A 461,373-nucleotide genomic window follows, 5' to 3' on the forward strand; every position below is an offset into this window, starting at 1 on the left:
TGGTGAAGTACCCGAAGACGGAGTCCACGAAAACAGAGGGTGCATCGAGAGGGTTCGGCATGTTGCAGATGCCGTCGCCCTCGATGCAGACCTCGTGTACGGGGATATCCCCGAATCCGTCTCGAGGGCCCGTCATGGTGGCGCCGGGAATCAGGTTCGGCACCACGGTTTCGATGCCACCACTGGAATTTCTGGGGTCCGAATAGAGAATTCCCGTCACTTGCGACGAGGGGACGAACTCGTCATGGGCGAGGCTGTCGAGAACGTCGCCGGCAATGCGAGCGCCTTGGGAGTATCCCGTGACGACTATTCGGCTGGACGGGCAACTCGTGTGGAAGGCCTCTACGTCGCCTCGCAGCGACTGAACTCCGGCCGCGACGCTGGCGTCGTAGGTCTGATCGCCCAATGGCCAGAAGCTGGCCGGATAGGTCACCGGATTCACCGTGTAGCCCTGTGCCGCGTACCTGCTCGTCACCGGCTGGGTGGTCTGCCCGGTTGGGTCCCACGTCCCACCGACTGCGAACACTGCACCGGGTGGGCACCAATTGTCGTTGTCCGGCGCCGCCCCGGACAGTGCCGGAGCCACCAACGTCGCTCCTACGGCGAGGCCGAACGCGACGGGCAACGTGTGTTTTCTCATCTGGCCTGTCTCCGTGTATCTGCAATCTCGTTGATCGGCGAGATGATCCGTGGATCGAAGCGTAATCCGATGCCTGAACGAAATAGTGCTGGACCTGTGAGTCGTGGAGGTGTTCCCACGGTAAACAGGATGTTGCTCGTAGGCAGCAAAAGCGAGACTGAGCAGAAGATTCCGGGCACATCGAATTACCGAGATGTCCAACCGGCGATTCGTCCGTTCAGTGTGTTTGTGCTGCTTCTCTTTCGATGGTCATCCGGTGCCGTATCCGGTGCGCACAGCCCTGGCGCACACAGACCTACCTCGCACAGTCCTGCCGCAGACGAGTGCGGAGTCACGAGTTGTCCTGTCGAGCGAACAGCGCCTGCTGCGCGATCGACATCGGAAGACGCCCGTCTTCGGTGAAGACGTTCACCTGGATCAAGGCGCGCCCGGAGGCGCTTGCCGGACAATGCTGCACGAAAAGCAGCCACTCGTCTGCGCGTGCCGAATGATGGAACCACATGGTGTGGTCCACCGACAGGCCCGACCAGGTTCGGATCCCGTTGGAGTTGTGACCGATCGGCACACCGTGCGGAACGAGGGCACCGGATAATGTGGTGATGTCGGACATGTACACCAGCATGGCTTGATGTATGCCTGGGTCGTCGGGCAGCGTGGACTTGCAGCGCATCCACACCAAGCTTGTTTCTTCTCCGGGTGTTCCCGGGACGACACGAACATCGATTGCGTCGGTTGCCAACCAGTCCGGATCGGTCGAGCTGATGTGCTCTCGCCACGCGCCGAATGTGGGCAGTGACAGTGGATCCGGCGCAGCAGGCATCGATGTCCGATGACCGATCTCTTCGCTTACTCCGGAGGTGAACAGCATGTTGGTCACTGCCAGCACACGATCGCCTTGGACTGCGCTGATGCTTCTGCACGTCTGAGTTCGGCCTTCACGCAGGCGCGTGACCACGAGCTCGACCGGACGTTGCGCGTCGCCCTGACGGAGAAAGTACGTGTGTAGTGACTGGCCGTCGGCGGCTGCCGGAACGGTACGACGTGCCGCGAGCAGTGTCTGCGCGACGATCTGCCCGCCGAACATTCGAGGCATGCCGGCGATACTGGGAGCATGGAATACGTCCGGTTCCGAGGTGCTCAGCTCGAACGAGGACAGTACGCCCGCCACATTGCTGCCGACCTTCCCGACCATCCGATCGGTCCGGGACACGTGCGTGGTTGCGTTAGATGAAATTCCTTCGGAATTATTCACTGAGCGTTTGCCTTTCGGTTTCCCGACCCTCGAGGCCGGTTGTTCGTCCGATGACGACAAGGCAGCGGACGGCCTGTGACGGTTGTGTGGCGATCGACGTGAGCCGGTGGACTGCTCTCGTCTTCTCGCCGGCCGCCGGTGTGCTGATCGGGCGATCGCTTCAATACCATCATGAGCTACATTTATTGAAGTACGACTGCCGGGGTGTGTCAACGCAATGGGGGTCGCTATTGTTGGGGAGGCCTGGCATCGAACAGGTTCTCACACGTGGACGGCTGTGGAGGTAGGTGGCGGGTGGCTGACCTTGTGCGCTCCGATGCGCAGCCCAGTCCGATCGCGACGACGATCGACCTTCTGGGGGATCGCCTCACGGTCGCGATACTGCGGGATGCGTTCGTCGACCGCATCCACCGTTTCGGGGAATGGATCGATCGCACCGGCGCTCCGCCTGCTGTTCTGTCGGCGCGGTTGGTCGCGCTCACCGAGTCCGGGCTGATGGAAAGACGCCCCCAGTTGGGTGGCTACGACCGGCACGACTACGTCCTGACGGGGCTCGGTCTGGCGACGTGGGAGTTCCTCGTCAGTGTCTGGACCTGGCAGCGGGAGTGGTCGGTCGACGGGCTTTTGCAACCCGAAATGGTGCATGTCGACTGTGGTCGTCGTGGGCCGCCGGAGATGGTGTGCGGCCACTGTCGGAGCAAGGTCAGGACGCAAGATGCCCGGTTGGAGGTGAATCCGGACCTGCTCGTGACGGCTACGGGCGGAAGTAGGCGACGATCAACTCGTAGCTCGCCGGCGTTGAGCCGCGCCGACTTGCAATTCACCGAGGTCATGGAGGCGATCGGTGATCGATGGAGCGCCATGGTCACCGGCTTGTCACTCTCGGGCGTTCGTCGATTCGGAGAGTTCCAGTCGGTTCTGCGAATTTCACCGACCACGCTGACGGAGAGACTGACCCGGCTGTGTGAAGCGAAGATCCTCACCCGCATCGAAGGCGGACGGGAGTACGCTCTGACCCCGCGTGGGCGGGCGCTGTTTCCGATCTTCGCATTCTTGTTGGCGTGGACGCAGACTGCGCACCCGGACGTTCCACCGGAGCTGCTGGGGCCACGACTGCGGCATCACGATTGCGGTGCGTGGCTGGAACCGACGTTGAGCTGCCGTGGGTGTGACACCGTTCTCGACCGGACGTCGATAGCCTTCGAATACTGAGCGTTCGCACGCTGCCGGTCCGACACGCGTCGATCCTGATGCCGCTGCGCTGGTCTGACGGCTGTGCTGATTCGGGCCTTTTTGACATCAATTATGCTTCATCAATGGTAGTAAATCAGTGAGATGAGACTTTCTGATCCGGGCAGTCGACCGTCAGCGCACCAGCCCTGACGGTCGATACCGGGACGTCACTACAGATTGCGTCCTGACCGGAAGGGGGTAATCGTCGGCAAGTCGTAGAATCCGGGAGCTGCCTCGACCACCGAGGGCAGTAGGCCGAGGAGTACGGATGCCGTTGCGTCCATCCCGGGCCGGGACATCGGAGCGCCCGGATCAGGGTCACTGAGGTCCAGCGTCAGCCGGACATTCGGCCTTCCGTCGAGTTCGACGCGCCAGTGTCCGCCTTCTTCCAAGCCCGGGTGAAGGTCGGTCGAGGACGTCCAGAGTATCTCGTGGATCATGGTCGAGCCGGACGCGAAGTGGCCCTTCCACCGCCATGTCGTCGCGGCGACGGTGCCTTGCGGGATCGTCATTGCGGCGAGTTCGATGTCGTGGGGTGCCAGGACGACCTCGTGGAGCGGTTCGATCCGGTCCACTGTCGTACCGATTGATTCCGCGACGAAGTGGAGCGTCTCGGCGTAGTAGGTGTTGTATACCTCGGCGAGCGCCCCTTTGGTGAGATCGGATTTCTCGGGTTCGGTACCGAATCCCATGACGTTCTCGAGAAGTCCTCGGGAGGGGGAAAGGGACGCGTCGAAGAATTCGGTGCAGCGAATTTGGTCCAGGCTCGCCATCAGCCCCGATGCGAGCAACGCGATGCGCTCGGCGATGAAACCGGGATTGAGACCGGACCCTGCCAATGTGGATCCGCCCGCCAGCGCGGCAGCTTCGAGTGGCCGCCAGTAGTCCTCGGAGTGAATGCGCGGCCGGTAGAAACCGTTGGTGGAGATCAGATTTTTCCCGCTGGCGAGGATTCGGGCGACCGTCTGGTTCTGCTCGTCGTAGGGGACCGAGAGCAGAGACGTGTGGATGACGGCGTCCGCCTCCAGCGCCAGGATCTCCTCGATGACGTTCGTGGCGATCACCCCCGTCGGCGGGCGTTTGGCGATCGTTCCGGCATCGAGGCCGTTCTTCTGTTCGGACGTCACGTACACGCCCACCAGTTCGAAATCAGGATCGTCGATGACGCGTCGGAGCGCGGTTCGACCGACGGATCCGGTTCCCCACTGGATTACCTTGTACGGCATGTCATTGCCTTTCATTGGTTGGTGACAGGCGAGGAAACGCCTGGATGCCGTATCAGCGGCGGCGCCGTACGGGTCGGGTCGCAGTGCTCGACTGACGGTCGCAGTGCTCGACTCGGGTCGATTCGCGTCAGAGGGTCGGAATTCGTTGCAGTGCAGCGTCGTATTCGGCCGAGATCTGATCGACGATCGCGCTCACCGGTTCGATCGCCCGGATGGTCTGCAAACCTTGGCCGGCCGCCCACACGTCCTTCCACCGTTTGATGGCTGTGCTGCCTGCCGTGTAGTTCTTCGCCTCCGACGGCGGTTGCAGGTTGTCGGGGTCGAGGCCACAGGCGACGATGCTGGGCTTGAGCCACGAGGCGGGGGTGCCGGTGATCGCGGAGCTGATCACCAGATCGTCGGGGCCGTTGTCGACGATCATCTGCTTGTAGCGCGGCTCCGCCAGGCTTTCCTGTGCGGCGAGGAACCGAGTTCCCATGTACACCAGATCGGCACCGGCGACGACTGCACCTGCAACCCCGTAGCCGTCGGTGATACCGCCACCGATGACGATCATTCCGTCGAAGAAGTCCCGCACCGCCGAGGTGAAGGCGAAGGGGGACAGGTGGCCTGTGTGTCCGCCTGCGCCTGCGGACACACAGGCCATGCCGTCCACACCGGCGTCGGCTGCCTTGTGTGCAAGCTTGAGGTCGACCACGTCGGCGATCACGGTGCCGCCGTATCCCTTCACGATATCCATGACCGGGCGGGGCGAGCCCAGTGCGGTGATCACGATCTCGGGCTTGTATTCGGAAACCAGACGTAGATCGTCGGCCAAACGTGCGTTGCTGCTGTGGGTTACGAGGTTGGCTGCCCACGGCGCGGGGGTGAACTGCGGCCGGCCCGTAACGCGAAGGCCGTCGGTGATCGTGCCCATCCAGGTGTCGAGGTCTTCGGTGGTTCGGCAGTTCTGGGTGGGGAACGAACCGACTACGCCGGATCGGCAGGCTGCGACGACGAGGTCCGGACCCGAGACCAGAAACATCGGCGCGGCGACGACGGGAATACGGAGGGAAGTGGAAAACGGATTGTTCACGGCAGGTTCCTGTTCGAAGTCGTTGGGTGAGATGCGGAACTGCCGGGTCGTTCGGCTCGATCCGAGGTGAGATTCCGAAGAATCTCGGTTGCGCGGGTTCGGTCGACTTTGCCCAGTGGTGTCAACGGCAGGGCGTCGACTTCGTACACGGATTTCGGGCGCTTGTAGTCAGGTAAGCGGCGCCGGCTTTCGGTGACGACGTGTTCTCGATCGATCGCGGTGGTGCTGTCGATCGTGTATGCCGCGACGATGCGTTGACCCCAGAGAGTGTCCGGTAGCCCCACGACTACAACGTCTTTCACGCCGGCAATCGCCGAGATCTCTTCCTCCACCTCGCGGGGGTACACGTTGTAGCCCCCGGTGATGATCATGTCCTTGCTGCGTCCGGTCAGATGGACGAAACCGTCCGGCGCCCGCAGTCCGAGGTCACCGGAGAAGAGGTGTCCGTCGACGTGGCTCTTGCCCAGATCCGTGCGGGTATCGGCGTTGTGGTAGCCGGGGCTGACGGCCGGGCCACTGACCACGAGTTCGCCGATATCGCCGTCGGGGATTGCCTGGTCGCCGTCACGGAATTCGATCAGGACGCCGGTGCACGGTGTCCCTACCGAGCTCAGTACATTCGGATCGGTATCGACTCCGCGGCGATGATCGGCGACGCCTAGGACGGTCAGCGGGGGGATGGCTTCGACCATCCCGTAGTACTGAACGAGGTTCGGTGTGATCCTTCGGTAGGCGTGGCGGATGTGCTCCACCGGCATGGGTGCGCCTGCGTAGGCGAGCATCCGCAGCGCCTGCAAGGGTTTCAGCTCGTCGTCACCGAGTTCGAGCAGTTTGGCGATGACCGTCGGTACGAGGGCGGTGTGTGTCCCGCCGTGCTCGGCGATGGCCGCGACGACATCGGCCGGCCGTGGGTGGTCGAGGAGCACCTGCCGTCCGCCGGCTTCGAGGAAGGGGAGGACGAACAGTCCGCTCGTGTGGATGACGGGGCCGGCGTGAACGAACACGGCGGGTTCGCGCCCGTCCAGTGTGCCGGACAAGACGTGATCGCTCATGGCCCGGAGCGAGAAAAGTCGGTTCGCGTGGGTTCGCTGTGCTCCCTTCGGAATTCCGGTGGTACCCGACGAATAGTGAAGTGCACAGAGTGAACTCGGATCGAGCTCCGGAATTGTCGGGTTCGACGGCGCACCGTCGACGAGAGCGTCGAGGGTGTGTCGAGCTCGATCGGTGTGCTGTGTGCTGACGAGTGTCGCTGTCGACGATCGCACCGCGAAGTCCTCCGCTCCCTCGACGTGTGGGTCGTAGACGATGGCGGCCGGATCGCAGTCCTGAGCGATTCTGACCCAGTCCCGTTCGCCGACGCGGGGGTTGAGTGCCACCCGGATGTAGCCACCGATCGTCAGTGCGAGGTCGACCTCCACCGATGCAACCGAGTTCGGAAGTAGGACGAGTACGACCGCGCCTGGAAGGACACCTGCGGTGACAAACCCCGTTGCGAGTCGGTGTACCCGTTCGGACAGTTCGAGGAACGTCAGGGAACGTGTGCCGTCCTCCACTGCAACCTCGGCACCGAAGCTCGCGGCCGCGGTGCGCACTACGTTGGCGATCGACATATGAATCCAACTCCTCCAATTCGCTACACTTATTGAAGTAGACAACGCCGGGGCCGATTTTGGCAACACTTCGGTGCCGGCCGAACGAAGGAGACCGCTGTGAACCGTTCTGCCACGGACCCCCGCACCCCGTGGGTGCTCGATGCGGTGAGGACTCCGTTCGGCTCGGCCAGAGGTGCGCTGTCGCACATACGCGCGGACGATCTCGCTGCGATGCCGATCGCCGACCTCGTCGCCAGGCATCAGGGCCTCGACGTCGACCGGATCGGTGACGTGGTCTGGGGAAACGCGAACGGTGCAGGTGAGGACAACCGCAACGCGGCCCGAATGGCACTGCTTCTCGCGGGGCTGCCCCACGCGATTCCCGGCGTCACGGTCAATCGGTTGTGCGGATCGGGAGCAGAAGCGATCTTGTCCGCGAATCGACTGGTGGCGGCCGGGGATGCCGACGTGGTCGTCGCCGGCGGTTCGGAAAGTATGAGCAGGGCGCCGTACGTCCTTCCCCCGGTGGAGTCGGCTTTTCCCCGGACGCTGGATCTGGTGCCCACTACCGTCGGCTGGCGCATGACGAATCCGAGGTTTCCGGCGCCGTGGGTCGAGTCACTCGGTCGCTCCGCCGAATTGGTGGCCGAACAGCGTGGAATCGGTCGCCTCGAACAGGACGAATGGGCATTACGATCGCACGAGCTCGCCGCACAGGCATGGGCGGACGGAGTGCACGACGGATTCGTCTCGCCACATGTGGGGCTCGAACGTGACGAGCCGATTCGCGCCGCAGACGCCGCGACACTTGCGGGGCTGCGACCCGCGTTTTCGTCGGGCGGAAGTGTCACTGCGGGTAACTCGTCACCGATCAGCGACGGTGCCGTTGCCGCCCTCGTCGCGAGCGGAGCGGTTGCCGCCGATCTGGATGTCGAGCCGCTGGGTCGAGTGCTGGCCTCCGCAGTGGTCGGCGTCTCGCCCGATCAGTTCGCGATCGCCCCGGTCGGTGCGATCGCGAAGGCTTTGGATCGGGCCGGTCGAAGTCTGTCCGATGTTCGCGTGCTGGAGCTGAACGAGGCTTTCGCCGCGGTCGTTCTGTCCTGCCTGCGCGAACTGCCGGGCATGACCACCGATCGAGTCAACCCGTTCGGTGGTGCCATCGCGCTGGGGCATCCGCTCGGTGCCTCGGCTGCTCGTGTCGTGATCGACTGCATGCGTCATCTACGGCGACTGGGCGGCGGCATCGGGATCGCGTCTGCCTGCATCGGGGTCGGGCAGGGCATCGCCGTCGTTGTCGAGGTGTAGTGCCGGCGGCGTCGGGACAGCCCCGCCCGAGTTCGGTGGCGCTGCTCCGGCACCTGTTCGTCGGCTACGTATCGAGGTTCCGGTTACCGGGTCGAGCGAACGTCGGTCGTCTGCGCGTGTCGGCCGGCCGCGTCAGCCGGTCGAGGAAGTGAAGCAGTTCGCACCGCGATCGGATATTGACATACAGGTAGTCTCTTGATTGACTTCAGTAATAGTAGTAACTGGTTGTGGTGTGAATGAACGAGATCGTTCCGAGTCGGCCCGCCGAAGTTGCTCAACTAGTCGGATTCCGTCGACAGGAACGAGTGCTCATGTTCTTCGAAACACATCTCGATCTGCTCCACGGCGCAGTCGAAGCCAACCGGACTCGCCTTGCATGGACCGGATTCACCCCGATCGAAACTCCGACGGCCGGCGATGCCGAAGAACTGGTCGGTGTATACGACGGTGCCACGCTCGATCTTTCGGCGGCGTGGTCGGCGGCGATAACCGCCGACGAGGTCTCTCCCTACACCGGCAAGTCGCTGAACGTCACCTACGGTGCCCCGACGGTGGACGAAGCTCTGGCAGGCGCGGCCGAAGTCGCGGTAGCACTGCGAGACGCCGGTGCCAGGGCGCGGGTGGGGGTGTGCCTCGAGTCCTTGCGCCGAATCCACCAGCGTGGGCAGGAATTCGCGGCAGTCACCTCACATACCACCGGTCAGAGCCTCAACATGGCGTGCAGCGGTAGCGGCACCAATGCGCTCGATCGCGGCCTGGAAGCGGTGGCGATGGCCTGGGCAGTACTGGACCGGGCACCCGAAACCGTCACCTGGCAACAGAGATTCGGCAAAACTCCGGTGACATTGAACAAGCGTTATCGGGCCCGCCCGCTGGGAACGGCACTCGTCGTCGCCTGTGCGTCGTTCCCCGCTTGGAACGCGTACCCGGCCATCCTGGCGAATCTCGCGACCGGCAATCCGGTACTGGTCAAACCGCACCCCCGATCAGTTCTCGCGACGGCCTTGGCAGTCAGCGTGATTCGCGACGTCCTGGTCGATGCCGGTCTACCGGCGGACGCAGTCCAGCTCGTCGTCGACACCGTCGATGCACCGATCGCGGCCCGGTTGGCGACCGATCCGCAGACCCGCATCGTCGACTTCACGGGCAGCCAGACGTTCGGAACGTGGCTCGAGCAGAACTCGGGTAACGCACTGGTGTTCACCGAAACGGCCGGGGTCAACACGGTCGTCCTCGACTCGGTGCACGATCTGGCCGCGACTCTGCGGACGCTGGCTGGTGGCCTGTCCCTGTTCAGCGGACAGATGTGCACGACACCGCAGAACATCTACATTCCCGATCGTGGAGTACAGACCGACAACGGGATCGTCTCGCGCGACGACGTCGTGGCGGCTCTCGTCACGGCGATCGACGACCTTGCGGCAACGCCGCGTCGAGCTGCCGCGGTGTGCGGTGCGCTGCAGTCGGAAAACACGCGCGACTCGCTCTCGGCCCTGACTGCCCGCGCCGAGGCGAACGGCACCCTGGTTCGCCGCCCGGTTGCGTACGAGCACCCGGAGTACCTGCACGCTCGCGCCGTGACCCCACTGGTGATCCGGGTCGATCCACGCCGAGGCGACAGCCTTCCCGAAGGCGAAGAATTCGGTCCCGTCGCATTTGTCATCGACTGCGCCGACCGCGACTCGGCAGTCGAGCACGCCACCGCGAGCGTGCGAGCCCACGGCGCCATCAGCTCGTACCTGTACTGCACCGACGACGCTGCGATCGACGACATTTCCGACGCCTACGCCGATGCGGGAGCGTCCCTGTCGGCCAATCTCGTCTCGTCCATGCCCATGCAGTACGCCGCCGCATACAGCGACTATCACGTCACCGGGCTCAATCCCGCCGGCAACGCCACACTGACCGACGAGTCGTTCATCGCCGGCAGATTCCGTATCGTTCAGGACCGCCGTCAGGTAGAGGGGTAATCAGCATGTCCCAGTTCACTTCCGGCGTATACATCTACGACGCCGTTCGATCCCCGAAAGCCCGCGTCCGCAAGCAGGGTGGAACACTCGCCGAGGTTCCAGCCTACGATCTTCTCGGCCGGCTACTCACCGCGATTCACGCACGCGGCCTGGACCCTGAATCGGTCGGTGACATTCTGATCGGTACGAGTACCGCTGTGGGCGATCAGGGCGGAAACGTCGCTCGCGCCGCAGCACTGTGGGCAGGCTGGCCCGATGCCGTTCCCGGCGGCGTGATCTCACGCTTGTGCTGCTCGGGTCTCGATGCCGTCGAGGCGGGAGCAGCCAAGATCGCTTCCGGTATCGCGGACGTCGTGGTGACCGGCGGCGTCGAATCGATGTCGCGGGTGCCGATGATGTCGGACAAGCCGTCGTTCGCATTCGATCGGGAACTCGCAGATCGCACGGGCTTCGTGAACATCGGCGTCTCAGCTGATCTCACGGCTGCGCACTACGGTTTCACCAGAGCCGAACTCGACCAGGCTGCGGTCACCTCGCATCGACGAGCACTTGCGGCGCCGCCCTCTGATTCCATCGTTCCGATCCGAATCGGAGAGGACAACGTACTGGTGGCGGACGAGGGTCCACGCGCAGATGTCGGAGTCGACTCGCTGGCCGAGCTGAAGCCGCTCTTCGGTGAGGACCCGTCGTGGGAACGAGTCGCGACCAGACTTCCGGACGCGTCGCTTCCCGAGGTCGGATTGCACACTGCCGCCACCGCCCCCGGAATGTCCGACGGAGCAGCACTCGCCGTACTCGGTTCGGGCGCGGCATCGGCCCTGACAGGCCACGCGCCGATCGCCGAGGTGATCGGCGTCGCCCAGGCCGCTGTCCGCTCGCCGCTGCTGACCGCGCCGGTGATCGCAGCGAAACGGGCCCTCGCCAACGCCGGGATCACCGCCGGCCAACTCGACGTGATCGAAGCCAACGAATCGTTTGCGGCCTCGGTGTTGTTGATGATTCGCGAATTCGACCTCGATCCTGCGAAAGTCAATCCACTCGGTGGGGCGATGGCTACCGGTCACCCGCTCGGCGCGGGCGGTGGCCTGCTCCTGGTCAACGCACTCGACCAGCTGCGCCGAGTGGACGGTGAGTACGCGCTGATCACCGTTCCGGCGGCACTGGGCCTCGGTGCTGCCGTCGTCGTCAGGCGCCTTCGATGAGCGCTGTATTCCCCCCGCCATCCACGGAAACGAAAGCTGGGAAACCTATGGACTCCTCGCCAGTCAACCACCTGCGCGGCTGTCACCCCGAAGCGCGCGTACAGGACAATCTCGAGCGCGGATGGTGGCGTCGCGAAACCCTTGTGGATCTCTTCGACCGCAACGTCGGGGCGCATGGGGGCGCATCCGCTGTGACCGACCCGAAGAATCTGTCGGAGATCGCGGCAATCGCGCCCGTGTCGTACACCTGGCAGGAACTCGACACGAACGTCGACGAGATCGCAACAACCCTCTCTATCAACGGAGTTCGGCCAGGTGATGTGGGTTGCGGTCCTGCTGCCCAACTCCGTTGCGTTGACCGCGACCTACTTCGCGCTGTGGCGACTCGGAGCGATCGCGGCCCCCATGCCCGCGTCGTATCGAACCCACGAGCTGAGCCGGATCGTGGAATCCTCCCAAGCGGTTGCCGTGATCACGTCGACGAGACTGCACGAGCGGACCCCGCACGAGGAAGCTCTCGGCTTGATCGAGAAGTCCGATTCACTGCGGTCCGTCTTCACGTTCGGATCAACCGACGAGCCTGCCGGAATCCCCTTGGACGCGGTGGCACCGTCCGGCGATCAGGTCGAGTCGGTTCGGCGTTCCTACCGATCCATCGAACGAACTGTCAACGACTGCATCACGATCTGCTGGACCAGTGGCACCGAAGCTGCCCCGAAGGGCGTTCCCCGGTGCCACGGTGACTGGTTGGCGATCGGTCAGGTTGCCCAGGACGGGCTCGGAACGCAGTCGGACTCGGTCATGCTCGGCCCGTTCCCGATGGTGAACATGGCGGGATTCGCGACCTCGCTCCTTCCGTGGTTGTTGAGCGGGTCCCATCTGGTTCAGCATCATCCGCTCGACTTGCCCGTCTATCTCGACCAGATTCAGCGGCACGGGGTCACGCACAGCAGCATGCCGCCGGCGATTCTCGGAATGCTGCTGCAGAATCCGGGGCTTCTGTCGTCCTTCGACCTGACCACCTTGCGGACCGTGGGATCAGGTGGTGCCCCGCTGCCTCCGAGCGTGGTGCGGGACTGGCAGAACGATCGCGGTATCGAGGTGCTCAACTTCTTCGGGTCGAACGAGGGCGTCTGTCTGCTCGGAGCGCCGTCGGATACCCCGGACCCCATGATCCGGGCCGAGTACCTGCCGAACTACGGTGCGACCGGGAAAGCCTGGGCGACCCCGGTCGCGGGACGAACGTCGGTGCGTCTGGTCGACGTCGTGACCGGCGAGGTCGTCACCGAAATCGGCGGACGTGGTGAACTCAGGCTCGCAGGGCCGACGGTGTTCGCCGGGTACCTGGACGGAACTGCGCAGGCGAGCCCCTTCGACGACGACGGATACCTCTGCAGCGGTGACGTGTTCGAGCTGTGTGGTGAATCGGGCGAGTATTTGAAATTCGTCGACCGCAGCAAGGAAATCATCATTCGAGGCGGGATGAACATCGCACCAGCCGAGATCGAAGGGCTCTTGATCGAGCATCCTGCCGTCTCCGACGTCGCGGTAGTCGGTTACGACGACGAGGTTCTCGGCGAGAAGTGCTGTGCCATAGTTGTTCCGGCGACCGACGCCACCGTCTCACTGGGCGAGCTGGTGGGGTTCCTCCGAGAAAAGGACGTCGCCTCGTTCAAGCTTCCCGAGAAGCTGGTCACCCGCGATCATCTGCCGCGCAACCCGGTCGGAAAACTGCAGCGCCGAGAACTGCGCGTCGAGATCACGCAGAACGGCTGAACGATGAGCCGCAGTACACCCCCGGTTGCCGGGCCCAAAGCGACCCCGACCGGTAAGGATCGCCCGCTCGTGGACGAGCTGAACACGATGCTGGAAGGTCGGTTGCCGGGCTTGCTCGGAATGCGGGTTCTCGAAGCCGACGACCGGACTGTGCTCGCGGAGTTGACAGTTCGGGAAGAACTGCTCGCACCCAACGGATACCTGCACGCTGCGAGTGTGGTCACGTTGGCAGATACCGCGTGCGGGATCGGAACCAGACTCGCGCTTCCCGAGGGCGCCTCCTACACGACAGTCGAGATCAAGACCAACTACGTCGGCACGGCGCGCTCCGGCCGGGTGAGCGCCACGGCAACACGAGTTCATCACGGGCGACGCACCCAGATCTGGGATGCAACCGTTCACGACGACACCGGGCGCACTATCGCGCTGTTTCGATGCACCCAACTTGTGATTGCGCCCTGAGCAGCCCTTACCGGCGCATGAACGAATACCCGAAAGGAAACTACGATGACGAAAGCCCAATCGCCTGCGTCCGGAGCTCCGATCGCTGTTGCCGCACCTGTCGACAACAGTGTGGAGAACCCTTATCTCCTCGGGGTATTCGCGCCGGTGGAGAACGAATTGACGCTCGACGATCTGACTGTGATCGGCGAGATCCCGAAAGATCTCAACGGCGTCTACCTCCGCAACGGTCCGAACCGCCGATTCGCCGCGCCCGGCCGCTACCACATGTTCGACGGCGACGGCATGATCCATGCCGCCCATTTCGAGAACGGCAAGGTTCGCTACCGCAATCGTTATGTCCGGACCGAGGCATTCGAGCGCGAAACCGAAGCCGGTAGATCTCTCTGGACCGGTTTGATGGAGAATCCGAAGGACAACCCCTTCGGGAACGGTCACGGGCTCGGGATCAAGGACGGCGCCAACACCGACGTCATCTATCACCGTGGCCAAGTACTCGCGACGTGGTACCTGTGCGGCTCGCCGTACGGGGTCGATCCGTTGTCGTTGGATACCATCGGCGCCCAGGACTTCCTCGGAACCTTCGCCGGTGACATGATGGCGCACCCGAAGGTCGACGAGGAGACGGGCGAGCTCATCTGGTTCGACTACGGCCCCGACATGGACTATCTGCGTTACGGCATCATCGGCGCGGACGGCACCCAGAGCCATGTCACCCAGGTGGATTTGCCCGGGCCTCGATTGCCGCACGACATCGCGATCACCGAAAACTATTCGGTGCTCATGGATCTTCCGCTGGTCCAGGATCAGGATGCGCGCCGGGCAGGTAAGTACCGCATCTTCTACGACCGCGAACTGCAGTCCCGCTTCGCCGTCATCCCGCGTCACGGAACCGGACAGGACGTGAAGTGGTTCGAAGCGAAGCCCTGCTACATCTACCACGTCGTCAACTCCTGGGAAGAGGGCGACGAGATCATCATGGACGCATGTCGTGTCAAGAACCCGCAGCATCAGTCCACGTTCGAGCATCCGCTCTCGAACATGCTCGCGTACATGCGCCTCGATGCGCAGCTGTACCGCTACAAGTTCAACCTCCGTACCGGAAAAACGACGGAGTACGCCCTCGACGACGCCAACATCGAGTTCCCGAGTATCGACTCGCGAATCATGGGCCGTTCACACCGATACTCGTACAACATGAGTCTCGGTAACGAGCCGACACTCCTCTTCGACGGTCTCGTGCGATTCGACTCGCTGACCGGAAACAAGGAAGAACACAAGTTCGGCAAGGGACGGTGGGGGGCGGAGGCGCCCTTCGCCGCCCGCGACGGATCGACGAGTGAGACCGACGGCTACCTCGTCTGCTTCGTCAACGACGAGGCCGAGGATCGCGGCGAGATCGATATCTTCGACGCGGAGAATCTTGCCGATGGGCCGATCGCCAGAGTTCTTCTACCGCAAAGAGTTCCATCCGGATTTCATGCGACCTGGATTCGTAGCGATCAGCTGGCGGAGGGTGCGGGACGCTGATTTCGGCATTCGATCGGCGAGGGGGAATCCAGCGGCCGTCCCTCGGACCTCGCTCGTGCGTCCGAAACGAGCGAACGAAGATTGCGTCGGCCCGACCGGGGCGGGGGCGCATCACGGAGATGGTCGGTGGCCCTGCGGAGTGAATTTCGAGATCGGACTCTTGATCCATTCCGCAGCAACGGACGTCGGCAGGTCTGCCTCGGCATGTGGGCTTCACCCCCGGCAGGCACGGCGGCGCCGTGGGTATCGACGGCGAGACAACCGCCGATGGCGAGCACGCAGGGTGCCGGAAAGTTCGCGGCGTCCAGGCCGCGCGCCTGTGTTGCGGCGGTGCCGGCGTCGAGCAGAGCTGTTGGCGCGAGCCGGAAAGCGCAAGTCGGTGCGAGGGCAGGACGATCAGTTGATCGACATCGCCTTGAAGTTCCGGCGCGAGGCAGCAAGCGCCTGGTCGACGTGCGTCGACGTGCACGGTCTCGTCGTGAAGACGTTTCCCGCACACCGTCCGCGGTGGGAGGAAGGCCTGGGTGTACCGGTTCCCTCCCACCGCGAGCACTCCGAGTCGTTCGATCAGTCCGGAGAGCCGAAGTTCATGACATCGGGATGCAGCCCGACCCGAGTGCCGTTGTCGAGTCCGGCGATGTCTGCCAGGTCGCCCGCAGACAGTTCGAAGGCGAAGACGTCGATGTTCTGACGTACACGTTCGGGGCGAACCGACTTGGGAATGACGACGAGTCCGGACTGCAGATGCCACCGGATCAATACCTGCGCGGGTGACTTTCGATGTCGGGCGGCAATCGTCGATATGACCGGGTCGGTCAACAAGGTATTGGGTTTGGACTGAGGCCCCCAGCCGGAATTGTCGGTGCCGCCGAGTGGACTCCACGATTCGACGGCGATTCCGAGTGATCCGGAGAACGCCCGGATCTCGTGCTGTGGCAGATTCGGGTGCAGTTCCACCTGGTTGACGGAAGGAAGCTGGGCACCTGCGTCGATCAGCCATTGCAGGTGATGGGGCTCGAAATTGCAGACGCCGACGGATTTGGCTCGCCCGGACTCGGCGATCTGCGTGACGGCCTCCCAGGTCCGCAGGATGCGATCACGATCGTGCAGTGGCCAATGGATGAGGTACAGGTCGACGTAGTCGAGCCCGAGCCTGTCCACACTGGTGTCGAATGCGGCGAGTGACTGCTTGTAGCCTTGATCCTGGTTACGGAGTTTGGTGGTCACGAACACTTCTTCACGAGGTATGCCAGACGCCCGGAGTCCGCGTCCGACCCCCTCCTCGTTGCCGTATAGCGGCGGCGGTGTCGACGTGCCGGTACTCGGCACTTCCGATCGCGTACGCGACGATCTTTTCGACCTCCTCGTTCGTGGCTTGCCAAACCCCCAGCCCGAGTTGCGGAATTTCGGCTCCGGAATTCAATGTGACTGTTGCAACGCCCATCGGTGAAGCAGCTCCTTGTTCGTCGGTCGAGGTTTGTCCGATACCAGTGTGACGTGAATGCGAGCCCGGCACTCGTCGTGAATTCCCCGTAGGACATCCGTGCCGTCGACATGATTGAGTGGTCACGTATCGGCGCGTCACACAAGGGGAGCATTCATGCCATTCGTACAAACGGACTCCGCCCGGATCAATTACACGGACACCGGCGGCGACGGTCCGGTTCTGGTCCTCACTCACGGTTTCCTGATGGACAACGAGATGTTCGCTCCCCAGCGGGCGCTGACGGCGGTTGCCCGCATCATCGCGTGGGACTCGCGGGGGCACGGTGCCACCACCACGACCGACTCCAGGCAGTTCACCTACTGGGATCAGGCACAGGATCTGTTGGCCGTCATGGACGGCGCCGGCGTCGATTCCGCCGTGATCGGAGGAATGTCGCAAGGTGGCTTCACCGCACTTCGAACCGCGCTGATCGCGCCGGAGCGCGTGGACGCCCTTGTGTTGATGGGCACCACGGCGTTGGATTGCACTGCCGAAGCCGCCGCCGAATACGAGGGGCTGTTCTCGTACTGGATGGGCGACGCTCCACTGGAGCCGGTAGCGCGATCCTTGGCTCCCAACCTCATCGGTGGCACCGAGGAAGATCAGGCTCCGTGGATCGCGAAGTGGTTGTCCAGTGATCGTTCCCGGATCGATGCCGCGTCCCGGTGTCTGATCGCACGCGATTCCGTCGTCTCTCGTCTCGGCGAGATTTCATGTCCGGCCGTCATCGTGCGCGGCGAACTCGACCAGTCGTTCGGCCGGCCGGAAACGGAATTGCTCAGCGCCGGTCTACCCGGATCTCGGGGAATCGTCGAAGTGCCCGGTGCCGGGCATGGGGCGAACCTGACGCATCCGGAACCGGTCAACGAGCTTCTGTCTGCATTTCTTTCGGAGCGTTAGCCCGCATCCGCAGAAACGATCCGAGTTCCGAGGAAAAACTGCACCGGCTCGTTCCTGGCACTGAGTTGCGAGGTGACCTGTACGTGGAAGTGGGTCACCAGCTCGGAGTTGCGATCGCGGACCCTCATGATCGGATCCTCGCGGCCGAAGGTCACGTTGCCTGCCTTCCAGAAGTCGAGGAAGTCGTCGGACAAACTCAGCTGCTCCAGCAACGACAGAGCCCAGGCCTCGTCGTAGTACCGACCCATCAATGCTCGAAACCAGCCGACAGTCAGTTGCGCTTCGGCTTCCCAATCGACCATGACTTGGCGTGAGGTAGGCCCGGTGAAGAACCACCTCAGTACGTTTCCGTCAGCTACCAGACCGGGAAACACGTGATCGTACGTGCTGTTGCACGTGATCAAGTTCCACCGTTCGTCGAGATAGGCGGCCGCATGCGGAGCGAGGGCCTCCAACGCGGTCGCGTCTTGGGCGGTGGCGAGGGGATCGGTCGCAGGTGACTGATGTATTTCGCGTTCGGTGGGTGTCTGTCTGGCCAAGTTGTACAGGTGCAGGGTTTCGGCCGGCGTCAGGGCGAATACCTTCGCGATGGAATCCAGAACACTGACACCGGGCGATTTCCCGCGCCCGGATTCGAGTTTCGCGACGTATGCAGAACTGGTGTGCATCTCGCGTGCCAGTTCGTCACGCGTCAAGCCTCCCCGTTTCTCGCGAAGTCCGTGCTTTCGTAGCGATCGTACGAACTCGCCGAGAGTAGGTGGATGTGCTTCCATCTGGACCCCTACCGGTTGATTCCTTACATCATATGGTCCGGTGTGCGCTAGTCGTTCGAGCGACTACTCTTCAGTAGTTGCTCGGAGGCTGCATTCCTCGTCCATGCCGTGTGAGGATGTGCTCAGAGAACGACTGTCGGCGACGATCAGGGGGTCGTATGCGGTATCGGATTGCGGGCGCCGTCATCAGGACGCCGCTGTCTCCACGGTGGTTCGACGTGCCCTGACTCCGAAGCCGAGTGGATGGTGCCACCGATAATTCCACGCGAGTTCTTCGCCTGTCTGCTCCTGGCAAACCTTCGACTGTTGTGCGTGCGGTGTTCTGGCATCGTATTTCAGGAGATATGGTCGAAGGAATCGAGATTCGACACCCGAACCGTAGTCCAGATCACGTCGAGGTAAGGTCGAAGTCGGACATTTCTCGCGTACGGCAGGCTTCGGTGAAGTCTCCTATTCGGTGATCAATGCTGTTGTATTCCAATACTGTTGGCGAAGATTCGTTCGGATTCGCATGTTGTGCACCCCTGGACAGCTCAGGGCTGCATTCACTCGACCACGAAGGAGGTCACCATGACAGAGGCCCGCGGATACGGCGAAGCGAACCTCGCGGTGAGTCGACGCTTTCGGTTGGGTCTCGAGGTTGCGACACGACTCGCCGAACGAACGTCCCTCGCCCGTGAGCAGCGGATCCAAGACGCGGAAGAACGTGGGTATCGAGAAGCGAGCGAGTTGCGTCAACGGCTGACTGCGGAAAGATCCGCTGCCGAGGCGGGGCTGCGTCCTACGTTGACCGACCGATGGTGGCAGCTTGCCGACCACGCTCGAATTGCCGACAGCTGGCAGCTCGCCTGTGGTTGGCAGAGTTCGTCACAACTGGCCAACGACGCGGCCAGGCGTATCGGTGCGGAAGTACAGCAGCGCTACGGTATCGACGCCGCGCACCCGGGTGTGAAGCAACGCGAGGTCGAGAAATTGTTCCGCGAAGCAGACATGTTCGAGCGGATGAGCGGAAGCGGCGAACGGCTCACCGCGTCGCAGCTGATGGCGATCGTCGATCTACTCGATTCCACGGCTGCATACGAGAAGGGTCGTTCGACGTCGGTCTGGGCGTGAGGACGGGGCCTGGCGATCGGGAATTGGCCTGATCGCCGCGAGGCTGCGTGGAGCGAAAATTCTCGTCAGTCGATCTCGCGGTCGCGCGCCGACACGGCCCCCGTCGCCGACCGCAGCGGCGATACTGTCGCCCCAGGTCCGGCAACCCTGCGTCAATGCCCGGCTGGTGCATCGGGTCGGAGCCGATGACGTCGACTGCCTGGAACCGGCGGCCGCCTTGAAGACCTGACATCGCACTGGCTGGATCGGACCTCCACCGCGATTGCCGCCGGCCGGTGAGCGGCACACGAGAGTGGGTTCGCGTCCGCCGCCGAGAGGGCCGAGTCCTAGGTACTGGGCAACGAGAAGCAGGTATGGCTGAAGTCTTCCCCGAACGGTGTCAGATGAATGCTGCGTCGCACGATCTTGTTGGAGCGTCCGGCCCGGTTCAGCGCGTCGATCACCGCCGGTTGAACCTCGATTACCTGATACCTGTCCGCCTCGACAGGCTCCCGCGAGAATGCGACCAGTCCGAGTCGGTGCAGATTGTTCAGATACGCGCGGGTGCGATCGAGATGCCTGCAACCGGCAAGTTCGCCGATCATCGACAGACCCTCGTCGATCATCTCCGAACCGACTCCGAAGGGGCGAGCTGTTCTGACATCCACACTCGGCTGAGCGCCGGACACCGCGAGCAGTCGCAGGATTCGGGCTTCGTCCGGTGCTATTTCATCGAGAATTCGATCGTAGGCCGGATGTAGGTCGTCGCTGTCGGTCACGTCCGCCGACCGGTCGAGGAGCTGGTCGCCTCGCAGGCGCAAGGCGGCGAGCATCGCCTCCGCGCTCTGCTTTCGGGTAGGTCGCGTCCGGCGCGAAAGGCGCGGGTTGTCCGATCGTGTTCCAGTCGAATTCGATGACACCGACCACAACTCGTCCGACTGTCGACCCGCGGCCTCGGCTGCTTCGGTGACGGCTTCGGTGGCGACGGCCGCCATCTGACGGGTCGCCTTCTTGGCCGTTCCGTACGCCCAACCGGTCAGCTTCAACGACGTCATCGTCGTTGTCGCGGTCAATCCCACGAGGCTTCGGATGAGTCTTTTCTCCACGGATTCGTCGTTGGAATCGGCGGTATCCCACGACCGCTCTTCGTCGACGACGTGTACTCGATGATCGTGCTCACTCATATCTCAGACTCCGAATATCGCGAGATGCAGAAAACCGGCAAAGGAACCGAGTACGGCCCCGTGTACGAACAACAGCCACTCGTCTTGCTTGACCGCGGATCTCAGAAGCTCACTGAAGTCCTCCGCGGACAGTTTGTTCATCTGTGCGGTGACGAAGACGCGGATTTTCTCGGACTGGGTTTCGGCGAATTCCGCGTCTTCGAATACCCGTGGAACCAGATCGAGGACTTCGGTCGTGGCCAGGGCGGGCAGTCGCTTGTAGCTTTGCGATCCGACGGTCATCTTCACGACGGATCTTGCCCAGCCGGCCGCGTCGTCGACCGATTCGCGCAGCACTTGATCGAGCATGCGGCGAGTGCGGTCCGATCGGGGGCCTTCGAGTAGCTCGGTGCCGATGTTCTCCAGTGTCACCACATGGTCGGCCAGCGTCTTGGCATAGCCGGTGATGATTTCGGAGCGTCGTTTGAGAAACAGGCCTTGCCGCCAGGGAACCCAGCGGCTGGGTTCGACGGGCTCGAAGATCATCTTGATCCCGAGATAGTTGACGATATAGCCGATGACGACTCCGCCGATGGGCAATATCCACCACTGTGGGACGAAGTGAAGTATGGCGACCAGGACGAAACCCATCGGGTATCCGAAGTAGAAACCGAAGTTCTGCATGAAACGAAGCTCTTTGGACCCCATGGTCCGAAAGATGTCGTTGAGGAGTTTCGGGTGCGAGGACAGATATCGGATGACCATCAACTTGGCGTCGATGAACTCGTCGATATTCTCTTCGATTCGATCGGTGATGGTACGGACGCTTGCGGGTAGATCGTCCTCCACCTTGCGGAAGACGGCTTCTCGTACGGAACTCGGTAGGTTGTACCAGAGCTGGGGGTTCTCGGCCTCCATGATTCTGGTGACGACGCCGCGCACTTCGCTACGGGAGATGGTGACCAGGTGTTCGGCAATGGTGTCAGGATCGAGAACGCGATAGAAGTCGGCGATGCTGCCGACTTTGGCCAATGACTTGTCGACGGCGATCGATGCCATCTTCTCGGCTCTCGACGGCACTATGCCTTGCCAGCCGAATCGGCCGTCGCTGGTGATGGCGGGTATCACCTGCACTCGGCGAGGCAGGAACGGGAAGAGGAATTTCAGTCCCGGTACCCGCACGCCGTGAAACTTGATCGGCGAGAACAGCATCAGGACACCTGTCCAGTTTGTGATGTAGCCGATGATTCCGGTGAACAACGGAATGGTGATCAGTTGCTCGAGCAAATGGTCCGGCACCGTTGAGCATCCTCCTGATATCCGAGAGCTTCATGTTCGGACACGAATCTCCGACACTCGACCTGTACGGGCGTTACCTGTTCGTGCTCGGTGTTTCCCGGTTGCGTCAGCATAGAGCCCCGTCAAATCGATACGTATGTCGGTTCTCGAGTTGATGTAACCTCTTGTACATGGTCAGTATTGCGCACTACGCGACGACGCCGGTTTACTTCCGGCGCATCGATTAGCAACAGCTGACCGAACCTCATTCGCCTCGGGAGTCGACGCCCGAGGCATTGTTGTATCCGCCGCGCGCTCAGGCTCCCGTGATTCTCGAAACGGAGCACTGTCATGAATATCGATCATCGTGAAATCGGGCGTGAACTGGACCTGTTCACCACCACTCCCGTCGTCGGAGCCGGACTGCCGTTGTGGCTACCGGACGGGGCAGTGATCCGGTCCGAATTGGAGAAATTCGCTGCCGAAGTAGCTGCCGAATCCGGATGCCGCGGGGTGTATACCCCGGTGCTCGCCAAGAAAGAACTGTTCGAGAAGTCCGGGCACTGGTCGAAGTTCTCCGAAAACATGTATCCCGAGATGTGGGTCGGAGGTGAATCGTTTCTGTTACGACCGGCCAATTGTCCACATCATGCTCAGATCTTCTCGGCACGCGGACGCAGCTATCGGGAATTGCCGTTCCGGGTACGAGAACTGGGTTCGATGTTTCGCAGCGAACTGTCCGGTGTCTTGAACGGATTGAATCGAGTCAGGCAGATAGCACTCGACGATGCACATGTCTTCTGCACTGCAGAGCAGGTGCAGTCCGAGGTCGTCATCGCCCTTGATGCGATCGAGAGGTGCTACTCGATTCTGGGCATCACCGAGTACGAGTACCGGTTGTCGGTACGTGGGCCGGGCGGTCGATATCTCGGAACCGACGACGAGTGGTCCGATGCCGAGAACCGGTTGCGACCGGCGTTGGCAGCTCGATCGATCCCGTTCGTGGAAGTGCCGGGGGAAGCGGCGTTCTACGGGCCGAAGATCGATGTTCAGGTGCGAGACGCCCATCGGCGCGAGGAAACCATCTCCACCGTGCAGCTCGATTTCAACCAGCCCCGGCAGTTCGGGCTCGAATTCACCGCCGAGGACGGAACCAAGGCCTGCCCGGTCATGATCCACCGTGGCCTCCTCGGGTCGATGGAACGGATGACCGCACTGCTCGTCGAGAGGTTCGAGGGTCGGATGCCGCCGTGGTTGGCGCCCAACCAGGTGTCGATTCTCCCTGTGGGGGATCGGAACCTGGTTGGTGCCGAAGACCTACGAAAAGACCTGAACGCGCGTTCGGTCCGCGTGTCGGTGGATCGGGACGGTCCACTGGGGCGTCGTATCCACGCCGCCCGCGCCCACCGAGACCCGTACATCGTGGTGATCGGCGACAAGGAAGCAGCCGACGGCGTCGTGGATGTTCTGGTTCCGTCGCTGAATCGGCGATTCGTGGTGGACGTGAACGCCTTCGTGGCGAAGGTTTCGGCAGAAGTCGCAGGCCGGGTGTTGCATCCGGGGAAGTGGTGACAGCGGTGAACAGCCGCGGCGCGCAGACAGTTCACTGGGAAGGACAGTTCACTGGGAAGGACAGTTCACTGGGAAGGACAGCGGCCGACCCGTGGTCCCGTGTCTGTTCGAGCGAACAGGCGCAGGACGACGTCTCCGAGGAAGTTCGACGTGCGGTCGATCTGTTGTTCGACGCTCCGGCGAGAGTTGTCGTCCGGCGCGAGGAGGAGCTGTTCTGCTGCCCGCCAAGCATATTCACGCCAAACCTGAATCAGCTGACCGAACGTGAAGCCGGTGCCGGGCTCGCTGTCGAATGCGGCCTGCAGGGCCGGGTCCGAGGTGCCGTACGTGCGAGCCAACTCCTCGACGGTTCCCTTCTCCGCTTCGGCGAGCAGGGCGTTGATCGTCTCGTGAGCCGGCTTGTAGGAGTGGCCGTCCGGCGCAGTGACGCCCATCTGCGCGATCACCATCGGCAGATCATGCGTGATATGAGCGTTGTAAGCGGCGGCGACGTTGCCGAATACGGTCAGCGAGTGATCGTCGGACGCACGGAAGTTCTGCTTCCACGATTCGGGAACGAGATCAGGTCTGCCGTTCACGTAGTAGTTGTCGTACGCGGTGAAATACAGGTGGGCGTACGACGTCGACCAGTCGTTGACATGCGCCTTGTCGGCGCCGAATCCGTCACCCGCTGCAGCGAGGGAGTGCTCCTCCTTGGTGGTGTGCAGGTAGCTCAGAAGCAGCGGGGCGTTGTCGTCGCAGTCGCGCTTCATGATCTCGATGCGTCGTTCCATCTCGATGATCGTGTCGGTGATGCACTGGTCGGCGCCGTCGGGGCAGACTCCGTGTGCCGGTGTGTGAGGAACAGGGGCGGGCGGAAGCTGATATGTCCACGGAAGGTACGGGGCGCCGTCGGGAAACAACTCTCGGCTGATCTGAAGCAGCGCCTGCACCGGTGCCAGCCCGGCAGCGCCCACTATCAGTTGCGTACCCAACGAGTCGTCGACCCGAGGTGCCGCTGAAGGGTCGGCCCCGGAACCGGCGACGCCCCCGGTGAGTAGCGCGGCCGTCGTCACCATGACCGCAATGCTGCGGGTGGCTGATCGAATTATTCGCATGGCGCGGTTCCTTCAGCGACGAGAGTTCCGGACAGTTGAGGCGTCGCCGGTAAGGATCCGTGGATTGTCGAATCGGTGGTTACTGCTCCGCTAGTCCCGTTCCTACCGGATGTCTTCGTGTGATGTCAATGTGAATGCTCGTCCGTATCCCGTTACTCGTGCCGGTAGACGGGTTCGAAATCTCGGCGGTCGTCGAGTTGCTCTGATTCGTCGATCATCAAGCGCAACTGTGGAAATGGGTCAATATGGACAATTGACACGCAAGAATGTGGTGATGGACCTTCGTGAGCTCGTCGGCGTGCGTGCAGAGGCGAATGCGCCGGGTTGCGTTCTGTTTCATCGAGACTCAGGTACCGGACGGGTCAATGGTGGTCGCACGCAGCAATCGGCCAGTTGGTGGTCGGGTTCGGTGGCGGACGTCACCCGCGCCTCCGGATGATCAGCTGTTGACCGGGAGTTCGTGCAGGGCACGCACCAGCGGGGCTAGTTCCGGTGTGTTGCAGGCTTGGTCAAGTGCGGCTTCGAGGGTCGCGTCGTGCGTCGGGCGTGCGCTTTCGAGAAGCTCTCGGCCGGCGGTGGTCAGTTCGGTATAGATGCCACGGCGGTCGTCGGCGCACAGGATTCGTGTCAGTAGATCGCGGTCTTCGAGGCGGTTGACCAGACGAGTGGTGGCACTGCTGCTCAGTGCGGCGGCGCGGGCCAGTTGGGCCATTCGCATGTGCCAGCCGTTTTGGCGGCCGAGCGCGTCGAGAACTGTGTATTCCACGACGGACAGCTTGTGTTCGCGCTGAAGGGCGCGCTCGAGTTCGGTGTCGAGGGCTCCGTGCAGCGCGGCGAGTGTCCGCCATCCCTGTGAGCGGATTTCGACGGCGTCGTCGGCGATCCCCATGCGATTCTCCTCGGTCGATCTCGTCCGACCAGGTTAGCAGCTTGCGCATATAGCAAGCGCATGCAACTATTTATAGCGCGTATGCAAATAGTGCATACGCCTTCTAATGGCTTATGCATGACTTCGGAAAGGAACATCGAGATGCCACTGGGTCTCATCGCTCTCGCCATGGGAGGGTTCGGCATCGGTTTGACCGAATTTGTGATTATGGGGCTACTGCCCGAAGTCGCAACCGATTTCGAGGTGACCGAAGCAGTTGCGGGCTACCTGATCTCGGGATACGCCATTTCGGTGGCAATCGGCGCGATTCTACTGACTGCCGCAGTGACGCGATTCGAGCGCAAGAAGGTGCTCTTGTCACTCATGGTGTTGTTCATCATCGGAAATCTGATGTCAGCACTCGCGCCCTCGTACGAGGTCATGATGGGTGGGCGAGTCGTGGCGGCGCTGTGCCACGGGGCGTTCTTCGGTATCGGGATGGTCGTGGCCGCAGGCATGGTGGCGCCGAACAAACGCGCCAGTGCCGTCGCGATGATGTTCGTCGGACTGACGATTGCCAACGTTCTCGGCGTACCGTTCGGCACCCTGCTGGGCCAGCACTTCGGCTGGCGGTCCACGTTCTGGGCGATCACCGGCATCGGCGTAATCGCCCTGATCGGCATCGCCGCGCTCGTCCCGGTCACGGATGCGGGTAGGTCCGCCTCCGGGTTACGCGGAGAGTTGGGTGCATTTCGCAACAAGCAGGTCTGGCTGTCCATCGTGATCACGATTCTGGGTTGGGGCGGAATGTTCGGTGCGTTCACTTTCATCGCATTCACTCTCACCGAAGTCACCGGTTTCGCCGCGACCAGTGTTCCATGGTTACTCGTCCTCTTCGGCGCGGGACTGTTTGTCGGAAACATCCTCGGGGCCAAAGCCGCCGACCGCGCGCTGACTGCAACGCTGGTATGGGCTCTGGCGATTCTGACCGTCGTGCTGGTAGTGTTCGCCGCCACCGCAGAGAGTAAGGCGATGACCGTGATCTCCCTCTTCCTGATGGGGGCCTTCGGTTTTGCGCCGGCTTCCGGATTGCAGACACGAATCATGAACTACGCGTCGGCAGCGCCGACCATGGCCTCCAGTGCCAACATTGCCGCGTTCAACGTCGGTAACGCCTTCGGTGCGTGGCTCGGCGGCATCACCATTGCCGCCGGTCTCGGATTCACCGCGCCGATCTGGACGGGGGCGGGAGTGACCCTCGCCGGCCTGGCGGTGCTGATCGGAGCCGCGATTGTCGAGCGTGCGGAGAGCAAGCCCGAACCCGAATTGGTGTCGGTCGGTTAGTTCCCGTCGCGGACAGGCCGGGGCAACCCGGCCTGTCCCGTCGAGCAACTTCGTTCGGCCGACATCGGCGCCGGTTCGATTGCTGTCCAACCCGCGCATGGCGACGAGCCGATGATTCGCGATGTGACGGTGTGTGACCCGGCGGATCACACACCGTTGACTACGGGTTCAGTCGACCGCCAGGAAGCGGAACGGATCAGCGGAAACGAAGTTCTCGGTTGCATTCCCGGCGAACGTGTTCGACTCGTCGCTGCCCAGGGCTAGCTTGAGAACAGACGCGCCCTCCGTGAAGTCGATCTTCGTGAGGTCGACCCAGAAAGTGTTGGGCGTCAATGCAGATTCGAAAAAATACAGCAGATGCTTGTGATCGGCGACCGTCCGCCAGCGTGTCGAGGAGATATTCGGCTCGTCCGGGGTGGAAATGCCGAACGGAACGGATACGTTCCGCACCACGCTGAACACACTGGCCACCGCGACCTTGGTGTCGTCGGACTTCGGAATCGCGTCGATGTAGAACGACGCTCGGGCGAAACGATCGGACGCCCGATTGGTGCCCGGCAACATCACCGTCCCGTTGATCTGTTTCCAGTATTCGTTCAATGCGAGTTGCTTGTCGAACACCGGAGAATTGGTCATCACCTGATAGTCACGGCTGTGGTGGATCATCTGATTTCCATCCACGTACTCGATGATCGCGCTGTCGCCGCTCGCGTCGGAGATCGACATGTGCAACGTGGCCAGTCGATCCTGCCCGGGCACACCGCTGGTGACGAGAATGAACGGCTCGGATCGAAGCGCGTCGACGGCCCTTTGCACGGTATCGAAATTGTCGAGAACATATTGAGCCCATGCCGCGATGGACAGCCCGGCCCGCGACGTGTCGGGAGTCGGATACTCGGACTCCGCCAACCAGAGCAGGTTGGTGGACAAGCCGGCTTCGTTGAAACCGTCCGTGGTGCAGATGTCGTAGGCCGCGGCGATGACACTGCCGAATTTCGAGGTCCACTCGATGGAATTCTCGCCCGCGGCACCGTCACGTTTCATACCACGCGGAAATGCCCACAAGTTGGTTTCGACATCGTATTTCCAGTCCATCGAACGTCCGGTGATGACATGGTCGTCAGGTCCGAGATAAACCATGCGTGTACACATTGAATCTTCTCCATGTTCGGTACGGCAACAAGACTTCGGTCGCTGAGCTTCAATGACGTTTCAGATGAACATCCTTCCCGGTTCGTCGATACGGCCTAGGTGCCCGTGTTCTGTCGGGTCATCCACGAGGGTGCTGACGTCTCGGTAACAGGATCAGGGCCGCGGCCACGAAGCAGAGTGCACCGACGAACGTGCCCGAGTTGGCGAGAATCGCGTCCTCCGTCGCACCGGCGGTGGTGACGAACCCACCGACGGCGGATGCCCCGAAGGCGACACATCCGATCAGGTTGATCCACACCGCCCACCATTCCCGTGACTGCGGCTCGAACAGCCTTGCCGCGTGGGTGAATCCGATGACGGCTGCTACTCCACTGATCAAGAACGCGACTGAACCGGCAGCGTCGGGCGTCCACACGAGGTGCTTCTGCTCAGGGATGGAATGGGCGCGGAGTGCCGCACCGGTGCTGATGTTGAACAACAGAGTCCCCAGGAATTGAACGACCGCGGCGAGCCAGTCCGCCCTGATCATCGGCGGGTCCGATCGTGTACCCGTCATCGGGCCGGCAAGCGCCAACTGAATCGCAGCCGCACCGGTGAAGAACCACGCACCGATGAAATATGCCATGTTCGTGCCTGTGGCACCGACAACGGAGGCGAATCCCGGGGCGGAGCCGAGCGCGAACAACGACGAGCCTGCGGCGAATCCCCAGCACTGTCGTGACAGGGTCGGTGAGATCAGCAGACCGTTACGTGGGGAAGGAACCTCGAAGTTCACTCGTCACCTCGCAGGCCAGACGGTGTCGTCACCGTATTTCAATGAGCGAACTTCAGATTCGCCGATTCCGCCGGCATCGGGCCTTCCAGGTTGTCGAGGTACGCGACCTCGTTCCTGAGATCTTCGATCAGCGCGGCCGCGAGGTCGCGACTGAGCCCGTTCCGGACCACGATCCGCTGCACGGTCACGTCGGTCAGGTTGTCCGGCATCGGATATGCAGGCACCAGCCAACCCTTCAATCGAAGTCGATCGGAGAGGTGGTAGAGGTTCCAGTTCTGGGTGTGGCCGGGCTTCATTCGCCATGCGAATACCGGGATATCCGAGCCGTCGCTCACCAAGTCGAATGCGCCCATCTTCGCGATCTCACTCGACAGGTACTGTGCTATGTCGAGCGAAAGCTGCTGGACCTGACGGTAGCCTTCCTTGCCCAATCGCAGGAACATGTAGTACTGCAACAGAACCTGCGCTCCCGGCCGCGAAAAGTTGAGGGCAAGGGTCGGCATGTTCCCACCGAGGTAACTGCAGTGGAACACCATGCTCTCCGGCAGTGCCTCGGTGTCGCGCCAGACTATCCACCCGACACCGGGGTAGACGAGACCGTACTTGTGGCCGGAGGTGTTGATCGAGGCGACGCGGTCGAGACGGAAATCCCAGACCAGGTCCGGCTGGCAGAACGGTGCGATCATCGCGCCGGACGCTCCGTCTACGTGAATGCGAACATCGAGCCCCGTGTCTTGCTGGATCTTGTCCAGAGCTTTTGCGATATCGGCAACGGGTTCGTACATGCCGGTATAGGTGACACCCATGATGGCGACCACACCGATGGTATTTTCGTCGACGTATTTGTCGAGGTCGTGCCCATCGAGGACGATGTGTTCCTCGCTGACCGGTACCCACCGCGGTTCTACCTCGAAGTAGTTGCAGAACTTCTCCCAGCACACCTGAACCGCACTGGACAGCACGATATTCGGCGATTCGGTCGACTTTCCTGCAGCGCGACGTGCGGTCGCCCAACGACGCTTGAGCGCCAGGCCTCCGAGCATGCACGCTTCGGACGAACCGATCGTCGACGTGCCTATCGCGTTCTCCGGATCCGGGGAGCCCCACAGGTCGGCGAGTATCTTCCAGCATCGATCCTCGATGGCAGCAGTCTGCGGGTACTCGTCCTTGTCGATCATGTTCTTGTCGAACGTCTCGGTGTAGAGCCGAGTGGCGTGATCATCCATCCAGGTTCCGACGAAGGTGGCCAGATTCAGCCGGGCGTTACCGTCGAGCATGGCCTCGTCGTGAATGATCTGATACGCCGTATCGGGGAGGGTTTGTCCTTCCGGCATCCGGAATTTCGGCAGTTGGGTGGATTCGCCTGGGCGGGTGAATACCGGGTTGAGTGACAGTACGTCCCCCAGGTTGGTGTCCTGGCGAGCGTCACTACGGCGATCGATGGCAGTCATGAATCCTCCTGGGATGCTGAACGGACTTCGAACATCTTGCAGTGCAGTATCTGTCGTAGACGTACAGATCGGCAGCGGTCGGTCACACCACTACCGGAGGGTACAGCCGATCCATGGTGTACTGACGGTTTCTACGTGCGGAGAGCGCACTGGCAGTCAGACACACGGTCGTGATTCCGAGAAGTACGGCTGTCGCGATCCAGAGTCGGGAGTCGATCCCGCCGACGGTGAGTTGTCTGAGCCCGTTCACCGTGTATGTCATGGGGTCGACGTAGTGGATGTATTGAAATGGCTTCGCGGTCGTCTGTACCGGATAGATTCCACCCGCGGAGACGAGTTGCAGCATGAGGAACGCCAATGTCACCACTCGGCCGACGGCAACTCCGAAAATTGCGTTGAACGCCTGGATCATCGACATGAATGTTCCTGTCACCAGGAGCAGGAACGCGAACGTCGCGATCGGGTGAACAGGCTTCAACCCGACTGCAAGAGTGACGACCGAGTAGAGAACGGTGGCTTGGAGAAATCCCAACAGCAACGCCGGCCAGTACGAGGCCAGGACGACGCGGATGGAGCTCAAGCCCGCGGAAATCGGTCTGGACTGCAAGGGGGTCAGTAGCATCCAGGTGATGATGCCGCCGACGAAAAGTGCCAGAGACATGAAGAACGGTGCGAAACCGGTTCCGAAGGTCGGGGCCTCGTTCGTGTAGTCCTGTTTGAGCGCCACCGGCGCCGAGAGCGTTTGACCGACCGCAGTGCGTTGTTGGTCGGTCCAGTCGGGAACCTGCTTGACGCCGTTTTCCAGCGCCGATGCCAATTCCCCCGAACCGGAAACCAGTTCGGTAGTTCCGTCGGCGAGTTGAGCGGCGCCGTCTGCGAGTGTGAAACTACCGTCGGTGAGTTCGACCAAGCCGCTACTCAAGGTGGCGGCCCCGGAACTGAGCTGTTCGGCAGCGCTGCGCACGGCCATCACGTCGGACCGCAACCCGCCGTCTCGCAGAAGTGTCAGGCCGACGCGAAGCGGGCTGGTGGGGTCGGCAAGTTGATCGGACAACACCCGTGCGTCCGTGCGAATCTGTTCGAGCTCACGGGTCGTGCCCGGATCGAGTGTCGGGGTGCGGAGCAGGTCGGTGACCGGTGCCAGAGTGTCGACAACGGCTTGCACGGTCGGGTCGGGGTTGGCGCGGAGGGCGGCGACTACCTGATCGACACGTTGAGCGGCCTGAGACTGCGCGCCGGACAACCCGTCGATGCCGGCGGCGATCGTCTCGATTCGGCTGCTCAAACCTGACGTGGAGACCGCGAACTGATCGAGGTCGACGGTGCCCGCACCGCTGTTCATCGCAGCCAGAAGCGGATCGGTCGCAGATGTGATCGCCGTGGAGATCTGTGCGGTTGCACTCGCGAGTTGAGCGGAACCGTCACGCGCCGTGACCATGTTGTCGGCCAAGGTCCGCGAGCCCGCCGCGAGTTGTCGGGCGCCGTCGTTCGCGGTGACGAGGCCGCTGTTGAGTTGGTCTGCGCCGTTCGCCGCCTTCTTCAGTCCGGACCCGGCTTCGCTCAGCCCGGTCAGCACTGTTCCCACGGACTGCGCGCCCACCTGGGCACTGACCTGGTTGACGACTTGCGAGGCCGCATCCTGTCCGATGATGGTTGCGAGGTAGTTGTTGGCGTCGTTGTAGGTGAAGATCAGGTTGGCTTTTTCGGGATTGTCCCCCTGCGGCGATGCCACGGCCTCGCTGAAGTTCTCGGGGAGTGTCACCGAGAAGTAGTATTTTCCGTGGGCCACCCCGCGTTCGGCCTCCTCGGCGGACACCACGGCCAGATCCAGTTGCTTGGAGTCGACCAGCCCGGTTGTGACCTGCTCGCCGACGTTCATCTGCTTGCCCTGGATCGTGGCGCCCTTGTCCGCATTGACGATAGCCACCGGCATCTTGTCTGCTTCGCCGAAGGGATTCCAGAAGGCCCACAAGTACATGGCGCCGTAGAGGAGTGGCATCAAGACGATGACCGCCAAGGCGAGTCGAGGGACAGTGCCACGGAAGTAGCGTTTCACGTCACTACCCGGTGACATTGCGGCAAGCATCGGCTATACCCGGCCTTCCACGTCGAGTTGATCGATTTCGTCTTCGTTCGACTGGTCGATCGGAATTACTTCTCGAACTCCGTTGCGGGGGCCGAGTGCATTGACATCAGCCGTCACGACAGTTTGGTTGCGGCCCAGGTCCACCAGGCGTTCGAGTAGTAGCTCTCGGTTGTCGTTGTCGGTGAGTCGATCCACGCCACCGACCACGAGCAACGGCGGTCTGCGTATGTTTGCCACTGCTATCCGAAGCAGCACATTGTGAAGTTCTGGGAGCTCTTCCACGTATGCGGACAGGGCGGGAATCGGGTGTGGGCCGAATGTCGACCGGCACACCCGTTCCAGTTCCTGGTCACCGACTTTCGCTACCAGCCGATACCACGGCGAGTTCCATCGGACATGTTCGGTGACCACGTCTCGTACGGTGATGGCTTGTTCGATTCCGTCCACCTCGTCGATCGAGGCAACAGTGGAGGCTTTGAACAGCGCGTGGGCGTCGCGGCTGGTCCCGAACGACGTCAGGATTCCCGTCGACGGCCGCATTCGGCCACACAAGGTGAGAAGGAGTGCGGTGCGTCCACGGCCGTCTGCTCCGGCCAGGATGGTCACCCCACCTGTTTGTACCCGGAAGTCGATGGGTCCGTAGATGTTTCCCCACGGTGCACGTACGGCGATACCGTCGGCGGCAAGGATCGGGTGTGTCAGGTGTTCCGTGGTTCCGTAGTGCGAGTCGACGTCGGTCATCGCGCACCGACGGCCTGACCATTGTGGGCTTCTGACTGCACGGCGGCACGCTCCATTTCAGATTTCGATTCCAGGCATCATCCGCGACGTGTGAAGCGGGGTGGAGGCGTCACGCTCGAGTGCAACCGGCGTTCTCGTGGACTGCCCTGTCCTCCACGCGCGCGGACGAGTTCCATCTGCGGGCACCACGGACTGTCGGTGCCCGCAGGCGTCCTCCCTCGGCCGACAGCAGATTTGCCCGAGCCCCGTCGGCGCGGACACGACGTGGTGGATCGCGACGTGGGTCATCGGAAAACGGGGACAGCTCCGGGTTTTCACAAATCGCTGTTTTCGGTGATTCGGTGTTGTCGCCGTTACCTACTCGATTGCTCATCCCGTCGAAGGCACGTGCATTTCGCGATACCAAACGCCCACTACGAGTTGTCGCTCGATTCATGGTCGGAAGATTAGCATCGGCCTGGTCTGTTTGTCTGAATTAGGTGGATCGCCGATGATCGGCGAGGCTGAATCTCGATCGGCTTTCCAGCGCAGCATATCCGGCTCGATCGACGATTCCTGGCCCTGTTCGAGTGCCAGTCGATCGCGGATCGATAACATTTAGGTAGTTCTCGTGTGGATGATCGCTTTCATGTAGTAATTGGGGTGGTTCTATAGGAGGCGGTTGAAATGAATCGCCGATATCGAACCGGGCGAGTTGTCGGAGTATTTGCCCCTGAGTGGACATCCCGTGTTCACGTGTACGCGGTCTTGCGTGTCAATCGTGTTCGCACGCATCATCGAAAACGGATGCGCCGTACGACATCGACAGTGTTGATCCGCTCGTACACATTGCATCGAGATCGGTACGACGCCCGAGGAGTTCGAAGATGGACGACAATTCGCTCGCACAGGCTCTGGTGGAGGCCCGAGACGAGAGCCGCATTCAGGTCGACGCCCTCGTTCGGGTCGAGCAGGCGATTCTGGCGCTGGGTATCTCCGCGTTACGGCACCTGGGGTCGAGTGATCGTGCCATCGCCAAGATTTTCGCAGTGTCTCGAAATCGGATACCGGAGTTGGCGCGTCTGGACGGCTTGCCTGCCGAGCCGTGGGCGCGGGACCTCGTGCGCGCACGATGGCGCGAAGCGCAACTCGCGGCAAGTCCGTGGACGGAGAACCCCGAGATCGGTCGGTGTGGAGAGCTGCTCGAGCTCAATGGTATTGCAGCTCGAGGTGAACACCACGACCGAATGCTCGACACCAGTGCGGCAGAGTTCGTTCACCAGCACACCGGTGAGAAAATACTTCTCTACGTCAGTCATCGGGTCGAGCGCATCGCGGACGGCGAAGCCGGCAGATCGTGCACGTTGTACGGCCGGTACGTCGTCGAGCACGTGGAACCGAGCGGACCCCGAACGCTGTGCGAGCTCGGTGACTTTGCCTTGCCGCCCGACGCCGGACACTTCGAGTCCTGTCGAGAGCGCCCGACCGATCGCGGTTCGGCGCAGGCGGCGTTCACCACTGTCGGGCGTGCGATTCGCCGGAAGTATCGGATACTTCCGGCGGACATCGGGGTGGTCGAATTGGTGGCGACCGAGGTTTGTCAGCAGTTGGCGGCGGCCGAGTAGACCGAGTGGGTACTCGGGGTGTGCTGCACCCGAGAACATGCTCTGACCGGGGTGGGGAGGTCACTCGTCCGGTAGAGGACGGCGTCGTGCCCGAGGTGTCGTAACGTCGTGGTGAGATGAATTCCTCGACGCGCTGAAAGGGGCGGGATATGCTCACGCTCTATCGGGCCGAACGGTCGGACACCTTGGTCGCGGCGCTGGCAATGCTCCTGCAGACTCCGATGGCGGAGCCCTTCGCCCGCGAGATTGTCGCTGTGCCTGCCAAGGGCACCGAGAGATGGCTCAACCAGCAACTTTCGGCGCGTCTGGGGACAACTGATCTGGCGTCGTCGGATGGAATCTCGGCGAACATCGGGTACCCGTCACCCGCCCGCTTGGTCGCCGAGGCGGTGTCCGCCGTCAGCGGCGTCGAGGCGGACGACGATCCGTGGTCGCCGTCTCGACTGGTGTGGTCGGTTCTCGATGCCATCGACCAGTCGATCACCGAGCCGTGGTGTGGAGTGCTCGCTCGTCACCTGGACGGGCACCGGGCGGGCAGGCGGTATGCGTCGGCGTCGCATGTCACCGAACTGTTCTGCTCGTACGCCGCTCAGCGGCCGCAGATGCTCCGCGACTGGTCGGCAGGGCGATTGACCGACGGGCACGGAGTGGAGCTCGCGGACGACTTTCGGTGGCAAGCGCAGTTGTGGACTGTGGTTGCCGACCGGATCGACGTACCCGGACCTGCCGAGCGGCTCGAGCAGGTCTGTCGGATGCTTCGAAACGATCCTGCATTGGTCGATCTTCCGGAACGGGTGTCGATCTTCGGGCCGACCAGGCTTCCCGTGGATCAACGATCGGTGTTCGAGGCCCTCGCGCTTCACCGGGACGTGTACCTCTGGGTGCCACACCCCAGTCCGGTGTTGTGGAACCGTTTGGGCGACTTCACTTCCGACTCGACTTCGGCGCGTCGCTCGGCGGACACGTCGGCTCTGATCTGCGAGAATCCGCTATTGGCGAGCCTGGGTCGTGATGTGCGAGAACTCCAGTCCGGCCTGCTCTGCACGAGCTTCGAGTCGGTGTACCTGCCGAGTCGATCGGAGTCGACGACGCTCCTGGCCACTCTCAAAGCCGGTGTGGCCGCGGATCGTGCGCCGACGTTGTCCGCAGTGCCGGACGGCACCGTTCAGGTTCATGCGTGCCACGGACCTGTCCGCCAGGTGGAGGTGCTTCGGGAATGCCTTCTTCGGTTGTTCGTCGACGATCCCGGTCTGGAACCGCGAGACGTGCTCGTGATGTGTCCGGACGTCGAGACGTTCGCACCGTTGGTACGCGCGGCATTCGGGCAGGAGATGGTCGGTCATCCCGGACATTTGCTCCGGGTGCGACTGGCAGATCGCGGTGTACGCCAGACCAATCCGGTTCTCGCGGTTCTCGGCACGCTGCTCGAGTTGGCAGATGGTCGAGTGACGTCCAGTCAGGTGTTGGACCTGGCAGCGGCGGGACCGGTGCGAACCCGATTCGCCTTCGACGACGACGAGATCGAACGGCTTCGTGAATGGACCAGCGCCGCCGGGGCGCGTTGGGGTATCGGGAGCAGACAGCGCTCGAGATTCGGACTGGACGGCTTCCCGCAGAACACGTTCAACACGGCGCTGGACCGAATCCTGTTGGGGGTCAGTGCAGACGAGTCCGAGAATGCCTGGCTGGATCTGGCGCTGCCGCTCGACGACGTCGACGGCACCGATATCGACCTCAGCGGGCGGTTCGCCGAGTTCGTCGACCGCCTCGCCGTCACCTTGCGCGATCTGACAGGTCCGCACACGCCGTCGGAGTGGTTACGGATCTTGACCCGGGCACTGGACCTCCTGGTGGACACACCTGGCGCCGACGCGTGGCAGGTTGCGCAGGCGGACCGAGAGCTTGCCGCTGCCTTCGAATACGGCGGCGAAACCACCCTGCAGCTCGCCGACGTCCGCGCGATGCTCTCGAAAAGCCTCGCGGGCAGGCCGACTCGTGCGAACTTCCGGACCGGGGAACTCACTGTCTGCACGATGGTGCCTATGCGTTCGGTACCGCACCGTGTGGTCGTGTTACTCGGCTTGGACGACGAGGTGTTCCCACGTACAGGTGGAGTGGACGGTGACGACATCCTCGCCGCAGATCCGCTGGTGGGGGAGCGGGACATACGCAGTGAGGATCGTCAACTCCTGCTCGACGCGGTGATGTCGGCGGGCGAGCACCTGCTTCTCCTGTACACCGGCGCCGATCCGGTGACCGGTGCCGTTCGACCGCCGGCGATACCGCTGAGCGGACTACTCGACGTCCTCGAGTCGACGGTCGGGGCCCAGGCGATGCCGGCGGTGATCACTCGACATCCGTTGCAGGCGTTCGACAAACGCAACTTCGATGCCGAACGTCCGTTCAGCTTCGACGTGACGTCACTCGAAGGTGCCAGAGCGGCGGCTCGTGCGCCCGTCGACACTCCGGCGCTACATGCGGTGTCTTTGCCCGCGATGCGAAGGCTCGATGTCGAGCTGTCCGATCTGATCGGTTTTCTGGTCCATCCGGCCCGAGGTTTTCTTCGACAACGACTTGGCGTTCGGGTTCCCGAACTCGGCGACGACGTCGAGGATGCACTCAGTGCGGAGTTGGACCCGCTGTCGACATGGGATCTCGGCGATCGGATGCTGCGTTCGGCGTTGACAGGCCGCAACTCCGCGGACTTCCGGGCAGCCGAATGGCGACGAGGCTCTTTGCCGCCGTATCGATTCGGGTCTGCGGTGCTGGGAAATGTGGAATGGGTCGTCGATCAACTGGCCGGACTGACCTCGCCTCACGTGCGGGGTGAATCGAAAGCAGTGGACGTGTCGATCGACCTCGGTGGCGGTCGTCGACTGACCGGTACCGTCAGCGGCGTGTACGGAACGACGGTGGTGCGGTCGTCGTATTCGTCGCTGGCGGTCAAGCATCGGCTCACCGCCTGGATAAATCTGATGGCGCTGGCGGTCCACCGGAGAAGTAGCGAGGTGGACGCGGTGACGGTCGGCCGTGGCCGAAACCGTCGAGCCGCCTCCCGTTCGATGCTCACCGCGCCGGACGATGCCCTCGAACTGTTGAGGCAGTTGGTGGATCTGCGCGATCGTGGCCTCGATGCGCCGCTCCCGATGTGGGCGAATGCATCAGCTGAGTATGCCCGTCGTCGCTTCGGCGGAGAATCGGTCGACGATGCGATGGGTGGTGCAGATTCTCTGTGGGGTAGCCAATTCGGAGATCACGCGGATCCGGGCAATCGGTACGTCTTCGCAGATGTGGGATCGTTCGCGGAGTTGACCACAGCACCACCGCTCGACGACGAGTTCGGCTGGGCGGAGGAACCCACCAGATTCGGAGTTCTCGCCGCGAGACTGTGGGTACCGCTACTGACCCACGAGAGGGTGGAGTAGCCGTGGATTTCGATTTGTCGGGAGCACTGCCTACCGGTACGACGGTCCTGGAGGCGAGCGCCGGGACGGGTAAAACCTACGCGATAGTGGGATTGGCGACGAGATATGTCGCCGAGGGACTGGCCGACATCTCACACGTGCTGCTGGTGACATTCAGTCGTGCTGCGACGCAAGAGCTTCGCGAGCGTGCCCGGGAACGGTTCACGGAGGTGTCGTCGAAGCTGGCAGATCCGGTGGCGGCCCGTGCCTGCGGTGATCAGCTGGTTCGCCATCTTGCCGCGGTCTCCGACCACGAGGTGGGAGTGCGACGCCGTAGACTGCTGCGGGCACTGGCGGAGTTCGATGCGGGAACGATCACCACCACCCACAGCTTTTGTCAGCAGATGCTCGACGGGCTCGGGATTGCCGGCGAACGTGAACCCGACGCGGTATTCGTGGAATCGATCGACGATCTGATCGGTGAAGTGGTCTCCGACATCTATCTCGGTTGGTATTCGAAGTCCGCGACCTCACCGCCGTTCTCTCACAAGGATGCTCAGGATATCGGGCGGAGTGCGGTCGGTGACGGTCAGGCGCTACTCCAACCGGATTCCGGCGAGGAAACCGTCCCGGGTCAGCGAGTCGAGTTCGCAGGTGCCGTACGCGCCGAAGTCGAGCGACGTAAGCGGGCTGGAGGAATCCGAGACTTCGACGATCTACTGACACTGCTGCACGGAGTGCTGATCGACCCGGAGTACGGCCGGATCGCTCGACGGCGGGTTCGGGAGAAGTTCGAGGTGGTTTTGATCGACGAGTTCCAGGACACCGATCCGTTGCAGTGGGACATCTTGCGACTGGCCTTTCACGGACACACCACATTGATCTTGGTCGGTGACCCCAAACAAGCGGTGTACGCGTTTCGTGGCGCCGAGGTACTGAGCTATCTCGATGCCGTCCGTCAGGCCGATCATCATCAGGAACTGACCACGAACTGGCGCAGTGATGCAGGGTTGCTGGCGGCGTTGGAACAACTCTACGGTGGTGCCGCGCTCGGCCACGACGACATCGTCGTGCACCCGATCAGTGCGTCCTACCAGAACTCCCGCTTTGTTGATCAGACACCGATGCGGGTGCGTCATCTTCCGCGGACCGGCGCCGGACCACTCAACCGATCGGGGTTTCCGGCGGTGGGCAGGCTTCGTGGCAGAGTTGTCGAGGATCTGGCGGCCGAGGTGGTACACCTGCTGGACAGTGGAACCACCCTCGCGGTCGGCGGGAGCCCGCGGAAGGTACAGCCGGGCGATCTCGCCGTTCTGGTACGTACCCACAAGCAGGTAGGCCTGGTGCGGGACGCGCTCGATTCAGTGGGAGTGCCGTCGGTGCTCTCCGGTGGTAGCAGTGTTTTCGCCACCGCGAGCGCCACCCATTGGCTGTGGTTACTCCGTGCGATGGAGCAACCGCACCGATCGGATCGAATCCGGTTGGCGGCGCTGTCTCCGCTGTTCGGACGTACCCCGCAGGAGGTGGATTCGGCAGGTGACGACGTTGTGGGCGAATTGTCCTCGTTGATGCGGGTGCTGACCGGGCTTTTCCACCGGATCGGATTCGCGGCGGTATTCGAGCGGATCGCAGCGGAGTCGAAGGTGGAGCAGCGCATTCTGGCTACCACCTCCGGCGAGCGGCACTTCACCGACTTGTGCCACATCGCTCAACTTCTCGGGAAAGCGGTGGCCGAGCAACGGCTGGGGCTGAGCGCGCTGGCCCGGTGGCTGTCCGAGCGGATCAAGGATCCGTCGTCGGGAAATGCGAGCGATCGCAGCCGCCGCCTGGACAGTGATGCGGCGGCAGTGCAGATCGCCACCGTCCATGCCAGCAAAGGACTCGAATTTCCCATCGTGTACGTCCCGTTCGGGTGGGAAGGCGTCGGCGGTTTTCCGTCGCCGACCCAGTTGTTGCACGACGCGGACGGTCGACGGATTCTCGATGTGGGCGGCGAAGAGGGGCCCGGTCACAACTCCCGGAAAGCCGTCGCCGAATCGGAATCGGCCGGGGACGAACTGAGACTGCTCTACGTTGCCCTGACGAGGGCGCAGTGTCAGTTGGTCCTGTGGTGGGCACCGTCTTTCGGAACTTCACGATCGCCACTGCATCGCCTGTTGTTCGGCCGAACCCCCGGTGTCGCAGAACCTGCGAGGGTGGTGAAAGTGCTCGACGACTCGGTCACGGCTTCACGCCTGGCAGCCTGGCCGGGCGCGGCGTCCTCGCTCGTCTCGGTCGAACCGGTCGGACCGCACCCACCGGTATCGGCGAGGTGGGTCGGCTCGGGCGCGGCCGCCGCCGACCTTGCCGCCGCACACTTCGGGCGGCGCCCGGACACGACATGGCGCCGCACGTCCTATTCCGCCCTGACTGCGGGCGCCCACCATGCGGTGTCCGAGAGCGAAGTCGAGAATCCGGAAAAAGACGACGAGCCGGAACACTTCGTCGACATCGGCGTGGTGACGCCGTCGCCGTGGGAGTCGATGCCGTCGCCGATGAACGGCCTGCCTGCCGGCGCCGCCTTCGGCACCTTGGTCCACGAAGTACTCGAAGTGGTCGACACCGCAGCCGGAGACCTGAGATCGGAGATCGGTACCCGTTGCGCCGCAGCGGTATCGGCCCGTGCTGCCGACGTGGATGCGAACGCCTTGGCCGACGCGCTCCACCTCGTGATGCAGACCCCTGTCGGTTTCGGAACGCTGGCCACCGTGGCGCCTTCGGATCGACTGGCCGAGCTCGACTTCGAACTTCCACTGGCAGGCGGCGACGATGCGGGATCGGTCGAGGTGACGTTGCGTGCGATCGCCGCGCTACTGCGGCGGCATCTCGGCCCGGACGACATCCTGAGCACGTACGCGGACAGTCTGGACCGGGTGGAGTCGGTACCGATGCGTGGTTTTCTGACCGGTAGTATCGATGCGGTATTACGCATTGCCGGACCGACTTTCGTGATCGTCGACTACAAGACGAACCGCCTGGGCCGCGGCGATCTGACGGCCGCCAACTACACACGCGAGCTCATGGCAGCCGAGATGATTCGATCCCACTATCCATTGCAAGCGCTATTGTATTCGGTTGCGCTACATCGATATCTACGGTGGCGGATGGCGGACTACCGCCCCGAACGGCATCTTGGTGGTGCGCAGTACCAGTTCGTACGCGGAATGCTCGGTCCGGACAGCCCCGCCGGGTGCGGGGTCTTCGATTGGAAACCCCCGGCACAGTTGGTCGTGGAACTGTCCGATCTTCTTGCCGGGCTCGATCCGGGTGCCCGACCGTGGACGGAGGCGCAGTGACGGATGCTCAACTCGCACAGCGAGCGAAGGGAACAGTGCGGGCATTCAACGAGGCCGGGGTGCTCGTCGCGGCAGACGTACATGTCGCAACGCGGCTGTGCATGCTCGGTGGCGAGAGTTCCGAAGTGGTGATGTTGGCTGCTGCGCTGGCGGTTCGGGCAGTGCGCTCGGGATCGGTATGCCTCGATCTTCGTCGGATCCGCGACGTGATCGTCGACGATACGGATGCCGAGGACTTGGCGAGACTGCCGTGGCCGCAGACGTCGACCGTCGTGACCGCGTTGCGGTCGAGTCCGCTCGTGATCGGTGGTACCGCAGGCCCGTTGCGGCCGCTGCGGCTCGTCGACACCGACGAGGGTGAGCTGCTCTACCTGGATCGGTATTTTCGACAGGAGCAAACAATTCGGCGGGTACTCGAGGAGCGGGCGAGTTCGTATCCGACGATCGACGGCGAGTTGGTCCGGAATCGGCTGGCTGCCATTTTCGCCGCCTCGGCCGACTCGACCGTCGGGCCGGATCGGCAGCGTGTCGGTGCAGCGCTTGCGGTGACGCACTGGACTACTGTCATCGCAGGTGGGCCGGGCACCGGAAAGACCCATACGGTGGCGCGGGTCCTCGCCCTGTTCGCGTCGATACTCGGACCGGGCGTGCGAATCGGTCTGGCTGCCCCGACCGGTAAAGCCGCAGCGCGGCTTCAGGAATCGGTACGTGGACAAGACGGGATCGAAGGTTTACCTACAGATCTCAGCGCCATGACGTTGCATCGTCTTCTGGGATGGCAGCGGGGAAGCTCGAGTCGTTTCACGTACAACGCCACCAACCGGCTTCCGTACGACGTGGTGGTGGTGGACGAGACGTCCATGGTCTCGCTGACCATGATGGCACGACTCCTCGAAGCCGTCCGACCTGACACCCGGGTGCTGTTGGTCGGCGACCCGGATCAGCTGATGTCGGTGGACGCCGGCGCAGTGCTCGCGGATCTGATGGCGCGGCCGGTGGTGTCGGCGGGAAATCCGACTTTCTTCGACTTGGTAGATGCAGATCTGGTTGACGGGCAATCACCCGAAGCTTTTTCCCTCGACGAGCGAAAGCGGTTGCACGGCGGCATCGTTCAGCTCTCTCGCGGGCGCCGATTCGACGGTGCCATTGCGTTGCTCGCGCGCGCGGTGCGCGAAGGGGACGAGGACGAGGCGTTGCGGATCCTGCGCAGTGGTGATCCGGCAGTCTCTTTTCACGGCCCGGACGAGGTGGAGGAACTTCGTGCCGACATCGTGAACACCTCGGCAGCCGTCACCGGATACGCCGAGCGTGCAGACGCCGTGGGAGCGCTCGAGGCCATGGAAGCGCATCGCCTTCTGTGTGCACATCGAGGCGGTCCGTCCGGGGTGAGTTGGTGGGCCGGACGAGCGATCGAGTGGGTGGGTACCGCGAGCGGGAAGTTCTTGGACCCGTCGGACTGGTATGCCGGTCAGCCGCTGTTGGTCACTGCGAACGACTACGAAGCGAAGATCTACAACGGTGACACCGGGGTGATCGTCGCACGCCCGGACGGGACCCGTGTCGCCGCGTTCCAGCGCGGCCGTGCAGCTCTTCTCGTTCATCCGAGTCAACTCTCGTCGGTACAGACCGTGTATGCGATGACCATTCATCGCAGTCAGGGCAGCCAGTACGGAACCGTCTCGGTCGTGCTCCCGGCTGAGGGGTCGTCGTTGCTGACACGAGAGTTGTTGTACACGGCTATCACTCGGGCACGAAGTCACGTGAGGATTCTGGGCACCGAGCAGTCCGTTCGAGCGGGCGTGCAGCGCCAGGTACTTCGAGCCAGTGGACTGCGGCGAGAGATCGCCCTGTACGACGGTCCGGTGAATCCGTCGTCGAGTTGACTCGCATTCGGTTTTCGGGTGTGGTGCTCTCGTTTGTGACGGGAGCACCACCCCACCGGAAATCAGACGTACGGGGAGTACGCCGGCAGATCCAATTGGCCGTTGCCCGAGAGCCCGATCACTATCACCTCGGGCTCGGTTACGGTGCGTGCGTGCGCGATAGCGCCTGCAACGGCGTGGGTGGACTCGGGAGCGGGAATGATGCCCTCGGCGCGTGCGAAGATCAGTCCGGCATTGAGTGCGTCGTCCTGATCGACGGCGATGGCGTCCATCAGGCCGAGGTTGACCGCATGCGAGACCATCGGCGACATGCCGTGGTAACGAAGCCCGCCGGCGTGGATGGCCGGCGGAACGAAATCCTTGCCCAGGGTGTGCATCTTGAGCAGCGGAGTCAGCCCCGCGACGTCACCGAAGTCGTATCGGTACTCGCCTTCGGTCAGTGACGGGCAGGCCGCCGGCTCGCACGCGACGAGGCGAGTCTTGGTTCCTTCGCGCAGATTACGGCCCAGGAACGGGAAGGTCAGACCGGCAAGGTTGGAACCGCCACCGGCGCAACCGAATACCGTGTTCGGGACGGCGTCGCCGGCCTCTTCGAGCTGAACCATGGCTTCCTGGCCGATGACGCTCTGGTGCAGCATGACGTGATTGAGGACGCTGCCGAGTGAGTAGTGGGTGTTGGGATCTTGGGCCGCCACCTCGACGGCTTCGCTGATCGCCATACCGAGTGAGCCGGTTGTGTCGGGATGCGATTGGAGAAGTGCTCGTCCCGCTTCGGTGAGATCCGAGGGCGACGGGTGGCAGATTCCGCCGTACGCTTCCATCTGGATCCGACGGTACGGCTTCGAATCGAATGACGATCGAACCTGCCATACCTCCACCTCGAGACCGAGAAGTGCGCCGGCGAAGGACAGGGATGCACCCCACTGGCCGGCCCCGGTCTCGGTGGTGAGCTTGGTGGTGCCCTCGATCGCGTTGTAATACGCCTGCGCCACTGCGGTGTTCGGCTTGTGTGAACCGACCGGGCTCACGCCTTCGTACTTGTAGTAGATCCGAGCCGGGGTGCCGAGAGCCCGTTCGAGACGGTGCGCTCGGAACAGCGGCGACGGACGCCACATCCCGTAGATCTCGCGGACTGTTTCGGGAATCTCGATGTAGCGCTCGGTGGAGACTTCCTGCGCGATGAGATTCTTCGGGAAGAGCGGAGCGAGATCCTCGGGTCCGAGGGGCTCACGGGTTCCTGGATGCAGGTGCGGCGGAACAGGCTCCGGCAGATCAGCGGCAAGGTTGTACCAGTGTGTCGGCACCTTCGACGGGATGGCAACGCCCAAAGGCTCCAGTGCACGATTGAGGGGTGTGGTGGTCAACTAACTCTCCTTCATGGATTTCGGTACCAGATCTTTGCGGTCGCAGCGATGAACTCGTTGCGTTGCCGGATCGGGGATCCATTCAGAAGGCCTGCTGGACCACCCGATGTCGGTCCGGGCAGCGCGCAGATGCGGCTGACCGTCAGCGGTCGGGCCACCAGAGGTGCGTAGTGAGCGGGGTCACGAGGTGATCGTACATCGGCAGCGGTGGCCGGTTGTCGTCGGCTCAACGAAAGATCATGCAGGTGGTGGTTCCGTGCGCGACCAGCTTGCCCTCGCTGTCGAGCACCTTGCCTTCGGCGGTAGCGGTGCGGCCGCCGACGTGGATGACGCTTCCGTGCGCGATGAGCTCGTCGCCGTCCAGGGGTACCGTGCGAATGTAGTTGAGTTTGAGTTCGAGGGTGGTGTACCCCACACCGGCAGGCAGCGTGGTGTGTACGGCGCAGCCCATGACCGAGTCGAGCAAGGTTGCACAGATTCCGCCGTGGACGGTGCCGAGTGGATTGCTGAAGTCCGCTTTCGGCGTCAAGGTGAACGTGGCCGAACCCTCGTCGAGCTCGCGGATCTGCATTCCGAGTAGGCGCCCGATATTGGGGCGATCGTTCGCCTGGGTGCTCATCCATCGGAGCAGCTCGAGCCCGGTCATCTCGGCTGGATCGATCTTCACGGTGGTGTCTTCGCTCATCACGCTGTCCCCATTTCTATGTAGGTCGTCATACATAACGTAGCGTAACGGTGAGTCGAAGGAAACCGAAGGAGATACGACTGTGGCCGAGGCGGGTGCACGGGAACGAATGATTCGCAGTGCGGTCGAGTTGATCAGCCGCAACGGCGTCGACGCAACGTCGTTCAGTGACGTCATCAAACACAGCGGAGCGCCGCGTGGATCCATCTATCACCACTTTCCCGGCGGGAAGACCGAGCTCATGGTGGCCGCAGTACGCGCGGCGGGAGCGATCATCACGCGCCGAATCGCGGCAGCGGGGTCGACCGGTACTCCTGCGGACATCATCGATTCGGTGGGGGACATCTGGCGACTCAATTTGACTCGCTCCGATTTCGCGATCGGATGTCCGATCATTGCCGGTGGATTGGCCCGTTCGAGCGAGCCGGCGGTGGCCGAGGCGGCGGCCGAAGTGCTTACCGGTTGGCAAGCGTTGATCGAATCGCAACTGGAAGCGGCAGGTTCGCCCCACCCGCGGGCGCGAGCGATGGCCAACCTGACGATCACCTCGGTGGAAGGTGCGGTCGCGGTGTGTCAGACGATTCGCAGTATGGAACCACTCGAGCAGGTCATCGGTTCACTACGCGAGCTGGCGGTGTGACCGACGGGCACGTGTTCGCGGCCGCTTCGAGTCCCCGGTGCAGTCAGGCCGGCATCATGACACGGTGACTCGAATCCGCATGTTCGCCACTGACCTCGACGGAACTCTACTGCGCAGCGACCGGACGATCTCCCCGCGCTCGGCCGACGCCATGGAAGGTGCTCGTCAGGCCGGGATCGACGTCGTGTGGGCTACGGCTCGCGCTCGGCACTCGGTGCACACGCTGGCGCAGTCGTGCGGATTCCGGGGGAAAGCCGTATGCGCGAACGGAGCGGTGATTCTCGACCTGGCAGACGGCACGCCGAGAATCGTCGATACCGTATCGATCGAAACAGATTTGGCTGCAACGGCTATGGAGCAGATTCGGGCGCTCGTCCCCGGTGTGACATTTGCCAACGTCGGACCCACCCAGTTCTTCGCCGAAGCTGAATACGCGGCGCTTTGTGAATTCGCCGATCATCATCGTCATCTCCACGAAATGGTGATCTCGGACGCGCTCCCGACCCGGATCGAACCGATGGTGAAGATCGTCGCCCGGCACCCGGAGATACCCAGTTCGCAGCTGTACCGGACCGCAGTGGCCGCCGGCGTCGAGGGTGTCGAACTGACGCATTCCGGTGCGCCGTACCTGGAGATGTCGGCGGCCGGAGTTTCCAAAGCCAGCGCTCTCGCCACACTGTGCCGGGCGGACGGAATCGACGCCTCCGAGGTGGCGGTCGCGGGTGACGCGATGAATGACGTCGCCATGTTGACCTGGGCCGGGACGGCGCTGGTGCCGTCCAACGCCGAGGCCGCGATCCGCACGCTCGCAGATCGGGTGTTGCCCACCAACGACGAGGACGGGGTGGCGAGCTACCTCGAGGAATTGACGGCGCAGCGGTAGATCAGCGGTGGATCAACTGCCGACGGCGGAGTCGAACGAGACACCGCAATCGGCCATGAATTCACCGAAGACACGGTGAAACCGGTCCGGGTAGTCCAGATGTGGGAAATGCCCGGCGCGCTCGAAGATTTCGACGCGGCCCAGGGGCAGTTCCGCCCGCGCGTTCTCGGAATGCGTATTGGGGATGACAGTGTCCTCGTCGCCCCACACGAGCAGGGCGTGCAAGTCCTGAAACCTGGAGAAGTGCGGAGTCGCATTGACGGTTTGACCGTTGTAGTTGATCACCGACCGGGCCGTGGCAAGAAAGGCGTGGCGGGTGGGAGCGTCCGCTATCGTCGCGAAACTCTTGCGCGCCTCGGCGGCGCTCGCCCCTAGCTTGAAGATGCCGATCTTGTCGAAGAGTTCGAGTGTCTTGTCGGTGACGTCGGTCAACGTCTTGGACGCGAGGACGGGGAGTACGAACTCGCTACCGGGCAGTGTTGCCGCTCGTAGAAGTGGGCTCACCTCCGGCCCGAGGCCACCACTGGCAACCAGGCACAACCGCTCCACGCGCTCGGGGAACAGGTACAGGGTCTGCATCGCGATTCCGCCACCGAGCGAGTGGCCAACCAGGGTGGCCGACGGGATGTCGAGGGTGTCGAGAAGGTCGCGCAGCGTTGCGGCATGGGCGCTGATCGAGTAGTCACCGGCCGGTTTGTCCGACGCTCCGTGACCGAACAGATCAGGCGCGATCACTCGGTACTGCTTCGACAACGTCTCGATCTGCGGCTCCCAGTTGGAGTGGGCCCCCATCAATCCGTGGATGAGGACCACCACCGGCCCGTTCCCCTGATCGATATATTTCAGCTGGTCACCATGCAGAACAACAGTCTGCAGTTGGTCGGTTGCCATGATCGAACCTTTCGGGACAGATGGCTCACTCGGCGTTCTGCCCGCGTGTATAGGACTGCAGCCGCGGCGTCGCGCACCGGCGGTGTCAGTTACCGGGAGTAACCCCAGCCGTCCCAGTATGCCCACCGGACGTCTCGAAGTCGTGGTCATTGCCGAGTGTTGTGACGAACGATCTCGAGTGCGGACGAGGGAGACGTACGCCTCAGTGGTACGAGAGCCCGTTGATCAGGTGAATTCAGACAGCCTTCCGAATGTGAGCACCACATCCCACGGGGTTGTCTTCCACGTCTCGATTGCGGAGACGGCGAATATGCCGGCGGCTTCGACGGTATCCTGCGACGCCGGAGCGGACACCGAGACGTTCGAGCGGCCCCGCGGTGCGTCCGGCCACACGTCGGAGCCGACCGGGGCGGGTGTGGCCTCCATGACCGCGGTGGCGACGCCGTGCTCCTCGACCACGGTGAACAGGAAGTTCGGCTGGTGCGGTGCTTCCCAGCCGCCGAGTTCGGCGAGCCAGAACTCTCGGCGTCCGGCGGCGGAGATCGCAACCGAGGCGAGTAGGGATTCGAGTTCTTCCCAGCGGTCGGTGCCGACGGCGGTGAGGTCGGCAGGTGTGGTGGGGTCACCGAGTTCGAACGGTTTTGCCAGCAGTTCGGCGGTCCCGTCGCCCGGCGTCGCGAAGCGCGGCTGGACGAACAGCGTCTTCGTCTCAGAATCGAGCAGTACGATCTCACGGAATCGGTTGTCCGGCATCATGGTCCGGGCAACCTGACCATGACCGAGCAACGCGCCGAGTGCGCCGGGATCGTCGACGGTCCACAGTGCCGACTCGCCCTCGGTCCAGGTACGGACCATCCCGCCCACTACCGGGCTGATCAGTGCGGGTTCGAGGTGGGAGTTCTCGGTCATCCTGGCTCCTGCACGTTCAGCGCCTCGGACCAGTTCTCGAGGACGTGGACGATTATGCCGCCTGCGGGACGCCGGGGTTCAGTCGGCGAGACTGATCTGAGTCCCGCAGCAGTCGCCAATTCGTTCAGGAAGGCACTGGGCCGAGCGAAGAACAGGGCCGGCCGAAGAACTGGACACTGCCGTGTGCGCGCGTGAAGTACAGCTGGGCCTCGGTGTCGTAAGGAGATGGCGTCTCCACCGTGCAGCTGAACTGCGAGCGCGGCGATGTGCCGGCATGCCTGCGAGCCGTACACCTTCGCGACGGCCGCGTCCGCCGGCGATTGTGTCGCCACCGCGGCGTAGATCACGGACCGGGCCGACTCGACCAGCGCGTACACGGCGGCCGTCCGATGACAGAGGGCCTGGACTGATCCGATCGCCCGCCCGAACTGTTTGCGGACCTTCGTGTACTCCACTCGGGAATCGCCAAGGCGACGCCGATCTGGCTGCACAGCTTGTGCCACAACACGCCGTCGTAACCGGGTGTCGTGGTGACGGCGGCGATGATCTCCGAGAGAAATACGGATTCGATCGCATCGGGTTCCGTCGGATGGACCGAACGGTACGGCAATCAGGAAGTCTCGCGGTTCGAGTTAGCGGAGATGATCGCCGAAAAATGGGACATCAGCCGCCGAGAACTCTAAAAGTGGGCGCCGCAGAGACACGGGCGTTTTCGGACAGCGGTGCGTGGGCCACTCACCGGCGGCGCACATTCAGGGTGAAACCCTCCGGCATCAGGGTCAGTCGTTCCGACACCGTCAGTCGATAGTCGGGATCGGCTTCGACGGTGTACTTCTGCAGGATCGTGCCGAGTACGAGCACAGCCTCGTGGATAGCGAATTGTCTTCCGATGCAAGCACGCTCACCCGTACCGAATGGCTTGTAGGCGTGGGCCGGGCGGGATTTGATCCGGGCGGGCAGGAATCGGTCGGGATCGAAGGTCTCGGCGTCGTCCCCCCACACCCGGTCGCGGTGCAGCGCCGGTATGAGGACGAGCATCCAATCGCCCTTCTTCATCGGGTATCGGCCGCCCAGCACGGTGTCTTCGCGCGCGGCGCGCCCGTAACCGGGGGCGGTGGGCCACAGGCGCAGCGACTCGTCGAGTACCCGTCGGACGTACCGGAGCTTCGCGATCTTTTCGAATGTAGGTTCCCGGCCGTCCCACACCGAGTCGACCTCGGCTCGAGCCCGGGCAAGCACTCGAGGGTGTCGAGAAAGATAGTAGAGCGCGAAGGACAATGCGCCGGAAGTCGTTTCGTGACCTGCTACCAGGAAGGTGATGATCTGGTTACGGATATTGAGTTCGTCGATCCGATCTGGATCGTTCTCGCGAGTAGCGCGCAACATCAATTCGAGGAGATCCTCCGTGCCGGACTCGGTGCTGTCGCGACGGGTACGGATGACCTCGTCGACCACCTCGTTGAGGTACGCCTTTCGCTGCTCGTCGCGTTGATCGGCACGGCGCGCGAGGAAGCGTCCCACGGCGGTAGATTTGACGAATGTGGTGCGCTGCGAATGCGACAGGGTCCCGACCATCGCTTGCACGAAGGGGTGCTGCTGCTCGCGCCGGAAGGAGTCGAAGGAATAGCTGAATCCGGTGCGGCCGATCGTTTCCAGAGTCAATTTCGTCATGTCGGCCGAGACGTCGACCGGGCTCGACCGAGAACGAGCATCCCAGTGATCGACCAGTTCGCCTGCCACGTCGAGCATGGTGCCGTGATACGAGCGCATCGCGGTCTGTGTGAATCCCGGGGCCAGGAGATTGTGTGCCCTGGCCCAGTTCGGTTCGTGGTCGTACGCGGTGAACAGTCCGTCACCTGCCAATCCGCGAAGCGCTTTGACGCCGGGAGCCAGATGTTTTCCGAACCGTGAGTCGTCCGAGAGCTCGGCGACGAGACCTGGATCCGACACGAACACGAACCGGTTACCCAGAACGGTCCTTTCGAAGATCGGCCCGAGATCGCGGCCTATCCGCACCGAGTTCTGCAACGGTCTGCTGATGGATATTCCGAGTACGTCGCCCAGAACGGGCACTCGCCATGCCGGGCGAGGTATGTCTACAGCACCGACGGAGGTTGTGGCGGCGCTCATCGTCATTCCCCCGTATGTGATCGTCCATCGACTCCTTGCCTGACATGCAACGTACGCCTTACTGAACTCGTGTCAAGTAGTAAGCTCCCCGGACATGACGACGCGGCGTGTCCGGCTCGGCCCCGAACAGCGTCGTGCACAGTTACTGGATATCGGAGCACGGCTTTTCACCGAGCGAGCCTTCGAGGATGTCTGGATCGAAGAAGTCGCGGAGATCGCGGGAGTCTCACGCGGGTTGATGTACCACTACTTTCCGAACAAGCGGGACTTCTTCGCGGCCATCGTCGAGCGCGAATCGCACCGCCTGCTCCACACGACCGAACCTGACGAATCTCTGCCGGTACGTGAGCAGATCGCCGCCGGGTTGGCCGCGTACATCGAGTACATAGCGAAGAACAGTCGTGGGGTTCGAGCAATCAACGTCGGTGCGCTTTCGGCTGATCCGGCAATCCGAGCCATCGTGGACAACGAACTGGACGCGCAGCAGCGCAGGATTCTCGACGGACTGGGATTGCAGGGTGAAAGCCGGATCGTCGGAGCGGTGGCGGTGCGGGGATGGATCGCGTTCGTTCGAACGGTGTGCCTCGACTCGCAGGTTCAGTTGTCAAAAGACGAGCTGCATGTTCTCTGCATGCGGACACTGACGGCGGCCGTGGGCAGGGCCCTCGATTCCTGAGCGTCGATCAGGCGGCGTACGCGAGCTTCGGTGACATTCGGGTGATCAGGAAACCGGCGCCGGCGGCGAGTGGGAACATCAGGACGCCGTAGACGGCTGCGGGAATGGCAAGTTCGGAGCTGTGCAGAAGGCTCACGGCGATCGTGATGGCCAACGTGCTGTTGTGGATGCCGATTTCCATCGAACTGGCGATCGCCTGGCGGTCGCCGATTCCGAACATGCGGGGAACTGCGTAGCCGACACCGAGACTGAGCAGGCAGAACAAAGCGGCGACGATACCGATCTGAGCGATGTAGTCGAGGATGTTCTCGCGTTCACTGATCACCGTTCCGACGATCACCAGGGCGAGCACCACCGCCGAGCCGATGCGGACCGGTTTGTCCATCCGGTGGGCGAAGGACTGCGACTGCACTCGCACCCACATACCGAGGACGACGGGAATCAACACGATGGCAAAGACCTGAAGAACCTTGGTGAACTGCAAACCCAAGGTACCGTCGGCGTCCGGAGGGTTGAAATGTCCGAGTGCGAAGTTGGTGATCACCGGTAGCGTGATAACGGCGATCACCGAATTCACAGCTGTGAGAGTGACATTGAGGGCAACATCACCTTTGAAGAGGTGGCTGAACAGGTTGGCGGTGGTTCCACCCGGAGAGGCGGCGAGCAGCATGACGCCCACTGCGAGGAGCGGATCCAGATCGAACAGCTTCACCAGTCCGAATGCTATGGCCGGGAGCAGGATCAGCTGGCACCCGAGTGCGATGGACACCGCCTTCGGCGCCTTGGCCACGCGGGCGAAGTCTCCCACTGTGAGGGACAGTCCCAAACCGAACATGATGATGCCGAGGGCGATCGGAAGCCCGATCGTCGTGAGTGCTGAGTCCATGGCGTGTGAATTGTTCCCGTCTCGAGGCGAGTTTTACCGAAGCTACAGCCAAGGCCGACTTTACGATGTCTTTTGATGCATGCTCGAGCCTTTCGGTGGCTTGATAGCGGGGTTATGGTCGAAGTATGTGCCGAAACATCACCGAACTCCGGGGACTCGAGCCTGCTGCCACACCGGAAGAGGTCGAAGCCGCAGCTCGTCAATACATACGTAAGGTCAGTGGTATTGCCAAATTGTCCGATGCAAATCGGGACGCATTCGAACTCGCCGTGCGGGAAGTGACCGAAACGACGGCACGGCTTCTGGCATCGTTGCCGCCGCGTCGTCAACCTCCACAAACCGTGCCGCCGCTCAGACGTCCGGAAGTGCAGGCGCGGATTGCCGCTCGTACCAGCTGATCAGTGAACCTGAACGACGTCGACGAGTGGGATCCGGCTGCCCTGAGTCGGACGGAGGGCGGATTGGAGGCCTTGCTGCTGGCGCACCGGATGGCCGAGATCCAGCACCGCCTACGCCGGTTACGAGAGGACGCCGCAGCTGAAGATCTCCATGTCCGTGACGACGGTTCGGTATCGGCGGTGGTACCGATTGCTCCAGGGCATCCGTTGTCGTCTCGGGCTCTCGAATTGACGCGTAGCGTCGACGTGCTGCGGGCAGAGGCATTGTTGATCGATGCGGAACTCCCACACACGCCTCGCGAGCAGTCGAGTGTCGACCTTCGAGATCGTGCGTTCCGAATCGCCGAGCAGTGGTCGACCCTCGATTGCGCTACCAGGCAAGCCGTGTCGATACACACGCCCGATCTGCCGGCGAACCTCGACGGGATTCCAGCGGCCGTGCGCGACCGACTCAATCGCCGTCGCATCCACGCCGAACGAGCCCGGTTGCAGGAAGACGCAATTCGCAGTTCCCGAGAAGCTGATCGCGAGTTCTTCGGCGGGCGATTGAGCAACACCGGCGCCGGACAATGGTACGCGCAGCGCAAGCTCGAGGATCTGGACGCCCTCGAGCAGCTGGTGCACCAAGGCGACGACCTTCGAGTTGTCCTCATGGACATGCGTTCGGGCGAAAGGGGATTCGCCGCTGTCGCGGTCGGCGATCCGGATCGGGCCGATCACGTGGGCGTGACGATTCCCGGTCTGAACACCAACGTCAAGGACTCGATGCGAGGAATGGTGGACGAGGCGCGTCGACTGCGTGACGAAGCGCAGCGCCAACTACGACGCGTCGGCCGAGATGAGAGCGTTGCCACGATCGCGTGGATCGGTTACGACGCCCCTCAGGTGATCGGTCCCGGTAGATTCGACACCGGGCGTGCAAGTTTCGACGTCAGCCGGACAACCAAGGCGCGCATCGCCGCACAGGCGCTGGGTGGTTTCCTGCACGGGCTGCGCGCCGCGACGATCAACGCGAACCTACACCTGTGCGCGCTGGGCCATTCGTACGGCTCGCTCGCGACGTCGTTGGCTTTGCAACGCGGTGCCAGCGCCTCGGTGGACGACGTAGTGTTCTACGGCTCGCCCGGCGTTCGGGCGAAGGTCGAAACCGATCTCGGTCTGGAGCGGCACCACGTCTACGTGATGAAAGCAGAAGGCGACAGCATCGCTGGTTTCGGTAGATTCGGCGGGGATCCGACGCGGACGCAATTCCTCCGCCTGTCCACCGCCACCGGAATCACTGCGGACGGGGTGCTGCACGAGCGGGCGTTCGGGCATGCCGAGTACGCCCGAACCGGCGACAACGGTGAACTTCGAATGTCAGGCTACAACCTGGCCGTCGTCCTGGCCGGGCTCCCGGAACTGGCCGTCACGGTGTGAACCGGCGACGGATAGTGTTCTTCTGGCCGGTCACGACGAGAAGGAAGCGAACTGATGTTGCAAGCGGTGTTCTGGGACATGGACGGTACCGTGGTCGATACCGAACCCAATTGGTTTGCGGCCGAAACGGCACTCCTTTCGCGTTTCGGCGTCGAATGGACGCACCAGCAGTCCGTTGCGTTGGTCGGTAGTGCATTGGAGGACGCAGCAGCAGTACTGCGCGCGGCCGGCGCCGAACTGACGGTTCGCGAGATCATCGACGAGTTGGTGGCAGCGTTGGTGATCGCCGTGAACGCCGAGGTGCAGTGGCGTCCCGGTGCTCGGGAGCTGCTGGCACAGCTACGCGCCGAGGAGATCGACTGCGTACTGGTGACCATGAGCGAGGCGCCGTTGGCTGCTGCGGTGGTCGACCAGCTCCCAGCCGGAACCTTCACGGACGTGATCAGTGGTGACATGGTCGAGCACGGTAAACCGAATCCGGAACCATACCTTCTTGCAGCGCAGCGCCTTTCCGAATCGGGTCGACCGGTTTCGATGGATCGGGTGGTGGCCATCGAGGATTCGATTCCAGGACTTGCATCGGCAACCGCATCCGGCGCGGTCGTGGTCGGAGTTGCGAATCTGGTGCCACTTCCGTCTGATCCGGCGATTGTTCCCTGGGAGACGCTGGCAGGAAAATCGGTGGACGATCTCCGAGTTCTGGTGAATCGGCGCGTCGGTAGCTCTGCGTAGTCTCGACGTCCATGACACCCGCCGTCCCCGTCGCCGTTGCCCGTCGTATCGCACTCGCCGCCCAAGGTTTCGGCAAGCCGGCGCCCGCCGCGGTCACCCGTCGCACACTTACCGGCGTGCTCGACCGATTGCAGGTACTGCAGATAGATTCCGTGAATGTGTTCGAACGCAGCCACTACCTGCCGGTGTTCGCGCGGGTAGGCGCGTACGACAAGTCCCGGTTGGACAAGCTCACCTTCGAGGCCGGATCGGAATACATCGAGTACTGGGGGCACGAGGCAACGTTCCTGCCGGTGCAGACGTGGCCGTTGTTTCGTTGGCGGATGGATCAATCCCGCGAGAAGGCGCTCGGCGATCCGGACAGCTGGGCCTGCGCGCACTCCGACATGCTCGACTGGTTGCGGGTCGAGTTGCGTGAGAACGGTCCCATGACAGCGTCCGAGATCGAGCACGACGCGAACGAGCGCCGCGGCCCGTGGTGGGGATGGTCCGACGTGAAGATCGGCCTCGAGCAGTTGTTTCGATGGGGTGAGATGGTGTCGGCCGGAAGGGGCGGATTCGAACGCCGCTACGGTCTCGCCGAGCAGATCCTCGCCCCCGAGATTCTCGAGGCGCAGGTCTCCCGGTCGGACGCAATTCGTGAGCTGGTTTCCCGCGGCATCACAGCGCACGGTATCGGGACACTCGACGACATCGCGGACTACTTCCGGTTACCCAGCGCAGATACCAGGGCTGCACTGCAGGAACTCGAAGACGACGGGCTCGTGCATCAGGTGCGCGTCGACGGCTGGGAACGTAGGGGAAAGCCGCGCGAGGTGTGGCTGGATCCGAAGGCCAAGCGGCCGAGAGTGATCGGGGGAGAGGCACTGCTCTCACCATTCGATCCCGTCGTGTGGGCGCGCGATCGCGCGTTACGACTCTTCGACTTCCACTACCGGATCGAGATCTATACTCCCGCCCACAAACGGGTCTACGGATATTACGTGCTACCGGTACTGATCGACGATCTGATCCGAGCCCGCGTCGATCTCAAGAACGATCGCAAGAACCGCCGACTTCTGGTTCGTGCCGCGTGGTCGGAGCCGACCGCTGACGCGGAGACCGCCGTGCGACTGGCGGAACTGTTACAGCGAGCCGCGACGTGGTTGGGTTGCGAGGACATCGTCGTTGAGGACAAGGGCACGTCATCGACCGCTCTACGCCGAATACTCGCCTGAGCGTCAGCGCGACGCCGCCAGAGCGTCGACACACACTGCGGCTTCGGCCAGGATGCGTTCGATCAATTCCCGGCAGCTGAGCAGGTGGTCGATCATGTCGACCACCTGACCTGTCGCCAACCAGACGGCGCGGGTGTTATCTTCCGCCAGAACAGCTTTGAGTGCCATCGAGGTGTTGGCCGCAATGATGATCTGCATGACGGTGCGATCGCCCCTGCCGCCTGCACCCGCATGACCGTCGGTGCAGGCGGTGCGGTGACCGAGGTGACGGCAGCCCCCGAGGAAGGCTTCGCCGCGATGGCGCCGGGAAAACATCTCACCGCTGGTTGGTCTGGTCGGGGAGTGCGCACTCTCGCGGCGTCACCGGGCGTGTCTTCGACGTGGAAGGCGGCAAGATCACCGTCGCCGAAGGGTGGCGTCACGGTCCGAGTGAGACACGGGATCCGGGTGGGATGCGAAGGAAATCGGGCTGGTGGGGGCTTCACTTCTGGAGAAGGCGGAAACTCCGTTGCCGGTGTACAGGGCCTGACGGCCCCTGTGCGCCTGGGCCGGTAGTTTCACTACCGAAAAGGCGCACAGGGGTTGTGCGCCTAGGCCGGTGCGCGAACCACCAGGACGGTGCCGGGAAACTCTGCGGCAAGTTCACGACGGGAATGCTTCACGCAGGCCGTGCCGTACCCCTTCTTTCGAGACTCGGGTGCAATCCAGATCGCGACGTTGACCTCCTGACCGTCCAGTTCGCCGAACACCAGGCCGACACTGGTGGGGGTCGCGCCGGATACGTCCTCGGCGACGAACCACGCCGCAGTCTCGTCGTCGATACGCGAGAGCCCGCTCCTGCGCTCGGACTCGACTCGGTCACCGGTCCACGGAGCGCCGTCGTCGCCGATCTGCTCCTGCGACCGCGCGGCGAACAAAGTCCTGTCCTCATCGCTGTCGCTGAACGGGCGGAGCGAGAAGTCCAGCCCGCTACTGGCGGGACGGTCCAGGGCAGTCCACTCCAGCGTCGCATCCAGATTCTCGAGTTCGCCCTGGATGCGCTTGCGGGCAGCCTCGGTGAGAGCGCTGAACTTGAGGCTCAGCACCGCTTCCGCATTGGCTTCAGATGTTCCCAGCAGCTTGGCGACGGTGGTCAGCGCACTCTGATGGTCCTTACTGTCGACGACCGCGTCGAGTACCTCGTGGCGCCGGTCCAACGCGCGTACCAGTGCGGACGTGATCTCGCGCCGGTCAAGGATCTGATCGTGAATATGCGTCGTCATATATGCGACTCCTCGCTGTGTTCTCGGCGGTGTCGAAACGCCGGGTGGACCGTACGGCTCAATACTGCTCCAAGTTGTCCGTTATGGCACGCGTTCAGGGCCCGGTGCGGCGAACGAGCCGTTCGTAGCGTTGACGGGCTCCCTGAGTACTGCCGAGTCCGAGACCGAACGCGATGTCCTGCCAGGTCATACCACGTTCACGGGCGATTCCGAGGAACAACGCCTCGAGTTGTTCCATCTCGGCTCGAGCCTTGGGGATCAGGGTCAGTGCGGCCATGATGTCCGCGTCGTCGACGTCGGGTTCGGTCACCTCGGGCGTATCGGTACCGCCGGCCAGCCTGGCTACGACGCGAATGGCGCCGTACGGCTCGAGCATTTCCGGGTGGGACTGGCGGGCGCGTTGACTCTCGGTTGCGCCGTGGCGTTCGCTGATGCGGAAGAGTCCGGCGTACTCGCGGTGCGCGCGCATCCGGCCGGAATCCATCGGACTGAATTGGTCATCGGGCATGAAGCCACGATGTCAGAACTCCCACCCGATGTAAACGTATTGTTGTAAACAGTTTGTTCACCACTCGGAGCCTTGCGAGATTCTCTCGATCACGATTCCGGTCGCCAGCGCACTGCCGGCGCACATCGAGATCAGTGCCGTCGAGCGGTTGCGGCATTCCAATTCGTGGAGCGCGGTGGTGACCGGGCACGAAGGCGTCAAGGAGGTGTCGCAACGCTGCGATGTCATCTCGCGAAATATCCGAGCGCGCGGAGGGAATCGTCACCGCGGTAGCGACCGACGGCGGCAGGCACTTCGTCACGCAGGTCGCCTCGGAGCTTGCACTTGACGCCATCGTGGAACTGCGCGGTGCCCGCAGGGGATCGACTGAAACTCTTCGATTGGTCCAATCAGATGACCTCGTACGACGATCCGGATATCGATATCGATCCGCAGGCGGCATCGATGGAAATTTTGGGCTGCGCCTACCCGATGGGCGACGAGCGTCGCAAGTGCCCGGCGGACGACATCGATACCAGATTGATCAAGGCCGACATCGACGGAAATGAGCTTTCGCCAGAAGAATTCGGAGTCTCCATGATCTTGCCGGCCGTAACTGGAAACGAAACTACGCGAAGCGCGATAACCCACGGCATGATCGTATTTCTGGATAATCCCGACTAATAGGATCTATGTAAAAGGGCCGCCACGCAACCACGGCGGACGAGATCGTTCGCTGGGCAACGCCGGTGACATCCCTTCAGCGCACCGCTCTCGAGGCCACCGTGCTCGGCAGGCAGAAGATCGAGAAAGGCGATCGTGTGGTGATGATGTATGCGTCCGCCGACGTCGACGTCGAGGTCTTCGAGAACCTGCGGAGGTTCGACATCCGTCGTGATCGCAACCCGCACCTGGGATTCGGTGGCACCTGAGCCCAGCGCGCATCGGCGCCAATCGTGCTCGGATGGACATCGACTTGATCTTCACTGCGATGGCCGAGCACCTTCCCGGCCTGCCGCGGCTCGGCGACCCACGTCGACTGCGGCCGGGTCGAGGCAACGGCATCAAAGAGTTTCAGGTTGATCACAAAACATCAGCTTGCTCTGTCAAACACTGAAGCGGACATATACTCGATCATGTAACCGCCAAGTAGCTCCGACGCGTTTCAGGGAGCGGGTTCTGCACGCCCGGAAACGCGCAACTACAGTGGGTGTTCCCGGTAGCCACCAGGTGGCAACCGGGAGCGGCGGCGGTGTCTGCGGGATCCCTCATCTCCCGTAGACACCGCCGTTTGCAGTTTCCGGCTGTGCGTAGTTTCAGCCGCCGTACGGTCTGGTGATCGCTTCGAGGAAGTGGCCGGACGGATCGAGGAAGTACACCCCACGGCCGCCGTCGTTACGGTTGAAGCCGGTACTCGACTGGTGCGGGTCCGCCCAGTGCTCGAGCTCGAGGGCGGTGATCCGCCCGTAGATGCCGTCGAAGTCTTCTTCCGAGACCAGGAACGCGTAGTGCTGGGGCACGATCTCGGCGCCGTCGGGCACCTGGGCGTAGTCGAGAGTTGCGCGGTGGTCCAGTTCGACCGCGAGGAACGGTCCGGCGTCCACCGGGTCGGGTAGCCCGAAGACGTGCGTGAAGAACCACGCCGATTCCTGGCGGTCGAGTGCTGTGACGATGGTGTGATTGAACGAGATGGTCATCAATACCTCGGGGGTACGACGCCTCCATACCTGACGCAGTCCGCCATCGATACGCGACGTTGGGGGCAGTTTAGCCACCTTCGAGTCGCTCCTGCAACCACGAGAAGGGCGGCCAGGGGAAAGGCCAAGGCGGCGTTTCTTGGAAGCTCAGACCCCGTCCTCGGCGAAGAGATTCAGCCAGGCCTGCCTGTTCTGCTGCTCGCCGCCGCTCGTGATGCTTGGCCGGCAAGAAAGCGGGGGACTCGGTGGTCATGGCGGCGCTCATCCGATGTACTGGTCGGCGTACTTGCGCATCGAGTACTGCTTGGCCCCGATCGGGGCGTGGAATCCGATGCCATCGAAAACCCAAGCAACGGTGATGATGTCGATGACACCGGCTTCCTCGAGTTCGGCGTAGCCGCCCCTGCCGAAGCGGTCGATGCAGATTGCCTGGATCACGAACGACCGCTCATGGTCTGCCGGCCGGCTCGCCGAGGGTTTCGCGCGTGACGGTGCCCGCCGCTCGCGGGCGGACTTCGAGATTGCCGCCACCTGCCAGGTTGTCGTCACAGACAACCGAGCCGCCGCCATCGCCGCACTCAAGCCGATAACGGCACTGTATGTGGGGGGGAATGGGCGCTCCGGAGTTGAACTTTCACGCTCAGGTGTACAAACGCATGGGCTACGGCAAAGAGGTCGACGAGATCGGGCGACTGTTCATGTCGGGGCGAAAGGACGACGCGGCTGCGATCGTTCCAGACGAGACGGTCACCGAAACCATGATCATCGGCGATGTCGACCAGGTGCGGGCAGACGTGCGGCGGTGGGAGGACGCCGGAGTGACGATGCTGTTGGTGTCCTGCCCAGACGCGGCCCACGTGCGGGAGTTGGCCACGGCGGTACAGGGCTGATCGGCGCAAATCCGTCGCGGTGGAGATGCATTAGTGTGAGCGCAGTACACACGCTCACCTGGCGTCGAAAGCTGTTCTCCGGCGCCGAAAGAGGACGGGAAACCCTACATGTCCGGACACGTTCGCCTCATCGACCCACCTGAACTCCACCCCGCGCCGGGCTTCAGCCACATCGCGGTGGCCCCGGTCGGTGAAATCGCCTACATCTCCGGGCAGACGGCGTTGGCACAGGATTTCAGCGTCGTGGGTGTCGGCGATCTCGCCGAGCAGACGCGGGCAAGTATGCGCAACATCGAGATTGCGCTCAGGGCAGTGGGTGCAACCTGGGACGACGTCGTCAGACGGACCGTGTACACGACGTTGCCGACGCAGCATGCGGTAGTCACCGCGGCAATCGAGGAAGTCCAGGGGTCGGATCGTCATCCGGCACAGACGATCCTCGGTGTCACGGGATTGGCCGTGGAAGGACTGCTGATCGAGATCGAGGTGACGGCGCACATTCCGCCGCCGTCGTAGCGTTCTCGGCTGCCCTCGTCGGGGTACCGGCTCAGCGTCCGGTCACGTGCGGGGCGTTTCTCGGCGTAAGCGCGTCGCCCTCTTTCGCGTCGGCGCTCGCGAAGGCTGTCGTGCCCTAGGCGGGACTCTCCCCGAGACGCCCCTGGTACGTACGGTGACAGTCGAGGAGGGCGGCTCCGATCCCGACTACTCGACAGTCGGCGGAATCGAATACGAGTTTGCCTGGACGTCGGGCTCACCCGAATACAACTTCGGTGAGCGCAGCCCCGACGACCGCTCCATGCTCCATACCGCGCCGCCACCGGACTGTCCAAAGGCGTCGGGTGGCGGCAGGAGGATGGATGGCAGCGCGTCGATTAATCACATCCGGAGGTGCTCGACGTACTCGTCGTCGGCGTTCCCGACGAGCGCTGTGTCAGACGAGCACTGCCTCAACGGCATCGACTGATGCGTTCGGCTCTCGCCGAGCGATTTCGGATGGTCTGTCAGCTCCCGGGCCCTCGACAGAATTTCCGGTCGAGGGTTCGGGAATCGTTTCGCCGTATTCGTCAGCCGGCAAGATCGTCCGCGCCGACCTTGTCCGCCAGCCACTCGCCGCGGCTGAGCACGCCGTCGTCACGTCGGCGCGCGATGACGAATATGACGAGGACAGCGGCGACTACCACCGCGAGGATGCGAGACGGAGAGAGATTCGGGTTCTTCATACCCCGATTTTGCCGGAAGAAAGTTTGCAGTGGTGATGGTCCGGGGGTTGTCGGTGGTCACATCTGACGATCGACCATCGAATGTCAGTAGACGATCCGGTTGTTCAATTCCAGCCCGTCCGTTGTACAGAACTCGGCGTACATCACGGACGAAACCCCGCACGTCCACGATGTTGGAGCGTGTCGTCATCGAGGAGATATTCGATCGAACCGCCCACGGTGAAGAGTATTTCCGTGTTCTCCATGACGTGACGTGTGTGGATCGTGCCTGGGTTCTCCCGAATGTGGTCCGCAAGTCCAGCTCCGACATCAAACCGAAGACCGTCGTCGACGAGTCGTTCACGGCATTCGACGGCGCCGGCCCCGATCTGCTGAAGCTGATCGACGCTGCCGTGATTGTTCGTCGAGGAGGCGAACGACAACTCCGATGCCACCACGACGCTCGTCGGACAAGCCGGATCGCTGCTCGGCACCCAGATCGTCAGCAACGACGCAATCCGTTCGTGCGCAAGTGATCTGGAGATACCGACCAGCGTCGTATCGAAGGTCCCAACCTGTGGGCCGTCGTCGAGAAAGGACCGGATGCAGCCGCCGAGGCGAACGCGTTGCTGTAGGACCTGCAGCCGACGGTGTGCTGGTCGACAACGTCCAAACCTTTCGGCTCGGAGACGTATTGGACGATCCCGACTCGGGTGTTGCCACCCCGACCGACCTACGTGGTCCGGTCGCCGTCGTCCTCGGCCGGGGCCATCAGCGCCGGACCGGCAGCGCCTTCATGGGCGAGTGCATCGAGGAACGAGCGTGCCCAGCGATCCACGTCATGCGTGAGCACTTGACGACGTAGCGCCCGCATATGGCGCCGGCCGTCCTCCTTGGGCTGGTTGAGAGCCTTCTCCATCGAATCCTTGACGTCGTCGAGATCGTGGGGATTGCACAGAAATGCCTGCCGGAGTTCCGCTGCGGCGCCGGTGAACTCGCTGAGCAGGAGCGCACCACCCAGATCACTGCGGCACGCCACGTACTCCTTGGCCACCAAATTCATGCCGTCGCGCAACGGAGTGACGAGCATGACGTCGGCGGCCACGAAGAACCCGATCAACTGCTCACGCGGAATGGGTCGATGAATGTAGTGGACGACGGGACGACCGACCTCGCTGAACTCACCGTTGATACGGGAGACCATCTGCTCGATGTCGCCGCGCATCTGCACGTAACTTTCGACCCGTTCGCGACTCGGCGTGGCCAACTGCACCATCACCGTCTCGGCCGGATCGATCCGCTTCTCCATGAGCAGCTCGTGCAGTGCGGCAAGCCTGACGTCGATGCCTTTGGTGTAGTCGAGCCGGTCCACGCCGAGCATGATGTGCTTGGGATTTCCCAGCTCCTTGCGGATCTCCTTCGCACGATCGCGGATCGCCTTGGTACGGGACTGCTCGTCGAGCTCTCCGGAATCGATGGAGATCGGAAAGGCGCCGACACGTACGCTGCGAAAACCGACCTGAACGACGCCCAGCTTGGAGCGGACCCCGACATTGCCGCGTGAGGTCTGCTGCCCGGCGAGACGCCGAGCCAGGTACAGAAAGTTCTGTGCCCCGCCCGGAAGATGAAAACCGATGAGATCCGCACCGAGTAAACCCTCGACGATCTCCGTTCGCCACGGCATCTGCATGAACAGCTCGACCGGCGGGAACGGAATGTGGAGGAAGAACCCGATGGTCAGATCCGGCCGGAGCATCCGAAGCATTTTCGGTACCAACTGCAGTTGGTAGTCCTGAATCCAGACGGTGGCACCGTGTGCTGCAGCTTTCGAGGTCGCCTCCGCGAAGCGCCGATTCACCGTCACATACGCGTTCCACCACTCACGGTGATACTCCGGCTTCACGATGACGTCGTGATACAGCGGCCACAACGTGGCGTTGGAGAAGCCTTCGTAGTATTCGTTGATCTCGTCGGCGCTGAGCGGCACCGGATACAACTCCAGGCCGTCCTCGACGATCGGGTCCAGATCGGCGTCGGCTACTCCGGCCCACCCCACCCAGGCTCCCTGGTTGCTGCGCAGAATCGGCTCGAGCGCCGTGACGAGGCCCCCCGGGCTGCGCTTCCAACGGGTCGTGCCGTCCGGAAGCCGTTCGAGGTCCACGGGAAGGCGATTCGCGACGACGACGAAACTCGGCCTGGCCCGAGACCTCGGTGTTCTCGGCAGAAGCGCGGGTGCTGTCGTTACGGTCTGAACTGGTCGAATCCGGACTGACAGGCACGAGGCTCCGTTCTCAATTTCTGGGTGTGGTGGGTAAAGCGTCAGTCGAGCTTGGCGGTGGGCCCGATTCCGAGCATCGAGAGCAGCATTCTGCACTCGTCGGCATCTTCCGCGTACGCGGCGACGACACGCTGCGCCTGACGGGCGGTCTCGTCCGCCAGCGGCTCGATGTCTTCGTCCGCGATATCCGTTTCGACGGTCGTGTTCTCAGCCATCATGTTCCTCTCGTGCTTGCCTGCACGTCGCAAGCAATGATTCTTACCTGCGACTCTATGAGAACTGGGCGCACCGACGCTAGTTGCGCATGCATTAGGGTCGACTTACTTACCTGTGATTTCCACTGTATCCTTCCTCTCGCTGCTTGGAGTTCCATGAGCTCGACCTCTGTCGACGTGTCCGCGGTCACGGGTGATTCCCGAACTCGCAAACCCGGTGGTGCGGCGATTCTGCGCCGCATACTGGTTCGAAACCGCAAATTGTTGATCTTCGGGACGCTATTGGTGTCCTTGCACCAGCTGGCCGAGACCGCGGTACCGATCTCGATCGGTGTGATCATCGATCGAGCCGTCGAAACGTCCGATGTCGCTGTGCTGATCGTCGCGATCGCCGGACTCGCGTTGCTGTTCGTGGTGCTCACCTTCGCCTGGCGCATGGGTGCCCGGTTCATCGTGCGAGCGATGCAGCAGGAAGGACACCTGCTCCGACTCGAAGTGGCGCACCGCGTTCTCGACCCGCGCGGGGTGCGAACCGATCTGCGTTCGGGCGAACTGTTGACCGTTTCGACGTCCGATGCCGAACGAGCCGCGTGGATCGCAGACGTGGTTCCTCGCGCCGCAGCGGCTTTGACGGCGACAGTGGCGACCGCAGCGGCATTGCTGTGGATAGACATCGGATTGGGTCTGGCCGTATTGATCGGCACCCCGGTCATTCTCGGTTTGCTGCAGTTTGCCGCGCCCCTGATCACCTCGCGCGCCACCGGTCAGCAGGAATCGATAGCGCGGGCTGCCGCGATGGCAACCGACCTCGTCAGCGGATTGCGCCCACTTCGCGGAATCGGCGCAGAGGACGCGGCGTCGGAACGATACCGCACGGTCAGTCGTCAGGCACTGACCGCGACCGTCAGAACAGCCAGGGCCAGTGGCGTCTACAACGGCGTGTCGTCGACGATCAGCGCGCTGTTGGCCGTCGGCGTGGCGGGGTGGGCTGGGTACTTCGCCCTGCAAGGGCGAATCACCGTCGGTGAACTCATCACGGTGATAGGTCTGGCCCAGTTCTTCGTCGAGCCGCTGGGTATGTTGGCGACCGTTCCCGGAACGTTGGCGCTGGCGCGGGCATCGGCCGACCGGTTGGCGCTGGTGTTGGACGCCGATCCGGTCCTCGATGCCGGCACGGACACCGTCCTCACCGACAGCGACCTGACCCTCGACGCCGTCGCATATCGTTCCCTCGATGGCGTGACCATGACGGTGCCTGCCGGTGAACTACTCGGTGTCGTGGCGTATGCGCCACAGGACGCAGAAGCGCTCTCGGCGGTTCTGTCCGGTCAGCTTGCCAGGGACGCGTACCGAGGAACGGTACGCATCGGCGGAATAGGACTGACCGAGATCGATCTTCTCCTGGCCCGCCGCACCATGCTCGTAGAGCCGCACGTCACCGATCTCTTCGGCGGATCCCTCGGCTCGAACATCACGGCAGGAGCCGACGACGTGTCTGTCGGCGACGTGGACGACGTGCTGGTGGCCTCGTCCACCGTCGACGTCGTCGACGCCCACCCGCAAGGACTCGACCTCGAGGTCACCGATCGGGGAGCGAGCCTGTCCGGAGGCCAACGTCAACGAGTGGCACTCGCGCGAGCACTGCTGGCGAAGTCGCCCGTACTGGTGCTGCACGACCCGACCACCGCGGTGGACGCGGTGACCGAGGCCTCTATTGCGGCAGGTATCGCGAAGGTGCGGCACGGGCACCGGGTAACGCACACCACCATTTTGATCACGAGCAGCCCGGCGCTGCTGGCCGTCACCGATCGCGTGATCGTGCTCGAAGACGGCGTCGTGGCGGCGATCGGCACCCACGCCGAGCTTGCTCACAGCGATGCGAACTACAGGGAAGCGGTACTGCGGTGACGACGACGGACTCGGCCGAGGCCGACATGGCCAAGGCCGGCCAGGAACTTCTCCCCATCGCTGACGGGCGGCAGACGTGGCGATGGTTGCGAACAGCCCTGGCTCGACGAAAAGTCGAAGCGTTCGGCGTGCTCCTGGTGGCGGCGCTGGCATCCGCGATGGCGGTGGTACCGATCTATGTGTTCGGCATTCTGGTGGACCGTGTTCGAGACGGGGCGCCGACATCGACGATCGTCGGTGTCGTCGCGGTGATCGCCTCCGCCGCCGTGATCGGTGGTGTGTTCACCGGCCTGGCGTCGTACCTGATCAAACGTCTGGGCGAGACTCTGCTCGCTGATCTGCGCGAACGAACCGTCGACCGGGCACTGCGTTTGCCGATCGGTACCGTCGAGAAAGTGGGCAAGGGCGACTTGCTCTCACGCGTCGGCGACGACGTGTCGGTGATCGCGAAGGCGGTGACCGATGTGGTGCCTACGCTCGTCGGCGCGTTACTGCTGGTGATTCTGAGCATGGTGGCGATGCTCGGGCTGGACTGGCGTCTCGGGTTGGCCGGCATGGTCGCATTGCCCATGTACGCCTTGGCCTTGAAGTGGTATCTACCCAGGTCGGCGCCGATCTACGCAGCTGAGCGGGTAGCGATGGGCGCCAGGTCTCAGGCGTTGATCAGTAGCGTGCAAGGAGCGCGGACCGTTCGCGCGTACGGGCTCGAAAGTCAGCATCTCGGCCGGATCGACGATGCATCCGCGAAGGCACGCGACCTCGCATTGGGAGTATTCGGGCTGTTCACCAGATTCGCCGGGCGTGGCAATCGGGCAGAGTTCGTAGGTCTGTCGGTGATCCTCGTGGTCGGCTTCGTGCTGGTCCGTGAGGACCTCGCGACGGTGGGCCAGACCACCGCGGCGGCACTGCTGTTCCATCGACTGTTCAACCCGATCGGTTCGCTGCTGTACACCTTCGACGAAGTGCAGTCGGCCGGTGCCAGCCTGGCGCGCCTGGTAGGTGTGGTCGAAATTCCGGCGCCGAATGCGGTACCGACCGGCGGTTCCGTGCCCGCTGATTCGTCGCTGGAACTTCACGACATCCGTCACAGCTACGAAGGTGGACACGAGGTCGTGCACGGTGTGTCCTTGACGCTGCGACCCGGGGAGCGGGTCGCGCTGGTGGGGTCGACCGGAGCAGGCAAGACGACGGTCGCGGCTATTGCCGCAGGTTCGATCGAGCCGACCTCGGGAACGGTGTCGGTGGGCGGAGTGCCGGTGACGGGCTTGACCGATCTGCGTCGGCATGTCGCCATCGTCAGCCAGGAAGTGCACGTGTTCGCGGGGCCCTTGATCGAAGATCTGCGCCTGGCCGCACCACAGGCTACGGATGCGGTCGTGGCGGCTGCTCTCGAGACTGTCGGAGCGCGCGGTTGGGTGGACGCACTCGAGAACGGCGTGGATACCGTCGTCGGCGAGGGCGGGCACCAAGTGACGGCTGCACAGGCTCAGCAGCTGGCCTTGGCTCGACTGGTACTCGCCGATCCTGCTGTAGCCGTGCTGGACGAGGCGACTGCAGAGGCCGGAAGCGCCGGTGCCCGAGACCTCGAGGCCACCGCGGACGCCGCGACGGCGGGGCGAACCACGTTGATCGTCGCGCATCGACTCACGCAGGCCGCCGGCGCGGATCGAGTGGTCGTTCTCGAGCACGGGCAGATAGTCGAGCAGGGTCCGCATCGGGAATTGGTAGCGGCGGGCGGACGGTACGCACAGCTGTGGGCGGCGTGGGAAAGTCGCGACTGACGGACGATCGCGTCGTCCGGCCGTAGGTGCCCGCACGACCGTCCGAGGTGGTCGGGCGGGCACGGTACGGTGGCGCAGGCGTGAATCGAGGTGGGCAGTCCGGCTGCTGCCGGCGACACGCCGTTGACGAGATCAATCACGACGACATGCACCAGGAGGAAGACTGACGATGACGGTCGCCACTATCAACGGGATCCCGATCAGCTACCAGGTCAAAGGTGACGGGGATCTGGTGGTGCTCATCATGGGAACCGGAAGCCCGGGGCGGGTCTGGGATCTGCACCAGACCCCGGCATTGCTCGCGGCCGGATACCGCGTGTGCACGTTCGACAACCGTGGGATCGCGCCGTCCGGCGAGAGCACCTCCGGAATCACGATGCCGGACATGGTGGCCGACACCGCAGGGCTGATCGAGCTTCTCGGCGGTGGCCCGGCTTACGTGATCGGTACGTCCATGGGTGCGCGAGTGGCACAGGAACTCACGTTGTCGCGGCCGGATCTGGTCCGTAAGGCGGTGTTCTTGGCCGGTCACGCGCGCATGGATCGATTCCAGCAGACCCTCACCGAGGGGGAGCGTCAACTGGTGGACGACGGTGTCGTGTTGCCTGCCAAGTATCGCGCTGCCGTGACCGCGGTGATGAACCTGTCACCCGCCACTCTGCGTGAGGAGAACACTGCACGGGACTGGCTGGACATCTTCGAGTTCAGCGGCGGCACGACGGCTCCCGGGGTGCGCGCCCAGTTGGGGATGGACCGGGCTTTCGACCGGCGTCGTGAATATCGGTCGATCACGCGGCCGTGCTTGTCGGTGGCGTTTGCCGACGACCGGATGATCCCGCCGTATCTGTCGCGTGAGTTGGCGCAGTGCATCGTCACGGCGTCGTACAAGGAGATCGCCGATGCCGGGCACTACGGGTACCTGGAGCGGCCCGAAGCGGTCAACGCGGTTCTCCTGGACTTCCTCGAGGCGTGAGCAAGACAACACTTCCCTGTGACCTATCTCGCAATCAGCGGGTCCGGATTGCACTGGATCACGTGAAGGACCGGTTGGTACCGTACCCTGATTAAGGGTAGCCTTTGCTATCCCGATTCGCGCATCGACGAACGGCTCGACTTGGCCGCGTCGTCGGGGATGGACTGACTGCAATGAGTGAAGCACCTACGGATGCCGGAGCCGAAAATACCGTGCTCGACTTGGTCGGCGTCGGTTTCGGCCCGGCGAACCTCGCCTTGGCCATTGCCATCGAAGAGCACAATGCCAATTGCGCGGCCGTGGATCGGGTCAACGCCCGGTTCTTCGAGGGGCAGGCCGAGTTCGCCTGGCATCCCGGAATGCTCCTCGACGGCGCCACCATGCAGATCGCCTTTCCCAAGGACTTGGTCACGTTCCGCAATCCGCAGAGTGGATACAGCTTCTTCTCGTACCTGTTCGAACAGGGCAGGCTCGTCGATTTCGTCAATCACCAGACCTTCTTTCCCACTCGGCACGAATTCAACGACTACCTGGGATGGGCGGCGCGGCGGGTCGACGCGGACGTCCGTTTCGGCACACGAATCGACACTGTCACCGCAGTGCGTACCGCCGACGGCGTCGTCGATCGATTCGAGGTTCGTGCTGCCGACGGCACGTCGGTGATCGCTCGGAACGTCGTGATCGGCGCCGGGCTCAACGAGCAGATCCCCGATTGGGCTACACCGTCGACGCGTTGCTTCCACAACCACAGGTTCCTCTTTCATCTCGAGTCGATGCCCGAGCCCGTCCACAACCGTTTCGTGGTGCTCGGTGCCGGACAGAGCGCCGCGGAAATCGTCGAATATCTGCACACGAACTACCCCGACGCCGAGGTGCACAGCGTTTTCGCCCGATACGGGTACAGTCCTGCCGACGACAGCCCGTACGCGAACCGAATTTTCGACCCCGAAGCTGTGGACGAATTGCACGGCGCGGCTTCGGACGAGCGCCGTCGCCTCCTGGACCTGCATCGCAGCACCAACTATTCGGTCGTCGACATCGAACTGATCAACCGGCTGTACGCCACCGAGTACCAGGAGATGGTGCGAGGTTCGCGGCGTCTGTTCATGCGCAGGGCGTCGGAGATCACCAGTGCCGTGGAGACGGACACCGGGATCGAACTGTCGGTTCGAAGCCGACTCGACGGCCTCACTGATATGTTGTCTTGCGACGCACTGATCCTTGCGACGGGTTTCACGCCCGCCCCACTGCACACGATGTTGGGGGACATCGTCGGAGACGGGGAGCAACAGCCCGAGGTGGGGCGTGACTACCGGTTGGCTGTAACGCAAGATTCGGTGGGGGGTATCTATCTACAGGGTGGGACCGAACATACGCACGGGTTGACGTCGTCCCTACTGTCGAATGTGGCAGTGCGGGCGGGGGAGATCATGGCGTCGGTTCTCGCCCACCGAGGAAAACACGGCGTGCTTGCTAGTGTGAGCGCACAAGAAACGTACGTAAAAAGTGAGGCGAGATGAGCACTAACCCTTTCGATGACGAAGACGGCCGCTTCTACGTGCTGGTGAACGACGAGGATCAGCATTCGCTGTGGCCCACGTTCTCCGAGGTGCCCGCAGGGTGGCGGGTCGTGTTCGGCGAAGAGAGCCGCGCAGCGTGCCTCGAATACGTCGAGAAGAACTGGACCGACATGCGCCCCAAGAGCTTGCGGGAGGCCATGGAGGCCGACCAGGCTGCCGCCGGTAGGCACGCAGTCGAGAGCTAGCAGTTTTCACTCCTGTCGACGACGGGTCGCGCACCGCACGGTGCGCGACCCGTCGTTCGTTTCAGGCGATCAGACGTCGGTGGCCGGAGCGCGGCGTCGGCGCCTGCGAACCGTCGGCCTGCGCAGAGAATCCACTCGCATCAGAATGCGTGGTCGTCGTAGGGTTCGGGCTATCCATTCCCCGAGCGTGACTCCCGCCGCCAAGGCACAGCCGATACCGAATGCGGACAACAACGCGGTCAATCCCATGAGAACCTGATCGTTGAGGAGCGCGTACAGGCCGCGGTACAGGGAGAGTCCCGGCAGCAATGGGGTGATGCCTGCGACCGCGACGACCAACGGCGGGGTCAGAGCGCGGCGGGCCATCAGGCCGCCGGCCAGACCGACGACAGTGGCGGCGATGGCCGCCGCGATGACGGGTCCCACGTCGAGTGTCTGTACGAAGATCGACACACCACTACCGGCGGCACCACCGAGGAACGCGGCAGTCAGAGCGCGCCGTTCCGCGTAGCAGGCGAGCGCGTAGAACACGGATGCACACGCGCCGGAGAGCATGAGTATCGGAAGCTTCGTGATCAGCGAGGCCTCGACGTTGATCGGTGGCAGCGTCGAACCCAACATTCCCGTCATCCGCAGCGAGATCGCGACGCCTGCGATGATTCCACCGGTCATCATCAGCACTTCGAAGAATCGGGCAGCCGCGGTGATGGGTGCACCCATGATGGCGTCCTGGACCGAACCCACCAACGACAGTCCGGAGAGCAGAACCACCACCCCGGCCGCGATGACCAGCGACGGCCGGATGGTGATTCCCAGTTGCTCCTGGAACGTGTACAGCGTCGCGGCCGGGGCTGCTGCGATCATGCCGCCCACTACCTGCTGGAAGAAGAACGGTAGACCGAAGCGGTTGAGGACACGGTTGACCCGGTCGATCACCATCGTCGTCAGAAATGCCACGGTGGCGACCAGGAGGCCGCCGCCGAGCAGAACCGACACCGACGCAGCCATCCCCGCCCAGGCCAGCGTTGCCGTCCAACGGTTGTACGGGTGTGGTGCCGTGGTGATGGCGGTGAGGGCTTCGTGTGCCTGGCCGGGCGTGATCGCGTCGCGGCGTATCCGGCGGGTCAGGCGGTCCACCGCAGCCAGACGAGTGAAGTCCATGGACCGGTAGTGCACGATCCGCATGGTGCTCGCGGGCGGTCGTGTCGGGCCGCGATAGGCGGACAGCACGATGGAGTTGTAGGTGACGTCGACGTCGCACTGGGCGAGTCCGTACGTGGCCGCGATGAACTGGACCTGTTCGGCGGTGTCCATGGCGGCGGTGCCGGAGGCGAGAAGAACTTCGCCTACCCGCACCGACAGGTCGAGTACTTCGGCAACGACGGCATCGTCGGTGAGGTCGATGGGTTGTAGTGGCGCGGGCGCCGAGGTGACGGTGTCGACGGTAGCTTGGCGATGCCCCGTCAACCGGTTGAGCGCTTCGGTGAATTTGGCCATGGATTCGGCGGACTACGCGCCGACTCCGTCCGGACGGCCGGACTTGGTGGTGCTGTCCGGGGGCCGCACGGGGATGGCGACGAGTGCGTTGCTCATCCCGCCACGCTATCGAATGCCACCCGGGCGCGGCCACCGTGGCGGCTTGGATATGATGGCTCCGCAAAGATCGTCACGGCAACGTGGCGGGCTTTCGCCTCCTTAGCTCAGTGGTAGAGCACTCGCCTTGTAAGCGAAAGGTCGTCAGTTCAATCCTGACAGGAGGCTCTCCAGTCACGGCCCCGACCACCTGTGGTCGGGGCCGTGACTGTTTCGGGTCGATTGTCGGCTCGTCGCCTTACTGTGAGGGTGTGAGCGCAGAGAAGTCGACGTGGATGGTTCCGGTGTCGTGGTGGCGGCGCGGCGAGGCCGTGCACGGCCGGACGCCGACGCCGAAGTCGAAAGGCCGAGCGTCCAAGGTGAATGTCGTCGACGATCTGATCACGCGATCCGCGGCTCGATTGCAGCAGACGCTCGAGCATCCGGATTCCCCGACGCCGTGGGCAGACGAGGCCCGAGCCTTTGTTGCCGGTCGAAGAACCGGGGATTCCGTCACAGCGCTCGGTGGTGCCGTGGTGTGGACGATTACGACCGCTTTTCAGGGATATCCGATGCGGGTACCGTTTGTCGACTACGTGATCGCCGAGTTCGGGGAACTGTTCGCGGCCGAGATGATGGTGCTGGCTGCCGGGATGCGCCTGCGGTATCGAAATGTGCGACAGGCAGGCGTGGATGTCGACTACGCGGTAACCGATCGTCTCGACCGCGATGTCTCGAACTTCGGTGTCGTGGATGCACATAGTCGAGTGCGATCGGCGTTGGCTGCTCTCTCCGATTCCGAGTACGCTGCCGCCGTGGCGACACTCGGCCGGTATCGCGGTTCGCTCTACACTCGCGATATCGCCGTGTCCTTCCTTCTTCCCACCGAAAAGCGTTGGGTGACCGAAGACCTCGAGCGAGCAAGTCGATTGGACGCGGACAACAGATATGTCGGGCTGGCGTTACTCTCATGCATCGATTCGCTCGTGGATGCCGAACGTGTACTGGCGCTGAGTAAGTCGCGTGAGCATGCCATCTGGGAGGCCGGGATCCGCATGAACTTCGTGTACGCCATGTGCGCGAATGTCGGACCGGGCGTGGAACGCCTGATCGGAGAATTCTTCGACGGCAACCTCTCGGCGCAGAACAAGAAGCGATGTGCGGCGATTCTGGCGGAATTCGACACCGATGCCGGTTTTGTGGAACTGGCTGCTCGTATCGGTCGCAAGTACGTGGACCCGGCGATCATCGGGGCGATCGAACATGCGCCTGAGCGGGCCCGTCGACTGCTGCCTTCGGTAGGTCCCAAGGCTGCTGCGTTCGTGCGCGATCTACACCGGTTGCACCCGGAGTTCGCTGGGGGAGCGGCTGTCGAGGAGGTACCGCAGGCTGCGAACGAGGATGTTCCGGCACTGTTGGTGAACCCGCCTTGGGCAATGCGTCGAGAGCGTGCCGAGGTTCCGGTGCTTGACGTCGGGGTCCGGCGTCGCCCGTTGTTCACTGCATGGCGACCGGGTGAGCGCGAAGCGTGGTCCGGTGTCGATCAGCCACACGACCGGTACCTGGGTAGCCGGACATGGCCGAGCGTCGTCGACGGTATCATCGGCGGCGACGACACGTACTCGATCCACGAGATATCTTTTGCCCCTGACGAAGTGCTCACTTCGGTGGTGGCAACTGCAGCGGTACCGCGATATCTGTACGGAGCAGAGGCGGACCTGTGCCGCATACTCGGGCGCCTCGACGCCGAGGCGGCAGACTACGTTCTGCGAACGGTGAAGAGCAGTCCGATCCATACTGCGCGGGCGTTGTTGCCCATCGGTGGCAGCGAGGTCGCCGCTTGGATGCTCGCACGGATCGATTCGAAGTCGATACGCCCCGTCGCTGTCGAGTGGTTCGACCGCCATATCGAGTCGGCGGCGCACGACATCGTCGTTGCGGCAGTGGGTGATCGGGGCCCAGAACGTACGTCGGCACAGAAGACGCTGCACGCTCTGGCTCGGCGAAGCCATCGTGAATCCTTGATTGCCGCGGCTCGGGAACACGGGTCGGCTGTCGAGTCGTCGGTCGTCACCATTGTCGATGCCGACCCGCTAGTTCAGCTGCCGAAAAAGATTCCGACACTACCGGAATGGCTCGACCCGGCTCTGTTGCCGACCATCGCGCTGCGTGATAGTGGCACCGTCCTTCCTCGAAGTGCGGTGCAGCACGTGTGCACGATGTTCGCGCTCTCACGCATGGACGAGGTGTATGCGGGAATCGACGTGATCAGGACTTTGATCGAACCAGGTGATCTTGCGGTATTCGCATGGCAGATCTTCGAACGTTGGTCGAACGCCGGATTTCCCGACGCCCAGCGCTGGTCTCTCGACGCGTTGGGGATCGTCGGTGACGACGACACCGCGCGGCGTCTGACACCTTTCGTGCGGCGGTGGCCGCTCGAGTCCGCGCATCGTCGGGCATCGAATGGTCTTGCAGTACTTGCGATGATCGGCACCGACGCAGCTCTGGGGTGCCTCTGGTCGATCTCGCAAGGGCTTCGCTTTCCCGCATTGCGCGCGAAGGCAGATGCGAACATCGGCAAGATCGCAGACGAACTCGATCTGTCACCCCTCGATCTGGCCGATCGGTTGATCCCGGATTTGGGACTCGACGACGACGGGACCACGACATTCGACTACGGCGACAGGTCCTTCGTGCTGTCGTTGGACTCGACCTTGCGTATCGCTGTCCGTGAAGGCCAGGAAAAGGCCCGCGCGCGACTACCACGGCCGGGCCCGGAAGATCCGGAAGTGGCACACGAAGAGTACAAGCGTTACAAGATATTACGTCGCGATCTCGAGTCGGCTCGAGGCGAGTTGATCGGTCGGTTCGAACAGGCGATGGTGTCGCAACGACGATGGACGTTCGCGCGGGTACAGCGATATCTGGTCGGGCATCCACTGGCGTGGTACCTCACGGGACGACTCGTCTGGGCCACCGAGGGCGGCCGATACTTCCGTTTCTCGGACCTTCGGTCGCCGGTGGGATCGAGAGCGGAGGACTTTGCTCTCGGTGATGCCGACATCGTCACCATCGCGCACCCGGTGACGATGGGTGCCGAACTGCAGACGTGGCGGGACGTCTTCGACGACATAGGTCTGGAACAGCCGTTCGCTCAGTTGAACAGGGAAGTGTTCGACGTGGCCGACGTCGCCTCGAAAATGTCGGCGTTGGAAGGATTCAAGGCTTCGACGGATCAGTTGCTCGCTCTCGGACGTCGTGGATGGGAGCGGGAGGAGGCGCAGGACAAAGGCGCTCAGATCGCGCTGGAGAAACACATCGGCGACGGTAAAGCAGTGATCATGGTGTTCCCCGGATTCAACGCGGCGCGAGCGGCGATGTGGGCCGAGCAGAAGATCGTGCACGTGTTCCACACCGGCGCCGCGCTCTCGCCGATCGACGCGTCGGAGTTGGCTCGTGATCTGTCCACCGTCGACGTCGAGCAAATCCGTGGAGACGAAGCGGATCTGCAGGGTATCTCCTGACGTCGCGGGCCGTGGGTACGGCCGGTGTTTCAGTGCTTGAGTGCGGCAGATGCGATCTGCACGATCTCGTCGATGAAGGGGTCGAAGCCGCGGTCGTCTCCGCGCTCGTTCGGGGTGGACATGGCCCATTCCTGGGCGAGGATGTTGGCCGCACCGATGACAGCAAGAATCAGCAGTCGGAAGTTGCGGGGTTCCAGTTCGTTGCGCTCGACCGCAAGACTGCCTTCGGTGTCGAACATCACGACGATATTTTCTCGAACGCTGTGACGCCACTGTTCGATCTCCGAACTCACCCCGACGACTTCCACATAACAGACGCGAGCGCACTGCCGGGTAGCACACGTCTCGGCGAGGTATGCCCGGATCGCCAACGATATTCGGTCGATGACCGGCGCATCGGGCTTTTCGGTCAAGGCCCGTCCGGCGGCGAGTGCACCGGCATCGTTGAGCCTGGCGACGAGGGCCTGCAGTAGTGCTGCGCGGCCGCCGACATCCTGGTAGAAGCTGCGAGTCGACACCGATGCGCGGGTACACAACTGTTCGATCGACGTTGCGGCGTACCCGTGCGTTCCGAACAACTCCAGGGCAGCGGTGAGTAGTCGATCCACTCGTTCGGATGTACGTTCTCCGGCTGATTTGCCGCCGTACACGCGGGCGGAAGTCGTTGTTGCGAAGGTTGTCTGCTCTGCGGGCACCCATCCACCGTACCGAGAAGCTCTCGCAGCCAAGTATCACCCCTATCTGAAAATCTGTCTTGTCAGATTGCCGTCGGCGGGCTTATATTGACTCCGATCACGGTCGGAGCTCATTCGAGCTTCGCCGTCTTCGCCCGGTGGGGGCCACGAGTTGTTGAGGAGCGGCGTTGAGATCGGTTATTCGAAATATGTTGTATTGCGCGGGGGCGCTGGTGGTCGTTGTCGCAACGGGCGGGCAGGCAGTAGCCGATCCGGCCTTTCCGCCGTCATTTCCGCTCGATCAGAACCAGCTGCCGCAATTGCCTTCGGAGCCACAGATTTACGATCTGCTGCCGATACCGGCACCGGACAACGATCCCTGGTATGACGATCCGGCCGATGTCGCCTCGTATGCCCCTGGGCAGATCGTGCGAACGAGAGAGGTCCAGACTCGTTTGGTCGGCATCCCGTTCCCGGTCTACACCAAGCAGTTGCTGTACCGGACGACGAACGCTCACGGCGGTCCGATAGTGACGGCCACCACCGTGCTTGTTCCAGGCGTGCCCTGGACCGGCAGTCCGCGTCCGGTGCTGTCGTATCAGGAAGCCATCGACGCCACTGATTCGTCGTGCAACCCGTCGCACACCTTGCAGGTCGGAACCATGAAGGAAATCCCGATCATCATGGGCTGGCTGGCACAGGGATTCGCGGTCAACGTGCCCGATTTCGACGGCAAGTTCAATACTTTCGCCACCGTGGACGAGGGGTACATGGTGCTCGACAGTTTGCGCGCGATGAAGAACGACACGACGCTGGGTCTTGCGGATTCGGGGATCGCGATCTACGGATTCTCGGGCGGTGGGACGGCCACGATGCGTGCGGCGGAGCTTCGTGCGACGTACGCTCCCGACGTCGAAATTCTGGGTGCGGCCGGCGGCGGATTGGCTGCTGATCTGCTGGCGCTCGCCGAATTCGGGACCGCGCGCCAACCCGGATTCGCCGGTGCGGGCAATTTCACGATGTGGCTCGGTATGGCCGGGCTGGCGCGCGAGTATCCGGACGAGTTCAATCCGAAGGAGCTCTTGACCGAGGAGGGCCAAGCGATTGTCGCCGACATGGGTAGTCGCTGCCTGTACACCGCCGCCGCGACCGGGGCATTCCGTCCGCTCAGCGAGTACTACCAGCCGGGTAAATCGTTGGATACGGCGCCTGGTGCTCGAAAGGTGCTCCAGGACAACAGCTTGGGCAAGAACATTCCCGATATCCCGCTCTTGTGGTGGCACGGTTTCTGGGATGAGGTGATTCCGCCGTCCACGGTGATGCCGACTGTTCACTCGTACTTCGAACGCGGTGCGGATCTCAGATTCTTCACGGTGCCGTTGCCCGAGCACGTCGTCAACTCTGTCGCGGACTTCCCGCCGGCTGTTGCCTGGACCAGCGCTCTGCTCAGAGGCTTGCCGCCGGGACCGTCCTTCAATGCCGAGTTCTCGCCTCTACCCGAGGGATTCCCTGGTACCTGATCGCATTCGATCTCGAAGCCTCCTGCCGTTCACTCGAAGCGGTAGGAGGCTTCGGCGTAGCTACCGGCGAATCATTGTGCTGGATCGAGCCCGTGCCGGTCGCCGCGTTTGAGCCAACGTGCGGGAAGTCGGCCCACAAGTTCACCGAGTGGACCTACTGCGTTGCTGAGTATTCCGACGGTTTCCTGCAGGATCTCGATGCTCACGCTCATGCGTTCGAGATTCGGCGCGAGTGAGGTCAGCGTTTCCGAGAGGGCCACTATCTGATCGAGTGGTCCGCCTTCGGCGATCAGTCTTTCGAAAGCGCCGTTCTCGGCCAACAGGGTTTCGAGAATTCCGTTGTCCGCCAGCGCCCGATCGATGACGCCACCCTTGGCGGTCAATCGCTCGACTGCGCCGTCGGACGCGGTCAGTCGCTCGAGGGGGCCGTCGTCGGCCATCATTCGATCGAGCAGTCCGTGTGGCGCGAGAAGCCGTTCCAATGCCCCGTTTTCGGAAAGTACGCGATCGAGCGGCCCACCCGGTGCGAGTAGTCGTTCGAGTGGTCCACCGGGGGCGGTCAGTGTGTCCACCGGACCGCCGGGTGCAAGTAGGCGATCGAGCGGCCCACCGGGCGCCAGGGCTTGCCCGATGGGTCGGTCCTCGGCGGTCAGGGCGGAGAGCTGCTGGAACATCTGCAGCGGTCCTTGTGGATTGGTCAAGGACGCGGCGCCGGAGGCCACGGCGCCGGGATTGCCGACGGCGAGGCGCAGCGTAGTCATCGCCACCTCGGCGATTCCCAGGCTTATTTCCGTGGCTGCGATGCCCGCGCGGAGCGGGAAGGTGAGCGCGTCCAGGAGTTTCATGCGGTAACTGTAACCTTGGACACACAATTACTCACCTGGAGCGAGTTCGTGTCAGTGCAGGACCTTCAGTCCGACCACACAGCCGACGATTCCCAGGATCAGCAGGATCTTCACCAGTGATGCTGACTCGGTGCCGGTGAGCATCGCGTAACCGACGGTCAGTGTTGCGCCGATGCCAACCCAGACCGCGTATGCGGTACCGATGGGGAGGGTGCGCATCGCGTAGGCGAGGCCGGCCATGCTGATGACGAGGCCGACGCCGAACACGATGGTGGGGGACAGCTTGGTGAATCCTTCGGACTTACCGAGTGCGGTAGCCCAGACAGCTTCGAACAAACCGGAAATAACAAGCACGATCCATGCCATGACGAACAGCTCCCAAGGCACCGTCTTGTCGCTGGCCGGGTACGGTGCGCTCGTCCGGATGTCATCGTCGACGGCGTCAGCTTATCAACTGCCAGGTCAGGGCGGCGAACTTCGAGGTGGTGGCTTTGGCCACCACCTCGGCGGCCGGTCTGTACCGCATTCACAGGAACCTCGCAGTGAACCCACAGTGCAAATTGACTCGGAGAGGAGAAGATGGGTTTCGTGAGCACAAAGACACCGGAAGCGCGCATCCTCGTCGTCGACGACGAACCCACCATCGTCGAGTTGCTGTCGGTGAGTTTGCGTTTTCAGGGGTTCGAAGTCGCTACTGCTTCGACGGGCGCGCAGGGCTTGGACGTCGCGCGAACCTTTCGGCCGGACGCGATCATTCTCGATGTGATGATGCCGGGAATGGACGGTTTCGGATTGCTCCGTCGTTTGCGCGCGGATGCCGTTGATGCGCCGGTGCTGTTCCTGACGGCAAAGGACGGTCTCGAGGACAAGATCACCGGTCTCACGTTGGGAGCCGACGACTACGTGACCAAGCCGTTCAGCCTGGAAGAAGTGGTGACCAGGCTGCGGGTCATCCTGCGTCGAGCGGGAAAGGGTTCCGCCCCGGAACAGTCGCCACGGATCACCTTCGCCGACATCGAACTCGACGACGACACCCGCGAAGTCTGGAAACAAGGTGAGCCGGTGTCACTGTCGCCGACCGAGTTCACCTTGTTGCGGTACTTCATGGTCAATGCCGGGACGGTGCTCAGCAAGCCGCGCATTCTCGATCACGTCTGGAACTACGATTTCGGCGGCGAAGTCGGTGTAGTCGAGTCCTATGTCTCCTATCTGCGACGCAAGGTCGACACGGGAGCGAAGCCGTTGATCCACACACTGCGCGGGGTCGGCTATGTCATGCGTGAACCCCGAACATGACTGATACATCGGACCATCCGGTGCCCGCGACGAGACGTCGATTTCGTCCGCGGGCGCTTCCGCTGCGGATCACGTTGGTAGCAGCGTTGCTGGTGTTGGCGGCGGTGGGACTGTTGGCGTCGGGCCTTGCGGTGACCTCGGCGCTGGAAAATTCGCTGACCCAGCGGACCGATCGTTCACTGTACGAGGCGGTCGAGGGGTGGGCGAAGCCCCGGACGCGGGATCTGCAGCCGCCCAGCGACGTGGGGCCGGGCACGCGTCCCCCCAGCCCGTTCTACGTGCAGACCACGACCGCGGACGGTCGAGTCATCATCTTGAACGATCAACCGGATTCGACCACCGAACCAGATGTGTCGAGGGATGCCACCCAGGGGCCGATCACAGTCGGATCGACCGACGATTCGGGCGTCGATTGGCGCCTGCTCACCATCGTGCGGGACGGCGCGACCACCACGATCGGCATACGTCTGACGGACAACGAGCAAACCGTCGACGACTTGATCGGGTTGCAATTCGGAATCGGTGTGGTCATCCTCGTGGTGCTCGGGGGCGGCGCGTATTTTGTGGTTCGCCGTAGTCTGCGGCCGCTGGTGGAGGTGGAGGAGACGGCTGCTGCGATCGCTGCCGGTGATCTGCACAGACGTGTTCCCGAGCGGGAGAACAGCACCGAGGTCGGGCGATTGTCCTTGGCCCTCAACGGGATGCTGACACAGATCCAACACGCGTTCGCCTCCACCGAGGCGTCGGAGGAGTCGGCGCGCCGATCCGAGGAGAAGATGCGGCGATTCGTCGCCGACGCCAGCCATGAACTACGCACGCCGCTCACCACGATTCGCGGTTTTTCCGAACTGTATCGACAGGGCGCGATGACCGATACCGCGACTCTCATGAGCAGGATCGAGGGCGAGGCGTCGAGAATGGGGCTTCTGGTCGAGGACTTGTTGATGCTGGCCAGGCTCGACGAGCAACGCCCTCTCGAAGATAAACCGGTGGATTTGCTTGCAGTCGTGGCAGATTCGGTTCATGCCGGAAGAGCGATAGCGCCGGAGCGGGTGATAAGCCTCGAGATGACCGGTGGGCCGGGTACTGCCGAGGTGGACGGTGACGAAGCAAGGCTGCGTCAGGTGGTGGCCAATCTCGTGGGCAACGCGATCAAGCACACCCCACCGGAGGCGACGGTGACGGTTCGCCTCGGAACGACGCCAACCTCGGCGGTGATCGAGGTCTCGGATACCGGTCCGGGTTTGAGCGAGGGTGATCTCGCCCGGGTGTTCGAGCGCTTCTACCGTGCCGACACGTCCAGGACACGTGGGACGGGTGGCGCCGGGTTGGGTCTGTCGATCGTCGCGGCCTTGGTGCAGGCGCATCACGGAACTGTCGAGGTGGCAAGCGAACCCGGCCACGGGGCGACGTTCCGGGTGGAACTGCCCCGTGACTCGGGGGGTGATTGAAACCTGGTCAGAAGAAGGTGTGCACCGTCCCGAGTACCCGATAGTCCGCGTCGACCTCGGGGATCAGTGACCACTTGTCGAAAGTGGTGCAGGGGTGCGAGATTCCACAACCGAGCAGGTCACCGACCTGAAGGTCGAAATCGGTAGGTACGTCGAGATAGGCATGCTGGTCGTTGAGTCCGGTGACCTTCAGCGCTTGTGCGTCGGTGTTGACGCCGTCGCGGCGACTCCACAGTACGATCGGGAAGCCGGCATCGGACCCGACGTCGCGCCTGCCGAAGCCGAGGATCGCGCGCCCGGGTTCGGGCGTCGAGAGCACGACGCCCCACACCTCGGCAGCGGCGCGCAACGCGTGCGGACCGCCGGACCACGGTGACGTGTCGGTGTAGAGGCCGTGATCGTGGGTGACATAGCAGCCACTGCGCAGGACGATGCGGACGCGGTGGTCGGCTGCCCATCGGCCGGCCAGCTCGCGAACCACCAGATCGTGGAATGCGCTGCCGCCGAATGTGACCAGTGGTATCGGGGCCCGCTCCGAATCGTTTTCGAACAGGTTCTCGGCCAGGCAGGTCTCCACGAACGCCCGTGCCCACTTCAAGTAGGCGTCGACGACGACGCGGCGAGCGTCCACCGAATCGCCGGGCACCATGCCCTCGAACCCTTCGACTCCCGTCAGGATCAGCGACTTCGACGCCGAGGCTGCGCGGGCGACGGCCAGAGCGGTCTCGGTGGTGCGGGCGCCGGCCCGGCCACGGTCGTAGCCGAGTTCGACGAGTACCCGGATACGGCTGCTCGGTGAGACTTTCGCGATCAGCTTCTCCATCACGGCGATACTCTGCACCGAATCGACCAGTGTGGTGACGAAGAAGGAAGGATCGTTGTTCTGGGTCTCACAGATCCAGCGGATTCCGGCGAGGTCGAGGACCTGACTGGCGATCACGAGGGTGTCGATGCCGAACTCGCGGAGCATGCGGGCCTGGGCGACGGTGGCCGCCGTCATTCCCCACGCACCGGCGTCGCGCTGGCGCCCGACCAGTTCCGGGCTCATCGTGGTCTTGGCGTGCGGGGCGAGGTCGACGTCGTTGTCGATGCAGAACCGGGCCATGACGTCGATGTTGTGTGCGATTGCCGCACGGTCGAGCGTCATCACCGGCAGTGGCAGGTCGCCGTCGAGAGCGGAGAGCGCCGACGCTTCGAGTTCGGAGCCGACCCGGCCCGCGAGATCGGTGCCGAAGCCTTTGTGCTGCCAAGTGATCGGAAGGTTCGCGAAATCCGTCATGGGAGTTATTGTGCCGTTCGTCGAGGGTGTGATGGTCACGGGCGCGGGCTTTCTGTCAGTTCCGTCGAATCGGTCGGCCGGGCAGTACGTCTTCGACCACGCGGCCACCGTCGACGACGGTTACTCCGCCGACCAGGACGCGGCTGATTCCGGTGGAGGGCCGGGTGCCGTCGAGGTAGGTCGCGTTGTCGGTGATGGTATCGGGATCGAAGACGACGATGTCGGCGTCACTACCGGGGCTGATGCGGCCCTTGGCGGCCATGACCGGAACCGACTCCTGGAGTATCTCGGCGGGGATCAGCGAGCAGCGAGCGATGATCTCGGAGAGGGAGAGCAGCCCACGCTCGCGGTACAGGGTCCGGACGGAGCGTGCGTACGTGCCCGCGCCACGGGGATGTCCGAGGGCGGTCGGGGGCAGTGGCCACCGCAACGCGTCGGCGGGGGTGCGCCGCGGCCAGGTCAGTGGCATCGCGTCGCTGGCGACGGCGGCTCGCTCGAAGGTCATGGCGCGCTCGAGAATCTGGCGTTGGTGGGCATCGTCGTCGTCGATGAACTCGACGAGAGCCAGCCCGCCGGGGTCGGTGGCTCGCAGGTGCTCCAACTGCTTGCGACTTTCGATGCGCTCCCCGGTGGGGACGAAGGTCAGGGACTGCGGTGTCAGGTTCATCAAGTGGAGCTTGTCCGGGTCCAGGAATGCGGCACCGATTGCGGTCGAACCCGATCCGTACGGGTAGGCCTCGGTGGTGACCCGGGATCCGGCGGCCTGGACGTCGGCCACCACGGACAGGGCGTAGTCGACATTCATGCCGGAGGTGCTGTTGACGTGGCAGTAGTGCATGTGCGCGCCGGTTTCGGCTGCGGCACGGACGATTTCGATGGCTCCGTCGATCGGGCTGGACGGATCGGCAGCGATCAACGGTCGGGCGTGGGTGTAGGTGGGTACGTTCGCCCGGGCTGCGAGTTCGGCTATCTGGAGGTACTCGATCGGATCAGACTTCGGCGCGTAGCCGACGAGGACGCCGATTCCGAGAGCGCCGGCGGCGAGATCGTTTTCGAGGAGCTCGACGATGTGAGCGCGCTGGGCCGCCGTGGGTTCGTCCTGCCAGCCGGCCGAGCCGATGTGATGCAGCATGGTTCGGATATCGCCGTCGGGATCGACGCCGGACAGCTCGATCATCCTGGCGTGTGCCCACGACGTCGCGTAGCCGTAGTTGATCGGGCGGCCCTCGGCACCGGCCCTGGCGTATGCCGTGGCTACCGGAATGACCCCGGCTTCGAGTTCGAGTGCGGTGGTGACGCCGTCGAGAGCCTGGAGGCGCTGTTCTGCGATTTCCTGCCCGTGGCTGTGGAGGTCGATGAATCCGGGGCAGACCACCTGACCGGCGACGTCGATCGTCGTGCGGGCTTCGATCGGTTCGTGTCCCCACGCGGAGATCTTGTCTCCGGTGACGGCGATGTTGCGAACGTCGTCGGTGCCGGACGCCGGGTCGACGACGCGGCCGCCGGTGAACACGATGTCGTGGACCTGCATCAGAACGGTTCTCCTGTCATCGGACGGTGTGTCTCGATGCTGTCACGCCGTCTGTTTCGGATTCTGGTGCGAACGAACCAAATAGGGACGTGCTGACTGTTCTGGCGGACTGGAGGTGGAATCTCCGATACACCGGGACTGATTCGAGGTACGGGCGCAGCGATCGTGACGAGTCGGGCAGGGTGGATCTCGCCCAGATGGTAAACATAGGCAACGATTTGCTCACATTGTATGTTAGGTATTACATATTGCAAACGATTCGATACTAGACTGCATCCATGGCGACTAGGCAACCGGCAGCTGCAGCTTCTGATCGCGGCGTCGAGCAGAAAAAACAGGCAGCCGTGTTTGCACCCCTGGCCAGGACGAGCTTGCGTAGTGACGCCACTCGTCTGCTCAGGGCTCGGATATCCAGTGGCGAGCTGGAATCCGGCCGTCTCTACGCGATCGGTGACATTGCCGCCCAACTGGAGGTGTCGCCAACCCCGGTCCGCGAGGCTCTTCTCGATCTCAAGAGCCAGGGGCTCATCGAAATGGTGCGCAATCGTGGTTTCCGCATCGTCGAGCTCACCGACGACGAACTTGCCGAAATCGTCGACATCCGGTTGATGCTCGAGCCTCCTGCGATGGCGAAAGTAGCCGTGCTCGAGCCACCGCTGGATCTGACCGAACTCTGGACGTTGAGCAAGCGCGTCGAGAATGCCGCAGCCGAAGGCGATCTCGTGGAGTTCCTGACACTCGACAAGGACTTCCATCTGCAATTGCTGGCCGCACTGGGCAACGATCGCCTGGTCAAGGTGGTCGAGCAACTGCGCGATCAGACTCGACTGTCCGGGCTGACGGGAATCGCGGGAAGCAAAGATCTGGTGCGATCCGCCCGTGAACACGACGCGTTGCTCGATGCTTTGCACGCGCGAGACCCCGCCGCCGCCCAAGACGTCATGACGACGCACCTGCACCACGTCAGCGGATTGTGGGCAGGACGCTCCGAAGACCGGTAGCAACAGCCCACCGGTCTTCGGCGGCAGCGCCGATTTCAGCGACGCAGTGCGCTGCGACCGAATCGCTCGAGTCGGAACGGATCCGCGTAGCCGGGGACCGGGCGCCCGAAGACGGAGCCCGCGACCAGGTCACCGGTCACCGGTCCGAGGGTGATACCCAACATCGCGTGGCCGGTGGCCACGGTGACGGTCGGGTGCGCAGGCAGGGCGCCGATGATCGGCATACCGTCCGGGGTCATCGGTCGCAGACCCGTCCAGGCGACAGCGCCCGTCGGAGCCACCCAGTTGTCGAAGTAGTCGGCGGCCGAGGTGAGGATGCCGTTGGCTCTCCTCGCGTGAATGCGTTCGTCCAGGCCGCCGAACCCCATGGTGCCCGCCAGTCTGGTCGATGCGGCGAGCGGTGTGACGGCAACCTTGGCTTCGGACAGGTACGAGGCGCGAGTTCCGGGTGGAAACATCGAGGGCACGTCGAAGCCGTACCCTTTGCCGGCCTGGAGCGGAAGGGTGTATCCGAGACCGCGAACTGCCTTGCCGCTCCACGCTCCGGCAGCGACGACGAAATGATCTGCCGTCGTGGTGTATCCGTTCCCGGTGGCGACGACCCGGCCGCTCCCGTCCTGCGACAGCGATACCTCGGTGCCGTCGACGAATTCGACGCCCAGGTCTGTGCATGCTGTGATCAGGCTCGCGGTGAATGCTGCCGGATCGAGGAATCGCTCCCGGGGGCAGACGATTCCGCCGAGTATCGAATCCGACAGTCCCGCAATGGCGTCACCGACCTGCTCGCGTGCGAGCACCTCGAAATCGTCACCACCGAGATCTCGCACCTGCGTCATCTCGTCGATGTGCGAGTCGAGAGACTTCTGTGTGCGGAAGAGTTGCACCAGGCCGGAGCGGTGGTTCTCGAACCGGAGTCCGCTGCGTTCGAGTTCGTCGAACAGTCCGAAGGTGCGCTCGTTCAACGCCATCAGGTTCTTCAGCCCTGATTCGAACCTCGACGGGGTGCAGTTGCGGAGCATGCGGAGCATGAACGCGGCGAACTGCGGGTTCGGGCTGGGGTGGATGTACAGCGGGCTGTCGGGTTTGAGCATCCAGCGGAGCGACTTCGCCATCACCCCTGGTGCCGGGACCGGCGCGGACATGCTGGGGACCACCCAGCCGGCGTTGTGGCTCGATGCGCCTGTTCCGGGAACACCCGAATCGACTACCTGGACGGACGCTCCTTCGGCCGCCAGGGCCAGCGCGGAACACAGTCCGATCGAGCCCGCGCCGATCACGGTCACTCTCATTCGAGGTAAGCCTTTCTACCGCCGACTGGCGATGGTCACGATTCCGCTGATGCCGGCTGATGCAAGTTGATAGTTGACGGTGATGAGACCGATGATGTCCTCGACGGAGTCGAGGCGATGTTCGATGGTCCTGGCGGACGTTCGCCGCGAACCGGGGACGCTTTCCGCGAATTCTGCGGCGGTGATGGTGGGGTGATCGATTTCGAGTACCCAATCGTCGCGCAGCTCGGCAGGTTTGAACGTGTCGGCCTTCTGTACGACGCGTTTCGCCGCATCGCGGACGGCGTCGCGGGCCAGACTCGGCGGCAGTGAATTGGTGGCTGACCACCCGTGCGCCTGCTTCACGACGACGGTCTCGATGCCGGGATTCGACGCGTTCACCAGCCCGCAGATCACGTCGTCGCCGGTGACGAGACCGACCGGAACTCCAGCGGTGGCGGCGTAGAGGGTATTCACGTCGCTCTCCGAGACGGACTTCCCGTCGAGCCTCACATCGGTGAACAGCGACGAGAACGTATGGGCCAGAACACCTGGTCCACCGGCTGGGGCGTGGTAGCCGATGAACAGGGCCACGTCGTGATCGGAGGTGAGGCCTTCCGCCATGCACTGTAGCTTCGGTGACCCGAACAGGATGCGGGCTCGTGGATCGAGATCTGCATGGATCAGGTTGTCCATGGTGCCGTGGCTGTCGTTGACGAGAACCGAATCGGCACCACCGTCGAATGCGCCCGCGATGGCGGCGTTGGTCTCCGCCGTCATCAATGCCTGCGCCCGCGGGTAGCCCTGGCCGCCGCGAACGATCTGATCGAGCGTCGCGATGCCCGCGATGCCCTCCATGTCCACCGAGATGTACACCTGCATGGAAAGACTCTCCGATTCGATTGACGTGGTGCCGATTCAGGCCACCGGCGATCAGCTGTGTGGGACGGACAACGCCTCACGCACCGTGTTCGCCATGTGTACCGAGACGGGGACCTCCGGCGGTACCGCCGAGACGAGCCTATTCTTCGTCAGGGCGAAACCGAGGCCGTAGTCGGGGTCGGCGAATCCGTACGACCCTCCGAAACCACTGTGACCGAATGTGTTCAATCGACCGCCCTGCGCCATGGTGCCGTCGCCGAGAAGATAGCCCAGGCCCTTGCGGACCTCTCGCTTGTGGGTCTGGTCGAATGCGTCGGTCGCCAATGACGTCGCCAGGTCCACACGATCGTGGGGGAGGAGTCGTACCCCATCGACGCCGTCGCCGATCAACGACGCATAGTGTTTCGCGAGTGAACGTGCGGAGGTGATCGCCCCGCCGGCGGGTACCGCGGATGCCTGAACGGACGGCGAATTGAACAGATCGGCCATGATCCGGGTGTCGGGGCTTGCCGCCGGTCCGGTCAGCACCGACTCGTCGCTCTCGAGAACAGCGATACGGCTGCGCACCGAATCGGGAACCCCGTAGAACATGTCGTCGATCCCCAGCGGCGCGCAGACCAGTTCGGCGAGGACCTCACCGTACGGTCTGCCGTACACCCGGCGCGACACCTCGCCGAGGATGAAGCCGGAAGAGAGCCCACGGTAGGCAGTTTCGGTACCAGGGGCCCACAGCGCCGTCGAGGCGGCGAGCCGGGCGCACGTGTCGTCCCAGTCGTCGATGTGGAAATCGTGGGTGATGTCCTGCACGCCCGACGAGTGGACGAGGACCTGGCGAAGAGTGGCGTCTTCCTTGCCGTTCTGCGCGAATTCCGGCCAGTACTCACCAATTCGGGCGTCGTAGTCGAGTTCGCCTCGTTCTGCCAGTAGATGCACGATCGTGTACATCAGGCCTTTGCTGCAGGAGAAGATCGGAAACAGCGTGTCCGACTGCACTACTGCCGATCGGGTCGGCTCGCTGTGCCCGGACCACGCGTCGACGATCAGCTCGCCGTATCGGTAGACGGCCACCTGGATACCGAGTTCGCGGTCGTCGGCGACTATCGCGTCGAGTTCGTCCTGGACGATCTGCTGGACGTCTACGGTCATGGCCGAGTCTCATTCGTTTTCGAGATTTCGGTACGGAAGTAGTCCGCTACCGCAGTGGTCAACGACTCCTGGTAGCGCTCGCCGCGTGATGCCAGGGCGGCGACCGGATCGCCCAGTACGCCGTTACCGGCAAGCGCTTTCGTGCCGCCCGCGAACAACGCCGTTGCGGTGTCCTCGTCGAAGTGCCCGAGAAAGCCGGGTTCGGCGACGCTCATGTCCACCAGTTCGGGGTGCAGTGCCAGCATGATCGAGGTCTCGAAATCTCCGGCGTGCGAACCGCACGCCTCAGGTGAGATGGAATCCTCCGCAGCGACGCCTTCGAACACTGCCAGTAATTGTAGAAGATCGGTATGGGCGTGGATATTGCTGTTCCCGATGCGGTTTCCGATTCGATCGATCAGATGCGCCAGCGGTTCGAAGTTTCCGCCGTGGCTCGACACGATCAGGATGTTGTCGAAACCGTGGGCGGCGAGGCTGCGCACGTATTCTTCCACCACGTCGAGGAATGTCGACTCACTCAGCGACACCGTTCCGGGGAAAGACATGTGGTGCGGGGAGACACCGAACGGCATGGTCGGGGCGACCATCGTCGCGCCGACCTTCTCCGCGACGGCGGTGGCTGTCGACGTGCCGATCCTCGTGTCGGTGGACAACGGCAGGTGTGGGCCGTGCTGTTCGGTGGCGCCCACGGCGAAGACGACATTGCGGAATCCCGAGTCCATCGCTTCCTGTACCTGGGTCCAGGTCAGGTCGGCGAGAGCGGGCACGGCGGCGGCCATCAGAGCGCGCCGACCGGGGTGGCGTCGGTGCGTAGGGCGTCGATGGCGAGTGCGGCGATCTTGCCGATCGCGGCGTCGCCTGCTCCATGTCGCATGTGGTAGTTCTGGTTCCGCAGGAAGATGCCGACGACGTAAGCCTCGCCGTTACCGAAGTCCACGACGCCTATCTCGTTGCGGACACCGGCGAAGAACGTGCCGGTCTTGCCCGAGACGGTGACGCCGTCGGGGAAGGCAGACGAGAGCCGGTGGGGCGCGAACTGCAAGCCCATCACTCGCCGCACCTCGGCGCAGGCCGGCGCGTCGGCGGCGGCATCGGTCCAGATCAGGCTCAGCAGATCGGTCATGTCGCGCGGGGTGCTGGTGTTGCCCGTCCGGGCGCTCAGTGAGTCACCGGATTCGACAGCTGCGCGGAACTCGGCGTCGGGCAGACCGAACGGGTTACCGGAGGAGGTTGTCTCGATGGTGGAGAAGTTCTCGGACGACAGTTCCTCGAGCGCCAGATCGATGATCCCTTCACAATCGGTGGTGATGCTCGTGTTCTTCACACCGAGCGCGTCGAGCCTGGCCATGATGTTGGCCGTGCCTACCTTCGCCTGCAGGATGTCGGTGGCGGTGTTGTCACTGACCTGGATCATGAGCAGTCCGAGATCGCGAATCGAGAGTTCGACGTCGTTACTCAACGCGGAGATGCCCGACGGACCGAGAGTGCGCTGGTCGGCGGGAACGACGACACGATCGTCGAAGGAGAAGCGACCCTCGGAGACCTGCGCGGCCACCTCCAACATGACCGGAACCTTGTACACGGATGCGGTCACGACACGATCGTCGGCACCGGAACCGATTTCACGGGTTCCATCGAGGCTGCGCACGTGGAACGAGGCAGTCACGTCGGCTGCCGCGCACACGTCGGCGATGGCGGAGAGGCTTGCTTCTCTGGTGGAGTTCATCGTGCTTCCGTTCTGATCTGGAGTACAAGGAGGTAAGTTGCCGGACGTCGGTGTCGTCGGAACTCAGTCGCTCGTGTTCGGAGCGTAGATATGGCAGCGTGCCGATCCCGAATCGGTGGGATACATCGGCGGCGGTGTCTGCGTGCAGATCGGCCCCAGATACTGATGGCACCGCTCGTGGAAGACACAGCCGCTCGGTGGGTTGTCCGGCTTCGGTGGCTCACCGGCCAGGATGATCCGTTCCCCGGTCGCTGCGGAGAGCAACGTCGGCGACGCCGACGCGAGTGCACGAGTGTACGGGTGCTGCGGATTGGTCAGAATGGCTTCGGTGGAACCGGATTCCTGCACCTGCCCGAGGTAGAGCACCGCAACGTCGTCGCAGAAGAAACGTACGACGCCGAGGTCGTGGCTGATGAACAGGAACGAGGTATCCGATTCCTCTTGAATATCCTTGAGCAGATTGAGGATCTGTGCCTGTACCGAGACATCGAGAGCGGAGACCGGTTCGTCGGCGACGATCAGTTTCGGTTTGGCGGCGACAGCACGGGCGATCGCCACTCGCTGACATTGCCCGCCCGAGAGTTGATGGGCGTACATGTCGCCGTACGCCGAGCCGAGACCGGCCTGATCGAGCAGTACGTCGATGTCCCTGCGTCTCGACGAATATCCCCCGACGCGAAGAGGTTCGGCGATGGCCCGCCAGATCGGAAGTTTCGGATCGATCGACGCTCGGGGATTCTGGAAGATCATCTGCACCGAACCCGGTGTCCGCTTCATCGCATTTTTCCCGCTGACGGGTCGACCCAGGATCTCCACTGTCCCGCCGGTGGGTTGGAGGAGTCCGGTGACTACCCGGCCGAGGGTGGATTTCCCGCTGCCGCTTTCACCGACCAACCCGAGAGATCTTCCGGCGGTGATCGTCAGGTCCACGCCTCGCAGTGCCTGCACGGCAGGCCCGCCCAGACGAGTCTTGAACGAGTGTGTGATGCCGTCCAGCTTGACCACTTCTCGACTGGACACGACGTGCGCGGTATTCATCGAGCCACCTCACTTGTCTGGACACGCGGGTCCAGGCCGGTCATCGGGTGCAGACAGGCAGCGTGGCTGCGCCCACTCTCTTCGAGTTCTGGTGACACGAAAAGGCAATCGTCGCTCGCGCGATCACAACGCGGAGCGAAGCGGCAGCCCCGGCCTCGTTCGGCCAGCGGCGGCACGATGCCGCGAACCGTCTTCAGGCGTCGGGCACCGGAGTTCATGCTGCCGAGGCATTCGATCAGAGCGCGGGTGTACGGATGCGCGGCTTCACGCAGTACGTCGTCAACCGTTCCGGACTCCACGATCTTGCCCGCGTACATGACGTACGCGCGATTGCAGTGCTGGGCAACCAGTCCCAGGTCGTGGGAGATGAACAGCATGGACATTCCCTCGTCCGCGATCAGGCTGTTCAGCAAGTCCATGATCTGCGCCTGCACCGTCGTGTCCAGGGCGGTGGTCGGTTCGTCGGCAATGAGCATCGTCGGCCCGCACGCCAGCGCCATCGCGATGAGTACACGCTGGCGCATACCGCCGGAGAGCTCGAACGGGAAGGCCTGCGCCACCCGGTCGGGAGCTGGAATACCCACGCGAGCAAGGAGTTCTCGTACCAACTTGGCTGCGACCCGTTTGGTGATCTTCTGGTGTACACGCACCAGATCGCCGAGTTGGCGTTCGATGCTGACGACGGGATTGAGCGAGGTGCCCGGATCCTGCGGGATCATCGCTATGTCGGTCCCGCGGAGCTGCGCAAGAGCTTTGCGGTTCGACATGTCGAAGTGACGGCCGTCGAAGACCATGTCGCCGCGTGAGATCAGAGACTGTTCGAGGAGTCCGAGAACGGAGTACGACGTGACGGACTTGCCACAACCGCTTTCGCCGACGAGAGCGACGCTGTCACCGGGGTCGATGTGAAAGCTCACGTCGTCGACGGGGCGAAGATCGGGGTTGTCGGCGATGCTGACATGGAGATTCTTGATCGACAGCAATGGCTGCGTCATCGATTACTCCTCGGGTCGAGTGCGTGGCGGAGGCCGTCACCGCAGATCAACAGCGTGACGACGACGACGGCGATGGTGCAGCCAGGAACTATGGACATCAGCGGCAGATCGATGCTGTGTGTCGAGCCGAGCGCAAGCATGTTGCCCAGTGACGACGTCGGTGGCTGGATGCCCAGTCCGACAAAGCTGAGTCCGGCTTCGGCGATCACCGTGAACGCGAAGATCAATGTCAACTGCACCGACACCGATTCGATCATGTTCGGAGTGACATGTCGAATAATGATCTTCCACTTGGGAACTCCGCTGACCACAGCGCTGTCGATGTACTCTTCCTCGCGGATCTTCAGTACGACGCTTCGGGTGACCCTGGCCAGATACGGGGTGTATCCGGCGACGAGGGCTATCACGGTGCTGGTGACTCCGGCACCCATCGCCGCGATGAGAGCGAGCGCGAGAAGCAGCGACGGAAGTGCCAGGCCGACATCGATGATTCGAGCGATGACGGTGTTGGCGATTCCGCGAGAGAACCCGGCGAGCATGCCGAGTGGAATGCCGACGATCATCACGCCGAGAGTGACGGCGGCACTGATGGCCAGCGACGTGCGAAGGCCGTACAGTAGTCGGCTCATCTGATCTCGTCCGAGATCGTCGGTGCCGAGCAGATACTCACCACCGGGAGGACTGAGAGTGTTGGTCAGGTCCTGGGCATTGGGCGAGTGCGGGGCGAGCAAGGGTGCGAACGCCGCGGCCGCCACCAGAAGGAACAGAATGCTCCACGCGAATTTCTGGCCGGGGAGGGACAGAATACGAGTGAGAAATTTGCGTCGTCGACGGACACTGACGGCTGCGGTGGACCGGGTGGTCCCGGCTGATTCAGTCATTGTCGGCCCTGACTCTCGGATCGATGAACGAGTAGACGACGTCCATCGTCAGGTTGACGGCGACGACGATGACGACCAGGACGAGCACACAACCCTGTACCACGGTGTAATCGCGGGCCAGCACGGCTTGGACGAGCAATCGTCCCATTCCCGGTACGGCGAAGGCATTTTCGACCAGGAGTGCGCCGCCCATCAGGGCTCCCATTTCGAGTCCGGCAACAGTGACGGTGGGAAGAAGGGCGTTTCGCAGTGCGTATCGGGAGTAGACCCGGCGTTCGGGTATTCCGAACGAGCGGGCAGTGCGGACGTAGTCGGAGCTCAGGGTGCCGATCAACGATGCTCTGGTGGTTTCGAACAACAGCGTGGACATGCCGACGCCCAGCGCGACGGTCGGGAGAATCATGTGCTGGAAGTGTGCGCCGATTCCGCCGCTGATGGGCGAGTAGCCGAAGGTCGGCAGTACGTTCTGGAAAGCGATGATCAGGAGCAGTGCCAACCAGAAGCTGGGTACCGCGATTCCCAGAGTTCCGATCAGTCGGACACTTCGATTCGCTCGGTCACTGGTGAACCGCGAGGCGAGGACACTCAGCGGAACGGACAGCAGCAGTGCGAACACGAGAGCGTACATGCCGAGTTGAAGTGTCACGACTATCCGGTCGGCCAGCAATGTGGTGACCGAGTCGTTGAGTACCAACGACTTTCCAAGATCGCCGCGGGCGGCGTTCGAGATCCAGTCGAAGTACTGGACGAGCATCGGCTTGTCGAGTCCGAGTTCGGCGTTGATGCGGTCGATCTGGTCCTGACTGACCGACCCCCCGGGCCCGCTCACGGTGCGAGCGGGGTCTCCGGGAATCGTGCGTAGCAGTACGAACATCAAGAACGTGGCGGCGAAACCGACGATACCCAGCTGGCCGGCGTTGATCAGCAGCTTTCGAGCGATTTTCCGCCCGCGGCCAGAGGAAGCCCTGGCCGCGGGTGCTGATGCGATTACACTCACTTGGCGAGCCAGACTCTCGACAGCGGGTTGGTGCCACCTTCGGTGAATTCGTAGCCGCCGACCGAGGGGTTGGTAGCCGTGATCTTCTGGGGGAAGACGGTGAACGCTGCGTATGCGTTGTCCGCGATCAACTTCGACACCCGCTGGTACAGCTCGGCGCGCTGCTTCGGATCCTGTTCGGTGCGCGCGTCGTCGAGGAGTTTGTCGAGTTCGGGGTCGTTGATCGAGGACGCGTTCAGATCACCCTTGCTGTGGAAGAGCGGGTACAAGATCTCGTCCGGGTCGACGGTCGCGGTGGTCTGACCGCTGTTCATGATCGTGAAGTCCTTGGCCGTGTAGATGCGCTGCGCCCAGGAGCCGAATTCCTCCTTGCTCAGGTCGATCTTGACGCCGACGTTCTGGAACTGCTCGGCCAGTGCGTCCGCTTCGGTGGAGAATGGCGGCTGGGTGAACGCACGGAACGGCACGGTGGTGTCGAAGTCGAAGGTCCCGGCCTCGAGGAACTCCTTGGCCTGATCGACCGAAAATGTCTGCGAGGCAAGGCCGGACAGATCGGAATAGGCGTCGCCGATCTTGGGGCTCAGTGGTCCGCTCGCGGGATCGGCGTAACCCTGGAAGATGCCTTTCGCGATTCCCTCACGATTGATCGCGGCGGAGAATCCACGGCGGACGTCGACGTTGTCGAAGGGTTTGACCGCCTGATTGAACGTGACGTAGTTGAACGTGTTGCTGATGGAGGTCTTGATGACCGAATTGCCCCGACTCTTGACCTGGGCGAGCTGTGCCGGAGTGACACCGAGAACGTCGAGTTCTCCGTTGACGAACGCCTGAACTGCGGTGGTCGGGTCCGGCAGTATCGAGATCTTGATCGAATCGAGGTAGTTGTCGTCGGCCCAGTAGTCGTCATTGCGGACCAAGCGGACGTACTGGCCGGTCTTGTACTCGTCGAACTTGTACGGGCCCGTGCCCACCGATGCCTTGAGTGGATCCGTTGCGGCGTACTTCTCGACTGCGGTGGGGGACATCATCATCACGCGGCCACGCCGAAGCGATGCGACGAAGCCGCCGGCCGGTGCCGACAGATTCATGGTCACCTCATTGGGCGCGGTGACGTCCACCGACTGCAGGGACGGCGGAAGGTTGGCTCCGGCTCCGTTCGGGTCGAGTAGTCGGTCGAGGTTGAACTTGACCGCCGCGGCGTCGAACGGTGTTCCATCGGTGAACTTCACGTCGTCGCGGAGTGTGAACACGTATTGCGTCGGCGAGGTCTGATTCCACGAGGTGGCGAGCTCGGGGACGGGCTTGCCGTCCTGGAAGTCGACCAGACCGTTGTAGGCGAGGGTGGCGATCTGCGCCGTACCCACCGATGTCACGGCCATCGTACCCATGTCGAATGCCGGTGCGATCGGCTCGGCTCCGATCGAGACCCGCAGTTCGCCGCCACGCTGTGGTCCGCCGGTGGGCTCGGAAGCAGAGCCCGAGTTCTGCGCGGAGCCGGAGCAACCGGCGACAACCAGAGCCAGCGCCGTGGCGGTTCCGATCAGCGCCGTACGCCTCGAGAACCGAGTCTTCGTTTTGTCCATCAGAACCACCTTCGAGCCGTTCATTCGAGAACGACGGGTTTCACGGAGCCTTGCAAGGATGCATTAGGTGTAATACCTTACCGATTGGATGTCAAGGAAAATAGACGAATTTACTCCCGTGTATCGCACGAGAACGGAACCACATGACGATGGAAACCGAAGATCACGAATTGGCCCGCCACCTCGACATCGACACTCTCGACTCGTTGATCTCTGTGCCCGTGGCTATTTCGTCGGTCGAGAGCGCGATTCGTGAGCTGCACGCGGATCGTCTCGAGCAACCACCGCGCACCGTCGTCGGGGATGGTCAACTGCTGGTCATGTCCGCGCTCCATCGAGAGACCCGCGACGCCGTGGTCAAGACGCTGACGATCTACGACATCGACGGCACCCGGCGCATCGAGGGCACCGTGCTCTGGTACGACGGGGTTACCGGTCTGCCGAGTTTCAGCGTCGACGCTCACCGGCTGACGGCGTTGCGAACCGGTGCCGTCTCGGGAGTTGCCACGAAGCTGCTCGCCCCGGCGAGCGTGCGAAAACTGTCGATTCTCGGCGCCGGCGCCCAAGCTGAAACTCAACTGGATTCCTGCTGTGCAGTAAGGGAATTCGAGGAAATATCGGTGTACAATCGCACGGCCGAGACGGCTCACAGGTTTGTGGCGGCGGCCAAGCTGCGGCACCCGGGAATGCATATTTCGGTGGCGGCGTCGGCACACGAGAGCGTCGCCGATGCGGACGTCGTCTGCAGTGCGACGGGCGCGACATCGCCGTTGTTCGACCTCGCGGTGTTGAAGGCGGACGTGCATGTCAACGCCGTCGGCGCTTTTCGTCCGTCGATGGCAGAGCTTCCGGTGGGACTGATCGAGAACTCGACGATCACCGTTCTCGACGACATCGCCGGGTGTCTGGAGGGCTCCGGCGAAGTACGGTCGGCAGTGGAGCGGGGATTCCTCGTCGGCGGGTTTCGCTCGCTCGGATCGGTCCTGGATTCCGGGTTCGACCGGCAGGGGCGGACGGTGTTCAAATCGGTGGGGTGCGCTGCACTCGACTGGGGAGTCGGGAAGGCGATTGCCGACCGACTCGACGGTCGCGGCAGGCCCTGACCTGGTTGTAACGGTCTTCGTCATGGCCTCGAGTTCGTTTCGGACGTGGGTGCCGCACCCGGCATGACGGCGTGTGCGACGGTTTCACGGTCAAAGTCTTGAAGTCTGGTGCGAACCTCCCAAAAGGCGGCCCGCCGACCGTTCGGCAGCACAAGAATCCGACTCGCGCGAGTGTCAAGCTGAGCGCAGCTACCTGTACAACCGATTCGGACTATTCGGAGGGCACGAATGCACGTCTATATTTCCGTGGACATGGAAGGTATCGCGGGTATCGCGACCCTCGATCAGACGATTCGTGGTGGTGGCGGATATCAGCGAGCACAGGCGCTGATGACGGCCGAAACCAATGCCGCGATCGCCGGAGCTTTCGACGGCGGCGCGAGCAGTGTCGTCGTCAACGACAGCCACGGAACGATGGACAATCTCTTGCACGCCGACCTCGATCCACGAGCCCGTCTGATCTTCGGTTCACCGAAGCTGCAGTGCATGGCCGAAGGTTTGACGGCCGAGCACGATGTTGCCCTGTTCATCGGATATCACGCTCCGGCCGGCGGGCCTGGTGTGCTCGCGCATACGTATTCGAGTTTGTTCGCCGACGTCCGGCTGGACGGAAAATCGGTGTCCGAGACCGACATCAACACGTTGTACGCCGGGACGCAGGGAGTTCCGGTCGGGTTGGTGACCGGTGACGACATCATCTGCGCGCTCGTCGATGCCGATTCGCCGACCACCGAGACCGTCGAGGTGAAGAAGGCGCACGGCTGGTCGGCCACCAACTCGCTGCCGCCGTCGCTCGCTTGCGAGGCGATCAGAGCCGGTGCGGAACGTGCAGTACGCAAGGCGGATACGTTGAAGCCGGTCGAGCTTCGTGCCGAATGGAACCTCGAGATCGTCCATCCGACCACCACGGCAGCCGAACTCGCCGAGGCCGTACCAGGTTCGCACCGGGTCGCGGACCGCACGATCTCGCACACCCTCGGAAGCGTCGACGACATCCTCGGCCTCATCACCGTCAACGCCAAGTTGGCGTCGATCGGACTCAAGACGATGACGGCGGTTGCCGCCAGGGCGTAGCGTCCGGGAGCGGATGCGTCAAAGCTGCTCTCGATCAAGGACTCCTCGCGCGGATGGCGCAAGCCGAGATGGCTGGTGATCGCGCACCTCGGGATGGCCGACGGTATTGGTGGTGGCCGACGAATCCCCGGCCGCAGGACGGTGATACCGAACAAGATTCGCGGCGGCGTAGTCGGCAAAACTTGTCGTATTCCGCGCGCCGCCCCCTAGTCGGGTTCGGTGCTCCGACCACTGGAGGCAGAGCAGTGACAACGACGTCACCGAACAGGTTCGAGCGCAACGGTGCTCGACTCACGAGAAGGGCTGCATCGGTGAATGTTCGTGAAGCTGCCGATCAGGCCGAACAGGCCGCCCTTCGTTCGTGTGTACGCATCGAAGTGGTGACCGGGCATACCGAACTGGCTCAGGTCTTCGATCTGTTCGATCGGGTGTGGCAGCCGGAGAACGGCAACCCTCCTGTCCATCGTGACTTGATGGTGGCACTGTCACATTCGGGCAACTACGTCGCGGGCGCTTTCCGTGGCACCGAGATGATCGGCGCATCACTTGCGTTCTTCGAGGAGCCGAAACATCGGACTCTGCACTCGCATATCACCGGCATTCTGCCGACCGCGCAGAATGCCAACATCGGTCTGGCCCTGAAGCTTTTTCAGCGGGCCTGGGCACTCGAACGGGGCATACACCACATTCGATGGACATTCGATCCGTTGGTCGCTCGCAACGCCTATTTCAACGTCTCGAAACTCGGTGCGCTTCCGGTTCAGTATCTGCCGCGTTTCTACGCCCCGATGAACGACGGTCTCAACGGCGGTGCGGACAGTGATCGATTGATGATCGACTGGGAGATCGACAGCGTCACGGTTTCCGCCGTGATGTCCGGCAAGGCGAGTGCTCCGACTCCAGAGTCGTTGGATGCAGATGAACTACTGGGGACCTCCGCCGCAGGACTTCCCGTGCCGAAGTCGACCGACAGTCGCTACGTCACCGTGGCGACCCCGAACGACGTGTACTCGCTCAGACAGTCCGACGCAGCAGCGGCCGACGAGTGGCGGCACGCTGTTCGCGACGCGCTCGGCGGAGTACTCGCCGGTGGCGGGGCGGTGGTCGCGGTGACCAGGTCGGGGCAGTACGTCCTCGATCGTCAGCCGGAGATCGTGTAGTGACCGTCCGGTCCGGGCGCATCCCGGAAGCCGGTTCGCTCACGTTGGAGGGCGGGTATGTCACCGGTTCCGAAGTATCGGGGATCGGGGTCGAAACGAACCCCGATCGGCGTGAATGGATCGGCTTTGACAGGCCCTTATGACACACTTCGTCTACAAGACGAAGGAGTGACAGACGTGAGCACGGTACGACCCCTCATCAGTTTGGTGCGCGTTCTCGAAGATGTGGGTACCACCGTGCTCAACACCGTTGTCGGTGATCCCGAGACCGTTGCCGAGATCTCGTCGGTGGTTATCTACGATCCCGACGACGACTCCCCGCCGGCGCCGGATGCGCTGGTGCTGCTTGTCGGCGTCAGTGGGACCCAGGTGGCCGAGTCCGTCGTCGGCCTCGGTGAGCGTGGTGTGCGAGCGGTGGTCGTTCGAGCCACTGCCGACGCACCGCTCGCCGGTGAAGAGGCCATCGAGGCCTCGGGCGTCGTTCTGCTCACGCTGGCCCGAGGTGTCTCCTGGGTGCAATTGACCAGCGTCGTGCATTCGGTGTTCGCGGCACGTAACGATGTGGGACACATACATTCTCGTGGTGGCGGACCGGCCGGCGACCTGTTCGCGTTCGCCAACGCGGTGAGCGCACTGTTGGATGCACCGCTCACCATCGAGGATCGCAGCTCACGCGTCATCGCGTTCTCCGGCCGACAAGACGAGAGTGACGGCCCGCGTATCGCCACCGTTCTGGAACGGCAGGTGCCGGACCGATTCGTCCGAGTGCTGGAAGAGGCCGGTGTGTTCGATCGGCTGTACCGCAGCGACGAACCGGTGTGGGTACCGGCAGAACTGCTCGGGGTCGAAATGGGTCGCATCGCCGTCTCCATCCGGGCCGGGGACGAATTCCTCGGCTCCATCTGGGTAGCAGCCAAGGCGCCGCTGTCCGAGGACCGGTTGCGCGCGCTGCGCGATTCGGCCGGGCTGATCGCGCTGCAGATGCTGCGTATTCGCGGGGGAGCGGACGCCGAGCGTCGGCTGCGTGCAGATCTGATCGCGACCGTCCTCGACGGTGGTCCGAACGCGGCCGACGCGATGAGCCGTTTGGGCCTGGGCTCGGGCCCGGTGCTGGTCATGGCGTTGGGGCGTCGATCAGGGGAGGGTCCGTCCAAGCCGGATGACGCCGCACACGTACAGCGTCTGACCGACGCATTGGCCATACATCTGGGCGCTGTGCACTCCCGGTCGGCGGCGGCACTGGTCAACGGAACCGGCTATGCGGTGCTCTCGGTGCGCGAGAGCACCCCGGCCGATGCCGAACGTGAGGCTTTCCGTGTGGCCTCGGATTTTCTGGACAGAACGGGCGCGACGGGTGACACGATCATCGGAATCGGCCGAGTGGTGACGAGGCCGTCGCAGCTGACAAGGTCGAAGCGTGACGCCGAGAACGCCTTGGAAGTCCTGCTGGCCGGCCGCGCCTTCGGCAGCGTCGCGACGTTCAGTAGCGTGCATGTCGATGCGATCCTGTTGGAAATCGCCTCCGAGTCTGCAGCCGAAGGGTTTTCGGTTCTCGGACCGATCGAGGAGATCGCCCGCCACGACGCCGAGCATGCGAGTTCGTACGTCGACACTCTCGAGGCCTGGCTCAACGCCTTCGGGGACGTCGGCGCGGCGGCGGCATCACTTCATCTGCACCCCAACACTTTTCGTTACCGTTTGGGAAAGCTGAAGGGTAAGGCGTCCCTTGATCTCGACGATCCGAACGTGCGGTTCCGGTTGATGGTTCATCTACGTCTGCGCGGGCCGCGCTGACCGCCGTCGGCCGGCTACCGTCACTGCACTCGGATCGGTTCGTTGGACGGAAAGGGCCGCGCCGATCCTTCAGCGCGGCTCTCTTCCGACGGCGAGGTCAGTTCGCGGCGCGGATCGCGTCGACGGCGATGCGGCCGACGGTTCCGATCGCTGCATCGATCTTCGGGGCGCGTTTGGTCAGCTCGTGGGACTTGGTGAAGACACCGACGGCGTAACGCTTGCCGTCCGGGTAGGTGACGACGCCTGCTTCATTGCGTACCAATGCCAGAGTTCCGGTCTTGGCGGCGACGGTGACCTCGTCGGGGAACCCCGAGGACAGGCGGTGCGGCCAGACCTGCTTGGCCATGATGGTCCGGACCTCGTCGCACGCCGAGGCGGGGGCGGCTTCGTCGCGCCAGATTGCGGCCAGCAACTTGGTGATCTCGCGCGGAGTGCTGGAGTTGGTGCGGGCGGGATCGAGGATCGCCATGGTTTTCAACACATCCAGTGGCGGGAATTCACGTAGCGTTCCGACCTCGGTTCCCAGGTCTGCGTACACGGAGGCGAAGAGTCCGCGACAGTCGCGAACCAGGTTGGTGTTCTCGAGGCCGAGTGCGGTCAGGTTGGACACGATGTTCTCGAGCCCGAGGCGTGCGTAGATGAAGTCGGTCGCGGCGTTGTCACTGAAGCTCATCATCAGAAGAGCGAGGTCACGCCAGGTTGCGGTGACGTCGTCGGCGCATCCACCGACACCGATGCCTCCGGAACGGAATTCCTCCGTGACGGTGGCGAACTCGGTGGGATCGAGAGTGCCTGCTGCCACGGACCGGGCGTATTCCAACACCACCGGGATCTTGAAGACGGATGCCAGGATCACACCCTCGTCGGCCCCGTAACCGAACTCGGTGTCGGAGTCGATGTCGCGTGCGTGCACGTACGCATCGGTATTTGCGTCGGCGAGAACTGCAGCGATCTCCTGCTGAGCGGTGTCGACGCGCGTGGCTGTTTCGGTCATGGGTGGCCCTTTCGTCGGTATCGGCAGACCTGACGATAGTGAGTCGGCGAGGACGGGTCTTGTAGGAATGGACGAAGGCGAAGCTCCGGTTCCGTACCGATGCGCCGAAATCGCCAGGTCGGCGTCAGGCCGAGCGGTTCTCGAGTCTGCTTCCGACAAGATCTGCAAGCCCGTCGCGGCGTTCGTCCGAAACGATCCCGGACAGCAGCATCGTCAGCAACTCGTCGAGGCGCAGATGCAAATCGTCGCGTTTGGTGAGTACGTTCGAGACCAGCTGGACGCCGGTGAAGGCAGAGGTGACCACCCGCCCGATCGCCTCGGGTCTGGCGTCGTCACGAAGGTCGCCTTGAGCTTTGGCTTTCGTTGCCAAGCGCTGCAGTTGATCGATCCAGGTCAGATAGGGGCCCTCAGGCCGGTCCGCGCCTTCGAGCTCGAGGGTGAGCCGGAGTCCGGCACGCACCACGGGGTCGGTGCGAAGTTGCCTGGCGAGTTCGTTGCAGACCATGACGATCTGCTCCAGTGCGGGTGCGTCGGTGGCTTCCACGTCGGCAAAGGCGGTGGCACTCATCTGGCGTTGCTCTTCCACGACTGCCTGGGCCAGCTCGTCCTTGGAGGAGAAATGAAAATAGACGGCGCCTTTGGTCATCTGTGCCGCAGACACGATGTCGTTCATACTGGTGCTGCCGTAGCCGGTGAGTTCGAAGCGATCAGCGGCGCCCCGCAGTATCTGTCGGCGACTGATCTTGGCACGTTCCTGCATTGCTCCCGTTTCCTCCGGCATTCCGCAGATCCTTAGTCAGGGTCTTTGGTCCCTAGGATCAGCGCCCCACGGTAGCAGCGAAGGTTGCAGTTGCGCGACATTAGAAACGGACTGATCGGTGCGAAAGATCCAGGTCGTTACTGTTTGTCGGAAAAATGTTCGTCAGAATCTTGATTTCCGAGTCGATGCGGGCGTGTCAGCTATCCAGTAGCGAGCCTCGGTTAGCGGGACGAAATGCTCTCTTCGTGCCCGAGATCGCGCAACGCGGATTTGAGCGCCGACTGCGCGTCGTCGAGAGACTTCGGCGACGGTGACGTATCCGCCCGACTGATGTCGAAGTTGCCCATGTCGTACGCCGGAAACACGTGAACGTGAAGGTGTGGGACTTCCAGTCCGGCGATCAACAGTCCGGCTCGAGGGGCATCGAATGCCGACCGCACGGCCTGCCCCAGAGTGCGCGCCACCGAAGTGACTTTGGCGAACAGTTCCGGATCGACGTCCTGCCACTGGTCCACCTCGGCGCGCGGTACGACGAGCACGTGGCCTTGGGTGATCGGCGCGATGGTGAGGAACGCGACGACGTCGTCGTCCTCCCACACAAAACGTCCGGGGATATCTCCCTTGATGATGGCACTGAAGACTGAAGGCATGGTCCGACATTAGCCGGTCGGCATGGCCGTCGGGGGTCGGCGTCGCGCGGTCGAGGTAGGAGGATTCCGAGCTGCCAGGAAACTCCCAGGCTGGATGCAGAGTCGTCGAAGCCGAGCAGCGAAATCTGTAACCCATGACGACAGAAGCCACGCAGACCGCGGGCAGCATGGACACGGGCGAGCGTTCCGTCGCCACCGTAGTGCTGGAAGTGGTAGTACCGGTGTACAACGAAGAGGCGGGCCTCGAGACCTGCGTTCGGCGATTGCGAGAGCACCTGCACTCCCACGTTCCGTTCTCGGCCCGCATCACCATCGCCGACAATGCCAGCATCGATCGCACCCTCGAAGTCGCTCATGTGCTGGCTGCCGACTTCGACGATGTTCGCGTCGTACATCTCGATGCCAAGGGCCGTGGCCGGGCCCTGCGACAGGTGTGGAGCGCGTCCGACGCCGAGGTGGTCGCGTACATGGACGTGGATTTGTCCACCGACCTCAACGCCCTGATGCCGCTGATAGCGCCGTTGCTGTCCGGGCACTCCGACGTCGCGATCGGTTCCAGGTTGGCCAGGTCGTCGCGAGTGGTACGAGGACCCAAACGCGAATTCATCTCGCGCAGCTACAACCTCATCCTGCGCAGTGCGCTGCGAGCCCGGTTCTCCGACGCGCAGTGCGGCTTCAAAGCCATGCGGGTCGACGTTGCGCGAGAACTACTTCCGCTGGTGGAGGACACGGGGTGGTTCTTCGATACCGAGTTGCTGGTGCTGGCCGAACGTGCAGGTATGCGCATCCACGAGGTGCCCGTCGACTGGGTGGACGACCCGGACAGTCGGGTCGACATCGTCGCGACTGCGCTCGCAGATCTGAAAGGTGTGGTGCGCGTGGGCAGAGCATTGTCCACCGGTTCGCTGCCGCTGGCCGAGCTTCGTTCCGGCTTCGGACGGGAGCCGTTGGTGCCCGGCGTGCCTCGGGGAATGGTCGGGCAACTCGTGCGGTTCGCCGTCGTCGGAGTCTTGTCGACGATCGCCTATGCGCTGCTCTATCTGGCTCTGCATCCGCTGATGGGCTCACAGTGGGCCAACGCCCTCTCGCTGCTGATCACCGCGGTCCTCAACACCGCGGCGAACCGGGCGTTCACCTTCGGGATTCGGGGCACGGAAGGGTCGGCTCGCCATCAATTACAGGGTCTGCTGGTCTTCGCGTTCGGCCTCCTGCTGACCAGTGGTTCGTTGTTCGTGTTGCATGCCAGTGCTCCAGATGCGTCGAAGCACATCGAGCTCGTCGTGCTCGTACTCGCCAATCTTGTTGCCACAGTGTCTCGATTCATTGCCTTGCGATGGGTCTTCCATCCAGCACGATCAGTAGGAGAAAACCGATGACCGCGATCGCAGAGAGGCAGGCGCCCGCGGCGCCCGCACCGAAACCGGTCACCGGACCGCGATGGGAACCCTGGGCGCTCGCCGCGCTCCTGATCGGAACCGGCGTCGCCTACATCTGGGGACTCGGGGCGTCGGGATGGGCGAATTCCTTCTACGCCGCAGCAGTTCAGGCCGGGTCCGTGTCGTGGAAGGCGTTCTTCTTCGGATCCTCGGACGCGGCCAACTCGATCACCGTGGACAAGCCACCCATGTCGCTGTGGCTGATGTCGTTGTCGGTACGCATCTTCGGGCTCAGTTCCTGGGCGATGCTGGTGCCTCAGGCGCTTCTCGGCGTGGGATCGGTGGCATTGCTGTGGGGCGCGGTCCGCCGGTACTTCGGTGCCGCTGCCGGGCTGCTCGCGGGCCTGGTGCTCGCACTCACTCCGGTTGCCGCACTGATGTTCCGGTTCAACAACCCCGACGCACTGCTGGTGCTGTTGATGATCGGTGCAGTCTGGGCGCTGCTGCGAGCAGTGCAGGACGGCCGCACCAGATGGCTGGTAGTGGTGGGGGTGCTGTGCGGCTTCGGCTTCCTGACCAAGCAATTGCAGATCATGCTCGTCGTACCGCCGTTGGCACTGACCTATCTGATCGCGGGACCGCCGAAACTGGGCAAGCGTGTCATGCAGCTCTTCGCGGCGTTGGGTGCCATGATCGTCGCGGCCGGTTGGTGGCTCGCGATCGTCGAACTGTGGCCTGCGGATTCGCGGCCCTGGATCGGAGGTTCGCAGAACAATTCGATCCTCGAGCTCACCTTCGGCTACAACGGCCTCGGACGCCTGAGCGGTAACGAGACCGGGAGCGTCGGTGGTGGCGGTATGCGTGGGGTAGGCGAGGCGGCGACCGGAGCGGCCGCAGGTGGATTCCCCGGTGCAGCAGGCGCAGCGGCTCCGGGCGGCGGTGCAGGCGGCGGCATGTGGGGATCCACCGGGATCACCAGACTCTTCGAAGCAGCGCAGGGGGGCCAGATCGCGTGGTTGATACCGGCCGCACTGATCTTGGCTGTCACCGGAATCATCTTGCGGGGCAGAGCCGCACGGACAGACGCCCAGCGTGCGTCGTTCATCGTCTGGGGGCTGTGGTTGCTGGTCACCGGGCTCACGTTCAGCTTCATGGCCGGAATCTTCCATGCCTACTACACGGTTGCTCTGGCCCCGGCGATTGCCGCACTGGTGGGAGCAGGTTCGGTACTGGCATGGCGTCACCGTGAAACAGTATGGGTCCGTGTGATGTCGGCGTTGACGTTGGCTGCAACGACAGCGACGGCATGGCTGCTACTCGGACGGTCGTCGACCTTCGTTCCGTGGTTGCGATGGATGATCCTGGTGGTCGGCATCGTATCGGTTGTCGGAATCCTGCTTCCGGCGCTCTCTCGCGGACGGATAGCGGCAGTGCTGGTCATTGCGGCACTGTTCACCGGCCTCGCCGGACCGGCAGCTTACGCCGTGGACACGATCAACACGCCGCACACCGGGTCCATCGTCTCGGCCGGACCGACCGCCGAGGGTGGGCGAGGCGGATTCGGTGGAGGCCGTGGTGGATTCGGTGGGGTGAACGGCGGATTCGGTGGCACGAACGGTGGCGGCACCGCAGTGGGCGGCGTGGCTGCGCCGGGAACAGCGACTGCGCCGGGAACGGGCACACCCCCGGCTACGGCAGGTCGAATGGGTGGGCAGGCTCCCGGCTCGACGGCAGGAACCACTCCCGGTCGGACCAACGGAGCCCGGACCGGTGGCGGAGCCGGCGGCCTGCTGGGGGCCAGCACACCAGGCGCCGAGGTGATTGCGACGCTCGAGCAGGATTCGGGCAAGTTCACCTGGGTGGCCGCTGCCATCGGATCGAACAACGCGTCGGGATATCAGCTCGCGACACAGTCGCCCGTCATGCCCATCGGTGGGTTCAACGGAAGTGATCCGTCGCCAACTCTGGCACAGTTCCAGCAGTACGTATCCGAGGGCAAGATCCACTACTTCATCGCCGGCGGAATGATGGGTGGCGGCATGAACGCGGAGGGTACCGCGACGGCGATCTCCGCTTGGGTGACCGAGAACTTCACGGCCACCACGGTGGACGGGGTGACTCTCTACGATCTGACCACATGAGCGGTGACAATCAAGGAAGGTCCGGTGCCGCAACGGCGCCGGACCTTCCTTCGCTGTGGTGAGCGTCGGGGTTCAGAGCCAGGATGCGACACCACCGTGGCCGGAGCACGTGCCTCGCCGGCTCTGGCTGAAGCTGTAAGTACCGTCCTTGCATTTGGCGGACGTGCCGGCCGGAGCTTCGGGCGCGGTTCGAGGAGACTGCACGCAGTTACCTGCCGTGTTGACGTAGCCGCCTGCGCACGAACCGCCACCTCCGGAGTTACCTCCGCCGACTGTGCCCTGCGATGGTGCCGGTGCCGGTGCCGGTGCCGGTGCCGGTGCCGGTGCGGGTGCGGGCGCCTGCGGCACCAGGGGCACTACTGCCACGTGGGTGGGCGGTATCGGCGCCTCGGTGGAGGGGATCGTCACCGGAACGGGGATGGTCTCGGACGTCGTCGGCGCGACGGCTGTCGTCGTCGCGAGCGTCGTCGTCGTCGCCGAGGGGATCGATGTCGTCGTCGTCGGGCGAACCGTCGTTGTCGTCGTACTGCTCGCCGGTGCTGTGGTGGTCGTGACGAGCACGCTGTCGGAGGACGCGGGTTCCGGAGTGGGTGTCACTGCTCCGCCGAGCATCATGACGCCCAAAGCGGCGGCGCTGACAATGGCTGCGCTCTTCCGGTTCGGAATCCGGGCCCAGGCCAGGTTGCCGCGTAGTACCGCGACCGCGCCGATGACGAGTGCGATCAAACCTACGAATACGAGTAAAGTCCCCAAGGTTTCTCCAATGACGTGGCAATCACAAGGCAATTTCAGTGAGATTCAAACACGGCACCATGTACGAAATGCAAGTTATATCTACTTTATTACTTTTTCCCGCTTGTTAACGGAGTATTGTCCTGGTGAAATGGATGTTCGATTCTGGATGGACGATTATCGAAGGGGTGAAATGCAAAATATGTCGATTTTTCGAAGAGGGTCGATGTAAACCGGCTGAATATTTAGCAATCTATCGGCAATATCAGCGCTGCGGTGCTCGTGACAACAGGACTGTTCGCTTCTGTTTCACATACGCCCGAATAGTTTGCCGGGTCGGTTTGGTTCGGTCCGAGGGCCGCACGGTAAGAAAGTGACATGACTTCACAGGACGATGAAAAAGTAGATGCAGTCGAGCGCTTCCGCTTTCCGCGTCGGTGGTCTCAGATCGATCCGGCCAGACGAGGGCTGGTGATGGCGTGGGTGGGTTTCACGGTTACCTTCGGCGGCGCCAGGCTGGTGACGTGGTTGATCCAGATCGACGTGGGGAACTTCGGCGACGTCAGCGCCGGCGGCACGCACTTGCACCACTATCTGTGGGGGATCCTTCTCCTGGCAGGTGTCGCGATCTTCGGTCTGGTAGACCGAAGTCCGCGGGCGCGCACCTGGATGGGTCTGGTGCTCGGTATCGCACTGGGTCTGATCGTCGACGAAGCGGCTCTGCTGATCACTCTCGAGGACGTGTACTGGGAAACCGGTGGCTGGCCCAGCATCGCCATTGCCCTGAGCATCATCGGACTTGTCGGCACCGGTTTGGTGCTCACGCGAAGTGGCGCCGAGAAACCGAAGTAGCGTGCGAGAGCTGTCGGCGCCCGACACCTGAATACACGTACGGCCCGTCCGCATCGGCATGCAGACGGGCCGTGCTTGACGTCTGGGTCAGTGGGCGTTGCGCGCTGCCGCATCGAGGGGCTGTAGATACGTGTCGAATTCCCAGGGCAGGGACAACGCCGTGGCCGGGGCGACTGCGGCGGTCGCTTCGTCGCCGAAGGAGAAGGCGGGCATTGCCACCGGAACGACGCCGAGTGCGAGCATGGCTTCTCGTGTTCCTCAGCTCCAGAGGGTAATTCGTTGGAGGCGCGAGTCGATGGCGGTTGATCTGTAGACGTGCTCGACGATCACCGGAAACTGGGTGCCCTCGCTGTTGACCGAAGTATCACTGGCGGTGGACCCGCAGGAGGTCACCAGGGCGGCGAGTGCTACCGCCGATGCGACGAGGCCGATTGCGCGTCGGCTGCCGGAAAGCGTTGTTCTCATCCACCGTCTCGATCGTGTGGAGCCCGAACCGTTCTCGGTCGGTACGAATTACCGACGGTAGCCTGACGAAACTTGGCGTCGGCGGGCAGGTCCCGGCGTCACCGCCCGTCAGGGGTGGGACGGTGATGCACGTACTCGACGGTTGTCCCGTCCGGGTGCACTGCGTTGAAACCCGTTCCCGTGGGGACGCTTTGGAGAGGGAAAATGATCTCCGAACCGGCCGCGACGAGTTTGTCGTAGTACGGCTGCACGTCGTCGACGAGGAATGTACCGGTAGTGGTACGAAATGGTGCGAGCGATTCCTCGGTACCTTCGATGAGGAGGAACCCGCCCACCACCGCCAGGTTCAGATCCGTTTCGGGGAACGGGAAGACCGCATCCGCCTCGAGGTTCTGCAGATCCTCGTAGAACGCGATGGAGTCGACCAGAGTCCCCGGCTCGAGGAACACCCGGATCAGTACGCGAGGTGGCCGGCCGGTGGTGTCCGTGCGGGCGCGCCAGAGTTGCGTCAGATCATGGTTTTTCGACAACAAATCATCCTTCGTTCGGGTGGAGCGATTACGGCTGTGAGATGGTTTCGTTGCGGGTGATCTCGGTGATCAACTGTCGACGCAGGTCGCGGTCGTGGCCGGTCTCGGTGAGTGCATCGACGTTGATCACGGTGATTCCGGCGCGGCGGTACGCGGCAATGTGCTCGGCCACCCGGTCGACGGAACCTACGATCAGCCCGTCGAAAGTGGCGCGAAGTTGCCGCGCTGCCGCTTCCCGCACGTCGACGCCGGCACCGAGCCCGCGTTCACGGTCGCGGGCGAATTGTGCCGAGGACAGTACCGTTTCGTCGGGTAGGGCGGTCAGAACGGCGTGGGCGCGAGCCCGCAGGAACGAGACGGTGTCCTCGGCGTCGGCGTCGGTGCTGCCCAGAATCACACGGAATTGCTTCCAGAATCGCAGTTCCCGGCCGAGCGGTGATGCGAGCGCACGCACCCGGGCGATCACCGCCTCCAGTTCGGTGAGCGTGGAGTAGCTACCCGCATAGGTGTCCGCGTATCGGGCTGCGAGGCCCATTGCAGCGATGGAGGAACCGCCGATCGAAATGGGTGGACGGGGTATCTGTTCCGGACGGAATCCGGCCCAGGCGTCGGCTACCTGGTAGAACTCGCCGTCGAAGTCGAATGGCTCGTCCGAGGTGAGGGTGCGCGTGAACACCTCCAGATACTCCGCAGCCCGGCGGTAACGCTCCGTCTTCGGAAGGAAGTCGCCGTCACGGCGGACGTCGACGTCACTGGAACCGATCACCATGTGCACACCCGCTCGGCCGTGGGAGAGCCGGTCGAGCGTGGCGAAGGAGCGCGCCGCGACGGTGGGTGCCGTGACGCCGGGACGGTGCGCCACCGTCACCCCGGCTGAAGTCGTTGCGGTGGCGGCAGCGCCGGCGACCAACCACGGGTCCGCCCACGAACTGTAGATGTGGACCAGTGAGCGGTGGTAGCCGTCGATCTCGTCTTGTCTTGCCTGCCGGCCGATGTGCTCGGGGTCCACCTCGCGCGCCCGGACTGCGGGAAGGAAATGCACTGCTCTCCGATCGTCGGGGGTGCTCCCGGCTTCCGGCGCGGACAGGACAGCGCCGACCAAGTCGATCGTCATGACGTGTGTGCTCCTTGGTGGGCAGGTTCGCCGAGCTGGTCGGCGAGCAATGCGCGAGTGTAGGGATGGGAGGGGGCGTTCCAGATCGATTCCGTGTTCCCCTGTTCGACGATCTGACCTGCGCGCATGACGACCACCCGTTCGCAGAGCTGCCGGACCACCGCGAGATCGTGCGAGATGAAGAGAACGGTCATGCCCCTCGATTCCCGAAGTCGCCCGAGGAGATCCAGAACCGCGGCCTGGCTCACCAGATCGAGTGCCGATACCGGTTCGTCGCAGACCAGAAGCTCCGGGTCGCTCGCCAGAGCTCGTGCGATGGCGAGTCGTTGCCGCTGACCCCCGCTGAGGGCGCGGGCCTTCCGGTTCAGGAATTCGTCGCCCAGTCCCACGGCCGCGAGCAGTTCGGATCGACGTTGTCCCAGATGGGGTCGGCGGGTACCCGCTGCCGACAGAGCTTCGTCGAGAATTGCGGTCACGGTGTAGCGGGGGTCGAAGGAGTTGTAGGTGTCCTGGTGGATCAGTTGGAGACGCCCACGCATGGAGCGTCGACGCTTTTCCGGTTCCGAACTCCAGGGCTGACCGTCGAAGCGAACCGAGCCGGAATCGGGTTGCAGCAGAGCGAGTGCCAACAGTGCGACCGTCGATTTTCCGGAGCCGGACTCGCCGACCACGGCCACCGATTCTCCGCGGCGCAGTGTCAGATCGAGATCTCGTATCCCGCGTGGCGACAGCCCGGTTTTGAACTGCTTCGTCACCGAATTCATTTCGAGAATCGGTTCGCCGATCTCGGTGCGAGCGCCGGGGGTGGCAGCAGAGCGTCCCGGAATCGCTGCGATCAACGCCCGGGTGACCTCGTGTCGAGGATTGCTCAGGACGTCGTGGACGGTGCCTTGCTCGACGATCGTGCCCTCGGACATCACCAGGACGCGGTCGGCGACCGCCGCGACCACGGAGAGATCGTGACTGACGAGGACCACGGCGAGGCCGCCCGCCCGTAGTTCTCCGAAGAGTTCGAGAATGCGAGCTCGGGCGCGTACGTCGAGGGCGGTGGTCGGCTCGTCGGCGATCAGCAGAGCCGGACTTGCAGCCAACGCGGAGGCGATCAGGATGCGCTGCCGTTGACCGCCGGAGAATTGGTGGGGGTAGTCGCGCAGGCGGTCGCCGATATCGGTGAGATGGACCTGCTCGAGTAGCTCGTGCACCTTCTCGGTGCGCTGCGCCCCGCTCCGGAGCCGATGCGTTGCAATCGGTTCGGCGATCTCCTGACCGACGGTTCGCAGCGGGTCGAGTGACGCCAGTGCGTCTTGCAGAACCAGGCCGACTTTTCTGCCCCGGAAGTGGTTCCACTCCCGTTCGGAAAATCCGCTGACATCCGCACCTGCCACCGCGAGGGTGTGTGCCGTGACGACACTGTGCCTTCCCGTCAAGCCGAGCAACGCCCGTGCCAGCGTGCTTTTTCCGGACCCCGACGACCCCACCACTGCAACGCATTCACCGGCGCGAACGGTCAGGGTGGCGTCGTGGACGGCCGGCGTCGGTGATCGCGCGTAGGTGACGTCGAGACCACTCACGTCCAGAAGCACTGCATTGTCGGTGTTGCGGTTCACGGCGTATCACTTTCCGAGCGGGATTCGAGGGCGCGGCCCAGGACGGTCACGGCGATGACGACCGTGGTGATGGCGATACCCGGGAACAGGCCGATCCACCAGGCCTGCCCGAGGAAGTTCCGTCCTTCGGCCAGCGTGAGTCCCCATTCCGGGTTCGGCGGACCGGCACCGAATCCCAGAAAGCTCAGTCCGGCAGCAACGATGATGTTGGTGCCCGCGCTGATGGTGGCGAGAATCAGGACCGGGCCGAACGCGTTGGGCAGCACGTGTCGAAACAGAATCCGGCCTCGCGATACTCCGAAACCGACGGCGCTTCGCACGTACAGCGACGTCTGGATCAGCTGTGCGCGTGAACGAATCAGTCGGGCGTAACTCGGGGCGGAGCCGATTCCGATGGCCAGCATCACGTTCACGGTGCCGGGGCCGAGAACAGCCAGGACGAGGAGCGCGAGCAGGATCTCGGGAAAGGCGAGACCGATGTCGTTGACCCGCATGACCACCGTGTCGAGAATCCGTGGTCCGGCGACGGCGACGAGTCCGACCAGGCAGCCCAAAGCTACCCCGATCGAGGTTGATCCGAAACCGATGGACACCGACGATCTGGTTCCGTACACCAACCGGGACAGCAGATCTCGCCCGAGCTGATCCGTTCCGATCAGATGATCCGCGCTCGGCGCCTGCAGCGTTGCTGCGTAGTCGGTCTTGTCGGGATCCATCGGTGCGAACAACGCGGGCCACAGTGCAGCGAGGACGACAAGCCCCAGCGCGATACTCGCTACAGCGGCCGGCAGGACGGTGGCCCATTTCGGCCTCTGCTTGGTGATCATGATCTGTTCCCCGCACGTAGTCGCGGATCCACCACGAGGCTCAGCAGGTCGACGAGCATGTTCACGAGAACGAACGCCAGGGCGCAGAGCATCACCACGGCGGTCACCACGGGGATGTCGCGGGTGGTGATCGCGTCGACGAGCAGTCGGCCGAGTCCCGAACGGGCGAAGACCGTTTCGATCAGCACCGCACCACCGAGGAAACCGGCCAGCGCCCATCCGCTCAAGGTCAACGTCGGGATAGTCGCATGGCGCAGACCGTGCCGGATCACGATGCCGGGACGTCTCACGCCGCGGGCACGGATCGTCACGTCGAACGGTTGGGCGCGGGCGTGATCGATCCCCTCGCGAAGCACCCGAGCCAGGATGCATCCGATCGGAATTGCCAGTGTGATGCTCGGCAGAACGAGCGCCGAGAAGCCGGCGCTGCCGGTCGACGGGAACCAACCGAGCCCGAAGGAGAACACGGTGATCGCCAGAATTCCGATCCAGAAACTCGGTGCCGAACTTCCGATCAACTCCACGGTGCCGATGATCGATCGGACCACGCGGCCGCCGATCGACGACATCACGGCCAAGGTGAGGGCCACGACGATCGCGACCACGAACGCTCCGAGGGCCAACTGCGCCGTCGACGATATTCGTTCCCCGATCAGATCGGTGACGTCGCGGCCGAGCCGATATGATCGGCCGAAGTCCAGCGTCGCGATCCGAGCGAGGAACATCACGTACCGCACCAGGATCGGTTCTCCCAGTCCGAGATCTGCCCGGACGGTCTCACGGAGCGCCGGTGACGCGCCGACGTTCGGGCCGAGGAGCGCGTCCACCGGATCGCCGGGTATCAAGGTCAGTGCGAGAAAGGACACGGTGGCGGCACCCCACAGCACGGCGAGCACCTCTGCGGTACGGCGCAGCACGATCAACGGCCATCGGGCGGTCATCGGTCACCCGAGGTCCAGGCGGTGTAGAAGTTCGGCAGGATGTCGGTGGCAAAACCCAGATCGTGAACTCGAGCGGACGACGCCGTCACGATGGGGGCGACGTAGGCGGGTAGCCCGTAGCCCTTCGTGATGATCAATTCCTGTGCATCACGGTAGTATTCGCCGCGCACTACGGGGTCGGACGTGGTCAGGCCGAGCTGGAGGAGTCGATCGAGGTCCGGGTCGTGGATCTGCGACGCGTTGGCCCCGCCGTCGACGAACTGCTGATCCGAACCGTACACCGTGCGCAGCACGTCGGGATCGGTACCGCTCCAGGCGAATGCGATGATGTCGTATGCACCCGAGTTGCGGACGTCGATGTACGTGCCGTTCCCGATCGGCTCGATGGTCAGTTCGATGCCGAGGTCTTTCAGCGCCGCCTGCACTGCGGTGTCGAAGGTGATCCGCTCGGGCTTCTGGTAGGTGGGGTCGTAGATCAGACCGATCGTGAACCGCTTGCCGCCGGACGTCCGGTATCCGTCGGCATCACGCTGGGTGTAGCCGAGTTCGTCGAGAAGCGCTGCGGCGCCGTTCGCGTCGTACCCCCACGACTGCGGCAGGATGTCGTCGTAGGAGAAAACCGCCGGGTTCAGCGGGGAACCGGCCGGAGCGTACTTACCCTGGAAGATGCCCTGCGTCAGGGTGGGCAGGTCGATACCCTTCTGCACGGCCAGGCGGGCGCGCTCGTCGTCGAACGGTGCGCGGGAGGTGTTGAAGAAGTACGTGTACGGAATTCCGGTCGGGTTCTTCGTGTTGACCTCGACCGCGGAGTTCTGTTGCAGCGAAGTGAGATCCGTGGCAGCGACCTGGTCGATGAAGTCTACCTCGCCGCTGGTCAATGCGCCGAGCCGGATCGAGCTTTCGGGCAGGATGCGGAAATCGACACGGTCCAGGCGGGCCGGGCCGGAGTGCCCGACTCCGGTGGGAGCCCACCGGTAGTCGTCGTTACGGGTGAACGAGAATCCTTCTGCGCTGGAGTTGGAACTCGCCACGAACGGGCCGGTGCCCACCTGCACCGGCCCACCCTGACACAGGTCGTCGCCGTGCTCGCTGATGGAACGAGGGGAGTGGAAGCCGAGATTGGTGCTGCTGACCGCGCGCAGGAACGGGCTGTACGCGGAGGACAGGCGTACCACGGCGGTGTGGGCGTCGACGACGTCGGTGCTCTGGTACGGGCTGATGAGTTGGCCGGCGAACTGAGACGCTGTCGACGGTGCGACGATGCGGTCGAAGTTGGTCTTGACGGCAGCTGCGTCGAACACGGTGCCGTCGTGGAATTTCACGTCGTCGCGCAGGGCGAACGTGTAGGTCAGTCCGTCGTCGGACACCGTCCACGCGGTGGCCAGCCACGGGGCGAACGTACCGTCCGAGTTCTCGTACACCAGGGAGTCGTAGACGTTGCGCATGATCGAGGACGTCTGGCCGGCGGGACTGATCTGCGGATCGAAACAGTCCGGCGCCGTGCCGATGCCCACGGTGATCGCACCGCCCGACACAGGTTCTCCGACATCGTGATTCGTCGGTGTCGGAGAACTACATCCGGCGGCTGCCAGCGCGCCGACGGTCAGAATCGACAGGACAACGGACGTGGTGGTGAGTTTCGAGGTGGACAGCACACGTTCATTGTCGAAAGCTCAGGATGCCGCAACCAGTCCCGGGTTCGTCCTGTGATGAAAACTCACAGGCTCGGAGTTCGTCGATCGCAGGTAGCGCCGCAGGTGGTGCACGCCTGCCGCCTCCACCGGACGTTGCAGGAACAGTGTTCCCGCACCGGAGCCGTGTGGGGTGAGCAACATCTGGTGAAGTTTGATCGGCGTGGAATCGAGCTCCGCGAAGAACTCGGACGGTCCCATCGGATCCATGCTCTGGCAGGTCCACCACCCGGCGAGGTCAGGGGGCCTCGTGATCGAGGATCCGGTAGATCCGATCCACTCGATCGTCCGAGCGGAAAGGGGCGGTCTGCGTTCGGAACTGACCGAGGTGACCCCGAAGTACGTCGAGCCTCCCATCGCCGAGAACGTGATGTGCGCGCTCGGACGTCGCCAGGACGATCATGTGGTTGCGGTACTCCGCCTGCACATTCGACGGATCACCCCACACGGCCGCGTAGGCCTGATTCCAGGCCACCACGTCGAACCACTGATCGAGCAGGAATGCCGGACCGTGCTTCCAGTCGTCGATCATGAACTGCAGGGAAAGGTCGTTTTCGAGATCGATTTCCTGCCGGTGCACCGCCGGGGCGAAACCCGCCAACGTCAGCATGTACGCGAACGATCCGTCGGAGAGTTGCAGTGCCCGGCCAATGGATTCGAGGACCTGCCGTGACGCGCTCACCCGGCCCTGCTCGAGCCACGTGTACCAGGCGAGACCCACCCCGGCCAGGAGCGCCACCTCCTCACGGCGAAGGCCGGGGGTTCGTCGGCGTCCGGTGCTCGCAACCCCGACGTCCGCCGGTCGGGTGTTCTCCCGGTGCGCGCGCAAGAACACCCCCAGCAGTCTCGCCGACTCCGACGCCGATCCTGGCGAGCCGCTCATCGGGCCGTGCTCCGGTGTCGCCGCGGTTCGTGCTGCTTCACGTATCGCTCCGTGCTGTCGTGGTCAGAACCAATCAACGATCGTATGCCGGTCCGGGAGAATCAACAGTTTCACTCTCGCAGATTTCATCCAGCTCAGGACGCGCCCACTCCGCCGAGCCCACGGGAGATGCCGCGGGCGGCGGCGGTCAGCGCCGGAAGTAGCGGAGCCGGGTCATGGTCTATCGGGACCACCGTCGAGACTGCGGCGACGACGGCGCCGCGCGCCGCCCGCACCGGTGCGGCCAGCGCCAGGGTGCCGATGTTGAGGTGTTCACGACAGATGACGAAGCCCGCGCGGCGGATCTCGTCGAGTGTTGCCCGCAGGACGCGTTCGGACGTGATGGTGTTGGCCGTGAACGACGGCAGTCCACGTGCCAGTACTTCGCCCAGGAGATCACTGCTGCCGTGAGCGAGGAGAACCAGACCTCCGCTGGACGCGTGCAACGGCAGTCGACCGCCGGCGCGGCCGACGACCGGCACCGCTCGGTGGGCGGACAACCGCTCCAGGTACAGGGCCTCGATTCCTTCGCGAACCACCAATTGCACGTTCTCGTGGGTTGCTTCGTAGAGATCTTCGAGAAACGGCATCGCCACCTGACGTAGACCGTGAGCACCCGGAGCCAATGCGCCGAGTTCCCACAGCCGTACACCGATCACGTACCTGCCGTCGTCGCGCCGCTCGAGTGCGCCGTGGGCGACCAGGCGCCCACAGAGGCGATGCACGGTGGGTAGCGGTAAGCCGGTGCGGCGGCTGATGTCCGACTGGCTCAGTCGCGGTGTGGACGCGTCGAAAGAGCCGAGAACCGCGAAGGCCCGGCCGATCAAGGTTCGGTCGTCGGCATCCATCACATCATTGTGGCGCACCGCCGTTCCGTTCAGAAGAGTGGATGGCCGCAATGCAGTGGTGTGCCGACGTAGTTCTCGGCGATCAGCGTGCGGCCGGCGACGGACCGCGTCACCATGTCGAGTTCGGCGATCTGCCTGCGGCGATCGAAACCCGAACCTTCGGGAAGGCGATGCAACATCGACGACATCCACCAGGAGAAGTGTTGGGTACGCCAGACTCTCGGAAGAACCGTGGCGGTGTATCCGTCGAGCACGGTGCGGTCGGAGGCGACGAAGAAACGGTCCATGGCTGCGGAAAGTGCATAGACGTCGGCGATCGCGAGGTTCATTCCCTTGGCGCCGGTAGGTGGCACCGTGTGTGCGGCGTCCCCGGCCAGGAACAGGTTGCCGTGCTGCATCGGTTCGCAGACGAAGCTGCGGAACTGGAGGATCGATTTCTGGAAGATCTTGCCGTCCTTGATTTCTGCTCCCTCGCCGTCGACACGCATGTGCAGCTCGTCCCAGATGCGGTCGTCGGACCAGTTGTCCACCGAGTCGTCCGGATCGACCTGGAGATAGTGCCGTTGCACCTCGGGGGTTCGGGTGCTGATCAATGCGAATCCGCGTTCGTGATTGGCGTAGATCAACTCGTCCGACGACGGCGGCGCTTCGGCGAGGATGCCGAACCAGGCGAACGGGTACTGGCGGAAGTGGTCCGCGCGGACCGTTTTCTCGGGGATCAGCTTTCGGGTTTCGGTACGAGAGCCGTCACAGCCGGCGACAAGTGCGCACTCGAGGGTGCGTGAATGTCCGTCGGCATCGACGAACCTGATCTTGGGCGTGTCCGAGGTGTGATCGAGCACCTGGGCGTCGCGGACTCCGAAGCGGATGTCGCCGCTGTCCGCGATGCGCCGTTCGATCAGATCCTTGAGCACCTCGTGCTGGGGATACACCGTGACGGCGCGCCCGTCGGTCAGTTCGTCGAACGCGATCCGGTGCCCGTGTCCGTCGAAGCGCAGCTCTATTCCGTGATGCCGCAAACCTTCTCGTTGCAGACGATCGCCGAGGCCGGTCTCGACCATCAGGTCGACTGTGTTCTGCTCGAGAACCCCGGCACGAATGGTGCTTTCCACCTCGCTGCGGGTGCGTGACTCGAGGACGACGGATTCGATGCCTCGTAGATGGAGCAGGTGCGAGAGCATCAAACCCGCCGGGCCACCTCCGACTATTCCGACAGCAGTACGTTCGACGGTCATGGGGGTTCTCCTCGACGTGGGGTGATCGTTTCGACTACTTTCGACCACACCCAGTCCCGCGACCAGTACCGTTTTCGCTCAGTGAAAGTTCGAACGTGCCGGTGTCAGCTCACCCGCTCGAACACCGCCGCCAATCCTTGGCCACCGCCGATACACATCGTTTCGAGACCGAAGCGGGCCTCGCGCCGGTCCATTTCACGGAGCAGAGTGGCGAGGATACGTCCACCCGTTGCTCCTACCGGGTGACCGAGTGAGATTCCCGAACCGTTGGGGTTGATCCGCGAGTCGTCGGGTTCGAGGTTCCATTCGCGCAGTACCGCGAGGGCCTGTGCGGCGAAGGCCTCGTTGAGTTCGATGACGTCGATGTCGGCAAGGGTCAGACCGAGCCGGCCGAGTGCTTTCGCCGATGCCGGGACGGGGCCGATTCCCATGGTGCGCGGCGCGACACCGGCGACGCTCCAGCTCGCCAACCGGGCGAGGGGTCGCAGTCCGAGTTGCTTCGCCTTCTCTGCCGTGGTGACGACGGCCAGTGCAGCGCCGTCGTTCTGGCCGCTGGCGTTACCGGCGGTGACCGTGGCGTCCGGATCTGTCTTGCCGCGGATGGGGCGAAGACGGGCAAGGGATTGCGATGAGGTGTCGGCGCGGGGATGCTCGTCGGTGTCGACGACGAGCGCATCACCCTTACGTTGGGGAACGGGCACTGCGACGATCTCCTCGGCGAAGGCACCGCTGAGTTGCGCTGCGACGGCGCGTTGGTGTGACTGCACGGCCAGCGCGTCCTGATCGGCGCGGCTGATGGAGTACTCGGCGCGCAGATTCTCGGCTGTCTCGATCATGCCGCCGGGGACGGGGAAGTCGCGGCCGCCGGCCGTCACGCGGGCGCGCGCCAGCCGGTCGTCGAGTGCGACCGCTTCGCCTTTGACACCCCACCGCATGCCGGTGGCGTAGAACTCGGCCTGACTCATCGACTCGGCGCCGCCGGCGAGAACGAGATCGCTGCTGCCGGACTGGACCTGCATGACGGCCTGGATGACGGCCTGCAGTCCGGATCCGCACCGACGATCGACCTGCATACCGGGAACGTCGATGCCGAGTCCGGCGTTGAGCGCCGCGATGCGACCGATGGCAGGCGCTTCACCGTTCGGTGACGCCTGCCCGAGAATGACGTCGTCGACGTCGAGTCCGGAGATGCCGGTGCGCGAGACGATTTCGGTGATCAAGGTCGACGCGAGATCTTGCGGGGCGACATCGCGGAAGACGCCGCCGAACCGTCCGACCGGGGTGCGGACGGGTTCGCAGATGACTACCTCTGGCATAGCGCGGTTCCTTCTCGTGTGCTCGTTGTCGTGGGCTCGTTCAGCGGGTTGCCGACGAATGATTGTTCGAGTTCTGGGTACGGCCGAGGTCGGCGGAGATGGCGTCGGCGGTCGAGACCGCCGCCGGAACCAGTTCGCTGCGAACAGCGTCCGCCGAATACCTGGCCGCCTGAGTCGAGATGTTGACCGCCGCAACTGTGTCCCCGGCGGCGTCGCGGATCGGTGCTGCCAGCGACCGCAGACCTTCTTCCAGTTCCTGATCGACTATCGAGTAGCCGCGTTTTCGGATCCTCGCGATCTCGGTGCGTAGTCCGTCGGCGGTGGTGATCGTCTTTCCGGTCAGTGGCGCGAAGTTGACCCGTGCCAGATATCTCTCCAGAAGATGTGCCGGCAGTCCGGCGAGCAGAACTCGACCCATGGAGGTGGCGTAGGCGGGAAATCGAGTGCCGATGGTGATGGAAACGGTCATGATGCGGCTGACCGGAACGCGCGCCACGTACACGACGTCGTCGCCGTCGAGTATCGACACCGACGTCGATTCGCGGACCTGGGCGGACAGCGCTTCGAGATGTGGTCCGGCGATCTCCGGCAGCGACAGGCTGGACAAATAGCTGTACCCGAGTTCGAGCACGCGGGGTGTGAGCTGAAAGACCGAACCGTCAGTACGTACGTATTGCAGTTCGACGAGGGTGAGGAGGAACCGGCGCGCCGTAGCCCTGGTCAGATCGGTGCGGCGAGCGACTTCACTCAGGGTCAGCCGGGGGTGCTCACCGTCGAACGCCTTGATGACGGAAAGTCCTCTGGCGAGGGACTGCACGTAGTCCGGTGACGGTCCGGGGGACTGCTCGTTGCCGGTCTCACTCATCGTCTCTCCTCGGTTCCAGGTCTGCGAGCGCCGCTTTACCCAGTGCGAAGGCCTGGTTGCTGTTCGGCACCCCCGCGTAGACCGCGGTGTGGAGAAATACTTCCACGAGTTCTTCCGAGTCGATTCCGGCACGCAGTGCGGCCCGGATATGCATGTCGAGTTCGTGTTCGTTGCCGAGCGCGGTGAGGATCGCCAACGTGAGCAGACGGCGAGTGCGATGATCGAGTCCGGGCCGCGACCAGATGTCACCCCACGCGGTCCTGGTGATGAAATCCTGGAACGGAGCCGTGAAGTCGGTGGTGCCGGCGATCGACCGATCGACGTGGGCGTCGCCGAGAACTTGCCGCCGAACGGTTTCCCCGGTATGCGAGGTGTGCGAGAGGATGTGCGCCGCAATCAGGGTGGTGATCCACCCGGCCTGCTCGACGTTGGCGAGATGGGCGCCTGGATCGACCACGTGCATGACCGATTCGGCGATTCCGTCGGCGATCGCGGACATCGTGGCGGGTGGGGTGGCGGCATCGTGTGCTCCCGCGACGAGCAGCGTCGGCGCCACTATACGGGCGAGGTCGGCGCGACCGTCCCAGGACGAGAGCGCTTCGCAGCATGCCGCGTAGCCTTCGTCCGGTGTCGCTTCGACCATTGCGAGGTGACGGGCGACAAGTTCCGGGTCACGAGCGGCGAGGTCTGCGGTGAACCATCGGCCCACGATCGCCTCGGCGATGGTGGCGATCCCGGCCGTGCGTACGGCGCGGGCACGGTCGATCCACGGCTGAGCCGGGGCGAACTGCGCGGACGTGCACAGCAAGGTCAGCGTCGCGACTCGGGTGGGATGGTGTGCGGCGATCCACTGGCCGACGGCGCCGCCGAGAGACAGGCCGACCAGATGCGCCGACTCGAGTTCGAGTGCGTCGAGTAGTGCGAGAACATCACCACCGAGGTCTGCGACGGTGTACGGGCCTGCGGGAACCGGCGATTTGCCGTGACCGCGGTGGTCGACGGCAATCACCCGGAATCTCGTGGACAGCGCATGGACCTGTGGCTGCCACATCGTGAGATCGGATCCGAGTGAGCCCAGGAGTACCACTGCGGGCGCGGTCGGATTGCCGGTCTGCGTGAAGCCGAGTTCGACGCTCATCGTGATTCTCCCGTTGGTCGTTCGGCGAGAGCGCGCGCAACCAGATCGGTGGCGTGGCCCAGATAGTGTGCCGGATCGAGAAGTTCGGTGAGCTCGGCCGGGGACAGGTAGCGGGCAATCGTGGGATCCTGATCCAGGGATATGCCGGAAGTTGCCGCAGCGGTGACTATCTCACGAGCTTGATCGGTGTGCGCCGACAGCTTCGCCGTGACACGCTCGGCCAGGATGGCGCCGCCGGTGAGATCGAGATTGCGGGCCATCGCTTCCGGATGCACCTGCAACCCGGTCAGGCTCGCCGACAGTTGGTGCGCTGCCCCGCCGGCCGATCGCACCAGATCGGTGACGGTTTCCCACTCGGCGTGCCAAGCACCGGCAGCCCGGGCGAACTCGTGATCCATGGCCGACAGGGTGGTCGCCACCAGGGCCGGGGCGCGGCGCGCTGCGGCCCTGGCTGTAACAGCGGCAACGGGATTGCGCTTGTGCGGCATCGTCGACGACCCCCCGGGAACCAGCTCGGACACCTCGGACAGTTCTGTCGAGGCCATCGCCACGATGTCGGTGGCAGGCTTGGACACCGCCCCCGCGACGATGCCGAATGTGGTCGCGAGTTCCGCGATGGTCACGCGATCGGTGTGCCACGGCACCGCCCGCCGTTCCAGACCGAGTTCGTCGGCGAGTGCGTCGGAGACCTTCATGCCGTCGGGATAACTGGCCGCGAGTGTGCCTGCGGCTCCGCCGAATTGGACCGGCAGCGTCGAGAGCGCGATGTCGAGGCGAACCGCCGCGGCGTCCAGCGCTGTGAACCAGCTGGACGCAAGGAGACCGAAGGTGGTCGGCAGTGCTTGTTGACCAAGAGTTCTCGCAACCATCGGAGTCGAGCGATGGACCGCGGCCAGGTGTGCGGCGGAGTCGGCGGCACGCGTCAGATCCGCGAGGACGAGAGTACCTGCGCGGCGGACGAGCAACATGAGCGCGCAGTCCATGACGTCCTGGCTGGTGGCACCCGGATGAACTACCGCTGCCGGCACACCGTCACGAGCGACTCGGGCGCGCAGGATCTTCACCAGGGGGATCACCGGATTTCCCCCGGCGGCAGCGGCACGGCCCAATGCGTCGACGTCGATCGCGCCGGGGCGTGACAGTTCGGCCGCGGCCGCAGCCACAGCAGCGCAGTGGTCACCGTCGGCCACGCCCACGGCGGCCGTGGCGCAACTCAGAGCGGCCTCCACGTCGAGCAGCGCGGTTATCCAGGCCTGGTCGGACAACTGCTGCGCTACCCCGGTGGCTCCGAACACCGGGTCGAACAGAGCTCCTCGTGTGGACACGTGAACTCCTCCTACAACTCGAAGAAGGGTGTTTCGACGCCGTGCGCGTCGTCGTCTTGAACATAGACCGTCCACGAGTAGCCGCCGTCGATCTTCGTGGCCGTCAGTTTCGCGCGCTCGGCCGATGACAGCGAGTTCAACACCGGGTCCTTCTCGTGCGCGTCGGCGTCCTCGGGGAAGTACAGCCGTGTGACCAGGCGATCGAGCATGCCCCGGGCGAAAATCGACACGTTGACGTGGGGGGCCTCGTCGGCGTCGGTCTCCGTGGGCACGGCCCCGGGTTTGACGGTGTGGACCAGGGCGGTTCCGGTGGGGTCGGCTGCGCTGCGGGCGAACCCACGAAAACCGGCAGGCGAGAGTGTGACGGCGCCACGCGGATCGCCGGAGTGATCGAAGCGTCCGAGGGCATCGGCCTGCCAGGTCTCGATCATGGCGTCGGCGACGGGAGCGCGATTGCCGTCGATCACCGTGATTGCCAGCGTGATCCGTCCGGGAACATCGGTCGGTGCGGCATCGGGGCCGTCAGCCCAGGGGAGGCCGATATGCCAGTAGGGGCCGACCGTCTGTGACGGGGTGAGGCCGAATCGGGCGGTGGTGAAGTCGCCCGGGATCACCGGGTAGATCGGTGCGTCGGTGGATCGAACGTGTGCTGACCGGTCAGTCATCGTGGTCTTCCTCGCTTTCGAATACGGAGGCGTCGCGCCCGCGCAGGACGATGTCGAAGCGGAAGCCCATGGCCCAGTGGTCGACGGTGGCGTTGTAGTCGAAGACGCTGACCATGCGGTGGCGTGCGTGTTCCGGTACGGCGTTGTAGATCGGATCCTGGAAGAACATCGGATCGTCCGGAAAGTACATCTGGGTCACGAGTCGCTGGGTGAATGCCGTTCCGAACAGCGAGAAGTGGATGTGTGCCGGCCGCCACGCGTTGTCGTGGTTCTTCCACGGATATGCACCGGGCTTGATCGTGGTGAAGGAGTACCGGCCGTCCGCGTCGGTGGCGCAGCGACCGAGGCCGTCGAAGTGGGGATCGAGGGGGGCGGGCCAGTTGTCACCGGTGTGCCGGTAGCGTCCGCCCGCATTGGCCTGCCAGACCTCGACAAGTGTGTGCGGGACGGGCTTGCCGTCGCCGTCGAGAACGCGTCCATGGACAACGATGCGCTGTCCTTGTGCTTCGCCGCCGTTGGCGAGGGTCAGATCGTTCTCGCCCGCGCCGACTCGGTCTTCGCCGAAGACCGGGCCGGTCAATTCGGTGAGGCGCTGGGGAAGCAGCTTGAGCGGTTGTTTCGGGTGGCGCGCAGAAGTCGTCTTGTAATCCGCGAAATCGGCCGGGGCGTTGACGCCTGCCGGGCGCCGGTAGCTCGGCGGGAGATGCAGCATGGGGAACCTCGTCGTTCGGTTACGCGAAGGCGTTCGCAATGTGTACATGTGTTGCGCTCTGCGAACAGGGTAGTTCGTCAACGTCACTCGAACAACCGTCGGATGCGGGATTGTTCGCTATGCGGACGAAGGTTCACAATACGCACGTCGGACGCTACTGTGGCTCACATGATGGACAAAGTCGTTCCCACTGCAGCCGGGGCCGTCGCCGACGTGCCCGACGGCGCCACGATCGCCGTCGGAGGATTCGGTCTGGTCGGCGTGCCGGAAATTCTCATCGCAGCCCTTCTCGAACAAGGCGCGACCGCACTCGAAACGGTGAGTAACAACTGCGGGACCGACGGATTCGGGCTCGGGGTGCTCCTGGAAAAACGTCGTATTCGCCGCACCATCAGCTCGTACGTCGGCTCCAACAAAGAGTTCGCCCGCCAGTACCTCGCCGGTGAACTGGAAGTCGAACTCACCCCGCAGGGCACTCTCGCCGAACGCATGCGCGCCGGTGGAGCCGGAATCCCCGCATTCTTCACCCCGGCCGGCGTCGGCACCCAGGTGGCCGACGGCGGCCTGCCGCTGCGCTACGACGGAAACGGCGGTATCGCAGTTGCCAGCCCACCCAAGGAAACTCGCGAATTCGACGGCGTCACGTACGTGATGGAACGCGGCATCGTCGCCGACTACGCCCTGGTACACGCCTGGAAAGGTGACCGCCACGGCAATCTCGTCTATCGCGCCAGCACCCAGAATTTCAACCCGGCCGCAGCCACCTCCGGTCGCATCACCATCGCGCAGGTGGAGCATCTGGTGCAGCCGGGTGAACTCGTGCCAGGCGAGATCCACACGCCCGGAATTCACGTACAGCGAGTTGTCCACGTCGGCCCGGTATCGGTCGGCATCGAGAATCGGACGGTGCGAGCATGAAACTCACCCGTGAACAGATGGCCGCGCGAGTTGCCGACGAGCTCGCGGACGGGCAGTACGTCAACCTCGGTATCGGCATGCCGACCCTGGTCCCGAATTACCTGCGAGACGACATCACCGTCGTATTGCATTCGGAGAACGGTGTTCTCGGTGTCGGACCGTATCCCACCGAAGACGAACTGGACCCGGAACTGATCAATGCGGGCAAGGAGACCATCACGGTTCTGCCCGGTGCTTCGTTCTTCGATTCGTCCGCGTCGTTCGGCATGATCCGCGGCGGGCAGGTGGATGTGGCCGTGCTCGGTGCCATGCAGGTCAGCGCAGGCGGTGATCTCGCGAACTGGATGATTCCCGGACACATGGTCAAGGGGATGGGCGGTGCGATGGATCTGGTGCACGGAGCGCAGCGCGTGATCGTCATGATGGAGCACGTCTCGAAGAAAGGCGAGCACAAGATCGTCGAACAGTGCTCCCTTCCGTTGACCGGCACGCGATGCGTCCAGCGCATCATCACCGACATGGCCGTCATCGACGTGACCGCACAGGGCCTGCGTCTGGTGGAAACCGCTCCCGGCGTCAGCGTCGACGAGGTGGTCGCGTCCACCGGAGCGCCTCTTCTCCTCTGACCGGTGCGTTGCCGGGTCGTGGTCGTAGATCCGACCCGGCAACGGAAGTCAGCGTCGAACGGGCGTGGCCGGAAGGATCCGGGCGTGGACATCGCCGAATCCGATCCGGGTGCCCCCCGGTCCGGGTGCGCAGGCGCTGATGGTGACGGTGTCGCCGTCCTCGAGGAAGGTGCGGGTCTCCGAGCCGACGGTAACGGGTTCAGATCCGCCCCAAGTCAATTCGATGAACGCTCCGCGCTGGTTCTTGTCCGGACCCGAGATGGTGCCGGACGCGAAGAGATCTCCGGTGCTCGCCGCCGCGCCGTTGACGGTGGTGTGGGCGAGCATTTGTGCCGGTGACCAGTACATCTGCGCGTAGGGCGGACGGGAGACGACGTGTCCGTTCCATTCGACGGCGAGATCGACGTCCAGCCCCCATTTCTGCTGCCCGCGCAGGTAAGGCAGGGGTTCCGGGTCCTGGATCGGGGTGTCGATCCGGGCAGCTTCGAGGGCGAGCAGTGGGACTACCCACGGTGAGATCGAGGTGGCGAAACTCTTGCCGAGGTGTGGTCCGAGCGGGACGTACTCCCAGGACTGCAGGTCGCGGGCCGACCAGTCGTTGACAATGACGACGCCGAAGACGTGTTCGGCGAAGGCATCGTGGTCGATGCGCTCGCCCATCCGGGATGCGGTGCCGACGACGAAGCCCAGCTCGGCTTCGATGTCGAGTCGGCGGGACGGTCCGAAATCGGGGTCGGCGTTCTCCGGTGATTTCCGCTGCCCACACGGCCTGATGACGTCGGTGCCCGAGACCACCACGGTGCTCGACCGACCGTGATAGCCGACCGGAAGGTGTTTCCAGTTCGGCATCAGCGGTGCGTCGTCGGGCCGGAACAGCCGGCCGAGATTGGTGGCGTGATGCTCCGAAGCGTAGAAGTCGACGTAGTCGGCCACCGCGATCGGTAGGTGCAGAGTCACCTCGCTTACGGGATGGATTGCTGTCGAACTGATGTCACTGGTGACGAGGTCCACGATCTGTCGGCGGACCTCTTTCCACCGAGGGAGTCCCTGCGCCATGAACGCGTTGAGAGTGGGTTCGGCGAAGACCGGGTCCAGCAGTGTCGCGGCGAGATCGACGACCGTGTCGGCCACGCGCACTCCGACGCGGGGCGCGTGGCCGACCGGGGAGAAGACACAATAGGGCAGGTTCTCTATTCCGAAAGGTGAATCGGACGGAATATCGATGACGGTGGTACTCATACGGGTAGTCCTTCGCTCTCGGGAGTTCGGTCGATCAGGCCGAGCTCGCCGAGTTCGGTGAGGGGATCGGTGATGCTGCAGGTGCCGAACGAACGGAACCGGCGGCGAGTGTCGGCGACCTGATCGGCAGTCAGATCGTTGAGAACACGTGCCAGTGCGGTTCCGCTCCGTTCGGCCAGCGCGCCGACGAGGTCGTGGTGATCACCACCGGCCGCGCCGATGGTCACGGCGAGAAGGATGTTGAGGAATCCGTGTTGCTCGAAACCGGTATCCGGATCGGTGTTGCGTACCGCGTGATGCAGTCCGGCCGTCGCCTTGAACGCCATGTTCGTGCCGACCACCGCGGCAATGGCATCGGCCAACTCGGCCTCGTCCGGATATGCATCTGCGACGATCCCACCGGTGCGGAACTTGGCCGAGTAGGCGGTGGTGCTCAATGCTGCGAGGTAGTCGTCGCGTCGAGAATCGCGGGGGACTTCGACGAACACGTCCACGAGTGGATGCGCGGCGCGAAAGCGTGCGAGTTCGTCGAATCCTTCGGCGGTAGCTGTTCCTTGCGGGGTACCCACCTCGACGGCCACAACGTGGATCCCGGGGACGGTGTTCGCGAGACTCCATGCGGCGGCGACGTCGGCGGGACCGGTAGGAACGGTCAAACTCACGTTCAGCGCGGTGTCGGGGAGTGTCCTGCCGTGTAGCTCACCGAGTCGAGGTGCGGGAAAAACCAATGGCCCGACCAGATCGTCGTAGCCGGACGTTCGGTGGCAGCGATGCTGCGAGAGTGCTTCCCCCAAGGGCGCATTGCCGGGTGGGAAGAGAGCGGCGTCGTCGCACAGGCCACGAAACAGTTTCGGTATCGACGTCATCGCTGCGGTCCTCGTCCGGCCCAGCTCCAGGCATAGGTGTCGTCTTCGCACGCGAGAGCTCCCTCGCCGAGCTCGAGAGGGCGGAACGTGTCGACCATGACCGCGAGTTCATCGAAGAACTCCGCGCCGATGCTACGTTCGTATGCACCGGGCTGTGGTCCGTGAGCGTGACCGCCAGGATGGACCGACACCGACCCCTGTCCGATGCCGGAACCTTTGCGGGCCTCGTAGTCGCCGCCGCAGTAGAACATGATCTCGTCGGAATCGACGTTGGAGTGATAGTAGGGCACTGGAATCGACAACGGATGGTAGTCGACTTTGCGGGGGACGAAATTGCAGATCACGAAGTTGTTGCCTTCGAATGCCTGATGTGCAGGCGGTGGTTGGTGGACTCGCCCGGTAATCGGCTCGTAGTCCGAGATGTTGAACGTGTACGGGTAGAGGCAGCCGTCCCAACCGACGACGTCGAAAGGGTGTGTCGGATACACCATTCGGGTTCCGACGATCCCGGCCGACGTTCGATGTTTGACCAGGACCTCGACGTCGGTCCCCACTGCGAGCATGGGCGCACTGGGCCCGTGCAGATCCCGTTCGCAGTACGGAGCGTTCTCGAGTAGCTGTCCGAAGCGGGACAGATAGCGTTTCGGTGGCACGACGTGACTGTTCGCTTCGATCGCGTATGCCCGAAGAGGGTTGTCGCCCTGTGGGATCCAGCGATGGGTGGTCGACATGGGAATGAGGATGTAATCCCCTTCTCGCGCTTCGAGCGAGCCGAAGACCGTCTCGACCACGGCGTTCCCGGACTCGATGTAGACCATCTCGTCGCCGATCGCATTGCGGTACAGCGGTGATTCACCACCGGCAACGACGTAGGAGAGCCGTACGTCGGCGTTGCCGAGGATCAAGCGTCGGCCGGTGACGACATCGGTCTGCGCCCAGATCTCCTCGGGGAAGAGTGAATGGAGCAGCAGGTGCCGAGGCTTGAGTGGATGGTTGGGGGTGGTGCTCTGATCGCGAAGCTCCCAAACCGTGGCATCTACTATCGCCGAAGGAATTTCACGATGATAGAGCAACGAGGAGTCCGAGGAGAAACCTTCTTCGCCCATCAACTCTTCGTAGTAGAGGCGGCCGCCGTTGTCGCTGCCGTCGCGATGCTGGGTGTGACGCTTGGGTGGTACGTGGCCGACTTGTCGGTAGAACGCCATGACCGCGCTCCTCCTGTCCCTGGTCTTTTCGTCTGAGCGGATATGCCTCACACTTATTTAATAAATATATTAACTATATTTACAGCCAGGTTGCAACCATATGCGGGGCCCAGATATCAGCCGGAAGCGGTGGTGGGCGGAATCAGGTCCGGTCGGAATCAGGTCCGGTCGGAATCAGGTCCGGTCGGAATCAGGTCCGGTCGGAATCAGTGGTGACCGGTGCGGTCAGTTTCGCCCGTGAACGTCGAACTGGCTGCGATTGGTGATCAGCTTGTTCAGGAGGAGCAAGAGAATGCGCTGCTCGGCCTCGGTGAGCACGTCGGCCCAGGCGAGTTCACGTTCGTTCTGTTCGCCGAAGGTGTCGACCATGGCGCGGCGGCCGGCGTCGGTGAGGAAGAGCTGGATCGACCGCCCGTCCTTCTTGCTGGGCCGGCTGTCGATCAAGCCGTCGTTGATCAGTGTTTTTGACAGATTGGACACGGCCGCCCGGCTCATTCCGGTCAACTCTGCGGCGGCTTTCGGTTCGATAGGGCCGGCCAACCAGGTGACGAACAGCAGGCGGAACGACGACCAGGACCAGCCTCGTGGGCGGTGAACCGACGACTCGAGGTCGTAAGTGACGATGTTGGAGGCCCGATTCAGGGTGAGCAGCAGCTCGGTGGCAAGCTTGTGGTGAACGCCCACTTCCTCGGCGAGCCTGTTGTTCGCCAGGTCGATGAACGACCAGAAGTTGAGTTCTTCACGCGATTCGGGGTCATCCATATTGATATCTTAGCTTCGGATAATTAGCTAATATATTTACAGTATTTTTCTGTTCGTTCCGAAACGAAAAGGTCTGCACGACACGTCCGGTTTCAACAACCGCCAAGACCGTTCGGAGTCGGCGGTGATGCGACGAGGTGCGATTCGATGGTGTCGTGGAACGTGGAAATCTGTTCACGCAGTACGGCGATGTTTCGCTCGTCCAGAGCGCAGGCGATATCGATACGCTGTTTCGACGTGGCCCCGGCCCACTCTCGCCAGTATTCGATCGGATGATCTGCGTGAGTGCCAGATTCCAGGCTCACGACCATTCGTGTGAGGAATCCGCAGATCGCCTGGAGCAACGGGTTATGGGAACACGCGACGAACGCGACCAGGAACTTGGTCACCGACCAGTTGAGGTCCGTGGGTACGACCACTGTCGCGCTGGCCTCCGCCGCTGCCCGCACCGCACAGACATCGTCGTCGTCTGCCGACTCGACGGCGATGTCGGCTGCATGAAGGATCAACGTCCGCATGAGTTCGACCAAATCCAGGATGCTCACGCTTTCCCATTGAACGAGAAGGGAGAGCGAGGTATCGAGGATGCACTGCGAGTCCTGAGCAACGTACGCGCCGCTGCCGTGACGGACCTCGAGCAGTCCGATCGAGCTGAGTGCTCGGACGGCTTCTCGAACCGTGGCCGTACTGACGCCGAACGTGGCGGCCATCTCCCGTTCGGCGGGGAGTTGGCCGCCACGCGGCAGTGTGCCGCTCACGATGTCGTGCCGTAGTCGATGGATGATCTGATCCGCCACCCGCTCACGGGTGACGGTGGCGCGTGGGCCCGGCGCGAAAGAGTCTCCGTGAGCCGACAACATGAACAATCCTCCACCTAGCCCTTGACGAATTTTCCGAAAAGCTGATTCTGCTCCGGTCAGAACTCCACCGAACGCCCGGCGACGCGACCCGAGTACAGGCACGGTCCGAACATGGTTCCTTCGAGGCCTGCGGTCCCGTTGATCGATCCACCTGCCATCCCGGCAACCTCGCCGGCGGCGTACAGGCCGGGAATCGGGGTGCCTTCCCGATCGAGCACCTTACCGTCGAGATCCGTCCGAACTCCGCCGAAATTCTTCTGGGCCATCGGAAACAGATTGACGGCTGCGAATCCGTTCCGCCCCACGGGTCGAAGACCGTCCAGACGACGCCCCGTCAGCGGATCCGTCTCTGCCCCGGATTCCAGTGCGTCGTTGAACTGGGCAATCGACTTCCTCAGAGCGGCGACAGGTAGCCCGGTGAACGTCGCCAGTTCTTCGACGGTGTCGGTCCGCACGGCGTGATCCGACTCGTCCCAGAAAGTCGACATGGCATCCGGGCACGGCCCTGCCGGCGTGGAGTAGTGCTCGTTGTCGATCAGGATCACGTCCGCGGCTTCGCTGCCGTCGAAGACACTCCACACGTGTTGTCCCGGCTGCGACAGGATTGCATCGGTTCCCGAGCGCCCGCCTTGAAGTGACTCGTCGTGGAATCGTTCGCCGAGTTCGTTGATCCACAGATCGGTTCCGACGCGTCGTAGCCCGAGTCCGCGATTTCCCGTCGCGTCCTGTGGATCGGGAGTTCCATTCGGATAGATCCAGACATTGCCCATCGAGACGAATTGTGCCCCGGCCGAGTCGAGAATCTCATGTCCCGAGCCGACGGCTGTGGCCGAACCGCCCAGAAGGAATCGGGTGATTTGGCGTAGCCGTGAACTGTGTTCGACCAGAAGATCTCGGTTGTTGACGAAACCGCCCGTTGCGACGATGACCGCGCGGCAGCGAACGTTGTAGGACTCGTCGGTTCCGACAGCGCGCACGCCGACTATCCGCCCGTCGTCCATGATGAATCGCTCCGCTCGCGCATCGGTGATCACCGTGGCGTCACGTCCGTGCAGGCGTCGAAGAATACCCTCGATGATGCCGATGCCGAACTGGCCGGCCGGATGCCACCGGGGAACCGAGTTGCCTTCGTGCATCAACGGAGATTCCCATGTGCCACCGGCCTCGACACACCATTGGTACACGTCGGTGTAACTGTTCTCGAGGTATCTCCTCGCCCATTCGAGATCGGCAGTCGGGCCGCCGAACTCAGCCCAGTCCGTGAGTGCACGTTCCACGGTGTCCTCGATGCCCAGCGCCGCTTGCTCGGGTGTTCCGACTATGCAGCACGCGGCACCGCTCATCGCCGACGCACCGCCGATCGAAGTCGCCGCTTCCAGCACGATCACCCCGGCTCCTCGACGGGCAGCTTCCGCGGCGGCGGCCAGGCCGGCCACCCCGGAGCCGATCACGACCACATCGGTGTCGTGCTCGATCATGTCTGTACCCTTCTCACGTCGCAACGGGCTACTTACCGACGCGAGGCATCAGCCCGGCGTCGAGAGCATGGAGTTGGATGGCCAGAAAGCGCGAGTAGAACCGCGCCATGTGGAGCGGGCCGCCCTGGAACCACAATCCGGGATGCCCTGACCGGCGCCACATTCCGCTGATTTCGCCGTCGTCCGAGAGCCCCCATACCGGATCGCACCGATCCGCAGCGTTGTCACCGAGTATCCGACGTGCGGTCTCACGCATGTTCTTGTATCCGGTTGCCAGCACGACCAGGTCCGCGTCGAGTTCGGTTCCGTCGGTGAACGCCAACCCTCGTTCGGTGAATCGCTCCACCTCGGCATGGGTCAGTTTGACCTCACCGTTCGCGATCAGTTCGACACAGCCGACGTCCACGTAGTATCCGCCCGGGCCCGAGAATATCTTGGACAGTGCGCCGGCACCGTCGATTCCCATGTCAGCTCGATATCCGACCCGCTCCAGGCTGTCGAGCATGTCGCGGTCGAGATCGGCCATCCGCTCGGTCATCTTCACGGCTCGCTCGAGGGCGAGCAGATTCGGTGTGCACGCCTGAATCAGATCCGCGTACTCGGTCGGCATGCCACCTTCGTGGTAGAGACGCCCGATCGTCTGGGAGAAGTTGGTTTCCTGACTGATGACATACGTGGACGATCGTTGGACCATCGTTGTGTCGACGCCGTTGAGATGGAGATTCTGCGCGGCATCGTGCGCACTGTTGCCTGCGCCCACGATCACCGCCTTGTCGCCCGGCTCGGTCTCGTCGCCGCGATAGTGGCTGGAATGAACAACTTTGCCGCAGTAAAGCTCTCGGCCAGGGAACTCGGGTAGTCGCGGTTCGCCGTGAACGCCGGTGGCAACCACGACATCCGACGGGTGCAGAGTGCGAACGGTCCCGTCGCCGCGGCGTACGACCACGGTCCAGAGCGCCGAATCGTCGTCGTACGACGACTCGATCAGTTCGCTCTCGGTCCAGACGTTTATTTCCATTGCCGAGGAATAGAACTCGAGCCAATCTGCGAGTTTGTCCTTCGGCATGTACACCGGCCACGAGTCGGGGAAGCTCATACCGGGGAAGTGGTCGGCCCAGATCGCGTCGTGAAGGACCAGTGAACGGTATCGGTTTCTCCAGTTGTCCCCGATGCGGGCACTCTTTTCCAGGACGAGGGTGTCGACGCCCCAGAATCCCAGCTGAGCTGCGGTCATCAATCCGTTGTGGCCACCGCCGATGACGACGACCTTGGGGGATTCCTCCTCGAACTCCACCTTCCGCTGTCTGCGGTCCGACCAGTTCTCGGTGGCGCAGAGCCTGTCTTCCGGAATCCGAACAGGCCGATTGTTGCCCCGCCGCTGTTCCCGACCCTGCAGATCGTGCAGAGTTGTCAGAAGTGTCAACGCCTTCCACGTCGTGTCCACCTCGACGATCCGGACGACTCCTCGTCCGTGTCCAACGGGGGTCTCGAAATCGAACAGCGCTTCGATGCACGGTCGTTCGGGGTCGGCGTCGATGATTCGCGGAATGAAGTCCTCACGAATTCGGATCGAACCGAAGTCCGATTCCGCGAGAAGGTCGGCGATGCCGTCGGCCCCGCACACGGACCTGAACTCCCAGTCCAGCGAGAGCAGATCCCGCCACCAGCCGTCTTCGACGAACAGTTGCGAAGCCAGTTCGCGATCCTGGACTCCTGATGCGGTGTGCAGAGCCTGTAGCCAGTTCGCGACGATGCTGTACGTGTCATGGGTCGGGAGGCAGTGAGTGTCGTTCACCGGGGACGTGACGGTCATTGATGCTCCTAGCGGGTATCGGTGTGTTCCGGCGCGAAGAGACGTGGTTCTTCATGCCGTTCGAAATGTGAAAAGTGTTACGCCCAGCCGGCTGTGACGCGATTGTCCATGCGTCCGATGCTCTCCACCTCGACACTCACCGTGTCGCCCGGGTGGACGAACTCGGGCGGCGTTCGGAAGTATCCGACACCGCCGGGGGTGCCGGTGGTGAGGATGTCGCCGGGGTGCAATGTGACGGATTCCGTGACGGTCACCAACAAGTCGGCAATTCCCGTGCTCATGTTCGCGGTCGAGGAATTTTGGCGTGCAACACCATTGACGTAGCTACGTATCTTCAGAGCGCCCGGGTCGGCGATCTCGTCGGCGGTGACGACGTGTGGGCCGATGGGCAGGAACGTATCGGGAGACTTACTCAGCATCATCTGCATCCGCTCCCTTTTCGTGACATTGCGCGCGCTGACGTCGTTGACGATGGTGTATCCGAAGACATGCTCCATCGCGTTTTCGCGAGTCAATCGAGAAGCTTTGCGCCCGATCACGATTGCGAGCTCGACCTCGTAGTCGGTGAGCGTGTCCGGCGTCGGGATCCGGATGTCGTCGTCGGGGCCGATGATCGCACCCCAGAGGAACGGGACGAATACCGGCTCGACGATGTCGATTTCGACGCTGGCTTCCTTGGCGTGATCGGGGTAGTTGCCGCCGGTTCCGATGACGTGTGGGCGACGCACGGTAGGTGGTAGGCGTCGTGCATTCTCGACTACCGGCGCGTTGTGAATGTCGATCGCGTCGAGAGCGCCCGTCGGGTCGGTCTCGCGCAACAAGGCGTCGAAATCCGGCCAGGGGAGGACAGCTATCCGTCCGTCGGGCAGGACGGCACCCAGCCCTTCGGTGTGTTCGGTCTGATATGCGACCAACTTCATCGGTTGTCTCCTGTTTCGGTGCGATCATCGCAAGGGGATAGATCAAGTCAACAAGTCAATTTATCTAACAGTGACTGAGTCACTAGGTCAAATTTTCCGGTAGTGATCGGATTGTCTGATTCGGGAAGGTGCCGGGTGGCCGCCCAGGCCCCGGCGTCGAGGGGGCCGATGGTGGGCGGGTCGCGACGGGTGTCAGTCGGGTTCGCCTCGCTGCGGTCTTCTCGCGACAGGGCTTGGCTAGCCGGAGGTTTCGCGTACCTCGTCGAGATCTCGAACTTCCTCGAGTCGGCGGCCGTTGGGCTCGAGCTTGGTGAAGGTGAAAACCAAGCCGGCTGTCGCAACGGCTGCTGCCAGCAGGATGAATGCCGGGGTGATCGCCGATTCGGTTGCTGCAGGTTTGACGAAGTCACTCGATCCTGCGAAGACGGCGAAGATGGCGGGTCCGATGATCTTGCCCGCACCGTTCGCGCCCTCGCGGAGACCCATCCCTCGTGCTCGCATGTTCGCCGGGAAGATCTCGGCCACGTAGGGCGCATGGTTCACGAGTCCGCCGTCGATGAGTAGTCCCGTGAGAACGAGTGAAGCGAAGAAGATGATTATCGTCCAGTTTCCCGGAAGCATCGGAGAAAATGCACCGGCGAGCAACCCGGCGGCTCCGGTGAAGCACGAGATCTGAAGGCAGCGGCGACGTCCCAGCGATTTGGCGACAAGAGAGAAGGCCAGGCGTCCGACGAGGCCCGCCACGCTCACCCAGATGAATATGCTGGCAGCCTTGGCCGGAGTGATATCGCCGATCAACGTCAGGATCATCGGGCCCCAGGCCTGGACCCCGTAGATTGCAATACTCAGACCCAGCATCGATATCACGGCGATCGGGAACGTGCCCTCGAGTTTGAACAGGGTCTTGAAAGCGCCGACGTCGGTTTGTGAGGATTTACCCGCGGCAATTTCGGCGCGGGTGGAATCGCTGACAGTCAGGTGGGCGACGTCTGTCTTGGTCACCCAGGCAACAGCGCGTTTGGCAGCTTCGTCGTGCCCGTTGGTCAGCAGCCACCGCGGGGATTCACGCACGCCGAAGATCGCCCAAATCGCCAGAATTGCGGGTACGGCACCGAGCATGAAGAGGCCACGCCAGCCGATCGTGGAGAGCAGAACAGCGCTCAGCGCACTAGCCATGAGCGCGCCGATCGACACCAGTCCGGAGACCGCGTAGGCGCCGATGAACGTCCGATGTCTGGTCGGGGTGTACTCGAGGACCAGAGGAGTGCCGAGGACGGGTAGTGACGGTGCGGCGAAGCCGGTGACGAGTCGAAGGACGATCAGGAGTTGCCACGCACCTTCGGGCATCAGACCCATCGCCAGAGCGCTCGCCGAAAACAGGAGGATTCCGGCCACCAGAGGTTTCTTCCGCCCGAATCGATCTCCGAGATATCCCCAGCAGAAGGCTCCGACCATGGAGCCCACCCCGGAACTGATGAGAATGGCCGCCGTGTGACCGAATGTCAGTTGCCAGTCCTTGGCGAGGACGACGATGACGAAATTGATGATGAACAGGTCGAAGAATTCGGCCGCTCCGGTTATCAGGACGAAGCCGGAAGTCGAAATATATCGTGATGTCACCGGGGCTTCGTCGAGTGCGCTGAGCAGGTCGCGTTTGCCGTTACTCTCGGCTGGTCTTCCCACGCCGCTTGCTTGTGTGTCGGTTGTCATTTTTTCCTTAGGCGGAGGCGGATTGTCGAATTGTCGAGGCCTGCCGTCGACTGCGGTATCCGTGCTGCGTAACGGTCGGATACCGGTCGGTATGGCGTGGTCCTGAGGGTGTCCTGGGGCAGGTTGTGATGGTGAGCGATCACCAACGTAGACGTGTCGACAGTCACACGTCCAATAGATGTGTGATGCCCTTGGTTATAGAGTTCATCTATGGGCTCGTTCGACCTCAACCTCGTACGCACGTTGGTCCTGTTGTGCGAGACCAAAAGTGTCACGGCCACGGCATCAGCCCTGCATCTGACTCAGCCGACCGTCAGTTACGCATTGGGCAAGCTGCGACGGATGTTCGACGACGAGTTGTTCCAGCGGACGCCGTCAGGTCTGATCCCGACGGCGCAGGCGCTTCGGCTCTACGAGCCGTGGCAGAAGGCGTTGGCCGAGATCGAGATGTCGGTTGCTCCGGTGACCGCGTTCGACGCCGCCGCCTCGGACACCCGATTCACCGTTGCGCTCTCCGATATCGGAGAAATCACTCTGCTTCCGCCGCTACTACGGGCTCTGCGCGACGAAGCTCCCGGTATCCGAATAGCCGTGCGCCCGCTGGATGTGAAGAATGCCGAACGTGAATTGGCGAGGGGTGAATTGGATGCCTTCGTCGCCACTCCGGTAATTCCTTCGGACATGATGACAAGGATTCCGCTACATTCGGAGCCCTACGTCGGCTTGGTCCGTGCAGATCACCCCAGGCTGCGGACAACGCCGATAGATCACGAGCAGATATCCGCCGAAGAATTTGTCAAAGTGGCTGGTTCTGCAGGTCACGCAGCGCCGACGCGGGCGATGGAGGGGCTCGGTCTCGGCAGGAGAACTGCTCTCGAAGTGTCGACGTTCGCCGCCTTGCCGCACGTGGTCACCGATACCGATCTGGTGGCGATCATTCCTCGGCGCCTGGCCGAGGTCTTCGCCATCGGGCACGACCTTCGATATTTCGACCTCCCCTGGGAAATCGAGAAGGCCGAAGTGGCCGTCTACGCACGGCACAGCCATTCCAGGTCGGCGGCCCAACATTGGCTGGTCGGATTCATGGTGAGTGCGCTCAAACGCGGGGGGTGGTCGGAGGCGTCGCATGGCGTATCGGACGACATCGAGTGACGTCGAGTCACCTACTTCGTGCCGACCGATGCACGCAATTCTCGGGTGATGACCGCTGCCGCCATTCGAACGACCTGAGCGAGGCCGGCCATGTTCTGATGTCTGGTCGGCACCACCACTGAAATTGCCGCAATGGCATTTCCGGACGAATCGAATACCGGGGCTGCTGCCGAGGCGAGCCCTTCGGTCATCTCGTTGCGGGATATCGCGAACCCGGTCTCCCGAATGTTCTGGAGATGGTTTCGAAGCTCGCCGGAATCGGTGAAAGTGCCGGAAGCCATCGGGGGCAACGGCTTCGAGAGGATTCGGTCCCTCGACTCGGCGCTGCCGAAAGCGAGCAGAACCTTTCCGGGTCCTGTTGCGTGCAGTGGTAGTCGATGACCGACCTGAGAAGTCACCGGGGCGTGCCGCGGAGTCAGTTTCTCGACGTAGAGCGCCTTGTCTTCGTCGAGTACCGCCAGATGGACAACTTTGTGCGTGGTCTCGAACAAATCTTCCAGGACGGGTAGTGCGACGTCTCTCAGTCTGCGTTCGGTCGGCGCCAGCGTGCCGATCTGCCACAATTTGCGCCCCACGGTATACGTTCCGCGAGGTGTTCGGTCGATGCCTCCCCACCGGACCAGTTCGGCGAGATAGCGGTGCGCTGTTGCCAGGGGCAGACCTGATTGCGTAGCAATCGCCGAGAGGGTCAGTTCCGGGCGATCCCCGCTGAATACGTCGAGCACCCCGAGCGCGCGAGCCAGGGAAGTGCGACCCGACGTGGTGTTCGTCGAGGGTTCGGCTTCGGCGGGCACTGGTTCCTCGGCTCCTGATCGAATCGGGCAGGTTGGGCGGAATGCGTATCGGTAACTCTTCCATATGTTGGAAGAGTTGTGGCGGGCGGTGACAACGCGATGGCAGTCTCCTCGAAATATGCCCATCCGGAACGGCGAGTTTCTCGAACGGTCCACAGCCCTCATCGGTAGTGGTCGACTCGGGGCCGTCCAGGACGGGCGTCGACACGCGCCACGGATTCGTGAGGTGATCCCGGATCCGGCCGAAATCTTGGCGCCTCACCGATTGGAACGAACTGGACATGGTATCCGTACGCGACGTTGTCTACGACTTGTTACGGGCAAACGGGATGACCACGATATTCGGAAATCCGGGCTCGAACGAACTTCCGTTCCTTGCCGGGATGCCGGACGACTTCGAGTACGTTCTCGGCCTGCACGAAGGGGTCGTTCTTGCGATGGCCGACGGATATGCGCTGGCAAGCGGTAAGCCTGCGTTCATCAATCTTCATGCTGCGTCCGGTAGCGGAAATGCGATGGGACCGTTGACGAACTCGGTGTACTCGCACAGCCCGCTGGTGATCATGGCAGGCCAACAAGTGCGCTCGACGATCGGCCAAGAGGTGATGCTTGCCAACGTGGACGCGGCGATGCTCACCAAACCGCTCGTGAAGTGGGCATGTGAGCCCGCGTGCGCACAGGACGTGCCTAGATCGATGAGCCAGGCAATTCATCTGGCCACACTTGCGGCCAAAGGTCCGGTGTATCTCTCGGTTCCGTACGACGACTGGTCGCAGGAAGCACCTGCCGATGCCGGACACCTGCTGACCCGGACGACGAATGTCGCGGGCGGAATCAGTGCGGAGCGAGCGGCAGATCTCGTCGCCGCCCTCGACGGTGCGAGATCGCCGGTCCTGATTCTCGGTCCGGAGGTGGATGCCGAAGGAGCCAACACCGAAGCAGTCACGCTGGCCGAGCTGCTCAATGCGCCGGTCTGGGTGGCCCCTTCTCCCTCGCGTTGCCCGTTTCCGACCCGGCATCGGAGCTTTCGCGGGGTTCTCCCGGCCTCCGTGCAGGGCGTGACCGAGTCGCTTCGCGGTCATGATCTGATCCTGGTGGTCGGCGCTCCTGTATTCCGGTACCACCAGTACGTTCCAGGAGAACTTCTTCCCGACGGAGCCCGGTTGATTCACCTCACCAGCGATCCTGGTGAAGCAGCGCGCGCCCCGATGGGCGAATCGATCGTGGGCAGCATCGGCGAAGTGCTCAGCCACCTCGCCGGCAGGGTTTCGCCGGGACGACGTAAGCCGTTGGATCAGTTGCCGGACATCGTCTCTGCTCCGAAATCGTCGGGACGTATGCATCCGGATGCTTTGTTCGGTCTCCTACGTGACATCGCGCCCGAGGACGTCGTGTACGTCAAGGAATCGACCTCCACCACCACGTCGTTCTGGGCACAGGCCGATCTCAGCTTGCCTGGCAGCTACTTTTTCCCGGCCTCCGGCGGACTCGGGTTCGGTCTGCCCGCGGCAGTGGGTGCACAGCTTGCCCACCCTCGACGTCAGGTTGTCGGCCTGATCGGAGACGGCTCGGCCAACTACGGAATCACCGCGCTGTGGACTGCCGCCAGGTACGAAATCCCGGTCATCATCGTCATTCTCAAAAACGGAACGTACGGTGCGTTGCGATGGTTCTCCAAGATCCTGGGATCGGGTGAGACACCAGGACTGGATGTGCCGGGAATCGATTTTGTCGCCATCGCCTCGGGCTACGGTGTGACCGCGACGGCCGTGCAGGACGAACACGGTTTCGTCGAAGCCTTCAATGCTGCTCGCGCAAGCGGAAAACCGGCACTGATCGAGGTCGAGACCGAGGTCGTCGAACCCTGAACGCCGACCACACAGGAGACAGGATCTTACATGGGGAAATTCGAGTTCTCCGACTTCGACTACCTCGAGAAGCGGGCGAGGAAGCAACTACCCACAGCCGTATTCGACCACGCGATCGGATACCCGAGACGAGGTGTGACTGCGCGGGCGAATGTTTCCGCTTTCGATCAGGTTACGTTCAACGCTCGGGCAGCCGTCGGCTTCGGTCGGCGTGAGCTGTCCGTGGACGTGCTCGGTGACCGAATATCGATGCCGGTCATGCTGGCGCCGGTGGGCGGGCTCCGACTCGTTCATCCGGCAGGCGCGCCGGCCTGTGCTCGCGCGGCCTCGACAGCAGGCACGATCTCGTGTATCAGTATGCTCTCGGGGCATGATGTCGACGAAATAGCTTTTGCGGCAGACGTTCCCATGTGGCAGCAGTTGTACCTGTCGCACGGTCGACGGTATGCGGAAGAGATCATCGCCGGTGCTGCCCGACACTCGTACCGCGCGCTGGTGGTGACGGTCGATTGCAATGTTCAGCCGACGAAAGTCATGCCGGTCGGAATCAATCTCGCTACTGCTCGTGCCTACGGCACGGACGTGCTGACCCGACCGAGATGGCTTGCCGGATTTCTACGCGACGGCGCGAAGTTGGAGGCGGTAAACGCCGCCGTCGCACCGCGAACAGGGGAACCGGTTCTCTGGTCGGATCTGGCCTGGGCCAAAGAACTGTGGCCCGGAGCGCTGGTGGTGAAGGGAATCATGAGGGTAGAGGACGCCCGTCGCGCCGTCGACCTCGGCGCAGATGCGATTGTGGTGTCCAATCACGGTGGACTGCACCTCGACGGTCTCCCGTCCGCGCTGTCCGCACTTGCGGCCGTTGTCGATGCCGTGGGTGGGCAGGTAGAGGTGTACTTCGACGGTGGTATCCGTCGCGGAACCGATGTGATGAAAGTTCTCGCGTTGGGAGCGAAAGCCGCATTCGTAGGGCGAGCGTACGTCGCCGGACTCGCAGTCGGCGGCCGGGCGGGAGTCGATGCGGCACTGGCGATGTTGCGGCGGGAGATGGACACGGCGCTGGGCCAACTCGGCTGTCGTTCGGTATCCGAACTGGATCGAACCTACATCGAGTACCCGGGAAATGCGGCTGTGAACTCCGCGACGGCAGGGTCGTGAATTCTCGAACTGGTTCGTCTTGTCACTGACCTAGCGGCGTTGTCGACCGCGGGGCGTTGTCGACCGCGGGGCGTTGTCGACCGCGGGGCGTTGTCGACCGCGGGGTGTCGACGACACCCGGTCGTCTGTCGGGTGTTGACGTGCGCGACAGAGGACCGGGCATCGAGATGGCGTCAGAAGTTGCCGCGTGCTTCCTGCTCTCGCTCGATGGCCTCGAAGAGCGCCTTGAAGTTGCCCAACCCGAAGCCCAACGAACCGTGTCGTTCGATGAGTTCGAAGAACACGGTGGGACGGTCGCCGACCGGCTTGGTGAAGATCTGCAGCAGGTATCCGTCCTCGTCGCGATCGACCAGGATGCCCCGCTTCTGCAGTTCCTCGATCGGGACACGAACCTCACCGATACGTGCGCGCAGCGCCGGATCCTCGTAATAGGAATCCGGTGTGGCCAGGAACTCGATGCCCTCGATCGTCAGAGCGTCCACTGCCGCGAGAATGTCGTTGGTGGCCAAGGCCAGGTGCTGAGCGCCCGGCCCTTGGTAGAACTCCAGGTACTCGTCGATCTGCGAACGCTTCTTCGCGATCGCGGGCTCGTTGAGTGGGAACTTCACGCGGTGATTGCCACTGGAGACGACCTTGCTCATGAGAGCGGAGTAGTCGGTGGCGATGTCGCCGCCCACGAACTCGGCCATGTTCGTGAAACCCATGACCCGGTTGTAGAAGTCGACCCACTCGTCCATTTTCCCGAGCTCGACATTGCCGACCACGTGGTCGAGTGCCTGGAAGATGCGCTTCGGTGCACCGTCGCGCTTGGTGTACTCGGAAGTACGCGCGATGTAGCCGGGCAGGTACGGGCCGTGGTAACGGGATCGATCGACGAGCGTGTGCCGCGTGTCGCCGTACGTGGCGATGGCGGCGACGCGGACGGTGCCGTGCTCGTCGCTGACATCGTGGGGTTCGGTCAGCACGGTGGCACCCTGGGTGATCGCGTGTGCGATGCACCGGTCGACGTCGGGCACCGTCAACGCGACATCTCGAATACCGTCGCCGTGCACGCGGTGGTGCTCGATCAAGGGGCTGGCGGGATCGACAGCACCCTTGACGACGAAACGCACCGCACCGCTCTTGAGGACGAACGCGTGATGGTCGCGGTTTCCGGTCGAAGGTCCGGAGTAGGCAACCAGTTCCATTCCGAATGCCGACTGGAAGAAATGTGAAGTCTGCGTGGCATTTCCGACGATCCACTCCAGTGCGTCCCAACCACTGACCGGGAACGGATCGAGATTGTCGTCGTATTCGACGAGTCCGACCAGCTGGCGAAGCTGATCGAGATCGAGTCCGGCCAACTGTTCTTCGTCGGTGAGAGTCTGTTCGACGGTCATGGGGAGCCCTCTCTGAGTACGAGATGAATGATTGCGTCCGGGAACGACCCCGGACCGGCAATACTCAAAGACAAGCATTCTGCACGAATATTGGTCAACAGGGGCAGATTAACCTGTGCATATCGACGGAATAGGTAATCAGTTCCCATATTTTCGAGCCATAATGACTAGAATCTATTCAACGTCGACGTGATGGAAGGGCTCTCGTGAATCTGGACGCGGTCGATCTGGCTCTGCTCGAGGCGATGAACACGTACCCCGGGGCCGGTGCGCTCGAGCTGTCCCGGCATGCAAAGGTTGCCAGGGCAACGGTGACAGCTCGGCTCAAGAAGATGGAAGATGCCGGGGTCATCGCCGGGTACGCGCCGCGTATCGATTTGGCGGCAGCCGGTTTCGGGGTTCAAGCATTTGTCACCCTGGAGATCGCGCAGGGTGCGCTGGATCGAGTGACCGCAGAGCTCGAGGCGATACCAGGTGTGCTCGAAGCGTTCGCGACCACCGGATCCGGTGACGTGCTGTGCCGCATCGCGGCTGCATCCCACGAGGATCTACAGGCGACGTTGCTGCAACTGAACCGGGCCGGTATCGCCAACCGTTCGACAAGCGTCATGGTGCTCTCGGTTGTCGTACCGCTGCGGTCGATGCCACTGATGCGAACCCTCGAGGCCGCGCACCGGACGAAGGCTCCGGCGTACCGCCGGTCGTCCGATGACGGTGGATCTTCGAAACAGGCTTTCACTGAGTGAAATTCGTCTGTTCACCGGCTTTCGCGACTAGCAACGTGGTGCACACCTGTGAGATGCGGCGCACAGCTGTATCCGAAACCGAGGAGCGATCATGACGGCATTGTTGAACGAGCGGGTGTGGGAATCGAAGGTGTTCACGGGCGAGTGGACCGCAGGCGGCGGCGAGGATCGCATCGTGGTCGAACCTGCGACCGGTGAGCAGTTGACCACGGTCGGGACGGCTACCCCTGACGACGTTGCCGTCGCGGGGCAGCAAGCTGCGATCGCTCAGAAGGATTGGGCAGCCAAGCCGTACACCGAACGCGCCGCAGTACTGCGACGAGCCGGTCAACTCTTCGAGCACTACGCCGACGAAATCGGGGAATGGCTGATTCGCGAAGCGGGGAGCATCCCGGCGAAAGCAGGTCTGGAAACCCATACCGCGGCCGAGGAATGCTACAACGCCGCAGCTTTGGCCGCGCATCCGATCGGAGAGGTCCTTCGATCCGAACAGCCGAGACTGAGCTTCTCTCGCCGCATTCCGGTCGGAACCGTCGCAGTCGTGGCACCGTTCAACTTCCCCCTCATTCTCTCCATCCGCGCAGTGGCGCCGGCACTGGCACTCGGGAACTCGGTGATTCTCAAACCTGATCCGCGCACGGCGATCAGCGGCGGCGTGGTCCTCGCTCGTGTCTTCGAGGAAGCCGGTGTGCCCGCCGGTGTGTTCGGTATGCTGCCCGGTGGCGCGGATGTCGGTGAAGCTCTGGTTGTCCATCCCAGCGTTCGTGTCATCGCATTCACCGGATCCACGCGCGCAGGACGGGCCGTGGGAGAACTGGCCGGGCGTCATCTCAAACGAGCACATCTGGAATTGGGTGGAAACAACGCCTTGATCGTGATGGACGACGTCGACATCGAAAAGGCGGTATCGGTAGGTGCTTTCGGATCCTTCATGCATCAGGGGCAGATTTGCATGACCACCGGTAGGCAGTTGGTCCACGAGAGCATCGTGGACGACTACACTGCGCTCCTGGCCGAGCACGCGGATCGGCTCCCGGTCGGTGATCCGTTCACCGGGCCGGTGGCGCTGGGCCCGATCATCGACGGCAAGCAGCGCGACCACATTCACTCGTTGGTCACCGCCAGCCTCGAAGCGGGCGCGACCTTGGCGGCAGGCGGAACGTACGAGGATCTGTTCTACCGGCCTACTGTTCTCGCCAGGACGCCTTCGACGGCACCGGCATTCGCCGAGGAGGTGTTCGGACCGGTCGCGCCGGTATGTTCCTTCGCTACCGTCGAGGAGGCCATCGCGCTTGCGAACAGCACCGACTACGGCCTGTCGCTGGGTATCCTCACCGGTGACGCCATGCGTGGGCTCGAACTTGCCGAGCAGATTCCCACCGGACTCGTTCACGTCAACGATCAGACGGTGGCCGACGAGGCAGTCGTTCCGTTCGGCGGGCTGGCAGCGTCGGGTAACGGTGGCCGGGTGGGTGGGATCGGGGCAAACCTCGACGCCTTCACCGAAACCCAGTGGGTGACCGCGCAGAGCGCACTGCCGACCTACCCGTTCTGACTTCGGTACGTAGACCCGAGAATGCCCCGCCCTCGAGGGCGGGGCATTCTTCGATCGAATCCAGGTGCAGGCCGAGTACTCGGACCAGTCACCGGGTCCCGTGGGTGCGAGTTGCTACGACCCGGTCAGGAGTTGCGGTGACGCGGACTCGTGTATCAGAGTCATGACCTGCGAGCGTAGAACGCCGAACTCCGGAAGTGCTTTGGTGGCAATCTGATCTCGCTCGCTACCGAGTTCCGTGTCGACCCGGATGCGATCGCGAACGCGAGTCGGCGAGCCGGAGAGGACGACCACCTCGTCTCCCAGGTACACGGCTTCGTCGATATCGTGCGTCACCAGCACCACGGTCACCCCGAATTCGTCGCGCACTCGAAGCATCAGGTTCTCCAGATCGGAACGGGTCTGAGCATCCACGGAAGCGAACGGTTCGTCCATGACGAGTACGTCCGGCTGGAATGCGAGCGCCCGCGCGATCGCCACACGCTGTTGCATTCCGCCCGACAGTTGCCACGGATACTGTCGTTCGTGACCGGAAAGACCAACTGCCTGAAGTGATTCAAGAGCTCGGGTTTCTCGTTCGAGCTTGTTCATACCTTTCGATCGCAGCGGAAGCACGACATTCTTCATGACGGACATCCACGGCATCAGTGAGCGACTGTAGTCCTGGAACACCACACATCACCACGGCGAGTCTCGACGGCGGGCGGTGCACGAGTTCGCCCGCCAGACGGATCTCGCCGCTGGTCGGCTGTAGAAGCCCTGACATGCAACGCAAGAGCGTCGTCTTGCCGGCTCCGGAAGGCCCGACGATGCACGTGAACTGACCTGCCGGAACATCGAGATCGACGTGATCGAGGACGAGTCTCGGCCCGGAAGCGGTTTCGTAGGTTTTACTCAGCCCACGGATCGACAGAACCGGGGTCGTTGCCGTGGTTGTTTCATCGTTGGTGTGCATGGACATCCTCGTCGGTGAGAAGAGATCGTTCGGTCTGTCGGTAGTCATCGCACTGCCGCGTGCATTCGCCGATGCCAATGCAGTACGACGCGATCCACGCCGAGGAACGCCAGGTTGAGAAGGTAGCCCACCACCCCCAACATGATTATTCCCGACCACATGTCGGCTACCGCATAGCTGCGTTGCGCCTGCAGGATCTGGTATCCGATGCCGTTCGTCGCGCCGATCATCTCGGTGAAGATGATTACCGTGACGCCGATCGACAACGCCATGCGGATACCCACCATGATCTGCGGGGAGGCGGCGGGGAGCACTATTCGGAGCATTCTGTCGGCGAACCCGATGTGATAACTCCTGGCGACGTCTTCGACGACGGGGTCGATTCCGCGGACACCGTCGACGGTGTTGAGCAGTACCGGCCAGACCGATCCGAATGCAATCAGACTCACCTGCATGGTCGGACCGACACCGAGAAGGAGGAAGGCAGCCGGAAGGAGGGCGACACCGGGTGTGGCCCGGAGGAATTCGAGAATCGGTGCCAGTGCATCCGAGAGCAGGGGCGTCAGTCCGAGAACCAGTCCGACCACAATCCCGATGACGACAGCTATGGACAATCCGAGGAACAGTCGTCCCAGTGAGGGGACCGCGTCACTCCAGAAATGGGAGAACACCCACATGTCGTGGAACGAGGTCGTTATCTTCGAAAGAGGCGGGAAGTAGCGGGATGTGGAATGTCGAGTGGTGAACCACCAGGTGGCTACGAGAACGACCGGGATGAGGACCTCGAGCAGCACCAGGCCTGCGCGTCGCGCGATCGGTGAAGCCGTCATCTGTTTGCCGGATGCCATCGAAGGACCCTTCTCTCGAGTGCGATCATCCCGAGATTGACTGCTACCCCGAGGATTGCGCTGACCACGATGTATGCGTACACCAGCGAGACATTTCCAACTTCTTGCGCAGAACTGAGCAGTTGCCCGATACCGGGAGCTCCGCCGATCAGTTGGGCGCCGATCGCCAGCATCAGGCTGATGGTGGCAGCGAGCCTGATGCCGGTCGCCATGAACGGTGCAGCGCTGGGAATCACCAAGTCGACGACGTAGTAGCGGGGTTTCCACCGGTACGAGCGTGCGACGTCACGCGCAACCGGATCGACCTGGTGAACTCCGTACATGCTTTGCAGCAGCAGCGGCCAGACGGACCCGAACACGATCAAGACCAGAGCCATCGTTTCGGTGGCCCCGTACAGCAGCAGCGCCAGGGGAATGAGTGCCACGGGAGGAATGGTCCGTAGGAAATCGACTGTCACCCGGCACATTCGATAGGCAATGGTGTTCGCCCCCAGTATCAGACCGACAGGAATGGCGATGACCATGGAGATGGCCATGCCCTTCGCCCAGATACGAACGGTGTCCCATACCGCGATCCAAAATTGCTGGGTGCCGACCAACCTGGCCAACTCGGTTGCAATCTGGGTGGGGGTTGCAACTGCGGACGACGGCACGAGTCCGCCCGATACCGAGAACTGCCATACGAGCAATGCGAGGGCGATGAACCCCGCTCGAAGTAGCGGGAGTCGGAGGCGAACCAGCAGCGTCCTCCGGCGAGCAGGCCGGGCTGATTCTTCGATGAGTGCGCCGTTGTTCGATGGTCGATCGATGGGCACGGCAGTGCGTGATGTTCGCGCGCGTTCGTCTGTCAGTGGTTTCATCGGGCGGTGTCGTCAATCCTGCACGACGACATGGTCGGCGAGATTTTCGATGGGAGCGGAAAGGATCCCGTACCGAACCATGTAGGTTTCGAGTTTCGCGATGCTGTCGAGAGTCAGGGGAGGTCCGAAGGTGGGGAGGGTGACCGCGGCAAGTTGATCCGGCGTCATGTCGGTCGACGTCTTACCGACCTCGCGGATGAGTTCGGGTGTCGCCCCCAACGCGGAATTGGATTCGTTGATCGAATCGACGAACGACTTCACGATCTCGGGGTTACGGTTCACGAAATCGGTAGTGGCAATGTACGTTACCTGCGGGACACCGGCCATGGTCGTCGACAGACCACCCTTGGAGACCAGACGCAAACCGGCGTCCTTTCCGGCTGTCACGAACGGCTCGGCAGCTGCCGCCGCGTCGACGGTCCCGCGCTCCACCGCGTCAGGCATTTGGGCGAAACCGGCTTCGATCCAATTGACGGTGGTGGAATCGCCGCCGTTCTCGTCGATAGCGGCTTGAAGACCCAGTTGGGAAAAACTTCGAAGCGCATTCACGGCAACGGTGGTGCCGTCGAGGTCGGCCACCGAGCGGATCGACGAATCGTCCTTGGCGAGCAGAGCCGAAATATCGGCCTCCGGATCGGCGGGAACGACATTTCCGCCGACGACTATCTTGATCGGGTTTCCCTGTGAGATCGCTGTGAGTGCGGAGACGGGATCGGCTGCGGCGAAATGAAGTTGGCCGTTCAGGAGCAGCGGAAGTGACTGGGCTCCTGATTGGGCGTTTCTGGTTTCGACCGTCAGTCCGTGCTGCTCGAATATTCCACTCGAGTTTGCATAGTGGAGGGACGTGTTCGACAGTGCGGTCGGGTTGCTGACCTGCAAGATTTCGGGCGCTTCCGCCGACGCGTTGTTTTCGCCCGAGAGCGAGCAACCGGTCAGAGCGAGGGTCGAAGCCACTACGGCCACGAGGGATACGCGGATAGTTCTGATCACTGCAATTCTCCATTGGATTGACGAATCAAGAGTGAGTAACCCGTCGGGCGCGTACGACGTTCACCTTTTGACCAGTTGACAAAGTTACTAAGTAAATTATTAGCTGGGTCACAGATGCCCTGTCAATACCCGCCCAAGGATGCCCACCCGCCGGGCCCGCGGTGCGGGGGCCGCATTTTCGGGCCTGGCGGCGTCGATCGTGGCCTGTTGGATGTACCGCCAGGTCGAGGTGGCCCGATGCGAGATTTCCGTTGTTGACGTACCGATCCTGCGGTGCGACTATGGCCAAGTCACTAAGTCACTAGTCAAAATGGGAGTTGCTTCATGAGCATGGCGACCACGTCACAGGCGATGGGTGAGCGTATGCGGACCGAGGATGCCGAGCGCACCGCTCGCTCGTGGATCGACGGATTCCACGCTGCCGCGTCCGGTTCGGATGGATCTTTCGTCGACGAACTGTTTGTCGAAGACAGTTGGTGGCGTGACATTCTCGCGCGATCCTGGGACTTCGAAACGATTCGTGGTGTCGATGCCATCGGCGGCGCGATCGGCGACGGCGGACTGACGAATGTCCGACTCGACGAAACTGCGAGTCCCCGTCTGGTCGAGTCCGATGCGGGCGAGGCGTTCATCGAGGCGATATTCCTCTTCGACACGACACATGGCGCCGGTCGTGGCGTGGTTCGTCTGGAAATCCTCGACGGAACATGGAAGGCATCAACGCTTTTCACTACTCTCCAGGATCTTCGAGGGTTGGAACAGCGTCGGGGGCATCGTCGTCCGGTGCGCATTCCCGAGGTGAAGGGTTCGGCACTGGAGAACTGGGCCGACTGGAGGCGACGTACGTCCGATTTCGAGGATTCTTCCCCGACGGTCGTCATCATCGGTGGTGGACACAACGGACTGATGACGGCCGCGCATCTCGGATTCTGGGGTGTGGATACCCTCGTCATCGAAAAGAGTCCTCGAATCGGTGACAACTGGCGCAATCGCTACCGCTCTCTGGTGTTGCACGACGCGATCTGGGCAGATCACTTTCCCGGAATGAGCTTTCCGGACTCGTGGCCCGTGTACATGCCGAAGGACAAGCTCGCTGATTGGCTCGAATTCTATGCCTCTGCAATGGAAATCAATGTGTGGGCGGGAGCGGAACTGGAAGAGTCGAGTTACGACGACGCCACGCAACGATGGACGCTGACGGTGAGGCGCTCGGACGGGACCTTCCGGACGCTCAGCCCGACCGACGTCGTCATCGCCACCGGTGTCCACGGCGAGCCCAATACGCCGGAGTTCGCCGGCCGCGAGGCCTTCACCGGGAAGGTGGTCCATTCCAGTCACTACCGCGGCGACGAGGTCGGTCCAGGCGATCGTGCAGTGGTGGTAGGTGCCGGAAACAGTGCCCACGACGCGGCACAGAATCTCCACGCGAACGGTGTCGGTGTCACGATGTTGCAGCGGTCGAGCACATACATCGTCAGTCAGAAGTCGCATTACTCGCAGACGATCGGCAAGCTCTACCACGAGAACGGCATGCCGACGGAGGACGCCGACCTCGTTCAGGCTTCCACCCCGAATCTTCTCGCGTTGGAGCGCGGCGTCGAATTGACCCGGCGCATGGCCGATCTGGACCGTGACATGTTGGACGGGCTCGAGCGCGCAGGCTACCGATTCGACATGGGCGTCGGTGGCGCCGGAGTGCTGTCCAAGATCCTCTCAGGGCCGGGTAGCTACTATCTCGACGTCGGGTGCGCGGAACTCATCGCGTCGGGAAAGGTCCGTCTGGAACACGCCGAGGTCCGGAATTTCACCGCGAACGGTGTAGTCCTCACCGACGGTACCGAATTGGATGCGGAGCTCGTCGTTCTCGCGACCGGATACAAGAACATGCGTGAGACGGCCCGGCGGATACTCGGCGACGACGCCGCCGATCGTTGCGATCCGGTGTGGGGTATGAAGGCAGACGGCGAGATCAGCGGAATGTGGCGTCGTTCAGGGCATCCAGGTTTGTGGTTCCAAGGCGGGCCGTTGTACATGGCGCGGTTCTACTCGCGTTTCCTGGCACTACAACTGCACGGGTTGAAGTCGGGTCTGATGGACCGGAGGTAGGTCCGGCCGGCGATTCACTGTAATCTCTGATGATTCGGTGATTCACCAAGAGACCAAGGGAAGGGTGTCGCTGTGCCGTCAGGGCGGAAGGATTCAGCTGGAGTTGGGGCGTCCGGCGTCACGGTCAATCGGGAGCGCGTTGCCGATCAGATCATTCGGCAACTGCAGAACGACATCATCAGCGGCGCCCTGCCCCGCGGCGGCCAACTCCCCACCGAGCGTGAGCTGGCGGCAAAGTTCGGGGTCAGCACACCGACTATCCGGGAGTCCATCAGGGCCCTGAGTTCGATGGGGTTGGTCGAAGTTCGCCACGGCAGCGGTGCTTACGTGGTCGAAGATTCCCAGAACATTCTCGATGCTTCCTTGGCGGTACTGGTCAAATGGGAAAGCGTAAGTGTTCTGGACCTGATAAAGCTCATGCGCGTTCTGGTGCTGCACGCCGCTGACATCGCCGTGGATGCCGCCGACGAGACGGAAGTCCTCGCGGTGCGGACGTCGGCCGAGGAAACTGCGCAGATGGAAGCGGTCGGGGATCTTGCTCGATCCGTGACCAAATTCCTGACCGCTCTGGTCGCTTGTGCCCATCAACCATTGGTTCAGGCGATCTGCGGATTCCTCACCCGCATGGTGGTCAGTCTCGAAGTCGATTCCCATCCCGAGAGGTCGACCGAGTTCTGGAAGGACTGGGCTCGAACGACGGCGGAACAGCGCGTGAGTATCGCGAGCGCCCTCGAGTCCCGCGACCTCGTGTTGCTTCGCGAGCGAATCAACACTTTTCACGATTACATCGAGGCGCGCCTGGTGGCGATACCGGCTATTCAAGAGGCGAGAATCGACCAGGCGTCGTTGCTTTCGGAGATGCAGGGCCGAACGCGGGGTTGACACCGGCGTCGGCGCGTCTGTCTCTCTCGGACACGCGGCACACCGCGGTGATGTCGGTGGGAAACCGCGCCGGCGAGCCGGAATTGCCGAGTTGCGTGACAACTCGCGCGGTACGGCAGGGACTGTCAGCTGAGTGCCACGTGCCGCAGTAGTCTGTTCACCGTGCGCGTACTCGTAATCGGCTCCGGAGCCCGTGAACATGCCCTCCTTCTCTCTCTCGCTCGCGATCCAGGTGTCACGGCCCTGATCTGCGCACCTGGCAACGCCGGGATCGCGGAAATCGCCGAGCAGCACCCCGTCGACGTAACTTCCGGTGAAGCAGTCACGGCACTGGCGAAGAAGGTCGACGCCGACCTCGTCGTCATCGGCCCCGAAGTTCCGCTGGTCCTCGGTGTCGCCGACGCGGTGCGTGCGGCCGGGATCGCCTGCTTCGGTCCGTCCGCCGATGCCGCCCGTATCGAAGGGTCAAAGGCGTTCGCGAAGGACGTGATGGCTGTCGCCGGTGTCAAGACCGCGCACAGCGAGATCGTGGACAACCCCGCCAAACTCGACGAAGCTCTCGACCGGTTCGGCCCCAACTGGGTGGTCAAGGACGACGGGCTTGCCGCGGGCAAGGGAGTCGTCGTCACGACGGACCGCCTGGCCGCTCGCGATCATGCTGCCGAACTGCTCGAGACCGGCCATCCGGTGCTTCTCGAATCGTTCCTCGACGGCCCGGAAGTTTCGCTGTTCTGCCTGGTGGACGGTACGTCGGTGGTACCGCTCCTACCCGCGCAGGACCACAAGCGCGTCGGCGACGGCGATCTCGGCCCCAACACCGGAGGCATGGGTGCCTACACTCCGCTGCCGTGGTTGCCGGAGGAGGTCGTCACGCGGATCGTCGACGACGTGGTCAAGCCGGTTGCCGCCGAACTGGTTGCTCGTGGCAGCGGATTTTCCGGTCTTCTCTACGCAGGTCTGGCCGTCGGAGTCGACGGTCCCGCGGTGGTGGAGTTCAACTGCCGTTTCGGTGACCCGGAAACCCAGGCTGTTCTCGCGCTGCTCGAAACCCCGCTCGGTGGCCTGCTCAACGCGACCGCTACCGGAACTCTCGATTCCGTCGCACCGCTGCGGTGGCGGGACGGTTCGGCGGTGACGGTTGTGATCGCGGCCGAGAACTACCCGGGAACCCCGCGTACCGGTGACGTCATCACGGGTGCGGGAGCCGAGGGTGTGCTGCATGCCGGAACCAAGAAGCGTGAGGACGGCGCCGTCGTCTCGGCCGGTGGGCGGGTGCTCAGCGTGGTCGGCGTCGGCAAGGATCTGAGCGAGGCCCGCGACGACGCGTACGCGAAGATCGGCACCGTGAAACTGCCCGGTGGGCATTTCCGTACGGATATCGGTCTCGGCGCCGTCGAGGGAAAAATTTCCCTTCCTTGACAAAGGTTGTGCAAGATCACGTCCGACAGGGCCGGTGAACGGAATCCGTTCACCGGCCCTGTTTTTTCGTGCACACGGTCAACGGGGTGCGTTGAACCTCAGGGATCGGTTGATCCGGTCGATGACTGCTGTTGCATCGATCAACAAGGTGAGCTCTTCCTCGCCGAGGGCTGCCAGTTCGTGAGCGAGAGCGCCGATGCGCAGCTCGGAGCGCCGATCGCGGCGTGCACCCCGTTCGCCGTTGACGAAGAGGGTGCTGACGCGACCGTCGGCCGGGTCGGGTTTGCGTTCGAGTAGGCCTTTGTCGGCGAGGACGGAGACCAGGGTGCTCACCGTGTTGGGCCGTCTGGACAGTCGCTTGGCCACGTCACCGATTCGCGTACCGGGGTGATCGGCCACGTCGTGCAGGACCTCCGATTGTGCTTCGGGCAGTGTCTCGTCGGTGCCGGACGTGTCCATGTATTCGCGTAAAGCGCGCCGCAGTTCGAAGGTTGCGGTGATGAGCGATCGGGAGGCGTCGTCGGGGGTCTGCACGAAATCAGACTAACGATCGGCCACATGTGATTCACGGCACAAAACTATATCTGACACAGATATAGTTTAGGCTCACGAAGGGTAGGGTCACCTAACCATCTGCGAGCGTGAGGGTACAACCATGACCACTTCGGGCGACAAGATCGGCACCGACGCCGATCGAATGGCCGCCGATATCCGTCGATACTGGGAAGCCCAACACGACACCCTCGGTGCGATGTTGCCACTGTCGGATGCGCGAACAACGGATTTCCGCGAACATCCGGTCTGGGTGGGAGTGATCGACGGGCTCACGCGATCGCGGCCGGGCGGACGGCCCGTCACGCGCGTGGCCGACATGGGATCGGGGCTCGGCAATGTCTCCGAGATTCTCGTCCGTCTCGGATTCGAGGTCATCGCGATCGACTTCTCCGCCGCACGCAGCGCCAAGGCGGCCGAACGGTTGGCCCGATACGACAAGGCGGAGGTCCGGCTCGGCGACGTGATGAATCCACCGATCGATGCGGGCGAAGTCGACGCCGTCGTCAGCCGCAATCTCGTCTGGCTGCTGCCGGACCCTGTTGCGGCAGTGAAGACCTGGTCGAACCTGGTGGGTGAAGGTGGTCTCGTGAGTGCCGTCGAGAGCACACATCGAACGGATCGACACAGATTCGAGCGAGCGCAGAAAATGCTGCGGATGCTTCCTCCCGGCGGCAACGCGAGCGGCCCGACGCCGGTGACCAGGAACTCCGGTACCCCGCTCTCGTCGGTCGCGGACATGGCGGTGCCGGAGGCTATCTGGCGTGATGCCGGGCTGCGCGACATCGAGATCGGCGATCTGGGGTGGGTGACCGCCGCGCGTACCCAGAACTGGCCGTGGCACAAACGAATACTGCGCCGTGACAGCTACTTTGCGATCAGTGGGATCAGCTGATCGCGTCATTTCCTACTACCGGCAGGACGAATACGTGAAATTTCGACGGAAGAATCTGGGCACTACAGTGATCGGAGCGCTCGCCCTGGCGCTAGTCGTCGGCGGGTGCTCGACCACCACCGACACCGACTCGGCACCCGAGGCGTCCACGGCCCCGGCGCAGACGTTCTTCGCCGCACCCCGAACTGTCCCGGCGGGAATGGGCAGTGGGCAGGCCGACGGCGTATTTCCCCGCACTGTCAAGCACTTTCAGGGCGAGACGACCATCGAGTCGGAGCCGAAGAAGGTAGTCGTCATCTCGACCGGCCAGGCCGACGCCCTGCTCTCGCTCGGCGTGGTTCCGGCCGGCTCGACGCGCGGCGACGGCGCGGAGTTGGTGCCGGCCTATCTGAAGGATGCATATCCGCAGTACTCCAGCGACCTGGACCGGGTCGTCGACACGGGTGGACGGTTCACCCCGAACTTCGAGGCGATCATCGCCCTCGAACCTGATCTGATCCTGATGAACGTCGCAGGCAAGGACGCGAATTCGCTCTACGGACAGCTCTCGGCCATTGCCCCGACCGTTGCTTCTGCCGGCACCGGTGTGAACTGGAAGCAGGACTTCTTGCTGGTTGCCGACGGTATCGGACGAACCGCACAGGCCACCGCCCTCTTGGACGCGTTCAACGCCGATGCGGCCGCACTCGGGCAGTCGCTGTCGGCTGCGCCGACGGTCTCGTTCACCCGCCAGAACGGAAACCGGCTGCGGATCTTCGGGATTCCGTCGTTCACCGGCAGCATCGCCGAGGATGCGGGCTTGTCTCGCCCGTCGTCGCAGCAGTTCGGCGAGACTTCCCGCGACATCAGCGAAGAGGAACTGACCGTTGCCGATGCCGACTGGATTTTCTACGGCGTACAGGGTGGTGACCCCGCGACGCTCACCAATGCGCCGCTGTGGGCACAGTTGGGGGCAGTGGTGTCGAATCATGCGGTGGCCGTGGACGACGACGTGTTCTATCTCAACACCGGGCCGACTGCGGCGCGGGAGGTACTCACCGTCCTGCAGCAGACGTTGACGAGCTGAGCTGCGTCCTCGCCGACGTCATACCGGTATCTCCTCCCGGTGCGCAGACCTGCCGTGCGCGGGTGCGGACCGGCGATTGTGGAGGAAGCGGAGCAAGGCCGCCCCAACTGTCACGGCCAGGGTGGCGAGCACGGCCCCGGCGACGACGTCGCTGAGCCAATGCACCCCGAGGTACACGCGGGTGAGTCCGACGAGGATCGTGACGGCGACCGCCAGTACCGCGAGGGTACGTCTCACCGTTGCCGTCAGCCCCGCACCGAGCACGACGACCGCGATGCCCGCCAACGCCCCGGTGCCTGTCACGTGGCCGGAAGGGAACGAATGATCGGACTCGACCAGCAGGTGCAGACCGACAGGCGGTCGTTCTCTGGCGATCAAGGCCTTGAGGGCCGAGCAGATCACGGATGCGCCGCCTACTGTCCCGATCACGACGATGCCGGGAAGAGCCGACCGTGCCTGCCACGACACGACGGCGCCCAATGCGACGGCGACGACCACGGTTGCCGTCGGACTACCCAGGGAGGTGACCGTTTTCGCCACCTGATCGAGCATCGCGGTGCGATGATTGACCATCGAGTCGGTGACCGGACTGTCGGCGCTGGTCAACCAGCCGTTTCGACGGACCTGGGCCGAGAGGGTGATCAAGGCGAGAACCAGTCCGGCGCAGCGCAGCGCGACCGATCGAGGATGTGTCGATCGATGGAAAGCACCTACGGCGAAGAGGGCGACGGCGATCAGCACGCCGGCCACCGCGATTTCCGCGGTAGCGCTTTCGGTGAGCACTTCGGTGACTGCTGTTCGTGCAGTCGGGTCAGTTGCGAGCATGGTGCGCAGTCTGCACAGTCGATGCTGAAGAAACCCTGAACCCCGTTTCGGCCACCCGCCGGTTTCTGATCTACTCGACCACGGTGAGCACGAAGGACCGGACGACGAAAGGGGCCACGGGGGTGCGGGTGCTGGTAGTCGAAGACGAGGTCCGTCTGGCCGAGACCATCCGTCGTGGCCTGGTCGCCGAGGGGTTCGTGACGTCTGTCGAGCATCGCGGTGACGAGGGCTTCGTCACCGCGAGCAGTGAAGACTTCGACGTCATGGTTCTCGACATCATGCTGCCGGGAAAACACGGCTACGACATCGTGCGTGATCTGCGCGCCCGCGAGATCTGGACACCGATCTTGATGCTCTCGGCCAAGGACGGTGAATATGATCTGGCCGACGCGTTCGACCTCGGGGCGGACGACTATTTGGTAAAACCGTTCTCGTTCGTCGTGTTGCTCGCTCGCCTCCGTGCGCTGGTGCGACGGGGCGCCCCGCAGAGACCGACGGTTCTGATCGTCGGTGATCTCGAGCTCGATCCTGCCAGGCATCAGGTGACCCGGGCGGGTACCGAACTGATGCTGACACCGCGCGAGTACAGCGTTCTGGAATTCCTGATGCGTAACAACGGCGTCGTGGTCACGAAGAGGGAGATAGTGCGGTCCGTGTGGGATACGAACTACGACGGTGACGAGAACATCGTCGAGGTGTATGTCGGCTATCTACGAAAAAAAGTGGATGCACCGTTCGGCTCCCACAGTATCGAGACGATCAGGGGAGTCGGGTACCGATTTCGCGCATCCGACTGAACGCCCCGCCGGCCGGGCGGTGCTCGGCGACCTCTCGGCGAGAAAAATAACGATGCCCGAATTGTGATTGACGATTCAAGGATGCTCGGTGAGCAGCCAGAAGGTTGTCGATCGTGTGAACACTCGGGCCGTGATCGACCCGTGAACTCCGCGAGTGGGGTTGCACACAGCCGCAGTCCTGACGTTCACTGTGAGTTCCATGCCGACAGAAGACATCATATTCCGGACCAGAGCATACGGGGGATCTTTGCGCCTACGACTACTGTTCGCCGCTGCAGCCGCATCATTGGCAACCATGCTCGGTGGGGCCGGTATCGCCGCGGCCGCACCCGCCGGGCCGCCGGTCCAACTCGGCGGTGGTTCCGGAATCCTGCTGCCGGACGTCGACCACTCGAACCCGGACACGGTTGTGGCATGCACCCTCACTGCCGTCGGATTCGACAACAACGGTGCCCTCGTCGGACTCACCGCAGGACACTGTGGTCAGGTAGGTGACCGAGTTTTCGCCGAGTATCTGCCGGGCGCCGGACCGATAGGTCGCTTCGTCTACGTCAGTCCGGTCTCCGACATCGCGGTGATCGCACTCGACGCATCGAAAGTGAGTCCGTCGCGAACAGTCGGTGGAACCACGATCAACGGGATCGGAACCCCACCGTCGTTCGGCACCATCGTGTGCAAGGAAGGGCGCTCCACCGGCACCACGTGTGGAATAACCTGGGGTTACGATCACGCCTACGGTCAGATCGTCGAACACACCTGCTCGATTCCCGGTGACTCGGGTGGACCACTTGTCGTCGGTGATCGTCTGGTCGGTCTGATCAGCAACGGGTTCCCGCCGTACTGCTTCGAGCCGTTCCCGCCGCCGTTCCACGCACCGGACAACTCGGCGGACATCACCATCGGACTGGCCGACATCAACGCACGCGGTGGTGGATTCCGGCTCTACTGACACCGCGCCCGATACGCAGCAAGGCGGATGCCGTGCACCCGAGATCGGGTTCACGGCATCCGCCTTTCGCTCACGCGCTGACCGGACTGCGCCGACTACACGCGCTTGGCGGTGCGACCGCCGAATTCGAGCAGACCCGACTGTCCGTTCTCGTCGATGACGAAGCGACCCAGGACGCGAGTCGCGTCGGCTTTCGCCGCGAACTCACCGGTGCCGTCGCCGACGAACACGATCGGAATGGCGGGCGGCCAGACGATGTCCTCGTACTCGCCGAGATCCTGGGCGCTGCCCATCCGCACACCGATGCCGCCGTCGTCGCCGACGGCAACCGTCATCGCGAGGGAACCGGCCTGGTACTTGCCGGTTACCGCGTCGAGCACCGCAGGTGCGGGTTCGACGGCGTCGAGAGTGGTGGGAACCGGCAGCTCGGCCAGATTCGCCAGTGCCCAGTCGACTACCCGCTTGCCGATGCCGCCGCCCAACGCATTGGTGAGGACGGTGACGGCGAACTTCTTCTCCGGAACCGTCAGGAACTCGGAGACCTGCAGGTTGCTGACGTTGCCGCCGTGGCGCACCACCTGAGTGCTGCCGTGACGGGTCAACAGCCAGCCGATGCCGACCTCTTCGAACATCCGCGCTGCCGGTCGCTGCGGGGTCTGCATGAGCAGCCGCGTGGACTCCTCGAGCGGCTGACCCTCACCCGGACGCTGCCCGGTCAGCGAGTAGCGAGCCCAGAGAAGCTGATCGCGCACCGAGGACCACATGCCGCCGCACGGGAGCATGCCGCGGTCGATGCCGGTTTCGTTGGACACGAACGGAACACCGTCACGGATGTAGTGGCCCAGAGCGAACCGGTGGGTCATCACGTCCCACGGCAGGCACGCGGAGTTCTTCAACTCCAGCGGCTCGAGTACTCGACGTGCGAGGAAATCCTCGAACGGCTCGCCGCTGATCTTGGCGATGACGTGACCGGCGAGAACGAAACCCGAGTTGCTGTACGAGAAGACCTCGCCCACCGGGTATTCCTGACGCAGCTCGTTCAGACGCGACACCGAACGCCCCAGTGCGTCCTCGCCCCAGCCGGCCATGAGGCTGGCGTCGCCGGTGAATCCGCCGGTGTGCGTGAGCAGGTGGCGCATCGTGACCGTGCGGGTGGCGTCCTCGTCGGCGAGGACCAGTTCGGGAACGTACTCGATCAACGGTGTGTCGAGATCGAGCAGGCCGTCGTCCACGAGGGCCATTGCCGCGGTGGCGACGAAAACCTTGGTGGTGGAACCGATCATGAACATGGTGTTGTCCGTGACCGGGAGTTGTGTGTCGACGCTCTCGATGCCGCTGGTGATCACGATGTCCGTGTCACCGTGCACGATGCCGACGGCGACGCCGGGGATGTTCGCCTCGACCCGCCACTGGTCGACCAATTCCTGAAGCTGTTCCTGCATATGTGATTCCTCGAGTTCGGTAAAGCGTGTCGTGCCGGTGTTCGTTGTCACGGCGCTGTCAGGCGTGACTGCTCCTGTCAGGCGTTCACGCGCGGCAGGAACCGGAATCCAACGTACACACCGTCGCGATGCGGACGGATCGTCATCCAGCCGGCCGCAGCAGGCGAGCGGGTGGTCCAGGTGCCCGGGATCTGCGACGGAACGAGCGGAACGACCGACTGATTCGTCTTGGGGACGGACGGGTCCGCCTCCGGGTCCGGCACGACCTCGCTGAGGTCGGTGAGCACCGCTTCCTCGTTCGTGTCGCCGTGTCGGAACTCGATCGCAATTCCGCCCGAGCTGTACGTGCCCAGAACGGAATCCGGAAGCGTGGCGGTGCTGGCGAGATCCGGCAGCAGGGCCTTCGGCGGCTCCAGACCTACCAATTCCGTTGCCGCTTCGGTGAACAGGTCGCGGTACAGACCGTCGGCCTTGCCGCCACTGGTCAGCAGGGCGATGGCGACGTTGTGTTCGGGGAAGATACGCAAGTAGGCGTGTTGCCCGATGGTGCCGCCGTCGTGACCGAAAATCTCTTCACCCGACCAGTTCTCGTGGAACCAGCCCAGGCCCCAGCCGGACTTGTCCGGGAACAGTTCGCTGAGATCGATTTCGGGGGTACGCATCGCGAGTGCGGATGCTTCCGAGACGATCCGAACACCGTCGACACTGCGACCGTCGAGGAGTCCGAGTTCGGCGAACGTGAGCAGATCACCGATGCTCGCGGTGATGCAACCGGCAGCACCCATCGAGCGGGTGATCGGCCACACCGGCATCACGACGGAGTTCGTCGTATGGCCCGCCGACGCCGAGAACCTCGGAACGTCGGAGGTCAGGGTGACGGTGTGCTCGAGTCCGAGCGGATCGATGATCCGTTCCCTGAGAATGTCGTCCCAGATTCCGCCGCGCAGTACCTCCACGACGCGGGCGGCGAGAACGAACGCGGAGTTCGAGTACGCGAAACCGTCTTCGAGCGGATGCACCTGACGGAACTCGCTCAGGCCGTCGACGTAGCGTTCGATGACGTCGTCGCCGCGCCCCTTGTCGATGAAGAGGTCGCCGTCGATTCCGTTGCGATGGTTCAGGAGTGCGCGAACCGTGACGCGGGCTGCGGTGTCCTCGTCCTCGAGTGCGAAGTCCGGCAGGATCGAGCGGACTGTTGCGTCGAGGTCGAGCAGACCCTCGTCGACCAACTGCATGACCAGCATGGTGGTCCACACCTTGGTGATGGAGCCGATCTGGAACAGGGCGTCGTCGGTCACCTGCACGCCGGTGTTCGCGTTGATCACACCGGACGACACCGTCGTGCGGGTGATCTCCCTGCCCTCGGAATCGAGTGTGAGGATACCGAACTGAGCACCCGTGACACCGTAACGCTCACGGAGCACGTCCAGCGAACGCTTCCAGGCGTCGGCCCCGGCGGATGCGGTGGCCCGGCCGGCCTTCGGCAGTTTCGCGCCGGTGTAGCGCTGCAGCCATTCGATCAGCCGGGCGCTGTAGTCGATCCGGTGATCGAGAGTGCCGTTGACCAGGAAGCCGTGGGTAGCACCGGGATACGCCACCAGTCGGGTCGGCACGCGCTGCTGGCGCAGCGCCGAGAACCAGGCCTCGGCCTGACCGAGCGGGCACCGCTCGTCGGACTTGCCGTGCAGGATCAGCGTCGGCGTCACGACGTTCTTGACCGCCGCGATGGGGGAGGCGGACAGGAGCTTGGCCGCGTCGTCGAAGATCGTCACACCGGTGGCGAGCACACCGAGATGCGAACCGACGTCGCACACGCCGGCCATCGCGCCGAAGTCCGAGATCAGACCGCCGGCGACGGCTGCCGCGAAACGATCGGTCGCCGACGTCAGATGGCAGGTGCTGTAACCGCCGTAGCTGTATCCGGTGACCGCCAGGCGATCACCGTCGACCAGACCCTCGGCGACGAGCGCGTCGATCGGCTCGAGGAAGTCGGCCTGATCGGCGGTGCCCCACGCGCCGCTGACGGCGTACATGAAGTCCTCGCCGTAGCCGTCCGAGCCACGCGGGTTGAGGGTCAGGATGCGCCAACCCTGCGATGCCAGGATCTGGTGCGCCGGATGGTACGGGTCTGCGACGCCGGTCCAGGCGTTGTGCGGTCCACCGTGAATGTCGAGGAGAAGCGGTGCTGCGCCGTCGGTTTCGGGGTCGGACAACAGCCAGCCGTGCACGGTTCGGCCGTCGGAGATCGTGAATTCACGCTCCTCGGCGGCGAGCAGTTTCACCTCGGGCAGTGCCTCGGCAGTCAGGTTCGTCAGTGTGGTGACGACGCCGCTGTCCAGATCGACGATCGCGACCTCGCCGAACGAGTGCTGGGTGGTGACGATGACGGACGCGACGCGGGCGCCTCTGGCCACCGACAGCGCCGAGACGACCTCGTTGGGGTTGGCGACGATCGGACGGGTCGTTCCCGTCTCGACGTCGACGGCGTACAGATGTGTCCACCCGCGATCGCGAAGGCAGAACACGACCTCGTCGTTCGTGTCGGTCAATGCCGGAGTGCCGCCCGGATATCCGGGGGCTCCTGGCATCACGTTGCGGTCGAGATGCGCGGTCAGCGTGACGTCGACAGCGGTCTCGGTTGCGCCGGGGACGCAGAGGCGGATCAGGTCGCAGGTTCCGATCCGCATCTCCGGCGTGCCCATGGCGACTACCGAGTCGCCGCTCGCGTGCCACAGGAGCTTGCCAGGTGTACCCGTGGCGTGACCGAGCTTCTGCGGCGGTACCGAAGGATCGCCGACGATGACGCGGTAGGCGCTGAACGCGAGAGTCAGGTCGCTGTCCGGCTCCAGGTTCGCGGTGAAGGCGAGCGCACTGCCGTCGGGGGACCACGACGGTGCGTCGGCGTTCCAGTCGCCGTCGGTCAGACGCCGAACTGCCTTGGACGCCAAGGTGACCGTGTGCACATGCGCGCGGTGTGTTCCGAGCCAGCCGACACCGTCGGACTTGTATCCGAGCGTGTCGGTGACGAGCGGGCGGTTCGGGTCCGTGGAATCCGAACGGGACACGGCCGCACTGAACGCGATGGCCGTTCCGTCCGGGCTCCACGAGGCGGCACCGGCACCGAGCGGAAGATCCGCAGCGGTGGTGAGGATTTCGGACTCACCACCGTCGAGCGGGAGGAGATGGAGCTGTGGTGTGCCGTCGGCCGTGCGGAGGAAGGCGACGGTGGTTCCGTCGGGGGAGAACCGCGGCGCGGAATCGGCGGGGCCTGCGGTGAGGCGACGAGCCTTGCTGCCCGCGGAGACGGTCCACAGCGATGTAGATGCTTTTCCTGCAACAATTTCGGAGCGAACGAAGACGACGACTGTGCCGTCCGGCGAGATAGACGTATCGGTGGGGGTGACCACGCTGCGAAGGTCATCGAGCGAAAATGGACGGTCAGTCATGTAAATCCTTCGGAACTGAGAATTGTCAGATGAAAAGCAATGTCTTCTAGCCTATTTCAGCACACGCACGCCCGGCCCGGCCAAGATGGGGCCGAATGGCGCGAAGATCGACGTCGCGTTGTTGAAGAACATGAAGTTCGGTGACGTGGAGACCGGGAGGAGATCCGACGCCGTGAACAGGGCCTGCTCCGCTTCCTTCCATGCCGGGCAGGATTCCTGACCGGGCAGACTCGTTGCCTTCTTGGTCAATTCGGTGTAAGCCGGGTTGTCGACCGAGGCGAAGTTGATGCCTTCCGGGGAGAACGGACCGGCGAAGTACGGAACGAAGATGCTCGGGGTGTCGCTCTGGAACGTCAGTCCGATGGAGATGGACCAGCCGGTCAGATCCTTGGCTGCGAACGTGTTGGAGATGATGAAGTTGTTGTCGCCGCCGCGCAGTTCGATCTTGGCGCCGAGTTCTTCCCACTGCTTCATCGCGTATTCCGCTGCCGCCGAAGTGGTGTCGCGGAAGTTGGCGAAGATGACGGTCAGCTCGAGCTTCTTGCCGTCCTTGGCGCGTACCCCGTCGGAGCCTGGCTTCCAGCCGGCGTCGTCGAGACCCTTCTTCGCTGCTGCCATGTCGAACGTCGGCACTGCGCCGGTGACGCTGTCGTAGTCGCACGCTCGCGGATCCGTGACTGCCAACGCCGTGGCGCGGGCACCCTTGCCGCCGGTGTTGATCTCCGTGTAGTCGTCGAGATCGATTGCCTGCACCAGTGCTTTACGTACCGCCTCGTCCTTGGTGGGGACGGCTGCGTTGTGGTTGAAGATGAACTGCCCGGACAGGGTGTTGGACGTCATGGATTCGAGGCCGGCTGCTTCGACCCGCTCGAGGTCCGCGCCGCCGACCGGAGCCGCGTTGACCGATCCGGTCATGACCAGGTTCGCCGTCGTGGAGGCGTCGGTGACCACCTTGATGGTGACGGTCTTGGGCACTCCGGCTGTCTCGGAGGTGGTTTCACCGTTCGGGCCCCAGTTGTAGCCGTCGCGGCGCTCCAACGTGACGTGGTCGTTGGCGACAACTTCGGTGACCTTGAACAGGCCGGTTCCGTTGCTGCTGTTACGAACGCTGGTCGGATCGTCGAGTGCGGCCTGGCAGGCCAGCTTGAGCGCTCCGACGCGCTCGAGGAGGAACGGCGCCGGTGCCGACGTCGTCACGGTCAGTTCGTCACCGTCGGCAGAAGCGGTCACGGTTTCGGGGACCGACGATCCCAGCCACGGCGACGCATTCTTCTTGTCGACCACCCAGTTGATGTTGTTCGCCGCAGTCTGAGCGGTGAACTCGGTGCCGTCCTGGCAGGTGATGCCCTTCTTGAGCGTGAAGCTCAAGGAAGATCCGTTGTCGGCCCACTTCTCGGCCAGATAAGGCTTGGTGGCGCGGGTCTTCGTGTCGACCCAGATCAGTGAGTCGTTGGTGTACGAGTTGATCACCTGAGTCGAGACGAGGTTGGTGATCAGGGGATGAAGGTTGCCGGGATCGGTGTCCACGATCGTTGTGAAACTGCCGTCCTGGGCGTAGTCGCCGGAAGACGCGCCGGTACCGCTACTGGTCGAACTTCCGCACGAAGCGAGCGCGAGAACGCCGATCGTGGCCAGAGCCGCGGCGGGCACGGAGCGAGCTTTCATCTGATGCACCTTTTTTCCGAAGGGTTTCCTCGATCAATGGTGCGTGGACTACGTGGCACAGATCTCGTTGAATCGACCCATGCTCAGTGCCGGAATCTGTTCGATCGTCACTATCGGCACACGCGAATACGTTCGGAACCGCGTTTCGGCTAGCGTCGGAGGGTGCGCTCAGAATCTCGTCGATCAGAAATACAGACCTTCCACGTCATGGATGTGTGGAAGGCCGCCACCGAACGCCAACGGACGCACGGCGACGTGCTCACCCTCGCCGCCGGTCAACCGTCCACCCCGGCGCCCGCCCCCGTTCTGCGCGCGACGAAAGAGATTCTCGGTACCGAACTGCTCGGATACACCGAGACCTTCGGCATTCTGCCGCTACGCGAAGCAATAGCGAACTATCACGGTGAACGCTCGGGAATCGCTGTCGACGCCGACGACGTGGTCGTGACCACCGGCTCGTCCGGCGCCTTCACACTGCTCTTCCTCGCAGCGTTCGACGCCGGGGACACCGTCGTCGTCGCCCGCCCCGGATATCCGGCCTACCGCAACACCCTCGCGGCGCTCGGATGCGACGTCGTGGAATTGGACTGTGGTCCTGCCACCCGCTACCAGCCGACCGTCGAGATGCTCGAAGCGCTACCGTCCCCGCCTGCCGGCCTGATCGTCGCCAGCCCCGCCAACCCGACGGGCACCGTCATCGCCCCCGAGGAACTCGCCGCCCTGGCCACCTGGTGCGACGCCCACGGAACACTGCTCGTCTCCGACGAGATCTACCACGGCATCGAGTACGGCGATCAGCACACCGCCAGCGCCTGGGAGACCTCCCGCGAATCGGTCGTGATCGGTTCCGTCTCCAAGTACTTCTCGATGACGGGGTGGCGGCTCGGCTGGATGCTGGTGCCTACCTACCTGCGCCGCCCGCTGCAGCGACTCGCGTCGAACATGACGGTGTGCCCGCCCGCGATCTCCCAGTACGCGGCGATCGAAGCGTTCTCGGCTCAGTCCCGCATCGAACTCGACAGCCATGTCGAACGGTATGCGGTCAACCGCGAACTGTTGTTGACCGGCCTGCCGGAACTCGGCATCACCGAACTCGCGCCGGCCGACGGGGCGTTCTACGTCTACGCCGACATCGGACACCTCTGCGACGGCGACGGCGCCACCGCCTGGTGCTCGCGACTTCTCGCCGATACCGGCGTCGCACTCGCCCCCGGAATCGACTTCGACACCGTCGACGGAAACCGAAAGGTACGACTCTCCTTCGCGGGCGCCACCGCGGACATCGACGAGGCGATGGTCAGACTGAAGTCCTGGCTCGGTTAGTGCCCTGTGGCGGTCGGTCCTGCGGTCGGTTCGTCCCGAGGTCGACATGTGCCGCCGTTTTCCCGTGCGCGGCGACGGCGACTGGCACGATATCGGGGTGTGCTCCGCAGCAACACCCAAAGGCGAAAGACGTCGCCAGGCGCTTGTCGCGGCGGCCGCTGAACTCCTGCTCGAAGGCGGGTTCGACGCCGTCCGGCATCGTGCGGTCGCCACCAGAGCCGATCTGCCGCTGGCGTCGACCACCTACTACTTCGATTCACTCGACGACCTCATCGCCTGTGCTGTCGAGCTGAACGGCGAAGCGGAGGTCGAATGGATGCGCGCTCGGGTGGCGGCCGTGCAGGACTACGGGCGCGACGCGGAATCGACTGTCGATCTACTCGGCGGGCTCTTGCTGGGTGCAGACGAGGCACGGCCGGAAAGTCGCGAACGCATGATCGCTCGCTACGAACGATTCATGGCGTCCGCCCGCCATCGAGGTCTACGCGAAGTGCAGTTGCGGCTACGCGCCCAGTTCGACGACGTCCTCGTCGACGCGCTCCGACGCTCCGGCCGCAGCGTCGACGAGAGCCGATTGCGTCATCTGGTGGCCATGGTCGACGGCGCCATGATCACCGCGCTCGCGGAATACGACCCCGATCCGCGCAGCATGGCCCGCCGAATGCTGCTCGAATCGATAGACCTCATGGCGCCTCCCGTGCAGGAGTAACGGTGCACTTCGGCCCCCGTTAGACTGAGATCTCGTGACCCGCATCCCGAATGTCCTTGCCAACCGATACGCTTCTGCGGAGCTCAGCGCTCTGTGGTCGCCCGAGTACAAGATCGTCCTCGAGCGTCAGCTGTGGGTGGCGGTGCTGCGGGCGCAAGCCGAACTGGGGATCGACATTCCTGCCGGTGCCATCGACGACTACGAGCGGGTCATCGACAACGTCGACCTGGAATCGATCGCCGACCGCGAGCGGATCACCCGTCACGACGTCAAGGCACGGATCGAAGAGTTCAACGCCCTGGCCGGGCACGAACAGGTCCACAAGGGTATGACCAGCCGCGACCTCACCGAGAATGTCGAACAGCTGCAGATCGTCCGCTCCCTCGAGCACGTCTACAGCCACGGCATCGCCGTGGCCGCTCGTCTCGGTGAGCGCGCGGCCGAGTACTCCACCATCGTGATGGCAGGCCGCTCGCACAACGTTGCCGCGCAGGCCACCACGTTGGGCAAGCGTTTCGCGTCCGCCGCCGACGAGCTGCTGGTGGCACTGACCCGTCTGCGGGAGTTGATCGACCGCTACCCGCTGCGCGGAATCAAGGGACCGATGGGTACCGCCCAGGACATGCTCGACCTCCTCGACGGCGATGCGGACAAGCTCGAACAGCTCGAAGCCAAAGTCGCGCAGCATCTCGGATTCGCACACGTACTCACCAGCGTCGGCCAGGTGTATCCGCGCTCGCTCGATCACGACGTGGTCTCCGCGCTCGTGCAGGTAGGTGCCGGACCGTCGTCGTTCGCACACACCATCCGTCTGATGGCCGGCCACGAGCTGGTCACCGAAGGCTTCCAGCCCGGCCAGGTCGGCAGCTCCGCCATGCCGCACAAGATGAACACCCGTTCCTGCGAGCGTGTCAACGGACTGCAGGTCATCCTGCGCGGCTACGGCTCGATGGCCGCCGAGCTCGCCGGTGCGCAGTGGAACGAGGGCGACGTCTTCTGCTCCGTCGTCCGTCGCGTCGCACTGCCCGATGCGTTCTTCGCGATCGACGGCATGTTCGAGACCTTCCTGACCGTGCTGATCGAGATGGGTGCCTACCCGGCCGTCATCGAGAAGGAACTGACCCGCTACCTGCCGTTCCTCGCCACCACCCGCGTGCTCATGGCCGCAGTGCGCGCCGGCGTCGGACGCGAGACCGCGCACGAAGCCATCAAGGAGAACGCGGTCGCCGTCGCGTTGGCGATGCGTGAGGAAGGCAAGGAACCGGATCTACTCGACCGCCTGGCCGCCGACGACCGTCTGCCGCTCGACCGCGCGGCACTCGACGAGGCACTCGCCGACAAGGCCGCCTTCGTCGGCGCCGCGTCCGCGCAGGTCGACGCCGTCGTCGCCGAGGTACGCGCGCTCGTCGACGCCAACCCCGAAGCAGCGGCGTACGCGCCGTCGCCGATCCTGTAAGGGGTGTGCTGTGCGCCTTTGTCAACCCGCCCGCGGTTGACAAAGGCGCACAGCACAAGTCATGAACTGTATCTTCTGCGCCGTCATCGCCGGGGAGGCCGACGCCAGCATTGTCTACGACGATGCGAATGTTGTTGCTTTCATGGATATTCGGCCGTTCACGCCCGGTCACCTGTTGGTGGTACCCAAGCGTCACGGCGCAGGCCTGGCTCAGTTGGACCCGGCCGACGGTGCTCACGTCTTCGCCGTCGCGCAGAAGATTGCCACAGCTCTGCGTACCGGCCCACTGCCTGTCGACGGTGTGAATCTGCACCTGTCCGACGGGGCGGCGGCCGGGCAGGAAGTCTTCCACGTCCATCTGCACGTCATCCCGCGTAATCGCGGCGACGGATTCGGGTTGCGGGCGCAGCCGAGAACGCCCAGACGGGCAGTGCTCGACAGCACTGCGACGGTGATTCGAGAGACACTCCGCGAGATCTGAGGTCGACTACGGCGCGCCGACAAGATCGATCACGGAGTCGAGAAGTGCACTGCGCCAGCATAACCAGTCGTGGCCGCCGTCGAAGACACGGGACGTGACCGATACCCCGGCAGCCTCGAGCGCGTCGGCGACGGCGGCGCTGTGCCGAACCATGTCGCCCTCGTGGAGTCCGGCTTCGAGGACGACCCGTAGACCGTCGGGGGCACCGTCGGCGACTATGCGGGCGGCGATGTCGCCACCCGAAGGGCAGTCGGCCCCCTGATGGAAGGGCGTCGGCCACCAGAACGAACCGGATCCGGAGGCGACCAATCCGAAATGCTCGGGGAATTCCAGTGCCGCGAACATCGAGGCCAGCCCGCCGTAACTCTGGCCTGATACCAGAGTGCGTGTCCGGTCCTCGGTGAACGGCCGGATCGTGCGAATCTGTGGAATCAGCTCGTCGACGATGGCTTGCCAGAAGTCCCGGTTGCACGGCAGTTCTCGCGAACGCACTTCTCGGTCAACGGAATCGATCGCGAGCAGAACGCAGGATCGCAGTTTCCCTGTCTCCACGGCGCGGTCGAAGGCGGCGCCTGCGGGCATGACCTGCGCCCAGTGTCTGCCGTCGAGGAGAATGACCAATGGACGGTCTTCCGGTCGAGTCACGCCGTCGTGGAGGGTCTCGTACACCCACACTGATCGGTTGACGCCCAGGGATCTGCTTTTCCACGCTACTTCGGTTGGCATTCGGGAAGAGTGGGCATCCCAACCGAATTGAGCAGGGGCACCGGGCATGTGGGCAGCCGATCGCCGACTGTCGATACCTGCCGAATGGGGATTGAGCGGATCGGAGATCCGATGTTCGAGCAGTCCCAGCCATCGCCGGCGCCTGCCGGCATCGTCCTGACCGGCGCCGGGGGAGTCGAGTTCCCGAACCGTTTCCGCTGTGACGGGTATGAAACTGTAACTACCCCGCCAGGTACGCGGAACCTCGAGGGTTTGAGTCCACGTTCCGTCGCTCGAACGAGTCAGGGTGGTCAGCTTTTCCGCGTGGTGATCGGTGACGGAATTCACGTCGAGGTATACCCGCTCGACGGCAGCGAAGTCAGGCTGACGCCAGAGGAAGGTAACTCGAACCGTTTGTGCGTCAACATCTTCGATGACAGGGCTGCCGTGTGTGCGAGCGTGCTGGTAGATCGTGGACACCTCGGGCCCGGGTGGTGACGGGGCGACGACTTTACGGGGTAACATAAGCTGAGCCTAACCTAATAATTGTGTCGAATTCGAGGAGTGACCGCCAGTGGGCGTCGGAGTGAAGAAGCCGCGCACCTTTCGGGTGTTGTCCGTGATGTTGGTAGCAGGCCTGGCCCTGATCGGGTGCAGTTCCGGTGCTGCCGGTTCCGAGGAATCGCCGACTGCGGCGTCGGGTAGCTGGCCGCGAAGCGTCGAAACCGTCAAGGGGGCAGTGGAAATACCGGCGAAGCCGCAACGCGTCGTCTCTACCAGTGTCACGTTGACGGGCTCGCTGCTGGCGATCGACGCTCCGGTGATCGCATCAGGCGCTACCGGCGCCAACACCGAAGTTGCAGACGAACAGGGATTTTTCACCCAGTGGGGTGACGTGGCCCGAGAGCGCGCAGTGACGCCGCTGGCATCGGGAGTAGTCAACGCCGAAGCCGTGATCGCGCTCGATCCCGACCTGATCGTCGTCGCCGCGACCGGTGGGGACTCTTTTGCCGATCTGTACGAACAGTTCTCGAAGATCGCACCGACGATCGTCGTGGACTACGGCGGAAACAGCTGGCAGGAGGTGACCACCGAACTCGGCCGGGCGACCGGTCTCGAGGAGAACGCGACAGCGGCCGTCGATCGTTTCGAGAACGCGGTGACGTCGGCCAAGGCGACTCTCACCTTGCCGCCGCAGCCCACCACGGCTCTCGTCTACGTCGAATCCGACGGCGGCGGGGCCAACGTGTGGACCGCGGACTCGGCGCAGTCGAAGCTGCTCACCGAGCTGGGATTCACCATGGCCGAGATCCCGGAGTCGGTGAAGGGCAACACGTCGATGGGTGCACGTAACGACATCGTCCAGGTGTCCGCGGAAAACCTGTACGACGCGATTGCCGGCAACACCGTCATTCTGGTCAACGCCGACGACAGCACCGTCGCGAAGGTCGAAGGGCAGCCGCTGCTCGCTCGCCACCGCGCCGTGACCGGCAAAAGTGTCTACCCGGCCGGCCTCGACACGTTCCGGTTGGACTACTACAGCGCGACCAACATGGTGAACCGACTGGTGACCCGATTCGGCTGACTCCGAGCCCGACCATCGGCCAGGTGCCCCCCTGCCCGGGCGACCGGTGTGCGGTGCACGTGCGCGGCGCCCGATAGGGTGAGAAGGTGCGTCCTACACTTGATTCCTACACTCATCTGGCCGGTGGCAAGGTCCGCGACCTCTACACGATCGACGACGAGCACCTGCTGCTGGTCGCGAGTGACCGGATCTCGGCTTACGACCACGTCCTGAGCACTCCCATACCGGACAAGGGCCGCGTCCTCACCGCGATGAGCGTGTTCTTCTTCAACGTCCTCGGTGGCACCAACCACCTGGCCGGTGAACCGGACGACGACCGTATCCCCGAGGAGGTCCTCGGCCGGGCGCTGGTGGTGCGTTCGCTGGAGATGGTTCCCGTCGAATGCGTCGTGCGCGGCTTCCTCACCGGCTCCGGTCTGGCGGACTACAAGCAGAGCGGCGCCGTGTGTGGCGTCGCCCTGCCGGACGGGCTGGTCGAGTCCTCACGTCTACCCGACCCCATCTTCACGCCCGCGTCCAAGGCTGCCATCGGCGATCACGACGAGAACATCAGCTTCGATCAAGTAGTCGAGAAGGTCGGTCAGAAGCTGGCCCTGCAACTGCGTGAAGACACGCTCGACGTGTATGCGCGCGCCTCCAACTTCGCGGCCGATCGTGGCATCATCCTCGCCGACACCAAGCTCGAATTCGGTCTGGATTCCGCCGGCAATCTGGTGCTCGCCGACGAGGTTCTCACCCCGGACTCCTCGCGCTACTGGCCGCTCGACGGATACGAAGCAGGCAAGGTGCAGCCCAGCTTCGACAAGCAGTTCGTTCGCGACTGGCTCACCAGCCCGGAATCGGGGTGGGATCGAGCGAGTGAGACTCCGCCGCCCGCATTGCCGCAGGACATCGTCGACGCGACACGAGCCCGCTACATCGACGCGTACGAGCGGATCTCCGGACTGTCGTTCGACGACTGGGTGGGGCCGAACGCATGAGCGTGAATCCGCCGATCGCCAAGACGGTACCGCTCGAGCGTGTGCACCACGGACACACCTTCGTCGACGAGTACGAATGGTTACGAGACAAGGACAACGCCGAGGTGGTGGCCTACCTCGAAGCCGAGAACGAGTACACCGAGACGCAGACCGCGCACCTGGAGCCGTTGCGCGAGAAGATCTTCCAGGAGATCAAGTCGCGAACCCAGGAAACCGACATGTCGGTCCCGACGCGCATGGGTGCGTGGTGGTATTACGGCCGTTCGGTGGAAGGGCAGTCGTATACCGTCCAGTGCCGTTGCCCGATCGGCGACGAGAACGACTGGACTCCGCCGGAGTTGACACCGGGTGTCGAGTTCGCCGGGGAACAGGTTCTGTTGGACGGTAACGTCGAGGCTCAGGGGCACGAGTTCTTCTCGCTCGGAGCGTTCTCCGTCAGCGAGGACGGCACGCTGCTGGCGTACTCGGTGGACGTCGTCGGCGACGAGCGGTACACCCTGCGGTTCAAGAACCTCGAGACCGGAGAAATCCTCGCCGACGAGATTCCCGACACCGCGCCGGGAGCCACCTGGGCAATCGATCACAGCCATGTCTTCTACATGACCGTCGACGACTCCTGGCGCCCGGATACGGTGTGGCGCCACAAGCTGGGAACGCCGCAGAGCCAAGATGTTTCGGTATTCCATGAGCCGGACGAGCGCTACTGGGTGTCGGTCGGTTCGACGCGCAGCGAGAAGTACCTCGTGATCTGGCTCGGATCGAAGGTCACCACCGAGGGCTGGATCCTGGAATCGGACAACCCCGAGGGGGAGTTCCGGCTGATCATCGAGCGCCGCGACGGTGTCGAGTACACCGCCGAGCATGCGGTGATCGGGGGAGAGGATCGTTTCCTGATCCTCCACAACGGAGTGGTCGACGGAGTGAAAGCGGAGAACTTCGTGCTCGTCGAAGCTCCGGTGTCGGATCCGACGAACCAGACCACTCTCATCGCGCACAGCGACGAGGTACGCCTCGAAGACGCGGAAGCCTTCGCCGGTCATCTGGTGTTGAGCTACCGCCGCGAAGCGCTGACACGAGTTGCCGTGTGGCCGTTGACTGCCGACGGTTACGGTGAGCGTCACGAGATCGCTTTCGACGAGGAACTGTTCAGCCTCGGTGTCGGGTCCAATCCGGAATGGGCGCAACCGACCATCCGTCTCGGGTTCACCTCCTTCATCACACCCGGCCAGGTCTACGACTACTATGTCGGCAGTGGAGATCTGGTGTTGCGCAAATCGCAGCCCGTTCTCGGGGACTTCGATCCGGCCCGCTACGAGCAGCGCCGCGACTGGGCGGTGGCAGAAGACGGCACCCGCATTCCGCTGTCGATAGTGCGCAAGGTGGATGCTTCCGACGGCCCGGCGCCGTTGCTGTTGTACGGCTACGGATCCTACGAGTCGAGTATCGACCCGTCGTTCTCGGTGGCCAGGCTTTCGCTACTGGACCGGGGCGTCGTGTTCGTGGTCGCGCACGTACGCGGTGGTGGCGAGATGGGCCGCGCCTGGTACGAGAACGGCAAAACGCTCACCAAGAAGAACACCTTCACCGATTTCGTCTCCAGTGCACGGCATCTGATCGACAGCGGGGTCACCGCTGCCGATCGGTTGGTAGCCGACGGTGGTAGCGCCGGTGGATTGCTGATGGGCGCGGTGGCCAACCTCGCCCCCGAACTGTTCACGGGCATCCTCGCCAACGTGCCGTTCGTCGATCCATTGACGTCCATCCTCGATCCGTCGTTGCCGTTGACGGTCATCGAGTGGGACGAGTGGGGGGATCCGCTACACGAGAAGGACGTGTACGACTACATGCGCTCGTACAGTCCGTACGAAAACGTCGAAGCCAAGGACTATCCGTCGATCCTGGCGATCACCAGCATCAACGACACCCGTGTTCTGTACGTCGAGCCGGCCAAGTGGGTGGCGAAGTTGCGGGCCACCAAGACCGGTGACGCGCCGCTGCTCCTCAAGACCGAGATGAGTGCCGGGCACGGCGGCGTCAGCGGCCGCTACGAGAAGTGGAAAGAAGTCGCCTTCGAGTTCGCGTGGGTTCTGGACACGCTGCGGGCCGGCGACGAGTAGGAAGTTTCCCACCCCACGAAAATGTGGTGCCCCTGCCGGTCAGGCAGGGGCACCACATTTTTTTTCGGTCTCAGGAGAGTTCGACGATCTTGTCGATCGCGTACGGGATGCTCAGCACTGTTCCGTAGGACATGGCAGCGCCGATCGACGGCGCGTCCTTGTCTGCCAGCTCCGTCACGCGCTTGTCGCGAACGACAGGCAGATTCTGATACAGCGGGTTGGCAGCCAGGCGCGAGCTGGGCTCGGCGTCGGCAAGCATGAAGAGGCGATCGACCGTGTCGAGGAGGTCGAGACGTTCCGGAGGAACGGTCTCGGCGAATCGTTCACCGACAAACGCGTCGAGTTCCGATGACGGCTTGAATCCCAGTGACGACAAGAAGATCCCACGAGAATCCTTGGACGAATAGGCATTTATCACCTCGGGCCGCGCCACGGCGACGGCGGCGCGTTGCGTCGCGAATTCGGGGTGCTTGTCGCGGGCTTGGGCGAACTGCGCGTTGATGTCGGAGATCAGCGTCTGGGCTTCGGGCGTCTTACCGAGCGCCTTGCCTGCCGTGGTGGTCATGTCCGTCCACGGTGTCGTGTACGGCGCCCCGACCCCGCTCTGTGCGATGGTCGGTGCGATGGCGCTGAGCTTCGAGTACTCGCCGTCGTCGAGATTCGCGTAGAGCGCGAGGATCAGATCAGGCTCGAGGGTGAGGATCTTCTCGTACAGAAGCTCGCCGCTGGAACTGCTGACATAGGTCGGTGTGGCGCCGTTCCACTTGTCCGCCACCCACGGCCAGGTCGCGTCGACGTCTTCACCGAACCAGGAGACGACGCCGACCGGCGTGACGCCGAGGGCGAGAACGGTTTCGTGGTCGGTGAATCCGACGGTCACCACACGCTCGGGTCGCTTCTCGATGGTTGTCGAACCGTGAGCGTGTTCGATCGTCACCGGGAACTGGCCGTCGGAGGTGGATCCGGCGTCGTTCGTGCTCTCCTCGGTGGTCTCGCTGCTGCAACCGGCAATCGCCACTGCCAGGGTGGCAGCGAAAGCGATGACTGCCATTCGCATCGAGGTTCGTTTCCAGCTCCGCAAGGTAGCTCCTCTCCAAGGATCTGTAGGAGCTGAGGCTAACCTTGTATTTTCCAAACATGAATTACGCTGATTCGGTCATTGGTGCGCGGGAGAGGACAAGAAATGTCCGAACAAGACAACGATGGTCCAGTAAATGTCGAGGCAGAGGGCAATGGTGCTTCTGATCGGACACCAGATCAGTTTTCTGTGATCTCCACCACTTCCATCGTGTCGAAGAGCTTCCCGGCGCACCGTCACCCGGAACATCAACTCGCCTGGATGCGTCAGGGCCGGATGGAGTTGGTGATCGGAGCGCGCCACTGGCATGTTCAGGGCGATCGAATCGTATGGATACCGGGCAATGTCCGGCACGAGATGTCGCTGCTGCCGCCCGCTGATCTGATCAGCGCGTACGCACGCAGCGACCTCCGGCCCGCCGGTTCGCGGTGGCTGCAACCGCTGGTTCTCGAGGCAGATCCGCTCGCCGTGGAGTTACTCGTCGCTCTGGCCGACGACCGGGTTCCGGACCTCAGCCGTGAACGCTGTCGAATCCTTCTCTACGACATGCTTGCCGCAGCGCCCGAGCGCCAAGACGTACTGGCCGTTCCGGCTGACGAGCGTGCCCGGCACGTGGCGACCCGGATCCTGGCGAACCCTGCCGATCCACGGGACCTCGAGGCCTGGGCCGTCGAGACCGGCGTCAGTAGTAAGACGCTGATGCGTGCATTCGTCGCCGAGACCGGCATGAGCTACTCTCGCTGGCGTACTCGGGCCAGAATGTACGCCGCTGTGGAACTGCTCAGTAGCGGAGAATCCGTCACGGCTGTCGCCGCCGCGCTCGGCTACGACACCAGCAGTGGCTTCATCAAGGCCTTCAGGCAGGTATTCGGTCAGACCCCGGCCCGATACATCCAGGGTCGAAAGAGCTGAATCACGCTCTGGCGTAACGTACTTGCGGCCTTCCGGCGCGTCCGTACTCGGTCTCGCGGGTGAGTACCCCGTCGTCGGCGAGCTTCTCCAGATAGCGCCATGCCGTCACTCGCGACACCCCCACTGACGACGCGACTTCGGCGGCGGTCACCGGTTGCTCGGCGCTGCGCACCGACGCCGACACCAGGCCGAGCGTCTGGGCCGCGAAGCCCTTCGGCGCCGCCGCTCGATCGTCGGAGGTACGCAGGGCGGCCATCGCCCGGTCGATGTCGTGTTGACTGGCCGCGGATTCGCCGGCCGGAAGTGCGGCACGGTACTCGAGGTAGCGCTCGAGCTTGTCCCGGAACGCGGCAAAGGTGAAGGGCTTGAGGAGGTAGAGCACGATGCCGCGAGCCACCGCGCTGCGAACCACCTCGAGGTCGCGGGCCGAGGTCACCGCGATGACATCCGGAGCGGGCCGCAGACCGCTCAGCGCCGACGCGACGTCCAGACCGCTGGCGTCGGGCAGTCCGATGTCGAGCAAGACCAGCTCGATCGGCTGATCGGTGGTGTTGGCCGCCGACACGGCGCGCACCGCCGCATTCGCCGAGTGCACGACCGAGTGCACGACAAAACCGGGTACCCGCTGCACATACGACTGGTGCGCCTGAGCGATCAGCGGTTCGTCGTCGACGATCAGGACGCGGATCATCGCTGCTCGTCGTCGGGACGGGCAGAACTGCTGTGGGCAGAACTGTTGTGGATCGGTATGCGTACCAACAGCATCGAACCCAGTGCAGGTTCGGTGGTCAGGGTGCCGCCGTGGCGGGAGACGACTTGCGAGACCAACGCGAGTCCCAAGCCCCTGGATCCGGATTTGGTGGAATAGCCGCGACGTTTCGCGGTGTCGAGCGCCTCGGGCGTCATTCCAGGGCCGCTGTCCGCGACCGCCACCACCAGCATCGAATCCTCTTCCATTACCGTCACTTCCACCCACGGAGCGTCACTCGCGCGCGCCGCGTCTATGGCATTGTCCACCAGATTTCCGACCAACGTCACCAACTCGCGGGCGTCGAGCGAGGGCACCGGTCCCAGCGCAGTGTCATCGGTGACGCTCAGTTCGACACCACGCTCGGTGGCTTCGCTGAGTTTACCGAGCAGCAAAGCCGCCAATGCCGGCTCGTGCACCGCGTTCATCAGACGGTCGATCAGCTCCTGTGAGACCTGCAATTCATCGGTGGCAAACGTCACCGCCTCGTCGTAGCGACCCAGTTCCACCATCGTGATGATGCTGTGCAGGCGGTTCGCACTCTCGTGTGCCTGCGAGCGAAGGGATTCGGCGAAACTCCGGACCGAATCCAGCTCGCCGAGGACGTTCTGCAACTCCGTGTGATCGCGGATGGTCACCACCGTTCCGATGTGCCCACCCGACCAGGTGACCGGGTGCCGATTGACCAGCAATACCCGCTTGTCGGTGAGATGAACTTGATCCTTCGTCGACGAAACGGCATCGGTTCGCCACTGCGTCGGCACCGCGGACAGCGGTACAGGTCCGTCACCGAGGTCGAGGAGGCGGCGGGCTTCGTCGTTGACGACATCTACCCGTTCGTCCTTGCCGCCTGCGTGCCCGATCACCACCAAACCCTCTCCGATGCTGTGTAATACGGCGTCGTGGTGCTCGTACATGGTGCGCAGTTCCTCCGCAGCCAAGCCCAACGTCTGCCGGCGAAGGCGCCGGTTGACGAGCAGCGAACTGAGCAGAGCGAGTACGAGCCCGCCACCTGCCACGGCAAGAATGGTCGGGACACTCTGAGCGAACTGCCTGCTGATCCGCTCCCGCGTCACGCCGGCGGAGACGAGCCCCACCACAGCCCCGTCGGAACCGTGGACCGGCGTCACCGACCGAATCGACGGGCCGAGCGAACCCGCATAGGTTTCCGTAGTCGTTTCACCGTCGAGTGCCCGGTCGATGTTTCCGGTGAACGGTTGCCCGATCAATTCGGGGTTGGTGTGCGTGTAGCGGGTGCGATCCGGCGCCATCACGACAATGAAATCGACGCCTGTGGCGACTCGGATCCGCTCGGTCTGCGGTTGCAGAATCGCCGTGGGGTCCGGGCTCGACAGTGCGCTCGCCGTGGCGTCCGACAGGGCCAACGTCTCCGCTATCGACCTCACCTGGCGTCGGATCTGGTCATCGCTGTTGTCCCGCTCGTGAACGACTGCCAGGGTGGCGCCGACACCGACGAGCAGCGCCAAGACGGTTATCTGAAGGAGCAGCACTTGCCGCGCGACGCTGACACCTCTGCCGCCGGCTCGCTCGATCATGTGGCGCTCCCTGAACGTAATGAACACAAACTTCCGGCCCCGTCTATTTACAACCAGAATTCTCCACGACTCGAAAGTGACCCCGATCACTTCACAGATATTCGATCCGAAGGATTCACCATGAGCAGCACGGCAACAGGGACAGTAGCCTCCCCACCGCCCGAGGGCACCAAGGCAAAGCGGGACCGGACGCACTGGCTCTACATGAGTGTCATTGCCGCGGTCATCGGTGGTGTCCTCGTCGGTTGGCTGGCTCCGGGCTTCGGCAAGTCCGTCGGAATCCTCGGCACCCTGTTCGTGAGCCTCATCAAGATGATGATCAGCCCGGTCATCTTCTGCACCATCGTCCTCGGTATCGGCTCGGTGCGCGCCGCCGCCAGCGTCGGCAAGGTCGGCGGGCTCGCCCTCGGCTACTTCGTCGGAATGTCCACCATCGCGCTGGCGATCGGCATGGGCGTCGGAAACCTGCTCTCGCCGGGTACCGGCCTGAACATCACCCACGGCTCCTCGACCGTGGCCGGTCTCGCCGACCAGGCACACAGCGCCGGTGGAACCTGGGACTTCGTCGCGTCGATCATCCCGACGTCGTTGCTGACCTCGCTCACCGCGGGCAGCGTGCTGCAAACTCTCTTCGTGGCGCTGCTCGTCGGCTTCGCGATCCAGGGCCTCGGCAAGTCCGGCCAGCCGATCCTCAAGGGCATCGGGCACATCCAGAAGCTCGTCTTCAAGATCTTGACCATGATCTTGTGGCTCGCTCCGATCGGCGCCTTCGGTGCCATCGCCAACGTCGTCGGACAGACCGGCCTCGCCGCCGTCGGCCAGCTCGCGACACTGATGATCGGCTTCTACCTGACCTGCGTCATCTTCATCTTCGGTGTCCTCGGCAGCCTGCTCCGCGCCGTTACCGGGCTCAACGTCTTCAAACTGGCCAAGTACCTGGGCCGCGAATACCTCCTGATCTTCGCCACCTCGTCCTCCGAATCGGCGCTGCCCCGTTTGATTGCCAAGATGGAGCATGCAGGCGTCGACCGCACCACCGTCGGCATCGTCGTCCCCACCGGCTATTCCTTCAACCTCGACGGCACCGCCATCTACCTCACGATGGCCTCGATCTTCATCGCCGACGCGATGGGTCAGCCCCTGCACTGGGGTGAGCAGCTCTCGCTGTTGCTGTTCATGATGATCGCGTCGAAGGGCGCAGCAGGCGTCAGCGGCGCCGGACTCGCCACCCTGGCCGGTGGTCTGCAGAGCCACCGCCCGGAACTGCTCGACGGCGTCGGCCTCATCGTCGGCATCGACCGCTTCATGTCCGAAGCGCGTGCCCTCACCAACTTCTCGGGCAACGCGATCGCCACCCTCCTCATCGGATCGTGGACCGGCACCATCGACAAGGATCGTGCCAACGAGGTTCTCAGCGGCAAGATTCCGTTCAACGAAGCCACCATGCTCGACGACGACACCGAAGACCACAAACTCGAGACCGCACCGGCAGGCACCACGCAGTCGTTTGTCAGTCACCACTAGCGGTACCGACTGGCAGAGAAGACCGTCGCACACCCATCGTGCGACGGTCTTCGCTGTCTCACGGTGTGGTTTTCGGTGACAGGCATGCGACGAGCAGGACAGCCACACCGCACCCGACGACCAGCATCCATCCGGGGCGTGAACCGTACGCCAGATCTTCCGGAGCGCTGTTCGCGATAATGCCGCCGGCCAGCGCGACCCCGAGGACGGCACCGAATTGGCGGGCGCTGGAGGCGATTCCGCCGGCGAGACCGGCCCGCGACGCCGGCAGTCCGCCGACCGCGGTGTTGGTGATCGGCGCGTTTGCGAAACCGAACCCGATACCGATGAACAGGTAGGCGACGAGCAACGTCGCGACGCCGGTGGTGTTGTCGAGCAGGATCAGCCGCAGACCACCGAGCGCCGTGAAACTGCCCGCGATCAGCAGTGGCAGGCGTGGCCCGACGCGGCCGACCAGTATCCCTGCCAGTGGGGCACATACCGTTGCCGCGACGGCCATCGGAAGGGTGACCGCACCGGCCAGTGCGGGCGACATGCCGCGCGCCTGTTGGAGGTAGAGGGTCCCGAGGAGCAGGGTTGTGTTGAGGGCCACGAACACGACGATCGCACCGCACACTGCTGCGGAAAACGGTGCGCTCTTGAACAACCGAGGATCTATCAGTGGGTCCGTCCGCCGCGACTCGATCCGCACGAACACTGCCAGTGCCGCGACAACGAGAACACCCGCGATCACGACAACAGGTGACACCCATCCGACGTGTGGTCCTTCGACGAGTATCGCGACGGCGCCGCCGACGATCACCGTCAGCAGAACCTGACCGGGAACGTCGAGCCTTCGTGGTGTCGGGGACTTCGACTCCGGAACCACTGTCGCCGTCAGGATCAGGATCACCGCGATCACGGGCACGTTGATCCAGAACACCGATCGCCAGCCGAAGCCGTCGATGAGCAGACCACCGGTGAGTGGCCCGGCCGCCATACTGACTCCGAACACTGCTGCCCACACGCCGATCGCCTTGGCGCGTTCCTTCGGATCGGTCATCACGTTCACCACGATGGCCAGCGCCACCGGGGTGAGCATCGACCCGCCGACGCCCTGCACCACGCGAGCTGCGATCAGGGCGCCGAGGGACGGCGCGAGCGCACACGCGACCGACGCCGCTACGAAGACGATCAGACCCAGCTGGAAGATTCGGCGCCGCCCGAAGCGGTCCGCCATCGCACCGGACGAGATCAACAGGCTCGCCAAAACCAGAGTGTATGCGTTGACCACCCATTCGAGTCCACGGGTGCCGACGTCCAAATCTCTGCCGATGGAAGGCAGTGCGACATTGACGATGCTGGTGTCGAGTCCGACCACGAAAATGCTGGTGGCGCAGATAGCCACCACACCCCAACGGTGAGTATCGGTGCTGTGTCGACGTGTTCGGATCTGTTGCTTCATGTCGACCGATCGTGGCAGCCTCCCCGGAGCGCGGGCGAGAGTTTTTGCGGAATCTGCAAAGATGGGGGCGTGGATGCCGAGCTCGAACAGATGATCGACAACATCGGGCCGAGACTGCGTGCCCTCCGCCTTGATCGTGGTCTGACGCTCGCAGCGCTCGCAGGTGTCACCGGACTGTCCGTCAGCGTGCTGTCCAGGCTCGAATCCGGTAAGCGTCAACCCACCCTCGACCTGCTGGTCCCCCTGGCCCGTGCACATCGAGTCGCGCTCGAGCAGTTGATCGGAGCCCCCGCGACCGGCGATCCGCGGGTCCATCTGACACCGAGCCGAAGTCGAGGCGGAACTGCTGTCGTCCCGTTGACCGACTATCCAGGGCGAGTTCAGGTCTTCAAACACGTCATCGGACCGCGGCCCGTGGAACTCAGAAGCCACCCGGGCCATGCATGGCTGTACGTCCTCGCCGGAAACGTTCGTCTGATTCTCGGTGATTCGGACATGGTTCTACGTCCCGGCGAGATAGCCGAGTTCTACGCCGACCAGCCGCACTGGTTCGGCCCCGCAGACGATCAGATAGTCGAGATCTTGCATCTGTTCGGCCCGCACGGGGACAAGGCGCAGGTTCGGATGGCCTCCGGCCCTGTGCGGTTTTCTGGTAGTCGGGACTACCGAGAAGGCGAACGGGGAACATAGACGTGCGCCACGACGCCCGACTGAAAGGCCGATGTACCGACGAGTTCCAGGTCCATCGGTTGCTGCCGGTCGGTGAAGATCGGGAGGCCGGCACCGAGCACCACGGGATGAATCAAGAGGCGATACTCGTCCACGAGGTCGAGTTGTATCAGGCTACGGGCGAAACCTGCCCCACCCTGAGCGAGAATGTACCTACCCGATTGCTGCTTCAGGCGCTGCATGTCCGTTGCCAGATTCTCGGCGGCAACCAGGGGTGATGCCCAACTGGCAGCTGCAGACCCCGGCGCAGCTGCTTCGCCCCGCGGCTGGATCTCGTACCGCTTCTGGCGCGTGAAGACTGCTTTCGGGATGGTGTTCATCGGCGCTGCCATGCGATCCGTCGCCGTCGGCCAGTAGCCCGCCATGTTTTCGTACGAGCGCCTCCCCAATGCGTGAAGTCCGGCGCGCTCGATGGTGTCGAGTACCCAGTCGGCGGAGTCCTCTCCTCGCGAGCGAAACAACCGATCGGCTTCGCCGCCTGGCCCGGCGACAAATCCATCGAGCGACATCGACATCTTCAATACGAGCTTGCGCACTCGAACCAACTCCCTACGGTGGGTGAACTGTGGTCGTACAGGGGCAGACTCCGGGAGTGCCGGAAAATCACCGCGCGAGCGGAGGGCGAGTTTTCGGATGAGTGACATGTAGTGAAAGTAATTGCTGTGCAAATAATTTCACTGCCCAATGTGTTTTTTCGAGTATGTGTTCGGCGACGGTGTCAGTCAGAGGCATCATCGACGTGCGAGCAGTCAGGGGCATCATCGACGTGCGAGCAGTCAGGGGCATGGCGGTGGTGAGTGACGAGGCCGGACACGCGACGCCGGATCGAGAGGCCCGATCGGTGTGGGCACGGCGCGATGCCGTCCTGCGACTGTCAATTCTCCCGAAGCTTGTCGGACGAGAAAGGTGTACCGCCCGAGCTCGGAGGGATGCCGGAGGATCGACTACCGGTGGCAGTGCGATCAGCGGCCCACCGTTACGGGCCGGCAAGTGAACCGTTTCCCGGCCGACAGTGCTGCCCGGGCACCCCTACGAGTCGAGCCAGGAGCGGTACCGGCGAAGCGCCTTGCGTTGGACGAGCTGATCGGCCACCAACGCCACCACGGGGGTCACTGTCGGTCGAGGATCGAGTCCTTTTGCCATTCTTCGCATCTGGTAACGAACCAGGGCCATGCCGGCAGCGGATGCGAGTGTCTTGTCCTTCCAGGCAACCGGCGCGATGGTATCGGTGGCTTCGGCTCCGTTGCGCCAGCGATTCGGTAGGTCCGGCGTCACCGCGAGCGCGGTGCCCATACCCACGACGGCGACACTGTTGGACAGCACGGCCTCGGCTGTGTCCCGGCGCGAGATTCCGCCGGTCAGCATGAGGGGGAGCGGGCTGGTCCGAGCCAGCTCGGCGGCCAATTCCAAGAAGTACGCTTCGCGGGCCGCCGTGCGAGAGTCCGCTGGACGGCCCGACATTGCCGGGCTCTCGTAACTGCCTCCGGAAATTTCGACGAGGTCGACACCCAAGTGTTCGAGCATGGCGATGACACGCCTCGCGTCGTCGGAGTCGAATCCACCTCGTTGGAAGTCCGCCGAGTTCAGTTTGACGGCGACCGCGAATCCGGGGGACGCCCTCGCGCGTACGGTGCGGACGACATCGAGCAGCATCCTTGCACGATTCTCCAACGATCCTCCCCATCTGTCCCTGCGGGTGTTGACCAGTGGTGACAAGAACTGGGAGAGCAGGTATCCGTGCGCGGCATGGATTTCGACGCCGTCGAATCCGGCTTGCTCGGCGCGAACGGCAGTGACGGCGAATCGTTCGACGGTGGCCGCGATCTGCTCAGGCGTCATCGCGACCGGTTTACCGAAACGCTTGCTGTGTTTGCCCAGGTCGACGGCAATGTCCGAGGGCCCCCACACGACGCCCGGCATGTTCGCGTTCGTCTGACGGCCCGGATGGCTGATCTGCATCCACATGGATGCACCACCAGCTTTCCCGGCCCGGGCCCACGCGGTGAACGGTTCGAGCGGTGCATCGGCGTCGAGCACGATTCCGCCAGGGCCGGTGAGTGCCTCGGCGTGCACCATGACGTTTCCGGTGATCAGGAGACCCGAGCCGCCGGCGCCCCACCTCCGGTACAGCGAGATCAGGCGATCATCGGGCAACTGGCCCTGACCTGCCATGCCTTCTTCCATCGCGGCCTTGGCGATCCGGTTGGGTAGTGCTCGGCCTGATTGCAGAACCAGGGGTGAAAGCACGTCGTTCCTCATGGAGGTCCTCCTCGCGATCAAAATGTATGCGGCGTTCACATAATGTTTACGCCGCTCACATTAGGGTCGCGTGTAAGCGGTGTCAACACTTGTTAGGTTGAAGGCATGTCCACGTCGAGCACCGCTTATCACCACGGCGATCTGCGCGCCGCACTGCTGCGTGCAGCAATGGACTTGCTCGAGGACAGTGGAGCACCCGAACTCTCCCTTCGTGCTGTCGCCCGGCGTGCCGGTGTTTCCACCGCAGCGCCCTATCGTCACTACGCGGATCGCCAAGCCCTGGTGTCGGCCATTGCGGCGGTGGGCTATCGCGAACTCGCCCAGTATCTGGTCGCTGCGAACCCGTCCCCGTCGACCGCCGAGGACCTCGCCTCGGTGGCAGTCGCCTACGTCGGATTCGCGCTCGAGCGACCCGGGCTCTTCCGGGTGATGTTCGTCGAGCCGTGCGATCGCGCCAGTGATGAACGGACTGCTGCCACCGGCGTCATCACCGAATATGTGAAACATGTAGTTGAGAAGGCATTTCCGGATGCCGATGCGGATTCGATGTCGACTGCGGTGTGGGCGCTCGTCCACGGCTTGGCGTTCTTGCACCTCGACGGTAAATTCGAAGCCTCTCCGCGGCAGGCCGTTGCCGAGCGGGTTCGGGCCGCGGTACTCGCAGTTCTCGCGGTGTCGGCTCCGGCATCCTGACTGCCGGAGCACTGTGCACGGTGGCAGAGCGGCGTTTCGGCGCCGGCGAGAGACAAGTCTGCGTAATGCAGATCTTCGCTGGTAGGTGTCAGTCGCTATGTTGGAGGACATGACAACTCCAGTACAGAACATCGCGATCAACACCCTCGGCGGCGTACCCACCTCGCTGGGTGAATACGACGGCCGGGCAGTGCTCGTCGTCAACGTTGCATCCAAGTGTGGCCTGACCCCGCAGTATTCGGCCCTCGAGAAGCTGGCCACCGACTATGCCGCGCGCGGTCTGAGCGTCATCGGTATCCCGTGCAACCAGTTCATGGGCCAGGAGCCGGGCACCGCAGAAGAGATCGAGACCTTTTGCTCGACCACGTACGGAGTGACCTTCCCGCTGCTCGAGAAGATCGAGGTCAACGGGGAGAATCGCCACCCGCTGTATGCGGAACTGACCAAGGCCGCCGACGCCGACGGTGAAGCCGGCGACATCCAGTGGAACTTCGAGAAGTTCCTCGTCGGGCCGGACGGCACCGTGGTGAACCGCTTCCGTCCACGTACCGAGCCCGACGCCCCCGAGGTTGTCGCAGCTATCGAGGCCGCACTGCCGAAGAACTGAATCTCGCCCAGCTGCCGCCGGATGATCATCCGGCGGCAGCGTGCCGTTCACCCAGAGCTGTCATCCTCGGAGTATGTCTGCTGAACTGATCGTGTCGGTGTCCGGTATCAGAGACGAGACATGTTATCTCGCCGCTGGATTCGCCGACGACATGGATGTGCGCGGCATCCGTCTTTCATTGTTGGTGGCGCCGAGACTCAAGGACAAGTACCGATTGGCCGACGACGCCGTGACGACGGCGTGGCTACGCGAGCGTCGCGAACTCGGTGACGCGATAGTTCTGCACGGCTACGACCAGGCTGCGACGAAGCGACGGCGGGCCGAGTTCTCGACGCTCTCCAAACACGAAGCGAAACTCCGGTTGATTGCCGCCGATCGTGTGCTGGAACAGGCAGGTCTACGGACTCGGGTGTTCGCCCCGCCGCGCTGGGTGGCGTCCCCCGGCGCGACGTCGGTACTTCCCGAAACCGGTTTCCGTACCCTCGCGGGTCTTGCCGCGGTCCACGACCTGACTCGAGGAACCATGCAGCGCGGACGAGTATTCGGTATCGGTGAAGGCTTCAAAGCCGAGCCGTGGTGGTGCCGCGCACTGGTACTCGGTGCCGGCCGGGCCGCGAAGCGCGGGGGCCTGGTGCGCCTGTCCGTCACAGCCAAACAATTGGGTAACGAGGGGCCGCGCCAAGCGATGCTCGACGCGGTCGACCTCGCACTCTTCCACGGCGCGAATTCGCAGGTGTACCAATGGAAATCGCAGTCACCCGAACTGGGAGCGGCGTAGCGACGCCTTACGAGACCTCCACGCTCGATTCTTCGTCGAGAACCCGGAATTCGGTTCCGTCAGCTGCCATGTCGCTGTAACGGCCGTAGAAGATGCCGGTCGCCTCGTTGCTGATGATCCCCTGGTGGATCGGTACCGCCACCCGCGGTGCCACGGCGCGAAGGTAGTCGATGGCCTCGGATATCTTCAACCACGGTGCTGCGGCCGGGAGGGCCAGAACGTCCACATCCTGGTCTGGCACGAAGAGCGAATCGCCGGGATGCATGAACCGCGCCGGATTGGCGTCGTCGCCGAGCAGGAACGCGGTGTTGTCGATCGATGCAATCTCCGGGTGAATGATCGCGTGCTCCCCGCCCGTACCGGTGACCGCCACGTTCCCGATCGAGAATCGTTCACCCGCGCGGACGGCATTCCAGCGGCCACCGCGTAGGGCGGCGGTCTGCGGATCGCTGTAGAGCGCGGCATTCGGGTTGGCCTCGATCAACGCGTCGAGCCGGACGGGATCGGCATGATCAGGATGCTGATGGGTCACCAGAACGGCGTCGAGACCGGTGATGCCCTCGAAGCCGTGCGAGAAAGTCCCCGGATCGAACAGGATCGTCGATCCGTTCAATTCGACGAGGACGCAGGAGTGGCCGAAGTGTGTCAGTCGCATGATCTCGAGTATGCGCCGGCCGATCCCCTCGCGCAGGTGCGTGTTCCATAGCAGGGTGTCCTGAACCACGGCCGCTTCACTCGATGCGAAGGTTCCCGGGCGTGCCCGGTAAACTGGGCGTACCCGAGTGTCTTCACTCCGGGTTCAAGCACTAGTACCGAGGAGCAGCACGTGGCCCGTGTCGTCGTCGAAGTCATGCCCAAGGCCGAGATTCTCGACCCCCAGGGACAGGCCATTGTCGGGGCACTGTCTCGTCTGGGCTTTGCCGGAGTATCCGATGTCCGTCAGGGCAAGCGGTTCGAGTTGGAGATCGACGGCAGCGTCGAAGACGCCGAACTCGAGAAGATCGCCGAAGGCCTGCTGGCCAACACGGTGATCGAGGATTGGACCGTCAGGCGAGTCGAGGCATGAGCGCACGTATCGGAGTCATCACGTTTCCGGGCACGCTCGACGACATCGATGCAGTTCGCGCCGTGAATCTGGCCGGCGGTGAAGCGGTCGAACTCTGGCACGGCGACGCCGATCTCAAGGGTGTCGACGCGGTGATCGTTCCCGGCGGCTTCTCCTACGGCGATTACCTCCGCTGCGGTGCCATCGCCCGGTTCGCCCCGGCGATGGGCACGGTTGTCGAAGCAGCCAAGGGCGGCATGCCCGTCCTGGGTATCTGCAACGGGTTCCAGATTCTGTGCGAAGCAGGCCTGCTTCCGGGTGCGTTGACGCGCAACCAGGGTCTGCACTTCATCTGCCGTGACGAGTGGCTGACCGTCGAATCGACGTCGTCGGCATGGTCCTCGCGGTACGAGGCGGGCGCCCAGATCCTGATTCCGCTCAAGTCGGGCGAAGGTCGCTACCAGGCGCCGGAGAAGGTTCTCGACGAACTCGAAGGCGAAGGCCGGGTGGTGTTCCGGTACTCCGAGGAAAATCCGAACGGTTCACAGCGTCGCATCGCCGGTATCTCCTCGGCCAACGGCCGCGTTGTCGGTCTCATGCCCCACCCGGAGCATGCCACCGAGGCGCTCACCGGACCGAGCGATGACGGGCTCGGCCTGTTCTATTCTGCGCTGGACGCAATAGTCACTGCTTAGTTTTCTCGTTCGACTGTGCCGGCAGGTGTATACCCTGCCGGCACAGGTCGTTTCGTAGCCCGGTTATCGGTGCAGGTAGGCGTTTTCGATGACGATGGTGGCGATCGTTGCACCGGGTCGGCTGCCGAGTTGCGTGCAAGAGTAGATCGCCCCTTCGCATGCACGAGCATTCTTCTATGCCGCCGATTTGAACGGATCATGCTCGGCTATCAATTTGTCGAGGCGGGCCTCATCCATGCGCACGCGCACGGTCGACGATTCTTGCTGATCACGAATCACCTTTGCCAGCGTGAATGTGCTGGTCACGAGAAAAAGCAAGGACATCCCGAGAAAGCCACGCTGCCAGGTGTCGATAGGTAGCCAGATGATTCCGGCGAGGGTTCCGACGAAGCTGACGGCAAAGGCGAGGCCGGCCTGGAAAAAGAAAGCGGCGGTGGTTTTCGATGGTGCGGTCGGTGCGCTCATGACGAGAAGTGTGCTCGTCGCGTGAAGCGTTCGGATCGGTAGTCCTACTCGAGAATGCACCGTACTTCTCCCACCCAGGACCTCTGCCACCCCGTAATTCAGATGACGTGGTCCGCGGCAGTCTCTAATGTCCGTGCCGCACCCGAGTGGTGCGTTCGACTGCGAACTGTGAGGAGTGTTCGGTGGGCGGTAAACACATCGCGATGGTGAGCATCCCTGCGCCGGGGCATGTCAATCCGAGTTCGGCAGTCATCGGGCACCTGGTGGCCGCAGGTCATCGCGTTACGTACGCGAACGACGAGTCGATGCGTTCGATCGTCGAGGCCACCGGTGCCGCGTTGGTTCCATATGTGTCCACGTTGCCGAGCCTGGTCCCCGGCGCGGACGGTGCGAAACCGTCGAAGACGTGGGACGGTGACCTGATCGACCAGTTGACGCTGTTTCAAGACGATTACGAATCGATGCTGCCACAGCTTCGCCAGGCGTACGACGGCGACAGACCCGATCTGTTCCTGTACGACATCGCCGGGATGCCTGCCCGAATACTGGCCCGACAGTGGGATGTTCCCATCGTCCAACTCTCTCCGACGTACGTGGCCTGGGACGGATACGAAGCTGACACCGCGGCCGTGTACGACGGCATTCGTGCAGATCCCCGTGGTTCCGGGTTGCTCGACCGCGAGCATCGCTTCCTGCGGGAGGAAGGGATCGAGGACGATCCGCGAGAATTCATGTCACGGCCACCACGGGCGATCGTGCTGATCGCCGAATCGATGCAGCCCAATGTCGATCGCGTCGATCGCGACATCTACTCGTTCGTCGGGCCCGCGCTCGACTGCGGGTCGCAGACCTGGATACATCCCGATCCACAGCGCAAGCTCCTGCTGATCTCGCTGGGATCGGCATTCACCGCGCAGACGAATTTCTACCGGCGATGTATCGAAGCCTTCGGCGTCCTCGACGACTGGTACGTCGTGCTCCAGATCGGGAAACACGTCGACGTCGAAGAGTTGGGCACACTGCCCGAGAACATCGAAATACACCGGTGGGTACCGCAGTTCGCAATTCTGCAGAAAGCCGACGCATTCTTGACCCATGCCGGAATGGGTGGTTCCAGCGAGGGGCTCGTGACAGGGACCCCGATGATCGCCGTCCCGCAGGCCGCGGATCAGTTCGCTAACGCCGACTCGTTGGTCGACGCCGGTGTGGCAGTACGAATGGACAGTGAAACGGTGACGGCGCTCGAACTGAGGGACGCGTTGGTCGCGGTGACGTCGGACGCCGTCCGAAGCCGAAGCCGGGTGATCGCCGCCGAACTCGCCGCCGTGGGCGGCACCACTCGTGCAGTCGAATTGATCGAAGAGGCTCTGGCCGGAAACTCGAAGCGCCCGCGGTCCTGACGACCACGCCCGGTCACCAATGCCAGGCGTCGCCGCCGACATTCTCGATCGTCTTCTGCAGGACGGCGATGGAGACGGCGAAGTCTTCCTCGGTGATGCCCTGCATTCGTTCGTTCTGTAGTTCTCGTTGCAGCTCGGACGCCGTGTCGAACTGTCGTGTGCCGAGTTCGGTGGGGTGGACAACGCTGCCCTCGACCCGTAGCCACCCTGCGGTTGAAGCCGACTCGAGCGCATCCTCGATCGAGGCCGGGGTGTCGTTGGGGCCGATGACGTCGATCAGTTCGCTACGTTCGACACCTGCCGGGTGAAGTGAAAGCTGATGCAGGATCCACCATTGTGGTTGAGTCGTCCCGATGGTCGCGAGGGCGCCGCGGGTGCGCGCGAGGACGGCCTCACCTGCGCGGGTCGCCCAGAACCCGATCGGTTGTCGGATCGGAGGTTCCGCAGGCGGTTTTGTCATGCGCCCGACGCTACGGTCTCGAGTGCGGTCGAGGTCAACGCCCGGCGCCCCCGGCGACTGTCGGTTCCTTCCATTAGCGTGTGTGCATGAGTCTCATAGTGGGAATGATCACCGTCGACAGCCTCGATCCCGGTCCCCTCGCAATCTGGTGGGCAGCGCAATTGGGCGGCACCATCATCGAGGAAAACGACGGTTGGTTCTACATCGTGGAAGTCGCCGGTGGAGTCAACTGGGCATTTCAGAAGGTTCCCGATCCGACACCGGGGAAGAATCGTATTCACGTGGATCTGACTACCGAGGATCTCGACGCCGAGGTATCCCGGTTGATTGCCGCCGGTGCCCGGGAGCATCGTAGCGAGAATATGGGCGACTTCCGCTGGGTGACGCTCGTCGATCCGGACGGCAATCAATTCTGTGTCTCGGGGGCGCACAACTGACCGTGGTTCGACAGGCACGGGTGAGTCTCCGGTTGATCGTTCTGTGGTCGCCCGGCCGCATCCGCCGTCGGCGTCGAGGGTCCACCGAGCACCTCGTTGCCACCGATCCTTCACTCTCGAGAAACAAACCGATAGTCTGTTAATGTACGGCTTTAGGGTACTAGGGAAGTTTTAGGGCGAAAGTAACAAAACACTTGCCAGTTAGTTACAGGTGTGGTTAATCTGTAACGGTCGACCACGGCGAGCAGGCTGGATGTACACCGTGCCCGGCGCTGGAAGATCGCACACGAGACCACAGCAGGCCTCCTTGATCTCTTGACCGAGCGATCTCTTGACCGAGCGATTGCGCGACCGAGGCGGCTTTGATCGACGGACATTCTTCGCGTGAGGGTGATCCGACCTATGACCGTTGATTGTGAAACCGGTGGCGGTTTCATCATGGAAGGTGATCCCCATGTCATTTCAGACGACCCGCATCGACACTTCGACCACGTTGTCCGAAAACGCAGCCCGAGAGTTCGGCAACGCGGCTTTGCCCGATCGGCTGAACGTCCTGTTCGAGTCGGCGGCCGAGCACGGGACAGTGCTGTCCGGACGGCAGCTTTCGGCAGTCATGTCGTGCTCGGACTCTCAGTGGGACATGGCAGGTGACGCTCTCGCCGACGTGGATACCACTACGGGTAGCGGAGCTCGGCAGGTCGTCCTCGAATGGTTGTCGGAGGTGGGCGATCGTGACCATGTCGATGTGTCGGGATCGAGGGAGCAGCGATTCATGAGCATCGCGGCAGACCTGTCCGAGGAGTCGCTTGCCTTGCTGGCGCAGGCCTGCGCGCATCTGGCCTTCTCCGAGCGGTCCACGACAGAGTGACCGACTTCGAAGCCACGGCTCTCTTTCCGCGCTGAGCTCGTCGGGCATGATGAGGGCATGACTTCGCAGACATCCGCGACCGGGGCCGACGCCCAGGGCTTGTGCAGCTTCGTCGACTCCTCGCCGTCACCGTTTCACGTATGCGCAACCGTCGCCGGCATTCTCGCCGACAACGGCTTCGTCGAACTACTCGAGACGCAATCCTGGCGGGCGGAAGCCGGTCGATACTTCCTGGTGCGGGGCGGATCGTTGATCGCCTGGAGTACCGACGGGATCGATCCCGGTGCTCCGTTCCGTATCGTCGGTGGCCACACCGACAGCCCGAACCTGCGTGTCAAGCAACATCCCGACCTCACATCGGCAGGGTGGCGAATGGTCGGTCTCGAACCTTACGGTGGCGCCTGGCTCAACTCGTGGCTCGACCGCGACACTCGGCATCTCCGGCAGGTTGAGTATTCGCGTTGGAAACACTGTGCAACAGAAGCTTGTTCGTGTCGACGAACCGATTCTGCGCGTGCCGCAACTCGCCATCCACCTGTCCGAGGATCGCAAGGGAGTCACGCTCGACCCGCAGCGTCACGTCAACGGAATCTGGGGAGTGGGTTCGGCGGCGCGCTCCTTCGTCGGATATGTCGCAGAGCGAGCCGACGTTACCGAATCATCAGTTCTGGGTTGGGAATTGATGACCCATGACTTGGCGCCCAGTGCGGTGGTGGGCGCTGACTCGGAGCTGGTCAGCGCACCCCGGCTGGACAATCAGGGCACCTGTTACGCCGGTACTCAGGCGTTGTTGGCTGCAGTGCAGTCTCCTGGTGATCATGTTCCGGTACTCGCACTCTTCGATCACGAAGAGGTCGGCAGCATGTCGGACCGAGGCGCGTTCTCTGATCTGCTGAATACGGTTCTCGAGCGAATAGTGTTGGGGCGCGGCGGTGGTCGCGAAGAGTTCTTGCAGACCATGGCGGGTTCGGTGTGCGCATCGGGAGACATGGCACACGCCACCCACCCCAACTATCCCGACCGCCACGAACCGGCACATCGCATCGAGATCAACGGCGGCCCCGTCCTCAAGGTCAATCAGAACCTGCGATACGCCACCGACGCGGCCGGCGCGGGCGAGTTCGCCCTCGCCTGCGATCAGGCCGGAGTTCCCTTGCAGCGCTACGTCCATCGCGCAGACCTGCCGTGCGGATCCACCATCGGACCCATTACCGCCTCGCGCACCGGACTGTCCACCGTCGACGTGGGAGCACCTCAGCTCGCCATGCATTCCGCCCGCGAGTTGATGGGGGCCGCCGACGTAGGCATGTACGCCGACGCGCTGGGGGCGTTTCTCACTCCCCGGCGGTAGGAGGGGCGGACGGTAGATCTTCGAGGAAATCTTCGGACGGAGCGAAGAACAGGGAACCGGTCACGGCTGTCGTGAAGTCGAGCAGGCGGTCGTGGTTACCGCGTGGGCTACCCAGGAACATGTTCGCCAACATCCGTTCGGTGATCACCGGAGTTCGGCAGTAGGCGACGAAGAAGGTTCCGAGGCGTTCGTCGCCGACGTGGCCGTACGGCATGTTCGCCCGCAGGATCTCCCGAGGCTCACCACCCTCGTCCGCGAGTGCGGTGAGAGCGGTGTGGGCGTTGGCGGGTTTGACGTCCTCACACATCTCGACGTCGTCGAGCTTGCTGCGACCGATCACCCGCTCCTGCTCGCCGACTCCACCGCGTCCCACTCCCGCATCTTGTGGACGTACCGCTGAATGTGGACGTAGCTGCCGCCGGCAAAATCAGGGTCCTCGTCGCCGACGACGACCGCTGCGATCGCGTCGCCACCGGCCGGATTCTCGGTGCCGTCGACAAACCCGATGAGGTCACGGTTCTCCAGATATCTGAAACCGTGCACCTCGTCGACGACGACGGCCGCCCCGTGCAGTCGGGAGACTATCCGGCGGGCCGTTTCGAAGCACACGTCCATGCTCATGGCCCGGATGTGGAAGAAGAGATCGCCCGGAGTGGACGGCGCGTGATGTACGTCTCCGTGTAGCGCCTCGAAAGGGTGCAGACGGGCCGGCCGCGGCCCGGTGAACAAGCGGTCCCACACGTGCGAACCGATACTCGTGATCACCTCGAGACCAGAACCCGGCACCTGGAAACCGACAGCCCGCCGCAGCCCGGCAACATCTGCCAGTAGGGTGCGGGTGAGGGCCTCGCCGCCCGGATTCACTGTCGCTACCAGGAAAATCGCTGCCGGGAACGGCGCAGACGTCACCGGTTGCGATTGCGGCGGTACAGGAGTCGAGCGGGCCGGCGCAGCCACGAGGAACCTTCCATCCGGGTATCGACCACACGAGTGCGGGTCGGGTCGGACAAAACCCTAGACGAGGATGGTCGGCAGACTCGCGCGCTCGGCGGGTAATGCCTGCACGGACTACCCGACCGCGCCCCGATAGACTGTCTCCCGGCACGTACTTCGCCGGACACTTTCCTAGTGGTGTCCAGCACCGCGCCGGCTTGCTCTTGACTCCCGTAGGGAAAGGGACCCCTCTCCAGTGTCTGCTCATCAGGTCGATACCGTCACGCACGCATCGGCTGATCCCGATGCCGCTCAGCCGTTCAAGGAGCTCGGCCTCAAGGACGAGGAATACGCACGCATCAAGGAGATCCTGGGTCGCCGTCCCACGGACGCCGAACTGGCGATGTATTCGGTGATGTGGAGCGAGCACTGCTCGTACAAGTCCTCGAAGGTCCACCTCGGCTACTTCGGCAAGACCACCACCGACGAGATGCGCGCCAACATGCTGGCCGGTATCGGTGAGAACGCCGGCGTCGTCGACATCGGCGACGGCTGGGCGGTCACCTTCAAGGTCGAGAGCCACAACCACCCGTCGTACGTCGAGCCCTACCAGGGTGCGGCGACCGGCGTCGGCGGCATCGTCCGCGACATCATGGCCATGGGTGCCCGCCCGATCGCCGTCATGGACCAGCTGCGATTCGGCGCTGCCGACGCCCCCGACACCCGTCGCGTCGTCGACGGCGTCGTGCGCGGCGTCGGCGGATACGGAAACTCCCTCGGCCTGCCGAACATCGGCGGCGAGACCGTCTTCGACGAGTCCTACGCAGGCAACCCGCTGGTCAACGCACTGGCAGCCGGCGTCATGCGGGTCGAGGATCTGCACCTGGCCTTCGCGTCTGGCGCAGGCAACAAGATCATCCTGTTCGGCGCCCGCACCGGTCTCGACGGCATCGGCGGCGTGTCCGTCCTCGCGTCGGCAACGTTCGACGACGAGGGTGGCGACACCGGCGGACGTAAAAAGCTTCCTGCAGTCCAGGTGGGCGACCCCTTCACCGAGAAGGTGCTCATCGAGTGCTGTCTCGACCTCTACAAGGCCGGACTCGTCGTCGGCATCCAGGACCTCGGCGGCGCCGGGCTCTCCTGCGCCACCTCCGAACTCGCCGCAGCCGGCGACGGCGGCATGCACATCAACCTCGAGAAGGTGCCGATGCGCGCCACCGGCATGACCCCGGCCGAGGTGCTCTCGAGCGAATCGCAGGAGCGCATGTGCGCCGTGGTCACGCCCGAGAACGTCGACGCGTTCATGGAGGTCTGCCGCAAGTGGGACGTCCTGGCCACCGACATCGGCGAGGTCACCGACGGTGAGCACCTGACCATCTCCTGGCACGGCGAGACCGTCGTCGACGTTCCCCCGCGCACCGTCGCGCACGAGGGCCCGGTCTACCACCGTCCCGTCGAGCGTCCGGCAAGCCAGGACGCGTTGATCGCGAACACCACCGCAGGCCTCGCGCGCCCCGAGACTGACGAAGAACTCGAAGCCACTCTGCTGAAGATGATCGCCTCGCCTGCCCTGTGCAGCCGCAAGTGGATCACCGAACAGTACGACCGCTACGTGCGCGGTAACACCGTCCTGGCCGAGAACGCCGATGGTGGTGTCATCCGCATCGACGAGAAGACCGGACGCGGCATCGCTCTGTCCACCGACGCGTCGGGCCGATACACCGCGCTCGACCCGTACACCGGTGCGCAGCTCGCGCTCGCCGAAGCCTTCCGCAACGTGGCCGTCACCGGCGCAACCCCCAAGGCCGTCTCCAACTGCCTCAACTTCGGTTCACCCGAAGATCCGGGCGTCATGTGGCAGTTCCAGCAGGCCGTTCGCGGCCTCGCCGACGGTTGCGCCACCCTCGGCATCCCGGTCACGGGCGGCAACGTCAGCTTCTACAACCAGACCGGCAGCACGGCGATCCTGCCGACACCGGTGGTTGCCGTCCTCGGCGTCATCGACGACGTGCACCGCCGCATCCCGACGGGCCTCGGCCTCGAGCCCGGCGAGACGTTGATCCTGCTCGGCGACACCCACGACGAATTCGACGGCTCCATCTGGTCGCAGGTCGAACACGGCCATCTCGGTGGCGTACCGCCGAAGGTGGATCTCGCCCGCGAACAGTTGCTCGCGGACATCCTGCTCGCCTCTTCGCGTGACGGACTGGTCACCGCCGCCCACGACCTCTCCGAAGGTGGACTGGCGCAGGCTGTCGTCGAAGCCGCATTGGCGGGCGAAACCGGTTGCCGCATCCTCATTCCCGAAGGTGCCGATCCGTTCGTGACTTTGTTCTCCGAATCGTCCGGACGCGTCCTGGTGGCCGTCCCGCGCACCGAGGAAACCCGCTTCACCGGCATGTGCACCGCCCGCGGCTTGCCGTGGACCCGCATCGGTGTGGTCGACGAGGGCAGCGACTCCGTCGAGGTTCAGGGCCACTTCTCGGTCACGATGGCCAAGCTCCGTGAGACCTTCGAGGGAACACTGCCCGCGCTCTTCGGGTGATACATGGTCGATACCGGGGGAAATAACGACATCGCCGACCAGCCGCAGGATCATCACCTGCGGCTGGCGGTTCCGGCACCCCTGGACAGGCTCGACAACCGTTTCACCGAGTGGATCTGGGGTCTGCTCAAACTGGATTTCACCGGAATCGCGTTCGCCGCGTTCTTCTTCTGCTGGTCACTGACGCCGTCACTGTTGCCGCGAGACTGGCTGTTCCAAGGTCTGATCGGCGGCATCAACTCCGCCATCGGATACGGCGTCGGTACCGCAATCGGTTGGGCGGTCGAGAGATATCTCCTGCGCCGCCGGCAGTGGTGGCCACTGCCGGAGCCGGTGCCGTCCGCGATCAAGATCTTCGTCCCGGTGGCGTCCGTCGTGGCGTCGATCATCATGCTGGTCTACGCCGCAGGCTGGCAGCGTGAGATCGCCGCACTCACCGACGCCGAAGGCACCACCACTACCGGATACATCCGAACTCTCGGGCTCAGCGTCCTGATCGGTGGCCTGCTCGTCGGGCTCTGGCGTCTGCTCTACGACCTGGCGAAACTTATTGCCCGCCAGCTGATGCGGCGCTTCAAGATGTCACGTTCGGTAGCCAACGGTATCGGTGTCGTGATCGTGACGGTGCTGTTCTTCATGCTCGTCGACGGTGTGCTGGTGCGCGGAATCTACGCCGCGACCAACACGATCTTCAGCCTCCAGAACTCGGAGACACGGGAGGGCGTCGAGCAGCCACAGGACCCGATGAAATCCGGGAGTCCGGAATCTGCAGCCTCCTGGGACTCGCTCGGATTCGAAGGCCGCAACTTCGTCTCCCGTGGCCTCGACGCCCAGCAGCTCGAAGCGGCCAACGGGGCGCCCGCGAAAGACCCGATCCGCGTGTACGCGGGGCTCGAGAGTGCTGATGATCCGGAAGAGCGGATGGACCTGGTCATCGACGAACTCGAGCGAACCGGCGCCTTCCAGCGCAAGGTACTCGTCGTCATTCCCACCACCGGCACCGGCTGGGTCAACCCGACCACAGCGCAAGCGATCGAGCTGGTCCACAACGGGGACACCGCCCTCGTTGCCAGTCAGTACTCGTACCTGCCCAGCTGGATCTCGTTCCTCGCGGACCAGGAAAAATCCCAAGCCGCCGGCCGCTTACTGATCGAGCGCGTTCACCAGCGCTGGCTCCAAGAGCCGGAAGCCACCAGACCCAAGTTCATGATCTACGGCGAAAGCCTCGGCGTGATGGCAGGCGCAGGCGCGTTCGACACTCTGCAGGCCGCGCGTGACACCGCCGACGGAGTGCTCTGGGTGGGCCCACCGAACTCGACATCGCTGTGGCGATCCATCGTCGAACGCCGCGATCCGGGAACACCACAGGTGGCCCCGGTCTACGCCGACGGACTGGCAGGCGTTCGGTTCGCCGACTCCGCGCCGGATCTGCCGACCCCGGCGATGACGTGGCCCAGCCCGCGCGTGCTCTTCCTGCAACACCCGTCGGACCCGGTGGTGTGGTGGTCGACCGATCTGATGTTCAACCGGCCGCAATGGCTCGACGAAGTGCCCGGATTCGATCGCTCGCCGTCCATGAAATGGTTCCCGGTGGTGACGTTCTGGCAGGTGTCCGCCGACCTCGGCAATGCCGCCGGAGTTCCCGACGGACACGGCCACAACTACGGCACCACCGTTCTCGACGGCTGGATCAGCGTCGTACAACCCGACGGCTGGACGCCCGCCGAGACCGAACGAGTGCGAGCAGCGCTGGTGGAGGCAATGAAAACGGAGGGTCCCGAGAAGTGAGGGGAGTGTCCTCGATCGCGCTGTCCGCCGCCGCGATCAGCTGGAGTAACTATGTCCTGCCCGCATTCGGATTGTCGGCGCGAGCGCGAGCAGTGGTGAACACGGCAGCCGGCCTCGGCGCCATCGGAGTGTTGCGGGCACGCGGATACACTCACGACGAACTAGGGCTGGCGCACACCGGAATTCGTGGGGGAGCGCGGTTCGGCACCGCCGCCGCCGGAGCTGTCGTGGCCGGATACGCCGTCGCACTGGCGGTGCCGTCGCTGCGTGCCGCCCTCGCCACCGACGAACGTGCCGACGGCCGCGACGACTTCTTCGAATGGATTCTCCTGCACATCCCGTTCGGGACCGTGCTCTCGGAGGAACTGCTTTTCCGAAGTGCACTCTCCGCCGTGTGGAATCGTGAGCTCGAACTCCCGGTCGCACACACCGTTCACGCCGTGACCTTCGGTCTCTGGCACGTCGCCCCGGCCCGTGGTTCCGGAGACAGCGTTCCTGCGGCCGTGGCCGTCACCGGTGCGTCCGCGCTGCTGTTCGAGTGGCTGCATCGCCGCGGTGGAAGCGTTCTCGCTCCCGCGCTGCTGCACCTGGCCACCAATATCGGTGGCGCGCTCGCCGTTCGCATCGCCACCAGCCGAAAATCAGGAGAGTGATCCGTTGCCCCCGCGCCGCGCCGTCGACCCCGCCGCACTCAGGACTGCACTGCTCACAGTCGGACCGTGGCTGCTCGACCCCGAACTGCCCAGACCGTCACGCACCGACCTCGGCGCGGCAGTGAAGTCGAGTGCGCGCACCCTCGAACAGATCGCTCCGGGATCGAGCGTCGAAGTGCGGGTGCCGCCGTTCGTCGCCGTCCAATGCGTCGAAGGTCCGCGTCACACCCGCGGAACTCCACCGAACGTGGTCGAGACCGACGCCCGTACCTGGCTGCTCCTGGTCACCGGACTGCTCGACTTCGCCGACGCCGCCGGTGACGGGCGTGTCGACGCCTCGGGTGGCCGTGCCGCCGACATCGCGCATTGGCTGCCGTTGCTCCGCTTGCCTCGGTAACAGAAACCGCTCGGTTTTCTCTGCCGGAATCCGGGATGCAAGGTTGCCCTCAGGCGAAGTGAATCCCGAAATGCCCGTAGACTGTGTATGCCCCCCACCCCCTGCCCACAAAGGGAGCGCCCGGTGACTCGTGCCGATCTGTCGGTCAACAGTCCAAATCTCCTCGCATCGAACCCGTCCGACGAGGACGAGAACGAGCCCCGCGAAGAATGCGGTGTATTCGGCGTCTGGGCGCCGGGGGAGGATGTGGCCAAGCTCACGTACTACGGTCTGTACGCATTGCAGCACCGTGGTCAGGAAGCTGCAGGCATCGCCGTGGCCGATGGCGCCCAAGTACTGGTTTTCAAGGATCTCGGCCTGGTCAGCCAGGTGTTCGACGAGCAGACGCTGGCAGCGATGCCGGGTCACGTCGCCATCGGACACTGCCGGTACTCGACCACCGGATCCACCACGTGGGAGAACGCGCAGCCTATTTTCCGGACCACCGCGGCCGGTAGCGGCATCGCGCTCGGTCACAACGGAAACCTGGTGAACACGGCCGAACTCGCGAGCCGAACCCGCGCTGCCGGACTGGTCAACGACAAGCGCCCCAACGCGGCAACGTCGGACACCGACCTCATCACCGGTCTGCTGGCGCATGCCGCCGCCGACAGCACCATCGAGCAGGCCGCGATGGAGTTGCTGCCCACCCTCGAAGGCGCGTTCTGCCTGACATTCATGGACGAGCACACGCTCTACGCCGCGCGCGACCCGCACGGTATCCGTCCGCTCTGCCTCGGCCGCCTCGACCGCGGCTGGGTCGTCGCCAGTGAAACTGCGGCCCTCGACATCGTCGGCGCGTCGTTCGTCCGCGACATCGAGCCCGGTGAACTGCTGGCCATCGACGCCGACGGCGTCCGTTCCTCCCGCTTTGCGAACCCCACCCCCAAGGGCTGCGTGTTCGAGTACGTCTACCTCGCCCGCCCCGACAGCGTCATCGGTGGACGATCCGTGCACTCGACCCGCGTCGAGATCGGCCGCCGTCTCGCCACCGAACACCCCGCCGAAGGCGACCTGGTCATCCCGGTTCCCGAATCCGGCACCCCCGCCGCCGTCGGCTACGCGCAGGGCTCCGGCATTCCGTACGGCCAGGGTCTGATGAAGAACGCCTACGTCGGCCGCACCTTCATTCAGCCGTCGCAGACCATCCGTCAGCTCGGCATCCGGCTCAAGCTCAACCCACTCAAGGAAGTTATCCGCGGTAAACGCCTTGTGGTGGTGGACGACTCGATCGTCCGGGGTAACACTCAACGAGCACTCATCCGGATGCTCCGCGAAGCCGGTGCGCTCGAGATCCACGTCCGTATCGCCTCGCCGCCGGTCAAGTGGCCCTGCTTCTACGGCATCGACTTCGCGTCCCCGGCAGAGCTGATCGCCAACGGAGCGGGCGGGCAGGACTCCACGTTCGAAGAGATGCTCGACGGTGTACGACGCTCCATCGGAGCAGACACACTCGGGTACATCTCCACCGACGGCATGATCGCCGCCACCGAGCAACCGGCCAGCCGATTGTGTGCAGCCTGTTTCGACGGCACCTATCCGATCGCGCTCCCCAAGGAGACCGCGATGGGCAAGAACGTCCTCGAAGGAATGCTCGAGAGCACCGCGGGAGCGGCCGGCAGTCACGACAACGACAACGCCAGCGCGCTGAGCCGGCCTTAGATCCTGCTGCGCACAGCACTGCGTCGGCGTTCGTCGTCTGGCATAGTGCCGTGGCGTGGCACAACTGAGAATGGACGGGCACCGAGTGCTCGTCGCAGACGTGGTGGGGGACACCGTCAAAGCGATCACCGGCTCGATGGTGGCCTACGAGGGCGCAGTGACGTTCAAGAACGCCGGGATGGGCGGCGGAGGGGGACTGCGGGCCGCCCTGAAACAGAAGGTGACCGGTGAATCTCTGTCGCTGATGGAGGTCAGCGGCCAGGGCACGGTCTACTTCGCGGTGGACGCCCAGGACATCACCATCGTCGAACTCGTCGACGATGCCATGCACGTGGAATCGTCGCAGTTGCTCGCGCTGTCCGGACAGTTGCGCACCGACGTCAAATTCGCAGGTTTGCGCGGCGCAAGTTCAGGGCAAGGCCTGTTCACCACCGTCGTCAGCGGAAACGGGGAAGTCGCACTGCTCTCGAAGGGCGGGCCGATCATCGCCCTCGAAGTCGGCCCGCAGTACCCGCTGGTCGTGGACCCGGACGCCTTCGTCGCCCATCGCGGACAGTTGAACCAGAGCTTCGTCACCGACGTCACCTGGCGGTCTGCGATCGGTGGCGGCAGCGGTGAAGCATTCTCGCTTCGCTTCGAAGGTTCCGGTGTCGTCTACATCCAACCCGAGGAGCGCTGAGCCGTGCCGTTGGACAAGGTGAACAGCAAGGTCGTGAAGTCGATCCTCGGGCCAGGGCAGAATGTGCTGGCCCGCACCGGGGCGATGCTCTACTACACCGGCAATGTCCGATTTATTCCACACAGTACGGGCGGTGGGCCCGGATCGATGCCGAACGTCGGCGCGATGGCCGCGATGGCCGGCCGCATGATGTCCGGTGAACACACCAGGATGATGGCAGCCGAGGGCCAGGGTGAGGTCTTCTACGGGCACGCCGGACTCTACGTGGACGTGATCGAACTCGACGGCTCGTCCAGTCTCACCGTCGAAGCCGACCGACTGCTCGTCCACGACGGCTACCTGCAGAGCTCCGTCGTGGCGTTGACGTCGCAAGGCGGGATGCGCGGCGCCGTCCGTGGCGCGATGACCGGCCAGGGGCTGTTCACCACCCAACTACACGGCCAGGGCAGTGTTGCGGTTCTCTCGCACGGCGGAACCATCGCCCTGCCGGTGGGGCCGCAACACCCGCAGGTCGTCGTCGATCCGCAGGCGTACGTGTGCCACCTCGGGCACATCGACGTCGGCATCTCCGCGAACGTCGGCTGGCGCGAAGCCGTCGGCAAGGGCTCGGGAGAGTCCATCCAGTTGAAGCTGACCGGAACCGGCACCGTCTGGGTCCAGGCGTCCGAGCAGAAGTTCTGAGAGGGCCCACGCATGGGTATCGACATTCACAATCCGGCCACTCTGCCCGCTGGCGACAACATTCCGGGGAACGACTACGCCTTCTGCGTCGAAATGTCCGGGCAACCGTGGTTCACCTCGAAAGGCGCGATGATCGCCTACTACGGCCACGTCACCTTCGAGCCGCTCGGACGCACCAGCATGTCGGCCGTCGTGGCCGCACGGTTCTCCTCACCCCTGTACGCCGACGACTGGGTTCTCGCCAACGGTAAGGGAAAACTGATCCTGGGCGATCGCGGATTCAACATCAACTCCTACGATCTCGACGACGGCAACCTGACCATCCGGGCGGCGAACCTTCTGGCCTTCGAAACCAGCCTCGACTTGAAGCAGTCCATCGTTCCCGGCTTCCTGACGTTGTTGGGAACCGGAAAATTCCTGGCCTCGTCCAACGGCCCGGTGATGTTCGCGGAGCCGCCGCTGCGGATCGATCCGCAAGCTCTGGTCGGGTGGGCCGACTGCCCGTCACCGTCCCATCACTTCGACGCCGACTGGATGCAGAGCTTCCTCGGTGCCGTCCGCGGATCGATGTTCGGAGCCAACACCGGTGAGGAACGTCAGTTCGACTTCACCGGATCCGGGACGGTCCTGATCCAGTCCAGCGAGAAGGTCGTCCACGACGGGCACTTGCTCAAACACATCGAATCGGAGACCGTCGCACTAGGGCAGAACAGCCTTCGAGCGCTGCACGCTTCCATCGGTGCACGCCTGCAGAACTGAGCAGGACGGTACGCGAGGTCTCGTCCGGCACGCCGGTCCGGTAGCGTATGGGCGTAATCGTCGGCATTTGTGTGCGCTGCGGGATCTCGAGTCGAACGCTTCGGCACCTTACGAGGATTGCAAACCACGTACCTGTGCACGGGCAATACGTGCTCGCGAGAAATACAAGGCTGGAGTAGTAACCCGATGACCGAGGACAGTCACCGCACCGCAGGCGCCTCCTACGCAGCAGCAGGAGTCGATATCGCCGCCGGCGACCGGGCGGTGGAACTCTTCGCCCCACTGGCCAAAAAGGCCAGTCGCCCCGAAGTCATGGGTGGGCTCGGCGGCTTCGCCGGCCTGTTCTCCCTCAAGGGTGACTACAAAGAACCCCTGCTCGCCGCCTCCACCGACGGAGTCGGCACCAAGCTGGCCGTCGCGCAGGCCATGGACAAGCACGACACCGTCGGACTCGACCTGGTGGCCATGGTCGTCGACGACCTCGTCGTCTGCGGCGCCGAGCCGCTGTTCCTGCAGGACTACATCGCCGTCGGACGCGTCATCCCCGAGCGGGTCGCCGAACTGGTCAGTGGCATCGCCGAAGGCTGCATCCAAGCCGGCTGCGCCCTGCTGGGCGGGGAGACCGCCGAGCACCCCGGCATCATGGCGGACGGTGACTACGACCTCTCCGCCACCGGTGTCGGCGTCGTCGAAGCCGAGAAGCTGCTCGGACCGGACCGCGTGCGCCCCGGCGACGTCGTCATCGCGATGGGTTCGTCGGGCCTGCACTCCAACGGCTACTCCCTCGCCCGCAAGGTGCTGCTCGAGATCGACCGGATGAGCCTGACCGCTCACGTCGACGAGTTCAGCCGCACCCTCGGTGAGGAACTCCTCGAGCCGACCAAGATCTACGCCAAGGACTGCCTCGCACTGGCCGCCGAGACCGACGTGCGCACCTTCTGCCACGTCACCGGTGGCGGACTTGCCAACAACCTCGCTCGCGTCATGCCCAAGGGTCTTGTCGCCGAGCTGGATCGCGGCACCTGGAGCCCGGCTCCCGTCTTCGCGATGATCGCCCAGCGTGGACGTGTCGAGCGCGCCGAGATGGAGCAGACCTTCAACATGGGTGTCGGCATGGTGGCCGTCGTAGCTCCTGAGGACGTCGACCGCGCCCTCGCCGTGCTCACCGCCCGCCACATCGACTGCTGGACCCTGGGAAGCGTCAAGAAGGCCACCGACGCCGCTGCCGAGCGCGCGTTCCTCGCCGGAGATCACCCGCGCTTCTGAGTCGCCGGGCCGACCAAACAGAACTGCCCCGTCGGATTTCTCCGGCGGGGCAGTTTTTTTGCCTCTGTAACCAAGATCGTGAAAAAGGTACGCAAAAATGAGGAAGAGCGGTCAGCTCTTCCTCATTTCTCAGTCTGCGCAAAGTGGCAGTGCGCGGTCAACGCCGCCAGTCGTCGTAGTCGTCCTCTCGCGAATGCCCTTCCCTATCGGAAGTCTGGTCCGATCGGACACTGCTCCGATGCGAGTTGGTCGACCCACCTGCGAGCTCTCTTTGCAGGCTGTCGAAATCCGTGGTCGGTACGCTGTACTTCAATTCGCGTGCAACCTTGGTCTGCTTTGCCTTAGCCCGGCCGCGGCCCATGGCTGACCCCCTCGCGCTTTCGCGGGGCGGCCTGGGGAATTTGGCGGCCCCGTTTGAGTGTGTAAGTTTCCTGAGACACACTCTAGCGTGGAAAAGTCGCTTCCGCCTCCACGTACGCCCGCTCGCCGTGTCTGTTTGCTCTCACTACCCCCGCGAGCTGGACGGATGCCGCGATAACTGGTCAGAAGATTGTTCGAATCCGTCAGAAGATTCCAGGAATTGCGCGGGTGGTGCCCACTCGAGTGCTCCCGCCGATCACCGGCGCCGCCGCGAGCGCGGCCAGATCCTCGGTCCAGTCCACCCCCATCCGACCGAGGAGGGCAGCAGCCAACGGCAGCAGCGCTCGTTCGTGGCCGTCGTCGATCTTGAGCGCGAATGCCGAGCCGTCCGGCAGCGCGCCCGCGTAGACGCCGTCGTAACCCGTCTTGGAGAACAAGCCCGGCACCGCGGACATCAGACGCTCGTCGTTGGCACCCGAACCCGACACGAGAAACGGATGCGCCCGGAAGGCGTCGGCCACCGCCCGCTCGGGGGAGCCGGGAGCGGCCGACGGAAGCCGGCCGAACGCGCGAGCCAGATTGGTCAATGCCAGTGGCACGATCGGCAGACCGCAGCCGTCGATACCGAGCTCGTCGACCTCCTCGCCGCTCAGGTCGACGAGAGTCTGCACAATCGCGAGCTGGAGAGGGTGGGTGGGTTCCATGTACGACGCGAGCGGCCAGTCGTTCACGACGCACGTCGCGAGCATCGACGCGTGCTTGCCGGAGCACGTCATGTAGATCGGATTGGGCAACTCACCCGCCGCGATCAGCTCCGCTCGGGCGAGTGGGTTCGTGGGCAGATCCGACGGGCACTGCAACTGGTCGGCGCGCAGGCCGTGTCTTTCCAGGATCCCGGCCACCAAGTCGATGTGTTCGGCCTGCCCGGAGTGCGATGCCCCGGAGATCGCCAGCTCCTGCGGTCCGATCGGCTCGAAGCCGTGCCGCAGCGCGGCGACGGCCTGCAACGGCTTGTTCGCCGAGCGCGGGTAGAGCGGGGTGTGCACCTCGCCGACCGCGACGACGATCTCGCCGCCGGAGTCCACGATCACCGCCGACCCCCGATGTACGCATTCGCGAAAACCCGAGCGAACCACCTCGACCAGTTCGATGCTCACGACCGTGCTCCTGACTCTCTCTCGATCCGCGCGGTGACATGATCGACGACGCTGGGCGCAAGATCGCTGTGGCCGGCGAGTAGGCGTCGTAGTCTCTGCGGATCGGTAGCGGTGAACACATCCCTGACCGTGACACCGTGCGCGGGCACGTGGACGCGGGTGACGGTGTCGCCCGCCCCGATGGTCCCGGTGCGGTTGACCCTCAGATAGGCCCCGACGTCGGCTCGCTCGGTGAACCGTTTGACCCACCGCTTCTCGCCCGACCACACTCCGAAGGTGCCGCACGGTGTGCGTGGGCCGGTCACTTCCAGTTCGAGGACATCGCCGGAATCTGGGCCGGTGATGTGCCAGCGCTCGCCGACGACGGCGTCGGTGACGCTCATTGCGCTCAGAAGCAGATTCTCGCCGAACCAGCCGGGGTGTAGTTCTCTGCCCAGTTCGGTCGCCCACCGCTGTGCCTCGTCCAACTGGTATGCGTAGACGGCCTGGTATTGCCCGCCGTGGAATTCGGTGTCACAGACGTAGTCGCCGCCGAGCCCGAGACGGCCGACGGCTACTCGACCGGGCACGGCCCGCTTGTCGATGGCAGTTCTGGAAACCCGCTTGACGCCGCTGTCGCGCTCGTCGCGGACAACACAGACGGCAACGACGGCGCCGGTCACTTCCCGCGCAATCGGTTGACGGCTTCACGTCCCGCCTGGGGTGCGTTGTCCTCGATGATCGAATCGGCGTCGATGGAGGCAGCACTGGTGCCCGCCAGTAATTCGGTGTCGGCGGGAACGTTGCGTTTGATCAGGGCCAGCGCGACAGGGCCGAGTTCGTGATGTGTGACGACGGTGCCGACGCGGCCGACGGCGCGACCTCCCGCGGTGACCGCATCGCCGGGAACGGGTAGTTCGTCGGCATTGCCGTCGAGGTGCAGGAGAACGAGGTGGCGCGGCGGTTTTCCGAGATTGTGAACCCGTGCGACGGTTTCCTGGCCGCGGTAGCAGCCTTTGTCCAGGTGCACTGCGCCCTGCTCGGCCGGTCCGCCGATCCAGCGGACTTCGTGCGGAATGGTGCGATCGTCGGTATCCGAGCCGATACGCGGGCGCAACGATTCCACCCGCAGAGCTTCGAATGCCCAGCTTCCGGCGGGCTTGGCGCCGGCGCCGGTGAGCGTGGTCCACCAGGCTGCCAGGTTTTCGCGAGGCACGAGAAGATCGAAGGAGTGCTCGGTCGGCCACGGCATCCGGCGCACGAAACCGCCGCCGGTGAGCGCCACCGCGTCGTAGATCTTCTCGGGTACGGCGACGCCTGTTGTGGTGAGAACGGATTCGGATTCCGGCCCGACGAGGCTGAGCACCGCGAGTTCGCTGCCGTCGCGAGGCTCGGCCTTGGACCAGAACACCATCTTCTTCAGGAAGGAGAGAAGGTCGGGGCCGCGATCGGCTTCCGTGTCGATCCAGGTGGTTCCGCCCTGATCGGTCTGGACGAAGTGATGCTCGACGCGGCCGTTGACGTCCAGACTCAGGTTCTCGGCGCTGGTGCCGTCGGGCAGGGCGGCGACGTGCTGACTGGAGATGGTGTGCAGCCAGGTCAGTCGCTCGTCGCCGGGAATGGCGATCACGAAGCGATTGCTGCGATCGACGACCACCGCGCCGCGTTCGGCCGATCGTTGTTCACCGAGCGGGTCACCGTGATGCCAGGCGACGCCGGTGTCTGCGGAACCGTCCGGGGCGGCGACCGCGCCGGGGGAAGTCAGAAGTGGGCTGTTGGGCACAAGAGCGTTGTCGACCACCACACCAGTCTAGGAGTGTGGTCGCCGTCGCGGTCGAGTGCGGCCCCGCAGGCGGTGCGGATCGTTAGGGTTGAGGGCATGCCTGATCGCGTATTGGTGACTCTTGATCACAAGGTGCTCGACGCCGACGTTCCTTTTCTCCACGCCGATGATCTGTCGGTGGTGCGTGGCGACGGGGTCTTCGAGACGTTGTTGATTCGCGACGGTCGAGCGCGGGTCGTGGAAGGGCATTTGAGTCGACTGGTTCGCAGTGCGCGGGCGCTGGGTCTGCCCGCTCCGGTGCTCGACGACTGGCGTCTGGCGATCGAGATGGCGGCCGAGGAATGGGGCGATTCGGCAGAGGGCGCGATGCGCCTGGTGTACACCCGTGGGCGAGAGAGTGGCGGTGACCCCACGTCGTTCGTCATGGTCGGCCCGGTGGCGGATCGGGTGAAGCACGCTCGCGAATCGGGTGTCTCGGTGATCACGCTCGAGCGTGGTTACTCGATCGATCTGTCCGAGCGAGCGCCGTGGCAGCTGCTCGGCGCGAAGACGTTGTCGTACGCGACCAACATGGCGGCCCTGCGATTCGCCGCCGATTCCGGTGCCGACGATGTGATCTTCGTCAGTTCGGAGGGCAATGTGTTGGAAGGGCCACGTTCTTCGGTGATCGTGTTGCGGGATCGGACATTGATCACGCCGCCCGCCGAGCACGGCATCCTGATCGGGACGACGCAGCGGGCCCTGTTCGACGTAGCGGGTGGACGGCGCTTCGACTGCCGGTACGAAGCCCTTCGACCTGCGGATTTGATCACCGCCGACGGGGTGTGGCTGGTTTCCAGTGTCACGTTGGCGGCGCGGGTGAGAACGCTCGACGGCCTGACCCTCTCGGAACCGAAGAATGTCGAGGAATTCTCGGAACTGGTTGACCGTGCAATCGATTCGGATTCGACCGAGTAGGCGGAATAGGTTTCCGGACGCTTTGCTACTACATTAAGTAGTAGCAAAGTCCTGCGGTCCAAATCGGACAGCAGTACCGTGTCCGCAGGGGTCGAGCGACTGCCCGCGTTTCGCACCCTCAAGCCTGTCCCAGGGCCCTACTCTCGGAGTAGTCAATGGATACTTTGGACGTCTCCAGGTGGCAGTTCGGTATCACCACCGTCTACCACTTCATCCTGGTTCCGCTGACCATCGGACTGGCTCCGATGATCGCGGCGATGCAGACGATGTGGGTGATCACCAAGAAGGATCACTGGTACCGGCTCACCAAGTTCTTCGGCAAGTTGTTCCTGATCAACTTCGCCCTCGGTGTCGCCACCGGCATCGTGCAGGAGTTCCAATTCGGTATGAACTGGAGCGAGTACTCGAGATTCGTCGGTGACGTGTTCGGCGCGCCACTCGCACTCGAAGGCCTCGTTGCCTTCTTCCTCGAATCCACGTTCCTCGGACTGTGGATCTTCGGTTGGGGTAGGTTGCCCAAACTTGTTCACCTGGCGACGATTTGGCTGGTCGCCATCGGCGTGAACGCGTCCGCGTTCTTCATCATCGCCGCCAACTCCTTCATGCAGCACCCCGTCGGCGCTGTCTACAACGAGGAGAAGGGCCGCGCCGAACTCACCAGCATCACCGAACTGCTCACCAACAACACGGCGCTGGCGGCCTTCCCACACGCGGTGGCCGGAGCGTTCCTGACTGCCGCCACCTTCGTGGCCGGCATCAGCGGTTGGTGGATGGTGCGAAACATGCGCCGCGCCAAGACGGCCGACGCCGAGACGGCCGCGCACCTCGAATCCGAGGCCCGCACGATGTTCCGCCCCGCCACGAGGTTCTCCCTCATCGTCATGATCCTCGCCGGTGTCGGACTCATCTACACCGGTGACGTCCAAGGCAAGCTGATGTTCGAGCAGCAACCCATGAAAATGGCCTCGGCGGAATCGTTGTGCGACACCGAGATGGATCCGGATTTCTCCATCCTCACCATCGGAACCCACAACAACTGTGACAGCGTCACGCACGTGTTCAAGGTGCCGTACGTGCTGTCCTGGCTCGCCGAAGGCAGGTTCACCGGCGTCGAACTCCAAGGCGTCAACCAACTCCAGGAACAGGCCGAGATCGACTACGGCCCGGGAAACTACCGACCCAACCTCTTTGTCACCTACTGGTCGTTCCGCGCGATGATCGGCCTGGCCGGCGGTTCCGCCGCACTGGCACTGGCCGGACTGTGGGTAACCCGAAAGGGGCGCATCCCGGATCAGAAGTGGTTCGGCATCCTCAGCATCGCCGCAATCCCCACCCCGTTCCTGGCCAACAGTGCCGGCTGGATCTTCACCGAGATGGGCCGTCAACCATGGGTGGTGCATCCCAACCCGACCGGCGTCGACATGATCAGACTCACTGTCGATCAAGGTGTTTCGGATCACGCTACGGCGACGGTCTGGGCATCGCTGATCACCTTCACCGTCCTCTACGGTGCGCTGGGTGTCGTCTGGTTCAAGTTGATCGTGCGCTATGCCAAGGAAGGCCCACTCGAACACGACAAACATCCACCGGGAGACAACGACCACGACGAGCCGGATGACCCCGACAAGCCCAAGCAACTCTCGTTCGCATACTAGGAGGCGATCATGGGACTACAAGAAGTATGGTTCGTGCTCGTCGCAGTACTCTTCATCGGATACTTCGTCCTCGAGGGATTCGACTTCGGAGTTGGCATGCTCATGCCGATCGTGGGGCGAGGCAGCGACATTCCGGCCGACACTCGCCGACGTACGGCTCTGAACACCATCGGCCCCGTCTGGGACGGCAACGAAGTGTGGCTCATCACCGCGGGCGGGGCGTTGTTCGCCGCCTTCCCCGAGTGGTACGCCACGCTGTTCTCCGGATTCTACCTGCCACTACTGATCATCCTGGTGGCCTTGATCGTTCGGATCTGCGCCATCGAATGGCGCGGCAAGATCGACGACGACACCTGGCGTCGTCGCTGTGACTGGGGCATCATCTTCGGATCCTGGGTACCCGCAGTCCTGTGGGGTGTGGCGTTCGCGAACATCGTGCGCGGCGTGGCGATCGACGAGAACAAGCAGGTCGTCTCGGGGTTCTTCGACCTTCTCAACCCCTACGCCCTGCTCGGCGGACTGACCACCGCCCTCGTCTTCGCCCTGCACGGAGCGGTGTTCCTGGCGCTCAAGACATCCGGCGAGATTCGCGAAGACGCCGTCAAGCTCGCTGCCCGGCTGGCCGTCCCGGCAATCCCGGTAGCAGGCGGATTCGTCCTCTGGACACAACTCGCCTACGGCAAGGGCTGGACCTGGCTGCTCGTCGCCGCTGCTGCCGCCGCACTGATCGGTGTCGTGTTCCTCACCCGCGCCGAGATGGAAGGCTGGGCATTCGTCCTGACCACCGTCGCCGTCATCGCCACCGTCGTGCTGCTGTTCGCCTCGCTGTTCCCCAACGTCATGCCGTCCACGCTGAACCCGGAGTGGAGCCTGACCATCGAGAACGCGTCGTCGAGTCCGTACACGCTGAAGGTGATGACCTGGGCGGCTGCATTCATGACTCCGGTGGTGCTCATCTACCAGGGTTGGACGTACTGGGTGTTTCGTCAACGCATCTCCGCCAAGCAGATTCCGCCGTCGATCGGTCTGCCGGCGCGGGCGAAATGACCATCGAGGTAGGCGACGCCCCCATCGCTCGGGAGCGTCGCCGGGGGCCGATCGATCCGCGGCTGTGGCGCCATTCCGCTTCTGCTCGTGGATATCTGACCCTCACCGTCGTCCTGTCGATCGTCAACGTCGCGGCGGTCGTGGTCACCGCACTGATGATCGGCCGGGTGCTGGCAGGAGTCATCACCACCCGAACCGTCGAGGTGTCTTCGTGGACCACCGAGCTCGGTATCCTCGCGGCTGCGGTGGCAGTGCGGGTGGCAGTGACCTGGCTGCAGGCGCGGTACGCGCACCGGGCATCGACGCGAGTGGTGGCCGAGATCAAGGACGGGGTACTCACCGCCGCAACGGCAATGAGCCCTCGCGCACTGAACCCGCGGCGCGACGAGGTCGCGACCGTCCTCACCCGTGGCGTCGACGGACTGGGCCCGTACCTCACCGGCTATCTGCCGGCCTTGATCCTGTCGGTGACGCTGACCCCGATCACACTGCTCGTCATCGCGCTGCACGACATGACGTCAGCAGTGATAATCTTCGTGACCCTGCCGCTGATCCCGATCTTCATGATCCTCATCGGGCTGCTGACGAAGGGGAAGTCGGAGAAGACGCTGGCCTCGATGACGACGCTGTCCTCGCAACTTCTCGACCTCCTCGCCGGACTGCCGACCCTGCGCGCCCTCGGACGCCAGCAAGGACCGGCCGAGCGAGTACGCGAACTCGGCGACTCCCATCGCCGCACCACCATGTCGGCGCTGCGGATCGCCTTCCTGTCCTCGATGGTTCTCGAACTATTGGCGACCCTGTGCGTCGCGCTCGTCGCCGTCAGCATCGGCTTGCGACTCGTCTTCGGTGAGATGGCACTCGAAGCCGGAATAGTGGCGCTGATCCTCGCCCCCGAGGTGTACCTGCCGCTGCGCTCGGTCGGCACCCAGTTCCACGCTGCCGAAGACGGAATGGCAGCTGCGGAGAAAGCTTTCGAGGTCATCGAGGCCGACGCGGAAGCCCCGGTACCCGGTGCGGCAACGGTGACCGCCCGCGGCGCCGAAATCGTCTTCAGCGGGCTGAGCGTCGCCTCACGAGGTGGGGCCGCGCCGCACCGATTGTCCGCCGTCGCCGCGCCGGGGCAGATCACCGTCCTCACCGGACCCAACGGCTCCGGAAAGTCGACCGCGGTGTCGGCGCTGCTCGGACTGATCGGGCCGGACACCGGCCGGGTCACGGTCGGTGGTGTCGACGTGACGGACCTCGACGCCGATCGCTGGTGGGCGCAGACCGCCTGGCTTCCACAACATCCGGTACTCGTTCCCGGGACGGTCCGCGAGAATCTGGATCTCACTGGAACTCTCGAGGAAGCTGACCTCAGATCTGCTTCTACAGCAACTGGATTCGATACCGTCCTGCCCGAACTTCCGGCAGGGCTGGACACCGTTCTCGGCGTCGGCGGCACCGGGCTGTCCCTCGGTCAACGTCAACGGCTCGCGCTCACCCGCGTCCTTGCATCCGACCGCCCCGTCCTCGTCCTCGACGAACCCACCGCGCACCTCGACGCGGACTCGGAAGGAGCAGTGTTGGCAGCTCTCGCGGCACGCGCTCGGCGCGGCGACACCGTCCTGGTGATCGGGCACCGGCCCATGGTGCTCGCGGCCGCCGATCGGATCGTGCAGGTGCAGGCTCATGAGAACTGATCCGCTGCTGCGGGCGTTGAGCCTGCTCGAACTGCAACCACGGCGAGTACTGGCGGCCGTCGCAGCCGGGGCCGCCACCTTGGGCAGCGCACTGGCCCTGGCGGCGTTGTCGGCGTGGCTGATCACCCGCGCGTGGCAGATGCCGCCGGTACTCGACCTCAGCGTTGCCGTGGTGGCCGTACGTGCTCTGGGTATCTCGCGTGGAGTGTTCCGCTATCTCGAACGTCTCACGACGCACGATGTCGCGTTGCGCGGCACCACCTCCGCCCGGGCCAGGCTGTATCAGCGGCTCGCATCAGGTGACCCGGCCGCAGCCGCAGGCCTACGGCGAGGTGATCTGCTCGCACGCACCGGCGCCGACGTCGATGCACTCGGTGACGTCGTCGTGAAAGCGGTTGTTCCCATTGCGGTATCGGCGATCCTGTCGATCGCCGCCGTGGGAGTACTGCTGTTCATCTCCGTCCCGGCAGCCGTGATCCTGGCGCTCGCCCTCGCAGTGTCCGGTATCGGTGCGCCGTGGCTGTCGGCCCACGCGGCGAAGACCGCCGAGGCGGACGGCGCCGCTTCCGCAGCACAATTCAGCGAGACCGCGGTGACGGCACTCGATCACGCCGCCGAACTGCGGGTGGCCGGACGCCTCGACAATGCCGTCGCCGATGCGGTGCGAGCCGAACACGCGGTGATCGATGCCACGGACCGCGCCGCAGTTCCCAGCGCCTTCGCCGCCGCGGCAACACCTCTTGCCATCGGGGTCAGTGTCCTCGGATCGTTACTGATCGGTATCACCCTTTACGGATCCGTCGACATGTCGCCCATGGCCCTTGGCATCCTGGTGTTACTGCCGCTCTCCGCGTTCGAGGGCACCGCGGCGCTGCCTGCAGCCGCGACCGCACTCACCAAGGCACGACTGGCGTCCACCAGGATCATGGCGGTTCTCGACAAGGCCACCGACGAAGACGCCGCCGGCACCCGAGCGTGGCCGGAAGACGGAACCGTGTCCGCAGTTGACATGCGCGCCGGCTGGCCGGGCGGCGCGGTGACCGAGCCGCTTTCGCTCGAACTCGGTTGTGGTGATCGAATCGCCGTTGTCGGAGCCAGCGGAGCCGGCAAGACCTCAGCTCTGATGACACTCGCCGGGTTGTTGACAGCGATCGAGGGCGACGTATCCGTCGGTGGCATCCCGGTGTCGGACATCGACCCGGCCGAACTCCGCCGGCACATCGGATATTTCGCCGAGGACGCGCACCTCTTCGACACGTCCGTCCTCGAAAACCTTCGTGTCGCACGCGGCGACCTCACAGTCGAAGACGCTCTGCAAGTCCTGCATTCAGTCGGGCTGGGGGAGTGGTTCGCGAACCTGCCGGACGGACTCGACACCACCCTCGTCGGCGGAATGCGGGCCGTGTCCGGTGGCGAGCGCCGACGCCTGCTCCTGGCGCGGGCACTGGTGTCACCGGCAGAGATCCTGCTCCTCGACGAGCCGACCGAACACCTGGACGCGGCAGCGGGCGACGAGTTGCTCCGCCGACTCCTCGACCGATACGACCCGCTGCTCGATTCCGGCCGCGCCGTCATGATCGTCACGCACCAACTACCCGAAGATACCCGAGCTGACCAGGTGATACGCGTGGGGCGAACAGCGGCCGAAAATACGTTGCCGACTCGTTGAAGGGGGAGTACCTTCGCCAGTACACAAGGAAGGAGGTGGTCTGAAATTGAAGTACAGACGGACGCGTGAGGTGGCTGCCAGCTAGCCGCAAGCTCTGACGGAATTCACTTACCGCGACAGCGGCCGGCGAATCCCCGGCAGTTACCCGACCCCCGAGCCCCCGATCAGTCCGACCGGGACCGCCACATACACGGCGGAACGGCTCGGGGGTCGCTCCTGTGCTGTGCGCCTTTGTCAACCCCCGGCGGTTGACAAAAGCGCGCAGCGGGTGCAGGGATCAGGTCCCGACCATCAGCCTCGTTCGAGGATGGTCCGAACCTCGGTGGCGGTTCGACACGCCGCCCCTTCCATTTCCTCCCAGCCGAAGACCAGGGTCGCATTACCGGAGAGTTCGGACGCATTACCGCGTCGACGATCCTTCAACGCAGTAGCTCTGGAACTGCGTTCCGCGACGGGTAGATCTGACGACAGAAACGTCCAGGAACGCCTGTTCAGAACGTACCTGTGGAATGCGGCGGACCCAGTGAACAGTTAGCCGATATAGCGTGACAGACGCGCCGACAGGCGCGGCTCGAGACCACCGTCGGCCATGATGCGTTCCTCGACGTAAGCGAGATCGCCGCCCTCGACGATGCCGTAGAGGCGCTTCGCGCCGCCGTACAGTGCACCGGACTGGCTGCGGATCACGACGTCCGTCGCAAGCTCCCACGACGCCTGGGTCAATGCCCGGCCGTAGTACATTTCCACGACACCGGAGCTGTGAGTGAGCAGCAGTTCCACGACTTCCTGGTTGACGCTGCCCGGGATACCGTCACCGCCCATACGCCAGTAGCCGGTTTCCCGAAGATCGGGGCTGAGGTACGAGCCCTCGGAGTCGAGTCGCCAGGAGCGTGATTCCCAAACCAGGTAAGGCCCGCCGTCGTGGGAGATGACGATCTGCTGTCCGAAGGGGTAGTCGCCGTTCTCGCCGTGTCCTTCGCCTTCGCCGCGCCAGACGCCGACCAGGGGCAGAAGAGCTAGAAGTTCGGGATTGATGTCCGGGCCCAACCTCAGATTTGCGGTGTCCTCGGGCACCGGCAGATCCGGCAGCGTCGGGATGTTCAGAGACGCCGTCGACTTGGAACGCTCGACCGCGATCGCGACAGCCTCGTCCCCGCTGCCACGGCGAACGGCGGGTGCGGCGCCGGACTCGTCAGCGTCGGACGATGGCGCGTCGGACGATGGCGCGTCGGACTCTGAATCCGGAGCTTGACTCACGACTCGTCGGTGACCAAGCGGTACACGACGTACACCGAGAACCAAGCGATCATGACGGAAGCGAGTGCGAGAAGTACCTCGAAGAAGATGACCACGCCTGCCATCTTAGACCGCGCCGATCGACCGGAAAAATCGGGAGGGAACCTACTTGTCGAGAACGACGTCGGCCCCGCACCTGCAAGCGGGTGCGGGGCCGATACGGCCGACAATCGGCCTCGTCGGTTACTTCTTCGTTCAGCCGACGGTGACGTCCACGCTGTGCACGCCCGAGCCCTCGGGCGCGACGGTGGAGGTGCCGTTGCCCGAGCTCGACAGCGCGCGGACGGTCCACTCGCCCGGAGCGGCGAAGAACCGGAAATCTCCGGTACCGGACGCCACTACCTCGGCAGTGAACTCACCGGATCCGTCGAGCAGACGAACGAATGCGCCGCCGATGGGCTGGCCGTCACCGGCGAGCACACGGCCGGTGATGACCGTTTCCTTCTCGACGTCGACGCCGGCAGGCAGTGTCTGTCCCTGGGTTGGTGCTCCACACATGATCAGGCTCCCAATTCGATCGGTGCGCCGACGAGTGAGCCGTATTCGACCCAGCTGCCGTCGTAGTTCTTGACGTTGTTCTTGCCGAGGATCTCCTGCAGCACGAACCAGGTGTGGCTCGAGCGCTCGCCGATGCGGCAGTAGGCGATCGTTTCCTTGGTGTCGTCGAAGCCCTTGTCCGCGTACAGCTTGGCAAGGTCGTCGTCGGACTTGAAGGTGCCGTCCTCGTTGGCGGTGGTGCTCCACGGGATGTTGATGGCCCCGGGGACGTGGCCCTTCTGCTGAGCCTGCTCCTGCGGAAGGTGCGCGGGCGCGAGGATCTTGCCGGAGAACTCGTCAGGGCTGCGGACGTCGACGAGGTTCTTGCTGCCGATGGCGTCGATGACCTCGTCGCGGAATGCGCGGATCGAGAAGTCGGGGGTCGCGGCCTTGTACTGGGTGGCCTCGCGGTTGACGGCATCCTTGGAGAGGGGGCGTCCGTCGAGTTCCCACTTCTTGCGTCCGCCGTCGATCAGCTTGATGTCCTGGTGGCCGTACAGCTTGAAGTACCAGTACGCGTAGGCGGCGAACCAGTTGTTGTTGCCGCCGTAGAGAACGACGGTGTCGTCGTTGGCGATGCCCTTGGCGGACAGCAGATCCGAGAACTGCTCCTGGTTCAGGAAGTCGCGGCGGACGGCGTCCTGGAGGTCCTTGCGCCAGTCGAGCTTGACTGCACCCTCGATGTGGCCGCCGTCGTATGCGCTGGTGTCCTCGTCCACCTCCACGAATACGGTCTTGGGGGCGGTGAGGTTCTGCTCAGCCCAGTCGGCGGAGACTAGGACGTCGGAGCGAGCCATGGTGTTCCTTTCGAAGTGGTGGTCTTGCTTGGTTCGTTGTTCGGAGAGACTGTGAGGTAGGGCTTTTCACGCAGTCGCGGTGGTTTCGGCATGGCGGAACCTGGCGACGAACGGGTACAGCTGGCAGCCGAGGCAGATGCCGAAAGCGGCGTTGAGTAGTGCCGCGACGAGCGCGAACCCGGTGGCTATGCCACCGACCAGCACTGAACCGGCGAAGAATCCGACGGTTCCCACCAGGGCGAAGACGAAACCGACCAACTGCGCGAAGCGAAGCGGCGCAACAGGTTCCCGCTCGCTCACCGGGGAGATTCTCGGAGCTACCAGCTGTCCGAAGATTTGCCCGTACGGGCTCGCTTTCGGTCCGCGGGCGGCGCCGATCGCGAAGACGACGGCCTGCAGCGCGAGCAGGATTCCGGCGGCGATCGGTGCAAAGGTGGACAGCACGAGAGTGATGACGAGAACTGCGGTGGTGACCCACGCCGCGAAGCGCGGCCCGCGAACGTCTACTTGTTCGAGTGGGGGTGTGCTGGTGGACATCGGTGTGCTCCTGCGCTGGATTGCATGGTGCTTGCCTGGGCCGAGAACGCGGACCGCAAGGCCCGGCGTATCGATCACGTGAGCGAAAGCTCGCAGTCAGGGTGACCTGACAGGGCTGGTGATCAGCAACAAGTACAGCAACAGCCACCGAGGCGGCACAGGTCTACTGCGCGGCGACGGGTGAGCATCAGCTCGTGGCGGGAGGACACGTCGAAGAGTTTACCCCGGATTCCCGGATTTTGGCTCGGAGGGTCCGGACAGTGGTACCAGGGCAGCCTCGAGATCGCCTGCGGACGGCACCCCTGACACGCGGAATCGCTCGGTCAGGTCGCCGTCGAGGATGAAGGTGGTCGGTAGCGAAAGCACACTCATCTCGCGGGCGAGGGCAGCTTCGTGGTCGATGTCGAGTTCGACCTCCAGCGGTGGACGCGGAGCACTCGCCATCGTGGTGACGACCTGGCCCACGACACGGCGGACAGCAGCACACGGACCGCACCAGTCGGCGGAGAAGTGCAGCACTACCGGGCCGCCGCCGACGGATTCCACACCCGCACCGCGGAGCAGGGCCAGGCGGTCGGTCGAGGTGCCGGGTGCCGTCGCGGGACGCGCTCGGACCGCACCGTTGCGTGATTTCAGGAAGAAGCCGACGGCGACTACGAGCACCAGGGCGACGACGAGGATTGTGATTCCGATCATCGGTTCTGCAGTTCCGCTAGATCGATGACGGTGTTCTGAGTGCTTCCTTCGATCACTATTCTTCCGCCTTCGGCGTAGACGAGGCTCGGCTTGACGTCGAACGGGAGCGACTTGGGGTCGATGGTGTAACTGAACATGCCCAGGACCAGAGGCTCGAGTACTGCAGGGATCGAGAAGTCGGCCTGTCCTTCGGGTCCGAAGTACAGGTTACTGGCGACGATCTTCACCTGATCGCCGTCGAGTAAGAGGTTCGCCTGAACGCTGACCGCGGTCTCGACAGGCCCGACGGCGACCGTGCCGCTGAGGACGACTGCCCCCGCCGTGCTGGCTCCGCTACCGCCGCTACCGCCGGTGCCGTCGGACTTGTCCCCGGGAGGAGCCGATACTTGCAGGTCAGGGATGTCCAGTAGCTTTCCGAGGTCAGTGGCGTTGATGCCCATTCGCCCGTCCAGCTTGTCGACGGGCAGTTGGGTGACCTTCCCGTTGACCAGATCCGACAGTGGCACCTTCACCCCGCGCAGGTCGGCTTCGACGGTGACTTCGCCGACGATGTTGCTGTGCACACCCGTCGCCCGGATGTAGACGTCCTCGTACTTTCCGTTGAGCGCCTGGGTGAGAAAGGGAAAGCCGTGGAACGTCACTTCGGGGTCGGCAGTCAGTGACGCGCCGGTGCGAAGTTCGCGCGAAACCCGGTACTCGGCGTACGCGGCGGCGCCGAAGTCGGCGACCAACCCGAGGCCGAGAAGGAAGACGATGCCGATGATCAGTTTGCGCACGCCACCATTGTGACCGACTCGCGTCCGGCTTCTGCGCGACGGCCCCGGTACCAGGCACGCTAATGTGGTGTCCGACCGAAAGCGTCGAACTACTCGAGCGTCGCCCGACCGGGTGCGCGGGCTACTAGATAGGAGGCCGTGTGGAGCTACTCCTCCTCACCTCCGACCCCGACCCGGAAGCTGTGCTGCCGGCGTTGGCTTTGCTGGCTCACACGGTTCGACCGGCGCCTACGGAGGTGTCGTCGCTTCTCGAGGCGAACTCTGCTGATGTGGCTCTCGTGGACGCGCGTACCGACCTGGCTGCAGCCCGAGGTTTGTGTCGGCTTCTCGGCAGTACCGGTTCGGCGGTCCCGGTGGTGGCGGTGCTCAACGAAGGTGGGCTCGTCGCAGTGAACGCGGACTGGGGATTGGACGACATTCTGCTTCCCGGTACGGGGCCGGCGGAGGTGGACGCTCGATTGCGGCTGCTGGTCGCGCGTAGCGGTGGTGTGGCCAGTTCGGAAGCGTCGGGCAAGATCACGCTCGGCGAACTGGTCATCGACGAGGGGACGTACACGGCACGACTGCGTGGGCGGCCCCTCGACTTGACTTACAAGGAGTTCGAGCTCCTCAAGTATCTCGCGCAGCACGCCGGCCGGGTGTTCACCCGCGCTCAGCTGTTGCAGGAGGTATGGGGCTACGACTTCTTCGGTGGAACCAGGACGGTGGACGTTCACGTCCGTCGGTTGCGGGCGAAGCTCGGCACCGAGTACGAATCCTTGATCGGTACAGTTCGCAATGTCGGGTACAAGGCAGTTCGACCGACCCGAACCAAAGGTGGCGCGGTAGTTCCCGTGCACTTCGAGGACGATGAGGACGTCGAGTACGACGTCTCGGACGGATCGGTGATGTGAGAATGAGTGCGACCGAGTCGTTGAGCCCGGAGACCGCCCGACAGGTCGTCGACCTGATCGACCGGGCGACCGGAGTCGACGGTAAAGCCCCGGTGTCCGAGCAGGGCAGGCAGGCAGTGGCAGGTCGTGGCGACGCTCGCCATTTCGTCACCGCCGACGGTGAGGCGGTGATCGGCTATGCACAGTTGCAGGCCGGCTCCGGCGAGCATCCGGACATGGCGGAACTGGTGGTCGACCCCGGTCGCAGGCGTGAAGGCGTCGGCACCGCTCTGGCCGAGTCGGTATTCGGTGCCGGTCGGCCGGGAACCCGCATCTGGGCGCACGGAAACATCGCTGCCGCCGAAGGTTTCGCCAAGTCGCTGAACCTGGTCCCGGCGCGGGAGCTGCTTCAACTCCGCCGTCCGCTCGCGGCGCCGCCGCTGCCGGAGATCGTCGTTCCCGATTCGATCACGTTGCGCACCTACGCCGATTCGACGGACGATGCAGAGGTTCTACGCGTCAACAACGCCGCGTTCTCGTGGCATCCGGAGCAGGGTGGCTGGACCGGTGCCGACATCGACGAACGCACCGGCGAAGGCTGGTTCGACCCGGCCGGATTGTTCCTCGCCTTCGATGCCGCCGATCCGGACACGTTGCTGGGATTCCACTGGACCAAGGTGCACCCGCCGGAAGGCGACGACCCCGAACTCGGGGAGGTCTACGTCGTCGGCATCGACCCGGCCGCTCAGGGAAAGGGGCTCGGGCGAATCCTGACTCTGGCCGGACTGCACTATCTGCGGGACCGCGGTCTCGCCACGGTGCTGCTCTACGTCGAGGGTGACAACACCGCGGCCTTGCATACCTACGACAGGCTCGGTTTCGACCGATTCCACGTCGACATGGCATACGCCCGCGCCTGAAGGCTTTACCAACACATAAATCTCCGGTCTGTTCACCTTCCGTTCACCACGTGTGGTCCAAACGGACACCGCGCCCCCTTACTTTTCCTTGTGGGCAGCGCCGCGTTGCCTGATACGGGTGTGCTTCACCCGCATCTCATGTCGCCTCCCGATCAGGGCGTGGCGGTAGCGACTTCCGGAGGATTTTCGGTGAATCTCAAGCGCAGTGGTGCCCTGCTCGGCGTAGTGGCCGTAGGTGCGATGACCTTGGCCGCATGTGGCAGTGACAACAATGCGTCGTCGAGTGGCGTGGACACCTCGGCATCGACGGCCAGCTGCGACGGCAAGAGCAATCTTTCCGCGGCTGGATCCTCGGCCCAGAAGAACGCCATGGACCAGTTCGTCGCGACGTACATCGCGGTGTGTCAGTCCAAGGGCAAGACGGTCAACGTCGCGTACAACCCCAGCGGTTCCGGTGACGGGCGCACCCAGTTCATCGCCGGCCAGATCGACTTCGCCGGTTCCGACTCCGCTATCAAGGACGAGCAGGCGGACAAGGCCAAGGAGCGTTGCGTCGGCGGCGAAGCCTGGAACCTTCCCCTCGTCTTCGGCCCCATCGCGGTCGCCTACAACCTCAGTGGCGTCGACAAGCTGGTCCTGAACGCCGAGGTTCTCGCGAAGATCTTCAACGGCGGCATCACCAACTGGAACGACCCGGCCATCGCCGCACTGAACTCCGACGCCAAGCTGCCGGACGAGAAGATCACCCCCGTCATCCGCTCCGATTCGTCGGGCACCACGGACAACTTCCAGAAGTACCTGGCCGCAGCATCCAACGGTGCCTGGACCTCCGGCGCCGGCTCAGACTTCACCGGTGGCGTCGGTGAGGGCGCCAAGGGTTCAGCCGGAGTAGCACAGGCCGTGTCCACCGCGCCGGGTTCGATCACGTACGTCGAGAAGTCCTTCTCCGATCAGAACAAGCTGTCGATCGCCGAGGTCAACACCGGATCCGAAGCTGTCGCGCTGACCGATGATTCTGCCGCCAAGTCGATTTCGCAGGCCAAGTTCAAGTCCGATGCCGCAGGCGATTTGACCCTCGACCTGGACTCGATCTTCAAGACCAGTGATGCCGGCTCGTACCCGCTGGTGCTCGCCACCTACTCGATCGTCTGCTCCAAGGGCTACGACGCGGACACCTCCGCAGCGGTGAAGTCGTTCCTGACCAGCGCGGCAAACGAGGGCCAGGCCGATCTCGCCGAGCAGGGCTACGTCCCGCTGCCCGCGAACGTCAAAGACCGCCTGAACGCGTCGATCTCGGCCATCGGCTGAGCTGACTGACCCGCGGACTCGTGCGGACACGCCCATGAATCTACATTCAGACGTGAAGGAATTCGAGCGCTCATGAGCGATGCGCCCATCACCTCGACAACTCGTTCTCCCGGCTCTGCATCCAGCGGAGCCGGGGTGGGCGGTCCGAACGGCACCACCACGGAGGACACGATTACTTCCACCAAGGCCACCGCCACCGACCAGTCGCCGAAGGGCGACGGTCCGCTGACCGGCGAATCGAAGACGGTGACCCGACCGGGCGACCGCATCTTCAGCTCCCTGGCTTCGGGTTCGGCCATCTTCATCACCGTCGTCATCGCCGCCATCGGCGCGTTCCTGATCTGGCGGGCCGTCCCGGCACTGAGCCGGAACCAGGCGAACTTCCTGACCAGTCGGGAATGGGTCACCCAGAAAATCAACGAGATGGCATTCGGCGTCCTGGATCTTTTTCAGGTCACGGTCCTCGTCTCACTCTTCGCGTTGGTGCTGGCGATGCCCATCGCCCTGGGTATCGCGATCTTCCTGACGTCGTACTCCCCGAAGTGGCTGACCAAGCCGCTCTCGTACACGATCGATCTGCTCGCGGCGGTGCCGTCCATCGTCTACGGACTGTGGGGCCTGCTCGTCTTCGCGCCTGCCATCACGCCGATTGCCGTGTGGCTCAACAAAACCCTCGGCTGGTTTCCGCTCTTTGCGGACGGCAGCGGTTCCATCACCGGTGGCGGCACCATCTTCACCGCAGGCATCGTGCTCGCCGTGATGATCCTGCCGGTCATCACGGCCGTCACCCGCGAGGTGTTCATCCAGACCCCGCGCGCCCAGATCGAAGCCGCGCTCGCTCTCGGCGCCACCCGCTGGGAAGTTGTTCGTACGACGGTCATTCCGTTCGGCAAGTCCGGATACATCAGCGGTTCGATGCTCGGTCTCGGACGCGCGCTCGGTGAGACGATGGCCCTGTACCTGATCCTGCGCACCACCTCGCAGGCCTTCGGCTGGTCGCTGTTCGACGGCGGCTCCACCATCGCCTCCAAGATCGCCCTCGGATACGCGGAGTTCAACAACGACATCCAGGCGGGTGCGTACATCGCGGCCGGTCTGGTGCTCTTCGTGCTGACCTTCGTCGTCAACGCAGCGGCTCGCGCCGTGATCGCCGGAAAGAAGGACTCATGACCACCACACTGGACAAGCCGGTCAAGGGACCCACCTTCCAGGGTGTCGGTACCCGTCGCCGGATCACCGACGTCGCGGCGACAGTGCTGGTCAGCTTGGCCGTGCTCGTCGCACTCGTCCCGCTGGTCTGGGTGCTGTACACGGTCATCGCCAAGGGGCTGCCCGCCGTCACCTCCGCCACGTGGTTCACGAACTCGCTGAGCGGTCTGACCGCATCCGCGTCCGGGGGCGGCGTCTATCACGCCCTGATCGGCACCTTGATGCAAGGCATCGTGTGCGCGATCTTCTCCATCCCGCTCGGCATCTTCGTCGCCATCTACCTGGTGGAATACGCCGACCGTAAGTCGAAACTCGGCAAGCTCACCACCTTCATGGTCGACATCCTCAGCGGTGTTCCGTCCATCGTGGCAGCGCTGTTCATCTACGCCCTGTGGATCGCGACCTTCGGCTTCCCGAAGTCCGCCTTCGCGGTCTCGCTCGCCTTGGTGCTCCTGATGGTGCCGGTCGTCATCCGCTCCACCGAGGAAATGCTGCGCATCGTGCCGATGGATCTGCGCGAGGCATCGTGGGCACTCGGTGTTCCCAAATGGAAGACCATCGCGAAAATCGTTCTGCCGACCGCACTGCCGGGCATCATCACCGGCGTCATGCTGGCACTGGCCCGCGTGCTCGGTGAGACCGCACCGTTGCTCATCCTCGTCGGCTACGCACCGTTCATCAACTTCGACCTCTTCAACGGCGAGATGGGCACCCTGCCGTCCGTCATGGTCGCCGAGATGAACAATCCCACCGACGCCGGCACCAACCGCATCTGGGGCGCAGCCCTGACGCTGATCCTGCTGATCGCGATCCTCAACATCGCGGCCAAGGCGATCGGCCACTTCGCTCAGGTGCGCAGCAAGTGACACGCACACAATTCACGTTCACAGTTGAACTACAGACTCATTCAGCGAACCACTCAGTAGGGAGCCGGTAATGGCCAAGCGTCTGGATCTCAAGGACGTCAACATCTACTACGGCAAATTCCACGCCGTCGCAGATGTGGGCCTGTCCGTCCCGCCCCGGAGCGTCACCGCGTTCATCGGCCCGTCCGGTTGCGGCAAGTCCACAGTTCTTCGTTCCCTCAACCGCATGCACGAGGTCATCCCCGGTGCCCGCGTGGAAGGTTCGGTGCTGCTCGACGGCGAGGACATCTACGGTTCGAGTGTCGACCCGGTCGGTGTTCGCAAGACCATCGGAATGGTGTTCCAGCGCCCCAACCCGTTCCCGACCATGTCCATCAAGGACAACGTCGTCGCCGGACTCAAGCTGCAGGGCGAGCGCAACAAGAAGCGCCTCGACGAGGTGGCCGAGCGATCGCTGCGCGGCGCGAACCTGTGGAACGAGGTCAAAGATCGGCTCGACAAGCCGGGCGGCGGGCTCTCCGGTGGACAGCAGCAGCGTCTGTGCATCGCGCGGGCCATCGCGGTCTCGCCGGACGTCCTCCTGATGGACGAACCGTGCTCGGCCCTCGACCCCATCTCCACCTTGGCGATCGAGGATCTGATCACCGAACTGAAGAAGGACTTCACCATCGTCATCGTCACGCACAACATGCAGCAGGCTGCCCGCGTGAGCGATCAGACGGCGTTCTTCAATCTCGAGGCCACCGGCAAGCCGGGTCAGCTCGTCGAGATCGACGACACGGAGAAGATCTTCTCCAACCCGACGCAGAAGGCAACCGAGGACTACATCTCGGGTCGCTTCGGCTGAACCCCGCTCGACAGACACTGCGCCCCGCCTCCGATTCCCGGCCGCGGGGCGCAGTCGTCTGCCGGCCAGACGGGATCCGGTCCGGTGGTCCGCCACCGGGTGCCACGGCGTCCACCCGGCCGCGTCACCGCCGGCCGCTCGCGTGAGATGGAAAAAGGCGACCGCGCTGCCTGCGCGGTCGCCTTCGGTGTCGAGTGGGACGAATCAGTTCTCCGGGTACGCGGTGAGTCGGTCCGCCTTCTCGATGGACTCCGGTTCTTCGGGCAGCTTCCCGGTCACCAGGAAGATGACACGGCGTCCGACCTCGACCGCGTGATCGGCGAACCGCTCGTAGAAGCGTCCGAGCAGGGTGACGTCGACAGCCGCAGCGACACCGTACTTCCACTCACGGTCCATCAGGACGGTGAACAGATGTCGGTGCAGATCGTCCATGGCCTCGTCCTCTTCCCGCAGACGAGCGGCACGCTCGGGGTCGCGGGTTTCGAGAACGAGCTTTGCCGCAGCCCCGATGGACACGGCGATACGTCCCATTTCCGCGAAGTATCCGTTCACGATTTCCGGAAGGACGTGGTTCGGGTGGCGGCGGCGAGCGATCTTGGCGACGTGCAGGGCGAGCGCGCCCATTCGATCGATGTCCGCCACGATCTGAATGCCACTGACGACCGATCGCAAATCGCCGGCAACTGGGGCCTGTAGGGCGAGCAACGCGAAGGCGCGTTCCTCGCAGATAGTGCTGAGTTCGGTGATCTTGTCGTGATCGCCGATAACCTGCTCAGCCAAGGACAGGTCAGCTTGGAGAAGGGACTGGGTGGCACGCTCCATGGCCACACCCGCCAGTCCCGCCATCTCGCCGAGCGAGTCTGCAAGCTCGGTCATCTGTTCGTTGTAAGCGACGCGCATGAGGCCAAAGACTACGGGTCGAGTACGACCACCTCACAAGCGACAGGTGAACGAGAGGTGAATGAACCCGTTCTCACGCGCAGGTGGTGTCGCCTGCATTCACGCTCGCCAAATCTGCCGGCAGAACCGTCGCAGCGCTCGTATCGACCGAGGTCGGGCTCGCGGTCAGCAACACTCCGGCACCGGCCGGCTGAACCACGTCGCCGGTGAAATCACTTCCGACGACTACCTCGATCATCTCGCCCATACTCGGTGCCAGAACGAGAGTCGACCCGGGGATCGCGGATGCAACGGTCGCGGCCTCGGACTCGTAGCCTGCCGCATAGCGAACGACGGTGCCGACGGACGGTCTGTTGGCGACTCCGGTGATCGCGCTGAAATTTCCCACCGTCGAGATGTGAAATCCGTAGTTGGCCAGATTGTCCGCTGCAGTTCGTGCGAGGCCGGAGATACCCGAAGCATTCGAGACGTCGACCGAGATGTTGTACGCACTCATCGCCGACACGGAGGTGGAAGGCGGCGCAGGTGATGCCTGTTCGGAGGTGTCCTCGCGGGTGTCCTCGGAGGTGTCCCGATCTTCGCCGGGTAGAGGGTCGTCGTCGATGATCGCCTGGAACAAGGCTTTGATCTCACTCGTGCGAGGTATCTCGTTTCCCCAGTCGTTGGTTCCGTCCGTCGGCACGGTCAAGAACGTGACCGCGCCGGCGTCGACATTCTGCAAGGAGCGGCCCAGGACGACGAGGGATTTGGTGTCGATGTTCTCGACGAAGGTGTCACTGGTGAACGCGTTGATGAATCCGTTCAGTTTGCCGGGATTGAGGAGGACGTTGTTCGACAATGCCGACCGGAGCAGAGCCGAGAGGAACTTCTGCTGTCGGGTGATCCGCCCGTAGTCGCCGTTGCCCTCGGTGTCCACGTGCCGCGCGCGGACGTAGTTCAGGGCGGTCCGACCGTCGAGGGTTTGATTGCCCCCGCTGGCCAGCACGGTGCCGAGTATTCCGTCCTCGATGGGACTGGGAGAGCAGATATCCACGCCGCCGACCGTGTCCACCATGCGTTCGAATCCGGCGAAATCCATTCCGACGAAGTGACCGATCTTCAATCCGGACAACTTCTGAATCACCTTGACCAGGCATTTCGGTCCACCCAGGGCGTACGTTGCATTCAGTTTGTCGCCGCTCGCCGACGGATACGTGTCGGTCGTGTACTTGCCGGCGTCGTTGTCCCAGCCCTGGCAGGTCGGGCGCTCGACGTCGAGGTCACGTGGAAAGGACACGGCGACGACGCGGCTACGGTCTGCGGGAATGTTGACCAGCATGACGGTGTCGGCGCGGGCGCCTTCGGCGTCCTCGACGGTTCCGGCACCGACTTCGCCGCTCGCTCCGGCGCGAGTGTCGGTGCCGACGATGAGATACGTTTCGTCTCCGAGTTGTCCGAGCGCGTCGACGATGTCGTCGGAGTCCGTGTCCAGCGCGGCGATCTGATCGAATTTTCCTTCGGTGGTGCGAAGGTAACCCCAGACGACCCCGGTCAACGTCAGCGCCATGACCGCGGCGAATGCCACTGCTGTTCTGGCGGCCAGTTTCATTCGTTTCCGACGGCGGATCTTGCTCTGGGCAAGGCGGGTGCCACCGGCGTCGGCGACGGTGTGCGGAGCAGCGGTGTCCGGCTGGTTCGAAGCTGTCCATTCGGCGGCAGTCGGTGCTGCGGGCGCACGACGTCGAAGTTCGGCAGAGCTGACGTTCTCGCGAGAGGGTGGTCGGTCGGCTACGCGTTTGACCAGTTCGGCGACGGAGACGGCCTCGTCGGTGGGGTCGGCGTCGTGGGGCTCGGACGCTCGAGATTGCGGAGTCAGGGGCAACGGCGGCATCGGGGGTGGTGGCGGCGGCGGCGTCCGAGGAGCTTTCGGAGACCCCTGAGCGCGCAACGATCGGGCTCGGCGATAGCGCTGATCAGCTAACGGGCGCTCCCACGGCGCTCGGCTCTCGGGCTGCGACGGGCCCGAGTCGTGATCGTCACCCACCGATGCAACCTGTCCCGTCGTCGACTGTTCGTTATTCGTTCACGTGCGCGCTCGGTGCCGGCGGAGACGCCGACGAAGCTGCGGCCGTGTTGTGAAGCTGCGGCTATGTTACTGGGCAATCCCGAGATGTTCACCCGACAAGGCCCGTGGGCGGCGTGTGTTCAGCCGCCGGAGTGCATCATGTCCGCACCGACCGGAACGAGATCGTCCTCCGGGTCGTCGAGCCAGCCGTCGGGTAGTGCCACCTGGCCTGGTGAACCTTGACGGCCACGAGGGCCTTCCGCGTCTTTGGGGAACGGCACGTCATGGTCGAGTTGGCCGAGGAGATCGTCCAGCTCGCCGAGTGTGCTCACCAACGCCATCGCCACTCGCAGGTCCGAGCCCACGGGGAATCCGCGCAGATACCAGGAGACGTGCTTGCGCAGTTCACGCAAACCCTTCATCTCGCCGTGATGGTCGGCCAGCAGCCGGGCGTGCCTGGCCACGATCGTGGTGACCTCACCGAGCGTCGGAGGGGTGGGAATGGGATTGCCGTTGAGTGCGGCGCTGAGTTCGGCGAACAACCAGGGGCGGCCGAGGCAGCCGCGTCCGACGACGACGCCGTCACACCCGGTCTGGTCCATCATGCGAGCGGCGTCGGCGGCGTCGAAGATGTCACCGTTACCGAGTACCGGGACATCGGTGACGTGTTCCTTGAGCCGGGCGATCTCGTTCCAGTCCGCCGTACCGGAGTAGCGCTGCGATGCCGTGCGGGCGTGCAGCGCGACGGCGGCCGCGCCTTCGGCTGCGGCAATACGTCCCGCGTCCAGGTGGGTGTGATGTTCGGGATCGATACCGATGCGCATCTTGACGGTCACCGGAATGTCGGTGCCTTCGGTGGCGCGTACCGCGGCAGCGACGATCTGGCCGAACAGTCGACGCTTGTAGGGGAGGGCGGAGCCGCCGCCTTTGCGGGTGACCTTGGGGACGGGGCAACCGAAGTTCATGTCGATGTGGTCGGCCATGTTCTCGTCGACGATCATCTTGGCCGCGGCGTAGGTCGTGTCCGGATCCACGGTGTAGAGCTGCAGGGATCGCGGTGTCTCGGTGGGCCCGAAGGTGGTCATGTGCAAAGTGGCGGGTTGGCGTTCGACCAGTGCGCGGGCGGTGACCATCTCGCAGACGTACAGGCCTGACGTACTGCCGGCTCGTTGGAGTTCGAGTTCACGGCACAGCGTGCGGAATGCCACGTTGGTGACGCCCGCCATGGGGGCGAGCACGACGGGGCTGTGCAGCTCGAGTGAACCTATACGCAGGGATGACATGACTACCTCTGGACAAATGTTTGTGACAACGGGGTGTGCCCGGCACCGAATCCGGTACCGGGCACACAATAGCGGGTAATTCTAAGAGGCCTGCTGTTCGCGCTTGGCGGCTTCGCGGGCGAGCATGCGGTCGCGCTGCTCCTCGAACTTGGTCGCCTGGGCGGCGAGGGTTTCCAGGAAAGCGGCAAGTTCCTCGCGCTTGTTTTCACCCAGAGCGCTGAAATCGTTGCGTTCGAAGATCTTCCATTTACGCAGGACGGGCCAGACGACCTCGTCGAGGTGCTGTCGGAGATCGTAGATTCCGTGCTTGGCCATCAAGGCGCCGTTGCGGCGGAAGTTCGGCATGCCCGCGCCGGGCATCTGGAAGTTCTGCACGATGTTGGAGACGGCGGTCAGCGCCTGGTCGGGGGCCAGATCGAGAGCCGCATCACAGATGTTTCGGTAGAAGATCATGTGCAGGTTCTCGTCGGCAGCGATTCGCTGGAGCATCTTGTCCGCCACGGGTTCGGCACACGCTTTGCCGGTGTTGCGATGACTGACCCGCGTGGCGAGTTCCTGGAACGTCACGTACGCGACGGAGTGGAGTAGACCGACATCGCCGTCGGCGACGGGCGCGCTGTAGCCGTTGGTCATGTGTTCCATGCGGAAGCGCTCGAGTTCGACGGGATCCACGGCACGGGTGACCACCAGATAGTCACGCATGACGATGCCGTGCCGGTTTTCCTCGGCGGTCCATCTGCCGACCCAGGTGCCCCAGGCGCCGTCTTGGGAGAAGTTCTCGGCGATCTCGCGGTGATACGAGGGCAGATTGTCCTCGGTCAGCAGATTGGTGATCATCGCGGCGCGGGCCACCTCGCCGAGCTGAGACTGCCCGATCTCCCAGTCCTCGCCCCCCATTGCGGCGAAGTTGCGTCCTTCGTCCCACGGAACGTAGTCGTGTGGGTGCCACTCCTTTGCCATGGAGAGGTGTCTGTTGACGTTGTCCTCGGCAACGGGCTGCAATTCTCGAAGCAGCTCCAGCTGCGTCAGAATCCTCGTCATTGCTTGCCTCCAGATTGAGTGACTGCCCGCCTCGGACCTACCCTACGGTACCGTAGGTTTGAGTTGTCGGTCATGATTTCCCCCCCGGGTCGTGACAGTTACCGGATCATAGCCGGCTAATTGGAGCGTACGTCGACGCTCGACTGTCGAGGATACGTGCGCAGGCGTCGCGGTGCCTGTCGTTCACGTCCATTCGGTCGTGGATGCGAACGCCCGGAACTGCTCGGCCGGGACCGACAGGGTCCGGTTCGTGGGCCAGACCAGGCCGATGGCGCGCGTTGCGCCGGTGATGGGAACGTGCACGACTCCGTCCGGCCAGAGCGGGGGAACTTGCACCGGCATGACGGCGACGCCGAGTCCGGCGGACACCAGCCCGCCGATCGTGGCCAGTTCGCTGCTCTCGAACACGAGCCGAGGGGTAAATCCTGCTGTTGCGCAGAGTTCGTCGAGAATTCGTCGCATCCCGAAATTCTCGTGCATTCCGATGAACGATTCGTCGGCCGCGTCGATCAGGTCGATGGTCGCAGCCGTGGCGAACCTGTGGTCTGACGGGACGGCGAGGGCGAGGGTCTGTACGGCTATCGGCGCCCACGACAGGTGAGCGCTTCGGGGTTCGGGGGAGACGACGGCAAGATCGGATCGACCACAGGCAACCCGCTCCCCGAGTAGTGCTGCGGCGTCCTGGTGGAGTTCGAAATGCACGCCCGGATGGTCGGCGCGATAGTTGCGGAGCATCCGTGGGATCAGCCACGTTCCGAAGGAATGGAGGAAATCCAGACGAACGGTGCCGCCGTTCGGGCCGGCGAGGGCCTCGATGTAGTTCTGCGCGGCGGTGAGGGAGCGGAGGGCAGGTTTGGCGTGGTCGTAGAGGATTCGGCCGTAGGCGTTGAGCGTGAGTCGACGTCCGTGGCGATCGAAGAGAGGTACTCCGATCTGCTTCTCCAGCCGGGCGAGTTTCCGGGAGAGCGTGGGTTGTGAGATTCGGGTCATGTCCGACGTCGCAGTGACGTGCTGGGTTTCGGCGAGCATCACGAACCACTCGAGATCGTCGGTCAACATCATCGTTCCACGCTATATGCCTCTGACGCATATGAACGGGAACGTTCATGCATTTTTCATTGCAGCACCAGTGCGAGAAGATCCAGTCCGGAGGTGCCGGATGAGTACTGGATCGACAATCGACGCGAACGTGGTGGCCCCGCATCGGCGCGGATCACCCGGATATCGGACGGTGACTCTCTCGCTGTTCGCTGCCGGGTTGACCACGTTCATCTCGATGTACTCCGCGCAGGCCCTGCTACCTGCCTTGGCTGACGGATTCGACGTCTCGCCGACGGTGTCCGCGCTGTCGGTGTCCGTGACCACCGGAATGCTGGCATTGGCGATCGTCCCGGCAAGCTCGCTGTCCGAGCGGTTCGGGCGGACGCGCGTGATGATCGCGTCCGCGCTCGCGTCGGCGCTGATCGGACTCTTACTCCCACTCAGTCCCACCGTCGAAGTGCTGCTGGTCGGACGCACTCTGCAGGGAGTTGCGCTCGCCGGAATCCCAGCAGTGGCAATGGCATATCTGGCGGAGGAGATCCATCCACACGATCTCGGGGCGGCGATGGGGCGTTACGTCGCCGGTACCACGATCGGTGGCCTCGTCGGCAGATTGATACCGTCGGCGGTGCTCGACGTCAGCTCGTGGCGGTGGGCGATGAGCGCCGCAGCCGCACTCGCGCTGGTATTTGCGCTCGTCATGGTTCGGACGTTGCCGCGGTCACGATTTTTCCACCCGCAGGCCGTTTCGCCGTCGAAGATTTTCACCAATCTTCGTGAACACCTGTCTGATTCGTCGCTACGCATTCTCTTCGCGCTCGGTTTCATCCTGATGGGTGGTTTTGTCTCCGTCTACAACTTCATCGGATTCCGTTTGAGCGCAGCACCGTTCGGATTGTCGGAAGCGGTGGTCGGGATGGTGTTCGTGATATATCTCGCCGGCACCTATACCTCGGCCGCAGCGGGCGCGGCGTCGGATCGGCTGGGGCGCGGACGGGTTCTCCTGGGCGCGGTGGTGGTGGCCGGCGTCGGGCTGGTGCTGACGATCCCGGATGTTCTGGCGCTGACGCTGATGGGAATGTTGCTCTTCACCGGCGGCTTCTTCGGTGCGCACGCCGTGGCGAGCGGTTGGGTAGGCAGGCGCGCGAAGCATCACCGGGCGGAGGCGTCCGCACTGTATCTCTTTTCCTACTATGCGGGTTCGTCGGTGGCGGGCGCACTCGCCGGTCTGGCCTACAGCGGATTCGGCTGGATCGGGGTGAGCACGTTTGTCGGCTCGCTCCTGGCGGTGGCTCTGGTTCTGACTGTGATGATGTTCCGATCCGAACGACGGACGACGAGCGGCAGGTGACGGTGAACGATCGGGTTCACCGTCACCTGTTCACTTCGGGGTATTACTTCTTTCCGCCGCCGAGCAATCCGCCGAGGAGGTCTCCGATGCCACCGCCGGAACCGCCGAGCAGTCCGCCCAGTGCACCGCCGATTCCGCCGCCACCGGAGTTGCCGCCGCCGAGGAGTCCGCCGAGCAAGTCTCCGATGCCGCCACCGGAGCCACCCGATGCCTGCGCCCCGGCCGGGGCTCCGCCGCCGGTGAACTGCTTGGCCAAGTAGGCCAGCACGATGGGTGCCAGGATCGGAAGAAGCTGCTTCACCAGGTCGTTACCGCCGCCGACGCTACCTAGAGTGCTGGCGACCTGATCGCTGTTGCTGCCGAAGATGTTCGAGACGATCTTCTGCCCGTCCTGGGTGTCGACTTTGGAGATGTCCACACCGTCGTCGAGGATCGTGGCGTTGGCGTGGGAGGCGAGGGCGCTCGTCAGCGACGCGGCCCCCGACGGGTCCTGGGCGTTGGCGCCGAGGCCGCCGACAAGTGTAGGGAGAGCTGACCTGACCGCCGATTCGGCGGTTGCCTGATCCACGCCGAGTCGCTGCGCGATCTGGTCGATCGGGATGTGAGTGAGGAGGTCGTCGAGCGATGCCATCGGTGCCCTTACTTCTTTCGGGGTACTGCCGTCAGTACCCGACTGGTCCAGAGAGTAGTGAAGATCTACGCTGCCGGTAACCCTCAGGTTGCCAGAAGGTGTTTTAGTGAACTTTGTCCCGAGGAACCAGGCAGGCGAGAAGAGCCAGCACCAGGCCACCGGCTACCAGGATGAAACCCGTCTGGTTGGTCAGAACCGTCGAGTAGCTCTCTCGGACGAGATTGTCGAACTCGTCGTTCACCCGGTAGTAGAACGTTCCCAGGGCGCCCAGGCCGACGATGATTCCCAGCCACGCTGCGATCCGCGACCCGAACAGCGCCGCGACGAGTATCAAGACAGCGGCACCGAGAAGCACGACCGCCATCGAACGGTAGAACGTCACGGATTGATCACCCAACTGGGCGAGGGAGCCGACGTCCCCGAATCCGTCCCGAAGTTCTTCCAACCGGACGTTGCCGGGGCGTACCCCAGACAGAACGGACATGAACGAACCCACGGCCACGGCTACGCCGCAGACCAGAAGTACCAGGTGAACGAATGTGCGCACGTCACTCTCCCCGAGGGATTGGAGTTCGATGATGCGGTCGCGGTCGAGCCTAGTGGTGCACGGGGTGCTTCGCTCGGGTCTGAAGGAATCGACGAGCCGGAATGTCTTCGGGACGGAGATCGGCAGGCGGGAGGCATTAGATTCGTCAGTGCACCCATTCAAGCGCCCCAGACGAGACGAGGAATGCTCATGACGACACCGGAGACATCACCGGCCACCGCCACAACCGGCATGCCGCCGTGGGCGAAGAAGGCCATCGCGATCGCCGGAGTGGTGGTGGCGTTGATCATCGCGTACTTCATCCTGTCGGCGTTCCTGCCGCGTTGGTGGTCGCAGCGGGTCGGTTCGCTCGGCGGCAAGACGTTCTCGGCAGGTATCGCCTGGGGGCTGATGTTCGGGCTGGTCTGCACCTTGGTTCCGCTGATGTTCTTCCGTGCGGTCTGGCAGGTGCGCCGGTTCAAGTACGCGCGGGTGGTACAGATCGCGTCGCTGGTGCTCGGTGTGATCTTCGCGCTCCCCAACCTGCTGACCTTGACCATCGTGCTCGGTAGCGGCAACGCAGCGCACGCCGGTCAACGCACACTCGATACCGACGCTCCCGGTTTCCGGGGTGCTTCGCTGCTCGGCGCGATCATCGGTGCCGTGCTGTTCCTCGGTATCGTCTATCTCGGTTACCGGTACGATAAGCGCGGCAAGGAACTCGACAACATCCGTGGCGAACGCACGCGAGACGCTCAGCCGAGGCCTGCGGCGGCGATTCCGGAACCCGAATTGCCGAAGAACGATCCGAGCTGATCAGGGTCGTTCGAGTAGGAAGTAGTAGTGCTTTCCGTCGTCGAGGACGAGCCCGGACTTGCCGTTCATGATCCCCATCAGGGTGGTGTCGTCGACGCGTTTGAAGTGGTCGAAGATCGGGGCTCCGTCGTAGACCATCGTCGCGGTGACCTCGCCCCGGAACTCGATGTTCCACAGGCTGGCTTCGCCGCCGCCACTCTTGATGTCGGAGAAGAGGTTTCCGTCTTCGTCGCGGCAGATCAACGGTTTTGCATCGGAGAGTGAGTGAAAGGTCTTCCCGTACCACCGGCTAGCAACCAGCTTGTCGTGGAGTCGGTGCCCGGTGGCGAAGTCGTCACCTCGCCATTCGCCGAGGATCTCGGTTGCGGTGACGGTGTCGAGCGCTGCCCAGATCAGGTCGAGCTCGGCGGTGTCGACGTCACTGTCCAGAGTGCGCAGCTTGGCGAATTCGGCGCGGGCCTCGGCGAGATTCATGGAACTCCTCGAAAGGTCGAAGGCGGATGTTGTGAACCTGAACTGCGCACGTTACGCCGGAACGGGTGGTCGACGGTTGTGATTTGCTCTCTTCCGGACAAGTCTGCGGCGGATGGTTTCCGCACACGCCCCGATCTTCGCAGATCGCCTACCGCTCGAGCTGTTGGTCGGAGGACCGGCTGAGCTGTCAAGATCTGTTGGCGCGGCCACCGAAACAAGAAAACCTGACCAGGCAATGTGCCTGATCAGGTCTTTGTGCCCCCAGTAGGACTCGAACCTACGACCTGCGGATTAAAAGTCCGTAGCTCTACCAACTGAGCTATAGGGGCGCGGCGCAGAGTCTAACGGGCCCGCAGTGTCCGGGAAAACACCACCCCCACCAGAAGCACGATTCCGATGATCAGGATGGCTCCACCGGTGCGGTGCAAACCCGCGTCGTCGGGTGTTCCTCGCATGGTCAGTTCGACGACGACGGCCGCGAGATTGGCCCCGATGTACTGGATGGTGCGGTACAGGCCGATTGCGGTTCCGACGTCTGCGGAACTACTGACCGAGTTGACGAGATTCTGATTTCCCATGTTGTTGAAGCCGTTGGGAATACCGAGGACCGCGGCGACGAGCAGGAGTGCCACCACCGGTGTGCTGCTCGATTCGACGAAGGTGAGGACGAGGGCGCCGACGGTCAAGGCGGCGGTCCCGATCAGTAGCGTGACGCGAGCGCCGAACCGTCCGTACGTCTGGGAGGCCGTGATGGTCGAGACGATGCCCACTGCGGCAACCGGCAGCATCAGTAGACCGGCGTGCATGGGTGACATCCCGCGAGCGCCCTGTAGCCATTGAGGCAGACCGAAGAACACGCTGTAGAAGGCGGTGTAGGTCAGCAGGGTCCGGCCGAGGGTCATGCTCAGGGCGCGGTTTCGGGCCAGTGCTCGCACGTCGATGAATGCGGATTCCGTCCGGCGTTCCCACAGGACGAACAGGGCTCCGGAGACGACGACGGCCGGTATCAGGTACCACTTGGGGTGATCGACGAGTGAGAGCAGCAGCAGCATCGTCGAGGTGGTTACCGCCAGGAACAGCAGGATTCCCACGGGGTCGAGTGATCGGATCAGCGACGAGCCGCGTTCACGCGTGGGTGGTCGTTGATCCTTGGGGGCGGCGAGTAACACCCAGAGTGCTGTCACGGCGACGAGGGGCAGGTTGATCCACATGATGGATTGCCATCCGAGGATGCCGACCAGGAGTCCGCCCAGAGTGGGGCCGAAAGCGACGACGGACTGGGCGCAGATGGTGAGAGTTGCTATTGCCGAGCGTGTTTCGGAATTGTGTTGGTCTGCGTACGCGCGTATGACGGTCATGGCGTTCGGGTACTGAGTGGCTGTGCCGATGCCGAGTAGGACGCGCGCTGCGATGAGCCAACCCAGTGACGGTGCCAGTGATCCGAGGATCGCGCCCGCGGCGATCAGTCCGAGACCGGTCAGATACACCCGTTTCGCGCCGAGAATGGATCCGAGGCGTCCGGCTGCTGGTGCGGTGACGGCGGTGGCGATGTAGAGGGCCGAGATGACCCAGGCGGTTCCGGAGCTCGAGCCGAAATGGGTGGCGATGGGGACGATCGCCACTGCGATCATCGAGGAGTTGAGTGGCTGCAGGACGGTACCGGAGCCGAGTGCGAGACTCAGGCGGAGTGGGACCGTGGTCTGGGCGGGTGGGGTGGTGGCGACAGTGGTCACGAGTTCATCAGTGACTCCTCGGGAGTTTCGGGTAAGGACGAGTCTTCGCCGAGTCGGCGCAACAGGCGGCCGGCGATCACGAGTAGGTCGCGTTCGGCTTCGGTGCATTCGGCATCGATGACTGCGCTCAGCCACTCGGTGCGACGTGCTCGGTCTTCGAGGAGAGTCGCCGTACCGAGGTCGGTGAGGCTGATCAGGATCGCTCGTCCGTCGGACGGGTCGGATCGTCTGCCTACCAGATGCTGTTCTTCGAGTGCGGCGACGGTTTTGGCTATCGATTGAGGTGTGACCTGTTCGAAGTGCGCGAGGGATCGCGCAGTCATGGCGCCTTGCCGGTGTAGATGACCGAGAGCTTGCATCTGGCTGGGGGTCAACGAGTGGTCGCTGCGTTTGGTGCGCAGGCGCCGGATGAAGACGCTGAAGTCCTCCCACAGACTGTCGGCTGGTGTTGGCATGAGGGCCCCTTCGCTCGAACGCTACCTTAGGCAGTTTAGCTGTCTACTTTTCATAAAATGAAGCCTATGTGAGCAAAAATACTGTTTATTTATATCAACTTGGTTGTCTATATCGAGCGCAGGTTGGCAGGTGTGCAGGTGCGGGACCGCGGCTGTGTCGCACCGGAGCGCCGGCTGAACTGGTGATGGGCCCCGATTCAACTCCGAGGTCGGAGCGGATTAGGTGGTACGCAATCCTCGCGTAGGCCATTCTTGAGGGGATATTGTGAGGTTTAGGGGGATACGGGTCTTGAAATGCCTGGATTCACCGGTCGTCAACTGTGAGAGGCATAGCACCGTCAATGGCACGTCAACAAGAGCGTGCGCGGCGTACCCGCGCCAGTCTGGTCGAAGCGGCCGCAATCGAGTTCGCCAAGCGTGGATACGCGGCGGCGTCGGTCAACACGATCCTGGAAGGTTCTCGCGCGACCAAGGGCGCGATGTACTTCCATTTCCAGTCGAAGGAGGATCTGGCGCGAGCGGTCCTGACCTCGGCGATCGACTCGTTCGGCGAAATCACCGAGCGATGGTCCGCGAGGACGGATCTGGATCCGTTCGTCGTTCTGCACGGTCTGGTTCTCGACATCGCCGAGCTGTTCCGCTCCGATGTCATCGTCCAGGCGGAGTTCCGGCTGATCATCGAGCCCGAGTTCTACGCAGACGTGCAGTCCGGTGGCGGGCAGGTGTGGGGTCGAACTGCTCACGCGCTGGCCACCCGGGCACAGAGCGAAGGGTTGCTTCGAGACGGGGTGGATCCGGCGAAGTTCACTCGGGTCTTGGCGGCAAGCCTGGCAGGGCGTCGCTACATGGCTGATCTGATCGCGAACAGCGGGCACATCGCGGAGTGGTTCGAAGAGTCACTCGAAGTCATTCTCGACGCCATGGCTTCGCCGGAGTGGCTGGAGGAGTTTCGACGGACCGGTTGGCCGACCATCGAACCCCTCGTTGCAGACTGAGAACGTGTTTTATGCCCACTGAGCTGGCGATTTGGGTTTTTCCGGCGCTGTGCCATAAGCTATCCAAGCTCCCAACGGAACGCCGTTGGGGTACTGGTTCGGAGTGATCCGACGGGCCCCCTTCGTCTAGCGGCCTAGGACGCCGCCCTTTCAAGGCGGTAGCGCGGGTTCGAATCCCGTAGGGGGTACGCTTTGCGAAAGTGAAGCGGTTTTGCGCAAGCAAGACGATGTAGTATGGTTTGACCCGCACGACAAGCTTTGAGATGCTCGAAAGCAAGGCCAGGACAGTGGTTTTGGAGCAGCCCGAAGATGTAGTACGGTTTCACAGCAAGGAAAAAGCAAGGCCCTGTGGCGCAGTTGGTTAGCGCGCCGCCCTGTCACGGCGGAGGTCGCGGGTTCGAGTCCCGTCAGGGTCGCAAAGTGATGTATTTCCCCCATGAAAGGGAAATGCATTGCAGTGCGATAGGCATTCGGTTCGGGTGCCGTCCGGCCAGGTAGCTCAGTTGGTACGAGCGTCCGCCTGAAAAGCGGAAGGTCGCCGGTTCGATCCCGGCCCTGGCCACCATTAATTCAAGCCCTGTTCCCGGTGTTCTTCATGAACACGAGGACGGGGCTTTTCGGTATCTCGGCCGGAAGCTGTCCCGGGTTCCAGAGATTTTTGCAGCACCTGACTTCATCAGGAGTTGCAGGTGATGTTCGATCCGCGCACACCGTGAAATTGTGCAGGGGCGAGTCGCTTGTATGCAGAACGCGAGAAGTTCTGCGAGCCCGTGGCGTTGCGGCACAGCTCCAGTGAAGCGGCGAGAATCGTCGGTGTGAATTGTCAAAGGACGAAGCGTCGGCGCTCCGGCAGTCGGTGGAGCGTGGAACAAATCGCCCGGACCCTGCGGCGCGATTTCCCCGACAACCCGCAGATGTACGCGGCCGACGAAACGATCTACCTTTGCCTCTGCATCCCGGGTCGTGGCGGGCTGCGCCGTGAGCTTCGCACAGCATTGCACACGGGCGCTGCCCGCCGGAAGTCTCGACGCCAGGCTCGACAGCGGCAATCGCGGTACCGCGACCCGGTGGTGATGATCAGCGACTGACCTGCCGAGATCGAAGACAGAGCCGTACCCGGCCATTGGGACGGTTACCTCATCATCGGCAAGAACCACACCTCCACCATCGGAACACTCGTCGAACGCGCCACCTGCCACGTCATGCTCGTACACCTACTTGGCAATCTCGGAGCCGAAGCGATGTGCGAGGCGCTCACGGCGCGATCGGGCAACCGCTGCCGCATCTGCGTGGCTCGCTGACCTGAGCCACGGCAGCGCAATGGCGGACATAAAGCTTTCACCATGGACACGGCCATGCCGGTCTACTTCTGCGATTCAGCCTCACCCTGGCAACGACGGGGAACCAAAACACCAACGACGCACTGCCCCAATATTTTCCGACAGGATCGAGCCTTTCGATTCGCAGTCCCGAAGGCCTCGAAAGGGTCGCCCACGAACTCGACACCAGACCCGAAAGGCGCCTGGTGCGGCGTGGGACAAGTAATTGGACAGTTGGTCTGCGGTACTTGCTTTGTATGCGAGTTGCGCCTGTGGTTGTGCGGGGCGTGTGACGGCGTTGATGCGGTCCAGGTCGGTGCGTGGCCGGGATCGCGCAGCGGGCTCGGATCATCGGGCTCGCATCCGAGGGCGAGTCGAACACACGGATCGCCGAGCTTGTCGGCATGGAACATGACAGTGATATCGCCCGTATTCCTTGTGGGCGTTGCCGATCCAGTGCGATGACGACGACGAGTGGGAGCGCCAGGTGAGCGATCTGCCCTACTTGTCACCGGGTGGCCCGGCAACGACGGCCGTAACTCGGGGACGCCGAGGACGAGTTCCGCGCTGCCGTCGAGAGCCGCTTCTACGCGACGTGACGTGACGTGGCATGGCCTGACCGTCGCGGGGACACGGGACTGATTCATCGCACAGGCGCCCGGCGACAGGGCCGTTCCTGATATCGGGACAGCGCGACTGCGTCGTTACCGAGGGTCGCATGTCCGAGGCGAAGTAGATCTTCGACGCCGCTGACCTCCTCGGGGCGGAGATGCTCAACGCCGCCGAGGATGGGTATGGGGGGATGGATATGTAGGGTGCGGGTATCGCCGGTTCGGCCTTGCATCTGTCGCGTGTGCCTGGGCGTACCCTCCACTACCGGCAATCACAAGCTGTCGTCCTCGCACAAGCTCGCGGACAGCGGATTCGAATGGCACCTGAACGCGCTGCTGAACTTGAAGAACAATGCTGCCTACATACATCCGGGTCTCACCGCTGCGGAACTGAAGGAGACGAACAGCGGGGCGGAGCGTCTGGTCGAGGCCGCCGAGCCGGTAACGGCCGCTCGGCGGTAGGCCGTTACCGGCCGGACCAAAGTACGTCGCGGCACCGGCCCGGGTTGTCGAAGCGCAACGGTTTCGATCACTGTGAATGTATTGAGTGTCCTTGTAGTCCAATGTTATTCGTGCACTGCAATTTGACTTGCTCGTTGGCTGCGGCATACATTGCAACGACCATCCAGAGTGGCTGAGAGACCTGGCTCGATGATGCTGCAGCAACCCGCTTCGTTTCGAGTGTGGGTGCTACCGCCAGGACCGATGGAGGACGCATGACCGTATTTGCTGTTGGTATCGAGCTGGACGGCGAGGGTACACATCCGTCGGCTTGGCGTCGTAGCGCGTACAGCCCGGATCAACTGCTCACCGGCAAGACCATTCGTCTGCGGGTGGCTGCTGCCGAGAACGCAGGATTCACTTTCGCTACGTTCGACGATTCCATTCTGCCGCCGACCGGTGAAGTACGCGGGCGCATCGATGCCGTCGCACGGGCGTCGTACGTAGCGCCGGTGACGAGCACTATCGGCTTGGTTCCGGTGGTAGGGACGTCGTATGCGGAACCGTTCCACACGTCGTCGCAGTTGGCGACACTCGACTACTCCTCGCGTGGTCGCGGAGGTTGGCTACCGGTACCCGTTGCCGATCCAGCGGCGGCAAAGACCTGGGGGAGGCCCGCGGTTACGACGGACGCCGATCGGGCACGCGAGCAGCACGACTCGGTGACCGTGGTGCGTGAGTTGTGGGATTCGTGGGAAGACGATGCCGTCGTCAGGCACTATGCCACGGGGCGGTTTCTCGATCGGGATCGGCTGCACTACATCGATTTCGAGGGGAAAACGTTCTCCGTGAAGGGTCCGGCGATCGTTCCGCGTCCGCCGCAGGGTCAGCTCGTCGTGTTCGGTCGCTACGGCCAGATCGATCCGCGTCAGGCCGATGTCGTTCTCGTCACCGGAGATTCGGTGGAGTCCATCGCCGCTGCGGCAGTGGCGGCGCGCAATGAGGGTGCGCTGTTGGTGGTAGCAGAGTTGGACGTGGCCCTGGACACGCCGGCATCGGTCGCATCAGAGCGATTGGCGGACTTGAATTCTCATGTGGAAGCGCGGGAGTCCGGTCGATTCGGATTCTCCGGCGATCCGCTGCGGTTGGCGGCGCTGTTGGGAGAGCTCGGATCGCACGTCGACGGTGTGCATCTGCATCCGTTGGTTCTGGACGAGGAACTTCCGGTGTTGGCCAAGCTCGTGCTTCCGGAGCTGTCGAAGTCCGGGTTGACGCGTCGCCCGGTGCCGGGCTCGTCGTTGCGGGCCAACCTCGGCCTGGCGCGGCCGGCCAATCGATTCGCCCACACTTCCTGACTTGACTTCGTGCTAAGGATATCTCGGCAATGACTGCATCTCGCTCCGCTGCGCCACGCCCCGACGCGCAGGTTCACTTCGGCGTCTTCTTCCAAGGCGTCAACCACACCACTATCTGGTCCGATCCCACCAGTGGATCGCAAATCGACTTCGAGACGTTCCGGCGGCTGATCCTCACGGCCGAGCGTGGACTGTTCGACGCGTTCTTCCTCGGCGAAGGTCTGCGCCTGCGTGAACAGGACGGCAAGATCCTCGATCTCGACATCGCCGGACGGCCCGACGCGATCGCGCAGCTGGCTGCGTTGGCCGCGATCACCGAGAACATCGGTCTGGTCGCGACTCAGAACACCACCTACAACGAACCGGCGGATCTCGCCCGGCGGTTGTCGGGTCTGGATCTTCTCTCCGACGGCCGCGCCGGCTGGAACGTGGTCACCACGGACAACGCCTGGACGGGCGAGAACTTCCGCCGGGGTGGATTTCTCGATCACGAATTGCGCTACGAGCGTGCCGGACAGTTCATCGACACAGCTCGGGCACTGTGGGATTCGTGGCGCGACGACGCGATCGCACAGTCCCGTTCGGCGGAAAACTGGGCTGGGCCGGATGCGGTGGCCACGGTACGACGTGAGACGTCGCAGTTCGACGTCGACGTCACCGCGACCTTGCCGCGTAGCCGTCAGGGGCATCCGGTGATCTTCCAGGCCGGTGATTCCCCGAGCGGCCGTGACTTCGCTGCCAGTCGTGCCGACGTCATCTTCTCCCGGCACGGGACGGATTTCGACGACGCACTCGAATTCGCGAACGACATCCGAGCCCGGCTGCGCAATGCCGGCCGGCCCGAGGACGACATCAAGATTCTTCCCGGAACCCAGATCGTGTTGGCGGAGAAAGAATCCGAGGTCGAAGAAAAGGTTCGCTGGGTTCTCGAAGGTCAGTACACCGGACAGACCGCGTTGTCGTTGGTCGGTCTGGTATGGGGCAAAGATCTCTCCGACCGCGATCCGGACGGTCCGCTCCCCGAGGAAGATCCGGTTCCGCGCCCGGTATCCGGGACACGAGGTGCATTCCGGGACGGAAACGATCCTGTCGCAGTTGCACGCGAGTGGCGGGCTCTGGCCGAGGCGAAGAACCTCTCGCTGCGTCAGGTCGCCATCGAGACCACTACGCGGTCCGGCTTCGCGGGAACACCCGGGCAGGTGGCGGACACGTTGACGCATTGGGTGCGTCAGGGTGCTTCCGACGGCTTCAACATCACGCCGTACCTTGTTCCGAGCGGTCTGGACGAGATCGTCGACTGGTTGGTCCCCGAGTTGCAGGATCGCGGTGCGTATCGCACCGAGTACACCGCGTCGACGCTTCGTGGGCATCTGGGTCTGCGGGACCCGCTCACGCGCCGTGGTCCTTCGGAAGCTGCAGGGTAGAGGTCCTGTCTCGTACTGCTACGGCGCCAGCTGAATCCACGAAGGTGGGTTCGGCTGTTCGCTGGGAGATAGTCGTCTGTGTCGCGGCCGGATTCACGACGTTGTTGGATTCCGCTGTCCTGGGAATCGGGGTTCCGGTCATCCGAGCTTCACTCGGGGCGACCACGTCCGAAGTCCAGTGGATTCTTGCCAGTTATTCGCTGACCTTCGGGCTCGCGTTGGTTCCGGCCGGCCGACTCGGTGATGTCGTCGGGCGGCGGCGGCTGTTTCTGTTCGGCTTGAGCATTTTCGCGGTGATGGGTGTAGTGGGGGCGCTGGCCTCGGATCCGTCGATGATCATCCTGGCCCGCTTGGGGCAGGGGATCGGTGCGGGCACGGTCAGCTCGCAGGTGTTGGGCATCATCACCGATCGGGTATCGGGCCGGGCCAGAGCGAAAGCGCTCGGGGCGTACAGCACTGCGGGTGGGCTGGCGGGGGTGTCCGGGCCGATTCTCGGTGGATTGTTGCTCCGGTACGTCGACCCTGATGTCGGCTGGCGGATGTTGCTTGTCCTCAACGTGCCTTTCGCCGTGCTCACCCTGGTATTGGGTTTCGTTTTCCTGCGTCGTGATCGGCTGACGTCTTCGGGTATTTCGATCGATGTCGTGGGGTTGGCATTGCTGGCTGCGGCAACCGGATTTCTGCTGTGGCCGGTGGTGAACAGAACCGGTGTGCTCGGCACGGTCGCGTTCCTGCTGGCTTCGGTGCTCACCGCAGTGGCGTTCTGGTTCTGGGAGCGGCATTTCGCGGCGCGCGGCGGGACACCTGTTCTGTTACCGTCGCTGGTCGCGGCGCGCGGATTCACCCTCGGAACTACGGTGGCGTTGTTCTGGTTCGGCTCGGTGCTCGCAGTCAATGCCGTGTTGAGTCTGTATCTGATCGACGGGTTGGGGTTCGAGCCGCTCAGTGCTGCCTTGATCATGACGGGCAGTTCGCTTGCGATGGCGGTGATGTCGACCCTGGGGTGGCGGGTGGTGGCGCGTTTCGGGCGAGCGGCGATCGTTGCCGCGATCATCGCGGAGATATTGGTGGTGATCGGCTACGTCCTGGCGGTGAATCTTGTTCCCCGCGACCATCTGATCGGCGTGCTCGTCGTTCTCGCGGTGCTCTCCGGTGTCGCGAGTGGGTTGGTGGATGCACCCAATCGAATGCTCACCCTCGAGTACGCTCCTCCCGGCGCGAACGGCGTCGCCGCAGGATTTCTGCAACTCTCCCAACGCCTGTCGGCCACGCTCAGCTTGGCGGCAGTGTCGGGTATCTATCTGGGAAGTCTCGGGTCGTCGCCGGACGGATTCGGTCGAGCCGTCGCGTTGGCCCTCGCGTTGTGCGTGGTGATGTTACTTCTGTCGTTGGCGAGCGCAATAGCGGACGGTCACCGCCGTCGAAGTGAGCGGTGACCGTCCGTTGATCAGCAGGCGCTCTTGACCGGTGCGCCGTTGATGCGATCGAGCAGGAACGACACTGCGAAGGGCGCTGCGGTGACAGCACCGAAGTCGTGATTGAGCGTCGTACCGGTGAGAATCGGCGGTGTGATGTTGTCGCGGGTGAACTCCACTCGCGCACCGAGAGCGCACCATTCGTTCTTGAGGTCCTCGACCGCATAGTGCGGAACGATGTCGTCATTGAGACTGGTGTGCAGGTACACGGGGCTCGCAGGCGCGATGGTGCCCAGCTTCTGTCTGTCGAGGGCCTTCGAGAGGGCAGGTTCCTCGGCGATAACCTGTTTGAACGATTTTCCGTCGACCGTGTAATCGGAGGTCTTGGTCCCGATCGAGGTCAGTGCGGTGTCGATGACGCACTGGGTTGCAGACATGGCCAGCCACTGCTTGCCCTTGTCGTTGAGGCGGCGGTCGATGATCGGCTGCAGTTCGGGATCGCGTGCGAGCAGCCCGTTGAGGGTGTAACCCACCGCGCCGGTGAGGAATGATCCGTCGGCTCGCTCGAGGACCTTGTGCAGATCGGGATCGGCTGCGCCCGCGTAGGTTCCGATCACGTTCAGTTCCGGCGCGCGGGCGCCGACCAGTTCGGCTGCCGATGCCGCCGCCCCGCCGCCCTGGGAGTAACCCCAGAAGGCAACGGGCGTAGAGGCCGGCAGATTCCAGAATTCGTTGGCGGCCTTCGTCGCATCGATCACCGCGTTGCCCTGCTCTATGCGATTGACGTAGGTGTGGATACCGGGGGTGCCCAGTCCGATGTAGTCGGGCATGACCACTCGAACACCGAGGGTCAGCATCGCGTCGGCGTCGATGAGGTTGTAGTTGACCGGGAGGCTGAGATTGGGACTGATCTGAATGTTGACCGCGTTGCCGACGTTCTTGGACGGCGCGCACTGGTCGCCTTGGCCGACGGTGCCCGCGGGCATCACGATGGTGGGCTGGGGTCCGGGGCCTCGCCACGGGAAGGTCGGATCGATCAGGACGCCGGTGGTGGCGACGGGTGATCCGTCCTCGAGGTTGGAGGTGTACATGATCGTGTGAGCATTGCCTGGCCAAGTGTCAGAGACACCGGGAACATTCAGGAAGAACGGGGACGGCTCGGTCTTGACGATCTTGCCCGCTCCGGCGGGCAGCGTGGTGGGCGGCTGGTAGAAGTCCGGAGTGTCCGCGTTTGCGACGGAAGCCGTCACTGATGAGGTGGCAGCAAGCAACCCTGCCGCCAAGATCGCCACGGCAGTTCGCCGCATCGTGCGTGTCATGTACATTTTTCCTCGATTTAATGTGTGGGACATCTCCGTCTATCTTTCAAGGTAGAGCACGTGTGACGCACATCGCAAGGTTTGGTGAGGAGTGAAGGCAGACACTGGCGGTGAAATCGGGCAGCCGGGGGACTCTCGGCGCAGCCGAAACCGGACAGGTCAGCTCTGGTGGGGAGCTGCAGGTGTGGCCGAAGGTGCGACGGACGAATCTCGGATCAGTGCCTCGAGCAGGGTCGTCATGAGATCTGCCAAGTCGGCTACCGGTGGCCGCGGGTCCGCGATGCTCCATTGCTGGATCAGGGCGGTGAGGGCGCCGATGAATGCCGTCGACGCCAGGGCGTATCCACCTGGCGGCACAAAATCGATACCGACGGAGCCCCGGACGGTCGCCTCGAAGAACTCGACCCAGATCGATCGTTGTTCGATGCGGTGCTCTTCCACCCGCGGACTCACTCCGACGATGTCCACGAAGACGATTTGTGCTCGGCGAGGGTCCTGACCGATCGATTCGACGAAGGCCGTGATCGCGGCCTTGACCAGCGCTCGAAGCTCACCCGACGTTTCACGGGTCAGCGCGGCACTCATCGCCGCTCGTGCTTCGGACTGAATGCCGTCGTACAACGCGATCAGCAGATCTTCCCGGCTGGAGAACTCCTCGTAGAACTGACGACGAGCAAGGCCCGCTGCCGAGCACACGTCGGCGACCGAGCTTCTGGCGTAACTCCTACCGGTGAACACGTCGAGAGCGGCGTCCATGAACAGGGAACGCCGTTCCGCCCTTCTCGACGCCACCGGCTTACCGCCGTAGTAACGGACTACTTCGTTCGTACTTTCCACGCCGACAAGACTAGGCCGATCCGAACTGCCGGACGGACCCGAACTACCGGATGAACCGAGGTCGGCGAGTATTCGATCGTGTGACGCTCGGCGTGGGATCGTCCCGCGGACGCGGGACGGCGTGGGATCGTCCCGCGGACGCGGGACGGCGTGGGATCGTCCCGCGGACGCGGGACGGCGTGCGACCATACTGACGTGGTCATCGGCAGGCGAGGAGGACAATCCGACGATCGTGGGAGAAAGAAGTCGAATGGCTCGCCCCGCGCATCGGCGGCTGGTCGTGGGCAAGGTCAGGGCGGTTTCCGAGGTCGTGTTGCGTCGTGGTCCGACCGTCCGCTTTTCGACTTCCATCTTCTCGTCGGACTGGTGGTGCTGATCGTGGCCTTCGGGCTGCTGATGGTTCTCTCGTCCTCCGGGGTCGAGTCCTACGTCTTCGCCGGCACCTCGTATGCCCGCTTCTGGCCCCAATGCATGTTCGCCGCCCTCGGCCTGCTGCTGTTCGTCGCGGTCGTGCGTGTCCCGACCACGATGCTGAGCAAGTACTCGCCGTGGCTGGTGATCGTCTGCGTAGCGCTGCTCGTGCTCGTACTGGTGCCGGGGATCGGCAGTAGTCAGATGGGGGCACAAAGTTGGTTCGTCGTCGGCGGAATGTCTTTCCAGCCTTCGGAACTGGCCAAGCTTGCGCTGGTCATCTGGTCAGCGTCGACGATTGCACTGTTCGTGAATTCGCGACTGGACGTGAACCGGGCACTGCCGGTTATCGGTTTGACGACCTTGGTCATTCTCGTATTGGTGGTGGCCGAAAAGGATCTCGGTACAACCGTCACCATCGGCATCCTCTTCATGGCAGTACTGTGGTTCGGTCTCTTCAAGATGCGGACGTTCATCACCCTTGCGATCGGCTCGGGGGTGGCTTTCGTGATTCTCGGGCTCACTGCCGGGTACCGTTCGGACCGCATCAGAGCGTTTCTCAACCCGGATCTCGATCCGCAAGGCATCAACTTCCAGAGCACGCAGGCGAAGTACGCCCTGGCGAACGGCGGTATCTTCGGGCAGGGCCTCGGCCGATCGGATGCCAAGTGGAGCTACCTTCCGCAGGCCCACAACGATTTCATCTTCGCCGTCATCGGTGAGGAATTGGGGCTTGTCGGCGCGTTGGCCGTCGTCGGGTTGTTCGCTGCGGTCCTGATCGTCGGCTTGCGGATCGCGACTCGTTCGGTCGATCCGTTCCTGCGCACCATGACGGCCACTGCCACGACGATGATCGTGGTACAGGCGGTCATCAACATCGCCTACGTCGTCGGGCTCATTCCCGTCACAGGTCTGCAACTGCCGCTGATCTCCGCCGGGGGCACCTCGATGATCACCACTTTGTTGATGTTCGGGCTGATCGCACACGCGGCATACCGGGAGCCGGCGGCGGTGGCGTCCTTCGAGAGTGCTCGCAACGGGTGGACCAGGCGGGTGTTCGGCCGGCCGAGATTCGGTGCGCCGAGGAAAGCGGCCGTTGCCGACCGCGATCGTGATCGGCGTCCACCCGGACGAACCCGCGAGCGAGCCGGGCATACCTCTGCGCCGACTCGGGTCACGCGGTCGCAGCAGGTCCCCCGGCGTGGTCGCGCCCGCGACGTGCCGGCGACAGCTCGTCGACGAAGCGGAATCAATCGGTCGCGTCGAGCATCCTGATTCCGGTCGCACCGGGCCGCGTCGTGTGCCGCGCAGCCGCCCGCACGTGCACGGCACCAACTGATACCGGTTACATTGAGTGTCGGAAATGGCGACATCTGAACAAGGGTTGTGCACATGGCGGATGACGAGAAGGCGGGTCGTTCGGTGGTCGAGGGTAGCTCCGTGACGGGGCGCCGAACGACGCCGTCGCAGCAGGCCCGTTTTCACCGAATCGTCGACGCTGCAATGGAGTCCGCATCCGAGGGCGGATACGACGCTGTGCAGATGCGTTCGGTGGCGGATCGGGCCGGGGTGGCGATCGGGACGGTGTACCGTTACTTCCCGTCCAAGAACCACATGCTGGTGGTTGCCCTGTTGTGGATGTTCGAGGCACTGCGTGATCGTTTCCGCGACTTCGTGATCCCTGGCGAGAAGCCGTCTGACCGTATTCTGTATGTCCTGCGCAAGAACACCGAAGTTCTCGAAACCGACCATCTGCGGTACGAGGCACTGGTTCGTGCGTACATGTTCGCGGATGCGTCGGCGACTGCGGAACTCAACGCCCTCGGCGCTGTGGTGACCGAGATGTTCGCCGAGGCCATCGGCGTCGACGAGGTGTCGCCGCAGCAACTGGATGCGGTGAAGGTGATCGACGACGTGTGGATGTCGAGTCTGGTTTCGTGGGTGGCGGGCCGGATGAGCACCGAGGAAATAACGGCGCACCTGGAGTTGGCTGTTCGGTTGGTGTTCCGCAGGTTGGGTGGATAGTCGGGTGGTTCCGTGGGCCGCGGTCTCCTGACGGACGGACATGTCTGCATCATTCGATGCGACGGAAAATTCGAAGTAGCGCAAGGGTATCGGTGTCGCAACGACGTCTCGGGTGCCGATCCGTCCGCCTTCCCGTTAGTCAGGTTCTGCCGTATCGGCACCCTCGTGAGGACAGGCTCGGATTGCTATCGCAATCGACGTGGCCGACCTAATCTGTTGTCATGTCGGACGATGAGACGCCGGTGGCGGATTCGGCCGCCGGAAAGAGGCTCGAACCGCACACGTCGAGTGTCAGTAGTCGATTGAACTGGTTACGCGCCGGGGTGCTGGGCGCAGATGACGGAATCGTCTCGCCTGCGGGCCTGGTCGTGGGCGTGGCAGCGGCCAATGCCGATCGTTCGGTCATTGCGGCGGCGGGAATCGCCGGCCTGGTCGCGGGTGCGGTGTCGTTCACCGCAGGCGCCGCAGTGCCGTTGGCGGTGATACTGTTGCCATCCAACGATATTCGTATCTTCATTACCTTCGTTGCCGTACTGGTCGCGCTGGCATCGACCGGTACGATCAGCGCGATACTCGGCGGTGCGCGAAAAACTCGTGCGGTGCTGCGGATGGTGATCGGCGGGGCGATCGCCATGGCAGTCACCTACGGCATCGGCGGGCTGGTCGGCACCGGCCTGTCATGATCTGCAGATCATCACGGGGCCGAGGGCATGATGAAGAAGGTTCTGACTTGTCGAGCCGAGCAGCGCTCCGGCGACAGCGCTGTGGCCGTGGCTTCCCACCACGATCAGTTGAGCGTCGTCGGCATGTTCGAGAATCACTGCTGCGGCGGCTCCCGGTTCGCTGATTCGCGAAACCGACACATCGGGATAGCGCTCGGCAGTTCCCGCCAGATTTTCCGACAGCAGCGCTGCTTCCTCCTGTGCGACGGCATCCCAGTCCACCTGGAGTCCCATGCCACCTTCACGCAGCGACTGGGTCTTCTCCCAGGAATGGACGGCGACGAGGGGAGTGCGGAACCGGTCGGCGAAACGGAAAGCGTGCTCGACGGCCTTTTCGCTCGACGTGCTTCCGTCGACCCCCACGACCACCGGCCGCTCGTCCGGACCGGGGCTGTCGATCAGGCCCTGCCACACCACCACCGGGCTCGGCGCGCGATTGGCCACACGTAGTGCTGTCGATCCGAGCAGGCGAGTTCGCAGTGCCCCGGATCCGGTCGAACCCGTGACGATCAGTCCGGCGTTGTCCGAGGCGTCGATCAGGTGCGACCACGCCGGACCGGGCGCGGTGTCGACGGCTACGGTCAGCTGCGGGAATTGGGCGGTGATCTGCGCAGATGCCGCGCGCACGACCGCCTCGCCCTCGGCTACGGCGTCGGCCGGATACTGCGGCCGGATCACGGAGATCGGGCTGTAGATCTCACCGGACACGGGCAGGGCGTGTGCCAGGACCAGGCGCGCACCGACTGCTTCGGCGACCGTTGCCGCCCAGATCGCTGCAGCAGTGGACGTGGCTGATCCATCGATGCCGACCACAATGTCGGTACGAGTACTCACGGGTGCTTCTCCTGTCGGTTCCGGCCTCAACGCCACAGGGGCTGAGAAGATTTCACGGCTTTCTTCCAATTCTTCCGGAGCAGCGCGGCGTGGCCCTCGGTGACGGCCACTTCGTGCTGGTAGATCATGCCGAGGGCGAAGCTGGTGACCGATGTGTGTTCTTCCGATTCGGACATGTCCAAGAGATGCTCGCGCGCCACCACCGAATCCTGGTGCTCCCCGAGAACGTCCTGGAATCGGCTGAACTCCTTCAATGCGCGGCGCGCGCGATGTCCCGAAACCGGTTGCAGCACTTCGATCGCGTACTTCATTCTTTTGGCGCTCTTGCGGACCCCGTGGATTGCCTCGTCGCGATCGGCGCGAGAGTCGGCGTCGGTGACGGCGTCGACACGGCTACCGACCTTGCGGGCCAGGTGGCGCAGGGTTCGGGCCGATTCTCGCTCGGACGTCCGCTTGCCTGATTTTTTCTCGGTTGTGGTGGTGTCGAGTTCGTCGGCGTAACGATCGAGGCGGTCGAGCAGGCTGACGTACCGGTGTGAATTGAGCGCTTCGAGAATGATCGTGCGAGCGGTGTCCTCTCGGGCGGAGAAGAATTCGTCGATGCGGGCGCGAGTCGATTCAGGTTCGGGTAGGTCGTCGATCTCGGACAGGCGATCGACCAGACGCATCCACTGAACCTCGACGTCGCGGGCTGCGCCGAACGCTGCGCCGATCCAACGCAGGTCTGCGACCAGGTCGTCGGTGACATCGCTCTGCCGGGCATACGACTGCACAGCGCTGCGAAGTCGGCGGGCGGCGACCCGGAATCGATGAATCGACTCCGATTCGTCGCGGCGAGTCGCGAGGTCGGCCTCGACGAGTTCACGGGTCTGTTCGACGACGTAGTTGCGCAGCAGTACGCCCGACGTGGCCCGTTTGACCTTCGCCGTGGCAGGTCCTACATGCGGCGTCACCGAACTTCCCAGTGCGCGTTTGAGTTTGGATGGACTTGCCGAGCGTTCGAGGCCCGCGCTCAGCAGTAGCGTGTCGATGGCATCGGCCAGCTGCACTCCACCTGCGCCCTGTTCGACTTCGACTTCCTGCCAGGTGGATTCTTCGGATCCGTCCGCCCGGCATGCCATGACGGTGTCGGAGACGACCTCGGCATGAAGTGCCCCGTGCTCGTCGACGAATCGGTACCGCTCGCGATCGGTGATGATCAGCGCGACCGGCACCAGGTCGTGGCCACGGACGACGGCTCGAACCAGATCGGACAGCCCGGAAGGTACGTCGGCCCCGTCGCTCGGCGGTAGGCGGTACTCCGTGCGAAGATCTTCGGCGCCTGGCAGTTTCAGATGCCAACCGGCGTCGTCGCCACCCTCACGCTTGCGGAGCGTGATCTTCTTTCCGAGGAGTCGAAAATCGGCGGTATCGAAGTACGTCGCCGAGAGCTGAATCGAATCGTGCACCGCTTCACCGAGTCCGGCCGAGAGTCGGCTCAGATCGGGTAGGTCCAGTTCGGCAGCGGCCTCGTACTTGCGCTCGATCTCCGCTACGGCATCGGGAACCACCGTGCTGCTCATTTCGTCTCCTCTTGCAGTTCACGCGGCAAACGGTCGCCGTCGTGTTCGATAGGCCAGGACAGAGTGCGTCGACTCTCGAAGCGGCGCCGCTCACCGGTCCGTGGATCGGTGAACTCCAAGACCTTCGAGAGCAGCCGCAACGGATTGGAGTAGTCCTCGGGCGCGACGTCGTAGAAGTCGGGGTAGAAGTTGTCGCCGTGAATGGGCAGACCTACGGACGTCATGTGCAGTCGCAGTTGGTGCGTCTTACCGGTGTAGGGGATCAACCGGTACCGGCCGAAACCGCCGGCCGTCTCGATCAACTCGAGCCGTGACCGGCTGTTCGGGTCGCCGTCCACTTCACGCGCCTTCAGGACGCCGCGTTCCTTGACGATGCGGCTACTGACCTCCATCGGGGTCCGGACAGTCGCGTCGTACCGTGCGATCGCCTCGTACTCCTTGTGGACGGTGCGGTCCGCGAACATCGTCTGGTAGTCGCGTCGAGCGCCCTGGTGGACGGTGAAGAGCAGCAGTCCGGCGGTGACGCGGTCGAGGCGGTGGGCCGGGCTCAGCTCCGGCAGATCGAGATCGCGTCGAAGGCGTACCAACGCCGATTCGACGACGAAACGTCCGCGCGGTGTACTCGCCAGGAAATGCGGCTTGTCGACCACGAGAATATCCTCGTCCCGGTGGAGGACGTCGATCTCGAACGGCACGCGGGGCTCGGTCGGCGGATCGCGGTAGAGATAGACGAATCGTCGCGGGGTGAAAGCGGTTCTGATGTCGATACCTGCACCGGATTCGTCGACCACCTCGCCGGCATTCACCTTTTCGCGAAGCCGCGCCTCGTCCTGGGGGAAGCGGTCGATCAGGTACTCGAGTGTTGTTTCCCACGGACCCGTGTCAGGTTGGCGAATACGGCTCGGATTGAGTCCGTCGCGAACGGGAAGCGGGGGTGTCGGCACAGTACCGACGGTAGTCGACAGGCCCCGACGGCAGTGCTGGACCGTGTATCTTCGTACTCATGCAGCAGGAACAGCGAAGCGCGGTGACACGGTCACTGTTGCTGCTACTGCTGCCTCTCGTCACTCTCCTCGCGTTGCCTTCCCTCGGATCACCGGGTGGGGCCGCAGTTCTGGGTACGGCCGTCGCCGTACTCGTCGTCACTGCGCTGTCCACGGCGCCGAAGTACGAACTGCTCGCGTTGCACGCCGTCTCTGCGGGCGGCCCCTCCGGCGACGAGCGTTGCCTGCGTGGCGCCTTCCGCCGCCAGAGCCGCCCGGATGTTCCCGGCCGTCCGCAACCTCGAGCACCGGGATCCGGTCGATAGATCGACGTCGGTGGCGTGTGGCCACCCGTCGGTCGTCTCGTTGTCGACCATTTCCCACGTTCAGCTCTCGCTGAACGTCCACTCGTGAGGTTGATCTGCCATGCTCGATTTCGTCTACTACCCTGTTTCCGCGATTCTGTGGTTCTGGCACAAGGTCTTTTCCACAGTGTCGGGATCACCGGACAGTGGTCTCGTGTGGGCTCTGTCCGTCGTTTTTCTCGTCTTCACCCTCAAAGCGGTTCTGTTCAAGCCTTTTGTCAAACAGGTTCGTACCCAAACGGTGATGCAGACGTTGCAACCCCAGATCGCGGCTCTGCGAAAGAAGTACGCCGGCGACAATCGTGCGTTGACAGCGGAGATGAGCAAGCTGCAGAAGGAACACGGGTACAACCCGTTGCTGGGCTGTTTGCCTGCTCTCCTTCAAGTACCGGTGTTCATCGGTCTTTATCACGTCCTGCGTTCGTTCAACCGGACCGGCGCAGCCGGTCATGTTCCGTTCCTGAGCCCCACCGCACCGATGTCGGTCGAAGACAACGCACACACGGCCAACTATGTTTTCAGCGCCGCCGACGTGCAGTCGTTCCTCGACGCCAAACTGTTCGGGGCGCCGTTGTCCGCGATGATCGCGAGTCCGGCGTCATGGCTGGAATCCTTCGGCGACGTGTCGCGTCTGTCGATAGTTCTGGTTGCGGTACCACTGATGCTCTTCGCCGCGGTGGCAACTCATTTCACGTCGCGGGCGTCGGTGACGCGCCAGCGTGCGAGCGGGATGTCGACGCCGCAAACCGCGATCATGAACTCGCTTGTACTGTGGGTGTTCCCGTTGGGCGTGCTGGTGTTCGGCGTCTTCGTGCCGGTGGCGATTCTGATCTACTTCGTGAGCAACAACTGCTGGACTCTGGCGCAGCAGCATCTGGTGTACAGGGCGCTTGCCCGTGAGCAGAGTGCGGGCGCAGCTTCGCAACCGGCGACGAAACCTCTGTTTGGTTCTCAACCTCTGCCTGGATCCAAGCCACGGCCTGGTGTCAAGCCCGTTCGAGGTAGACGTAAGCGGTAGAACTCGCGCCCTGCGGGGATCCGGATGCGCGTCGTACGCTGAGGTTCATGACTGCTTGGACTGCAGAGAACATCGTCGATCAGACGGGCCGGACGTTCGTGGTGACCGGTGCCAACAGTGGGGTGGGTGCGGCCGTTGCGCGTGCTCTGGGCAAGGCCGGTGCCACTGTGGTGCTGGCGTGCCGGGACACGACGAAGGCCGATCCGGTGGCCGCCGAGATCGGAGCCAACGCACACGTGCGCAGGTTGGATCTGGCGGATCTGGCCTCGGTGCGGGCGTTCGCGGACGGAATCGACTCGGTGGACGTACTTGTCAACAACGCGGGAGTGATGGCGGTACCGTTTCGGCGTACCGTCGACGGATTCGAAATGCAGGTCGGTACAAACCATCTCGGACACTTCGCGTTGACCGGGCTGCTGCTGGACCGACTGACCGATCGGGTGGTCACCATGTCCAGTCTCGCCCACCAGGTGGGTGGAGTCGATCTGGGTGATCTCAATTTCGAGCGCCGTGGATACAATCGCTGGCTCGCGTACGGACAGTCCAAGCTCGCCAATCTGTTGTTCACCTACGAGCTGCAACGCAAGTTCGTCGTATCGGGTTCGCCGTTAAGGGCTTTGGCGTCGCACCCTGGATATGCGGCGACGAACCTGCAGGGGCACACCGAATCCGTGTTGGATGCCGTGATGAGTGTCGGTAACAGGCTGCTTGCGCAGTCGGCGGAGGCGGGGGCGTTGCCGGAACTGTATGCCTCTACCGTTTCGGACGTCTTCGGAGGAAGCTATTTCGGCCCGAGCGGGCCCTTCGAGATTCGGGGCCATCCGAAGGTGGTCGGTTCTCATCGGAAGTCCCATGATCCGGTCGTCGCCGACGGGTTGTGGACGCTGTCGGAGAAATTGACCGGAGTGTCGTTCGGAATCTGAGAACGAACAACGGCGCCTGGCACCCGCAGGGGTATCAGGCGCCGCCTGTCTGCGGGCTCAGTCGTCTTCGTTGGTCACTTCGAGCTGGACGTCGATGTTGCCACGGGTGGCGTTGGAGTACGGGCACACCTGGTGGGCCTTCTCGGTCAGTGCGAGCGCCGCTGCGTGCTCGAGGTGGGGCAGCGAGATCTCCAGCGTCACCGAGAGTTGGAATCCACCGGCGTCGTTCGGGCCGATGCCCACGCGAGCACCGACTGCGGAGTCGGTGACGTCGGCCTTCTCGGCGCGGGCGACGGCCTGCAGTGCGGAGTGGAAGCAGGCTGCATAGCCGATCGCGAAGAGCTGCTCGGGGTTGGTGCCGTTGCCGCTACCGCCCATTTCCTTGGGGATGGCGAGTTCGAGGTCCAGGCGACCGTCGGAAGTGCGGGCGTGACCGTTGCGGCCTTCGCCGGTGGTCAATGCTTCGGCGGTGTACAGGGTGCTCATGTTGCCTACTTTCCTTGGTGGTGGGTGGTGTGTTCGATCGAGTCGCGCAGAGATTCGCCGAGACGGAGCAATGTTCGGTGGAGGTCGGCGGCCTCTTCCGGCTGAAGCCCTGTTGCCGTGCCGAGTGCGGACGGTATGCAGTCGGCCTTGGCGCGCAGGGCCGATCCGGCGGCGGTCAGATGGATGTCGACACGGCGTTCGTCTGTCGACGATCGGCGGCGTTCGATCAATCCGAGGGTGTCGAGCCTTTTGAGCAGCGGTGACAAGGTCCCGGTATCGAGATGGAGCGCATCACAGATGTCGCGGACCCCTCGACCGTCCTGTTCCCAGAGGGTCAGGAGTACGAGGTACTGGGGATAGGTGATCCCCATGTCGTCGAGCAGCACTCGGTACGCGGCCGTGGTTGCCCGCGACGCCGAGTACAGGGCGAAGCAGAGCTGGCGGTCGAGAGCGAGTTGGTCGGTCACTTCACGAACGATAGACCATATTTCAATTGTGCACAACTAGATTGTGGGCTTCTTATATGTGTCGAACGTTCACCCGCTGGTGACGTGGGTGGCACCTCAGCGACGCCGGAGCGCGATACAAGTTGCTCATGACAGATGCCATGGAGTACGACCTCGTTGTCATCGGCTCCGGCCCCGGCGGTCAGAAGGCGGCGATCGCGGCCGCCAAGCTGGGTAAACGGGTGGCGATGGTCGAGAAGGGAAACATGCTCGGGGGAGTGTGCGTCAACACGGGCACCATCCCGTCGAAAACGCTGCGCGAGGCGGTTCTCTATCTCACCGGAATGAATCAGCGCGAGCTCTACGGGGCGAGCTACCGGGTCAAGGAGAACATCACGCCGGCAGATCTGCTGGCCCGTACGCACCACGTCATCACCCGCGAGATCGAAGTGGTGCGCTCGCAGCTCCTGCGTAATCGAGTCGAACTGTTGGTGGGCGTCGGTTCCTTCGTCGATGACCACACCATCCTCGTCGAGGACGCCGCGCGCGGCGACAAGTTGACCGTCAAGACGAAATTCGTGGTCCTCGCCACCGGCACGCTGCCTGCCCGGCCGGCCGGGGTGTCCTTCGACAGCCATCGCGTCCTCGATTCCGACGGGATCTTGGACCTCACGTCGATCCCCACCACAATGGTCGTCGTCGGTGCCGGTGTGATCGGAATCGAATACGCGTCGATGTTCGCAGCCCTCGGCACCAAGGTCACCGTGGTGGAGAAACGCGCTTCGATGCTGGACTTCTGCGATCCCGAGATCATCGAATCACTCCGATTCCATCTGCGCGATCTTGCCGTGACCTTCCGTTTCGGTGAAGAGGTGACCGCCGTCGACGTCGGTGCCAACGGAACCCTGACCACCCTGCAGAGCGGCAAACAGATTCCGGCGGAAACAGTCATGTATTCCGCCGGCCGCCAAGGACTTACCGCTCCGCTGTCACTGGCGAATGCCGGTCTCGAGGCCGACGACCGTGGCCGCATCCACGTCGACGAGAACTTTCGCACCAAGGTCGATCACATCTACGCCGTCGGCGACGTCATCGGATTCCCGGCCCTGGCTGCGACGTCGATGGACCAGGGGCGACTGGCCGCGTACCACGCCTTCGACGAACCCGGCGCAAAACTCATGGACCTGCAACCGATCGGGATCTACTCGATCCCCGAGGTGTCCTACGTCGGGGCCACCGAGGTGGACCTGACCGAGAAGTCGGTGCCCTACGAAGTCGGGGTGTCCCGGTACCGGGAACTCGCACGTGGGCAGATCGGCGGCGACACGTACGGCATGCTGAAAATCCTGGTCTCCACCGAAGATCTCAAGCTGTTGGGTGTTCACATCTTCGGTTCGGGTGCAACCGATCTCGTGCACATCGGTCAGGCCGTCATGGGATGCGGCGGTACCGTCGAATACCTCGTCGACGCCGTCTTCAACTACCCGACGTTGTCCGAGGCCTACAAGGTGGCGGCACTGGACGTGATGAACAAGATCAGGGCGCTCAAACAGTTCCGCTGAGGGGTTCGGTCAGTTCCGGTGAGGAGGCTGGTCGTTCCCTGGTAGCACTCGTCGGGGTACCTGGGATCGATGTGTGAAGCGCTTCGGTAGGGCAGAGTTCTCGGTTATGAACGCAACCGCGCGACTCGACCTCGATCACCGATGCTGATCGGACTCATCGCCGCAGTGATCGCGTGCGTCGGGTACGGCGTGGCGTCGATCCTGCAGGCCTACGGCGCACGCACGTCGGCTGCTGCGGCGCAAGAACGCGGCGAAGACGGACACGTCACGGCGTCCGGTGGACCTACCCTGCGGGCCACCCTCGCTGCCGCGCTGACGCTCTCGTTCATTCTCGGCACGGTTCTCGACGTCGTCGGGTTTGCGGGCAGTGCTATCTCCCGCGCGGCTGATTCCCCTGTTCCTGTCCCAGACGGTGGTCAGCGCCAACCTCGTCATCACCGCTGTGCTGGGCACGATAGTTCTGGGTATACAACTGCACCGCCGCGACTGGTTCGCGATCAGCGTGGTGATCCTTTCGCTCCTGCTGCTCGCAATCGCGGCCGGACACGGTGGCGGCGGCAACTCGAACCCCGTGGTTCACTGGGGTGTGCTCGGCGGATCAGGGCTCGTCCTGCTCGCCGGTGTCGGCGTCATCCGTGCGCTCGGCTCACGAGCCGCCGTCGCCGCGGGCCTGATCTCCGGCATCCTGTTCGGTTGCCTTGCCATCGCCGTCCGCGTGGTGGAAGGCATCGACCCCTTCGATGTCGCTGTGCTGCTACGGGACCCAGCCGCCTGGGCGATCGTGGTCGCCGGCGTCGGCGGGTTCTACCTCCACACCGTGGCTTTGCAACTGGGCTCCGTCAACGGAGCCACCGCAGCTCTGGTGGTCGGTGAGACCGTCGTGCCCGGCATCGTCGGCGTCACAGTTCTCGGCGACTCCTCACGAGCCGGACTCGAATGGCTGGCGGTGCTCGGGTTCGTCGGCGCCATCGCCGGTGCCGTCGCGGTAGCCGTGTTCGGGGCAGCCCACAGCGAGGAACCGGTGTCTCACACCTGACAGCAGTCGGTTCGTCACGATGTCGAGCGGAATGGGTGATGCCGGGGTCGGCGCTCGAACGTCGACAGCTGGGCGTAAAGCCTGGAGAGGGAGGGATTTGCGAGATTCTGTCGGTTTTCGCTACGTGCCCGGGTGGGGGTGACGCCGTAGTATTCCTTGAAAGCTCTGACGAATTGAGCTTTCGTTCCGAACCCTGAACTTGTTGCTATCACTTCGATGGAGCGAAAGGGCATGTCGGGGTTGGTTATTTCACGGTAGGTCTGCGCGAGTCGTTGTCGCCGGATGACGTGTGCAACTCCACCGTCGGCCTCGAAGGCACGGTAGAGCTGTGCGCGAGAAACCGACAACGCGACGCATATCGCGGCGGGATTGAGCGAGGGTTCGGTCAAATGCACGCTCACGTACTCCATGGCCTGATCGCGAAGGTCGAGGCTTGCCGGAGGTCGAGGGGTGTTCTCCCCTGCACCGAGGGTAGCGCGCAGGAGAGAGACGACGACGTTCTCGTATCCGGCGGCGGACGCGGTGTCGAGATGGGGCAGTGCGCGGAGTATCGAGCGCAAGCATCGAGCGAGGACGGCTGCCGAGGTGCCGTGCAGAACTGTTCCGTGCAGGCGGCGTCCGTCGGATGCCGCGTCCATGAGTAGGCGCGGCACGAGCAAGGAGAGAGTGCGGCCGGTGCGTGTCGCATCCACTTCGGCGCGAGCCGACCAAGGACGCCCCAAATCGAAGAACACGATGTCGCCAGGTCGGGCGACAAACGTCATGTTGCCGGTTGTGCCGTGGAGGTAACCGTCGACAACTGCCTGAATCATATATTGATCGTCGAGACCGCTTTCGGTGATCAGCGCACGGTTGCGAATGTAATTCTGGCTATTGAAGGTGGTCTCTCCGATCAAGGTCGAACCGATAGGGCTTGCCGTTATCGATCCTTGGAGGAGTCGGCCGAGACCAGCGGGTTCGGTGATGAAAAAGGGTCTGGTGGCGGATCGCCAATAATCGCTCACGTCTTCCGGATCTACCGCGTCGGTGGACAAGTTGATCTTCGCCGGATTGAGTGACACGCGCGCATCATAATTTGAAACAAGGCAGGTCAGGAGATAATACGCGTATTCGACGATGAATAGTGACTGACAGCACAAAATGGGACAAAAAGTATATAAAGATGAGACGGAATATACTCCCCAACGCTTGATGCCATGTCTAGATTCTTTGACTATGTCCAGTTATGTTGCGAGTGCATTCACCCGGGTGAGCGGTTCGCGCGTCTGTGCATCAGGACAGGCTCGGCGATGCCGCGCGAGTTGACTCGTATGGTGACCTCTCCCCGTGGTCTGCCTCGCGACCGGCGCCGATCGAGAGGGAGGGCGCCTGTAGTGCGGCCGCGACTGCTCGGGCTCGTAGGTGGCGAATCGGGGCTCACCGTGTTGTGTGCTCCGCACGGTTTCGGTAAGACCGAGCTCGCGGCCGCAGCGCAGTCGGTACTGGGGTCGGCAGGTGGCCGTCCGGTGATCTGGATTCCGGCGCCGTCCGAGCCGATGAATACCGTCGACTTTCGGAATGTCGTGCGTGCCGCAGTGGACGCCGCGCGCTCGACGGGCCCCACTGCTCGCAACGGTGCTCCGGCAGTAGTGGTTCTCGATCGTATCGACAGGGTCGCAGGCGGCGCGGTCTCGGTGATCATCGAGCTGTTGGGGCAGGACCAGGCGATGAAAGTAGTCGTTACTCTGGAAGAAGCAACAGCAGGCAACGCATTTGCCGCATTCGCCTCCGAGTACGTGGGTGTGAGCGATCTGAGATACACGGCCGACGAAGCGGTGGAGCTGTTTTGCGCATCCGGCGTCACCCTTCCGCTGGAATTGATTCGCCAGATCCGGCGCCGCGTGGCGGGTATGCCTGCGTTGATGAACGTGGCGCTCGAGGCGATCGGCGCGCTTCCCGGACACCGACGTGATCGCCGAGCGATTTTGCAACGAGTCGACCACGTCGTCCATTCGTACGTGTTGCGGAATATGCTTCCGCGTATCGAATCTCGCGGATTGGGCGGCTTTGTGCTCGAGATCTCGCCCGCTCGGGCGTTGACACCGTCGACCGTTCGGTTGTTGACCGGTATCGATGACACCGGCAGCCGCCTGGCGGCCTTCGAAGACACCGCCAGCCGCCTCGCGGCCCTCGAATCGGCCGGCATGCTGTTGCGATCCGATGAAAATCGTTCGGAAGAACTGTACTTCGCCCCGTCCGTGCGCGATGCGCTGATGAAGATCGGGTCGGAACGTGGCGTCGACCTCGCGAGATCGTGTATTCGCTTGTCGGAGCGCTGTCTTGATGATTCCGACGTGGCCGGTGCGGTCTCGTACGCAATCGAGGCACAGGCCTGGACCACGGTTCTCGAAATTCTCGAATGTCATTGGGTCGATCTACTTGTAGAGCATGCTTCGCTGTTACGGGCGGCGGTGCGATCGATTCCTGCCGACGTACTTGCGTCCGATCCGGTAGCGTCGGTCGGTCGCGATCTTCTCGACTCTCGCCTGCGACCCGAGCTCATCACACCTGATGTGCTGCGAGGTGAATCTTCTCGCGACGTATTGAACATCGGTACAGCGCAATCCGTCATTTTGAGGTCTGCGGGAGAGTATCGGCGCTCGGCGGACGTCACCGACGGGCTTGTCGAATTGGTGGACTCTCGTACGGATTCGGAACGCAGGAGGTGGGGGGCATATCTGCCGACATTGCGGGTGATCTGGGGAGTTTCGTATCAATTGACCGGCAATTTCGAGGAGGCGGATCGGCAACTGACGCTTGCGTACGACGCTGCGATCGAGTTCGGCCCGGATTTCGTCGCTCGTCACGCAGCGGGAAATGCGGCCCTCAATGCGGCTTTGGCGGGTGAGTCCGGTCAGGCAGGTCAGTGGCTTCGCCGCGAGGACAGCCAGCCCGACGTGGTGGGCTGGCTCGGCCCGCCCTCGCATGTCGGTGGAGCGATAGCGCAGGTCATCTCGTCTCTGGACGCGTTGGATCTCGGTGGGGCCGAAGCTGCGGCAGTCGCTCTCGACGGTATCCCGGAGCCCGGTGACATGTGGGCATTCGCAGCCTACGCGCGTACGAGACTTGCTCTCGCGCAAGGAGATCCGTTCTCCGGGCTACTGGCGTTGCAACGGGCAGTTGCGGCGCACGGTCCGCTCGATCCGAGAGTGGGCTCGATCGGTGATGCGATTCTGGTGGCCGCCCGGATCGATCTTCTGTTGGCGTCGGGCGAAGGTAAGAGTGCGGTCGACGAGGCTGCGACAGTTCGACACCACTACCCGTTGACGGCCGTAGCGGTGGCGCGCGCGCATCTGCTCACCGGCAATCCGGCGAAGGCGCTACGGGTATGCGCTGGAATCGACAGTGGCTACACCGCAACGGCGAGAGTGCGCATCAAGGTTCTGTTGATCGAGGCGGTGGCGAAACATGCGCTCGGGCGTGGGGGCGCAACGTCGGACGAGTGGCGTCTGGCCTGCCGGTTGCTGGACCGGACCGGCGCGTTGTCGACCCTGTCGACCGTCTCCCGACAGCAGATCGAGGAAATGGAGTCGAGAACGCCCACCGGTAGCGCCTCGGTTCGTGCATACCTGCAGTCCGAGGCCAGGGGGCTCTATCCGGTGGTCATCGAACGGGTGAGGCTCACCAAGCGCGAAGTCGATGTACTTCACCAGCTCGATCTGGGCCTTCACATCACCGAGATCGCTCGGGCATTGTTCGTCTCCACCAACACCATGAAGAGCCATCTGAGGCGGATATATCGCAAGCTCGGTGTTCACTCTCGAGAGGAAGCGATCGCCGTCGCGCACCGACTGAGTCTGATCGGTGACGGTTCGCACTGATTTCAGGCGGTCACCCCGATCGGCGTACAGCTGAGTGATCCGATGACTCGAGTCACATGATTGCGATCACAACTGACCTGATTGATCAGTTGGAACGATTTGAATTGACTGTTTTTTCTATCGCGACCACGCTTATCTGAACAGATTGAAGCACAGTGCAGATGCGAATGGTGGTCCACGATGACTGAACTGGTATCGGGCGTAGCCCAGGCCAAGCCCTATGACCTCGGTGATCGATACCGCTCTGGATCGGGGCCGGTACTGCTGACGGGTGTTCAGGCCATCGCGCGTGGCTTCGTCGAACAGCACGTTCGGGACATCCGCGCCGGTAAGCGCATTGCCACCTTCGTCTCCGGCTACCAGGGCAGCCCCCTGGCCGGCGTCGACAAGCTACTGCTCGGTATGCCGAAGGTGCTCGAAGAGCACGACATCACCTTCGTTCCCGGTTTCAACGAAGAGCTGGCTGCCACCGCCGTCTGGGGAAGCCAGACCGAACTACCGGCCGGTACCGCCACCCACGACGGTGTGATCGGCGTCTGGTACGGCAAGGGGCCAGGTGTCGACCGCGCCACCGACGCGATCCGCCACGCCAACATGTACGGCATCAACGCCAAGGGCGGCATGGTGCTGTTGGTGGGCGACGATCCGGCGTCGAAATCCTCCTCGGTTCCGGCCGTCAGTGAGCGCTCACTGGCCGCGATGGGTGTTCCGGTGTTGTTCCCGCGCAACGCGGAAGAGATCATCACGATGGGCATGCACGCGGTTGCGCTCTCTCGTGCGTCCGGCTGTGTCGTTGCACTCAAGATCGTCGCCGACGTGGCGGACGGCGCCTGGACCGTCGACGGCAGTGTCGCCGACTTCGACATCGTCATCCCCGAAATCCAGTTCGAGGGCAAGCCTTTCGTCTACAAGCAGCGCCGGATGGCTGCGCCGCCGGACAGCGTCATCGCCGAAGCCGATCTCTACGGCCCCCGGTTCGATCTCGTTCACGCATACAGCGCCGCGAACAACCTCGACGTCGTCGAGGTGGACCCATCCGGTGCGAAGATCGGAATCGTTGCCACCGGAAGTACTTTCGACTCGGTTAGGCAGGCGCTCGCCGACCTCGGCGTCGACGACGCGGCACTGCACAAATCCGGAATCCGCCTCATGCGTATCGGCATGTGCTACCCCGTCGCGGCCGATGCCGTGAAGAAGTTCGCCGACGGCCTCGAACAGATCATCGTCGTCGAGGACAAGACTGCCTTCATCGAAACCCAGATCCGGGAAATCCTCTACGGCACCGAGAATCCGCCCCGCATCGTCGGCAAGAAGGACAGCCAGGGCCGACGTCTCATGCCGGTGGACAGCGAACTGACCGCCGGCCGGTTGCTGGCCCCGTTGCGCCGGGCACTCAAGGGGCATGTGGAGATGACGCGGACGTTACCTGCGCCGTTGACGTTGAATGTGTTGTCGGCGAAGCGGACTGCATATTTTTGCAGTGGTTGCCCGCATAACCGTTCCACCGCGATCCCGGAAGGCTCGATCGCCGGCGGTGGTATCGGCTGCCACACCCTGGTGACGATGTCGGGGCGCGGCGACAGTGCGGTGACGGGGTTGACGCAGATGGGTGGTGAGGGCAGTCAGTGGATCGGGCAGGCACCGTTCACCGATGTGCCGCACGTGTTCCAGAACGTGGGGGACGGCACGTTTTTCCATTCGGGGCAGTTGGCGGTGCAGGCGTGTGTCGCGGCGGGGGTGAACATCACCTACAAGTTGCTCTACAACGATGTGGTGGCGATGACGGGGGCGCAGGACGCGGAGGGCGCTTTGTCGGTGGCGGCGTTGACGCACAAGTTCGCGGCGGAGGGTGTGGCGCGGGTGATCATTTGTGCGGACGAGCCGCAGCGGCACGAGAAGCGGGCGTTGGCCAAGGGCACGAAGTTGTGGCATCGGGACCGGTTGGACGAGGCGCAGAAGGAGTTGCGTGAGGTCGAGGGTGTGACGGTGCTCATTTACGATCAGCATTGTGCGGCGGATGCGCGGCGTCAGCGTAAGCGGGGGACGTTGCCGACGCGGAATACGCGGGTGGTCATCAACGAGGCCGTGTGTGAGGGTTGTGGTGATTGTGGGGTGAAGTCGAATTGTTTGTCGGTGCAGCCGGTGGATACGGAGTTCGGGCGTAAGACGCGGATTGATCAGACCTCGTGTAACACCGATTATTCGTGCTTGGACGGTGATTGCCCGTCGTTCGTCACGGTGGAGACGGTGCCGGGGAAGAAGATCGCGAAAGCGCAGCGGCCGACGGCTCCGGTGACGGCGGATCCGGTGCTCGGTGAGTTGACCTCGACGCAGAACGTGTTCTTGGCGGGGATCGGTGGTACCGGGATCGTGACGGTGAACCAGGTGTTGGCGACGGCGGCGTTGCGGGCTGGGTTGGAGGTGGAGAGTCTCGATCAGATCGGGTTGAGTCAGAAAGCGGGGCCGGTGGTCTCGCATCTGCGGTTCTCGGCTGGGGTGTTGGAGCCCTCGAATCGGCTTACGCCCGGGAGTGCGGATTGCATCGTGGCGTTCGATTTGTTGACTGCGACGGACAACAAGAATTTGGTGTACGGGGATGCGGGGTCCACGATCGCGGTGGCGTCGACGTCGCCGACGCCGACCGGGGACATGGTTTACGACAAGAGTGTGGCGTATCCGGAGGCGGCGGAGTTGATGGGGCGGCTCGAGTCGGTGACGCGGTCGGTGGAGTCGTTCGACGGGTTGGCGGCGGCGCAGGTGTTGTTCGGGAACACGGCGGCAGCGAATTTTCTGTTGATCGGTGCGGCGTTCCAAAGTGGTGGGTTGCGGATTCCGGCGGCGGCGATCGAGGAGGCGATCGGGATCAACGGGGTCGCGGTCGCGGCGAATGTGGAGGCGTTCCGGTGGGGTCGGGTCGCGGTTGCCGATCGGGCGGCGTTCGATGCGGTGATCGCTCCGGTGGTGGCGCCGGTGGTGGCGCCGGTGGTGGTTCCGGAGTCTGTGTTCGCGGGTACTTCGTTCACCGGTGAGGTGGAGCGGGTGGTGCGGTTGCGGGCGGGTCAGTTGGTGGGGTTCCAGTCGGTGAAGGTCGCGGCCCGGTATGTGGAGTCGGTGCAGGCGGTGTGGGCTGCGGAGCGGGCGGTGACGGAGCGGACGGAGTTCAGTGAGGCGGTGGCGCGGGGGTTGTACAAGTTCACGGCGTACAAGGACGAGTACGAGGTGGCGCGGTTGTTGACGGATCCGGTGTTTTTGGGTGAGGTTGCGGCGGCGGTGCCGGGTGGGGAGAAGGTGACGTATCGGTTGCATCCGCCGATCGTGCGGGCGTTGGGTCGGAGTAAGAAGATGGGGTTCGGGCCGAAGTCGCATTCGGTGCTCAAGGTGTTGGCGAAGGGGAAGCGGCTTCGGGGGACGAAGTTGGATCCGTTCGGGTACATGCATGTGCGGCGGGTGGAGCGGGAGTTGTTGGCGGGGTACGAGGTGATCGTGGCGGATCTTTCGCGGGGGTTGTCGGCCGGGTATGAGCGGGCGGTGGAGATCGCGGGGTTGCCCGATATGGTGCGGGGGTACGAGGACATCAAGCTCGGTAACGTCGAACTCTACAAAACCCGACTCCGCGAACTCGGCATCAATCCCTGATCCGAGTTGACCGACTTCTGAACATCAGCTGGTGCCCCGGCGATTGTCGCCGGGGCACAGCCGTATTCGTGACGCCGCCCCACAACGCACAACCCGGATTCGACGCCTATGCTGACGCAATGGCCGAGTCAGTCGAACGCACCCGCTATTTCGAGCGGTACATCACCTTCGTCGACGCGATCGCAGCGATTGCAATAACGTTGCTTGTCCTCCCACTGGTGGAATTGACCAGCGACCACGACGGCACGACGGTGGAACTGCTTCGCGAACATCAGAATCAGTTCTACGCTTTTGCACTCAGTTTCATCGTGATCTTCCGGTTGTGGTGGGCGCAGCACAGCATGCTTCGCTATGTCACGGACGGCGACAGGATCATCGTCAGAGCATTGGCGCTGTGGGCACTGACCATCGTCTTCCTGCCGTTTCCCACGGCTTTGGTGGCTACCACCTCCACCGAGACCGCCACCCGCGTTCTGTATCTCGGCACCATGACGATCGGGTCGATCGCTCTGGCACTGATCGCCTGGGCTCTGACACGTAATCCGGCGCTGGCGGCAGAAGACGATACCGGTGATCACCTCGTCCCGACAGTGATCACCGCACTGATCATGCTGATCGCGCTCGTGTCCAGTGCACTGGTTCCCATGGTCTCGTACTTTCCGCTGCTGCTGCTCGTGTTCGCGGGCCAATTCGAGAAGCTATGGCGAAAGGCGGCGGCGCGGAGGTAGATAGCGCACGCTCGGAACTCCGTCCGGCCCGTCGAGTCGGACTTCCGCGTCCACGTCGTACACCGCAGCGATGAGATCCACGGTCAACACGTCGGTGGGAGTTCCACTGGCCACGATCTTTCCGCCACTGAGCATCACCAGAGAGTCGCAGAACATCGCGGCCAGGTTCAGATCGTGCAATGCCATCACGGTGGTGGTGGGCAACTCGCGCACGAGGGCCAACAGTTCCAACTGGTGATTGATGTCCAGATGATTGGTCGGCTCGTCGAGTAACAGCTCCTGTGGTTGTTGAGCGAGCGCGCGCGCTATCTGCACCCGTTGACGCTCCCCACCGGAGAGCGTGTGCCAGAACCGATCCAACAGTTCACCGAGGGCTGTGTGTTCCACAGCTGCCCGGACAGCGCCCCGATCTGCCTCGGTGTGGCCGCCCCACAATCCTCGATGCGGGGTTCTGCCCAATTCGAGGATGTCGCCCACGGTCAGGTCGACTTCGGTGTCGCTGTGCTGATCGACGGTGGCGATCCGTCGTGCGAGATCTCGACGCTTCCAGTCGGTCAATGTGATCCCGTCGAGAGTGATCAGCCCGGCGGACGGACGATGCTGACCGGCAAGAAGTTTCAACAGTGTGGACTTGCCCGACCCGTTCGGCCCGAGCAACCCGACCGTGGTCCCCACCGCCGGAGTGAAGTGCACATCGTCGACGATGACGGTTCCGCCGGCACGCCAGCCCGCACCCCGCGCTTCGAGAGTCACCGGCGGCCCTTCCTCTTCCACAGGATGATCGCGAATGCCGGGACACCGACGAGTGCGGTCACCACGCCTGCCGGTAGTTCCTGCGGTGCAATGGCCGTCCGCGCCACCGTGTCCACCCAGACGAGGAACACTGCACCGATCAGCGCAGACGTGGGCAACAGTCGCCGATGTCCCGGCCCGACCAATGCGCGAGCGGCATGGGGCAGTACCAGCCCGACGAAGCCGATCGCTCCGGCCACACTCACGATCGCGGCCGTCATCAACGCAGTGGCCAACAACAGGGTGAGTCGGACTCGAAGTACGTTCACACCCAGCGACGACGCGGCGTCCTCGCCGAACGCGAAGGCGTCCAGCGACCGTGTATGCGTCAGACAGGTCACCAGCCCGACGGCGACCACCGCCGCACACATCATCACGTCGAACCAGTCCGCTCCGCCGAGTGAACCGAGCAACCAGAACAGCACACCGCGGGTCTGTTCGGGATCGGCAGAGGTGATCACGACGAACGACGTGATCGCCGAGAACAATTGGGTGGCGGCAACACCGGCCAGGATCACTCGATCCGGGGTGCCGCCAGCCAGATGAGCGAGGAGAAGCACGAGGACGAACGAGACCACCGCGCCGAGGAATGCCCCGCTGGACAATCCGATCGCACCCGAACCGATTCCGAGCACCACGATCAACACCGCGCCGGTGGACGCACCCGAGGAGATACCGAGAACGAAGGGATCCGCCAACGGATTTCGCAGCATCGACTGCATGACCGCGCCGCACAATCCTAGCCCGGCACCACACAGTGCAGCGAGAACGGTGCGGGGTAGCCGCAGATTCCACACGATGCCGTCACGGATCGGCGTGACGTCCGCAGGCGGACCGCCGAGGTGACCGAAGACTATCGAGGTCACCTCGGCGACGGACAGCCCGGCAGGGCCGAGGGTGATCGCACACGCGATCGACGCCGTCAGTGCGATCGCACCGAACACCCACAGCCCTGCCACGGCAGCGGAATTCCGACGCAGACGCAGACGGGTCATCTCGCGCCGGTCATTTCACGCCGTAAACCACGTAGTCGTCGAAGAACTGCCATACCGTTCCGGACTCGGAGAACCCGGCCTGGTTCAGTGCAGCGACGTGGAAGTCCACTGCGGTGGTCGGCGGGGCGTCGCGTCCGGCGAACCGCCGCTCACGCTCGGCGACCAACGCGTCGATGCCCGGCACTGCGCGCACCGTCTCCCACCACGCGTCCCAGGTGGGAGCACCGCCTGAGAACGAGGTGTGCTGCGTCTGCTCGTCGTGGCGCGCTGCCCACCGGCGGGCTACCGGTGTACGGGAGTCGAAGCGGAAGTGGTCCCCGTTGAGGAGAACACCACCCGGTGTCAACACATCGCAGACCTGTCGGTACAGCTCGACGAGCTGATGGGGGAGCAGCCAGTGCAGGGCAGTGGTGGAGACCATCGCGTGTACCGGAACATCGATCGCGTCCGCCCAGTTCGTGTCGAGAAGGTCGGCGTCGAGAAGTGTCAACCGGTCGTCGAAGCGGGTGGTGGAGCGTCGGGCCAATTCGAGCAGCATCGGATCGTGGTCGATCCCGATCACCGACGCGTCGGTGAACCGGTCCAGGATTCGAACACCCAGCGAACCCGGGCCGCACGCCAGATCCACTACCGTGAACGGGTTCTCCGCACAGTGCAATTCGAGAGTGTCGAGAATGACGTCGAAACGCTGCTCGCGTCCGGCGATGTACGCGCTCTGCTGGGCGTCCCAGTCCTTCACGAGCGCTGCGTAGTCGACGCAGGGGTGGTCGACGCAGGGGTGGTCGACGGACATCTAGATCACGCCCAGCGTGCGCAGACCGTCGGCAACCTGCTCGATACCGCCGATGTTACGGATGGACGGGTCCATGGTGGTGCCGTCCAGAATGATGTACCGCTTGTTTTGCACCGCAGTCAGTTTGCTTGCGACAGGATCGGATTCGAGGAACGCGATCTTGTCGGCTGCGCTGTCGCCGTCACCGCCGCGATCGAGGTCGGCGAGAACCAGGACAGTCGGATCGCGGTCCAGGATGCTCTCCCAGCCGATTTCGGGCCAATACTGACGGTTGTCGTCGAAGGCGTTCTTCGCGCCCACCGCGTCGGTCATGATGCCGGGGGCGCCGCAGCAACCGGCGAAGTACGGGGTCTTGGTGGCGGCATACCACCAACCGAGAGTGACATCGTCCGCGCCCAGAGCTTTGGTTGCGGTGTCCGCTCGGCTCTTCAGAGAGTCGATCAGTTCCTTGCCCTTGTCGCTGACGTCGAACAGCTGTGCCACCTGGGTGATCTCGCTGTACATGTCTGCGAGCTCGAGTGGCCGGTCCTGCTCGGCGTCCTGGCCGGAGCATTCGCTGGGGGACTGGTACGTCTTGACCCCCAGATCCGTGAACCGGCTGCGATCGGCAATTCCCTCGGAGGTGAACGTGTAGTTGAAGGTGGTGTAGACGAAGTCGGGTTCACGTTCGAGGACGCTCTCGAAGGACGGGAACTCGGTGTCGAATGCCTTCACCTGATCCCGCGCCGAACGGAGGTCCGGCAGAACGTCGTCGTCGCTCATCGCGTAACCGACCATGCGGTCCTGCAGGCCAAGCGCCAGCATCAACTCGACAGCTGGTTGGTTCACGGCGATCGCACGCTCGATCGGCTTGTCCACCGTGACGGCCTGGCCGCAGTTCTGCACGGATACGGTCACTGAATCGGAGATCGACGCGGTGGAGTCCTTGCCGGACGAACAGCCCATCAAGGTGGCGCCGAGCAGGAGAGCGGCGGCGGCACCGGAGAGGTGTGCACGGGAAAGCGACATACAGGCTCATTCTCGCAGGGGGCTCGTTCGCGGAGCCCGACACGGGGTGAGCAGATGCCGGGTGGCACCTGCTGCCAGCCGGTCTTCGGACTCGGGATCGTTCCACCCAGGCGCCTTCCCAGATATTCATCCAGTGGCATATGCCCGGGCGGTCACCCTCACCGCTGCGCGTCAGTTCCGGAATTACACCGGATTCCCTGACCCCTCGTGTGAGGGGTCTGCTGGCGTACAGGAACTTATCACCAGGTCGGAGGCCTGGATGTGGTCAGGTCGCGTCGTCTCCTCGACGACGCAGTCGCGCACCTACCAGTTTGCCAGGTATGCGCAGCTCGGCCGTTAGCCGGCGACTGCTCTCGCCTGCGGCAGGCGAGAGCAGTCGGCAGTGCAGCCTGTCAGGACGCGGTACCGACCGCATTGCGTAGATGTTCGGCGAAGGATCGTGCCGACTCCAGATCGGAGTCGTTCGGTCTACCCTTTCGTAATCCGCCGACGAGCTTGAACGGTAGGAAGGTGTCGAAGGCGCGCGCGGAAAAGCCGCCGACCACCTCGAATCCTTTCTGCTCGAGCGAGTCGACCATTGGTCCGGAAAATCGGTGGATCCGCGACTCGGGAAATCCGCTGGTTGCGAAGACGAATGCCTTGCGTTGCGGCTGAGCGGGCAGCGTGTCGACGAACGCGCGTAGTTGTGAATGGAACGACCCGAGGTAGATGCCGGACCCGAATCCCACGAGATCGTAGGCGGCGAGTTCAGTGGCGTCGAACTGCCCGGGATCGACCACTCGGGCTTGCAACACATCACCGATCGCATCGGCGATCTTTTTCGTATTGCCGTGAGAAACGGAGGTGCACACTATGATTGCTTTCACGACGTACTCCTGTGTATTACCGTTCGGGGTGTGTTCCCGTTCGCGATGAACTGGTTTCGGTCCGTGGTTCGAATCGCCCGGAGTACATCCTAGCCGGAAAGGGAACCGGCTTCGCCATGGCCCGCGGTCCTGGTGGAGAGTCGATCTGTGCGGCACCGGTCGGTAGGACAGGCTGGGCGCACGGATTCGCTCGAGGTGTTGCAGGCATCGTTTCGATCATCGATGATTCCATGAATTACACACTTGTACATAGGAGTTCATTGCCGATTCGGAACCTCATGTAGCGTCGACGGGAGGCCGAATCGTTTCTTTCTCAGTCGAATTCATTGCGTAGCAGTGATTCATGGCTGGGTGATCAGGTTGCAGTGCCGATGTGGAGTGGGTGTTCGAGTCGTCTCGCGATCTGCGGGAGTCGGTCGATGCGAGATGAACCTGAAACGTATGTTGCGAACAAAATTGCGGAATCGGCATTGTCGTCTGTTCGACCTATGTTGTCCTCCAGCTATTTTCACCACCTTCTTGAAGGAGTCGAAACGTTCTCGGCAGAAGTGAATGGAGTGAGACCTTATTCAGGGGTTCTGCAGGGCCGACGCTATCGGTGCGATTTCGGGATCGAGGGGACGGAAATGTCGAGATCACTCTGTGGATGTCGGCATGGAGCTCCATGTGAGGGGTCGTCAACGGTGGGGAGTCGATCGTGTTTCGACGATGGAAAGTAGGCCGCGCCCTGCGCAAGCGAGAAGCTGCCGCAATCTCGCAGGCGCCCCCGTCGACCGAAGCTCGCAGTTGAGGCCGTCGACCACCTGACGGGAGGTATGCAGGTCATCTCCGGCCACGAACCTGCACCTGACTGTTTCTCGAGTGTCAATTGCAAAGGAGATCGACCATGTGCTGCGACAACAGGTGCCGTGACTGTGCGCACGGAAAATGCTCTGTCTGCAATGCTCTGTCTGCAATGGGGACGGAAAGGTCTGGGGGACTTTCGGGAACTGCACGCGATGCCATGGCCAGGGCGGTACGCCGTGCGCACGGCATCGCTGAACCGCGTCCGCGGCACCTGCACTGCGATGTGAGTGCAGGGCGGGCGGAGACCTTCGAGCGAGGATCGAATCACGTCTCGCACGACGCCCCCGGCCGGATACGGTCTGCCGACCGTATCCGGCCTTTCCTTGGCGTCAGCTCTCGGCGAGGTGTCGAAAGCCGACGTGTCATGCCGGGTGGGTGGGCAGGGCTCGCTCTCGCGCCGGTCGAGGCTGCACGGTCCTCTCGACCAGTGGGAACAATCGGAGCCCACCGACTGCTGAAAGAAATCTGACGCCTCGGGAATTGATTCGAAGCCAGGCACGTTACTTGAGTCTGTAACGCTCAACTTTCTTCAAGGAGGCTTCGGAATGCCAGCATTCTTCGGGCCCGAGGGTCCCGGTCGCATCGATATTTCCCGGCTCATGAGCAGGGCCACCCAGCAGCTGATGGCAGATGCCGCGCGGTCCGCGGCAGCTCGTGGTGATTCAGACCTCGATGCACTGCACGTTCTCCGTGTCATGGCGGAGCAGGATCCGGTCGCCACGTTGATGCAGCGCGCCGGAGCCGATCCTAAAGCCGTCGTCGATGCCGTCGATCTTCGGCTGCCGCAGGGGCGTGAACAGGACGGTTACTCCGCTCCTGCCCTGAGTAGTGCCGTCAAGACCGCACTGCTCGAAGCACATCAACTGGCTCGGGCACTAGGCTCGACCTACATAGACCCCGAGCATCTCTTCATCGCGTTCGCCGGTGACACCGATCACGTGACCGGTCGCCTTCTCGCATCGGCCGGCCTCACCCCGGAGAAGCTGCAGGCTGCCGTTCAGAATCCGGACGCCGGAGCTGCCGCCGAAGAGTCGGCCACTCCGACGCTCGACAAATACGGGGTGGATCTCACCGATCGGGCCCGCAACGGCGGAGTCGATCCGGTGATCGGCCGCGCCGACGAGATCGAGCAGACCATCGAGATCCTCTCGCGTCGTACCAAGAACAATCCGGTCCTGGTCGGTGAAGCCGGTGTCGGCAAGACCGCCATCGTCGAGGGACTTGCGCAGCGCATCGTCGACGGCGATGTTCCGGACTCGTTGACGGGCAAGCGGATCGTGCAGCTCGAGCTGTCCGGGATGGTGGCGGGTACCCGCTACCGCGGCGATTTCGAGGAACGCCTGACCAAGGTCGTCGACGAGATCTCCGCCCATTCGGACGAGCTGATCGTCTTCATCGACGAGATACACACCATTGCCGGAGCCGGCGGTGGCGGGGAGGGTGCCATGGATGCCGGAAACATCCTCAAGCCCAAACTCGCTCGCGGTGACTTGCACGTAGTCGGTGCCACCACGCTCGACGAGTACCGCAAGCACATCGAGAAGGATCCTGCATTGGAGCGGCGCTTCCAGCCGGTTCAGGTGGGGGAGCCCTCCATCGAGGATGCGATCGCCATTTTGAGTGGTCTGCGTAGTCGTTACGAGGATCACCACAAGGTGCACTACACCGACGAGGCGATCACCGCCGCCGTGGAACTGTCGGCGCGCTACATCGGTGACAGATTCTTGCCGGACAAGGCAATCGACCTGATCGACCAGGCCGGCGCTCGACTCCGTCTGAAGACGGCCACCGTGGACATCGGTGCCCTGACGCAGCGCCTCGAGCAGCTCGAGAGCGACAAAGAAAAGGCCGTCGCCGACGAGTTGTACGAGAAGGCATCCACGCTGCGTGACGAGATCAACGGGGTGGCGCAACGTCTAGCGAAGGCCGGCACTGCTGAAGCCGTCGAGGAAACTCCCGACGTCACTGCCGAACAGATCGCCGACGTGGTTGCTCGCGCAACGGGTATCCCCGCCAGTGCGATGACCCAGGCCGAGAAGGAACGCTTGCGTCGACTCGAGGACGACCTGCATGCTCGCGTCGTCGGGCAGGACGATGCCGTGCGCGCCATTGCACGCGCGGTGCGTCGCAGCCGTACCGGCATGAGCGATCCGGACCGTCCGGTGGGCAGCTTCTTGTTCCTCGGGCCGACCGGCGTAGGCAAGACGGAGCTTGCAAAAGCTCTCGCAGCCACGCTCTTCGGTGACGAGCACAAGATGCTGCGCTTCGACATGAGTGAATTCGGTGAACGGCACACCGTCAGCAGGCTGGTCGGGGCGCCTCCCGGTTACGTCGGCTACGGCGAGGCCGGACAGCTCACGGAACAGGTGCGCCGCAACCCGTACTCGGTGATCCTGCTCGACGAGATCGAGAAGGCACACCCGGACGTGTTCAACACCTTGCTCCAGGTGCTCGACGACGGACGTCTGACCGATGGGCAGGGTCGCACGGTGGATTTCAAGAACACCGTCGTGATCATGACCAGCAACCTCGGATCGGACATCATCTCGAGCAAGTCCGGTGGTCTGGGATTTTCGTTGGGTGATTCCGAGACGGCTGAGAAGCCGCTGCGGGATCGGCTGATGGCGCGACTGCGCGAGTCGATGCGACCGGAGTTCCTCAACAGGATCGACGAGATCGTCATCTTCCGCAAGCTCGATGCCGAACAGTTGCACCGGATCACCGATCTCCTGCTCGACGACAGCCGCAAGCGGTTGCAGTCGAAGGGCATCGAGATCGAGTTCACCGCAGCTGCCGTGGACTGGATCGCCGAGCACGGGCATCAGCCCGAGTTCGGGGCGCGCCCGCTGCGCCGGTCGATCCAGCGGGTGGTCGACGACAAGATCGCCGACATGCTGCTCGATGATCTCCTCACCGAAGGTGGCAGCATCACCGTCGCCGTCGACGAGGGTGAGCTGGTCTTCGGGTAGGGACACAGCCCCTGTGCGCCTTTTCGGTAGTACCCACTACCGGAAAGGCGCACAGGTGCTGAGCACCTCAGCCGCCAGCGCGTCGTTGTGACGGAAGAACCCGGCATTGGTGCGAGGCCGAGGGAACGCGGCCGACCAGTTGTGGCCCGCCACCCACGGTCCGGCCGCGAAGCGGCGGGGGTGAGCACTGCCGTCCTGGTTCAGGATTCGGGACGTACCGTCCACCGCCAACTTCGCGGCACTGTCTTCGGTCGCCCGTAGTTCGACGGCTTCACCCCGGCCGTGCAGATTGCGCAGCAAGGCGTCCGCACTGGTGCTGATGGATGCCACCGGCAATCGCGCCTCGATGAGGGTGCGAGTCGCGACGATGTCCGTGTGTGATGCGCTGCGGGCGACGAACAGACCGGCGCCGTTCGCCGGGTCGATCTCGGTGCTGAAGGCGGTGTCGGGGCCCAGGAACTGCACCACTCCGGCCTCGTTCAGCGCGAGCAACTGTTCCAGGCGCTCAGGCGGCGGCCCGCTGGCGATGAAACTGAAGAACGAATGCAGCCGGCCTTCGACGTCCTCGGCGACGGACTTCGCCGGAATGCGGCCGCGCCGCAACAGTTCTCCGACGGTCATGTACACCGACAGCAGTGCGGAGAACACGGCGGCGTCCGCGCTGAAGTACTGATCGGAACGCCGAGCGACGTCGGCAGTGATGTACTCACCGAGTCGCGTCTGTACCTGCGCCAGACCGTCGTAACGCTCGCCGCCGAGGGGGCGGTTGAGCCGCTCGAGGTCGAACCGGTCCTCGGGCTTGGGAACCGTGTTTTCGACGAGCTCGGTCAAGCGCGGCGATCCCCACGGCAGCGAAGAGAATTCACTGTCGAATTCCTCCCACGAACCGACGGTCCGGTCTGGATGCGAGGCGAACAGTTCGTGATAGTGGGCGCCCGCCAACTCCTTCGACGCCGGCGGCCAGATGTCGCGTCGGAAGTCGAGTAAGCCGTCACCGGGAATGAGATCGGCGGTGAAGAATCGCGGCAGCGGGGGCCTGGCGTCGGCGATCGAGTACGAAATCTTGGAGTGGTACGGCACGCCGCGTCGAGAACCCGCGTACAACAGAGGCTCTCGGCCCGACGGTGTGTAGTGGAGAGTGCCGTCGTCGGAGCGTTCGAATCGCCCGCCCCGAGTTTCGGCGAGGAGAACCATCCAGTCGATGAATGCCAGGCCCAGGCCGGCGACGAGTACTGGTTCACCGGCGGGAATCACGTCGGCGTCGAGATCGGCGGTGTAGCCCGGGCCGACGTAGGTCAGTCCGTGATCCGACGCGAAGTCCGCCAGTCGTGTTTCCCGCGGCGCGGGCAGCGCGTCCGGATGTCCTTGTGTCAGAAGCACGACGGTGGCGTCGAGTATTTCTCCGTTGTCGAGATGCACCGACTGGGTTCGTCCGTTGTCCACTACGTCGGTCGCCGTCTGTCGATGAACTCGGACGTCGACATGGTCCGGTGCGTTGTCGACTGCCGAGTCGAAGGCCCAGGTCAGGTATCGGCTCTGCAAAGAGCGTGATGCGAACGAGGCCGGTGTGACACCGGGAACTTCGTCGGCGATCTCGGTATGTGTGGCAAGTTCGTCACGGTTGGCCGCCACCCATTCGGCGAGGGTGGGGCCCGGCCGGATCGGGCTGGTGACCACCGTGGTCTCGTCGGTGAACATCGTCACGTCGGCGCTGGTGGAGTTCATCCACAGCAGCGGGGCCTGGCTACCGCGCCAGATGCGCCCGGCGCCGGCGGGAAACGGGTCCACTACGTGAACGGTCACCGGAGACGGATCGCTGATCACCGACTCGTGCGCGAGAATTCTTTCGAGGACGCCGGTCCCGCGAGGCCCGCCGCCCACTATGACGATCACGCAATGGGCAGGTCTGTCGCTGGGCACGTATCCTCCATCGGGCCTGGCAGAAAGCACCCGCACCTCGATCCGAGGGGGTTGCTGCGACGTCACGGAGCCAGGACTCTCGATCGCTCTGGATGGTTAGTCCAGCTTATCTTCGGGAAATCGTGTGGCAAGGAATTCGGGATATCAGATCATCGTGAGTCAAACGCGTGTGGCCTGATTGCCGGTGCGCTATCGGCGACGAGGCGCACCGGGTCGACGCAGATCCGCACGTTGCCGATACGGACGGTCCGGGGTTTTTCGAAATCGATGTTGTTACCGGGGCCACACCATGCGCTACAGTTGCTTCAACTTATCGGGATGACGTCCCTATATTCGGGACGACGACAGTGTGTGAATGGTGACCATGACAGACAAGGATTTGGTGCCCGGCGGCGCCGCGACATCCGCAACCGTGGACTCTGCGGACAAAACGCCGGACCCGAAGGCGGTACGCCGAGCGGCCTGGGCCGGCCTGATCGGTACGGCCCTGGAACAGTACGACTTCGTCATCTACGGCACGGCCTCGGCGATCATCTTCAACAAGATCTTCTTTCCCAACGTCTCGCCGGCCGTCGGCTTCATCGCGTCCTTCGGCGCGTACGCGGTGGGCTTTGCAGCTCGCCCGCTCGGCGGACTGTTCTTCTCCAACTTCGGCGACCGGCTCGGCCGCAAATGGGTCATGGTCACCACCCTCTTCCTCATGGGTATCGCGACGTTCGCGATCGGTCTGCTCCCGACCTACGGGCAGGTGGGCATCCTCGCCCCGATCCTGTTGGTGGCGTGCCGCTTTCTGCAGGGCTTCGGTGCGGGTGCGGAGCAGGCCGGTGGTGCCGTCCTCTTGGTGGAGACCGCGCCGAAGGGTAAGCGCGGTAGGTACTCCTCACTCGTCTTCGTCGGTGCTGCTGCAGGTACCGCACTCGGTGCCCTCATCTGGATTCTGGTCCAGTTGCTTCCCGACGACGCGCTGCTCTCCTGGGGTTGGCGACTGGTGTTCTTCAGCTCCATCTTCGTGACCATCGCCGCATACGTGATTCGGCGCAAGATGGACGAGTCGCCCATCTTCCAGGAACTCAAGAACGAAGCTGTGGGCTCGCGCCAGGCGACCCCGGTCAAGGACGTCCTCGCGAACGGCCGTCTCGGCCTTGCCCGCGTCTTCCTCATGAACGTCGGCGCCAACGGACACTCGTACATCTTCCAGGTGTTCCTGGGCAGCTACCTGATCACCCAGCTCGACGTCGATTCCAAGGTGATCCCGAAGATCCTGCTCATCGGTGCCCTGTTCGCCTGCGTTGCGGCCGTCACCTTCGGCACCCTGTCCGACACCTACGGCCGACGCCGGATGTACCTCATCGCCACCGGATTCCTGCTGATCTTCCCGGTCCCGGCGTTCCTGCTCCTCAATACGGGCAACCTCTTCCTGATCGGCCTGGTCATCGTTCTCGGCTTCATCTTCGCCGCCCAGGGCACCGTCGGCGTTCAGGCTTCGTACTTCCCCGAGCTGTTCGGTTCGCGTTACCGCTACGCCGGTGTCGCCCTCGGCCGTGAATTCTCCTCCGTGTTCGGTGGCGGCATCGGGCCGCTGGTCTGCTCGGCATTGATCACCTGGGCGTCGGGATCGTGGTGGCCGGTTGCCGTCTACATGACGTTCCTGATGGCGATCAGCTTCGTCACCACCCTCAAGTCACCCGAAACCGTCGACCGTGACCTGCTCACCGAAGAGGATGCTCGCTGATGCCGGACAACAACAACACCACGAACGTCGTCATCGTCGACTGCGATCACGATTCGATCGAGGTCGAACGTCGGCTCGCCGACGAGCGCGGTGTCACCTTGACGCTGGCGCAGGCTGTCACCGAAGACGACGTCATCGCAGCGGCCGAGAATGCCGACGCGATAGTGGTGCAGTACGCACCCATCACCGACCGTGTCCTGACGGCGCTGCCGAATCTGCGCGCCATCGGCCGCTACGGCGTGGGCGTGGACACCGTGGATGTCGACGCGGCGACCGCGCACGGTGTCGCCGTGTGCAACGTTCCCGACTACGGGACCGAGGACGTCAGCGACCACGCTGTGGCACTGGCGCTCTCGGTTACCAGGGGCATCGTTGCGCTCGATCGTAATCAACGTCGCGGCATCGTGGATCTGACGCCGGTCAAGCCGTTGCGTCGCGCCCGCGAGAGCGTATTCGGTGTGGTCGGTCTCGGCCTCATCGGCGCAGCGACAGCGCGCAAGGCCGCCGGACTGGGATTCGACGTCATCGGCTCCGACCCGATGCACCAGCCGGGCACCGTGGTCGACGGTGTTCGGGTGGTCGGCTTCGACGACCTGTTGGCGGCGGCAGACGTGGTGTCACTGCACGTTCCACTCAATGCGCACACCAAGCATCTGATCAATGCCGAATCTCTCACGAAGATCAAATCGACTGCAGTGCTGGTCAACACATGCCGTGGCGGGGTGGTAGAGACCGCGGCGCTGGTGGATGCACTCACCAGCGGCCGACTCAAGGCGGCAGCACTCGACGTGTTCGAGGTGGAGCCGCTGCCTGCCGATCATGCGCTCGTCGGTCTCGACAATGTGACTCTGACGCCGCACGCAGCTTGGTACAGCGAGGAGTCCTACAGCGAACTCAAGCGTCGGGCGATCGAGAACGTCGTCGACGTCGCCCAGGGTCGCACGCCTCGAAACATCCTCAACCCGGTTGTGCTCGAGTCGGATTCCGATTCGGAGGAGAACAGATGAGCACCATGCGCGCAGTGCAGTGGATCGGACCCGATGCGCTCGAGGTGACCGACACCGAGATGCCGACCGTGCCCGAAGGTTGGTCCTTGGTCGAAGTCGAGTACACCGGCCTGTGTGGCACCGATTTCTCGATCCTCAAGGGCACGCATCCGCGGGCGGCGGCGCCGCTGATTCTCGGCCACGAAATAACCGGCGTGGTAGCACATTCCAATGGTGATGGTCTTGCCGAAGGTACCCGAGTGACGGTCGAGCCGTTGATTCACTGCGGCCACTGCCATCCGTGCGGCCACGGCAATGCCCACGTATGCCAGAATCTCGGGCTGTACGGAATCGACCGGCCCGGTTCCATGGCCGAGTACGTTGCGCTCCCCACCGCAGCGCTCGTGCCGGTGCGCTCGGATGTCCCCGCAACCGAGGTGGCACTTGCCGAGCCGCTCGCGGTGGCAGTGCACGCCGTCGATCGGTCGGGGTTGCGTGGGGGCGAAACGGTCGTCGTGTTCGGCGCCGGCCCCATCGGTATCCTCACCGCGCTGGTGGCACGGCAGGAGAAGGCTGCCGAGGTATTGATCGTCGAGCCGAGCGTCGAGCGCGCACACCTTGCGCGCACCCTGGGCTTCACCGTCGTCGACGCCGCCGACACGGTCGCTGGTATCCGTTCCGCCACAGCGGGGGTGGGCGCCGACATCGTGTTCGACTCGGCGGGCCATCCCGCGGTTGCCGCGATGGTGACGGCCGCTGCTCGGGTACACGGAACCATCGTGATCGTGGGCGTGTACAAGAAGCCGACCGCGGTGGACCTGCAGGCGATCAACTTCCTCGAGCACACCGTGATCGGTTCCCGGGTCTACACCCGAGGCGACGTCGAACAGGCCGTGCGCTTGATCGAGACGGATGCGCTCGGCCTGAGCCGGTTGCCGGTGCAGGTTTTCGCGATGGATCAGGTGACGGAGGCGTTCGACATCGCGATGTCCGCCGGGGCGATCCTCAAGGTGCTAGTGAGCCCCACTGCGGGGAACGAAGGTAGGAACTGACCATGACTGAAGCACTTTTCGATCTCAGCGACCGTACGGCAGTCGTGACCGGAGCGTCTCGTGGGATCGGTCTCGCCGTCGCTGCCGGCTTACTGCGGGCCGGTGCCGATGTGGTGGCCTTCCAGCGCGGTGAACTCGCACCGGAGCTGCAAGCGCTTGCCGCGCAGCACGGGCGCACGATCACGAACCGGTTCGTGGACCTCTCGTCCGAAGAGTCGATCGCCGAGGCGATCGAGGCGACACTGGCGCGGCATCAGGTGGACATCCTGGTCAACAACGCCGGCACCCAGATCCGCCACGACGCCACCGAGTTTCCGCTCGCCGACTTCGACTCGGTGATGAACGTCAACCTGCGCTCGGTGTTTCAGCTGTGCCAGGGATTCGGTGCGCCGATGCTCGAACGCGGGCACGGCAAGATCGTGAACCTGGCTTCGCTGCTGAGCTACCAGGGTGGGTTCCGGGTGCCGGCCTATGCCGCATCCAAAGGTGCAATCGCGCAGCTGACCAAGGCTTTGTGCAACGAGTGGGCAGGCCGCGGCGTCAACGTCAACGCGGTGGCCCCCGGGTACATCGAGACCGAAATGAACGAGGCGTTGATCGCCGATGCCGAACGCAGTCAGCAGATTTCGGTCCGAATCCCGGCCGGACGCTGGGGGAGTGGCGAGGACATGGTCGGCGCCGTGGTCTACCTGTCCTCACGGGCAGCGGACTACGTGCACGGAATCGTGATCCCGGTCGACGGCGGGTGGCTTGCCCGATGAACGCTCCAGAACAGGTGAAGGACATGACGACTACACATAGCCGGATGCAACGAGTCGATCCCGCAACAGTTCTCGGAACGTCACCCGTGGTCGCGGTGCTGCGCGCCGAGCACGCGCTCGAGTACCCGCCGGTCATCGACGCGTTGGTCCGTGGCGGTGTCACGGCAATCGAACTGACGCTCAGCACGGCCGGAGTCTTCGAGGTGCTCCCGGCACTGATCGAAGAATTCGGTGACCGCGCGTCCATCGGAGTCGGCACCGTCACCAATCGTGCCCAGGCCGAGAGCCTGCTCGAACTGGGTGCGCGCTTCCTGGTCACCCCCACCATGAACCTCGACGTCATTGCAGCGGCGCGTGCAGCGGGTGTGCCGGTGTTTCCCGGCGGCCTGACACCCACCGAACTGTTCTCCGGCTGGGAAGCCGGTGCATCGGCGGTCAAACTCTTTCCCGCCGCTACCGTGGGGACCGGCTACATCGCACAGCTGCGGGGGCCTTTCCCGGATATCGAAGTAGTACCCAGTGGTGGTGTCTCGGTGGAGGATGCACCCACGTGGATTGCTTCCGGTGCCGCGGCTGTCAGCCTCGGCGGCCCACTGCTGCAGGATGCGTTCTCCGGAGGTGATCTGTCCGCGCTGACCGCGCGAGCTCGGACTCTCGTCGCTGCGGTGGATGTAGCCCGGACCGCTCGCGGGGCGCGAAAATGACAACAGCTCCGTCGCAGTCGTCCCGCACCGAGGTGGTGACCCTCGGAGAAACGATGGCATTGGTGCGGGCCGACACGCCAGGACCACTGCAGCACGTCTCTTCCCTCGGCCTCGGAATGGGCGGTGCAGAATCCAATTTCGCCATTGCCTTACGACGCCTGGACACACCGGTCACCTGGGTGGGCCGGATCGGCGCCGACAGTTTCGGCGAGTACATCCGCCGGGAACTGTGTGCCGAGCGTGTGACGACGTTGGCGATCGAGGACGCGGATGCGCCGACGGGTCTGATGATCAAGGAGCGTCGTACCGCCGACTCGCAGAAGGTCTGGTATTACCGTGCGGGCAGCGCAGGTTCGAGGCTCGAGCCCGCAGACGTTCCGGTTGCCGTCGTCGAGAGAGCCCGGTTGCTGCACGTCACCGGGATCACGCCCGGGCTGTCGGATTCCGCTGCGGCCGCAGTGGATTTCGCGGTGGCGACGGCGAAGGCGGCAGGAACTCTGGTGGCGTTCGACCTCAACTATCGCTCCGCGCTGTGGAGCGGTGCGGCGGCCGGAGTGGCTTTCGAGAAACTTTGTGGTCAAGCCGATCTCGTGTTCGCGGGCGACGACGAAGCCGCGTTGGTGGTCGGTGCGGCCGACGATCCGATGGTCCTCGCGCACCGATTGGCCGAACTCGGCCCGACGCAGGTGATCGTCAAACTCGGTGCGCGCGGCGCCGTGGCATTGATCGACGGCGTCGAGTACCAGCAGAGCGCGGTCCCGGTCACCCCGATCGACACCGTCGGCGCCGGTGACGCCTTCGTGGCGGGATACATTTCGGAGTTTCTGGCCGGCGTCGACCCCGCCGGGCGACTGGGTACGGCAGCGCGGGTGGGCGCCTTCTCCTGCCTGGTTCCCGGTGACTGGGAAGGCTCGCCGCGACGGGGCGAACTCGGGTTGCTCGATGCCGACGAACCGGTAAGTCGTTAGGCTGACGAATCAGGCGAGCGGGCGTCGACTGTCGACGCCCGCTCGTTCTTCGTCAGGTCCACTTGTCCTCGAAACCGGCTGGCAGACAACGAGTCAGCTGCGCCTGTGCGTCGTGGAGCTGGAGTACGACCTGTGCTCGACGCTCCGCGCTCATGTGGACACTCGGGGCCGACACCGAGACTGCGGCCGCGATGCGACCGGTCAGATCGGGTACGCCCACCGAGAGGCAGGTGATGCCGAGTTCGTTCTCCTGGTCCTCGAGGGAGTACCCGTTCGCTCTGGTGGACTCGAGGCTGTGGAGGAATCGGTCGACAGTGTCGGCGGAATTGGGGGTTCGAATGGCCGTCGGATCGAACAACTCCACCGCGTCGACATCGGCCAGTTGCGAGAGCAGAATCTTTCCCATCGCAGTGTTCTGAGCACGTAGCCGCATGCCCGGTCGCGACGTCATCTCGATGCCACGGTTGCCGCGGGACTTCGCCAGGTACAGTACGTCGGCGCCGACCAGGATGCCGAAGTGCGACGCATCGGAGGTGGCGTTCGAGAGTTCGTCGAGTACTGCCTGCACCTCGCTCGAGAGGCTGATGCTTGCCTCGGCCTTGTTGCCGAGTTGCAACAGCTTGAGTCCGAGCCGGTACCGATGTTCGGAGTCGATACTCAGATATTTGGACGTGACAAGTGTGGTGAGCATCCGGTGCGCGGACGATCGGCTGAGCCCGGCAGTTGCCGCGATCTCGTCGAGACGACTCGCCCCCTCGGCCACACAGTCGAGTAGCGCGAGGCCGCGTTCAAGGGTTTTGGAGCCGGAAGGTTCTGCCATTCGGCCATTGTTCCACACGGTCCGAGACAGCTCTACGATCGATCAAAACCGCAGAGCGTCAAATGTTTCCCCCGGTGTGCCTTTCTGGTGGTGGGCGCTACCGGAAAGGCGCATCGGGGGGGCGAAGCTCTCGGCCCTCAACTCTGTGGATACGGCAGATGGCTGCTGCTGTTCTCGCTCACGGATACCGATCGACCGAGCTGCGGAAACGCACGCTGAGCGCAGGCCGGCCGGTCGCATACCTTGCAGCCTGCGCCGATCGGCACGATCGTGGCCGGGTCGTCTTTCTGTATCCCGTGGGAGTAGACCATGCGGTCGGCGTAGCCGATATCGCAGCCGAGGCCGATCGCGAAGTTACGTTCGGGCGCGAGGTAGCCGAGGCCACCACTGTGGGTGGTACGTGCGATCCACAGGTACGTTCGCCCGTCCGGCATCGTGGACACCTGGGTCAGGATGCGGCCGGGGCTGGCGAAAGCCTCGTGGATCACCCACAGCGGGCAGCTTCCGCCGACACGGGAGAAGTGGAACGCCGTCGCGGACTGCCGTTTCGAGATGTTCCCGGCGCGATCGGTGCGGACGAAGAAGAACGGGACGCCCCGCTGTCCGGGGCGTTGCAGGGTGGACAGGCGGTGGCAGACGGTTTCGAAGCCGACCTCGAATTTCAGGCTCAGCAGATCGATGTCGTACCGCAGGGCCTCTGCCGATTCGAGGAATTGGGTATACGGCAGCAGTAATGCTCCGGCGAAGTAGTGTGCGAGCCCGACGCGAGCGAGTGCGGCTGATTCCGAGGTCAGTGAGTCATCTTCGGCCACAATGGAATCAATGATATGTGTCTGAGTGAAGAATGCGAGCTGCATGGCGATCTGGAAAGCACGCTGACCGGCCGAGAGCCTGCGGGCCAGAGTGAGTATCGACTTGTCGGGATCGTAGAATCTTTTGGGCCCCAGTTTGTCCGGCTCGTCGGTCCGAATACGGACCGTCACGCCGTGGTTGTCCCGCAGGAGTCGTGCCAGCTGGAGATCCACTGCACCGATGGACAATTCGTTGTCGGTGAACATCTTCTCGGCGGCATCGTCGAGGGCGGCGATGTGGTTGCGGCGATCGTAGAAGAAATCCCGCACCTCCTCGTACGGCATGGGTACGAGTGAGATGTCGGGGGCGCTCTCGCCGGACAGTTGTGTCGAGAACTGGTCGAGCTGTTCCGTGGCAGCATGCAGGCGGCGGTGCAGCATGACCAGGGTTCGGCCGACGGCAGGCATCCGAGCCACCAACTCGTCGACCTCGGAAAGCGAGACCTCACCGGACTCGGACGTCTCGGCCAATGCCTCGTGTACGTCGGCAACGAGGCGTGCATCGGTGTCGGAAGCGAAGAACTGCACGTCCAGATCGAACTCGGCGTTGAGCTTGAGCAGTACCGGCACGGTCAGCGGACGTTGGTCGTTCTCGAGCTGGTTCACATAACTGGGGGACAGCCCGAGTGCCTTCGACAGTGCGAACTGGGACAGGTTGCGTTCTTCTCGCAGGCGTCGCAACCGAGCACCCGCATACATCTTCTTCATCGAGCCTCCTACGGGACTGAACGAGGATCACATTACCGTTCGCAGATTCGCAACATTCGCAACATTGCAGAACTGATTTCGCACAAATAGGCAGGTGTGAGGGCCTTCTTCGTCCTGCTCGGGGTGCGTAGCGTGCAAATAGATACCGAAGCACGTGGAAAGAGGATCGATGAAGACGCACCTTGTACGGACCCGCCGTTCAGCCGAAGAGTTCCCCAAGGAAGAGCACCTCGCGTGGAAGATCGCCGAGGTCGCCACCGATTCCGTCGACGTCTCCGATGCGACGTCGGAGATGATCGTCAACCGGATCATCGACAACGCATCCGTCGCGGCCGCATCCCTGGTCCGCCGCCCGGTCGTGAATGCACGCGCTCAGGCTCAGGCCCATCCGTACAGCCCCGGCGCAACCGTCTTCGGTGTCCCGGGCAATGTCTCCCCGGAATGGGCGGCGTGGGCCAACGGTGTCGCGGTACGTGAACTCGATTTCCACGACACGTTCCTCGCGGCCGAGTACTCGCATCCGGGCGACAACATTCCCCCGATTCTCGCCGTCGCCCAGCACACCGGGCGCGACGGCAAGGACCTGATCCGCGGTCTGGCCACCGGCTACGAGATCCAGATCGACCTGGTGCGCGCAATCTGCCTGCACGAGAACAAGATCGACCACGTCGCACACCTCGGCCCGTCGGCCGCCGCCGGTATCGGCACTCTGCTCGGTCTCGACACCGCGACCGTCTACCAGGCGATCGGTCAGGCTCTGCACCTGACCACGGCCACCCGTCAGTCCCGTAAGGGCGCGATCTCGAGCTGGAAGGCCTACGCTCCCGCGCTGGCAGGCAAGGTTGCCGTCGAAGCTGTCGACCGTGCGATGCGCGGCGAAGGCGCACCGTCCCCCATCTGGGAAGGCGAAGACGGCGTCATCGCCTGGCTGCTCGGCGGTCCCGACAAGGAATACCACGTACCGCTGCCGGGTGCGGGTGAGGCCAAGCGCGCCATCCTGGACTCGTACACCAAGGAACATTCCGCTGAATACCAGAGCCAGGCACCGATCGACCTGGCCCGCCGGATGCGTGAGCGCGTAGGCGATCTCGATCAGATCGCCTCCGTCGTGCTCCACACCAGCCACCACACGCACGTCGTCATCGGCACCGGTTCCGGCGATCCGCAGAAGTTCGATCCGAGCGCTTCGCGTGAGACCCTCGATCACTCGGTGATGTACATCTTCGCCGTCGCGTTGCAGGACGGCACCTGGCATCACGAGCACTCCTATGCGCCCGAGCGTGCGCAGCGCCCGGACACGATCGAGCTGTGGAACAAGATCTCCACCCGCGAGGACGCCGAGTGGACCCGCCGCTACCATTCGACCGATCCGGACGAGAAGGCTTTCGGTGCCCGCGCCGAAATCACCTTGAAGAGCGGCGAAGTCATCGTCGACGAACTCGCCGTAGCCGACGCACATCCGCTGGGGGCACGACCCTTCGCCCGCGAACAGTACGTCGCCAAGTTCCGCACTCTCGCCGACGGCGTCATCGAACCGGCCGAACAGGATCGATTCCTCGACGCCGCCGCACGTACAGCAGAACTGAAGGCAGGCGAGCTGGATCAGCTCACCTTCACAGTGTCCGCCGACGTCCTCGCCCGCGCGCCCAAGGTGAGCAAGGGGCTCTTCTGATGACGGGACTCATCGCCGCATCGACATCTGCCGCCGACAAGCGCATCGCCTTGCGAGCAGGGTTGGCGTCGGACACGATCGTCCGTCTGCCCGGCGCGATCAATCCGTTGACGGCCAAACTGATCCAGGAAATCGGTTTCGAAGGTGTTTACGTCTCCGGTGGTGCGTTCTCCGCCGGACTGGCGCTTCCCGACATCGGATTGACGACGCTGAGCGAGGTTGCCGCACACAGCAAGGCAATCGCGCGGGTCACGGATCTGCCGACGCTCGTCGACGCGGACACCGGCTTCGGCGAGCCCATGAGTGCTGCCCGCACCGTGACGATCTTCGAGGACGACGGGATAGCCGGCCTGCACCTGGAAGATCAGATCAATCCCAAGCGTTGCGGACATCTCGACGGCAAGGCCATCGTTCCGACCGAGGACATGGTGCGCCGTATCCGTGCGGCGGTGTCAGCGCGACGTGATCCGAACTTCGTCATCTGCGCCCGCACCGATGCTGCCGGAATCGACGGCATCGACGCGGCCATCGAGCGGGCCCATGCTTACGCGGACGCCGGCGCCGACCTCATTTTCACCGAAGCCCTGGCTACGGAAGCCGACTTCGAGAAGTTCCGCGCGGCGATCGACACTCCGCTGCTGGCGAACATGACCGAGTTCGGCAAGTCGGATCTGATTTCGGCGAAGACGTTGGAAGAGATCGGTTTCAACGCCGTGATCTACCCGGTGACCACCTTGCGGCTCGCGATGTTCGCCATCGAGAAGGGGCTTCGCGAGATCCATGAGAGTGGAACGCAGGAGGGATTGCTCGGTGAGATGCAGCATCGCAGTCGCCTGTACGAGGTTCTCGAATACGAGCGATACAACGAATTTGACAGTGGCATATTCAATTTCAGTGTGGACGGGAGTAGGGCATGACCGAAGAGATTCCGACCATCTACAAAGGCCTGGCCGGAGTGGTGGTCGACACCACAGCCATTTCCAAGGTTGTCCCCGAAACGAATTCGCTGACGTACCGTGGATACGCCGTGCAGGATCTCGCTGCCAACTGCAGCTTCGAGGAGGTGGCGTACCTGCTCTGGTACGGCGAACTCCCGACGCCGGCTCAATTGGAACTGCTGCGTCATCGCGAGCGAGCGGCCCGCCGCGCCGATCGTTCGCTGCTGTCGTTGTTGACCAAGATGCCGGACAACTGTCATCCGATGGACGTTGTTCGTACTGCGATCAGCTACCTCGGTGCCGAAGATCCGGCTGAGGACGACAACTCGGAGGAGGAGAACCTGGCAAAGGCGTTGCGGATGACCGCAGTACTGCCGACCATCGTTGCCGCCGATTTCCGCCGTCGACGCGGGCAGGACCCCATCGCGCCGCATTCGGATCTCGGGTTCGCCGAGAATTTCTTGAACATGTGCTTCGGCTCGGTCCCGGACAACGCGATCGTCGAAGCCTTCGAGGTGTCGCTGATCCTGTACGCCGAGCACAGCTTCAACGCCTCGACCTTTGCTGCGCGTGTTGTCACGTCCACACTTTCGGACATCTACAGCGCGGTCACCGCCGCCATCGGCGCGCTCAAGGGTCCGCTGCACGGCGGGGCCAACGAAGCGGTCATGCACGACATGCTCGAGATCGACGATCCCGCCCGCGCTCAGGAGTGGATGTCGGCCAAGCTTGCGGCCAAGGAGAAGGTGATGGGCTTCGGCCACCGCGTCTACAAGAACGGCGACTCCCGAGTCCCCACCATGAAGCAGTCCTTCATCGACGTCGCCGCTGTCACGGACGGCGACAAGTGGGTGCTGATGTACGAGATTCTCGACAAGACCATGACCGAGGCCACCGGCATCAAGCCCAATCTCGATTTCCCCACCGGCCCGGCGTATTACCTCATGGGCTTCGACGTCGAGATGTTCACACCGATCTTCGTGATGAGCCGAATCACCGGATGGACCGCTCACATCATCGAGCAGGGACAATCCAACGCTCTGATCCGGCCGCTCAGCCAGTACTCGGGTGTGCCGCAGCGCGCGGTCGTAGCCTGATCGCACCTGGCTCGAGCCGGCCCCACAGCTGCGCCGACAAGGTTCGGTTCTGGCATCACCGTCTCCTGGCCTCTAGGCGTACGAACACACATGGCCCGCACTCTCGTGCGGGCCATGTGTGTTTTCTCGGCGCCGCACGCAGCCCCTGCATCTGCATTCGACGGAGAGGTTTCCGCAATGATTTCCGAAGTCCTTGTCGCCAGAGATTCCGGACGGCGGAAAAGGACTTTTCATTTCCGCACCCGCAGACACCTCCGCCGAGTGGTCTCGCCGTCATGGCGACGTACGGACCTGTGAGTATGTGAGTTTGTTGACGGCATTCCGTATTCGGTATACCGTATGTGATGCGAGACACAGGGAGCGGTGAGAGCGAATTTACTCACGTTCGAGTGCTTGCCGATTGTATGGCGGGATCGGAGGCGTCAGCTGAACTCGGGGAGGAATGGTAAGCAGTCGGATTCGGAAATCCGGTCACTGGCAGGTGACCGCGCGAAGCCGATCGTAGTGCCGTAGAGGGGTTCTGGGCTTCGACGGAATCGAACGAATCGCTAGGCCGGCGATGAACTCGATCCGTTCTCGGAACTCTTTGTTTACCGGAGTGGCAGTCGCGACCTCCGATCAGGACAATCGGACCCTTCGACGAGGGTCTTCTGGTGCAAACGCACCGTCAAACGCACATTTCGACATGGAGGATACGCGTGAGCACTGTAGGTCCGAACTCGCAGAGGTTGATCGATTTCTGGAACAAGTGGGATTTGGGATACGAGGCCTTCGTGGAATCGTTCAGGGATGTCTTCACCGACGAGACGATCTGGTGGAACACCGAGTCGCTACCCGAGGTGAAGGGATTCGACGAGGCGATCGAGAAGATCGTTGCACCGTCCAAGGATTCGCCGCTCGGAATGGACTGCATCCGGGTGGAAGTTCTTCACATCACCGAGGTGGGTAACCGGGTGTTCCACGAACGGATCGATCACCTGCTTCGGGAGGACGGCAGCATCATCTTGTCCACCCCGATCGCGGGTATCACCGAGTTCGACGACAACGGCAAGATCGCCCACTGGCGTGAATACAACGATCCCACCAAGCTTCTGGCGATGATGGCGGCCGGCGCTGCTGGTTGAGTTTGGCTTTCTCTGCAGTGTTGCGGCCGGGCGGTGTCGTAGGTGATGCTGCCCGGCCGTACGTGTGTTGGCAGTTTCCGAATCGAGTTGGTGGGGTTATGACGATCATTGTTGACGATGTGCTGCAGGAGCCGAATTTCACGGATCCGGCGCTGTACGTGTCGGGTGTTCCGCACGAAGCGTTGGATCGTGTCAGAGATCGTGAGCGTCTGGTATGGCAGCCGACGCCTGGCGGGACGTACAACGGTGGGTTCTGGTTGGTGACGCGCTACCAGGATGTGATGGACATCGAGTCTCGTCCGGAAGATTTCAGTTCGGTTCCCGGGGCTTTCTATCCGTTGGGGAACATGGATGGTGACAGCCCGATGCAGAAGCATATTCTGTTCATGGATCCGCCTGTGCACAGTCGACTTCGCAAGATGGCGTCGCGATCCTTCGGTCCTCGGATCGTGAAGCGGTTCGACGGGTGGGTGCGGGAGGTGACGGAAGAGGCTCTCGATGCGGCGTTCGCGCGCAAGGAGTTCGATTTCGTCGAAGACGTGGCGAAGCTGATTCCGGGTCGTGTGATGAGCGCGATCATGGGTGTGCCGAGTGAGTCCCGCGAGCAGATCGTGCAATGGTCGCTCGACGTGTTCGTCGCTCAGGCGAAGGCGGAGGAAGACGGGGGTGCGGCGTTCGCGGGCGTGTTCGGTGAGATCGGCCAGTACATGGCAGCTTTGGGCGTGGAGAAGCTGCGCAATCCGCAGGACGACTTGCTGTCGGTTGTCGCGACCGCACTCGACAGCGGCGAGATCGACGAGTTCGAATATCAGATGTACGCGTCGGGGATTCTCGTCGCGGGCACCGAGACGACTCAGACCCTGATGTCTCAGTCGTTGCGGTTGATGGTCGAGAGCGAGCAGACGCGGGCCACGTTCGAGAAGGCGTTCGAGACGGGTCGGTATCTGCGGTTGGTGGAGGAGTGCTTGCGTTACGTCACTCCCGCTCTGAACGTGGCGCGGACCGCCACTCGGGATCTCGAATTCAACGGTCAGAAGATTTCGAAGGGCGACACCATGCAGTTGATGCTTGCGGCCGCCAATCGCGATCCGGACGTGTTCGTCGACCCACATCGGTTCGATCCGTTTCGTGATCCGAAGCCTTTGGCTGCGGAGGGCGTCGCATTCGGTAGCGGTGTACATCGTTGTGTGGGAAGCATGTTGGCCAAGGTGGAACTCAAGACGCTGTTCGAGGAAATTCATCGACGCGGGGTACGCCTGGAGCTGAACGGTCAGCCCGAGCGTGGTTGGAGCTCGCTGGTCAATCAGCTCAACGCCCTCCCGGTGAAGCTGGGATAGAGAATCTTCGACATTCGAGCCGCTGCGCCGTCGGTGGCCGGACTGCTCGGCGGTCCACCCCGTCAAGGCGCGCGGATACGTACTTATCTGAGGAGTAAATTGACACGCTCGACGAGCACGGCCTCGAAGATCGCCGCACGAAACGTAGTCGGAATAGCGCGAGCCTCCGGCAGGCTTCTGACCGTGGGAACGCTCGCCGTTATTCTTGCCGGATGCGCCGGTGACAGCGACGACAAGTCCGATTCCACTGACACGAAGCCGGTTTCACAGGTATCGGTCAGCGATCCCCGACTCGTGATCACCGGTCACGACGATCAGAAACGAGGCCTGGTAGTCAGCGACCAGCGCATCGCGCCCAACCCCAATCTCACTGCCGACGGATGGCAGTCGGCCATGCTGTGGGGTGCGGACGGGCCGGGGCATTTCCCGGACGACGGTACGGGATCGGTGACGAGCCCGCCGATGCCGGCACCCGGTGGAGTCCGGTTGGCCGAGTTGGTCGTCTATCCGACGGGTCAGGGCCCGGCAGGCGCATCCGATAACAGTCCGGACGCGATCACCAAGTCCGATCCGAACTCGCCGATTCACCACACGCCCTCTGCGGATCTCGTGGTTGTTCTCGAGGGTGAGGTCGAACTGCAACTCGACTCCGGAAATGTCGTCCTCAAGCAGGGGGATTACCTCGTGCAGAACGGAACTGCGCACGCGTGGCACAACCGCACCGACAGTCCGGCGCGGCTTGGTGTCGTGGTACTGGGTGCAGCGCACGACGGATACTGACACCCTCGTGCGCCTTTTCGGTAGTGGACGCTACCGAAAAGGCGCACAGGGGTTTTGCCGCTAGAGTTCCGCGCGCACCAGTTTCGCGGCCTCGACGAGGTTGCGCAGCGACGCTTCCACCTCGACCTGCCCGCGGGTCTTGAGGCCGCAGTCCGGGTTCACCCAGAGACGCTCGACCGGAACGGCTTTGAGGGCCTCACGCAGTGAGTCGGCGATCTCGTCGACGCCGGGAACGCGCGGCGAGTGGATGTCGTAGACACCCGGCCCGACGCCCAGGTCGAAACCGACGGTACTCAGGTCGCCGAGCACCTCCATATGTGAACGTGCTGCTTCGATGGACGTGACGTCCGCGTCGAGCCCGGCGATGGCACCGATGACCGCACCGAACTCGGAGTAGCACAGGTGCGTGTGGATCGCGGTGGAGTCCGCGACACCAGAGGTGGCCAGGCGGAACGAACCGACAGACCAGTCGAGATAGGTGGGCTGGTCGGCGGCGCGTAGCGGCAACAGCTCGCGCAGGGCAGGCTCGTCGACCTGGATGATGCGGATGCCTGCGGTCTGAAGATCGACCGTCTCGTCCCGAATCGCGAGTGCTACCTGGTTGGCGGAGTCGGCCAACGGCTGATCGTCACGAACGAACGACCACGCCAGGATCGTGACGGGACCGGTGAGCATGCCCTTGACCGGCTTGTCGGTCAGCGACTGGGCGTAGGTGATCCAGTCGACGGTCATCGGGTTCGGACGCGAGACGTCACCGTAGAGGATCGGCGGACGCACGCAACGGGTTCCGTACGACTGTACCCAGCCGTTGGTGGTGGCGAAGAAACCCTCCAACTGCTCGGCGAAGTACTGGACCATGTCGTTGCGCTCGGGTTCACCGTGCACCAGCACGTCGATGTCCAGCTTCTCCTGCAGTGCAACCACATCGGCGATCTCGGCGCGCATACGGCGCAGGTACTCGCTCTGGTCGATCTCACCCGTGCGCAGTGCGGCACGCGCAACGCGGATCTGGGAGGTCTGTGGATACGAACCGATGGTCGTGGTGGGCAGTGCAGGCAGGTCGTGCACCTCGGCCTGGAGTTTCCGGCGCTCGGCGGCGGGGGCGCGGCCGAGCGCGGAGTTCAGGACGGCGTCGAGGCGGCCGCGGACCGTGGCATCGTTGAGGCGGCGATCGTCGCGGCGGGTGGACGCGGCTGCGCGGGCGAGCGCGAACTCGTCCTCGACCGACTCGCGGCCCTGCGTGAGAGCTGTTGCCAGGGTGACGACTTCCTTGACCTTCTCGGTGCCGAACGCGAGCCACGACCGCAGCGCCTTGTCGACGTCGGTTTCAGCGTCGAGGGTGTACGGGACGTGCAGGAGCGAGCACGAGGTGGATACCGCGAGCGTGTCGACGCTACCGAGCAGTGCGCCCAGGGTGGCCAGCGCGGCGTCGAGGTCGGTGCGCCAGATGTTGCGTCCGTCGACGACACCGGCGACGACGAACTTTCCGCTGAGATCCGGCACGGATCCGATGCAATCGTCACCGGCGACCAGATCGATCGCGATACCTTCGACGTCGGTGGACGCGAGAGCGGGCAGTGCCTCGCCGAGTGAACCGAAGTACGACGCCAGCAAGATGGCCGGCCGATCGGTCAGCGCCGAAAGTTCGGCGTACGCAGCGCGTGCCTGCTCGATCTCCGCTGCCGTTCGGTCACCGACCAGCGCGGGTTCGTCGAGCTGCACCCATTCGGCGCCTGCTGCTTTCAACTGGCCGAGCAGGTCTGCGTAGAGGGGGAGCAGTTCACTCAAACGCGAGAGCAGTGGAGTGTCGGTGCCGACCGCCTTCGAGAGCAGCAAGAACGTGACCGGGCCGATGACCACGGGTCGGGCGTTGATGCCGGCTTCGGTGGCCTCGGCGAGTTCGGTGAGCACCTTCGACGCGTCGAGTGCGAAGGTGGTCGACGGCGAGATCTCGGGAACGAGGTAGTGGTAGTTGGTATCGAACCACTTGGTCATCTCGAGAGGTGTGATGGTGTCGGTGCCGCGGGCAGCCGCGAAGTACCGGTCCAACGGATCGGCGATCGACGCGACACGCTCGGGCAGCGCGCCGAGAAGCACTGCGGTGTCGAGGATCTGATCGTAGAACGAGAACGTGTTGACCGGGATGGAATCGAGGCCCTGTTCACGCTGTGCGGCCAAGCCCCGCCGCCGGAGATCACGGGCGCTCTGCTGCAGGGCGGCGGCGTCGACGCGGCCGGCCCAGTAGCTTTCGGTTGCCCGCTTGAGTTCGCGATTGGGACCGATGCGCGGTGAGCCCAGCACGGTCGAGACGAAAGGTGTTGTCACGGAGTTTCTCCAGTTTGCCAATGCACTGATGGCCACTGCCGGTAGACGGGTACACCTCACCAGGCTTCGACGGTGTCGAGCATTGCTGCCTGCACCGCGAACGAAGCCTTACGAAGATCTACTCGCCCATTCCACGAGGCGGTGGACCGTCGGACACGGCGTGCCCGACACAGTCGGCAGGTCTTCGGACTCGCGGGCTCTCGATCGGGTGGATCGAACCTACTGGCCGTCGCTTCCCAGGCGAATGCCCAGTGCGTAGACGGCGGTCGTTCCTGCTTACCGCTGCGGGACAGTCCCGGATTTTCACCGGGTTCCCTCTCACCTCGTCGGCGTGTGCCGGCGAGGCTTCGACGCCGGGAACGGTCTTCGGGGCTCCTCATGACCGTTCCGGGCGAACCAGCTGCGCCCTCCAGCATAGGGCTACCGGGGTGTCAGCGGAAAAGTGCGCTGTCCTGGTGTGAATCGACGGCCGTGTCAGGCGCGGGAGAGGTAGGAGTTGGAGTCCGGTGGGACTCTGGGCAGACGCTCCGACGTTCGGAGGTTCTCGGCCATTTCCACGAGTAGGTCCTGCGAGGATTCGGACAGGTCCACCACTCGCGACGTCAGATTCCGCAGCCGGACGTTGTGGAGTTGCTCGACGACGGTGAGATCGGCTCCACCGCTGGAAACGGCTCGCGGGGCTTCGGACGGACCGTAGAAGTAGTCGGGGTGAACTCCGAAGAAGTGTGCGAGTGCCGCAACGATCTCCGGTGACGGGTTGGTACGGACGCCGGTACGCAGTTGCGAAAGGTACGGCGTGGAGATCCGGCAACCACGTTCGGCCATTGCGCGAACCACGACAGCATTGGTGACGTGGAATTCGGAGGTGTCGAACAATGTGTTCAAACGTCGATTGAATGTATTCGGCATGAGACTTCCCTCCCGATTGCACGTCTCCATTGTGGATAACTGCGTCATAACCAGTGTGCCGCTACGGAGGCGTCGGCGATGGGGTCTAACGTCCCTCAGCCACGGGTTATCGTAGGGTATTTCGTCCCCTCTTGGCGTGAATCGGGCAAATTTGCCGAAAAATGTGGTTGCGAAACAGTTGCCAGTACGTCCAACTTGTCGTAGATCTGGATGATGGTGGGCTACAGCCACCCGTTGGATTCCGAGATCTTCACGGCCTCGGCCCGCGTCGAGGCGCCCGTCTTGCCAATTGCAGCGGACAGGTGATTGCGAACAGTACCGGCGGACAGAAACAACGCCGCCGCGATGGCGGCCACCGGCGCACCGTCCCGCGCCGCCCGCAGGACATCGCTCTCACGTTCCGTCAAAGGCGACTCGCCACTGGTCAGGCTGTCTGCGGCCAACGTCGGATCAACGACGCGAAGACCGGCGTGCACACGCCGGACCGCGTCGGCGAGTTGTCGAGCCGGCGTGTCCTTGACCACAAACCCGCCGGCACCGGCGTGCAGTGCCTTTCGAAGAAATCCCGGGCGACCGAAGGTGGTGACGATGAGGACCCGGGTTTCCGGAACAGCGGCGCGAAGTGCGGCAGTGGCCGTGATGCCGTCCATGCCGGGCATCTCGACGTCCAACAGCGCCACATCCGGTCGATATTCGAGTGCAGCGGCAACCACTTCGTCGCCACGGCCCACTTCGGCGACGACGTCGAGGTCGGGTTCGAGATCGAGTAGTGCCGCCAACGCGCCGCGGACCAGCGCCTGGTCGTCGGCCAAGAGCAATCGAATACTCACACCGCCTCCTTCTCCGTCACCTGCAGCGTGAAACCACCATTTTCCGGTGCAGCGATGATCAGCTTCGCTCCGGCGGCCCCGGCGCGCTCTCGCAGTCCGATCAAGCCGTTGCCGGACCCGGTCGTGACCGACCCCCGGCCGTCGTCGGATACGGAGACGCTCGATCGGTCGACGCTGATGCGGCACTGTCGAGCGCCGCTGTGCCGGACGACGTTGGTGACGCCTTCGCGGATGGTCCAGGCGAAGAGTTCGCGCAGCCGAGTCGGGACGACGTCGGTGCTTCCCGGCACTTCGGCTTCGATCCCGGCAGCGCGTAGTGCTTCGCGTGCGCGGGCTATCTCCACTGGAAGCGAAAGGCCGCGGAATCCTTCGACGGCCGAGCGGACGTCGGCCAGAGCGTCGCGTGAAAGTCGTTCGAGATCGTCGAGTTCGGCCCTGGCCCGTTCGACGTCGACATCCAACAACCGCCCTGCCAATTCCGCTTTGACCGTGATCACGGTGAGGGAATGCCCGAGGATGTCGTGGAGGTCTCGGGCCATGCGTGCCCGTTCCTCGAGTACCGCACGCTTTTCCTGCTCTTCACGCTCTCGGAGCATCTGGGCGTTGCGCCGGATCAGGGTCATGACGCCGGACATGGCGAACGCGGCCGCGCACACACCGAGTGCGACTCCGGAGAAGTTGCCCCAGTCCGCCGTCATGCTGATGATCTCGACGGTGGCTGCGACCGCCAACGAGTAGATGCCGGCCGCGACGGTCGGTAACATCATGACCGCTGTCACGGCCAAGTAGGGCGCTGCCGCCAAGCCCGTCGCCCCGACGCTGGTGATCATCACCGCGGCCAACGCCGTCAGCACGGAAAGTATCAGTGCGGACTCGGGGAATGTCGGCTGGACCAGCTGGCTCTGTCGTCGGATCCGGGTCCGGGCGAAGACGAACAGATACAGCGTCGCGAACGCCAGAGTCGCGAACATCCCTGTCCAGCCGCGCAGTTCACCGCGTAGGTTCCACGAGTCGACGAAGGGGCCGACGAGGAACACCATCCATACCGCAGCGAATACGATACCGAAGCGATTCCAACGCCATGGGGCGGAGGAATCGCTTCGGTCGGTCTTGTCGAACAAGCTATACACGCTCCGTGTCTCGCTGGAACCGCCAGATTGCGCCGCCCGCGAAGACCGCGAACCACACCACGATATTGAGTATCCAGGTCCAGTGCACCGGATCGCCGGTCAACGGTGCGTGTACGAGTGAGCTGATACCGAACATCGGGGTGAACTGGGCGATGTTGGCCCAGACCGAGCCGTCCTGCAACGGCATGAACAGTCCGCCACCGAAGGCGAGCAGTGCCAGGCCGGGGCCGATCAACTGCATGACGTTCTCACTGGGCAGCAGGTAACCCATGAACAAACCGAAGGCGGCGAAGATCGCCGAACCCAGCCACGCGATCAATGCGGTGGTGAACCACAGTGACCCGTCCATCTGAGCCACGGTGAAGGAGCCGACCACGTAGACGACCAGGATCGAGACGAGGCCGAGAAGCATGGCCATGATCAGTTTGACGGCGATGTAGGCGCCGGGCGTCAGCGGCGTCAGACGAAGTTGTCTGCTCCAGCCGGATGCGCGCTCGATGGAGACCATCGCGCCCCCACTGGTCGTGGCGAGCATCGCGCCGTAGAGGGCCATGCTGATCATGATGAACGCGGCGACGTTGCCGTGTCCGACTCCGAGGTCCTTGTCGCTCTGACTCAGTCCGAAGATCAGGTAGAAGACGACCGGCATCAACAGCGTGAAGATCATCGTCCGTCGGTTGCGCGTCAACCGGCGCAGTTCCAGGCGAAGTAGAGTTCTGTTGAAACCGCCCAGTGGGACGACAGATCGCTCGGTTGCGGCCGTGGAGGTATCGATGGTGGTGGTCATCACTTCTGTCCTTCGGAGTTGTTCGATGTCAGTGCGATGAACGCGTCTTCGAGTCCGCGCGAGACGATTTCGATGTCGTGAGCGTTCGTGTGAGTCAGTAGGAAACGTGCGACGGCGTCGGTGTCGCTCGAATGCACGCTCAAGGACTCGCCGCGTAGCTCGATGGTGTCCGCGCTCGGAATGGCGTGCAGGGCTTGTTCCGTCAGCCCGGGGACGGTGGCTCGCAAGGTACGGCCCGATGTCATCGACTTGATCTCGGCGGTGGTTCCGTCCGCGACGATGGTGCCTTGGCGAACCAGGACGATACGGTCCGCGTACAGGTCGGCTTCTTCCAGATAGTGAGTGGCGAACACGACGGTACGTCCGTGCGCGGTATCGGCGCGGATCGCCGACCAGAAGTCCCGGCGGCCTTCGACGTCCATTCCGGTGGTCGGTTCGTCGAGAATGAGAAGCTTCGGATCCGACAGCAATGCCATCGCAAATCTCACCCGCTGCTGTTGTCCGCCCGAGCACTTGCTGACGAGCCTCTTGCCGATGTCGAGAATTCCGGCGCGCTCGAGCACCTCGTCGACGGGCCGCGGGTTGGCATACAGACTTGCGGTCAATTGCACGGTTTCGGCAACGGTGAGCTCTTTCAGCAGCCCACCGGTCTGCATCACCGCAGATACGAGGCCTCGGGCAATGGCCGCTCGCGGTGCCATTCCGAAGACCTGTACGTCACCGGCCGTGGGGGCGGACAAGCCGAGGATCATGTCGACGGTGGTGGTTTTACCGGCCCCGTTCGGGCCGAGAAATGCGACGATCTCGCCGGGCCGGATGCTCAGGTCGATACCGTTGACGGCGTTGACGGTTCCGAAACTCTTACGAAGACCGGTGAGTCGAACGGCGTCAGGTGTCGCCGCACCGACGGACGGACGTGGTGCTTGTGCTGAAGGGTTGGTAACAACTGAGGTCATAGGAACAATCTGCCTGCCGGGCGGGCCCTGACCCTCGTCGCTCCGTCACTCTTTTGCCATGACATTTGTCATCGGTTCGGAAGCGGGCCGCGTGGGAGGTCGTTGCCCGAGTTTGGCGATGATCAACCCGGCGACGACGGCAATACCGCCCATTGCCTGTCCGAAAGTGATCGATTCGCCGACCAGAAGCCACGCCGCCACCACCGCGCACAGGACTTCGGTGAGTGAGACGAGTGAGCCGACGGTGGGGCCGAGCAGGGTGATGGCGGCGATCCCGGTGAGATAGGCCACGACGGTACTGACCAGCACCAGCACCAGCAGGGGGAGCCAGATTCCCACCGTGTGGTCGGCCACTACGACCGGCGACGACGAAAAGGCGAGAGGCAGAATCCCGATCAGACCGAGTGCGCCGATCACCACGGTGCTGACCGTGAGCCCCGACGCGGCGAGAACCACGGGATGCAGGTCGGCGTCGGCACGTTCGGAGACGACGAAGTAGACGGCCAGGCAGGCTGCGGCGGCCACGCCCCATGCGATTCCGACGGCACTGATCTCGGCGCTGCCGTACACGTCGATCACCACGGTGGCGCCGAGTAGTGCGACGACCGCGCCGAGAACGGTTCGGGGGCTCGGTCTCGAACCCTTGGTGATCCACAGCCAGCCGATGACGATGACCGGCGCCAGGTATTCGAGCAGTAGTGCGACTCCGACCGACAGGTGTTGAACGGCGTTGAAGTAGCAGAGTTGCACACCGGAGATGGCGAAGATGCCGTAGAGCAACACGGTTCGCGAATGAGTGCGAACCTGCCGGATCCGAGAACGCACGATGATCAGGGCGAGTGCCGTCATCACCAGCGCGCCGCCCGCCACCCGCGCGAAGACCGCGCCGCCGGGAGACCAGCCGGACTCGATGAGAGACTTGGCAAACGGACCGGACATGGCGAAGGTGGCTGCGGACAGCAGCGCGAAGACCAACCCGTTGCGCGAATTCACACCATCACCTGTCAGGACCGTAGCTCGATTAAGATGCTGACATTAGGTGGACGATGGTCAGGAGTCAATGTGAGTTTTGCCAGTGACACGGAATCGGCCCTGGTGTCGGCCGCCGTTCTGGTCAACACTGCCAGGGGCGGCCGGGAGCTACTACCGGACCAGGCGGCTCTGACGGCGTTGCTCGATGCCGACAACTGGACCGGTCGACGTGACGGCACCGCCGACGAACTTCACGCAGTGCAGGCGCTGCGGCCTCGACTGCTCGAGCTGTGGGGGGTGACCGACGTCGACCAGGCGGTGGTCATGGTCAACGCATTGCTCGAAGAGTCCGGCGCCCAGCCGAGGCTTGCCCGCCACGACGATCTCGGATGGCACCTGCACGTCACCGCGGATGACGCGCCCCTCGCCGATCGGATGGCGGCAGAAGCCGCGATGGGAGTTCTCGACCTCATCCGATCCGGCGAGTTCACCCGACTGCGGTGGTGCGAATCCGACAAGTGTGACGCTGTTCTGGTCGACCTGTCCCGAAACCGCTCCAAACGGTACTGCGACACCGGCAACTGTGGAAACCGTGCACACGTCGCGGCCTATCGAGCCCGCAAATCGGTGCGATGACATCGCACTCCCGGCGTCGCAGTAGTCGGTCAGTTGTTCGATGCGAGCGAGCGCATGAAGAACATCAGGTTGGCCGGCCGCTCGGCGAGTCGGCGCATGAAGTAGCCGTACCACGCAGTTCCGTACGGTACGTACACCCGTAGATGCTCGCCGTCGGCCACCAGACGTTGCTGCTCCCCAGCGCGAATGCCGAACAGCATCTGGAACTCGTAGTCATCCACGCTGCGCCCCGTTGCCCGGGCGAATCTCAGTGCGGCGTCGATCATCACCGGATCGTGGGACGCCACCATGGGGTAGCCGTCACCGTCCATGAGCACCTTCAGGCATCGAGCATACGACGCGTCGACGTCGGCCGGTTTCTGGAACGCCACCGACGCGGGTTCCTTGTATGCACCCTTGCACAGTCGAATCCGTGATCCCACGCCCGAGAGCTCGCGGCAGTCCTGCTCGGTACGGTGCAGGTACGCCTGCAACACGGTGCCGAGAGTCGGGAAGTCCTCCCGCAGTGCGCGCACTGTCGACAGCGTCGAATCGGTGGTGGTGTGATCTTCCGCGTCGACGGTCACCCATGCGCCCACTTTCGCTGCCGCCGTCGCAATCCGGTGAGCGTTGTCGAGCGCGATCTTCTCACCGTCGACGGGCAGGGCCTGGCCGAGTGCCGAGAGTTTCAGAGACACCTCGAGCGGCCTCGGTGCATCGAGCGAGGCGGTAAGCGTGGCGTACGAACGCAGTAGCGACAGGTAGGCGTCGACCGTCGCATCGGCCTGGGCCGGATCGGTCGTGTCCTCGCCGAGATAGTCGACGGTGGCGAACCTGCCGGAGGCGAGAATGTCGTGAACTGCTGCCACTGCGGCACTTTCGCTTTCACCGGCGACAAATCTGTCCACCAGCTTGCGGGTCATGCCCATACCGGCGACCGTCTTCTCCAGGCGTGGTGACCGTGCCGCGGCGAGAAGGACCGGACGCAGCGGATTGATCGAGGCCAAGGCGCTCATGACAGACCTGCGTTCTCGAGATCCTGATGCGGGTAACGATGATCGGTCGGGGGTACGAAAGTCTCCTTGACCGTGCGGGCCGAGGCCCATCGCAGGAGATTTTGCGGCGATCCGGCCTTGTCGTTGGTGCCCGATGCTCGTGCGCCGCCGAACGGCTGCTGTCCGACGACGGCACCGGTGGGTTTGTCGTTGACGTAGAAGTTTCCGGCCGAGAACCGTAGTGCGTGGTGAGCCTGCTCGACGGCGGCGCGGTCGGTGGCGATGACGGCGCCGGTCAGTGCGTAGACCGATCCCGTGTCGACTCGGGTGAGAATGTCGTCGTAGGCATTCGGGGCGGAATCGTCGTAGACGTGCACGGAAAGGACGGGGCCGAAGTACTCGTCGGCGAACGCCTTGTCCGTGGGGTCTTCACCGAGCAGGACGGTGGGCGAGACGAAGTAGCCTTCACTGTCGTCGTAGGTGCCGCCCGCTGCGACGGTGAGGGAATCGGTGGCCTTGGCGCGGTCGATGGCCGCGGCGTTGCGGTCGAAGGCTCGCTGGTCGATGACGGCGCCGCCGAAGTTGGACAGATCCGTGACATCGCCGTACTTCAGGGCGGAGACGGTGTCGACGAACTCGTCACCCATCTTCGCCCACACGGACTTCGGGACGAACGCACGCGATGCCGCCGAACATTTCTGACCCTGGTAGTCGAAGGCGCCGCGAATCAGGGCGGTGGTGAGCACCGCCGGATCGGCAGAACTGTGCGCCAGGACGAAGTCCTTGCCGCCGGTTTCCCCGACGAGCCTCGGGTAGCTGTGATAGTTGCCGATGTTGGCCCCGACCTCGCGCCACAGATGTTGGAAGGTGGCGGTGGAGCCGGTGAAGTGAATGCCGGCCAGTCGCGGATCAGCCAGCGCCACTTCGGAAACGGTCGGTCCGTCGCCGAGGACGAGATTGATCACTCCCGGCGGCAAACCGGCAGCTTCGAGGAGTTGCATCGTCAGGTAGGCGGCAACGGCCTGCGTCGGTGACGGCTTCCAGATGACGGTGTTGCCCATCAAAGCCGGTGCGGTGGGCAGATTTGCGGCGATCGCGGTGAAGTTGAACGGGGTGATCGCGTAGACGAAGCCTTCCAGGGGGCGATAGTCGACACGATTCCAGACGCCGGGTGCCGAGATCGGTTGGTCGGCGAGGATCTGGCGGGCGAAGGCGACGTTGAACCGCCAGAAGTCGATCAATTCGCACGGGGCGTCGATCTCGGCCTGGTACGCGGTCTTCGACTGTCCGAGCATCGTTGCGGCTGCGATGGTTTCACGCCAGGGGCCGGACAGGAGATCGGCTGCGCGCAGGAACACCGCGGCACGTTCGTCGAAGGGCAGCTCTCGCCAGGCCGGAGCGGCAGCGGTGGCAGCGTTGATGGCGTCGCGGACGTCGTCGTGGGTGGCGTGGGTGAACGAACCGATCACCGAGCTGTGACGGTGCGGCTGCACGACGTTTTCCCGGGCACCGGTGGCGGTGCGGTGTTTGCCTCCGATGACCTGACGGATATCGGTCGGGGTACCGGATAGTTCGGACAGCTTGTCCTGTAGACGAGCGCGCTCGGGGCTTCCGGGCGCGTAGCTGTGCACTGGTTCGTTGGTCGGGTGGGGGACTGTGGTGACGGCGTCCATGACGATCCTTCGGCGATGGCAAATGAGGCGGGATGAACTGTGGGGGTGATACGTCAAGTCAAGCCGAGAGCGGCGGGCGGGGAATCTGCCGAGTGGCCAAACTTCGAAACCGGCATTTGTCCGATCGGCTGAACTGTTCTTGCAGGAAAATGGTCTACTCTCGGGATATTCAAGGTCTGAGATACCGAAGCGGGTGGCAATGACAGTTGGCGGAATCAGCCTCGATGCTGTGCTCCGAGCGCTCAATGGTGCGTTCGTCGAACTGGTCTGGGAACCGGCCGCTCGAACGGCGATCGTCGAAGCGGTGATCCTCGCCGAACCCGATGATCTCGAGCGAGTGCGCGGAGTGGAAACCGACACCGAGATCTGGTTGACGGTAGGTCTGGGTGCGCAGGCGCTCTCGGCATGGCTGGATCGGATGGCCCTCGCAGGCGCCAGGCCGTGTGCGGTGATGACAAAAGTTGCTTCTGCGGAATCGGTGCGAGTGGCGGCCGAGCGAGCGGGGGTCGCGCTGGTGTCCGTGCATCCGGACACTCGCTGGGACCGACTCTTCACGATGATCAGAGGTGTCCTCGACCATTCGTCCGCGCGTCACGACCCGGACGACGTGATCGGAAGTGATACGGACCTTTTCGAGCTCGCTCAGAGCGTTGCCGCTCTCACTCGGGGAATGGTCAGTATCGAGGACGAGCGATCCCACGTGCTCGCGTACTCGGTGTCCGACGATGCCGCGGACGAACTGCGCCGACTTTCCATCCTCGGACGCGAAGGCCCACGCGAGTATTTGCGAACACTGCACGACTGGGGTGTGTTCGACGGACTGCGGCGAAGTGACGACGTCATCGAAGTACCTGCCCATGACGAACTCGCGATCCGACGGCGATTGGTGGTGCCCATTCGCCGAATCGGTGCCGAGGCGGGCGGTACTGCCGCGGATCTGCTCGGCACCATCTGGATTCAGGAAGGCGGGCGGCCGATCGAGACGGATGCCGCCGATGTTCTGCGCGGCGCAGCCGCGGTCGCAGCCCGACTGATCACCCGAATCAGAGACGCCCCGAGTAACGAGGCAATTCAGATCCAACGGCTTCTCGGTGTGCGCGGTGGCGGCGTGGACGTGCCGTCCCTGGCAGCCGCCTTGTCCATTCCTACAACAGGGCCGGCGCTGGTCGTCGGCATCTCGGGGCCGCGAGGGCGTGATCGATGGGCACTTTCGGCATCGGAGCGCACTGCTCCGGGCGATCTGGTGGCATCGGTACGTCTGCACGCGAGCGCCTTCCATCGGGAGTCGCTGGTGACCGCGATCGGTGGCCGCATCTACGTGTTGTTTCCCCGGACCCGGTCGTCGAACGCATCGGTGTCGTGGACGCGTGAGGTGATAGCCAGGCTGGAACGATCGTCGCAGCCCGGGTTGCGTGCGGCAGTCTCCTCCCCGGTGGCGACGCTGGCCGAGGTCGCGGGTGCCAGAGCCGAGGTCGACCGGGTGCTGGACGGTACCACCGGCGACGTCCAGGTGACCACCCTCGCGGATTCTCGGACAGCGGTGCTGCTGGCCGAGATTCTCGAGCGGTTGGGGCAGGACGAACAGCTTCGGGACCCGCGCATCGACGCGCTGTTCGCATACGACGCCCGGAACGGATCGACCATGAGCGAAAGCGTGCGCACCTATCTGGCGTTTTCGGGGGACGTCCGACGGGCGGCGGAGCGACTCCAGATCCACCCGAACACGCTGCGCTATCGGATCAGACGGATCGAGGAGATCACCGACACCGATTTGTCGGACCCGTCGGCACGGCTGCTGATGGAGATTCAATTGGCGGTGGTCGCACGCAGCTCCGAGATCCCGGACGTGTCGGACCTGCCACGTACGCTTCGCGGATGACTGATTTCGGGCCGACTTCGGTCGCTGCGCGGGCATGTGTCGCTGCGGCGAAGGTGGGTAACTGATGCCCACCGCCGACGAACTACTCGGCACCTCGGTGGTAGCCGATCTTGCGAACTGTCTGGAGCGGGCAACGGGTCGTGCACGTCTTTCCGTCATTCGGAACTCTGCCGCCGGATTCGCGGGAACGAGTCTCAGTGATCGGACCAAACTTGTCAGGGATGCGCTCCTGGCCGATCTTCCCGGCGAGTTCGCCGATCTGGAGCGAGTTGTTCGCGTTGCACTGGAAGATCTTTCGTTCACCGGATGGATGATCTGGCCCGTCACCGAAGCAGTGGCAGGGCTCGCCACCGGCAGTGGGAATCACGAGGACTTCGACGCGGGCATGGCGCTGCTCGCGAGCTTGACGCCGCGATTGACCGGCGAATTCGCCATCCGAACATTCCTCGACGCCGATCTGGATCGGGCGTTGGGCATCGTGCTCGACTGGACCGGCCACGACGACGAGCACGTCCGCCGACTCGCCAGCGAAGGCACCAGGGCGCGGCTGCCCTGGGCACGGCGGGTACGCGCATTGACCGACCGACCGGAATCGACTGTGCCGGTGCTGGATGCGCTGTACCGCGATGATTCCGAGTACGTGCGGCGATCGGTGGCCAACCACCTCAACGACCTCAGTCGCGCGGACGCGTCACTCGCGGTGTCGACAGCGAAGCGCTGGCTCACAAGACCCGACGCCACTACTGTCAAGGTTGTCAAGCATGCGCTCCGAACTCTGGTGAAGGCCGGTGACCCCGGAGCGCTGGAATTGCTGGGTTTTGCACCGCCGACAGAGATCGAGATCTCGAATTTCGTCGTCGACCGAGACGTGGTTCCCTCGGGCGGTGACCTCCGCTTCGACTTCGTCGTCCACAACAACGGGGCCGAATCGTTGACGGTGGTGGTCGATTACGTCGTGCACCACGTGAAAGCGAACGGCAAGACCGCACCCAAGGTGTTCAAGTTGACCACTCGCAGGTTGGAACCGGCAAGCGCAACCTCGATCGGGAAACGACACTCCTTCGCGCCCATCAGCACTCGCACGTACTATCCAGGCGAACATTCCATCGACGTGCAGATCAACGGTGTGCAGCAGGGGCGTAAGAGCTTTCAACTCGAAGGCTGAGTGTTCTCGATCAGTCGATGCCAGAACTCGGCCAACGACCGGATGAGATCGAGATCGCCATTGCACCGGCATCGTCGACGCCGTGGCGCGAGAGCGGAACATCGAGGCACGCGTCGGGAAGCAGCCGGGCTTCGACGTAGCCCGGTATCGTCTGCGAGGCAGGTTCTCGAAGCGGCTGTCGCTGCGAGAGTCGCAGTGTTGGTGGAGGGGGTCCGGGTGCTGCCCGAGACGAGCAGAAGGTTCCCGGTTCCATCGTGGCATCGCCCCCCCGGGGACAGGTCGGCACCACTCGAGGTATGGTGGCCGACATGCAGCGCGTTTATTTTTGGTTTAGCAGGCCGGCCCCGGGTGGGCCTGCCGGCGTAACCACGCGCTGACAACCTCCACCCAAGAGCCGGACTACAGACCGGCTCGCTGGAGTTTCGTTTCATCTCTGGGGTCGGCCTGAGAACAGGAAAACCGAACCCCATGACTGTCACCATCGACACCACCGCCACTGTGGACAGCCTCGACGATCAGCGGACCGTCAGTATCAGTCCACTCGTTTCACCTGCCACCATTCGTGCGCAGCACGCTCCGGACGAGGTTGCCGCCGCGACGGTACGGACCGGTCGCGCAGACACGATCAACATCCTCAACGGTCAGGACGATCGACTCATCGTCGTGGTCGGCCCGTGCTCGGTGCACGATCCCGAAGCTGCGATCGACTACGCGCGCCGGCTCGCGGCCAAGGCCGAGGAATTGCGCGACGACCTGCACATCGTCATGCGCGTCTACTTCGAGAAGCCGCGTACGACGCTGGGTTGGAAGGGTCTGCTCAACGATCCGCACCTGGACGGTTCCTACGACATCAACACCGGACTCGGTATCGGGCGCAAACTGCTGCTCGACGTGTCGAGCCTGGGTCTGCCCGTGGGCTGCGAATTCCTCGATCCGATCATGCCGCAGTACATCGCGGACCTGGTCAGCTACGGCGCGATCGGTGCCCGTACCGCAGCAAGTCAGGTGCACCGTCAGTTGTGCAGCGCACTGTCCATGCCGGTGGGAATCAAGAACTCCACCGAAGGCGACGTTCAGGTGGCTGTCGACGGCACCCGCGCCGCTGCGGCGAGCCATGTCTTCCCCGGCACCGATCTGGACGGGCAGGCCGCGTTGATTCGTACGTCGGGTAACCCGGATTGCCACGTCATCCTTCGCGGTGGCAGCGACGGACCGAACTACGACGCCGAAACCGTCTCGGACACTCTCGCCCGACTGCGTAAGGCGAACCTGCCCGAGCGGGTCGTCATCGACGCGAGCCACGGCAACAGCAGCAAGGACCACGAGCGTCAGGTGATCGTGCTCGACGACATCGCCCGCCGACTGGCCGAGGGCGAACAGGGTATTGCCGGTGTCATGCTCGAGAGCTTCATCGAAGCAGGCCGACAGGATCTGACTCTCGGCAAGGCCGACGAGCTGACCTACGGGCAGTCCATCACCGATGCCTGCATCGACTGGGGCACCACTGCAGCGCAACTCGATCGTCTGGCGCAGGCTGTTGCCAGTCGTAGGGGCTGATGCTCCGGTGCGCCTTTTCGGTAGCGGGAACGACCGAGAAGGCGCACAGTGGGACGTGTGACCGACTTCGGAAATTCTGCAGGCGATGTCTACGTCGAGCGCGAGGACGGTGTCACCGTCGTCGTGATGAATCGTCCCGATCGTAAGAATGCCGTCGACGGCCCGATGGCAGCGCAATTGCGTGATGCGTTTCTCGAGTTCGAGGCGGACGCAAGCCAACGGGTCGCGATTCTGTGGGGAGCAGGCGGAACATTTTGCGCCGGCGCGGATTTGACGGCGGTCTCGGACCCTTTACGGTTGCACGACCTGCATCCGGAAGGCGGTGGTACCGGACCGATGGGACCTACTCGGCTGGTGTTGTCCAAGCCGTTGATCGCTGCGGTCAGCGGCTATGCAGTGGCGGGTGGCCTGGAGTTGTCTCTGCTCGCGGACTTGCGAATTTGTGAGGAGGACTCGATATTCGGTGTGTTCTGCCGGCGGTGGGGAGTTCCTCTGATCGACGGCGGAACGGTTCGGTTACCTCGTATCATCGGGCAGGGGCGCGCGCTCGACATGATATTGACCGGACGCCCCGTCGACGCCTCGGAGGCGCTGTCTTTCGGACTCGTCAACCGCGTGGTCCCGGTCGGGCAGGCATTGTCGGCTGCACAGGAACTCGCCCGTCAGCTGACACTGTTTCCCCAGTTGTGTTTGGCCGCCGACCGAACCTCCGCCTATCGGTCCTTCGACCTTCCGCTCGCAGACGCGCTACGTGCCGAGGCGATTGCAGGCAATCCCATCGTCGCTGCCGAAGGTGCTCGTGGCGCCGCAGCGTTTGCCGATGGCGCCGGCCGGCACGGCAGATTCGACGAGGGGCGGACAGCACTATCTGACGCCACGAGGACGGAATTGAATGCTGATTCGAGGTCCGAGTGATTTGGTGCTCTTGGGGACACAATGTTCCCAGGTGCGCTGGCACGATCCGCCCATGACCAGAAGGTCGCCGTGTCCGAGATTGAATCGAACGGATTCCCCGCCGCCTTTCGGTCGCAGTAACAGCGGCCGAGCAGATCCCACGGACAAGATGGCAACCATGGTGTTCTCGGTTCGACTACGTCCGGTGTCGTCGCCGTGCCAGGCGACGCTGTCCGCGCCGTCACGGTAGTAGCAGAGTCCGGACGTGACGAAGGGCTCGCCGAGTTCGTCGCGGTAATGCCTGCTCAGCGAGTTCCTAGCCGTCTTCAACAGGGGATGTGGTAGTGATTCGTTCTCGCGATAGAAGCACACCAGACGAGGCACGTCGACGACGCGCTCGTACATCTGTCGACGCTCGGCGCGCCAGGGCACCGAGTCCGCGAGGGCGTCGAACAATACTTCCGATCCACTCAACCAGGTGGGGTGGTGGTCAACCCAGGCTCCTGCGCCGAGCACTCGGCGCTCGGCCGTTCTCGTCAGTGCGGCCAGGGAAATGCCGAGCTCGCTGTTGTCGAAAAGAGACGGTTGCATCGCAGCGGACATGGTTCGCAGCTTACACATTTGTTCGAACATATGTTCGTATGCGCGGTCGCTGTGACGGCGCTCACGGCGGTATCGAGTACGGCTTCGCCGTCACCGTCCTGGCAGGCAACTGCGAATCACTCCGAGGCTCGGGCGGCCGCTTCCGCGCGGACGTCTCGCACGTGCGGCGGCTGCAGGTGAACCGTCGCCCGCATCGCTAGGATTTTCGCGCCGATGGTGGACCTGCGGGTGGAGGAGGTCCACCCTCGTTCTCCCACCTGTCCAGGGCGCGTTCCTCAGGGCTCGGCGGACTCTCCCGCCGGCGCGCGTAGGTTGTCACGAATTTCAGAAAATCTGTTACTCGGCCCATAGTCGGACCCTACCCGCGAATCGGGCATTCATCACGAAATGCTGGTCGTGGGCGTTGTCAGGCGAAGACGGTATTCATCAGTGCCACGTAGGTCGCGGTCCCGAGAACGATGCTCAGGACGGCGTTTCGGCGCCACAGGTGAACTGCCACTGTGATACTCACGGCGATGAGCTCGGGAAGCCCGTGCGGGGCACTGGTTACCGATACGCCACGCAGCGAGTACATCACGAGAATTACCATGACGCCGGCCGGTAGGTACATGCCCAGGTATGCCACCAGGGCAGACGAGCGCAGGGGAGCCAGAATCGCAAAAGGTATGGTGCGCAGTGCAAAAGTGATCACTGCCATCACAGCTACCGCCGCGATCAAGTAGGACGGTTCAGGCATCGGTTCGGCGCTTTCTCGAGGTGAAGTGGTACCGGGCGACGAGAAATGCGACGAACAGTCCCATGGCGATCGGCAGCATGTGTGATGGGGCGATCGCATGCGCGACGAGGGCGCTCGTCACCGCCGTCAGTGGTACGACGAGTCCCTTCTGAGCGCGGATCGCCTCGATGGACAGAACGGTGAACAGTGCGGTCAGTGCGAAGTCGAGACCGACGATGTCATCCGGAATCCACTGTCCGGCAGTGGCTCCGATGACGGCCCCGCCGACCCAGTACGCTTGCAGGTACAGCTGTGAGTACACGATCACACGGCCGGTGAGCGCGTGTGGGTCTGCGGTGGCCGAAATGGCGTAGGCCTCATCGGTGAGGGCGAACATGCTGTAGAGGCGAGCGACTGGTCTGCGCACTTTGTGGAGTGGAAAACTCAAGGCGTAGAACACGTGTCGAAAGTTGACCAGTAGTGCGGTGAGCGCGACGTACGCCAGTGGGGTCGCTGCGACGACCAGGCCCACCGCCAGGAACTCGAGTGATCCGGCGTAGATCAGTGACGTGAACACGAGCGCCCACAGCGGATTGAGTCCTTGCTGTACGACGAGTATCCCGAGGGCGATGCCGAGCGGGATCATGCTGATGCCGATCGGGAGGGACAGTCGGAATGCGGTCTTGGCCGGTCCGCTCGGCGTGCGGTGCTCGACGGGCGCGACGTCCGTCGGGGTGGGCGAGTGGTTCACCACGCCAATCTATAATAGTTTGAGCGGAATTTTATTGCCTGCAATGTTGAGAAACAGCAGAATGCGCCATAATATACTGATGGATGCCCTCGATGACGCAATAATATTTCACCTCCGCCGGGACTCGAGTTTGACGAACACGGAGTTGGCGGATCTCGTCGGTTTGACGCCCTCTCCGTGCTTGCGTCGGGTGAAGAAGTTGGAAGCGGAGGGAGTGATCACCGGGTATCGGGCGATCGTGAGCCAAGATGCGCTCGATCGAGGGTTCCAGGTGATCGTGACGGCCGAGATCGGCGTCAACGACCAGGCGACCGTCGAGGATTTCGAGTCGAGAATCGCGGCATTCGACGAGGTGATCGAATGCCGGCGTCTCTTCGGAATCCCTGACTACTTCATTCGGGTCGCGGTCAAGGATCTCGCCACTTACGAACGTTTCATGGTCACCAAGCTCAACGGACTTCCCGCGATCTCGCGGGTGACGTCGCTGATCACGATGAAGACCATCAAGAGCGTCGACTGACTGATCGGTGTCGGTGGGTGGCGTTAACGTCGGAACATGGGATACGAATTTCAGGTAACCGTGGACTCGGCCAACCCGCACGAGCAGGCCAAGTGGTGGGCGGCGGCACTCGGATGGGAGCCCGAGCCCAGTGACGAGGACTTCATCAGAGGTCTCGTCGCTGCCGGGCGCGCCCAGGAATCCGATACCGCCGTATTCGAGGGCGTTCTGGTGTGGAAGGAAGGTGCGGCGATCCGCGATCCGGCGCACCCCGAACGCCCGCGGGTTCTGTTTCAGTACGTGGCCGAATCCAAGTCGGTGAAGAACCGGCTGCATTTCGACATCCGGGTGGGTGACGAGCGGGAAGCCGTGGCGTCCGCGCTCGAGCAGGCCGGTGCCCGGATTCTTCACCGCGGCAGGCAGGGGCCGTCGGTGTGGATCACGATGGCAGACCTGGAGGGTAACGAGTTCTGCGTCAGCTAGCGGTACGAACTCGGGGTGTCACCGGTCCACCGTTTGAACGCGCGCCGAAATGCGCTTGGTTCGGAGAATCCCAGGCGCGCAGACAGCGCCTCGACTGATTCACCCCGGCCCAGACCGGCGATCGCCACGTCGCGAAGCACTTCTTCACGCAATTGGTTCAACGAAGTACCGTCCCGACGCAGCAACCGACGCAGATGGGGAACACTGATCGAGAGCATCTCCGCGATCTCGTCGGCCGTCGACGTACGCCCCGTTATTCCGAGTTCGAGAACGCGACGTACCTGCGCGGATGCGGTGCTGTCGTAGTCGCGTTCGGACATCAGCTGGATGGGAGACTCACGCAGGTACTCCTCGAGGGTGTCCTCGGTCTGGATGATCGGCGCGCGCATCGCCGAGGTCTCGATGTCGAGGACAGCGCATTCGGATCCGAACGTGACGGGCACCCCGAAGATCTGATCGTAGTCCTGAGCCAATCTCGGATCTGGTGCAGCGTAAGGGATTTCAATTCTCAGTGGCCGGATGCGCTTGCCGATGAGCCACGCTGCGAATCGGTGCAGAAGGATCAGTACGAAATCCGTGGTGATTCGGGCCGCTACATCCGGCTCGGGAATGCCCGGACGCGTACGAACCGCGAAACTGATTCGGGTACTGAGCTCGTCGCTCGTGATCTGCAATGGTGTGAGCCCGGGCAGCGCACGGATGACATCGGCCATTCGTGCCAGGGCAGTGCCCAGATCGCGACAGTGGATCAACGTCAGACAGATCAGCCGAAACGTGCCGCGCGGGACGGGAGCGTATCCGAGGCCGAACAACTCGTCGTCGGTCAACCGCCAGGCAGTCTGGATGAAGGTCGTCATCTGGGTGGGGGTGAGGCGCGCTCGGGGATCACTCAGGATCGCGGGATCGATACCGGCGATTGCCAGTGCACTGGACAGGTCGGCGTCGTCGCGGGGAGTGAACTGCAGATACCGGTGCACGAACGCGGTGGGGATGGTCCCCGTCGTCACGGGTGCTCGTCTTCTCGAAGCCGCCTGAGGCGACGGGCGGCCTCGGCGAGGATGTGGTCCTGCTTGCAGAAGGCGAACCGTACGAGATGCTTCCACTGCTCGCGGTTGTCGGCGAACACGTCGACCGGCACGGCGGCGACACCGACCCGTTCGGGGAGGGCGCGGCAAAATTGTCCGGCGTCGCGTTCGCCGAGCGGTCTGATATCGGCAAGCAGGAAATACGTCCCACCGCCGGAGTGGACGGTGAACCCGGCGGAGTCCAATGCCTTGCTCAATACGTCTCGCTTCGCCTGGAGTCCGGCCCGCAGACCGGCTACCCAGCTCTGCTCGTTGGTCAACGCGTACGCGACGGCGGGCTGGAACGGTGCGCCGGCGACGAACGACATGAACTGCTTGGCGGCCCGCACGCCGTCGACGAGCTCACGTGGGCCTATCGCCCAGCCGATCTTCCAGCCGGTGACGTTGAAGGTCTTCGCCGCGCTCGAAACGGTGACGGTGCGTTCACGCATTCCCGGAAGCGACGCCAGTGGAGTGTGGACGAGGTCGTCGAACACCAGGTGTTCGTAGACCTCGTCGCTGAGCACCGTCAGGTCGTGCTCGCAGGCGATCTCGGCGATGGCCCTGAGTTCGGTATCGGTGAAGACGGTGCCCGTGGGGTTGTGGGGCGAATTGACCACCAACATCGTGGTTCGGGGTGTGATCGCCGCGCGCAGAGCATCGAGGTCGACAGCGAAGCCACCGTCCGACGGGACGAGTGGAACGGTGCGGCGAACCGCTCCGGCCAATGCCACCGACGCCGCGTACGAGTCGTAGTACGGCTCGATGAGCACCACCTCCTCACCCGGTTCCACCAGACCCAGGACAGCTGCGCTGATCGCCTCCGTAGCGCCGACGGTGATCAGAACCTCGGTGTCCGGATCGAACTCCATTCCGTACCGGGCTTTCCGGTCGTCGGTCACGGCGCGACGTAGCGCGGGTATCCCAGGTCCGGGTGGGTACTGGTTGACGCCTTCGGCGATCGCGCGGCGCGCAACCTCCAACATCGCCGCAGGCCCGTCGGTATCGGGGAACCCCTGGCCGAGGTTGACTGCGTCGTGGGCCGTCGCCAGCGCGGTCATCTCGGCGAAGATGGTGGACGCAAAGGGTTGCAGGCGTGAAACGGTGCGGGTACCCGTCGTCGAAGGCATTCTCGCAGTTTAGTCGGCCGCAGTGGGGTGCCCGCACCCTTGCCCGGGTGGGCCTCACATTCGTATCGACGGCACCGATAGCATATCCGGCCGAAATCCGCGAATGCGTCACTATCCGGCGTTAGAGGACGCATATGCGTTCTATTTGGGACATTTTTCTCTTACTTGCGGTTACGATTTGGCGCGTGCCGAAGATACGAATACGTGAAGCGGCCGGATTGCTCGGCGTCAGTGACGACACAGTCCGGCGATGGATCGACAGCGGCCAGTTGACGTCGGCGATCGACGACTCGGGGCGCAAGGTCATCGACGGTGCCGAGTTGGCGGAGTTCGCCAGATCGAATGCGTCGCCGGCGCCCACGGATCCGTTGACCACCGACAGTTCCGCCCGAAACAGGTTCGCCGGTCTCGTCACCAAGGTGGTCACCGACAAGGTGATGGCGCAGGTCGAAATGCAGTGTGGACCGTTCACTGTCGTGTCCTTGATGAGTTCGGAAGCCGTTCGCGAGCTCGGGCTCGAAGTCGGCAGCATTGCAGTCGCGGTGGTCAAAGCCACCACGGTCATCGTGGAAACCACAGGAGGAAAATCGTGAAACGAGTACTCGGAATCATGGCGGCGAGCGCGCTCGCGCTGGCGGTGGTGACCGGCTGCAGTTCGTCCGACGACAATACGTCCGACGGCAATACGTCCGACGCCTCTACGACGTCGAACGCGTCGGACAGTGTGAGCGGCACGCTCACGGTATTCGCCGCGGCGTCGTTGAAGAACTCGTTCACCGAACTCGGTAAGGAATTCGAGTCCGAGAACCCCGGGTCCACGGTGACCTTCAGCTTCGCCGGATCCTCGGATCTGATCGCACAGATCACCCAGGGTGCGCCGGCCGACGTGTTCGCCTCCGCCGACGCGGCGAACATGACCAAGGCGACCGACGCGTCCGTGGTGGACGGTACGCCGTCCGATTTCGCGAGCAACACGTTGACCATCGTCGTTCCACCCGGAAACCCCAAGGGGATCACGTCGTTCGCGGATCTGACCAAGGCGGGAACGCAACTGGTGATCTGTGCGCCCCAGGTTCCCTGCGGTGCCGCCACCAAGAAGGTGGAGGACTCGACCGGCGAAACCCTGGCTCCGGTCAGTGAGGAATCCTCGGTCACCGACGTGCTGAACAAGGTGACCTCGGGTCAGGCCGACGCGGGCATCGTCTACGTCACCGACGCGAAATCCGCCGGCGACAAGGTGGAGAGCATCGACTTCCCCGAAGCCGTCGCCGTCGTCAATTTGTATCAGATTGCGGTCCTGAAGGATTCGACGAACTCCACGGCGGCAGCCAAGTTCGTGGATCTGGTCAAGAGCCCCAAGGGCCTGGCCGTACTCGGTTCGGCAGGGTTCGCCGCTCCGTGACTCGATTGAAATCGGCAGTCCGGGCACCGCTCGGACTGCCGGTCTGGATCTACCTACCTGCGGTGATCGGTGGGGCATTTGTCGTCCTACCGCTGGTGGCGATGCTGGCGGCGGTGCATTGGTCTCAGTTCTGGGGGTTGGTGACCTCCGAATCATCGGTCGCCGCGCTGAAACTGAGCTTGAAGACGGCAACAGCAAGCACCGTGCTGTGCATCGTGTTCGGTGTTCCCATGGCAGCGGTGTTGGCGCGCAGTAGTTTTCGCGGGCTTTCCGTCCTGCGCTCACTGATCCTGCTGCCGTTGGTGCTGCCGCCCGTCGTCGGTGGTATCGCCCTGCTGTACACCTTCGGCCGCAAAGGGCTGATCGGTGAGCAGTTGGAAGTGTTGGGAATTCAGATCGCATTCTCCACTACCGCAGTGGTATTGGCCCAGACGTTCGTCGCACTGCCGTTCCTGGTGGTGAGCCTCGAGGGTGCGCTCCGAACAGCCGGAACACGGTACGAGGCAGTGGCAGCGACGCTCGGGGCGCGACCTACGACCGTTCTGCGCCGCGTCACCTTGCCGTTGGTGCTACCCGGCCTGATCTCGGGCGCCGTACTCGCATTCGCCCGTGCCCTCGGCGAGTTCGGTGCGACCTTGACGTTCGCGGGCAGCCTGCAGGGTGTCACTCGGACCCTACCGCTCGAGATCTACCTGCAACGTGAAACCGATCCCGATGCGGCGGTGGCACTCTCGCTCGTTCTCGTGGTTGTCGCCGTCGTCATCGTGGTGGCGGTTCGTGGGCGTGGATCGGCAGGTTCGCTGTGAGCAGTCTGCACGTCGACATCGACGTTCCCGAGCGCGACGTCACCGCCCGATTCGACGTCGCCGCCGGCGAAGTGACGGCAATCCTCGGACCCAACGGGGCAGGCAAGTCGACGGTGCTCGCTGCGATCGCCGGATTGCAGCATCCGCAGACCGGCCGGATCGAACTCGGCGGACGGATGCTCACCGACACCGACGCGGGGATCGCGCTGCCACCACATCGGCGTGGAACCGTGTTGCTGGCCCAGTCCGCCATGCTGTTCCCGCATCTCACCGCACTGGACAACGTCGCCTTCGCGCCGCGGAGCGCCGGACGCTCACGCCGGGACTCGGCAGCAGCAGCGCAGCGCTGGCTGGAATCGGTCGACGCCGGCGAATTCGCGAAACGCAAGCCGTCTCAACTTTCCGGTGGTCAGGCCCAACGAGTGGCGGTGGCACGGGCATTGGCCGCCGAACCCGAACTGCTTCTCCTCGACGAACCGATGTCAGCGCTCGACGTCGCATCCGCGCCCGCGCTGCGCTCGCTGCTGCGTCGGGTGCTCCGAACCGGGGATCGCACCGCGATCCTCGTCACCCACGACGCACTCGACGCACTCGCCCTCGCCGACACCGTTGTCGTTCTGGACGGTGGAAGGGTGGTCGAACGTGGAGACGTCCGCACGGTACTGTCACGTCCGCGCAGTGCTTTCGCCGCACGGATCGCGGGCATCAATCTCCGCATCGGAACCGTGTCGGGTGACGGCGTGCTGCGCACCCCGGAAGGGGGTGGACATTCACGGTCGGACGGAGGCAGAACTCGAGATGGGAAGCTCGGCAGTGGTCGTGTTCGAACCACGATCGGTGGCTGTCTACTCACAGGCACCGCACGGAAGTCCGCGCAACACCTTCGAGGTCACCGTTGCGGAAATCGAGAACCGTGGCGACGTGGTGCGGGTGCGCGCCGAGGACGACGGCAGTCAGCCGGGCCTGACCGCCGACATCACTGCCGGCGCGGCCGCCGAACTCGACCTCGTACCGGGAACGACGGCGGTCTTCGTCGTGAAAGCCACCGAGACGCTGCTCTATCCGCGATGATGCGCGGGGCACGATGATGCGCGGGGCACGATGACCAGCGAGAAGATCGCCGTCCCGATCCCGCGGCCCGCCCGCGCCGTACTGTTCGGACTGCCGCCGGTGGGCAACCGCCTGCCGGGTGCGATCCGAGCCGCCCTGTCGCTGGCAGTTCCCGCGACCGTCGCGACCCTCCTCGGATTCGGGCCGGTGTCGCTACTCGTGGGCCTCGGGGCGTTCGCCTCGATCTACGGCGAGGGGCGGCCGTACCGCAGCCGTTGGAAGGTGGTCGGTGCGGCCGCCGGAACGTTGACGGTGCTCTCCTGGATCGGGGCCTCGGTGGGCGAGCCGATCCACCGCGCGATAGCCGGGGGAGCGTCGTCGCTGCTCCTGGTGGTTGTCGTACTGGTCATGGCAGTGGTGGTCTCCTGCTGCGCCTTCACCGTCGACGCGTTGCGACTGGGCGCGCCAGGCTCCTTCTTCTTCCTGTTGACCACCGAGATCAGTTCGGTGATAGCCACCCCGGGCCTGCCGCCGTTGCACATCGCGCTCTGGACGGCGGTCGGTGGTCTGAGCGCCGTCGTGGTGTCCTCGGCCGGAGCGCTGAGGTCACCGCGGTCCGTCGAGAAGGCATCGGTAGCGGCAGCGTCCGACGCCGTCGAGAACTACCTTCGAGCGCTGGCAGGCGCCGAGCCGCCGGATTCGATCCGCGACGCAAGGGCGGCAGCGACATTGCGCCTGCACGATGCCTGGCAGAGTCTCTACCGCGGATCCATCGTGGGCGGCACGCATCCCTGTACGCAGCATCTCGAACTGACGCAACAACGGATGGCCCGCGCCAGGACGCACGACCCCTACCTCGACGGCGATCCCGACGCCGCGTACGACGTCGACGGCGACGGGACGCACCCGCCGCTGAAGGAACCGACCGTCGCCTACCGGTTCCTGCGCGCCTGCCACCCGTCGAGTCGCGCCACGACGACGGCGGTCAGGCTGCTGATCGCGTGTGTGGTGGCAGGTACCGTCACCATCGTGCTCGGAATCGACCGCCCGGACTGGGCGGTGATCGCAGCGGCGATGGTGCTCCATCAGGGGCCCGACCGGATCCTGGGAACCTATCGCGGAGTTCACCGGATAGGTGGGACGGTGTTGGGATTGGTGCTGCTGGCCGCGATCTACGCATGGAGTCCGACCGGGTTGTGGGGTGTGCTGGTACTTGCGCTTCTCCAGCTGGCGATCGAACTGTTCCTGGTGCGAAATTACGGGATTGCCGTCATTTTCATCACGCCTCTGGCCATCCTCCTCGGTGCGGCAGGCGGAGCGCACGGCTCGATGACACACCTGATGCTGAGCCGGCTTCTCGAGACCACCGTCGGAGTGCTGGTTGCCGTGGCAGTCCTGTGGACGGTCCGTCGACATTCACACCGGCGAGCCCTGATCTGGTCCGATGAGCGCACTCGGGAAATCCTGCAGCAACTGTTGTCGGAAATCGCTGCTCGGCAGAGTGATCGAGAAAGATCCGTCGCGCGGCTATCGCATCTGCGCCGAGATCTCGACTGGGAACTGCGGGGCGGTGTGTCGACGGGAATCGATGCCGCACACAACGAACCGGACTGGGCGGCAACCCGATGGTCGGCGCATTCGGCCCTGCACCAGTTGGGCTCCGAAGTGCTCGACCGTCTCTGGTTCGGCTACGACGTGTCGCAGTCACGACTCGACGATTGGCAAGGGCGTCTCGCCGAGTTCGACGGGCCGTTAAATGCTCGCTGAGTCTAACCGTTGACGCAGTTCGGAGGTGGCGCTTAGCTGGAATGAACTGCCAGAGTGCTTTCGATCCTGATATGGCACCGGCAGCGATGTCGACTCGCGCGACCGGTGGAGGACCGAACATGACTGCAGTACCGAAACTCAGGCTCGAACACGTTACCAAGCGGATCGAGATTGCCGGCACCGGCGACACGGTGACCGTCGTGGACGGTATCGACCTGTCGGTGGCGGCCGGTGAGTTCCTGGTGTTGGTAGGTCCGAGTGGCAGCGGTAAATCCGCCCTCCTCGAACTTCTCGCCGGAGTCAGCTCACCCACTTCGGGCCGGATACTGCTGGACGGAAAGCCAACGGTAGGGCCAGGACTCGACCGTGGCATCGTGTTCCAACATCATGCGCTCCTGCCGTGGCGGACGGCGCGACACAACATCGAGTTCGGACTGGAGACGAAGGGCGTCGGCAAACGGGAACGGCGGGCACTCACCGAGCATTACCTGGAATTGGTCGATCTGCAGGCGGATGCGGATCACTACCCTCACGAACTGTCCGACATCGTCAAACTCCGTGTGGCACTCGCCCGCAGCCTTGCCTTCGATCCCGAAGTGCTGCTCATGGACGAACCCTTCGGAGCGTTCGACAACCGCAATCGGGAGTTCATGCAGGACGAACTGCTCCGGATCCGCGAGGTCACCGGAAAGACGATCGTGTTCGCGACCTCCGACATCGGCGAGGCCGTCTACCTCGGTCAGCGCGTCGCCGTTCTCACTGCGAGGCCAGGACACGTAGCCGGGGCTATCGCCGTCGATCTCGACCGGTCGGTCGCCGACGTGCGGACCGGCGCTCGCTTCCTCGGATATCGCGATCTGATTCGGTCGCTCGTCGACGAACAGGTGGAGCGATCCAGGTTCGGTGTGGTGGCGACCGTTCGTCGGTAACAGCCCGTCCGATCGAGCGAAAGCCACGGCGTCATGGGTAGGCTCCATTCCATGCGATTCGGACTGTTCGTACCTCAAGGCTGGCGTCTCGACCTCGTCGGCATCGATCCGGCGAAGCAGTGGGAGGTGATGAAGGACTTCACATTGCGTGCCGAGGCCGCCGAATGGGAGTCGGCGTGGGTATACGACCATTTCCACACCGTCCCGGCGCCCACCGACGAAGCGACGCACGAGGCGTGGACGTTGATGGCAGCACTCGGCGCGAGCACGTCGACGATCCGCCTCGGCCAGATGTGCACGGCGATGAGTTACCGCAACCCGGCGTATCTCGCCAAGGTGGCCGCCACCACGGACCTGATCACCGGCGGCCGCATCGAAATGGGTATCGGTGGTGGCTGGTACGAGCACGAATGGCGCGCGTACGGTTACGGATTCCCGTCGGCTGGTGAGCGACTCGGCCGTCTCGACGAGGGCATCCAGATCATGAAGCAGGCCTGGACTACCGGCACGTCCACCCTGGACGGCAAGTACTACCAGGTGGACGGTGCGATCAGCCGTCCACTTCCGTTGCAGGACGGCGGTATTCCGATCTGGGTTGCCGGTGGTGGCGAAAAGGTCACGCTCAAGATCGCGGCCAAGTACGCGCAGTACACCAACTTCGACGGAACGCCCGAAGGTTTCACCGCCAAGTCGGAGATACTGAAGAAGCACTGCGATACCGTCGGCACCGACTTCGACGCCATCGTGCGTTCCGCCAACTACAACGTGGCCATCGGTTCCACGGAAGCCGAAGTGCAGCAGCAGTTGGAGAAGCTGAAAGCGCGTTTGACGCCCCTGATCGGCGAGGCCGCAGCAGATGCGTCGCTCGACGCGTACCGCGGCATGCCCGCTGTCGGGACTCCGGAGCAGATTGTCGAAAACCTGTCAGCGCTCGCGGAGAAGGGCTTGGGATATGGGATCTTCTACTTCCCCGAGGCCGCGTACGACACGTCCGGCATCGAATTGTTCGAACGGGAAGTGATCCCCGCGCTGCGCTGACCTCGTGCAGGTTCGCCCACCGAGGTCAGCGCAACGAATCAGGTAGATCAGCGGGATCGACCGGAATTCGTCGATCGGGGTGGGTGCGGGCTTTCTCGCAGTCGGCCATCTTGCTCTGCAGAAAGTTCCACTCACTCACGCTGATCGCCGCCGTCGCCCGCGCCAGGACGGCGGAGTCGCGGGTACCCCACTCGATCGGCATCGGACTGACCATCTGCCAGGTGTCGGCCTTGCTGCGCGTCGATCGATCGGAGCGCAGTGCGACCGACGGGATCCGATCGCCGACTCGCCACTTCGGGTTGAGGCGGACGTTACGGCTCACCAACGCATAGTTCGGTGTGCCCGTGGTGGATTTCCCGATGTCTATCAGCGCGGACAAGGTGGCTGCCCGCGGATGAAGTTCGGTGACGATGGCCGGTACGAGCGGACTCTTCTCGTACAGCGACTCGACGCTGCCCACCTTGCGCGGCGCCCACACCGCCACCCACAGCGAACTGACGGCGCCGACCAGCAGTACCGCGCCGAGGATGATCGACCACGCCGCATCCTTGGTGAGGAGCCATGCGCCGAGCGCGGCGAGCACGAGAGCGAAGACAACCGCCGAAATCTGTAGACGGCGCACGTCCGCGATCGTGTCGTTGACCGACCTGGCGTGTGCTTTGTCGACGGTGAACTGGAAATCGGCCACGGTGCAATCCTTCGATGCCGGCGGGTGAAACTATCGGTCGGTGGCACCGTGGGATGGATACGGTGCCACCGACCAGGGTAACTAGCTTCGTGCCCGTTCCCACATCTGCAGGTAGGCCTCGGCGCCACGACTCATGTCCTCGATGATCGTGTCGCCGTCCGCGCCCGCGACGTTACGCATGTCGGCGATCCAATCCGGGATCAACCCGTACTGTGCGACACCGTCGGTGTTGACGTCGAAGACCCGGGTGCCGGTACGTTGACGATCCATGATCGTGCCCTCGAACGTGGTGTACGGATACAGCAACGGATGGGTCTCGGCCGACTGACGTGGCGGAGCCTGGGCGCCGAAGCCGTTCGTGTCGGCGCCGTAGCCGAACCCGAAGTAGAAATCGTCACTGCGCATCGCCCTGGCCTCGCGCCACTGGTCGACGAACCCGTCGTGGCCCTTCTCGTCGCCGCCTGCACCGTCGAGTTTGCCGGCATAGAGCGCGACGAACCCGCCCAGCGCGTAGATACGTTTGTACATCGCCGTGTCACTCCAGCTGTGGCTGGAGACGACACCCGAGTAACCCGCGGCCTCGAGGATGTCGAGCGTGGCTTCGGCGGTCTTGACGCCCATGTGATCGATGTCGACGATCATGCCCCGAGCCATCAAACCGCGAACGGTGTACTCACCCAGATCCGTCAAACCCCGTGAATTGCATTTCCAGTCGGGCGGATACACCGCAATCGTGGCGCCGGGCGGAAGGAGTCCGATCAGAGCGTCGGCGCCCTCCACCGTGGTGGGCAGCGGATGGTCCTCGGCCACCCCGGCGCACGGCTCGGCCCGCCAGAAGTCGCCCGTCGCCAGGTAGTTTCCGACGTTGACCGCCACCCCGGTGATGCCGATGTCGAAACGCACGCCGCCCAGGGCATTGTCGAACTTGTGAGTGACGATCATCTGCCGGACCCCGAGGGCCTGAAGTTCGTCCAGGCCGCGGTCGATGTCCTCCTTCGTGCACTGCGGGACGCCCGATCGGAGAGAGCAACCGAACGGCTCGGAGATCTCGACGCCCAGGGTGACGGCCAACTTGCCGTCTGCCGCAATCCGACGTACTTCTTCGGGAGATCGGGCGATGCGGAACCAGCCCTTGCCCGGCCCGCCGTACTGGGCGTCGATGTAGTCCTGAAGTTGGCGAGTCTGTTCGGCCTGGATACGGATGGTCGCCATCTCGTCACACGGATTTCGTGTACTGGGATACACCTCGCAGAGCACCCGATTGGCGACCAGTAGGTTGGTGAAGATGCGCAGGCCACCGCGCCAGGCTCGCTCCACCCACTTGAAATACGTCTGTTCGTGCGTCAACGAATCCTGAGCCGGCCAATCGGCGAAACTCGGCCACCCGGTGGTGTCGTGTTCTTTGAACGGGTTACCGTACGAGACCACGTTTTCCAGGACCGCAGGTAGCCCGTTCGGTTGGTGGTCCGGGCAGTCGACCAGAGCCGCAGCGATGCCTTGCGGATCGAAAGGCCGCCCGCAGTGGATGTTTCCGCCCAGGAACTCCGAGGCATTCACGTGCACGTGGGTGTCGATGAACCCGCGCACTTCACCATTCGGGCCGAGACCGGACACCGGGCCGGTGGCGTTCACTTCGGATTCGGGGAAATCGGCGCAGCCGCTGCGCTCGACCAACGTGAAAGCGCCGGAATCCGGAACCACGCCGGGCTCGGACATCACCAGCTCTGCGCCGCGAGTCACCAGTTGGCGACCGTTCGAGGTGGCAGTCAGAACCAACGCGGTGCCGGTCGACATCACCGTCCAGTCGGTGACCGCAGTAGCGGCGGCCGTTGCAGTCACCGCGCCGGCGCCGTCGTGCGCCAACATCGTGGTGTCGGTACCGAAGAACATGAACCGGCCGAGCGCCGCAGCATGCAGTCGGAACGGTTCGGCGTCGCCGGCCGTCGCACCGTCCGCACGATAACCCGAGCCGGAGCGTCGAACGAACTCCCCGGATGCGGCCTGGACGCCGTAACAGCCGTTGGCCAGCTCGTATACACCTGCTTCGTCGGGAACCGGCACCGTCGTCGGTGTCGCGTCACTGATGCCCGTCGTGAGTACGACGGCTGCAACCGTCGACAGAGCCACGATTGCGGCCGGACTGCGCCGTGGGCGTGAGACTGAGCGCATGGCCTTGGACTCCCCGCGAATGGTGCGACGGATCTAGCTCGGACTACATGGGTGGGGACACCATACCGATCAACGGATGATTGCTCAGCAGAATTGCTGCGCCGAACGAGGGGCAGTGGGATCGTGTTCGGAGAGTCGACGTCTGCGAAACGGTCTGATGTAGGTTGGTCTCTTCGTTCGATGTGGCGACGGAAGCATCGAACACGCCGGTATCGCGTCACTGCCGATCGCGATCCCGGTCGTGGCCCGATCTCTTCGCATCGTCGCCGATGTCCGGTCCACTCGAAGGCCTTCGAAAGTGGCCGGCGAACAACAATGCCGCCGAGACGGCCACCTCGTCGGTCGGCTTCGTCATCCTCGGCAAGGGCATCGCGGCCCTCTGATCCGATCTGCTCGGGTCAGCCGATGGCGGGTCCGAGTAGATCGTCGGCGTCGGTGATCCGGTAGGCGTATCCCTGCTCGGCGAGGAAACGCTGACGGTGCGCCGCGTACTCCGCATCGAGGGTGTCGCGGGAAACCACCGAGTAGAAGTGCGCCTGCCCGCCGTCGTGCTTGGGTCGCAAGAGGCGTCCGAGCCGCTGCGCTTCCTCCTGACGAGATCCGAATGTTCCCGAAACCTGCACCGCTACAGAGGCTTCCGGAAGGTCGATGGAGAAGTTTGCGACCTTGCTGACCACCAGTGTGGCGATCTCGCCGTTGCGGAACCGATCGAAGAGGATTTCACGTTCCTTGTTCTTCGTCGAACCCTTGATGACGGGTGCGTCCAGAGCTTGACCCAACTCGTCGAGCTGATCGAGATAGGCCCCGATCACCAGGGTCGGCGCATCCGGGTGTTTGGCCAGAATCGACTTCACCACAGCAATTTTGGTGTGCGCGGTCGAGCAGAGTTTGTACCGCTCTTCCGGTTCCGCCACGGCGTACGCCATCCGCTCGGCATCGGTCATGGTTACCCGCACCTCGACGCAGTCGGCCGGCGCGATCCAGCCCTGAGCCTCGATGTCCTTCCACGGCGCATCGTAACGCTTCGGGCCGATCAGGGAGAACACATCTCCTTCACGACCGTCTTCGCGCACCAACGTCGCGGTCAATCCGAGCCGGCGACGTGACTGCAGATCCGCCGTCATCCGGAACACCGGAGCGGGCAACAGGTGTACCTCGTCGTAGATCACCAAACCCCAGTCGCGCGAATCGAACAGCTCGAGATGCTTGTACTCGCCCTTGGTCCGTCGAGTGATCACCTGGTACGTGGCGATGGTGACCGGCCGAATTTCCTTGCGCTCACCCGAATACTCACCGATTTCCTCTTCGGTGAGCGACGTGCGGGCGATCAGTTCACGCTTCCACTGCCGACCGGCAACGGTGTTGGTGACCAGAATCAGCGTCGTCGCCTTCGCCTTTGCCATGGCAGCCGCGCCTACCATCGTCTTGCCCGCGCCGCACGGTAGGACGACGACGCCGGAGCCGCCGGCCCAGAAGGAATCGGCCGCCATCTGCTGGTAGTCGCGCAGCTCCCAGTGACCTTCCTCGAAGGCGAGGTCGATGGGGTGAGCTTCACCGTCGACGTAGCCGGCGAGATCCTCCGCAGGCCAGCCGACCTTGAGCAGCATCTGCTTGAGACGTCCACGCTCGCTCGGATGGACGATGACGGTGTCCTCGTCGACCTTCTCGCCGAGCATGGGAGAAATTTTCTTGTGGCGCATCACCTCGGTGAGCACCGCGCGGTCCAAACTCACCAGAACCAGTCCGTGTACCGGACTCTTGACCAGTTGTAGCCGGCCGTAGCGGGCCATCGTGTCGACGATGTCGACCAACAGCGGTTGCGGCACCGCGAAGCGGGAGAACGAGACCAAGGCGTCGACCACCTGCTCGGCATCGTGCCCGGCTGCGCGGGCGTTCCAGAGCGCGAGCGGGGTGATGCGGTAGGTGTGAACGTGCTCCGGAGCCCGCTCCAACTCGGCGAACGGGGCGATGGCCTGCCTGGCATCGCCGGCACGTTCGTGGTCGACCTCCAACAGCAGTGTCTTGTCGGATTGGACGATCAACGGTCCGTCGGTCACGGAATCCTCCTTGTGAAGCAGACACGGCAGCCATGGAGCGCTGCGAGGTGACGTCGGCCGGCGCCAACCCTGTCATTGTCCCGGTAGGGGAGCTCGAGCGCCAAGTGGCGTCGGTGACGCGGGTCGGCGCAACAGTGCCCGAACCTCGGACACCACCACGTCAACAGGTCCGGACCTGCCGCTATTCCTGATCGTCTGCCAGGTTCGTCAGTCGATCTCGTTCACCGACGACCAGGGGGCGTCGGGGACAGGTATGACGTCCGGAACGGATCCCGCCGCGATGAGTGTGTCGGCCCCACGGAAAAACGCGTCCAGTGTCCACGTCCACACGTCGCCACGCTGGGTGCTCGCCTGCGGGTGCACCTGAGCAGTCGGCGACTCGCTGTCAGGTGCGCGCATCGCGGCGGCGATAACCAAGGTGCGAGACCCCAGCATGTACGCCGTCGCCCGGTCCAGCCGCTCATCCCGGTCGATGAGTTCGGCCATGATCCGATCGAACCGGTCCAGAGTGGCGGGCTCGTACGGGCCGAAGAGAACGTAGTCCCTCAGGCCAGGTTGCTCACCGAGCAAGCGGGCGAACCGAGCAGCGACCAGTCGAAGGTATTCCGTCCAGTCGGTGCCGCTACCCCCGTGAACGTCCAGCCGAGCGAAAACCCGGTCGCACGCGAGGCTGTACAGGCGCGAACTCGACTCGACGTGATGCCGGATCGTCGCAGTGGACACACCCAGCCGCTTCGCGACGGCCGCTCGGGTCAGTTGTTTCAGACCTACCGCTTCGGCAGCGGTGAGGATGTCCTCGACGGACGTCTGTGGCGGTCTGCCGGGGCCGCGAGTATGTCTACCGTCCACAGCCAGTCACTCTACCTCGACGGAATCAGCATCGATCCACCTGCGTAGATGCCCGTGATTGCGCACCTACCAGGCAATTCTTACCCCTTTGTGGCTGCTGTCGATAATTATTGCCTATGAGGTAATAATTAGTTAGGGTGTGCTCACTCAATGAAGTCGGAGGTAATTGCGAGATGAATGCGTCAGTAGCGAACGCGGGCCCGGTGTTACCGCCGGGGATGGTCATGACCGTTGCGGCGGTCACCGGACTCGAACGCGACGGATCCGGCTTCGTTCACGTCCGCCTCGAAGCCGATGCCTTCGCGCACGCGCAACCGAGCGGCGCGGCACCCGTCTTCAAACTGTTCATTCCACAGGAGAAGGGCGCGCATCCGCCACTGCCCTCGTTCGACGCAAAATATCTACCCAGTTGGGGCGATCAGAAGCCGCCGACGGTCCGCTCGTACACCGCCGTCGGATTCACTCCCGGCAGCACGGTGGTCGCGTTCACGGCAGTGGACAGGGGAGCAGAGCACTGGTGGCTCGATCGATGTGCGGTAGGGGACCAACTCGGTTTCATCGGCTTCAGACACGAGGTGGTTGTGCCACCCTCGGTGTCGACCGTTGTTGCCGTAGGCGATGTCTCGGCATTCGGAGCTGTCGCGGCATTGAGCAGGCAGGATCGCGATGACGTGAACGTGCATGCTGTTCTGCCGACCGGGTCGCAGTGGCCGGAGGGGCTTTCGATGCAGCGTCCCCAGCGGGTGTCGACAGTGGCAGCCGGGTCGACCGGATTCCCGCGGGGCAGCTGGGCCGATATTTCTGGCACCGCCGCCGTGACGGAATCCGATTGCGTGCTCTGGCTCGGCGGTGAACTCGCCGCCGTCGCAGCACTCCACGCGGATGCCGTTGCCGCAGGCCTGGACCCGTCGCGCATCTTCACGCAGCCGTACTGGCGCAAAGGGCGAACCCGAGACGAGTTCGACGGTGAGATGTCGATCCTCTACCAGGGCGCCTTGGCTGCAGGCGAGGACATCAGCGATCGGGTCACCGCCACCCGCATCGAACTGTCCGCCGCGCTCTGCACCTCGAATACCGAAGAAGGACAATACTGAACATGGCTACAACCATCGGAGCCGCATGCCGGCGCGGTGCGGCGAGTGCGATCGCGGCACTTGCCGTCGTGGCAGGTCTCACGGCGTGCAGCACTTCGAATCAGACCGAATCCGAACCTGCGTCCGGGCCGGGAACAGGCTTTCCCGTCACCGTCGATCACGGGCAAGGGAGTGCCGACATCGCCTCGACGCCGCAGCGCGTGGTGACATTGGGCTGGACCGACGCTCAGATCGCCAACGCCCTTGGGGCCCCCATCGTCGCGTCCGTCAGGAACCCCGCATCCGTCGACGGGAATTGGCCCGGAATGAAATCCCCGCTGCCTGAGGAAGTTCTGGCATTGGACTCGGTCACGCCGAACGTGGAGAAGATCGCCTCCTACCGGCCGGACCTCATCTTGATGACGTCCGCACAGCCGTCGTTCTCCGAGATCTACGACAAGCTCAGCAACATCGCCCCGACGATTTCCTACCGCACCGCCCTGCTCCAAGACGACGGAGATGATCTCACCACGATGATCGGTGCGGCATTGGGGAAAAGCGACGAGGCCCGGCAACTGATCACGTCCTCCGACAAGGCAATCGGCGACTTCGCCGCAAGTCTGCCGGGGCTGCAGGGCGCGCGAGCGGTATTCGGGCAGAACTATCAGGGCTCGACCGGCGTCATCACCGCGCGGACCGCTCCCGTCGTCAGATTCCTCGAACGCCTCGGGCTGACAGCTCCGGACGAGTTGGTGAAACTCGCCGAGTCCAATGCCCTCGGGACCGCGCAACTGGCTGACGAAAATCTCGGACTCCTGGACACCGCCGACATCGCATTCGTCAATACACCTGGTGGACAAGACGAATTTGCGGCACTACCGATCGTGCAAAGCCTCACGCTCACCACAACCGGAAACATCCACTACACCGGCAATGACGTGGCGAGTTTGATGCTCACGCCGAATCCTGCCGTGACCACAGTGCTTCTCGACCAACTCGGCGGACCGCTGACCGAATTTGCGACACGGCGAGACTAAACGCGGAGCTCTCGTCCTTCAGCGCACCTGCGAAGGACGAGAGCGCGATCAACCTACTGCAACAGAAGATTCGACCCTGCCGTCGCTCAGCTCCGCTTCCGCTTGCGGATCAACTCCGATGAATCCGAGACCTTCGCGCGCTTCTCTGCGCGCCGCTCTTTGATCGACTGGGCAGGTTTCTTCATCGTTTTCCCCGGCGCTTTGTCAGCCATTGTCGCTCCCTTTTTCCCGAAGTGGCAATCACGAACTGACCTCGACCATACGTCATTTGTAAAATAAAGCCAGCCCGTACTTTTCGCGCTCGTGAAGTAGTGGCCGGATCGCCGAATTCGCGGCGCGATTTTTCGGTGCTTGTCACCGACGCGTTCGCCGATCATCGGCGTTCGCCGAGCGCAGGCGGACTCGATGTCCACCTGGATCTCGGCGACGATCGCGCCGGTTCACACACTGTTGTGTTCTCTTCGGTGGCGTCGATCGCCGCATTCGCATCGCCTGCGCGGGCCGGACCTCTCGGCCGTTCGGGCCGGAAGGTCAGACGGATTCGGCCGTGACGGTGCCGGTGAAGAAATCGACGAGTGAGTGCGGTGCGTTGTCGCCGAGGCAGAGATCGAGAATGACGTGGCTGTCGGCGGCTTCGGCCTGGCTGCGGGGAAACAGGGCCTGCTCGTATGTGGCAAGGGCTGTTTCGATGTCGTCGGGGTGCGCGGCGATGGCCTTGCCGAGTTCGAAGCCGTCGAACATCGCCAGGTTCGCGCCCTCACCGGACGGCACCATCAGGTGTCCGGCATCGCCGACGAGCGTCACTCCGGGGACGCGGTCCCATCGGTGGTCGTCGGGAAGTGCGTAGATCATGCGCGGTATCGGGGCGGACTCGCCCTCGGTGATCAGAGCGGTGAGTTCCGGCGCCCACCCGTCGAACTCGGCGGCCACGCGTGCGGTCGCGACAGCAGCATCGGTGAAGTCGATGCTCGCAATCCAGTCGGTGGAACGGTTCAGTTCGACATAGGTGTGAATGATGTCGCCGGCCTCGCGGTGTGCGGCGATCCCCTTTCCGGGGTCGAGTGCGTACATCGTGCCTGCTCCGACTGCTTCGGCTGTGGCAGTATGCTTTTCGTCGACGTCATACAGGTACGTCTCGACGTACACGGTGCCGATGTACTCCGGTGTGGCGGCGGAGAGCAGGGGTCTGATTCTCGACCATGCGCCGTCGGCGCCGACGAGGACGCCGGTGCTCACGGTCGATCCGTTGTCGAAGGTGATCTCGTGTCGACCCTCGCCCGACGATGCAACGCCGACAACTTTGTGTCCCCACCGGATCGCGTCGTCGGGCAACGACTCGATCAGGATCCGGCGTAAGTCGCCGCGCAGTACCTCGGGACGTCGATCGGTGCCGTCGTCGGGTTCGTCGAGCAGCACGCTCCCGTGCCGGTCGACGATGCGCGAAGCGGCGCCACCCTCGTGAATGATCGCGCGGAACTCGTCGACGAGGCCGGCCGCTTCGAGCGCGAGCTGCCCGTTGTTCTCGTGGATGTCGAGTTGTCCACCCTGGGTGCGGGCCTGCGCCGAGGGTTCGGCCTCGTAGATCGTTGCGGTTATGCCGTTGACGTGCAGGACGCGGGCGAGGGTGAGGCCGCCGAGACCGGCACCGATGATCGTGACCGATGTACTCATGATGGTTCCCCTTCAATTGATGGAACGTTGTTCCAGTGCCCATCTTGGAACGACGTTCCAGGTCTGTCAAGATGGTTCGTATGACGAGCAGGCATCAGCGGGTCGAACGGCGGACGGACGCGCTCTCGAAGCAGCGGATAGTCGAGGCGGCGGTCGAGATCCTGGACAACCAAGGCGAGAGTGCGCTGACCTTCCGTGCGCTCTCGGCTCGGCTGGCCACCGGAAGCGGAGCGATCTACTGGCATGTGGCGAACAAGGACGAACTCCTCGCCGCGACCACCGAGTCCGTCATCGCCGCCGTCGTGATCGGCGCGGCATCGGGGTCGACGCCGCTGCAGACGATCCGTAGCGCGGCACTAGGGGTGTTCGATGCAATCGACGCGCACCCGTGGGTGGGCACCCAACTCGCCCGCGAACCGTGGCAACCTGCAGTCACGCAGATCTTCGAGATCTTCGGTGGGCAACTGACGGCGCTCGCAGTTCCCGAGGCAGCGCAGTTCAACTCCGCATCCGCGTTGCTCAACTACGTTCTCGGGCTCGCGGGACAGTATGCAGCCGGCGCCCGTCTCCTACCCCGTGGGACGGACCGATCGGCATTTCTCACCACCATCACCGACCGCTGGACGCAACTGGACCCCGCACAATTTCCGTTCGTGCACAAAGTGGCCTCGCAGGTACCCGAGCACGATGACCGTGACCAGTTCCTGGCAGGTATCGACCTCGTCCTCGCCGGGATCACGGCCATTCGATAGGCGCAGCGCACCCGGGCCGGTAGAACGAGGAATTATCGCAGCGCTGCACCGAGGATCGCACCGATGCGCGTGATCTCGTCCGCGTCGCCTCGGATACCCGGCCGCCACGGCAGGACGAGTGAATCCTTCGAGGTGTCGACGTAACGCGGGACCACGTGGAGATGGAAATGGAACACCGTCTGCCACGCATCCGCTCCGCAGCAGTTGAGGAGGTTGACTCCGTCGGCGCCGAGTACGTCGACAACGGCTCTGGCCACCCGCTGCGCGGACAGTGTCACCGCAGTCAAGTCCTCGGCCGAAATCTCGAGAAGATCTCGGCTGTGGCGTTTGGGAACGACCAGAAGGTGACCGTCGGTTCCGGGATGAATATCCATGAACGCCAAGGTGGTTTCGTTCTCGGCCACCTTGGTCGCCGGAACGCTACCGTTGACGATCCCACAGAACAAGCACTCGTCGCTGATCACCCCCGAACTGTATCGCCTCAGTTTCGTCCGGGCGACGACAACTCTGCTCTGTCAACCGTTTTTCGACGGCTGAGAGTGTTTTGTCCCGCTGTCCACCGGGGTCACCGACGTGATGCGGTGCAGAGTGAAACCGCGAACCGCCCCGTTTGCCGGGTCGAAGGCGTCCAACTGACCGCCGCCGACGCTGACCGGATCGACAATTCGATTGGTCGCCACACCCTGGGCGTCGACGTAACCGATGTTCACGCTCGTGTGGTCTCTGGCGGCAGCGGCAAGCAAGGCGATGGTCGCCGCATTCGACTCGCGGGACCCGTCGGCGCGCACTCCACCGTTTCCGGGCCTCGCCGCCCGATCACCGGCGCGCATGGTGCGCACCAGCGCGGCGAGCTGGTCGACCGACGGACTCGCGGGCGTTCTCGACACCGGTCGCGAACGGCGGTTCGGAACCCGGGCGCCGCGAGGGCGCAGGTCCACCAAGGTTCCGGACGAATCCTCACCGGCCGGCGCGAACCCGGCAGCGCGTAGCTCGGCCAGGACTTCACGCAACGGCGCCTGCGACACCGCGACGGTCGGTGCCAACGCCCGCAATGCCAATGTCTCGGCCACCGCCGACGCCAGAACTTCCGACAACAGCGACACGTCCTCGCACCGGATGAACGACGCTGCAACACCGGCACGCAACCGGCCGTGTCGCCGGGCGACGTCGTCGACCAGATACGTCAGCGACTGGGGGACCGGCGTCTTGGATTTCGTGGTGAACATGGTGTGCAACTCGGTGGCGGTGAGTCCGGCGTCGAGCGCGCGGCGCACACTGTCCTCGCTGATCCGGTACATCGATGCCGCACCGGCGGATTCGATGTCCGCGACCAACGACACCTGCTCGAGGAGTTCCGGCACGAGCGGCCCCGGAGCTACCAGCGTCAGGTCCGCCTGGACGAGGATGTAGTCGACGGGTTGCGGTAGAGCCGAATGCATTTCGGCTTCGGCGTCGCCACCGTGCAACAGTGCGCGGCCGGCTGAACTGAGGGCGCCCCGAGCCATCAGCCCGAGCGCGGCGGCCTCGTCGGTCGTTCGTTCGATCGCGAACGTGCGCAAGCGACCACTGAGCCGAGGTCGACGCCACGCCAGGAGCCGACTCACCTCGGCCGGGGTCGCTGTCCGGCCGCTGTCGAGCTCGGCGGACAACTCGAGGATCGCGCGCCGATCACGCGGGGCGGCCGGAGCCCTGCCTTCTTCCGAGAGCGCCGCGATCGGCTTGTCTGCGGCGTCGCGAAGTCCGATCATCCACGGCACCCGTGGCACGTCGAGCCATGCCGACGCCAAAGTCTCCCACCGCCTCGCGGTCGACGCGGTCAGCCAGCCGTCCGCCGCCACCGTCGGAGTCCAGTAGTCGTCCGCGGTGTCCGAGGTGGGTGCGGGATCAGGTGTGCCCGCAGCGATGAGACCGGCCGCCGAAAGAAGTTCGACCACCAAACTCACCCGTGCTTCGTCGAGCTCGGCGGATTTCGACACGCGTCGCAGTTCGCGAACGCCGAGTCCGCCGGCACGCAACGCCGGCGCCGGTGCGGAGCCGAGCACCGCGATCACCTTCTCGCAGTCCCGCACGACTTCCAAGGCCTCACCTGCTGCCGCCGAATTCACGTCCGCCGGAGTGAGTTTGTCGCCGCCGATCGTCGGTGCCGTGAGCGTGGTGGGATCGAAGACCGGTTCCCCGCGGATCACCTGGCGAACCGTTGCCGGAAGTTCCACGGTCTGCTCGTCCAGCCAGCGCAACAGTCCGGCCGCCAACAACCGCTGCACCGGCCGGTCGGAGGGCGTACCCGCAGCGGCATCCCGGGTTCGGCCGATCGGACTCGAATTCGCCAGCGTCTCGAGCAGGTCTCGTTCGCGTTGATCGAGAGCGGCGAGGGCTGCGGCGATTTCGGACTCGGTCATCAGTTCCGCCGGTTCCAAGGCCCGTCCGACGCGCCACGGGATGGTTCCGATCGCCGCTGCAGACACGCCGATCGGGTCGGTACCCCAGATCAGCGCGGACCGCCGCATCTTTGCCAGCGACGCGTCGACGGCTTTCTTGGTGACCTTGCCCTTGCCGGTTCGAGCCCGCGCCGCGAGGGCGGCGTCGAAATCCGCACGCGAGACCGGTCTCTCGTCTGCGCCGCTGACGGCCAGCAACTCGAGCATTCCGAAGTCGAGCGTGTCGAGCTCGTCGGCGGCACGAGAAACCGACGCTCGTTGCTGGGCGCGGCCGCCGAGTACGACCATCGTGCTCGGCGGTGGCACGGCCAGATCGGGACGTAAGCGCATCAGCTCGGTCAACTCGGCGTCGGAGCGCGCCGAGAGCCATCCGGTCAAGGATTCGGCCACGGAATTGTCCGTCGTGTTCTCGCGTGTGTCGGTCATCAAGTATCAGATTAGAGACCTGGTCTGTACTGCGTGACGGGGTGCTGTCAAAATAGCCTCGTGGCTAACAATTCGAAGAAGCACTATGTAGATCCAGGATGGCCGGAAACTGCAGACGGAGATCACGCAGTGACCGAATTGTCATCGACTCGTGCCGGTGGTCTCTCGCCGTTCGGCGAAGACACCACCTTTCCGTTGCCGGTGGAGTCACTTCCCTACGCACATCCGCATACGGTGATCAACCGCTGACCGGCACCACTCGACGAAGTAAGGCCCGTACCGAAAATTCGGTACGGGCCTTACTTCTGCGATCTCTACGTTCGAGCGGAACGCACGCAAGGGGTGTGCTGGTGTTACTTGAGCAGAGCCTTCGCGGTGTCCACGAGGCCCAGGCTCTGTGAATCGAGTTCGATGCCGTTGGCCTTCGCGAATGCCAGCGCCTGATCGATCGCGTCGACAACGGGGTTGCTGATGGTCTGGGCGACCTGCACCGTCGGAGCGGTCTGCGGCTTCGGTGCGCTTGTCGCCGGAGCGCTGCGCTGAGTTGCTGCACTGTTCAAGCCGAGGCTCGACGAGCAGGAGGGCCATGCGCCCCAGCCTTGGTTGGCGAGAACGCGCTCGGCAACGACGATCTGCTGCTCACGAGTGGCCTGATTTGCGCTGGCTGCGTATTGTCCGCCGCCATGAGCGTTCCAGGTGCTCGGCGAGAACTGCAGTCCGCCCTGGTACCCGTTGCCGGTGTTGATGGCCCAGTTGCCACCTGCCTCGCATTGCGCGAGACGATCCCAGTCGGAATCGGGTGCAGCGTTGGCAGTACCGGTGGCTGCGATTCCGGCGACACCGATGACGGCGCCGGCTACGGCGACCTTGGCGACGGTGCGGCCGGTGGTGGTGGGCTTACGATGACGTCCGCTCATTGGGGTAGAAATCCTCTCCACACGCGCCTGCGAGGTCAGCTGTCGGGTTCGGGCTGAGAGGTCGCCCGGCCTCGCCTTTCCTGGCTGGAAAGGGTCTGGCTTCACCCCAAGATCCGGAATTGTCGCGCTCCGAATCGGTGTCCACTGGAGAACTTTCCTGTTCTCACAGAGGACTTTGGGTCCCCCGTCCTCGTCCCTGGAATGCTCTGTGGGAAGTTCCGGTACCCGCGGGACGAGGCTTGGCACGGCGGGCCGGAGGTGGCCGGAGTTTCCCGGCCGAAAACGACGGTAACGGCTCGAGGCCGTCGTGTCACCATTTGATAACGCGGCGTGGCGTGGGGCGCCGCACCACGTTGATGGGTAGTTCGGGACTCTCCCCAGGTCGCGACGGGTTCCACGACGCGTACCGGGCCGTGTCCGTTCCGTTATCCATCCGTAATGTGATTAAAGTCACATCGTGACATGGTTGGTACGTCCGCTTCGGAAACTGCGGTGTCGCCGGCCGGGAGTTTTATGTGTTCCGCGTCTCAACACCAATTGTCTGAATAAGGATAGGCTCGCCTAGTTTTCCAAACCGGGCGACATTCAGAAATCAGTAAGGCATCCCCACATGAAATTGCACAACCGTCGGCGCGCGGTCACCGCGCCACTCGTTCTCGCCGCCGCTGTCGTCGGCCTGACCTTCGGCTCGTCCGTCGCCGTCGCTGCACCCTCCGACACCGCGACGCACGGCGTAGTCGGAAGCTACACCGCGACCCAGCCCGGTGACATCGCAGTCGACTCGGTTACGCACCGGGCATATGCGACGCAGTACGGCCCCACCGAGACGTCGCTGTCCGTCGTCGACACGAACACCGGTTCACAGCTCCCCGCCGTCAAGGGAGTTGTCGCCTACCAGTCCGCCGTCGCCGTCGACTCCGTGCTGAGCCGCGCATACGTGTCCTCGTCGTACGGCGGTGCGATCTCCGTCGTCGACACGAAGTCCGGTGACGTCATCAAGACCGTGACGCTCAGCGAGAAGAATCCGGACGGCACTCGTCCTCAGATCAGCGACATCGCGGTCGATCCCGTGACGCACCGCGCGTACTTCTCGGACTACAAGTCCGGTTACATCCGCGTACTCGACGCCGCAGCAGGCGATGCCGTGACGAACATCCTCATCGACAAGTTCGCGACCCCGACCAAGCTCGGGTTCGACAACAAGCGCGGTTTCCTCTACGTGGCAGACACCAACTTCATGGAGGAGAACTACGGCCGCACGCTGTGGCAGATCGACGTGCGCGCTGGTTCCACCCCCAAGGCCTTCGTGCGCGGTAGCGACATCTACCCGGTCGAGCTGGCTGTCGACGACAACACCGGTTACGTGTACATGACCGACACCCGCACCGCGAACGTCTGGGTCATCGACGCGACCCCGAACAACGACAAGGTGCTCGAGAAGATCACCTTCTCGGCCGACACCACCGCCAACGGTGTTGCCGTGGACACCGCCGCAGGCGTTGCCTACGTTGCCGACGTCAAGCAGGGACAGCTCTGGACCGTCGACCTGTCGAACCGCGGCACCGCGCTACTGGCGGATACGAAGGTTCCCGAATTCGATCGAGTGAAGAACCTGGCTATCGATTCCTCCACCGGTGCGATCGCGGCAACCACCAATGCCGGCAAGGTGACCGTGGTTGCGGCGTACCCCACCCTGAAGACTGCGGAGTTGCCCGCAGCTCAGACCGGTAAGGCGTACTCGCAGAAGCTCGCCGTCAACGGTGCGCGCGCTGCGACCTTCAAGGTCGCCTCGGGTGATCTGCCCGCCGGCCTGACCCTCGCGAACGACGGCACGATCTCGGGCACCCCGACCGTTGCCGGTTCCTACACCGTCGAGGTCACCGCGACGAGCGTGCTGTCGCGTACGACGAGCGTGACCGTCGTCGTGTCCGAAGCTCCGGTCGGACCGGTCGACCCGGGTAACCCCGGCAACCCCGGAACCGGTTCGCTCGACAAGCTCCCCGGATTGGGTAGCCTCGGCCGCTGATCGAACATGACATCTGGAACCCGACCACGGCACCTGCCGTGGTCGGGTTCGCCAGATGTGGGCCGAACCGCTCAGGGGTATCCGACGTGGTCGACGTCGACGATCTGCTTGCCGAGAGGCATCAGTGACACCGGAATCATCTTGAGGTTTGCCACCGCGAGAGGAATTCCGATGATGGTGATCGCCATCGCGAACGCGGACACGACATGGCCGATCGCCAGCCAGATGCCGGCGAGAAGCAGCCAGAGAACGTTACCGAGGAGAGAGCCGACACCGGATGTCGGCTTGTCGATCACAGTCTTGCCGAACGGCCACAGCGCGTACACGCCGATGCGGAACGCAGCGATCCCGAACGGGATGGTGACGATCAGCACGCAGAAGACGATCCCGGCGAGGAAGTAGCCCAACGCCAGCCAGAGGCCGCCCAAAACCAACCAGATCACGTTCAGAATCAGTCTCACGGGCAGCGACCTTTCAGTGGGATACGACCGGTCACCGTGCGCGCCGACCGGACCTCAAGGTGTAGACCAACGCGAGAAAGAACCCGACCGGACACGCCAGTGCGATCAGGTAGAGCACCAGGCCGGGAGGGGTGTCACTGAATATGTGGACGGCGAAGATGGCGACGATTCCCAACAGGCCCACGATGAAGAGTGCCATCGCGGTTCGGAACATACCGATTCCGGTGCCGGAAGTGTGCGGTTCGATTCGAGTTTCCACGCGCTCCAGGGTAGTGCCTGGAAACCTGCGTGCCGACGGAGGTTCGTCACAGGTAGAGTGTTCGCAGACTGCGCGTCCCGCCGAACGATAGTGGGGCGCGTTCTTTTGCATTCTTCACGCGAAGCAATGCGAGCACGACCATGAGGCTCTTGTTCGAGCCTCCCGACTGTATTGGGGCGGATGCCCCAGTCGAGTGATGAGCGGGTGAACGCGGTGCCGACCGGCAAGGTGAAATGGTACGACCTCGAAAAGGGCTTCGGCTTTCTGTCGCAGGAGGAGGGCGAGGACGTCTACGTCCGGGCGTCCGCACTTCCCGACGGCGTCGAGGGACTCAAGGCAGGTCAGCGGGTGGAATTCGGGATGGCTGCAGGCCGTCGCGGCCCGCAGGCACTGAGCCTGAAGGTTCTCGAACCTGCACCCACTTTGCGTGGCGCGGCGCCGCAGCGTCGTGAATCGGTTGCGCGTAAGCACACTCCGGACGAGTTGCACGGCATGGTCGAGGACATGATCACGCTGCTCGAGGCAAAGGTGCAGCCCGATCTGCGAAACGGCAAGTACCCGGACCGCAAGACCGCGCAGCGGATCTCTGAAGTAGTGCGTGCGGTTGCACGTGAACTCGACAGCTGACGCTCAACACGGTTCGTAACGACAGAAGGCCCCGCCACACCGAAACCGGTGTGGCGGGGCCTTCTGTCGCAGTTGTTCGTGTCAGTGGTCAGGCGGTCTTCACCGACCAGATCAGAACTCCTTGGTTGTTGCTGACTGCCAGGTGGATCTCCACTCCGACGAGTTGCTTGAGGGGATCCTTCGAGGATTCGACGGTGACGGCCTTGGCTTCGTCCGCCTCGAAGAGGCGCGGTTCGCCGGTCTGATTGCCGTCGGCGTCCTCGTAGACGGCCAGCAGCGCCCACCGCTCGGAAGAGACGTCGTTCGACAACGATAGTTGCAGGGGGTAGCCCGCGGGAACGTCCAGTTCGCTGATGTCGCCGACCTGTGCGCACTGCGACAGGTCGATGGTGCAGTAGCCCGCAGGTTCGATCTCGATGGTCTTGCCGTGGGCATACGCAGTGATCTTCGGAAGGCTCTCGGGCCGGTCGTTGATGCCCTTGACGATCAGGACGAGCACCGACCCGTAGGCAAGTAGGGCCACCACCATCAGAACGCTGACGGCGGCCACTATTTTCTTGGTTCTCGAGCGCATGATCACTGCGAGGTACTTCCTTGTCGTCGATCTGAATTTCCGGTGCGAATCACTTCGGTCACCTCTTGGTCGGCCTGGTCGGGCCGTTTGCCGCCGAGTCCCGGAAGCAGGCTGCTACCGCGGTAACTCAGGAACGTTTGTAGCAGTCCGACAGTGAGGAACACGGACACCACAGTGAACCCGATCCAGAATTGAGTGGGTAACAGGACCCCCAGTGCGCCCCCGAGAACCCAGCTCAACTGGAGCACCGTCTCGGATCGGCCGAATCCGGAGGCAATCGACTCTTCGGGGAGGTCGTGCTGCAACGACGCGTCGAGCGACACCTTTGCCAGCGCGCTCGCCGCCGAGGCGATCAGCGTTGCCAGAGCTGCGGTCATGAGGTTGTCCGTCAACGCGGCAATGACGGCGATGACCCACACCGATGCCGTGCATCGAAGAACGATGAGCGCGGGTTTTCCCAGTTTCAACCTGGCGCCCGCAGCATTGCCGGCGAAGTTGCCCAGACCGGCGGCGGCGCCCACCAGACCGAGCATCGCGGCCTGGACGAGAGGCTCGTGTTCGGTGCGCGATTTGGCGACGAAGGCGATGTAGAGCGTCAGGAATCCGGTGAGAACTCGAATGGTTCCGTTGCCCCACAGGCCGATGATGACCGCGCGACCGAGTGGCTGGCGCACCTTGGCCGATTTCCCCGCCGGCTTCTTACCGGGGCGTTCGCCGACGGGGACGCCGTCCGGGTGATAAGTGATGGTGGCAGGTACTTCGCCTTCGGTCACCTCTACCCACGACGGAATTCGCATGCTCAGGTACACGCCGAACATCGTGACGACCACGGCGAACCACAACGCTCCGACGGACCCGAATGCGAAAGCCAGGGCGCCGGCCACGCCGCCTGCCACGATGGTTCCACCGATCAGTCCGAACACCGTCAGCCGTGAGTTGACCCTGACCAGGTCTATCTCCGGTGGTAGCACTCGCGGCGTCACCGCGCTCTTGAGCACGGAGAACGATTTACTGAGCACCATCATGCCCAGTGCCGCCGGATAGAGAATCCAGCTGTCGAAGTTGAACACCAGCACCAGGGCGAGGACGGTTCGCAGAGCGAACGATCCGGCCAACGCGATTCGTCGGCCGCGTTGCAGACGGTCGAGCATGGGTCCGATCAACGGTGCGAGTACCGCGAACGGGGCGATGGTGATCAGCAGGTAGAGGGCTACCTTCGTTTTGTCCTCCCCTGTCGCCGCGGAGAAGAACAACGTGTTCGCCAGCGAGACGGCGAGCGTCGCGTCGACGGCGTTGTTGGTCATCACCGCGTAGGTCAGTGCGGTCAGACCCGACTTGTCGGCACCGTCGGCCTTGGCGGCTCGTTGAAAGGTTGCGATTCCTTTGTTGGTCAGCTCACGACTGCGCATGGCGGCAACGCGAGTGACGGTGAGCTTCCTCGGCATCGGCGGCGCTTTGGGGGCATCGCTCTTGGCAGGCTCGCTCTTGGTCGACTCGCTCTTGGTCGGCTCGAACTTCGAGGTGTCACTGGTCGTGACCGTGGAACCGTCGGAATTCGGGGACGCGGCCGGTTCGGAAGCTTCGGTCGTGCTCGCACGCAACGAGTCGGTGCGTGCCTCGTCGGCCGACCCGGCAATCGGGTGCAGCGGAGGCAACGGCGTACGCCGAGCAGCAGGGCGGGACGCCGGTGGGTAGTTGTCGTAGCCGGGGTGCAGCGATTGGCCCTCGGACTCGTCGGGAATGCGCCGAGTATCTGGGTCGTAGGGTTCACGCGGTCCGGTCACCATTCAATTCTGTCCTAGTGTCGGTGTGGCTACCACGTACACCCCGGCGAGTCCGGCGGAAGTCCGATTCATGCGACAAATCGGACTTCGAACATTTGTGGCCAGTATTTGCCGGTCAGCAGGAACCGGTCGGTTCCCGGTATCTGCGCGATCCCGTTCAGAACGTCGAGGGGCCGCGTGGATCCCGTCGTGTCGAGTTCGTTGCGAAGCGGTGACGCGTCGATCGTGGCGGTAATGGTGCCGTCGGCCGGATCGATTTCGACGATGGTGTCCGTCGTCCAGACGTTGGCCAAGACCTTGCCGTCTTCAGCGCACTCCAGTTCGTTCAGATTGTCCACGGCGACGCCGTTGCGGGCGACGGACACGGTGCTGAGCGGATCGAACGTCTTCGGATCGCGGACGGTCAGGACGGCCGAGCCGTCGCTGGTGATCAACCGATCGGCGAAGGAGCAGATTCCCCAGCCCTCGGTGTCGAGCCGGACTCTGCGTAGTTCGGTCAGTGAATTCTTGTCGCGGGCGATGGCGACCCCGTTCTTCCAGGTCAGTTGCCACAAAATGTCGTCGTGAACGGTGATGCCCTCGCCGAACAGTGGTGCCTCGAGGTCGGCGCGGGCGACTTCGGGGCCGGAAGTGGGAGCATCCGGGTCGGTGATGGTGTTCGAGCGGACCCACGACTGACCGACGCGCCCGGTGCTCTCGTACAAACGATCACCGTCGATTTCCAGGCCCTGGGTGAATGCGTCGGGATCGTGCGGGAACGCCTGGACGATCTGAACGGTCAGGGCGTCGGTACCGAGGGCGTCCGGGGGGTTCGAGGATTCGGTGGTGCAGCCGGAAAGGAGGCAAGAAGTGAGACTTGCGGCTACGACGGCGAAGACGGATCCGGCGCGAAAGCGAGTCATCCGCCCAGCATTGCAGCCCGGTGCATTGACGTGTTGCGTAGGTGCGGCAAACTGGGGGAGTGAGTGTTGCTACTTCTCCAGAGCGTGCAGTGCCGCGCCCCGTCCTGGCCGATGCGGTCGATCTGGCCCGTGCGGCCGTCGTCGAACTGCGCGAGGGTCGTGTGGGTGACTACCTGGGAGTGACATCGGAAGACGATTTCGCCGCCACCCATCGATTTGCCGCCGACATTGCGGGGTACCGCGGGTGGCAGTGGGCAGTGGTGGTCGCGGCCGGTCCCGACGACGAACGCGCAACCGTGAGCGAACTTGCGCTCCTGCCCGGCCCGGACGCGTTGGTCGCGCCGCAGTGGCTGCCGTGGGATCAGCGTATTCGCCCCGGTGATCTCTCTCCCGGGGATCTGCTGGCACCGACCGCCGAGGATCCGCGGCTGGTGCCCGGATATGTGGCCACCGGAGACCCGGAGGTCGACGATGTCGCGGTCACCATCGGACTGGGGCGAAAGAACGTGATGAGCCTCGAAGGTCGTCTCGACGCTGCGTCGCGGTGGTTCGAGGGCGAGTTCGGTCCGGAGTCGGAGATGGCGAAAGCTGCCCCGTCCACCTGTGGCCTGTGCGGTTTCTTCCTGCCGCTCGCCGGTTCGTTGCAGGCCGGTTTCGGCGTGTGCGGTAACGAACTGGCAGCGGACGGGCGAGTGGTCAGTGTGTCGTACGGATGCGGTGCACATTCGGACACGACGCTGCCGGTCGGCGCTGGTTCCCCCCAGTTCGATGCATTCGACGACGGCGCTGTCGAGTTGACTGCTCGTGCGACAAGCTCTGTCGGAGTTGGGGATTCGGCATCGACCGAATAGCAGACCCCTTCGGCGTCGACGCTCTGCGTGCGGCGACCCTGCGGGCATGGGCGCAGTCGCCGACCCGGCTACGTGAGGATGCGGCGTCGGAAGCGGATCTCGTCGGCGCGGGCTACCGTGACCGGTTGCTGACGGAGCTGGCGCAGAACGCTGCCGACGCTGCGGCGCGAGCGGGTGTGCCGGGTGAATTGTGGGTGAGTCTGACGGGCTCGGTGCTGACGGTCGCCAATACGGGGCAACCGTTGGACGAGCCGGGAGTCCATGCTCTGACGGCGTTGCGGGCGTCGGGTAAGCGTGCGTCCGACGACGGGGTGGTCGGGCGGTACGGCGTCGGGTTCTCGGCGGTACGTGCCGTCAGCGACGAGGTGGAGTTACGTTCGACGACGGGTTCGATCCGGTTTTCCGCATCGAAGACCCGCACGGAAGTCGACCTGCTCGAACTTGCGATACCGGACGGCGGCATCCCGGTGCTGCGCTTGGTATGGGGATCGGACGAATCGCCTTCTGCGGGTGCAGATTCCGAAGTCGTCTTGACTTTACGCGACGGTGTCGACGGTGCCGCTCTGCTGACGGCGATGGCCGGCGAGGCCGAAGATCTACTCCTCGAGCTTCCCGGTCTGCAGACCATTCGGGTGGGTGAGCAGGTTTTCGAGCGCTCCGAACGCGAACTCGAATCCGGAATCGTCGAGGTGTCGATCGGTGCGGGTACGTGGTGGCAGTACCGAACTGCTCACGCGCGCTGGATAATTCCGGTGATTGATGGTGTCGTCGAGCCGGTGGGCGACGGTGTGTTGCGAGCGCCGACGCGCTCGGACGAGGAACTGTCGATCCCGGTGATCGTGGTGGCGGAGATCGCGATGCAGCCGGATCGGCGACGCATCCTGCCCGGCGCAGCGATTTCGCGGATCGCGGACGGGTACGCGGAGTTCGCGGCTGCGCTACCTCCCGGTCAGCGGACCGCGCTGGTGCCCGTTCCGGGTTTCGCCCGCGGTGAGGTGGATTCCCTTCTGCGTGAAGCTCTTCTGGCGGAGCTGCGTGAGAATCCGTGGTTGCCGGTGGTGGGTGAACCGGATCGTGCCCCGCAGCGGGCAACGGTGTTGCCCGGCCTCGACGACGCACTCGCGAAACTGCTCACCGAGGTGATCGGCGGACTGGTGGTTCCGGATCTGTCGGGCTCGCGCCACGAACGAGCCCTGGCGGCGGTGGACACGCACCGCATCGGGTTGGCGCGGATCGCGGAACTGCTCAGCGGTCTCGATCGTGAACCGCGGTGGTGGCAGCGCCTGTACGGAGCGCTCGAACCGTTGGTGGTGGACGGTCTGGCAGTGGAAGAACTGGGCACACTGCCGGTTCCGCTGTCCGATGGTCGAACCGTCACCGGTCCGCGAACGGTGGTCACGGGCACCGAACTCGGTGATTCCGTCGGGCCGGTGCGGTGGGCGCGTCTGGTGCATCCAGACGCGGCGCATCCGCTCTTGACCCGTCTGGGTGCGAGATCCGCCACCGCGGTGGATCTGCTGTCCGATCCCGCTCTGCGGGCGCTCGTCGAGGATGCTGTCGATCAGGACGACAGTGAGGCAATCGAATTGGCTTCGGTGATACTGGGATTGGCTGCGGCGGTCCAGCCGGGAGTCTTGCCGTCCTGGATCGGCGAAGTGTTGCTCCCGGATTCAGGCGGTGAACTCTGCTCGGCCGATCAACTGCTGCTTCCCGGAGCGCCATTGGCCGAAGTGCTGGTCGAGGATTCGCCCTTCGGGATCGTGGCTGCGGACTTCGTGGAGCAGGTCGGTGACCAAGCACTGCGAGCGGTCGGCGTCGGCTGGGGTTTCACCGTGGTACGTGAGGAACTGCCGTCGGGGCCAGATCACGATCTCGACGACGAGCAGCGCTGGTGGGACACCCTCACCGAAGATCCCGAGCGCTTCGAGGGTGTTCGCGATCTCGATCTGGTCGACGAAAACCGTTGGGGCCGAGCATTATCGCTGCTGGCGGAGTCTCCGGTCACCCGGCCGCTGCTCGCGGACCGGAACGGGTACACCGCCTGGTGGCTGCGGACCAACGCAGAACTCGACGGCACGCCGATGGGTCTGCTGCGTGCGCCGTCGGATGACACCTTCACCGATCTGATCGATCCGATCGAGCACCCGGACGCCGCGCATCTCGTGGCTGTCCTGACCGCCGGCGTCGTCGACGATCACGATCTGGCGCAACTGTTGCTCGATCGCCTGGCAGATGTCGACCGGCGCCCGACGCCCGCGGTGATCGCGCGCACACACCGGTTGCTGGCCGAAGCGTCGGGCCGGGGGGTGCTCGACCTCGACGAACTGAGACTGCCGACCTACGTGCGGGCGCTGTCCGGTGATCTGGTCGATCCCGCCGAGGCTCTGGTGGTGGACCGGCCCTGGTTCGGCGCGGCGCTGCCGGTTCAGCGCGCGGTGCTGGGCAGTATCGCCTCGGCATCGGCACTGGCCGAGCTGCTGGACGTCGCTACCGCCTCCGATGCCGTGGGTGCCGAGGTGCTCGGCACCGGAACGCGGAGCGTGTGGGCGCGCGAGCCGCAGGCTGTGCTCGTGTTTGCGGCTTTCGGCCGTGAAGTACCGGACGACGTCGTGGTGATCCACGAGGAACTGTCGGTGCAGTTGAGCGGCGACGTCGCCGGTGTCGTCGCTGTTCCGTGGTGGGTGGACGGCGACGGTACCCACCACGTGATGCGAACGTGGACCCGGCCGCACGGCGGCTGACGGCAGTGGCATTCGATCAGTGGGTTCTCGATACGGTCGTCGATCAGCGGACCCCGTGGCTGGTGGACGTGGTCACCGTCGTCACGAACAGTGGCGGCACCGTCGCGTCGTGGTTGATCGCGTCGCTGCTGACCGCGATGCTGTTCGTCCGAGGGTTACGCATCGAAGCAGCCACCCTGGCCGGGGCGATGCTGACGGGCAACCTGGTGATGAGCGGACTGAAGTTGATCTTCACACGCGCGCGGCCACCGATGCCGGAGCGGTTGATCGAAATCAGTTCGTATTCGTTCCCGTCCGGGCACGCGATGATGACGGCGGTGCTGGCAACGACGACAGCCGCGGTGGTCGTGCGGCTGGGGCTACCGGTGATCGCTCGCCGAGCGATGCTGGTCTTACTGGTGCTCTACAGCGTCGCTGTCGGTTTTTCTCGCGTCTACCTCGCCGCGCACTGGATGACAGACGTCCTCGCCGGCTGGACGATCGGAATCCTCTGGGCCGGATTGTGGCTCTGGGGCGCGCGCAGACTTCGGTTACGCAGATCCGGCGGCAACGTCGGCTTCCCACGCTGAACAACCGGGACGTCAGTCGATCAGTCCCGCACCTTTCTGAGCTCCTCGGCTTCCCCTCAGTGCGGCCCGTCGTTGGATCTGGAAGAGGCCGTATCCGAGCAGGCCGACGCCGATTCCGGCGTAACAGACAGGGAGCGCGCCTGCCCAGCGATCACCGCTGACAAGGACGACGACGGTGCCCACCAGCCACGCAACGGTGCCGATGATCAATGCCGGCGAGGGTGCGGACAGGCGGTCGATCAGCGTCGCGGTGTTTCGGTTCTCCGTCACCGAATTAACGCTACCGGTACCTCGGTGGCCTACTCTCCCTATGGCGACCGGCGTTCATGTGTGCCGGCGCGTGGCTACCTAGAGCGATGGGGAAAGAAACAACATGGCGGCACCCGGGAAAGTTCTCGACACGTATTTCAAGATCAGCGAACGCGGGTCGACGATCTCCAAGGAGGTCCGAGGTGGTGTGGTCACGTTCGTCGCGATGGCATACATCGTGGTGCTCAACCCGCTGATCCTCGGTAGCTTCTCGGCCGAGGACGGGGCCGCCAAGACCGACGTCGTCGGTAACATCCTGCCGATCACCCAGGTGGCCGCGGTCACGGCGCTGGTGGCCGGACTGATGAGCATCATCTTCGGAATCGTCGCGAACTATCCGTTCGCCATCGCGGCGGGCCTCGGAATCAACAGCCTCCTCGCCGTCACGATCGCCCAGGAGGTCACCTGGGCGGAGGCGATGGGCCTGGTGGTGATCGACGGTGTCATCATCGTGATCCTCGCCCTCACCGGCTTCCGGACGGCGGTGTTCAACGCGATACCCTCGGCGCTGAAATCCGCGATCGCGGCGGGCATCGGCATGTTCATCGCGTTCATCGGTCTGGTGGACGCCGGATTCGTGCGCCGCATCCCCGACGAGGCCGGTACGACGGTTCCGGTCGGGCTGGGTATCCACGGTTCGATCTCGTCGTGGCCGACTGCCGTCTTCATCTTCGGTGTCCTGCTCATGGGTGTTCTGGTGGCCCGCAAGGTACGTGGTGGCCTGCTGATCGGCATCGTCGTGACCACCATCGTCGCCGCGATCGTCGAAGCAACGGCAGGTGTGGGACCGTCCTTGGGCACCAACCCGCAGGGCTGGAACCTGAGCGTTCCGGCAATTCCCGACTCGTTCGGCGGCATGCCGGACCTGAGCCTGGTCGGCCAGGTCAGTATTTTCGGCGCATTCACGCGGATCGGCGTTCTCGCGGCCAGCCTGCTGGTGTTCACCCTGGTTCTGGCGAATTTCTTCGACGCCATGGGCACCATGACCGGTCTCGGTAAGGAAGCCGGTCTGACCGACAAGGACGGCAACCTGCCGAACGTCGGCCGTGCACTGGTTGTCGAGGGTGCAGGGGCCATCGTCGGTGGTGGTGCGTCGGCGTCGTCGAACACGGTGTTCGTGGAATCCGCCTCCGGTATCGCGGAGGGCGCGCGCACCGGGTTGGCGAACGTGGTGACCGGTGTGCTGTTCCTGCTCGCGATGTTCTTGACCCCGCTCTACTCGGTGGTGCCCATCGAGGCGGCGGCACCGGCTCTCGTCGTCGTCGGTGCACTGATGATCGGTCAGGTTCGCGACATCGACTTCACCAAGTTCTCGATGGCGTTGCCTGCCTTCCTGACGATGATCGTCATGCCGTTCACGTATTCGATCGCCAACGGCATCGGCGTCGGATTCATCACCTGGGTGGTTTTGCACGCGTTCAACGGTGGAATCAAGAAGATTCACCCGTTGCTGTGGATCGTCGCTGCCCTGTTCGTCGCGTATTTCGCAGTCGGACCGATCACTGCGGCTCTTACCTGACCGGTCGCGTCGGCCGGTAGCCGGTTACCCGAGCTACCGGCCAGTTCGTGACGTATTGTCTTATCGCGTGACCACCGAAACTCGCGCTCTGGCCAGCGATCTTTCCCTGGCAGTAGTGCGCCTCACCAGGCATCTGCGCGGACGTCGAGTGGACGCGCAGGTGTCGTTGACCCAGCTGTCCGCATTGGCAACTCTCGATCAAGAGGGCGCCATGACGCCGGGTGCACTCGCTGCGCGCGAGAAGGTGCAGCCGCCTTCGATGACGCGGGTTGTCGCTTCACTGGCAGAGCTGGGTTTGGTCGAACGTTCGCCGCACCCGACGGACGGCAGGCAGATCATCGTCAGTCTGTCGAGCTCCGGGCAGGCACTTCTGGCCGACGAGACTCATGCACGGGAGGCCTGGATGAACGAGCAGTTGTCCGGGCTGGGCTCGGCCGATCTCGTCACACTGCGTAGTGCGGTGGAGATCATCACGGCGATGGTCAGCAAACCCGAGTAACTCGTCGACGGCAGGGTAGTTGCACAGACGAAAGACTTCAGGGGCAGGATGGTCGAGTGCCCCGTGACCTTGAATCCGGCATGTTTGCCGCACTCCGTAACCGTAACTACCGTCTCTGGGCTTCCGGTCAGATCGTCTCGCTGGTCGGGACCTGGATGCAACGTATCGCGCAGGACTGGCTGGTCCTGACCCTGTCGGATGGCAACGCGTTGGCCGTGGGCATCGTGATGGCATTGCAGTTCGGGCCCACGTTGTTCCTGTCGGTGTGGGGTGGGGTGCTCGCGGATCGGTACGACAAGCGTCGGATTCTGATGTTCACGCAGGGCGCGAGCGCGGTGTGCGCGCTGGTTCTCGGTGTCCTCGACGTCGGTGGCATGGTGGCGCTCTGGCATGTCTTCCTCATCGCGTTCCTGCTCGGGTGTGTGTCGGCTGTCGATGCCCCGGTGCGTCAGTCGTTCACCATCGAGATGGTGGGCAAGAAGGATCTGTCCAACGCGATCGCGTTGAATTCCATGACGTTCAACACCGCCCGCATCGTGGGCCCGGCGATCTCGGGTGTGTTGATCAACATCATCGGCACGGGATGGGTGTTCCTGCTCAACGTCGTGACCTTCGGTGGTGTGCTGCTGGCCCTGAATTTGATGGACAAGAAGGCGTTGATCCCGTCGGAGCCGGCGCCGCGGGCCAAGGGGCAGGTTCGAGACGGCTTCCGGTACGTGTGGGGGCGCAAGGATCTTCGCGTGATCATGTTCTCCGTCTTCATGATCGCGACGTTCGGACTGAACTTCTCCATCAGTCTGGCGGTGTTGGCCCGCAACACCTTCGGGCTCGGAGCCGACGGGTACGGCCTGCTGTCGACCACGTTGGCGGTGGGAACTCTGGGCGGGGCCGTCTACGCGGCGCGGCGTAAGAAGCCGCCACGGTTGCGAACCTTCCTCGGCGCCGCTCTTGCCTTCGGCGTCCTCGAGATCGCGGTGGGCCTGATGCCCAGCTACGCGTTGGTGGCGTTGATGTTGATTCCCACGGGCGCACTGACCCTGACGTTCACGACGTCCGCGATGAACATCTTGCAGTTGTCGGTTCCCTCGGAGATGCGCGGGCGGGTGATGGGGATCTACATGCTCAGTTTTCTCGGGGGAACTCCGTTGGGTAGTCCGCTGCTCGGCTGGTTGGCCGACTCGGTGGATCCGAGAGCGCCGCTGGTTCTCGGTGGCGTGATCTCGCTGGGGTCGGCAGTGGTGGCCGGGGTGTACCTGTTGCGAAGTGAGGGAATGCGGTTGCGGTTGAAGATGCCGGAGGGTGGGGGCCGCCTCCCGGTCTTCGAACTGCGGCCGGCATTGGTGTGCGACGCCACCGAACAGGCGGTGGCGGTCAGTCGCGAGAGTTGACGGCTGTCCTCGTGGGAAACAGGGTGTAGCTCAGTGCGATGATTCCCCAGATCCCCAGGACAAGTGTCAGTTTGCCGATCCAGCTACTCAGCGCTTCGGTGCGGGACGGATCGTCGACGTAGTGGATTGCCAGAGTGAGCAAGCCGCACGAGATCGCCCAGGCGAGTGCCGCCCGGCCGAACTCGCGCCATTCGCGGGTGGCCCGCGCGGTGCCGTATTTCGGCGGCCTGACCGGGGCGGGGCCGCCGGCGAAGCGGTAGGCGAATCTGGCGTCGGCCCAGGAGACGAGGCTGTGCCCGAACGCCACCGAGAAGCCGATGTAGGCGGCGGCCAGGCCGTGACTGAAGTTCGCTTCGCCACCGCCGCGTAGGTCGAGTGCGGTGGCGACCAAGAGAACGATGTCGACGAGCGGTGCGCAGATCAGCAGCGCAGCGCCGAGGGTGGGCCGGCGGAGTAGGTAGCGCGCGGCAAGTCCGGCGGCGATGAAGACCCAGAACATGATTTCGCAGGCGATGATCAGCTGGACGATCATGTCGATCACCTCATTTCTAGTACGACTGTGTTAGTGATGAAAATTAGCACAGTCGTGTTAACTTTGTGCGGTGGTGAAGCGAATCAGCGCGGACGAGCGCCGCGAACAGGTAGCCGAAGCGGTATGGCGGGTGATCAGGCGCGACGGAATCGCGTCGGCCAGCGTCCGTACCGTCGCCGACGAGGCGGGGATGTCCACCGGCTCGCTCCGGCACCTCTTCGCCAGTCAATCCGAACTCATGCTCTTCGCGATGGAGCTGGTCACGGTCCGAGTGGAGATGCGGATCGCAGCACTCGTCTTCGACGCCGACTCGCGGCGAGCGCTACGGCAGTTCGCCGACCAGTTCGTGCCATTGGACGCCGATCGCCGCGAGGAGATGATCGTCTGGCGGAGTTTTGCCACCGCGGCCGTGACCGACTCGGCGTTGACCGCTGTCCGGGATCGAACCAATCGAACGCTGTTCGAGAAGTTTCGTGAGCTGATCCAGTGGTCGAAGGACGACGGTCACCTGCTGCCGGATGCGCCGGTGCACCTCGAGGCGATGCGCCTGCACGCATTGGTCGACGGGCTTGCCGCGCAGGCGGTCGACGATCCGGACCGAATCACCACGGACGCGATCGCGCAGGTGCTGGACGCACACTGCCGCGAGTTGTTCGACTCGGAACGGGAGCCCTCGCCGGCGACGGCACCCGATGCGGCACGATAGAGCAGTGGTTCACGTCATCGACATCTCAGATCCCTCCGATCCGCGGTTGGACGACTTCCGCGATCTCAACTCCTCCGACCGTCGCCCGGATCTACCGGAGGGCAAGGGATTGGTGATCGCCGAAGGAGTCTTCGTCACCCAGCGACTGCTGACGTCGAGGTTTGCGCCGATCAGTCTTCTGGGCGTCGAGCGCAGACTGCTCGAGTTGGCGGACGATCTCGAGCAGGTGGATGTTCCGTTCTACCGCACCAGCGCCGAAGTGATGGCCGAGGTCGTCGGATTCCACCTCAACCGCGGGGTTCTTGCCGCCGCGTCGAGGCCGCAGCCACTGGCCGTCTCGGAGGTGCTCCGCACGGCCACCACCGTCGCTGTGCTCGAGGGCGTCAACGATCACGAAAACCTGGGCTCGATGTTTCGCAACGCCGCGGGTCTGGGAGTGGATGCGATCCTGTTCGGCAAGGGCTGCGCCGATCCGTTGTACCGCAGGTCGGTCCGGGTGTCGATGGGACACGTACTGCGGGTTCCGTTCGCGCACGTCGCCAAGTGGCCTCATGATCTGGAAGAATTGCGGGGCAATGGTTTTCAACTGATATCACTGACACCGAACCCTGAGGCGGTAACCCTCGCCGAGGCGATGACAGGCGACAAGGTGGCGTTGTTACTCGGTGCCGAGGGCCCAGGGCTGACCGAACATGCCATGCGGGCCACCGACATTCGAGCCAAGATTCCGATGGCGCCAGGAACGGACTCGCTCAATGTCGCGACAGCCGCGGCCATGGCCTTCTACGAGAGAGTGAGAACTCGGCAGTGAAGGCAGCGCAGACTCCGTGGTTCACCGGTATCGCCGTATCCGTCTTCGCCGCGATGTTGTCGACCAGCGCCGTGGCAGTGTTCTGCGTCGGCCTCGGCAATGTCAGTGTGGTGCTGGCGATCATCGTCAATCTCATCGCCGTCGCGGGTCTCGCTCCGACGTTGTGGCGATGGCGCGCGATACCGGTGTGGCGGTGGGTTCTCTACGGCGCGGTTGCGGGTATCCCGTTGGGCTGGCTCGCCGCAATCGCAGCCTGAGCGACGGTCCTACTTCAAACCGAAGTAACGTGCCAGACGCCCACGCCTGCGCGGTGGGTTCCCGTCTGCTGCGGGCGGTGCGCTCCCGTCTGCTGCGTGCGGTGCGCTTTCACCTGCGGTGGGCGGTAAGTGAACTTCCCGAGGCGGATCGGGTCGGGGTGTCGAGTCGGGTGTGGCCGCCGGCACGGGTTCGGGTTCGACTGGCACAGATTTCGGGCCTTCGCCCGCACGATGAATCTTGAACCCCCACAACAGGATTTGTGTGGTATCGAGCTCATTTCGTCGGGATCGGCCGGTGTAGCGGAAGCCCAGCCAATCCAGATTGGCGGCTTCGGCGAATTGCTGGGGATGGAAGGGAAGCGACTGCGGGTCCGGGAGGACGCCGGGGGGATAGCGCAGGGGATGCCGACTGGCCCAGTACGGCAATTCCCACGTCTGTGGAATTCCGGTGTCCTCGACGATATCCACCGGTGTGGCAGCGAAAGCTCGCCGTAGTTCACCGTTCTCCCAGAATCCGAACGAGCCCTGCGCAGTCTCGGGTATCGACGTGACGAACATCGTGGTTCGCGAGCCGCGACAGCCGAGCCAGGATGGTGGCACCGTCGACGGCAGGAACGTACTCAATTCGCTGCTGCACACCACGTGGATACCGTCGTACGCGCCGATGAAGACATATCCGGGTTGAACCGTCGCCGCGATGGACAGCGGATGCGGCCCGAGCGACTCGAACTCTTTGTCCGGATACAGGTTTGCGGCAAGATCGTGTGCCGCGTTCTGATCGGGCTGGGGGTAGCGGCTGAGTGCTTCACGAGGATCGGCGACGTCGACGAACCAAATCGTCGATACCCGTGCAGCCACCAATTGCTCCCTGCTTTCCGTGCCGGCTCGACAAATCGAAGTCAGCGACCGCTGCTACGCACACCCAACAACACATCGTCCCAGGACGGAAGCGCGGGCCTGCCACGCTTGGCCTTCGGTGCAGTGGGCGGGCTCGGCGGCTCGCTCGTCGGTTCGTGGTCCGCGGTGTCATCCGAGACCGGGGCCGGTAGGTCCTCGATCGCCGAATCCTGCTCCACGGGCTCGACGACTGCGCTGTCGGATTCGACCACGTCGTCGTCGAACCCCTCGAATGCGTCAGGGGGGATGATCTCGGTCTCGTGACGCGAGAACTCCACTTGCTCCGTCTTGTCGGACGGCACCGGAGCCAGGCCACGGAGCGGACGTCCGAAGTCCGGATCGATCAAGTCGAACGCCGTGTCGTCGAGGGCAACGATGGTTCCACCGTGTGCATCGGGTTGGTAACGCCAGTGCGCGGCGTTGGTGGTGCGGCCGGCCTGCCACTGCAACTGCGCTACCCAGTGATTGTCCTCGTCCCGCCAGGCATCCCAGGACGCGTCGTCGATGGAGTGCCCGCGAGCCCGGAACGCGTGGGTGACGATCTCGGACAAGGTGGGGATGGTGGGCCCGTTGTCACGGAGTGGGTGGCCACCCTGAGCCATTTCCGCAGCTCGAGAGCGCTCTAGGAGAACGGGATATGCGTAGCGCTCCACTTTGTGCACCGGAATCTTGGCTTCTTCGGCGACCTGCTCGACCGAAGCGCCTGCTCGGATGCGGGCCTGGATCTCACGCGGCCGGAGCCGGCTTTCCATCTCGATCTCGATCTGGCCCAGCCTGGCAGCGTCACCGCGCGAGGCTGCGCGAAGCTTGTCGTCGGCAGGTAGCCGGAACTTCTCGCCTGTCTGACTATCGGCGCACACCACATGCGATCCGTCGGGTTCAAGTCCGATCACTCGAAGCTCTCGCACATTGACCTCCCTCTCGCACTGCCTGGTCTCAGGCTCTCGTTACTGCCTGGCCTCCGGCGACTACACGCCGCACTCAACTGTAATTCATTCGTGATCAAGCCCCTGGCAGGACACGCAGGACGGACTGGTTGCAGGTGGCGCCGGTGTGGTAGTTCTCCGGCGTACTTGCAGGCCGGATACGACAACACGCCCGGCGCCGACTGTGTGTCGGGGCCGGGCGCGTCGTGGGGGTGCTCAACCCAGCTGGGAGACGACCCAGTCGATGCTCTTGGTCAGAGCGGTGACGTCTTCGGGATCGATGGCCGGGAACATACCGACACGCAACTGGTTGCGGCCCAGCTTGCGGTACGGCTCGGTGTCGACGATTCCGTTGGCGCGCAGGATCTTCGCCACCTCGGCGGCGTCGACGTCGTCGTTGAAGTCGATGGTGCCGACCACCTGGGAACGGTGCGCCGGATCAGCGACGAACGGGGTGGCGAACTCGCTGGCCTCGGCCCAGTCGTACAGGCGCGACGACGAGTCCGCGGTGCGGGACGTTGCCCAGTCCAGACCGCCGTTGCTGTTGAGCCACTCGATCTGGTTCGCGAAGAGCAGCAGGGTGGCCAGCGCGGGGGTGTTGTACGTCTGGTCCTTGGAGCTGTTGTCCACGGCGATGGGCAGCGACAGGAAGTCCGGGGTCCAGCGTCCCGAATCCTTGATCTCGGCGACGCGCTCGAGAGCGGCCGGGCTCATCAGCGCGATCCACAGTCCGCCGTCGGCGGCGAAGCACTTCTGCGGCGCGAAGTAGTAGATGTCGCTGTCGGCGACGTCGACCGGGAGTCCGCCTGCGCCCGAAGTGGCGTCGATGGCGATCAGGGCGTTCTCCGAGCCGGCCGGACGCGAGACGGGGATCGCGACACCGGTGGAGGTCTCGTTGTGGGCCCATCCGATGAGGTCGACGGACGGATCCGAAACCGGTACCGGTGCACTGCCCGGCTCCGCCGAGACGACGATCGGGTCGCCGATGAAGGGGTTGGCCTTGGCGACGGAGGCGAACTTGGAGCTGAACTCGCCGTTGGTCAGGTGTAGCGACTTCTCGCGGATCAGACCGAACGCGGCCGCATCCCAGAACGCGGTGGTGCCGCCGTTGCCGAGGACTACCTCGTAGCCCTCGGGCAGCGAGAACAGGTCGGCCAGTCCGGAGCGGATACCTGCAACGACGTTCTTGACCGGCTTCTGGCGGTGGCTGGTGCCGAACACCGACGCGCCGACCTCGACCAGGGACTGCAACTGCTCGGTACGAACCTTGGAAGGACCGCAGCCGAATCGACCGTCAACGGGCTTGAGGTCGGCGGGGATGATCGGTGTGGAGGTCATCGCTTCTTTCTGTTCCTTCAGTGTGTGTTCGGTACAGCGGGTTAGGTACGGCGAGTTCACTACGGCGGGGTGGTGCCGTGGTCGGACTCAGCCGTGGTCGGACTCAGTCGTGGTCGGACTCAGCCGTGGGTGATCTGGTCCCAGCCCTCGACGGACTCCGGGGTGCGAGGTTCGGGGCCGGTGTAGATCGCGGCCGGACGAACCAGCTTACCGAGGCGCTTCTGCTCGAGGATGTGTGCACACCAGCCGGCGGTGCGGCCACAGGTGAACATGGCGGGCATCATGTGCGCGGGAACCTCGGCGAAGTCGAGGATGACAGCCGCCCAGAACTCGACGTTCGTCTCGATCGCACGGTCCGGACGACGCTCACGCAGTTCGGTGAGTGCGGCCTGCTCGAGTGCTGCCGCAGCTTCGTAGCGGGGAGCGTTGAGACGCTTGGCCGTGGCACGGAGCACGCGGGCGCGGGGATCTTCCGCGCGGTAGACACGGTGTCCGAAGCCCATCAGCTTCTCTTTGCGATCGAGGATCCCCTTGACCAGTGCGCGGGCGTCGCCGGTGCGCTCGGTCTCTTCGATCATCGGGAGAACGCGTGCCGGAGCGCCGCCGTGCAGTGGGCCGGACATCGCGCCGATCGCGCCGGACAGGGACGCTGCGACGTCGGCGCCGGTGGAGGCGATGACGCGGGCGGTGAAGGTGGAGGCGTTCATGCCGTGCTCGGCGGCGGACACCCAGTAGGCGTCGATCGCCTCGACGTGGGCCGGGTCCGGCTCGCCCTTCCAGCGCACCATGAAGCGTTCGGTGACGGTCTTGGACTCGTCGATGCGTGCTTGCGGGACAGCGGGCTGGTAGATGCCACGTGCGGATTGCGCGACGTAGGACAGTGCCATGACCGAGGCGCGGGCGAGCTGGTCGCGGGCCGTGGCGTCGTCGATGTCGAGTAGCGGCTGGTATCCCCAGATGGGAGCCAGCATTGCCAGACCGGCCTGGACGTCGACACGGACGTCACCGGTGTGGATGGGGAGGGGGAAGGGCTCGGCCGGCGGGAGACCCGGGCCGAAGCGGCCGTCGACGAGCAGTGCCCAGACGTTGCCGAAGGTGACCTTCTGGCCGACCAGGTCTTCGATGTCGACACCGCGGTAGCGCAGTGCGCCGCCGTCCTTGTCGGGTTCGGCGATATCGCTGGTGAAGGCCACTACGCCTTCGAGTCCGCTGACGAAATCGTCCGGTATTGCTGCGCTCGCTGCCATTCTTGTGGACTCTCCTCGTTCGAGTGCGCCCGGTCAGAGTCGCACTGCCTCAGCCTTCGGTGATTGCGCAGTGTGCCTGCGGGATGAGCACGCACACTCGGTCGGTCACACGCAATCCTCCCGATCCAGACGCGGTCGCGAATACGGCCGGCTATGAGGAATCGGGTCTAGCCACGGCAAACTTTAGCGCGTGTCCTACAAGAACCACCCGGTGAGTACCCGGGAGTAGCGTTCTCGGCTGTGTCGAACGAATGTCAGGACTCGCAGGCGGAGGGCAGCGGATTGGCGGCGATGCGGGTGAGTTATCCGCCATCGGGTGGAGAATCCGGGTCGACGCCCCGGGGTGCCGTCGAACTGGAACGCGCTCACCTCGATCAGGGCTGGTTACCTCTGCTGCGGTCGTGGCTGCGCGACGCCGTCGACGAGAACGTGCCGGAGCCGAACGCCATGACGTTGTCGACCGTCGACGAGAACGGGAATCCGACGTCGCGGATGGTCCTGTGCAAGGGCTTGTCCGAGGAGGGGGTGGTGTTCTTCACCAACTACCACTCGGACAAGGCGCGTCAGCTCGACGCGCATCCGTACGCCTCGGCCAATTTCACGTGGTTGGCGCCGGCTCGGCAGGTCATCATCCGTGGGGCTACCGAACACGTGAGTGATCAAGTGACACTGGACTACTGGCGGACCCGTCCGCGTGGCTCGCAGCTGGGGGCGTGGGCGTCGATCCAGTCGCAGTCGATCGACTCGCGGGCCGCGCTCGACGATCAGTTACGTTCCGTGGCAGCGAAATTCGAGGGAATAGACGATATTCCCGTACCGCCCCACTGGGGTGGGATAGTGATCAGACCGGACTCCGTGGAGTTCTGGCAGGGGAGAGCAGACCGAATGCACAACCGAATTCGTACGACCCGGCGGGGCGACACATGGTCCGTCGTCCGACTTCAGCCGTGAAGCGGATTCTCGCGGACACGACTCCGCTCGAGAATCCTGACTACCGCCGGCTGTGGGTCGCGGGCATCGTCACCGTGATCGGTGCCCAGCTCAGTGTGGTTGCCGTTCCGCAGCAGGTGTACGAGATCACCGGCAGTTCGGCTTACGTCGGCCTGACCGGGATCTTCGGGCTCGTTCCGCTGATCGGTTTCGGGTTGTGGGGCGGCGCGCTCGCCGACGTGATGGACCGGCGCAGGCTGCTGTTGATCACCTCGATCGGTCTGGGCGTCACGTCGTTGCTGTTCTGGATCCAGGCGGCGCTGGGGGTGAACAACGTGTGGCTGGTGCTGGGCTTGTTCTCCGTGCAGCAGGCGTTCTTCGCGGTCAACCAGCCCACGCGGGCCGCGATCATCCCGCGGCTCATTCCCGGACCGCAGCTGCCCGCGGCGAATTCGCTGAACATGACGGTGGTGCAGTTCGGTGCGATCGCCGGGCCGCTTCTCGCCGGTGTGCTGATCCCGTCGGTCGGATTGTCGCTGCTGTATCTACTCGACACGATCTTCTTGCTGGCGACGTTGTGGGCGGTGTGGATGCTTCCGCCGATACCGCCGACGGGGACGGCGCGGCGCGCGGGGCTCGGTGAGGTACTCGGGGGCTTCACCTACCTCGCCAAGCACAAGGTGCTGCTCGCGTCGTTCGTCGTCGACATCATCGCCATGGTGTTCGGAATGTCGCGGGCACTGTTCCCCGAGATCGCGCACGAGTCGTTCGGCGATCCCGCTTCCGGCGGATTCGCGCTCGGATTGCTCTTTGCCGCGATGTCGGTGGGTGCGGTTCTCGGTGGTGTGTTCTCCGGTTGGTTACCGCGCGTGCAGTACCAGGGTCGGGCGATCATCGTCTGCATCGTTCTGTGGGGACTGGCAATGGTCGGATTCGGGACTGTGGTGTACTTCGCCGCCCCGGGTTCCGCTGCGGTGTTCTTGTGGGCGGCGGTGGCGTTTTTGGCATTCGGTGGTGCGGTGGACATGGTGTCCGCAGCGTTCCGAAGCACGATGCTTCAGCAGGTGGCCACCGACGACATGCGTGGCCGGTTGCAGGGTGTGTTCATCGTCGTCGTGGCGGGCGGTCCGCGTATCGGCGACGTGCTGCACGGCCTCGCCGCATACATGGTGGGGACCGGTGTCGCGGCTGCGGGCGGCGGCGCCCTGGTCGTCGTCGGTGTTGCGGTGTCCGTGCTCGCCTTCCCGACATTCGCTCGCTACCGGGTGGGACGCGCCGCGTAACCTCCTGCGCTGCGAGGTGTTCGTGGTGGAAACTGGACCGATGACTTCGCCGCACAGCACGGGTAGGGGAGGGTTCGAGATCCGCGCCGGCGGCTATCGCGCCGAGATCGCTGCGGCCGGGGCCGGGCTGCGGCTACTCGACTACCACGGGTCCACCGGTCGGCGGGCGCTGACCGAGACGTGGGATCTGGGTTCCAAGCCGCCTCTGTCAGCCGGGTTGGTGTTGGCGCCCTGGCCCAACCGCATTCGGGACGGAAGGTTCTTCTTCGACGGGATCGAGCATCAACTCGAGATCACGGAACCGGCGTTCGGCAATGCCAGCCACGGTTTCGTCCGGCGCCGGAATTGGGACCTCGTGGAGCACACCTACGAACGAGTCGAGTTGTCGGTGGACGTCGGTCTGCACAAGGGCTGGCCGTATCCGCTTCAGTTGACCACCCGTTATGCGGTCGACGACGCCGGACTCACGGTGACCCACACGGCTACCAACAACGGGGGAATCCCCGCGCCCTTCGGGTTGGGGATGCACACATTCGTTCGGGCCGGGGATTTTCCGCTCGACGAGTGCGCGCTGCACCTCGCGGCCGGAACACGGCTCGACATCGACCCGGAGCGGATGCTGCCCAGCGGTTCGTCGCGGACGGTGGAGGGAACCGAGTTCGATTTCCGGACGCCGCGTCTGCTGGCGGGAGTGCAGTTGGACACGCCGTACAGCGCCCTCGCCGTCGACGTGGACGGCACCGGCCGTACGCAGCACGAGTTACTCGCCCCGGACGGGACGGGGACGGCGTTGTGGACGTCGCGAGAGTTCGCCTGGATCCAGGCCTTCGTGGCGGACCCGGCCAACGGCAAGGGCTATCCGGATCGCGGCCGCGCGTTGGCCCTCGAACCGATGACCTGCCCTCCCGACGCGTTCAACTCCGGTATCGACGTGTTGGTCCTGGACCCGGGACGAACATGGTCGGCCAGTTGGGGTATCCGTGCACTCTGAAATCGCCGTCCCATATTTTGGGAACTTGTAACGCTTTTGCCGCCGGGTCCGATCAACTCGAATTTTCCGATCCGGCTGATCGGAAATGATGCTCGGGGGTGGCAGCTGTCCACGGGATGCGACGAGGTAGATGATCGCTGCGCAGGTCAGGAAGGTTGCAGGCGGCAAACGCGAGCTGAGAAACCACCGCCGCACCGCCGCGGAACTCGACCACACTGCCAGGTGTGAGCGGTCGGCTCGTCCGATTCGAGACCCGCGGAAAATCGCGATTGATGGACCCCTCCCTGGGCAGTCCCAGTTCGGTACGACTAGTTTCTAATTGATCGAATGTAGTTACTCGTTGGTTCGAGCTTGAGAGGGATCCTTCGTGCCCGCTGACAATGACACAAAGCCCACGCTCACCTATCCCGGTGGTGAGTTCCCGATGTCCATTGCCAAGGCAACTGAGGGCAACGACGGCATCGAACTGGGAAAGCTACTTGCAACAACGGGGTACACCACCCTTGACCCCGGTTTCGTCAACACCGCGTCGACCAGTTCCGCAATCACCTACATCGACGGCGACAAGGGGATCCTCCGTTACCGGGGGTACCCCATCGAGCAGCTGGCCGGACAGTCGACGTTCATCGAGGTCAGCTATCTGCTGATCTACGGCGAACTACCCACCGACGTCCAGCTCGAGGCATTCACGGATCGCATCCGTCGCCACACCCTGCTGCACGAGGACCTCAAGCGGTTCTTCGACGGCTTCCCGCGTAACGCGCACCCCATGCCGGTCTTGTCCTCGGCAGTGAACGCGCTGTCCGCGTACTACCAGGATTCACTCGATCCGGACGATCCGGAGCAGGTGGAACTGTCCACCACTCGACTGCTCGCGAAGCTGCCCACCATTGCGGCCTATGCGTACAAGAAGTCCGTCGGGCAGCCGTTCCTGTACCCGGACAACTCGCTGAGCCTGGTCGAGAACTTCATGCGGATGACGTTCGGCTTCCCGGCGGAGCCGTACGAGGGTGACCCGGAGATCGTCAAGGCCCTCGACATGCTGCTCATCCTGCATGCCGATCACGAGCAGAATTGTTCCACGTCGACGGTGCGCATGGTCGGCTCCTCGGACGCGAACCTGTTCACCTCCGTCTCGGCCGGCATCAACGCACTCTGGGGCCCGCTGCACGGCGGCGCCAACCAGGCCGTGCTCGAGATGCTCGACGAGATCAAGGCCAGCGGCAGCACTGCCGCCGAGTTCGTCCGCAAGGTCAAGAACAAGGAAGACGGCGTGAAGCTCATGGGCTTCGGGCACCGCGTCTACCGTAACTACGACCCGCGTGCGGCGCTCGTTCGCGAAACCGCGCACAAGATCCTCGCCAAGCTCGGCGGCGACGACGAACTGCTCGAGATCGCCATGCAGCTCGAAGAAGCAGCCCTCACCGACGACTACTTCATCGAGCGCAAGCTGTACCCGAACGTCGACTTCTACACCGGTCTCATCTACCGTGCGATGGGCTTCCCGCCGCGGATGTTCACCGTGCTGTTCGCCATGGGCCGGCTGCCCGGCTGGATCGCGCACTGGCGCGAGATGCACGAGGATCCGGCCACGAAGATCGGCCGCCCGCGCCAGATCTACACCGGGTACACCGAGCGTGACTACCGGGACCTGTCGTCTCGCTAGTTGCTTCATCAAGGCCGAGAACATTTTTCATCCCTCGACGAGGAGGACCCCATGAGTAGCAAGCCCGTCATCGAATTCCAGGAAGGCCCCGCGCCGACCGATCTGGTCATCAAGGATCTGGTTGTCGGCGAAGGTGCCGAGGCAGTGCCAGGAGGCACCGTCGACGTGCACTACGTCGGTGTCGAGTTCGAGTCCGGAGAAGAGTTCGACTCCTCCTGGAGTCGCGGTGAATCCATCCAGTTCCCCCTCCGCGGCCTGATCAAGGGCTGGCAGGACGGTATCCCGGGCATGAAGGTCGGCGGACGTCGTCAGCTGACCATCCCGCCGGAGTCGGCATACGGTCCCGCCGGTGCAGGCCACCAGCTTTCCGGCAAGACCCTGGTGTTCGTGATCGATTTGTTGGGCGCCAAGTAGTTCACCGTACGCCTATGTCCACCCTGCAAGGGTGACCGATGCGCACAGCAGTAGGGCCCCGCACCGTCAGGTGCGGGGCCCTCGTCGTCGGCGCACTACGCGGAACACGCGCTCGAATGTCAACAGCTGCAACCCTTCGCAACTTCCGGCAACCCTACGCAACTCTTTCTCTCCACCCGTGACGTACACGACACTGCATGGTGACGAGTGATCGAGAAACAGGAGTGTGACGGTGGTTCAACGGACGGCGCAGAAGCCGACGACGTCAGGATCGAAAAAGGCTGGGGCCAAGCCGCATTCCGGGCTGAGTCGGGATGCTTTGCTGAAGGCGTACGAGAAGATGTCTCGTATCCGCGCCTTCGAGGACCGGCTCCACGAGGAGAATGCCACCGGCGACATTCCCGGTTTCATTCACCTCTATTCAGGTCAGGAAGCTATCGCGGTCGGTGTGTGCGAGAACCTGTCCGACACCGACTACATCGGGTCGACGCACCGCGGGCACGGGCACTGCATCGCCAAGGGCTGCGATCTCAACGCCATGATGGCCGAGATCTTCGGCAAGGACGACGGATTGTGTCGCGGCAAGGGCGGTTCGATGCATATCGCCGACCTCTCCGTGGGCATGTTGGGTGCCAACGCGATCGTGGGCGGCGCACCGTCGCTGGCGATCGGCGCAGCCCTGAGCGGGAAGACGCTGGGCAACGGTGTCATAGCGGCGTCGTTCACCGGAGACGGCGGCTCCAATCAGGGCACCGTGTTCGAGGCCATGAACATGGCTGTGGTGCTTGATCTTCCGATCGTATTCGTGATCGAGAACAACGGCTTCGGTGAGGCCACCGGAACCGATTACGCGGTGGGTGCTCCGGATATCGCGGCCCGCGCCGCGTCCTTCGGGATGCCGGCCGTGAAGGTGGACGGCACCGATTTCTTCGCCGTCTACGACGTGATGGCGGAGGCGTCCGAGCGTGCCCGTTCCGGTGGTGGTCCGACCACGATCGAGGCCGCGGCTTTCCGCTGGCACGGCCACTTCGAGGGCGACGCGCAGCTCTACCGCACGGCTGAACAGGTTGCCGTACTACGTGATACGAAGGACCCGCTGAAGAACTTCCGAGCGGCAGTCGACGCGGACAAGGTCAGTGCTGCGGATCTGGACGCGGTGGACGAGCAGTCACGGGAATTGGTGGACGAGGCGGTCCGCCTGGCGCGGGCCGCGTCGTACCCGCCCGTGGAAAACCTGCTGACCGACGTCTACGTGTCGTACTGAGGAGTTTGACGATGACCACAGTTCAAGAAATCGCAGTGTCGAAGAAGACCTACCGTGAGGCCGTCAAAGAGGCCATCGCGCAGGAGATGCAACGTGATCCGGCCGTCGTGTTGATCGGTGAGGACGTGCGTGGCGGACATGCAGGCACCAACCCCGATCTGGAGACGAAGAAGATCGAGGCGTTCGGTGGCGTTCTGGGTGTCACCAAGGGCTTGTGGACGGAATTCGGTTCCGAACGAGTCATCGACACCCCGATCACAGAGTCGGCGATCGTCGGTATGGCTGCCGGTGCGGCGCTGACCGGCCTGCGTCCGGTGGCGGAGTTGATGTTCATGGACTTCTTCGGAGTCTCGTACGACGCGCTGTACAACCAGGCCGCGAAGTTCCGCTACATGTTCGGTGGCAAGGCCCGCACACCGTTGGTGGTGCGCGGCATGATCGGCGCCGGGTTCTCGGCTGCTGCTCAGCACTCGCAGTCCCCGTACAACGTGTTCGCTGCGGTTCCGGGCTTGAAGGTGGTGGCGCCGTCCAATGCCTACGACGCCAAAGGTCTTCTCATCCAGGCGATCCGGGATGACGATCCGGTGGTGTTCTGTGAGCACAAGGTGCTCTACGACGTCAAGGGTGAGGTTCCGGACGCGCCGTACGCCATTCCGTTCGGGGTGGCCAACTACACCCGTCAGGGTGACGACGTCACGATCATCGCGCTGTCCGCGATGGTGAACCGCGCCAATGATGTGGCGGACAAGCTTGCCGCCGAGGGTATTTCGGTGGAGGTTGTCGACCCGCGCACCGTGTCTCCGCTCGACGAGGACGGCATCCTCGAGTCCGTCGCCTCCACCGGGCGCGTGGTCATCGTGGACGAGTCCGCGGCGCGCTGCGGTTTCGGTCACGACGTGGCAGCATTGATCGCCACCAAGGGATTCAACTACCTGAAGGCGCCGATCGAGCTGATCACGCCGCCACACACCCCGGTTCCGTTCTCGCCGTCCCTCGAGACGGCATGGCTTCCCGACGTCGCTCGCATCGAAGAGTCGGTTCGCAAGCTGGTGAAGGCCTGATCATGGCTGACATCAAAGCAATCGACATCCCCAAGTGGGGTCTGTCCATGGAGGAGGGACTGGTCAACGCGTGGCTGATCGAGGAGGGGGAGTCCTTCACCAAGGGTCAGCTGATCTGCGAGATCGAGACCAGCAAGATCACCAACGAGTTGGAAGCCCCCTTCGACGGGGTCCTGCGCAAGATCGTCGCGACAGCTGGTGAGACTCTTCCGGTCGGTGCGATCATCGGTGTCTGTGCCGATGCGTCGGTCTCCGACGACGAGGTCGAGGCGTTCGTCTCGGCTCGCGGCGGTGTGAGCGCAGCTGCGGAACCTGCCGCAGCGGCGGCTCCTACCCCGGCAGCGACGTCACCGGCGACTCCTGCCCCGACTACGGCTGCCCCCAAGACAGCGAAGCCGGCCGCACCCCAGGCGGTTCCCGCCGGATCCACGGTGGTCCCGGCATCGCTGCTCGGAACCACCAGAGCCGAGGACGTCTTCGCGAGCCCGCGTGCCTTGCGCCGCGCCGACACCCTCGGTATCGACCTCGCGGCCGTCACCGGTACCGGCCCACTCGGCCGCGTCAGCGTCCGTGACATCGACGACGCCATTCGCGGCGCCGGCGGCAGCGTCGCTCCGGTCGTGGCTGCCACCAGGTCCGGTCTTCCGTTGCGGTCCACGGCGGACGACAGCGCTGTTCCGGCCACCCCGGTGGCTCGGCGGACGGCACGGAACCTGGGCGTCAATCTGCACGACTGCCGTCCCACCGGGTCACGCGGTCGTGTCTGCGTCGCGGACGTGGAGGCCGCAGCTCGCGCTGCACGATTGGTGTCCGAGGTACGCCCGGACGGTGCCGCCGAGACTGTCGAACCGGAGTTCGAGGTAGTACCGTTCACCCCGATGCGTTCGGCGATCGCCGGGCGACTGCAGGCGTCGAAGCAGCAGGCCCCGCACTTCCGGTTGTCGACCGACCTCGAACTCGATGCGCTGCTCACGCTCCGCAAGGAGATCAACGACAGCGTTGCGGCCGTGAAGCTGTCGGTCAACGATTTCATCGTGAAGGCGTGCGCTGCCGCGCTGATCAAGGTGCCGGACGTCAACGTGCAGTTCGATGCCGAGAACGAGGCCGTTCATCGATTCGCGTCGGCGGACGTGTCGGTGGCGGTAGCCCTGCCGACCGGACTGATCACACCGATCGTTCGGAGCGCGGACACCAAGTCCTTGGCCGCGATCTCTTCCGAGGTACATGCTCTGGCCACGAAGGCGAAGGCGGGCAAGCTGAAGCCGGACGAGTTCCAGGGTGGCACGTTCACCGTCTCCAACCTGGGGATGTACGGGGTCAAGGACTTCGATGCGATCATCAACCCGCCGCAGGGTGCGATCCTCGCCGTAGGGGCAGGGGAGAGGCGACCGGTCGTGGTCGGCGACACCCTCGAGATTCGCACCGTGATGACGGTGACGCTCTCGTGCGATCACCGGGTCATCGACGGTGCTCTGGGTGCGACGTTCTTGCAGGAACTGCGACGATTTGTCGCCAACCCCGCACTGATGTTGGTGTAAGGGGCTGTGGTGGATAACAATTCGTCTGGCAAGTACGACCTGTTGGTGATCGGTGGTGGCCCCGGCGGTTACGTGGCCGCGATCCGAGGCGCGCAACTCGGTCTGCGGGTGGCACTGGTGGAGCGCGATGCTCTGGGCGGCATCTGCCTCAACTGGGGATGCATCCCCACCAAGGCCATGTTGCACGGCGCTGACGTCGCACACACCCTCGGTGAACTCGACAAGTACGGGTTCTCTTCGGCTTCGGTCGAATTCGACATCACCAAGCTGGTGGAGTTCAGCCGCGGAGTCTCGGCGCGGTTGTCCGGCGGAATCGGCTATCTCATGAAGAAGAACGGTGTCGAGGTGATCGAGGGCACCGCGACGCTGGTGGACAAGGGGGTGGTGGCCGTCGGTTCGGACGAGTACCGGGCCGATCACGTCATCATCGCCACGGGTGCGCGACCGCGCTCGATCCCCGGGGTCACACCGGACGGTGACCGGGTGTGGACGTATTTCGACGCCCTGGTGCCGAAGGAACTTCCCGCCTCGCTGCTGGTGATCGGTTCGGGAGCAATCGGTGTCGAATTCGCCAGCCTGTACCGCGATCTCGGTACGGAGGTGACGATCGTGGAGGCGGCGCCGCGCGTCATGCCGGTCGAGGACGACGAGGTTTCCGGTTTCGTGCGCAAGCAGTTCGAGAAGCGTGGAATCACGATTCACACGGCTGCAACGGTGTCCGAAGTGAAAGTCGGTGCGGACTCGGTGACGGTGACCGTCACCGAATCGACCGGGAACGCACACCAGGTCACCGTCGATCGGGTGCTGGTTGCGGCCGGAATCACCGGGAACATCGAGGGGTTGGGCCTCGAGGAGTTGGGAATCGAGACGGCTCGCGGTGCGATCGTGACCGATCAGTGGTGCCGGACGTCTGCGTTCGGGATCTACGCGATCGGCGATGTCGCGGGTGCGCCGTGCCTGGCGCACAAGGCAAGTCACGAGGCGGTCCTGTGCGTGGAGAAGCTGGCCGGAGTCGACGGCGTGCATCCGCTCGATCGTGACTACGTACCGGGCTGCACGTATGCCCGGCCGCAGGTGGCCAGTCTGGGGTTGACCGAGAAAGAGGCGACAGCGACCGGCCGCAGGCTCCGCGTCGGGCACTTCGATCTGCAAGCCAGCGGGAAAGCTCTGGCGATCGGTGCGGCCGAAGGATTCGTCAAGACCATTTTCGACGACGACACCGGCGAACTGCTCGGCGCACACATGGTCGGGCCGGATGTCACCGAGCAGATCCAGGGGTTCGGTATCGCCCGATCTCTCGAAGCAACCGGCGACGATCTCGCCGCGGTCGTGTTCGCCCACCCGACGCTCTCGGAAGCGATGCACGAGTCGGTGCTCTCCGCGTTGGGGCGACCCCTCAACGCCTGAGCGCACCGGGCAGGCGTGGACGCACCTCCGCACGTCCACGCCTGCAACCGGGTGCAACCCTCGCGCGGGGGCGATAGATCACCTAAGACTGGAAGTGTGATCGGCACAACGTATCGACCTGAACCGGCTCTGAGCAGTGGCGAAGACCCGGTGCGCTATGCCCGGGTACTGGAATCGGTGTACGACGCGACGATGTCCGGGCGAAAACCACCGGCCCGGCCGCGGTCGGTCATCGCCAACTCATGGTCGCGACTGCGAGAGCTGGGCGTGGACCCGGATCGGTGTGCCGTGACCTCGACGGTGCGCAGCTCGGATCTTGAGGAGAGCAGACGTGAAGCAGGGATGTCGGAGATCTTGGCGGAAGCGCTCCACGGTCTGGCGCCGATCGTCGGGCCGGGCGACGCCAATCTGGTCGTGCTCGCCGATCGGTGCGGCCGGATCCTGTGGCGTCGGGGGCCGCGGCGCATGCTCGACCGCGCCGAACGGCTCGGCATGGTCGAGGGTGCGCTGTGGACCGAAGAGTCCGTGGGAACCAACGGGATCGGCACCGCCTTGGCCGCCGGTGTCGCGGTGCAGGTGTTCTCGGCAGAGCACTATTCTCGTTCCCAGCATCCGTGGACGTGCTCGGGTGCCATGGTTCGTGATCCGCGGAGCCGACGCCCGCTGGCCGTGATCAACGTCGCCGGTGCCGCCGATACCGTTCATCCGTCCACTCTCGCGTTGGTCGACGGTGTGGCCAGACTCGCGGAAGCTGCTTTACGGGAACAACATCGAAAGGATGTCGACCGTCTCCGGATGATTTCGGCACCGGTGCTGGCGCGAGCGGACGGACCGGCGCTCGTGGCGGATCGAGACGGGTGGGTGGCTGCCGTGGAATCGATGGCTCCGACGTATCGCGTCGGTCTGCCCACGTCGATGAGCGGCGGCGAGCATTGGCTGCCGGGTCTGGGATCGTGTGTGTGCGAACCGTTGCCCGGCGGTTGGTTGATTCGTCCGCGCACCCCGCGGGATTCGGAGTCCGAGTGCGCAGACGTCGAATTGGACCTTCGCGACGAGCGGTCGATGACACTGCGATACTCGGCGGAGGTGGGCCGATGGCGCGTGGATCTGAGTTTGCGGCATGCCGAGATTCTGTTCGCACTTGCCGAGCGCTCCGGTGGGCTGAGCGCGGCACAGCTGGCGTCCGCACTGTTCGCAGATCCTAGTAAGACAGTCACGGTGCGGGCCGAGATGTCGCGTCTGCGTCGCCGGTTGTCCGGTGTGTTGGACACTCAGCCTTACCGTTTCGCGGAATCGGTCCGGGTGACGGTTCTTCGTCCGAACGTGCGCGAGAAGTTCCTCCCGTCGTCGCAGGCCCCGTTGATCCTCGCGTGTCGGTGATCGTTGCGTGTCGTTGATATTCGGGTGCCGCTGATCCGGTCTGTGGATCAGACCGTCGTACGTCGCCGGCGACGCACCCGGACGTACTCGTAGCCGTTCTGCCAGGCGACGGTGGCGACCAGTGCCCAGATGATCCACGTCGCGCTCAGGTGTGAGCCCACGACCCCCATGACCAGGGGTACCGCTGTGCACGGTAGCGCCCAGCCGAGTACCCAGATCTTGTCGGCCCGCGCGAAGAGTCCGGCGATCAGACTGATGCCGAAATACGCTGTCATGCTTCCGCACAGGAGCCATCGCAGGTAGTCCGGGGTGTGCTCGGCCCCGTGTTCGGTGGCCGCGCCCAGCCCGGCCACCAGGACGGCGATGGAACCGGTGGTGAAGCAGTGCAATGCCATGTCGATGCGGGCCGGGAACACCTCGGACGTCAGGTGCGGGACTCCGGCGTGACCGTAGATCAACGACAGTGACCACATGGCTGCGAGGAGCACGAACGCACCGACGGCGAGGCTGACCACGGTGCTGTCCCAGGTCAGTTCCGATGCTGCGGAGATGACGAGGATGACGCCTTCCCCGAGAACGATGATGACGTACAGTCCCAGTCGCTCGGCGAGGTGCGCCCGATCGGAGTGCAGCGCTTCGAATTCGGGGACATGGCCACCGTGAGTACCCCGAAACCGGACGACGCGGTCGAGTTTGTCCTTCGCGTTGTCGAGGATCGCGGAGCCGGACACGACGAACATGATGAGCAGGTCGATGGCCACGCCTGCCGTCCACAACCAGAAGCGGGTGTCACCGTCGAACCAGAACGACACGATCCAGGGGAGCACGCCCAACGACATCTGCGCGATCGGCCAGTCGACCACTATCTGACCGTTCTGCCAGACCCGGCCGGCGAGAAGTCGAACAGCGACGTAGGCGACGGAGAACGCGAGGGCATGGTTCTCGTGGATGCCTGCCACGGCCGCCATCATCACGGCCAGTCCGAACATCGCGATCAGCATGCTCGGGATGCGCACCCGGTCGCCGGCGATGTTGCCGTACATCGTGAAGGTGGCCCACGCCGTCCAGAACGCAAGGTAGAGCAATGCGTACAAGCCGAGGTCTGCCGGCGACGGCGACCCGTGCAGCAGGTGGGCGAGTTGTCCGATTCCGGCGACGACGACGAGGTCGAAGAACAATTCGATCCACGACGCGTGGCGGTCGAGGACGGTCTTCTCCGGGGCTGCGGTCAGTGGTTCCGACATGGACGTCAGTATCGGGCATGGTCGTCGGCGGTGCAGCCGACAGCCTGAGGCGACGCACCGCCGGGACGAGGCCCTATGCTGGCCGCAGTGATCTGAATCATAGTTTGGGGTGTGATGGTGATGAGCGCCAAAGGTACGGTGACGCTGTCCGTGGCGGATTACGACCGTGTGTTCGCGATTCTCGACCACTGTGCGCGGGCGAGTTCGCTCGACGAGCTCAAGCTTTTGCTGATGGATGCACTGCACGAGCGATTTCGCTGTCCGAACACGACTTTCCTGTCCGGTCCGACATTCACGACCGCGTTTGCCGACCCCGATCCGATCACGACCGGTCGGATCACCCCTCTGATGGACGAGTACCAGGCGCGTTGGTACACCGACGACGTTTTCGTGACGGCCACGGCCCGGTCCACGTTGATGGTGACACCGGCGATACGCCACACCCAGTTGGCGGGTGTCCCGCCGGCGTCGGCTACGTATCTGAAGGAATTCCTGTACCGACGGCAGCTGCTCAGCGCATCCGTCATGCATCTGCACCTGGCGCACGATGCGCATGCCGTCGTCGGTCTGTTCGACTCGGAAGGCAAAGAGCTGTCCGAGCACGATCTGGGTGGATTGGCGATTCTGGGTAGGCAACTGTCGTTGTTGTGTCAGACCTTGCCGGGGCAGCGGATGCCGGGCTGGCGGGAAAAGCTCACTCCTCGGCAGATCGATCTTGCGGAACTGCTTGCAGACGGGCACACCAACGACGAGATCGCGGTGATCCTCTCGCTCAGCCCGGACACGGTCAAGAAGTACGTCAGCCGAATACTCGCGGCGGTACACGTTCGAAATCGGGCGGAATTCGTGAAGTTGGTCTACGAGCACAAGCTGGCCGATCGCAGCGTCTGAGCAGCTCGAATGTTTGTCCACTTTCGTGCACTGTGACCGCGGTCACGGTGAAGATAGCGTTCTCTCAGCAGGTCAGACGTTGGCCACCGGCACTAGGGAGAACTAATGAGCAGGCTTCGCTTCGGGTATTTCATGGCACCGTTCCACGTCCCCGGTCGCAACCCCACGGCCGCACTTCAGCGTGATCTCGAACTGGTCGAGCACCTCGATCGGCTCGGCTACGACGAAGCGTGGTTCGGCGAACATCACTCGGCAGGCAGTGAGATCATCGCGTCCCCCGAAATCATGATCGCCGCGGCATCCCAGCGCGCCCCGCGTATCCGATTCGGTACGGGAGTGACTTCGCTGTCTTATCACAACCCGTTGTGGGCGGCAGACCGGATCATGCAGCTCGATCACCTCACACACGGCCGGACCATCTTCGGCGTCGGGCCCGGATCTCTTCCCACCGACTCCGCCATGATCGGTCTCAACCCGACCGATACCCGAGAGTTGTTGCAGGAGAACCTCGACATCGTCGTTCGGCTCCTACGCGGTGAGACCGTTTCGGCGAAGACCCGCAGCCACGAACTGCACGACGCGAAACTGCAGCTGGCCCCCTACTCGGAGAACGGCATCGACATCACCGTCGCCGCCGTGGCGTCGCCGACCGGGCCGCGACTGGCCGGAACTCACGGAGTCGGTCTGCTCTCGATCGGTGCCACGTTGTCCGCCGACGGTTTCGACGCGCTGGCGCACCACTGGAATGTCATGGAAGAGCGGGCCGAGGCGCACGGCAAGACCGTCGACCGGCGCAACTGGTCGCTCGCAGGACCGTTCCACATCGCCGAAACCGAAGCGGAAGCGCGTAAGCAGGTCGAATACGGCATCGAGGAATGGTTCGAGTACTTCCAGCATGTCGCCGCCTTCCCGCAGATGGCGGTGTCCGGCGCCCGGCTGAACGAGATGATCGACTTCATCAACGAGGCCGGAATCGGTGTCATCGGGACACCGGAGCAGGCACGCAAGCAGGTACAGCGGCTGTGGGATCAGTCGGGTGGATTCGGTTGCATGCTGCAGATGGGTCACGACTGGGCGAACCCGCAGGACACCAAACGGTCGGCAGAGTTGTTCGCGCAGGAAGTCTTCCCCCATTTCCAAGGTCAGGCGCAGCCCCTCCTGGACGCGGCAGCACGCGCCCGTGCGGTCCGGACGGGTCATGCGAAGGCCCAGCTCGACGCCGTCGATCACATGACCAAGAAGTACGAGAAGGAACTGGCTGCCAAGGCGTGAACGACGTGAACGAAGCCGCCAGGAGATTTCGCGAGGCCATGGCACACGTGTGTTCCCCGGTTGCCGTCATCACGGCGATGGACGGCGACCGGCCGCACGGAACGACGGTGAGCGCATTCATGTCGCTGTCGATGGATCCGCCGCTGGCTTTGATCGCCTTGGACCGCGGCTCGGAGGTGCTCGCTCTGATCGAGGGGAGCGGGAAATTCGCGATCAACGTACTCGCCGCCGAGGACGGGCCGCTGGCGATGACATTCGCGAAGAAGGGCCGGGACAAGTTCGGCGGGGTGGGCTGGCAACAGCACAGTGGTGTTCCCCGTCTCGACGGCGCGCCGATCTGGATTGCCTGCGCGGTAGATTCCGTGGCGGACGGCGGCGACCACAAGATCGTGACCGGTGCCGTGGTGGATGTCGATCACCGCGAATCGGGTCCGCTCACGTATCACCGCCGACTCTTCGGCACGCATCTGCCGTCGACGGTCTAACGGATTGAGAGACAGTGATGTTCGTACTGGTGAACGGTGACTCGGTCACTTTGGAGGAGGTCGAGGACCTGAAGAGACTGCACGTCGAGCTCCGCACGCCGGCAACGGATGCCGAACTCGGTGAGCTGTTGCAGGCCAACGGGTTCGGCTACGCCGACGAGAGAGGTTTCTTCGTCGACCTGGCTCGCATCCGGGCCCGGTCGACAGACCTCGAGGGCGTCGAGAAGATGGTCGACTACGCCCGCGGCAAAGGCTGGCTCAGCGCGGACGGGACAGCTCTCGAAGCCCACGTCGAACGACGGTACTGACGCCTGACCAGGCACGTGTGCGGCGTCACGTCGTCGTGGACAGCCACCGGCCGGCAACCGGCCGGTGGCGCCCGCCGCGTAAATTGGGGTCGTTGTTCACCCCACTCAGGAGTTTCGTCTTGTCTGATCTTGTCGCGTTCGCTCATGCCCTGCCGAAGGCCGAACTGCATCTGCACCTCGAGGGCACCCTCGAACCGGAGCTGAAGTTCGAGCTGGCCCGCCGCAACGGCATCACCTTGCCGGAGTCCAGCGTCGACGAGGTGATCGCGAGCTACAACTTCACCGACCTGACCAGCTTCCTGGCGATCTACTATCCGGCGATGCGTGTTCTGCTCACGCCGGACGACTTCCGTGACCTCGCCTACGACTACCTGAAGAAGGCGAGCGAGCAGGGCACCAGACACGCCGAGATGTTCTTCGACCCGCAGGCGCATACCTCGCGTGGTGTTCCGTTCGCCGACGTGATCACCGGCTACCGTCGCGGCATCGTCGACGCGGCCCGCGACTTCGGGATTCACGGTGATCTCATCCTGTGTATTTTGCGCGACTTCTCCGCGGAGTTCGCGATGGCCACCCTGATGGAGGCACTGCCCTACCGCGACTGGATCATCGGTCTCGGACTCGACTCCGACGAACGTGGTAACCCGCCGGAGAAGTTCGCCGAGGTGTTCGCCCGCGCCCGCCGCGAAGGCTTCCTGCTCACGATGCACTGTGACATCGATCAGGAGGGTGCCATCGACAACATCCGTGAGGTACTGACCGGCATCAACGTCGACCGTATCGACCACGGCACCAACATCGTCGAGGACCCGGAGCTGGTCGCGCTCGCCGTCGAACGTGGCATCGGTTTCACCACCTGCCCCGTCTCGAACTCGTTCGTCACCGAGCAGATGAAGGCCGACGAGATCGTCGCGCTGCTCGCCGCGGGCGCGAAGGTCACCGTCAACTCCGACGACCCGGCGTACTTCCGTGGTTACGTCGCCGACAACTACGTTGCCCTCGCCGAGCAGGCCGGCCTGGGCATCGACGAGCTGACACAGTTGGCGCGCAACTCTTTCGAGGTGTCCTGGCTCAGCAACTCGCGACGTGACGCGTTCCTGGCCGAGCTGGACGAATTTGTCGCAACCTGGAAGGCCGAGCACCCGGCGTGAGTCAGACCATGTCTCGTTTCTGCAGCCACCGCAGTGTGGGCCAGCCGCAGAACACCGGTAGCCAGCACGTCAACACGCGATAGAGCAGCACCGACGGCACCGCGATGCTCGCGGGCAGACCGAAGGCCGTCAAGCCGCCGATCAGTGCAGCCTCGACTGCTCCCACCCCACCCGGGGTGGGAGCGGCCGACGCCAAGGTTCCGCCGATCATGGTCACGATGGTGACGGTGACGAAAGTTGTTCCGCCACCGAATGCCTCGATGCTCGCCCACAATGCCAGTGCCGCGCCGAGAGTGGTAGCGGCACTGCCGCCGAAGATGATCAGGAAGCGCGTGGGATTGCGTGCCAGCTGGCTCAATTCGCCCATCACCTCGGTGATCTGGGGCCGTAGATCGTCGCGGAGCCAACGCCGCAGTTTCGGTATGAACATGAAGGCACCCAGCACCCCGAGCGCCACACCACCGATCAGGTACAGCACGGTGGATCCGGGAATGAAGTGCGACAGGTTGGTGTCGCGGCCGGCGACGAGCGAGAAGAAGAGCAACAGGCCGACATGGGTGACCACCTGCACGGTCTGCTGCAATGCCACAGCGGCAGTTGCCCGAACGGTGCCGAGCCCGCCTTTTTGCAAGAACCGTACGGAGAGGGCAAGTCCGCCCACTCCGGCCGGGGTGGTGGTGGCAGCAAAGGTGTTGGCCACCTGCATGATCAGTAGATTCCGGTAGCTGACCATCGACGAGGCGCACGCCCACAGCGCGGCTGCGGCACCGACGTACGTCAGTGCCGACACCCCGAGACCGAGGAGCGCCCACCACCAGTTGGCGGTGTTGAGTTCGGTGACGAACGTGGGCACCTGACTGATGAACGGGTACGCCACGTAGACGAGACCGATCAGCAGGACCAGCTGAATGATCTGATTGCGGCTGAACCTGGTGACTTGCGCAGGTGCGATCTTCTCGATGCCGTTCTCGGCGCCGACGGCGTCCCGGAGTTCCTTCATCAACGTCGTGGATTCGGGGATCGCGCGCCGCATACGCGCGGGCATCGCCGCCGTGGTCAAACGGCCGGATGCGGCGAGGATGGTGTCTGCGCCCTGGATGCGGATCGACGCACTGACGGCGGCGTCGACCCCGAAGAGATGGGCAGTGGTCAGAAGCAGTTGGGCGGTATCGGATTGCAATTGGACATGAGTGGCTCCGAATTCGGAGTAGGCGTAGCCGCCGAACAGGATGTGCCCGGACTCCACCCGGATCTCGGACGGCCGTAGATCTCCGTGGGCCATTTGATGGACGTGCGCGGTGTGCAGGGTCTGCCAGAGTGTGTCGACCAGTGTGTCGTCGCTCTCGCTCTCGCTACCGTCCGGGTGTTCTCGGCCGATGCGCTCGGCCTCGGCGGCCTTGGCAATCGGGACACCGCGCGGGCTCTGATGGGCGTACATCTCCCAGCCGCGGTCGAGCACCGAGATGGCGACGGCCTTGGCACTGGCCAGCCCGATGTCGGCGAAGGCGATGCCCATCAGGGCGCGGTGCTCGACGGCCCGCCGAAGTGAACCGTGCGGTGGCGGTGTCTCACGGTTTCGAAACGAGATCCATCGCAGCGTCTGGCGGATCGCGCCGCTGCTGCGCTGGTTCTGCCCGTACAGTTCGACCAACAGTTCCGGGTACGGCTCGTCGGCGGGGGATGCCCCGATGGTCGCCGAGAGCACCAGCGGGCCGATTCCCGACGGATTGACCACCCGGAACGAGGTGACCTGGTAGCCGCGTCTGGCGAGCACTCGAACCGTCGAATCCAGCGGGACTTCCAAGGCCGGGGTGCCGACGGCGAGGACGATGATCGCACCGATCAGGTATCCCACTGCCAGACCGAGCATCGACCGGGCCGGAACGATGGCGCTGACGATCAGATGTATCGGCGCGAACAACAGCAGAAGCGTCCACCAGGCCCGTCGCCACTTCGGTGCCAGCCACGGACCGGCGACAGTGAGCACCGCTGCGAGCATGGCGATCCAGCGAGGGTCGTCGAGAAATTGGGAGAGGAACGTCGCGTCGAGTCGCTCGGGGACGTCGAGATGCCACTTCGGGGCGGACAGACCCGACCCGGTGAACGACAATGCGATCCCGGCGGCGAGTCCGGCGGCCGCGTACCCGGCCAGCAGCTTCCAGCGTCGCCCGACGACCAGTGCGATGAGGATCGCGAACGGCAGTGCGAGGATCGCGACGCCGTACACCAGGTACACCGAATCGGACAGGCTCGGGGACAGCACACCCACGATGTTCGAGACCGAGGTTTCGAGTGCATCCCATTGACTGCGAGTGATCAAGGAGCCCGCGATCACCGCGCCCAACAGCACTGCGGCAACAGCTACCCGCACGATGTCGCTGGTTCGGCGCTGCAGCGGGGGCAGCAGACTTCCCGTTACCGGGATGTCCCGTCCGTCAACGCGCATGTCACCTGAACTCTCGTCTCACGGGCACTTCGGCCGTCTCGGTTGCCTCGATCAAGGTACCGCGTGGACGTGGGGTGACCGGGATTACGGACTGGACGTCAGCGGGTCGCACTCGGGTTTCTCCTGGATCGGACTCCAAAACGGTCGCTGTGCGTAAACTCCGATTTACCCATATTCGGTGGTTCCCTGTCGTGAAGGAGCACGTATTTCATGAGTACCCCTGCCAGCAGCCAGGACGAAGCATCGGTGCAGGCGGCGCGACGGGTGTCCGTCACCGAGGACTATGCGGCGGAGATCGACGAGATCGCAGGTTTGAGTGCCAAACTGGGCGCGGTGGAACCCTCCGAGTACGCGGACGCCTGGAAACAGGGTTACCCGTACGAGAAGAAGATGTCACGCCGGGAGTACGACCGCACCAAGCGTCGCCTGCAGATCGAACTTCTCAAGTTGCAGCTGTGGGTCAAGGAAACCGGTCAGAAAGTGCTCATCATCTTCGAAGGTCGTGACGCGGCGGGTAAGGGCGGATCGATCAAGCGTTTCACCGAGCACCTCAACCCGCGTGGTGCACGCGTGGTGGCTCTCGAGAAACCGACCGACATCGAACGCACGCAGTGGTACTTCCAGCGCTACGTCGCGCACCTCCCCAGCGGCGGGGAGATCGTTCTGATGGACCGGTCCTGGTACAACCGGGCGGGGGTCGAGCGGGTGATGGGGTATTGCACTCCGACGCAGTATCTCGAGTTCATGAGAGAGTCACCGGACTTCGAACGCATGCTGGTCAATTCCGGAATACACCTGCACAAGCTCTGGTTCTCGGTGAGCCGGGAGGAACAGTTGGCTCGGTTCGCAGCACGACGGACCGATCCGGTGCGTCAATGGAAGCTGTCGCCGACGGATCTGGCGTCGCTCGACAAGTGGGACGACTACACCCAGGCCAAGGAAGCGATGTTCTTCTACACCGACACCGGTGACGCACCGTGGACGGTCATCAAGAGCAACGACAAGAAGCGCGCTCGGCTCGAGGCCATGCGCCACGTGCTTTCCGGCTTCGACTATCCCAACAAGGATCTGCGCGTGGTCGGCACGCCGGACCCGCTGATCGTGGGTCCGGCGTCGGCCGTGTTCGAAGAGGGTGAGCACGTCAGTGTGGAGCTGCCGAAGATCTAGATGGTGGCGGCTTCAGCCCACAGGTTGATACCGCTCTCCTTGGCATGTTGGTCGACGGCACCGAGTTCGGCATCGGTGAAATCGAGGTTGTCGAGTGCGCCGATGTTGGCCTCCAACTGCGCGACGCTGGAAGCGCCGATCAGCACGGAGGTCACACGCGGGTCACGCAGCGCCCAGCTCAGTGCGAGTTGCGCCAGGGATTGACCGCGACCGATCGCGATCTCGTTCAGCGCGCGGATATGAGTCTCGGATTCGGCAGTCAGCCACGACGGATCGAGCGACTTTCCTTGGGCTGCACGGGAGTTCTTCGGTATTCCGTGCAGATACCGGTCGGTCAACATGCCTTGCGCGAGCGGTGAGAACGCGATGACGCCGACACCGAGCTCGTCGACGGTGTCGAGAAGTTCCTTCTCGATCCAGCGGTTCAGCATCGAGTAGCTCGGCTGGTGGATCAGCAACGGTACACCGGCGGATGCGAGAATCGCGGCGATTTCCCGAGTACGCTCCGGGGAATAGGAACTGATTCCGGCGTACAGTGCCTTACCCTGCTGTACGGCCGTGATCAGCGCGCCGGCCGTCTCGTCGATCGGAGTGTCGGCGTCGGGGCGGTGGCTGTAGAAGATGTCGACGTAGTCGAGTCCGAGGCGGCCGAGTGACTGGTCGAGGGACGAGAGCAGGTATTTGCGCGAGCCGCCGAATCCGTACGGGCCGGGCCACATGTCCCACCCTGCTTTCGAGGAGATCACCAACTCGTCGCGGTAGCCTGTGAAGTCTTCACGCAGGATTCGTCCGAAGTTCGTTTCTGCGCTCCCGTAGGGCGGGCCGTAGTTGTTGGCCAGATCGAAATGGGTGACACCGAGATCGAACGCCCGACGCAAAATCGCGCGCTGGTTGTCGATGGGCACGTCGTCCCCGAAGTTGTGCCACAAGCCGAGCGAGACGGCCGGCAACTTCAGGCCACTTCGGCCGGTTCGGCGATACGGCATGCGCTCGTACCGGTCATCGGCAGCGACGTACTGATCGGACATGGTGCCTACCTTCTCATCGTGATGCAGTCGAGTCGATTCATTATCTCCGCCGGGTGTGTCAGGCTCGGCAGGTGGCCCGATTTCTGTTCGTAGGCCCTCGTCATCGGCCCGACGTCATCCACTCGTGGTGGAACGGGACGCATCGGCATCTCGTCGATCTGATGCCTTCGCGATAGATTGTGGCGAAACTGATTATTGCGCAAGAGCTTTCAATGAAAGTGCGTAACGTCCGTGCGGGTGCCGAGGTGGCGCAACGGTATCGAACGGCGGTGTGGTCGGCGTGCACGCCGGAGATCCGATTCGTTACGACCGTCCGGGATCGTCGGTGGTATTTCTGGTCGTTGCACCGTTGTGTCCGCGAAGTGGTGACGCCGAGTGATCGGTCGATGTCCGAGGAATCGATCACGAGGCGTGCCTCCCGCTCCGCCGAGATGTGGAATACGTTCGCGGAGTTCACGAAGGACTACGATCTGATCATTTCGCCGGCCCTGTCGGTGGCATGTCCGGCCGCCCGGTCCGCGCCGGACCGGCTGCTCGGTAGATCGCTCGCCAAGCAGATTCTCGGCCGGCTGAGGTGTGCCCGCTCGACATGCTCGACAACCCGGCTATCACCAGTGCGGCCGGGTTCAGTGACGACGGTCTACCCATCGGATTGCGGATCGCCGGTCCGACGCAGGCAGAGGAGACAGAGTCGAGGACGACGGCCCGCTTCGAGGAAGCGAAGCCGCGTGCGTTCGGGGCCGGACGCCGGCGTCCAGTGGTGTTGGCCTGTGACCGTGCGGGGGTGTGTTTCGCCTCTTGGTCGCAGCGGCAGTGGTGGACCGGGCGAACCGGGTCAGGGCTGTGCGGCAGCCTTGATGTGATCACCGTCGACGAACACGAGGCGCCCGTCGTCGAGGGCGACGCCCCAGCGGCGGGGCAGTGCCCATTCACGTTCGATGGTGTGCGCGGGCACGGTCGAGTCGGCGAAGTCCTCGACGATCACGCCGCGTGCCTTTTCGTTGTCGGGAAGTTCTACCTCGACAGGCGTCGACACGCCCAGTTTCACCTCGGCAGGCGGCGGCCCAGCGGGTGTTCGCGATGTTCGGGAACGCGTTTCGTTGCTCATGTGTCTCATTGAATCGCAATGTCGCGTTCATGTCTTCTAGGTCGATTGTCCAGTTTGAGATCGTGGATTGCCCAATTCGGGACGGGGACAGTGATTACTGCTGGGCGGTCGTGTCCGTCGTCGCTGAAATCGGTGACGTCTGATCCCTGATTTCCACCAGCAGACGGGCGCCGCCGAGAGGGCTTTCGAGCAACCTGGCGCTACCGTTGTGCAGCATCGCTTGCTGCTCGATCAGGGCCAGCCCGAGCCCGGAACCGATCGGCCCGGCCGTCGAGCCGCGAGTGAATCGGCCGAACACGCGGGTGCGCTCTTCGGGAGCGACACCGCAGCCGTCGTCGTCGACGGTGATGACGACGACGGTCGACTCGTCGCGCGAGCGGGACAAGGTGATTCGTATGGTCCGGGCACGGCCGTGACGAACCGCGTTGGACACGGCGTTGTCGAGAATCAGGCGGATGCCCCCGGGAAATGCACGAATCGCGTAGGGCAGCGCGGCATCGAGCGTCTCGGCGGTGATGGTCACTCCGCGATGATGCCGTTGCGCTTCCATGACGGCGAGATCGCAGATCTGGGTGAGATCGGTTTCGACGAAATCGTCTGCGGTGGAGAGTTCGCCCTTGGCCAGACGCTCGAGATCCCGCAAGGTCGATTCGACGCGTCGCTGGGTCCGCGCCAGGTCGACGAGGATTTCGTGTTGTTGGCCGGGCTCGAGTGCGACGGTGGAGAGCACTTCGATGTCGGTGCGCATGGCCGTCAACGGCGTACGCAGTTCGTGCGCTGCCGCGGACGCGAAGTCGCGGGCAGTGGACAGCGCCGCGCTGGTCGCCTCCTGTGCGCTGGCGACGTCGCTGAGCATCGACTTTGCTGCCGCAGCGAGTTCGTCGGCTTCGCGGATGCCGGACGACTCCGTGACGAGGTTCGGTTCGCGGCGTGCGATCAGTCGGGTCAGCTCCATCAAGGGGCGCACCGCCGGGCCGCCGAACACCCAGCCGAGGGCAGCTGCGGCACCTATTGCCCCCAGGCCGAAGAATGCCACCTGGTGTTGCTGTTCGACGGTGATGTCGCGGGCCTCGGCGTACGGTACCGCCAGCGACACCAGGGCGTTGATGCCCCCCGCCCGCGCCGTGTAGGCCCGGTACTTGGTGCCGTCCACCTCCACCGTCGCGGAGCCGACCGTGAGCTCGGGCAATCGGGTCGGTGTGCTCGATCTGACCGTTCCGTCCGTGTCGGAGCGGATGGTCACCGAGAATGCCCCGCCGTCACCGAGAGCGCCGAGAAATGGGCCGGCCGTCGCGGCGTTGGCGACCACCACCGTCGAGGCGGTTTCCAGTCGACGATCCAGTTGACTCAGATTGTTTCGGGCGATGGCGAGCGCGACGACGACGCCGATCGCGAGAACGATGAACGTCGCGCCCAGGGCCGCGGCCGCCGCGATGCGGGTACGGAGCGAGAAACGCCGTCGGGTCACGGATTGTCCCGGAGGACGAACCCGACTCCGCGAACCGTGTGCAGCAGTCGGGGATGCCCGCCTGCTTCGAATTTACGGCGCAGGTACCCGACGAACACGTCGACGACGTTGGTGTCGGCGACGAAGTCGTAGCCCCACACCAGTTCGAGGAGACGTTCGCGGGTGAGCACGATGCCCGCGTTGTGCGCGAGAACGTCGAGCAGCTCGAACTCTCGTTTCGTCAGGGGCACTTCACTGCCGTCGATGCACACCCGGCGGCCCGCGAGATCGATGTCGAGGTTGCCGATGCGCAGTGGGCCGGTGCCTTCGGTGCGGTCGTCGGTCGAGGTGTTGCTTCGTCGCAGCATCGATCGGATCCGGGCGACCAGTTCTGCCAGCACGAAAGGTTTGACCATGTAGTCGTCGGCGCCGGATTCGAGGCCCGCGATTCGGTCGTCGACGGAGCTCCGAGCGCTCAGAACACAGATCGGAACGTCGTTGCCTGCGCTGCGTAGCGCCGTCACCACTCCGGAGCCGTCGAGAATCGGCATGTTGATGTCCAACACCACGGCGTCGGGTTGAGTGGCGGCTACCGCTCGTAAGGCGTCGGCGCCGTCGACCGCCGTCAGCACCGTGAATCCCGACAGCCGCAATCCACGCTCCAGCGAGGTCAGGACGTCGGAGTCGTCGTCGACGACGAGAATGGTCGGTGTGTCGGTCACCGTGTCATTGTGCCCTGTCGGGGTCAGCGTTCGGTCGGGCTGCTGCGCCGGACCGAGTATCCGCTCAGATCGGGCACGCGCCAGGGTTCGGCTCCACGATCGAGCGGTAACTCGGCCACCACCGTCTCACTGTCCATCGGCAGCGGTCCAGTGATGCGCGGTTTGCCGGTGCCCCATTCGATGTCGACGCCGGCCGCGGTCAGCGCGTCCTCGTCCAGAACCGCGACGATCAGGGGGAGCGTGAGGTCGCCGAAGACGTGGTCGAGTGCTGCCGGAAGTGAGTCGGCGGTTGCGGCGCGGATGAATCCGGCGTCGTCGTAGCTGATGCCACGGGTCGAGACTTCGTATTCGCCGAAGCGTTTGCATCCTTCCCAGTCGTCGGCGATGGCGACGTGGATCAGTCGCTGTCCGCTCATGTCGGTCTCCTGCACTGTCGAATTAATGAAACGTAAACGTAGCATTAATTGGATTTCGGTGCATGATGATGGAATGGGATCCATGACGCAGCAGCCACGTCGGCGAGGCCGGACCAGTGACGCCGAGCGGGCGGGACGACGCGAGGAGATCCTCGACGTCGCGCTCGCGTCGTTCCGTCAGATGGGGTTCGCCCGCACCACCCTCGACGTGATCGCACAGAACGCCGGTGTGGCCAAGCGCACCGTATACACCTACTTCGGCGACAAGGCGGCAGTATTCGCGGCGGCCGTGGAGCGCCAGCACGCCTACGTCGAGAAGGCTCGCGACGGCGCCACCGACGTGGTGGACGCGGCAACGGACATCGTGTGCGCGCTGCACGGCGACAACTCGATCACGCTGCACCGCATGATGATCGGCGAGGCCGTGCAGTTTCCGGAGTTGGCGGCGAAGTTCTACGAGTCCGGTCCCGCGCGGTCCATCGCGTACCTGACGACGGTCCTGCGCGATCAGCACGGTGAGGTGGCAGCACAGTCGGCGGATCAGCTCTACACGTTGTTGCTCGGTGAGGAGCATCGCAAACGTCTGCTCGGACTGAGTGCGGAGCCGAATTCGGAGCGAGCGCGCGAGCTTGCCACTCGCGCGGTGGACTGCGTGCTGGCCTCTCATCGGTAGGCTCGTCCGGGTGAACAATTCCGTGGTCTGGTTTCGGCGTGATCTGCGGGTGGGCGACCTACCCACCCTGACGGCGGCGTCCGACGCCGGCGGGCAGGTGCTCGGTCTGTTCGTTCTCGACGATCGCTTACTCGGACCGTCCGGATCGCCGCGTAGCGATCGACTCTTCGCCGACCTGGCCGAGTTGGACCGGCAATTGGGTGGCCGGCTGATGGTGGTGCGCGGCGACCCGGCCGTGGTGGTACCGTCCGTCGCGAAGTCGGTAGAAGCCGACGAAGTACACATCAGCGCCGACTACGGGCCGTACGGGCGGGAACGTGATGCGGCAGTAGCGAAATCGGTGACGCTGGTCGCGACCGGCTCCCCGTACGCGGTGGCCCCAGGGCGAGTGACCAAGGCGGACGGTGACCCGTACAAGGTCTTCACCCCGTACTTTCGGCAGTGGCTCGCACACGGGTGGCGCGGTCCGGCTGCCACGGACGCGACGACCGTGCAGTGGATCGATCCGGAGGATGCGGCGGGCGAGGTGAAGCGGGTGGCGATTCCCGCGCCCGGTCGCGACGTCGTCGGGCCGGTCGGTGAAGCGGGCGCACTCGAACAGTGGAAAGAATACCGCGAGAACCATCTTCGAGAGTACGACGACGAGCGCAACCGCCCGGATCTCGACACGACGAGCCGCATGTCCATCCCGCTCAAGTACGGCACCATTCATCCCCGAACGATGCTCGCGGACCTGTCCCGACGCACCGACGACGGCGCCCAGGCCTACCGTCGCCAGCTGGCGTGGCGAGACTTCTACGCGGACATCCTGTTTCAGAAGCCACAGAGCGCCAGGTCGAACTACGACAGCAAGTTCGACAGGTTGCGGCACGACAGCGGAGCGGCAGCAGATCTCGCTTTCATCGCGTGGTGCGAGGGGCGGACGGGCTTCCCGATCGTCGACGCGGGGATGAGGCAACTGGCCGCCGAGAACTGGATGCACAATCGGGTCCGCATGATCGTGGCGTCGTTCCTGGTGAAGGATCTGCACATTCCGTGGTGGCGGGGCGCCCGGTACTTCATGAATCACCTGGTGGACGGTGATCTTGCGTCCAATCAGCACGGCTGGCAGTGGACGGCCGGCTCGGGTACCGACGCGTCGCCGTTCTTCCGGGTGTTCAACCCGATCACGCAGGGTGAGAAGTTCGATCCGGACGGGACGTACGTTCGCCGGTGGGTTCCCGAACTGCGTGGTGTGCCGGGTAAAGCGGTGCATTCGTTGAAAGCGATGCGCCCGGTCGACTACCCCGAACCTATCGTCGACCACGCCCACGAGCGTCAGGAAGCGCTGCGCCGCTACGGCGAGATCAAGGATTGAGCGTGCTCCTCAGTGATCGGCAGGGGCGACGCGGATACGGTTTCCGTCGAGGTCGGCGATGACGAAGGTCAGGCCGAACACGTCCTCGGCCGGCTCTTCCAGTACCTCGACGCCCTTGCCCACCCACTCGTCGTAGATCGCCCGGATCTCCCTGCTGCCACCGTCGACGACCAGACCGATCTCGAAGCCTCGGGGCGCCGCGGGATCGACCTCCCGCGACTTCCCGCTCCACAGGGCGAGGACGACGCCGCCACCGAGATCGAAGGTCATGTACCGCGAACTGAGTATCTCGGGTTCGGCGCCGAACAGTTCGCCGTAGAATGCAGCGGACGACGCGGCATCTCTTACATATACCAAAAACTGGTTAGGTAGTCGCACAGCGGTTTTCCCATTCTCGGTTCGCTCGGATCAGTGCAGTCGAGCTTTCCAGGTCGGGGTCTCCCCGTCCAAGAACGGTCAGGTCTGGCGGTCAGAACTTGTGGTTATGGCCGGGCGGACGACTGGGACGGTTTGCGTTCGCTCGTCACGAGAAGACCGACCAGGGCCGCCGCGGAAAGGATCATCACCAGAGCGCCGTAACTGCGAGTGGTGTCGACCAGGCCGATCTTCCCGACGAGATAGCCCGCCAGTAGCGCCGGAAAGCTGTTGGCCAGGTAGGCGATGACGTACACCGTCGAGAGCAGTCCGGCCCGTTGGTGGTTTTCGGCCAGTGGCATGACGGAGAGAATCGTCCCCTGAAAACCTGCACCGAATCCGATGCCCGCTACCGCTGTTCCGATGAGGATCAGTGCAGCCGAGGAGAGTTCGGCTCCCACGAGCGTCAGCGCAACTCCGATCACGAGTGCCGACGTACCGATCAACATCACGGTACGGCCGACCAGCTTGCGGAGTACGAGCACTGTCGCCGCGCCGAAGCCGGTCAGGGTGGCCACCATGATCGCGCCGATCAGCGAGCTGTGGACGTCGAGAGCATTGCGTGCCAGCGCTGGACCCAGCGAGAGGTAGAAGCCGCCGAGGGCCCACACTGCGACGAGGCAGGGTGCGGTGAGCACGATCATGGTCCGGGCTTGTCGGGGAACAGCGAGGGCAGGTCGAAGTGACTGCAATGCTCCAGGTCGGCCACCGGATGTTTCCGGTGCCGCCAGGACTCCGAGGAACTCGAGGATCACCAGAGCCAACAGCACCAGGTAGACAGTGCTGGTCGGGCGCGGGAGATGTTCGCTGATCAGGCTCGAACCCACCGCGCCGACAGCCAGACCGACAGTCGGTGCCACACTGTTGATGACGGAGCCCCGGCCTGGAGTGCGCTCGAGGTCGATGAGTGTCGATCCCAGGGCGCTGATGGCGGCACCGGTCGCGATGCCCTGGACCACTCGCGCGATCAACAAGATGCTCAATCCATCGGCGGTGGCGAACAGAACCAGCGAAACAGCTTCGAGGGCAAGAGCTCCCAATAGAACCGGGCGTCGGCCGACATGATCGGAGAGTGACCCGGCGGTCAGTAGAGTGACGAGGAGAGCGAGGGCGTAGATGCCGAACACCAGTGTCGATGCCAGTGAGGAGAATCCCCACAGTTCCTGGTAGTGCTCGTACAGCGGCGTCGGCGTCGCGGACGCACCCAGGAACGTGGCGATGATTACTGCGACAAGAGTGAATGCGGCACCTCGACCCAGGCGTCGGCGGGGAGAGGTTTCGGTCTGATGCGTCAGAGTTGTTGTCATCTACGAAGGCGCTTCCCGTGTGGGTGTCAATGGCATTGAACATGTCGATGACGTCGAACATGCCAATGGCTTCAAACGCAATTTCTTTGCGTTTGGAACGCTACGCCCACTCGTAAGCTAATGCAACATCTTTGCGTTAGGATGTGACTTATGACTTCGTCCACAGGTTTGCGCCCCGGCGGGCGCAGCGCGCGAATCCAGCAGGCCGTGCATGCGTCGGCACGGAGATTGTTGGAGCAGCGCGACCGGGCCGAGATCACTGTCCCCATGATTGCCGCGGACGCAGGCGTCACGCCGTCCACGATTTATCGCAGGTGGGGAGATGTCAACGAAGTGTTCGCCGACGTCTCGCTCGAGCGGATGCGCCCCGAAGCGCCGCCGCGCGAAACCGGTTCGTTGCGTGGCGATCTGGTCGCCTGGGCACAGGAATACCTCGACGAGATCTCCACCGAGGTCGGCCGTGCGATGTTGCGTGACGTCGTGATGAGCGATGACTCCTCTGCAACGGCGGACGGGACCAAGAAGTTCAAATGCGCGTACTTCTGTCGAGTGCAGATCGACGTGATCCTGGATCGGTGGGCCGACGAGGCGATCGTTGACGGTGACGAGGTGGTCGACCACATCGTTGCGCCGATGGTCTACCGAGTTCTGTTCGATCTCGAACCGGTGGCACCGGGGCGTGTGGGTGTGCTGGTGGATCAAGCGCTCGCGCTCGCGGCATCCTGAGATCAACGACCAGGCGAGGGGTGCATTGACCGGCGGCATCAGTGCAGTTACCTGCGCAGCGGTGATCGTCTCGACCATTCCGCCCAGCACCCCGCGCAGATGAGCTGTGATCGCGGTGAACGGCAGCGTGATCAACAGGAAGCGGAGCATGACTGTGGTGTCGTTGATCGGATCGTCGAGCGAATTGTTCCCGTCGGCGTGAGCTGTTGCGCCGATCATGCTCGGCGCCAACAGGGTTCCCACGATGGCCACCACTGTTCCGCAAACGGGCGACAAGCACGGTTCCCGTGCGGGCGAGCTGGACTATGGCGGGGCGGTCTCCGGCGCCGTGCCATCGGGCAACGAGAACCTGTGTTGCCGTGCCGAAGGGAATGACGATTGCAGTGAACAGAATCCAGATCGGCCGAGCGACGGCGCCGCTGCTGATCGCATTCGTCGAATAGTGTCCGAGCATGGCGGCGTCGGTGACACTCGCGATCAGCGCGGTACTCGACATCACGATGACGGGCCACGCAATGGTCCATACCTGTCGAATTCTGCCCGGCAGTCCCTGTGCCGGAGCCATCGTTTCCCGAGATTACGCGACACGTCGGGTGCTCTCGAAAACACGTCGTCCCGCCACTCGAAGATGCTGTCACAGATGCTTGTTCGGCGTCGATCCACGCTTGCGTTCGCCGGAGCCGGAGCGCCTGGAATATCGCCTTCCGCCGATGTGATCAGTGGACGGTCCGGAGAGCGAGCGCTGCCGCGGAGTTGAGTTCACGCTGAATGGAAGTCCTGGACGTTCTTCGGCGGGAGGTGCTGTCGAGCCAACCGTACTTCGGGGAGGGCGCCCTGCCTGGTTGCGCCGTCCGCATCGAAGTGGTTGCGCCGATAAAAGCCGTGTGCGCGAGGATTGTGCTCGGCCACCCACAATTGCGCAGGCCGATCACCGAGAACCGCGTCGAGGAGTTGCCGACCCACTCCTGAACCGTGCCAACGCGGCAACAGATACAGCGAGTACAGTTCGAGCGCTTGTGCCGGAGCTTGCTCGAACGGTGGGCCGGCATGGGCGAATCCGACGATCTGCTCTTGGTGGGCAGCCGTGACCAGTCGGGGCGGTGATGCCGACAATATGGTGGTCCACAGGTTTTTACGCTCGGCCACTGCCTGCTGGGTGTAACAGCTTTCGGGAAGTCGCTCGCCGTACGTCGATTTCCACACAGCTACGTGTAGGTGTGCCAATTCGTCGGCATCGCGTAATTGCGGGATTCGCAACACCGGTAGGGAAACAACCATGATCGAGCGTATCGCAAGGGCCGAGGTGAATCAGGTGCGATTGCCGAGAATCGTTTCGGCGTCCGAGCCGACCGCGTGATCTGATCTGCGTCGACGGAGTGTGCGATACGGGCGGACCCTGGTCAGTCGCGGGTGTGGCTCACCCTCGATCAGTTGCTCCACTGCCTGTTCAATCGCCGTGCAGATTCGAGTTCGGCTACTGCGGCTCGCGGATCGACCCTAGCCAGGATCAGTGCACTGACGTTGCAGGACAACAAGATGCTCGCCCGCTCGCGTACTACATCCGCTGACGCAGTGGTGGATGCAGCGCGGACCCCGTTCTCGATGGAGGCGAGCAACTCCTGCCGATAGCCGCGGATCACGTCAGCGATGGACTCGTCGTTCGCAGCCGGCGTCGTCGCTGTGTTCAGCAACAGGCAGCCGCGTCTGCGAGTGTCGGGCGTCATGGTGGCAACGGCTCGGGCAAGTGCGGCGAAGTACTCGTCAACCGCATCGTGTGTCGGGTTCGTCGCCAATCCCTGCAATCGTGGTCGAATGACGCGGTTCAGGTACATCTGCACTGCGGAATCGAACAGTCCGCGTTTGTTGGTGAACGTGTTGTAAAGGCTCGAACGATTGAGTCCAGTTGTGGCCTCCAACTCTGCCAGCGACGCACCTTCGTAGCCCCGATCCCAGAACACGTCCAGAGCTGCGGCGATCACGGTAACAGTGTCGAACTCCTGTGATCTGCCCACTCGATCACGCTCCTTTCTGTATCGGTCGGTTCAGTATATATTGAACCGGTCGATTCAGAATTTCGCCTCGAAATCAGGAGTTCACATTGAACGTCGTCGGATATGTTTTCGCGGCACTGGCCGCACTGCTGCACGTCTACATCTTCGTGCTCGAGTCCGTCCTCTGGACTGCCCCGAAGACTCGCGCAATCTTTGGGGTGAAAACCGAAGAGGAGGCACTCGCCACCAAATCACTGGCCTTCAACCAGGGCTTCTACAACCTGTTCCTGGCTGTCGTGACGGCCGTCGGCATCATTGTTGTTGCTTGCGGCTCGGCGTCGGTAGGAATTGCGCTCGTGCTCGCCGGAACCGGATCGATGGCCGCTGCGGCACTGGTACTCCTGATCTCCGCACCGGACAAGGCGCGCGCAGCGATCACCCAGGGCATTCTTGCGCTGGTTGCGGTGATCGCCTTGGTGATTCATCTGATCTGAGGTGGATCGACTTTCGCCTACACCGGTATCGCCGGAGCGAGAAAGTATGCACAGAGGATCGGCCGGGACTGTGGTGTGCCGGCGGACCCTGCGGTCGCGGGGGGAGAGTCGACCCGAAAAGATCAGCCCACACAACTCGAGGCGATCGCCCCGTTGTCGCGAGCACCACGCACGCCGGTGAGTCTCGACGCAAGTGCGCTTCTCGTCTCGGGTGGTCAGTTTCCCGACAGCCAGGACTCCATCAGTGCGACGGCGCCGTGCAGCGCTCCGCAGTCGAAGGCCTCGGCCAGCGCGTAGGCGATCACGAGTTCGTCACCGCTCGGAGTACCGAACCACTCGGCATCCGTGCGCCGGGGATCGGAGTTCTCGTCCTTCGACAGCGCTCCGATGCGGACGCCGTCGCGAGTGAACTCGGAAGTCGCGTCGTCGACAGGCGTGAAGGTCAGGGCCGGACCCGCGCCGAGTACCGAGATCGAATACGAACGTCTGGACAGGAATCCTTTGCCCATGGACAACTCGACGTCGTTGCCGCCGACAGTGAGATGTAGGTCGGCGGCGGTTCGTGTTCCGATGGGAATACCGTCCCGAAACGGGGCGTGCAGGCGACGTGTCAGTACTGCATGCGATGTGCCGGATCGAACCTCCACAACCCCGGTATCGGCATCGAAGGTGATCTCCACCTGGCTGTGCGTCGGGTCCTGAACTACGTACCGGTCGGTCACGGTCCTCCCTGGGTCTGTCGGATGGCCAAGTCTGTCGAAAAATCAGTCGCTGATTTCGCTGCATCCTGCGGCGTTCAGTTCTATCCTGGGGATGGGTTTGTTGCGCATCCCATCACATATTTTCCCACATCAGACGAGGAGCGCCTATGAGGTTGTCGACCACTTGTTCTGTTGCTACGACGGCTTGACCAAGCCTGAATCGACTCTGCCGGACGGTGCTCGAGACCCGTCCGGCAGAGTCGATTCCGTTGAACACAGAGTCGATTCGAACGCAGAGTCGAATCGAACACAGAGTCGAATCTAACACAGCGTCGAATCGAACACAGCGTCGTTCCTCGGGTGTGAATGACGGTGGCCGCTCACCCTGTGTTGCGAGATGAGCGGCCACGGTGCGGTGGTGCTGGGGTCGGAAAGTCGAACTCTACGGTGCGAATGAACCGGGAGAGCCGCTGGGGGTTCGGGTCAGCGACGGCGCCTGAACGATCGCGATAGCCGACGCCGTGCCGCTGGTCCGGCCGGTGATGCCCGGCGGCCGGGCGGTACATCGGCGTCGTCACCGGAGCACAGTGATCCGCCACCATGATGTCGGCGAACTACGAGGCCGACAGCGCACGTGTGACCTTGCCGCGATGCGGCTCCGGTGACGAATGCAGTGCCTATCCACGCAAGAGTTTCGACAAATCGTCCAGCACGGTCACGTCCTCGATGGTCGAGGGCACTGTGTATTCCTCGTTGTCCGCGATCTGGCGCATCGTCTTGCGGAGAATCTTCCCGGAGCGGGTCTTCGGCAGCGCGGCGACCACGGTGACGTCACGGAAAGTGGCGACGGCTCCGATCTGATCACGCACCCGAGCGACCAGTTCCTGTCGAAGGGTTTCAGGATCGATGTCCGCCCCCGACTTGAGGACGACGTAGCCGCTCGGGCGCTGCCCCTTGAGTTCGTCGTGGATACCGATAACCGCACATTCCGCCACAGCGGGGTGCCCGGCAACCACAGCTTCCATGCTGCCGGTCGAAAGGCGATGCCCGGCAACGTTGATGACGTCGTCGCTGCGGCCGAGCACGAAGACGTAGTCGTCTTCGTCGATGTAGCCGGAATCGCCGGTGAGATAGTAGCCGTCGAACGTCGACAGATACGACTTGACGTATCTGTCGTCGTCACGCCACAGTCCTGTCAGAGTTCCCGGAGGCAAAGGTAATCCGATGACGATGTTGCCCTCGGTGCCCGCGTCGACGAGCTGTCCGGATCCGTCGACGATCTGGACCCGGTATCCGGGGCAGGCGACGGTGGGGGAACCGGCCTTGATCGGCATCGGTTCCAGGCCGCGCAGGTTCGCGCAGATCGCCCATCCGGTCTCGGTCTGCCACCAGTGGTCGACCACTGGACGGTCCAGCACTCTGGTGGCCCACTCGTAGGTGTCGGGGTCCAGGCGCTCGCCCGCGGCAAAGAGGGTGTTCAACGACGAGATATCGTATTTTTCAAGCTCTTTCGCATCCGGATCGGCTTTGCGAACGGCACGGATCGCGGTTGGTGCGGTGAACAGCGCCGAGACACCGTACTCGGCGACGATACGCCAGAACGCACCGGCATCCGGCGTGCCGACAGGTTTGCCCTCGTACATGACCGTCGTCGCGCCGGCCAGCAGTGGGCCGTAGACGATGTACGAGTGCCCGACCACCCAGCCGACGTCAGATGCTGTCCACCAGACCTGACCAGGGCCGATGTCGTAGAGGTTCTTCATCGTCCACGTCAGGGCAACAGCATGTCCGCCGTTGTCACGGACCACGCCTTTGGGCTTACCCGTGGTGCCGGACGTGTAGAGGATGTAGAGAGGATCGGTGGCGGCCACCGACACCGGGCCTACCGCAGGGGCGTCGGCCATGAGATCGTCCCAGTCGAACCAGGCAGAAGCACTGGCCCGGTAGTCGGCGGCGGTGCCCGGGATCTGCTCTCGTTTCTTGACGATCACCGTGTGCGCCGGAGTGGCGGACAGCTGTAGAGCTTTTTCGACCATCGGTAGGTACTCGACGGTGCGGCCGGGTTCCAGACCGCCGGACGCGGTCACCAGCACCACCGGCCCGGCGTCGTCGATGCGGGCGGCGAGCTCTTTGGCGGCGAACCCGCCGAAGACCACCGAGTGGACGGCACCGATGCGGGCGCACGCGAGCATCGCGACGGCAGCTTCCGGGATCATCGGCATGTAGATGACGACGCGGTCTCCGGCGACGACACCCTGGGCTTGTAGTACGCCCGCGAACAGCGAAACCTGCTCGAGCAGTTCCGAGTACGAGTACGTGACCTTGGTGGGAACCATGGCGGAGTCGAAGATCAGCGCGGTGTGGTCGCCGCGCCCGTCACGAACGTGCCGATCGAGAGCGTTGAAGCTGGTGTTCAGTGCGGCGCCGGGAAACCACCGGTAGACGGGCGCGGCCGAGTCGTCGAGAGCCCTGGTGGGTGCGACATCCCAATCCACCGCGTGCGCGGCGTCGAGCCAGAATTGCTCCGGCTGGTCGATACTGGCGCGATAGACCTGGGAATATGTTGTGTTCGGCGCCTGCTCGGTGGAGCTCATCGACGTGTGTCCTCTCGTGACTGAGCTGATCTGTGACCTGAAACACCTTAGGCGACGAGAAGCTTCGATGACCAAGCCCGTGCATCGGTCGCGGATCTTTGCGCCGGGAGGCCGATATCTGTCGGTCAGCGGCTCGACATTGCGGCTGGCGAAATCGGCACGAGTAGCGATCAGAGCGAGGCGCGGGTGAAAGTGCCCGAATCGAGCGAAAGTGACAATGCCGAATCGACTCCGACTTCCGGGTAGGAGAGGGAAACGGTGATCGTCGCACGTGGTTCGGGTCTGGGGCTGAGGAAGTAAGAAGCGCCGACTCCCGAGTCGAAACTGTATCCGGTAGATCCGTGAAGCCATGGGCTCGACGTGTCCGAGCCCTGCGGCGCATCCGATGGAAGGCAGGCCTTGTTGGTCACCACCGTGCCATCGGGACACACGACCCCGAGATATGCGCCTTGCACGATCTTGGACCGTGTCCGGGGGCCGACGTAGATCCGCTGCGAAGGAGGCAGCGCAGGCATAGTGCCGCTTCGAGCTCGGACGTCGAACGCGATCCCGTTCTCGTAAACCCGAATATGTGCCAACTCGAAGTTGATGTCGCAGGCGTGGTGCCGCGGAAAAGAGATCGAATCCTCACTCTGGAACAGGGGTGGGTGACTCCTCGGCCGAACGCGGAGCGGAGAAACGGCTGTCCGCCTCGACCGCCGTTGCAGATCCGCTGCTCGGCGATCGTCGAGTCGTGCGATGTGTCGGACCATGTCGGGCGGAAGCTCGCCGACACGTACGAAATTGACGCGCCGTACCCCGGGCGCGTCCGGGTCCATGTCCTCGACCCACTGCACGGTTCGATGGTGCCACCAAGATGCCGCCACGGTCCAGGGTAGGCAGCAGAAACCTCGGGCAGGGGTATTCGAGTTGGTACAGTCGTCCCCATGATCAATCCGTTGAAAGGCGCATGACGCGCCCACGCACGCTTGTCGTGCAGATCGACGGCGTTGCGATCGAGGACGGCGAAATCGCGCCACCGCGTATCGGTGAGGTGACCGAATTCCCGCTCCGATTTGTCGAACAACCTGTATCGGCCGCCGATACTCTCACCGTTCGCGCTCTGCTGGAGGCGAGTGATCGTGGACCGGTTCTGCAATCTACCGGCCATGGCGTGCCTCGCCGTTGGGAATGGAACGGGACCTTGCGTGGCGATGGTTGGACGGCGTCGTGGCGAGGTTTTCGGCCACGGACCGGGCCGGTGGAGCTGACCGGTCGGTTCTACGGGGTGATGGGTTACGACACCCCGGAGACTGTGCGTGGGAGGGTGACCCGCGTGCAGTTGGTCAACGAGCGCTACCGTCGGCCTCCCGGGAACCACGGGGGGAGCATCGTCGTAGAGCACCGCACGTTCCGTGACGTCGAGGCGTCACCCCGCTTCTTCGACAGCGACGTGTTCATGCGCGATGACCCGTTCGAGGTGGACCGTGCCGTGGGAGTGATGATCGACCTCGATCTCGATGACGTACCACCCGTCCCGCCCCGTCCGCCGATCGTTCCCGGCGACGTGTCGGCGTCCGGTGAGATGTTGTGGATCGTGGACCGTGAACTCCCGCTCGTCGTGATGCTCGATGCCGATCATGTTGCCCACGAGTATGTTCTACCGGGCTCGATCGGCAGCTCCCGGCATCTGTGGGCCGTTCCGTCGGGCTGTTGGGTGGGCGGTGCGGACGGTCTGTACTGGTGCGCCGCTGGTGCGGAGCCTCGCCGAATCTCCGAGCGTCCGACGTATCAGGGTGCTGTCATCGGCGAGACTTTCCTGGCATGCCCGCCTGGGACGACGTGGTTGTCGTACACGTCGGATCGCGAGCCGGTCTCGGTGCAAGTGCCGGACGGATACGTCAGCGCGATCGGCGTCGACGGTGAATCCTTTGTCGTATTGGCAGAGCAGCGCCGTGCCCATGCCGAGTCGACGCATCGACTGGTCCGGGTCACCGTCTCCGGTGAGGTGACGGTCGGTCCGGACTTACCGGCGATGCAAGGGTGGGTCACGCCGTACCTCGCCGGAACACCCCTACGGTTGGTTCGCGGTAACGTCGCGGTGCAGATTCTGCCCGACCTGACGTACGGGGTGGTGCAGCAGGTCGGCGGCCGTGCATTCCACGGGGGTCAGGTCGGCGAGTTCGTCTGGATCATCGGTCACCCGCCGGACGGGACGTCGAGTACCGGATGGTGGCCGCTGCCGGCTCCTGTCGATTACGATCGCACGCGCCAGTTCTGGCTCTTCACGCTGTTGGATGCGGGCACACTCGAACCGGTGTCGAGCACCCCTCTGCTCGCCACCAACCCGGCAGTGACAATTGACCACAGAGGAACGGTGTGGGTGATAGCCGAAGGTCTACAGTCGATTCCGGCTGAGTCGATGCTGTGGCCGCCCGCCGTCGACGTGGCAGCTCTCCTCGACGGGGACTGATCTCACGGTATCGTCCCGAGGTTGCGGTAACGCGCCATGCGAGCGGCCTGGCGGTCGGAGTCGGACAGTACGGTCAGAGAGGCGAGTTCGTGGGCGAGCGCTGCGCCGACGCGTTCGGAGAACTCGACCGGCTCGTCGGCCGCGTCCGGATGTTCGGGAATGATCACGTCGATCACGCCGTCTCGTAGCAGGTCGGAGGAACGGATACCTTGAGCTGCAGCCATTTCCGGTGCGTGGGTGACGTCGCGGTGGACGATGGCGCTGGCGCCTTCGGGAGGTAGCGGCGCCAACCAACCGTTCTGGGCGGACAGCACCCGGTCGGCGGGGAGCAGGGCGAGTGCACCGCCGCCGGTGCCCTGTCCGAGGATGACGGAGATGGTCGGAGTTTTCAGCATCACCAGATCGGCGATACAGCGCGCGATTTCGGGCGCTAGGCCGCGTTCTTCGGCTTCCTTGGACAGCGACGCCCCCAGGGTATCGATCACCAACACCAACGGGAGGTGGAGTTCTTCGGCGAGTCTCATACCGCGGCGCGCCTCCCGCAATGCGGCCGGCCCCATCGTGTTCTCGGCCGATTGGCCGCTGCGGTCCTGCCCCAACAGTACACAGGGGAAGCCGCGGAAACGTGCCAGCGACAACAGGATAGTGTTGTCCGTCTCGCCTTGACCGGTGCCGCTCAGCGGCACCTGTTTCGTGGCGGCGTATTCGAGAAGTTGCCGAATGCCGGGCCGGTCGGCGCGCCGTGAGAGCATCACAGACTGCCACGCGGGAACGTCGGGAACCTCTACGACTGAATCGTAGGGTGCTGGTTCCGGGGCTGGTGGGTCGGTGAGCACGCACAGCACTCGATCGACGAGTAGGCGCAGGCGAGTCACGGGTACGACAGCGTCGATCACCCCGTTGTGATACAGATTCTCCGACGTCTGGACGCCCTCGGGAAACTTGGTGCCGTACAGCGATTCGTAGACGCGGGGACCGAGAAACCCGATCAGAGCGCCCGGTTCGGCTACCGTGATGTGCCCCAACGATCCCCACGACGCGAACACCCCACCGGTGGTGGGATCGCGTAGATACACCAGATACGGAAGATGAGCAGCCTTGTGCACGGCGACCGCTGCGGCGATCTTGACCATCTGGACAAAGGCAATGGTCCCTTCCTGCATGCGGGTTCCGCCGGATGTGGGGGAGGCGAGCAGGGGGAGATTTTCGGCGGTGGCGCGTTCGACGGCAGAGACGATGCGCTCGGCCGCTGCAACTCCGATCGAACCGGCGAGAAAGGCGAATTCGCAGGCGATGACGGCAACGCGTCTGCCTCGGACCGTGCCGACGCCGGTGACGACGGACTCGTCCACTCCGCTCTTGGCTCGCGCACGTTCGAGATCGGCCGCATACTTCGGGCCGGGATCGACGTCGATCGGCGCCTGGTCCCAGGACTGGAAGCTCTCGGGGTCGAGGACTTGGATCAGTAGTTCTTCAGCCGAGATTCGCACTACACCCTCCACATTCAGCGGTACCGCGTTCAGATGAACCTACCTGGACGCGGTACCGCTGGTGCAGACGACGTCGTCAGCGGCCGAAGGCTTCCTTCCAGGACACGACCTTGCCGATGCGAAGGATGGAACGCTGGTAGATCTTTGCCGCGATCATCGACAGGATGCCGGTGACGACGAGCATCAGCACGATGGTTGCGACCACCTGTACCGGCGACGCGACACCGGCCGCGATGCGCAGCGGCATCAGAACAGCCGAGAACGGCGGTATCCAACTGAAGACGTTGCTCAACGTGCCGTCGGGATTGCCGACGGACGACATCGCCACGCCGACCATCGCGATCACCAGGACGATCAGCGGCATCGCGGTCGCGTTGACGTCCTCCTGTCTCGACACCATGGAACCAGCCGCGGCGTAGAGCACGGCGAAGAACGCGAATCCCAGAACGAACCAGCCGATCGTGCCGAAGAGAACGCCCACGGCCGTACCGGTAACCGTGAGAACTCCGGTGGCCAACCCGGTGACGATGCCTGCGGTAGCGTACACCGCCAACTGTGCCAGTCCGACCGTCCCGATTCCGATCACCTTGCCCCACAACAACTGAAGTGGTCTGAGGGTGGAGAGCAGAAGCTCGACGACGCGACTGGACTTCTCCTCGACGACGCCCATGGCGACATACGTTCCGAAGAGCAGTATCTGCATGTAGAGCAGCACGACGGCGGCAACCGACATGGCGATACGTTGCCCCTGCTCTGGGTCCGGCGCAGTGATGGTGTCGACGGTGACTTCGGCACCCGCTGTGGCGGCGGCGAGCTGGGCTGCATCTACGCCCGCTGCGGCCAGGGCATTGGCCTGGGCGCGCTGGGCGACGGCGCTGTCGACGACGGCCCGTAGCTGCGAGGGGATTTCCTTGTCGGAGACGGCAGTGACGCTCCCGTTGACACCGTCGACTATCGCGAGGTCGAGGCGGCCGTCCGCAACGTCGTTGCGGCCGGTCTGCTCGTCGCTGATCTCGCGGATGTCCACCGGCAGCCCCAACGCGTCGGCAGTGGCGGTCAGCGATGGTACGAGGGATTGATCGCCGGTCAGGCCGATCGTGGTTTTGTCCTCGTCGCCACCGGTGAACAGGGAGATCGCGACGATACCGCCGATGATCGCGATCAGAATGATGATGTTGCTGATCACGAAACTCTTCTTGGCTACCTGGGTGACGAATTCGCGTCTGGCGACCAACGCTATTGCGCGCGTGCCTTTCAGTCCGGTATTCATGCGGACACCACCTCTCGGAACAGATCGGTCAAGGTCGGTCGATGGACGGTGAATTCGTGTACCGGCCCGGTGGCGAGAGCTGCGTGCAGGATCTGTTGGTCGTCGGCCGAGTCGTCGACGCCGAGCAGTGTCCGGCCCTCGAGGTGGCTCAGAGTGGTGACGCCGACGAGGTGATGCGCCCACCCCACCGGAGCGCCCGGTGCGAATACTTCGATTCGGCCGTCGCCCTTGCCTCGCAGTTCGTCGACGGTGCCGATTTCCCGCATGCTTCCGCGACTGATGATGCCGACCCGATCGCACAGACGTTGGACCAGATCCAGCTGATGACTCGAGAAAATCACCGGCACGCCGGTTCTGGCCTTTTCGACCAGAACGTCACTCATGACGTCGACGGCGACCGGGTCGAGTCCGGAAAACGGTTCGTCGAGAACGAGAACCGCCGGATCGTGGACGAGTGCCGCGGCGAGTTGCACTCGCTGCTGGTTGCCGAGCGAGAGCGAGTCGACGGTGTCTTTCGCCCGGCTGTCGATGCCCAGACGTTCCGTCCATCGGGCAGCGGCGGCCTGGGCCGCAGACTTCGACAGGCCGTGTAGTTCGGCGAGGTACGCAAGTTGCGCACCGACTTTCATCTTCGGGTACAGGCCGCGTTCTTCCGGCATGTACCCGATGGTGCGCCTGACGTCGAGGTCGACAGGTTTACCGTCCAGGCGGACCTCACCACCGTCGGAGGCGAGCACACCCAAGATGATGCGCATCGTGGTGGTCTTGCCGGCGCCGTTGCTGCCGACGAATCCGAAGATCTCGCCAGGGCGTACTTCGAAGCTTAGATCGTCCAGGGCTACCACGTCGCCGTAGCGTTTGGAGATGCCGTCGATCGTGAGGGTTGCGGACATGGTTCGTTCCCGTCGGTCGAGTAGAGCACGGTCGGTGTGGGTGGTCAGTTTTCGGACGGTTCGATATCGCTCGGATCGATGTCGGGTCTGGTCCAACCGAGGATCATCGCCGGGGTGCATGCGCCGATCAACATGGCGCTCAGTGCAAGAACTCCGCCGGCGTAGCCCAGCCTTTCGATATTCCAGTGGAGCACGGATGCGAAGATCAGGAACAACGCCACGATCAGGACCAGTGTCTGGGTGACCGTCAAGCCGATGGATCTGGCCTCGTTGCGCTGCTGTATCTCCCACTCGTCGAGGGCATCTTTCGGTGCGTCACCCTGCCTTCCGGAGACAAGTTGCAACGACGTCCACACCGGAAGAAACATGAAGGAGATGACCGGCCAGGCAAGCGCGGCCATCGGAAAGAACAGGCAGGCTGTCGACGCGACGACCATTGCCGTGAAGAGGACGCCGAGTGTGACGACCAGAATGCGCCGCCGATGCCGAGTGCGCCAACGAGGCAACATGTGTCGAGTGTCAGCCTCACCCTTGAGGAACCGGCGAGTTCGGTAATCTTGGTAGCGCGTGAGCACATTCGATTCAGGCACTGGGTGTTTCACTCCTTTCGGAGACTCGAGTCGACCGATAGATCTCGGTGGACAGTGGGCCGAATTCCCGTCGGGAGAACACGGCTTCCACCGGGAGGTCGAACACCTCGCAGATGCGGAACGCGAGGTCCAAGCTCGGATAGTGATCGCCGCGTTCGAGTGCGCCCACGGTTTGCGGGTTGACGTCGACGAGTGCTGCCAGGTCGGCCCGAGTCAGCTTGCGCTCGGCACGTAGCACGCCGATGCGATTGAAGATGGGGAGCGCAACTCCCCGCCGGACTGGGCTCATGCGTCAAAGTGTTGTAAAAACCCAACGATTTGTCAACGCGAGCGAATCGCAGTCATTGTTACGGTACGTACTGTATCGTTTTGGTATGACTACTTGGCCGAACAATCTGACGGTAGCGCAAGTGCGCGTAGCCCGCCCCACCGATCGACTCGACGACGTGATCGCCTTCTACCGCGACTGCCTCGGGCTTCCCGAGCTGTACCGTTTCACCGGCCACGCCGGGTACGACGGAATCATGCTCGGGCTCCCCGATGCTTCGTACCACCTCGAATTCACCACCTATGAGGGCGGAAGTCCTTGTCCTGCACCCACTGAAGACAATTTGCTCGTGCTCTACTTCGCCGGTGAGGCGGCCATGTACGAGGTGGTCCAGCGGCTCGGCGAGGCCGGACACCAACCCGTCGAATCCGAGAATCCCTACTGGGCGGAGAATGCAGGAATGACATTCGAAGATCCGGACGGTTGGCGGCTGGTGCTCATGCCGAGATCGGTGCTGTAGATGGCGCGGGCTCGCGACGAGAAAATCGACGACGCCGTCCTCGTCGCAACACTGGAGCTGTTGGGCGAGAACGGCTATGCAGAATTGTCCATCGGGGCGGTGGCGGCCAGGGCAGGCGTACACCGTCCTGCGATCTACCGGCGGTGGCCGTCGAAACGTCACCTGGTCGTCGATGTGGTCGTGGCGAATGTGGGAGCCAGTCCCACGCCCGATACCGGTGACCTGCGAGCCGACCTGATCGCCGGTATCACGACTCTGGTTGTGGGACTGGGGGAGACGACCGTGGGCAGGATCTTGCCTGCGATGGTCGCTGATCTGGCGGCCGATCCGGAACTGGCGAAGAAGTTCCACGCCGTGTTCTTTCAACCTCGACGCGACTCCACCGCGGCCGTGCTGGAATCTGCGCGTCGACGCGGTGAGATTCGCGTCGATTTCGATCTGGAATTCGTTCTCGACGCCCTGGCCGCGCCGGTCTACTATCGGGCGTTGTTCGGCCACCTGCCCATCGACAACGTGCTGGCCGAACAGTCTGTGGATTCCGTTCTTGCGGCGCTGGCCCCGCACTGAGGTGGTCGAGCAGGTACTTCGGTGACGACGGGCCGAGGGATCAGGAAGGCTCCACCGAACACCGAAGAGCGTCGAGACTGTCCAGGTCGTGTTCGAAAGCGACCCGGGCAAGAGCGGTGCGATTGGGTGCCCCGACCTTGGCCAGTGCGGATTCGACGTGGCTGCGCGCCGTGCGTACCGAAATGCCCAAGGCTTCCGATATCTGCTCGTTGGACCACCCCCTGGCCACCAGGCCGACGACGTCCAGCTCACGGGCGGTGAGGCCGCCGAACATGTCAGCCCGGCTGATTCGGATCAGCGCTGCGCCGGACCTCTCGGCGACACTCACCCGCCACCACCGACCGTCGGTACCGCGCTGACGTAACACGGTGCGCCCGGCTCCGTCGGCAGCCGTGAGGCGGGCCAGTCGGCGCAGATCCGAAACGGAGAGAACGGCGCCGTCCATCGTTCCGGCTCGAACGTCGACGGTATCGTCGGCTATCGACGCGACGAACTCGGCGGCGGTGTCCTCGGCCTCGGCACCCGGATCGACGAGCCCGGACAGTTCGTTCGACAACAATGTCAGTGCCAGGCGGGCGTCGTCGTCGAGTGGGCGAGCATGCGTCGAGCTCATCGCGACAAAGCCGGGGCGCACCACACCATGGCCACTGCCGAGCAGCGGCAGCGTCAATCCCTCGTGGAAGCCGTTTGGCTGCAATGCCTCTCGGAAGGTCCGTGTCGACTGAACATCGAACGGAAGGTCGATGAATCGCATGGCTACCGAGTGTTTGAGGATGTAGTCGTGTCCGGGACAGCTGCGTGCGTACGTTGTTGCGATGAACTCGACGACATCATGGGGATAGTCGAGGTTGACAAGAATCGGCTGGCCGCCGCCGCTGCTGCCGAGGCCGTTCCCGACCAGCACGGCGCAGTCGAAGCCCAACCCGTCACGAGCGGTGCGGATGGGAACCTCGACGGGTGCGTCACCGTGGCCGGCCGCGCGCACTTCGGCGGCGAAGCGAGTCCACCACTGGATGCTGTTCGCCATCTCACCTCCCGGATCGGCCGAAGTCTACCCACCACATCGGCCGTTCGGCCGATGTGGTCCATGACACAACCGGGCACCATCGGCGTCGAGCCATTCCGAGTGGGGTGGTCCCACCACGACATGGAGGAGAATCATCGATGAACATCGACGAGTACGCAGCCCTCGACGCGACCGGCATGGCCGAGGTGATCGCCTCGGGCGAGGTGACCGCCGACGAGATTGCGGCAATAGCCACGAAGGCGATCACCGCAGTTGACGACAAGATCAATGCCGTGGCGACGGGACCGTTCGACCGACCCCTCGAGTACGCACCGGACGGACGGTTCGCCGGGGTGCCGTTCGCGATCAAGGATCTGGTCTGTCACGCGGCGGGTGTGCCGACGAGGATGGGTACCCGCATGCTCGGTGACGGAATCCGTCCGCCTGCCGATACTCATCTGATGGAACGTTTCCGGGCAGCCGGACTTGCGACGCTCGCGGTGACGACGACGCCGGAATTCGGTTTCAATGCCAATACCGAGGCCGTCACCTACGGGTCGACGCGGAACCCGTGGAATCTCGACTACAGCGCAGGCGGGTCGAGTGGTGGATCGGCGGCGCTCGTCGCGTCAGGTGCAATCCCGATCGCGCACGCGAACGACGGCGGCGGTTCGGTCCGGATTCCGGCGGGCTGCAACGGGCTGGTCGGCCTCAAGCCCAGCCGCGGCCGAATCCCGATGGGCCCCGACATGGGTGACGCGCTGAGCGGATTCGCCATCGAATTCGCGGTGACACGGTCTGTTCGTGACACTGCGGCATTGCTCGACGACGTGGCTGTCAGCTACCCCGGTGACCGCTTCGTCATCGCCCCACCCAGTCGTCCGTGGGCCGAGGAAGTCAATGCCGATCCCGGCAGCTTGCGCATCGCCGTCCACGCCGAGTCCTGGGCGGACACGTACGTCGACCCCGAGGTGGCCGCAGCCGTCGATTCGGTGGCGTCCACCCTCGAAGCGGCAGGCCACCGAGTAGACCGCGCGACTCCGATCTTCGACTGGCAGCAACTGCTCGATGCACACGTCGTGATCTGGTCGGCGTTCCTGGCCGAGTCGGTTGCCGGCATCGAGGCGATGACCGGAATCGTCGCCGGTCCGGACAACCTCGAACGAACCACGTGGGAGTGCGTCCAGTACGGCCGTCGGGTTACCGCGGTGCAGTTGGGTATGGCGAACGCGATCATCAACACGGTTTCCCGCGAGGTCGGGCGCTTCTTCACCGAGTACGACGTTCTACTGACCCCGACCAGCAACTCGCCGTCGGTTCCGCTGGGGCAGTTGAACGCCGACGCGGAGTTGACCGCCGAAGAGTGGACCAAGCAGATCTTCGACACCTGCTCGTTCACCCCGTTGTTCAATGCCACCGGTACTCCGGCGATCAGTTTGCCGCTGGCCCAGTCGTCGCGGGGCCTGCCGATCGGGCTGCAGTTCGCGGGACCGATGTGCTCGGAGTCGCTGCTGCTGCGCCTGGCATCGCAGCTCGAGCAGGCACTGCCGTGGGCGGATCGTCGACCCGGTGTGCACGTGACGTCACTCTGACGCGCACCATCGGCGATTCCGAAGGTGTTCGAAATCAGCAGATTTCGAACACCTTCGGAATCTGGAGACGGGTGCCGCGTCAGAGTGACGTCACTGGATCAATTCGGCAGTCGAAGCGAAAAACTTCCACTGCAGATGAATTGAGCCACAGTTCGACTACTGGTAGAGCCGCAATGCAGAACCGTTGAGTGTCTTGCCGAACGAGATCCCGGCCTTGTTGAAGTACAGGTGCGTGATCGCATCGGCGAACGTCACACCGGAAGCCGATCTGACGATCTCCGATTCTGCGTCCGCCCAGGCGTCGCAGGCTGCTTCGCCGGTCAAACCGGACGCCTTTGCCACGGCCGCGTCGTAGGCGGGGTTGTCGATCGAGGAGAAGTTCTTACCGGTAGCGGGAACCGGTCCGCTGAAGTACCCGGTGAAGGTGCTCGGGAGCGAAGAATTGATCTGAATCCAGGCGATGTCCCACGCAGAGTTGTCCTTACCGCTGAGGATGATGTCGATGATCCTGTTCTCGTCGCCACCGGTCACCTCGACGTGTGCGCCGAGTTGGGTCCACGCCGACTGTGCCAGTTCAGCTGCCGCATTGCGCGGATCGTCGACACCTTCGTAGACGAGGCGCAGGTTCAGGGGCTTTCCGTCCTTGCTTCGCTTGCCGTTTGCGTCGGCGGTCCACCCGGCGGCGTCCAGGGTTGCCTTGGCCGCACTCGGATCGAACTCGGGAAGATTGTCGGTGACCGAGTCGTAGACGCAGGCGCGCGGTTCGACGGTGACGAGGCTGGTTGCCCGCACCCCGTTTCCGGCGGTGACGACCTGGGCCAGGTCATCGAGATCGACCGCTTGGAGCAATGCCTTGCGGACGGCGGGATCGCTGGTCGGGTTGCTGTCAATCTGATTGAAGTACATCTGACCGGCCGACATCGGTCGTTTGATCGATGTGAGATTTGCGGCCTCGATCCGGTCCTTGTCCGGCCCGTCGATCGGTGCTGCGTTGAGTTCACCCGACAGAAGCTGGTTTGCTGCTGTGCTGACGTTCGGTGCCACTGAGGCGATGACGGTCTTGGGGACACCTGGTGTGTCGGAGGTGGTGCCGTCCGGCCCCCAGTTGTAGCCGGCACGACGTTCGAACGTGTAGTAGTTTCCTGCGGCGATTTCGGTGACTTCGAACATGCCGGTACCGAGTGAGGTCTTGCTCGACGCCGTCGGATCCTTCAGTCCGGCGTCACACAGGATCAGGAGACGACCGACGTTGAGGAGCAGAAACGGGCTGGGGGCCGCGGTGGTCACCGTGACGGTACGTGTCGAGGGGTCGACTGTTGCCGTTGCGCCGGTCGGGACGACCGAGCCGCGCAGCCGTGAACCGTTCTCGGGATCGGCGACGAAGTTGATGTTGTCCGCGACGGTCTGAGCGGTCAAGGTCGATCCGTCGGTACAGATCACACCTTCGCGAATGGTGAAGGATGCCGATGTCGGGGTTTCTTCCCACTTTTCGGCCAACCACGGTCTTACTTCACTGGTCTCGGGATCCTGGTAAACCAGGGCGTCGTACGCCAGTCGCGAAATCTCACCGGTGGCCGAGGACGCCGACATGATCGGGTTGAGTGCGCCCGGATCAGCCTCCAGGGAGAGCCGGAAGGTTCCGTCGACGAGGGGGTCACCGCCGCCGGAGCCTGAGGACGTGCCTCCAGAGCCGCAGGCGGACAACACGAGAGCGAGCCCAACGGCTGCTGCAAGTGTCGGATAGGAGCGATGGTTCATGGTGCCTCCGTGATGGCGCCGGGGCCCGAGGAAAAACGTGAGGGCGCGTTCGAGTGATGACGGTTAGATCTTGACCGACGTCGTGACGCGCATCTCGGTCGATTCGCACTAAAATTCGATCGACTTTTGTCCGCTCCCACGAGAATCGAATTGACGAATAGTTACCTGCCGAGAGTCGGCAGCGTACCGTCGGGCATTTCCAGTCGATCTCGGCACCGACATCCTCCAACTGCCGAGAGTGACCGCCACTGGGAACCGCGGCCTCCGGGAAGGCTCGTTCGAATGTTGTGGCCGTTCGTGATTCGAGCGTTGCAGTACCGAGCGATGGTCTGATCCGAGCGCGAGAACCGTTGTTCGACAAAGCCTGCGAGCTCTCGACGTCGACGCCGGCCGAACACGCTCAGCCGAATCGTTCTCGGCCGTGAACTCCGGCGAGCGATTCACTCCTCGTAAAGTTTTCCGCCGTCCATACGCCAACGTCGGGTGCTGCGAGTGGAACTGAGCATACGGCGATCATGAGTGACCAGTAGGAGTGTTCCCTCGAAGGATTCCATCGCCTGCTCGAGTTGTTCGATCGCCGGAAGATCGAGATGGTTGGTGGGCTCGTCCAGCACGAGGAGGTTGACGCCGCGAGCCTGCAATAAAGCCAATGCCGCCCTGGTTCTTTCGCCAGGTGACAGAGATTCGGCAGATCGCAGGACATGGTGACCGCGTAGCCCGAACTTGGCCAGCAGAGTACGAACGTCGGCGTCGAGCCAGTCCGGAACCTGCGCGCCGAAGGCTTCGACCACCGGCTGATCGCCCGCGAACAGATCTCGGGCCTGATCGATCTCGCCGATCGCCACGCCCGAACCCAAGGACGCAACACCTTCGTCGGGGCGCAGTTTGCCGAGTAGAACTGCAAGTAGCGTGGACTTGCCTGCCCCGTTGGCGCCGGTCACCAGAATGCGATCGCCCCAGTCGATTTGGGTGGTCACCGGACCGAACACGAAATCGCCACGGTTGACGATCACACCGTTGGTGGTTGCCACCACCGCGCCCGAGCGCGGGGCGGACGCGATCTCCATGCGGAGATCCCATTCCTTGCGCGGCTCCTCCACCACCTCGAGGCGTTCGATGCGGCGCTGCGTCTGCCGCGCCTTCGCCGCCTGTTTCTCGGTCGATTCGGTACGAAGGCCGCGCCCGATCTTGTCGTTGTCCTTCGCTTTTCGGCGTGCGTTCCGGACGCCGTGTTCCATCCAGTTGCGTTGCATCTGCGCGCGATCCTCGAGATCGGAGCGGGTGCCCGCGTATTCTTCGAAGGCTTCGCGCGCATGCCGGCGGGCGACTTCACGTTCGGCCAGATACGATTCGTAGCCGCCGTCGTACACGGCGATGTTCTGTTGTGCCAGATCGAGTTCCACGATTCCGGTGACGGTTCGGGAGAGGAACTCGCGGTCGTGACTCACCACGACGAGTGCGGCGCGGGTCTCGGCGACGAAGCGTTCGAGTTGTTCGAGACCACGCAGGTCCAGATCGTTGGTGGGTTCGTCGAGGAGCAGGATGTCGTAGCGCGAGAGAAGGAGCGACGCCAGTCCGGCGCGCGCGGCCTGGCCGCCGGAGAGCCCGCTCATGTGTGCGTCGAGGGGGACTCCGAGGCCCAGCTCGGCTGCCACTTTCTCGGCCCGCTCGAACAGGTCGGCGCCGCCGAGAGTGAGCCACCGTTCCAGTGCCGGGGAGTAGAGGTCCTCGTCGGAATCGGCCAGCGTTTCGGCAGCCGTGTTCATGATTTCCTCGGCCGGCGTGACGCCGGTACGTCGGCCCAGGAACTCGATCACGGTCTCGCCGGCGAGACGATCCGGTTCCTGCGCGAGATATCCCACGGCGGCATCGGGCGGGCTCAGAGTGATCGACCCCTCGATGTCGGCGCTACCGATACCGGCCAGTGTGGTCAACAGCGTCGACTTGCCTGCCCCGTTGGCCCCCACGAGGCCGATGACGTCGCCGGGCGCCACGGTGAGATCGAGATCGGCGAACAGGGTTCGTTCGCCCCGGGAAGCCGAGAGTCCGCTGATGCGCAGTGTTGCAGTCACCACACCAGTATCCCAGCTGATCGGAGTCCGGTATGCCACCGCTCACACACTTATTCTCAACGGGACGAATAACCCTGTTTCGCCAGGTGGGATTGTGTTTCGATGACTTCTGCAATGCCTTCGGTCCAGATACTCGGGAATGCCTGGGTTTCCGACCGTGTTGGCCCGAAACATGACCGAAAGTAACGACGTGACTTCTGTACCGACGATTGTTCTCAACGACGGCAAGGCGATTCCCGCGCTCGGGTTCGGAGTCTTCCAGGTACCGGACGACGAGACCCAGGCTGCGGTGTCGTCCGCACTGAAGGCCGGATACCGCAGCATCGACACCGCCAAGATCTACGGCAACGAGGTGGGTGTCGGTCGCGCCGTCGCCGAGTCCGGGATCGCGCGCGAAGACCTCTACATCACCACCAAGCTGTGGAACGCCGAGCAGGGATACGATTCGACGCTGGCCGCTTTCGACGCGAGCCTCGACAAGCTCGGCTTGGATTACCTGGACCTGTACCTGATCCACTGGCCCGTCCCGTCCCAGGACCTGTATGTCGACACCTTCAAGGCCTTCCAGAAGCTCAAGGCAGACGGCCGGGTGCGCTCCATCGGCGTCTCCAACTTCACGATCGATCACCTCCAGCGTGTCATCGACGAGACAGGCGAGGTACCGGCACTGAACCAGATCGAGCTGCACCCCCGTTTCACTCAGACCGAACTACGGGCCTTCCACACGGAGAAGGGCATCGCCACCGAGGCGTGGAGCCCGCTCGGGCAGGGCGCTGTGTTGGGCGATCCCGTCATCACCGCTATTGCCGACGCCCACGGCGTCACCGACGCTCAGGTTGTCCTGCGCTGGCACCTGCAGATCGGCAACGTCGTCATCCCCAAGTCGGTCACCCCGGAGCGTATTGCGGCGAACTTCGACATTTTCGGATTCGAGCTCACCCCGGACGAGATCAATGCCATCGGCGCACTCGACGACACGGACGGTCGGATCGGACCCGATCCGTCGGTCTTCGGCGGCTAGCACCTCGTACGAATCGCTGGTCACGATGGCGCGGCCGGCGGCCGGTTTCGACTTCCGAGACCCGCCGCCGGCCGCTGTTCGGCCTTCGACAGCGGCGAGTCGATCTCGTCCGTCGATGGTCCGAAGGATGCGAGACGGGCGGCGACGGCCCGGGCGAACGTCTCCTGCCCCGGCGAACGATGCTCGCTCTGGTGTTCCTCCAGGAGCGCGAGCAGTCTGCCGGCCCGCTCCACGAGCGGAGACGTATCCGCGTCGACCTGCTCGGGCAGCACAACTTTCAGGAAATCACAGAAATCTTCGGCGAGCGCCTCGACGACGTTCACGTCCGGCTCCTGATCGTCCAGCGTCGCGATCCGAGTGATGAGGCCGATCCCGCGGGTCCGGTTGTCATCGGCGAGCACCCGTCGGTGTATACCCAGGAAATAAGACAGCACGTACTCGGTGTCGTCGGCGACCGTCAGCGCGAGAATCAATCGCTCCCGCTCCTGGCTCATCATGTTCTCCGGCGCTCCTGCGGCCTCGTACTCGGCAATGACCTCGGCGAACTGGTCGGGGAGTTCCGGATCCAGTGAATGGCGAAGCGATGCTATCGTCGCGCGTCGGGACTCGATCACCTTCATCTGGTCCGACAGTTCGTCGTCGAGAGCGTCGAGAGCGTCGTGGACATCGGCGGGGCGACCGCCCAGAAGATCACGGATCCGCGCGACCGGTAGCCCCAGAGCGCGCATCCGTCTGATCCGGCTCAACCGCACCAGATCCTGGACGCGATACACGCGATAGCCGTTGTGCTGGCGTTCGGGCTCGTCGAGTAGGCCACACGAATGGTAGTACCGAACGGATTTGACCGTGGTGCCGGCAAGCTCCGCCAATTCGCCGATCTTCAGCATGAGCGCCCGCCTCCGCACTCCGTCACCGTGATGTTCACATCCACAGTCTGCCCGGCGACATTCACATCCACAGTCAGTCCTACCGATACCCGGCCGACCCGGAGTCGGCCGGGTAGATGTTGCTAGGAGCACTCGATATCGGTCTCGGGCAGTGTGCCGTCGAGGAGATAACTGTTGACAGCGGCGTTGGCACACGAGTTCTCGTAGTCGGGGAACACCGCGTGGGTTCGGCCAGGAACAGTGACCAGACGTGAGCCGCGCATCGCCTCGTGCATGCCGATGCCCTCCTCGTACGTGGTTCGCGTGTCACCGGTTGCCTGGATGTGCAGTGCCGGAACATCGTTGTCGACGGTGATCCGAGCAGGCGGCTCAGCTCGCCAGAACGCGCACGGCAGGATCGTGTTGTGAATGCCGGCGAAAATCGGCTGATCTTCTCGATGCTCCTCGAACCTGTCGCGGTACCACTGCGGATCATTCGACATGGACACGTCACCGCACACGATCGCAATGGTGCCGGCGTAGTCCGCGCCGGTCCTGATCTCGGTGTGGAACCACGCATTCAGTAGACCGGCCAGTTTGGGGTGAATCGTCTCGACGCTCTTCCCGTTCGCCACATCGCGCAACTGCGTCAGGGTCTGCGCGAACGCCGCACTGTCCTTCTCGGAGTCGGTGGTTGCGTTGAAGTACATCAGGAACGGAAGAACATGGTCGTCCACCTGGTACTCGCCGACCTGAATCGGCGCCGACGCGGCATCGGAAACAAGCTTCTCGATCATCGCGCGGACCTGCGCGGGAGTCGACCCGAGTGCGTACGTCGCGTCGCGTTGGGCTGCCCATCTGGAGAAGTCGTCGATCGCCTTCTCGTTCGCCGGGCCCATGTCCTGGAACATCTGATAGCCGTACTTTGCCGGATCGGGCGCGCTGTCGAGAACGACGCGATCGATCTTGTCGGGGAACATCTGGGTGTAGGTGGCACCGAGGAAGGTGCCGTAGGACCAGCCGAAGTACGACGCCTTGTCCTGGCCCAGAGCTGCGCGAATCACGTCCAGATCGCGGGCGATGTTCTGGGTGTTGATGTGTGGCAGATAGTTCGGGTACTTGTCCCAACACTTGTCCGCTGCCTCGCGAGCGAGATCCACACTTTCGTTCCAACCCTGCTCGGTGGTGCCGGGGGCGCGCATCCAGGTCATCTGGGTCAAGCCGCAATCGAGCGGAGTGCTCTTGCCGAGCCCCCGGGTATCCATGCCGATCACGTCGTACGTCGCTGCGACGTCCGGTGTCATTCCTTCGCGGAGAATGGCCGGGAGGCCAAGCCCGCGTCCACCCGGACCGCCCGGATTGGTCAGCAGTATCCCGCGACGCTCGGCGGGGTCGGTGGATGCCAAACGGGAGATCGCGACTTGAATCGTCTCGCCCGACGGATCGCTGTAGTCCAATGGAACTGTGACCAGGGCGCATTCGCTGTCCGGTCCGGCCGCCGTATCCTCGTCGCACGACGTCCACGCAAGGCTTTGGTTCTGGTAGGAACTCAGATCCATTGCAGCAGAGGGCGATGCAGTGGCACTGGCGGATGCAGTGGTATCCGAGGACTCGGCCGTTGTCACCGCATCGGTGTCCGAGCACGCCGTGAGGGCTCCAGCGGCGAGTACGGAAGCAACGGCTGCGCAAACAAGCAGCTTTCGTGATCTTCTCAAGGTTTCACATCCTTACGTGTCGATCTCGCGATGTGGTCCATCGTCGAACTCTGCCCCGGGGGCAAGGTCAAGCCGGTGGGGCCCGGAGTGGCCGGCGCCACTTCGATCGGAGAATCTCGCCCCGGCTCAGCTCGATTCCGATACGCCGGCACGGCCCGGGCGTCAGCAGTCGGTGCGGTGTGGTGAAGAATGGGGGAATGGGCCTGACCGTGTGTACCGATGTGGCAGCCGCGAACTGGCTGATTCGGCAGCCCGTCCCATGGCATCACCTAGCGGTCAAGGGGCCCATCGGATTTCCGTCCTGCGCACGGCTCCGGTTCTTGCCGGACCCCGCGTTCGACGGTCAGCGCGAAAGCGCTGCGCACTACCCGGACGGCGGCCCCGGAGAATCCGAACAGATCACCGTCGTTCTGGAAACTCTGTCCGCCTTCACCACCACGCCGGACGACTGCTATTTCTGCTTCTGGGACGGTTGGGGGATGAGCGTCGTCGACGACGGTATTCCGATGGTGACCATCCCGAATCGCAGCTACTGGCTGTTCCGTGGTGCACCAACCTGTTCCGGAGATCTGGTAGACGGAGCCCGGTTCGACCCCCGGGGCGTGAGCGCGGTCCCCGACCCGGCGTTCATCTGGCCGGCAGATCACGCATGGTGTTACACCCACGACGTCGATCCGCATTTCGCGATCATCGCGGGCCCCACCGAAGCGATCGACCTTCTGGTTGCGGATCCCCGGATCGATGCGGTCACCCACGATCTCGATGTGGAGCCGCTCTACTTCCGGTGATCGAAATCGGGTGTCACGTGCCGCGGATGGGCCGCACGGTCGAAACAGGACATGTTGGAGCGATGCTCCGCGACTACGCCGGCCGGCCCGGTGGCGACTGTTCTATCGGCCGTAGCGGTCCGCCGCCGTCGCAGAGTGAACGACTCCGGTTACCGAAACTCGTGATCGGACCGGCGGCTGAGCGGCTGCGGACTCGACCGGCGTCGCCGAGACGGAAAACGGCGCTCCCGCAATACCGCAGGAGCGCCGTTCGTCGGTGGAATTTCGGTCAGGTCAGGTTGATTCGGTGCTCGGCGGTGAAGGCGACGTGTTCGTCCGTACGCCCAGTGCGAACCTTCTCCACCCATTGCGGATCGGCGAGGAGTGCACGGCCGATTGCCACGAGATCGAATTCTCCGTCCTCGTACTGTGCTTCGAGTTTGTCCAGCCCGGTGACGGCAGCATCCGGGTCACCGGAGAATGCCGTCGTGAACTCGGTGTCGAGTCCCACCGATCCGACGGTGATGGTCGGTACGCCGGTCACCTTCTTGGTCCACCCGGCCAGGCCGCGGGTGCCGTCCTCGCCCTCGAGATCGGCGAAAGCCGGCTCCCAGTGCCGGCGCGTCGACGCGTGCAGCACGTCCACCCCGGCGTCGACGAGTGGTGTGAGTATGCGCTCGAGTTCCTGCGGACCCTGCGCGATCTTGGCGTCGTAGTTTCCGGACTTCCACTGCGAGAAGCGGTAGACGATGGCGAAATCCTCGCCGACGGCGGCGCGAATGGCAGCGACAACTTCGGCGGGGAATCGAGTGCGGGCTTCGAGGGAACCGCCGTAGCCGTCGGTGCGGACGTTGGTCCGGGCCCACAGGAATTCGTCGAGAAGGTAGCCGTGTGCGCCGTGCAGTTCGAGTCCGTCGAAGCCGGTGTTCTTGGCATTGATCGCCGCGTCCACCCATGCCTGCCGAAGCACGTCGAGGTCTGCCGTGGTGAACTCACGACCGAGTGGAGTTCCGTCGAGGGCGAGTCCGGACGGGCTCACGGTCTGCACGTCGGGGTTCAATCGAGGGGAGTTGCCGCGCTCTACGCCGAGGTGCCAGAGCTGCGGAATGATAGATCCGCCTTCGGCGTGGACTGCGTCCACCACGGCCTTCCAGCCGCTCAAACTTTCGTCACCGTAGATTCGGGGTACCCGAGTCTGCGGTCCGGCAGCCGGGTCGGGGATGTACGTCCCCTCGGTGACGATGAGACCGACACCGCCCGCCGCGCGCCGACGGTAGTACTCGGCCACATCCGGTCCAGGGATTCCCTCCGGGGAGAATCCGCGGGTCATGGGCGCCATCGCGAAGCGGTTGCGTAGCGAGAGCGATTTGACCTCGAACGGTTCGAACAGGCCGCGCAACGCGGGAGCCTCGGAGGGGTTCGTCGTGTCGGAAAGAGTCACGGATGAAACCAACCGGAGTCGAGCGCCCGCTATTCCGAGATGAGCGCCACAGTGGTGTGATCGAGTCCGCCAAATGATTAGTGCAATAATAGTTATCGCACTAATCAATCTGGTACGGTGGAGGACATGACCACCACGCCGGCCCGGACGCCGATGGATGACCCGCTGGCTCTCGACCGGCAGGTATGTTTCGCCCTTGCCGTGGCGAACCGCGCGGTGCTCTCGGTGTATCGCCCGTTGCTGGAACCGATGGGGCTCACTCATCCGCAGTACCTCGTGATGCTGGCGCTGTGGGGGAAAGCGCCGATGGCAGTCAAGGAGATCGGCCAGGCGTTGCAGCTCGATTCGCCAACCCTCTCACCCCTGCTCAAGCGTCTCGAGGCCGCCGGGCTGATCACTCGAACTCGCAGTCGCTCGGACGAACGTCAACTCGAGGTCGATCTGACGGACGCGGGAACCGCGCTGCGTGAACAAGCGGAGAAGATACCGCCTGCGGTGGTAGCGAAACTCGGAGTGAGTCTCGCGGAGCTCGAAGAACTTCACTCCGTGCTCACGAGGGTGAACGACGCGGCACTCGGTGCCGGAGCCTTGGATTGACGGAGAAATGCAATGACGATGTCGACACACGAGAGACGGGGGAAAGCCGTGACCACCTCGAAGAAAGCCGCGAGGCCCAATCCTGCTCAATGGGTGGCATATTCGATCGGCGGTAAGCTGCCGGACTCGATGCAGGACTGGGTTCGCAACGACCTGATCGGCGACCGCGCCGTGCCGAGGCACCTTTTCAGGTCCATGGTGCCGTTCGTTCCCGTGTTCGCGGCTTTCATGTTGTTCCCCGGCCCCTTGGCGCTACGGGCGTCGATGGTGCTGCTCGGTGTTCTCCTGGCCTTGTTCTACTCCGTTGCCTACATGTCGCAGAACAGGTCTCGCCGTCTCGAGCGCCACGGATTACCGCCTGATCTCGAGAACCCGAAGAAGGCGTCACGGCACAACGCCGAGAAAGCGGCCTACGAGAGACTGCACGGGGGTCCCCAGCAGTAACTCCGGCGATCGGGTTCGGGTTCCTCCAAGCAGTGGTTGCTCGCGACCGGTGATGCGATCTCCCGGGATTTACCGAGGTGCGGTGGTTGTCATGGACTTCGTGTACTCGAGAATGCGTTCCACGGCGAGGTCGGGGCCGACCGCGGCCGTGTCGATCACCAGACGTGGTGTCGTCCAGGCTGCGTAATCGCGGTCGACGATTTCTTGCCACGTCGGCGCAATGAGTTCGGGCACGGTCACGACGCGATGCTCGGCCCGGTACCGATGTTGCTCGATGTCCGAACATACGATTTCGATGTCGACGACGGGAACCGAAGCACGACTGGCTGTCTCATGCCAGGCGGAACGGGTCAGCTCCAGTGGATTGACGCAGTCGACGACGGCGGTGAGCCCCAGGAGTAGATGATCGAGAGCCAGCGCATGAGCGACGACGTATCCGGCTGCTCCGCTCGAGTCGGTCAGGCCCGCCCGGACGAGCGACTGCTCGATACTGTCGAGACGTAGATACGGCGCGCGGACGTGTCGGGCAAAAGCTTGAGAGACCGTGGACTTTCCGGTAGCCGGCAATCCGGCGAACACCACCAGTAGTCCGGATGTTGCTTCCGCCCCCGCCTGCTCGTCGCTCATGTCGACGAACCTACGCCCATGTAGTCGATTCCGTGGGTGTCGGCGCCCGCGGACGCTTCAGGCTACGGCTGGCGCGGCGAGGTGAGAATCTCGGCTCCGTCGTCGGTGATGGCGATCGTGTGTTCACTGTGCGCCGTCCGGCAGCCGGTCGCGCTTCGAAGCGTCCACCCGTCGGGATCGGTGACAAGTTCGTCGGTATCGGCCATGATCCACGGTTCCAGCGCCAGCAGCAGGCCTGGGCGTAGCTTGTATCCACGACCGCGCCGTCCGGCGTTCGAGATGTGTGGGTCCTGGTGCATGGTCGATCCGATGCCGTGTCCGCCGAACTCGGTGTTGACCGGGTAACCGGCGTCATGCAGGACCGAGCCGATGGCGTACGAGATGTCACCGATGCGGGCTCCGGGACGGGCGGCCGCGATCCCGGCGTTCAAAGCACGCTCGGTTGTCTCGATCATCTTGACGCTTGCAGCAGGTCTCGACTCGCCGACGAGAAAGCTGATTGCGGAGTCGGAGGCGATTCCGTTCTTGACGACGGCGAGATCGAGTGTCAAGAGATCCCCGTCGGCAAGGACATAGTCGTGTGGAAGTCCGTGGAGCACGGCATCGTTGACGCCGGTGCAGATGTAGTGGCCGAATGGTCCGCGCCCGAAGGACGGGGCGTAGTCGACATAGCAGGACTCGGCTCCGGCCTCGATGATCATCGCCTTCGCCCAGCGATCGATGTCGAGAAGATTGGTTCCGACTGCCGTGCGGTTCCTCAGTGTGTGCAGGATGTGCGCGACCAGGGCGCCTGTCTCTCTCGCTCTATCCAGTTCAGTGGGATTCAATATCTCGATCATCCAGCGTCCTTTTCACGTAACCAACACCCGTACCGGTCATACTATACCGGTATAGAAATGGGTGTCGGTACGGAAGTGGCGGCGCGCAGCCTCGGCTACACGGGAGGAACGCTGGTCTCAGATCGACGGCGCGAGGTCGCGAGTCTCGACGGGACGACCTTCCGGTGCACTCTCCATCCGGACACCGGTGGTCCGGTCTGGGGCGGTCAACACGGCGACGATCGGGACGACGAGCGCCAGCAGACCCAGAACGAAGACGGGGAACAGGAACGAGAACACCTCGAGGCCTTCTGGTGCGGGCGCACCGGCATCGTGAACGACCGAGACGGCGGCCATGCCGGTGTAGTGCATGCCGACCACTGCGACACCCATGATGATGGCGCCGACAAATCGCAGCAGAGTCGACTCGAGAACCAGCGTGAACCAGAGTGCCGCGGTACCGGCCACGACGGCGATCACGACCGACAAGACGACGTAGAGCATGTCGTAGTGGATCTCGCCTTGGAATCGCAGTGCACGCATACCGGTGTAATGCATGACGTTGACCGCGAGACCGGTGATCAGGCCGCCGGCGAGGACGCGTGTCCACTGGAATCGGGTACCGATGATCAGCAAGCCGACGAACACGGCGGCCACCGAGATGACGGCGGAGACGACGGTCCACATGACGTTGTAGCGGATGGGGCTACCGGGTACCGCGAAACCGAGCATGGCGATGAAGTGCATGAGCCAGATCGCGACACCACCGATGGAGAGTGCAGCCATGAACAGCCATCGCATGCGCGCAGCGCTGGTGGTGGCGAACGCCGAGTGCCTGGTGCAGGCCAGTCCGACCACCGACCCGACGACGGACACCACGAAAGCAAGTCCGAGCAACCAGATCCCCATCGAGAAGTGGTTCATTTCGTCCGACATGCCAAGTCCTTTCGGCGCGTACGCGCGTGCAGATGAAGAAAATTCAGAGGGTTACTTCGGCGGCGAGTTGTTCCAGCGAGTACTCGGTGATCGTGATCAGCGCCTGTTTGGCCGATTCGCGATTTCGCGCGTCGATCTCGATGAGCGGAACTCGATTCGGCAGGGCGAGCGCCTGCCGAAGATCGCTGGCGGAGTGAGTAGGGGCGTTGTCGAAACGGTTGACGGCAACGATGAACGGCAACCCGCGCGCCTCGAAGAAGTCCACGGCGGCGAAGCTGTCCTCGAGTCGACGGGTGTCCACCAGGATGACAGCACCTATTGCTCCGGTGATGAGGTCGTCCCACATGAACCAGAATCGGCGCTGCCCCGGCGTTCCGAACAAATACAGCACCAAGTCGTCGGCAAGGGTGATCCGCCCGAAGTCCATCGCGACAGTCGTCGTGTCTTTGCTGGGGGTCGATCCCAGATTGTCGATGCCGTCACTGGCGTCGGTCACCATCGCTTCGGTTCGAAGCGGCACGATTTCGGAGACCGTACCCACCAGGGTGGTCTTGCCGACGCCGAAACCTCCGGCAATCACGATCTTTGTCGATTTGACGCGGGTAGAGGCGTCAGAGTTCCCGAAGTCCACTGAGGGTCCTTTCGATCAGTTCGCGTCGCTCGACCCGAGTTGCGTCGCTTCGCAGGGTGGCGTGTATTTCGAGAGTGCCGGCGACCACGAGATCCGCGACCAGGACTCGTACGACTCCGATGGGAACCGCCATGTGCGCAGCGATTTCTGCGATCGAGATCCGGCGCTCACACAGTGCGATGATCCCGGAACGGGTGTCCTCCGGTGCGAGGCGAGGAGCGGGGGCGTCCTCGATCGTGGCGATGATCGCTTCCATCGGAAGATCGATGGACGGCAACGTCCGACCCTCGGTGAGCGCATACGGTCGAACCAGACTCGGTTCCACGTCGTCATGCTCGGAGTTCTTCGCCATCGTGATCAGATGCCTCGGACCGACCGGGGTGCGATGTCCATCGTCGTTCCGACGCGCTCGACGAGAGTGGCCATCTCGTACCCGATTTGGCCGATATCGCATCCGGCGACAGCGAGAGCTGCGAGATATGCCCCGCTGCCTACGCCCATCAGGAGCAGGTATCCGTTCTCCATCTCCACCACCGACTGCAACACGGATCCGCCCTCGAACAATCGAGAGGCACCGGCGGACAGACTGGCCAGGCCCGAGGTGACTGCCGCCAGCTGATCGGCCCGATCGAGGGGTAGGTGAGTGCTCGCGGCACTGAGCAGTCCGTCCGCGGACACGATGATCGCATGGCTCACGCCCGGAACGTCGCGGGCGAACCCGGAGACGAGCCAGTCGAGTGCGCGAGGGGTCTCTTGAGCACCGACAGAATTCACTGTTCTCCTTCAGTGTTGTGCAACTTCGTAGATGAATCGACCTCTGCGCCACCCGAAGCGGCTGATCTGTCAGCGGCGTGCTTGCGCCCGCGCTGCACGCCGGACTGGTAATTGCTCCATCCGCGCCGCACGTCGGCAGGATCGGAAACCTGCCGTTGCCCGGGCTGTGGCGAGCCGACGGTTCCCGGGATCAGTCGAGCGCCCCGATCGCGAACCGGAAGTCCGGCATCGGTGATCTTGGTGACCGGCATCTCGAAGGACGTCCGAGCTGCCACCCACCCTTGATCGGCAACCGTGGTCCACGGGCTGCCGGGGGCGATACCGGCATTCTCCGCGGTCGGGTCCACCAGCCACTCCGACACCATCCGAGCGTAGATCGGCATCGGCGACGGTTGCGCCGTAGTGGCATCGCCACCAGCCGGATTGGGGTTTCGGGCAGCCATGCCGTCCCGAGCTCGGGAGGAGAAGAACGCCGCGGTGTTGGTCGGCGTCGGTGGAGCCAACCGATGCCGTGGTTCTTCGATGTGACCCTGGGGACCACCTACCTGTGGGGCACCCTGCTGCGCGGCCGGTGCGCCGCCCTGACGCTGCTGTTGCGCGGCGGCAGGCGTCTGCCGGTTGGGCGGACCCGATCGCATCGGCTGCGCCGGCGGACGATTCTGCGTCGTCGGTGCCGGGCGGGTGGGATTGGGTACACCGCTGGTTCCCGGTGTCCGACGCGGGAGCGCGGAACCGGAGGCCGGGGTCGACTCGGGTGCACGCGAGGCGGGCGGGGTATCCCGTCGAGGAGCATCCTGGTCGCCCTGAGGCTTCGAGGGCGGCGGGGAAGTGAAGCCGCCGCTCCCTGGCTTTCCCGCCGCACCCGACGTCGAGCGTTGGGGCAGGCCGGCAGCCGATCGGAGAGCGAACTCACTGTTCGAGGACGGCAAGCGGAAACCCGAGCTCGGCGGCGCCTGAGCGGCGTGCGCCGGCGGTGCGTCGGGAGTCGGTGCCGGGCCGCTGCGGGGCGCACGGATCTGCGTCACCGGAGACGATTCGAGAATGAGTGTCGGCAGTAGGACGGTGGCGGTGATACCGACCTGCGTCGGAGTTGTGTGTGTGGGGCGCAGTCGCACCGAGACGTCGTAACGACGGCTGATACGCGAGACCACGAACAGACCCATTCGGCGAGCCGTCTCGGGGCTCATCTCGCCGCCGGAGGCCAATCGTTGGTTGGCGTCCAGAATCTCGGCGGGTGTCATACCGATGCCCAGGTCGGCGATTTCGATGATCAGCGAGCCGTCCATGGTTCGCGCCGCATTGACGGACACCGTGGTTTCCGGAGGCGAATAGCGCAGCGCGTTGTCGAGCAGTTCGGCGACGAGGTGCACCACGTCGGGAGCAGCCTGGCCACTGACGACTCCGGGCGGAATCTGGCCGAGCTCGACTCGTCGGTAGTCCTCGACACCGGAGACCGCGGCGCGGATGGTGTCGGCGAGAGCAATGGGCGCCGATCGAGCGCGCCGGACCTCGTTGCCGGCGAGAACCAGGAGGTTCTCGCTGTTTCGGCGCATCCGGGCGGCGATGTGGTCGAGACGGAACAGGTTCTCGAGGCGTCGGGGATCGTTCTCGTCCTGCTCGAGCTGTTCGATCAAACCGAGCTGCTGCTCGACGAGTGACTTGTTGCGGCGCGAGAGAGTCTCGAACATGTCGCTGACCTGGCGACGCAGTGAGGCCTGTTCGCCTGCCAGCGTCACGGCCTGGCCGTGCATGTCGTCGACGGCGCGAGCGAGCTCGCCGATCTCTTCGTGCGTGGTGATCGGTACTCGGGCGATGTCGAGATCTTCCACCTTGACGCCGCCACGGATCCGGTCGATCGCCTCGGGAAGGCCGTAGCGAGCAGCCTGGAGGGCTGCGAGACGAAGCTGGCGGATAGGACCGACGAGTGAGCGACTGATGACCAAGGCGATGGCCAGGGCCAACAACACTGCGCCGAGGACGATGGCGGTATCACGCAGCGCAGCGGACCGGGCCGAGTTGGACTCCGCAGTCACGGTGGAGCTGAACGCGTCGACGGCATTGTCCGTCACGGTCGTGTAGTCGTCCTTGCTCGCTTGCAGCCCCGAACCGAACTGGGCGCTGAGCGGCACGTCGGCGGGTGTGGAGCCGATGTCGTCGATTCGGGTCTGGGCGGCCGCACGCAGCGTCTTCACGGTATCGGCGGAGGCGGTGTTCCCGTTTGCGTCCAGGCTTGCGCTCATGGCGGTCAGGGCGGAGAGTTCCGCGCCGGCGGCAGCAGCCATGTCGGCGCGAGTTTTCTGATCGGGGGCGCCCGATCCGAAGAGAACGCGTTGTTCGGCCCAGGACCGTCGAGCGTCCCACAGCGTCGCCAGTTCGACACCACGATCACGCATGACCGGACGTTGTGAGGAGTCGACGAAGTCGGTGAAGGTACTTGCCAGGCGGCTGGTCACCTCGTCGATGCGAGAAACCAGACGAGCCGGTGCCACGTTACCCGCGGCGACCTCGTCGCGGATGGCGCGGCTGTCGTAGACCGCGCTGTCGACCTGACTGCTCAGAGTCGAATCGCCGTCGAAGATGCGGCCGGCCTCGTCGAGGCGGTCTGCCGCCGCCGACACTGCGTTGCGGGCCGCTGTGGTGTCCACGCCGGACGACGCCGCTTCGCCGAGATCGAAGAGTGTGGAGTCGAGGTTGACCGCAGCCGGGATGGCCAGAACTCGTTCGGACGACGAACTCAGCTTCGATGCCTCGCCCAGTTCGGTCTGGACTCGCATGGCGCCGAGGATGACGGCGACGAGCATCGGCAGCGCCAGTACGGCGACAACTTTCCAGCCGAGACGCCACTCGCCGATCGACCACCACGAGGACGTTGTGTGTGAGTCTTGCTTCATTTCGAACGTCGCCCCTTCACGTCATACCCCCGTTGGAGTCGTGTCCGACGTTTCTTGTGAATCGTCAAGCCTGAACAAATGATTAGCTGAACGGTAACAGAATGATCGCCCACTTGCTACGCCCAAGGAGAATATATGTCCTCGGTGAGAAAAATGACTGATTGAGCTGGCGAAAAGAAAATCGGACAACAGTTACTAAACGGGTGCGGGGGAAATGCTGGGTCGCTCTCGGGCCGTCGAGGCGCTACTCGAGGACCGCCGTCGTCAGTCCAGGCCGACGCGCCTTCGCAGCTCGCCGATCCGGCTGACCAGCGTCGTCGGCGTGCGTTCCGGATCCATCAGCGCGTTCTCGGCCAGAACGTGATCCTCACCGTCCACGGTGTCTCGATCGAACTCCCGCAAACTTCTGCCGTCCGGTCGGCTCAGGATTCGGACCGCTGCCAGCAGGGTCGAATCGGCGAGCGCGCTCTCGAACGTCCGGTCGTCCACGTCGAGGTGCTCGGTGAGTAGTCGTCTGCGCAGCGTGGTGATGGTTCGTCGCAGTTCGGTGCCGGTCTGGTCGGCCTCCACGGCTACATCGCATTCGGTGTCGAAACCCATGGACCGGTTGTTCAGATTCGACGAGCCGATCCGCAACAGTCGATCGTCCATCACGAGGACCTTGGCGTGCACGTAGATCGGCTCACCCGATTCGGTGACCGGATAGAAGACGCCGAACCGGTCGTGAGCATCCGCCGCCCACAACAGATGCAGGAGATCGTGCCGAGCGCCGTCCATCGCCTTCTGCTCGAGCCAACCGTCGGCGTTGCGCGGAATGACCAGCACGATCTCCGGGCCGTCCGGTTCTGCCAGTCGCGCGGCCATCGCTTCTGCCAAGGTGCGAGACGCCAGGTACTGACTCTCGATGTACAGCGTGCGCTCGGTCGACGCGATCACCGCGAGATACAGGGCCTCGATCTCACGTACTTCGGCACGGTCGCCGAGCTCCGGCAGTGTCCGGGCCACTGCGACGTCCACGACGCGCATCGTGGGCTCGAGTCCGACCGGCCACGGTGTGCCGACGCCGGTGACCGGCGCCAACTCCTCGCCCGTTGCCGACTTCCAGCGCGCCCGCGCCATGTCCCCGATGGCCCCCGCAGCCCGGCCGTCGAGCGCCGTCGTCGCGTCATGCCAAGGGCCGTAACGTCTTCCGCTCGGTGTCATGCGATACGAGTTCCGATCGCGGTGGTCGGAGGTGTCCCATCGGTCGACGGTCATGTCGATGCCGCCGCAGAACGCCAACGCGTCGTCGATCACGATGATCTTCTGATGATGTGCTGCGGCAACGGGGTGCGCGCCGTCGATCTCGAACCGCAGGCGGTCGTCTGTCAGCCAGTTGGAGACGAAGACCGGTGTCATTCCGCGGGTGATCGCGGTGAACGCGCCGATGTTCCACTTGAGGACGAAGATCTCCAGTTCCGGTTTCTCGGCGACCAGCCACCGTAGAAACCGTCCGAGGCGATTGGGGCCGTCGAGGGTTTGGGTGACGGGTTCGAGTTTGATTCGAGTGTCGAAGTCCCAGCCCACCAACATGATCCGCTTTTCGGCCTGCAACATCGCGGACTTGGCGTGATGAAAGTAGTCGGCGGCGTCGACTATGCACGCGAGATTGTCCGCAGGCTCGATTCGCCAGCACGTCTGCCCCGGAACCAGTATTCGACTCATCCGTCGATCCCCAAACTTCTCGTCAGCTCGCGAGCAGCAGCCTGCCCGGCGCGGTTGGCGCCGATTGTCGACGACGACGGACCGTACCCCACCAGATGGATACGCGGGTCGGATTCGACCTGGGTTGCAAGCCGTCCGACCATGGAGATTCCGCCACCCGGTCCACGAAGGTGCAGCGGGGCCAGATGGTCGAGTGAACTCCGGAAACCGGTGCACCACAAGATGACATCGGCATCGACGACCGTCCCGTCCGACCACCGCACGCCCTGAGGCACTATCTCGGCGAACATGGGAAGACGATCGAGCGCCCCGCGTTCGCGGGCCGCACGGATCGCCGGGGTGAGGGCCAGACCCGTCACCGACACCACGGAACCCGGTGGAAGACCGCGCCGAACCCGATCTTCCACCATCGCCACTGCGTCATGGCCGACGTCAGCGGTGAACGGCGCGTCACGGAAGGTCGGTTCGCGCCGGGTCACCCACGTAGTGGTGGTGACCTGTGAAATCTCGTCCAGAAGTTGCACTGCCGAAACCCCGCCGCCGACCACTACGACATGTTTGCCCGCGAACTCGTCCGCAGTGGAATAGTCCTTGGTGTGGAGCTGGCGTCCGGCGAAGGTGGCGGCGCCCCGGTAGTACGGAATGAACGGGCGATCCCAGGTTCCGGTGGCATTGATCAGCCCGCGGGCGGAGAACACCCCCTGATCGGTCTCGATCCGAAGACGCTCGCCACGATTACACACCACCCGCGTGTGAACCGGGCGATGCACCGGAAGCTCGAAGCGTTTCTCGTACAGCTCGAAATAGTGCGGTACCGCGACGGAGGCGCGCACACTCGCCGAATCGGTGCCTGTCGTCTCGGCGAAGGACATCCCGGGCAGATCATGGACGCCGTTGACCGTACTCAAGGTCAGACTCGGCCACCGGAACTGCCAGGCGCCGCCCGGACCGGCTGCATGATCGAGCACCACGAAACCGGATTCGGGTGGCACCTCGAACTTGCGCAAGTAGTAGGCCGCCGAGAGTCCGGCCTGGCCCGCACCGATCACGACGACGTCCACCAGCTGCGGTACGTGTGCGTCGGGGTGGTCTGTACTCATCGGTAATCTAACCTCCTGATGCACAGAACTCTGCTGCAGAGAACTACGTGGACGGTAGCGGTACTTCGCACCATCATGGTGCCCGACCTGCCGGAAAAGAAAGCGAGCAGACATGATCGGGATCTCCCGTGACGGAAATGTCGTGACCATCGAGTTGCAGCGTCACGAGCGGCGAAACGCGCTCAGTGCCGAGCTCTGCGTCGCGATCCGGGACGCGGTGAACGGAGCCGTCGCCGATCAGGCCCACGTCATAGTCCTCACCGGTCAGGGCACCGCGTTCTGTGCCGGAGCGGATCTGTCCGGTGACGTGTACATGGAAGGATTCACGGACCGATTGTTCGAGATGCTCCGCTCGATCGACTCGGCCCCGATCCCGGTGATCGCCGCTGTCAACGGACCCGCGATCGGAGCGGGCACCCAACTGGCGATCGCATCCGACCTGCGCGTTGTCGCACCGTCGGCACGCTTCGGTATTCCGGCAGCCACACTCGGAGTGTCCGTGGACAAGTGGACGATGCGCAGGCTCGCGTCGCTCGTCGGCGGCGGCCCGGCGCGGACGATTCTGCTCGGCGTCGAGCAGATCCTGGCAGACGAGGCGTTCACGCGTGGCTTGGCCAACAAGATCGGAACCTTGGCCGACGCCCAGGAGTGGGCCCACCGCATCGCCGACCTCGCGCCGCTCTCGCTTCGACACATGAAGATGGTGCTCAACGACGACGGCACGGCGGAACCGGAAACTCCCGAGCAGCTGGCTGCGCTGCACGCCGCATGGTCGAGCGCCGACGTTCAGGAAGCGCGCGCGGCGCGTCTCGAGAAGCGTCGACCGGAATTCACCGGAAAGTAGGCGCGACACTCCAACTCCGGATTGTCGCTACTCTCGTCGAAATGAAGAAGACAACATTTCTCGGGGTTGCCGCGCTCACCGCGGCGACGGGGTGGGTGGCGCGGGCAGCGTGGGGAATCCCGACACAGATGGGTGCTTCTCGCAACGAAGTGCAGCCCTATGCCGCGCTGTCGCCGCGCTACCGGGATCGTAAGTTCCACAACACCGAGCCCAGTAGCAATTTCACCCCGGCGGCACCCGGCGCGGACTCCGGACTGCTCAAGTCCCTCGCCTCCAGGGGATCGGCTGGTAGGCCGAGCTCCCCGATTCCCCTGGACACCAGTGCGGCACCGGTCGACGCGGGCGACGCGGCGGTCACCTGGTACGGGCATTCGAGTGTTCTCGTCGAGGTGGACGGCTACCGCGTACTGGCAGATCCGGTGTGGAGCAAGCGGGTGTCACCTTCGGCGACAGTCGGTCCCGCTCGTCTGCACCCGGCTCCGGTGCCACTGCCGAGTCTGCCTGCGGTGGATGCGATCGTCGTCTCGCACGATCACTACGACCACCTCGATCTCGAGACCGTCAAATCCCTCACCCGTTCGCAGAAGGCGCCGTTCGTGGTGCCGATCGGAATCGGCGCGCATCTGCGGCGCTGGAAGGTCCCGGAAGAGCGAATCATAGAACTGGATTGGAACGAATCGACGACGATCGGCGACCTGGTGCTCACCTGCACGGAAGCCCGGCATTTTTCCGGTCGATCACTGGTCCGCGATTCGACGCAGTGGGCGTCGTGGGTGTTCGCCGGCCCGAAGCATCGTGTGTTCTTCGGCGGCGACAGTGGTTACACGGAACGGTTCAAGAACATCGGGCAAACCTACGGTCCTTTCGACCTGACGCTGCTCCCGGTCGGTGCGTACGACGTGCGGTGGCCCGATATCCACATGAACCCCGAGGAAGCGGTGCGTACTCACGCCGATCTCAACCGCGGTGATGCGACACGAGGTGTCTTCGTCCCGATCCACTGGGCCACCTTCAACCTGGCGTTTCACGCATGGTCCGAGCCTGTCGTCCGACTCGGGACGGCGGCAGCCGAAGCCGGAACCACCGTGGTGATCCCCAAGCCGGGCGGCCGGGTGGACGCTCTGGCGAAAACACCGGGATCGACCTGGTGGGAACACCTGAGCTGAGATTGCCCGGTTGCGCTCGCGTCGTGCCGACGGGGAAATTCACGCCGAGTGCGTAATCTTTGTCCATGGCTCACGATCGCAGCGGTTCAGAAGACACCGGTTCGCCGGGCACATCCGTGGCGACAGCACCCGACAGCGACGTCGACGTCGCCAGAGGACTGAACGCCGACCAGGTAGCCGCGCGGGTCGCTGCCGGGCAGACCAACGACGTGCCGGACCGTGCGTCCCGCTCGGTCAAGGACATCATCCGCGGCAACGTCTTCACCCGGATCAACGCGATTCTGACGGTGTTGCTGATCATCGTCCTGGCAACGGGCTCGATCATCGACGGCATGTTCGGTCTGCTGATCGTCGCGAACAGTGGCATCGGCATCATCCAGGAGATCCGCGCCAAGCGGACCCTGGACGCGCTGGCGATAGTCAGCCAGGCCAAGCCGGTCGTCCGGCGTGACGGTGCCGCAGCAGCGATGGCGCCGAAAGACGTTGTCCTCGACGACATCATCGAGCTCGGATCCGGCGATCAGATCGTCGTCGACGGTGAAGTGGTCTCGGCCGCCGGTCTCGAGGTCGACGAATCGATGCTCACCGGTGAGGCCGATCCGGTGCACAAGGCGGTGGGCGATCAGATTCTGTCCGGCAGCTTCGTCGCTGCAGGCAGCGGCGCCTACCGGGCCACGAAGGTCGGTGGCGACGCGTACGCGGCGAAGTTGGCCGAGGAAGCCAGCAAGTTCACCCTGGTCCATTCCGAACTGCGCAGCGGTATCGATCGCATCTTGAAGTTCATCACCTACTTGATGATTCCGGCGGGTGCACTGATCATCTACAACCAGCTGTTCACGATCGGCCTCCCGATTCGCCCCGCACTCAACGGCATGGTGGCGGCGCTGGTTCCGATGGTCCCCGAAGGACTGGTCCTGATGACGTCGATCGCGTTCGCGGTGGGTGTCATCCGATTGGGCAAGCGCCAGTGCCTCGTTCAGGAACTGCCCGCCATCGAAGGCCTCGCGCGCGTCGACGTCGTCTGCGCGGACAAGACCGGAACGCTCACCGAGAACGGCATGCGCCTGTCGGATCTCGAGCTCGCCGACGGCGCGCTCGACGAGTCCACGATCAAGGCGGCTCTGGGCGCGATGGCGGCATCCGATCCGCGCCCCAACGCGAGTGTGCTCGCGATAGCGGAATCTCTCTCCGACGACGCCGGCTGGGGGAACGCCACTGCGGTGGCGCCGTTCTCGTCGGCGAAGAAGTGGAGCGGCCAGTCGTTCGGCAGCAATGGCAACTGGGTACTCGGTGCGCCCGACGTCCTGCTGGACCCGGCGTCGGAGATGGCCCGTAAGGCCGAGGAAATCGGTTCCACCGGGCTGCGGGTTCTCATGCTCGGCAGTAGTGACCTTCCCGTCGACGACGCGAACGCGCCCGGCACGGTCACTGCGCAGGCATTGGTGGTTCTCGAGCAGAAGGTTCGCCCGGACGCGCGGGAGACGCTGGAATTTTTCGCCGATCAGAAGGTCGCCGTCAAGGTGATCTCCGGCGACAACGCCGTCTCGGTGGGTGCGGTTGCCGGTTCGTTGGGACTGGCGGGCGGCGATCGACCGATTGATGCTCGCAGTTTGCCAGACGATCAGGAGAAGTTGGCGGACACCCTCGAGGAGGCGACGACCTTCGGTCGCGTCCGCCCGGATCAGAAGCGCGCGATGGTCTCGGCTCTGCAGTCTCGCGGTCACACCGTTGCGATGACCGGCGACGGCGTGAACGACGTGCTGGCCCTCAAGGACGCGGACATCGGAGTGTCGATGGGCTCCGGTAGCCCGGCTACTCGCGCGGTGGCCCAGATCGTGCTCCTCGACAACAAGTTCGCGACATTGCCGTACGTGGTCGCGGAAGGTCGCCGAGTGATCGGCAACATCGAGCGAGTCTCGAACCTGTTCCTGACCAAGACCGTCTACTCCGTGGTGCTCGCGTTCTTGATCGGTATCACCGGTGTGCTGTCGCAGGCCTTCGATTTCGAGGCACTGCCGTACCCGTTCCTGCCCCGGCACGTCACGATCGCCGCGTGGTTCACGATCGGCATCCCGGCGTTCATCTTGTCGCTCGCTCCGAACAACGAGCGGGCTCGCACCGGCTTCGTGGCCCGTGTGCTGCGGTTGGCATTGCCGTCCGGCGTCATCATCGGTGTGGCGACCTTCGTCACGTACGTCTTCGCCTACCAGGGTCCGGATCAGACCGAGGTCGAGAAGATGCAGGCCGGTACGAGTGCGCTGATCACGTTGATCATGATCGCGGTCTGGGTGCTTGCCGTCGTGGCTCGACCGTACGTGTGGTGGAAGCTGGTGCTCATCGGGGGCTCGGTGGCCGGATACCTGCTGCTGTTCGGATTGTCCTTCACCCGCGAATTCTTCAAGTTGGACCCGAGTAACGTCGGCGCGACCACACTCGCGATCGCCGTGGGCGCGGTGGGCATCGTCGGCGTCGAATTGTCTTCCTGGATCGGTGCCAGGCTCAAGGGCGAGAAGCGGAAGTTCTTCGCGACCGCCGACGACTCGGCCGGGCCCGAACACGAAGAAGTAGGTGCGCGCTAGCCTCGATCAACGCGAGAGCATCTGAACCCAGGCGATACGGTTTCCCCCACGCTTCTTCGCCCGGTACATGGCGTTGTCCGCGTAGTCGATCAACGAGTTCACGGCGCGTTCGGGAAGGGCGGTATCGGTCGGCAGGTAGACGCTGACGCCGGTGCTCGCCGAGACCGGAAACGGATCGGCAGGAGAGGAGACCGACGAATGGATGTCCACGGCTACCTGCTCGATGTCGTCGCGCTCGACGGTGCGCAGGACGACGAATTCGTCACCGCCGATCCTCGCCACCACCGCTTCGGGACCGGCGGCGGCCACCACCCGGTCGGCCACCGCGGTCAACGCGTCGTCCCCGGCGCCGTGACCGTGGGTGTCGTTGAGTCGTTTGAACGAATCGACGTCGATCAGCAGAACCATCAGCGCTTTGGTCCGATGCCGGTCGTCCTGTAGAAGATATTCGGCTTCGTCCTGGAGTCCACGACGGTTCAGTGTTGCGGTGAGGTAGTCGCGACGAGAGTTCCGAACGTCGTCGGTCAGGCGTTTCCACACCATCTGTAGTGCCCACACAGTCGAGACGATCACGCACGAGATCGTCAGATACATGTTGACCACTACCCAGAAGTCGTTGCCGGGTTCGCGCACGGCGCGGGCAGTCAACGCCGTGCACACGAGCATCGCCCAGCTCAGGTGCACCACTGCGATGCGGGGGCTGTGGACGAGGGCGACGTAGAACCCGATGATCACGAACAGCGTGCAGCCCATGGCCCCGACGAACGCGGTGCGAATCCCGAAGAACAGTGTGATCGCCAGCCAGAGGTCGGCCCACAGCACGAACACGATCGACTGGCCCCGCCGTGGCCACGGTTTGTTTCCCGACCAGAAGACGCCGGCAGCCAAACCGGTGAGTGTTCCTGTCGCCAGCACTGTTCGGGCGAAAACCGAATCAGCGCCGAAGTCGCTCAACTGCATGGTGGCGGCGAGTAGTGCAATCAGAACACACCAGAGCGCGACGATTTTGCGTCCGGGACCGGTCAGGTTGCGGGTGTCGAGGAACCGTGGAAGCCAGTTGTATTCGGAGCGACTTTCCCACCACTCGGCATAAGTAGCGGCGACGGGGCAGGTGCGCGCTCGGGGCGCACTCGGTTGTGCTGTCAATCCGGTCACCTGTCGACATGGCTTCACGGCAATCAGCTATTGCCGGGTTAATGATATCTCGAGTTCGACGCAAGCCCGGCATCTCGGTCCCGAATCTGGCGAATCGAAGTCGAACCTGTGAGAATCGACCGGAGCGGACGTTCGATTCCGCCGTACACGTGCGTGAGCACCGGGAAAGGATACGGACATGGGATTCCTGGACAACGTCAAGGGACTTGTCGAAAAGGGTCAGGAATTGGCCACGGAGAACTCCGACAAGGTTCACGGCGCCATCGACAAGGTCGCCGATATTGCCGACGACAAGACCGGTGGCAAGTACGGCGATCAGATCGAGAAGGCGGCGGAAGCTGCGAAGAAGGCGGTTCCCGACAAGAACTGAGAGCATCGTGTGCCCGTGGGAATCTTCGCCGGTTCCCACGGGCGCAGTTCTTCCCACTCGATAGTCGTCGTCCGGGCAGCATTCACACGGGCACAGCTCGGACGGGCACAGCTCGGACGGGCACAATGGACCGGTGAACTTCACCTGGATTCTGCTGGTCGTCATCGCCGCGATAGCGGTGACCGGGCTCGCCAACCGCCGCAATCTTCAGGCCCCGCTCGTATTGGTGGCAGTCGGATCAGCGGCGTCGTTCCTACCGGGGATGCCCAGACCCGAACTCGACCCGCACGTCATTTTGAGTGTGGTGCTTCCACCGCTGTTGTATTCGGCTGCACTCAAATTCTCGGTAGCGACGTTCAAACGAAACCTGGCACCGATTCTGCGCCTGGGCGTCGGCATGGTGTTGGTGACGGCCTTCGCGGTCGGATTCTTCGCGGAGTGGATGGTGCCGGAGTTCACCATCGGTGCCGCCCTGGTGTTGGGTGCGGTGATCGCTCCCACCGACGCCGTCAGCGCCGTCGCCGTAGGCCAGAAGTTGGGCCTGCCCAAACGGGTCATCGCGATCCTGACCGGCGAAGGGCTCGTCAACGACGCCACCGCGCTGACCCTGTTCACCGTGGCCGTGTCGGCCGTGGCTGGCACTCGAATCGTCACCGATTCACCGCTGCTGTTCTTTGCGTACGAGGTGGTCGGCGGTGTCGTGATCGGTCTGGTGATGGCTTTCGTCGTCAAGTTCGTCCGGTCCCGGATGTACGACTCGCCACTGGAAACCGGTCTGGGACTGGTGCTTCCGTTTGCGGCATACCTGGCGGCCGAGGAACTGCACGCATCCGGGGTGCTCGCCGTCGTCGTCGCAGGTCTGGTGATCGGGCACTATTCCACCGATGCCTCCATCATGACCCGTCTGCAGGAACGATCGGTGTGGTCGAGCCTGGAGACCCTGCTCGAGATGTTCGTCTTCGCCTACATGGGTCTGCAGTTGAGCTTCGTGATCGACGACGTGGTGTCGAACGGTCTGCCGTTCCTGCACGTACTGGGTTACGGCTTCGCCGTTCTGGGTGTGGTGATCGTGATCCGGCCGGTGTGGCTGTTCCTGAGTTACTCCCGGGTGCGATTCGGGGTGACGTTTCGGCGCGGGCTTCGCCAGAAACAACTCAGCTGGAAACAGAACGTGGTGGTGTCCTGGGCGGGGATGCGCGGCGTGGTGACTCTGGCCGCAGCAGGCGGTATTCCGTTCACCGTAGCCAACGGCGACCCGTTTCCCGGTCGTGGCGTCATCCAGGCGATCGCATTCGTCGTCGCCGTCGGCACCCTGTTGATCCAGGGGGCGACGTTACCGTTCATCATTCGACGTCTCGACGTCGCAGACCCGTACGAGGTGCTACGCGATCGGGAACAAATGGAATTGGCGCGCAACATCTCCCGTCAAGCCGGCGAGAAAGCGCTGGCCGATGCGTCGAAGAACCTGCCTGCGGGAATCGACCGAGCCGAACTTCACGACGTCATGGATCGGGTGCGGCGGTCGATGCAGGCCCGGCTGCAACTGCAGGAGGCCGACGACGACTCCGACCGTCAGGTGGTGCAGCGCAAGGCAGGCGCGTTGTTCGACAAGTTCCGGCATCAGTCGTTGCGCGCGCAGCGGGTGGCGTTGATTGCCGCGCGCGACGACGGTGATCTCGACGACGAGGTGTTGCGTACCGTGTTGGAAGGACTCGACATCGAAGAAGCGGCCGCGGAAGAACGGTTACGGCGTAGGCGCGCCCGATCGGCCGACGACGCGGATACCGGAAAGTAGAGGAGATTGCGGGAGATGACGTCAAGGGGTAGCGGTGTTCGGCGTGGCGGATGGGCGATGGTGCTGGCAGGCGCGCTGGCCTTCGGGGTCGGATGTTCGACCACGCCCGAGTCCACTACCGGCACCACGACCGACAGCGCGGGATCGGTGACATCGGTGTCCGACACCGGTCCCGACGCGACGCGCGGGCAGGTGTTCGAGCAGCAACCGTTCGCGGCGTCCACTGATGTCACAGCCACCGGTGCGAGTGCGGTGAAGATCCTCTACGGCTCCACCTCCGGCATCGACGGGGGTGCGACGAGAGTATCGGGCACGGTGTTCACACCGGCGGGTAACGCGCCGGACGGAGGCTGGCCGATCGTGTCCGTCGGGCACGGGACCACCGGCATCTCCGACGACTGCGCACCGTCCGCATCGCCGACCCTGTTCGGCACGGTCGGCATGGTCGCTGCGCTCCTACAAGCGGGGTACGTGGTTGCAGTGTCGGACTTCGAGGGGCTCGGCACCCCCGGAGATCATCCGTACCTCGAACCCGACACCGCCGCCTTCAACGTGATCGACGCGGTGCGCGCTGCTCGCAACGTGGTCCCCGACACGTCCACGCGCTGGGCGAGTCTCGGTGCCTCGCAAGGTGGTCAGGCGTCGTGGGCTGCTGCCGAGAACGCGAAGCAGTACGGCGACGGTCTGGACTTCGTCGGTTCGGCAAATCTCTCGCCCGCGGCCGACGTGTCACCGATCGTCGCGACGGGCCCAGACGTGGCTCTGTCCATCCCGCAGCAACTTCTGTTTCCTTATCTGCTGCAAGGGTTGTCGATGAGCCACCCGGAACTCGACGTCGCCGATTACGTGCACGGCGCGTTTCTCGACAACTACGAACTTCTGTCGTCCTGCTTGACGGCGCGGGCGGGCGAGAAATTCGCGCTTGCGGGCCAGGTCACCCAGAACGACACCAAGCCGGTCGATCAGGCTGCCGCGGATCGAATTCACGGCTGGCTCAGTGACATCGCACTGCCCCGGGGCCGCGCAGACGGGCCGATGTACGTGGTGGTCGGCGGTAACGACAACGTCATTCTTCCGGCCTGGACCGAGGCGGCGGTGGCGCGGGCGTGCGCCGACGGGGACGTGATCGAGTTCGTGAGCCGTCCAGGTGAAGGACACAACGACCGCGCCGCCGTCCCGGATGCGGTTGCCTGGGTGAACGACCGATTCGCGGGTCTGCCTGCACCGAGCACTTGTGGCACGTGACATGGCGCCACCCTTGAACCGGATACGTGTGCTCGCGCTCGAATTGCCGGAGGTGACGGAACGGACGAGCCACGGTGGACCGGCGTGGTTCGTCCGAAAGGCGCCGCAGTTCCTCTGCTTTGCCGATCACCATCACGACGATCGGATCGCGATCTGGGCTGCCGCTCCGCCGGGAGCTCAGGACCGGTGGCTCACCGCCGACGCGTCGACGTTCTTCGCGCCGCCGTATGTCGGTGGACGGGGGTGGGTAGGGGTGTATCTGGACGTGCCTGCGCCGGGCGACGAGCTGTGGGAGGACGTCGCCGAAATAGTCGAGGACGCCTACCGGGCGGGTGGCGCCGAAGACTTTGATCAGGAAACTCGACGAGGCGCGCAGGATCGGGGAGAGCCGGCAGTGAGCCCGTCCGTGATCGTGTTCCTGACAGTGCTCGCCCTGGCTCTTGCGGTCGCGTTGACCGCAGTCTGGATGCGTACCCGCCGTCAAATCACGACGCCGACCGAAAGAGCGGTTCACGCGACTCTGCACACGGCATCGCTTGCGGCCCGGCCACTTCGACGTGGGCTCGATCGAGGTTCGGCCGTCGAAGCCGCGCCGCATCTGCGCGAACTGACCGGCGGAGCCGCACTCGGTATAGCCGATGGGGCGGGCGAGTTGTTGGCCTGGAACGGCCCGTACGAGTCGATGTCCGAACAGTTCCGGCACGCGGCGATCCGCGCGATCGAGGGGGAGCGTCGAGTGCTCGTCACTCATGCCGAATTGGTCAGGGGCAGTGGTGATCAGGCGGTGCGTGCGGTGATCGCCCAGCCGCTGCACATCGAGGAGACCGGGGTGGTGGGCGTGCTCGGTATCGTCGTCACCGAGGATCCGTGGCCCGGCATGTTGGGCGCGGTCACCGAGGTGGCTCGTTACGCGTGCAGTCAGATCGAGCTCGCCGATCTGGACGCGTCGCGCGCGAGGCTCGATCGGGCCGAGGTGCGGGCGTTGCGGGCACAGATCAGCCCCCATTTCATCTACAACGCACTCAACACCGTGGCGTCGTTCGTGCGCACCGATCCGGCCAGGGCCCGGGAGTTGGTGCTCGAGTTCGCCGATTTCACGAGGTACTCCTTCCGCTCGGCCGGTGAGTTCACGTTGCTGGCCGACGAGCTCCGCAACATCGACCGCTACCTGACGCTCGAGCGGGCCAGGTTCGGCGAGATCTTGAACGTCAGACTTCAGGTGGCCCCCGAAGTCCTCAACGTCGTCCTTCCGTTCCTGGCCCTGCAACCGCTGGTCGAGAATGCGGTACGGCACGGCATCTCCGGTAAGCCCGAGGGGGGAACGGTCAGTATCGTCGCCGCCGACGAGGGCCCGGACTGTGTGATCAGCGTGGAGGACGACGGGGTCGGGATGGATCCGGAGCTGTTGCGTTCGGGTTCCCTGGACGCCGTCGAATCCGGCGGTGGACGGCCGAGCGCGAAGGAGGCGGCACACGTCGGGTTGGCCAACGTCGACGACCGGCTACGTGCGGCCTTCGGCAACGACTACGGGTTGGTCGTGGAAACCGCTCCGGGGGCCGGCACCAAGGTGAGCATGCGAGTGCCCAAGTTCAAACAGGGTATTCGAGTCTGATTCGCGCCTTCGTCGATCAGCCCACGACGCTCATGCGAATATGGACGTGTTGTGAACGAGACTGACGTAGGTGCCCAGCTGACGGTTCTCGCCGTCGACGACGAGAAACCAGCTCTCGACGAGCTGGCATTTCTGCTGCGCGCAGAAGAGTCGATCGCGGCCGTGCACCCCGCGTCGGACGCTACGACGGCGCTTCGTATTCTGCGTTCCACCGAAGTGGATGCGGTGTTCCTCGACATCAACATGCCTGGTCTGGACGGTCTGGAGCTGGCCGGGATTCTGTCGAACTTCGCGACGCCGCCACCGGTCGTCTTCGTCACCGCACACGACGACCGGGCGGTGTCGGCTTTCGATCTGGGCGCAGTGGACTACCTCCTCAAACCGCTACGGGAGGAACGCCTGTCACAGGCAGTTCAACGGATAGTCGATCTGGCCGGCCGGAACAAGACGACGGCCCCGGCTGCCGTCGCGCCCAGTGACGAGGTGATCCCGGTCGAGCTCGGCGGGGTGACGACGTTGGTGCAACGCTCGTCGGTGGAATGGGTGGAGGCGGACGGTGACTACGCTCGCCTGCACACGCCCGGGAGGTCGCATCTCGTACGGATCCCGATCTCGACTCTCGAATCGCGGTGGGCTGACGCCGGGTTTCTGCGCGTGCACCGCTCGTACCTGGTCTCGCTTGCGTTGGTGACCGGAATTCGGACCGTCGGTAGCGGATTGGTCGTCAGCTTACGAGCACACGGAGACCAACCCGCGGTGGAGTTGCCGGTCAGCCGGCGGCACACCCGCGAACTCAAGGACCGGTTGGTGCGTGCCCCCAAACAGAGTTGGTCAGCGCGATGACGACGCAACCGAACCCGCCGCGCGAACGGGTGGTGCTGGCGCAGCGTCGCGGCGCCCGAATCGTACGCACCCGGGTGGAGGTGCAGGAGCAGACCGAGGTCGGTGACGCGATGATTCGCGGTCTGGTTCGGGCACAGCTCGGCCTTGCCATCCGACTGGCCGTGGTCGCGGCCGGGTTGTTGTGCGCGGTGCCACTGCTGACGAACCTGTTTCCGGATCTGTCGGACATAGCGGTGTTCGGCATCCGGCTGCCGTGGCTGGTGATGGGTGGGGCGGTGTACCCGCTGCTGCTGATCACCGGGTGGGTGTTCGTGCGTCGCGCCGACCGCAACGAGCAGGATTTCGTCGACTTGGTCGACGACTGAGCGCCGAGGTGTACGGGCAACCGATTCCGGTGCTGACAGTGTTCGGCATCGTCATCGCCGCGGTGGCGACGGTCGCGGTAGGAATCTACGGGGTGCGCCTGGCCCGCACTACTTCCGATTTTCTCGTCGCGTCCAGATCCGTCGGGTCGGGATGGAATGCGATGGCCATCTCCGGTGAGTATCTTTCGGCTGCATCATTTCTCGGGGTTGCGGGCCTGGTAGCGAAGTACGGCGCCGACGCACTCTGGTACCCGATCGGTTTCACCGCCGGATACCTGGCATTGCTGTTGTTCGTGGCCGCACCACTACGCCGGTCCGGGGCGTACACGGTTCCGGACTTCGCAGAGTTTCGGCTGGGGTCGCCGAGGTTGCGTAAGTTGGCGATGCTGGTCGTCTCGATCGTCTGCATCCTGTATCTGATCCCGCAATTCCAGGGCGCCGGACTGACACTCAACATCCTTCTCGGCGTGCCGAGTTGGATCGGGGGCGCGGCGGTAGGGATCATCGTCATCGCGAACGTCGTCGGCGGCGGTATGCGGTCCATCACGTTCGTGCAGGCGTTCCAGTACTGGCTCAAACTGTCGGCAGTCGCGATTCCCGCCCTCGCTCTGATCTTCTACTTCTTCGGCAACGATCGTGGGCACGACGTGGGCGCTCCGGCTCCGCCGACGGTGAGTGAGCAGACCACGGTGGAGATCACCACCGACGTGGTGGTGCAGGTATCGGACCCGGTGACCGTACGCGGCGGTACCGTCGACGGCTACGAGGTCGACGGAAGTGTCCGGCTCGAGCCGGGCAGGCACACTCTGGGCGCGGGAATGTCGATGATTCTCGATTCCGGTGCGGCGGTGCCGGTCGTGGCCGGCGCGCCCGCTCGCAATTCCGACTGGATTTCGCCGGGGTGGGGATTCGGCGGTCCGCACCCGACGTATCAGGTGTATTCGCTGATTCTGGCGACGTTCCTCGGGACACTCGGGCTTCCGCACGTGCTGGTGCGGTTCTACACCAACCCGGACGGGCGGACAGCACGGTTGACATCGCTCGCGGTGGTGGGCCTGGTCAGTGTCTTCTACCTGTTCCCGACGCTACTGGGGGTGTTCGCCAGACTGTACGTGCCGCAACTCCTGATCACCGGTACGTCCGACGCCGCGGTGCTCCTGCTGCCGGGTTCGGTGTTCACCGGGCTGGGTGGACAACTGGCTGCTGCGTTGGTCGCGTCCGGTGCGATAGCCGCGTTCTTGTCCACGTCGTCCGGGTTGTTGGTCAGCATCGCCGGAGTGATCAGCACCGACATGATGCGTGGCAGGATCCTGGATTTCCGGTTGGCAGCGTTGTCGGCGGGCGTCATCGCTCTGGTGTTGTCCTTGGCGGTGGTGTCCGTGGATCTCTCGCGTACGGTCGGGCTGGTGTTCGCTGTCGCGGCGTCCACGCTGTGTCCGTTGTTGCTTCTGGGTATCTGGTGGCGTGGGCTCACCGCTGTCGGTGCCGGTGCGGGGATGGTGGTCGGTGGGCTCGTCGCCGGCGTGGCTGCGACAGTGTCGGTGCTCGGCGGATTGTCGGAGTCGGTGGCCGGTGGCTGGCCGGCTGCGGTGTTCGCCTTCCCGGCTGCGGTCAGTGTTCCGTTGGCCTTCACCGTCATGGTGGCGGTCAGCAAACTCTCGGCCAAGCACGTACCAGCGGATATCGGCCGAATCTTCACTCGCATGCACGCCCCCGAACGCCTCGGGATGGGCTCGGACCGGGTCGACGATCTGCGCGGACCCTGATCGAGTCGGCGCATCTCGAGGTGCCGTTGGTCGTGTCGAGCTGACCGTTGGGCGCACGACTCGACTGCTCGTCGTGTGACTGCCGCCACAGGCTCTTTCTGTGACTCCGATCTCACTAGTGTCTGCACGTAGTTCAGTTCACACCTGAGGCGAGGAGCCGGCAGTGTCCACAGCAGAAGTCAGTGAGGGGGCGGCACCGGAACGCCGTACCCCGGATGCCCAGGCATTCACAGACATGCAAGCGAGCCCCGAGTTCCAGGAACTTCGCTCTCGCCTACGTAAGTTCGTTTTCCCCGTCACCGCATTCTTCCTGCTCTGGTACGCGGTGTACGTCCTACTGGCGACCTACGCCCATGACTTCATGGCCACCAAGGTGATCGGCAACGTCAACCTCGGCATCATTCTCGGTCTCGGCCAGTTCGTGACCACCTTTCTGATCACGGCGCTGTACGTGAAATTCGCAGGCCGCGAACTTGATCCACGCTCAGCCGCCATCCGTGAGGAATTGGAGGGACCCGCATCATGATCACCACTCTCGCCGCATCCGGGACGGACGTGGGTAATCCGGCCTTCAACATCGCGATCTTCCTCGCCTTCGTGGTCGTCACCATGACGCTGGTGATTCGCGCCAGCCGCACGACGAAGAAGGCGTCCGACTTCTACACCGGTGGTGGACAGTTCACCGGTCCCCAGAACGGTTTCGCCATCGCGGGCGACTACCTGTCCGCGGCATCGTTCCTCGGAATCGCCGGAGCCATCGCGGTATACGGCTACGACGGCTTCCTGTACTCCATCGGCTTCCTGGTCGCGTGGCTGGTTGCGTTGCTCCTGGTGGCCGAATTGCTCAGGAACACCGGACGATTCACCATGGCTGACGTGCTGAGCTTCCGGCTCAAGCAGCGTCCGGTCCGGATGGCCGCAGCGTTGTCCACCCTTGCGGTGTCGCTGTTCTACCTGCTGGCGCAGATGGCGGGCGCAGGCGGCCTGGTCGCGCTACTACTCAACATCGACGGCAAGGTCGGGCAGGGCATCGTCGTCGCCGTCGTCGGTGTGCTCATGATCGTCTACGTACTGGTCGGCGGTATGAAGGGCACGACGTACGTGCAGATGGTCAAGGCGGTTCTCCTGGTGGCGGGCGCCGGAGTGATGTTCGTCCTGGTGCTCCTGGCAGTGCGTGGCAACTTCTCCCAGCTCCTCGCCGACGCACAGAGCGTGGTCAGCAACTCGACCAACGAGGCTGTTGCCGGACGCGATGTTCTCGCGCCAGGCGCCAAGTACGGCCTGACGGGAATGACGAAGCTCGACTTCATCTCTCTCGGAATCGCTCTGGTCCTCGGTACGGCCGGACTCCCGCACGTCCTGATGCGCTTCTACACGGTGCCCACCGCGAAGGAAGCCCGCCGTTCCGTGACGTGGGCCATCGCGCTGATCGGCGCCTTCTACCTGTTCACGCTGGTGCTCGGATACGGTGCGGCCAAGATGGTCGGCCCCGACGTCATCTTGGCGGCACCGGGCAAGGAGAATGCCGCGGCACCGTTGCTGGCCTTCGAGTTGGGCGGCACGATCTTCCTCGGCATCATCTCGGCCGTCGCATTCGCGACCATCCTCGCCGTCGTCGCGGGACTCGCGATCACCGCGTCGGCGTCGTTTGCCCACGACATCTATGCCAGTGTCATCAAGCGCGGCAACGCAACCGAAGAACAGCAGGTCAAGGTTTCCCGTATCACCGTGGTGGTCATCGGGCTCGTGTCGATCGTGCTCGGAATCATGGCCATGGGCCAGAACATCGCATTCCTGGTGGCGCTGGCCTTCGCCGTGGCGGCGTCGGCGAACCTGCCCACTCTGCTGTACTCGCTGTTCTGGAAGAAGTTCAACACCACCGGCGCGCTCTTCAGCATCTACGGCGGTCTCATCAGCTGCCTGACGCTGATCGTGTTTTCGCCCGCCGTCTCCGGTAAGCCGTCGTCGATGTTCCCGACCGTGGACTTCGCCTGGTTCCCGCTCGCGAACCCCGGCATCGTCTCGATCCCGCTGGCCTTCTTGCTCGGTATCGTCGGAACCTACCTCGGCCGCAAGAAGCTCGAAGATCCGGCCAAGCAGGCCGAAATGGAAGTGCGGTCCCTGACCGGCGTCGGCGTCGAGAAGGCCGTCAGCCACTGAGTAGGGCTACGCCCCCCGTGCGCCTTTCTGATACTTCAGGTAACAAGAAAGGCGCACGGGCTTTATTGTGGCCCTATGGCCAAGCTGACTGCAAAACACTACATTCCTCTTCCGCCACAGGAAGCCTGGGACAAAGCGTCCGATTTGAGCGGTTACGAAAGTTGGCTCGTCGTCCACGACGGGTGGCGTGGGGATCTGCCGGAGCAGCTTGCAGTCGGTACCGAGATCAGTTCGGTTGTCAGCGTCAAGGGGTTGCGAAATCGGGTCAAGTGGATCATCAAGAAGTACGACCCGCCCAGGTCGATTTCACTCAAAGGCGACGGCAAAGGTGGGGTGAAGCTCGGTCTCCAGCTGGAGGTGACTCCGTCGGGTGAGGGCAGCGAACTGTCGTTGACCGTCGAATTGGGCGGCGCTCCACTGTTCGGCCCGATCGGCTCCAGCGTGGCGCGGGCGCTCAAGGGCGACGTGGAGAAGTCACTGGACAAGTTCGTTCAGGTATACACCTGAACGAGATCGCAATCCGGACAACTCACGCGAGGTTTCTTTCGAGCCACGTGAACAGGTCGCCGGTTTGTTAATGTCGATCCGATTTGGTTTGCGCCGGAAAGGAATCGATCATGTCTGGTCGCGACGGGGAGGGGCCGGCCTCCGGGGCGATGCCTCGATCCGTGCAGATCCTCGTGGGTGTACTGGCGGTGATCGCACTGGCCGGCACGGTAGCGTTCACCGCCACTTTCCGAGAGATCGGTGCGAGGTCCGGCCCTGTCCCCAGCGCGGCCGCAGCACCACAACCCGTCTGCGCTGACGTTCCACTCGTCGTGGATCCCACCATCGCCTCGGCGGTCGAAACGATCGTCGCCGCAATTCCGGCCGCCGATCTGGGATGTTCGACGTTGTCGGTGACACCTCGCGACTCGGGCCGAGCGTTTTCGGATCTGACCACGGCGGGCACTGGCCCGACATTGTGGATACCCGATTCGCGTGAGTGGCTGGGCCGAGCAAGCGGTGCAGGCAGTTCCGTCGTCGAACTCGGCCCGTCGATTGCGTCGACGCCGGTGGTCACCGTCTCGGCGAGCGCAGCACAGCCCACGAACTGGTCGGACATGCTCGCCGACGACGGTGTTCTGCTCGGTAACCCGGCGGCCAGTGCAGTGTCGAATGCGCCGGTGGTCGCGATGGTCGTCGAGGCACACGCACGCGGTGAGGACGCCGCGTCGGTGGCCGAGAAACTGGTGCCTGCACTGCGAACGGCAGTCGACGACCCCGCGACCTCCGGATCGACCGGCCGGATCGAGGCCGTCGCGACATCGGGCGGTACGGCGGTCGCGACGGAGCAGGCGTTCGAGGTGTACCGATCGACGCATCCGGACACCGTTCTGTCCGCATGGGTACCGGCATCGCACTCGGTGTTCATGGACTATCCGTTGGCAGCTGTCGGATCGGGCGATTCCCCCGAGGCCGCATCGCCCGCTGTCGCCGAGGCGGGCCGGGTACTGGCGCAGGCATTGTCGTCACCGACGGGTCGATCGGTGCTGTCCGGCTCGGGGTTTCGCAGTCCGGATCGCGACAGGTTGGGTGTCGACGGTGTGGGCTGGGTCGAGATGTTGCCGCGGCCGGACCCCGAGTACTTCTCCGCCGTCGTGGCCCAGTCCCAACTCTTGATGCGCCCGCTGCGGGCACTGGCCGTGGTCGACGTGTCCGGATCGATGGACTACGTGCAAGACGGGGTCACCCGGATGACAGCGACGTCGAAGGCAGGCGCCGACGCCATCGAATTCTTTCCGCCAGATGCGCAGCTGGGTTTGTGGGCCTTCTCGATCGAGCTGGGGGACGGCACGGACTATCGGCAATTGGAGCCTGTTCGTCGGATGGACGCACCGGAAGGGCAGGCCGACCATCGGGCCGCGCTCTTGGCGCAGGTGAACGATCTGCCCGCACTCGTCGGCGGTGGAACGGGCTTGTACGACACGGTGATCGCGGCATATCGTGCTCTGCAGCATGAATACGATCCGGGTTCGATCAACGTGGTGATCCTGTTGACGGACGGGGCCAACGACGATTCCGCCAGTATCTCGCGTCAGGAATTGCTCGACACCCTTACCGCGGAACAAGATCCGATGCGGCCCGTCCACGTTGTGACCATCGGCGTCTCCCATGATGCCGATACCGATATCCTCGAACAGATATCGGAAGTGACCGGCGGGCGCAGCTATTTCGCGCAGACGCCCGCAGACATCCCGACCGTGTTCGCCGATGCGATCAATGCTCGCATCGGTTGATTTCGCCCATCATTCGAGGACTGTGACATTCGCGCTGTCGGTGATCCAGTCGGTGGCCAGTCCTTCCAGAGTGCCGTCCGCATACAGCGAATCGACAGCAGCCGACACGCAGGCGGTGAGAGGGCTGTTCTTCTCGAGGACGAATCCGAAGAACTCGGTGACCGCGTTGGGGCGGGGAAACTGACCGACGATGGTCGACTGTGGCAGATCGTGGTCGGCGATCTGGAATCCGGTGGGGATGTCGACCACCAGAGCGTCGATCTCGCCTGCGGAGAGTGCCGCCTTCGCGTCGTCGGTGGTCGCGAATTCCCTTGGGGCCGTGCGAGGTGCGATGGTGTCTGTGATCGCGGCGAGGCTGGTCGATCCGATCTGAGCCCCCAGACGGTAACCGGACAGATCGGTAAGGTTCTTCGCGTCTGCCGCTTCGGTGCCGCGTAGCGCCACCACCGACTGGGCGACGGCGTAGTAGGGGGAGCTGAAATCCACGGCGTCTCGGCGGTCACCGGCGATCGTCACTTGATTGACGTCGAAGTCGAAAGTCTTGGGGCCTGGCAACAATGCGTCGTTGAAAGGTACGGCGACAAACCGTACCTGGTCGGTCGTGTACCCGAGCTTCTCGATCACGGCGCGGGTCACAGCGCCCTCGAATCCTTTGCCGTTGGACGGATCGTTGTCGATGAACCACGGGGCGTAGGCGGGCGAATCGGTCCCAACGGTGAGGACGCCGCTTTCGCGAGTCGTGCCGCTGGCCGGCCCACACGTGGTGACCGCAGTGGTGGACGGCACCTTGGTGAACGCCTCGGGCACCGTGGTGGTGGGATCGGCCGCAGCGGTGCTCACCTCGGGGCCGGACGTGCACGAGCCCAGCAGGAAAGTGAGAGCGAGGATCGCAGTCGCGGTCAGCGCAGTTCGTGTCATGGCTGCCATCTTGCCTGTTCGGGCGACTTCTTTGTGTACTTCGGGCCCGAAAAGCGATGATTGTCAGGCAGCATTTTTCCGTAGAGCCAGCCGTTCCGTCGGCGTCATTCCACCCCAGACGCCGTGTGGTTCGCCGGTACTCAACGCGAATCCGCGGCATTCGGCGATGACCGGGCACCGATAGCAGACCTGTTTGGCCGAGTTCTCCCGTGCGGCCCGATTTCGCCCGCGCTCGTCGCCCGGCGAGTAGAACACCGCCGGATCCACCGTCTTGCAGGTGGCGAACATGCGCCAGTTGTTGTCCGCGAACAATCCGGACGTACTCCCCATCGACACGCTGTGCTCCTTTCCGGTGGGAATCTCAGTGTGCCGGTCGCGGGCCGGCGAGAGCAGATTTTGGATCGAGCAGATTTGTTTCGGTCGGCGGGGAGGTTGCGTGCGCGCGGTGAGCGCGCAGAATAGGACGATGGCGATCACGGATCGAGGCCAGATCACGTTCGACGGTATCGCGGTGCCCGTGACCAATCTGGGAAAGGTTCTCTATCCGGAAAGTGGGACCACAAAAGCCGACGTCATCGACTACTACACTCGAATCTCCGCGGTGCTGATTCCCCACGTCGTCGGTCGACCGGGAACCCGCAAGCGTTGGCCCAACGGGCTCGGTGGGCAGTCCTTTTTCGAGAAGAACCTCGCAGCGTCGGCACCGACATGGCTGACGCGCGCTGCGCTGCAACATTCGGACCGCATCGCGACCTATCCGATCTTCGACTCGGTCGCGTCATTGGCGTGGTTGGGACAACAGGCCGCATTGGAACTGCATGTACCGCAATGGCGGTTCGAGGGATCGGACCGTGGCCCGGCAACACGCCTGGTGTTCGACCTCGACCCGGGAGAGGGCGTCGCACTGCCGGAGTGTGCCGAGGTGGCGCGCTCGATCCGCGATCTGGTGGGAACGTTGGGATGGACCGCATTTCCGGTGACCAGCGGCAGTAAGGGTATCCACGTGTACGTCCCGCTCGACAAGCCGCTGGCCGGTCACGGGGCGTCGACTGTCGCCAGACAGATAGCCACCGGTCTCGAGAAAATTCACCCGCATCTGGTGACCGCGACAATGGCACGCCAGGTGCGGGCGGGAAAGGTCTTCGTGGACTGGAGCCAGAACAATCCGGCCAAGACCACCATCGCCCCGTATTCGATGAGGGGCCGCGATCAACCGTACGTGGCTGCGCCACGGCAGTGGTCGGAACTCGACGATCCGGCGTTGCGGCACTTGCTCTTCGACGAGGTTCTCGATCGGATCGAGTCCAGTGGTGATCTTCTGGCCGGTGTGGATTCCGTTGATGTGACCGATGTTCCGGACTCGTTGACCCGATATCGGAGCAAGCGTGCCGCCGGTCGCACTCCGGAACCGGTTCCGACTGATGCGCCGAGGCCGACTGCGGGCAGTACCTTCGTGATCCAAGAACACCATGCCAGACGTCTGCACTACGACGTGCGACTCGAACGCGACGGTGTACTCGTCTCGTGGGCTGTCCCGAAAGGCGTTCCCACCGCCGTCGGAGAGAACCGGCTGGCCGTCCACACCGAGGACCACCCCCTCGACTACGCGGGTTTCTCCGGCACGATCCCCAAAGGCCAATACGGTGGCGGCACTATGACGATCTGGGATCGAGGGACCTACGAGACGGAGAAGTGGCGCGACGACGAAGTGATCGTGCGGCTGACGGGAGAGCGGGTTCAGGGCCGGTTTGCCTTGATTCGTACCCAGGGCGACCAGTGGTTGATGCACCTGATGAAGGATCAGAGCGCGAGCTTCGGGACGGAATTTCCGGCGAACATCGAGCCGATGCTGGCAAGTGTGGGCACGGTGAACGGTCTGGACCCGGACGAGTGGGCCTTCGAGGGAAAGTGGGACGGCATTCGGGTAATTCTGGAATATCGTTCCGGGACAATGTCATTGCGAAGTCGGGCCGGAAACGACAAGACCGCCGACTTCCCGGAGCTCGCCGGCTTGGCAGGCGTACTCGCGGGCCACGACGTGGTTCTCGACGGTGAAGTGGTGGCCTACGGCGAGGCCGGTGTCACGAACTTCGGTGCTCTCCAGCGTGGCGGAGAACCCGAATTTCTCGCGTTCGACATTCTCTATCTCGACGGCGTGTCGCTGGTGCGTAAGTCGTACACCGACCGGCGCCTGGTGCTCGACGCCCTGGCGCGCAAGGTCGTCGATCTGACCGTGCCGCCGCTCGTCGACGGCACTGGTGCGAACGCGTTGGCGGTGAGCGCGAAGGCAGGGTGGGAGGGTGTGGTCGCCAAGCGTCGGGCGTCGGTGTACCTGCCGGGACGGCGCGGCTCGAGTTGGGTCAAGGAGAAGAACTGGCGCACTCAGGAGATCGTCATCGGCGGGTGGCGCACCGGGCAGGGCAACCGGGCGCAGGGGATAGGGGCACTGCTGATGGGGATACCGGGGGAGCGCGGGCTTCGCTTCGTCGGCAGAGTCGGGACCGGGTTCACCGATCGGGAACTCGATGCCCTGTTGGATAGGCTCAAACCGTTGCAGCAGAAGGTAAGCCCGTTCGAGGATGAGCTTGCTGCCGAGGACCGCAAGGGGGCGGTGTGGATCAGCCCGGATCTGGTCGGGGAGGTGAGGTTCATGGACTGGACGGACACGGGTCGTCTGCGTCATCCCAGTTGGCGGGGACTACGCCAGGACAAGACTCCCGCGGACGTGATCTGCGAACAAGTCCGGCGAATCAGGGGCAGAGCGCGTGAGTGAGCATCGAGACGGCATCGGGCGCGGTCTTCGTCGTCGACGTCATCGTGACGGTGAATGCGCGATCCGCTGTTGCGCCGGACAGGGTGGAGTAGCCGTGGATTCCACCGCTCCGGCCGATGTAGGTGACTCCGCAGGGTAGCTCCGTCACACCGACACCGATGCCGTATCGGTGACTGTCGGCCTCGATACCGGACCCCGAGTCGGTCATCTCGGCCAGTTCCTTCTCCGGCAGCAGTTTGCCGTCCAGTAGGGCGCGCCAGAAAGTATTGAGGTCTTTGCCGGTGGAGATCAGGGCGCTGCCAGGTCGGGAGAGGGACGGTTCGATTCGAGTGACGTCCGTGAGGCCGGCAGGCAGATTCAGGTAGCCGGTCATGTGATCGCCCTGGATGTCTTGTTCGGTGGCCGAGGGTAGATAGGTGTCGTGTAGACCGAGTGGATCGAGAATCCGGGCGCGAAGCTCGTCGGCGTAGCTACGCCCGGTCACCGTCTCGACGAGCGTCCCCACATCTGTGTAGTCGGGGACGGACGGTGGACCGGGATCGATCTGCGAAGGCTTGTCCAACGCGACGGAGATCGCGCCGGTGAGAGGGTCGTCGGCAATCGGTGGCCGGCTACCGTTGTGCGACCCCTCGGCGGATTCGGAAGGTCCGTTGCGGTGCTGGAGCAGGTGGCGGACGGTGACCGCGCCTGCGCCCGTCGAGCCGTGCCACGGTGCGTCGCCCGATAGCATCGGAAGATACCGCTGGATCGGGGTGTCGAGCTGGATCCGACCTTCGGAGACCAACAGTAGAACCAGCACTGCGGTGAAAGATTCGGTGACGCTGCCGATTCGAACCCGATAGTTGTCGCCGATCGAATCGCCGTTGGCCCGGTTCGGTACACCACTGGTCGTCACCGACGTCCGGGTACCGTCGTCGAGAGTGGCAATGGCGCCGACGGCACCCGATCTGACGAGCGCATCCAGATCTGCCTGGATGTCGATCGATCGTTGGAGCGTCGAACAGGCGGCTATCGCCAGTGTGGCTCCGACGGCGATCGCGGCGTGGACCATCTGTGAGCGCATGAATCGAACCTATAGATCGAACGGGCCACCGAGATCCGGGAAATCCCCGATAATGTCCCTGATCTTTCGCACGACACGAGGTGGACGGGGCTCGCCGCCCCACCCCGGCGGCGTCCGCGACGCGCACTTGGCATTGCGTCGCGCGCTTCGGATACCGCAGCAGTTGCGACGGTCAGGGGTGCCCGGCCGCAGAACCTGCACAAAACCTTCACAAGTCCTCCCGGATTCGTCCATGTCGGCGGAATACAGTCGGTTCCATGAGCCGGCGAAAAGTACTCGTGGTCGACGACGAGGTCACTATCTGCGAATCCATCGCAGCACGCTTGCGCGCCGAGGGCTACGACGTCACGCAGGCGTTCGACGGTCCGAGCGCAGTGCTGCGCTGCGAAGAGATCGGTGCCGACCTGGTGGTACTGGACGTGATGATGCCGGGGTTCGACGGCCTCGAGGTGTGCCGCAGAATCCAGGCCGTGCGACCTGTGCCCGTTCTGATGCTCACTGCTCGCGCCGACGAAACCGACATGCTGATCGGGTTGGGGGTCGGTGCCGACGATTATCTGAGTAAACCGTTCAGCATGCGGGTGTTGGTGGCGCGAGTTCACGCACTGCTTCGTCGTGCCGACCGGGCGCAGAGCGCCGCGAGACCGGTCGCCGATCTCCTCGAGTTCGGTGACGTCGTGATCGATCTGACCGAACGCCGCGTGCGGCGCGGCGCACAGACGATACATCTGACGCGCACCGAGTTCGAGTTGATCGCGTATCTCGCGGAACGACCACGGGCCGCGATACCGCGAGAGGCGCTACTCGAGGAAATCTGGGGCTGGGGTGAGAGTGCGGGGAGTCGAACCGTCGACAGCCATGTCAAGGCGCTACGACGAAAACTCGGCCCCACGGTGATCCGCACTGTTCACGGTGTCGGGTACGCCTGGGATGCGGCGCGATGAGCGTCGCAGAGCAGATTTTCGCTCGGTGGCCCCGCCCACTCGATCCGATGCGGTCCTTCAAGGTGAAGGTCGGATTGTTGGTGATGGCGGCGTTGCTGTTTGCCTCGGGGGGCTTCTGGTTGACCTCCCAGCAGCCGTTCCGACTCGCGCTCCTGACGGCTTTGATTGTCGCGTTGGGTGTTACGCAGGTACTGGCGCACGGAATGACATCACCCCTTCGCGAAATGACAGCCGCGGCGAAGGCGATGGCGAGGGGGGACTACTCCAGGCGAGTGCGGGCGACGTCCCGCGACGAGGTCGGCGAACTCGCTCACGCGTTCAATCGGATGGCCGAGGACCTGGGCGCCGACGACCGATACCGACGCGAGTTGATCGGTAACGTGTCCCACGAATTACGCACTCCCATAACGGCATTGCAGGCGATGCTCGAGAATGTCGTCGACGGTGTGCAACAGCCGGACCCGGAGACGATGCGTTCTGCGCTCCGTCAGACCGAACGCCTGGGCGCATTGGTCTCGGACCTGCTGGACTTGTCGAAACTCGAGGGCGGTGCGGTGCCGTTGAAACCGCGTCGCTTCGAGGTAGAGCCGTTCTTGCGCGACCTGTCGAGTACGAGTGCAGGCACAGTGGACATCGACGTGACACCGCCAGGATTGACCGCCGTGGCTGATCCCGATCGGCTTCATCAGGTGATGACCAACCTGTTGGACAACGCGATCAAACATGGAAGCCCGGCCGCCGGAGTCGTCGTCCGGGTCCGAAGCGGGCTCGCGGGCGAACTGGTCGTCGATGTCCACGACGACGGCCCCGGCATCGACCCGCAGGCTCGCGAGCAGGTCTTCGACAGGTTCATCCGAGGTGGTTCGACGGACGGCGGGACCGGGCTCGGGCTCGCGATAGCCAAGTGGGCCGTCGAATTGCACGGCGGCAGAATAGCCGTCGTTGATGCCGTATCGGGATGCTGTATTCGAGTAGTACTGCCGCAGAACTAGATCGACCGATACTCCTTGTCCCCGAGATCGTGAGATCTCGTACCGTCGCGTGCCCGCACGGCCCGCGTCGACTTTGTCGAACCCGAAAGAGGGCGATAGTCATGACCTTTCACGTCACACTTTCACCGAACGACCCGCAGCCTTCTGCGAAACCCCCTCGTACCAGTAGGTTCTGGCGTCCGGACCGTACCTCGACGGCGAGCCGCTCCGCGCTCGTGGGATCGGGTATCGTCGGTGTGCTCGCGGCCTGGCTGCTCGAGTTGGGCACGCCCGGTGTGGCGTATCCGATCGTCGGTCTCGGCGCAGTCGTCGTCTTCGGTGTCCTGACACCGCCGCGTCTGACGCCCGTGCAGTGGGCAGCGTCGATCGGAATGCTGCTGCTGTTGGCGGTCGGGGCGGTTCGCGACGCCCAGTGGCTGGTGTTCATCTCCGTGACAGCGGCCTGGGTGCTCTGCACCTGGACGTTGACCGGAGGAAGGACCTGGACGGGAATCATCGTGGGAACGGTAGCTCCGTGGCGGGCTCCGCTGCGTACGGTTCACTTCGTTCGCCGTAGTCGGGATTCCGCTCGGTCCGTCCGCCGGATCTCGATTGTGCGCATCGCCGCCGTGAGCGTGATCTCGTTGGTGCTGCTCCTCGTCTTCGGTGCGTTGTTCGTCAGTGCAGATCCGGAGTTCGGAAAGATGTTCGCCGGGTTCATCCCCGATATCGCTGTGTCCGATCCACTCGGCCGCCTCGCCGTCGGCGCCACGGCGGCGTTCGGCACCCTGATCGCGGTGTACCTGCGACGTAGAACTCCCACCGTGGATGCATTCGCGCCGGCGTCGGCAACGCCGTTGCCGAAGTGGGAATGGGCGGTCCCGCTCAGCGTTCTCGACGTGTTGTTCCTCGGATTTGCCGCAGTGCAGATGAAAACCTTGTTCGGGGGAGACAACCACGTTCAGGTGACCGACGGACTGACCTATGCCGAGTACGCACGTCAAGGCTTCTGGCAGCTGATGGCGGTGACTGTGCTGACGCTGGTGGTCGTTGCCGCCGCCGCGCGCCGCGTCGACCGTGGTGACGCCGGATCGAGGCATCTGGCCCGTGGTCTGCTGGGCGTCTTGTGCAGCGTCAGTCTCGTTGTCGTCACCTCCGCGGTACATCGGATGTGGTTGTACGAGAACCAGTACGGCTTCACCAGGTTGCGGGTGAGCGTATTTGCCGTCGAGCTCGTCTTGGGTGTCGTGTTCGTACTACTACTCGGTGCCGGGATACGTATGTCCGGAAAGTGGCTACCGACAGCGGTTCTCGCCATCGCGTCGATCGGTGTGCTCACCTTCGCGGCGTTCAACCCGGATGCGTACATCGCGGAGAAGAACGTGCAACGGTACGAAAGTGGCGAGAACATCGACGTCGACTACCTGGTCGGACTTTCCGCCGATGCAGTACCCGCGCTCGATCGTCTACCGGAACCGCAGCGGTCGTGTGCACTGAGCGGCTTCCGGCGGGGAGTGCCGAGTGCTCGGGCGCCATGGGAATTCAATGCCGCGCGGACCCGCGCTCACGACATCCTCCAAGCGCGACCGGTAGGGCCATGCCTTCAGCTCTCCACTGTGGGCTGAGCGTTACGACCCGGCTCTGACCACACAACGGAAGCCCACGTGACAGGTGGCGGATTCTTCCGATTCTCCCTGGCGGGCGGCAGGGCGATAACGCAGACAGTAATTCGGGGCACAGAGGTGGGAGCCGCCTTTGATCACCCGTTGCGCGTAGCCGGTTGTCGCCGGCGCTGTACTTCGCGGATTGTGCGGGATGCAGCACGAGTGGGTCGGGACGACGTTCTTGCCGGCGTGCGCGTGATCGACCGTGTAGTGATCCGACGTCCACTCCCAGACATTGCCCGCCATGTCCGACAGGCCGTATCCGTTGGGCTGGTAGCTGCCCACCGGTGCTGTTCGTTCGTACCCGTCTTCGAGCAGGTTTTCCCAGGGAAAGCGGCCCTGCCAGACGTTGGCGGCCGGAGCACCGGCGGGCGGATGCTCGTCACCCCATACGTATGACTTGCGATCGAGACCGCCGCGGGCGGCGAACTCCCATTCGGCTTCCGTCGGCAGATCCTTACCTGCCCACATGGCGTACGCCAGCGCGTCGAAGTAGGACACCTGGGTAACGGGGTGGTGCGCGCGTCCCTGCACGGTACTGGTGGGTCCCTCCGGGTGACGCCAGTCCGCCCCGGGTACGAACGACCACCACCGGGTGAGGTCGTTGAGCGGGACCGGACCCGGAGTCGATTGGAAGACAAGCGAACCGGGGACGAGGAGTGACGGGTCGGCGCCAGGGTAGTCGGCGGGATCCGGCGCGATCTCGGCAGTGGTGACGTAACCGGTCGCGGTGACGAATCGGTCGAACTCCGACACGGTCACAGCTGTTGTGTCCATGTGGAATTCATCCACGGTGACCTGATGAACCGGTTTTTCCTCGGGATAGAAATCTTCGGAGCCCATCCAGAACGTGCCGCCGGGGATCAGGCTCATGTCCGCCCGAAGCGGTGTCGACGTCATGAATTCAGCATGACACGCACACCGCGCACACTATCGCCGGACCGAGCCCGCCTTGGCGTCTTCGATCTGCTGATCGCTCAGCGCCGGCCCACTGAGCGGCTCGCGCGGGCTTCCCTCGGCGCGCAAGCCGTCGAGGGCCAATTCGAAATATCGTCGCCAGGCATCGGGAGCCACCGGTCGGGTGAAGTCGATGATCGACTCGACCATGCGGCAAACAGTGAAGAGGTCGTTGGCGCCCACATCCGAACGCAGGACGCCGACCGAGTGGGCGCGCTCGATCAGCTTCTCCACCAGTGGCGTGACGCGTTCGCGAGCGCACGCAACCTGCGCCCGGCCCTCGTCCTGGCTGAAGAGCACGTCGGCGAGACCGCGATTGAGCGCCATCTGCTCGCAGGTGAAGGCGAGGTAGTCACGCAAACCCAGCCACGGGTCGTCGCATTCGAGCGCTGCCGATGCGCCTTCGGCCACCAGTTCCATGTGTCGTTCGAAGACGCCGTCGACCAGATCCTGCTTGCAGGCGAAGCGCCGATAAACCGTTCCGACGCCCACCTTGGCGTGCCGGGCGACGTCGTCGAGGGTGATGTCGATTCCGTGTAAGGCGAAGAGATCGGCCGCGGCTTCGAGTATCTTGTGCCGGTTCCGCTCGGCGTCCGCTCGTAGCGGACGTCGGCCTGTGACAGTGCTCACGATCCTCATGCTTCACCTGGGGCTTCGCGGAAATGAACGGATAAAACGGGCGTTGTCCAAAAATTAAGTGGAGAAATGCCCTCCACTTAGGCGTAGCGTCTTGCAAGTGGAGCCTACTCCTCCACTTCAATTCCGATCAGTCCACCGAACCAGCCCACCTCGAAGGGGTTCTTCATGACCACCACCGAACTCAACAATCCGGAGGCGGCGGCCTCGGGTACGTCGGGACGGGAACATCGCTTGCGCTGGTTTGTGTTGGCGATCATCGCCCTGGCCCAGCTCATGGTCGTTCTCGACGCGACAATCGTGAACATCGCGCTTCCCGCAGCGCAGAAGTCACTCGAATTCTCCGACGGTGACCGCCAGTGGGTCGTCACCGCCTACGCGCTCGCGTTCGGCAGCCTACTGCTGCTCGGTGGCCGGCTCTCCGACCTCTTCGGGCGTCGCAACACCTTCGTCATCGGTCTCATCGGTTTCGCGGTGATGTCCGCGGTAGGCGGCGCGGCCGTGAATTTCCCGATGCTCGTCGCAGCACGAGCTGGTCAAGGCGTCTTCGGCGCACTGCTCGCGCCCGCGGCACTGTCACTGTTGGCGACCACCTTCACCAAGCCTGACGAGCGAGCCAAGGCATTCGGCATCTTCGGTGCTGTCGCCGGCGCAGGCGGCGCGGTCGGACTGCTGCTCGGTGGCGCGCTCACCGAGTGGACGTCGTGGCGCTGGAGCTTGTACGTCAACCTGTTCTTCGCAGCTATCGCACTGGTCGGCGCCCTGACGATGATGGCACCTCACAAGTCCGAGCACCGCCCCAAGCTGGACATCCCCGGCACGATCGTCGTCTCGGCCGGCCTGTTTTCGATCGTCTACGGTTTCTCGCACGCCGAGTCGCACGGCTGGGCAAGCGGCGGCACGCTGGCCTGGCTCATCGCCGGTGTAGCGCTGCTGGTGGCGTTCGTCGTCATCGAAACCCGGGTGGCTCACCCGCTGTTGCCACTGCGCATCGTCCTGGACCGCACTCGTGGCGGCGCTTACACGGCGATGTTCATCAGCGGCACCGGAATGTTCGCCGTCTTCCTGTTCCTCACCTACTACCTGCAGACGATCCTGAACTACAGCCCGATCATCACCGGCGTCGCCTTCCTGCCGATGGTCGCCGCGATGATCGTCTCGGCGACCAGTTCGACGGCAGTGCTGTTGCCCCGGTTCGGGCCGCGATTCCTGATCACCCTCGGTTTGGTTCTCGCCGCAGTGGGCTTGGCCTTGCTGGCGCAGCTCGCGGTGGACAGTACCTACAGCCTGCACATCCTGCCCGGCCTGTTGCTGATGGGACTCGGCATGGGCATGGTGTTCGCGCCCGGTATGCAAGCTGCGATCACCGGAGTGGCACCGGAGGATTCGGGCGTGGCTTCCGCAACGGTCAACACGATGCAGCAGATCGGTGGCTCGATCGGCACCGCCTTGCTGAGCACCATCGCCGCCAGCGCAGCGACCTCGTACCTCTCGGGTCGTGACATCACCCCGCTCAATCAGGCGGTAGCGGCTGTACACAGCTACACCACCACCTTCTGGTGGGCGGCCGCGATCTTCGCGGTCGGGGCGGTCATCTCCGCCTTCCTGCTCCCGGCCGGAAAGCTGGCGGCCGCACCTGAAGGACAGCTCGTCGTCGCCCACTGACACCCGTGCACCCGAAAGCGGCGATCACCTCACGGTGATCGCCGCTTTCACGTTGTGTGAGTCAGCCTTTCGTCTTCTTGCGGCGCGTGGTGAGCAGACCCGCGATCCAGCCGACGAGAAGGACGGCGACAAGGGTGAGCCACAACGGTGAATTCACCGACACCCAGAAGAGTTGAATCGTGGTGGTGGCTCGATTTTGCAGAATGAAGATCACGGCCACCACCACGAGTACGGCCGCGACGATGTTGCGCGGTGTCGCGAGTGTCTTGGCCGAGTTCTGAGCATCTGTACTCATGATCGTGCCTTTCGTGGTGCGTGCCCTTGTGACGCGGAGGAGGAGAACCCACGCGGTAATACCGACAAAACGGAACATTATCAGCAGGTGGGCGGCTGGTGCACTCGATTGCGCGTCGGCGCCGGTGCCTCGGTCCCCCTGCCGCCGTCGATTCAGTTCTTCCCGGAATTCTCTTGGGCTGCCCACGCCGCACTGAAGACGAATGCGCCGACTGCTGCGTACACCCAGCTCGGAGTTCCGTCGATGCCCAGTATTCCCAAGACGAGAAACAGGATCAGCACAGCCAGGAATTGCAAACCGAGTGCAGTCGAGATCTTCAGCAGGTGTGTCTTCACGAACCGTCCTCGTCTACGCGTGCCAAACCCTCAGTGTTACAGATTTGGTGAAACCGGACGAAAAGTTGCCGGTTTTCCGGACGAAACACCGAGGTGCGCGTCACGGTGCCGGCCAGTATCGAGATGTACGGCAGCCGGACGACACCCGTGACCGATTGCCGTACCGGCCCAGTCTCTTTCACAGCGAGATGATCGACTCGCCCCGGACTCGAGATCTACCCGATCGTGCCTACTCCGATGCTCGGCCAGGTGCCGGCGCCCCTGACGAAGGGCGAGACGTATTCCTGATATTCGACAACACACCGGGGAGGCGGCGCCGGTTGGGCAATTGAAATGCAGCGACATCCAGGCTCGCAGGCGTCGCCGGAACCGACGCCGAGAATGCGCCGCTACGCGCGAGAAACTGGCATGGACGTGCCCTCGGCAGGATTCGAACCTGCGACCCTTCCTTTAGGAGAGGAATGCTCTATCCCCTGAGCTACGAGGGCGGGGAGCATACCGAATCGCCGTCAATACCTGATCTGACCAGGTATTCCTCGTTTCGATGATGCCGATGCTCCCGTGTGCGCAGTCGGGATGAACCGGCCACTCGCGCGGGTGCGCTAGTTAGTGTAGCGGGCCGGCAGCTGAGCTGTGAAGTCGGCGCTCGGTGGGCGTTCGCGGGCCCTAGGGGCGGGTTCTGGCCGGGATTATCTCGTGTAGAGCCGCAGTGGGATCGAGTACCGCGACATCCATCCCGGACACAGGCGAACCCAGGGCAATACTGAGGTGTCACCGGCGGACTCCGCCGTGGCGAGTCCGAACACTCGGGTCGTCGCCAGATCTCGGGAAGGTATTGCATCCGGATCCACTGTGTGGAAGTTTCCGAGTATCGGTGTGATTCTCTCTTTAACAGTTGAATTGGTGAGACGCTTGACCCGCCATGCAGGGCTGTTCCGTGGTGAGCGCTCGGTCGTCGGCTCCGGGGGCGCCGACTGGACGAGTGCGAGGACTCGATACATTCGAGCGGGGTCACCGACGAGGGCGCGATAGTTCGGACAAGAATCAATCGCGCATGAATAGCTGTTTCGAGCTCGCTCCGCCACTGTCGACTCGTCCGAGATTTCGGTGTGGACTTGTCGTGAATATGTTCGGGTGATTCGTTTGGCGGGTGAGCCGGGCGGGTGCGCTGCAACTGCCCGCCGATCCAGTTACGACTCGACCGGGTGCCGGCGTAACCGTTGTCGGCGTATTCGGTCAGCCCACGGCGTTGTCGAGAGCCGATGAAATCCGGGCCGCTGCCGCCGTCAACTCGGGTACGGCGCGAGCGATGAAATCGTCGGTGACCCGCGATATCGGGCCGGACACCGAAATAGCCATGGGCACAGGGGCGCCGGGAACCGACATGGCAACACATCGGACACCGAGCTCTTGTTCCTGCTCGTCCAGTGCGTAGCCCCTGGCGCGAATTTCGGCGAGGTCGATCAGTAGGGAATCGAGAGTTGCGTGGCTGGTGGGGGTGGGGGTGTCCATGCCTGCTCGTTCCACGATGCTCTTGACCTCGGCGTCGCCGAGCTGTGCCAGAATCGCCTTTCCCACACCGGTGTCGTGACTTCTGACTCGGCGTCCGACTTCGATGAACATCCGCATCGAATGCGGGGAGGGGACCTGGGAGAGGTAGACGACCATTTCCGAGTCGAGTACCGCCATGTTGGACGTTTCACCCAAGGTTTGCACCAGCTCCCGAAGGAACGGAGTGGCAACCGCACCGAGTTGCCTGTTCGCGATTTCGCCCAACCGGATCAGGCGCGGCCCCAAACCGTATCGGCGGTTGGGCAACTGCCGGACGTAGCCGATGCCGATCAGCGTCTTGAGAAGTCGGTGGATGGTAGGTAGTGGTAGGTCGCATTGCGAAGCCAGTTCGCTGAGCGTCATCTCGCCGCCGGCGTCGGCGATCTTCTCGAGGAGGTCGAAGGTCCGTTCGACCGACTGGACACCGCCAGATGCTTTCGGTACCGCTGGAGTGCTCATTTTCGTCTTCCCGATTCTCAACGCCGACCACAAGATTATCGCATCGTGGAAATGGTTTTTCGCAGACTGGATGATCCACCCATCGCAATTGTGGCACACTTATTCCACTGAGCAAAAGCAAACTTCCATAATATGGAAATGTGATGTTCAGGCGTTGTGGCCGGCTCGATCCCGTCGGGTGGGCTGCAGCACGTAGGTGTCCTCGGCGCCGCCCAGTTGGCGCTGTGTTGTCGGAAATAGTGAGGCTAAACATGTCTGAGCGTGTTCAGGTCGGCAGTTTGCAGGTCGCGAAAGTTCTCCACGATTTCGTGGTCGAGGAAGTGCTCCCCGGTACCGGTATAGACGCGGACACGTTCTGGGCGGGCGCCAACGGCATCGTCGCCGATCTCGCCCCGAAGAACCGAGCCCTCCTCGCCGTCCGCGACGATCTCCAGACTCGGATCGACACCTGGCATCGCGCCCACCCGGGGACTCCCGATCCGGCCGAGTACAAGGCGTTCCTGCAAGAGATCGGGTATCTGCTTCCCACCCCGGCCCCGTTCCAGGTGACCACCACCGGCGTCGACACCGAGATCACTTCCACCGCCGGCCCGCAGTTGGTGGTCCCGATCCTCAACGCCCGCTTCGCGCTCAACGCGTCCAACGCCCGCTGGGGATCGCTCTACGACGCCCTGTACGGGACCAACGCCATCCCCGAAACCGACGGTGCGGAGAAGGGCAGCGGCTACAACAAGGTTCGCGGTGACAAAGTCATCGCCTGGGCCCGCGATTTCCTCGACACGGCTGCCCCGTTGGCCACCGGATCACATGCTGAGAGCACCGCCTACGTCATCGATGGTGATCAACTGGCAGTCACTCTCGCAGACGGCACCACCACAACCTTGGCGCAGCCCGAGAAGTTGGTCGGCTACCTCGGCGACAAATCTGCACCCACCAGCGTGTTGCTGCGCAACAACGGACTTCACGCCGAAATCCAGATCGACGCCTCCTCTCCGATCGGATCCACCGATCCGGCCGGAGTCAAGGACGTCGTCCTCGAATCCGCGGTCACCACCATCATGGACTTCGAAGACTCCGTTGCCGCGGTCGATGCGGACGACAAAGTGGTCGGCTACCGTAACTGGCTCGGCCTCAACCGCGGTGACCTCAGCGAAGAAATCGCCAAGGGCGGGAAGACGTTCACCCGCACCCTCAACAACGACCGTGTCTACACCGGGATCGACGGCAGCGACCTGACGCTGCACGGCCGCTCACTGCTGTTCGTGCGCAACGTCGGACACTTGATGACCAACCCGGCGATCCTCGACGCCGACGGCAACGAAATCCCCGAAGGCATCCTCGACGCCTTGATAACCAGTGCCGCCGCCGTTCACGGTCTGTCGATCAGCGATGCCAACGGGCCGCACGACAACTCCCGCACCGGTTCGATCTACATCGTCAAGCCCAAGCAGCACGGTCCGGACGAAGTCGCGTTCACCACCGAGCTGTTCGGCCGCGTCGAGCAGGTCCTCGGCCTGCCCGAAAACACGATCAAGGTCGGGATCATGGACGAGGAACGGCGTACCACCGTCAACCTCGCCGCCTGCATCGAACAAGCCTCGCAGCGAGTGGTGTTCATCAACACCGGATTCCTCGACCGGACCGGCGACGAGATCCACACCTCGATGGAGGCGGGCGCCGTCGTCCGTAAAGCCGCCATGAAGCAGCAGAAGTGGATCGGCGCGTACGAAGACTGGAACGTCGACACCGGACTTGCATGTGGCTTGCAGGGCAAGGCGCAGATCGGCAAGGGTATGTGGGCGATGACGGATCTGATGGCCGACATGCTCGAGCAGAAAATCGGTCACCCCAAAGCCGGCGCCAACACTGCCTGGGTTCCTTCGCCCACCGGCGCAACCCTGCACGCTACCCACTACCATCAGGTCGACGTCTTCGCCGTGCAGGACGGTTTGAAGGGCAAGCCACGCGCGACCGTCGACGACATCCTCACCATCCCTCTCGCGCCCAGCACCGACTGGACCGAAGCGGAGAAGAAGGAAGAGCTCGACAACAACTGCCAGTCCATCCTCGGCTATGTCGTGCGTTGGATCGACGCAGGCGTCGGTTGCTCGAAGGTTCCTGACATCCACGACGTCGCACTGATGGAGGACCGTGCCACCCTGCGGATCTCGAGTCAGTTGCTGGCAAACTGGCTCCGCCACGGCATCGTCACCGAAGCGGACGTCGTCTCCGCTCTCGAGCGCATGGCGCCGATAGTGGATCGCCAGAACGACGGCGACTCCGACTACCGGCCCATGGCACCGGATTTCGATTCGAACATCGCCTTCCAGGCCGCGAAAGAGCTGATCCTCGACGGCGCGAAGCAGCCGAGCGGTTACACCGAACCGATCCTGCATCGCCGTCGTCGCGAATACAAGGCGGCCAACGCCTGACCGACCGTGTCTCGACGAAACGGCCTCGACACCACGCCCGGTGTCGAGGCCGTTTCGGTTTACCCGGCGGCGGGAGTTTGAATACTCCAGATCCGGCCGTCGGGATCGCGGACAGTCATTTCCCTTGTCCCGTAATGGGTGTCGGCGAACGGTGTCACGACCTCTACCGTCGAATCATCCGGTGCATCCTCGTTGTCGGCTTTGAGGACGAGCAGTGTCGTGGTGTCCTGTTCGGCGGGTACCTCGGCGACGAATACCGGGGGTCCGACGCGACCGCGGAGTTGGCCCGAGCCGTGACCGGTCTCGAACTCCACCTCGAATCCCAAGGCTTGCAGAAACTTTGCAGACTTACCCCAGTTGTGGGTTTCCAGAAATACTGCCTCGATGCCTTCGGTCTTCATGTCGTGTCCTTACTCGGATGTGGTCGAGCTTCGGTCGTGAGTGTCGAGGTACGAGGCCAATGCGTCCGCGACCAGTGCGGACAGGGAGGACTCGGCCTCGATCGCGTGGTACTTCACGCGCTTGATCAACCCGACGGGTAGATACACGTTGAACTGTTTCACGTCGTCATCGCTCACGCTAGAATGCTAGCATTCTATTTAGCTAGGTCAAGGGCAGTGGCTCCAGGCGAAGCGGAGGCGACGAGCGTCAGGCGCCGGGGCCGCCCGCCAGGCGAAGGTCGATCTGTCTGGCGCTGAGTAGGTGGTCCAGGACCAGGATTGCGCAGCCGAGAATGCCGGACTGTGCGCCGTGACTGACCGAGGCGATGTGCAACTTCCGAGTGGCGAGCGCAGTTGCGTTGCCGTAGACGGATTCTCGGAGTCCGGCGAGGAAGAGTTCGTCCGCCTCGGACATGTCGCCGCCGATGATCAGCACGTCGGGGTTGAGGAGGTTGACGGCACCGGCGATGACGTCTCCGATGAGCCGTCCGCTGCTGCGGATCAAGCGTCTGGCCTCACCGTCACCGTCGAGCGCAAGGCGGATGACGTCGCGAACATGGCCGACGTCGCGGCCCTGATCTTGCAACGCGTGTACGAGAGCCCAACCGCTGGCTACGGTTTCGACACATCCCACGTCGCCGCAGCGGCATTTCATTCCGCGTGCGGCGGCGGTCTTCGTGTGGCCGATTTCGCCGGCAGCGCCGATCGAACCGCGTTGCAGTACACCGTTGAGCACTATTCCGGCAC

At 63.7% G+C, this 461,373-nt stretch carries 419 protein-coding genes, 6 tRNA genes, 12 pseudogenes and 5 riboswitches (2 of these 442 running past the window's edge); of the genes and pseudogenes, 215 read left to right on the forward strand and 222 right to left on the reverse strand.

What is annotated here, in order from left to right:
- Both ABH922_RS01065 and ABH922_RS01070 read right to left on the reverse strand, forming a co-directional pair.
- Positions 1–640 carry the 5' portion of a PE-PPE domain-containing protein gene (locus tag ABH922_RS01065; RefSeq protein ID WP_424805170.1) on the reverse strand. 188 nt of this gene lie to the left of the window's left edge, so only the first 640 of its 828 coding nucleotides appear in the window; it begins with the start codon at positions 638–640; its stop codon lies beyond the left edge, outside the window.
- Positions 641–971: 331 nt separating this feature from the next.
- The gene (locus tag ABH922_RS01070; protein ID WP_424805171.1) at positions 972–1,832 is read right to left on the reverse strand and encodes an acyl-CoA thioesterase; all 861 of its coding nucleotides are present in this window, start codon (positions 1,830–1,832) and stop codon (positions 972–974) included.
- Positions 1,833–2,186: 354 nt separating this feature from the next.
- Between ABH922_RS01070 and ABH922_RS01075 the strand changes: the two genes are divergently transcribed.
- Complete coding sequence (locus tag ABH922_RS01075) at positions 2,187–3,104, forward strand: winged helix-turn-helix transcriptional regulator (RefSeq protein WP_424805172.1); 918 nt, start codon at positions 2,187–2,189, stop codon at positions 3,102–3,104.
- A 191-nt stretch (positions 3,105–3,295) separates the two neighbouring features.
- Here the strand turns inward: ABH922_RS01075 and ABH922_RS01080 are convergent, their stop codons facing one another.
- The 3 genes from ABH922_RS01080 to ABH922_RS01090 all read right to left on the reverse strand — a co-directional run bounded on the left by ABH922_RS01080 (position 3,296) and on the right by ABH922_RS01090 (position 7,036).
- Complete coding sequence (locus ABH922_RS01080) at positions 3,296–4,351, reverse strand: hypothetical protein (RefSeq protein ID WP_424805173.1); 1,056 nt, start codon at positions 4,349–4,351, stop codon at positions 3,296–3,298.
- Positions 4,352–4,478: 127 nt separating this feature from the next.
- The gene (locus tag ABH922_RS01085) at positions 4,479–5,426 is read right to left on the reverse strand and encodes an NAD(P)H-dependent flavin oxidoreductase (protein WP_424805174.1); all 948 of its coding nucleotides are present in this window, start codon (positions 5,424–5,426) and stop codon (positions 4,479–4,481) included.
- Positions 5,423–7,036, reverse strand: coding sequence for a class I adenylate-forming enzyme family protein (locus ABH922_RS01090; protein ID WP_424805175.1), 1,614 nt, complete (start codon positions 7,034–7,036; stop codon positions 5,423–5,425). The genes ABH922_RS01085 and ABH922_RS01090 overlap by 4 nt, the downstream gene beginning before the upstream one ends.
- A gap of 99 nt (positions 7,037–7,135) precedes the next feature.
- Here ABH922_RS01090 and ABH922_RS01095 point away from each other — a divergent pair, with 99 nt between their 5' ends.
- From ABH922_RS01095 to ABH922_RS01120, 6 genes are all read left to right on the forward strand, one after another.
- Entirely contained in the window at positions 7,136–8,323 is a 1,188-nt protein-coding gene (locus ABH922_RS01095) for a thiolase family protein (RefSeq protein ID WP_424805176.1), read from the forward strand.
- Positions 8,324–8,634: 311 nt separating this feature from the next.
- Positions 8,635–10,293 (forward strand): aldehyde dehydrogenase family protein, encoded by a 1,659-nt coding sequence (locus tag ABH922_RS01100; RefSeq protein WP_424805177.1) that lies wholly within the window; start codon positions 8,635–8,637, stop codon positions 10,291–10,293.
- A gap of 5 nt (positions 10,294–10,298) precedes the next feature.
- Positions 10,299–11,495: a thiolase family protein gene (locus ABH922_RS01105; protein WP_424805178.1), complete on the forward strand. Its 1,197-nt coding sequence runs from the start codon at positions 10,299–10,301 to the stop codon at positions 11,493–11,495.
- Positions 11,496–11,813: 318 nt separating this feature from the next.
- Positions 11,814–13,271 (forward strand): class I adenylate-forming enzyme family protein, encoded by a 1,458-nt coding sequence (locus ABH922_RS01110; protein WP_424809518.1) that lies wholly within the window; start codon positions 11,814–11,816, stop codon positions 13,269–13,271.
- Positions 13,272–13,274: 3 nt separating this feature from the next.
- Positions 13,275–13,733 (forward strand): PaaI family thioesterase, encoded by a 459-nt coding sequence (locus ABH922_RS01115; RefSeq protein WP_424805179.1) that lies wholly within the window; start codon positions 13,275–13,277, stop codon positions 13,731–13,733.
- 45 nt (positions 13,734–13,778) lie between these two features.
- Positions 13,779–15,263, forward strand: a complete 1,485-nt coding sequence (locus ABH922_RS01120; protein ID WP_424805180.1) for a carotenoid oxygenase family protein — start codon at positions 13,779–13,781, stop codon at positions 15,261–15,263.
- A 567-nt stretch (positions 15,264–15,830) separates the two neighbouring features.
- On the opposite strand, the pseudogene ABH922_RS01125 reads toward ABH922_RS01120, so the two are convergent.
- A pseudogene (locus ABH922_RS01125) lies at positions 15,831–16,707 on the reverse strand (aldo/keto reductase).
- Positions 16,708–16,863: 156 nt separating this feature from the next.
- Between ABH922_RS01125 and ABH922_RS01130 the strand changes: the two are divergent.
- Positions 16,864–17,649: an alpha/beta fold hydrolase gene (locus tag ABH922_RS01130; RefSeq protein WP_424805181.1), complete on the forward strand. Its 786-nt coding sequence runs from the start codon at positions 16,864–16,866 to the stop codon at positions 17,647–17,649.
- Here ABH922_RS01130 and ABH922_RS01135 read toward each other — a convergent pair.
- Positions 17,646–18,422 (reverse strand): helix-turn-helix domain-containing protein, encoded by a 777-nt coding sequence (locus tag ABH922_RS01135; protein ID WP_424805182.1) that lies wholly within the window; start codon positions 18,420–18,422, stop codon positions 17,646–17,648. The two genes, ABH922_RS01130 and ABH922_RS01135, sit on opposite strands and share 4 nt — an antisense overlap.
- Positions 18,423–18,992: 570 nt before the next feature.
- Here ABH922_RS01135 and ABH922_RS01140 point away from each other — a divergent pair.
- The gene (locus ABH922_RS01140) at positions 18,993–19,535 is read left to right on the forward strand and encodes a hypothetical protein (RefSeq protein ID WP_424805183.1); all 543 of its coding nucleotides are present in this window, start codon (positions 18,993–18,995) and stop codon (positions 19,533–19,535) included.
- 326 nt (positions 19,536–19,861) lie between these two features.
- On the opposite strand, the gene ABH922_RS01145 is transcribed toward ABH922_RS01140, so the two are convergent.
- Positions 19,862–20,698, reverse strand: coding sequence for an Abi-alpha family protein (locus tag ABH922_RS01145; RefSeq protein WP_424805184.1), 837 nt, complete (start codon positions 20,696–20,698; stop codon positions 19,862–19,864).
- Between the two features lie 3 nt (positions 20,699–20,701).
- Positions 20,702–21,976 (reverse strand): DUF445 domain-containing protein, encoded by a 1,275-nt coding sequence (locus ABH922_RS01150; protein ID WP_424805185.1) that lies wholly within the window; start codon positions 21,974–21,976, stop codon positions 20,702–20,704.
- Positions 21,977–22,306: 330 nt separating this feature from the next.
- On the opposite strand from ABH922_RS01150, the gene thrS reads away from it, so the two are divergent.
- Positions 22,307–23,527 carry a threonine--tRNA ligase gene (thrS, locus tag ABH922_RS01155; protein ID WP_424805186.1) on the forward strand — a complete coding sequence of 407 codons (1,221 nt, stop codon included), beginning with the start codon at positions 22,307–22,309 and terminating at the stop codon, positions 23,525–23,527.
- Between the two features lie 65 nt (positions 23,528–23,592).
- On the opposite strand, the gene ABH922_RS01160 is transcribed toward thrS, so the two are convergent.
- Positions 23,593–24,624: a DUF5995 family protein gene (locus ABH922_RS01160; protein ID WP_424805187.1), complete on the reverse strand. Its 1,032-nt coding sequence runs from the start codon at positions 24,622–24,624 to the stop codon at positions 23,593–23,595.
- A 253-nt stretch (positions 24,625–24,877) separates the two neighbouring features.
- Between ABH922_RS01160 and ABH922_RS01165 the strand changes: the two genes are divergently transcribed.
- Positions 24,878–25,063, forward strand: a complete 186-nt coding sequence (locus ABH922_RS01165) for a hypothetical protein (RefSeq protein WP_424805188.1) — start codon at positions 24,878–24,880, stop codon at positions 25,061–25,063.
- On the opposite strand, the gene ABH922_RS01170 is transcribed toward ABH922_RS01165, so the two are convergent.
- On the reverse strand, positions 25,064–25,513 hold the full coding sequence (locus ABH922_RS01170) for a MarR family winged helix-turn-helix transcriptional regulator (protein ID WP_424805189.1): 450 nt from the start codon (positions 25,511–25,513) through the stop codon (positions 25,064–25,066). It lies immediately after the preceding gene.
- A 141-nt stretch (positions 25,514–25,654) separates the two neighbouring features.
- Here ABH922_RS01170 and ABH922_RS01175 point away from each other — a divergent pair, with 141 nt between their 5' ends.
- A complete protein-coding gene (locus ABH922_RS01175; RefSeq protein WP_424805190.1) occupies positions 25,655–26,836 on the forward strand; it encodes an MFS transporter in 1,182 nt (393 codons plus the stop codon).
- Positions 26,837–27,004: 168 nt separating this feature from the next.
- Here ABH922_RS01175 and ABH922_RS01180 read toward each other — a convergent pair whose 3' ends face one another.
- The 5 genes from ABH922_RS01180 to ABH922_RS01200 form a co-directional block, all read right to left on the reverse strand.
- Positions 27,005–27,988 (reverse strand): linear amide C-N hydrolase, encoded by a 984-nt coding sequence (locus ABH922_RS01180; RefSeq protein WP_424805191.1) that lies wholly within the window; start codon positions 27,986–27,988, stop codon positions 27,005–27,007.
- A gap of 118 nt (positions 27,989–28,106) precedes the next feature.
- Positions 28,107–28,763: a hypothetical protein gene (locus ABH922_RS01185; protein ID WP_424805192.1), complete on the reverse strand. Its 657-nt coding sequence runs from the start codon at positions 28,761–28,763 to the stop codon at positions 28,107–28,109.
- Positions 28,764–28,801: 38 nt separating this feature from the next.
- Positions 28,802–30,214 carry a glutamate decarboxylase gene (locus ABH922_RS01190; RefSeq protein WP_424805193.1) on the reverse strand — a complete coding sequence of 471 codons (1,413 nt, stop codon included), beginning with the start codon at positions 30,212–30,214 and terminating at the stop codon, positions 28,802–28,804.
- Between the two features lie 82 nt (positions 30,215–30,296).
- Positions 30,297–32,300 (reverse strand): YhgE/Pip family protein, encoded by a 2,004-nt coding sequence (locus tag ABH922_RS01195; protein ID WP_424805194.1) that lies wholly within the window; start codon positions 32,298–32,300, stop codon positions 30,297–30,299.
- 3 nt (positions 32,301–32,303) lie between these two features.
- A complete protein-coding gene (locus tag ABH922_RS01200; protein ID WP_424805195.1) occupies positions 32,304–33,041 on the reverse strand; it encodes a hypothetical protein in 738 nt (245 codons plus the stop codon).
- A gap of 866 nt (positions 33,042–33,907) precedes the next feature.
- Here ABH922_RS01200 and ABH922_RS01205 point away from each other — a divergent pair.
- The 4 genes from ABH922_RS01205 (at position 33,908) to recD (ending at position 43,267) form a co-directional block, all read left to right on the forward strand.
- Entirely contained in the window at positions 33,908–34,645 is a 738-nt protein-coding gene (locus ABH922_RS01205) for a hypothetical protein (RefSeq protein WP_424805196.1), read from the forward strand.
- A gap of 149 nt (positions 34,646–34,794) precedes the next feature.
- Entirely contained in the window at positions 34,795–38,070 is a 3,276-nt protein-coding gene (recC, locus tag ABH922_RS01210; protein ID WP_424805197.1) for an exodeoxyribonuclease V subunit gamma, read from the forward strand.
- Positions 38,071–38,072: 2 nt separating this feature from the next.
- Complete coding sequence (locus ABH922_RS01215; RefSeq protein ID WP_424805198.1) at positions 38,073–41,384, forward strand: UvrD-helicase domain-containing protein; 3,312 nt, start codon at positions 38,073–38,075, stop codon at positions 41,382–41,384.
- Complete coding sequence (recD, locus tag ABH922_RS01220) at positions 41,381–43,267, forward strand: exodeoxyribonuclease V subunit alpha (protein WP_424805199.1); 1,887 nt, start codon at positions 41,381–41,383, stop codon at positions 43,265–43,267. The genes ABH922_RS01215 and recD overlap by 4 nt, the downstream gene beginning before the upstream one ends.
- Positions 43,268–43,329: 62 nt before the next feature.
- On the opposite strand, the gene ABH922_RS01225 is transcribed toward recD, so the two are convergent.
- On the reverse strand, positions 43,330–44,631 hold the full coding sequence (locus tag ABH922_RS01225; protein ID WP_424805200.1) for a TrpB-like pyridoxal phosphate-dependent enzyme: 1,302 nt from the start codon (positions 44,629–44,631) through the stop codon (positions 43,330–43,332).
- 226 nt (positions 44,632–44,857) lie between these two features.
- A complete protein-coding gene (locus ABH922_RS01230; RefSeq protein WP_424805201.1) occupies positions 44,858–45,316 on the reverse strand; it encodes a PaaI family thioesterase in 459 nt (152 codons plus the stop codon).
- Between the two features lie 82 nt (positions 45,317–45,398).
- On the opposite strand from ABH922_RS01230, the gene ABH922_RS01235 reads away from it, so the two are divergent.
- Together ABH922_RS01235 and ABH922_RS01240 are read left to right on the forward strand one after the other, a co-directional pair.
- Positions 45,399–45,956, forward strand: coding sequence for a TetR/AcrR family transcriptional regulator (locus tag ABH922_RS01235; protein ID WP_424805202.1), 558 nt, complete (start codon positions 45,399–45,401; stop codon positions 45,954–45,956).
- A 64-nt stretch (positions 45,957–46,020) separates the two neighbouring features.
- Positions 46,021–46,839, forward strand: coding sequence for an HAD family hydrolase (locus ABH922_RS01240; protein ID WP_424805203.1), 819 nt, complete (start codon positions 46,021–46,023; stop codon positions 46,837–46,839).
- A gap of 12 nt (positions 46,840–46,851) precedes the next feature.
- On the opposite strand, the gene ABH922_RS01245 is transcribed toward ABH922_RS01240, so the two are convergent.
- The 3 genes and pseudogenes from ABH922_RS01245 to ABH922_RS01255 all read right to left on the reverse strand — a co-directional run.
- On the reverse strand, positions 46,852–47,730 hold the full coding sequence (locus tag ABH922_RS01245) for an alpha/beta fold hydrolase (RefSeq protein ID WP_424805204.1): 879 nt from the start codon (positions 47,728–47,730) through the stop codon (positions 46,852–46,854).
- A gap of 225 nt (positions 47,731–47,955) precedes the next feature.
- Entirely contained in the window at positions 47,956–48,639 is a 684-nt protein-coding gene (locus tag ABH922_RS01250; RefSeq protein WP_424805205.1) for a hypothetical protein, read from the reverse strand.
- A 124-nt stretch (positions 48,640–48,763) separates the two neighbouring features.
- Positions 48,764–49,103, reverse strand: a pseudogene (locus tag ABH922_RS01255) (acyl-CoA dehydrogenase family protein); the annotation flags it as partial.
- Positions 49,104–49,181: 78 nt separating this feature from the next.
- On the opposite strand from ABH922_RS01255, the gene ABH922_RS01260 reads away from it, so the two are divergent.
- On the forward strand, positions 49,182–49,322 hold the full coding sequence (locus tag ABH922_RS01260; RefSeq protein WP_424805206.1) for a hypothetical protein: 141 nt from the start codon (positions 49,182–49,184) through the stop codon (positions 49,320–49,322).
- Positions 49,323–49,374: 52 nt separating this feature from the next.
- Here the strand turns inward: ABH922_RS01260 and ABH922_RS01265 are convergent, their stop codons facing one another.
- Positions 49,375–50,769 (reverse strand): cytochrome P450, encoded by a 1,395-nt coding sequence (locus ABH922_RS01265; RefSeq protein ID WP_424805207.1) that lies wholly within the window; start codon positions 50,767–50,769, stop codon positions 49,375–49,377.
- A gap of 94 nt (positions 50,770–50,863) precedes the next feature.
- On the opposite strand from ABH922_RS01265, the gene ABH922_RS01270 reads away from it, so the two are divergent.
- On the forward strand, positions 50,864–51,445 hold the full coding sequence (locus ABH922_RS01270) for a TetR/AcrR family transcriptional regulator (RefSeq protein WP_424805208.1): 582 nt from the start codon (positions 50,864–50,866) through the stop codon (positions 51,443–51,445).
- A gap of 7 nt (positions 51,446–51,452) precedes the next feature.
- Here the strand turns inward: ABH922_RS01270 and ABH922_RS01275 are convergent, their stop codons facing one another.
- A complete protein-coding gene (locus tag ABH922_RS01275; protein WP_424805209.1) occupies positions 51,453–52,331 on the reverse strand; it encodes a bile acid:sodium symporter family protein in 879 nt (292 codons plus the stop codon).
- Positions 52,332–52,456: 125 nt separating this feature from the next.
- Between ABH922_RS01275 and ABH922_RS01280 the strand changes: the two genes are divergently transcribed.
- From ABH922_RS01280 to ABH922_RS01295, 4 genes are read left to right on the forward strand one after another with little or no spacing between them, the layout of a single operon-like run.
- Positions 52,457–52,729 carry a DUF2277 domain-containing protein gene (locus tag ABH922_RS01280; RefSeq protein WP_424805210.1) on the forward strand — a complete coding sequence of 91 codons (273 nt, stop codon included), beginning with the start codon at positions 52,457–52,459 and terminating at the stop codon, positions 52,727–52,729.
- A 3-nt stretch (positions 52,730–52,732) separates the two neighbouring features.
- Complete coding sequence (locus ABH922_RS01285) at positions 52,733–54,148, forward strand: alpha/beta hydrolase (RefSeq protein ID WP_424805211.1); 1,416 nt, start codon at positions 52,733–52,735, stop codon at positions 54,146–54,148.
- Positions 54,149–54,202: 54 nt separating this feature from the next.
- Positions 54,203–54,880, forward strand: a complete 678-nt coding sequence (locus ABH922_RS01290; protein ID WP_424805212.1) for an HAD family hydrolase — start codon at positions 54,203–54,205, stop codon at positions 54,878–54,880.
- Between the two features lie 11 nt (positions 54,881–54,891).
- Positions 54,892–56,097, forward strand: a complete 1,206-nt coding sequence (locus ABH922_RS01295; protein WP_424805213.1) for a winged helix-turn-helix domain-containing protein — start codon at positions 54,892–54,894, stop codon at positions 56,095–56,097.
- 3 nt (positions 56,098–56,100) lie between these two features.
- Here ABH922_RS01295 and ABH922_RS01300 read toward each other — a convergent pair whose 3' ends face one another.
- Complete coding sequence (locus tag ABH922_RS01300) at positions 56,101–56,295, reverse strand: hypothetical protein (RefSeq protein ID WP_424809779.1); 195 nt, start codon at positions 56,293–56,295, stop codon at positions 56,101–56,103.
- A 6-nt stretch (positions 56,296–56,301) separates the two neighbouring features.
- Between ABH922_RS01300 and ABH922_RS01305 the strand changes: the two are divergent.
- Positions 56,302–56,626: pseudogene (locus ABH922_RS01305) on the forward strand (short-chain dehydrogenase); the annotation flags it as partial.
- Between the two features lie 61 nt (positions 56,627–56,687).
- Here ABH922_RS01305 and ABH922_RS01310 read toward each other — a convergent pair.
- The 3 genes from ABH922_RS01310 to ABH922_RS01320 form a co-directional block, all read right to left on the reverse strand.
- Positions 56,688–57,359, reverse strand: a complete 672-nt coding sequence (locus ABH922_RS01310) for a GNAT family N-acetyltransferase (RefSeq protein WP_424805214.1) — start codon at positions 57,357–57,359, stop codon at positions 56,688–56,690.
- 94 nt (positions 57,360–57,453) lie between these two features.
- A complete protein-coding gene (locus tag ABH922_RS01315) occupies positions 57,454–57,867 on the reverse strand; it encodes a DNA-binding protein (protein ID WP_424805215.1) in 414 nt (137 codons plus the stop codon).
- 57 nt (positions 57,868–57,924) lie between these two features.
- Positions 57,925–58,095 carry a hypothetical protein gene (locus tag ABH922_RS01320; RefSeq protein WP_424809780.1) on the reverse strand — a complete coding sequence of 57 codons (171 nt, stop codon included), beginning with the start codon at positions 58,093–58,095 and terminating at the stop codon, positions 57,925–57,927.
- Positions 58,096–58,100: 5 nt separating this feature from the next.
- On the opposite strand from ABH922_RS01320, the pseudogene ABH922_RS01325 reads away from it, so the two are divergent.
- Positions 58,101–58,963, forward strand: a pseudogene (locus tag ABH922_RS01325) (steroid C27-monooxygenase); the annotation flags it as partial.
- Positions 58,964–59,162: 199 nt separating this feature from the next.
- Here the strand turns inward: ABH922_RS01325 and ABH922_RS01330 are convergent.
- A complete protein-coding gene (locus ABH922_RS01330) occupies positions 59,163–59,543 on the reverse strand; it encodes a VOC family protein (protein ID WP_424809519.1) in 381 nt (126 codons plus the stop codon).
- A 261-nt stretch (positions 59,544–59,804) separates the two neighbouring features.
- Positions 59,805–59,984: pseudogene (locus ABH922_RS01335) on the reverse strand (LLM class F420-dependent oxidoreductase); the annotation flags it as partial.
- Positions 59,985–60,009: 25 nt separating this feature from the next.
- On the opposite strand from ABH922_RS01335, the pseudogene ABH922_RS01340 reads away from it, so the two are divergent.
- From ABH922_RS01340 to ABH922_RS01350, 3 genes and pseudogenes are all read left to right on the forward strand, one after another.
- A pseudogene (locus ABH922_RS01340) lies at positions 60,010–60,433 on the forward strand (LLM class flavin-dependent oxidoreductase); the annotation flags it as partial.
- A 108-nt stretch (positions 60,434–60,541) separates the two neighbouring features.
- Positions 60,542–60,949 carry a RidA family protein gene (locus ABH922_RS01345; RefSeq protein ID WP_424805216.1) on the forward strand — a complete coding sequence of 136 codons (408 nt, stop codon included), beginning with the start codon at positions 60,542–60,544 and terminating at the stop codon, positions 60,947–60,949.
- A 154-nt stretch (positions 60,950–61,103) separates the two neighbouring features.
- Positions 61,104–61,397, forward strand: coding sequence for a hypothetical protein (locus ABH922_RS01350; protein WP_424805217.1), 294 nt, complete (start codon positions 61,104–61,106; stop codon positions 61,395–61,397).
- A 100-nt stretch (positions 61,398–61,497) separates the two neighbouring features.
- Here the strand turns inward: ABH922_RS01350 and ABH922_RS01355 are convergent, their stop codons facing one another.
- Positions 61,498–61,653, reverse strand: coding sequence for a hypothetical protein (locus ABH922_RS01355; protein WP_424805218.1), 156 nt, complete (start codon positions 61,651–61,653; stop codon positions 61,498–61,500).
- A gap of 170 nt (positions 61,654–61,823) precedes the next feature.
- Here ABH922_RS01355 and ABH922_RS01360 point away from each other — a divergent pair, with 170 nt between their 5' ends.
- Positions 61,824–62,168, forward strand: a complete 345-nt coding sequence (locus ABH922_RS01360; RefSeq protein WP_424805219.1) for a hypothetical protein — start codon at positions 61,824–61,826, stop codon at positions 62,166–62,168.
- Between the two features lie 197 nt (positions 62,169–62,365).
- Here the strand turns inward: ABH922_RS01360 and ABH922_RS01365 are convergent, their stop codons facing one another.
- Together ABH922_RS01365 and ABH922_RS01370 are read right to left on the reverse strand one after the other, a co-directional pair.
- On the reverse strand, positions 62,366–63,856 hold the full coding sequence (locus tag ABH922_RS01365) for an alpha,alpha-trehalose-phosphate synthase (UDP-forming) (RefSeq protein WP_424809520.1): 1,491 nt from the start codon (positions 63,854–63,856) through the stop codon (positions 62,366–62,368).
- A 95-nt stretch (positions 63,857–63,951) separates the two neighbouring features.
- Positions 63,952–64,125, reverse strand: coding sequence for a hypothetical protein (locus ABH922_RS01370; RefSeq protein ID WP_424805220.1), 174 nt, complete (start codon positions 64,123–64,125; stop codon positions 63,952–63,954).
- Positions 64,126–64,281: 156 nt separating this feature from the next.
- Between ABH922_RS01370 and ABH922_RS01375 the strand changes: the two genes are divergently transcribed.
- The 5 genes from ABH922_RS01375 to ABH922_RS01395 all read left to right on the forward strand — a co-directional run bounded on the left by ABH922_RS01375 (position 64,282) and on the right by ABH922_RS01395 (position 70,552).
- A complete protein-coding gene (locus ABH922_RS01375; protein ID WP_424805221.1) occupies positions 64,282–66,033 on the forward strand; it encodes an ABC transporter ATP-binding protein in 1,752 nt (583 codons plus the stop codon).
- A 26-nt stretch (positions 66,034–66,059) separates the two neighbouring features.
- Positions 66,060–67,814: an ABC transporter ATP-binding protein gene (locus ABH922_RS01380; protein ID WP_424809521.1), complete on the forward strand. Its 1,755-nt coding sequence runs from the start codon at positions 66,060–66,062 to the stop codon at positions 67,812–67,814.
- Positions 67,815–67,983: 169 nt separating this feature from the next.
- Positions 67,984–68,787 carry an alpha/beta fold hydrolase gene (locus ABH922_RS01385; protein WP_424805222.1) on the forward strand — a complete coding sequence of 268 codons (804 nt, stop codon included), beginning with the start codon at positions 67,984–67,986 and terminating at the stop codon, positions 68,785–68,787.
- Positions 68,788–68,960: 173 nt separating this feature from the next.
- Complete coding sequence (locus ABH922_RS01390) at positions 68,961–70,307, forward strand: lysine N(6)-hydroxylase/L-ornithine N(5)-oxygenase family protein (protein WP_424805223.1); 1,347 nt, start codon at positions 68,961–68,963, stop codon at positions 70,305–70,307.
- Positions 70,304–70,552: an MbtH family protein gene (locus ABH922_RS01395; protein ID WP_424805224.1), complete on the forward strand. Its 249-nt coding sequence runs from the start codon at positions 70,304–70,306 to the stop codon at positions 70,550–70,552. Before ABH922_RS01390 ends, ABH922_RS01395 begins: the two co-directional genes overlap by 4 nt.
- A gap of 69 nt (positions 70,553–70,621) precedes the next feature.
- On the opposite strand, the gene ABH922_RS01400 is transcribed toward ABH922_RS01395, so the two are convergent.
- Entirely contained in the window at positions 70,622–72,049 is a 1,428-nt protein-coding gene (locus ABH922_RS01400) for a threonine/serine ThrE exporter family protein (RefSeq protein ID WP_424805225.1), read from the reverse strand.
- Positions 72,050–72,241: 192 nt separating this feature from the next.
- Here ABH922_RS01400 and ABH922_RS01405 point away from each other — a divergent pair.
- Together ABH922_RS01405 and ABH922_RS01410 are read left to right on the forward strand one after the other, a co-directional pair.
- Positions 72,242–72,313: transfer RNA gene (locus ABH922_RS01405), tRNA-Thr, on the forward strand.
- A gap of 83 nt (positions 72,314–72,396) precedes the next feature.
- Positions 72,397–75,651, forward strand: coding sequence for a DUF4132 domain-containing protein (locus tag ABH922_RS01410; protein WP_424805226.1), 3,255 nt, complete (start codon positions 72,397–72,399; stop codon positions 75,649–75,651).
- Between the two features lie 29 nt (positions 75,652–75,680).
- On the opposite strand, the gene ABH922_RS01415 is transcribed toward ABH922_RS01410, so the two are convergent.
- Positions 75,681–76,346 carry a TetR/AcrR family transcriptional regulator gene (locus ABH922_RS01415; RefSeq protein ID WP_424805227.1) on the reverse strand — a complete coding sequence of 222 codons (666 nt, stop codon included), beginning with the start codon at positions 76,344–76,346 and terminating at the stop codon, positions 75,681–75,683.
- Between the two features lie 188 nt (positions 76,347–76,534).
- On the opposite strand from ABH922_RS01415, the gene ABH922_RS01420 reads away from it, so the two are divergent.
- A complete protein-coding gene (locus ABH922_RS01420) occupies positions 76,535–77,845 on the forward strand; it encodes a lipase family protein (protein WP_424809522.1) in 1,311 nt (436 codons plus the stop codon).
- Between the two features lie 71 nt (positions 77,846–77,916).
- Here the strand turns inward: ABH922_RS01420 and ABH922_RS01425 are convergent, their stop codons facing one another.
- A complete protein-coding gene (locus tag ABH922_RS01425) occupies positions 77,917–78,690 on the reverse strand; it encodes an ABC transporter (protein WP_424805228.1) in 774 nt (257 codons plus the stop codon).
- Positions 78,691–78,741: 51 nt separating this feature from the next.
- Entirely contained in the window at positions 78,742–79,056 is a 315-nt protein-coding gene (locus ABH922_RS01430) for a DMT family transporter (protein ID WP_424805229.1), read from the reverse strand.
- Between the two features lie 14 nt (positions 79,057–79,070).
- A riboswitch (guanidine-III (ykkC-III) riboswitch) is annotated at positions 79,071–79,136 on the reverse strand.
- 133 nt (positions 79,137–79,269) lie between these two features.
- Between ABH922_RS01430 and ABH922_RS01435 the strand changes: the two genes are divergently transcribed.
- Positions 79,270–79,986, forward strand: coding sequence for a response regulator transcription factor (locus ABH922_RS01435; RefSeq protein ID WP_424805230.1), 717 nt, complete (start codon positions 79,270–79,272; stop codon positions 79,984–79,986).
- A complete protein-coding gene (locus tag ABH922_RS01440; protein WP_424805231.1) occupies positions 79,983–81,437 on the forward strand; it encodes a sensor histidine kinase in 1,455 nt (484 codons plus the stop codon). The genes ABH922_RS01435 and ABH922_RS01440 overlap by 4 nt, the downstream gene beginning before the upstream one ends.
- Before the next feature lie 7 nt (positions 81,438–81,444).
- On the opposite strand, the gene ABH922_RS01445 is transcribed toward ABH922_RS01440, so the two are convergent.
- Complete coding sequence (locus tag ABH922_RS01445) at positions 81,445–82,716, reverse strand: alanine racemase (RefSeq protein ID WP_424805232.1); 1,272 nt, start codon at positions 82,714–82,716, stop codon at positions 81,445–81,447.
- 55 nt (positions 82,717–82,771) lie between these two features.
- Positions 82,772–84,247: an amidohydrolase family protein gene (locus tag ABH922_RS01450; RefSeq protein WP_424805233.1), complete on the reverse strand. Its 1,476-nt coding sequence runs from the start codon at positions 84,245–84,247 to the stop codon at positions 82,772–82,774.
- A gap of 278 nt (positions 84,248–84,525) precedes the next feature.
- On the opposite strand from ABH922_RS01450, the gene ABH922_RS01455 reads away from it, so the two are divergent.
- A complete protein-coding gene (locus ABH922_RS01455; RefSeq protein WP_424805234.1) occupies positions 84,526–85,248 on the forward strand; it encodes a GntR family transcriptional regulator in 723 nt (240 codons plus the stop codon).
- A gap of 35 nt (positions 85,249–85,283) precedes the next feature.
- Here ABH922_RS01455 and ABH922_RS01460 read toward each other — a convergent pair whose 3' ends face one another.
- The 10 genes from ABH922_RS01460 to ABH922_RS01505 all read right to left on the reverse strand — a co-directional run bounded on the left by ABH922_RS01460 (position 85,284) and on the right by ABH922_RS01505 (position 95,764).
- Entirely contained in the window at positions 85,284–86,537 is a 1,254-nt protein-coding gene (locus ABH922_RS01460; protein ID WP_424805235.1) for an NAD(P)/FAD-dependent oxidoreductase, read from the reverse strand.
- Positions 86,538–86,552: 15 nt separating this feature from the next.
- The gene (locus tag ABH922_RS01465; protein ID WP_424805236.1) at positions 86,553–87,398 is read right to left on the reverse strand and encodes a M55 family metallopeptidase; all 846 of its coding nucleotides are present in this window, start codon (positions 87,396–87,398) and stop codon (positions 86,553–86,555) included.
- Between the two features lie 51 nt (positions 87,399–87,449).
- Positions 87,450–88,544 (reverse strand): serine hydrolase domain-containing protein, encoded by a 1,095-nt coding sequence (locus ABH922_RS01470; protein WP_424805237.1) that lies wholly within the window; start codon positions 88,542–88,544, stop codon positions 87,450–87,452.
- The gene (locus tag ABH922_RS01475) at positions 88,541–89,323 is read right to left on the reverse strand and encodes a creatininase family protein (RefSeq protein ID WP_424805238.1); all 783 of its coding nucleotides are present in this window, start codon (positions 89,321–89,323) and stop codon (positions 88,541–88,543) included. The genes ABH922_RS01470 and ABH922_RS01475 overlap by 4 nt, the downstream gene beginning before the upstream one ends.
- Positions 89,323–90,270 (reverse strand): serine hydrolase, encoded by a 948-nt coding sequence (locus ABH922_RS01480; RefSeq protein WP_424805239.1) that lies wholly within the window; start codon positions 90,268–90,270, stop codon positions 89,323–89,325. The genes ABH922_RS01475 and ABH922_RS01480 overlap by 1 nt, the downstream gene beginning before the upstream one ends.
- Before the next feature lie 63 nt (positions 90,271–90,333).
- On the reverse strand, positions 90,334–91,308 hold the full coding sequence (locus tag ABH922_RS01485; RefSeq protein ID WP_424805240.1) for an oligopeptide/dipeptide ABC transporter ATP-binding protein: 975 nt from the start codon (positions 91,306–91,308) through the stop codon (positions 90,334–90,336).
- Entirely contained in the window at positions 91,305–92,303 is a 999-nt protein-coding gene (locus ABH922_RS01490) for an ABC transporter ATP-binding protein (protein WP_424805241.1), read from the reverse strand. The genes ABH922_RS01485 and ABH922_RS01490 overlap by 4 nt, the downstream gene beginning before the upstream one ends.
- A complete protein-coding gene (locus ABH922_RS01495; protein WP_424805242.1) occupies positions 92,300–93,184 on the reverse strand; it encodes an ABC transporter permease in 885 nt (294 codons plus the stop codon). Before ABH922_RS01495 ends, ABH922_RS01490 begins: the two co-directional genes overlap by 4 nt.
- Entirely contained in the window at positions 93,177–94,181 is a 1,005-nt protein-coding gene (locus ABH922_RS01500; protein ID WP_424805243.1) for an ABC transporter permease, read from the reverse strand. Before ABH922_RS01500 ends, ABH922_RS01495 begins: the two co-directional genes overlap by 8 nt.
- On the reverse strand, positions 94,178–95,764 hold the full coding sequence (locus ABH922_RS01505; RefSeq protein ID WP_424805244.1) for an ABC transporter substrate-binding protein: 1,587 nt from the start codon (positions 95,762–95,764) through the stop codon (positions 94,178–94,180). The genes ABH922_RS01500 and ABH922_RS01505 overlap by 4 nt, the downstream gene beginning before the upstream one ends.
- Before the next feature lie 143 nt (positions 95,765–95,907).
- Here ABH922_RS01505 and ABH922_RS01510 point away from each other — a divergent pair, with 143 nt between their 5' ends.
- The 4 genes from ABH922_RS01510 (at position 95,908) to ABH922_RS01525 (ending at position 100,895) form a co-directional block, all read left to right on the forward strand.
- Entirely contained in the window at positions 95,908–96,867 is a 960-nt protein-coding gene (locus ABH922_RS01510) for an ornithine cyclodeaminase family protein (RefSeq protein ID WP_424805245.1), read from the forward strand.
- 228 nt (positions 96,868–97,095) lie between these two features.
- Positions 97,096–97,941, forward strand: a complete 846-nt coding sequence (locus tag ABH922_RS01515; protein WP_424805246.1) for a M55 family metallopeptidase — start codon at positions 97,096–97,098, stop codon at positions 97,939–97,941.
- Between the two features lie 245 nt (positions 97,942–98,186).
- Positions 98,187–99,101, forward strand: a complete 915-nt coding sequence (locus ABH922_RS01520; RefSeq protein ID WP_424805247.1) for a GNAT family N-acetyltransferase — start codon at positions 98,187–98,189, stop codon at positions 99,099–99,101.
- A 177-nt stretch (positions 99,102–99,278) separates the two neighbouring features.
- Positions 99,279–100,895: a PucR family transcriptional regulator gene (locus ABH922_RS01525; RefSeq protein ID WP_424805248.1), complete on the forward strand. Its 1,617-nt coding sequence runs from the start codon at positions 99,279–99,281 to the stop codon at positions 100,893–100,895.
- Positions 100,896–100,992: 97 nt separating this feature from the next.
- Here ABH922_RS01525 and ABH922_RS01530 read toward each other — a convergent pair whose 3' ends face one another.
- From ABH922_RS01530 to ABH922_RS01540, 3 genes are all read right to left on the reverse strand, one after another.
- Positions 100,993–101,889 carry a serine hydrolase gene (locus tag ABH922_RS01530; RefSeq protein ID WP_424805249.1) on the reverse strand — a complete coding sequence of 299 codons (897 nt, stop codon included), beginning with the start codon at positions 101,887–101,889 and terminating at the stop codon, positions 100,993–100,995.
- A gap of 124 nt (positions 101,890–102,013) precedes the next feature.
- Positions 102,014–102,670, reverse strand: a complete 657-nt coding sequence (locus tag ABH922_RS01535) for a ScbR family autoregulator-binding transcription factor (RefSeq protein WP_424805250.1) — start codon at positions 102,668–102,670, stop codon at positions 102,014–102,016.
- A gap of 200 nt (positions 102,671–102,870) precedes the next feature.
- A complete protein-coding gene (locus ABH922_RS01540) occupies positions 102,871–103,299 on the reverse strand; it encodes an HIT family protein (protein ID WP_424805251.1) in 429 nt (142 codons plus the stop codon).
- 134 nt (positions 103,300–103,433) lie between these two features.
- Between ABH922_RS01540 and ABH922_RS01545 the strand changes: the two genes are divergently transcribed.
- Complete coding sequence (locus ABH922_RS01545; protein ID WP_424805252.1) at positions 103,434–104,675, forward strand: glycosyltransferase; 1,242 nt, start codon at positions 103,434–103,436, stop codon at positions 104,673–104,675.
- Positions 104,672–106,816 carry an ArnT family glycosyltransferase gene (locus ABH922_RS01550; protein WP_424805253.1) on the forward strand — a complete coding sequence of 715 codons (2,145 nt, stop codon included), beginning with the start codon at positions 104,672–104,674 and terminating at the stop codon, positions 106,814–106,816. The genes ABH922_RS01545 and ABH922_RS01550 overlap by 4 nt, the downstream gene beginning before the upstream one ends.
- Before the next feature lie 72 nt (positions 106,817–106,888).
- On the opposite strand, the gene ABH922_RS01555 is transcribed toward ABH922_RS01550, so the two are convergent.
- Positions 106,889–107,569: a DUF3761 domain-containing protein gene (locus ABH922_RS01555; RefSeq protein WP_424805254.1), complete on the reverse strand. Its 681-nt coding sequence runs from the start codon at positions 107,567–107,569 to the stop codon at positions 106,889–106,891.
- A gap of 357 nt (positions 107,570–107,926) precedes the next feature.
- Between ABH922_RS01555 and ABH922_RS01560 the strand changes: the two genes are divergently transcribed.
- Complete coding sequence (locus ABH922_RS01560; protein WP_424805255.1) at positions 107,927–108,400, forward strand: hypothetical protein; 474 nt, start codon at positions 107,927–107,929, stop codon at positions 108,398–108,400.
- A gap of 87 nt (positions 108,401–108,487) precedes the next feature.
- On the opposite strand, the gene ABH922_RS01565 is transcribed toward ABH922_RS01560, so the two are convergent.
- The 18 genes from ABH922_RS01565 to pcaH form a co-directional block, all read right to left on the reverse strand.
- Positions 108,488–108,643, reverse strand: a complete 156-nt coding sequence (locus tag ABH922_RS01565; protein ID WP_424805256.1) for a hypothetical protein — start codon at positions 108,641–108,643, stop codon at positions 108,488–108,490.
- Positions 108,644–108,658: 15 nt separating this feature from the next.
- Positions 108,659–108,865, reverse strand: coding sequence for a hypothetical protein (locus tag ABH922_RS01570; RefSeq protein ID WP_424805257.1), 207 nt, complete (start codon positions 108,863–108,865; stop codon positions 108,659–108,661).
- Positions 108,866–108,963: 98 nt separating this feature from the next.
- Positions 108,964–109,395, reverse strand: coding sequence for a hypothetical protein (locus ABH922_RS01575; protein ID WP_424805258.1), 432 nt, complete (start codon positions 109,393–109,395; stop codon positions 108,964–108,966).
- A 28-nt stretch (positions 109,396–109,423) separates the two neighbouring features.
- Positions 109,424–110,509, reverse strand: coding sequence for an LLM class flavin-dependent oxidoreductase (locus ABH922_RS01580; protein ID WP_424805259.1), 1,086 nt, complete (start codon positions 110,507–110,509; stop codon positions 109,424–109,426).
- Positions 110,506–112,116 (reverse strand): ABC transporter ATP-binding protein, encoded by a 1,611-nt coding sequence (locus tag ABH922_RS01585; RefSeq protein ID WP_424805260.1) that lies wholly within the window; start codon positions 112,114–112,116, stop codon positions 110,506–110,508. The genes ABH922_RS01580 and ABH922_RS01585 overlap by 4 nt, the downstream gene beginning before the upstream one ends.
- Positions 112,113–112,943 carry an ABC transporter permease gene (locus ABH922_RS01590; protein WP_424805261.1) on the reverse strand — a complete coding sequence of 277 codons (831 nt, stop codon included), beginning with the start codon at positions 112,941–112,943 and terminating at the stop codon, positions 112,113–112,115. The genes ABH922_RS01585 and ABH922_RS01590 overlap by 4 nt, the downstream gene beginning before the upstream one ends.
- Positions 112,940–113,884 (reverse strand): ABC transporter permease, encoded by a 945-nt coding sequence (locus ABH922_RS01595; protein ID WP_424805262.1) that lies wholly within the window; start codon positions 113,882–113,884, stop codon positions 112,940–112,942. Before ABH922_RS01595 ends, ABH922_RS01590 begins: the two co-directional genes overlap by 4 nt.
- Complete coding sequence (locus tag ABH922_RS01600) at positions 113,881–115,539, reverse strand: ABC transporter substrate-binding protein (protein WP_424805263.1); 1,659 nt, start codon at positions 115,537–115,539, stop codon at positions 113,881–113,883. The genes ABH922_RS01595 and ABH922_RS01600 overlap by 4 nt, the downstream gene beginning before the upstream one ends.
- Before the next feature lie 18 nt (positions 115,540–115,557).
- The gene (locus ABH922_RS01605) at positions 115,558–115,776 is read right to left on the reverse strand and encodes a hypothetical protein (RefSeq protein WP_424805264.1); all 219 of its coding nucleotides are present in this window, start codon (positions 115,774–115,776) and stop codon (positions 115,558–115,560) included.
- Between the two features lie 37 nt (positions 115,777–115,813).
- Entirely contained in the window at positions 115,814–116,458 is a 645-nt protein-coding gene (locus ABH922_RS01610) for a helix-turn-helix domain-containing protein (protein ID WP_424805265.1), read from the reverse strand.
- Positions 116,459–116,592: 134 nt separating this feature from the next.
- A complete protein-coding gene (locus ABH922_RS01615; protein WP_424805266.1) occupies positions 116,593–117,345 on the reverse strand; it encodes an IclR family transcriptional regulator in 753 nt (250 codons plus the stop codon).
- A 29-nt stretch (positions 117,346–117,374) separates the two neighbouring features.
- Positions 117,375–118,580, reverse strand: coding sequence for a 4-hydroxybenzoate 3-monooxygenase (locus tag ABH922_RS01620; RefSeq protein WP_424805267.1), 1,206 nt, complete (start codon positions 118,578–118,580; stop codon positions 117,375–117,377).
- Positions 118,581–118,684: 104 nt separating this feature from the next.
- Positions 118,685–119,896 carry an acetyl-CoA C-acetyltransferase gene (locus ABH922_RS01625; RefSeq protein WP_424805268.1) on the reverse strand — a complete coding sequence of 404 codons (1,212 nt, stop codon included), beginning with the start codon at positions 119,894–119,896 and terminating at the stop codon, positions 118,685–118,687.
- Between the two features lie 40 nt (positions 119,897–119,936).
- Complete coding sequence (locus tag ABH922_RS01630; RefSeq protein ID WP_424805269.1) at positions 119,937–120,761, reverse strand: IclR family transcriptional regulator domain-containing protein; 825 nt, start codon at positions 120,759–120,761, stop codon at positions 119,937–119,939.
- On the reverse strand, positions 120,754–121,899 hold the full coding sequence (gene pcaD, locus ABH922_RS01635; RefSeq protein ID WP_424805270.1) for a 3-oxoadipate enol-lactonase: 1,146 nt from the start codon (positions 121,897–121,899) through the stop codon (positions 120,754–120,756). Before pcaD ends, ABH922_RS01630 begins: the two co-directional genes overlap by 8 nt.
- Complete coding sequence (gene pcaB / locus ABH922_RS01640) at positions 121,896–123,224, reverse strand: 3-carboxy-cis,cis-muconate cycloisomerase (protein ID WP_424805271.1); 1,329 nt, start codon at positions 123,222–123,224, stop codon at positions 121,896–121,898. Before pcaB ends, pcaD begins: the two co-directional genes overlap by 4 nt.
- Positions 123,225–123,235: 11 nt before the next feature.
- Positions 123,236–123,889 (reverse strand): protocatechuate 3,4-dioxygenase subunit alpha, encoded by a 654-nt coding sequence (pcaG, locus tag ABH922_RS01645; RefSeq protein ID WP_424805272.1) that lies wholly within the window; start codon positions 123,887–123,889, stop codon positions 123,236–123,238.
- Positions 123,882–124,601, reverse strand: coding sequence for a protocatechuate 3,4-dioxygenase subunit beta (gene pcaH, locus ABH922_RS01650; protein WP_424805273.1), 720 nt, complete (start codon positions 124,599–124,601; stop codon positions 123,882–123,884). The genes pcaG and pcaH overlap by 8 nt, the downstream gene beginning before the upstream one ends.
- A 171-nt stretch (positions 124,602–124,772) precedes the next feature.
- Here pcaH and ABH922_RS01655 point away from each other — a divergent pair, with 171 nt between their 5' ends.
- Positions 124,773–125,519: a CoA transferase subunit A gene (locus tag ABH922_RS01655; protein WP_424809523.1), complete on the forward strand. Its 747-nt coding sequence runs from the start codon at positions 124,773–124,775 to the stop codon at positions 125,517–125,519.
- Positions 125,516–126,145, forward strand: coding sequence for a CoA transferase subunit B (locus tag ABH922_RS01660; RefSeq protein WP_424805274.1), 630 nt, complete (start codon positions 125,516–125,518; stop codon positions 126,143–126,145). The genes ABH922_RS01655 and ABH922_RS01660 overlap by 4 nt, the downstream gene beginning before the upstream one ends.
- Before the next feature lie 48 nt (positions 126,146–126,193).
- On the opposite strand, the gene fahA is transcribed toward ABH922_RS01660, so the two are convergent.
- The 9 genes from fahA to ABH922_RS01705 form a co-directional block, all read right to left on the reverse strand.
- A complete protein-coding gene (fahA, locus tag ABH922_RS01665) occupies positions 126,194–127,384 on the reverse strand; it encodes a fumarylacetoacetase (protein ID WP_424805275.1) in 1,191 nt (396 codons plus the stop codon).
- Positions 127,381–128,250 carry a hypothetical protein gene (locus tag ABH922_RS01670; RefSeq protein WP_424805276.1) on the reverse strand — a complete coding sequence of 290 codons (870 nt, stop codon included), beginning with the start codon at positions 128,248–128,250 and terminating at the stop codon, positions 127,381–127,383. Before ABH922_RS01670 ends, fahA begins: the two co-directional genes overlap by 4 nt.
- The gene (locus tag ABH922_RS01675; RefSeq protein ID WP_424805277.1) at positions 128,247–129,455 is read right to left on the reverse strand and encodes a homogentisate 1,2-dioxygenase; all 1,209 of its coding nucleotides are present in this window, start codon (positions 129,453–129,455) and stop codon (positions 128,247–128,249) included. Before ABH922_RS01675 ends, ABH922_RS01670 begins: the two co-directional genes overlap by 4 nt.
- A gap of 225 nt (positions 129,456–129,680) precedes the next feature.
- Positions 129,681–130,217 (reverse strand): MarR family winged helix-turn-helix transcriptional regulator, encoded by a 537-nt coding sequence (locus tag ABH922_RS01680; protein WP_424805278.1) that lies wholly within the window; start codon positions 130,215–130,217, stop codon positions 129,681–129,683.
- A 92-nt stretch (positions 130,218–130,309) separates the two neighbouring features.
- Positions 130,310–131,077 (reverse strand): FadR/GntR family transcriptional regulator, encoded by a 768-nt coding sequence (locus ABH922_RS01685; protein WP_424805279.1) that lies wholly within the window; start codon positions 131,075–131,077, stop codon positions 130,310–130,312.
- 56 nt (positions 131,078–131,133) lie between these two features.
- Positions 131,134–132,555: an FAD-dependent oxidoreductase gene (locus tag ABH922_RS01690; RefSeq protein ID WP_424805280.1), complete on the reverse strand. Its 1,422-nt coding sequence runs from the start codon at positions 132,553–132,555 to the stop codon at positions 131,134–131,136.
- 28 nt (positions 132,556–132,583) lie between these two features.
- Complete coding sequence (locus ABH922_RS01695) at positions 132,584–134,368, reverse strand: flavin-containing monooxygenase (protein WP_424805281.1); 1,785 nt, start codon at positions 134,366–134,368, stop codon at positions 132,584–132,586.
- A gap of 77 nt (positions 134,369–134,445) precedes the next feature.
- On the reverse strand, positions 134,446–135,288 hold the full coding sequence (locus ABH922_RS01700; protein ID WP_424805282.1) for a fumarylacetoacetate hydrolase family protein: 843 nt from the start codon (positions 135,286–135,288) through the stop codon (positions 134,446–134,448).
- A 237-nt stretch (positions 135,289–135,525) separates the two neighbouring features.
- On the reverse strand, positions 135,526–136,998 hold the full coding sequence (locus ABH922_RS01705; protein ID WP_424805283.1) for an MFS transporter: 1,473 nt from the start codon (positions 136,996–136,998) through the stop codon (positions 135,526–135,528).
- A 210-nt stretch (positions 136,999–137,208) separates the two neighbouring features.
- Between ABH922_RS01705 and ABH922_RS01710 the strand changes: the two genes are divergently transcribed.
- On the forward strand, positions 137,209–138,150 hold the full coding sequence (locus ABH922_RS01710; RefSeq protein ID WP_424805284.1) for a LysR family transcriptional regulator: 942 nt from the start codon (positions 137,209–137,211) through the stop codon (positions 138,148–138,150).
- 11 nt (positions 138,151–138,161) lie between these two features.
- On the opposite strand, the gene ABH922_RS01715 is transcribed toward ABH922_RS01710, so the two are convergent.
- Positions 138,162–138,944 carry an IclR family transcriptional regulator gene (locus ABH922_RS01715; RefSeq protein ID WP_424805285.1) on the reverse strand — a complete coding sequence of 261 codons (783 nt, stop codon included), beginning with the start codon at positions 138,942–138,944 and terminating at the stop codon, positions 138,162–138,164.
- A 281-nt stretch (positions 138,945–139,225) separates the two neighbouring features.
- On the opposite strand from ABH922_RS01715, the gene mdlC reads away from it, so the two are divergent.
- Both mdlC and ABH922_RS01725 read left to right on the forward strand, forming a co-directional pair.
- Positions 139,226–140,812: a benzoylformate decarboxylase gene (gene mdlC / locus ABH922_RS01720; protein ID WP_424805286.1), complete on the forward strand. Its 1,587-nt coding sequence runs from the start codon at positions 139,226–139,228 to the stop codon at positions 140,810–140,812.
- A 30-nt stretch (positions 140,813–140,842) separates the two neighbouring features.
- Complete coding sequence (locus tag ABH922_RS01725; protein WP_424805287.1) at positions 140,843–141,970, forward strand: alpha-hydroxy acid oxidase; 1,128 nt, start codon at positions 140,843–140,845, stop codon at positions 141,968–141,970.
- A 173-nt stretch (positions 141,971–142,143) separates the two neighbouring features.
- Here the strand turns inward: ABH922_RS01725 and hppD are convergent, their stop codons facing one another.
- Positions 142,144–143,349: a 4-hydroxyphenylpyruvate dioxygenase gene (hppD, locus tag ABH922_RS01730; protein WP_424805288.1), complete on the reverse strand. Its 1,206-nt coding sequence runs from the start codon at positions 143,347–143,349 to the stop codon at positions 142,144–142,146.
- Positions 143,350–143,555: 206 nt separating this feature from the next.
- Between hppD and ABH922_RS01735 the strand changes: the two genes are divergently transcribed.
- Positions 143,556–144,095: an Lrp/AsnC family transcriptional regulator gene (locus ABH922_RS01735; RefSeq protein ID WP_424805289.1), complete on the forward strand. Its 540-nt coding sequence runs from the start codon at positions 143,556–143,558 to the stop codon at positions 144,093–144,095.
- Between the two features lie 91 nt (positions 144,096–144,186).
- On the forward strand, positions 144,187–145,650 hold the full coding sequence (locus ABH922_RS01740; RefSeq protein WP_424805290.1) for a benzaldehyde dehydrogenase: 1,464 nt from the start codon (positions 144,187–144,189) through the stop codon (positions 145,648–145,650).
- 114 nt (positions 145,651–145,764) lie between these two features.
- On the opposite strand, the gene ABH922_RS01745 is transcribed toward ABH922_RS01740, so the two are convergent.
- The 5 genes from ABH922_RS01745 to ABH922_RS01765 are packed head-to-tail and all read right to left on the reverse strand — an operon-like array spanning position 145,765 to position 149,303.
- Positions 145,765–146,277, reverse strand: a complete 513-nt coding sequence (locus ABH922_RS01745; protein ID WP_424805291.1) for an ABC transporter ATP-binding protein — start codon at positions 146,275–146,277, stop codon at positions 145,765–145,767.
- A complete protein-coding gene (locus ABH922_RS01750; protein WP_424805292.1) occupies positions 146,207–146,653 on the reverse strand; it encodes an ATP-binding cassette domain-containing protein in 447 nt (148 codons plus the stop codon). Before ABH922_RS01750 ends, ABH922_RS01745 begins: the two co-directional genes overlap by 71 nt.
- Complete coding sequence (locus ABH922_RS01755) at positions 146,650–147,453, reverse strand: ABC transporter permease (protein WP_424805293.1); 804 nt, start codon at positions 147,451–147,453, stop codon at positions 146,650–146,652. The genes ABH922_RS01750 and ABH922_RS01755 overlap by 4 nt, the downstream gene beginning before the upstream one ends.
- The gene (locus tag ABH922_RS01760; RefSeq protein ID WP_424805294.1) at positions 147,432–148,313 is read right to left on the reverse strand and encodes an ABC transporter permease; all 882 of its coding nucleotides are present in this window, start codon (positions 148,311–148,313) and stop codon (positions 147,432–147,434) included. The genes ABH922_RS01755 and ABH922_RS01760 overlap by 22 nt, the downstream gene beginning before the upstream one ends.
- A 12-nt stretch (positions 148,314–148,325) precedes the next feature.
- Positions 148,326–149,303: an ABC transporter substrate-binding protein gene (locus ABH922_RS01765; protein ID WP_424805295.1), complete on the reverse strand. Its 978-nt coding sequence runs from the start codon at positions 149,301–149,303 to the stop codon at positions 148,326–148,328.
- A gap of 324 nt (positions 149,304–149,627) precedes the next feature.
- Between ABH922_RS01765 and ABH922_RS01770 the strand changes: the two genes are divergently transcribed.
- The 3 genes from ABH922_RS01770 to purD all read left to right on the forward strand — a co-directional run bounded on the left by ABH922_RS01770 (position 149,628) and on the right by purD (position 153,710).
- The gene (locus tag ABH922_RS01770; RefSeq protein ID WP_424805296.1) at positions 149,628–151,409 is read left to right on the forward strand and encodes a flavin-containing monooxygenase; all 1,782 of its coding nucleotides are present in this window, start codon (positions 149,628–149,630) and stop codon (positions 151,407–151,409) included.
- A gap of 72 nt (positions 151,410–151,481) precedes the next feature.
- Positions 151,482–152,291, forward strand: a complete 810-nt coding sequence (locus ABH922_RS01775; protein ID WP_424805297.1) for a FadR/GntR family transcriptional regulator — start codon at positions 151,482–151,484, stop codon at positions 152,289–152,291.
- A gap of 162 nt (positions 152,292–152,453) precedes the next feature.
- Complete coding sequence (gene purD, locus ABH922_RS01780; RefSeq protein WP_424805298.1) at positions 152,454–153,710, forward strand: phosphoribosylamine--glycine ligase; 1,257 nt, start codon at positions 152,454–152,456, stop codon at positions 153,708–153,710.
- A gap of 78 nt (positions 153,711–153,788) precedes the next feature.
- Here the strand turns inward: purD and ABH922_RS01785 are convergent, their stop codons facing one another.
- Positions 153,789–154,244: a MarR family winged helix-turn-helix transcriptional regulator gene (locus tag ABH922_RS01785; RefSeq protein ID WP_424805299.1), complete on the reverse strand. Its 456-nt coding sequence runs from the start codon at positions 154,242–154,244 to the stop codon at positions 153,789–153,791.
- Positions 154,245–154,365: 121 nt separating this feature from the next.
- On the opposite strand from ABH922_RS01785, the gene ABH922_RS01790 reads away from it, so the two are divergent.
- Both ABH922_RS01790 and ABH922_RS01795 read left to right on the forward strand, forming a co-directional pair.
- Complete coding sequence (locus ABH922_RS01790; RefSeq protein ID WP_424805300.1) at positions 154,366–155,157, forward strand: class I SAM-dependent methyltransferase; 792 nt, start codon at positions 154,366–154,368, stop codon at positions 155,155–155,157.
- Complete coding sequence (locus tag ABH922_RS01795) at positions 155,144–156,223, forward strand: ABC transporter substrate-binding protein (RefSeq protein WP_424805301.1); 1,080 nt, start codon at positions 155,144–155,146, stop codon at positions 156,221–156,223. The genes ABH922_RS01790 and ABH922_RS01795 overlap by 14 nt, the downstream gene beginning before the upstream one ends.
- An 18-nt stretch (positions 156,224–156,241) precedes the next feature.
- On the opposite strand, the gene ABH922_RS01800 is transcribed toward ABH922_RS01795, so the two are convergent.
- A complete protein-coding gene (locus ABH922_RS01800) occupies positions 156,242–157,048 on the reverse strand; it encodes a phosphatase PAP2 family protein (RefSeq protein WP_424805302.1) in 807 nt (268 codons plus the stop codon).
- Positions 157,049–157,170: 122 nt separating this feature from the next.
- On the opposite strand from ABH922_RS01800, the gene ABH922_RS01805 reads away from it, so the two are divergent.
- Both ABH922_RS01805 and ABH922_RS01810 read left to right on the forward strand, forming a co-directional pair.
- Entirely contained in the window at positions 157,171–157,845 is a 675-nt protein-coding gene (locus ABH922_RS01805; protein ID WP_424809524.1) for a response regulator transcription factor, read from the forward strand.
- A 199-nt stretch (positions 157,846–158,044) separates the two neighbouring features.
- Positions 158,045–158,794 (forward strand): S1 family peptidase, encoded by a 750-nt coding sequence (locus ABH922_RS01810; RefSeq protein WP_424805303.1) that lies wholly within the window; start codon positions 158,045–158,047, stop codon positions 158,792–158,794.
- Between the two features lie 95 nt (positions 158,795–158,889).
- On the opposite strand, the gene ABH922_RS01815 is transcribed toward ABH922_RS01810, so the two are convergent.
- The 3 genes from ABH922_RS01815 to ABH922_RS01825 all read right to left on the reverse strand — a co-directional run bounded on the left by ABH922_RS01815 (position 158,890) and on the right by ABH922_RS01825 (position 165,347).
- Complete coding sequence (locus tag ABH922_RS01815) at positions 158,890–160,236, reverse strand: serine hydrolase domain-containing protein (protein ID WP_424805304.1); 1,347 nt, start codon at positions 160,234–160,236, stop codon at positions 158,890–158,892.
- A gap of 77 nt (positions 160,237–160,313) precedes the next feature.
- On the reverse strand, positions 160,314–163,682 hold the full coding sequence (locus tag ABH922_RS01820; protein ID WP_424805305.1) for a serine hydrolase: 3,369 nt from the start codon (positions 163,680–163,682) through the stop codon (positions 160,314–160,316).
- A 51-nt stretch (positions 163,683–163,733) separates the two neighbouring features.
- Positions 163,734–165,347 (reverse strand): ABC transporter substrate-binding protein, encoded by a 1,614-nt coding sequence (locus ABH922_RS01825; protein ID WP_424805306.1) that lies wholly within the window; start codon positions 165,345–165,347, stop codon positions 163,734–163,736.
- A gap of 162 nt (positions 165,348–165,509) precedes the next feature.
- Between ABH922_RS01825 and ABH922_RS01830 the strand changes: the two genes are divergently transcribed.
- The 4 genes from ABH922_RS01830 (at position 165,510) to ABH922_RS01845 (ending at position 169,316) form a co-directional block, all read left to right on the forward strand.
- Positions 165,510–166,670: a pyridoxal phosphate-dependent aminotransferase gene (locus ABH922_RS01830; RefSeq protein WP_424805307.1), complete on the forward strand. Its 1,161-nt coding sequence runs from the start codon at positions 165,510–165,512 to the stop codon at positions 166,668–166,670.
- Positions 166,671–166,767: 97 nt separating this feature from the next.
- Complete coding sequence (locus ABH922_RS01835) at positions 166,768–167,379, forward strand: TetR/AcrR family transcriptional regulator (protein WP_424805308.1); 612 nt, start codon at positions 166,768–166,770, stop codon at positions 167,377–167,379.
- 34 nt (positions 167,380–167,413) lie between these two features.
- The gene (purB, locus tag ABH922_RS01840; RefSeq protein WP_424805309.1) at positions 167,414–168,835 is read left to right on the forward strand and encodes an adenylosuccinate lyase; all 1,422 of its coding nucleotides are present in this window, start codon (positions 167,414–167,416) and stop codon (positions 168,833–168,835) included.
- Between the two features lie 61 nt (positions 168,836–168,896).
- Positions 168,897–169,316, forward strand: coding sequence for an HIT family protein (locus tag ABH922_RS01845; RefSeq protein ID WP_424805310.1), 420 nt, complete (start codon positions 168,897–168,899; stop codon positions 169,314–169,316).
- Between the two features lie 6 nt (positions 169,317–169,322).
- On the opposite strand, the gene fes is transcribed toward ABH922_RS01845, so the two are convergent.
- Positions 169,323–170,546 carry an enterochelin esterase gene (fes, locus tag ABH922_RS01850; protein WP_424805311.1) on the reverse strand — a complete coding sequence of 408 codons (1,224 nt, stop codon included), beginning with the start codon at positions 170,544–170,546 and terminating at the stop codon, positions 169,323–169,325.
- Positions 170,547–170,595: 49 nt separating this feature from the next.
- Between fes and fepB the strand changes: the two genes are divergently transcribed.
- The 3 genes from fepB (at position 170,596) to ABH922_RS01865 (ending at position 174,703) form a co-directional block, all read left to right on the forward strand.
- On the forward strand, positions 170,596–171,606 hold the full coding sequence (gene fepB / locus ABH922_RS01855; protein WP_424805312.1) for a Fe2+-enterobactin ABC transporter substrate-binding protein: 1,011 nt from the start codon (positions 170,596–170,598) through the stop codon (positions 171,604–171,606).
- 86 nt (positions 171,607–171,692) lie between these two features.
- On the forward strand, positions 171,693–172,586 hold the full coding sequence (locus tag ABH922_RS01860; protein ID WP_424805313.1) for a phosphoribosylaminoimidazolesuccinocarboxamide synthase: 894 nt from the start codon (positions 171,693–171,695) through the stop codon (positions 172,584–172,586).
- The gene (locus tag ABH922_RS01865; RefSeq protein WP_424805314.1) at positions 172,583–174,703 is read left to right on the forward strand and encodes a S9 family peptidase; all 2,121 of its coding nucleotides are present in this window, start codon (positions 172,583–172,585) and stop codon (positions 174,701–174,703) included. The genes ABH922_RS01860 and ABH922_RS01865 overlap by 4 nt, the downstream gene beginning before the upstream one ends.
- 70 nt (positions 174,704–174,773) lie before the next feature.
- Here the strand turns inward: ABH922_RS01865 and ABH922_RS01870 are convergent, their stop codons facing one another.
- Positions 174,774–175,754, reverse strand: coding sequence for an ABC transporter substrate-binding protein (locus ABH922_RS01870; protein WP_424805315.1), 981 nt, complete (start codon positions 175,752–175,754; stop codon positions 174,774–174,776).
- Positions 175,755–175,970: 216 nt separating this feature from the next.
- On the opposite strand from ABH922_RS01870, the gene ABH922_RS01875 reads away from it, so the two are divergent.
- On the forward strand, positions 175,971–176,693 hold the full coding sequence (locus tag ABH922_RS01875; RefSeq protein ID WP_424805316.1) for a helix-turn-helix domain-containing protein: 723 nt from the start codon (positions 175,971–175,973) through the stop codon (positions 176,691–176,693).
- 1 nt (position 176,694) lies between these two features.
- Here ABH922_RS01875 and ABH922_RS01880 read toward each other — a convergent pair whose 3' ends face one another.
- Together ABH922_RS01880 and ABH922_RS01885 are read right to left on the reverse strand one after the other, a co-directional pair.
- On the reverse strand, positions 176,695–177,384 hold the full coding sequence (locus ABH922_RS01880) for a response regulator (RefSeq protein WP_424805317.1): 690 nt from the start codon (positions 177,382–177,384) through the stop codon (positions 176,695–176,697).
- Positions 177,381–178,997: a sensor histidine kinase gene (locus tag ABH922_RS01885; RefSeq protein ID WP_424805318.1), complete on the reverse strand. Its 1,617-nt coding sequence runs from the start codon at positions 178,995–178,997 to the stop codon at positions 177,381–177,383. Before ABH922_RS01885 ends, ABH922_RS01880 begins: the two co-directional genes overlap by 4 nt.
- Before the next feature lie 120 nt (positions 178,998–179,117).
- On the opposite strand from ABH922_RS01885, the gene ABH922_RS01890 reads away from it, so the two are divergent.
- The gene (locus ABH922_RS01890; RefSeq protein ID WP_424805319.1) at positions 179,118–180,521 is read left to right on the forward strand and encodes a cation:dicarboxylate symporter family transporter; all 1,404 of its coding nucleotides are present in this window, start codon (positions 179,118–179,120) and stop codon (positions 180,519–180,521) included.
- 58 nt (positions 180,522–180,579) lie between these two features.
- Here the strand turns inward: ABH922_RS01890 and ABH922_RS01895 are convergent, their stop codons facing one another.
- Positions 180,580–181,965, reverse strand: coding sequence for an MFS transporter (locus tag ABH922_RS01895; RefSeq protein WP_424805320.1), 1,386 nt, complete (start codon positions 181,963–181,965; stop codon positions 180,580–180,582).
- 69 nt (positions 181,966–182,034) lie between these two features.
- Between ABH922_RS01895 and ABH922_RS01900 the strand changes: the two genes are divergently transcribed.
- The gene (locus tag ABH922_RS01900; protein ID WP_424805321.1) at positions 182,035–182,655 is read left to right on the forward strand and encodes a helix-turn-helix domain-containing protein; all 621 of its coding nucleotides are present in this window, start codon (positions 182,035–182,037) and stop codon (positions 182,653–182,655) included.
- Here ABH922_RS01900 and ABH922_RS01905 read toward each other — a convergent pair.
- Together ABH922_RS01905 and ABH922_RS01910 are read right to left on the reverse strand one after the other, a co-directional pair.
- The gene (locus tag ABH922_RS01905) at positions 182,628–183,338 is read right to left on the reverse strand and encodes a dihydrofolate reductase family protein (RefSeq protein WP_424805322.1); all 711 of its coding nucleotides are present in this window, start codon (positions 183,336–183,338) and stop codon (positions 182,628–182,630) included. The genes ABH922_RS01900 and ABH922_RS01905 overlap by 28 nt on opposite strands.
- Before the next feature lie 385 nt (positions 183,339–183,723).
- The gene (locus tag ABH922_RS01910) at positions 183,724–184,953 is read right to left on the reverse strand and encodes an NADH:flavin oxidoreductase/NADH oxidase family protein (RefSeq protein ID WP_424805323.1); all 1,230 of its coding nucleotides are present in this window, start codon (positions 184,951–184,953) and stop codon (positions 183,724–183,726) included.
- A gap of 105 nt (positions 184,954–185,058) precedes the next feature.
- Here ABH922_RS01910 and ABH922_RS01915 point away from each other — a divergent pair, with 105 nt between their 5' ends.
- The 3 genes from ABH922_RS01915 to ABH922_RS01925 all read left to right on the forward strand — a co-directional run bounded on the left by ABH922_RS01915 (position 185,059) and on the right by ABH922_RS01925 (position 187,031).
- Entirely contained in the window at positions 185,059–185,646 is a 588-nt protein-coding gene (locus ABH922_RS01915) for a TetR/AcrR family transcriptional regulator (protein ID WP_424805324.1), read from the forward strand.
- A gap of 109 nt (positions 185,647–185,755) precedes the next feature.
- Positions 185,756–186,253 (forward strand): glutathione peroxidase, encoded by a 498-nt coding sequence (locus tag ABH922_RS01920; protein WP_424805325.1) that lies wholly within the window; start codon positions 185,756–185,758, stop codon positions 186,251–186,253.
- A gap of 73 nt (positions 186,254–186,326) precedes the next feature.
- Positions 186,327–187,031, forward strand: coding sequence for a DUF2334 domain-containing protein (locus ABH922_RS01925; RefSeq protein WP_424805326.1), 705 nt, complete (start codon positions 186,327–186,329; stop codon positions 187,029–187,031).
- A gap of 7 nt (positions 187,032–187,038) precedes the next feature.
- Here the strand turns inward: ABH922_RS01925 and ABH922_RS01930 are convergent, their stop codons facing one another.
- Positions 187,039–187,686, reverse strand: a complete 648-nt coding sequence (locus ABH922_RS01930; RefSeq protein ID WP_424805327.1) for an MBL fold metallo-hydrolase — start codon at positions 187,684–187,686, stop codon at positions 187,039–187,041.
- Between the two features lie 171 nt (positions 187,687–187,857).
- On the opposite strand from ABH922_RS01930, the gene purS reads away from it, so the two are divergent.
- Complete coding sequence (gene purS / locus ABH922_RS01935) at positions 187,858–188,097, forward strand: phosphoribosylformylglycinamidine synthase subunit PurS (protein WP_003945817.1); 240 nt, start codon at positions 187,858–187,860, stop codon at positions 188,095–188,097.
- Positions 188,094–188,771, forward strand: coding sequence for a phosphoribosylformylglycinamidine synthase subunit PurQ (gene purQ, locus ABH922_RS01940; RefSeq protein ID WP_424805328.1), 678 nt, complete (start codon positions 188,094–188,096; stop codon positions 188,769–188,771). The genes purS and purQ overlap by 4 nt, the downstream gene beginning before the upstream one ends.
- A 174-nt stretch (positions 188,772–188,945) precedes the next feature.
- Here purQ and ABH922_RS01945 read toward each other — a convergent pair whose 3' ends face one another.
- Positions 188,946–189,236 (reverse strand): YiaA/YiaB family inner membrane protein, encoded by a 291-nt coding sequence (locus ABH922_RS01945; RefSeq protein ID WP_424805329.1) that lies wholly within the window; start codon positions 189,234–189,236, stop codon positions 188,946–188,948.
- A 182-nt stretch (positions 189,237–189,418) separates the two neighbouring features.
- Between ABH922_RS01945 and ABH922_RS01950 the strand changes: the two genes are divergently transcribed.
- Entirely contained in the window at positions 189,419–190,636 is a 1,218-nt protein-coding gene (locus ABH922_RS01950) for a macrolide family glycosyltransferase (protein ID WP_424805330.1), read from the forward strand.
- A 13-nt stretch (positions 190,637–190,649) separates the two neighbouring features.
- Here ABH922_RS01950 and ABH922_RS01955 read toward each other — a convergent pair whose 3' ends face one another.
- Positions 190,650–191,096, reverse strand: coding sequence for a MarR family winged helix-turn-helix transcriptional regulator (locus ABH922_RS01955; protein ID WP_424805331.1), 447 nt, complete (start codon positions 191,094–191,096; stop codon positions 190,650–190,652).
- Positions 191,097–191,182: 86 nt separating this feature from the next.
- Here ABH922_RS01955 and ABH922_RS01960 point away from each other — a divergent pair, with 86 nt between their 5' ends.
- From ABH922_RS01960 to ABH922_RS01970, 3 genes and pseudogenes are all read left to right on the forward strand, one after another.
- Positions 191,183–191,533 (forward strand): VOC family protein, encoded by a 351-nt coding sequence (locus ABH922_RS01960; RefSeq protein WP_424805332.1) that lies wholly within the window; start codon positions 191,183–191,185, stop codon positions 191,531–191,533.
- 454 nt (positions 191,534–191,987) lie between these two features.
- Positions 191,988–192,401: a hypothetical protein gene (locus ABH922_RS01965; protein WP_424805333.1), complete on the forward strand. Its 414-nt coding sequence runs from the start codon at positions 191,988–191,990 to the stop codon at positions 192,399–192,401.
- Between the two features lie 57 nt (positions 192,402–192,458).
- Positions 192,459–193,752, forward strand: a pseudogene (locus ABH922_RS01970) (M18 family aminopeptidase).
- Here ABH922_RS01970 and ABH922_RS01975 read toward each other — a convergent pair.
- Positions 193,736–194,709: pseudogene (locus ABH922_RS01975) on the reverse strand (Dyp-type peroxidase). The pseudogenes ABH922_RS01970 and ABH922_RS01975 overlap by 17 nt on opposite strands.
- A gap of 232 nt (positions 194,710–194,941) precedes the next feature.
- Here ABH922_RS01975 and purL point away from each other — a divergent pair.
- The 9 genes from purL (at position 194,942) to purM (ending at position 205,154) form a co-directional block, all read left to right on the forward strand.
- Complete coding sequence (purL, locus tag ABH922_RS01980) at positions 194,942–197,230, forward strand: phosphoribosylformylglycinamidine synthase subunit PurL (protein ID WP_424805334.1); 2,289 nt, start codon at positions 194,942–194,944, stop codon at positions 197,228–197,230.
- Between the two features lie 3 nt (positions 197,231–197,233).
- Positions 197,234–199,018: an alpha/beta hydrolase gene (locus ABH922_RS01985; protein WP_424805335.1), complete on the forward strand. Its 1,785-nt coding sequence runs from the start codon at positions 197,234–197,236 to the stop codon at positions 199,016–199,018.
- Positions 199,015–199,671: a CPBP family intramembrane glutamic endopeptidase gene (locus tag ABH922_RS01990; RefSeq protein ID WP_424805336.1), complete on the forward strand. Its 657-nt coding sequence runs from the start codon at positions 199,015–199,017 to the stop codon at positions 199,669–199,671. The genes ABH922_RS01985 and ABH922_RS01990 overlap by 4 nt, the downstream gene beginning before the upstream one ends.
- Positions 199,672–199,675: 4 nt before the next feature.
- Positions 199,676–200,068: a sterol carrier family protein gene (locus ABH922_RS01995; protein WP_424805337.1), complete on the forward strand. Its 393-nt coding sequence runs from the start codon at positions 199,676–199,678 to the stop codon at positions 200,066–200,068.
- Positions 200,069–200,191: 123 nt separating this feature from the next.
- Positions 200,192–201,769 carry an amidophosphoribosyltransferase gene (gene purF / locus ABH922_RS02000; protein ID WP_424805338.1) on the forward strand — a complete coding sequence of 526 codons (1,578 nt, stop codon included), beginning with the start codon at positions 200,192–200,194 and terminating at the stop codon, positions 201,767–201,769.
- Between the two features lie 70 nt (positions 201,770–201,839).
- Positions 201,840–202,448 carry an AIM24 family protein gene (locus ABH922_RS02005; protein WP_424809525.1) on the forward strand — a complete coding sequence of 203 codons (609 nt, stop codon included), beginning with the start codon at positions 201,840–201,842 and terminating at the stop codon, positions 202,446–202,448.
- A 3-nt stretch (positions 202,449–202,451) separates the two neighbouring features.
- Positions 202,452–203,129 carry an AIM24 family protein gene (locus tag ABH922_RS02010; protein WP_424805339.1) on the forward strand — a complete coding sequence of 226 codons (678 nt, stop codon included), beginning with the start codon at positions 202,452–202,454 and terminating at the stop codon, positions 203,127–203,129.
- A 12-nt stretch (positions 203,130–203,141) separates the two neighbouring features.
- Entirely contained in the window at positions 203,142–203,888 is a 747-nt protein-coding gene (locus tag ABH922_RS02015) for an AIM24 family protein (RefSeq protein ID WP_424805340.1), read from the forward strand.
- Positions 203,889–204,074: 186 nt separating this feature from the next.
- Positions 204,075–205,154, forward strand: a complete 1,080-nt coding sequence (gene purM / locus ABH922_RS02020; RefSeq protein ID WP_424805341.1) for a phosphoribosylformylglycinamidine cyclo-ligase — start codon at positions 204,075–204,077, stop codon at positions 205,152–205,154.
- A 157-nt stretch (positions 205,155–205,311) separates the two neighbouring features.
- Here the strand turns inward: purM and ABH922_RS02025 are convergent, their stop codons facing one another.
- From ABH922_RS02025 to ABH922_RS02040, 4 genes are all read right to left on the reverse strand, one after another.
- The gene (locus tag ABH922_RS02025) at positions 205,312–205,515 is read right to left on the reverse strand and encodes a DUF3073 domain-containing protein (RefSeq protein ID WP_033233950.1); all 204 of its coding nucleotides are present in this window, start codon (positions 205,513–205,515) and stop codon (positions 205,312–205,314) included.
- Positions 205,516–205,717: 202 nt separating this feature from the next.
- Positions 205,718–206,671 (reverse strand): asparaginase, encoded by a 954-nt coding sequence (locus tag ABH922_RS02030; RefSeq protein ID WP_424805342.1) that lies wholly within the window; start codon positions 206,669–206,671, stop codon positions 205,718–205,720.
- Positions 206,668–207,333 carry an MOSC domain-containing protein gene (locus ABH922_RS02035; RefSeq protein WP_424805343.1) on the reverse strand — a complete coding sequence of 222 codons (666 nt, stop codon included), beginning with the start codon at positions 207,331–207,333 and terminating at the stop codon, positions 206,668–206,670. The genes ABH922_RS02030 and ABH922_RS02035 overlap by 4 nt, the downstream gene beginning before the upstream one ends.
- Positions 207,330–208,451, reverse strand: a complete 1,122-nt coding sequence (locus ABH922_RS02040) for a YgfZ/GcvT domain-containing protein (RefSeq protein WP_424805344.1) — start codon at positions 208,449–208,451, stop codon at positions 207,330–207,332. Before ABH922_RS02040 ends, ABH922_RS02035 begins: the two co-directional genes overlap by 4 nt.
- A 78-nt stretch (positions 208,452–208,529) precedes the next feature.
- On the opposite strand from ABH922_RS02040, the gene ABH922_RS02045 reads away from it, so the two are divergent.
- From ABH922_RS02045 to cydC, 5 genes are all read left to right on the forward strand, one after another.
- Entirely contained in the window at positions 208,530–209,390 is an 861-nt protein-coding gene (locus tag ABH922_RS02045) for an aminodeoxychorismate lyase (protein ID WP_424805345.1), read from the forward strand.
- A 155-nt stretch (positions 209,391–209,545) separates the two neighbouring features.
- Complete coding sequence (locus ABH922_RS02050; RefSeq protein WP_424805346.1) at positions 209,546–211,045, forward strand: cytochrome ubiquinol oxidase subunit I; 1,500 nt, start codon at positions 209,546–209,548, stop codon at positions 211,043–211,045.
- 9 nt (positions 211,046–211,054) lie between these two features.
- The gene (gene cydB, locus ABH922_RS02055; protein WP_424805347.1) at positions 211,055–212,092 is read left to right on the forward strand and encodes a cytochrome d ubiquinol oxidase subunit II; all 1,038 of its coding nucleotides are present in this window, start codon (positions 211,055–211,057) and stop codon (positions 212,090–212,092) included.
- Entirely contained in the window at positions 212,089–213,777 is a 1,689-nt protein-coding gene (gene cydD / locus ABH922_RS02060) for a thiol reductant ABC exporter subunit CydD (RefSeq protein ID WP_424805348.1), read from the forward strand. The genes cydB and cydD overlap by 4 nt, the downstream gene beginning before the upstream one ends.
- Entirely contained in the window at positions 213,767–215,446 is a 1,680-nt protein-coding gene (gene cydC / locus ABH922_RS02065; protein ID WP_424805349.1) for a thiol reductant ABC exporter subunit CydC, read from the forward strand. The genes cydD and cydC overlap by 11 nt, the downstream gene beginning before the upstream one ends.
- A gap of 531 nt (positions 215,447–215,977) precedes the next feature.
- On the opposite strand, the gene ABH922_RS02070 is transcribed toward cydC, so the two are convergent.
- From ABH922_RS02070 to ABH922_RS02100, 7 genes are all read right to left on the reverse strand, one after another.
- Positions 215,978–216,583, reverse strand: coding sequence for an FABP family protein (locus ABH922_RS02070; protein WP_424809526.1), 606 nt, complete (start codon positions 216,581–216,583; stop codon positions 215,978–215,980).
- A gap of 354 nt (positions 216,584–216,937) precedes the next feature.
- Positions 216,938–217,240 (reverse strand): DUF1416 domain-containing protein, encoded by a 303-nt coding sequence (locus tag ABH922_RS02075; protein ID WP_424805350.1) that lies wholly within the window; start codon positions 217,238–217,240, stop codon positions 216,938–216,940.
- Between the two features lie 2 nt (positions 217,241–217,242).
- A complete protein-coding gene (locus tag ABH922_RS02080) occupies positions 217,243–218,076 on the reverse strand; it encodes a sulfurtransferase (RefSeq protein WP_424805351.1) in 834 nt (277 codons plus the stop codon).
- A gap of 66 nt (positions 218,077–218,142) precedes the next feature.
- Complete coding sequence (locus tag ABH922_RS02085; RefSeq protein WP_424805352.1) at positions 218,143–218,613, reverse strand: DUF4395 domain-containing protein; 471 nt, start codon at positions 218,611–218,613, stop codon at positions 218,143–218,145.
- 122 nt (positions 218,614–218,735) lie between these two features.
- Complete coding sequence (locus ABH922_RS02090; protein WP_424809527.1) at positions 218,736–218,822, reverse strand: putative leader peptide; 87 nt, start codon at positions 218,820–218,822, stop codon at positions 218,736–218,738.
- 10 nt (positions 218,823–218,832) lie between these two features.
- The gene (locus ABH922_RS02095) at positions 218,833–219,309 is read right to left on the reverse strand and encodes a thioredoxin family protein (protein WP_424805353.1); all 477 of its coding nucleotides are present in this window, start codon (positions 219,307–219,309) and stop codon (positions 218,833–218,835) included.
- Positions 219,306–220,085 carry an LmeA family phospholipid-binding protein gene (locus ABH922_RS02100; RefSeq protein ID WP_424805354.1) on the reverse strand — a complete coding sequence of 260 codons (780 nt, stop codon included), beginning with the start codon at positions 220,083–220,085 and terminating at the stop codon, positions 219,306–219,308. Before ABH922_RS02100 ends, ABH922_RS02095 begins: the two co-directional genes overlap by 4 nt.
- Before the next feature lie 140 nt (positions 220,086–220,225).
- Between ABH922_RS02100 and ABH922_RS02105 the strand changes: the two genes are divergently transcribed.
- The 6 genes from ABH922_RS02105 to pstB all read left to right on the forward strand — a co-directional run bounded on the left by ABH922_RS02105 (position 220,226) and on the right by pstB (position 226,107).
- Entirely contained in the window at positions 220,226–220,978 is a 753-nt protein-coding gene (locus ABH922_RS02105; protein ID WP_424805355.1) for a winged helix-turn-helix transcriptional regulator, read from the forward strand.
- A 2-nt stretch (positions 220,979–220,980) separates the two neighbouring features.
- A complete protein-coding gene (gene mshD, locus ABH922_RS02110; protein ID WP_424805356.1) occupies positions 220,981–221,877 on the forward strand; it encodes a mycothiol synthase in 897 nt (298 codons plus the stop codon).
- Positions 221,878–222,066: 189 nt separating this feature from the next.
- Positions 222,067–223,185 carry a phosphate ABC transporter substrate-binding protein PstS gene (pstS, locus tag ABH922_RS02115; protein ID WP_424805357.1) on the forward strand — a complete coding sequence of 373 codons (1,119 nt, stop codon included), beginning with the start codon at positions 222,067–222,069 and terminating at the stop codon, positions 223,183–223,185.
- 72 nt (positions 223,186–223,257) lie between these two features.
- Positions 223,258–224,355 carry a phosphate ABC transporter permease subunit PstC gene (gene pstC / locus ABH922_RS02120; protein ID WP_424805358.1) on the forward strand — a complete coding sequence of 366 codons (1,098 nt, stop codon included), beginning with the start codon at positions 223,258–223,260 and terminating at the stop codon, positions 224,353–224,355.
- A complete protein-coding gene (pstA, locus tag ABH922_RS02125; protein ID WP_424805359.1) occupies positions 224,352–225,260 on the forward strand; it encodes a phosphate ABC transporter permease PstA in 909 nt (302 codons plus the stop codon). The genes pstC and pstA overlap by 4 nt, the downstream gene beginning before the upstream one ends.
- Before the next feature lie 70 nt (positions 225,261–225,330).
- Complete coding sequence (gene pstB, locus ABH922_RS02130) at positions 225,331–226,107, forward strand: phosphate ABC transporter ATP-binding protein PstB (protein WP_424805360.1); 777 nt, start codon at positions 225,331–225,333, stop codon at positions 226,105–226,107.
- Positions 226,108–226,311: 204 nt separating this feature from the next.
- On the opposite strand, the gene phoU is transcribed toward pstB, so the two are convergent.
- From phoU to ABH922_RS02155, 5 genes are all read right to left on the reverse strand, one after another.
- Positions 226,312–227,007, reverse strand: coding sequence for a phosphate signaling complex protein PhoU (phoU, locus tag ABH922_RS02135; protein WP_424805361.1), 696 nt, complete (start codon positions 227,005–227,007; stop codon positions 226,312–226,314).
- A 73-nt stretch (positions 227,008–227,080) separates the two neighbouring features.
- On the reverse strand, positions 227,081–229,030 hold the full coding sequence (locus ABH922_RS02140) for an LCP family protein (RefSeq protein WP_424805362.1): 1,950 nt from the start codon (positions 229,028–229,030) through the stop codon (positions 227,081–227,083).
- Positions 229,031–229,191: 161 nt separating this feature from the next.
- Positions 229,192–230,334 carry a tRNA dihydrouridine synthase DusB gene (gene dusB / locus ABH922_RS02145; RefSeq protein ID WP_424805363.1) on the reverse strand — a complete coding sequence of 381 codons (1,143 nt, stop codon included), beginning with the start codon at positions 230,332–230,334 and terminating at the stop codon, positions 229,192–229,194.
- An 81-nt stretch (positions 230,335–230,415) separates the two neighbouring features.
- Positions 230,416–231,375 carry an acyl-ACP desaturase gene (locus ABH922_RS02150; RefSeq protein WP_424805364.1) on the reverse strand — a complete coding sequence of 320 codons (960 nt, stop codon included), beginning with the start codon at positions 231,373–231,375 and terminating at the stop codon, positions 230,416–230,418.
- Between the two features lie 183 nt (positions 231,376–231,558).
- Positions 231,559–232,437 (reverse strand): LysR family transcriptional regulator, encoded by an 879-nt coding sequence (locus ABH922_RS02155; protein WP_424805365.1) that lies wholly within the window; start codon positions 232,435–232,437, stop codon positions 231,559–231,561.
- Positions 232,438–232,534: 97 nt separating this feature from the next.
- Between ABH922_RS02155 and ABH922_RS02160 the strand changes: the two genes are divergently transcribed.
- Positions 232,535–233,767, forward strand: a complete 1,233-nt coding sequence (locus ABH922_RS02160) for an MFS transporter (RefSeq protein WP_424805366.1) — start codon at positions 232,535–232,537, stop codon at positions 233,765–233,767.
- Between the two features lie 43 nt (positions 233,768–233,810).
- On the opposite strand, the gene ABH922_RS02165 is transcribed toward ABH922_RS02160, so the two are convergent.
- On the reverse strand, positions 233,811–234,398 hold the full coding sequence (locus ABH922_RS02165; protein ID WP_424805367.1) for a DUF937 domain-containing protein: 588 nt from the start codon (positions 234,396–234,398) through the stop codon (positions 233,811–233,813).
- Positions 234,399–234,501: 103 nt separating this feature from the next.
- Complete coding sequence (locus ABH922_RS02170; protein ID WP_424805368.1) at positions 234,502–234,945, reverse strand: hypothetical protein; 444 nt, start codon at positions 234,943–234,945, stop codon at positions 234,502–234,504.
- A gap of 189 nt (positions 234,946–235,134) precedes the next feature.
- Here ABH922_RS02170 and ABH922_RS02175 point away from each other — a divergent pair, with 189 nt between their 5' ends.
- Positions 235,135–235,740, forward strand: coding sequence for a hypothetical protein (locus ABH922_RS02175; protein ID WP_424805369.1), 606 nt, complete (start codon positions 235,135–235,137; stop codon positions 235,738–235,740).
- Here ABH922_RS02175 and ABH922_RS02180 read toward each other — a convergent pair whose 3' ends face one another.
- The 4 genes from ABH922_RS02180 to ABH922_RS02195 all read right to left on the reverse strand — a co-directional run bounded on the left by ABH922_RS02180 (position 235,741) and on the right by ABH922_RS02195 (position 238,402).
- A complete protein-coding gene (locus ABH922_RS02180; RefSeq protein WP_424805370.1) occupies positions 235,741–236,214 on the reverse strand; it encodes a DUF4334 domain-containing protein in 474 nt (157 codons plus the stop codon).
- Between the two features lie 256 nt (positions 236,215–236,470).
- A tRNA-Lys gene (locus ABH922_RS02185) sits at positions 236,471–236,543 on the reverse strand.
- Positions 236,544–236,555: 12 nt separating this feature from the next.
- Entirely contained in the window at positions 236,556–237,947 is a 1,392-nt protein-coding gene (locus ABH922_RS02190; RefSeq protein ID WP_424805371.1) for an MFS transporter, read from the reverse strand.
- Positions 237,944–238,402: a MarR family winged helix-turn-helix transcriptional regulator gene (locus tag ABH922_RS02195; RefSeq protein ID WP_424805372.1), complete on the reverse strand. Its 459-nt coding sequence runs from the start codon at positions 238,400–238,402 to the stop codon at positions 237,944–237,946. Before ABH922_RS02195 ends, ABH922_RS02190 begins: the two co-directional genes overlap by 4 nt.
- Positions 238,403–238,743: 341 nt before the next feature.
- On the opposite strand from ABH922_RS02195, the gene ABH922_RS02200 reads away from it, so the two are divergent.
- From ABH922_RS02200 to ABH922_RS02240, 9 genes are all read left to right on the forward strand, one after another.
- Positions 238,744–239,397, forward strand: a complete 654-nt coding sequence (locus ABH922_RS02200; RefSeq protein WP_424805373.1) for a TetR family transcriptional regulator — start codon at positions 238,744–238,746, stop codon at positions 239,395–239,397.
- Between the two features lie 115 nt (positions 239,398–239,512).
- Positions 239,513–239,585, forward strand: a tRNA-Glu gene (locus ABH922_RS02205).
- 154 nt (positions 239,586–239,739) lie between these two features.
- Positions 239,740–239,813, forward strand: a tRNA-Asp gene (locus ABH922_RS02210).
- 72 nt (positions 239,814–239,885) lie between these two features.
- Positions 239,886–239,962 (forward strand) — tRNA-Phe (locus ABH922_RS02215).
- Between the two features lie 298 nt (positions 239,963–240,260).
- Complete coding sequence (locus tag ABH922_RS02220) at positions 240,261–240,485, forward strand: hypothetical protein (RefSeq protein WP_424805374.1); 225 nt, start codon at positions 240,261–240,263, stop codon at positions 240,483–240,485.
- Between the two features lie 1,082 nt (positions 240,486–241,567).
- Positions 241,568–241,789, forward strand: a complete 222-nt coding sequence (locus ABH922_RS02225) for a hypothetical protein (RefSeq protein ID WP_424805375.1) — start codon at positions 241,568–241,570, stop codon at positions 241,787–241,789.
- Between the two features lie 156 nt (positions 241,790–241,945).
- A riboswitch (SAM riboswitch) is annotated at positions 241,946–242,039 on the forward strand.
- A 4-nt stretch (positions 242,040–242,043) separates the two neighbouring features.
- Positions 242,044–243,123, forward strand: a complete 1,080-nt coding sequence (locus ABH922_RS02230) for an LLM class flavin-dependent oxidoreductase (protein WP_424805376.1) — start codon at positions 242,044–242,046, stop codon at positions 243,121–243,123.
- 29 nt (positions 243,124–243,152) lie between these two features.
- The gene (locus tag ABH922_RS02235) at positions 243,153–244,547 is read left to right on the forward strand and encodes an NtaA/DmoA family FMN-dependent monooxygenase (RefSeq protein ID WP_424805377.1); all 1,395 of its coding nucleotides are present in this window, start codon (positions 243,153–243,155) and stop codon (positions 244,545–244,547) included.
- Positions 244,548–244,615: 68 nt separating this feature from the next.
- Entirely contained in the window at positions 244,616–245,983 is a 1,368-nt protein-coding gene (locus ABH922_RS02240; RefSeq protein ID WP_424809528.1) for an MFS transporter, read from the forward strand.
- A gap of 11 nt (positions 245,984–245,994) precedes the next feature.
- Here ABH922_RS02240 and ABH922_RS02245 read toward each other — a convergent pair whose 3' ends face one another.
- Both ABH922_RS02245 and ABH922_RS02250 read right to left on the reverse strand, forming a co-directional pair.
- Complete coding sequence (locus tag ABH922_RS02245) at positions 245,995–247,281, reverse strand: lipase family protein (RefSeq protein WP_424805378.1); 1,287 nt, start codon at positions 247,279–247,281, stop codon at positions 245,995–245,997.
- Positions 247,282–247,440: 159 nt separating this feature from the next.
- On the reverse strand, positions 247,441–248,118 hold the full coding sequence (locus tag ABH922_RS02250; RefSeq protein WP_424805379.1) for a TetR/AcrR family transcriptional regulator: 678 nt from the start codon (positions 248,116–248,118) through the stop codon (positions 247,441–247,443).
- Between the two features lie 195 nt (positions 248,119–248,313).
- Between ABH922_RS02250 and ftsW the strand changes: the two genes are divergently transcribed.
- The 3 genes from ftsW to ABH922_RS02265 all read left to right on the forward strand — a co-directional run bounded on the left by ftsW (position 248,314) and on the right by ABH922_RS02265 (position 251,237).
- Positions 248,314–249,804 (forward strand): putative lipid II flippase FtsW, encoded by a 1,491-nt coding sequence (gene ftsW / locus ABH922_RS02255; RefSeq protein ID WP_424805380.1) that lies wholly within the window; start codon positions 248,314–248,316, stop codon positions 249,802–249,804.
- A 117-nt stretch (positions 249,805–249,921) separates the two neighbouring features.
- Positions 249,922–250,554, forward strand: coding sequence for a TetR family transcriptional regulator (locus ABH922_RS02260; RefSeq protein ID WP_424805381.1), 633 nt, complete (start codon positions 249,922–249,924; stop codon positions 250,552–250,554).
- A gap of 221 nt (positions 250,555–250,775) precedes the next feature.
- Positions 250,776–251,237, forward strand: coding sequence for a VIT1/CCC1 transporter family protein (locus ABH922_RS02265; RefSeq protein WP_424805382.1), 462 nt, complete (start codon positions 250,776–250,778; stop codon positions 251,235–251,237).
- On the opposite strand, the gene ABH922_RS02270 is transcribed toward ABH922_RS02265, so the two are convergent.
- From ABH922_RS02270 to ABH922_RS02280, 3 genes are read right to left on the reverse strand one after another with little or no spacing between them, the layout of a single operon-like run.
- On the reverse strand, positions 251,232–252,110 hold the full coding sequence (locus ABH922_RS02270; protein WP_424805383.1) for a universal stress protein: 879 nt from the start codon (positions 252,108–252,110) through the stop codon (positions 251,232–251,234). The two genes, ABH922_RS02265 and ABH922_RS02270, sit on opposite strands and share 6 nt — an antisense overlap.
- Before the next feature lie 26 nt (positions 252,111–252,136).
- Positions 252,137–253,672 carry a CHAD domain-containing protein gene (locus ABH922_RS02275; protein WP_424805384.1) on the reverse strand — a complete coding sequence of 512 codons (1,536 nt, stop codon included), beginning with the start codon at positions 253,670–253,672 and terminating at the stop codon, positions 252,137–252,139.
- A complete protein-coding gene (locus ABH922_RS02280) occupies positions 253,669–254,616 on the reverse strand; it encodes a pseudouridine synthase (RefSeq protein ID WP_424805385.1) in 948 nt (315 codons plus the stop codon). Before ABH922_RS02280 ends, ABH922_RS02275 begins: the two co-directional genes overlap by 4 nt.
- 59 nt (positions 254,617–254,675) lie before the next feature.
- Between ABH922_RS02280 and ABH922_RS02285 the strand changes: the two genes are divergently transcribed.
- The 3 genes from ABH922_RS02285 to ABH922_RS02295 all read left to right on the forward strand — a co-directional run bounded on the left by ABH922_RS02285 (position 254,676) and on the right by ABH922_RS02295 (position 256,961).
- Positions 254,676–254,981: a DUF6412 domain-containing protein gene (locus ABH922_RS02285; protein WP_424805386.1), complete on the forward strand. Its 306-nt coding sequence runs from the start codon at positions 254,676–254,678 to the stop codon at positions 254,979–254,981.
- A gap of 100 nt (positions 254,982–255,081) precedes the next feature.
- The gene (yidC, locus tag ABH922_RS02290; protein WP_424805387.1) at positions 255,082–256,038 is read left to right on the forward strand and encodes a membrane protein insertase YidC; all 957 of its coding nucleotides are present in this window, start codon (positions 255,082–255,084) and stop codon (positions 256,036–256,038) included.
- Positions 256,039–256,085: 47 nt separating this feature from the next.
- The gene (locus tag ABH922_RS02295) at positions 256,086–256,961 is read left to right on the forward strand and encodes an oxidoreductase (RefSeq protein WP_424805388.1); all 876 of its coding nucleotides are present in this window, start codon (positions 256,086–256,088) and stop codon (positions 256,959–256,961) included.
- A 57-nt stretch (positions 256,962–257,018) separates the two neighbouring features.
- Here ABH922_RS02295 and ABH922_RS02300 read toward each other — a convergent pair whose 3' ends face one another.
- Both ABH922_RS02300 and ABH922_RS02305 read right to left on the reverse strand, forming a co-directional pair.
- Positions 257,019–257,447: an organic hydroperoxide resistance protein gene (locus ABH922_RS02300; protein ID WP_424805389.1), complete on the reverse strand. Its 429-nt coding sequence runs from the start codon at positions 257,445–257,447 to the stop codon at positions 257,019–257,021.
- Positions 257,448–257,452: 5 nt separating this feature from the next.
- A complete protein-coding gene (locus ABH922_RS02305; RefSeq protein ID WP_424805390.1) occupies positions 257,453–257,914 on the reverse strand; it encodes a MarR family winged helix-turn-helix transcriptional regulator in 462 nt (153 codons plus the stop codon).
- Positions 257,915–258,042: 128 nt separating this feature from the next.
- On the opposite strand from ABH922_RS02305, the gene sthA reads away from it, so the two are divergent.
- Both sthA and ABH922_RS02315 read left to right on the forward strand, forming a co-directional pair.
- A complete protein-coding gene (gene sthA, locus ABH922_RS02310) occupies positions 258,043–259,455 on the forward strand; it encodes a Si-specific NAD(P)(+) transhydrogenase (protein ID WP_424805391.1) in 1,413 nt (470 codons plus the stop codon).
- Between the two features lie 141 nt (positions 259,456–259,596).
- Positions 259,597–260,491 (forward strand): annotated as a pseudogene (locus ABH922_RS02315) (hypothetical protein).
- 14 nt (positions 260,492–260,505) lie between these two features.
- Here the strand turns inward: ABH922_RS02315 and ABH922_RS02320 are convergent.
- The gene (locus tag ABH922_RS02320) at positions 260,506–261,552 is read right to left on the reverse strand and encodes a helix-turn-helix domain-containing protein (protein ID WP_424805392.1); all 1,047 of its coding nucleotides are present in this window, start codon (positions 261,550–261,552) and stop codon (positions 260,506–260,508) included.
- A 312-nt stretch (positions 261,553–261,864) separates the two neighbouring features.
- Between ABH922_RS02320 and ABH922_RS02325 the strand changes: the two genes are divergently transcribed.
- From ABH922_RS02325 to ABH922_RS02335, 3 genes are all read left to right on the forward strand, one after another.
- Positions 261,865–264,351 carry a LuxR C-terminal-related transcriptional regulator gene (locus ABH922_RS02325; RefSeq protein WP_424805393.1) on the forward strand — a complete coding sequence of 829 codons (2,487 nt, stop codon included), beginning with the start codon at positions 261,865–261,867 and terminating at the stop codon, positions 264,349–264,351.
- A gap of 180 nt (positions 264,352–264,531) precedes the next feature.
- Positions 264,532–267,987, forward strand: coding sequence for an indolepyruvate ferredoxin oxidoreductase family protein (locus ABH922_RS02330; RefSeq protein WP_424805394.1), 3,456 nt, complete (start codon positions 264,532–264,534; stop codon positions 267,985–267,987).
- 119 nt (positions 267,988–268,106) lie between these two features.
- Positions 268,107–268,715 (forward strand): TMEM175 family protein, encoded by a 609-nt coding sequence (locus ABH922_RS02335; protein WP_424805395.1) that lies wholly within the window; start codon positions 268,107–268,109, stop codon positions 268,713–268,715.
- On the opposite strand, the gene ABH922_RS02340 is transcribed toward ABH922_RS02335, so the two are convergent.
- The 5 genes from ABH922_RS02340 to ABH922_RS02360 form a co-directional block, all read right to left on the reverse strand.
- Complete coding sequence (locus ABH922_RS02340; RefSeq protein ID WP_424805396.1) at positions 268,686–269,468, reverse strand: ABC transporter ATP-binding protein; 783 nt, start codon at positions 269,466–269,468, stop codon at positions 268,686–268,688. The two genes, ABH922_RS02335 and ABH922_RS02340, sit on opposite strands and share 30 nt — an antisense overlap.
- Entirely contained in the window at positions 269,465–270,502 is a 1,038-nt protein-coding gene (locus ABH922_RS02345) for a FecCD family ABC transporter permease (protein WP_424805397.1), read from the reverse strand. The genes ABH922_RS02340 and ABH922_RS02345 overlap by 4 nt, the downstream gene beginning before the upstream one ends.
- A 10-nt stretch (positions 270,503–270,512) precedes the next feature.
- Positions 270,513–271,295, reverse strand: a complete 783-nt coding sequence (locus tag ABH922_RS02350) for a class I SAM-dependent methyltransferase (protein WP_424805398.1) — start codon at positions 271,293–271,295, stop codon at positions 270,513–270,515.
- Positions 271,296–272,303 (reverse strand): ABC transporter substrate-binding protein, encoded by a 1,008-nt coding sequence (locus ABH922_RS02355; RefSeq protein WP_424805399.1) that lies wholly within the window; start codon positions 272,301–272,303, stop codon positions 271,296–271,298.
- A gap of 59 nt (positions 272,304–272,362) precedes the next feature.
- Positions 272,363–272,544: riboswitch (cobalamin riboswitch) on the reverse strand.
- Positions 272,545–272,695: 151 nt separating this feature from the next.
- A complete protein-coding gene (locus ABH922_RS02360) occupies positions 272,696–273,169 on the reverse strand; it encodes a flavodoxin family protein (protein WP_424805400.1) in 474 nt (157 codons plus the stop codon).
- Positions 273,170–274,560: 1,391 nt separating this feature from the next.
- On the opposite strand from ABH922_RS02360, the gene ABH922_RS02365 reads away from it, so the two are divergent.
- Positions 274,561–276,984 carry an ATP-dependent Clp protease ATP-binding subunit gene (locus tag ABH922_RS02365; RefSeq protein ID WP_424805401.1) on the forward strand — a complete coding sequence of 808 codons (2,424 nt, stop codon included), beginning with the start codon at positions 274,561–274,563 and terminating at the stop codon, positions 276,982–276,984.
- A 36-nt stretch (positions 276,985–277,020) separates the two neighbouring features.
- Here the strand turns inward: ABH922_RS02365 and ABH922_RS02370 are convergent, their stop codons facing one another.
- Complete coding sequence (locus ABH922_RS02370; protein WP_424805402.1) at positions 277,021–278,904, reverse strand: FAD/NAD(P)-binding protein; 1,884 nt, start codon at positions 278,902–278,904, stop codon at positions 277,021–277,023.
- Positions 278,905–279,259: 355 nt separating this feature from the next.
- Here ABH922_RS02370 and ABH922_RS02375 point away from each other — a divergent pair, with 355 nt between their 5' ends.
- From ABH922_RS02375 to ABH922_RS02400, 6 genes are read left to right on the forward strand one after another with little or no spacing between them, the layout of a single operon-like run.
- A complete protein-coding gene (locus tag ABH922_RS02375; RefSeq protein ID WP_424805403.1) occupies positions 279,260–280,636 on the forward strand; it encodes an MFS transporter in 1,377 nt (458 codons plus the stop codon).
- A complete protein-coding gene (locus tag ABH922_RS02380; protein WP_424805404.1) occupies positions 280,636–281,643 on the forward strand; it encodes a C-terminal binding protein in 1,008 nt (335 codons plus the stop codon). Before ABH922_RS02375 ends, ABH922_RS02380 begins: the two co-directional genes overlap by 1 nt.
- Positions 281,640–282,674, forward strand: a complete 1,035-nt coding sequence (locus ABH922_RS02385; protein ID WP_424805405.1) for a zinc-dependent alcohol dehydrogenase — start codon at positions 281,640–281,642, stop codon at positions 282,672–282,674. Before ABH922_RS02380 ends, ABH922_RS02385 begins: the two co-directional genes overlap by 4 nt.
- Before the next feature lie 2 nt (positions 282,675–282,676).
- Positions 282,677–283,435, forward strand: a complete 759-nt coding sequence (locus ABH922_RS02390; RefSeq protein WP_424805406.1) for an SDR family oxidoreductase — start codon at positions 282,677–282,679, stop codon at positions 283,433–283,435.
- 23 nt (positions 283,436–283,458) lie between these two features.
- The gene (locus ABH922_RS02395; protein ID WP_424805407.1) at positions 283,459–284,139 is read left to right on the forward strand and encodes a bifunctional 4-hydroxy-2-oxoglutarate aldolase/2-dehydro-3-deoxy-phosphogluconate aldolase; all 681 of its coding nucleotides are present in this window, start codon (positions 283,459–283,461) and stop codon (positions 284,137–284,139) included.
- Positions 284,136–285,107 carry a sugar kinase gene (locus ABH922_RS02400; RefSeq protein WP_424805408.1) on the forward strand — a complete coding sequence of 324 codons (972 nt, stop codon included), beginning with the start codon at positions 284,136–284,138 and terminating at the stop codon, positions 285,105–285,107. Before ABH922_RS02395 ends, ABH922_RS02400 begins: the two co-directional genes overlap by 4 nt.
- Positions 285,108–285,159: 52 nt before the next feature.
- On the opposite strand, the gene ABH922_RS02405 is transcribed toward ABH922_RS02400, so the two are convergent.
- The gene (locus ABH922_RS02405; protein ID WP_424805409.1) at positions 285,160–285,927 is read right to left on the reverse strand and encodes an IclR family transcriptional regulator; all 768 of its coding nucleotides are present in this window, start codon (positions 285,925–285,927) and stop codon (positions 285,160–285,162) included.
- Between the two features lie 137 nt (positions 285,928–286,064).
- Positions 286,065–287,486, reverse strand: a complete 1,422-nt coding sequence (locus ABH922_RS02410) for a short-chain fatty acyl-CoA regulator family protein (RefSeq protein WP_424805410.1) — start codon at positions 287,484–287,486, stop codon at positions 286,065–286,067.
- A gap of 169 nt (positions 287,487–287,655) precedes the next feature.
- Here ABH922_RS02410 and prpD point away from each other — a divergent pair, with 169 nt between their 5' ends.
- The 6 genes from prpD to ABH922_RS02440 all read left to right on the forward strand — a co-directional run bounded on the left by prpD (position 287,656) and on the right by ABH922_RS02440 (position 294,434).
- The gene (gene prpD, locus ABH922_RS02415) at positions 287,656–289,158 is read left to right on the forward strand and encodes a 2-methylcitrate dehydratase PrpD (protein WP_424805411.1); all 1,503 of its coding nucleotides are present in this window, start codon (positions 287,656–287,658) and stop codon (positions 289,156–289,158) included.
- Positions 289,158–290,075 (forward strand): methylisocitrate lyase, encoded by a 918-nt coding sequence (gene prpB / locus ABH922_RS02420; RefSeq protein ID WP_424805412.1) that lies wholly within the window; start codon positions 289,158–289,160, stop codon positions 290,073–290,075. Before prpD ends, prpB begins: the two co-directional genes overlap by 1 nt.
- A complete protein-coding gene (locus ABH922_RS02425; protein WP_424805413.1) occupies positions 290,072–291,193 on the forward strand; it encodes a bifunctional 2-methylcitrate synthase/citrate synthase in 1,122 nt (373 codons plus the stop codon). The genes prpB and ABH922_RS02425 overlap by 4 nt, the downstream gene beginning before the upstream one ends.
- A 698-nt stretch (positions 291,194–291,891) precedes the next feature.
- Positions 291,892–292,317 (forward strand): limonene-1,2-epoxide hydrolase family protein, encoded by a 426-nt coding sequence (locus ABH922_RS02430; protein ID WP_424805414.1) that lies wholly within the window; start codon positions 291,892–291,894, stop codon positions 292,315–292,317.
- Positions 292,318–292,415: 98 nt separating this feature from the next.
- Positions 292,416–293,654, forward strand: a complete 1,239-nt coding sequence (locus ABH922_RS02435; protein ID WP_424805415.1) for a cytochrome P450 — start codon at positions 292,416–292,418, stop codon at positions 293,652–293,654.
- A gap of 99 nt (positions 293,655–293,753) precedes the next feature.
- Positions 293,754–294,434: a cupin domain-containing protein gene (locus tag ABH922_RS02440; protein WP_424805416.1), complete on the forward strand. Its 681-nt coding sequence runs from the start codon at positions 293,754–293,756 to the stop codon at positions 294,432–294,434.
- A 60-nt stretch (positions 294,435–294,494) separates the two neighbouring features.
- On the opposite strand, the gene metE is transcribed toward ABH922_RS02440, so the two are convergent.
- The 7 genes from metE to ABH922_RS02475 form a co-directional block, all read right to left on the reverse strand.
- Positions 294,495–296,759 carry a 5-methyltetrahydropteroyltriglutamate--homocysteine S-methyltransferase gene (gene metE, locus ABH922_RS02445; RefSeq protein WP_424805417.1) on the reverse strand — a complete coding sequence of 755 codons (2,265 nt, stop codon included), beginning with the start codon at positions 296,757–296,759 and terminating at the stop codon, positions 294,495–294,497.
- Positions 296,760–296,917: 158 nt separating this feature from the next.
- Positions 296,918–297,115: riboswitch (cobalamin riboswitch) on the reverse strand.
- Positions 297,116–297,233: 118 nt separating this feature from the next.
- On the reverse strand, positions 297,234–297,668 hold the full coding sequence (locus tag ABH922_RS02450) for a helix-turn-helix domain-containing protein (protein WP_424805418.1): 435 nt from the start codon (positions 297,666–297,668) through the stop codon (positions 297,234–297,236).
- Between the two features lie 221 nt (positions 297,669–297,889).
- Complete coding sequence (locus ABH922_RS02455; RefSeq protein ID WP_424805419.1) at positions 297,890–298,498, reverse strand: response regulator; 609 nt, start codon at positions 298,496–298,498, stop codon at positions 297,890–297,892.
- Positions 298,495–299,619 (reverse strand): sensor histidine kinase, encoded by a 1,125-nt coding sequence (locus ABH922_RS02460; RefSeq protein ID WP_424805420.1) that lies wholly within the window; start codon positions 299,617–299,619, stop codon positions 298,495–298,497. Before ABH922_RS02460 ends, ABH922_RS02455 begins: the two co-directional genes overlap by 4 nt.
- 1 nt (position 299,620) lies before the next feature.
- The gene (locus ABH922_RS02465; RefSeq protein WP_424805421.1) at positions 299,621–300,415 is read right to left on the reverse strand and encodes an ABC transporter permease; all 795 of its coding nucleotides are present in this window, start codon (positions 300,413–300,415) and stop codon (positions 299,621–299,623) included.
- Entirely contained in the window at positions 300,415–301,371 is a 957-nt protein-coding gene (locus tag ABH922_RS02470; RefSeq protein ID WP_424805422.1) for an ABC transporter ATP-binding protein, read from the reverse strand. The genes ABH922_RS02465 and ABH922_RS02470 overlap by 1 nt, the downstream gene beginning before the upstream one ends.
- A 45-nt stretch (positions 301,372–301,416) precedes the next feature.
- Positions 301,417–302,364 carry an EamA family transporter gene (locus ABH922_RS02475; protein ID WP_424805423.1) on the reverse strand — a complete coding sequence of 316 codons (948 nt, stop codon included), beginning with the start codon at positions 302,362–302,364 and terminating at the stop codon, positions 301,417–301,419.
- 69 nt (positions 302,365–302,433) lie between these two features.
- Between ABH922_RS02475 and ABH922_RS02480 the strand changes: the two genes are divergently transcribed.
- Positions 302,434–302,979 (forward strand): CGNR zinc finger domain-containing protein, encoded by a 546-nt coding sequence (locus ABH922_RS02480; RefSeq protein ID WP_424805424.1) that lies wholly within the window; start codon positions 302,434–302,436, stop codon positions 302,977–302,979.
- A 29-nt stretch (positions 302,980–303,008) separates the two neighbouring features.
- On the opposite strand, the gene ABH922_RS02485 is transcribed toward ABH922_RS02480, so the two are convergent.
- Positions 303,009–303,974: a proline dehydrogenase family protein gene (locus ABH922_RS02485; RefSeq protein WP_424805425.1), complete on the reverse strand. Its 966-nt coding sequence runs from the start codon at positions 303,972–303,974 to the stop codon at positions 303,009–303,011.
- Positions 303,971–305,626 (reverse strand): L-glutamate gamma-semialdehyde dehydrogenase, encoded by a 1,656-nt coding sequence (gene pruA, locus ABH922_RS02490; protein WP_424805426.1) that lies wholly within the window; start codon positions 305,624–305,626, stop codon positions 303,971–303,973. Before pruA ends, ABH922_RS02485 begins: the two co-directional genes overlap by 4 nt.
- A gap of 199 nt (positions 305,627–305,825) precedes the next feature.
- Here pruA and ABH922_RS02495 point away from each other — a divergent pair, with 199 nt between their 5' ends.
- The 4 genes from ABH922_RS02495 to ABH922_RS02510 all read left to right on the forward strand — a co-directional run bounded on the left by ABH922_RS02495 (position 305,826) and on the right by ABH922_RS02510 (position 311,142).
- Positions 305,826–307,505 (forward strand): PucR family transcriptional regulator, encoded by a 1,680-nt coding sequence (locus ABH922_RS02495; RefSeq protein ID WP_424809529.1) that lies wholly within the window; start codon positions 305,826–305,828, stop codon positions 307,503–307,505.
- A gap of 64 nt (positions 307,506–307,569) precedes the next feature.
- Complete coding sequence (locus ABH922_RS02500; RefSeq protein WP_424805427.1) at positions 307,570–308,670, forward strand: DNA alkylation repair protein; 1,101 nt, start codon at positions 307,570–307,572, stop codon at positions 308,668–308,670.
- Between the two features lie 468 nt (positions 308,671–309,138).
- The gene (locus tag ABH922_RS02505) at positions 309,139–310,227 is read left to right on the forward strand and encodes a 3-deoxy-7-phosphoheptulonate synthase (protein ID WP_424805428.1); all 1,089 of its coding nucleotides are present in this window, start codon (positions 309,139–309,141) and stop codon (positions 310,225–310,227) included.
- Between the two features lie 57 nt (positions 310,228–310,284).
- Positions 310,285–311,142, forward strand: a complete 858-nt coding sequence (locus ABH922_RS02510; protein WP_424805429.1) for a crotonase/enoyl-CoA hydratase family protein — start codon at positions 310,285–310,287, stop codon at positions 311,140–311,142.
- Here ABH922_RS02510 and ABH922_RS02515 read toward each other — a convergent pair.
- The gene (locus ABH922_RS02515; RefSeq protein ID WP_424805430.1) at positions 311,092–311,724 is read right to left on the reverse strand and encodes an alpha-ketoglutarate-dependent dioxygenase AlkB; all 633 of its coding nucleotides are present in this window, start codon (positions 311,722–311,724) and stop codon (positions 311,092–311,094) included. The genes ABH922_RS02510 and ABH922_RS02515 overlap by 51 nt on opposite strands.
- Positions 311,725–311,762: 38 nt before the next feature.
- On the opposite strand from ABH922_RS02515, the gene ABH922_RS02520 reads away from it, so the two are divergent.
- Complete coding sequence (locus tag ABH922_RS02520; protein WP_424805431.1) at positions 311,763–311,924, forward strand: hypothetical protein; 162 nt, start codon at positions 311,763–311,765, stop codon at positions 311,922–311,924.
- A 206-nt stretch (positions 311,925–312,130) separates the two neighbouring features.
- Here the strand turns inward: ABH922_RS02520 and ABH922_RS02525 are convergent, their stop codons facing one another.
- Both ABH922_RS02525 and ABH922_RS02530 read right to left on the reverse strand, forming a co-directional pair.
- Positions 312,131–312,460: a branched-chain amino acid transporter permease gene (locus tag ABH922_RS02525; RefSeq protein ID WP_424805432.1), complete on the reverse strand. Its 330-nt coding sequence runs from the start codon at positions 312,458–312,460 to the stop codon at positions 312,131–312,133.
- Positions 312,453–313,109: an AzlC family ABC transporter permease gene (locus tag ABH922_RS02530; RefSeq protein ID WP_424809530.1), complete on the reverse strand. Its 657-nt coding sequence runs from the start codon at positions 313,107–313,109 to the stop codon at positions 312,453–312,455. Before ABH922_RS02530 ends, ABH922_RS02525 begins: the two co-directional genes overlap by 8 nt.
- Positions 313,110–313,269: 160 nt before the next feature.
- Between ABH922_RS02530 and ABH922_RS02535 the strand changes: the two genes are divergently transcribed.
- The gene (locus ABH922_RS02535; protein ID WP_424805433.1) at positions 313,270–313,710 is read left to right on the forward strand and encodes an Lrp/AsnC family transcriptional regulator; all 441 of its coding nucleotides are present in this window, start codon (positions 313,270–313,272) and stop codon (positions 313,708–313,710) included.
- Positions 313,711–313,746: 36 nt separating this feature from the next.
- Entirely contained in the window at positions 313,747–314,172 is a 426-nt protein-coding gene (locus ABH922_RS02540; protein ID WP_424805434.1) for a VOC family protein, read from the forward strand.
- Here the strand turns inward: ABH922_RS02540 and ABH922_RS02545 are convergent.
- Together ABH922_RS02545 and ABH922_RS02550 are read right to left on the reverse strand one after the other, a co-directional pair.
- The gene (locus ABH922_RS02545) at positions 314,169–315,179 is read right to left on the reverse strand and encodes an AraC family transcriptional regulator (RefSeq protein WP_424805435.1); all 1,011 of its coding nucleotides are present in this window, start codon (positions 315,177–315,179) and stop codon (positions 314,169–314,171) included. The two genes, ABH922_RS02540 and ABH922_RS02545, sit on opposite strands and share 4 nt — an antisense overlap.
- A complete protein-coding gene (locus ABH922_RS02550; RefSeq protein ID WP_424805436.1) occupies positions 315,176–316,366 on the reverse strand; it encodes a pyridoxal phosphate-dependent aminotransferase in 1,191 nt (396 codons plus the stop codon). The genes ABH922_RS02545 and ABH922_RS02550 overlap by 4 nt, the downstream gene beginning before the upstream one ends.
- 185 nt (positions 316,367–316,551) lie before the next feature.
- Here ABH922_RS02550 and ABH922_RS02555 point away from each other — a divergent pair, with 185 nt between their 5' ends.
- From ABH922_RS02555 to ABH922_RS02585, 7 genes and pseudogenes are all read left to right on the forward strand, one after another.
- On the forward strand, positions 316,552–316,959 hold the full coding sequence (locus tag ABH922_RS02555) for a TOBE domain-containing protein (RefSeq protein WP_424805437.1): 408 nt from the start codon (positions 316,552–316,554) through the stop codon (positions 316,957–316,959).
- Complete coding sequence (gene modA / locus ABH922_RS02560; protein ID WP_424805438.1) at positions 316,956–317,768, forward strand: molybdate ABC transporter substrate-binding protein; 813 nt, start codon at positions 316,956–316,958, stop codon at positions 317,766–317,768. Before ABH922_RS02555 ends, modA begins: the two co-directional genes overlap by 4 nt.
- Positions 317,765–318,574, forward strand: coding sequence for an ABC transporter permease (locus ABH922_RS02565; protein ID WP_424805439.1), 810 nt, complete (start codon positions 317,765–317,767; stop codon positions 318,572–318,574). Before modA ends, ABH922_RS02565 begins: the two co-directional genes overlap by 4 nt.
- Positions 318,571–319,645, forward strand: a pseudogene (locus ABH922_RS02570) (sulfate/molybdate ABC transporter ATP-binding protein). The gene ABH922_RS02565 and the pseudogene ABH922_RS02570 overlap by 4 nt, the downstream one beginning before the upstream one ends.
- Before the next feature lie 30 nt (positions 319,646–319,675).
- A complete protein-coding gene (locus ABH922_RS02575) occupies positions 319,676–321,391 on the forward strand; it encodes an FUSC family protein (protein WP_424805440.1) in 1,716 nt (571 codons plus the stop codon).
- Between the two features lie 119 nt (positions 321,392–321,510).
- The gene (locus ABH922_RS02580; protein ID WP_424805441.1) at positions 321,511–322,320 is read left to right on the forward strand and encodes an ABC transporter ATP-binding protein; all 810 of its coding nucleotides are present in this window, start codon (positions 321,511–321,513) and stop codon (positions 322,318–322,320) included.
- Between the two features lie 51 nt (positions 322,321–322,371).
- Positions 322,372–323,358: an LLM class F420-dependent oxidoreductase gene (locus ABH922_RS02585; RefSeq protein WP_424805442.1), complete on the forward strand. Its 987-nt coding sequence runs from the start codon at positions 322,372–322,374 to the stop codon at positions 323,356–323,358.
- Positions 323,359–323,383: 25 nt separating this feature from the next.
- Here ABH922_RS02585 and ABH922_RS02590 read toward each other — a convergent pair whose 3' ends face one another.
- The 4 genes from ABH922_RS02590 to ABH922_RS02605 form a co-directional block, all read right to left on the reverse strand.
- The gene (locus tag ABH922_RS02590) at positions 323,384–324,046 is read right to left on the reverse strand and encodes a DUF3239 domain-containing protein (RefSeq protein WP_424805443.1); all 663 of its coding nucleotides are present in this window, start codon (positions 324,044–324,046) and stop codon (positions 323,384–323,386) included.
- Positions 324,047–324,127: 81 nt separating this feature from the next.
- Positions 324,128–326,215 (reverse strand): peptidase, encoded by a 2,088-nt coding sequence (locus tag ABH922_RS02595; protein ID WP_424805444.1) that lies wholly within the window; start codon positions 326,213–326,215, stop codon positions 324,128–324,130.
- Between the two features lie 398 nt (positions 326,216–326,613).
- Complete coding sequence (locus ABH922_RS02600; protein ID WP_424805445.1) at positions 326,614–328,272, reverse strand: DNA repair helicase XPB; 1,659 nt, start codon at positions 328,270–328,272, stop codon at positions 326,614–326,616.
- A 207-nt stretch (positions 328,273–328,479) separates the two neighbouring features.
- Entirely contained in the window at positions 328,480–329,121 is a 642-nt protein-coding gene (locus tag ABH922_RS02605) for a TetR/AcrR family transcriptional regulator (RefSeq protein ID WP_424805446.1), read from the reverse strand.
- A gap of 173 nt (positions 329,122–329,294) precedes the next feature.
- Between ABH922_RS02605 and ABH922_RS02610 the strand changes: the two genes are divergently transcribed.
- Positions 329,295–330,215 (forward strand): hypothetical protein, encoded by a 921-nt coding sequence (locus ABH922_RS02610; RefSeq protein ID WP_424805447.1) that lies wholly within the window; start codon positions 329,295–329,297, stop codon positions 330,213–330,215.
- A 2-nt stretch (positions 330,216–330,217) separates the two neighbouring features.
- Entirely contained in the window at positions 330,218–331,231 is a 1,014-nt protein-coding gene (locus tag ABH922_RS02615) for an ABC transporter substrate-binding protein (RefSeq protein ID WP_424805448.1), read from the forward strand.
- A gap of 86 nt (positions 331,232–331,317) precedes the next feature.
- Here ABH922_RS02615 and ABH922_RS02620 read toward each other — a convergent pair whose 3' ends face one another.
- Both ABH922_RS02620 and ABH922_RS02625 read right to left on the reverse strand, forming a co-directional pair.
- Entirely contained in the window at positions 331,318–331,443 is a 126-nt protein-coding gene (locus ABH922_RS02620; protein ID WP_424805449.1) for a hypothetical protein, read from the reverse strand.
- Positions 331,444–331,762: 319 nt separating this feature from the next.
- Positions 331,763–332,902, reverse strand: coding sequence for an FAD-dependent oxidoreductase (locus tag ABH922_RS02625; RefSeq protein ID WP_424805450.1), 1,140 nt, complete (start codon positions 332,900–332,902; stop codon positions 331,763–331,765).
- 80 nt (positions 332,903–332,982) lie between these two features.
- Between ABH922_RS02625 and ABH922_RS02630 the strand changes: the two genes are divergently transcribed.
- A complete protein-coding gene (locus ABH922_RS02630; protein ID WP_424805451.1) occupies positions 332,983–333,654 on the forward strand; it encodes a TetR/AcrR family transcriptional regulator in 672 nt (223 codons plus the stop codon).
- A gap of 32 nt (positions 333,655–333,686) precedes the next feature.
- Here ABH922_RS02630 and ABH922_RS02635 read toward each other — a convergent pair whose 3' ends face one another.
- Together ABH922_RS02635 and ABH922_RS02640 are read right to left on the reverse strand one after the other, a co-directional pair.
- Positions 333,687–334,115: an HIT family protein gene (locus ABH922_RS02635; protein ID WP_424809531.1), complete on the reverse strand. Its 429-nt coding sequence runs from the start codon at positions 334,113–334,115 to the stop codon at positions 333,687–333,689.
- 54 nt (positions 334,116–334,169) lie between these two features.
- Positions 334,170–336,518: a helicase-associated domain-containing protein gene (locus ABH922_RS02640; protein WP_424805452.1), complete on the reverse strand. Its 2,349-nt coding sequence runs from the start codon at positions 336,516–336,518 to the stop codon at positions 334,170–334,172.
- 60 nt (positions 336,519–336,578) lie between these two features.
- Between ABH922_RS02640 and ABH922_RS02645 the strand changes: the two genes are divergently transcribed.
- Positions 336,579–336,767: a hypothetical protein gene (locus ABH922_RS02645; protein ID WP_424805453.1), complete on the forward strand. Its 189-nt coding sequence runs from the start codon at positions 336,579–336,581 to the stop codon at positions 336,765–336,767.
- A 104-nt stretch (positions 336,768–336,871) separates the two neighbouring features.
- On the opposite strand, the gene ABH922_RS02650 is transcribed toward ABH922_RS02645, so the two are convergent.
- On the reverse strand, positions 336,872–337,435 hold the full coding sequence (locus ABH922_RS02650; RefSeq protein ID WP_424805454.1) for a transglycosylase family protein: 564 nt from the start codon (positions 337,433–337,435) through the stop codon (positions 336,872–336,874).
- 8 nt (positions 337,436–337,443) lie between these two features.
- Positions 337,444–337,656, reverse strand: a riboswitch (cyclic di-AMP (ydaO/yuaA leader).
- A 389-nt stretch (positions 337,657–338,045) separates the two neighbouring features.
- On the opposite strand from ABH922_RS02650, the gene ABH922_RS02655 reads away from it, so the two are divergent.
- Positions 338,046–339,461 (forward strand): putative Ig domain-containing protein, encoded by a 1,416-nt coding sequence (locus ABH922_RS02655; protein WP_424805455.1) that lies wholly within the window; start codon positions 338,046–338,048, stop codon positions 339,459–339,461.
- A 71-nt stretch (positions 339,462–339,532) separates the two neighbouring features.
- On the opposite strand, the gene ABH922_RS02660 is transcribed toward ABH922_RS02655, so the two are convergent.
- Both ABH922_RS02660 and ABH922_RS02665 read right to left on the reverse strand, forming a co-directional pair.
- Positions 339,533–339,922, reverse strand: a complete 390-nt coding sequence (locus tag ABH922_RS02660) for a YccF domain-containing protein (RefSeq protein ID WP_424805456.1) — start codon at positions 339,920–339,922, stop codon at positions 339,533–339,535.
- A 31-nt stretch (positions 339,923–339,953) separates the two neighbouring features.
- Positions 339,954–340,181 carry a hypothetical protein gene (locus ABH922_RS02665; RefSeq protein WP_424805457.1) on the reverse strand — a complete coding sequence of 76 codons (228 nt, stop codon included), beginning with the start codon at positions 340,179–340,181 and terminating at the stop codon, positions 339,954–339,956.
- Between the two features lie 213 nt (positions 340,182–340,394).
- On the opposite strand from ABH922_RS02665, the gene ABH922_RS02670 reads away from it, so the two are divergent.
- A complete protein-coding gene (locus tag ABH922_RS02670; protein ID WP_424809532.1) occupies positions 340,395–340,808 on the forward strand; it encodes a cold-shock protein in 414 nt (137 codons plus the stop codon).
- An 88-nt stretch (positions 340,809–340,896) separates the two neighbouring features.
- Here ABH922_RS02670 and ABH922_RS02675 read toward each other — a convergent pair whose 3' ends face one another.
- From ABH922_RS02675 to ABH922_RS02685, 3 genes are all read right to left on the reverse strand, one after another.
- Entirely contained in the window at positions 340,897–341,382 is a 486-nt protein-coding gene (locus ABH922_RS02675; RefSeq protein ID WP_424805458.1) for a DUF2771 domain-containing protein, read from the reverse strand.
- 2 nt (positions 341,383–341,384) lie between these two features.
- Positions 341,385–343,169, reverse strand: coding sequence for an MFS transporter (locus tag ABH922_RS02680; protein WP_424805459.1), 1,785 nt, complete (start codon positions 343,167–343,169; stop codon positions 341,385–341,387).
- Positions 343,170–343,234: 65 nt separating this feature from the next.
- Positions 343,235–344,068, reverse strand: coding sequence for a glutaminyl-peptide cyclotransferase (locus tag ABH922_RS02685; RefSeq protein WP_424805460.1), 834 nt, complete (start codon positions 344,066–344,068; stop codon positions 343,235–343,237).
- 89 nt (positions 344,069–344,157) lie between these two features.
- Between ABH922_RS02685 and ABH922_RS02690 the strand changes: the two genes are divergently transcribed.
- The 3 genes from ABH922_RS02690 (at position 344,158) to ABH922_RS02700 (ending at position 348,229) form a co-directional block, all read left to right on the forward strand.
- Positions 344,158–344,919 carry a DUF3027 domain-containing protein gene (locus tag ABH922_RS02690; protein ID WP_424809533.1) on the forward strand — a complete coding sequence of 254 codons (762 nt, stop codon included), beginning with the start codon at positions 344,158–344,160 and terminating at the stop codon, positions 344,917–344,919.
- 125 nt (positions 344,920–345,044) lie between these two features.
- Positions 345,045–347,660: a sacsin N-terminal ATP-binding-like domain-containing protein gene (locus ABH922_RS02695; RefSeq protein ID WP_424805461.1), complete on the forward strand. Its 2,616-nt coding sequence runs from the start codon at positions 345,045–345,047 to the stop codon at positions 347,658–347,660.
- 5 nt (positions 347,661–347,665) lie between these two features.
- A complete protein-coding gene (locus ABH922_RS02700) occupies positions 347,666–348,229 on the forward strand; it encodes a phosphatase PAP2 family protein (RefSeq protein WP_424809534.1) in 564 nt (187 codons plus the stop codon).
- Positions 348,230–348,241: 12 nt separating this feature from the next.
- Here ABH922_RS02700 and ABH922_RS02705 read toward each other — a convergent pair whose 3' ends face one another.
- The gene (locus ABH922_RS02705) at positions 348,242–348,499 is read right to left on the reverse strand and encodes a DUF2530 domain-containing protein (protein ID WP_424805462.1); all 258 of its coding nucleotides are present in this window, start codon (positions 348,497–348,499) and stop codon (positions 348,242–348,244) included.
- A gap of 103 nt (positions 348,500–348,602) precedes the next feature.
- Here ABH922_RS02705 and ABH922_RS02710 point away from each other — a divergent pair, with 103 nt between their 5' ends.
- The 3 genes from ABH922_RS02710 to ABH922_RS02720 all read left to right on the forward strand — a co-directional run bounded on the left by ABH922_RS02710 (position 348,603) and on the right by ABH922_RS02720 (position 351,944).
- The gene (locus ABH922_RS02710) at positions 348,603–350,057 is read left to right on the forward strand and encodes an NCS2 family permease (protein ID WP_424805463.1); all 1,455 of its coding nucleotides are present in this window, start codon (positions 348,603–348,605) and stop codon (positions 350,055–350,057) included.
- Between the two features lie 67 nt (positions 350,058–350,124).
- Positions 350,125–350,556: a MarR family winged helix-turn-helix transcriptional regulator gene (locus tag ABH922_RS02715; protein WP_424805464.1), complete on the forward strand. Its 432-nt coding sequence runs from the start codon at positions 350,125–350,127 to the stop codon at positions 350,554–350,556.
- A gap of 80 nt (positions 350,557–350,636) precedes the next feature.
- Complete coding sequence (locus ABH922_RS02720) at positions 350,637–351,944, forward strand: MFS transporter (RefSeq protein WP_424809535.1); 1,308 nt, start codon at positions 350,637–350,639, stop codon at positions 351,942–351,944.
- Here ABH922_RS02720 and ABH922_RS02725 read toward each other — a convergent pair.
- Positions 351,928–352,476, reverse strand: coding sequence for a hypothetical protein (locus ABH922_RS02725; protein WP_424805465.1), 549 nt, complete (start codon positions 352,474–352,476; stop codon positions 351,928–351,930). The two genes, ABH922_RS02720 and ABH922_RS02725, sit on opposite strands and share 17 nt — an antisense overlap.
- 70 nt (positions 352,477–352,546) lie before the next feature.
- On the opposite strand from ABH922_RS02725, the gene ABH922_RS02730 reads away from it, so the two are divergent.
- Genes ABH922_RS02730 through ABH922_RS02740 form a run of 3 tightly spaced genes read left to right on the forward strand, consistent with a single transcriptional unit; the run spans position 352,547 to position 354,250 of the window.
- A complete protein-coding gene (locus ABH922_RS02730) occupies positions 352,547–353,182 on the forward strand; it encodes a TetR/AcrR family transcriptional regulator (RefSeq protein ID WP_424805466.1) in 636 nt (211 codons plus the stop codon).
- Positions 353,183–353,186: 4 nt separating this feature from the next.
- Positions 353,187–353,993: a TrmH family RNA methyltransferase gene (locus ABH922_RS02735; RefSeq protein WP_424805467.1), complete on the forward strand. Its 807-nt coding sequence runs from the start codon at positions 353,187–353,189 to the stop codon at positions 353,991–353,993.
- Positions 353,990–354,250 (forward strand): DUF2537 domain-containing protein, encoded by a 261-nt coding sequence (locus tag ABH922_RS02740; protein WP_424805468.1) that lies wholly within the window; start codon positions 353,990–353,992, stop codon positions 354,248–354,250. Before ABH922_RS02735 ends, ABH922_RS02740 begins: the two co-directional genes overlap by 4 nt.
- A gap of 9 nt (positions 354,251–354,259) precedes the next feature.
- On the opposite strand, the gene ABH922_RS02745 is transcribed toward ABH922_RS02740, so the two are convergent.
- The 4 genes from ABH922_RS02745 to ABH922_RS02760 all read right to left on the reverse strand — a co-directional run bounded on the left by ABH922_RS02745 (position 354,260) and on the right by ABH922_RS02760 (position 358,658).
- On the reverse strand, positions 354,260–355,108 hold the full coding sequence (locus ABH922_RS02745) for a DUF6928 family protein (protein WP_424805469.1): 849 nt from the start codon (positions 355,106–355,108) through the stop codon (positions 354,260–354,262).
- Positions 355,109–355,149: 41 nt separating this feature from the next.
- Positions 355,150–356,055, reverse strand: a complete 906-nt coding sequence (sepH, locus tag ABH922_RS02750) for a septation protein SepH (protein WP_424805470.1) — start codon at positions 356,053–356,055, stop codon at positions 355,150–355,152.
- A gap of 234 nt (positions 356,056–356,289) precedes the next feature.
- The gene (serC, locus tag ABH922_RS02755) at positions 356,290–357,411 is read right to left on the reverse strand and encodes a phosphoserine transaminase (RefSeq protein WP_424805471.1); all 1,122 of its coding nucleotides are present in this window, start codon (positions 357,409–357,411) and stop codon (positions 356,290–356,292) included.
- Between the two features lie 119 nt (positions 357,412–357,530).
- The gene (locus ABH922_RS02760; RefSeq protein WP_424805472.1) at positions 357,531–358,658 is read right to left on the reverse strand and encodes a citrate synthase 2; all 1,128 of its coding nucleotides are present in this window, start codon (positions 358,656–358,658) and stop codon (positions 357,531–357,533) included.
- Between the two features lie 240 nt (positions 358,659–358,898).
- Between ABH922_RS02760 and pdxH the strand changes: the two genes are divergently transcribed.
- The 10 genes from pdxH to ABH922_RS02810 all read left to right on the forward strand — a co-directional run bounded on the left by pdxH (position 358,899) and on the right by ABH922_RS02810 (position 370,592).
- Positions 358,899–359,609, forward strand: a complete 711-nt coding sequence (gene pdxH / locus ABH922_RS02765; RefSeq protein WP_424805473.1) for a pyridoxamine 5'-phosphate oxidase — start codon at positions 358,899–358,901, stop codon at positions 359,607–359,609.
- Complete coding sequence (locus ABH922_RS02770) at positions 359,582–360,871, forward strand: MFS transporter (protein WP_424805474.1); 1,290 nt, start codon at positions 359,582–359,584, stop codon at positions 360,869–360,871. Before pdxH ends, ABH922_RS02770 begins: the two co-directional genes overlap by 28 nt.
- Positions 360,872–360,911: 40 nt before the next feature.
- Positions 360,912–361,862 carry an aldose 1-epimerase family protein gene (locus ABH922_RS02775; protein WP_424805475.1) on the forward strand — a complete coding sequence of 317 codons (951 nt, stop codon included), beginning with the start codon at positions 360,912–360,914 and terminating at the stop codon, positions 361,860–361,862.
- A 367-nt stretch (positions 361,863–362,229) separates the two neighbouring features.
- Positions 362,230–363,528 carry a citrate synthase gene (locus ABH922_RS02780; protein WP_424805476.1) on the forward strand — a complete coding sequence of 433 codons (1,299 nt, stop codon included), beginning with the start codon at positions 362,230–362,232 and terminating at the stop codon, positions 363,526–363,528.
- A 51-nt stretch (positions 363,529–363,579) separates the two neighbouring features.
- A complete protein-coding gene (locus tag ABH922_RS02785) occupies positions 363,580–363,942 on the forward strand; it encodes an FKBP-type peptidyl-prolyl cis-trans isomerase (protein WP_424805477.1) in 363 nt (120 codons plus the stop codon).
- A gap of 340 nt (positions 363,943–364,282) precedes the next feature.
- Positions 364,283–365,206 (forward strand): thiamine pyrophosphate-dependent dehydrogenase E1 component subunit alpha, encoded by a 924-nt coding sequence (locus tag ABH922_RS02790; RefSeq protein WP_424809536.1) that lies wholly within the window; start codon positions 364,283–364,285, stop codon positions 365,204–365,206.
- A 29-nt stretch (positions 365,207–365,235) separates the two neighbouring features.
- Complete coding sequence (locus ABH922_RS02795) at positions 365,236–366,267, forward strand: alpha-ketoacid dehydrogenase subunit beta (RefSeq protein ID WP_424809537.1); 1,032 nt, start codon at positions 365,236–365,238, stop codon at positions 366,265–366,267.
- Between the two features lie 2 nt (positions 366,268–366,269).
- Positions 366,270–367,805 (forward strand): 2-oxo acid dehydrogenase subunit E2, encoded by a 1,536-nt coding sequence (locus ABH922_RS02800; RefSeq protein WP_424805478.1) that lies wholly within the window; start codon positions 366,270–366,272, stop codon positions 367,803–367,805.
- Positions 367,806–367,811: 6 nt separating this feature from the next.
- Positions 367,812–369,212 carry a dihydrolipoyl dehydrogenase gene (gene lpdA / locus ABH922_RS02805; protein WP_424805479.1) on the forward strand — a complete coding sequence of 467 codons (1,401 nt, stop codon included), beginning with the start codon at positions 367,812–367,814 and terminating at the stop codon, positions 369,210–369,212.
- Between the two features lie 96 nt (positions 369,213–369,308).
- The gene (locus ABH922_RS02810) at positions 369,309–370,592 is read left to right on the forward strand and encodes a GAF domain-containing protein (RefSeq protein ID WP_424805480.1); all 1,284 of its coding nucleotides are present in this window, start codon (positions 369,309–369,311) and stop codon (positions 370,590–370,592) included.
- Positions 370,593–370,639: 47 nt separating this feature from the next.
- On the opposite strand, the gene ABH922_RS02815 is transcribed toward ABH922_RS02810, so the two are convergent.
- Positions 370,640–371,836 (reverse strand): low temperature requirement protein A, encoded by a 1,197-nt coding sequence (locus ABH922_RS02815; protein WP_424805481.1) that lies wholly within the window; start codon positions 371,834–371,836, stop codon positions 370,640–370,642.
- Between the two features lie 120 nt (positions 371,837–371,956).
- Between ABH922_RS02815 and ABH922_RS02820 the strand changes: the two genes are divergently transcribed.
- From ABH922_RS02820 to add, 5 genes are all read left to right on the forward strand, one after another.
- The gene (locus tag ABH922_RS02820) at positions 371,957–372,727 is read left to right on the forward strand and encodes a response regulator transcription factor (RefSeq protein WP_424805482.1); all 771 of its coding nucleotides are present in this window, start codon (positions 371,957–371,959) and stop codon (positions 372,725–372,727) included.
- 105 nt (positions 372,728–372,832) lie between these two features.
- Positions 372,833–373,999 carry an LLM class flavin-dependent oxidoreductase gene (locus ABH922_RS02825; RefSeq protein ID WP_424805483.1) on the forward strand — a complete coding sequence of 389 codons (1,167 nt, stop codon included), beginning with the start codon at positions 372,833–372,835 and terminating at the stop codon, positions 373,997–373,999.
- 38 nt (positions 374,000–374,037) lie between these two features.
- A complete protein-coding gene (locus tag ABH922_RS02830; protein WP_424809538.1) occupies positions 374,038–374,484 on the forward strand; it encodes a flavin reductase family protein in 447 nt (148 codons plus the stop codon).
- A 14-nt stretch (positions 374,485–374,498) separates the two neighbouring features.
- Positions 374,499–374,792: a hypothetical protein gene (locus ABH922_RS02835; protein WP_424805484.1), complete on the forward strand. Its 294-nt coding sequence runs from the start codon at positions 374,499–374,501 to the stop codon at positions 374,790–374,792.
- 119 nt (positions 374,793–374,911) lie between these two features.
- Positions 374,912–375,943: an adenosine deaminase gene (gene add, locus ABH922_RS02840; protein ID WP_424805485.1), complete on the forward strand. Its 1,032-nt coding sequence runs from the start codon at positions 374,912–374,914 to the stop codon at positions 375,941–375,943.
- A gap of 1 nt (position 375,944) precedes the next feature.
- On the opposite strand, the gene ABH922_RS02845 is transcribed toward add, so the two are convergent.
- Entirely contained in the window at positions 375,945–378,389 is a 2,445-nt protein-coding gene (locus ABH922_RS02845) for a lysylphosphatidylglycerol synthase transmembrane domain-containing protein (protein WP_424805486.1), read from the reverse strand.
- A gap of 210 nt (positions 378,390–378,599) precedes the next feature.
- Between ABH922_RS02845 and ppk2 the strand changes: the two genes are divergently transcribed.
- Positions 378,600–379,556, forward strand: coding sequence for a polyphosphate kinase 2 (gene ppk2 / locus ABH922_RS02850; protein ID WP_424805487.1), 957 nt, complete (start codon positions 378,600–378,602; stop codon positions 379,554–379,556).
- Here the strand turns inward: ppk2 and mgrA are convergent.
- From mgrA to ABH922_RS02875, 5 genes are all read right to left on the reverse strand, one after another.
- Complete coding sequence (gene mgrA, locus ABH922_RS02855) at positions 379,553–380,584, reverse strand: L-glyceraldehyde 3-phosphate reductase (RefSeq protein WP_424805488.1); 1,032 nt, start codon at positions 380,582–380,584, stop codon at positions 379,553–379,555. The two genes, ppk2 and mgrA, sit on opposite strands and share 4 nt — an antisense overlap.
- Before the next feature lie 835 nt (positions 380,585–381,419).
- Complete coding sequence (locus ABH922_RS02860) at positions 381,420–381,692, reverse strand: hypothetical protein (protein ID WP_424805489.1); 273 nt, start codon at positions 381,690–381,692, stop codon at positions 381,420–381,422.
- Positions 381,693–381,786: 94 nt separating this feature from the next.
- Complete coding sequence (locus ABH922_RS02865) at positions 381,787–383,160, reverse strand: sensor histidine kinase (protein ID WP_424805490.1); 1,374 nt, start codon at positions 383,158–383,160, stop codon at positions 381,787–381,789.
- Positions 383,157–383,861, reverse strand: coding sequence for a response regulator transcription factor (locus ABH922_RS02870; protein ID WP_424805491.1), 705 nt, complete (start codon positions 383,859–383,861; stop codon positions 383,157–383,159). Before ABH922_RS02870 ends, ABH922_RS02865 begins: the two co-directional genes overlap by 4 nt.
- 23 nt (positions 383,862–383,884) lie before the next feature.
- Entirely contained in the window at positions 383,885–384,277 is a 393-nt protein-coding gene (locus ABH922_RS02875) for a DUF952 domain-containing protein (RefSeq protein ID WP_424805492.1), read from the reverse strand.
- 82 nt (positions 384,278–384,359) lie between these two features.
- Here ABH922_RS02875 and ABH922_RS02880 point away from each other — a divergent pair, with 82 nt between their 5' ends.
- A complete protein-coding gene (locus tag ABH922_RS02880) occupies positions 384,360–384,950 on the forward strand; it encodes a TetR/AcrR family transcriptional regulator (RefSeq protein WP_424805493.1) in 591 nt (196 codons plus the stop codon).
- Between the two features lie 10 nt (positions 384,951–384,960).
- Positions 384,961–386,307 carry a cryptochrome/photolyase family protein gene (locus tag ABH922_RS02885; RefSeq protein ID WP_424805494.1) on the forward strand — a complete coding sequence of 449 codons (1,347 nt, stop codon included), beginning with the start codon at positions 384,961–384,963 and terminating at the stop codon, positions 386,305–386,307.
- A gap of 9 nt (positions 386,308–386,316) precedes the next feature.
- Here the strand turns inward: ABH922_RS02885 and ABH922_RS02890 are convergent, their stop codons facing one another.
- Together ABH922_RS02890 and ABH922_RS02895 are read right to left on the reverse strand one after the other, a co-directional pair.
- Entirely contained in the window at positions 386,317–386,664 is a 348-nt protein-coding gene (locus ABH922_RS02890) for a VOC family protein (protein ID WP_424805495.1), read from the reverse strand.
- Positions 386,665–386,789: 125 nt separating this feature from the next.
- The gene (locus ABH922_RS02895; RefSeq protein WP_424805496.1) at positions 386,790–388,028 is read right to left on the reverse strand and encodes an MFS transporter; all 1,239 of its coding nucleotides are present in this window, start codon (positions 388,026–388,028) and stop codon (positions 386,790–386,792) included.
- Positions 388,029–388,178: 150 nt separating this feature from the next.
- On the opposite strand from ABH922_RS02895, the gene ABH922_RS02900 reads away from it, so the two are divergent.
- The gene (locus ABH922_RS02900) at positions 388,179–388,754 is read left to right on the forward strand and encodes a TetR/AcrR family transcriptional regulator (RefSeq protein ID WP_424805497.1); all 576 of its coding nucleotides are present in this window, start codon (positions 388,179–388,181) and stop codon (positions 388,752–388,754) included.
- Positions 388,755–389,037: 283 nt separating this feature from the next.
- Here the strand turns inward: ABH922_RS02900 and ABH922_RS02905 are convergent.
- From ABH922_RS02905 to ABH922_RS02915, 3 genes and pseudogenes are all read right to left on the reverse strand, one after another.
- A pseudogene (locus ABH922_RS02905) lies at positions 389,038–389,319 on the reverse strand (MATE family efflux transporter); the annotation flags it as partial.
- A 194-nt stretch (positions 389,320–389,513) separates the two neighbouring features.
- Complete coding sequence (locus ABH922_RS02910; protein WP_424805498.1) at positions 389,514–390,032, reverse strand: N-acetyltransferase family protein; 519 nt, start codon at positions 390,030–390,032, stop codon at positions 389,514–389,516.
- Between the two features lie 149 nt (positions 390,033–390,181).
- Positions 390,182–390,766, reverse strand: coding sequence for a TetR/AcrR family transcriptional regulator (locus tag ABH922_RS02915; protein WP_424805499.1), 585 nt, complete (start codon positions 390,764–390,766; stop codon positions 390,182–390,184).
- An 86-nt stretch (positions 390,767–390,852) separates the two neighbouring features.
- Here ABH922_RS02915 and ABH922_RS02920 point away from each other — a divergent pair, with 86 nt between their 5' ends.
- Positions 390,853–391,239 (forward strand): DUF1304 domain-containing protein, encoded by a 387-nt coding sequence (locus ABH922_RS02920; RefSeq protein WP_424805500.1) that lies wholly within the window; start codon positions 390,853–390,855, stop codon positions 391,237–391,239.
- 215 nt (positions 391,240–391,454) lie between these two features.
- On the opposite strand, the gene ABH922_RS02925 is transcribed toward ABH922_RS02920, so the two are convergent.
- The 3 genes from ABH922_RS02925 to ABH922_RS02935 form a co-directional block, all read right to left on the reverse strand.
- Positions 391,455–391,961, reverse strand: a complete 507-nt coding sequence (locus tag ABH922_RS02925; RefSeq protein WP_424805501.1) for a hypothetical protein — start codon at positions 391,959–391,961, stop codon at positions 391,455–391,457.
- Positions 391,962–392,617: 656 nt separating this feature from the next.
- Entirely contained in the window at positions 392,618–394,534 is a 1,917-nt protein-coding gene (locus ABH922_RS02930; protein WP_424805502.1) for a propionyl-CoA synthetase, read from the reverse strand.
- A gap of 170 nt (positions 394,535–394,704) precedes the next feature.
- On the reverse strand, positions 394,705–395,370 hold the full coding sequence (locus ABH922_RS02935) for a hypothetical protein (protein ID WP_424805503.1): 666 nt from the start codon (positions 395,368–395,370) through the stop codon (positions 394,705–394,707).
- 113 nt (positions 395,371–395,483) lie between these two features.
- On the opposite strand from ABH922_RS02935, the gene ABH922_RS02940 reads away from it, so the two are divergent.
- Complete coding sequence (locus ABH922_RS02940; RefSeq protein WP_424805504.1) at positions 395,484–396,986, forward strand: hypothetical protein; 1,503 nt, start codon at positions 395,484–395,486, stop codon at positions 396,984–396,986.
- A gap of 2 nt (positions 396,987–396,988) precedes the next feature.
- Here ABH922_RS02940 and ABH922_RS02945 read toward each other — a convergent pair whose 3' ends face one another.
- From ABH922_RS02945 to ABH922_RS02965, 5 genes are all read right to left on the reverse strand, one after another.
- Positions 396,989–398,476, reverse strand: coding sequence for a carboxyl transferase domain-containing protein (locus tag ABH922_RS02945; protein ID WP_424805505.1), 1,488 nt, complete (start codon positions 398,474–398,476; stop codon positions 396,989–396,991).
- Positions 398,477–398,552: 76 nt separating this feature from the next.
- Complete coding sequence (locus ABH922_RS02950; RefSeq protein ID WP_424805506.1) at positions 398,553–399,746, reverse strand: ABC transporter permease; 1,194 nt, start codon at positions 399,744–399,746, stop codon at positions 398,553–398,555.
- The gene (locus ABH922_RS02955) at positions 399,743–400,639 is read right to left on the reverse strand and encodes an ABC transporter ATP-binding protein (RefSeq protein ID WP_424805507.1); all 897 of its coding nucleotides are present in this window, start codon (positions 400,637–400,639) and stop codon (positions 399,743–399,745) included. Before ABH922_RS02955 ends, ABH922_RS02950 begins: the two co-directional genes overlap by 4 nt.
- A gap of 44 nt (positions 400,640–400,683) precedes the next feature.
- Positions 400,684–401,229, reverse strand: coding sequence for a hypothetical protein (locus ABH922_RS02960; protein ID WP_424805508.1), 546 nt, complete (start codon positions 401,227–401,229; stop codon positions 400,684–400,686).
- Positions 401,222–401,518 carry a helix-turn-helix transcriptional regulator gene (locus tag ABH922_RS02965; RefSeq protein ID WP_424805509.1) on the reverse strand — a complete coding sequence of 99 codons (297 nt, stop codon included), beginning with the start codon at positions 401,516–401,518 and terminating at the stop codon, positions 401,222–401,224. Before ABH922_RS02965 ends, ABH922_RS02960 begins: the two co-directional genes overlap by 8 nt.
- Before the next feature lie 85 nt (positions 401,519–401,603).
- Here ABH922_RS02965 and ABH922_RS02970 point away from each other — a divergent pair, with 85 nt between their 5' ends.
- Positions 401,604–402,017: a VOC family protein gene (locus ABH922_RS02970; RefSeq protein ID WP_424805510.1), complete on the forward strand. Its 414-nt coding sequence runs from the start codon at positions 401,604–401,606 to the stop codon at positions 402,015–402,017.
- Positions 402,018–402,584, forward strand: coding sequence for a TetR/AcrR family transcriptional regulator (locus ABH922_RS02975; RefSeq protein ID WP_424805511.1), 567 nt, complete (start codon positions 402,018–402,020; stop codon positions 402,582–402,584).
- A gap of 40 nt (positions 402,585–402,624) precedes the next feature.
- On the opposite strand, the gene ABH922_RS02980 is transcribed toward ABH922_RS02975, so the two are convergent.
- Positions 402,625–403,611, reverse strand: coding sequence for a response regulator transcription factor (locus ABH922_RS02980; protein ID WP_424805512.1), 987 nt, complete (start codon positions 403,609–403,611; stop codon positions 402,625–402,627).
- A 137-nt stretch (positions 403,612–403,748) separates the two neighbouring features.
- On the opposite strand from ABH922_RS02980, the gene ABH922_RS02985 reads away from it, so the two are divergent.
- A complete protein-coding gene (locus tag ABH922_RS02985) occupies positions 403,749–405,182 on the forward strand; it encodes an amidase (protein WP_424805513.1) in 1,434 nt (477 codons plus the stop codon).
- A 156-nt stretch (positions 405,183–405,338) separates the two neighbouring features.
- Here the strand turns inward: ABH922_RS02985 and ABH922_RS02990 are convergent, their stop codons facing one another.
- Together ABH922_RS02990 and ABH922_RS02995 are read right to left on the reverse strand one after the other, a co-directional pair.
- Positions 405,339–406,940, reverse strand: a complete 1,602-nt coding sequence (locus ABH922_RS02990) for an ABC transporter substrate-binding protein (RefSeq protein WP_424805514.1) — start codon at positions 406,938–406,940, stop codon at positions 405,339–405,341.
- Between the two features lie 440 nt (positions 406,941–407,380).
- Positions 407,381–409,012, reverse strand: a complete 1,632-nt coding sequence (locus tag ABH922_RS02995; RefSeq protein ID WP_424805515.1) for an ABC-F family ATP-binding cassette domain-containing protein — start codon at positions 409,010–409,012, stop codon at positions 407,381–407,383.
- 208 nt (positions 409,013–409,220) lie between these two features.
- Here ABH922_RS02995 and ABH922_RS03000 point away from each other — a divergent pair, with 208 nt between their 5' ends.
- Positions 409,221–410,033, forward strand: coding sequence for an aldo/keto reductase (locus ABH922_RS03000; protein ID WP_424809539.1), 813 nt, complete (start codon positions 409,221–409,223; stop codon positions 410,031–410,033).
- Between the two features lie 20 nt (positions 410,034–410,053).
- Here the strand turns inward: ABH922_RS03000 and ABH922_RS03005 are convergent, their stop codons facing one another.
- Together ABH922_RS03005 and ABH922_RS03010 are read right to left on the reverse strand one after the other, a co-directional pair.
- A complete protein-coding gene (locus tag ABH922_RS03005) occupies positions 410,054–410,920 on the reverse strand; it encodes a MerR family transcriptional regulator (protein ID WP_424805516.1) in 867 nt (288 codons plus the stop codon).
- A 122-nt stretch (positions 410,921–411,042) separates the two neighbouring features.
- Positions 411,043–412,614: an alpha/beta hydrolase gene (locus ABH922_RS03010; RefSeq protein ID WP_424805517.1), complete on the reverse strand. Its 1,572-nt coding sequence runs from the start codon at positions 412,612–412,614 to the stop codon at positions 411,043–411,045.
- A 197-nt stretch (positions 412,615–412,811) separates the two neighbouring features.
- Here ABH922_RS03010 and ABH922_RS03015 point away from each other — a divergent pair, with 197 nt between their 5' ends.
- Positions 412,812–413,402: a hypothetical protein gene (locus ABH922_RS03015; protein WP_424805518.1), complete on the forward strand. Its 591-nt coding sequence runs from the start codon at positions 412,812–412,814 to the stop codon at positions 413,400–413,402.
- A 268-nt stretch (positions 413,403–413,670) separates the two neighbouring features.
- Here the strand turns inward: ABH922_RS03015 and ABH922_RS03020 are convergent, their stop codons facing one another.
- The gene (locus ABH922_RS03020; RefSeq protein ID WP_424805519.1) at positions 413,671–414,822 is read right to left on the reverse strand and encodes an NADH:flavin oxidoreductase; all 1,152 of its coding nucleotides are present in this window, start codon (positions 414,820–414,822) and stop codon (positions 413,671–413,673) included.
- Positions 414,823–414,948: 126 nt separating this feature from the next.
- Here ABH922_RS03020 and ABH922_RS03025 point away from each other — a divergent pair, with 126 nt between their 5' ends.
- Both ABH922_RS03025 and ABH922_RS03030 read left to right on the forward strand, forming a co-directional pair.
- The gene (locus ABH922_RS03025) at positions 414,949–415,419 is read left to right on the forward strand and encodes a MarR family winged helix-turn-helix transcriptional regulator (RefSeq protein ID WP_424805520.1); all 471 of its coding nucleotides are present in this window, start codon (positions 414,949–414,951) and stop codon (positions 415,417–415,419) included.
- 12 nt (positions 415,420–415,431) lie between these two features.
- Positions 415,432–415,863, forward strand: a complete 432-nt coding sequence (locus tag ABH922_RS03030) for a DUF5313 family protein (RefSeq protein WP_424805521.1) — start codon at positions 415,432–415,434, stop codon at positions 415,861–415,863.
- 69 nt (positions 415,864–415,932) lie between these two features.
- Here the strand turns inward: ABH922_RS03030 and ABH922_RS03035 are convergent, their stop codons facing one another.
- The 9 genes from ABH922_RS03035 to ABH922_RS03075 form a co-directional block, all read right to left on the reverse strand.
- Entirely contained in the window at positions 415,933–416,490 is a 558-nt protein-coding gene (locus ABH922_RS03035) for an AAA family ATPase (protein WP_424805522.1), read from the reverse strand.
- 62 nt (positions 416,491–416,552) lie between these two features.
- A complete protein-coding gene (gene map / locus ABH922_RS03040; RefSeq protein ID WP_424805523.1) occupies positions 416,553–417,329 on the reverse strand; it encodes a type I methionyl aminopeptidase in 777 nt (258 codons plus the stop codon).
- Positions 417,330–417,446: 117 nt separating this feature from the next.
- Positions 417,447–418,244: an MHYT domain-containing protein gene (locus ABH922_RS03045; protein ID WP_424805524.1), complete on the reverse strand. Its 798-nt coding sequence runs from the start codon at positions 418,242–418,244 to the stop codon at positions 417,447–417,449.
- A 43-nt stretch (positions 418,245–418,287) separates the two neighbouring features.
- Positions 418,288–418,875, reverse strand: coding sequence for a GTP-binding protein (locus tag ABH922_RS03050; protein ID WP_424805525.1), 588 nt, complete (start codon positions 418,873–418,875; stop codon positions 418,288–418,290).
- Positions 418,856–419,227: a DUF742 domain-containing protein gene (locus tag ABH922_RS03055; protein ID WP_424805526.1), complete on the reverse strand. Its 372-nt coding sequence runs from the start codon at positions 419,225–419,227 to the stop codon at positions 418,856–418,858. Before ABH922_RS03055 ends, ABH922_RS03050 begins: the two co-directional genes overlap by 20 nt.
- 5 nt (positions 419,228–419,232) lie before the next feature.
- Positions 419,233–419,649, reverse strand: a complete 417-nt coding sequence (locus ABH922_RS03060; protein ID WP_424805527.1) for a roadblock/LC7 domain-containing protein — start codon at positions 419,647–419,649, stop codon at positions 419,233–419,235.
- The gene (locus ABH922_RS03065) at positions 419,646–422,540 is read right to left on the reverse strand and encodes an ATP-binding protein (RefSeq protein ID WP_424805528.1); all 2,895 of its coding nucleotides are present in this window, start codon (positions 422,538–422,540) and stop codon (positions 419,646–419,648) included. Before ABH922_RS03065 ends, ABH922_RS03060 begins: the two co-directional genes overlap by 4 nt.
- Positions 422,541–422,804: 264 nt before the next feature.
- Positions 422,805–424,244 (reverse strand): phospholipase D-like domain-containing protein, encoded by a 1,440-nt coding sequence (locus tag ABH922_RS03070; protein WP_424805529.1) that lies wholly within the window; start codon positions 424,242–424,244, stop codon positions 422,805–422,807.
- On the reverse strand, positions 424,241–425,344 hold the full coding sequence (locus ABH922_RS03075; protein ID WP_424805530.1) for an NAD(P)-binding domain-containing protein: 1,104 nt from the start codon (positions 425,342–425,344) through the stop codon (positions 424,241–424,243). Before ABH922_RS03075 ends, ABH922_RS03070 begins: the two co-directional genes overlap by 4 nt.
- A 112-nt stretch (positions 425,345–425,456) precedes the next feature.
- Between ABH922_RS03075 and ABH922_RS03080 the strand changes: the two genes are divergently transcribed.
- From ABH922_RS03080 to ABH922_RS03090, 3 genes are all read left to right on the forward strand, one after another.
- Entirely contained in the window at positions 425,457–426,188 is a 732-nt protein-coding gene (locus ABH922_RS03080; RefSeq protein WP_424805531.1) for an enoyl-CoA hydratase, read from the forward strand.
- A gap of 41 nt (positions 426,189–426,229) precedes the next feature.
- On the forward strand, positions 426,230–427,354 hold the full coding sequence (locus ABH922_RS03085) for an MBL fold metallo-hydrolase (RefSeq protein WP_424805532.1): 1,125 nt from the start codon (positions 426,230–426,232) through the stop codon (positions 427,352–427,354).
- 65 nt (positions 427,355–427,419) lie between these two features.
- The gene (locus tag ABH922_RS03090; protein ID WP_424805533.1) at positions 427,420–429,933 is read left to right on the forward strand and encodes an HAD-IC family P-type ATPase; all 2,514 of its coding nucleotides are present in this window, start codon (positions 427,420–427,422) and stop codon (positions 429,931–429,933) included.
- Positions 429,934–429,939: 6 nt separating this feature from the next.
- On the opposite strand, the gene ABH922_RS03095 is transcribed toward ABH922_RS03090, so the two are convergent.
- Positions 429,940–431,088, reverse strand: a complete 1,149-nt coding sequence (locus tag ABH922_RS03095) for a GGDEF domain-containing protein (RefSeq protein WP_424805534.1) — start codon at positions 431,086–431,088, stop codon at positions 429,940–429,942.
- A 178-nt stretch (positions 431,089–431,266) separates the two neighbouring features.
- Between ABH922_RS03095 and ABH922_RS03100 the strand changes: the two genes are divergently transcribed.
- The 12 genes and pseudogenes from ABH922_RS03100 (at position 431,267) to ABH922_RS03155 (ending at position 443,523) form a co-directional block, all read left to right on the forward strand.
- Positions 431,267–431,458 carry an antitoxin gene (locus ABH922_RS03100; protein ID WP_424805535.1) on the forward strand — a complete coding sequence of 64 codons (192 nt, stop codon included), beginning with the start codon at positions 431,267–431,269 and terminating at the stop codon, positions 431,456–431,458.
- 133 nt (positions 431,459–431,591) lie between these two features.
- On the forward strand, positions 431,592–433,253 hold the full coding sequence (locus ABH922_RS03105) for a Na+/H+ antiporter (protein ID WP_424805536.1): 1,662 nt from the start codon (positions 431,592–431,594) through the stop codon (positions 433,251–433,253).
- A gap of 15 nt (positions 433,254–433,268) precedes the next feature.
- Complete coding sequence (locus tag ABH922_RS03110; RefSeq protein ID WP_424805537.1) at positions 433,269–434,498, forward strand: lipase family protein; 1,230 nt, start codon at positions 433,269–433,271, stop codon at positions 434,496–434,498.
- 1 nt (position 434,499) lies between these two features.
- Positions 434,500–434,766 (forward strand): annotated as a pseudogene (locus tag ABH922_RS03115) (MmcQ/YjbR family DNA-binding protein); the annotation flags it as partial.
- Positions 434,767–434,964: 198 nt separating this feature from the next.
- Positions 434,965–436,110, forward strand: a complete 1,146-nt coding sequence (locus ABH922_RS03120) for a sensor histidine kinase (protein ID WP_424809540.1) — start codon at positions 434,965–434,967, stop codon at positions 436,108–436,110.
- Between the two features lie 51 nt (positions 436,111–436,161).
- The gene (locus ABH922_RS03125; RefSeq protein ID WP_424805538.1) at positions 436,162–436,953 is read left to right on the forward strand and encodes a LytR/AlgR family response regulator transcription factor; all 792 of its coding nucleotides are present in this window, start codon (positions 436,162–436,164) and stop codon (positions 436,951–436,953) included.
- Entirely contained in the window at positions 436,950–437,318 is a 369-nt protein-coding gene (locus tag ABH922_RS03130; protein WP_424805539.1) for a hypothetical protein, read from the forward strand. Before ABH922_RS03125 ends, ABH922_RS03130 begins: the two co-directional genes overlap by 4 nt.
- 8 nt (positions 437,319–437,326) lie before the next feature.
- Complete coding sequence (locus ABH922_RS03135) at positions 437,327–439,084, forward strand: cation acetate symporter (RefSeq protein ID WP_424805540.1); 1,758 nt, start codon at positions 437,327–437,329, stop codon at positions 439,082–439,084.
- A 163-nt stretch (positions 439,085–439,247) separates the two neighbouring features.
- On the forward strand, positions 439,248–439,610 hold the full coding sequence (locus ABH922_RS03140; protein WP_424805541.1) for a DUF485 domain-containing protein: 363 nt from the start codon (positions 439,248–439,250) through the stop codon (positions 439,608–439,610).
- Positions 439,607–441,244 carry a solute symporter family protein gene (locus ABH922_RS03145; RefSeq protein ID WP_424805542.1) on the forward strand — a complete coding sequence of 546 codons (1,638 nt, stop codon included), beginning with the start codon at positions 439,607–439,609 and terminating at the stop codon, positions 441,242–441,244. The genes ABH922_RS03140 and ABH922_RS03145 overlap by 4 nt, the downstream gene beginning before the upstream one ends.
- A 75-nt stretch (positions 441,245–441,319) precedes the next feature.
- Positions 441,320–441,751, forward strand: a complete 432-nt coding sequence (locus ABH922_RS03150) for a type II toxin-antitoxin system Rv0910 family toxin (RefSeq protein WP_424805543.1) — start codon at positions 441,320–441,322, stop codon at positions 441,749–441,751.
- Positions 441,752–441,861: 110 nt separating this feature from the next.
- Positions 441,862–443,523, forward strand: coding sequence for a VWA domain-containing protein (locus ABH922_RS03155; protein ID WP_424805544.1), 1,662 nt, complete (start codon positions 441,862–441,864; stop codon positions 443,521–443,523).
- Positions 443,524–443,532: 9 nt separating this feature from the next.
- On the opposite strand, the gene ABH922_RS03160 is transcribed toward ABH922_RS03155, so the two are convergent.
- Complete coding sequence (locus ABH922_RS03160) at positions 443,533–444,441, reverse strand: transporter substrate-binding domain-containing protein (protein WP_424805545.1); 909 nt, start codon at positions 444,439–444,441, stop codon at positions 443,533–443,535.
- Positions 444,442–444,504: 63 nt separating this feature from the next.
- Positions 444,505–444,771 carry a WhiB family transcriptional regulator gene (locus tag ABH922_RS03165; RefSeq protein ID WP_424809541.1) on the reverse strand — a complete coding sequence of 89 codons (267 nt, stop codon included), beginning with the start codon at positions 444,769–444,771 and terminating at the stop codon, positions 444,505–444,507.
- A gap of 136 nt (positions 444,772–444,907) precedes the next feature.
- Between ABH922_RS03165 and ABH922_RS03170 the strand changes: the two genes are divergently transcribed.
- Entirely contained in the window at positions 444,908–447,214 is a 2,307-nt protein-coding gene (locus ABH922_RS03170) for an ATP-dependent DNA ligase (RefSeq protein ID WP_424805546.1), read from the forward strand.
- On the opposite strand, the gene ABH922_RS03175 is transcribed toward ABH922_RS03170, so the two are convergent.
- Positions 447,192–448,277 (reverse strand): serine hydrolase domain-containing protein, encoded by a 1,086-nt coding sequence (locus ABH922_RS03175; protein ID WP_424805547.1) that lies wholly within the window; start codon positions 448,275–448,277, stop codon positions 447,192–447,194. The two genes, ABH922_RS03170 and ABH922_RS03175, sit on opposite strands and share 23 nt — an antisense overlap.
- A gap of 257 nt (positions 448,278–448,534) precedes the next feature.
- On the opposite strand from ABH922_RS03175, the gene ABH922_RS03180 reads away from it, so the two are divergent.
- The 3 genes from ABH922_RS03180 to ABH922_RS03190 all read left to right on the forward strand — a co-directional run bounded on the left by ABH922_RS03180 (position 448,535) and on the right by ABH922_RS03190 (position 451,817).
- Positions 448,535–449,221, forward strand: coding sequence for a response regulator transcription factor (locus tag ABH922_RS03180; RefSeq protein ID WP_424805548.1), 687 nt, complete (start codon positions 448,535–448,537; stop codon positions 449,219–449,221).
- Positions 449,218–450,213, forward strand: coding sequence for a HAMP domain-containing sensor histidine kinase (locus ABH922_RS03185; RefSeq protein ID WP_424805549.1), 996 nt, complete (start codon positions 449,218–449,220; stop codon positions 450,211–450,213). Before ABH922_RS03180 ends, ABH922_RS03185 begins: the two co-directional genes overlap by 4 nt.
- A 101-nt stretch (positions 450,214–450,314) precedes the next feature.
- Positions 450,315–451,817 (forward strand): DUF4153 domain-containing protein, encoded by a 1,503-nt coding sequence (locus ABH922_RS03190; protein ID WP_424805550.1) that lies wholly within the window; start codon positions 450,315–450,317, stop codon positions 451,815–451,817.
- A gap of 3 nt (positions 451,818–451,820) precedes the next feature.
- Here the strand turns inward: ABH922_RS03190 and ABH922_RS03195 are convergent, their stop codons facing one another.
- Together ABH922_RS03195 and ABH922_RS03200 are read right to left on the reverse strand one after the other, a co-directional pair.
- A complete protein-coding gene (locus ABH922_RS03195) occupies positions 451,821–452,729 on the reverse strand; it encodes a formylglycine-generating enzyme family protein (RefSeq protein WP_424809542.1) in 909 nt (302 codons plus the stop codon).
- Between the two features lie 57 nt (positions 452,730–452,786).
- Entirely contained in the window at positions 452,787–453,452 is a 666-nt protein-coding gene (locus ABH922_RS03200) for a TetR/AcrR family transcriptional regulator (protein ID WP_424805551.1), read from the reverse strand.
- A gap of 165 nt (positions 453,453–453,617) precedes the next feature.
- Here ABH922_RS03200 and ABH922_RS03205 point away from each other — a divergent pair, with 165 nt between their 5' ends.
- Positions 453,618–455,114 carry a DHA2 family efflux MFS transporter permease subunit gene (locus ABH922_RS03205; protein ID WP_424805552.1) on the forward strand — a complete coding sequence of 499 codons (1,497 nt, stop codon included), beginning with the start codon at positions 453,618–453,620 and terminating at the stop codon, positions 455,112–455,114.
- A 61-nt stretch (positions 455,115–455,175) separates the two neighbouring features.
- Here ABH922_RS03205 and ABH922_RS03210 read toward each other — a convergent pair whose 3' ends face one another.
- The 4 genes from ABH922_RS03210 to ABH922_RS03225 form a co-directional block, all read right to left on the reverse strand.
- The gene (locus ABH922_RS03210) at positions 455,176–455,409 is read right to left on the reverse strand and encodes a DUF1049 domain-containing protein (protein WP_424805553.1); all 234 of its coding nucleotides are present in this window, start codon (positions 455,407–455,409) and stop codon (positions 455,176–455,178) included.
- A gap of 152 nt (positions 455,410–455,561) precedes the next feature.
- The gene (locus tag ABH922_RS03215; RefSeq protein WP_424805554.1) at positions 455,562–455,744 is read right to left on the reverse strand and encodes a hypothetical protein; all 183 of its coding nucleotides are present in this window, start codon (positions 455,742–455,744) and stop codon (positions 455,562–455,564) included.
- Positions 455,745–456,159: 415 nt separating this feature from the next.
- Positions 456,160–456,232 (reverse strand) — tRNA-Arg (locus ABH922_RS03220).
- Between the two features lie 748 nt (positions 456,233–456,980).
- Entirely contained in the window at positions 456,981–457,754 is a 774-nt protein-coding gene (locus ABH922_RS03225) for an IclR family transcriptional regulator (RefSeq protein ID WP_424805555.1), read from the reverse strand.
- Positions 457,755–458,005: 251 nt separating this feature from the next.
- On the opposite strand from ABH922_RS03225, the gene ABH922_RS03230 reads away from it, so the two are divergent.
- Positions 458,006–460,186 (forward strand): malate synthase G, encoded by a 2,181-nt coding sequence (locus ABH922_RS03230; protein WP_424805556.1) that lies wholly within the window; start codon positions 458,006–458,008, stop codon positions 460,184–460,186.
- A 59-nt stretch (positions 460,187–460,245) separates the two neighbouring features.
- On the opposite strand, the gene ABH922_RS03235 is transcribed toward ABH922_RS03230, so the two are convergent.
- The 3 genes from ABH922_RS03235 to ABH922_RS03245 form a co-directional block, all read right to left on the reverse strand.
- On the reverse strand, positions 460,246–460,587 hold the full coding sequence (locus ABH922_RS03235; protein WP_424805557.1) for a VOC family protein: 342 nt from the start codon (positions 460,585–460,587) through the stop codon (positions 460,246–460,248).
- A 9-nt stretch (positions 460,588–460,596) separates the two neighbouring features.
- Positions 460,597–460,764 carry a CopG family transcriptional regulator gene (locus tag ABH922_RS03240; protein ID WP_424805558.1) on the reverse strand — a complete coding sequence of 56 codons (168 nt, stop codon included), beginning with the start codon at positions 460,762–460,764 and terminating at the stop codon, positions 460,597–460,599.
- Positions 460,765–460,834: 70 nt separating this feature from the next.
- On the reverse strand, positions 460,835–461,373 hold the 3' end of the coding sequence (locus ABH922_RS03245) for an ROK family transcriptional regulator (protein WP_424805559.1). The gene runs 649 nt beyond the window's last position; 539 of the gene's 1,188 nt are visible here — the last part of the coding sequence; its start codon lies off the right edge, out of view; the stop codon is at positions 460,835–460,837.

This window comes from Rhodococcus sp. 27YEA15, from assembly GCF_049739425.1.
Taxonomy (GTDB): domain Bacteria; phylum Actinomycetota; class Actinomycetes; order Mycobacteriales; family Mycobacteriaceae; genus Rhodococcus_F.

Bases quoted from the DNA above. Each gene is read 5' to 3' on its own strand.
- ABH922_RS01070 (WP_424805171.1), bottom strand. From the start codon at position 1,832: ATGGTCGGGAAGGTCGGCAGCAATGTGGCGGGCGTACTGTCCTCGTTC.
- ABH922_RS01080 (WP_424805173.1), bottom strand. From the start codon at position 4,351: ATGCCGTACAAGGTAATCCAGTGGGGAACCGGATCCGTCGGTCGAACC.
- ABH922_RS01090 (WP_424805175.1), bottom strand. From the start codon at position 7,036: ATGTCGATCGCCAACGTAGTGCGCACCGCGGCCGCGAGCTTCGGTGCC.
- ABH922_RS01100 (WP_424805177.1), top strand. From the start codon at position 8,635: ATGTTCTTCGAAACACATCTCGATCTGCTCCACGGCGCAGTCGAAGCC.
- ABH922_RS01105 (WP_424805178.1), top strand. From the start codon at position 10,299: ATGTCCCAGTTCACTTCCGGCGTATACATCTACGACGCCGTTCGATCC.
- ABH922_RS01110 (WP_424809518.1), top strand. From the start codon at position 11,814: ATGTGGGTTGCGGTCCTGCTGCCCAACTCCGTTGCGTTGACCGCGACC.
- ABH922_RS01115 (WP_424805179.1), top strand. From the start codon at position 13,275: ATGAGCCGCAGTACACCCCCGGTTGCCGGGCCCAAAGCGACCCCGACC.
- ABH922_RS01120 (WP_424805180.1), top strand. From the start codon at position 13,779: ATGACGAAAGCCCAATCGCCTGCGTCCGGAGCTCCGATCGCTGTTGCC.
- ABH922_RS01130 (WP_424805181.1), top strand. From the start codon at position 16,864: ATGCCATTCGTACAAACGGACTCCGCCCGGATCAATTACACGGACACC.
- ABH922_RS01135 (WP_424805182.1), bottom strand. From the start codon at position 18,422: ATGGAAGCACATCCACCTACTCTCGGCGAGTTCGTACGATCGCTACGA.
- ABH922_RS01140 (WP_424805183.1), top strand. From the start codon at position 18,993: ATGACAGAGGCCCGCGGATACGGCGAAGCGAACCTCGCGGTGAGTCGA.
- ABH922_RS01145 (WP_424805184.1), bottom strand. From the start codon at position 20,698: ATGAGTGAGCACGATCATCGAGTACACGTCGTCGACGAAGAGCGGTCG.
- thrS (WP_424805186.1), top strand. From the start codon at position 22,307: ATGAATATCGATCATCGTGAAATCGGGCGTGAACTGGACCTGTTCACC.
- ABH922_RS01160 (WP_424805187.1), bottom strand. From the start codon at position 24,624: ATGCGAATAATTCGATCAGCCACCCGCAGCATTGCGGTCATGGTGACG.
- ABH922_RS01170 (WP_424805189.1), bottom strand. From the start codon at position 25,513: ATGGGGATCGCCGACGACGCCGTCGAAATCCGCTCACAGGGATGGCGG.
- ABH922_RS01175 (WP_424805190.1), top strand. From the start codon at position 25,655: ATGCCACTGGGTCTCATCGCTCTCGCCATGGGAGGGTTCGGCATCGGT.
- ABH922_RS01180 (WP_424805191.1), bottom strand. From the start codon at position 27,988: ATGTGTACACGCATGGTTTATCTCGGACCTGACGACCATGTCATCACC.
- ABH922_RS01190 (WP_424805193.1), bottom strand. From the start codon at position 30,214: ATGACTGCCATCGATCGCCGTAGTGACGCTCGCCAGGACACCAACCTG.
- ABH922_RS01195 (WP_424805194.1), bottom strand. From the start codon at position 32,300: ATGCTTGCCGCAATGTCACCGGGTAGTGACGTGAAACGCTACTTCCGT.
- ABH922_RS01200 (WP_424805195.1), bottom strand. From the start codon at position 33,041: ATGACCGACGTCGACTCGCACTACGGAACCACGGAACACCTGACACAC.
- ABH922_RS01205 (WP_424805196.1), top strand. From the start codon at position 33,908: ATGGACGACAATTCGCTCGCACAGGCTCTGGTGGAGGCCCGAGACGAG.
- recC (WP_424805197.1), top strand. From the start codon at position 34,795: ATGCTCACGCTCTATCGGGCCGAACGGTCGGACACCTTGGTCGCGGCG.
- ABH922_RS01230 (WP_424805201.1), bottom strand. From the start codon at position 45,316: ATGAGCGAAGACACCACCGTGAAGATCGATCCAGCCGAGATGACCGGG.
- ABH922_RS01245 (WP_424805204.1), bottom strand. From the start codon at position 47,730: ATGGCAACCGACCAACTGCAGACTGTTGTTCTGCATGGTGACCAGCTG.
- ABH922_RS01250 (WP_424805205.1), bottom strand. From the start codon at position 48,639: ATGACCGAGAACTCCCACCTCGAACCCGCACTGATCAGCCCGGTAGTG.
- ABH922_RS01260 (WP_424805206.1), top strand. From the start codon at position 49,182: ATGATCTCCGAGAGAAATACGGATTCGATCGCATCGGGTTCCGTCGGA.
- ABH922_RS01265 (WP_424805207.1), bottom strand. From the start codon at position 50,769: ATGAGCGCCGCCACAACCTCCGTCGGTGCTGTAGACATACCTCGCCCG.
- ABH922_RS01270 (WP_424805208.1), top strand. From the start codon at position 50,864: ATGACGACGCGGCGTGTCCGGCTCGGCCCCGAACAGCGTCGTGCACAG.
- ABH922_RS01275 (WP_424805209.1), bottom strand. From the start codon at position 52,331: ATGGACTCAGCACTCACGACGATCGGGCTTCCGATCGCCCTCGGCATC.
- ABH922_RS01280 (WP_424805210.1), top strand. From the start codon at position 52,457: ATGTGCCGAAACATCACCGAACTCCGGGGACTCGAGCCTGCTGCCACA.
- ABH922_RS01290 (WP_424805212.1), top strand. From the start codon at position 54,203: ATGTTGCAAGCGGTGTTCTGGGACATGGACGGTACCGTGGTCGATACC.
- ABH922_RS01295 (WP_424805213.1), top strand. From the start codon at position 54,892: ATGACACCCGCCGTCCCCGTCGCCGTTGCCCGTCGTATCGCACTCGCC.
- ABH922_RS01300 (WP_424809779.1), bottom strand. From the start codon at position 56,295: ATGCAGATCATCATTGCGGCCAACACCTCGATGGCACTCAAAGCTGTT.
- ABH922_RS01310 (WP_424805214.1), bottom strand. From the start codon at position 57,359: ATGACGACGCATATTCACGATCAGATCCTTGACCGGCGCGAGATCACG.
- ABH922_RS01315 (WP_424805215.1), bottom strand. From the start codon at position 57,867: ATGCCCGATGACCAATTCAGTCCGATGGATTCCGGCCGGATGCGCGCG.
- ABH922_RS01320 (WP_424809780.1), bottom strand. From the start codon at position 58,095: ATGACATCGCAGCGTTGCGACACCTCCTTGACGCCTTCGTGCCCGGTC.
- ABH922_RS01330 (WP_424809519.1), bottom strand. From the start codon at position 59,543: ATGACCATCTCGTTCAATCACACCATCGTCACAGCACTCGACCGCCAG.
- ABH922_RS01345 (WP_424805216.1), top strand. From the start codon at position 60,542: ATGTCCGGACACGTTCGCCTCATCGACCCACCTGAACTCCACCCCGCG.
- ABH922_RS01355 (WP_424805218.1), bottom strand. From the start codon at position 61,653: ATGAAGAACCCGAATCTCTCTCCGTCTCGCATCCTCGCGGTGGTAGTC.
- ABH922_RS01360 (WP_424805219.1), top strand. From the start codon at position 61,824: ATGTTGGAGCGTGTCGTCATCGAGGAGATATTCGATCGAACCGCCCAC.
- ABH922_RS01370 (WP_424805220.1), bottom strand. From the start codon at position 64,125: ATGGCTGAGAACACGACCGTCGAAACGGATATCGCGGACGAAGACATC.
- ABH922_RS01375 (WP_424805221.1), top strand. From the start codon at position 64,282: ATGAGCTCGACCTCTGTCGACGTGTCCGCGGTCACGGGTGATTCCCGA.
- ABH922_RS01380 (WP_424809521.1), top strand. From the start codon at position 66,060: ATGGCCAAGGCCGGCCAGGAACTTCTCCCCATCGCTGACGGGCGGCAG.
- ABH922_RS01385 (WP_424805222.1), top strand. From the start codon at position 67,984: ATGACGGTCGCCACTATCAACGGGATCCCGATCAGCTACCAGGTCAAA.
- ABH922_RS01390 (WP_424805223.1), top strand. From the start codon at position 68,961: ATGAGTGAAGCACCTACGGATGCCGGAGCCGAAAATACCGTGCTCGAC.
- ABH922_RS01395 (WP_424805224.1), top strand. From the start codon at position 70,304: ATGAGCACTAACCCTTTCGATGACGAAGACGGCCGCTTCTACGTGCTG.
- ABH922_RS01400 (WP_424805225.1), bottom strand. From the start codon at position 72,049: ATGGCCAAATTCACCGAAGCGCTCAACCGGTTGACGGGGCATCGCCAA.
- ABH922_RS01420 (WP_424809522.1), top strand. From the start codon at position 76,535: ATGTTGTATTGCGCGGGGGCGCTGGTGGTCGTTGTCGCAACGGGCGGG.
- ABH922_RS01425 (WP_424805228.1), bottom strand. From the start codon at position 78,690: ATGAAACTCCTGGACGCGCTCACCTTCCCGCTCCGCGCGGGCATCGCA.
- ABH922_RS01430 (WP_424805229.1), bottom strand. From the start codon at position 79,056: ATGGCATGGATCGTGCTTGTTATTTCCGGTTTGTTCGAAGCTGTCTGG.
- ABH922_RS01435 (WP_424805230.1), top strand. From the start codon at position 79,270: ATGGGTTTCGTGAGCACAAAGACACCGGAAGCGCGCATCCTCGTCGTC.
- ABH922_RS01440 (WP_424805231.1), top strand. From the start codon at position 79,983: ATGACTGATACATCGGACCATCCGGTGCCCGCGACGAGACGTCGATTT.
- ABH922_RS01445 (WP_424805232.1), bottom strand. From the start codon at position 82,716: ATGACGGATTTCGCGAACCTTCCGATCACTTGGCAGCACAAAGGCTTC.
- ABH922_RS01450 (WP_424805233.1), bottom strand. From the start codon at position 84,247: ATGCAGGTCCACGACATCGTGTTCACCGGCGGCCGCGTCGTCGACCCG.
- ABH922_RS01455 (WP_424805234.1), top strand. From the start codon at position 84,526: ATGGCGACTAGGCAACCGGCAGCTGCAGCTTCTGATCGCGGCGTCGAG.
- ABH922_RS01460 (WP_424805235.1), bottom strand. From the start codon at position 86,537: ATGAGAGTGACCGTGATCGGCGCGGGCTCGATCGGACTGTGTTCCGCG.
- ABH922_RS01465 (WP_424805236.1), bottom strand. From the start codon at position 87,398: ATGCAGGTGTACATCTCGGTGGACATGGAGGGCATCGCGGGCATCGCG.
- ABH922_RS01470 (WP_424805237.1), bottom strand. From the start codon at position 88,544: ATGACCGTAGACGTCCAGCAGATCGTCCAGGACGAACTCGACGCGATA.
- ABH922_RS01475 (WP_424805238.1), bottom strand. From the start codon at position 89,323: ATGGCCGCCGCCGTGCCCGCTCTCGCCGACCTGACCTGGACCCAGGTA.
- ABH922_RS01480 (WP_424805239.1), bottom strand. From the start codon at position 90,270: ATGAACTCCACCAGAGAAGCAAGCCTCTCCGCCATCGCCGACGTGTGC.
- ABH922_RS01485 (WP_424805240.1), bottom strand. From the start codon at position 91,308: ATGAATACCGCGCACGTCGTGTCCAGTCGAGAAGTGGTCAAGCTGGAC.
- ABH922_RS01490 (WP_424805241.1), bottom strand. From the start codon at position 92,303: ATGACGCAGCCATTGCTGTCGATCAAGAATCTCCATGTCAGCATCGCC.
- ABH922_RS01495 (WP_424805242.1), bottom strand. From the start codon at position 93,184: ATGACTGAATCAGCCGGGACCACCCGGTCCACCGCAGCCGTCAGTGTC.
- ABH922_RS01505 (WP_424805244.1), bottom strand. From the start codon at position 95,764: ATGGACAAAACGAAGACTCGGTTCTCGAGGCGTACGGCGCTGATCGGA.
- ABH922_RS01510 (WP_424805245.1), top strand. From the start codon at position 95,908: ATGACGATGGAAACCGAAGATCACGAATTGGCCCGCCACCTCGACATC.
- ABH922_RS01515 (WP_424805246.1), top strand. From the start codon at position 97,096: ATGCACGTCTATATTTCCGTGGACATGGAAGGTATCGCGGGTATCGCG.
- ABH922_RS01530 (WP_424805249.1), bottom strand. From the start codon at position 101,889: ATGACCGAAACAGCCACGCGCGTCGACACCGCTCAGCAGGAGATCGCT.
- ABH922_RS01535 (WP_424805250.1), bottom strand. From the start codon at position 102,670: ATGCCGGAGGAAACGGGAGCAATGCAGGAACGTGCCAAGATCAGTCGC.
- ABH922_RS01540 (WP_424805251.1), bottom strand. From the start codon at position 103,299: ATGCCTTCAGTCTTCAGTGCCATCATCAAGGGAGATATCCCCGGACGT.
- ABH922_RS01545 (WP_424805252.1), top strand. From the start codon at position 103,434: ATGACGACAGAAGCCACGCAGACCGCGGGCAGCATGGACACGGGCGAG.
- ABH922_RS01550 (WP_424805253.1), top strand. From the start codon at position 104,672: ATGACCGCGATCGCAGAGAGGCAGGCGCCCGCGGCGCCCGCACCGAAA.
- ABH922_RS01560 (WP_424805255.1), top strand. From the start codon at position 107,927: ATGACTTCACAGGACGATGAAAAAGTAGATGCAGTCGAGCGCTTCCGC.
- ABH922_RS01565 (WP_424805256.1), bottom strand. From the start codon at position 108,643: ATGCTCGCACTCGGCGTCGTTCCGGTGGCAATGCCCGCCTTCTCCTTC.
- ABH922_RS01570 (WP_424805257.1), bottom strand. From the start codon at position 108,865: ATGAGAACAACGCTTTCCGGCAGCCGACGCGCAATCGGCCTCGTCGCA.
- ABH922_RS01580 (WP_424805259.1), bottom strand. From the start codon at position 110,509: ATGACGATCGACTTGGTCGGCGCTGTCCTGTCCGCGCCGGAAGCCGGG.
- ABH922_RS01590 (WP_424805261.1), bottom strand. From the start codon at position 112,943: ATGATCACCAAGCAGAGGCCGAAATGGGCCACCGTCCTGCCGGCCGCT.
- ABH922_RS01595 (WP_424805262.1), bottom strand. From the start codon at position 113,884: ATGACCGCCCGATGGCCGTTGATCGTGCTGCGCCGTACCGCAGAGGTG.
- ABH922_RS01605 (WP_424805264.1), bottom strand. From the start codon at position 115,776: ATGGGACCGTCCGAGTTCTTCGCGGAGCTCGATTCCACGCCGATCAAA.
- ABH922_RS01610 (WP_424805265.1), bottom strand. From the start codon at position 116,458: ATGAGCGGCTCGCCAGGATCGGCGTCGGAGTCGGCGAGACTGCTGGGG.
- ABH922_RS01615 (WP_424805266.1), bottom strand. From the start codon at position 117,345: ATGGATGCCGACGACCGAACCTTGATCGGCCGGGCCTTCGCGGTTCTC.
- ABH922_RS01620 (WP_424805267.1), bottom strand. From the start codon at position 118,580: ATGACCGTCGAACGTACTGCTGTCGGAATAGTCGGAGGTGGCCCGGCG.
- ABH922_RS01625 (WP_424805268.1), bottom strand. From the start codon at position 119,896: ATGCCAGAGGTAGTCATCTGCGAACCCGTCCGCACCCCGGTCGGACGG.
- ABH922_RS01630 (WP_424805269.1), bottom strand. From the start codon at position 120,761: ATGAGTGAGACCGGCAACGAGCAGTCCCCCGGACCGTCACCGGACTAC.
- pcaD (WP_424805270.1), bottom strand. From the start codon at position 121,899: ATGAGCGTCGAACTCGGCTTCACGCAGACCGGCAATCCGACCGCGCCC.
- pcaG (WP_424805272.1), bottom strand. From the start codon at position 123,889: ATGACTGACCGGTCAGCACACGTTCGATCCACCGACGCACCGATCTAC.
- pcaH (WP_424805273.1), bottom strand. From the start codon at position 124,601: ATGCTGCATCTCCCGCCGAGCTACCGGCGCCCGGCAGGCGTCAACGCC.
- ABH922_RS01655 (WP_424809523.1), top strand. From the start codon at position 124,773: ATGGACAAAGTCGTTCCCACTGCAGCCGGGGCCGTCGCCGACGTGCCC.
- ABH922_RS01660 (WP_424805274.1), top strand. From the start codon at position 125,516: ATGAAACTCACCCGTGAACAGATGGCCGCGCGAGTTGCCGACGAGCTC.
- fahA (WP_424805275.1), bottom strand. From the start codon at position 127,384: ATGAGTACCACCGTCATCGATATTCCGTCCGATTCACCTTTCGGAATA.
- ABH922_RS01670 (WP_424805276.1), bottom strand. From the start codon at position 128,250: ATGACGTCGATACCGAAACTGTTTCGTGGCCTGTGCGACGACGCCGCT.
- ABH922_RS01675 (WP_424805277.1), bottom strand. From the start codon at position 129,455: ATGGCGTTCTACCGACAAGTCGGCCACGTACCACCCAAGCGTCACACC.
- ABH922_RS01680 (WP_424805278.1), bottom strand. From the start codon at position 130,217: ATGGATGACCCCGAATCGCGTGAAGAACTCAACTTCTGGTCGTTCATC.
- ABH922_RS01685 (WP_424805279.1), bottom strand. From the start codon at position 131,077: ATGTTGTCGGCTCACGGAGACTCTTTCGCGCCGGGCCCACGCGCCACC.
- ABH922_RS01690 (WP_424805280.1), bottom strand. From the start codon at position 132,555: ATGATCGAGCACGACACCGATGTGGTCGTGATCGGCTCCGGGGTGGCC.
- ABH922_RS01695 (WP_424805281.1), bottom strand. From the start codon at position 134,368: ATGACCGTCACGTCCCCGGTGAACGACACTCACTGCCTCCCGACCCAT.
- ABH922_RS01700 (WP_424805282.1), bottom strand. From the start codon at position 135,288: ATGAAGTTGGTCGCATATCAGACCGAACACACCGAAGGGCTGGGTGCC.
- ABH922_RS01705 (WP_424805283.1), bottom strand. From the start codon at position 136,998: ATGACAACCGACACACAAGCAAGCGGCGTGGGAAGACCAGCCGAGAGT.
- ABH922_RS01710 (WP_424805284.1), top strand. From the start codon at position 137,209: ATGGGCTCGTTCGACCTCAACCTCGTACGCACGTTGGTCCTGTTGTGC.
- mdlC (WP_424805286.1), top strand. From the start codon at position 139,226: ATGGTATCCGTACGCGACGTTGTCTACGACTTGTTACGGGCAAACGGG.
- ABH922_RS01725 (WP_424805287.1), top strand. From the start codon at position 140,843: ATGGGGAAATTCGAGTTCTCCGACTTCGACTACCTCGAGAAGCGGGCG.
- hppD (WP_424805288.1), bottom strand. From the start codon at position 143,349: ATGACCGTCGAACAGACTCTCACCGACGAAGAACAGTTGGCCGGACTC.
- ABH922_RS01740 (WP_424805290.1), top strand. From the start codon at position 144,187: ATGACGGCATTGTTGAACGAGCGGGTGTGGGAATCGAAGGTGTTCACG.
- ABH922_RS01745 (WP_424805291.1), bottom strand. From the start codon at position 146,277: ATGAAGAATGTCGTGCTTCCGCTGCGATCGAAAGGTATGAACAAGCTC.
- ABH922_RS01750 (WP_424805292.1), bottom strand. From the start codon at position 146,653: ATGACTACCGACAGACCGAACGATCTCTTCTCACCGACGAGGATGTCC.
- ABH922_RS01755 (WP_424805293.1), bottom strand. From the start codon at position 147,453: ATGGCATCCGGCAAACAGATGACGGCTTCACCGATCGCGCGACGCGCA.
- ABH922_RS01760 (WP_424805294.1), bottom strand. From the start codon at position 148,313: ATGAAACCACTGACAGACGAACGCGCGCGAACATCACGCACTGCCGTG.
- ABH922_RS01770 (WP_424805296.1), top strand. From the start codon at position 149,628: ATGAGCATGGCGACCACGTCACAGGCGATGGGTGAGCGTATGCGGACC.
- ABH922_RS01790 (WP_424805300.1), top strand. From the start codon at position 154,366: ATGACCACTTCGGGCGACAAGATCGGCACCGACGCCGATCGAATGGCC.
- ABH922_RS01800 (WP_424805302.1), bottom strand. From the start codon at position 157,048: ATGCTCGCAACTGACCCGACTGCACGAACAGCAGTCACCGAAGTGCTC.
- ABH922_RS01810 (WP_424805303.1), top strand. From the start codon at position 158,045: ATGCCGACAGAAGACATCATATTCCGGACCAGAGCATACGGGGGATCT.
- ABH922_RS01815 (WP_424805304.1), bottom strand. From the start codon at position 160,236: ATGCAGGAACAGCTTCAGGAATTGGTCGACCAGTGGCGGGTCGAGGCG.
- ABH922_RS01820 (WP_424805305.1), bottom strand. From the start codon at position 163,682: ATGACTGACCGTCCATTTTCGCTCGATGACCTTCGCAGCGTGGTCACC.
- ABH922_RS01825 (WP_424805306.1), bottom strand. From the start codon at position 165,347: ATGAAAGCTCGCTCCGTGCCCGCCGCGGCTCTGGCCACGATCGGCGTT.
- ABH922_RS01845 (WP_424805310.1), top strand. From the start codon at position 168,897: ATGAACTGTATCTTCTGCGCCGTCATCGCCGGGGAGGCCGACGCCAGC.
- fes (WP_424805311.1), bottom strand. From the start codon at position 170,546: ATGTTACCCCGTAAAGTCGTCGCCCCGTCACCACCCGGGCCCGAGGTG.
- ABH922_RS01865 (WP_424805314.1), top strand. From the start codon at position 172,583: ATGAGCGTGAATCCGCCGATCGCCAAGACGGTACCGCTCGAGCGTGTG.
- ABH922_RS01870 (WP_424805315.1), bottom strand. From the start codon at position 175,754: ATGGCAGTCATCGCTTTCGCTGCCACCCTGGCAGTGGCGATTGCCGGT.
- ABH922_RS01880 (WP_424805317.1), bottom strand. From the start codon at position 177,384: ATGATCCGCGTCCTGATCGTCGACGACGAACCGCTGATCGCTCAGGCG.
- ABH922_RS01885 (WP_424805318.1), bottom strand. From the start codon at position 178,997: ATGATCGAGCGAGCCGGCGGCAGAGGTGTCAGCGTCGCGCGGCAAGTG.
- ABH922_RS01890 (WP_424805319.1), top strand. From the start codon at position 179,118: ATGAGCAGCACGGCAACAGGGACAGTAGCCTCCCCACCGCCCGAGGGC.
- ABH922_RS01895 (WP_424805320.1), bottom strand. From the start codon at position 181,965: ATGAAGCAACAGATCCGAACACGTCGACACAGCACCGATACTCACCGT.
- ABH922_RS01905 (WP_424805322.1), bottom strand. From the start codon at position 183,338: ATGTCACTCATCCGAAAACTCGCCCTCCGCTCGCGCGGTGATTTTCCG.
- ABH922_RS01910 (WP_424805323.1), bottom strand. From the start codon at position 184,953: ATGAGGAACGACGTGCTTTCACCCCTGGTTCTGCAATCAGGCCGAGCA.
- ABH922_RS01915 (WP_424805324.1), top strand. From the start codon at position 185,059: ATGTCCACGTCGAGCACCGCTTATCACCACGGCGATCTGCGCGCCGCA.
- ABH922_RS01920 (WP_424805325.1), top strand. From the start codon at position 185,756: ATGACAACTCCAGTACAGAACATCGCGATCAACACCCTCGGCGGCGTA.
- ABH922_RS01925 (WP_424805326.1), top strand. From the start codon at position 186,327: ATGTCTGCTGAACTGATCGTGTCGGTGTCCGGTATCAGAGACGAGACA.
- ABH922_RS01930 (WP_424805327.1), bottom strand. From the start codon at position 187,686: ATGCGACTGACACACTTCGGCCACTCCTGCGTCCTCGTCGAATTGAAC.
- purQ (WP_424805328.1), top strand. From the start codon at position 188,094: ATGAGCGCACGTATCGGAGTCATCACGTTTCCGGGCACGCTCGACGAC.
- ABH922_RS01945 (WP_424805329.1), bottom strand. From the start codon at position 189,236: ATGAGCGCACCGACCGCACCATCGAAAACCACCGCCGCTTTCTTTTTC.
- ABH922_RS01955 (WP_424805331.1), bottom strand. From the start codon at position 191,096: ATGACAAAACCGCCTGCGGAACCTCCGATCCGACAACCGATCGGGTTC.
- ABH922_RS01960 (WP_424805332.1), top strand. From the start codon at position 191,183: ATGAGTCTCATAGTGGGAATGATCACCGTCGACAGCCTCGATCCCGGT.
- ABH922_RS01965 (WP_424805333.1), top strand. From the start codon at position 191,988: ATGTCATTTCAGACGACCCGCATCGACACTTCGACCACGTTGTCCGAA.
- ABH922_RS01985 (WP_424805335.1), top strand. From the start codon at position 197,234: ATGGTCGATACCGGGGGAAATAACGACATCGCCGACCAGCCGCAGGAT.
- ABH922_RS02005 (WP_424809525.1), top strand. From the start codon at position 201,840: ATGGACGGGCACCGAGTGCTCGTCGCAGACGTGGTGGGGGACACCGTC.
- ABH922_RS02015 (WP_424805340.1), top strand. From the start codon at position 203,142: ATGGGTATCGACATTCACAATCCGGCCACTCTGCCCGCTGGCGACAAC.
- purM (WP_424805341.1), top strand. From the start codon at position 204,075: ATGACCGAGGACAGTCACCGCACCGCAGGCGCCTCCTACGCAGCAGCA.
- ABH922_RS02025 (WP_033233950.1), bottom strand. From the start codon at position 205,515: ATGGGCCGCGGCCGGGCTAAGGCAAAGCAGACCAAGGTTGCACGCGAA.
- ABH922_RS02045 (WP_424805345.1), top strand. From the start codon at position 208,530: ATGCCTGATCGCGTATTGGTGACTCTTGATCACAAGGTGCTCGACGCC.
- ABH922_RS02050 (WP_424805346.1), top strand. From the start codon at position 209,546: ATGGATACTTTGGACGTCTCCAGGTGGCAGTTCGGTATCACCACCGTC.
- cydB (WP_424805347.1), top strand. From the start codon at position 211,055: ATGGGACTACAAGAAGTATGGTTCGTGCTCGTCGCAGTACTCTTCATC.
- cydD (WP_424805348.1), top strand. From the start codon at position 212,089: ATGACCATCGAGGTAGGCGACGCCCCCATCGCTCGGGAGCGTCGCCGG.
- cydC (WP_424805349.1), top strand. From the start codon at position 213,767: ATGAGAACTGATCCGCTGCTGCGGGCGTTGAGCCTGCTCGAACTGCAA.
- ABH922_RS02075 (WP_424805350.1), bottom strand. From the start codon at position 217,240: ATGTGTGGAGCACCAACCCAGGGACAGACACTGCCTGCCGGCGTCGAC.
- ABH922_RS02080 (WP_424805351.1), bottom strand. From the start codon at position 218,076: ATGGCTCGCTCCGACGTCCTAGTCTCCGCCGACTGGGCTGAGCAGAAC.
- ABH922_RS02085 (WP_424805352.1), bottom strand. From the start codon at position 218,613: ATGTCCACCAGCACACCCCCACTCGAACAAGTAGACGTTCGCGGGCCG.
- ABH922_RS02095 (WP_424805353.1), bottom strand. From the start codon at position 219,309: ATGATCGGAATCACAATCCTCGTCGTCGCCCTGGTGCTCGTAGTCGCC.
- mshD (WP_424805356.1), top strand. From the start codon at position 220,981: ATGAGTGCGACCGAGTCGTTGAGCCCGGAGACCGCCCGACAGGTCGTC.
- pstC (WP_424805358.1), top strand. From the start codon at position 223,258: ATGAGCGATGCGCCCATCACCTCGACAACTCGTTCTCCCGGCTCTGCA.
- pstA (WP_424805359.1), top strand. From the start codon at position 224,352: ATGACCACCACACTGGACAAGCCGGTCAAGGGACCCACCTTCCAGGGT.
- pstB (WP_424805360.1), top strand. From the start codon at position 225,331: ATGGCCAAGCGTCTGGATCTCAAGGACGTCAACATCTACTACGGCAAA.
- phoU (WP_424805361.1), bottom strand. From the start codon at position 227,007: ATGCGCGTCGCTTACAACGAACAGATGACCGAGCTTGCAGACTCGCTC.
- dusB (WP_424805363.1), bottom strand. From the start codon at position 230,334: ATGTCATCCCTGCGTATAGGTTCACTCGAGCTGCACAGCCCCGTCGTG.
- ABH922_RS02150 (WP_424805364.1), bottom strand. From the start codon at position 231,375: ATGACGAGGATTCTGACGCAGCTGGAGCTGCTTCGAGAATTGCAGCCC.
- ABH922_RS02155 (WP_424805365.1), bottom strand. From the start codon at position 232,437: ATGATGTTGACCGACGATCTCGAGTGGTTCGTGATGCTCGCCGAAACC.
- ABH922_RS02160 (WP_424805366.1), top strand. From the start codon at position 232,535: ATGAGTACTGGATCGACAATCGACGCGAACGTGGTGGCCCCGCATCGG.
- ABH922_RS02165 (WP_424805367.1), bottom strand. From the start codon at position 234,398: ATGGCATCGCTCGACGACCTCCTCACTCACATCCCGATCGACCAGATC.
- ABH922_RS02175 (WP_424805369.1), top strand. From the start codon at position 235,135: ATGACGACACCGGAGACATCACCGGCCACCGCCACAACCGGCATGCCG.
- ABH922_RS02180 (WP_424805370.1), bottom strand. From the start codon at position 236,214: ATGAATCTCGCCGAGGCCCGCGCCGAATTCGCCAAGCTGCGCACTCTG.
- ABH922_RS02195 (WP_424805372.1), bottom strand. From the start codon at position 238,402: ATGCCAACACCAGCCGACAGTCTGTGGGAGGACTTCAGCGTCTTCATC.
- ABH922_RS02200 (WP_424805373.1), top strand. From the start codon at position 238,744: ATGGCACGTCAACAAGAGCGTGCGCGGCGTACCCGCGCCAGTCTGGTC.
- ABH922_RS02230 (WP_424805376.1), top strand. From the start codon at position 242,044: ATGACCGTATTTGCTGTTGGTATCGAGCTGGACGGCGAGGGTACACAT.
- ABH922_RS02235 (WP_424805377.1), top strand. From the start codon at position 243,153: ATGACTGCATCTCGCTCCGCTGCGCCACGCCCCGACGCGCAGGTTCAC.
- ABH922_RS02245 (WP_424805378.1), bottom strand. From the start codon at position 247,281: ATGACACGCACGATGCGGCGAACTGCCGTGGCGATCTTGGCGGCAGGG.
- ABH922_RS02260 (WP_424805381.1), top strand. From the start codon at position 249,922: ATGGCGGATGACGAGAAGGCGGGTCGTTCGGTGGTCGAGGGTAGCTCC.
- ABH922_RS02265 (WP_424805382.1), top strand. From the start codon at position 250,776: ATGTCGGACGATGAGACGCCGGTGGCGGATTCGGCCGCCGGAAAGAGG.
- ABH922_RS02275 (WP_424805384.1), bottom strand. From the start codon at position 253,672: ATGAGCAGCACGGTGGTTCCCGATGCCGTAGCGGAGATCGAGCGCAAG.
- ABH922_RS02285 (WP_424805386.1), top strand. From the start codon at position 254,676: ATGCAGCAGGAACAGCGAAGCGCGGTGACACGGTCACTGTTGCTGCTA.
- yidC (WP_424805387.1), top strand. From the start codon at position 255,082: ATGCTCGATTTCGTCTACTACCCTGTTTCCGCGATTCTGTGGTTCTGG.
- ABH922_RS02295 (WP_424805388.1), top strand. From the start codon at position 256,086: ATGACTGCTTGGACTGCAGAGAACATCGTCGATCAGACGGGCCGGACG.
- ABH922_RS02300 (WP_424805389.1), bottom strand. From the start codon at position 257,447: ATGAGCACCCTGTACACCGCCGAAGCATTGACCACCGGCGAAGGCCGC.
- sthA (WP_424805391.1), top strand. From the start codon at position 258,043: ATGACAGATGCCATGGAGTACGACCTCGTTGTCATCGGCTCCGGCCCC.
- ABH922_RS02330 (WP_424805394.1), top strand. From the start codon at position 264,532: ATGACTGAACTGGTATCGGGCGTAGCCCAGGCCAAGCCCTATGACCTC.
- ABH922_RS02335 (WP_424805395.1), top strand. From the start codon at position 268,107: ATGGCCGAGTCAGTCGAACGCACCCGCTATTTCGAGCGGTACATCACC.
- ABH922_RS02345 (WP_424805397.1), bottom strand. From the start codon at position 270,502: ATGACCCGTCTGCGTCTGCGTCGGAATTCCGCTGCCGTGGCAGGGCTG.
- ABH922_RS02350 (WP_424805398.1), bottom strand. From the start codon at position 271,295: ATGTCCGTCGACCACCCCTGCGTCGACCACCCCTGCGTCGACTACGCA.
- ABH922_RS02355 (WP_424805399.1), bottom strand. From the start codon at position 272,303: ATGTCGCTTTCCCGTGCACACCTCTCCGGTGCCGCCGCCGCTCTCCTG.
- ABH922_RS02365 (WP_424805401.1), top strand. From the start codon at position 274,561: ATGCCAGCATTCTTCGGGCCCGAGGGTCCCGGTCGCATCGATATTTCC.
- ABH922_RS02375 (WP_424805403.1), top strand. From the start codon at position 279,260: ATGGTGACCATGACAGACAAGGATTTGGTGCCCGGCGGCGCCGCGACA.
- ABH922_RS02380 (WP_424805404.1), top strand. From the start codon at position 280,636: ATGCCGGACAACAACAACACCACGAACGTCGTCATCGTCGACTGCGAT.
- ABH922_RS02385 (WP_424805405.1), top strand. From the start codon at position 281,640: ATGAGCACCATGCGCGCAGTGCAGTGGATCGGACCCGATGCGCTCGAG.
- ABH922_RS02390 (WP_424805406.1), top strand. From the start codon at position 282,677: ATGACTGAAGCACTTTTCGATCTCAGCGACCGTACGGCAGTCGTGACC.
- ABH922_RS02395 (WP_424805407.1), top strand. From the start codon at position 283,459: ATGACGACTACACATAGCCGGATGCAACGAGTCGATCCCGCAACAGTT.
- ABH922_RS02400 (WP_424805408.1), top strand. From the start codon at position 284,136: ATGACAACAGCTCCGTCGCAGTCGTCCCGCACCGAGGTGGTGACCCTC.
- ABH922_RS02405 (WP_424805409.1), bottom strand. From the start codon at position 285,927: ATGGCAGAACCTTCCGGCTCCAAAACCCTTGAACGCGGCCTCGCGCTA.
- ABH922_RS02410 (WP_424805410.1), bottom strand. From the start codon at position 287,486: ATGAAGAAGATGTATGCGGGTGCTCGGTTGCGACGCCTGCGAGAAGAA.
- prpD (WP_424805411.1), top strand. From the start codon at position 287,656: ATGAAGACGCACCTTGTACGGACCCGCCGTTCAGCCGAAGAGTTCCCC.
- prpB (WP_424805412.1), top strand. From the start codon at position 289,158: ATGACGGGACTCATCGCCGCATCGACATCTGCCGCCGACAAGCGCATC.
- ABH922_RS02425 (WP_424805413.1), top strand. From the start codon at position 290,072: ATGACCGAAGAGATTCCGACCATCTACAAAGGCCTGGCCGGAGTGGTG.
- ABH922_RS02435 (WP_424805415.1), top strand. From the start codon at position 292,416: ATGACGATCATTGTTGACGATGTGCTGCAGGAGCCGAATTTCACGGAT.
- ABH922_RS02450 (WP_424805418.1), bottom strand. From the start codon at position 297,668: ATGCCGAATACATTCAATCGACGTTTGAACACATTGTTCGACACCTCC.
- ABH922_RS02465 (WP_424805421.1), bottom strand. From the start codon at position 300,415: ATGACCACCACCATCGATACCTCCACGGCCGCAACCGAGCGATCTGTC.
- ABH922_RS02470 (WP_424805422.1), bottom strand. From the start codon at position 301,371: ATGACCTCAGTTGTTACCAACCCTTCAGCACAAGCACCACGTCCGTCC.
- ABH922_RS02485 (WP_424805425.1), bottom strand. From the start codon at position 303,974: ATGAGCGCCTTGGCCTCGATCAATCCGCTGCGTCCGGTCCTTCTCGCC.
- pruA (WP_424805426.1), bottom strand. From the start codon at position 305,626: ATGGACGCCGTCACCACAGTCCCCCACCCGACCAACGAACCAGTGCAC.
- ABH922_RS02495 (WP_424809529.1), top strand. From the start codon at position 305,826: ATGACAGTTGGCGGAATCAGCCTCGATGCTGTGCTCCGAGCGCTCAAT.
- ABH922_RS02500 (WP_424805427.1), top strand. From the start codon at position 307,570: ATGCCCACCGCCGACGAACTACTCGGCACCTCGGTGGTAGCCGATCTT.
- ABH922_RS02505 (WP_424805428.1), top strand. From the start codon at position 309,139: ATGACTGTCACCATCGACACCACCGCCACTGTGGACAGCCTCGACGAT.
- ABH922_RS02515 (WP_424805430.1), bottom strand. From the start codon at position 311,724: ATGTCCGCTGCGATGCAACCGTCTCTTTTCGACAACAGCGAGCTCGGC.
- ABH922_RS02520 (WP_424805431.1), top strand. From the start codon at position 311,763: ATGCGCGGTCGCTGTGACGGCGCTCACGGCGGTATCGAGTACGGCTTC.
- ABH922_RS02525 (WP_424805432.1), bottom strand. From the start codon at position 312,460: ATGCCTGAACCGTCCTACTTGATCGCGGCGGTAGCTGTGATGGCAGTG.
- ABH922_RS02535 (WP_424805433.1), top strand. From the start codon at position 313,270: ATGGATGCCCTCGATGACGCAATAATATTTCACCTCCGCCGGGACTCG.
- ABH922_RS02540 (WP_424805434.1), top strand. From the start codon at position 313,747: ATGGGATACGAATTTCAGGTAACCGTGGACTCGGCCAACCCGCACGAG.
- ABH922_RS02550 (WP_424805436.1), bottom strand. From the start codon at position 316,366: ATGCCTTCGACGACGGGTACCCGCACCGTTTCACGCCTGCAACCCTTT.
- ABH922_RS02575 (WP_424805440.1), top strand. From the start codon at position 319,676: ATGACCAGCGAGAAGATCGCCGTCCCGATCCCGCGGCCCGCCCGCGCC.
- ABH922_RS02580 (WP_424805441.1), top strand. From the start codon at position 321,511: ATGACTGCAGTACCGAAACTCAGGCTCGAACACGTTACCAAGCGGATC.
- ABH922_RS02585 (WP_424805442.1), top strand. From the start codon at position 322,372: ATGCGATTCGGACTGTTCGTACCTCAAGGCTGGCGTCTCGACCTCGTC.
- ABH922_RS02595 (WP_424805444.1), bottom strand. From the start codon at position 326,215: ATGCGCTCAGTCTCACGCCCACGGCGCAGTCCGGCCGCAATCGTGGCT.
- ABH922_RS02610 (WP_424805447.1), top strand. From the start codon at position 329,295: ATGAATGCGTCAGTAGCGAACGCGGGCCCGGTGTTACCGCCGGGGATG.
- ABH922_RS02615 (WP_424805448.1), top strand. From the start codon at position 330,218: ATGGCTACAACCATCGGAGCCGCATGCCGGCGCGGTGCGGCGAGTGCG.
- ABH922_RS02620 (WP_424805449.1), bottom strand. From the start codon at position 331,443: ATGGCTGACAAAGCGCCGGGGAAAACGATGAAGAAACCTGCCCAGTCG.
- ABH922_RS02625 (WP_424805450.1), bottom strand. From the start codon at position 332,902: ATGAGTACATCGGTCACGATCATCGGTGCCGGTCTCGGCGGCCTCACC.
- ABH922_RS02630 (WP_424805451.1), top strand. From the start codon at position 332,983: ATGACGAGCAGGCATCAGCGGGTCGAACGGCGGACGGACGCGCTCTCG.
- ABH922_RS02640 (WP_424805452.1), bottom strand. From the start codon at position 336,518: ATGACCGACACACGCGAGAACACGACGGACAATTCCGTGGCCGAATCC.
- ABH922_RS02650 (WP_424805454.1), bottom strand. From the start codon at position 337,435: ATGAGCGGACGTCATCGTAAGCCCACCACCACCGGCCGCACCGTCGCC.
- ABH922_RS02655 (WP_424805455.1), top strand. From the start codon at position 338,046: ATGAAATTGCACAACCGTCGGCGCGCGGTCACCGCGCCACTCGTTCTC.
- ABH922_RS02675 (WP_424805458.1), bottom strand. From the start codon at position 341,382: ATGCGCTCGAGAACCAAGAAAATAGTGGCCGCCGTCAGCGTTCTGATG.
- ABH922_RS02680 (WP_424805459.1), bottom strand. From the start codon at position 343,169: ATGGTGACCGGACCGCGTGAACCCTACGACCCAGATACTCGGCGCATT.
- ABH922_RS02685 (WP_424805460.1), bottom strand. From the start codon at position 344,068: ATGACTCGCTTTCGCGCCGGATCCGTCTTCGCCGTCGTAGCCGCAAGT.
- ABH922_RS02710 (WP_424805463.1), top strand. From the start codon at position 348,603: ATGGCGGCACCCGGGAAAGTTCTCGACACGTATTTCAAGATCAGCGAA.
- ABH922_RS02720 (WP_424809535.1), top strand. From the start codon at position 350,637: ATGTTTGCCGCACTCCGTAACCGTAACTACCGTCTCTGGGCTTCCGGT.
- ABH922_RS02725 (WP_424805465.1), bottom strand. From the start codon at position 352,476: ATGATCGTCCAGCTGATCATCGCCTGCGAAATCATGTTCTGGGTCTTC.
- serC (WP_424805471.1), bottom strand. From the start codon at position 357,411: ATGACCTCCACACCGATCATCCCCGCCGACCTCAAGCCCGTTGACGGT.
- ABH922_RS02760 (WP_424805472.1), bottom strand. From the start codon at position 358,658: ATGGCAGCGAGCGCAGCAATACCGGACGATTTCGTCAGCGGACTCGAA.
- ABH922_RS02770 (WP_424805474.1), top strand. From the start codon at position 359,582: ATGGTCCGTCGTCCGACTTCAGCCGTGAAGCGGATTCTCGCGGACACG.
- ABH922_RS02775 (WP_424805475.1), top strand. From the start codon at position 360,912: ATGACTTCGCCGCACAGCACGGGTAGGGGAGGGTTCGAGATCCGCGCC.
- ABH922_RS02785 (WP_424805477.1), top strand. From the start codon at position 363,580: ATGAGTAGCAAGCCCGTCATCGAATTCCAGGAAGGCCCCGCGCCGACC.
- ABH922_RS02790 (WP_424809536.1), top strand. From the start codon at position 364,283: ATGTCTCGTATCCGCGCCTTCGAGGACCGGCTCCACGAGGAGAATGCC.
- ABH922_RS02800 (WP_424805478.1), top strand. From the start codon at position 366,270: ATGGCTGACATCAAAGCAATCGACATCCCCAAGTGGGGTCTGTCCATG.
- ABH922_RS02815 (WP_424805481.1), bottom strand. From the start codon at position 371,836: ATGTCGGAACCACTGACCGCAGCCCCGGAGAAGACCGTCCTCGACCGC.
- ABH922_RS02820 (WP_424805482.1), top strand. From the start codon at position 371,957: ATGAGCGCCAAAGGTACGGTGACGCTGTCCGTGGCGGATTACGACCGT.
- ABH922_RS02825 (WP_424805483.1), top strand. From the start codon at position 372,833: ATGAGCAGGCTTCGCTTCGGGTATTTCATGGCACCGTTCCACGTCCCC.
- ABH922_RS02830 (WP_424809538.1), top strand. From the start codon at position 374,038: ATGGCACACGTGTGTTCCCCGGTTGCCGTCATCACGGCGATGGACGGC.
- ABH922_RS02845 (WP_424805486.1), bottom strand. From the start codon at position 378,389: ATGCGCGTTGACGGACGGGACATCCCGGTAACGGGAAGTCTGCTGCCC.
- ppk2 (WP_424805487.1), top strand. From the start codon at position 378,600: ATGAGTACCCCTGCCAGCAGCCAGGACGAAGCATCGGTGCAGGCGGCG.
- mgrA (WP_424805488.1), bottom strand. From the start codon at position 380,584: ATGTCCGATCAGTACGTCGCTGCCGATGACCGGTACGAGCGCATGCCG.
- ABH922_RS02860 (WP_424805489.1), bottom strand. From the start codon at position 381,692: ATGAGCAACGAAACGCGTTCCCGAACATCGCGAACACCCGCTGGGCCG.
- ABH922_RS02875 (WP_424805492.1), bottom strand. From the start codon at position 384,277: ATGAGCGGACAGCGACTGATCCACGTCGCCATCGCCGACGACTGGGAA.
- ABH922_RS02880 (WP_424805493.1), top strand. From the start codon at position 384,360: ATGACGCAGCAGCCACGTCGGCGAGGCCGGACCAGTGACGCCGAGCGG.
- ABH922_RS02895 (WP_424805496.1), bottom strand. From the start codon at position 388,028: ATGACAACAACTCTGACGCATCAGACCGAAACCTCTCCCCGCCGACGC.
- ABH922_RS02900 (WP_424805497.1), top strand. From the start codon at position 388,179: ATGACTTCGTCCACAGGTTTGCGCCCCGGCGGGCGCAGCGCGCGAATC.
- ABH922_RS02910 (WP_424805498.1), bottom strand. From the start codon at position 390,032: ATGGTTGTTTCCCTACCGGTGTTGCGAATCCCGCAATTACGCGATGCC.
- ABH922_RS02930 (WP_424805502.1), bottom strand. From the start codon at position 394,534: ATGAGCTCCACCGAGCAGGCGCCGAACACAACATATTCCCAGGTCTAT.
- ABH922_RS02940 (WP_424805504.1), top strand. From the start codon at position 395,484: ATGACGCGCCCACGCACGCTTGTCGTGCAGATCGACGGCGTTGCGATC.
- ABH922_RS02950 (WP_424805506.1), bottom strand. From the start codon at position 399,746: ATGAATACCGGACTGAAAGGCACGCGCGCAATAGCGTTGGTCGCCAGA.
- ABH922_RS02955 (WP_424805507.1), bottom strand. From the start codon at position 400,639: ATGTCCGCAACCCTCACGATCGACGGCATCTCCAAACGCTACGGCGAC.
- ABH922_RS02965 (WP_424805509.1), bottom strand. From the start codon at position 401,518: ATGAGCCCAGTCCGGCGGGGAGTTGCGCTCCCCATCTTCAATCGCATC.
- ABH922_RS02970 (WP_424805510.1), top strand. From the start codon at position 401,604: ATGACTACTTGGCCGAACAATCTGACGGTAGCGCAAGTGCGCGTAGCC.
- ABH922_RS02975 (WP_424805511.1), top strand. From the start codon at position 402,018: ATGGCGCGGGCTCGCGACGAGAAAATCGACGACGCCGTCCTCGTCGCA.
- ABH922_RS02980 (WP_424805512.1), bottom strand. From the start codon at position 403,611: ATGGCGAACAGCATCCAGTGGTGGACTCGCTTCGCCGCCGAAGTGCGC.
- ABH922_RS02985 (WP_424805513.1), top strand. From the start codon at position 403,749: ATGAACATCGACGAGTACGCAGCCCTCGACGCGACCGGCATGGCCGAG.
- ABH922_RS02990 (WP_424805514.1), bottom strand. From the start codon at position 406,940: ATGAACCATCGCTCCTATCCGACACTTGCAGCAGCCGTTGGGCTCGCT.
- ABH922_RS03005 (WP_424805516.1), bottom strand. From the start codon at position 410,920: ATGCTGAAGATCGGCGAATTGGCGGAGCTTGCCGGCACCACGGTCAAA.
- ABH922_RS03015 (WP_424805518.1), top strand. From the start codon at position 412,812: ATGGGCCTGACCGTGTGTACCGATGTGGCAGCCGCGAACTGGCTGATT.
- ABH922_RS03025 (WP_424805520.1), top strand. From the start codon at position 414,949: ATGACCACCACGCCGGCCCGGACGCCGATGGATGACCCGCTGGCTCTC.
- ABH922_RS03030 (WP_424805521.1), top strand. From the start codon at position 415,432: ATGACGATGTCGACACACGAGAGACGGGGGAAAGCCGTGACCACCTCG.
- ABH922_RS03035 (WP_424805522.1), bottom strand. From the start codon at position 416,490: ATGAGCGACGAGCAGGCGGGGGCGGAAGCAACATCCGGACTACTGGTG.
- map (WP_424805523.1), bottom strand. From the start codon at position 417,329: ATGATCGAGATATTGAATCCCACTGAACTGGATAGAGCGAGAGAGACA.
- ABH922_RS03045 (WP_424805524.1), bottom strand. From the start codon at position 418,244: ATGTCGGACGAAATGAACCACTTCTCGATGGGGATCTGGTTGCTCGGA.
- ABH922_RS03055 (WP_424805526.1), bottom strand. From the start codon at position 419,227: ATGGCGAAGAACTCCGAGCATGACGACGTGGAACCGAGTCTGGTTCGA.
- ABH922_RS03065 (WP_424805528.1), bottom strand. From the start codon at position 422,540: ATGAAGCAAGACTCACACACAACGTCCTCGTGGTGGTCGATCGGCGAG.
- ABH922_RS03070 (WP_424805529.1), bottom strand. From the start codon at position 424,244: ATGAGTCGAATACTGGTTCCGGGGCAGACGTGCTGGCGAATCGAGCCT.
- ABH922_RS03075 (WP_424805530.1), bottom strand. From the start codon at position 425,344: ATGAGTACAGACCACCCCGACGCACACGTACCGCAGCTGGTGGACGTC.
- ABH922_RS03080 (WP_424805531.1), top strand. From the start codon at position 425,457: ATGATCGGGATCTCCCGTGACGGAAATGTCGTGACCATCGAGTTGCAG.
- ABH922_RS03085 (WP_424805532.1), top strand. From the start codon at position 426,230: ATGAAGAAGACAACATTTCTCGGGGTTGCCGCGCTCACCGCGGCGACG.
- ABH922_RS03090 (WP_424805533.1), top strand. From the start codon at position 427,420: ATGGCTCACGATCGCAGCGGTTCAGAAGACACCGGTTCGCCGGGCACA.
- ABH922_RS03100 (WP_424805535.1), top strand. From the start codon at position 431,267: ATGGGATTCCTGGACAACGTCAAGGGACTTGTCGAAAAGGGTCAGGAA.
- ABH922_RS03110 (WP_424805537.1), top strand. From the start codon at position 433,269: ATGACGTCAAGGGGTAGCGGTGTTCGGCGTGGCGGATGGGCGATGGTG.
- ABH922_RS03120 (WP_424809540.1), top strand. From the start codon at position 434,965: ATGCGTACCCGCCGTCAAATCACGACGCCGACCGAAAGAGCGGTTCAC.
- ABH922_RS03130 (WP_424805539.1), top strand. From the start codon at position 436,950: ATGACGACGCAACCGAACCCGCCGCGCGAACGGGTGGTGCTGGCGCAG.
- ABH922_RS03145 (WP_424805542.1), top strand. From the start codon at position 439,607: ATGATCACCACTCTCGCCGCATCCGGGACGGACGTGGGTAATCCGGCC.
- ABH922_RS03150 (WP_424805543.1), top strand. From the start codon at position 441,320: ATGGCCAAGCTGACTGCAAAACACTACATTCCTCTTCCGCCACAGGAA.
- ABH922_RS03155 (WP_424805544.1), top strand. From the start codon at position 441,862: ATGTCTGGTCGCGACGGGGAGGGGCCGGCCTCCGGGGCGATGCCTCGA.
- ABH922_RS03160 (WP_424805545.1), bottom strand. From the start codon at position 444,441: ATGACACGAACTGCGCTGACCGCGACTGCGATCCTCGCTCTCACTTTC.
- ABH922_RS03165 (WP_424809541.1), bottom strand. From the start codon at position 444,771: ATGGGGAGTACGTCCGGATTGTTCGCGGACAACAACTGGCGCATGTTC.
- ABH922_RS03170 (WP_424805546.1), top strand. From the start codon at position 444,908: ATGGCGATCACGGATCGAGGCCAGATCACGTTCGACGGTATCGCGGTG.
- ABH922_RS03175 (WP_424805547.1), bottom strand. From the start codon at position 448,277: ATGCGCTCACAGATGGTCCACGCCGCGATCGCCGTCGGAGCCACACTG.
- ABH922_RS03180 (WP_424805548.1), top strand. From the start codon at position 448,535: ATGAGCCGGCGAAAAGTACTCGTGGTCGACGACGAGGTCACTATCTGC.
- ABH922_RS03185 (WP_424805549.1), top strand. From the start codon at position 449,218: ATGAGCGTCGCAGAGCAGATTTTCGCTCGGTGGCCCCGCCCACTCGAT.
- ABH922_RS03190 (WP_424805550.1), top strand. From the start codon at position 450,315: ATGACCTTTCACGTCACACTTTCACCGAACGACCCGCAGCCTTCTGCG.
- ABH922_RS03195 (WP_424809542.1), bottom strand. From the start codon at position 452,729: ATGAGCCTGATCCCCGGCGGCACGTTCTGGATGGGCTCCGAAGATTTC.
- ABH922_RS03200 (WP_424805551.1), bottom strand. From the start codon at position 453,452: ATGAGGATCGTGAGCACTGTCACAGGCCGACGTCCGCTACGAGCGGAC.
- ABH922_RS03205 (WP_424805552.1), top strand. From the start codon at position 453,618: ATGACCACCACCGAACTCAACAATCCGGAGGCGGCGGCCTCGGGTACG.
- ABH922_RS03210 (WP_424805553.1), bottom strand. From the start codon at position 455,409: ATGAGTACAGATGCTCAGAACTCGGCCAAGACACTCGCGACACCGCGC.
- ABH922_RS03225 (WP_424805555.1), bottom strand. From the start codon at position 457,754: ATGAGCACTCCAGCGGTACCGAAAGCATCTGGCGGTGTCCAGTCGGTC.
- ABH922_RS03230 (WP_424805556.1), top strand. From the start codon at position 458,006: ATGTCTGAGCGTGTTCAGGTCGGCAGTTTGCAGGTCGCGAAAGTTCTC.
- ABH922_RS03235 (WP_424805557.1), bottom strand. From the start codon at position 460,587: ATGAAGACCGAAGGCATCGAGGCAGTATTTCTGGAAACCCACAACTGG.